General features: G+C 45.2%; 369 protein-coding genes, 2 tRNA genes, 1 other RNA gene, 1 pseudogene and 1 CRISPR repeat array (2 of these 374 only partly in view). Of the genes and pseudogenes, 203 read left to right on the top strand and 170 right to left on the bottom strand.

What is annotated here, in order from left to right; translation table 11 throughout:
* Nucleotides 1-156: the 5' portion of a JmjC domain-containing protein gene (locus ACR64J_RS07125; RefSeq protein ID WP_435949017.1), read on the bottom strand. Its footprint begins 1017 nt before the window's first position; the window shows 156 of its 1173 coding nt (coding positions 1-156); the start codon lies at nt 154-156; its stop codon lies off the left edge, out of view.
* Nucleotides 157-275: 119 nt separating this feature from the next.
* On the opposite strand from ACR64J_RS07125, the gene ACR64J_RS07120 reads away from it, so the two are divergent.
* Nucleotides 276-458 carry an NF038104 family lipoprotein gene (locus tag ACR64J_RS07120; protein WP_317198932.1) on the top strand — a complete coding sequence of 61 codons (183 nt, stop codon included), beginning with the start codon at nt 276-278 and terminating at the stop codon, nt 456-458.
* A gap of 40 nt (nt 459-498) precedes the next feature.
* Here the strand turns inward: ACR64J_RS07120 and ACR64J_RS07115 are convergent, their stop codons facing one another.
* Both ACR64J_RS07115 and purB read right to left on the bottom strand, forming a co-directional pair.
* Complete coding sequence (locus ACR64J_RS07115; RefSeq protein ID WP_435949016.1) at nt 499-1143, bottom strand: DUF2238 domain-containing protein; 645 nt, start codon at nt 1141-1143, stop codon at nt 499-501.
* A 32-nt stretch (nt 1144-1175) separates the two neighbouring features.
* Nucleotides 1176-2567, bottom strand: coding sequence for an adenylosuccinate lyase (gene purB, locus ACR64J_RS07110; RefSeq protein WP_317198930.1), 1392 nt, complete (start codon nt 2565-2567; stop codon nt 1176-1178).
* Between the two features lie 235 nt (nt 2568-2802).
* Between purB and ACR64J_RS07105 the strand changes: the two genes are divergently transcribed.
* On the top strand, nt 2803-3453 hold the full coding sequence (locus tag ACR64J_RS07105; RefSeq protein ID WP_435949015.1) for a hypothetical protein: 651 nt from the start codon (nt 2803-2805) through the stop codon (nt 3451-3453).
* Between the two features lie 114 nt (nt 3454-3567).
* Nucleotides 3568-4407, top strand: coding sequence for a hypothetical protein (locus ACR64J_RS07100; protein WP_435949014.1), 840 nt, complete (start codon nt 3568-3570; stop codon nt 4405-4407).
* Nucleotides 4408-4573: 166 nt separating this feature from the next.
* Here ACR64J_RS07100 and mnmA read toward each other — a convergent pair whose 3' ends face one another.
* On the bottom strand, nt 4574-5686 hold the full coding sequence (gene mnmA / locus ACR64J_RS07095) for a tRNA 2-thiouridine(34) synthase MnmA (protein ID WP_435951046.1): 1113 nt from the start codon (nt 5684-5686) through the stop codon (nt 4574-4576).
* Nucleotides 5687-5965: 279 nt separating this feature from the next.
* Between mnmA and ispF the strand changes: the two genes are divergently transcribed.
* From ispF to ACR64J_RS07070, 5 genes are all read left to right on the top strand, one after another.
* Complete coding sequence (gene ispF / locus ACR64J_RS07090) at nt 5966-6475, top strand: 2-C-methyl-D-erythritol 2,4-cyclodiphosphate synthase (protein WP_435949013.1); 510 nt, start codon at nt 5966-5968, stop codon at nt 6473-6475.
* 140 nt (nt 6476-6615) lie between these two features.
* Nucleotides 6616-6963, top strand: coding sequence for a Grx4 family monothiol glutaredoxin (grxD, locus tag ACR64J_RS07085; protein WP_435949012.1), 348 nt, complete (start codon nt 6616-6618; stop codon nt 6961-6963).
* A 197-nt stretch (nt 6964-7160) separates the two neighbouring features.
* Nucleotides 7161-7694 carry a hypothetical protein gene (locus ACR64J_RS07080; RefSeq protein ID WP_435949011.1) on the top strand — a complete coding sequence of 178 codons (534 nt, stop codon included), beginning with the start codon at nt 7161-7163 and terminating at the stop codon, nt 7692-7694.
* A gap of 120 nt (nt 7695-7814) precedes the next feature.
* A complete protein-coding gene (gene mnmG, locus ACR64J_RS07075; protein ID WP_435949010.1) occupies nt 7815-9710 on the top strand; it encodes a tRNA uridine-5-carboxymethylaminomethyl(34) synthesis enzyme MnmG in 1896 nt (631 codons plus the stop codon).
* 77 nt (nt 9711-9787) lie between these two features.
* Nucleotides 9788-10747 carry an AEC family transporter gene (locus ACR64J_RS07070; protein WP_435949009.1) on the top strand — a complete coding sequence of 320 codons (960 nt, stop codon included), beginning with the start codon at nt 9788-9790 and terminating at the stop codon, nt 10745-10747.
* 75 nt (nt 10748-10822) lie between these two features.
* Here the strand turns inward: ACR64J_RS07070 and ACR64J_RS07065 are convergent, their stop codons facing one another.
* From ACR64J_RS07065 to katG, 4 genes are all read right to left on the bottom strand, one after another.
* Nucleotides 10823-10987, bottom strand: a complete 165-nt coding sequence (locus tag ACR64J_RS07065; RefSeq protein WP_317198919.1) for a hypothetical protein — start codon at nt 10985-10987, stop codon at nt 10823-10825.
* A 30-nt stretch (nt 10988-11017) separates the two neighbouring features.
* Complete coding sequence (locus ACR64J_RS07060; RefSeq protein ID WP_435949008.1) at nt 11018-12037, bottom strand: LLM class flavin-dependent oxidoreductase; 1020 nt, start codon at nt 12035-12037, stop codon at nt 11018-11020.
* 291 nt (nt 12038-12328) lie between these two features.
* On the bottom strand, nt 12329-13270 hold the full coding sequence (locus ACR64J_RS07055) for a LysR substrate-binding domain-containing protein (RefSeq protein WP_317198917.1): 942 nt from the start codon (nt 13268-13270) through the stop codon (nt 12329-12331).
* A gap of 229 nt (nt 13271-13499) precedes the next feature.
* Nucleotides 13500-15686, bottom strand: coding sequence for a catalase/peroxidase HPI (katG, locus tag ACR64J_RS07050; protein ID WP_435951045.1), 2187 nt, complete (start codon nt 15684-15686; stop codon nt 13500-13502).
* A gap of 614 nt (nt 15687-16300) precedes the next feature.
* Between katG and ACR64J_RS07045 the strand changes: the two genes are divergently transcribed.
* From ACR64J_RS07045 to ACR64J_RS07030, 4 genes are all read left to right on the top strand, one after another.
* On the top strand, nt 16301-18199 hold the full coding sequence (locus ACR64J_RS07045) for an AmpG family muropeptide MFS transporter (protein ID WP_435949007.1): 1899 nt from the start codon (nt 16301-16303) through the stop codon (nt 18197-18199).
* A 37-nt stretch (nt 18200-18236) separates the two neighbouring features.
* Complete coding sequence (gene prmC / locus ACR64J_RS07040; RefSeq protein ID WP_435949006.1) at nt 18237-19220, top strand: peptide chain release factor N(5)-glutamine methyltransferase; 984 nt, start codon at nt 18237-18239, stop codon at nt 19218-19220.
* A 266-nt stretch (nt 19221-19486) separates the two neighbouring features.
* Nucleotides 19487-20803 carry an AarF/ABC1/UbiB kinase family protein gene (locus ACR64J_RS07035; protein ID WP_317198914.1) on the top strand — a complete coding sequence of 439 codons (1317 nt, stop codon included), beginning with the start codon at nt 19487-19489 and terminating at the stop codon, nt 20801-20803.
* Between the two features lie 52 nt (nt 20804-20855).
* Complete coding sequence (locus ACR64J_RS07030) at nt 20856-22097, top strand: YbfB/YjiJ family MFS transporter (RefSeq protein ID WP_435949005.1); 1242 nt, start codon at nt 20856-20858, stop codon at nt 22095-22097.
* A gap of 19 nt (nt 22098-22116) precedes the next feature.
* On the opposite strand, the gene ACR64J_RS07025 is transcribed toward ACR64J_RS07030, so the two are convergent.
* A complete protein-coding gene (locus ACR64J_RS07025; protein WP_317198912.1) occupies nt 22117-22596 on the bottom strand; it encodes an Lrp/AsnC family transcriptional regulator in 480 nt (159 codons plus the stop codon).
* A 193-nt stretch (nt 22597-22789) separates the two neighbouring features.
* Between ACR64J_RS07025 and leuA the strand changes: the two genes are divergently transcribed.
* The 3 genes from leuA (at nt 22790) to ACR64J_RS07010 (ending at nt 26133) form a co-directional block, all read left to right on the top strand.
* Nucleotides 22790-24544 (top strand): 2-isopropylmalate synthase, encoded by a 1755-nt coding sequence (leuA, locus tag ACR64J_RS07020; RefSeq protein WP_435949004.1) that lies wholly within the window; start codon nt 22790-22792, stop codon nt 24542-24544.
* 294 nt (nt 24545-24838) lie between these two features.
* Nucleotides 24839-25219 (top strand): CDI toxin immunity protein, encoded by a 381-nt coding sequence (locus ACR64J_RS07015; RefSeq protein WP_317198910.1) that lies wholly within the window; start codon nt 24839-24841, stop codon nt 25217-25219.
* A 299-nt stretch (nt 25220-25518) separates the two neighbouring features.
* Complete coding sequence (locus ACR64J_RS07010; RefSeq protein ID WP_435949003.1) at nt 25519-26133, top strand: hypothetical protein; 615 nt, start codon at nt 25519-25521, stop codon at nt 26131-26133.
* Nucleotides 26134-26214: 81 nt separating this feature from the next.
* On the opposite strand, the gene accC is transcribed toward ACR64J_RS07010, so the two are convergent.
* The 4 genes from accC to ACR64J_RS06990 all read right to left on the bottom strand — a co-directional run bounded on the left by accC (nt 26215) and on the right by ACR64J_RS06990 (nt 30452).
* Complete coding sequence (gene accC, locus ACR64J_RS07005) at nt 26215-27588, bottom strand: acetyl-CoA carboxylase biotin carboxylase subunit (protein WP_317198908.1); 1374 nt, start codon at nt 27586-27588, stop codon at nt 26215-26217.
* A 100-nt stretch (nt 27589-27688) separates the two neighbouring features.
* Nucleotides 27689-28114 carry an acetyl-CoA carboxylase biotin carboxyl carrier protein gene (gene accB, locus ACR64J_RS07000; RefSeq protein ID WP_317198907.1) on the bottom strand — a complete coding sequence of 142 codons (426 nt, stop codon included), beginning with the start codon at nt 28112-28114 and terminating at the stop codon, nt 27689-27691.
* A 224-nt stretch (nt 28115-28338) separates the two neighbouring features.
* A complete protein-coding gene (locus tag ACR64J_RS06995; protein WP_317198906.1) occupies nt 28339-29706 on the bottom strand; it encodes an MATE family efflux transporter in 1368 nt (455 codons plus the stop codon).
* Between the two features lie 269 nt (nt 29707-29975).
* A complete protein-coding gene (locus ACR64J_RS06990; protein ID WP_435949001.1) occupies nt 29976-30452 on the bottom strand; it encodes an EVE domain-containing protein in 477 nt (158 codons plus the stop codon).
* A gap of 347 nt (nt 30453-30799) precedes the next feature.
* On the opposite strand from ACR64J_RS06990, the gene hemW reads away from it, so the two are divergent.
* Complete coding sequence (gene hemW, locus ACR64J_RS06985; protein ID WP_435951044.1) at nt 30800-32041, top strand: radical SAM family heme chaperone HemW; 1242 nt, start codon at nt 30800-30802, stop codon at nt 32039-32041.
* 88 nt (nt 32042-32129) lie between these two features.
* Here the strand turns inward: hemW and ACR64J_RS06980 are convergent, their stop codons facing one another.
* Nucleotides 32130-32270 (bottom strand): entericidin A/B family lipoprotein, encoded by a 141-nt coding sequence (locus ACR64J_RS06980; RefSeq protein WP_317198904.1) that lies wholly within the window; start codon nt 32268-32270, stop codon nt 32130-32132.
* A 285-nt stretch (nt 32271-32555) separates the two neighbouring features.
* Here ACR64J_RS06980 and ACR64J_RS06975 point away from each other — a divergent pair, with 285 nt between their 5' ends.
* On the top strand, nt 32556-33107 hold the full coding sequence (locus tag ACR64J_RS06975; protein ID WP_435949000.1) for a tRNA (cytidine(34)-2'-O)-methyltransferase: 552 nt from the start codon (nt 32556-32558) through the stop codon (nt 33105-33107).
* A gap of 39 nt (nt 33108-33146) precedes the next feature.
* On the opposite strand, the gene ACR64J_RS06970 is transcribed toward ACR64J_RS06975, so the two are convergent.
* From ACR64J_RS06970 to tusD, 4 genes are read right to left on the bottom strand one after another with little or no spacing between them, the layout of a single operon-like run.
* Entirely contained in the window at nt 33147-33467 is a 321-nt protein-coding gene (locus ACR64J_RS06970; protein ID WP_435948999.1) for a TusE/DsrC/DsvC family sulfur relay protein, read from the bottom strand.
* Complete coding sequence (locus ACR64J_RS06965) at nt 33464-33793, bottom strand: hypothetical protein (protein ID WP_435948998.1); 330 nt, start codon at nt 33791-33793, stop codon at nt 33464-33466. The genes ACR64J_RS06970 and ACR64J_RS06965 overlap by 4 nt, the downstream gene beginning before the upstream one ends.
* Before the next feature lie 53 nt (nt 33794-33846).
* Nucleotides 33847-34170, bottom strand: a complete 324-nt coding sequence (locus tag ACR64J_RS06960; protein WP_435948997.1) for a hypothetical protein — start codon at nt 34168-34170, stop codon at nt 33847-33849.
* A gap of 26 nt (nt 34171-34196) precedes the next feature.
* Nucleotides 34197-34607 carry a sulfurtransferase complex subunit TusD gene (tusD, locus tag ACR64J_RS06955; protein WP_435948996.1) on the bottom strand — a complete coding sequence of 137 codons (411 nt, stop codon included), beginning with the start codon at nt 34605-34607 and terminating at the stop codon, nt 34197-34199.
* A 290-nt stretch (nt 34608-34897) separates the two neighbouring features.
* On the opposite strand from tusD, the gene glnE reads away from it, so the two are divergent.
* From glnE to ACR64J_RS06930, 5 genes are all read left to right on the top strand, one after another.
* Nucleotides 34898-37753 (top strand): bifunctional [glutamate--ammonia ligase]-adenylyl-L-tyrosine phosphorylase/[glutamate--ammonia-ligase] adenylyltransferase, encoded by a 2856-nt coding sequence (gene glnE, locus ACR64J_RS06950; RefSeq protein ID WP_435951043.1) that lies wholly within the window; start codon nt 34898-34900, stop codon nt 37751-37753.
* Nucleotides 37754-37890: 137 nt separating this feature from the next.
* A complete protein-coding gene (locus tag ACR64J_RS06945) occupies nt 37891-38820 on the top strand; it encodes a branched-chain amino acid transaminase (RefSeq protein ID WP_435948995.1) in 930 nt (309 codons plus the stop codon).
* A gap of 138 nt (nt 38821-38958) precedes the next feature.
* Complete coding sequence (locus ACR64J_RS06940) at nt 38959-39798, top strand: glycosyl transferase (protein WP_435948994.1); 840 nt, start codon at nt 38959-38961, stop codon at nt 39796-39798.
* Between the two features lie 65 nt (nt 39799-39863).
* On the top strand, nt 39864-40961 hold the full coding sequence (locus ACR64J_RS06935) for a glycosyltransferase (RefSeq protein ID WP_435948993.1): 1098 nt from the start codon (nt 39864-39866) through the stop codon (nt 40959-40961).
* A gap of 225 nt (nt 40962-41186) precedes the next feature.
* Nucleotides 41187-42281 (top strand): glycosyltransferase, encoded by a 1095-nt coding sequence (locus tag ACR64J_RS06930; RefSeq protein ID WP_435948992.1) that lies wholly within the window; start codon nt 41187-41189, stop codon nt 42279-42281.
* A gap of 32 nt (nt 42282-42313) precedes the next feature.
* Here the strand turns inward: ACR64J_RS06930 and ACR64J_RS06925 are convergent, their stop codons facing one another.
* The 6 genes from ACR64J_RS06925 to aspS form a co-directional block, all read right to left on the bottom strand.
* Nucleotides 42314-43333 carry an NAD-dependent epimerase gene (locus ACR64J_RS06925; RefSeq protein ID WP_435948991.1) on the bottom strand — a complete coding sequence of 340 codons (1020 nt, stop codon included), beginning with the start codon at nt 43331-43333 and terminating at the stop codon, nt 42314-42316.
* Nucleotides 43333-44499, bottom strand: coding sequence for a nucleotide sugar dehydrogenase (locus tag ACR64J_RS06920; protein ID WP_435948990.1), 1167 nt, complete (start codon nt 44497-44499; stop codon nt 43333-43335). Before ACR64J_RS06920 ends, ACR64J_RS06925 begins: the two co-directional genes overlap by 1 nt.
* A gap of 78 nt (nt 44500-44577) precedes the next feature.
* Nucleotides 44578-45564, bottom strand: a complete 987-nt coding sequence (locus ACR64J_RS06915; protein WP_435948989.1) for a stealth family protein — start codon at nt 45562-45564, stop codon at nt 44578-44580.
* A 16-nt stretch (nt 45565-45580) separates the two neighbouring features.
* Complete coding sequence (locus tag ACR64J_RS06910; protein ID WP_435948988.1) at nt 45581-46378, bottom strand: glycosyltransferase; 798 nt, start codon at nt 46376-46378, stop codon at nt 45581-45583.
* Between the two features lie 34 nt (nt 46379-46412).
* Nucleotides 46413-47357, bottom strand: a complete 945-nt coding sequence (locus ACR64J_RS06905; protein WP_435948987.1) for a lysophospholipid acyltransferase family protein — start codon at nt 47355-47357, stop codon at nt 46413-46415.
* 48 nt (nt 47358-47405) lie between these two features.
* Entirely contained in the window at nt 47406-49232 is a 1827-nt protein-coding gene (aspS, locus tag ACR64J_RS06900; RefSeq protein ID WP_435951042.1) for an aspartate--tRNA ligase, read from the bottom strand.
* 400 nt (nt 49233-49632) lie between these two features.
* Here aspS and sohB point away from each other — a divergent pair, with 400 nt between their 5' ends.
* From sohB to ACR64J_RS06875, 5 genes are all read left to right on the top strand, one after another.
* A complete protein-coding gene (gene sohB / locus ACR64J_RS06895; RefSeq protein WP_435948986.1) occupies nt 49633-50619 on the top strand; it encodes a protease SohB in 987 nt (328 codons plus the stop codon).
* 250 nt (nt 50620-50869) lie between these two features.
* Nucleotides 50870-52105 carry an acyl-CoA dehydrogenase family protein gene (locus tag ACR64J_RS06890; RefSeq protein WP_435951041.1) on the top strand — a complete coding sequence of 412 codons (1236 nt, stop codon included), beginning with the start codon at nt 50870-50872 and terminating at the stop codon, nt 52103-52105.
* 35 nt (nt 52106-52140) lie between these two features.
* Nucleotides 52141-53415: a phosphotransferase family protein gene (locus tag ACR64J_RS06885; protein WP_435948985.1), complete on the top strand. Its 1275-nt coding sequence runs from the start codon at nt 52141-52143 to the stop codon at nt 53413-53415.
* 97 nt (nt 53416-53512) lie between these two features.
* The gene (locus ACR64J_RS06880; RefSeq protein WP_435948984.1) at nt 53513-54274 is read left to right on the top strand and encodes a histidine phosphatase family protein; all 762 of its coding nucleotides are present in this window, start codon (nt 53513-53515) and stop codon (nt 54272-54274) included.
* Nucleotides 54275-54716: 442 nt separating this feature from the next.
* Complete coding sequence (locus ACR64J_RS06875) at nt 54717-55586, top strand: SDR family oxidoreductase (protein ID WP_435948983.1); 870 nt, start codon at nt 54717-54719, stop codon at nt 55584-55586.
* 95 nt (nt 55587-55681) lie between these two features.
* Here the strand turns inward: ACR64J_RS06875 and ACR64J_RS06870 are convergent, their stop codons facing one another.
* On the bottom strand, nt 55682-57379 hold the full coding sequence (locus tag ACR64J_RS06870; RefSeq protein WP_317198883.1) for an AMP-binding protein: 1698 nt from the start codon (nt 57377-57379) through the stop codon (nt 55682-55684).
* 510 nt (nt 57380-57889) lie between these two features.
* Complete coding sequence (locus tag ACR64J_RS06865) at nt 57890-58447, bottom strand: thioesterase family protein (protein WP_435948982.1); 558 nt, start codon at nt 58445-58447, stop codon at nt 57890-57892.
* Between the two features lie 173 nt (nt 58448-58620).
* On the opposite strand from ACR64J_RS06865, the gene xthA reads away from it, so the two are divergent.
* From xthA to ACR64J_RS06850, 3 genes are all read left to right on the top strand, one after another.
* Nucleotides 58621-59448, top strand: coding sequence for an exodeoxyribonuclease III (xthA, locus tag ACR64J_RS06860; protein ID WP_435948981.1), 828 nt, complete (start codon nt 58621-58623; stop codon nt 59446-59448).
* 26 nt (nt 59449-59474) lie between these two features.
* Nucleotides 59475-60698 (top strand): bifunctional glutamate N-acetyltransferase/amino-acid acetyltransferase ArgJ, encoded by a 1224-nt coding sequence (gene argJ, locus ACR64J_RS06855; protein ID WP_435948980.1) that lies wholly within the window; start codon nt 59475-59477, stop codon nt 60696-60698.
* Nucleotides 60699-60988: 290 nt separating this feature from the next.
* The gene (locus ACR64J_RS06850) at nt 60989-61387 is read left to right on the top strand and encodes a DUF4377 domain-containing protein (RefSeq protein WP_317198879.1); all 399 of its coding nucleotides are present in this window, start codon (nt 60989-60991) and stop codon (nt 61385-61387) included.
* A 105-nt stretch (nt 61388-61492) separates the two neighbouring features.
* On the opposite strand, the gene ACR64J_RS06845 is transcribed toward ACR64J_RS06850, so the two are convergent.
* A complete protein-coding gene (locus ACR64J_RS06845) occupies nt 61493-62926 on the bottom strand; it encodes an L-serine ammonia-lyase (protein WP_435948979.1) in 1434 nt (477 codons plus the stop codon).
* Between the two features lie 390 nt (nt 62927-63316).
* Between ACR64J_RS06845 and ACR64J_RS06840 the strand changes: the two genes are divergently transcribed.
* Nucleotides 63317-64714 carry a solute carrier family 23 protein gene (locus ACR64J_RS06840; RefSeq protein WP_435948978.1) on the top strand — a complete coding sequence of 466 codons (1398 nt, stop codon included), beginning with the start codon at nt 63317-63319 and terminating at the stop codon, nt 64712-64714.
* Between the two features lie 21 nt (nt 64715-64735).
* Here ACR64J_RS06840 and ACR64J_RS06835 read toward each other — a convergent pair whose 3' ends face one another.
* A complete protein-coding gene (locus tag ACR64J_RS06835; RefSeq protein ID WP_317198877.1) occupies nt 64736-65659 on the bottom strand; it encodes a DMT family transporter in 924 nt (307 codons plus the stop codon).
* Nucleotides 65660-66092: 433 nt separating this feature from the next.
* Here ACR64J_RS06835 and ACR64J_RS06830 point away from each other — a divergent pair, with 433 nt between their 5' ends.
* Entirely contained in the window at nt 66093-67010 is a 918-nt protein-coding gene (locus ACR64J_RS06830; protein ID WP_435948977.1) for a WG repeat-containing protein, read from the top strand.
* 136 nt (nt 67011-67146) lie between these two features.
* On the opposite strand, the gene ACR64J_RS06825 is transcribed toward ACR64J_RS06830, so the two are convergent.
* Nucleotides 67147-68166, bottom strand: a complete 1020-nt coding sequence (locus tag ACR64J_RS06825) for an alpha/beta fold hydrolase (RefSeq protein ID WP_435948976.1) — start codon at nt 68164-68166, stop codon at nt 67147-67149.
* Between the two features lie 24 nt (nt 68167-68190).
* Nucleotides 68191-68355 (bottom strand): rubredoxin, encoded by a 165-nt coding sequence (locus tag ACR64J_RS06820; protein WP_317198874.1) that lies wholly within the window; start codon nt 68353-68355, stop codon nt 68191-68193.
* A gap of 298 nt (nt 68356-68653) precedes the next feature.
* Between ACR64J_RS06820 and ACR64J_RS06815 the strand changes: the two genes are divergently transcribed.
* Nucleotides 68654-69193, top strand: a complete 540-nt coding sequence (locus tag ACR64J_RS06815; protein WP_317198873.1) for an adenine phosphoribosyltransferase — start codon at nt 68654-68656, stop codon at nt 69191-69193.
* 136 nt (nt 69194-69329) lie between these two features.
* Here ACR64J_RS06815 and ACR64J_RS06810 read toward each other — a convergent pair whose 3' ends face one another.
* Nucleotides 69330-70268: a transaldolase gene (locus tag ACR64J_RS06810; RefSeq protein WP_435948975.1), complete on the bottom strand. Its 939-nt coding sequence runs from the start codon at nt 70266-70268 to the stop codon at nt 69330-69332.
* A 325-nt stretch (nt 70269-70593) separates the two neighbouring features.
* Here ACR64J_RS06810 and pheA point away from each other — a divergent pair, with 325 nt between their 5' ends.
* From pheA to ACR64J_RS06780, 6 genes are all read left to right on the top strand, one after another.
* Nucleotides 70594-71763 (top strand): prephenate dehydratase, encoded by a 1170-nt coding sequence (gene pheA / locus ACR64J_RS06805; RefSeq protein ID WP_435948974.1) that lies wholly within the window; start codon nt 70594-70596, stop codon nt 71761-71763.
* Between the two features lie 24 nt (nt 71764-71787).
* Entirely contained in the window at nt 71788-72921 is a 1134-nt protein-coding gene (hisC, locus tag ACR64J_RS06800) for a histidinol-phosphate transaminase (protein WP_435948973.1), read from the top strand.
* Nucleotides 72922-72928: 7 nt separating this feature from the next.
* Entirely contained in the window at nt 72929-75286 is a 2358-nt protein-coding gene (locus ACR64J_RS06795; protein WP_435948972.1) for a bifunctional prephenate dehydrogenase/3-phosphoshikimate 1-carboxyvinyltransferase, read from the top strand.
* Between the two features lie 219 nt (nt 75287-75505).
* Complete coding sequence (gene rarD / locus ACR64J_RS06790; RefSeq protein ID WP_435948971.1) at nt 75506-76447, top strand: EamA family transporter RarD; 942 nt, start codon at nt 75506-75508, stop codon at nt 76445-76447.
* 51 nt (nt 76448-76498) lie between these two features.
* Nucleotides 76499-76894, top strand: a complete 396-nt coding sequence (gene folB, locus ACR64J_RS06785) for a dihydroneopterin aldolase (protein WP_435948970.1) — start codon at nt 76499-76501, stop codon at nt 76892-76894.
* Complete coding sequence (locus ACR64J_RS06780; RefSeq protein WP_435948969.1) at nt 76881-77423, top strand: 2-amino-4-hydroxy-6-hydroxymethyldihydropteridine diphosphokinase; 543 nt, start codon at nt 76881-76883, stop codon at nt 77421-77423. The genes folB and ACR64J_RS06780 overlap by 14 nt, the downstream gene beginning before the upstream one ends.
* A 23-nt stretch (nt 77424-77446) precedes the next feature.
* On the opposite strand, the gene rodA is transcribed toward ACR64J_RS06780, so the two are convergent.
* Complete coding sequence (gene rodA, locus ACR64J_RS06775; protein WP_435951040.1) at nt 77447-78589, bottom strand: rod shape-determining protein RodA; 1143 nt, start codon at nt 78587-78589, stop codon at nt 77447-77449.
* A gap of 363 nt (nt 78590-78952) precedes the next feature.
* Between rodA and ACR64J_RS06770 the strand changes: the two genes are divergently transcribed.
* Entirely contained in the window at nt 78953-79957 is a 1005-nt protein-coding gene (locus tag ACR64J_RS06770) for a D-Ala-D-Ala carboxypeptidase family metallohydrolase (protein WP_435948968.1), read from the top strand.
* A 208-nt stretch (nt 79958-80165) separates the two neighbouring features.
* Complete coding sequence (locus ACR64J_RS06765; RefSeq protein WP_435948967.1) at nt 80166-80711, top strand: hypothetical protein; 546 nt, start codon at nt 80166-80168, stop codon at nt 80709-80711.
* Nucleotides 80712-80833: 122 nt separating this feature from the next.
* On the opposite strand, the gene ACR64J_RS06760 is transcribed toward ACR64J_RS06765, so the two are convergent.
* The 3 genes from ACR64J_RS06760 to ACR64J_RS06750 all read right to left on the bottom strand — a co-directional run bounded on the left by ACR64J_RS06760 (nt 80834) and on the right by ACR64J_RS06750 (nt 84085).
* Nucleotides 80834-82297, bottom strand: a complete 1464-nt coding sequence (locus ACR64J_RS06760; RefSeq protein ID WP_435948966.1) for a M16 family metallopeptidase — start codon at nt 82295-82297, stop codon at nt 80834-80836.
* 84 nt (nt 82298-82381) lie between these two features.
* Complete coding sequence (locus ACR64J_RS06755) at nt 82382-83836, bottom strand: M16 family metallopeptidase (RefSeq protein ID WP_435948965.1); 1455 nt, start codon at nt 83834-83836, stop codon at nt 82382-82384.
* A 48-nt stretch (nt 83837-83884) separates the two neighbouring features.
* A complete protein-coding gene (locus ACR64J_RS06750; protein ID WP_435948964.1) occupies nt 83885-84085 on the bottom strand; it encodes a hypothetical protein in 201 nt (66 codons plus the stop codon).
* Nucleotides 84086-84833: 748 nt separating this feature from the next.
* Between ACR64J_RS06750 and ftsY the strand changes: the two genes are divergently transcribed.
* Together ftsY and ACR64J_RS06740 are read left to right on the top strand one after the other, a co-directional pair.
* The gene (ftsY, locus tag ACR64J_RS06745; RefSeq protein WP_317199036.1) at nt 84834-85904 is read left to right on the top strand and encodes a signal recognition particle-docking protein FtsY; all 1071 of its coding nucleotides are present in this window, start codon (nt 84834-84836) and stop codon (nt 85902-85904) included.
* 49 nt (nt 85905-85953) lie between these two features.
* Nucleotides 85954-86541, top strand: coding sequence for a methylated-DNA--[protein]-cysteine S-methyltransferase (locus ACR64J_RS06740; RefSeq protein WP_317198860.1), 588 nt, complete (start codon nt 85954-85956; stop codon nt 86539-86541).
* Between the two features lie 96 nt (nt 86542-86637).
* Here the strand turns inward: ACR64J_RS06740 and ACR64J_RS06735 are convergent, their stop codons facing one another.
* The gene (locus ACR64J_RS06735; protein WP_317198859.1) at nt 86638-87387 is read right to left on the bottom strand and encodes a YebC/PmpR family DNA-binding transcriptional regulator; all 750 of its coding nucleotides are present in this window, start codon (nt 87385-87387) and stop codon (nt 86638-86640) included.
* Between the two features lie 279 nt (nt 87388-87666).
* Here ACR64J_RS06735 and ACR64J_RS06730 point away from each other — a divergent pair, with 279 nt between their 5' ends.
* On the top strand, nt 87667-88497 hold the full coding sequence (locus ACR64J_RS06730; protein ID WP_317198858.1) for an ion transporter: 831 nt from the start codon (nt 87667-87669) through the stop codon (nt 88495-88497).
* A 219-nt stretch (nt 88498-88716) separates the two neighbouring features.
* Here ACR64J_RS06730 and ACR64J_RS06725 read toward each other — a convergent pair whose 3' ends face one another.
* The gene (locus tag ACR64J_RS06725; RefSeq protein ID WP_435948963.1) at nt 88717-90027 is read right to left on the bottom strand and encodes an ABC1 kinase family protein; all 1311 of its coding nucleotides are present in this window, start codon (nt 90025-90027) and stop codon (nt 88717-88719) included.
* Nucleotides 90028-90109: 82 nt separating this feature from the next.
* Nucleotides 90110-90643, bottom strand: a complete 534-nt coding sequence (aroQ, locus tag ACR64J_RS06720) for a type II 3-dehydroquinate dehydratase (protein WP_317198856.1) — start codon at nt 90641-90643, stop codon at nt 90110-90112.
* Between the two features lie 335 nt (nt 90644-90978).
* On the opposite strand from aroQ, the gene ACR64J_RS06715 reads away from it, so the two are divergent.
* Both ACR64J_RS06715 and ACR64J_RS06710 read left to right on the top strand, forming a co-directional pair.
* Nucleotides 90979-91194: a cold-shock protein gene (locus ACR64J_RS06715; protein ID WP_435948962.1), complete on the top strand. Its 216-nt coding sequence runs from the start codon at nt 90979-90981 to the stop codon at nt 91192-91194.
* A gap of 174 nt (nt 91195-91368) precedes the next feature.
* Complete coding sequence (locus tag ACR64J_RS06710; RefSeq protein ID WP_317198854.1) at nt 91369-92526, top strand: DEAD/DEAH box helicase; 1158 nt, start codon at nt 91369-91371, stop codon at nt 92524-92526.
* An 83-nt stretch (nt 92527-92609) separates the two neighbouring features.
* Here the strand turns inward: ACR64J_RS06710 and ACR64J_RS06705 are convergent, their stop codons facing one another.
* The 7 genes from ACR64J_RS06705 to ilvA form a co-directional block, all read right to left on the bottom strand.
* A complete protein-coding gene (locus tag ACR64J_RS06705) occupies nt 92610-93476 on the bottom strand; it encodes a sulfite exporter TauE/SafE family protein (protein ID WP_435948961.1) in 867 nt (288 codons plus the stop codon).
* Between the two features lie 71 nt (nt 93477-93547).
* Nucleotides 93548-93886 (bottom strand): cbb3-type cytochrome oxidase assembly protein CcoS, encoded by a 339-nt coding sequence (ccoS, locus tag ACR64J_RS06700; protein WP_317198852.1) that lies wholly within the window; start codon nt 93884-93886, stop codon nt 93548-93550.
* A 291-nt stretch (nt 93887-94177) separates the two neighbouring features.
* Nucleotides 94178-94990 carry a YdcF family protein gene (locus ACR64J_RS06695; protein ID WP_435948960.1) on the bottom strand — a complete coding sequence of 271 codons (813 nt, stop codon included), beginning with the start codon at nt 94988-94990 and terminating at the stop codon, nt 94178-94180.
* Complete coding sequence (gene murB / locus ACR64J_RS06690) at nt 94983-96083, bottom strand: UDP-N-acetylmuramate dehydrogenase (protein ID WP_435948959.1); 1101 nt, start codon at nt 96081-96083, stop codon at nt 94983-94985. Before murB ends, ACR64J_RS06695 begins: the two co-directional genes overlap by 8 nt.
* Before the next feature lie 51 nt (nt 96084-96134).
* Nucleotides 96135-96641 carry a low molecular weight protein-tyrosine-phosphatase gene (locus tag ACR64J_RS06685; protein WP_435948958.1) on the bottom strand — a complete coding sequence of 169 codons (507 nt, stop codon included), beginning with the start codon at nt 96639-96641 and terminating at the stop codon, nt 96135-96137.
* Between the two features lie 191 nt (nt 96642-96832).
* Nucleotides 96833-97273, bottom strand: a complete 441-nt coding sequence (locus ACR64J_RS06680) for an RNA-binding S4 domain-containing protein (RefSeq protein WP_435948957.1) — start codon at nt 97271-97273, stop codon at nt 96833-96835.
* Nucleotides 97274-97502: 229 nt separating this feature from the next.
* The gene (gene ilvA / locus ACR64J_RS06675; protein ID WP_435948956.1) at nt 97503-99056 is read right to left on the bottom strand and encodes a threonine ammonia-lyase, biosynthetic; all 1554 of its coding nucleotides are present in this window, start codon (nt 99054-99056) and stop codon (nt 97503-97505) included.
* Nucleotides 99057-99305: 249 nt separating this feature from the next.
* On the opposite strand from ilvA, the gene ACR64J_RS06670 reads away from it, so the two are divergent.
* The 5 genes from ACR64J_RS06670 (at nt 99306) to rpiA (ending at nt 103239) form a co-directional block, all read left to right on the top strand.
* On the top strand, nt 99306-99668 hold the full coding sequence (locus ACR64J_RS06670) for an ArsR/SmtB family transcription factor (protein ID WP_435948955.1): 363 nt from the start codon (nt 99306-99308) through the stop codon (nt 99666-99668).
* A 224-nt stretch (nt 99669-99892) separates the two neighbouring features.
* Nucleotides 99893-100303: an arsenate reductase (glutaredoxin) gene (gene arsC / locus ACR64J_RS06665; protein ID WP_435948954.1), complete on the top strand. Its 411-nt coding sequence runs from the start codon at nt 99893-99895 to the stop codon at nt 100301-100303.
* Nucleotides 100287-101045, top strand: a complete 759-nt coding sequence (gene arsH / locus ACR64J_RS06660) for an arsenical resistance protein ArsH (protein WP_435948953.1) — start codon at nt 100287-100289, stop codon at nt 101043-101045. Before arsC ends, arsH begins: the two co-directional genes overlap by 17 nt.
* Before the next feature lie 43 nt (nt 101046-101088).
* Nucleotides 101089-102399 (top strand): arsenic transporter, encoded by a 1311-nt coding sequence (locus ACR64J_RS06655; RefSeq protein WP_435948952.1) that lies wholly within the window; start codon nt 101089-101091, stop codon nt 102397-102399.
* A gap of 180 nt (nt 102400-102579) precedes the next feature.
* Nucleotides 102580-103239: a ribose-5-phosphate isomerase RpiA gene (rpiA, locus tag ACR64J_RS06650; RefSeq protein WP_435948951.1), complete on the top strand. Its 660-nt coding sequence runs from the start codon at nt 102580-102582 to the stop codon at nt 103237-103239.
* 94 nt (nt 103240-103333) lie between these two features.
* Here the strand turns inward: rpiA and argF are convergent, their stop codons facing one another.
* The 3 genes from argF to dnaB all read right to left on the bottom strand — a co-directional run bounded on the left by argF (nt 103334) and on the right by dnaB (nt 107027).
* Nucleotides 103334-104257, bottom strand: a complete 924-nt coding sequence (argF, locus tag ACR64J_RS06645) for an ornithine carbamoyltransferase (protein WP_317198841.1) — start codon at nt 104255-104257, stop codon at nt 103334-103336.
* Nucleotides 104258-104456: 199 nt separating this feature from the next.
* Nucleotides 104457-105569 (bottom strand): alanine racemase, encoded by a 1113-nt coding sequence (gene alr / locus ACR64J_RS06640; protein WP_435948950.1) that lies wholly within the window; start codon nt 105567-105569, stop codon nt 104457-104459.
* A gap of 57 nt (nt 105570-105626) precedes the next feature.
* Nucleotides 105627-107027 carry a replicative DNA helicase gene (gene dnaB / locus ACR64J_RS06635; RefSeq protein WP_317198839.1) on the bottom strand — a complete coding sequence of 467 codons (1401 nt, stop codon included), beginning with the start codon at nt 107025-107027 and terminating at the stop codon, nt 105627-105629.
* A 259-nt stretch (nt 107028-107286) separates the two neighbouring features.
* Here dnaB and pdxA point away from each other — a divergent pair, with 259 nt between their 5' ends.
* The 3 genes from pdxA to ACR64J_RS06620 all read left to right on the top strand — a co-directional run bounded on the left by pdxA (nt 107287) and on the right by ACR64J_RS06620 (nt 110223).
* A complete protein-coding gene (pdxA, locus tag ACR64J_RS06630; RefSeq protein WP_435948949.1) occupies nt 107287-108339 on the top strand; it encodes a 4-hydroxythreonine-4-phosphate dehydrogenase PdxA in 1053 nt (350 codons plus the stop codon).
* Between the two features lie 149 nt (nt 108340-108488).
* Complete coding sequence (gene rsmA / locus ACR64J_RS06625) at nt 108489-109352, top strand: 16S rRNA (adenine(1518)-N(6)/adenine(1519)-N(6))-dimethyltransferase RsmA (RefSeq protein ID WP_435948948.1); 864 nt, start codon at nt 108489-108491, stop codon at nt 109350-109352.
* A 34-nt stretch (nt 109353-109386) separates the two neighbouring features.
* Nucleotides 109387-110223 (top strand): symmetrical bis(5'-nucleosyl)-tetraphosphatase, encoded by an 837-nt coding sequence (locus ACR64J_RS06620; RefSeq protein WP_435948947.1) that lies wholly within the window; start codon nt 109387-109389, stop codon nt 110221-110223.
* Nucleotides 110224-110334: 111 nt separating this feature from the next.
* On the opposite strand, the gene ACR64J_RS06615 is transcribed toward ACR64J_RS06620, so the two are convergent.
* The 10 genes from ACR64J_RS06615 to ACR64J_RS06570 all read right to left on the bottom strand — a co-directional run bounded on the left by ACR64J_RS06615 (nt 110335) and on the right by ACR64J_RS06570 (nt 126697).
* The gene (locus ACR64J_RS06615) at nt 110335-112782 is read right to left on the bottom strand and encodes a site-specific recombinase (RefSeq protein WP_435948946.1); all 2448 of its coding nucleotides are present in this window, start codon (nt 112780-112782) and stop codon (nt 110335-110337) included.
* A gap of 186 nt (nt 112783-112968) precedes the next feature.
* Entirely contained in the window at nt 112969-114753 is a 1785-nt protein-coding gene (locus ACR64J_RS06610; RefSeq protein WP_435948945.1) for an acyl-CoA dehydrogenase C-terminal domain-containing protein, read from the bottom strand.
* A gap of 274 nt (nt 114754-115027) precedes the next feature.
* A complete protein-coding gene (locus ACR64J_RS06605) occupies nt 115028-116359 on the bottom strand; it encodes an extracellular catalytic domain type 1 short-chain-length polyhydroxyalkanoate depolymerase (RefSeq protein WP_435948944.1) in 1332 nt (443 codons plus the stop codon).
* Between the two features lie 141 nt (nt 116360-116500).
* Nucleotides 116501-116923: a hypothetical protein gene (locus tag ACR64J_RS06600; RefSeq protein WP_435948943.1), complete on the bottom strand. Its 423-nt coding sequence runs from the start codon at nt 116921-116923 to the stop codon at nt 116501-116503.
* A gap of 181 nt (nt 116924-117104) precedes the next feature.
* Nucleotides 117105-118898, bottom strand: a complete 1794-nt coding sequence (locus ACR64J_RS06595) for an acyl-CoA dehydrogenase C-terminal domain-containing protein (RefSeq protein ID WP_435948942.1) — start codon at nt 118896-118898, stop codon at nt 117105-117107.
* 335 nt (nt 118899-119233) lie between these two features.
* Nucleotides 119234-120946, bottom strand: a complete 1713-nt coding sequence (locus ACR64J_RS06590; RefSeq protein ID WP_317198830.1) for a putative bifunctional diguanylate cyclase/phosphodiesterase — start codon at nt 120944-120946, stop codon at nt 119234-119236.
* Between the two features lie 160 nt (nt 120947-121106).
* Nucleotides 121107-121988 (bottom strand): 16S rRNA (uracil(1498)-N(3))-methyltransferase, encoded by an 882-nt coding sequence (locus ACR64J_RS06585; protein ID WP_435948941.1) that lies wholly within the window; start codon nt 121986-121988, stop codon nt 121107-121109.
* A 249-nt stretch (nt 121989-122237) separates the two neighbouring features.
* Nucleotides 122238-123101, bottom strand: coding sequence for a methylenetetrahydrofolate reductase (locus ACR64J_RS06580; protein ID WP_435951039.1), 864 nt, complete (start codon nt 123099-123101; stop codon nt 122238-122240).
* A 9-nt stretch (nt 123102-123110) separates the two neighbouring features.
* Entirely contained in the window at nt 123111-124535 is a 1425-nt protein-coding gene (gene ahcY / locus ACR64J_RS06575) for an adenosylhomocysteinase (RefSeq protein WP_317198827.1), read from the bottom strand.
* 290 nt (nt 124536-124825) lie between these two features.
* The gene (locus ACR64J_RS06570) at nt 124826-126697 is read right to left on the bottom strand and encodes a TonB-dependent receptor domain-containing protein (protein WP_435948940.1); all 1872 of its coding nucleotides are present in this window, start codon (nt 126695-126697) and stop codon (nt 124826-124828) included.
* 464 nt (nt 126698-127161) lie between these two features.
* On the opposite strand from ACR64J_RS06570, the gene ACR64J_RS06565 reads away from it, so the two are divergent.
* Nucleotides 127162-129048, top strand: coding sequence for a mechanosensitive ion channel family protein (locus ACR64J_RS06565; RefSeq protein WP_435951038.1), 1887 nt, complete (start codon nt 127162-127164; stop codon nt 129046-129048).
* A 51-nt stretch (nt 129049-129099) separates the two neighbouring features.
* Here the strand turns inward: ACR64J_RS06565 and ACR64J_RS06560 are convergent, their stop codons facing one another.
* From ACR64J_RS06560 to ACR64J_RS06540, 5 genes are all read right to left on the bottom strand, one after another.
* Nucleotides 129100-129732, bottom strand: a complete 633-nt coding sequence (locus ACR64J_RS06560) for a DNA-3-methyladenine glycosylase family protein (protein ID WP_435948939.1) — start codon at nt 129730-129732, stop codon at nt 129100-129102.
* Nucleotides 129733-129818: 86 nt separating this feature from the next.
* Nucleotides 129819-130550 carry a Smr/MutS family protein gene (locus tag ACR64J_RS06555; protein ID WP_435948938.1) on the bottom strand — a complete coding sequence of 244 codons (732 nt, stop codon included), beginning with the start codon at nt 130548-130550 and terminating at the stop codon, nt 129819-129821.
* A 51-nt stretch (nt 130551-130601) separates the two neighbouring features.
* The gene (gene trpC, locus ACR64J_RS06550) at nt 130602-131495 is read right to left on the bottom strand and encodes an indole-3-glycerol phosphate synthase TrpC (RefSeq protein ID WP_435948937.1); all 894 of its coding nucleotides are present in this window, start codon (nt 131493-131495) and stop codon (nt 130602-130604) included.
* 60 nt (nt 131496-131555) lie between these two features.
* On the bottom strand, nt 131556-132707 hold the full coding sequence (trpD, locus tag ACR64J_RS06545; RefSeq protein ID WP_435948936.1) for an anthranilate phosphoribosyltransferase: 1152 nt from the start codon (nt 132705-132707) through the stop codon (nt 131556-131558).
* A gap of 67 nt (nt 132708-132774) precedes the next feature.
* Nucleotides 132775-133398 (bottom strand): anthranilate synthase component II, encoded by a 624-nt coding sequence (locus tag ACR64J_RS06540; protein WP_435948935.1) that lies wholly within the window; start codon nt 133396-133398, stop codon nt 132775-132777.
* Between the two features lie 813 nt (nt 133399-134211).
* Here ACR64J_RS06540 and glnA point away from each other — a divergent pair.
* Together glnA and ACR64J_RS06530 are read left to right on the top strand one after the other, a co-directional pair.
* The gene (glnA, locus tag ACR64J_RS06535) at nt 134212-135627 is read left to right on the top strand and encodes a type I glutamate--ammonia ligase (RefSeq protein WP_435951037.1); all 1416 of its coding nucleotides are present in this window, start codon (nt 134212-134214) and stop codon (nt 135625-135627) included.
* A 245-nt stretch (nt 135628-135872) separates the two neighbouring features.
* On the top strand, nt 135873-136562 hold the full coding sequence (locus ACR64J_RS06530) for a DUF4124 domain-containing protein (protein WP_435948934.1): 690 nt from the start codon (nt 135873-135875) through the stop codon (nt 136560-136562).
* Between the two features lie 98 nt (nt 136563-136660).
* Here the strand turns inward: ACR64J_RS06530 and ACR64J_RS06525 are convergent, their stop codons facing one another.
* The gene (locus ACR64J_RS06525) at nt 136661-137374 is read right to left on the bottom strand and encodes an SIMPL domain-containing protein (RefSeq protein WP_435951036.1); all 714 of its coding nucleotides are present in this window, start codon (nt 137372-137374) and stop codon (nt 136661-136663) included.
* 212 nt (nt 137375-137586) lie between these two features.
* On the opposite strand from ACR64J_RS06525, the gene ffs reads away from it, so the two are divergent.
* From ffs to msrB, 10 genes are all read left to right on the top strand, one after another.
* Nucleotides 137587-137683: signal recognition particle sRNA small type (ffs, locus tag ACR64J_RS06520), an RNA gene on the top strand.
* Between the two features lie 130 nt (nt 137684-137813).
* On the top strand, nt 137814-138641 hold the full coding sequence (locus tag ACR64J_RS06515; protein WP_435948933.1) for a DNA polymerase III subunit psi: 828 nt from the start codon (nt 137814-137816) through the stop codon (nt 138639-138641).
* Between the two features lie 105 nt (nt 138642-138746).
* Nucleotides 138747-139892: a 3-phosphoserine/phosphohydroxythreonine transaminase gene (serC, locus tag ACR64J_RS06510; protein ID WP_435951035.1), complete on the top strand. Its 1146-nt coding sequence runs from the start codon at nt 138747-138749 to the stop codon at nt 139890-139892.
* Between the two features lie 236 nt (nt 139893-140128).
* On the top strand, nt 140129-141970 hold the full coding sequence (locus ACR64J_RS06505; RefSeq protein WP_435948932.1) for an extracellular solute-binding protein: 1842 nt from the start codon (nt 140129-140131) through the stop codon (nt 141968-141970).
* Between the two features lie 73 nt (nt 141971-142043).
* Nucleotides 142044-142823, top strand: coding sequence for a hydroxyacylglutathione hydrolase (gloB, locus tag ACR64J_RS06500; RefSeq protein WP_435948931.1), 780 nt, complete (start codon nt 142044-142046; stop codon nt 142821-142823).
* Between the two features lie 75 nt (nt 142824-142898).
* A complete protein-coding gene (locus ACR64J_RS06495; protein WP_435948930.1) occupies nt 142899-143966 on the top strand; it encodes a microcin C ABC transporter permease YejB in 1068 nt (355 codons plus the stop codon).
* Entirely contained in the window at nt 143966-145033 is a 1068-nt protein-coding gene (locus tag ACR64J_RS06490) for an ABC transporter permease (RefSeq protein WP_435948929.1), read from the top strand. Before ACR64J_RS06495 ends, ACR64J_RS06490 begins: the two co-directional genes overlap by 1 nt.
* Nucleotides 145034-145037: 4 nt before the next feature.
* On the top strand, nt 145038-146720 hold the full coding sequence (locus tag ACR64J_RS06485; protein WP_435951034.1) for an ABC transporter ATP-binding protein: 1683 nt from the start codon (nt 145038-145040) through the stop codon (nt 146718-146720).
* A gap of 189 nt (nt 146721-146909) precedes the next feature.
* Nucleotides 146910-148217, top strand: a complete 1308-nt coding sequence (locus tag ACR64J_RS06480) for an iron-containing alcohol dehydrogenase (RefSeq protein WP_435948928.1) — start codon at nt 146910-146912, stop codon at nt 148215-148217.
* 246 nt (nt 148218-148463) lie between these two features.
* Nucleotides 148464-149699 carry a peptide-methionine (R)-S-oxide reductase MsrB gene (msrB, locus tag ACR64J_RS06475; protein ID WP_435948927.1) on the top strand — a complete coding sequence of 412 codons (1236 nt, stop codon included), beginning with the start codon at nt 148464-148466 and terminating at the stop codon, nt 149697-149699.
* A gap of 125 nt (nt 149700-149824) precedes the next feature.
* Here the strand turns inward: msrB and folE are convergent, their stop codons facing one another.
* Nucleotides 149825-150418, bottom strand: a complete 594-nt coding sequence (folE, locus tag ACR64J_RS06470; protein ID WP_317198809.1) for a GTP cyclohydrolase I FolE — start codon at nt 150416-150418, stop codon at nt 149825-149827.
* A 317-nt stretch (nt 150419-150735) separates the two neighbouring features.
* Between folE and ACR64J_RS06465 the strand changes: the two genes are divergently transcribed.
* Together ACR64J_RS06465 and ACR64J_RS06460 are read left to right on the top strand one after the other, a co-directional pair.
* Entirely contained in the window at nt 150736-151545 is an 810-nt protein-coding gene (locus ACR64J_RS06465) for an enoyl-ACP reductase FabI (protein WP_435948926.1), read from the top strand.
* A gap of 102 nt (nt 151546-151647) precedes the next feature.
* Nucleotides 151648-152361, top strand: a complete 714-nt coding sequence (locus ACR64J_RS06460; protein ID WP_435948925.1) for a YoaK family protein — start codon at nt 151648-151650, stop codon at nt 152359-152361.
* Nucleotides 152362-152410: 49 nt separating this feature from the next.
* On the opposite strand, the gene ACR64J_RS06455 is transcribed toward ACR64J_RS06460, so the two are convergent.
* Nucleotides 152411-152572: a hypothetical protein gene (locus ACR64J_RS06455; RefSeq protein WP_317198806.1), complete on the bottom strand. Its 162-nt coding sequence runs from the start codon at nt 152570-152572 to the stop codon at nt 152411-152413.
* Between the two features lie 293 nt (nt 152573-152865).
* Between ACR64J_RS06455 and ACR64J_RS06450 the strand changes: the two genes are divergently transcribed.
* The 3 genes from ACR64J_RS06450 (at nt 152866) to hrpA (ending at nt 159304) form a co-directional block, all read left to right on the top strand.
* Nucleotides 152866-154287 carry an SLC13 family permease gene (locus tag ACR64J_RS06450; RefSeq protein ID WP_435948924.1) on the top strand — a complete coding sequence of 474 codons (1422 nt, stop codon included), beginning with the start codon at nt 152866-152868 and terminating at the stop codon, nt 154285-154287.
* Between the two features lie 325 nt (nt 154288-154612).
* Nucleotides 154613-154930, top strand: coding sequence for a hypothetical protein (locus ACR64J_RS06445; protein WP_435948923.1), 318 nt, complete (start codon nt 154613-154615; stop codon nt 154928-154930).
* 186 nt (nt 154931-155116) lie between these two features.
* Nucleotides 155117-159304, top strand: coding sequence for an ATP-dependent RNA helicase HrpA (gene hrpA / locus ACR64J_RS06440; protein WP_435948922.1), 4188 nt, complete (start codon nt 155117-155119; stop codon nt 159302-159304).
* 694 nt (nt 159305-159998) lie between these two features.
* Here the strand turns inward: hrpA and ACR64J_RS06435 are convergent.
* Nucleotides 159999-160352, bottom strand: a complete 354-nt coding sequence (locus tag ACR64J_RS06435; RefSeq protein ID WP_435948921.1) for a hypothetical protein — start codon at nt 160350-160352, stop codon at nt 159999-160001.
* Nucleotides 160353-160494: 142 nt separating this feature from the next.
* Here ACR64J_RS06435 and ACR64J_RS06430 point away from each other — a divergent pair, with 142 nt between their 5' ends.
* Nucleotides 160495-161097, top strand: coding sequence for a class I SAM-dependent methyltransferase (locus ACR64J_RS06430; protein WP_435948920.1), 603 nt, complete (start codon nt 160495-160497; stop codon nt 161095-161097).
* Between the two features lie 126 nt (nt 161098-161223).
* On the opposite strand, the gene ACR64J_RS06425 is transcribed toward ACR64J_RS06430, so the two are convergent.
* Together ACR64J_RS06425 and ACR64J_RS06420 are read right to left on the bottom strand one after the other, a co-directional pair.
* Complete coding sequence (locus ACR64J_RS06425) at nt 161224-161601, bottom strand: MliC family protein (protein ID WP_435948919.1); 378 nt, start codon at nt 161599-161601, stop codon at nt 161224-161226.
* 108 nt (nt 161602-161709) lie between these two features.
* The gene (locus tag ACR64J_RS06420; protein ID WP_435948918.1) at nt 161710-162615 is read right to left on the bottom strand and encodes a DMT family transporter; all 906 of its coding nucleotides are present in this window, start codon (nt 162613-162615) and stop codon (nt 161710-161712) included.
* A 112-nt stretch (nt 162616-162727) separates the two neighbouring features.
* Between ACR64J_RS06420 and ACR64J_RS06415 the strand changes: the two genes are divergently transcribed.
* Nucleotides 162728-163411, top strand: a complete 684-nt coding sequence (locus ACR64J_RS06415; RefSeq protein WP_435948917.1) for a DUF421 domain-containing protein — start codon at nt 162728-162730, stop codon at nt 163409-163411.
* A 10-nt stretch (nt 163412-163421) separates the two neighbouring features.
* Here ACR64J_RS06415 and ACR64J_RS06410 read toward each other — a convergent pair whose 3' ends face one another.
* The 4 genes from ACR64J_RS06410 to pnuC form a co-directional block, all read right to left on the bottom strand.
* On the bottom strand, nt 163422-164129 hold the full coding sequence (locus ACR64J_RS06410) for a hypothetical protein (protein WP_435948916.1): 708 nt from the start codon (nt 164127-164129) through the stop codon (nt 163422-163424).
* A gap of 66 nt (nt 164130-164195) precedes the next feature.
* The gene (locus ACR64J_RS06405; protein WP_435948915.1) at nt 164196-164720 is read right to left on the bottom strand and encodes a TIGR00645 family protein; all 525 of its coding nucleotides are present in this window, start codon (nt 164718-164720) and stop codon (nt 164196-164198) included.
* 81 nt (nt 164721-164801) lie between these two features.
* Complete coding sequence (locus ACR64J_RS06400; protein WP_435948914.1) at nt 164802-165353, bottom strand: AAA family ATPase; 552 nt, start codon at nt 165351-165353, stop codon at nt 164802-164804.
* A gap of 13 nt (nt 165354-165366) precedes the next feature.
* A complete protein-coding gene (gene pnuC, locus ACR64J_RS06395; protein WP_435948913.1) occupies nt 165367-166074 on the bottom strand; it encodes a nicotinamide riboside transporter PnuC in 708 nt (235 codons plus the stop codon).
* Nucleotides 166075-166428: 354 nt separating this feature from the next.
* Between pnuC and ACR64J_RS06390 the strand changes: the two genes are divergently transcribed.
* From ACR64J_RS06390 to ACR64J_RS06370, 5 genes are all read left to right on the top strand, one after another.
* Nucleotides 166429-167574 (top strand): beta-ketoacyl-ACP synthase III, encoded by a 1146-nt coding sequence (locus tag ACR64J_RS06390; RefSeq protein WP_317198793.1) that lies wholly within the window; start codon nt 166429-166431, stop codon nt 167572-167574.
* 269 nt (nt 167575-167843) lie between these two features.
* Entirely contained in the window at nt 167844-168932 is a 1089-nt protein-coding gene (prfA, locus tag ACR64J_RS06385) for a peptide chain release factor 1 (protein ID WP_317198792.1), read from the top strand.
* Nucleotides 168933-168987: 55 nt separating this feature from the next.
* On the top strand, nt 168988-170526 hold the full coding sequence (gene lysS / locus ACR64J_RS06380) for a lysine--tRNA ligase (RefSeq protein ID WP_435948912.1): 1539 nt from the start codon (nt 168988-168990) through the stop codon (nt 170524-170526).
* Nucleotides 170527-170649: 123 nt separating this feature from the next.
* Nucleotides 170650-172767: a DNA polymerase III subunit gamma/tau gene (gene dnaX, locus ACR64J_RS06375; protein WP_435948911.1), complete on the top strand. Its 2118-nt coding sequence runs from the start codon at nt 170650-170652 to the stop codon at nt 172765-172767.
* A gap of 218 nt (nt 172768-172985) precedes the next feature.
* Complete coding sequence (locus ACR64J_RS06370; protein WP_317199468.1) at nt 172986-173885, top strand: LysR family transcriptional regulator; 900 nt, start codon at nt 172986-172988, stop codon at nt 173883-173885.
* 63 nt (nt 173886-173948) lie between these two features.
* On the opposite strand, the gene ACR64J_RS06365 is transcribed toward ACR64J_RS06370, so the two are convergent.
* A complete protein-coding gene (locus ACR64J_RS06365) occupies nt 173949-175130 on the bottom strand; it encodes an aspartate aminotransferase family protein (protein WP_435948910.1) in 1182 nt (393 codons plus the stop codon).
* Nucleotides 175131-175270: 140 nt separating this feature from the next.
* On the bottom strand, nt 175271-175462 hold the full coding sequence (locus ACR64J_RS06360; RefSeq protein ID WP_317199466.1) for a DNA gyrase inhibitor YacG: 192 nt from the start codon (nt 175460-175462) through the stop codon (nt 175271-175273).
* 134 nt (nt 175463-175596) lie between these two features.
* Between ACR64J_RS06360 and ACR64J_RS06355 the strand changes: the two genes are divergently transcribed.
* Complete coding sequence (locus ACR64J_RS06355) at nt 175597-176253, top strand: SAM-dependent methyltransferase (protein WP_435948909.1); 657 nt, start codon at nt 175597-175599, stop codon at nt 176251-176253.
* A gap of 149 nt (nt 176254-176402) precedes the next feature.
* Here ACR64J_RS06355 and ACR64J_RS06350 read toward each other — a convergent pair whose 3' ends face one another.
* Nucleotides 176403-177800 carry an ABC1 kinase family protein gene (locus ACR64J_RS06350; RefSeq protein ID WP_435948908.1) on the bottom strand — a complete coding sequence of 466 codons (1398 nt, stop codon included), beginning with the start codon at nt 177798-177800 and terminating at the stop codon, nt 176403-176405.
* 174 nt (nt 177801-177974) lie between these two features.
* Nucleotides 177975-179300: a phosphoribosylamine--glycine ligase gene (gene purD, locus ACR64J_RS06345; RefSeq protein ID WP_435951033.1), complete on the bottom strand. Its 1326-nt coding sequence runs from the start codon at nt 179298-179300 to the stop codon at nt 177975-177977.
* A 651-nt stretch (nt 179301-179951) separates the two neighbouring features.
* Between purD and ACR64J_RS06340 the strand changes: the two genes are divergently transcribed.
* Nucleotides 179952-184799 (top strand): NAD-glutamate dehydrogenase, encoded by a 4848-nt coding sequence (locus ACR64J_RS06340; RefSeq protein WP_435948907.1) that lies wholly within the window; start codon nt 179952-179954, stop codon nt 184797-184799.
* A 119-nt stretch (nt 184800-184918) separates the two neighbouring features.
* On the opposite strand, the gene ACR64J_RS06335 is transcribed toward ACR64J_RS06340, so the two are convergent.
* The 3 genes from ACR64J_RS06335 to cobA all read right to left on the bottom strand — a co-directional run bounded on the left by ACR64J_RS06335 (nt 184919) and on the right by cobA (nt 192227).
* Nucleotides 184919-188800 (bottom strand): AAA family ATPase, encoded by a 3882-nt coding sequence (locus tag ACR64J_RS06335; RefSeq protein WP_435948906.1) that lies wholly within the window; start codon nt 188798-188800, stop codon nt 184919-184921.
* A 51-nt stretch (nt 188801-188851) separates the two neighbouring features.
* Nucleotides 188852-190342 carry an exonuclease SbcCD subunit D C-terminal domain-containing protein gene (locus tag ACR64J_RS06330; RefSeq protein WP_435948905.1) on the bottom strand — a complete coding sequence of 497 codons (1491 nt, stop codon included), beginning with the start codon at nt 190340-190342 and terminating at the stop codon, nt 188852-188854.
* A 175-nt stretch (nt 190343-190517) separates the two neighbouring features.
* The gene (cobA, locus tag ACR64J_RS06325) at nt 190518-192227 is read right to left on the bottom strand and encodes a uroporphyrinogen-III C-methyltransferase (RefSeq protein WP_435948904.1); all 1710 of its coding nucleotides are present in this window, start codon (nt 192225-192227) and stop codon (nt 190518-190520) included.
* A 238-nt stretch (nt 192228-192465) separates the two neighbouring features.
* Here cobA and ACR64J_RS06320 point away from each other — a divergent pair, with 238 nt between their 5' ends.
* Nucleotides 192466-192981 carry an SDR family NAD(P)-dependent oxidoreductase gene (locus ACR64J_RS06320; RefSeq protein ID WP_435948903.1) on the top strand — a complete coding sequence of 172 codons (516 nt, stop codon included), beginning with the start codon at nt 192466-192468 and terminating at the stop codon, nt 192979-192981.
* A gap of 95 nt (nt 192982-193076) precedes the next feature.
* Here ACR64J_RS06320 and ACR64J_RS06315 read toward each other — a convergent pair whose 3' ends face one another.
* From ACR64J_RS06315 to ACR64J_RS06305, 3 genes are all read right to left on the bottom strand, one after another.
* A complete protein-coding gene (locus ACR64J_RS06315; protein WP_435948902.1) occupies nt 193077-193715 on the bottom strand; it encodes a phosphoadenosine phosphosulfate reductase domain-containing protein in 639 nt (212 codons plus the stop codon).
* A 335-nt stretch (nt 193716-194050) separates the two neighbouring features.
* Nucleotides 194051-194653 (bottom strand): DUF934 domain-containing protein, encoded by a 603-nt coding sequence (locus ACR64J_RS06310; protein WP_435948901.1) that lies wholly within the window; start codon nt 194651-194653, stop codon nt 194051-194053.
* Nucleotides 194646-196337, bottom strand: a complete 1692-nt coding sequence (locus ACR64J_RS06305; RefSeq protein ID WP_435948900.1) for a nitrite/sulfite reductase — start codon at nt 196335-196337, stop codon at nt 194646-194648. Before ACR64J_RS06305 ends, ACR64J_RS06310 begins: the two co-directional genes overlap by 8 nt.
* Before the next feature lie 274 nt (nt 196338-196611).
* Here ACR64J_RS06305 and sat point away from each other — a divergent pair, with 274 nt between their 5' ends.
* Nucleotides 196612-197880: a sulfate adenylyltransferase gene (sat, locus tag ACR64J_RS06300; protein ID WP_435948899.1), complete on the top strand. Its 1269-nt coding sequence runs from the start codon at nt 196612-196614 to the stop codon at nt 197878-197880.
* Between the two features lie 78 nt (nt 197881-197958).
* Here sat and ACR64J_RS06295 read toward each other — a convergent pair whose 3' ends face one another.
* A complete protein-coding gene (locus tag ACR64J_RS06295; protein ID WP_435948898.1) occupies nt 197959-199080 on the bottom strand; it encodes a Fic family protein in 1122 nt (373 codons plus the stop codon).
* A 156-nt stretch (nt 199081-199236) separates the two neighbouring features.
* Nucleotides 199237-199767 (bottom strand): hypothetical protein, encoded by a 531-nt coding sequence (locus tag ACR64J_RS06290; RefSeq protein ID WP_435948897.1) that lies wholly within the window; start codon nt 199765-199767, stop codon nt 199237-199239.
* Between the two features lie 226 nt (nt 199768-199993).
* On the opposite strand from ACR64J_RS06290, the gene ACR64J_RS06285 reads away from it, so the two are divergent.
* From ACR64J_RS06285 to ACR64J_RS06265, 5 genes are all read left to right on the top strand, one after another.
* Nucleotides 199994-201106: a sulfate ABC transporter substrate-binding protein gene (locus tag ACR64J_RS06285; RefSeq protein ID WP_435948896.1), complete on the top strand. Its 1113-nt coding sequence runs from the start codon at nt 199994-199996 to the stop codon at nt 201104-201106.
* A 264-nt stretch (nt 201107-201370) separates the two neighbouring features.
* Nucleotides 201371-202459 carry a sulfate ABC transporter substrate-binding protein gene (locus ACR64J_RS06280; protein ID WP_435948895.1) on the top strand — a complete coding sequence of 363 codons (1089 nt, stop codon included), beginning with the start codon at nt 201371-201373 and terminating at the stop codon, nt 202457-202459.
* 214 nt (nt 202460-202673) lie between these two features.
* Nucleotides 202674-203504 carry a sulfate ABC transporter permease subunit CysT gene (gene cysT / locus ACR64J_RS06275; protein WP_435951032.1) on the top strand — a complete coding sequence of 277 codons (831 nt, stop codon included), beginning with the start codon at nt 202674-202676 and terminating at the stop codon, nt 203502-203504.
* A 1-nt stretch (nt 203505) separates the two neighbouring features.
* On the top strand, nt 203506-204462 hold the full coding sequence (cysW, locus tag ACR64J_RS06270; RefSeq protein WP_435948894.1) for a sulfate ABC transporter permease subunit CysW: 957 nt from the start codon (nt 203506-203508) through the stop codon (nt 204460-204462).
* Between the two features lie 29 nt (nt 204463-204491).
* The gene (locus ACR64J_RS06265) at nt 204492-205214 is read left to right on the top strand and encodes a sulfate/molybdate ABC transporter ATP-binding protein (RefSeq protein ID WP_435948893.1); all 723 of its coding nucleotides are present in this window, start codon (nt 204492-204494) and stop codon (nt 205212-205214) included.
* A 54-nt stretch (nt 205215-205268) separates the two neighbouring features.
* Here ACR64J_RS06265 and ACR64J_RS06260 read toward each other — a convergent pair whose 3' ends face one another.
* Together ACR64J_RS06260 and ACR64J_RS06255 are read right to left on the bottom strand one after the other, a co-directional pair.
* Nucleotides 205269-205601, bottom strand: coding sequence for an ArsR/SmtB family transcription factor (locus ACR64J_RS06260; protein ID WP_435948892.1), 333 nt, complete (start codon nt 205599-205601; stop codon nt 205269-205271).
* 227 nt (nt 205602-205828) lie between these two features.
* Nucleotides 205829-207205 (bottom strand): DHA2 family efflux MFS transporter permease subunit, encoded by a 1377-nt coding sequence (locus ACR64J_RS06255; RefSeq protein WP_435948891.1) that lies wholly within the window; start codon nt 207203-207205, stop codon nt 205829-205831.
* A 189-nt stretch (nt 207206-207394) separates the two neighbouring features.
* On the opposite strand from ACR64J_RS06255, the gene yghU reads away from it, so the two are divergent.
* From yghU to ACR64J_RS06230, 5 genes are all read left to right on the top strand, one after another.
* A complete protein-coding gene (yghU, locus tag ACR64J_RS06250) occupies nt 207395-208246 on the top strand; it encodes a glutathione-dependent disulfide-bond oxidoreductase (RefSeq protein WP_435948890.1) in 852 nt (283 codons plus the stop codon).
* A gap of 298 nt (nt 208247-208544) precedes the next feature.
* The gene (locus ACR64J_RS06245) at nt 208545-209603 is read left to right on the top strand and encodes a DUF1176 domain-containing protein (RefSeq protein WP_317199443.1); all 1059 of its coding nucleotides are present in this window, start codon (nt 208545-208547) and stop codon (nt 209601-209603) included.
* 470 nt (nt 209604-210073) lie between these two features.
* Complete coding sequence (locus tag ACR64J_RS06240) at nt 210074-211714, top strand: DEAD/DEAH box helicase (RefSeq protein ID WP_317199479.1); 1641 nt, start codon at nt 210074-210076, stop codon at nt 211712-211714.
* A 269-nt stretch (nt 211715-211983) separates the two neighbouring features.
* On the top strand, nt 211984-213195 hold the full coding sequence (locus ACR64J_RS06235; protein ID WP_435948889.1) for an MFS transporter: 1212 nt from the start codon (nt 211984-211986) through the stop codon (nt 213193-213195).
* Nucleotides 213196-213294: 99 nt separating this feature from the next.
* Nucleotides 213295-214242, top strand: a complete 948-nt coding sequence (locus tag ACR64J_RS06230) for an EamA family transporter (protein WP_435948888.1) — start codon at nt 213295-213297, stop codon at nt 214240-214242.
* Between the two features lie 73 nt (nt 214243-214315).
* On the opposite strand, the gene ACR64J_RS06225 is transcribed toward ACR64J_RS06230, so the two are convergent.
* From ACR64J_RS06225 to ACR64J_RS06215, 3 genes are read right to left on the bottom strand one after another with little or no spacing between them, the layout of a single operon-like run.
* The gene (locus tag ACR64J_RS06225) at nt 214316-215056 is read right to left on the bottom strand and encodes a peptidase (RefSeq protein ID WP_317199440.1); all 741 of its coding nucleotides are present in this window, start codon (nt 215054-215056) and stop codon (nt 214316-214318) included.
* A gap of 32 nt (nt 215057-215088) precedes the next feature.
* Entirely contained in the window at nt 215089-215874 is a 786-nt protein-coding gene (locus ACR64J_RS06220) for a transglutaminase family protein (RefSeq protein WP_435948887.1), read from the bottom strand.
* A gap of 48 nt (nt 215875-215922) precedes the next feature.
* Nucleotides 215923-218295, bottom strand: coding sequence for a circularly permuted type 2 ATP-grasp protein (locus ACR64J_RS06215; RefSeq protein WP_435950995.1), 2373 nt, complete (start codon nt 218293-218295; stop codon nt 215923-215925).
* Nucleotides 218296-218571: 276 nt separating this feature from the next.
* Between ACR64J_RS06215 and ACR64J_RS06210 the strand changes: the two genes are divergently transcribed.
* Nucleotides 218572-219078 (top strand): hypothetical protein, encoded by a 507-nt coding sequence (locus ACR64J_RS06210; protein WP_435950994.1) that lies wholly within the window; start codon nt 218572-218574, stop codon nt 219076-219078.
* Nucleotides 219079-219104: 26 nt separating this feature from the next.
* A complete protein-coding gene (locus tag ACR64J_RS06205; RefSeq protein ID WP_435950993.1) occupies nt 219105-219734 on the top strand; it encodes a GDSL-type esterase/lipase family protein in 630 nt (209 codons plus the stop codon).
* A 56-nt stretch (nt 219735-219790) separates the two neighbouring features.
* On the opposite strand, the gene ACR64J_RS06200 is transcribed toward ACR64J_RS06205, so the two are convergent.
* On the bottom strand, nt 219791-220888 hold the full coding sequence (locus tag ACR64J_RS06200; RefSeq protein WP_435950992.1) for a DUF2855 family protein: 1098 nt from the start codon (nt 220886-220888) through the stop codon (nt 219791-219793).
* 124 nt (nt 220889-221012) lie between these two features.
* Here ACR64J_RS06200 and ACR64J_RS06195 point away from each other — a divergent pair, with 124 nt between their 5' ends.
* Both ACR64J_RS06195 and ACR64J_RS06190 read left to right on the top strand, forming a co-directional pair.
* Entirely contained in the window at nt 221013-221168 is a 156-nt protein-coding gene (locus ACR64J_RS06195; RefSeq protein WP_435950991.1) for a hypothetical protein, read from the top strand.
* A gap of 124 nt (nt 221169-221292) precedes the next feature.
* Nucleotides 221293-222036 (top strand): zinc-dependent peptidase, encoded by a 744-nt coding sequence (locus tag ACR64J_RS06190; RefSeq protein ID WP_435950990.1) that lies wholly within the window; start codon nt 221293-221295, stop codon nt 222034-222036.
* A 110-nt stretch (nt 222037-222146) separates the two neighbouring features.
* Here the strand turns inward: ACR64J_RS06190 and ACR64J_RS06185 are convergent, their stop codons facing one another.
* Nucleotides 222147-222806, bottom strand: coding sequence for a hypothetical protein (locus ACR64J_RS06185; RefSeq protein ID WP_435950989.1), 660 nt, complete (start codon nt 222804-222806; stop codon nt 222147-222149).
* A gap of 146 nt (nt 222807-222952) precedes the next feature.
* Between ACR64J_RS06185 and ACR64J_RS06180 the strand changes: the two genes are divergently transcribed.
* Nucleotides 222953-223450: a hypothetical protein gene (locus tag ACR64J_RS06180; protein ID WP_435950988.1), complete on the top strand. Its 498-nt coding sequence runs from the start codon at nt 222953-222955 to the stop codon at nt 223448-223450.
* Between the two features lie 249 nt (nt 223451-223699).
* On the opposite strand, the gene ACR64J_RS06175 is transcribed toward ACR64J_RS06180, so the two are convergent.
* Together ACR64J_RS06175 and ACR64J_RS06170 are read right to left on the bottom strand one after the other, a co-directional pair.
* Complete coding sequence (locus ACR64J_RS06175; RefSeq protein WP_435950987.1) at nt 223700-224428, bottom strand: SDR family oxidoreductase; 729 nt, start codon at nt 224426-224428, stop codon at nt 223700-223702.
* Nucleotides 224429-224438: 10 nt separating this feature from the next.
* Nucleotides 224439-225350, bottom strand: coding sequence for a LysR family transcriptional regulator (locus tag ACR64J_RS06170; RefSeq protein WP_435950986.1), 912 nt, complete (start codon nt 225348-225350; stop codon nt 224439-224441).
* A 220-nt stretch (nt 225351-225570) separates the two neighbouring features.
* On the opposite strand from ACR64J_RS06170, the gene ACR64J_RS06165 reads away from it, so the two are divergent.
* Together ACR64J_RS06165 and ACR64J_RS06160 are read left to right on the top strand one after the other, a co-directional pair.
* Nucleotides 225571-226248 carry a glutathione S-transferase family protein gene (locus ACR64J_RS06165; protein WP_435950985.1) on the top strand — a complete coding sequence of 226 codons (678 nt, stop codon included), beginning with the start codon at nt 225571-225573 and terminating at the stop codon, nt 226246-226248.
* 93 nt (nt 226249-226341) lie between these two features.
* Nucleotides 226342-227472 (top strand): zinc-binding dehydrogenase, encoded by a 1131-nt coding sequence (locus tag ACR64J_RS06160; RefSeq protein WP_435950984.1) that lies wholly within the window; start codon nt 226342-226344, stop codon nt 227470-227472.
* A 118-nt stretch (nt 227473-227590) separates the two neighbouring features.
* Here the strand turns inward: ACR64J_RS06160 and ACR64J_RS06155 are convergent, their stop codons facing one another.
* Nucleotides 227591-228373 (bottom strand): hypothetical protein, encoded by a 783-nt coding sequence (locus ACR64J_RS06155; protein ID WP_435950983.1) that lies wholly within the window; start codon nt 228371-228373, stop codon nt 227591-227593.
* A 142-nt stretch (nt 228374-228515) separates the two neighbouring features.
* Between ACR64J_RS06155 and ACR64J_RS06150 the strand changes: the two genes are divergently transcribed.
* The 11 genes from ACR64J_RS06150 to ACR64J_RS06100 all read left to right on the top strand — a co-directional run bounded on the left by ACR64J_RS06150 (nt 228516) and on the right by ACR64J_RS06100 (nt 243195).
* The gene (locus ACR64J_RS06150; protein ID WP_435950982.1) at nt 228516-229472 is read left to right on the top strand and encodes a LysR substrate-binding domain-containing protein; all 957 of its coding nucleotides are present in this window, start codon (nt 228516-228518) and stop codon (nt 229470-229472) included.
* 179 nt (nt 229473-229651) lie between these two features.
* Nucleotides 229652-230923, top strand: coding sequence for an NRAMP family divalent metal transporter (locus ACR64J_RS06145; protein ID WP_435950981.1), 1272 nt, complete (start codon nt 229652-229654; stop codon nt 230921-230923).
* A gap of 403 nt (nt 230924-231326) precedes the next feature.
* Nucleotides 231327-232217 (top strand): methylisocitrate lyase, encoded by an 891-nt coding sequence (gene prpB / locus ACR64J_RS06140; protein ID WP_317199424.1) that lies wholly within the window; start codon nt 231327-231329, stop codon nt 232215-232217.
* Between the two features lie 70 nt (nt 232218-232287).
* Entirely contained in the window at nt 232288-233415 is a 1128-nt protein-coding gene (prpC, locus tag ACR64J_RS06135; protein ID WP_435950980.1) for a bifunctional 2-methylcitrate synthase/citrate synthase, read from the top strand.
* Nucleotides 233416-233627: 212 nt separating this feature from the next.
* Nucleotides 233628-236282: a Fe/S-dependent 2-methylisocitrate dehydratase AcnD gene (acnD, locus tag ACR64J_RS06130; protein WP_435951031.1), complete on the top strand. Its 2655-nt coding sequence runs from the start codon at nt 233628-233630 to the stop codon at nt 236280-236282.
* A 207-nt stretch (nt 236283-236489) separates the two neighbouring features.
* Nucleotides 236490-236735 carry a type II toxin-antitoxin system Phd/YefM family antitoxin gene (locus ACR64J_RS06125; protein ID WP_435950979.1) on the top strand — a complete coding sequence of 82 codons (246 nt, stop codon included), beginning with the start codon at nt 236490-236492 and terminating at the stop codon, nt 236733-236735.
* Nucleotides 236736-236966: 231 nt separating this feature from the next.
* Nucleotides 236967-238190, top strand: a complete 1224-nt coding sequence (prpF, locus tag ACR64J_RS06120; RefSeq protein WP_435950978.1) for a 2-methylaconitate cis-trans isomerase PrpF — start codon at nt 236967-236969, stop codon at nt 238188-238190.
* A 224-nt stretch (nt 238191-238414) separates the two neighbouring features.
* The gene (locus ACR64J_RS06115) at nt 238415-240268 is read left to right on the top strand and encodes an ABC transporter ATP-binding protein (RefSeq protein ID WP_435950977.1); all 1854 of its coding nucleotides are present in this window, start codon (nt 238415-238417) and stop codon (nt 240266-240268) included.
* Between the two features lie 211 nt (nt 240269-240479).
* Nucleotides 240480-240911, top strand: coding sequence for a hypothetical protein (locus tag ACR64J_RS06110; protein ID WP_435950976.1), 432 nt, complete (start codon nt 240480-240482; stop codon nt 240909-240911).
* A gap of 12 nt (nt 240912-240923) precedes the next feature.
* Nucleotides 240924-241538: a GNAT family N-acetyltransferase gene (locus ACR64J_RS06105; RefSeq protein ID WP_435950975.1), complete on the top strand. Its 615-nt coding sequence runs from the start codon at nt 240924-240926 to the stop codon at nt 241536-241538.
* A 154-nt stretch (nt 241539-241692) separates the two neighbouring features.
* Nucleotides 241693-243195, top strand: coding sequence for a bifunctional 2-methylcitrate dehydratase/aconitate hydratase (locus tag ACR64J_RS06100; RefSeq protein WP_435950974.1), 1503 nt, complete (start codon nt 241693-241695; stop codon nt 243193-243195).
* A gap of 81 nt (nt 243196-243276) precedes the next feature.
* Here the strand turns inward: ACR64J_RS06100 and ACR64J_RS06095 are convergent, their stop codons facing one another.
* Entirely contained in the window at nt 243277-244047 is a 771-nt protein-coding gene (locus ACR64J_RS06095; protein WP_435950973.1) for an SDR family oxidoreductase, read from the bottom strand.
* Nucleotides 244048-244289: 242 nt separating this feature from the next.
* Here ACR64J_RS06095 and ACR64J_RS06090 point away from each other — a divergent pair, with 242 nt between their 5' ends.
* The 4 genes from ACR64J_RS06090 to ACR64J_RS06075 all read left to right on the top strand — a co-directional run bounded on the left by ACR64J_RS06090 (nt 244290) and on the right by ACR64J_RS06075 (nt 248979).
* On the top strand, nt 244290-245642 hold the full coding sequence (locus tag ACR64J_RS06090; RefSeq protein ID WP_435950972.1) for a DUF2868 domain-containing protein: 1353 nt from the start codon (nt 244290-244292) through the stop codon (nt 245640-245642).
* 227 nt (nt 245643-245869) lie between these two features.
* A complete protein-coding gene (locus ACR64J_RS06085) occupies nt 245870-247543 on the top strand; it encodes a DUF3482 domain-containing protein (protein ID WP_435950971.1) in 1674 nt (557 codons plus the stop codon).
* Nucleotides 247544-247645: 102 nt separating this feature from the next.
* Nucleotides 247646-248314 (top strand): hypothetical protein, encoded by a 669-nt coding sequence (locus ACR64J_RS06080; protein ID WP_435950970.1) that lies wholly within the window; start codon nt 247646-247648, stop codon nt 248312-248314.
* Nucleotides 248315-248415: 101 nt separating this feature from the next.
* A complete protein-coding gene (locus ACR64J_RS06075) occupies nt 248416-248979 on the top strand; it encodes a hypoxanthine-guanine phosphoribosyltransferase (RefSeq protein WP_317199412.1) in 564 nt (187 codons plus the stop codon).
* Between the two features lie 69 nt (nt 248980-249048).
* Here the strand turns inward: ACR64J_RS06075 and recD are convergent, their stop codons facing one another.
* From recD to ACR64J_RS06060, 3 genes are read right to left on the bottom strand one after another with little or no spacing between them, the layout of a single operon-like run.
* A complete protein-coding gene (gene recD / locus ACR64J_RS06070) occupies nt 249049-251286 on the bottom strand; it encodes an exodeoxyribonuclease V subunit alpha (RefSeq protein WP_435950969.1) in 2238 nt (745 codons plus the stop codon).
* A gap of 37 nt (nt 251287-251323) precedes the next feature.
* Nucleotides 251324-255694: a UvrD-helicase domain-containing protein gene (locus ACR64J_RS06065; protein WP_435950968.1), complete on the bottom strand. Its 4371-nt coding sequence runs from the start codon at nt 255692-255694 to the stop codon at nt 251324-251326.
* A 45-nt stretch (nt 255695-255739) separates the two neighbouring features.
* Nucleotides 255740-259915, bottom strand: coding sequence for an exodeoxyribonuclease V subunit gamma (locus ACR64J_RS06060; protein WP_435950967.1), 4176 nt, complete (start codon nt 259913-259915; stop codon nt 255740-255742).
* A 253-nt stretch (nt 259916-260168) separates the two neighbouring features.
* Between ACR64J_RS06060 and ACR64J_RS06055 the strand changes: the two genes are divergently transcribed.
* The 8 genes from ACR64J_RS06055 (at nt 260169) to cas4 (ending at nt 268941) form a co-directional block, all read left to right on the top strand.
* Entirely contained in the window at nt 260169-260636 is a 468-nt protein-coding gene (locus tag ACR64J_RS06055) for a hypothetical protein (protein WP_435950966.1), read from the top strand.
* A 138-nt stretch (nt 260637-260774) separates the two neighbouring features.
* Entirely contained in the window at nt 260775-261566 is a 792-nt protein-coding gene (locus tag ACR64J_RS06050) for a hypothetical protein (RefSeq protein WP_435950965.1), read from the top strand.
* Nucleotides 261567-261618: 52 nt separating this feature from the next.
* Nucleotides 261619-261694, top strand: a tRNA-Arg gene (locus ACR64J_RS06045).
* Between the two features lie 178 nt (nt 261695-261872).
* A complete protein-coding gene (gene cas3, locus ACR64J_RS06040; RefSeq protein ID WP_435950964.1) occupies nt 261873-264497 on the top strand; it encodes a CRISPR-associated helicase Cas3' in 2625 nt (874 codons plus the stop codon).
* Between the two features lie 43 nt (nt 264498-264540).
* On the top strand, nt 264541-265284 hold the full coding sequence (gene cas5c / locus ACR64J_RS06035) for a type I-C CRISPR-associated protein Cas5c (protein WP_435950963.1): 744 nt from the start codon (nt 264541-264543) through the stop codon (nt 265282-265284).
* Nucleotides 265281-267290, top strand: a complete 2010-nt coding sequence (cas8c, locus tag ACR64J_RS06030) for a type I-C CRISPR-associated protein Cas8c/Csd1 (RefSeq protein WP_435950962.1) — start codon at nt 265281-265283, stop codon at nt 267288-267290. Before cas5c ends, cas8c begins: the two co-directional genes overlap by 4 nt.
* Before the next feature lie 34 nt (nt 267291-267324).
* Nucleotides 267325-268221, top strand: coding sequence for a type I-C CRISPR-associated protein Cas7/Csd2 (cas7c, locus tag ACR64J_RS06025; protein ID WP_435950961.1), 897 nt, complete (start codon nt 267325-267327; stop codon nt 268219-268221).
* A gap of 84 nt (nt 268222-268305) precedes the next feature.
* The gene (cas4, locus tag ACR64J_RS06020; protein ID WP_435950960.1) at nt 268306-268941 is read left to right on the top strand and encodes a CRISPR-associated protein Cas4; all 636 of its coding nucleotides are present in this window, start codon (nt 268306-268308) and stop codon (nt 268939-268941) included.
* A gap of 39 nt (nt 268942-268980) precedes the next feature.
* Here cas4 and ACR64J_RS06015 read toward each other — a convergent pair whose 3' ends face one another.
* Complete coding sequence (locus ACR64J_RS06015; protein WP_435950959.1) at nt 268981-269133, bottom strand: hypothetical protein; 153 nt, start codon at nt 269131-269133, stop codon at nt 268981-268983.
* Between the two features lie 126 nt (nt 269134-269259).
* On the opposite strand from ACR64J_RS06015, the gene cas1c reads away from it, so the two are divergent.
* From cas1c to ACR64J_RS05910, 21 genes are all read left to right on the top strand, one after another.
* On the top strand, nt 269260-270291 hold the full coding sequence (gene cas1c / locus ACR64J_RS06010; RefSeq protein ID WP_435950958.1) for a type I-C CRISPR-associated endonuclease Cas1c: 1032 nt from the start codon (nt 269260-269262) through the stop codon (nt 270289-270291).
* Between the two features lie 38 nt (nt 270292-270329).
* Nucleotides 270330-270620, top strand: a complete 291-nt coding sequence (gene cas2 / locus ACR64J_RS06005) for a CRISPR-associated endonuclease Cas2 (RefSeq protein WP_435950957.1) — start codon at nt 270330-270332, stop codon at nt 270618-270620.
* Between the two features lie 256 nt (nt 270621-270876).
* A CRISPR array of direct repeats spans nt 270877-277416; the repeat unit is 32 nt; unit sequence TTCGCGTCCATCACGGGCGCGTGGATTGAAAC.
* A gap of 251 nt (nt 277417-277667) precedes the next feature.
* Nucleotides 277668-278882, top strand: coding sequence for an oxygenase MpaB family protein (locus ACR64J_RS06000; protein WP_435950956.1), 1215 nt, complete (start codon nt 277668-277670; stop codon nt 278880-278882).
* Between the two features lie 258 nt (nt 278883-279140).
* The gene (locus ACR64J_RS05995) at nt 279141-280298 is read left to right on the top strand and encodes an acyl-CoA dehydrogenase family protein (RefSeq protein WP_435950955.1); all 1158 of its coding nucleotides are present in this window, start codon (nt 279141-279143) and stop codon (nt 280296-280298) included.
* A 67-nt stretch (nt 280299-280365) separates the two neighbouring features.
* A complete protein-coding gene (locus tag ACR64J_RS05990; protein ID WP_435950954.1) occupies nt 280366-281529 on the top strand; it encodes an acyl-CoA dehydrogenase family protein in 1164 nt (387 codons plus the stop codon).
* Between the two features lie 91 nt (nt 281530-281620).
* The gene (locus ACR64J_RS05985; protein ID WP_435950953.1) at nt 281621-282592 is read left to right on the top strand and encodes an NAD(P)H-dependent flavin oxidoreductase; all 972 of its coding nucleotides are present in this window, start codon (nt 281621-281623) and stop codon (nt 282590-282592) included.
* A 96-nt stretch (nt 282593-282688) separates the two neighbouring features.
* Nucleotides 282689-284908 carry a fatty acid oxidation complex subunit alpha FadB gene (gene fadB / locus ACR64J_RS05980; protein ID WP_435950952.1) on the top strand — a complete coding sequence of 740 codons (2220 nt, stop codon included), beginning with the start codon at nt 282689-282691 and terminating at the stop codon, nt 284906-284908.
* Between the two features lie 227 nt (nt 284909-285135).
* Complete coding sequence (locus ACR64J_RS05975) at nt 285136-286308, top strand: acetyl-CoA C-acetyltransferase (RefSeq protein WP_435950951.1); 1173 nt, start codon at nt 285136-285138, stop codon at nt 286306-286308.
* A gap of 117 nt (nt 286309-286425) precedes the next feature.
* Nucleotides 286426-286821, top strand: coding sequence for a hypothetical protein (locus ACR64J_RS05970; RefSeq protein WP_435950950.1), 396 nt, complete (start codon nt 286426-286428; stop codon nt 286819-286821).
* Between the two features lie 19 nt (nt 286822-286840).
* Nucleotides 286841-287359 carry an OmpW/AlkL family protein gene (locus tag ACR64J_RS05965; protein ID WP_435950949.1) on the top strand — a complete coding sequence of 173 codons (519 nt, stop codon included), beginning with the start codon at nt 286841-286843 and terminating at the stop codon, nt 287357-287359.
* A gap of 57 nt (nt 287360-287416) precedes the next feature.
* Complete coding sequence (locus ACR64J_RS05960) at nt 287417-288622, top strand: oxygenase MpaB family protein (RefSeq protein WP_435950948.1); 1206 nt, start codon at nt 287417-287419, stop codon at nt 288620-288622.
* A gap of 45 nt (nt 288623-288667) precedes the next feature.
* Nucleotides 288668-290221 carry a long-chain-fatty-acid--CoA ligase gene (locus ACR64J_RS05955; RefSeq protein WP_435950947.1) on the top strand — a complete coding sequence of 518 codons (1554 nt, stop codon included), beginning with the start codon at nt 288668-288670 and terminating at the stop codon, nt 290219-290221.
* 4 nt (nt 290222-290225) lie between these two features.
* A complete protein-coding gene (locus ACR64J_RS05950) occupies nt 290226-291017 on the top strand; it encodes an enoyl-CoA hydratase-related protein (RefSeq protein ID WP_435950946.1) in 792 nt (263 codons plus the stop codon).
* A 44-nt stretch (nt 291018-291061) separates the two neighbouring features.
* Nucleotides 291062-292267, top strand: coding sequence for an acetyl-CoA C-acetyltransferase (locus ACR64J_RS05945; RefSeq protein WP_435950945.1), 1206 nt, complete (start codon nt 291062-291064; stop codon nt 292265-292267).
* 51 nt (nt 292268-292318) lie between these two features.
* On the top strand, nt 292319-294508 hold the full coding sequence (locus ACR64J_RS05940) for a 3-hydroxyacyl-CoA dehydrogenase NAD-binding domain-containing protein (RefSeq protein ID WP_435950944.1): 2190 nt from the start codon (nt 292319-292321) through the stop codon (nt 294506-294508).
* A gap of 123 nt (nt 294509-294631) precedes the next feature.
* Nucleotides 294632-295828 carry an acyl-CoA dehydrogenase family protein gene (locus tag ACR64J_RS05935; RefSeq protein WP_435950943.1) on the top strand — a complete coding sequence of 399 codons (1197 nt, stop codon included), beginning with the start codon at nt 294632-294634 and terminating at the stop codon, nt 295826-295828.
* A complete protein-coding gene (locus ACR64J_RS05930; protein ID WP_435950942.1) occupies nt 295825-296610 on the top strand; it encodes an SDR family NAD(P)-dependent oxidoreductase in 786 nt (261 codons plus the stop codon). Before ACR64J_RS05935 ends, ACR64J_RS05930 begins: the two co-directional genes overlap by 4 nt.
* Before the next feature lie 68 nt (nt 296611-296678).
* Nucleotides 296679-297698 carry a phosphotransferase family protein gene (locus ACR64J_RS05925; RefSeq protein WP_435950941.1) on the top strand — a complete coding sequence of 340 codons (1020 nt, stop codon included), beginning with the start codon at nt 296679-296681 and terminating at the stop codon, nt 297696-297698.
* A 70-nt stretch (nt 297699-297768) separates the two neighbouring features.
* Entirely contained in the window at nt 297769-298206 is a 438-nt protein-coding gene (locus ACR64J_RS05920) for a DUF6285 domain-containing protein (protein ID WP_435950940.1), read from the top strand.
* A 90-nt stretch (nt 298207-298296) separates the two neighbouring features.
* Nucleotides 298297-298695 carry a hypothetical protein gene (locus tag ACR64J_RS05915; protein WP_435950939.1) on the top strand — a complete coding sequence of 133 codons (399 nt, stop codon included), beginning with the start codon at nt 298297-298299 and terminating at the stop codon, nt 298693-298695.
* 81 nt (nt 298696-298776) lie between these two features.
* Nucleotides 298777-301044 carry a LuxR C-terminal-related transcriptional regulator gene (locus ACR64J_RS05910; RefSeq protein WP_435950938.1) on the top strand — a complete coding sequence of 756 codons (2268 nt, stop codon included), beginning with the start codon at nt 298777-298779 and terminating at the stop codon, nt 301042-301044.
* Between the two features lie 131 nt (nt 301045-301175).
* Here ACR64J_RS05910 and ACR64J_RS05905 read toward each other — a convergent pair whose 3' ends face one another.
* Both ACR64J_RS05905 and ACR64J_RS05900 read right to left on the bottom strand, forming a co-directional pair.
* Nucleotides 301176-303668: an SDR family NAD(P)-dependent oxidoreductase gene (locus ACR64J_RS05905; protein ID WP_435950937.1), complete on the bottom strand. Its 2493-nt coding sequence runs from the start codon at nt 303666-303668 to the stop codon at nt 301176-301178.
* A 47-nt stretch (nt 303669-303715) separates the two neighbouring features.
* On the bottom strand, nt 303716-304867 hold the full coding sequence (locus ACR64J_RS05900) for an acyl-CoA dehydrogenase family protein (protein ID WP_317199404.1): 1152 nt from the start codon (nt 304865-304867) through the stop codon (nt 303716-303718).
* Nucleotides 304868-305193: 326 nt separating this feature from the next.
* Here ACR64J_RS05900 and ACR64J_RS05895 point away from each other — a divergent pair, with 326 nt between their 5' ends.
* A complete protein-coding gene (locus ACR64J_RS05895) occupies nt 305194-305913 on the top strand; it encodes a TetR/AcrR family transcriptional regulator (protein WP_435950936.1) in 720 nt (239 codons plus the stop codon).
* Nucleotides 305914-305923: 10 nt separating this feature from the next.
* On the opposite strand, the gene ACR64J_RS05890 is transcribed toward ACR64J_RS05895, so the two are convergent.
* The 5 genes from ACR64J_RS05890 to ACR64J_RS05870 all read right to left on the bottom strand — a co-directional run bounded on the left by ACR64J_RS05890 (nt 305924) and on the right by ACR64J_RS05870 (nt 313421).
* Entirely contained in the window at nt 305924-307603 is a 1680-nt protein-coding gene (locus tag ACR64J_RS05890; RefSeq protein WP_435950935.1) for an AMP-binding protein, read from the bottom strand.
* A gap of 60 nt (nt 307604-307663) precedes the next feature.
* Nucleotides 307664-308734: a CaiB/BaiF CoA transferase family protein gene (locus ACR64J_RS05885; RefSeq protein WP_435950934.1), complete on the bottom strand. Its 1071-nt coding sequence runs from the start codon at nt 308732-308734 to the stop codon at nt 307664-307666.
* Entirely contained in the window at nt 308727-310910 is a 2184-nt protein-coding gene (locus tag ACR64J_RS05880) for a 3-hydroxyacyl-CoA dehydrogenase NAD-binding domain-containing protein (RefSeq protein WP_435950933.1), read from the bottom strand. The genes ACR64J_RS05885 and ACR64J_RS05880 overlap by 8 nt, the downstream gene beginning before the upstream one ends.
* Nucleotides 310911-310965: 55 nt before the next feature.
* Nucleotides 310966-312174 carry an acetyl-CoA C-acetyltransferase gene (locus ACR64J_RS05875; RefSeq protein WP_435950932.1) on the bottom strand — a complete coding sequence of 403 codons (1209 nt, stop codon included), beginning with the start codon at nt 312172-312174 and terminating at the stop codon, nt 310966-310968.
* Between the two features lie 95 nt (nt 312175-312269).
* Nucleotides 312270-313421 carry an acyl-CoA dehydrogenase family protein gene (locus ACR64J_RS05870; RefSeq protein ID WP_317199398.1) on the bottom strand — a complete coding sequence of 384 codons (1152 nt, stop codon included), beginning with the start codon at nt 313419-313421 and terminating at the stop codon, nt 312270-312272.
* A gap of 520 nt (nt 313422-313941) precedes the next feature.
* Between ACR64J_RS05870 and otsB the strand changes: the two genes are divergently transcribed.
* The 12 genes from otsB (at nt 313942) to ACR64J_RS05810 (ending at nt 326323) form a co-directional block, all read left to right on the top strand.
* Nucleotides 313942-314826, top strand: a complete 885-nt coding sequence (otsB, locus tag ACR64J_RS05865) for a trehalose-phosphatase (protein WP_435950931.1) — start codon at nt 313942-313944, stop codon at nt 314824-314826.
* Complete coding sequence (locus ACR64J_RS05860; RefSeq protein ID WP_435950930.1) at nt 314823-316442, top strand: alpha,alpha-trehalose-phosphate synthase (UDP-forming); 1620 nt, start codon at nt 314823-314825, stop codon at nt 316440-316442. The genes otsB and ACR64J_RS05860 overlap by 4 nt, the downstream gene beginning before the upstream one ends.
* 13 nt (nt 316443-316455) lie before the next feature.
* On the top strand, nt 316456-317589 hold the full coding sequence (locus ACR64J_RS05855) for an acyl-CoA dehydrogenase (RefSeq protein WP_435950929.1): 1134 nt from the start codon (nt 316456-316458) through the stop codon (nt 317587-317589).
* On the top strand, nt 317577-318410 hold the full coding sequence (locus ACR64J_RS05850; protein ID WP_435950928.1) for a PIG-L deacetylase family protein: 834 nt from the start codon (nt 317577-317579) through the stop codon (nt 318408-318410). Before ACR64J_RS05855 ends, ACR64J_RS05850 begins: the two co-directional genes overlap by 13 nt.
* Nucleotides 318394-319164: a class I SAM-dependent methyltransferase gene (locus tag ACR64J_RS05845; RefSeq protein WP_435950927.1), complete on the top strand. Its 771-nt coding sequence runs from the start codon at nt 318394-318396 to the stop codon at nt 319162-319164. Before ACR64J_RS05850 ends, ACR64J_RS05845 begins: the two co-directional genes overlap by 17 nt.
* Nucleotides 319165-319217: 53 nt before the next feature.
* Nucleotides 319218-319892: a glycosyltransferase gene (locus tag ACR64J_RS05840; RefSeq protein WP_435951030.1), complete on the top strand. Its 675-nt coding sequence runs from the start codon at nt 319218-319220 to the stop codon at nt 319890-319892.
* A gap of 301 nt (nt 319893-320193) precedes the next feature.
* A complete protein-coding gene (locus ACR64J_RS05835; protein WP_435950926.1) occupies nt 320194-321492 on the top strand; it encodes an ABC transporter substrate-binding protein in 1299 nt (432 codons plus the stop codon).
* Nucleotides 321489-323291, top strand: coding sequence for an ABC transporter permease (locus ACR64J_RS05830; protein ID WP_435950925.1), 1803 nt, complete (start codon nt 321489-321491; stop codon nt 323289-323291). The genes ACR64J_RS05835 and ACR64J_RS05830 overlap by 4 nt, the downstream gene beginning before the upstream one ends.
* A 53-nt stretch (nt 323292-323344) precedes the next feature.
* The gene (locus tag ACR64J_RS05825; RefSeq protein ID WP_435950924.1) at nt 323345-323989 is read left to right on the top strand and encodes an ATP-binding cassette domain-containing protein; all 645 of its coding nucleotides are present in this window, start codon (nt 323345-323347) and stop codon (nt 323987-323989) included.
* A 52-nt stretch (nt 323990-324041) separates the two neighbouring features.
* Nucleotides 324042-324668, top strand: coding sequence for a CDP-alcohol phosphatidyltransferase family protein (locus tag ACR64J_RS05820; protein ID WP_435950923.1), 627 nt, complete (start codon nt 324042-324044; stop codon nt 324666-324668).
* A gap of 297 nt (nt 324669-324965) precedes the next feature.
* The gene (locus ACR64J_RS05815; protein ID WP_435950922.1) at nt 324966-325520 is read left to right on the top strand and encodes a carboxymuconolactone decarboxylase family protein; all 555 of its coding nucleotides are present in this window, start codon (nt 324966-324968) and stop codon (nt 325518-325520) included.
* A 134-nt stretch (nt 325521-325654) separates the two neighbouring features.
* The gene (locus ACR64J_RS05810; protein ID WP_435950921.1) at nt 325655-326323 is read left to right on the top strand and encodes a DsbA family oxidoreductase; all 669 of its coding nucleotides are present in this window, start codon (nt 325655-325657) and stop codon (nt 326321-326323) included.
* A 152-nt stretch (nt 326324-326475) separates the two neighbouring features.
* Here the strand turns inward: ACR64J_RS05810 and ACR64J_RS05805 are convergent, their stop codons facing one another.
* The gene (locus tag ACR64J_RS05805; RefSeq protein ID WP_435950920.1) at nt 326476-327084 is read right to left on the bottom strand and encodes a TetR/AcrR family transcriptional regulator; all 609 of its coding nucleotides are present in this window, start codon (nt 327082-327084) and stop codon (nt 326476-326478) included.
* A 519-nt stretch (nt 327085-327603) separates the two neighbouring features.
* Between ACR64J_RS05805 and ACR64J_RS05800 the strand changes: the two genes are divergently transcribed.
* The 4 genes from ACR64J_RS05800 to ACR64J_RS05785 all read left to right on the top strand — a co-directional run bounded on the left by ACR64J_RS05800 (nt 327604) and on the right by ACR64J_RS05785 (nt 330735).
* Nucleotides 327604-328809 (top strand): patatin-like phospholipase family protein, encoded by a 1206-nt coding sequence (locus tag ACR64J_RS05800; protein ID WP_435950919.1) that lies wholly within the window; start codon nt 327604-327606, stop codon nt 328807-328809.
* Between the two features lie 162 nt (nt 328810-328971).
* Nucleotides 328972-329667, top strand: a complete 696-nt coding sequence (locus tag ACR64J_RS05795) for a haloacid dehalogenase type II (RefSeq protein ID WP_435950918.1) — start codon at nt 328972-328974, stop codon at nt 329665-329667.
* A 29-nt stretch (nt 329668-329696) separates the two neighbouring features.
* The gene (locus ACR64J_RS05790; RefSeq protein WP_435950917.1) at nt 329697-330122 is read left to right on the top strand and encodes a DUF6789 family protein; all 426 of its coding nucleotides are present in this window, start codon (nt 329697-329699) and stop codon (nt 330120-330122) included.
* A 73-nt stretch (nt 330123-330195) separates the two neighbouring features.
* Complete coding sequence (locus tag ACR64J_RS05785; RefSeq protein ID WP_435950916.1) at nt 330196-330735, top strand: peroxiredoxin-like family protein; 540 nt, start codon at nt 330196-330198, stop codon at nt 330733-330735.
* Nucleotides 330736-330755: 20 nt separating this feature from the next.
* On the opposite strand, the gene ACR64J_RS05780 is transcribed toward ACR64J_RS05785, so the two are convergent.
* A complete protein-coding gene (locus ACR64J_RS05780) occupies nt 330756-331085 on the bottom strand; it encodes a DHCW motif cupin fold protein (protein ID WP_435950915.1) in 330 nt (109 codons plus the stop codon).
* A 424-nt stretch (nt 331086-331509) separates the two neighbouring features.
* On the opposite strand from ACR64J_RS05780, the gene ACR64J_RS05775 reads away from it, so the two are divergent.
* Entirely contained in the window at nt 331510-332691 is a 1182-nt protein-coding gene (locus tag ACR64J_RS05775) for a hypothetical protein (protein WP_435950914.1), read from the top strand.
* A gap of 678 nt (nt 332692-333369) precedes the next feature.
* Complete coding sequence (locus ACR64J_RS05770) at nt 333370-333615, top strand: hypothetical protein (protein ID WP_317199380.1); 246 nt, start codon at nt 333370-333372, stop codon at nt 333613-333615.
* A gap of 190 nt (nt 333616-333805) precedes the next feature.
* On the opposite strand, the gene ACR64J_RS05765 is transcribed toward ACR64J_RS05770, so the two are convergent.
* The 3 genes from ACR64J_RS05765 to ACR64J_RS05755 form a co-directional block, all read right to left on the bottom strand.
* Nucleotides 333806-341509 (bottom strand): YadA-like family protein, encoded by a 7704-nt coding sequence (locus ACR64J_RS05765; RefSeq protein WP_435950913.1) that lies wholly within the window; start codon nt 341507-341509, stop codon nt 333806-333808.
* Nucleotides 341510-341843: 334 nt separating this feature from the next.
* Nucleotides 341844-343394: a sensor histidine kinase gene (locus tag ACR64J_RS05760; RefSeq protein ID WP_435950912.1), complete on the bottom strand. Its 1551-nt coding sequence runs from the start codon at nt 343392-343394 to the stop codon at nt 341844-341846.
* Entirely contained in the window at nt 343394-344080 is a 687-nt protein-coding gene (locus ACR64J_RS05755; protein ID WP_435950911.1) for a response regulator transcription factor, read from the bottom strand. The genes ACR64J_RS05760 and ACR64J_RS05755 overlap by 1 nt, the downstream gene beginning before the upstream one ends.
* 208 nt (nt 344081-344288) lie before the next feature.
* Between ACR64J_RS05755 and ACR64J_RS05750 the strand changes: the two genes are divergently transcribed.
* Nucleotides 344289-344837 carry a Spy/CpxP family protein refolding chaperone gene (locus ACR64J_RS05750; protein WP_435950910.1) on the top strand — a complete coding sequence of 183 codons (549 nt, stop codon included), beginning with the start codon at nt 344289-344291 and terminating at the stop codon, nt 344835-344837.
* 104 nt (nt 344838-344941) lie between these two features.
* Here ACR64J_RS05750 and ACR64J_RS05745 read toward each other — a convergent pair whose 3' ends face one another.
* Together ACR64J_RS05745 and ACR64J_RS05740 are read right to left on the bottom strand one after the other, a co-directional pair.
* Nucleotides 344942-346687, bottom strand: coding sequence for a hypothetical protein (locus ACR64J_RS05745; RefSeq protein WP_435950909.1), 1746 nt, complete (start codon nt 346685-346687; stop codon nt 344942-344944).
* 64 nt (nt 346688-346751) lie between these two features.
* Entirely contained in the window at nt 346752-348722 is a 1971-nt protein-coding gene (locus tag ACR64J_RS05740; protein ID WP_435950908.1) for a hypothetical protein, read from the bottom strand.
* Between the two features lie 210 nt (nt 348723-348932).
* On the opposite strand from ACR64J_RS05740, the gene ggt reads away from it, so the two are divergent.
* From ggt to ACR64J_RS05710, 6 genes are all read left to right on the top strand, one after another.
* Nucleotides 348933-350795: a gamma-glutamyltransferase gene (gene ggt / locus ACR64J_RS05735; RefSeq protein ID WP_435951029.1), complete on the top strand. Its 1863-nt coding sequence runs from the start codon at nt 348933-348935 to the stop codon at nt 350793-350795.
* Nucleotides 350796-351059: 264 nt separating this feature from the next.
* On the top strand, nt 351060-354764 hold the full coding sequence (gene dnaE, locus ACR64J_RS05730) for a DNA polymerase III subunit alpha (protein WP_435950907.1): 3705 nt from the start codon (nt 351060-351062) through the stop codon (nt 354762-354764).
* 69 nt (nt 354765-354833) lie between these two features.
* Entirely contained in the window at nt 354834-355217 is a 384-nt protein-coding gene (locus ACR64J_RS05725; protein ID WP_435950906.1) for an Hpt domain-containing protein, read from the top strand.
* Nucleotides 355217-356158, top strand: coding sequence for an RNA methyltransferase (locus ACR64J_RS05720; RefSeq protein ID WP_435950905.1), 942 nt, complete (start codon nt 355217-355219; stop codon nt 356156-356158). Before ACR64J_RS05725 ends, ACR64J_RS05720 begins: the two co-directional genes overlap by 1 nt.
* A gap of 137 nt (nt 356159-356295) precedes the next feature.
* Nucleotides 356296-357195, top strand: a complete 900-nt coding sequence (cysE, locus tag ACR64J_RS05715; RefSeq protein WP_435950904.1) for a serine O-acetyltransferase — start codon at nt 356296-356298, stop codon at nt 357193-357195.
* Between the two features lie 55 nt (nt 357196-357250).
* Nucleotides 357251-357730: a PACE efflux transporter gene (locus ACR64J_RS05710; RefSeq protein WP_435950903.1), complete on the top strand. Its 480-nt coding sequence runs from the start codon at nt 357251-357253 to the stop codon at nt 357728-357730.
* A gap of 3 nt (nt 357731-357733) precedes the next feature.
* Here the strand turns inward: ACR64J_RS05710 and ACR64J_RS05705 are convergent.
* A pseudogene (locus ACR64J_RS05705) lies at nt 357734-358293 on the bottom strand (DUF924 family protein).
* A gap of 197 nt (nt 358294-358490) precedes the next feature.
* On the opposite strand from ACR64J_RS05705, the gene ACR64J_RS05700 reads away from it, so the two are divergent.
* The gene (locus ACR64J_RS05700) at nt 358491-359225 is read left to right on the top strand and encodes a glucose 1-dehydrogenase (protein WP_435950902.1); all 735 of its coding nucleotides are present in this window, start codon (nt 358491-358493) and stop codon (nt 359223-359225) included.
* Between the two features lie 367 nt (nt 359226-359592).
* Complete coding sequence (locus tag ACR64J_RS05695; RefSeq protein ID WP_435950901.1) at nt 359593-360201, top strand: septal ring lytic transglycosylase RlpA family protein; 609 nt, start codon at nt 359593-359595, stop codon at nt 360199-360201.
* Nucleotides 360202-360325: 124 nt separating this feature from the next.
* Here the strand turns inward: ACR64J_RS05695 and radA are convergent, their stop codons facing one another.
* The 17 genes from radA to ACR64J_RS05610 all read right to left on the bottom strand — a co-directional run bounded on the left by radA (nt 360326) and on the right by ACR64J_RS05610 (nt 377420).
* Nucleotides 360326-361774 carry a DNA repair protein RadA gene (gene radA, locus ACR64J_RS05690; protein ID WP_317199365.1) on the bottom strand — a complete coding sequence of 483 codons (1449 nt, stop codon included), beginning with the start codon at nt 361772-361774 and terminating at the stop codon, nt 360326-360328.
* A 172-nt stretch (nt 361775-361946) separates the two neighbouring features.
* A complete protein-coding gene (lptB, locus tag ACR64J_RS05685; protein WP_317199475.1) occupies nt 361947-362657 on the bottom strand; it encodes an LPS export ABC transporter ATP-binding protein in 711 nt (236 codons plus the stop codon).
* A gap of 128 nt (nt 362658-362785) precedes the next feature.
* Nucleotides 362786-363274, bottom strand: coding sequence for a lipopolysaccharide transport periplasmic protein LptA (gene lptA, locus ACR64J_RS05680; protein WP_317199474.1), 489 nt, complete (start codon nt 363272-363274; stop codon nt 362786-362788).
* A 160-nt stretch (nt 363275-363434) separates the two neighbouring features.
* Nucleotides 363435-364016, bottom strand: a complete 582-nt coding sequence (gene lptC, locus ACR64J_RS05675; protein ID WP_435950900.1) for an LPS export ABC transporter periplasmic protein LptC — start codon at nt 364014-364016, stop codon at nt 363435-363437.
* Nucleotides 364013-364573 (bottom strand): KdsC family phosphatase, encoded by a 561-nt coding sequence (locus ACR64J_RS05670; protein ID WP_435950899.1) that lies wholly within the window; start codon nt 364571-364573, stop codon nt 364013-364015. Before ACR64J_RS05670 ends, lptC begins: the two co-directional genes overlap by 4 nt.
* Nucleotides 364574-364650: 77 nt before the next feature.
* Nucleotides 364651-365634 (bottom strand): KpsF/GutQ family sugar-phosphate isomerase, encoded by a 984-nt coding sequence (locus tag ACR64J_RS05665; protein WP_435950898.1) that lies wholly within the window; start codon nt 365632-365634, stop codon nt 364651-364653.
* A 252-nt stretch (nt 365635-365886) separates the two neighbouring features.
* Nucleotides 365887-366426 (bottom strand): RNA chaperone Hfq, encoded by a 540-nt coding sequence (gene hfq / locus ACR64J_RS05660; protein ID WP_435950897.1) that lies wholly within the window; start codon nt 366424-366426, stop codon nt 365887-365889.
* A gap of 299 nt (nt 366427-366725) precedes the next feature.
* Nucleotides 366726-367811, bottom strand: a complete 1086-nt coding sequence (miaA, locus tag ACR64J_RS05655) for a tRNA (adenosine(37)-N6)-dimethylallyltransferase MiaA (RefSeq protein WP_435950896.1) — start codon at nt 367809-367811, stop codon at nt 366726-366728.
* A gap of 32 nt (nt 367812-367843) precedes the next feature.
* Entirely contained in the window at nt 367844-369568 is a 1725-nt protein-coding gene (gene mutL / locus ACR64J_RS05650; RefSeq protein ID WP_435950895.1) for a DNA mismatch repair endonuclease MutL, read from the bottom strand.
* A gap of 73 nt (nt 369569-369641) precedes the next feature.
* Nucleotides 369642-370142: a tRNA (adenosine(37)-N6)-threonylcarbamoyltransferase complex ATPase subunit type 1 TsaE gene (tsaE, locus tag ACR64J_RS05645; RefSeq protein WP_435950894.1), complete on the bottom strand. Its 501-nt coding sequence runs from the start codon at nt 370140-370142 to the stop codon at nt 369642-369644.
* The gene (locus ACR64J_RS05640) at nt 370142-370774 is read right to left on the bottom strand and encodes a 6-carboxytetrahydropterin synthase (protein WP_317199358.1); all 633 of its coding nucleotides are present in this window, start codon (nt 370772-370774) and stop codon (nt 370142-370144) included. Before ACR64J_RS05640 ends, tsaE begins: the two co-directional genes overlap by 1 nt.
* A 195-nt stretch (nt 370775-370969) precedes the next feature.
* Nucleotides 370970-371302, bottom strand: coding sequence for a YnfA family protein (locus ACR64J_RS05635; protein WP_317199357.1), 333 nt, complete (start codon nt 371300-371302; stop codon nt 370970-370972).
* 6 nt (nt 371303-371308) lie between these two features.
* Nucleotides 371309-372124 (bottom strand): PhzF family phenazine biosynthesis protein, encoded by an 816-nt coding sequence (locus tag ACR64J_RS05630; RefSeq protein WP_435950893.1) that lies wholly within the window; start codon nt 372122-372124, stop codon nt 371309-371311.
* A gap of 35 nt (nt 372125-372159) precedes the next feature.
* Nucleotides 372160-372621: a methyltransferase family protein gene (locus ACR64J_RS05625; RefSeq protein ID WP_435950892.1), complete on the bottom strand. Its 462-nt coding sequence runs from the start codon at nt 372619-372621 to the stop codon at nt 372160-372162.
* Nucleotides 372622-372778: 157 nt separating this feature from the next.
* The gene (locus ACR64J_RS05620) at nt 372779-374455 is read right to left on the bottom strand and encodes a GMC family oxidoreductase (RefSeq protein ID WP_435950891.1); all 1677 of its coding nucleotides are present in this window, start codon (nt 374453-374455) and stop codon (nt 372779-372781) included.
* Nucleotides 374456-374644: 189 nt separating this feature from the next.
* Entirely contained in the window at nt 374645-375916 is a 1272-nt protein-coding gene (locus ACR64J_RS05615) for a saccharopine dehydrogenase C-terminal domain-containing protein (protein WP_435950890.1), read from the bottom strand.
* Nucleotides 375917-376196: 280 nt separating this feature from the next.
* Complete coding sequence (locus ACR64J_RS05610) at nt 376197-377420, bottom strand: carboxynorspermidine decarboxylase (RefSeq protein ID WP_435950889.1); 1224 nt, start codon at nt 377418-377420, stop codon at nt 376197-376199.
* Between the two features lie 180 nt (nt 377421-377600).
* Here ACR64J_RS05610 and ACR64J_RS05605 point away from each other — a divergent pair, with 180 nt between their 5' ends.
* Nucleotides 377601-378176: a DUF924 family protein gene (locus ACR64J_RS05605; protein WP_435951028.1), complete on the top strand. Its 576-nt coding sequence runs from the start codon at nt 377601-377603 to the stop codon at nt 378174-378176.
* A gap of 43 nt (nt 378177-378219) precedes the next feature.
* Here the strand turns inward: ACR64J_RS05605 and ACR64J_RS05600 are convergent, their stop codons facing one another.
* From ACR64J_RS05600 to lpxB, 5 genes are all read right to left on the bottom strand, one after another.
* Nucleotides 378220-379467, bottom strand: a complete 1248-nt coding sequence (locus ACR64J_RS05600) for a CAP domain-containing protein (RefSeq protein ID WP_435950888.1) — start codon at nt 379465-379467, stop codon at nt 378220-378222.
* A gap of 175 nt (nt 379468-379642) precedes the next feature.
* Nucleotides 379643-380590: a CAP domain-containing protein gene (locus tag ACR64J_RS05595; RefSeq protein WP_435950887.1), complete on the bottom strand. Its 948-nt coding sequence runs from the start codon at nt 380588-380590 to the stop codon at nt 379643-379645.
* Between the two features lie 74 nt (nt 380591-380664).
* Nucleotides 380665-380934 carry a hypothetical protein gene (locus tag ACR64J_RS05590; protein ID WP_435950886.1) on the bottom strand — a complete coding sequence of 90 codons (270 nt, stop codon included), beginning with the start codon at nt 380932-380934 and terminating at the stop codon, nt 380665-380667.
* A gap of 207 nt (nt 380935-381141) precedes the next feature.
* Nucleotides 381142-381987: a ribonuclease HII gene (locus ACR64J_RS05585; protein ID WP_435950885.1), complete on the bottom strand. Its 846-nt coding sequence runs from the start codon at nt 381985-381987 to the stop codon at nt 381142-381144.
* Between the two features lie 25 nt (nt 381988-382012).
* Nucleotides 382013-383311 (bottom strand): lipid-A-disaccharide synthase, encoded by a 1299-nt coding sequence (lpxB, locus tag ACR64J_RS05580; RefSeq protein ID WP_435950884.1) that lies wholly within the window; start codon nt 383309-383311, stop codon nt 382013-382015.
* A 368-nt stretch (nt 383312-383679) separates the two neighbouring features.
* Between lpxB and ACR64J_RS05575 the strand changes: the two genes are divergently transcribed.
* Nucleotides 383680-384762 (top strand): 3-deoxy-7-phosphoheptulonate synthase, encoded by a 1083-nt coding sequence (locus ACR64J_RS05575; RefSeq protein WP_435950883.1) that lies wholly within the window; start codon nt 383680-383682, stop codon nt 384760-384762.
* A gap of 79 nt (nt 384763-384841) precedes the next feature.
* On the opposite strand, the gene ACR64J_RS05570 is transcribed toward ACR64J_RS05575, so the two are convergent.
* Together ACR64J_RS05570 and pepN are read right to left on the bottom strand one after the other, a co-directional pair.
* Nucleotides 384842-385792: a DMT family transporter gene (locus ACR64J_RS05570; protein ID WP_435950882.1), complete on the bottom strand. Its 951-nt coding sequence runs from the start codon at nt 385790-385792 to the stop codon at nt 384842-384844.
* A 162-nt stretch (nt 385793-385954) separates the two neighbouring features.
* A complete protein-coding gene (gene pepN, locus ACR64J_RS05565; protein WP_435950881.1) occupies nt 385955-388591 on the bottom strand; it encodes an aminopeptidase N in 2637 nt (878 codons plus the stop codon).
* 248 nt (nt 388592-388839) lie between these two features.
* Here pepN and ACR64J_RS05560 point away from each other — a divergent pair, with 248 nt between their 5' ends.
* The 3 genes from ACR64J_RS05560 to ACR64J_RS05550 all read left to right on the top strand — a co-directional run bounded on the left by ACR64J_RS05560 (nt 388840) and on the right by ACR64J_RS05550 (nt 390876).
* On the top strand, nt 388840-389433 hold the full coding sequence (locus ACR64J_RS05560) for a DUF6231 family protein (protein ID WP_435950880.1): 594 nt from the start codon (nt 388840-388842) through the stop codon (nt 389431-389433).
* A 138-nt stretch (nt 389434-389571) separates the two neighbouring features.
* Nucleotides 389572-390114 (top strand): peptidoglycan-associated lipoprotein Pal, encoded by a 543-nt coding sequence (gene pal / locus ACR64J_RS05555; protein ID WP_435950879.1) that lies wholly within the window; start codon nt 389572-389574, stop codon nt 390112-390114.
* Between the two features lie 192 nt (nt 390115-390306).
* Nucleotides 390307-390876, top strand: coding sequence for a 4'-phosphopantetheinyl transferase family protein (locus tag ACR64J_RS05550; protein WP_435950878.1), 570 nt, complete (start codon nt 390307-390309; stop codon nt 390874-390876).
* A 74-nt stretch (nt 390877-390950) separates the two neighbouring features.
* Here ACR64J_RS05550 and ACR64J_RS05545 read toward each other — a convergent pair whose 3' ends face one another.
* Nucleotides 390951-391694: a hypothetical protein gene (locus tag ACR64J_RS05545; RefSeq protein WP_435950877.1), complete on the bottom strand. Its 744-nt coding sequence runs from the start codon at nt 391692-391694 to the stop codon at nt 390951-390953.
* A gap of 526 nt (nt 391695-392220) precedes the next feature.
* Between ACR64J_RS05545 and ACR64J_RS05540 the strand changes: the two genes are divergently transcribed.
* A complete protein-coding gene (locus ACR64J_RS05540; protein WP_317199339.1) occupies nt 392221-392979 on the top strand; it encodes an IclR family transcriptional regulator in 759 nt (252 codons plus the stop codon).
* Between the two features lie 108 nt (nt 392980-393087).
* Here ACR64J_RS05540 and mmsB read toward each other — a convergent pair whose 3' ends face one another.
* From mmsB to ACR64J_RS05500, 8 genes are all read right to left on the bottom strand, one after another.
* Nucleotides 393088-394026, bottom strand: a complete 939-nt coding sequence (gene mmsB, locus ACR64J_RS05535) for a 3-hydroxyisobutyrate dehydrogenase (protein WP_435950876.1) — start codon at nt 394024-394026, stop codon at nt 393088-393090.
* A 117-nt stretch (nt 394027-394143) separates the two neighbouring features.
* Nucleotides 394144-395412 (bottom strand): enoyl-CoA hydratase/isomerase family protein, encoded by a 1269-nt coding sequence (locus ACR64J_RS05530; RefSeq protein ID WP_435950875.1) that lies wholly within the window; start codon nt 395410-395412, stop codon nt 394144-394146.
* A 28-nt stretch (nt 395413-395440) separates the two neighbouring features.
* Nucleotides 395441-396223: an enoyl-CoA hydratase gene (locus ACR64J_RS05525; RefSeq protein WP_435950874.1), complete on the bottom strand. Its 783-nt coding sequence runs from the start codon at nt 396221-396223 to the stop codon at nt 395441-395443.
* 50 nt (nt 396224-396273) lie between these two features.
* Nucleotides 396274-397434: an acyl-CoA dehydrogenase family protein gene (locus ACR64J_RS05520; protein WP_435950873.1), complete on the bottom strand. Its 1161-nt coding sequence runs from the start codon at nt 397432-397434 to the stop codon at nt 396274-396276.
* Nucleotides 397435-397651: 217 nt separating this feature from the next.
* On the bottom strand, nt 397652-399136 hold the full coding sequence (locus ACR64J_RS05515; protein ID WP_317199334.1) for a CoA-acylating methylmalonate-semialdehyde dehydrogenase: 1485 nt from the start codon (nt 399134-399136) through the stop codon (nt 397652-397654).
* Nucleotides 399137-399400: 264 nt separating this feature from the next.
* Nucleotides 399401-401449: a propionate--CoA ligase gene (locus tag ACR64J_RS05510; RefSeq protein ID WP_435950872.1), complete on the bottom strand. Its 2049-nt coding sequence runs from the start codon at nt 401447-401449 to the stop codon at nt 399401-399403.
* Nucleotides 401450-401674: 225 nt separating this feature from the next.
* The gene (locus ACR64J_RS05505; protein WP_435950871.1) at nt 401675-403345 is read right to left on the bottom strand and encodes a fatty acid--CoA ligase; all 1671 of its coding nucleotides are present in this window, start codon (nt 403343-403345) and stop codon (nt 401675-401677) included.
* 162 nt (nt 403346-403507) lie between these two features.
* Nucleotides 403508-404941, bottom strand: coding sequence for an MFS transporter (locus ACR64J_RS05500; protein ID WP_435950870.1), 1434 nt, complete (start codon nt 404939-404941; stop codon nt 403508-403510).
* Between the two features lie 91 nt (nt 404942-405032).
* Between ACR64J_RS05500 and ACR64J_RS05495 the strand changes: the two genes are divergently transcribed.
* The 3 genes from ACR64J_RS05495 to ACR64J_RS05485 all read left to right on the top strand — a co-directional run bounded on the left by ACR64J_RS05495 (nt 405033) and on the right by ACR64J_RS05485 (nt 407759).
* Nucleotides 405033-406004, top strand: coding sequence for a poly(ethylene terephthalate) hydrolase family protein (locus ACR64J_RS05495; protein WP_435950869.1), 972 nt, complete (start codon nt 405033-405035; stop codon nt 406002-406004).
* Nucleotides 406005-406075: 71 nt separating this feature from the next.
* On the top strand, nt 406076-406819 hold the full coding sequence (locus ACR64J_RS05490; protein ID WP_435950868.1) for a hypothetical protein: 744 nt from the start codon (nt 406076-406078) through the stop codon (nt 406817-406819).
* A 193-nt stretch (nt 406820-407012) separates the two neighbouring features.
* Complete coding sequence (locus ACR64J_RS05485) at nt 407013-407759, top strand: hypothetical protein (protein ID WP_435950867.1); 747 nt, start codon at nt 407013-407015, stop codon at nt 407757-407759.
* A gap of 97 nt (nt 407760-407856) precedes the next feature.
* On the opposite strand, the gene ACR64J_RS05480 is transcribed toward ACR64J_RS05485, so the two are convergent.
* The 5 genes from ACR64J_RS05480 to ACR64J_RS05460 form a co-directional block, all read right to left on the bottom strand.
* Nucleotides 407857-408174, bottom strand: coding sequence for a hypothetical protein (locus ACR64J_RS05480; protein ID WP_435950866.1), 318 nt, complete (start codon nt 408172-408174; stop codon nt 407857-407859).
* Nucleotides 408146-408283 (bottom strand): hypothetical protein, encoded by a 138-nt coding sequence (locus tag ACR64J_RS05475; protein WP_435950865.1) that lies wholly within the window; start codon nt 408281-408283, stop codon nt 408146-408148. The genes ACR64J_RS05480 and ACR64J_RS05475 overlap by 29 nt, the downstream gene beginning before the upstream one ends.
* Nucleotides 408284-408352: 69 nt before the next feature.
* Nucleotides 408353-409606 (bottom strand): NnrS family protein, encoded by a 1254-nt coding sequence (locus tag ACR64J_RS05470; protein ID WP_435950864.1) that lies wholly within the window; start codon nt 409604-409606, stop codon nt 408353-408355.
* 142 nt (nt 409607-409748) lie between these two features.
* Complete coding sequence (locus ACR64J_RS05465) at nt 409749-410186, bottom strand: DUF3429 domain-containing protein (RefSeq protein WP_435950863.1); 438 nt, start codon at nt 410184-410186, stop codon at nt 409749-409751.
* 38 nt (nt 410187-410224) lie between these two features.
* Nucleotides 410225-411571: a DASH family cryptochrome gene (locus ACR64J_RS05460; RefSeq protein WP_435950862.1), complete on the bottom strand. Its 1347-nt coding sequence runs from the start codon at nt 411569-411571 to the stop codon at nt 410225-410227.
* 154 nt (nt 411572-411725) lie between these two features.
* Between ACR64J_RS05460 and ACR64J_RS05455 the strand changes: the two genes are divergently transcribed.
* Complete coding sequence (locus ACR64J_RS05455; protein ID WP_435950861.1) at nt 411726-411956, top strand: hypothetical protein; 231 nt, start codon at nt 411726-411728, stop codon at nt 411954-411956.
* Between the two features lie 107 nt (nt 411957-412063).
* Here ACR64J_RS05455 and ACR64J_RS05450 read toward each other — a convergent pair whose 3' ends face one another.
* Entirely contained in the window at nt 412064-413548 is a 1485-nt protein-coding gene (locus ACR64J_RS05450) for an aldehyde dehydrogenase family protein (RefSeq protein ID WP_435950860.1), read from the bottom strand.
* Nucleotides 413549-413771: 223 nt separating this feature from the next.
* On the opposite strand from ACR64J_RS05450, the gene ACR64J_RS05445 reads away from it, so the two are divergent.
* From ACR64J_RS05445 to ACR64J_RS05425, 5 genes are all read left to right on the top strand, one after another.
* Nucleotides 413772-414410, top strand: a complete 639-nt coding sequence (locus tag ACR64J_RS05445) for a TetR family transcriptional regulator (RefSeq protein ID WP_435950859.1) — start codon at nt 413772-413774, stop codon at nt 414408-414410.
* Nucleotides 414411-414604: 194 nt separating this feature from the next.
* On the top strand, nt 414605-415822 hold the full coding sequence (locus tag ACR64J_RS05440; RefSeq protein ID WP_435950858.1) for an iron-containing alcohol dehydrogenase: 1218 nt from the start codon (nt 414605-414607) through the stop codon (nt 415820-415822).
* A 101-nt stretch (nt 415823-415923) separates the two neighbouring features.
* The gene (locus tag ACR64J_RS05435; RefSeq protein ID WP_435950857.1) at nt 415924-416973 is read left to right on the top strand and encodes an NADP-dependent oxidoreductase; all 1050 of its coding nucleotides are present in this window, start codon (nt 415924-415926) and stop codon (nt 416971-416973) included.
* Between the two features lie 95 nt (nt 416974-417068).
* Entirely contained in the window at nt 417069-417746 is a 678-nt protein-coding gene (locus ACR64J_RS05430) for a type 1 glutamine amidotransferase domain-containing protein (RefSeq protein ID WP_435950856.1), read from the top strand.
* Between the two features lie 61 nt (nt 417747-417807).
* Nucleotides 417808-418437 (top strand): glutathione S-transferase, encoded by a 630-nt coding sequence (locus ACR64J_RS05425; protein WP_317199318.1) that lies wholly within the window; start codon nt 417808-417810, stop codon nt 418435-418437.
* 248 nt (nt 418438-418685) lie between these two features.
* On the opposite strand, the gene ACR64J_RS05420 is transcribed toward ACR64J_RS05425, so the two are convergent.
* From ACR64J_RS05420 to cysS, 7 genes are all read right to left on the bottom strand, one after another.
* The gene (locus ACR64J_RS05420; RefSeq protein WP_435950855.1) at nt 418686-420029 is read right to left on the bottom strand and encodes a D-arabinono-1,4-lactone oxidase; all 1344 of its coding nucleotides are present in this window, start codon (nt 420027-420029) and stop codon (nt 418686-418688) included.
* Nucleotides 420017-421195: an alanine racemase gene (locus ACR64J_RS05415; RefSeq protein WP_435950854.1), complete on the bottom strand. Its 1179-nt coding sequence runs from the start codon at nt 421193-421195 to the stop codon at nt 420017-420019. The genes ACR64J_RS05420 and ACR64J_RS05415 overlap by 13 nt, the downstream gene beginning before the upstream one ends.
* Nucleotides 421196-421403: 208 nt before the next feature.
* Nucleotides 421404-422048: a pyridoxamine 5'-phosphate oxidase gene (pdxH, locus tag ACR64J_RS05410; RefSeq protein ID WP_435951027.1), complete on the bottom strand. Its 645-nt coding sequence runs from the start codon at nt 422046-422048 to the stop codon at nt 421404-421406.
* A gap of 34 nt (nt 422049-422082) precedes the next feature.
* Nucleotides 422083-423444, bottom strand: a complete 1362-nt coding sequence (gene glmM, locus ACR64J_RS05405; protein WP_435950853.1) for a phosphoglucosamine mutase — start codon at nt 423442-423444, stop codon at nt 422083-422085.
* Between the two features lie 220 nt (nt 423445-423664).
* A complete protein-coding gene (guaB, locus tag ACR64J_RS05400) occupies nt 423665-425134 on the bottom strand; it encodes an IMP dehydrogenase (RefSeq protein ID WP_435950852.1) in 1470 nt (489 codons plus the stop codon).
* Between the two features lie 185 nt (nt 425135-425319).
* Complete coding sequence (locus ACR64J_RS05395; protein ID WP_435950851.1) at nt 425320-427155, bottom strand: mechanosensitive ion channel family protein; 1836 nt, start codon at nt 427153-427155, stop codon at nt 425320-425322.
* 305 nt (nt 427156-427460) lie between these two features.
* The gene (gene cysS / locus ACR64J_RS05390) at nt 427461-428921 is read right to left on the bottom strand and encodes a cysteine--tRNA ligase (protein ID WP_435950850.1); all 1461 of its coding nucleotides are present in this window, start codon (nt 428919-428921) and stop codon (nt 427461-427463) included.
* Nucleotides 428922-429091: 170 nt separating this feature from the next.
* Between cysS and ACR64J_RS05385 the strand changes: the two genes are divergently transcribed.
* Nucleotides 429092-429712, top strand: coding sequence for a cob(I)yrinic acid a,c-diamide adenosyltransferase (locus ACR64J_RS05385; RefSeq protein WP_435950849.1), 621 nt, complete (start codon nt 429092-429094; stop codon nt 429710-429712).
* A gap of 83 nt (nt 429713-429795) precedes the next feature.
* Here ACR64J_RS05385 and ACR64J_RS05380 read toward each other — a convergent pair whose 3' ends face one another.
* Nucleotides 429796-430731, bottom strand: a complete 936-nt coding sequence (locus ACR64J_RS05380) for a hypothetical protein (protein WP_435950848.1) — start codon at nt 430729-430731, stop codon at nt 429796-429798.
* Nucleotides 430732-431025: 294 nt separating this feature from the next.
* Here ACR64J_RS05380 and ACR64J_RS05375 point away from each other — a divergent pair, with 294 nt between their 5' ends.
* The 7 genes from ACR64J_RS05375 (at nt 431026) to ACR64J_RS05345 (ending at nt 439995) form a co-directional block, all read left to right on the top strand.
* Nucleotides 431026-431886 carry a glycerophosphodiester phosphodiesterase gene (locus tag ACR64J_RS05375; protein WP_435950847.1) on the top strand — a complete coding sequence of 287 codons (861 nt, stop codon included), beginning with the start codon at nt 431026-431028 and terminating at the stop codon, nt 431884-431886.
* A gap of 234 nt (nt 431887-432120) precedes the next feature.
* On the top strand, nt 432121-433506 hold the full coding sequence (locus tag ACR64J_RS05370; protein ID WP_435950846.1) for an acyl-CoA desaturase: 1386 nt from the start codon (nt 432121-432123) through the stop codon (nt 433504-433506).
* A 215-nt stretch (nt 433507-433721) separates the two neighbouring features.
* Nucleotides 433722-435191 (top strand): protein adenylyltransferase SelO, encoded by a 1470-nt coding sequence (locus tag ACR64J_RS05365; protein WP_435950845.1) that lies wholly within the window; start codon nt 433722-433724, stop codon nt 435189-435191.
* Between the two features lie 252 nt (nt 435192-435443).
* Nucleotides 435444-437768, top strand: a complete 2325-nt coding sequence (locus tag ACR64J_RS05360) for an NADP-dependent malic enzyme (protein WP_435950844.1) — start codon at nt 435444-435446, stop codon at nt 437766-437768.
* An 88-nt stretch (nt 437769-437856) separates the two neighbouring features.
* Nucleotides 437857-439017 (top strand): tRNA nucleotidyltransferase, encoded by a 1161-nt coding sequence (locus tag ACR64J_RS05355; protein ID WP_435950843.1) that lies wholly within the window; start codon nt 437857-437859, stop codon nt 439015-439017.
* Between the two features lie 5 nt (nt 439018-439022).
* On the top strand, nt 439023-439820 hold the full coding sequence (locus ACR64J_RS05350) for a pteridine reductase (RefSeq protein ID WP_435950842.1): 798 nt from the start codon (nt 439023-439025) through the stop codon (nt 439818-439820).
* A 98-nt stretch (nt 439821-439918) separates the two neighbouring features.
* A tRNA-Ile gene (locus tag ACR64J_RS05345) sits at nt 439919-439995 on the top strand.
* A gap of 157 nt (nt 439996-440152) precedes the next feature.
* Here the strand turns inward: ACR64J_RS05345 and ACR64J_RS05340 are convergent.
* A complete protein-coding gene (locus tag ACR64J_RS05340; RefSeq protein ID WP_435950841.1) occupies nt 440153-441835 on the bottom strand; it encodes an NAD-dependent malic enzyme in 1683 nt (560 codons plus the stop codon).
* A gap of 983 nt (nt 441836-442818) precedes the next feature.
* Between ACR64J_RS05340 and bhcA the strand changes: the two genes are divergently transcribed.
* The 5 genes from bhcA (at nt 442819) to bhcD (ending at nt 447484) form a co-directional block, all read left to right on the top strand.
* Complete coding sequence (bhcA, locus tag ACR64J_RS05335) at nt 442819-443916, top strand: L-aspartate--glyoxylate aminotransferase BhcA (RefSeq protein WP_435950840.1); 1098 nt, start codon at nt 442819-442821, stop codon at nt 443914-443916.
* 80 nt (nt 443917-443996) lie between these two features.
* Entirely contained in the window at nt 443997-444800 is an 804-nt protein-coding gene (locus ACR64J_RS05330) for a pyridoxal-phosphate dependent enzyme (protein WP_435950839.1), read from the top strand.
* A 39-nt stretch (nt 444801-444839) separates the two neighbouring features.
* Nucleotides 444840-444977, top strand: a complete 138-nt coding sequence (locus ACR64J_RS05325; protein WP_435950838.1) for a hypothetical protein — start codon at nt 444840-444842, stop codon at nt 444975-444977.
* A gap of 194 nt (nt 444978-445171) precedes the next feature.
* Nucleotides 445172-446323: a 3-hydroxy-D-aspartate aldolase BhcC gene (gene bhcC, locus ACR64J_RS05320; protein WP_435950837.1), complete on the top strand. Its 1152-nt coding sequence runs from the start codon at nt 445172-445174 to the stop codon at nt 446321-446323.
* A 174-nt stretch (nt 446324-446497) separates the two neighbouring features.
* Nucleotides 446498-447484, top strand: a complete 987-nt coding sequence (bhcD, locus tag ACR64J_RS05315; protein ID WP_435950836.1) for an iminosuccinate reductase BhcD — start codon at nt 446498-446500, stop codon at nt 447482-447484.
* Between the two features lie 269 nt (nt 447485-447753).
* Here bhcD and ACR64J_RS05310 read toward each other — a convergent pair whose 3' ends face one another.
* The 3 genes from ACR64J_RS05310 to ACR64J_RS05300 all read right to left on the bottom strand — a co-directional run bounded on the left by ACR64J_RS05310 (nt 447754) and on the right by ACR64J_RS05300 (nt 451454).
* A complete protein-coding gene (locus ACR64J_RS05310) occupies nt 447754-448956 on the bottom strand; it encodes a 3-oxoadipyl-CoA thiolase (RefSeq protein ID WP_435950835.1) in 1203 nt (400 codons plus the stop codon).
* An 89-nt stretch (nt 448957-449045) separates the two neighbouring features.
* The gene (locus ACR64J_RS05305) at nt 449046-450632 is read right to left on the bottom strand and encodes a 3-hydroxyacyl-CoA dehydrogenase (protein ID WP_435950834.1); all 1587 of its coding nucleotides are present in this window, start codon (nt 450630-450632) and stop codon (nt 449046-449048) included.
* Nucleotides 450633-450677: 45 nt separating this feature from the next.
* Nucleotides 450678-451454, bottom strand: a complete 777-nt coding sequence (locus tag ACR64J_RS05300) for an enoyl-CoA hydratase (RefSeq protein ID WP_435950833.1) — start codon at nt 451452-451454, stop codon at nt 450678-450680.
* Between the two features lie 254 nt (nt 451455-451708).
* On the opposite strand from ACR64J_RS05300, the gene ACR64J_RS05295 reads away from it, so the two are divergent.
* A complete protein-coding gene (locus ACR64J_RS05295; RefSeq protein WP_435950832.1) occupies nt 451709-452863 on the top strand; it encodes an acyl-CoA dehydrogenase family protein in 1155 nt (384 codons plus the stop codon).
* 24 nt (nt 452864-452887) lie between these two features.
* Entirely contained in the window at nt 452888-453709 is an 822-nt protein-coding gene (locus ACR64J_RS05290; RefSeq protein ID WP_435950831.1) for an IclR family transcriptional regulator, read from the top strand.
* A 37-nt stretch (nt 453710-453746) separates the two neighbouring features.
* On the opposite strand, the gene ACR64J_RS05285 is transcribed toward ACR64J_RS05290, so the two are convergent.
* Both ACR64J_RS05285 and cadR read right to left on the bottom strand, forming a co-directional pair.
* On the bottom strand, nt 453747-454670 hold the full coding sequence (locus ACR64J_RS05285) for a bestrophin family protein (protein WP_435950830.1): 924 nt from the start codon (nt 454668-454670) through the stop codon (nt 453747-453749).
* Nucleotides 454671-454831: 161 nt separating this feature from the next.
* Entirely contained in the window at nt 454832-455266 is a 435-nt protein-coding gene (gene cadR / locus ACR64J_RS05280; RefSeq protein WP_435950829.1) for a Cd(II)/Pb(II)-responsive transcriptional regulator, read from the bottom strand.
* Nucleotides 455267-455418: 152 nt separating this feature from the next.
* On the opposite strand from cadR, the gene ACR64J_RS05275 reads away from it, so the two are divergent.
* Entirely contained in the window at nt 455419-457560 is a 2142-nt protein-coding gene (locus tag ACR64J_RS05275; protein WP_435950828.1) for a heavy metal translocating P-type ATPase, read from the top strand.
* Nucleotides 457561-457607: 47 nt separating this feature from the next.
* Here ACR64J_RS05275 and betT read toward each other — a convergent pair whose 3' ends face one another.
* Nucleotides 457608-459653 (bottom strand): choline BCCT transporter BetT, encoded by a 2046-nt coding sequence (gene betT, locus ACR64J_RS05270; protein WP_435950827.1) that lies wholly within the window; start codon nt 459651-459653, stop codon nt 457608-457610.
* A 358-nt stretch (nt 459654-460011) separates the two neighbouring features.
* Nucleotides 460012-461373: the 3' portion of a choline dehydrogenase gene (gene betA / locus ACR64J_RS05265; RefSeq protein ID WP_435950826.1), read on the bottom strand. 339 nt of this gene lie beyond the right edge of the window; only the last 1362 of its 1701 coding nucleotides appear in the window; the start codon falls outside the window, past its right edge — the gene reads right to left on this strand; the stop codon is at nt 460012-460014.

Genomic DNA, 461373 nt, shown 5'->3' with positions numbered 1-461373 from the left:
TTCTTCAACGGCAAGCCCAAGCATATCCTCTGGCTCAAACATGTCGATTAATTGGGGTAAACCTTGCTTAATAAGCAATGGTTTTTTTTGCCAGTATTCGCTTAAAAACTGCTCAGGAGTGATAGAGTCGGTTAGACAAAGTGGAATTGAGGTCATGGGTTGATCCGAGTCATTAGATAAGGGTGAGTAGGGTATTTATGTATAGAATGGCTTTAGAAAATAAGCACGATAGTTTATGATTAACGATTATTTAGTTTACTACTTTTGGAATCCTTATGAAAAAGCTATCATTGATGTTTATCATTATGAGTGCGTTTTTATTACAAGCTTGCGTGCATAAAATCGTCACTGTACCCGCTAAAGTTGCCTATAAAACTACTAAAGGCGTGGTCAAAGGTACAGTTGCTGTGGGCAAAGCGATCATACCGGGCGATAGTGATGATAAAAAAGACGACTGATTGAGTAGTCAGCTCATCTGATCTCTTTTTGAAGGGACGGTTATTGATTAACCTCTATTTTTTGACGGCTATAATTCTGATAAAAAATAACAACTGCGCTAACAATGCCACCGAGCAGCGCTAAAGCCATATCCTTGTGGGCATCCCAAATATCACCTTGCTGACCGTTATAAGCTTCGGCGTCTTCTGGCGATAAAGTCATTGCTATACCCCATTCAAACAGCTCATAGAGCAGGCTTGTTGACATATTGATCATAAAGGCAATAGCGATTAAAAGTGTGACGGATTCAATTTTAAAGAGTGACTTTGCGCTTTCAATCATCGCAGCAAATAGCAAAAGCCCATAGCTAAAATGTACCAGCCTGTCATACATATTTCGCTGCCAGCCAAACCACTCATTTAAGCCAATACCAAATAGCCGCTCTGTCCACTCATCGTAGGGCACATAAGAATAAAGGTAGCGCGCGCCTATAACATGAACGACTAAAAATATCATTGACTGCACGTAAGCACTTTTACTGATGTGCCAATAGCGATAAGCAATTATCGTAACTGCTAAAAATAGTAGCGTGCCTAATTGATGGAGTAGGTAGCTTGACCAGTCGAGCGGCTCAATACTTGCCAGCACTATGGCAATAACTACCGCCGTAGTACTGACAATAATAGAGTTAACATTGCGCTGCATATTTATACTTTTTAATCATCAGTAGCTAATGATTATAGCTTAGCGATCCACTCTTTAATCATGCGAGCTTGCTCCGCTGCATTACCTGTATAGGTGGCAGGCGTCAGCTCGCGCAGGCGCTGCTTGTCGCTATCTGAAACGTCACTAAGCTCATCACTTTCAACGAATGTCAGCATCGCTTCGCGAGTCATGGCATTGCCACGAGTGAGCGCTTTGAGTTTCTCATACGGGTTCTCAACGCGGTAGCGGCGCATGACTGTCTGAATCGGCTCGGCTAAGACTTCTTGTGCTTGCTCCAAATCCTCATTTAGGCGCTGAGCGTTTAGCTCTAATTTACCGACGCCCTTTAGACAAGCATCAAACGCAATCATGCTTTGTGCCAGACCAACACCAATGTTACGCAGGACCGTTGAGTCTGATAGATCACGCTGCATACGTGAAATCGGTAGCTTCTCACCCAAATGTGCCAGCATCGCATTAGCCACGCCCAAGTTGCCTTCAGAGTTTTCAAAATCAATCGGGTTGACTTTATGCGGCATCGTTGAGGAGCCCACTTCACCATCTTTTAGGCGCTGCTTGAAATAGCCTAAGCTAATATACTGCCAAATATCACGGTTAAAATCGATCAAAATGGTATTGAAGCGTCTGACCACATCAAACAATTCAGCGATGTAATCGTGGGGCTCGATTTGCGTGGTATAAGGGTTAAAGGTCAGATGTAGGCGCTCATTAATAAACTGCTCAGCGTGCGTTTGCCAATCAACATCAGGATAAGCTGAAAAGTGAGCGTTGTAGTTACCGACTGCGCCATTGATTTTGCCCAACAGCTCAACTTGCCCCATTTGTTTGATCTGACGCGCTAAGCGATAAGCCACGTTTGCCATCTCTTTGCCAAGCGTGGTTGGACTGGCTGTTTGACCATGGGTACGTGACAACATGGGTTGGTCAGCGTGAGTAATCGCCAAATCAACGATACTATCGGTGACTTGCTGCATTTTAGCCACTACAAGCTCGCGGCTGTCTTTGAGCATCAATGCATAAGACAAGTTATTGATATCTTCACTGGTACAAGCAAAATGAATGAACTCTAGGCTATCTTCTAACTGCTGATTGCCACGAAACTTATCTTTGATGAAGTACTCAACTGCTTTTACATCATGGTTGGTGGTCGCTTCGATGTCTTTAATCGCCCCAGCATCCGCTTCACTAAAATCATCAACAATGCTGTTTAAAAAGGCATTGGTATCGGTATCGAACGCTGCTAATTCAGCAATCGCACTATTATCAGCCAACGACTGTAACCAGCGAATCTCAACAGTGACGCGAGCTTTAATCAGACCAAACTCAGAAAGGTACGGGCGCAAGCTGTCAGCTTTTGATGCGTAACGACCATCGATTGGAGAGAGTGCGGTAAGTGGGGTCATAGGATTGCCTTTAAAAATAATTGATGAATAAACAGGTAGCCAATAGATGATTAGCAATAAAAAATGAATGCGCAATTATAACCTGATTGGCGTTAAAGTTTGGACAAAAATTATCAGTAACAAAAGCGAAAATATGTTTACTGAATTTTATAGTAGTGATATATTCTGAAAAAATTAGCTTATCCTTAAAATAGGCTTTCAATTCAATCGCTTCAGTACCTTATCAGAGGTTAGAATGAACAAACTAGTAAATGTTTTATTGATGGGAAGCGTTTTGACATTAGCTGCTTGCGGTGGTGATTCTGATAGTAGTGGTAGTTATGGTTCTTCTGACTCCGATCGGTTTGATGGATTGTCTAACTGTAATATCATTGGCAACAGTATTTCTGTTAATACCCTCAGTGAATGTTTAATAAAAAAGCCTAATATTAATAATGGTAAGAAGTTCGCTTTAAGGTGCCAGATATTTGGGTCGCCTAGTCTACCTGGTGGTCAAACGGCGAGATTTAGTATAGTAAGTGCTAGCGGCGGCGATGCTGATGAAGTTAAGCGCGATATTGAGCGTAATCCAAACGGAAAGTATACTTACGACTGTGTAAGCGCCTCTAACTTAAACCCAAATCTACCCTCACGACCTACAAGACCTAATGTTCCCAATGTAAGCCCTGATCTTAATGTTTCTAAATCGTGTAACGTAGTAGGAAATAACGTACGAGGTTTTGGCAACGAAGATTGCAGATTGACAGGATCAAACACTAATGCGGTTATTAGCTGTTATGGCAATTCACTAATTGTTAACGGTAGCATTAACGGCATTTCTATCACTAATACAACTTTTATTTCAGGCAGTACAAATTTAGATAAATATTCTATACAGTGTCCTTAATTTAGAAGATTATCACCTACTAGCTTATTATTAATAAGCTTACTAAACAAAAAGGTATTGTCTATCAAGTAGTCGATACCTTTTTTTATGCGTTATAGGTAAATACTTTATATTATGAAAGACAAAACTTTATTCTTATCATCCGTTGTTGTGGCATTCGTCTTTGGGGTTTTCAGCACTTATTTGTTTATGACCAAGCAGCAGATGGATTATGTGATGCAAGCCAAGCAGCAATCAGCAGTATCTTCTGATACAAATAATAATCAAGACGCTTCTAACTCGGGAACTGGTCTAGTGTCACAGGATTCATTGAACAGGCGTGACGCTACGTCGCAGCAAGTCCTCTCAAATTTGACAGGCTCAAACTCAGCTTCTATCAACGACTACTCAAAAGAGCAAGCGTTAGACTTAGTCGATAATATGCCCGATTACGTGTTAGGGCAGTATGTCGATAAGTTTATGGCAAAGGGCGATAGCGAGGTTATTACGGACAAAAGACGCTTTGCAGAACGAGCGGTAGAGGAGTTATATAGCAAAGATGATACACGTCCTTTAGTTGGAGAAGTTAAGCTATCCTTTGATAGCAATATGCCGTCAACCTCAACAAATACCTCGACGATAAATAAAAACGCCAAACTATTCGCTCATTTGGATACTGCGGGCAAAGTACCTGCCAGCCCTTTTGCTTTTGTGAAGTGGGTGAACAATGAGACAGGACAGGTCTTGCTGTTTGAGAAGAAAAACATCATCGCGGGCAGCAATCAAAATTGGGTGAGTTTTAAACCCTATGAAGGATGGTTACCTGGTAGCTACGATGTCAAGTTCTATCAGTTCACATCAGAGCTTGAACCCATTGCTCGCCTAACTTATCAAATCTACACCGTTGATGATGATGGACAAGGCGAAACTAGGGATATTGCAAGTAGTACAGCGAGTGCGACAGTAAGCCAATAACACTTGAATGTTCTAAGAATGTTCTAAGTAGCAAGGTCAAACCTGACAATAAACTAAGAGCCTAACTGCGTTCGCCGACAGAAGCTGAAAAAGATTTATCTCAGTTCCGCTGTATGTTTTTAATATTGGACTGACTGTAGTTTATTTGAACCCATCGACTCTAAAATCAGAGGGACTGCGGTGCGTCTATTGATTCAATCACGCCGCCGCCCAAGCAGACCTCATCGATATAGAAAACCGCAGACTGACCAGGGGTTAACGCACGCTGCGGCGCATCAAATATGACTTTGACCTCTAAACCTTTATCATCGACAGCGAAAACCGTACAGGCTTGGTCTGGCTGACGATAGCGCGACTTTGCCATACAGCGCAAACCTTGCTCACTAAAAATATCAGCTGGCGCGACACCCTCTACCCAATCAAGCTTGTACGCGCGTAGCTCATTGCTCATGAGCATGAGATGTTCGTGACCTTGACCGACAATTAAGCGATTGTTATCTAAGTCTTTTGCTAGTACAAACCATGGTTCCTCTGGACGATCTTTGACACCGCCAATGCCAATACCGCCGCGCTGACCTAAGGTATAATACATAAGCCCATCGTGGCTACCAATAATGTGACCATCGTCTGTAATGATATCGCCTTTTTGCGCAGGCAAATACTGTTGCAAGAAATCTTTAAATCGGCGCTCGCCGATAAAGCAAATCCCCGTAGAGTCTTTTTTCTTAGCGGTCGCTAAGTCATGCGCTTCGGCGATTTGGCGTACGACAGGCTTTTCAAGCTCACCAATAGGGAACAAGGTTTTGGCAAGTTTGTCACCGCCGACGGCATGCAAAAAATAGCTTTGATCTTTATTGTTATCAAGGCCACGTAATAATTGTGCGACCTCAACACCATCGGCGTTATTATAGTTGATGCTACGGCGCGTATAGTGACCCGTCGCGATATAATCTGCGCCAAGGGTCAAAGCATAATCCAAAAACGCCTTAAATTTAATCTCTTTGTTGCACAAAATATCAGGGTTTGGCGTGCGTCCTGCTTTGTATTCTGCTAAAAAATGCTCGAAAACTCTGTCCCAATATTCCATAGCAAAATTGGCGGTGTGAAGTTTGATACCTATCTTATCGCACACCGCTTGCGCGTCGGCTAAATCGTCCATTGCGGTACAGTATTCAGTACCGTCATCTTCTTCCCAGTTCTTCATAAACAAACCTTCAACTTTAAATCCTGCTTGTTGAAGTAAGACAGCTGATACAGAGGAATCAACCCCGCCTGACATACCGACAATCACATGCTTGTTGCTTGGATGGTCGATATCGGCTAAGGTTAGCGGACGATAGGCGCTAGAAGTGGATGTCGCTTGCGTAACTGAGGTATCTGGCACGGCTGATGTAACGGACATAAAAGTCACTCAATAACTTGTGATAAAATAAAGGCCTATTATATCAGTTAAAGCAAATCGGTGGCAGGCAGGGCGCTACTTTTGCGCTAAAAACAGCACTGAAATTTAGATAGTGGTTTTAAATAATTTTAATCATGTTTTTAATTTGGAAATACTATGATAAAAATCGGTCAAGGCATAGATGTGCATGCTTTTCACAATAATGGTCAGCAGCAGCAATATGTGATACTAGCGGGCGTGCCTATTGAGCACACTCATAGTCTGCTTGCGCACTCCGATGGCGATGTGGTGCTGCATGCGCTTGCCGATGCACTCCTTGGCGCGTTGGCTCTTGGCGATATCGGTCAGCATTTTCCTGATACTGACAGCGCGCACGCAGGTCTGGACTCGCGAGTGCTACTGCGTTATGTCTATACTAAGGTGATAGAGGCCGGGTATATGCTTGGTAATGCGGACATTACCATTATGTGCGAGCGACCCAAAATCGCGCCTTACAATGAAGCCATGCGTGCTAATATCGCCAGCGACTTACAAACTGACATCAGTAATATCAGTGTCAAAGCGACTACGAGCGAAAAGCTTGGATTTACGGGTCGCCAAGAGGGCATAATGGCAAGCGCCGTGGTATTATTAGTGCCCAATGATAATGCCAATGCAAGTGCTTAAGATACAAGTGTACGTAAGGTTTAGGTGTGACAGTCAAACTCTCAATTAATGAGTATTGCTTGCAATAAACCTTTGATCACCCCATGTAGCACAGATATCCAATCAAATTTATTTTTATAAATGTAATATTAGGAGCTTTTATGAGCGAGCAAACCCCAAACGCAGCAAACGATGTCGAACAATTGATCCGCGATCAAATCCGTGATAATAAAGTCATTATCTATATGAAAGGTACACCGCAGTTCCCGCAGTGCGGATTTTCAGCGCGCTCGATCGAAGTATTGACGCAGATTGGCCGCCCCTTTGCCTTTGTCAATATTTTAGAGAATCCAGAGATTCGTGCAACGTTGCCAAAAGTTGCGAACTGGCCAACGTTTCCGCAATTGTGGATCGATGGCGAATTGATGGGCGGCTCAGATATTATCTTGCAAATGTACCAATCAGGTGAGCTTAAGCCTTTGGTAGAGACAAACAGTCCAGCGGCTTAATATATAACTGTTTTAATCGGTACGGTATATCGTTTGATACTTAGTCCCAAGTCATCTTATAGCTAGATGGCTTGGGATTTTTATTGTCTATATAACCCCTTGTTTTTATAGACGTTAGTCCCATATAGCTGACATGATAAAAAGCGTAAAAGATAAAAAAGCGCGCAATACTTTTATATAAATAATAAGAGACACTTATGACAACTCAAGAATTAAATAATCAAAAAAACACTGAGCAAGCTGCCATTGAAAAGCGCCGCGAGCATCTCAAAACTGAATCAACGCGCATCATTGATATGGCTGGGAATGAACCCAATTCAGCGCTCAAATGTATCCATCAGTTAAGCGTCGCAGGCGGGGCAACTGAAGCGACCTATGTCGCAATCGAACAGCGCGTTGTTGCCGATCAAGATCCGACTGGTGCTTATCATTTAGCACTGCTAGCGCAGAACACGCCAGATCTACCGATTGACGCGCGTCAGCTCATCGAATTAGTCGTTAATAAAGGCGATAACGATCTGCTACTTGCACTACTCAAAAATCTACCGCTGCCACCCGTTGAGGTGATTCAAGCTAGAATACTAGCGAGCGACGATGGCGAGGCGATTGGCAAGATGAATGCGTACTTACAAATCAATCCAGAAGGCTATGGCAGCCAGCATATGCTTGCTAGCGGTCAGGCGGATCGTATCGTACCCTTGAGTCCTGCGCGCCGCGTTGATAATGACTAGCAGTGCCTATCTGTGAATGTGCAATACGGTCTGCTATTAACCGTCGAATATTGTTATAATTAGCGACTATTTTTATACTGACGTTATTTTTATTGACGTTACCTGTCAAGCGAGGCACGCATGCAATACCCAAAAACTTACGATGTGGTCGTGATCGGTGGCGGTCACGCTGGTACCGAAGCGGCACTAGCGGCGGCTCGCATGGGCGCGCAGACCTTGCTGCTCACGCATAATATCGAGACGCTTGGGCAGATGAGCTGTAATCCTGCTATTGGCGGTATCGGTAAATCACATCTAGTGCGTGAGATTGATGCGTTAGGCGGTGCTATGGCGCTTGCAACGGACAAAGCTGGCATACAGTTTCGGGTGTTAAACAGTCGTAAAGGTGCTGCTGTACGTGCCACGCGCGCCCAAGCGGATCGTATCTTGTACAAAGCTGCCATTCGTCATACGCTTGAGAACCAGCCTAATCTGGATCTATTCCAACAAGGTGCTGATGATATTTTGGTCGAGAACGGTCGCGCGACGGCGGTTGTCACCTCCACTGGTATTATCTTTAAGACTGAGACGGTTATTCTGACCTCAGGGACGTTTTTGGGCGGTGTTATTCATATTGGGCTTGAGAATTCAAAAGGCGGCCGCGCAGGGGATCAACCTTCTATTAAATTGGCAGACCGTTTGCGTGAGCTAAAGTTGCCAGTAGGTCGCCTAAAGACAGGCACGCCCGCACGTATCGATGCGCGCACGGTGGACTTTAGTGTGATGACGGTACAGCCGGGTGATACACCGCTTCCGGTGATGAGCTATATGGGCGATGTCCAAATGCACCCTGAGCAAGTCAACTGCTATATTACTCATACCAATGCGCGTACCCATGACATCATCCGCGAGAATCTCGATCGCTCACCAATGTTCTCAGGCAAAATCGAAGGCGTGGGACCACGTTATTGCCCATCGATTGAAGATAAGATTCACCGCTTTGCGGATAAAGACAGTCATCAAATCTTTATTGAACCAGAAGGTCTGACTACGCACGAATTGTATCCAAATGGCATCTCAACCAGCTTACCCTTTGATGTGCAGCTTGAGTTTATTCATAGTATGAAAGGCTTAGAAAACGCACACATTACCCGTCCAGGCTATGCGATTGAGTACGATTATTTTGATCCACAAAATCTAAAGCCAACGCTTGAGACCAAATCTATTGATCGCTTGTATTTTGCCGGTCAAATCAACGGTACAACAGGCTATGAAGAAGCAGGCGTGCAGGGTTTGCTCGCAGGAACGAATGCGGCGTTAGTGACCACTAACAATAGTGAGTATGATACTTGGACCCCGCGCCGCGATGAAGCGTATCTTGGCGTACTCGTCGATGATTTAATCACTCATGGCACCACCGAGCCGTATCGCATGTTTACCAGCCGTGCCGAGTATCGCTTATTACTACGTGAAGATAATGCGGATCAACGCTTGACTGAGACGGGTCGTAAGCTTGGTTTGGTGGATGACGAACGCTGGCAAGCCTACGAGAAAAAAATGGAAGCCATTGCTACTGAGTCTGCGCGCCTAAAAGACATGTGGGCAACCCCTACCAATGCTTTAGGACAAAAGGTCGCTGAGCAAACAGGCGAGGTGTTATCCAAAGAAGCGACGGCTTTTGATTTGCTAAAACGTCCACAAATAAATTTTGCTGATATTGCAGCGATTACAGATTCGCACGTCGATACCTTGGTTGGTGAACAGATTGAGATATCAGTCAAGTACGCAGGCTACATCGATCGCCAGCAAGACGACATTGATCAGATGAAGCGCCTAGAGAATACCGCGCTGCCCGTTGATTTTGATTACAGCATGGTCTCAGGTCTCTCTAATGAGATCGTGCAAAAGCTTACCAAAGTACGTCCTGCGACACTAGCGCAAGCAGGGCGCGTCAGCGGGGTTACGCCAGCGGCGATTCAGCTACTTGCTATGACTGTCAAAAAGCAGAAAAAAGCCAAAGCAGCGCTGGGTTCATAAAAGTCACCTACAAGGTGCTTGAGCTTTGAGCACCTGCCATCTTTGCTATTTTAAGTCCCGCTGACTTGAGCCTGTCTATGATTGACGCTATTGTCTTTGCCATTACTATCGTACTGCCCAACCTGTTTTTGATGGGGTTGGGTTTTTTTATGCAAAAACGCGGCGAGATCAGTCAGACCTTTATCGATCAAGGCTCTTATTTTGTCTTCAACTACTGTCTGCCTGCGCTACTGTTTTTTAGCGTAGTCGATAGTGAGGTGGATTACTCGAAACAAATTGTTCTTATTATTGCAGGCATCATCGTCACCTTTATCTTATTTATTGGAAGCGAGATTTACGCCAAACGCTTTATTCGTGCGCCGACCGATCAAGGGGTCTTTGTACAAGGGGTCTTTCGTAGCAACATGGCGATTATTGGTCTTGCAACCGTCGCCAACGCTTATGGCAATATCGGTTTGAGTATCGGTGCCGTTTATATGGGTATCGTCACGATATTATTTAACATCTTAGCTGTCATTACCTTGAGCCGCGTGTCCAAAAGCATCGATGATACTTGGACAACACGCACCATTATGATTGTCAAAAAACTCTTTACCAACCCGCTCATCTTAGCGCTACTTGCGGCATTTATTTATAAAGCTCTGCCACTACCACCTGTTACAGGCGTTATCCATACGACAGGAGATTTGCTTGCAGCAGTCGCACTGCCTTTAGCGCTTATATGCGCAGGCGCGAGCATCGACCTAAAATCCATGCTGCATCCCTCAGGCTTGTCTATGCAGGCAAGTATCGGACGTATTATTATTGCACCGATTATCGCTATTTTAGTTGGTTTAGCTTTTGGACTATCAGGTGTACATATGGGTGTGCTATTTCTTATGGTAGCATCTCCTACCGCTGCTGCTAGTTATGTGATGGCAAAAGCAATGGGTGGCAACGATATTTTGGCGGCAAACATCTTGGCATTTACGACAGTAGTCGGTATGTTTGGTATGGCTATTGGAGCGGCAGTACTGCGGCTGCTTGGACTGATGTAGCGTTTTTGAGTTAAAGGGAAGCCAAAAAAAAACCTTCTACTCATTTAGATAGAAGGTTTTTTTTTAAGAGGACAGCTACTTGCGTCTATTACGTCTCTCTTCACGGCGGGCTTTGCCTTTAGGACTGACACGATAAGTGAGATAACCAAAAAAAGCTAAAACGATGATCAAAGCAACAATATACAAAAATATTGACGAGCCAATCATTAAAGACGCACCCATGACGGTAGTAACTTCCATTCTATTCTTCCTATAATAATTATAAAATAATTATGCAGGGCTAGCGATAGATTGTAAAGTAAACAAGTTTAGCTCAGGTGTAAGTTCAAGTGAACGCAGACGCGCCGCTTGATCATAGATATTGGCGGTAACGATCAGCTCATCTGGCTGATGCTGGGCGATGAATGCTGCGAGTTTAGGCTGCACCGTCTCCACGCTACCGATAAACGCTACCGACAGAGCGCTATCGACCATAGCCTTTTCAGCAGGGCTCCAGATGGCATCCATACTATGAGTGGGTTTTGGCATCTGTCCGCGCTCACCGCGGCGCAAACGTACAAAGCTCTGCTGCGCTGAGGTAAAGTGATAATGCGCGGTAGCCTCATCATCAGCGAGCAGCAAATTGGCCGCCAACATCACATAGGGCTTATCCAAGTATTTCGATGGTTTAAACTGCGCGCGGTAAGTCGCTATTGCTTGCGTGAGCGCTTGCGGGGCAAAATGTGATGCAAATACATAAGGCAGTCCCAAATGCGCGGCTAGCGTTGCGCCAAACAAGGATGAGCCTAGTATCCAGATCGGTACATTGGAGCGCGCCCCAGGAAAGGCTTGTACGGGGCTATTGTCACTATCATTACCTAGTAGATAGAGCAGCTCTTGTACCTCTTGCGGGAAGCGATCGGCATCATTCATTGTACGCCCTAATGCTTTGAAGGTGGCGCCATCGGTACCGGGCGCACGACCAAGTCCCAAATCAATACGATCACCGTACAAGGCTTGTAGCGTGCCGAACTGCTCAGCGACGACTAAAGGCGCATGGTTGGGTAGCATAATGCCGCCTGCACCAATACGAATACGCTTAGTTTGGCTACCGATGTGGGACAAGAGTACTGAGGTCGCTGCACTGGCAATACCTGGCATATTGTGGTGTTCCGCCATCCAGTAGCGATTAAAACCGATGTCTTCAGCAGTTTGCGCAATCTCTACTGTTTGGGCGATGCCGTCAGCGGTAGAAGCGCCAGTCGGTACAGGTGCTAGATCTAAGAAGGATATAGGAATAGTATTGGTCATAAATCACCTTATCATTATGAGTGTAAAAACCGTTTTTAGCTTTTAAGCAGTGTTATTTTTATTGTCTTTTTAAAACTGCATAAAAAAGCCTCAAACGCTTGATAGCTACTATAATGGGGCGTGAGAGTCAAATATAAAGGTGAGAGTGAGCTGTGATAACAAATCTTAATAATGCGGCTATTGTCTATAATTGCTAATCAATAACAAGCCCGCGATAGAAGTATTCAGATTAAGCTGAGTCTATCGCGGGTCTATATTTTTATCTATGAAACTTTAGCAAAAAAGTGATATTTAAACGACCCCTTTGTGATCGAACTGCTGCTGACAAAGCTCTATAAAAGCGCGGCCATATTGGCGAATTTCAGCATCGTCACGTACTGCCATCCAGCTGGTAAAGCGCCCAAAATGATCGACTGGAATGGCGACTAGGTTTTGATAATGGCTGGGCTCAAACGCCATTTCAGCGATAATTCCAATACCTAATCCCAATCCGACATAAGTGCTAATCACATCTGCGTCAAGCGCAGCAAGGACGATATCAGGCTCAAGTCCTGCCGCCTCAAAAGTTTTATCGATAGCGCCGCGTCCTGTAAAGCCGCCATGATAAGTCACAATAGGGTAGCTTGCCAGCGTTGGCAGATCGATGGACTCAAGACCCGCCAGCTCATGGTCTTTTGGTAGGATAATACGATGGGTCCAGTCGTAATAGCGATGACAGCGCAAATAGTTATTATGCAGTAGCGACTCAGTTGCGATACCAATATCGGCCTGCCCGCGAATGACCATTTGCGCGATAGTCTCAGGGTCCGCTTGTTGAAGGATGAGATTTACCTTAGGGAAGCGCTCTTTGAACTCTTTGACCACCTGCGGTAATACATAACGCGCTTGGGTGTGGGTTGTGGCGATGGTCAGTGTCCCTATATTAGGATTGGTATGATCGAGGCTGAGATTTTCAATAGTGCGAATTTCAGCAAATATCGCTTCGATATGCGGCAGCAAAGCAGTACCCATCGGCGTAAGCCCTGTGAGGCGTTTGCCTTGACGCACAAATACTTCAGCTTTGAGCTGGTTCTCAAGCGCGGCAATGTGTTTGGATAGACTTGATTGGCTAGTATGTAGTACGGTTGCCGCTTGGCTCAGATTGTAGCCGTTTATCACGGTATGCCATACAGTCTCTAATTGCTTGAGCTGAATTTGTAAGTGGCGCTGATTGACCACCATATCGATTGCCATACCCTAATCCTCAAATAATAGTCATGTATCATATGACAGTAGCTGATGGGGTAAGTACACACCACCAGCTATAGACGTATCAAAAAGCTAGTGTAGAGCAAAGCTATTATTCTTGTATATAATAAATGGTCATGAATTTATGATATTTTGGAATATAAAAAAAAGAGCATAAAAAAGCCACCTATATAAGATGGCTTTTACTAAAACGGATGTTAAATTAAGACTAAGCTTACTGAGCTAAATCAAAACGATCGGCAGTCATAACCTTGCTCCATGCTTTGACAAAGTCATGGACGAACTTCTCAAGATTATCGTCTTGAGCGTATAGCTCAGCATAAGCGCGAAGTATGGAGTTTGATCCAAATACCAAATCGACACGGCTTGCCTGCCATTTAACTTGACCACTTGCACGTTCGCGGACTTCGTATACTGCTGGCGCGTTATTATCGTCGGTTTTGACAGGATGCCAAGTATAGTCCATGTCTGTTAAATTAACGAAGAAATCATTGCTCAGTACTCCAGCGCGCTCGGTAAAAACGCCGTGCTGGCTATGCTCGTAGTTGGTGTCGAGGACACGCATACCGCCGATAAGTACGACCATCTCAGGTGCGCTCAAGCCCATAAGCTGGGTGCGATCTAATAGCATCTCTTCAGGCGATACTCGATGACTACCTTTGATCCAGTTACGATAGCCATCATGGAGTGGCTCTAAATCAGAGAAGCTCTCGGCCTCAGTCATCTCATCAGTTGCGTCGCCGCGACCTGGATTAAAGGGTACTTCTATCTCAACGCCTGCATCTGCCGCTGCTTTTTCAATCGCAGCACTACCGCCGAGCACGATCAGATCTGCAATGCTAATCTCTTTATCGAAGTCCGACTGAATTTGCGTTAACGCCTCAAGGACACGTGCTAACTGCTCAGGCTCATTACCCATCCAGTCTTTTTGCGGAGCTAGGCGAATACGCGCTCCATTTGCGCCGCCGCGATAGTCTGAGCCTCTAAAGGTGCGTGCGCTATCCCATGCCGTAATGATCAGCTCACGATGCTCGATACCACTTTCTAAGATTTTATGCTTTAGCGCTGTAATATCATTATCGCTTAAATCTGCATTACCTTTAGGAATAGGGTCTTGCCACGTAAAGTCCTCTGCGGGTACATCAGCACCTAAGTAGCGAGATTTAGGACCTAAATCACGATGCGTCAATTTAAACCAAGCTTTGGCAAATACTTCGTCAAAGTACTCTGAGTTGTTATAAAAGTTCTCTGAGATTTTGCGATATTCAGGGTCTTTAATCATCGCCATATCAGCATCAGTCATCATCGGATTGCGTCGTACATTGGGATTATGTGCATCGACGGGCTTATCTTCTTCTTTAATATCGACAGGCTCCCACTGCCATGCGCCAGCAGGGCTTTTGGTTAGCGCCCACTCATGGTTAAAGAGCAGCTCAAAGTACTCATGATCCCAGCGCGTCGGATGCGTCGTCCACGCGCCCTCAATACCACTTGAGACCGTATCGATACCATGACCGCTGCCTTTTGGATTGCGCCAGCCCATACCTTGCTCCTGTATGCCAGCGCCTTCGGGCTCATCTTCTAACAAGGTTGCATCACCATTACCATGAGACTTACCGACAGTATGACCGCCTGCGGTTAACGCCACCGTTTCCTCATCGTTCATCGACATACGACCAAAAGTGGTACGAATGTCTTGCGCGGTTTTTAGCGGGTCAGGATTGCCATCGACGCCTTCTGGATTGACGTAGATAAGACCCATCTGTACCGCGCCTAGTGGATTTTCAAGCGAGTGACGGTCTTCAACTTCTTTATAACGATTCTCGGTCGCCGCTAGCCACTCACGCTCAGAGCCCCAGTAGATGTCTTTTTCTGGATGCCAGATATCAGCGCGTCCGCCTGCAAATCCCAAGGTTTTAAATCCCATAGACTCATAAGCCATGTTACCTGCTAATATCATTAAATCCGCCCAAGAGAGCTTATTACCATATTTTTTCTTGATCGGCCAAAGCAGACGACGTGCCTTATCTAGGTTGACGTTATCAGGCCAGCTATTGAGTGGAGCAAAGCGCTGATTGCCTGTGTTGGAGCCGCCGCGACCATCAGAGCGACGATAAGTTCCTGCCGAGTGCCACGCCATACGTATCATGAGGCCGCCATAATGTCCCCAGTCGGCAGGCCACCATTCTTGTGAGTCCGTCATAAGATCCTTTAGGTCTTGTTTAACGGCTTCTAGATCAAGCTGTTTAAAAGCCTCGCTATAATCAAAATCTGCACCCATGGGATCAGTCTTATGATCTTGCTGATGCAAAATATCGAGATTTAACGCATTAGGCCACCAATCGGTTGCTGCAGACGCTTGCGTGGTGTGTGCTTGATGCATAACAGGGCAGCCACCCATGCTTGGCCGCTGCGGCTCGTGTGATTCATCAATGTTCTGATTGTGAATAGTTGGGCCTAAACCGTCGCCTTTGTCGTACGTGGTGTTGCTTGGCGGGTTTGGTTGTTTGGCGTCTGACATAGTGGTGCTCCTTAGTTTGGTTTGTCTTATCAGCTATGGATAAAGCATATATTAGAGCTAGTCATTAATAAAACATATATAAAATAACATCATGTTTTAAATAATAAATCATAATATTGATTCGTTTTTGGCAATGATATATTTACCTGACCAATGCCTTGTCACTCTTAAACTAAATTTTTTAAAGTAAATTGACTGTTCAAACTGATTTTGTGTCTGCTGACTAGGTCGCTAAGCAAGTTTTGGATACACATCATTACCCCCACGATAGATTAGGCAAAGGCTGATCGAGTATCTACACTTAGACGTTCAATTTAGCAAAAAATATTAGTTCTAAGTCTAGTTAATGTCGGAGTTCTGAAGTACCATAATTCAACTTTGCCATAAGTCTGGCAACTTGGTACAACGGTTAACAATTTTTATCGATCTTAAAAATGCCGATTAATAAAAATTGTGCGCAGTTGTTATTATCGTCTTAAGTTTAGTGAGTCACTATGTCCGCTGTCCGAGCTACGCCGCCCAATAACTCAGTCGCCAAAAAATCATGGGGTGACGCTACCAAAGCCTATCTTGACCCTCGCGCTATTATCATATTATTTTTGGGGTTTTCGGCAGGTATTCCTATCTTGCTGATCTTCTCAAGTCTCTCATTATGGCTACGCGAGGCAGGTATCGAGCGCGGCGTGGTAACTATGTTTAGTTGGGCGGCGCTGGGTTATTCGTTCAAGTTCATTTGGGCGCCGCTGATTGATGCGCTGCCCATACCACTATTGACCAAATGGCTGGGTAGGCGTAGGGCTTGGATTGTGGTCTCACAGCTCTTAATTGTCATAGCAATACTCTTGATGGCAAGCTTTAACCCTATTAGTGATGAAGCACTTTGGTTTATGGCAGCGGCAGCGGTATTGTTAGGGTTTTCATCAGCTACGCAAGATATTGTCATTGATGCCTACCGTATCGAGCTTGCGCCGCCAGAATTGCAACCTACGCTTGCGGCGATGTATGTGGCAGGCTATCGCATCGGTATGATCGTAGCAGGGGCAGGCGCGCTCTATTTAGCAGACTACTTTGGCTCAACAGAGGCGTTTTATAGTTATGAGGCTTGGCGTAACACCTACTATGTGATGGCAGCGGTTATGTCTATTGGCATTTTGACGACCTTTGCAGGCTATGAGCCCATCGCTGAAATTTTGCAGACCAATAAACAAAAACTAAACCTTAAGCTCTTTTTTATCTATGCCGCTTTGTTGATCATACCAGGGTCGATATACGGTCTGCTTAGTTTAATCAAAATTATCTATAATAATTTTTTGAACGCTGATATCACTTTAATACCCTCAGCGATCTTGCCTGCGGTCAATCTTTACTTCTTAGCTTTGGTCGCCTGCGCGCCGCTACTGCTTATTTTCTTTGTGTTTAATCAACCCAAGATTGCGAACAAGGTCTCATTGCTTGTTGAAAATGGCAGTGACTATTTGCGTATCGTTCTACTTTTTGTCATTACCGTTGTAGGTTTTGTCGGGGCATTTGTGGTTATCGGCAACCTATTTTCAGAGACTGAGAGCGTGCTACTAAGCTTCGTTATCGAAACCGTGACCTTACTTGGCAGCTTAGCGGTAGCAGCGGTAGTTGGCTATGCTTTGATTAAAGTAGGCCTTGCCAAAAAAGAGATCGCAACAAAAATGTGGGTCAATCCTATTGCCGATTTCTTTAAGCGCTATGGCAAACAGGCCATATTGCTACTTGCCCTTATCGGTCTTTACCGTATCTCTGATATCGTGGCAGGGGTCATCTCCAACGTCTTTTATCAAGACATGGGCTTTACCAAAGTTGAGATTGCCAACGCAGTCAAACTCGTTGGAGTGCTTATGGCGCTTGCTGGTGGGTTTTTGGGCGGAATACTAGCGCAAAAAATGCGCATGATGCATGTGATGATGTTAGGGGCGATACTGGCCAGTATTACCAATTTACTGTTTGTGCTGCTCACTTATCATCCAGGAAGCCTCGAGTACATGTATTTTGCGGTAATATTAGACAATCTAGCCGCAGGGTTTGCTAGTGCGGTATTTATCGCCTTTTTATCAGCGCTCACGTCTATTAAATTCACTGCCGTACAGTATGCTATATTCTCATCACTCATGACTTTATTGCCCAAAGTGTTAGGTGGTTACTCTGGCGGTATCGTCGATTCTATGGGCTATCCTTTCTTCTTTATGTTTACCTTTGCTATTGGTATTCCTATTCTGCTACTTATTTACTTGGTTGATAAGCATATTGTCATTGGTGACAACGATGATATCTATGGCGATGACTCTGAAGGCGGCAAACCGTCATTGGCAAAGGCTAACCCTACGCTAACGGATACCAATGAGCCGCCGCGTGCAACAGAATAAACTAGTGATGAAGTTTTATAAAGGATAAGGATCTATAGTGTCCAAAGTACAAAAAATGACGGTAGGGCAAATCAAGCAGCGAAGTCAGCAGCTGGCATATGGCGCGCTAAAGAGTGATTTAGATATCAAAATTCCTCCAAGCGATGACACTGTCGATAGATCGATGCCCCCCTTTTGGATAACCGATTGGCTTTTGCATGTGCTTAATCAACCAAGATCATTTTTGTTCACCGATGATAACTACGAGCTGACAGATAGTGAGCGCGCGCAGTTTGATGCTGGCGTGACTCAGATGCGCCAAGGTATACCGCTTGCGTATTTGACAGGTCATCAAGAGTTTTGGTCACTGGACTTTAAAGTCAATAAACATACCCTCATACCAAGGCCTGATACTGAGGTTTTGGTTGAGCAGGTGCTAGAGTGGATACAAGCGCAGACCGCTAGTACAACGTCGGGTAAATCTTTGCCCAAATGCCTGTCACACCCCAAGCGTCTGCTAGATTTAGGTACAGGCTCTGGCTGTATTGCGATTAGTCTGGCGTACGAGTTACAGCCAAAAAACAACAGTGAAGCGTGGCAAGTCGTTGCCCTTGACGTGTCTAAACAGGCATTAGCAGTAGCTAAGCAGAACGCTATTCATAATCAAGTCCCTGAGGTTAGGTTTATACAAAGTAGCTGGTATGAGGCGCTATCTAGTGATGACGCGCTGTCGTTTGATGTTATTGTCTCAAACCCGCCGTATATCGATGAACAAGACGAGCACTTAACCTCTTTAATCGCTGAGCCTATCAGTGCATTAACTGCACCCGATTCTGGACTGGCTGATATCACGCAGATTGTAAAGGGTGCACCTAAGTATCTAAAAGCAGGTGGTCTGTTGGCTGTTGAACATGGTTATGATCAAGGGTCTGTGGTACGAGATATATTCTTGCAAAAGGGTTTTGAAGCCGTACAAACCATTCAAGATTACGGCGGCAATGAGCGCGTCACTCTAGGTCAAATGTCGCTAGCGCCTAATTAGTGACGTAAGTGCTATTAACTAAAAACTTACTGACGGCCTAGCCTTAATATGAGAAAGTCGCTTCCTCTGTAGCTTTGGGTACCTGTAGCTCAGAACACCTGTAGCTCAGAACACCTGTAGCTTCAAGTGTTTTCTGTCCAAGATACGCTTTACCTCAATGCTCACTATATATCCTAAATTTGGCAGTATCTATTTAACCATATCATCACTTACTGATTTTTTATTGCAGGCTAGTAAGCTTTGCTCATTAATAATAGTTGTCTTTTATGAAAATACATCGTCCGCATTTATTAAAACATACTCTCAATGTCGCTAACCGTGTACGTCAGACAGCAAGTGTCGCAGGTCTATCTGCTTTTCGCGTTGCTAAAGGGGAGAAGCCTGACGCGCAGATGCTCAAAGAAACCTTTGAGCAATTAGGTACCACTTATATCAAGATCGGGCAGTTCGTTGCTAGTACGCCGTCGCTATTCCCGCGTGAATACGTTGAGGCTTTTCAAGATTGCCTAGATCAAACGACGCCGCTCTCATACCAGTATATCGAGCAAGTATTGAGCGATGAGCTGGCGATTAACGGTCAAAGCTTGAGCGATCTATTTGCTCATATCGAAACAGAGCCGTTAGCGTCAGCCTCTATTGCGCAAGTACATGCTGCGCGATTGTATAATGGTGATGAAGTGGTGCTAAAGGTGCAAAAGCCTGATGTCGAAACTATTATGCAGACTGATCTTGGGGTCTTGCATGGGGTAACCAAAATCATTGAACTACTGATGCCCTCGATGAGGTTTGCCAGTATCGCACCTATTATCGACGAGATTCGCTTGCGTATGCTCGCTGAGACCGACTTTATCGCTGAGGCGCAAAATATCCGTGATTTTCAGCAGTTCCTAGCGGTATCGGGCAATACAAAAGTCATCGCGCCGACCGTCTATGATGAGCTGACTACCAAGCGCGTGTTGACCATGAGCCGACTCAATGGCGTCTCTATGATCAACGAATCTGTTATGCGTCAGTACTGTGATGATCCTGCGCAGGTGATGGCAGATACATTGAATACTTGGTTTGCAAGCCTTATGCTATGCAATAGCTTTCACGCTGACTTACATGCGGGCAATCTAATGCTACTCACTGACGGGCGTATCGGCTTTTTAGACTTTGGTATCGTCGGCAAGCTCAAGGCTGAAAGCTGGCGCGCCTGTATGGGCATGATGCAAGCCTTGCAAGACAATGACTATCAGGCTATGGCGCATAATATGATCGATATGGAGATGACGCATGGTCGCTCACAGGTCGATGTGGCAGCGCTCGGTCAGGATTTAGAGAAGATGATGCGCACGATTATGGCTGAGGACAAAGCCTTTACCAGTGGCGTGCCGTCTAATAGCAAAGAGCAGGCCGATGAGCTCAATAAGATGATGTTAGAGATCGTCGCCGTCGGCAAGCGTCATGGCATTCATTTCCCGCGTGATTTTGCTTTGCTTACCAAGCAGCTGTTATATTTTGATCGTTTTATGCGCACCTTAGCGCCAGATATGGATATGTTTAGCGATCAGCGCGTGGCGATGATTGCGCAGCCTGTTTAATCGTTACCCCTTACAAAGGATTGTGAGCTTATTGCCACAAGTGGGCACTGTCATGAAGACGACCTCTCAAAGCCGTATGCGTATGGTGCCTACTATCACCAACGAGACTATCATAGCGCTCATAGGTCTATATTGTCTCGCGGTCGTTATGGGATATGGCCGGTTTTTATTTACTGCTACCTTGCCTGATATTATGACCCAATTGACACTCTCGACGACGGTTGCAGGTTGGCTGGCTTCGGTTAATTATATTGGCTACTTTATAGGTGCTTTGATTGCGATGTTCGTCCCGCAGCGCACGACGTGGCAGACGCTTATGCTATGGACAGCAATGAGCGTAATCACTACCATGATGCTGGCAATACCCTCGCTGCCTATTATGCTCTGGTATTTAGTGCGCTTATTGGCAGGTATCGCAAGCGGTATTGCGATGATTCTGAGCTCAACCCTCGTTATTCAAAGCTTCAGCCTTGAGCGCCGAGCACTACTCTCAACCCTGCATTACGCAGGTATCGGCGTCGGTATTAGCGCATCCGCGATTTTGACATGGTGGTTATTATCTTTGGATTATCATTTCGATGTGATTTGGCTGATCGCAGGGCTGAGCAGTTTGCCGCTATTATGGTTGTTATTGGGTATTCGACCTGATAACGCTGCTGATGCAAACCCACAGCCACGCTCTATTCATCAAACCTACATTAACTTCAAACGCTCCTTGTATGAAGCGATCAGTGGTAATGGCAAAGCCATATCTTTGTTATCAACCAGTTACGTGCTCGCAGGCTTTGGCTATATTACCTCTACGACCTTTTTGCCTGTTATGGCGACCAATCAATTAGCAGACACCTACGCTGGCTTGCAGATTTGGCTGGTGGTCGGCGTAAGCATCATCATATTCAACCCTGTTTGGGGTATCCTAGCCAAACGTATTGGCGAGATTAATACTTTGATTGGCTTAACTTTGCTGCAGGCATTAGGCATGTTCAGCCCCCTATGGTTTGCAGGTGCACTTGGACTCTATGCCAACGCCATCATCGTCGGGATGACCTTTGCAGGTATGGTGTCGATGACCTTAAATATTATCAAAAATATGAACCCTGTTTATTCAAACCTGCTCATTGGACTGGCTACTTTAGCCTATGCGCTAGGACAGTTTATAGGGCCGCTCGTAACCGTGGCACTCGCAGGCGATAATGATAACTTCGATGCTGGACTGCTCGCAGCGGGTATCGGGTTATTAATGGGCTTAGGACTGTTACTATGGTTTCGTCAGTTGCCGCAAAAATCAGTCTAAAATCGTTATAAGATGACTACTACACCATGTTACGATTGAATACTTCTCGTAGCTCAAAGCTCGTGTGCACTTGCGCTACGCCCTCGATACGGTTAAGACGATGCAGCAAAAACTCCTCATAATGCGCCATATCGCGTACGCGCACCTTGATTAGATAATCTTCAGTGCGGCCGGTAACGATACTACAGCTCACCACCTCATCGAAACTCTGCACCTTGCGCTCAAACTGCTCGAAGCGCTCAGCAGTATGACGATCCATACTAATAGCAATAAATACTGCTAGCGGGTAGCCAAGTTTTTGCGCGTCAGTTTGCGTATGATAGCCTGTGATAATGCCTGACTCCTCCAAACGCTTGATACGCCGCGCACAAGGAGTTGCAGATAGATTGACCTGTTCGGCAAGCTCAGTGATACTCATGCGAGCATCGGTCTGTAATAGACGTAGTAGCTGCTTATCTATTTTATCGATAGTAATAGTAGAATTGATATTGTTATCCATTATAATTTGCCCTGTTGTTTAGAGATTTTCGCTATTTAAAGTCTTAATACTATCAATAATCACTATTATGGCAGGTAATATCTTTTGATAAAGCCGTTTTTTGATCGTGCTAATTTGCTATTATAGAGTCATCCCATCAGCATTCATTAAATATTCTTAAATTCACAACATTGCCAATTCGTAAGGAACACTCATGTCTGAACCTGTCGTCACTCCAAAAAATCCTGCTTTTGACTATCGCAAATATCGCGCTTTTGAGTTTGCACCAAATCTGCCAGATCGCACGTGGCCGAGCAAAACGATCGAAAAAGCACCGATGTGGGCAAGCGTTGATCTGCGTGATGGCAATCAGGCGCTAATCGATCCGATGACTATTGAACAAAAAATGCGCTTTTTTAAGACGTTGGTTGATGTTGGTTTTAAAGATATTGAAATTGGCTTTCCGTCAGCGGCGCAAGTGGAGTTTGACTTTGCGCGCAAGCTCATTGAAGAAAACCATGTCCCCGATGATGTGACCTTGCAAGTATTGGTACAGGCACGCGAGCATTTGATCGCCCGTACCTTTGAGTCGTTAAAAGGCGCAAAGCGCGCTATTGTCCACGTCTATAACTCTACCAGTCGTATTCAGCGCGAAAAAGTATATGGTAAAGATAAAGCGCAGATTAAAGAGATCGCTATCGAGGGCGCTAAGTTATTGGTCGATTATGCTGCTAAGTATCCTGAAACCGAATGGGTCTTTCAGTATTCACCAGAGAGCTTTAGTCAGACCGAAACCGAATACGCGGTAGAAGTCTGTGACGCGGTATGTGATATCTGGCAGCCTGAGAACGGGCAAGAGGTCATCTTCAATCTACCTGCAACGGTTGAGGCCTCTATGCCCAATATCTTTGCCGACCAAGTTGAGTACTTCTGTCGTAACCTTGCCAAACGCGAGCATGTCATTATTAGCCTGCACACCCATAATGACCGTGGCTGCGCGGTAGCCGCCGCGGAACTTGGCATACTCGCAGGCGCTGATCGTATTGAGGGCACATTACTCGGTAATGGTGAGCGTACGGGCAATATGGACATCATGGTCACAGCGATGAATATGTTTAGTCAAGGCATAGATCCCAAGCTTGATTTTAGCAACATGAGCGAGATCGTACAGGTGGTGAGCGAGTGCAATAACTTGCCTGTGCATCCGCGCCATCCCTATGTCGGTGAGCTGGTATTCACCGCCTTTAGCGGCTCGCATCAGGACGCAATCAAAAAATCGCTTGATTACAACGAGCAGCATGTCGATGAAACCGAAAACGTCTGGGACGTGGCGTACTTACCTATTGATCCTGCGCACATTGGTCGTAGCTATCAAGATGTCGTGCGTATCAATAGTCAATCAGGTAAAGGCGGCGTCGCTTATATCTTGCAGCGCAACTATGGCTTTAATTTGCCGCGCTGGATGCAGATTGACTTTAGCGGCATAGTACAAAAACAGGCTGAAAAAGTAGCGCGCGAATTACAGAACGATGAGATCTTACAGACCTTTGAGAGCACGTATTTACAGCAAGGTGATTTTGAACTGCTTGATTATAGTGTCAATAATAAAGGCGGCGAGGTCTTCTTTAGCGGTCAAGTCAATATGAATGGCGACACTATCACCATAGATGGCACAGGTAATGGTCCGCTGTCCTCCTTTATCGATGGATTAGCGCAGCATACTGGCAAATCGCTCCATATCATCAATTATGCTGAGCACGCGATCAATCCGCAGCACAGTAACGTCGACGGTATCGATGATGATACCAGCACAGGTAACAAGACTAATGCCAATGCCGCCGCCTACATTCAGCTCAATGTCGATGGTACGGTATACTCAGGTATCGGAACCTGTAGCAGTACCGTCTCTGCGATGCTCAAAGGCGCGTTATCTGCTCTAGCACAAGCGCCTAATACTACTGCGGCGTAGTGTAGTAGCGTCATTATTAAATGAGCCTTCTATTTTAAGTGTGCATAGCGCTTAGGGTAGAGGGCTTTTTTGCGGTAAAATTTTGTTGAATTTTGGTCAGCTTAATACGTTTGAAAAGTGAGCCTGTACAACGCATTTTTATGTCGCAAGTTGTGTTTCATGGTTTATATTACTTTATCATGTCGGGTGTCGCACCCTCCATCCAAGCTACGGGCTGAGAAATTTGTTATTCAATTTGATGGAACCGAAAAAGACTTTATCAGTTTACTAAAACATTTGAATAGGTAATAACTAATGACATTATTTGAAGAATGCAAGGAAGCACTTAGGGATGATTTTTCTATTCTAGATGACGACCATAAAGCTATAAAGATTCTAAATAGTTTTCCTATACATAGCAATTATATAATATGGTCTGAAATTAAATATAAAGACTATGATCATATGGAAGATATAATTAGTGAGCTATCAGTTTTGCATAGCAAGTCTTTATATGTCATAGCTGATAACTATGATGTACCAGTCTTTAAATCTAATTTGAAACTCATAATTGAAAACGTTGATGATGTGTCTGCTTTATCTCCTAAAGTGTTTATCTTCAATGAAGAAGTCATAATAGAGCCACTATTTCCGAGTTATACCTTAAGGGTTGGTCTAAAGCCCCGTAGCACGTAGATACTATGAAAAAGTAGGCTCAAAGGATTAATTTTTTACAAATTTTGATTTTTTAAGCTCATTTAATATCTTTAACTTTGCCAGTTTACGCATCTATTAAACCGCTAGGAATAACCTATCCCTAGAGTTACAATTTATTTTTTGGTTTTAAGCAGGAGTGTTCTTATGCTCAGATATCGCTTGCCCATCAGCTGATGAGCGTTAAACGCAGTAACCCATAGCATATTGTTACTTGTGTTTTAGTCGGCTAAGACTTACGCTAATGAGTAGTTTAATTTGAATAATAATTAAGGTTAATTATGGAACCTATCTTCTCATTTGCGTCTATTTCTTTGGCTTCTATTTTGGCGTCTTTGCCCGCAGGTAACGAGAGTACAAGCGCCTCTAACATTACGACTCATATCAGTCCTGCTATCGCTGGGCAGTGGGAGATTGAGCTAAACAATAGCGGTGCTATGAGCAATCAATCTATACTCGATAGTCTAATGCTAGCTGAGAGTGCCTCAGAGACTACTGATGGCGTACTAGACCAAAGCGAGCGCCGCATCATCACTATGACGCCAAGCAATACTCAAATACCCGCTACTACAGGTTTGAATAGTAGCGCTCAAGTGTCCTCAAACGATCAGTGCCGTGAGATATACAACTTCGGTGCCGATAACGAGATGTGGGCGGTAAGTGGCAAAGAGTGGACGTACAGTCGCTACCTAGTGAGTCATCTCGATGAAGGTTTGCCTATTATCGCAATTAAGACCATTTATGATAATAATGAAGTGGACTGCTCAGGCAATCAGATTGATCAAAGTGATGAGACGCTGATTGCGTTTTTGGATCATAAGGACAATCAGATGCAGTGGTGCGCGGATCCTGAAGGGCTTGAGTGCTTTATGACCTTTCGTAGAGTCATGCCGTAGTTTTTAACTATGACCTTGCACAATTAAAAAGCCGCCCTTTATATAAAGAGCGGCTTTTTAATTGTGCTAAGAGTTCCTAAATTAAGCACTATAATCGACTTCTGGTTTCTCTTTTTTAGGTTGCAGTAGTACCTTTTCGAGATAATGAATGTTTTGTGCCTGTTCACTAAACTCCTCATCCGCCAAGATGACATCGCGATGTAGCGGGATATTGGTCTTGATACCTTCAATGACCAGCTCATCAAGCGCGTGCAACGTCTTTGATATGGCTTGCTGGCGCGTTTGACCGTGACAGATCAGTTTGCCAATGAGCGAGTCATAGTAGCTGGGTATCTCGTAGCTAGGATATAGGTGTGAGTCAAAACGCACGCCTGCGCCGCTTGGGGCAAATAATTGCGTGACCGTACCAGGTGAGGGCATAAAGGTAGCTGGGTCCTCGGCATTGATACGGCACTCAATCGCATGGCCTTGTATCTCAATCTCGCTTTGACGGTAGGACAGACCATAACCTGCGGCGATTTTGAGCTGCTCGACCACCACATCGATACCGGTAATCATCTCAGTAACCGGATGCTCAACTTGCACGCGAGTATTCATCTCAATAAAGAAGAATTCATTGTTTTCAAATAAAAACTCAAAGGTTCCCGCGCCGCGATATTTGACCAGCTCGCAGGCTTTGACACAAGCACGTAGGATAGGTTCACGGACATCATCTGGAATATCAGGGGCAGGGGCTTCTTCTAATACTTTTTGGTGGCGACGCTGTAGCGAGCAATCACGATCATATAAGTGAATGGCATTACCGTTACCATCGCCCAAGACTTGCACCTCGACGTGGCGCGGGTTTTGTAGATAGCGCTCCATATAAACCGTATCATCACCGAACCACAGCTCAGCTTCTTGCTTGGCCGCTTGTACTTGTCCGACCAGCTCATCAAAACGCTCAACGACGCGCATACCACGGCCACCGCCACCAGAGGCCGCCTTTATAATCAGAGGAAAGCCGATATTGCCCGCTTGCTCTTCAGCGTTGTGCATAGTGACTGCGCCAACAGAACCAGGAACCGTCGGCACGCCTGCTTTTTTCATGGCATTAATAGCAGAGACTTTGTTACCCATCAGGCGAATATGATCCGCGTTTGGTCCTACAAAGGTTAGACCGGCCTCTTCGATACGTTCAGCAAATTCAGCATTCTCAGCCAAAAATCCATAGCCTGGGTGAATAGCGTCAGCGCCCGATATCTCAGCTGCCGTCAATATGGTGCTAATATTGAGATAGCTCTCACTGGCATTGGGCTTACCAATACAGATAGCTTCATCGACGAAACGCAGGTGCATTAGGTTTTTGTCAGCAGTAGAGTAGACGCCTACGGTCTCTATCCCCAACGCTTTGCACGCCCTTACAATACGCAGGGCGATCTCACCTCGGTTGGCAATCAGTAACTTTTTTATCATAGAATCATCCTTGTTTTAGCCGTGCTAGCTGAGTGATGTGCTAGGGTGCTCTAGCTATTTGTATCACCGCAGGCAACTGAGTAAAGTAGGGCAAGAACCGTTAAGCCTTGTAGCGAATAACAGGCTGACCAAACTGTACCACATCAGAGTTTGCGACCAAGATCTCATCTATGACGCCGCTTTGAGTGGCCTCAAGTGGATTCATGATTTTCATGGCTTCTATGATACCGAGCGTATCACCCGCCTGTACCTTTTGACCGACTTTAGCATATGGCGGATCATTTGGACTTGGTGACGAATAAAAGACGCCGACCATAGGAGAGGTCTCAACGCTACCAGCTTTGACGTCAGATTTGGGCGCAGCGGCAATAGGCGCACCAGCAGCAGGTGCTGACATCATTTGTTGAACGGGCGCATCGTAGTGACGGGTTAGGCTGATATGCTCATCGTCAGAGCTGATTTCTAGATTGACCAGCTCGTTTTCTTCCATGAGGGCGATTAGAGTACGTATCTTTTCAATATCCATAATTTTATTGATACCTTTTATTAGAATGCAAGAAACAATTAGTGTAACAAAATATAGTTTGTCTTGATGACAATCATACCTATATTCAGCTCAATGAGCAATCAATGTACAACTGTTAACTCAATTTTTTTATATTATTATCGTTAAAATTTTTATTACATCTCAATTATCATACTAGATAAAGTACTGCCAGAGTGTATAGCTTACTTATCATCAAATCTTGGCTAGCCCCATGCTTGAGTTAAGCGTTTTTGTTGATACATGAGTCTTAAAGTTAACAAAATCGCTGCCAAAAACAGTCCTGTAATCAGCGCCATCCAAAACCCCTGCGCGCCTACATCAGTATAGCGCACAAGATAGATACCCATCGGTAGCGCAACGACCCAATAACAAAACATCGTGACCCACATCGGTACTTTGGTATCTTGTAGACCGCGCAAAATACCCGCGACATTGACCTGCCAGCCGTCAAACAGCTGATAAGCGAGTGCAAATATCAATAGATGCATAGCCTGCGCTTGCACCTCAGGGTTGTCAGTAAAGGCCATCGCCAGTTGTGGGCGAAATAGCCAAACACCAAGCATGCAGATGATCGCAATGAGTACTGTCCAGATAAGTCCTGTGGCTTGCACTTGCCGCAGCGCCAGTAAGTTTTGCTCGCCAAAGCGGTTGGATATCATAATGGTCAGCGCCATCGCGACCGATATGGGGATCATAAATAACTGTGAGGTGACTGCCAGTGCTACTTGGTGTGACGCCGTTGCCAGCTCTCCTAGCGGACTGATAACCAAAGCACCTAAGCTAAATAGACTGGCTTCAAAGAAAATCGAGACGCCAATAGGGATGCCTAGTGCAAGCAATTTGGCGATTTGGACGCGATCAGGCCGCGCAAAATGTCGATAAAATCTGGTATTTGCAAATTGCTGACGCTTAGTAAAGGCGGTGTAAGCGGCGAGTAGTAAGACATTGATCCAAAGCACAATAGCGGTTGCCACCCCGCAGCCTGCGCCGCCAAGCTCTGGCATACCAAATAGGCCATGAATAAAGATATAATTGAGCGGTATATCCGCTAAGAGTCCAATGATGCTAATGACAGTGACAGGTTCGGGGCGACCAAGCGCTTCACAATAACTGCGTAGCACCGCGTAGACTGCTAGAGCTGGAAACCCAAAGGAGACGCCGTACAGATATTGCGCCGCTATCGGCTGAATATTTTCAGGTACGCCCATAAGGCTGAGCACATTAGGCGCCAAGTTGACAATAACAAAACCGATAATGCCGATCACCGCTGCCGCCCACAAGGACTGCTGAGTAATATGCGGTATACGCTCGTGGTTCTTTTGCCCTATGGCCTCACCGACCAAAGGCGTGGTCGCAATCAAAATGCCCGTCGCGAGCAAAAATAGCGGTAACCAAATCCCAGAGCCAACAGCAACTGCCGCCAGATCAAGTGCTGAGACGCGTCCTGCCATAATAGCATCTACGACCCCAAGCGCTGCCTGACAAAACTGCGTGATCAAAATAGGCAAGGCTAAAATGCCTAAGCGCAGACTATAGCTCTTAAAATCGGTAAAGGATAAGGGCAACACCATAACGAACAACTTATTAAGTAATTATATTTTGATTGGTATTTTGATCGAATGAAGATTTGATTCAACTAAACAGTAAATAATGAATAAAGCCAAGTGAACACCTATTGTGAAAAGCGTTTGTCATCTATAAATTAGATCTGCTAAAACAAAAATAACCTGTCAATCCAAAGGTTGAATCAACAGGTCAAAAGTTGTGATGATGGTAATCAAGCAAGGCCTAGATGTCAATGCGTTAACCGTCGCTTTGTCGGTATGATGAGCACTCAAGACTAAGGCACAAGACCTAAACTCTCAGCCATATCGATAATCGCTTGCCAGTGTTTTGGCTCAAGCGGGATGACCGTAAGCTGCTGACAGCCTTTTTTGAGCAATAGGGAGTCCTCAAGCGCAGGTATAAACTTGAGTGCGGACAGCGGCACGACATCGGTAAATGCCAGCTCAAAGCTCACATCAACCATATACCAGCGCGGCATATCCTCAGTTGCTAGTGGATCATAGTGGCGATGCTCAGGATGAAACTGCGTAGGATCAGGGTAGCCTGCTTGAGTAATCGTCATAATACCTGCCGCTCCCGATGGGTTGGCGCTTGAATGATAAAAAATGACCTGGTCACCCACCTGCATATCATCACGCATGAAGTTACGCGCACGATAATTGCGTACGCCATCCCAGCTATCGACTCCTAAGCGCTTGATATCATCAATACCAAAAAACTTTGGATTAGATTTCATTAGCCAATATGCCATTGTTTATCCTTTATAATACATTTTTTAGCCCACTTTAAATCAGTACTGCTCGTATTCCTTTCTCTGGCGTGCCTGCACAGATAGAGACTGCGCAAAATGAATACCAGCAGTACATCGTGTAAAATACATCAGCTTTATTGTGAATTCACTATATACAGTAACGCTATCAGGGTTTATACGTCTCTTATTACCAGTGTACTTTTAATTAAAACCTTTAACCGTTATCCTAGCAGGATTTTGTATGATAATCGCTACGCCAATAGTAAGTAAACCTTATGCCCAAACTTAAAACCATCAATGATACCAACATAGTTGATTATGATGACAGTAACGACAGAGTAGCCTCTATGGACTTACAGGTTACACAGATCCCATTAGCGCTATATATACATATTCCATGGTGTGTCAAAAAATGTCCGTATTGCGACTTCAACTCGCATGAGCTACCTATAGATCATCAGCTGTCTATGTATGACGACTACGTCGATGCACTGTTAACAGATGCGCGCACGCAAATGATGTTGACGCAAGGGCGGCAGATTAGCTCGATATTTATTGGTGGCGGAACGCCTTCACTACTGCCAATAGACCAGTATCAACGCTTATTTGATGGACTGCGCGACTGCTTTGAGTTTATGCCTGATATTGAGATTACTATGGAGGCCAATCCTGGTACGCTTGAGCATGCGCCCTTTGCTGAGTATCTAAAAGTCGGTATCAATCGCTTGTCTGTCGGCGTGCAAAGCTTCGCTGATGATAAGCTTCAAGCGCTCGGTCGTATTCATGATCCTGCGCAGGCCCTATCTGCGATAAAAGCGGCGCGCGCGGCTGGCTTTAATCGCGTCAATGTGGACTTGATGCATGGTCTACCGCAGCAAACGCTCACCGAGGCGCTATATGATATTCAAACTGCGCACAACGCTGGCGCGACGCATATCTCATGGTATCAGTTGACCATAGAGCCCAACACCGTGTTTTATCGCAACCAGCCTATATTGCCTGATGAGGATAATCTAGCAGATATTGAGCAGGCGGGTCAGACATTATTAGAGCAGCTGGGTTATCACAATTATGAAGTATCCGCTTGGGCAGGCGCAGCAGATTCGCCTTGTCGTCATAACGTGAACTACTGGCAGTTTGGCGATTACTTGGCGATAGGTGCAGGCGCTCATGGCAAAGTGACCATTAGCAAAAAACAGGGTCATAAAATTGACGTCATAGAACCCAAAGTCTCAGGTTTGGCGGATGCGTCGTCGCATAATGAGCAGGTTACAAAGACAGGTATTTACCGTTTTAGCAAAACGCGTGCGCCAAAAGATTACATGAAACATCAAGGTGCACCTAAGACGATATGGCAGGCCATTGATCAAGATGAGCTGGTTAGCGAGTTTATGCTCAATGCGCTACGCTTGCATAGCGGCGTGAGCACTTATTTGTTTGAGGCTCGAACCGGATTGAGTATCGATGCTATCGCTGGTGAAATAAAAGGTTTAGTGAGTAGCGGTTTGCTAGAGGATACTGACGATAAGATACAGCCAACTCCATTAGGACAGCGTTATCTTAACCAGATATTGCGCGCTTTTCTTTAACTACTTTTAGTCTTAAATCAGTAAAAACAGAGCCAAAAAAAAGGACTTACCCAAGGGTAAATCCTTTTAAGAAATCTAAATATAAAACTTAGATTTTTTGTTTTACGTCAGTTGCTGTGTTGCTAACTGCTTCACCAGCGCCAGATACGTCTTGGCCAAAACCTTGTAGAGTATTGCAACCCGTTAATACAAACATAGCGGTCAAAGATGCGATGATTACTTTTTTCATAGTAAATTCCTCAAATTAGAAAGTGTAGTGATAGTGCATTTTATCCAAAAAATTAGTCAGGAGCCCTAAAATTGTGAACAAGCAATATCAACCGATAAAAAGATAAAACCACAGTATAATTGTCTCAGTGAGCACAACGATATTGTCGTCATATCCATTGTCGCTATGATAGTGAAAGTTAAAATCAGTGCACAGTACCAAAATGTAATTATTGATAATAAACTGTAACTTGTTATTACGCAGAACAGTCAAATCGTCATAAACAAAAAATTATGGAAAATCTTAATGACCATTCATATTGTGTTGATCGCGCCCAAAATGCCCAGTAACACAGGCAACATTATACGTCTTTGTGCCAACAGCGGCGCGCAGCTTCATCTGGTACGACCTTTAGGGTTTGAGCTAGACGATAAAAAACTGCGCCGAGCAGGTCTTGACTATCACGAGTACGCGCACCTAAAGGTGCATGATAACTGGCTTATTGCCAAGCAATCTTTATTGACTGCGCAGTGTGAGCATATCGTTGCTCTGACTACTAAGCTTAGTCATCCATTCTATGATTATGACTTTACTAAAAAAAGGTCAAGTCACGTTAGCCAAAACAATATTGCCCTAATCTTTGGCTCTGAGACCGCAGGATTGAGTGATGATATTCGTACTGATATCGGTGCTGAGCATTGGCTCAGATTACCTATGCTGCCAGATTCACGAAGTTTAAACCTATCGAACAGCGTAGCAATCTGTCTTTATGAGGTTTGGCGTCAACAAGGGTTTGTGGGAGATGAAGGACGTAGTACAGGATACGAGACTTTAAGTGTTTATGATGCTAAAGAATAGTGTTTTACATGTCAGCAGGTGTCTAACGCACAAAGCGAGCTACAAGCAATTAGGCGGCTTGGGCAGTCCTGCTAGTCTATTGACATGACGGGCGACCAGTCCAGTATTGAACAGCGCTTGGAGCTTTTGATTGCTAATAGTGTGCTCAGGCAAGACCTTTTGTAGCCACTTGATGAGTGGACGCGTGCTAGGCGCATGATTAAAGGTATCAAAAAACACCCGTACTTGACCCAGAATATCTAAGTGCTCCTGTGTCAGGTGCACATCCAACGTATCAGCAAGCTGCTGCGCGACAATAGGCGTCCAAAGGGTATGGTCGTTCAAGTGACCGTCTTGGTCTAAAGATAAGGGCTCACTCATAAGTTAATCGTCACTACGTTATCAAATTTATCATCTTGAGTCATCGTAACCCACTCACTATCACTTAAAATACTTGTGAGATTTTTATCTAGTTTTAGATTTTTTTGTGTGTCATCGCTAAGGGTCGCTATATCGTCTGCAAGCGCATAGATCGCCTGAATATTGTCGATATCGCTATCATTTAGATAAGCTTGCAGCCAGTCAATAAAAGTGACGGTAGTACCAAGCAAAAGAATACTATCACCAGCGCGCCAAGTCAGCGCCATCTGCTCAGTGCTGCGCCTAAGTGTATCCACCGTACTATGTAATTGGTATAAAGTTGCCATTAGGGTTATCCCTTTTTATTTAGAACATGATTGAAGCTTAATAATAACCATAGCTAAAACGTTAAAATCTGATCAAAGTCTTGTACGTCTACAACCTCTGGTATCAGCGTGAGTTGCGCCGCTAAATCATTGGACACTATACCTGTAAGCCAGCCACTAAAGACGTCTTCGGGCAGCCAAGCTGGTGGCATATCGTATAATTCCAGTGATTGAATCATGCCATGTAGGCGCGATTTGGACTGCATAAGCAATCCAAAAACAGGCGCATCCAAATACAGTTGCACTTCATGCTCAAAGGTCGCCAGCGTCAACGCTAAAGCGCAGCCCTCGTAACTTGCTATCTCAGTTGCTGTACGTAGCTCAATTAAAAATTTCATGATATAGGCTCGTAAAAAGTATGGTCTTAAAATTGAAGCAGGCGACAATTGCCTTGTATCATCATGGCAAGCTCGCCTAGACCAACGAGCGTAAATCCATCGGCCATATTATCACCCTCTAAGTGATGACGGGCGCTATTATCTATATCACTGATGCCGCGACTGAGCGCTGTACTCACGCAAACGGGTAGCGATAACGGATATTGCTCAGCCAAAGCTTGCCACTCCCTAGTTACATTTATCTGATCAGCAGACTGCCAGCGCAGACGATTGGCGATATGAGCGGCGTCTGCATAAAAGAACACTTTTAACGGTTTGCTGTCGTCGTTATTATCAGATCTGTTTTGTAAGTAAGCACGCGCGTAACGCACCGCTAAAGATGCTAGCGGATGACTAGGATCTTTTGTTAGTAGTAATACAGTGTCTTTGGTAGTCATAAAGAAATATCGCACAGTATGGTGAATCGTTTAGTAACAAAATTTTCATGCTACCATGAGGACATAAAAGTGAATAATAAGCTTGAGAGTTCATATTCAATAATGATCACGATATTGTAGCAAATAATGCGCCGCTGCCCGAGAAATACCGTTTTTGTATCGGTTTGCAGTTAATAATGACCGCCATGTAATAAAAAACAATAAACTTTTTTATCAGGTTCACGTAGTCTTAACCTTTAACGTCAGGAGTTTTTGTCCCTATGCTACCGGAGCCATCATCGTCATCAGATATGCCATCTACTAATCCCAACACGCTTAGCTACCAACCAACGCCTGAGCAGATTCAAGTTTTGCAAACGGCGAGCGAATTTGCCTACCAAGTGTGGGAGAGTCGCACGATATCATGCCAGACGTTTTTGCGCAGTTATCCGCTAGATAGTACCTTGACCCGCCAGCAGATTGACGATTTGATTCAAGATTATACGCTAGATGACAATTACCAGCTGGGGGACGAGACGCAAGTCATGAGTGGTCTGCGTCATCTGCGTACTTCACTGATGATGCGCTGGATATGGCAGGATGCACTCAACCTGATTACGCTTGAACAATTAACAGATGAGCTGTCTGAATTCGCTGATGGTTGTATCTTATTTGCTAAAGAGTACACCTATACGCATCTGGTCGCTCAATACGGTCAGCCAACCTTTATCAATGCACAAGGTAATGTACAGACCGACGATATGGCGATTATGGCAATGGGTAAACTTGGCGCGCAAGAGCTGAATCTATCAAGTGACATAGATCTTATATTTGTCCATTGGGCACGCGGTGAGACGGATGGCGACAAGGCTAAAGGCACACGTAGTATTGACAATAAACGCTTTATGAACAGGCTTGGTCAAGGCATTATAAAGCTGCTTGATAACAATACTGCCGACGGGTTTGTGTTTCGAGTCGATATGCGCCTACGCCCTTGGGGCGATGGCAGCGATCTGGCTATTCACCTATCGGCATTGCAAAAGTATTTTGCCAATCATGGCCGTGCTTGGGAGCGTTTTGCTTGGTTAAAGGCACGAGTGGTCGGGCAAGTGGCTCAGCCTTTTTTTGATGAATTGCAAGAGCTGATTAAGCCATTCGTCTTTCGCTATTATGTGGATTATAGTGCGTTCTCAGCGCTTAGAGAGATGAAGTCCCTTATTCAAAACCAAGTGGCTCAGCGCGAGGATTTGGACAATATCAAGCTTGGGGCAGGTGGTATTCGCGATATCGAGTTCATTGTACAAGCGTTCCAGCTCATCTACGGCGGGCGTCATCCCGAGCTACAGGTTAAATCGTGCCTTGAGGCCATGAGGGAGCTGTACAGGTTTGAATATTTAGAGCCAGAGACTTACGAGCAATTGCAAGCGGCCTATCGGTTTTTACGTCGCCTAGAGCACGGTATCCAAGCGATCAATGATCAGCAAACTCAGCGCTTGCCGCAAGACCCCATATGGCGTCAGAACCTAGCGACAACTTTAGGGTTCGATAATTGGGAGGGGTTAATAGAGACGCTCAACAGGCACAGACATACGATAAATGTCCCCTTTGAGCGTATGGTGACTGAGCGCCAGATGCCAACACAAGACGATGAGGATCTAGAGCCTATCGAGCTTGAGGCACAAATAGCCAAACTCGATACGGTATTGAGCGAAGAGAGCCGCGCGCAACTGGATCAGTTTTGGCAGTCCAAAATGGTGGCTAACTTAAGCGATGAGGCTAGAGATCGTTTGGATGACGCTTACCCTGTCATTGTACATGCCTTGCTCGCTCACCAAGAACAGCAGCAGCTCGCCAATACGGCTCTGCCGCGTTTGATTACGTTACTTGAGGCCATTTGTCGCCGCTCTATTTATTTGGTCATGATCGCAGAGAACCCTAACGCGACGGTTGAGCTGATTCCTATGCTCTCAGCGAGCCCGTGGATCGCTAATGAGCTGGCGCGTTATCCTGTACTGCTGGATACTTTTCTTCAGCAGCGCTACCGTCATTTGCCTGACAAGATTGAGCTACGTGATATCCTGCGTCAACACCTGCTGCGCGTAGAGCCAGGGGAAGAAGAAGAGCTACTCAGCGCACTGCGTCTATTTAAGAAGAATCAAATACTGGCAGTAGCGGCGAGCGATGTACTCGCTGAGCGCCCGATTATGAAAGTCTCAGACTCACTGACTTATATCGCAGAGGTCGTATTAGAAGCCGCTCTTGAGCGCGCCTTTGCTGAGATCGTCAAGCGCTACGGCTATCCTATTGCCACTAATGGCGACCCGGTTACCGAAGCGGATTGCGGCTTTGCTATTATCGGTTATGGTAAGCTTGGCGGGCTTGAGCTATCGTATTCGTCTGACTTAGATCTAGTGTTTTTGCACAAGATAAAAGAGGCGGGCATGACCACAGGCGAGAAGTCTGTGAGCGGAATGAAGTTTGCCGCAAGACTGGCGCAAAAGCTGATGACTTATCTCAATACCCAAACCCGTGATGGCCGCGCCTACGAGATTGATATGCGTCTTAGGCCCTCTGGCAATGCCGGCATGATGGTGGTGTCTTGTCATGCTTTTGAGACCTACCAGTTGGATAAGGCATGGGCTTGGGAGCATCAAGCCTTAGTGCGCGCCCGTGCTATTTGCGGTGATAAGCTTGTGACGGCGCGTTTTTGTGATATACGCCGCTCGGTATTGTCCCTGCCGCGTACCCTTGATGAGGTGAGAGTAGAGGTCACCAGCATGCGTTTGAAGATGCAAAAGCATCTCGGTACTAGCTCAAATGAGCAGCGTAAAGGCAAGTTTCATCTCAAACAGGATGCTGGCGGCATAGTTGATATTGAGTTCTTGGCGCAGTTCGCAGTGCTAGCCTATTCGCATGATTACCCAAGTCTGACCAAATGGAGTGATAACGTACGTATCTTTGAAGAAGTCGCTGCTCTTGGGATATGGGAGGAGCAGGTTTGCCTTGATTTAACTGATGCTTATTTGCGTATAAGAGCTGCGACGCATCAATTGGCATTGGCTGAGCAGTCATCACTAGTTGATGAGTCGTTATGGGTGGAGACGCGGCGCTTGGTACAGACGCAGTGGCAGCACTTGATGGGTGTGCCGCCAAGAGATATTGAATAAGGTCACCTTAAAAAATTGTTTAATGCCAGACTAAAAAATTGTAACGATGTAGGTTTGCGGTGATATAATCAGTCGCAGATTAAATTTCAACACTCAACAAAAAAGTTAGTCGTCGGTACTAGCATAAGGACTATTAAATGAACATGGCAACACAAGAGGGTAAGCTTTGGATGAATGGTGACATGATTGACCAACCTGATGCCAAGGTTCATGTCCTTACGCATAGCTTACATTATGGTATGGCGGTCTTTGAAGGCGTGCGCGCTTATCAAACAGCGGATAAACGCACGGCAATTTTTCGTTTAAAAGAGCACACCGAACGTCTATTAGGTTCTGCCAAGATATTCCAGATGGATGTGCCGTTTGACCAAGCAACGCTTGAGCAGGCACACAAAGATGTGGTCAAACAAAACAACCTAGAAGAAGCCTACATTCGCCCTCTGATTTGGGTCGGCGCTGAAAAGCTTGGTCTATCTTCACGCGATAACAGTATCAATGCGATGGTTGCCGCTTGGCATTGGGGTGCCTATCTTGGCGAAGACGGTATCAAAAACGGTATCCGCGTCAAGACTTCATCCTTTACCCATCACATGACTAACGTCACTATGTGCAAAGCAAAAGCATCTAGTAACTATCCTGTGTCTATTATGGCCAATCAAGAAGTCACGCGTAATGGCTATGACGAAGCCATCTTAATGGATCCACAAGGTTACGTCTGCCAAGGCGCAGGCGAGAATTTATTCTTGGTCAAAGACGGTGAGCTACATACGCCAGATCTAGCAGGTGGAGCATTGGACGGCATTACTCGCCGTACCATCATGCAGTTTTGTAAAGACTTAGATATCAAAGTCACAGAGCGCCGCATTACGCGTGATGAGTTCTACCTAGCTGATGAAATCTTTATGACAGGTACCGCCGCTGAGGTCACGCCTATCCGTGAATACGACGATCGCACTATCGGTAATGGCGGGCGCGGCGCAATCACTGAAAAATTGCAAACCTTGTACTTCGATGTGGTACATGGGCGTAATGAGCAGTATATGGACTGGTTAAGCTTTATTGATTGATAGTATCATTATCCCAAAAGTATAAAAGCTGAACATAAGTGTTCAGCCTTTTTTTTATGATAAGATGCGGTTTATAATGTACCACTATGTCTCTGCAAATTCGTATCATCTACTCCAAATTTAAAGCGAGCCTTTTTTATGTTCAAAAAAGCAAAAGACAAAACTCAAGATAATGATGTTAAGCAAATTATCTGCATTAAATGGGGTACCAAATACGGTGCTCATTATGCCAATAAGCTATACGGCATGGTATCACGCAATATTACCCCGCCATTTCGCTTTGTCTGCTTTACCGATGACACGACTGATGTCCGTCCAGAGATTGAATGCCAAGAATTGCCGCCACTTGATGTAACCATGCCAACCAATACACTTGGCAAGTGGCCAAAATCACGTTTGTGGGGTGAGAAGTTAGGTGATTTGACAGGGACAGTATTATTTGTAGATTTGGATGTGATTATAGTAGATAGCCTCGATCCTTTCTTTGAATACGGCGAGCCAGACGATGTTATTTTGTCTTATAACCCGAGTAACCCATTAGAGCGCCTCGGCCAGACTTCTTGCTTCCGCTTTCAGGTAGGGTCGCTTGTCTCACTACAAGAAAAATTCAAAGCTGATCCACAAGGTATCGCTGATGAGTATCGTTTTGAGCAGCGCTTCGTCACTCGTAATGCGCCAGGCGGTGTCAAGCTGTTTCCAAAGGCATGGGTTGCGCACTTTAGACGCAAATGTCGTCAACCGTTCCCACTTAACTACATCAAAGAGCCAAAGATTCCTAAAGGCGCTCGCATCGTTATTTTCCCTGGCGACTTATATCCTACACATGCGATCGAAGGTAGATATAATAAAAATGCTGCTAACAATGCCAAAGATCACTTAAAAAGATTAACTGAGCCCAAAAATCTAAAAAGACCGCTACGTCACTTGCGTCATTTTATCTTGCCAGTAGGGTGGGTTGAGAAATATTGGAAAGAATAAGTTTGAACCTTAAATTTTTACTCTAAAACCATAACAATATCTAATACAGTAGTAGGTCATACATCATGAAACAGAGCACTGATAAAATAGCAGTACTGATTATTAGCGCCATAAAAGGAGGTGGAGCAGAGCGCTCTGTATTAACTTTGGGGCAAGGCTTTCATGAATTGGGCTATAAAGTGCATATTTTAAGGTTCAAGTCTCTTACAGAGTATGATTTAAATCCTAACCTTGTTTATCATCTGCTTAAATTTAAACCCTATAAGTTAATTCTTAATGAGCGCTTTCGACATAAGCTGTTTGCGCGTGCTATCGATAACTTTATTGAGAAAAAAATCGGAAAGCCAGACATTGTATTATCTAATTTAGAACCATCAGATAGAGTCATGGTTTATAGTAAATTACCCAATATCATGTACATTATTAGAAATAATATTTCTAATAAGTTCAAACTAACTGATAGTAATAAATTAGAAAATAAAATTAGCAAGCTACAGCATATTTATAGGAAGCATCCTTGCGTATGTGTTTCGAAGGGTGTGGAAAATGACTTACAGGCAAGGCTAGGACCGCATATCACTAGTACAACGATTTACAACCCTTTTGATAAGCAGCTGATTAAACAGATGAGCAATGAGTCGTATAGTACGCCTCATAGTGTACTTAAGCCAAATCAATATATAGTTCATGTGGGTAGCTTTACATACCAAAAAGCTCACGATGTTTTGTTGAAAGCTTATGCTCAATCATCTATGGCTTATCCTTTAGTATTGCTAGGTAAGGGTAAAATATTTGATGAAACTAAAGCATTAGCTAAAAGCTTAGGAATAGACGATAGAGTAATTTTTTTAGGGTTCAATAAAAACCCCTATCCATATATGAAAAATGCAAGAGGACTAGTTTTATCTTCACGTTTTGAAGGATTTGTGAGAGTCATACCAGAAGCATTAACTTTAGATACGCCAGTAATAAGTACTGATTGTCCATCAGGGCCAAGTGAGATGCTACCTGCAAGTAGTCTGGTGCCTGTAAACGATATCGATGCTTTAGCAATCAAAATAACAGAATTAATGGCTGATCCACAATTTTTCAGAGTGGGTTTAGATGAAAGTTTTCTGCCTAAGAATATTGCTCAACAGTATATTGATTATTCAACGTCTTAGTAAATGGTTATAACATGTTGATAAATGAATGAATGTAAATACAATCAAAAGAAATAAGTATATTTAGGTTTGAGCGTTATTCAAAAAAAATCGCGCTTGTTTTCATTGATGTTATGAGAAATTATTCAAAACGTTATAATTGTAGCGGAACAACCTATTTTTAAAACTATATTTTTTGAATACCCAAGTAATAAGAAAGTAAAAGTGAGAGGTTATAATAACAATATGGAAAAATATTTTATCAAAAAACAAAAAAGTAAAATCTTATTGGTTATTAATTCTTTGAAAGGTGGTGGTGCCGAACGTGTAGTATTGACTCTAGGACAAGGGTTCCATGATTTAGGCTATGAAGTTCATGTTTTAACATTTAAACCTCAAGTAGAGTTCAGTCTCAATCCAAATTTAAACTATCACATGCTAAAGTTTAAGAATTTCAAACTCATACCAAAATTAGACCGTCGTGATAGAGTGTTTGCATATGTAGTCGATCGGTACATATCAAAGAAAATTGGAAAGCCAGAACTTATCATATCCAACCTTGATCGTGCTGATAGTATTTTAAGTTACAGTCGTTTGTCGAATATTACCTATGTTATCCACAATACTCTGTCATCATTGTATGGCTTTAATATAAAAGATAATCACGAGAAAAAAATAAAGTTTAGTAAAATTTATTCAAAGCATCCTTGTATATGTGTTAGTCAAGGTGCTGAGAAGGATTTTATAAAAAGCTTCGGTCAAATTACGCCAACCACTGCAATCCATAATCCAATTGATAAAGAGAGTATTCAAGAACAAGCTAATGCTTTCGTTCCTGAGTATCAAAACTACATCATTCATGTGGGTAGTTTCAAAGATGCAAAGCGGCATGATTTATTAGTAAAGGCTTACGCAAAAACTAATCAATCTATGCCGCTGTTGCTTTTAGGTCAAGGAAAATACAAAAACGACATAGAACAACTAGTTATAGATTTAGGATTAGAGGAAAAGGTAATTTTTCTAGGATTTCAAGAAAATCCTTTCCCATATATCAAATATGCACAATTTAAAGTGCTAACCTCTGATTGGGAAGGATGCCCATTAGTAATACCTGAAGCATTAGCTATAGGCACACCCGTTATAAGTACCAATTGCCCATCAGGTCCAAGTGAATTATTGCCTCAGAAAAATCTGATGCCAATGGGTGATGTTGATGCTATCGCCAGGAAACTTAGTCAAGCTATGGAAAATCCAAAACAATTCCAAGCGCCTTTTGATGAGGCGCTTTTACCTGCTAAAATCGCTGAGAAATATCTTCATTTCGTACAAAGTATCAGATAGAAATAATAGAATCCTATGAGCAAGCATTTATATTATACTGAGCCTAAATAATAGGCTTTGTACCAATCGACAAATTGTTTGATACCTTCTTCGATACTGGTTTCAGGCTTAAATCCGATATCCTCTACCAATTCATCTATATCGGCGTAAGTAATCGGTACGTCGCCTGCTTGCATGGGCAATAAGTTTTCCTGTGCCTTTTTACCACAAGCATCTTCAATGGCAGTAATAAAACGGCGCAAAGTGACAGGCTGATTATTACCAATGTTGTAAATCTTATAGGGGGCAGCTGCTGTGGTGACAGTAGAATGCTGGGGCGAGGGTGCTTTATCAATAATGCAAATAATACCTTTGACAATATCATCAATGTAGGTAAAGTCACGCTGCATTACACCATTATTAAAGACGTTAATGGGTGCACCAGCCAAAATCTTCTTGGTAAATGAAAAGTAAGCCATATCAGGTCGACCATAAGGGCCGTAAACCGTAAAAAAGCGTAGACCTGTGGTAGGGATATTGTATAAATGACTATAGCTATGTGCCATCAGCTCGTTTGATTTTTTTGTAGCCGCATACAAGCTGATAGGAAAGTCAACGCAGTCAGCGGTGGTAAATGGTTGCTTGATATTCATACCATATACGGAGCTCGAACTGGCGTAGATTAAGTGCTTGATATCATAGTGACGACAACCCTCTAATATATTAACGAATCCAACCACGTTTGAATCAATATAAGCATTAGGGTTTTCGATAGAGTAGCGTACGCCTGCTTGAGCACCCAAATTAACAACGGTATCAAATTGATGGGTTGAAAAAAGCTCAGACATGGTATCGCGATCAGCAAGGTCTAACTTGATGAACGTAAATGTGTCTGGCAATGCTATCTCACCTAATATTCTTAAACGCTCTTTTTTTAAATCCACATCATAATAGTCATTGAGATTATCGATACCTACGATACAGTAGTTTTTATCTAACGAAGACGTCTGTAACAAGGCTTTAATAACATGAAAACCAATAAAACCCGCTGCGCCCGTAACCAAAATTTTCATTAATCGCTCCCAAACAAATCACGGGTAAATACTTTGTGCGCGACATCTTCAATATCAGCAGATAAGCGATTGGCAACGATCACATCACTCATCGCTTTAAAGGTTTCTAATTCTTTGATCACTTTTGAGTTAAAGAACTCATCTGCTTCTAATACAGGTTCATACACGACCACTTCGATACCCTTTGCTTTAATACGTTTCATAATACCTTGAATCGCTGAGGCTCTAAAGTTATCGGAGCCGCTTTTCATCACGAGACGATGCACGCCAACGATCTTTGGATTTTTTGCTAAAATAGCATCAGCAATAAAGTCTTTGCGCGTTCTATTGGAGTCTACAATCGCCTTGATTAAGTTACTTGGCACTTCGTCATAATTGGCGAGTAGCTGTTTGGTGTCTTTGGGCAAGCAGTAGCCGCCATAGCCGAAAGAGGGGTTGTTATAGTGATTGCCAATTCGCGGATCTAAGCCTACGCCTTCGATGATCTGTTTGGTGTCTAGTCCAAACGTCTGAGCATAAGTGTCAAGCTCATTAAAGTAGGCTACACGCATGGCAAGGTAGGTGTTAGAAAATAGTTTGATCGCTTCCGCTTCAGTAGAATTAGTAAATAGCTGCGGAACATCCTTTTTTATAGCGCCTTGTAAAAGCAAATTAGCAAACTGCTGAGCGCGTTCAGACTGACCCCCAACGATAATTCTAGAAGGGTAGAGATTGTCATAGAGCGCTTGACCTTCTCGCAAAAACTCAGGAGAGAATATCAAATGGTCGGTTGCATAACGCTCTCTTGCCTCACTTGTATATCCAACTGGTACCGTTGATTTAATAACAATCAAAGCCGTTTGATTGACAGCGAGCACCGCGTTTATGACAGTATCAACGCTTTGAGTATTAAAGTAATTGGTCTTGGAGTCGTAATCGGTAGGAGTAGCGATGATAACGAAGTCCGCGTCTTTATAAGCGCTATTGGCATCAAGGGTTGCGGTGAAATTAATATCCTCGTTGACTAAAAAATCTTCAATCTCTTGATCTTCAATAGGTGACTTCTTGGCATTGAGTAAGTCGATTTTCTCAGGCACCACGTCAACAGCAACGACAGTATTGTGCTGAGCGAGGAGCATCGCGTTTGATAAACCGACATAGCCGGTACCGACTACTGCTATTTTCATAAAGTCTCCTAGAGCGGGTTTTGTATATAGTTTAAGCGCGTAGTTGTCGATAGATAGTGTTGGTTGGTTCTAAACGATCTAAAACAACGATGACGGCAGATACTCTGAGAGTTTGTTTACCATCGCGTGACTAATAGTATTATAAGAGTCGCTATCGAGCATATCCAAACTTTGTATACATCCGTATTTGATTGAGTTGTTATCTAGGCTCAGAATAAAATCTTCAACGCTATTTTTATTTTTAAGATAATTGACGGCTGCTTGAGGTTTAAGTACTGCCTCACAAGCTTGAATCTTTAGATGATTCATTAGCGTAATAGGGTTCACTTGCGCGACGTCTCGAAACTTGTATTTGGTTTGCTCATCTAACAGTTTTGGGTTGTTTAATAGATAGTTTTTCAGGATGTTTTTATCGACAATATGAGGATAATGATGCACTTCAAAAAACTCGGTCATACCCACTATTTGAGCACTTAGCATCTGCGCCGTAGTATGTTTAGGCTGCATAGGTTTTTTGGTCAATTTAGCTAAAGCAGTACGGTAGCTGTGTTTGACAAGTAAGGGCGCATTTTTGCGCCAATGACCGTGGATAATAATATTATTGTTATCTAAAAAGTCATCTATAGCCACTGGCTGATTAAAGAAAAAATCATCATTCATATAGATAAAATAATCTGACAGATCTGGGATATTCCACAACATCGTTTCGATTGATCGTGTATTAAAGGTGGGTAGGTACTGCTCAACACCCCTAAAAATATCCTTATGATCTACAATGCGTATCTTGTCCTTCTCACAAATACCTTGTTTCGCAAATTCATCGACAAATTCAGGTTGCTGATTATCTGAGACGATATAGATATGACGACAAAACGGCACATACTTGATAATAGAGGCAATGTTGTAATATATCTCATTATTACTGGCAAAACGTGTCGAGCTGGCAGCATCTGAAGCAATAGATATCCCTGCTTTATACTGCTCCCTTTTTTGTCTAAGTACAGGATCGTCGCCATCTACCCAGGCAATAACGATATCTATAGGCGTCTGATTGTACGGTGTCATGTTCTCTCCTATAGCATTACTGCCAGTACTCTTGTAACCAAGGACTAGGCTTGACATGACGATACCATTTGCCGCTACCGCCTTCGATAGCATCGGGCGGATTGATTTCCCCATGAAATATAACGATCTTGGCGTTATCAGGGAGTTTAGGCGCACGTACGAAGTTCAAAGGAATAGGGGCAATGCATTGATATTTAAAACTGACGCACCACTCTTTAGGCCAATACTCTAAATGATGATGCTCGCGCAGATAGTTGGATAGATAGGCTTGCTCATGACGAACTTGGGTACGGATAGTATCAAAATTATGCTCAAAGTTACTGAGCAGATTAGGGTATGTGTTCTGTCCAATTTTAAAGCGGTAAACAGAACTATTACCAATCATCCGCCATGGCTTTTTCCAATCGCGGATAATAACGACGCTATCATCATATTTGGATTCATAAGTAAAAAAGCTATCGATATTATCAACGATAACAATATCAATATCCAAAAACAGCGCAACCCCTTTTAGGTCATACAGCTCAGGTTTGAAAGTGGTCAGTTTTTTCCAGCCACGCTCAGGCCCTGGTGGCAAGTCCATCTCAGGAATTGGGTAGCATTTGATATTTGGATCAATACCAGTACTGTCATCGGTAAGACAAACCATTTGAAAGTCTAAGGTCAAATGACGGCTCACCATATTATAGAGGCGATTGACGTACTCGGCACCGTATTTATCGCCCCATTTCATACAAATGATATAGCGTGGCTCGGCATTCATATGATGCTTAGACGAGTTAGTAGACAGCGAATTAAAGGTATCAGGTGCCATAGTGTACTCGTATTATCAGGTATAAAATCATTGACTATTTGGGAGTATTGAATGTGGGATCGTCAAGCACTGCTCGGTTGGCGTTGATAAAATTGGCCAGTTTTGTCTTGGTTTTACGATAAGGATTGCCTAGATTTGGTATACGCTTAAAGCGCCGATAACCCCACATATAATGACTAAAGTTATCGAGTATCATACGCTCCATCGCTTGGTTAAGTGCTTGAGTGGCTACCTTAACATCGCGATTATATAAGTCTGGATCATCAAGCTTGTAGCAGTAGATATCAAAGCCACGTCTGTCATTACGGCGGATACAAGCTAGTCCTACCAAAGCGCATTTGGTTTTGCTGGTAAGCTTGGGTGCAAGGGTGCTCGTTAGAGTGTCAATACCAAAGAACGGCACAATAACGCCGCCTGAAGGGTCTGGGACATGGTCGGGCAGTATAATACTAAAGCCGCCCTGTTTTAGCGTCTTAAAGACAGCTTTGACGCCGCTAGCATCAGTAGGCACTAGGCTGGCATTAAGCCGCGCACGTCCTTGTAATATAAAGTCGTTTAATCGCTTGTTTTCGACAGGCTTGTACATAATGGTCGGTGCGCCAAACTGATTGAGCCAGGCGTTCATCATCTCCCACGTACCTAAATGCGGTACGATAGCGAGCATACCATTAGGGTTAGCGAGTCCTTGTAGGAAGATATCTTTATTATGAACCTCTACAATTTGAGCAATGCTCCATTCTGGAGGCATCGCCCAAGACTTGATAGATTCGACACTCCCTAAAAACTGATTACGAACTATTTTTTTAACAGATACTTTTTTGTCCAAATTATCTGGCACAGGCGTTATTAGTGCCATATTAATTTTGATAGTACGGACGATACTTGTCTTAGGTAATCGCACAACCACTGATGTAGCAGCGCGCGCCACTACTTGTAGTACAGGTAGCGGCACGAACTTAAAAAGATTATATGGATTCATAGGCGTTCACATAACCTGACATCATTGTAGTGGTTTTGACTCAAATCCCTATTGAGCAGGTCTATCCGTATCTGCCTGAACTTTTTCACGCAGGCGTATACCAAGCTCACGTAACTGCTTAGGATCTACAGGCGCTGGTGCTTCGGTCAATGGACAGTCAGCTGTCTTAGTTTTTGGGAAGGCAATGACGTCACGGATAGAGCTTGCGCCTACCATAAGCATAATCAGGCGATCTAGACCAAACGCGAGACCACCATGCGGCGGCGCACCAAACTTAAGCGCGTCGAGTAAGAAGCTAAATTTATCTTCAGCCTCTTGTTCATCAATTCCTAGCGCTTCAAACACCGCTTGTTGCATCTCAAGTGTATTGATACGTAGGCTACCACCGCCGATTTCAGTACCGTTTAGCACCATATCGTAGGCGATTGAGAGCGCTGACTCTGGGTTGGTTTTCAATTCTTCAACAGAGCCTTTAGGTTTAGTGAACGGATGATGCATTGACGTCCAGCGACCATCGTCTGTCTGCTCAAACATAGGGAAGTCTGTGACCCAGAGCGGCGCCCACTCACAAGTTTGCATTTCAAGATCAAGACCGATCTTTTGACGTAGTGCGCCCATCGCATCATTGACCGTACTGGCTTTGTCCGCACCAAAGAAGATAATGTCGCCACTCTCAGCGCCAGTACGCTCAACCAGACTAGCAAGAACGTCATCGGTCATGTTCTTGATAATAGGGGACTGCAAACCTGACTCTTTATCGACGCCATTGTTTATGTTGTTTGCGTCATTGACTTTGATATAAGCCAGACCACGTGCGCCGTAAATACCCACGAACTTGGTATACGCATCGATTTGCTTGCGGCTGATTGACGCGCCATTTGGGATACGTAGAGCGGCTACGCGACCTTTTGGGTCATTTGCTGGACCTGAGAATACTTTGAAGTCAACGCTTTGCATCAAGTCTGCAACGTCGATCAGTTTGAGGGGTATACGCAGATCAGGCTTGTCTGACGCATAGTCACGCATGGCCTCCTCGTAAGTCATACGCGGAAAATCAGCAAGCTCGATATTCATCATCGTCTTAAAAACGTGTTTGATAAGACCTTCATTGATGGTCATGATCTCTTCTTCGTCTAAAAAAGAAGTCTCGATATCCACTTGAGTAAATTCAGGTTGACGATCAGCACGCAGATCTTCATCACGGAAACACTTGGCGATTTGATAGTAGCGATCAAAGCCTGACACCATCAATAGTTGTTTAAATAATTGCGGCGACTGCGGCAAAGCAAAGAAGTTGCCCGGACGCGTACGTGACGGTACTAAGTAATCACGCGCACCCTCTGGGGTGGCACGAGTCAAAATAGGCGTCTCAACATCCAAAAAGCCATGATCGTCTAAATAACGACGAATCGCTGAGGTGGCTTTGGCGCGAAATACCATGCGCTCTTGCATTTGCGGGCGACGCATATCCAGGTAGCGATACTTAAGACGCAGATCCTCAGATACGGTCGTGTTTTCATCATTTAGCGGGAATGGCGGCGTTTCAGACTTGGCTAGTACTTCAATCTCTTTACCAAGTAGCTCAACTTGACCGCTAGTCATATTGGCGTTTTCAGTACCTTCGTAACGACGACGCACGCGTCCTGTAATCTTGAGGACATACTCTGGTCGAGCCGCATCTGCGGTAGCAAAGGCTTCTGGCGTATCAGGATCGACGACGACTTGCAATATACCTGCGCGGTCGCGCATATCTAAAAAAATCACGCCACCATGATCACGACGACGATGTACCCAGCCTACGATAGTGATGGTCTGCTCAAGTAAGCTCTCTGTTACGGCGCCGCAGTATTCGTCTCGGTAGCCGCTGTGCGTCATAGTGCTCTGTGTCATAATATTTAGTTATCCAGTTATCAAGTCAATTCAAAGGCAATAGTGCTAAAAATGGGATTATTAGCTAATAAGGGAGTCAGCACAACTAAAACGGCTCATAAATAAGTAGCCGTAGCGCTAGTAGTAGAAAGTTTTGTGCAAACGCATATTATGCCTAATGTGTTTTTGTTATACAACTCTGATGCGACAATCTACTCGTGACGATAAAGGCTAATGGTTCAAACTTGCGTCATTTACCGTAGAAGTAGCGAGATAAATATATGCACTTGTCTTGAAAACCAGCAGTTATGCGCTCATATCAGAATGACTTCATAGCTATCAATCAAACACACCTATCAACCAAAATATCATAAGCTTATCTATACTATAAAAAGGAACACTGTTCATGCTATTTAATCCACCCAAAAACCCTGTCGAGCTCAAAGTTCGCCACCTTAATAAAGCACAAGAACAACGCCGCGAAGATCTCATGGAAGCCACGCAAGGCAAAGCGGCACTCAAGCTACTTAAAAAAAACATGGCAAAAAAAGCTAAGCAAGCGCTAAATGCAAAATCAAAAGCCAAGAAGAAAAACAAAGATGCTGATAAAAGCACGCAAGTCTTTGTATTAGATTTTGATGGCGATATTAAAGCCAGCGCTGTCAAGCATCTACGTGAAGAGATTAGCACTCTTATCAGCACGGCGAATAAAGGCGATGAGGTCGTTATACGTTTAGAGTCGCCAGGCGGGGTGGTACATGGTTACGGTCTTGCAGCAGCGCAATTGGCTCGCCTAAAGGACGCTGGTTTGACATTGACCGTCTGTGTGGACAAAGTGGCGGCAAGTGGCGGCTATATGATGGCCTGCGTTGCAGACAAAATTATCGCTGCGCCCTTTGCCATTATCGGTTCTATCGGTGTGGTATCGCAATTACCAAACTTTCATAAATGGCTTAAAAACCATGACGTCGATTACGAGATGTTTACTGCTGGTGACTACAAACGCACAGTGACTGTATTTGGTGAAAATGACGACGAAGACCGCGCCAAATATCAACAAGAGCTTGAGCAAACTCATGAGTTATTTAAGCATTTTGTGACCACTTATCGTCCAAAATTGGATCTACAAAAAGTAGCGACAGGTGAGCACTGGTATGGTGAAGATGCAATCGAGCTTAACCTCATTGATAGCCTACAAACCTCAGACAGCTACTTGCTTGAGCTGATGAAGGACAATGAAGTCTACGCGCTACACTCTCGTCAAAAGCCTACATTGGCAGAGAAGCTAGGTTTAGCGCAGGCGGCTGAAGCAACCCTTACAATGGCAATCGATAAATTGCCTGACGCACTCATGCGTTTTGATCTCAATCAGCGCTTAAATATTTTAAAGTAGCTCTAGTAGCATCATTAACTGTGTATGTTTTGTAAAGGCGTGTCCTAGTCGGTCGCGCCTTTTTTGCTGTTTATTGATAGCGCCTATGTTATAAATGTAGCATATCAAAAAGAGTAAACGTACGTACACCAAACTCTAAACCTACATAAACAACCTGCATAAATAATGCGTCACAAGGAAAAAGGAAATAATTATGTCTACAGAAAAGCCAACAACGTCTACAGAAAAACCAACAACGACAGCCAAGGCTATGTTTGCCGTCAGTGAGCACGGTCAAGAGATGCATAACCAAGTTAAAGACTTTATTGCCACTCATATCGAGCCAATAGAGGCAGAGTTTTGGCACGACTGCCATGAGCAAAACCCAGATGGCAACTGGAAAAACTGGCAATGGCCCGAAAAATACGAGAGCCTACGCAAACAAGCGCGCGAGGCAGGTCTTTGGAATTTGTTTTTGCCTGATGATACCTTAGGTGCAGGCTTGTCTGTAACAGACTATGCGCCAATTGCGGAGCTGACAGGTCGCAGTTTGCTTGCGCCGTATGTCTTTAACTGTAATGCTCCTGATAGTGGCAACATGGAATTATTATGGCGTTATGGCAGTACCGATCAGCAAGATAAGTGGCTTACGCCATTATTAGAGGGCAAAACTCGCTCTGTATTTTGTATGACCGAACCTGAGGTGGCCTCAAGTGACGCGACTAATATGCAGGCGACTGCTGTTGTCGATGGTGATGAGATCGTCATCAACGGGAGCAAATGGTGGTCATCAGGTCTAGGCGATCCTGCGGTTGATGTGCTCATCGTCATGGCACATACACCAGACGAGGAGCAAGATCGTCATCATCAGCACTCTATGGTACTCGTCCCTGCCAAAACCGCAGGCGTCAACATTGAGCGCATGCTAAAAGTATTCGGTGATTATGATGCGCCGCATGGTCATGGCGAAGTTAGATTTGATAATGTACGTGTACCGATTGAAAACTTTATCGGCGGACCAGGTATGGGTTTTGAGATTGCCCAAGGTCGATTAGGGCCAGGACGTATTCATCATTGTATGCGCTGTATAGGCGCGGCCGAAAAATCACTTGAGCTGGCAATTAAACGTGGCACTGAGCGCACCGCTTTTGGTAAGCCTTTGTTGCAATTAGGCGGCAACCTTGAGCGCATTGCGGAGGCACGTATCAAGATTGACCAAGCACGTCTATTGACCCTATATGCGGCGCAAAAGATGGATAGCCAAGGCACCAAAGCGGCTTTGACTGAAATATCAGCGATTAAAGTAGTGGCGCCAACCGTACTACAAGAAGTGGTCGATATGTCGATTCAGATTCATGGTGGTATGGGCGTCTGTCAAGATACCATGTTGCCAAGTTTCTTCGCCCAAGCGCGTGCACTACGCTTAGCGGATGGTCCTGATGAGGTGCACAAAACGATGATTGCCAAATTAGAATTAAAGCGTCACGGCGTGCGTCTAAAACGTTAAAATAGCCTAAGCATAAAATAAACAAGGACAAATATATGGCGACTAATAATAAAGGCAATCTGCCAAGTGGCGACAAGGCTGTAGATCAAAAGGTTTTAGACCAAGGCGGTCAGATTCGTGATGGTGAAGAGTTAGATACAGCAGCGGTCAGTATATGGCTACGCAATCAAGGCGTTGATATTAAAGGCTCACCTGTCGTGACTCAGTTCTCAGGGGGCGCGTCGAATTGGACCTATCGCTTAGAGTATGACAATCAGGATCTAATCCTGCGTCGTCCACCCAAGGGCACCAAAGCCAAATCTGCTCATGATATGGTACGCGAGTACACGGTGCAAAAGGCGCTCAAGGATGCCTATCCTTATGTTCCAAAGATGGTCGCGCTATGTACCGACGAGGACATCATCGGTGCCGACTTTTATGTGATGGAGCGTATGGAGGGTATTATTCCACGCGCTAATCTGCCAAAGGGAATTGAGCTTGACAAGTTGCAAACGCGCGCGCTGTGTACCAATGTCATAGACGCACTCGTTGAGCTGCATCAAGTGGACTACGCAGAGCATCCTGACCTAGTTAAGTTAGGTCGCGGTGAGGGGTACTGCGAGCGTCAAGTAAGCGGTTGGAACAAGCGCTATATCAAAGCGAAAACGCCGAATGTACCAAGCTTTGCCTTAGTGCGTCAATGGTTGACCACTCATACGCCAAGTGATAGCAAGACATGCGTGATTCACAATGACTGGCGCTTTGATAATGTTATTTTAAATGCGGACAATCCTACTGAAGTCATTGGCGTGCTCGATTGGGAGATGGCAACCCTTGGCGATCCGCTAATGGATCTAGGGAGTGCGCTAGCGTACTGGATTGAGGCCGATGACAACATGATCATGCAGCAGTCGCGCCGTCAGCCGACCCATCTAAAAGGCATGATGACTCGTGATGAGGTGGTCGATTACTATCTTAAGCAAACGGGTCTTGAGGTCGATAACTGGACATTTTATGAAGTGTTTGGATTATTTCGCCTAGCGGGTATCGTTCAGCAGATTTATTATCGCTACTATCATAAACAAACCAAAAATCCTGCCTTTAAGAATTTTTGGATTATCGTTCATGTATTGCATGCTAAATGCCTTAAGCTCATTGCTAAGTATGAGGGTGAGGCACTATTTACCCGCCGCGTACAACCGCATTTGCAAGAGATCGGCGTCGATGCAGCAATGGTAGAGCAACTACCAGCGCCCATACAAAAAGTCGTCAAAAGCGTGTTGCCCAAAGGCTATTTTGAGTCGGCATCTGATAAATCTATTGATAGCTAATGGCTCAAATTTAAGGTAACAAACCAGCGAGCTAGGCCTAGTTCACTGGTTTTTATTTATCAAACTTAATTGAATAAACTATAAAGGCACTACCACAATGACAACTATTTTGCTCGCCCGCCACGGACAGGCATCATTTGGACAAGAAAATTACGATAAACTCTCAGAGCTTGGCATCAGGCAAGCTCAGCTATTAGGCGCGCATTATGGAGCGACTCAGCGCCGTATTGATGCGATTTTTAGTGGCAGCTTAGTACGGCAAAAAGAGTCCGCCGAGCACTTTTGGTCGTATTATAAGGACTCATTTACTCAAAGTGATACAACCCTATCAAACCATATCTTTGATAGGCAAACGCCAGATAGCTCAGTATTGCCGGTATTTAATGAATTCAATCATAGAGACGTGTTTATAAAATCCAATAGCGCATTTGGCAATCCAGGTACTATAGCGACAGAGATTGCTAAGGCAAAAGTGCCCAACGTACGCCTAGCAGAGCTATTTGACGAGGCTATGCAGCACTGGCATGCTGGCGACAATGATAGTGACTATATCGAAAGCTGGACTCAGTTCAACAAGCGTGCACAAAGTGGACTTGACACTATTCGGACTCAAATAACGCAGCGAGCTGATTTGGGTCATGATAGTACCGTGCTGGTTTTCACCTCAGGCGGCGTCATCGCAGCGATAAGCGCGCAATTGCTAGAGCAGGGCAGTCCGCTTGCTTATACCCTAAACAGAAAGCTTATCAACACAGGTGTTACCGCTATTACTATGAACAAAGGTGGCACACGTCTATTGTCTTTGAATGAGCACAGTCACCTGTTTGCAGGTGGTGAGCGTTTTGTGACATGGCGCTAGGGATTGGCTTTAAGGGTTTGTTAATTTAAATACACTAGGGTCTGTTGAACATTCAAATGTGGAACTGGCGGGCGCTATTTTTTAGGCAATACGCAGTGAAATTCTTGCGGCCTAGTCATTCTAGGTTAGATAACTTCGCCATGTATTGGCAAAAAATAGCCTCGCCCTGAAAGGCTGATGCTAAAATCACCCCAAACGGTGTTGTAAATCTAGCTAATGTCTAGACATTATCTTCGGTTTACGCCTAGTTTGGTGCAATTTTAGCTATCAGCAGTCCTAATATTTGAATGTTCAACAGACCCTAAGCCTCTAGTCTGCTATACACAATTGCCGTTCAATTATCTACGCAGGCATACTATACTATTGTGTTTTAGCCGTATACTTTGACGCATAAAGACTGCGATTAAGTGTTACATTGCTACTGATATACAAGGAGCTATCTATGCAAAGTAAATTGGTAAATTTAATGACGCAAACGGCCAAGAACCGTAAAGCGCAATTAGTTAGTGCGATCAAACCTGGGCGTTATCTTGCCCGATTAAACCAGCAGCAAGTAGGACAGGGCAAGACAGTTCTGGTTACAGGTGCCAGCTCAGGACTTGGTGAGGGTATGGCATGGTTATTTGCCAGATTAGGTTATAACTTAGCCATTTGCGCGCGCCGCACTAGTCGTTTGGAGCAGCTAAAAACAGATATTTTATCCAAATATCCTGATATTCGTGTCGAGTATCGGGGATTAGATGTGACCGACTATAGCGCTATATTTACAGTGTTTGATGAGTTCGTCGCCGATTTTGGCACTATAGATCGGGTAGTGGTGAACGCAGGGATTGGTGAGAGTCGCCGCATCGGAAAAGGTCGCTTTAGTATCAACAGGCGCACCGCTGAGATCAACTTTATATCAGCATTAGCGCAGTGTGAAGCAGGCATGAAGATTTTTCGCAAACAAAACCATGGTCATCTGGTAGTTATATCGAGCATGTCCGCCATGCGCGGTTTACCAAAACACATGACGACTTATGGTGCAAGTAAAGCTGGCATTGCGCATTTGGCCGAAGGTATTCGCGCTGATATGATACTTGAAAAACTCCCTATCAAAGTCTCTACTATCTTTCCAGGTTATATACGTACTGAGATTAATGAAAATGCTAAGCCATTACCTTTTGAGGTCAGTGCTAACAAGGGCACTAAAGCTATCGTCGCTGCTATAGAATCTGGTGTTGCGCAAGCCTGCGTGCCAAGCTTACCTTGGTCTATTGTAAGCCCTGCAATGAAATACCTACCTTTGAGTTTGATTACCAAAGCAAGCTAATTTATATTGCTCATAAATAAAGCACCTTACAAGATTGTAAGGTGCTTTTTTGTGATATAACGCGTAAGCCACTAGAGGTTCAAAGTATCGACAGCTCAAAGCTGGGGATGATCTGCCATATGCTTTTCACGTAACTTTTGGCGCAGTACCTTACCGACGTTACTCTTAGGTAGCTCATCAACGAATTCGATATAACGAGGACATTTATACCCTGTTAAATTATCTAGCGCAAAGTCTTTAACAACGTCTTTGGTCACATTTGCATCTGCTCTTATCACGTAGATTTTGACCGCTTCACCCTGACGCTCATCAGGGATACCTATTACTGCGCAGTCTACGACACCATCACAATCTAGCATGACAGATTCAACTTCGTTCGGAAATACATTGAATCCTGAAACCAAGATCATATCTTTTTTGCGATCAAGTAGGTTGAAGTACCCTCTATCATCCATACTCACAATATCGCCTGTACGGAAGTAACCGTCTTTAGTAAAGGCTTCACTGGAGTCTTTATTTAAGTATCCTGCTGTGACGTTAGGGCCTTTGATGCACATCTCACCTGGCTCATTGACGCCTACGCGATTGCCCTCTTCATCGATGACGATGACATCCATACTCGGAACAGGTAGACCAATGGTGCCGTTGAATTTGCGATCAGTGACGATATTAGCAGTACCTGCGGCAACGCCTTCAGTCATGCCCCAGCCCTCAATCATCGCACACCCTGTCACCTCAAGCCAGCGCGCTGCTGTCTGCTGAGTGGCTGCCATACCCCCTGCTTGTGAGATACGAAGTGAGCTAAAATCTAGTTGACTAAAATTAGGGTTATCCAGTAATCCTTTGAACAAAGTATTGACCGCAGGGAATACATGGAAGGGTTGTTTGGATAAGGTTTTGACAAACCCTGGAATATCACGCGGGTTAGGCACCAATATAAAGGTGTAGCCTGAGCGCATGGCAAGCAGACTTAGCATAAAGGCAAAGATATGATAGAGCGGCAGTGCCATCACCATATTGATATATACCTCATCAATCTCTGAGGTGATAGGTCGTGTCCATGCCTCAGACTGCAAAGCGGCAGCAACCACATTGCGCTGTGACAAAATCGCGCCTTTAGACAATCCAGTCGTACCACCGGTATATTGCAAAAAGGCTTTTTGCTCAAGCGTCATCTTTGGCTTTTGTAGCGGTAGGTTTTTGCCGCGTCGTAGCACATCAGGGAACTTAGTCACTTCGCGTTTTGGATCATTAAGCTTGTACTTAGGTACCAAGCGCTTGACACGGCGAATGATGGTATTTACTAGCATACCCTTTAAGCCCATCATATCGCCCATCTTAGATAAGACGATGTGCTTGATAGGGGTCTCTTCAACGACTTGTTCTAGTGCTTGAGCGAAATTTTCGACGATAAATATCGTTTTGGCACCAGAATCATTAAGCTGATGACGCAGCTCACGACCTGTGTACAGAGGATTAATCGGTGTACAGACATAGCCTGCGCGCAGTATCCCGATCATAATAGGCAGATATTGTGGTACGTTTGGCATCATCAAAGCGACTACAGATCCTTGTGGTAAGCCCTGCGCCTGCAACCATCCAGCGACCGCTTGCGAGGTATCATCGATATCGCCATAAGTATGCGTCACGCCCATGCAAACACTGATAGGATGCAAGCGAAAGCGTGCAAAGCACTCCTCATAAAGCTCAATAAGACTGCTATATTGGTCAGGATCTATGGTTTTGGGTACATTGCTAGGATATTGTGCCAGCCAAGGTTTGTTCACTGTCATAATCAGTGTCCTTTAAATGTGATTGGTATTGAATGTTTTAAGGATGAGTCGTCTTGATTGGCATACAAGTGTTCAAAAAACTAAGCAATACAAAGACATACTTGAGCAACAAATTAACATAACAGCAATTGCACAAGTAAAACTATATTAGCACTGTTTGGTTTAAATTTTAATTTGATAATAAATTTTTTTTGTGAAGCAATAATATTCGGATAAACGGTTATTATTTAAGGATAAACTGCATCAGATATATATTTTACAACTTAAATATATCTTAAAAGCTTTATTAAATAAAAGTATAAACCTAAATTTTATAAACATAAGTCTATTATTTTTAGATATTAAAAATATCCTAAGTAGGGTACGAGATAAACCATTAAGCAGATTGCTTATCAGAAGGATGTTGAGCTCAGAGACAAACATAAAAAAGGACTATTTATGTCAAGTAGTCCTATTTAAAAAAAGTAGTCCTGCAGTGTCTATTCAAACGCGATACGCACGATATATAAGCTAGCTATTAGCTTTATGAGCGTCTATTGCTTTATCTATTACCAGGCAAAGACTTTTTGGCACGCGTACTGGTCGTATAGAGGTGACATTGGCAACTGGAGTCACTGCGTTGGTATCAGCTTTTGTAGAAGTCGCAGCGCTAGTGCTCAACTGATTTTGCACGCAAGCAATAACAATTTTGGCACTACTCAACAGCGTATTGCTCTTTGCGCGATAGATACTTTGATAAAAAATAATACTGGCAGGTTTTAGCTCGACTTTATCAATGCGCACATCGATGATCTCGTCTAAATATATCGCTTGGCGGTAATTAAGCGCCGCTTGACTAACCACGAAGTGCTGCACTTGTCCGCTATCATTTTGCAAAAAATAGCCATTGATACCTATTTTGGTAAACCAATCACGGCGACAGTTCTCAAAGAACACCAAATGATTGGCATGATAAACGATGCCGCCGGCGTCAGTATGATTGATATAGATATGATAGTCGGTGGCAAATAAAGGCTTAAGTAACGCTTTATCATTATTAGAGGCTACTATATTTTCAGTTTTGCTCATAAAGTTCTCTATGTATAGTTTGATTAATATAGCTACTTTAGCCTACCTAATAGAGGCGTGCAACAGATAGCGGCGCGCAATTCTGTTATGATACGGACAGTATTTGAGTTGGCCAGATAGGTGAGTAAGTTATCTGGCTGATATATCGCCTCACTATTTATATAGGATAAAGTATGACCCGTTTTGTTAGCTTTAATATCAATGGTATTCGCGCCCGTCAACATCAGTTAGAGGCATTACAAGCCGTCATCGATCCTGATGTCATAGGATTACAAGAGACCAAAGTCCACGATGAGCAGTTTCCACTAAAAAACGTAGAAGGTTTGGGCTACCACGTAGAATACTTTGGTCAAAAAGCGCATTACGGCGTTGCGCTGCTCTCAAAAGTTGCGCCGATATTTGTACAAAAGGGATTTGCGCACGAAAGCGAAGAGGATCAAAAACGCTTTATTCATGCGCGCTACGTAATACAAGGTCGTGAGATTGATGTATTAAATGGCTATTTTCCGCAAGGAGAGAGCCGAGATCATCCTACTAAGTTTCCGATGAAACGTGCTTATTACGCCGATCTCATCGATTACATCGTTACCTTAAAAAGTGAGGGGCGTACGATGATCGTTATGGGGGATATGAATATTGCACCAGAGGATATCGATATTGGTATCGGTGAGGCTAGTATGAAACGCTGGCTAAAACAAGGCAAAACCTCATTTTTGCCAGAGGAGCGCGAATGGTACGAGAGGTTGATGGCGTGTGAGCTGATCGACACTTATCGTTTGCATTACCCAGATAGCACAGATTTTTATAGCTGGTTTGATTATCGTAGTCGCGGCTTTAATGATGAGCCCAAACGCGGTATGCGTATCGATCATATTTTGTGCACACCCGATTTGGTCGAGCACTGCGTAGATGCTGGCATCAGCTATGAGCTACGCGCTATGGAAAAACCCTCTGACCACGCGCCTATTTGGTCGGTATTTGATTTAAGTAAAGACAATTAGATTATTCATATAAAAAGGAGACTGCCATGGCTGTTGGCGATATAACTATACCTGATACTATTTATGCTATTGACGGCATTACCTTGAGTGCAACGGCAGCTGGCGTGCGCTACAAAGACCGCGATGATTTAGTCATCATAAAAATCAATGAAGCGGCAACGACAGCAGTAGTGACCACCAAAAACACCTTTTGCGCCGCGCCCGTACGCGTTCTACGTGAGCACTTTGCTCATAGCAGTCCGCGGTACCTAATCACCAACACTGGCAATGCTAACGCGGGTACTGGTGCTGATGGTATCCGCCGCGCCAAAGATATCTGCAGAGCTTTGGCAAACAAAACTAGTGTCGATACTCACACGATATTGCCATTCTCAACAGGGGTCATTGGCGAGCCGCTCAATAGCGATGCCGTCATTACTGGACTTGACGCTGCAATAGAGGCGCTTGGATCTGATAACTGGCTCGCTGCGGCTAATGGTATACGTACTACAGATACCATTCCTAAGCTTGCTAGTCAAAAAATCGAGGTCGACGGCGCGCGCTATCATGTCACAGGTATCTCAAAAGGCTCAGGTATGATACGTCCTAATATGGCGACCATGCTTGGATTTGTAGCAACTGATGCCAATATCGCCGCCGATTTATTGCAAGAGATATTAGTCACTATTAATGATCAATCCTTTAATCGCATTACTGTCGATGGCGATATGTCGACCAATGATTGCTGCGTGCTGATTGCAACGGGCACGGCCAGCTCAGAGATTATAGATAGCTCTGATCACGCGCATTATCAGCCTTTGGTTGATACGCTTACCGAAGTGTTTTTGCGCTTAGCGCAGCTGATCGTCCGAGATGGTGAGGGCGCGACTAAATTTATGACGGTTAAGGTCACTGGCGGCAAAACTACGCAAGAGTGCTGCGACGTTGCGTACGCCGTTGCTCACTCGCCACTCGTGAAAACGGCATTCTTTGCAAGCGACGCCAATTGGGGTCGTATCCTAGCGGCAGTCGGCTACGCGGGTATCGATGATTTGGATACTGAGCATGTGGATGTTTATTTGGACGACATTATGATCTGTCAAAATGGTGGCGTGGCTCCAGACTATACAGAAGACGCAGGTAAGGAGGTTATGAAGCGTGCTGAGATTACCATTCATATCGATTTGGCGCGAGGGTCGGCGACAGATACCGTCTATACTTGTGATTTATCTTATGATTACGTCAAGATAAATGCAGACTATCGTAGTTAGTGCGTCTTAGATTATCTGACATGAGTGATATCAGTTGCAAATACTGACGTTTAATTACAAAGCAGTCATAGAAGATAAGGTTTTAAAGCCTCTATACTGAGCGAAGTATTCATAAGGACACTCACTAAATACATGTTGATCTATTGTCGTTCAAAAAACTATAGTTCAAATGATGTAACCGAGTGTCCTTACTACTATAAAAAATTATCGATATCGTTAGACTAACTTCGCTCTAACGATATCGATAATTAATACTAAAAATTTGATAATAATTGTATGAGGATACACTAATGAAAAAATTAGCTATAGCAGCATTGATGACCACTTTTGCACTTGCAGGTTGTTCGAGCATGGGCTTAGATGACCAGCGTACTATGGTCGTAGAAGGTCAAGCTATGGATGTTAAAGTCGTTAACATCAAAAGCTTTCAAGTAGAAGTTGCGCCGCGTAAAGCCGTTTGTGAATTGACTGCTACTGATGGCACAAAGGTACAATCAACTTGCTTGCAGTATCGTCATACTTACCAAAAGAACTTTACTAACTTAAGCGGTGATATCCAAGGGTTCACTTATGAGCCAAACTACCGCTACGTGTTAGATGTCCGTCAAGAAGCGGTTGCTGATGAAGCTTCAGGCCTAGTTAAGCCAGTATGGTTATTGAACGATGTAATCTCTAAAACACCAGAGTAAGTCTAGTATTTAGTTCAAACTAAGACAAAAAAACCGCTACTGAGTTAGCGGTTTTTTATGTTTTGATCCGTGCAAGATGATGTGACTTACTTAGCACTAATTACATTAACACTGACTGTAGTTAACACTGACACCGTGAGTTGCCGTTGGTATACGGTTATCTGCATATACTGCTAGGCCGCCGCGCGCGGTCTCTTTGTATTTATCAGACATATCTTCGCCCGTTTGTTTCATGGTTTCAATCGCTTTATCTAGCGATACCATATGTTGCCCATCACCGCGGCAGGCAAGGCGAGCGGCGTTGATAGCTTTGATGGCACCCATTGCATTGCGCTCAATGCAGGGCACTTGCACCAAACCGCCAATAGGATCGCAGGTTAGACCTAGGTTGTGTTCAATGCCGATCTCAGCGGCGTTTAAGCATTGGGCAGGGGAGCCACCCATAATCTCAGCTAAGGCAGATGCTGCCATAGCACAGGCGGAACCAACCTCACCTTGACAACCAACCTCAGCGCCAGAGATGGAGGCGTTTTGTTTAATAAGGCTACCAATAGCGGTTGCATTGAGTAAAAACTTGCGCACGCCGTCATGATTGTAGCTCTGCAAAAAATCACGGTAATAGTGCATAACCGCAGGGATTATACCTGCTGCACCATTGGTTGGCGCAGTGACCACATTGCCGCCATTAGCGTTTTCTTCATTGACAGCCAAAGCGTACAAATCAACCCAGTCCATTGCCGCAAGCTTGTCGCTCTTGGCAATGGGCTGATCTTTTTCTGCGCACAACTGCAAATACAAAGCCTGCGCTCGGCGTTTGACTTGCAGTCCTCCTGGCAAGATACCGCTATTTTGACAACCTTGCTCAACGCAGCGCTGCATCACGTTCCAAATATCATCTAAATAAGCGTAGACCTCGTCCAAGCTGCGATAGTGACACTCGTTTGCCAGTACCAATTCGCTGACACTCAATTGGTGCTGATTACATTGCTCAAGTAATTCTGCGGCATTGTTAAAGGGATAAGGAATATCATCGATAGTGGGGCTGGCATGATCCTCATCGGGGTTGGTGGCATCTTCATCATTGATGACAAACCCGCCACCGATAGAGTAGTACGTCTGCTGATAGTGCGTGCCGTCCATCAAATGAGCACGCAAGGTAAGCGCGTTTGGATGATAGGGCAATACAGTGTCATCAAACCAGTGAATGTCGCGCTGTGCATCAAAACTGACAGTATGTACGCCTAGTAGATTAAGCTTTAGCTCATCTAAAATAGCAGAGAGATAATGGTCAGTGAGGCGCGTATCTATCGTGCTTGGCGTATGACCCAACAAGCCTAAGAGTATAGCAGTATCTGTCGCATGACCTTTGCCTGTTGCTGCAAGCGATCCGTATAGTTCGATCTCTACTGATTTGATGTCACTAATGCTTGCCTGCTTGGATAGTGACGATAAAAATAAGTTAGCCGCAATCATTGGGCCGACGGTATGTGAGCTTGAAGGGCCAATACCTATTTTAAATAAATCAAATACGCTAATCATAAAGTTACCATGACTTAAGAAGGTGGAGTGAGTTCATACTTTTATGCAGCAAAATCTTTTATTTATACACTATTTCCGCTATGATGCTGAGCATCTTGCACTATGTAACATTCTGTAAACTTAACAGCTGTAAAATCTGCACAGTACTGCTTATTGTAAGTATCAAAACTGATGTCAGTTAAACACAACTCGTAGTACACGACCAGTGAAATTGGACTTTATTAACAAATAGTTTTTATCCTCAAAACCATTTGTTGTTGACGATTATTATAAAGCAGTCGTTCGTCCTATTGCTACAGTAGATGCCTCAAAGTTTAGAGGATCAGTAGTTTTAAGAGCTAACCATAAATACCGAGCGACTTTCCATCCAACTATTATTAGGACTAGCGCATGACCTTGCCATCAGAGCCTTCTTCTGCCTCTAACAAACCGAATGCTTTAACGGCTGCTGGTATCGATCCTAAAGCCATGCAATTAATAGACAATCCAGACTTTGATAATGGTCGCTGGTTTCCTACGTGGCGCGCGTATAAAGGCAACTTAGATGTCGATCCCGTCGGTATCAACGAGTACTTGCCGCCGTCCAAAAGCGTGCTACTTGGTATTCAACATACCTTTGCTATGTTTGGTGCGACTGTACTTGCGCCACTGCTTATGGGTTTTGATGCCAACCTTGCTATCTTGATGTCCGGTATCTGTACAGTGATGTTCTTTATCATTACAGGCGGGCGTATGCCCAGCTATTTGGGTTCAAGCTTTGCCTTTATTGGCCCTGTCATTGCAGTGACTGCGTATGCAGGTATGGGCTTCAATAGTGGTCTGGATGTGGCCTTAGGCGGCATCATGGTGTGCGGTATTATCTACTCCTTGGTAGGTTTGCTCGTCATGAAGACAGGTACGGGCTGGATTGAGAGTTTGATGCCGCCTATTGTGACGGGCGCTATCGTTATGATCATCGGTCTCAACCTTGCGCCTGTGACCATTCAAGGCGTCTCAAGCAATCAATTTGATGCTTGGATGGCAACGCTTACCGTCCTACTTATTAGTGCGGTAGCCGTATTTACCAGCGGTATGCTTAGACGCTTGCTGCTCTTAGTCGGTTTGATATTGTCTTATATTGCCTACTTTGTGATGACTAATATCTTAGGCTTTGGTACGCCCATCGACTTTAGTAGTATTCAAAGTGCCGCTTGGTTCGGATTGCCTACGATCTACACACCGCGCTTTGAGCTTAGCGCTATTATCTTGATTGCCCCTGTTGCTTTTATCTTAATCGCCGAAAACTTAGGACATTTTAAAGCAGTCGAGGGCATGACCAAAGCGCGCGTAACGCCTTATATGGGCCGCGCTTTTCTCGCTGATGGCTTAGCGACTACATTCTCAGCAGGCTTTGGCGGTACAGGAGTGACCACTTATGCCGAGAACATCGGCGTGATGGCAGTGACCAAGGTTTATAGCACGACTATCTTTGTCATCGCAGGCTTAGTCGCTATCATGCTTGGACTCTCACCCAAATTTGGCGCAGTGATTCAGACGATTCCGCCAGCACTACTGGGCGGTGCGTCTATTGTTGTCTTTGGTCTCATCACCATCGCTGGCGCGAAAATTTGGATCGACAACCATATTGATTTTAGCAAAAACAGCAACTTAATCATTGCTGCAGTTACTGTTATTATGGGCGCAGGTAACTTTGGTTTAAAGTTAGGTGAGTTTGACTTGGGCGGTATCGGTACGGCAACGCTAGCTGCTATCGTGCTTAATGCTTTATTCAATCTGAAAAAAAGCTAGTTGCCATAATAAATAGCTTAATTATGGTTTGTGCTTATAAAATCTTGCAAAAAATCGATAACGACGCAGGGCGCGCGGCTTAGGTTTGAGCGATCCTAAATATATCGCTAGCATCGTAAGTAACGCGCCGCTCCATTGCAGCGTGTTAATGGATTTGCCAAGCCAGCTGTAGTCTATTATCAAAGCTGCGATAGGTTCAGTCAACAACAGCAAGCCTGTAACCGCAAGCGACAACTTGGGGATAGAGTAGGCTATAAGTCCCCAAGCCAAGCATTGCATTACCGCGCCATACACCAGTATCCAGCCAATATCAGACCACGAGTTTGGCATAATGTGACCGGCGTCAAATATCAGCATAGGTATGATCATTGCCAGCACGCCGCCAATACTAATCAGTTGCATCAAAACAAATATCGGTGTGGGCTCGGTATCATGAGTCTTACGGATAAAGGTCATAGACGCCGCCAGCATCGCGCCTGATACGATGCCAGTAACAAACCCCCAAGTCGCGGCTGTGTTATTGGCAAACTCTGGGCTCCCTATCATCGCCACGCCAAGCACCGCCAAAAACAAACTTATCAGCTGTAAGCTTGTCTGGCGTTCACTAAAATACAAAAACCCAATCGCTGCCAAAAAGAAAATCTGTAAGCTATTGAGCAAGGTTGAGATACCAGGCCCAACAGCATAGATACTCTCGTGCCACAGTGCTAGATCCAAGCCCAAAAATACCCCTGATAACAACCCAAAAACGATAGCAGAACGGGCGCGCGGTAGCCGTTGGCCTGTCATTTTGGCCAGCAGGGTAAAGATAATACCTGATATCGCAAGCCGCCAAAACGACATTGCCCAGCCGCCAATATCGACGTGAGCGACAATCAGACTACCCAAGCCAAAAATAATGCAGCCAATAATAAGGCCGGTGGATGCTGAGCTTGTAGTAGACATCGCCGTATATCATCCTTTGTATAAACGCTCTAAAGTAAAAGCTTGCTAAGATTAAAAATAAGTATTCTTTATATTGAATATAATGCGATATCTAGTATTCTAATAAGTATAGATTAAAAGGCGCTAAGCTTTAGCAAAATAGTGACACGATCTAAGGGCTTGCGTTACACGCTTACTCAACACAGGTTGGTGCATGAGCAGCTATTTGTTAGGCTGCCTGTCTTACCATACAAGAGAGCATTGTGAAATAATGGATTTTACTATGACTAAAAGTACTCAGTTAAATACACTACAATCTACTAAATTTGTGCCTGTGCTTTTGTCTGCCATACTTAAATCTTTCATACTTAGGTCTACCATACTTAGATCTACCGCTCTTAGATCTACCGTTCTGACGTCTGCTACACTTACCAAAGTATACTTTAGCGTCGCTATGATTCTGAGTTCAGTTTTTATTATTCCAAGCGCGCAAGCGGCCAGTTGCAAGATACCAAAGAGCTACTACAAGCATGTTTCTTGCACTGCTGATAGTCGCTATTTCTTGGCGGTAAAAGATTTTGGTGCGCCAGTCGCTTTACTCGATAAAAAAGGTAAAAAAGTAGCTGATCTTATGGGGTATCAGCGCGTAGATGCCACCAAGATAGCAGGAGGTCTCATGCCTGTACAGCGTAATAGTAAAGTCGGCTACGTCGATATGCGCGGGCGCGAGGCGATACCGACCAGGTACGATATCATCGGCTCCAACCAAGAGTGGGCAAGAGCGGTATCAGACGGACGCATTGTTGTCAAAAGAAACGGCGATTATGGCGTGATTACCACCGCCAATCAAGTGGTTGTACCGTTTAAATCCTCTATCAGTCATATCGATAATTACAAAAACGGTATTGCGCGCGTAAGTAAAGGCAAGTCCATAAGTTGGCTGGATAAAGACGGTAACATCGCTCAAGATCCTAATGCAAAGCGTGAGATGCAAGCTTCAAATAACCGATCTGAGAATGCGCCAGCGGTAGTGCCTGCACTATTTACCACGTTAAAGGCCAAGCAACAAAACGGTAAATGGGGTTTTGTTGATGACAACGACGTGGTGATGATTACCTATTCGTTTGATGACGTACGACCTTTCTCTGAAGGTTTGGCTGCGGTCAGTATCGATGACAAATGGGGCTTTTTAAATTTAGGCGGCGAGCTTGTCATACCTTTTAACTTTGATAATAGTGTCATAAGTAATGACGACACCTATCAAGGCGTCTCACCTTTTATATTTAAAGAAGGTACGGCTTGGGTGGGTACATTGGCAGATGGTCAAAAAACCTGTATCAATACAACGGGTGAAATTGTAAGCTGTGGTTAATCGCTCAATACTATTTGTTGTTTGAACTCAAAAGACAAATTTAAAAAGAGTCGTGGCTATTGTTATGAATAGCAGCAACGACTCTTTTTTTAGCTGAACACTTATTAGTGAGCAATCGTTAATCAGTAATTAAAAGTTAGCCGAGTAAATGATTGCGAATCAGATCAACCATATAAGGCTGATAATAGGCAGGTATATCATGCCCCATGCCTTCAATGAGATGAAAGGTGGCATTGGGAATAGTCTTGGCAACGACGCGACCTTGAGAGGCTGGAATAAGGCCATCAGCACTGCCGTGCATGACAATGGTTGGCGCTTTGATTTGCTTACTAAAGCGAGCAATAGAGCCTGAGGCTAATATAGCGTTAAGCTGCTGCACCGTGCCTAGCGGATGAAAGCTGCGCTGATAACGCAACTGAGCAATCTCACGCACGAGACGCACATTAATATGTCCTGGCGTGCCGACGGTTTTCATAAACCAGACGCTATGGCGCACAATATCGCGCTCAGAATGGCTCTCAGGACGATTAATCAAGGTATATAACTGCTTGGGCTTAGGCGGGCGCAAAAATGCGCGATTGGTCGTGGTAAACATGAGCGCCACTTTGTCCACTAGGCTTGGATAACGCGCGGCAACAATTTGCGAGATCATTCCGCCCATAGACGCGCCAATCAAATGCGTACTCCCTAGATGCAAAGCCTTGATCAAGCGGGCAGTGTCCTCTGCCATATCGGTCAAGTTATATGCCACTTGCGCGCTTTTGTTAGAGAGTCCCGTTTGCAAGCGCATCATCATCTTAAGCTGACTGATACGCGGCAGACCATCGATTTGGACTTTGGAAGATAGACCGATATCACGATTATCAAAACGAATAACGAATAATCCTGCATCAATAAGGCGCTTAATAAAAGCATCGGGCCAAAATATCATCTGTGAGCCAAGACCCATAACCATCAGTAGTGGTGGGTTGGCAGGGTTACCGCCAGCTTCAACACACAGCTCAATGCCGTCACCGATATCTATCATAGCTTGATACAGATGCTCGCTCAGATCTGAGGGGTGCCACTTGTGCTCACCGAACTTTTTCCACTCATCACTAGGATAGTGTTCGATCTTGTTAGCGGGGCTATGAGTACCTAGATCATTTGAAGTCATAATATTTCCTATTGCGCAAGTGGCCTAAAATTCTGCCATCTCAAAGTCAAGCTTGCCGACGCCGCACTCAGGACATATCCAGTCCTCTGGAATATCTTCCCATTTGGTACCTGGCGCGATACCTTCTTCAGGACAGCCTAGCTCTTCATCATATATCCAGCCACAGACTATACATTCATAACGTTTCATACTTTATCCTATCAACTAATACTGAGATATTACGCACCTTTAGGTACGATAAAAACGTCCGTAGTGTAGCATATAACCAGACTTTGCACGTTTAAGTTTACACTTGTATATTGAGATTGCTCTAGCATAATCAAGTAAAAATATAGCACTTTTTATATCTATAATTGTCTAATGTTGAACATCACCCCTCAAAATAGTATCCATTATGCTATGATTGCCCCCATTATTTTTAACCGTATTTTTAGCCATTATTGAATGCCATCCCTTTATTCACCAGTCATCTAAGATTGAGGTCACCATGAGCGCCACTGCAATATCTAACACCAAAAACATTGATCATCCCTTTTGGCAAGTGATCAGAACGGTACCTAATTTTCCAAAAGCAGGTATCGATTTTTATGATATTACGCCGTTACTGCGCAGTCACATAAATGATGTCATCGATGCGCTGCTTGCAGCTTTGCCCGAGGGGCTTATGGATGAGGTGGATTGTTTAGGTGCGGTTGAGGCACGCGGCTTTGTATTTGCAAGCTTGCTGGCAGGCCGTCTTGGCAAAGGCATGATACTACTGCGTAAACCTGGCAAATTGCCGCCACCTGTTGCAAATAAAGCCTATGCATTAGAGTACGGTAAAGATACGCTTGAGATGCAAAATAACTTACCGCCTGAGCGCGTATTATTGGTTGATGATATTTTGGCGACAGGAGGCACTCTCACGACCGCCTATGAGCTATGCCGATCCGCTGAGCATACTGTCGTTGGCGCTTTGGTACTTCTCGACTTGGTAGAGTTGCATGGCGAGTTTCCTGTACCTGTTTATACGGTCCTAAAGGCATAAAGATTTAGTCATAACAGTGAATAGTAATCTTAAAGGTATAAAAAAGCAGCATTCTAAGTGCTTAGAATGCTGCTTTTACTTGATAACTTTTACTTAATAGTGAGTCTAAACGACTAACGAGTTAACTCGCCAAAGCCTAACGCATCCCCGCCAACGCCTTTGCCAGCTCGTCACGCGCGGCGATAAACCCGTCTATGCCTTTAGGCAATAAGTCTTGAGTGATCTTATCCTGTTGATACTCATGATTAAAGGCTTCGTGAGTCAGACTGATTTTTTGCATATCCGCCAACTCTGTTGCCATACTTGGTGAGAGCTTGCGAGTGACGTCGACGTCCATAGCCTCAAGCTCGTCGATAAGATCAGGCGCAATAGTGAGCAGATCACAACCTGCTAGCGCAAGTATCTGCTCGACCGAGCGAAAGCTAGCTCCCATGACTTGGGTGTCATAACCATGCTGCTTGTAATACTGATAAATAAGCTTGACAGATTGTACGCCCATATCATCAGTAGGCGGAATGTTCTGGCGGCTTTGTTGGCGTTTTTGCCAGTCCAATATACGACCGACAAAAGGTGAGATGAGGGTGACCCCTGCGTCGGCGCAAGCGATCGCTTGATGCTGACCAAAGAGCAAAGTTAAGTTGCAGTGAATATTTTGGGTTTCAAGATAGCGCGCCGCCTCAATGCCTTGCCAGGTCGCTGCCATTTTGATGAGTACGCGCTCAGAATCCACGCCAGCGTCCTGGTAGGCATTCATAAAGGCAAGCGCTTTATCAATAGTCGCCTGAGTATCATAGGACAGGCGTGCATCGACCTCAGTGGAGACTCGTCCCTCAATGAGTTCCAATATATTACAGCCGATCTTGATAGTAAGCGCATCAATGACAGCATCGACATCACCATGATAGCGGCTCATCGTTTCACTCAGCATAGATTGATTGTCAGGATGAATGAGGGCTTTGGTGATTAGGCTTGGGTTGGTCGTCGCATCCTGAGGTCGCAGGCGTGCAATAGCAGCCAAATCCCCTGTGTCAGCGACAATAGTGGTCATCGTGCGAAGCTGTTGTAATGCGCTCATTGAATATCCTTGCGTGTTGAATGATTAGCAAACAAACTTTAACATAGTTTGGTTTGGATTTATCTAATATAAAAACGAATGATACCAAGACGAGACGCAGGCAATGAGCATAAGTATTGATATAAATCTAATGTATGAAGATTTTTCAGCCTGTTTGTGATTTAGTGTCTTATCCTGCTTTTAAAGGATTAGACAAGTCCTATCTACCATTAAAAATAAACCGTTTTTGTTTTATAAACACGATAAATCGATAAGATGGCTTTAAATATACTGATGATGTGCTACATTATAGCGGTCTAAATAACAGTTAAAAAGGATAGGCGGTATGAGCGAGCAGTCACTAGAGCAAAAGCCAGATAACCCAGAGCAAACAGATACGCCAGCAACGGAGCAAGCGTTTTTGACTCAGCTGCGTCAAAACATTGATGCCGTAGACTCTCAGATTCATACGCTCATTAACAACAGAGCCAGATTAGCCCAGCAAGTGGCTTTGGTCAAAAAAGAACACGTCGCCAATAGCAAAGATGACTCTATACGCAATCCTATCTTTTATCGTCCTGAGCGCGAGGCGCAAGTCCTAAAAGCGGTCATGGCGCGTAACGAAGGCCCTATCTCTGACGAGAAGATGGCGCGCCTGTTTCGTGAGATTATGTCGGTTTGTCTGGATCTAGAAGCACCGCAGCGTATTGCCTTCTTGGGACCTGTCGGTACCTTTACGCATGCCGCCGCGCTCAAACATTTTGGCAAAGCGGCTGATACAGTACCGATGACTACGATTACCGATGTGTTTCGCGAAGTGGAGGCGGGTACGGCTATGTATGGGGTGGTACCTGTTGAGAACTCATCAGAGGGCGTCGTTAATCATACGCTTGATGGGTTTTTGTCGTCATCTCTCAAAATCATTGGTGAAGTTGAGCTGCCTATTCATCAGAACTTTTTGGTCGCTCAGCACACCAAGGTTGATAGCTTAAGCCGTATCTATTCACATCAGCAGTCCCTTGCACAGTGTCGTCATTGGCTTGATGTTAATTTCCCTAATATTGAGCGGGTAGCGGTCTCAAGTAATGGGGAGGCGGCGCGCCGTCTCAAGAACGAATGGCATTCGGCTGCTATTGCAGGGGACGTAGCGGCTGCAGAGTACGATTTGCATAAGCTATATTCAAATATCGAAGACAATCCGAGCAATACTACGCGATTCTTGATTATCGGTCATGAAGCGATTGCGCCCTCAGGTCAAGACAAAACCTCTATCGTCGTCTCAGCGCATGATAAAGCTGGCGCACTGATCGAGATCCTCAAGCCCTTGTCGTATCACGGCGTATCTATGACTAGCATCGAGACTCGTCCTGAGCGTCCTAATAAATGGGCTTACGTATTCTTTATCGATATGGATGGTCATATTCAAGACCCTAACGTGAGCGCTGCTGTTGCTGATATCAAGCCTCTGGTAAAAGACTTGCGCGTACTAGGCTCATACCCTAAAGCGGTATTGTAGCCTTTTAATTATTGAGGAGATATCATGTCAGTTGCCAGTGGTGATCAATCTGTTTTGCGTCCTGCTTACGACAGTATCCTAACGCTTGCGCCTTATCAAACGGGCAAGCCTGCCGACGAGATCACGCGCGAGTATGGCGTCTTTGATGTGGTCAAACTCGCCAGCAACGAGAATCCGCTGGGCTGCTCGCCTTATGTGACCCTAGCGATCACTGATGAGCTAGGAGAGCTGGCGCGCTATCCTGATGGCAATGGCTATTATCTCAAGCAAGCCCTGTCTGATTTTAATGATATTAGCATCGATTGTATCACCTTGGGTAATGGCTCTAACGATCTACTCGATATCTTGGCACGTAGTTTTGTCAGTAGTGATGATGCTATCGTTTATAGCCAATATGGTTTTGTAGTGTATTCGATGCTGGCTAAAATGCAAGGCGCGGCGGGTATTGAAATACCGGCGCAGCGATTTGGTCATGATTTGAGTGCTATGGCTCAGGCTGTCAAAGACAATCCCAATACCAAGATAGTGTTTATCGCTAATCCTAACAATCCAACGGGCACTCAACTTGGGCGTGATGAGCTACAGGAATTTGTAGCCAGTATGCCGCCGTCAGTGCTGGTTGTATTAGATGAAGCTTATATAGAGTACAGCCCTGAGAGCAATAATCGCGCGCTGCTAGATGCGTTTGACAACGTCGTCATTGTGCGCACCTTTTCGAAAGCTTATGGTCTGGCGGGGTTACGCGTTGGTTATGCCCTCAGCTCAGCGCCAGTGGCTGATTTATTGAACCGTGTACGCCAACCTTTTAACGTCAGTCGTCTCGGTCTTGCTGCCGCTACAGCCGCGCTTGCAGATCAGTCGTTCATCGAGACGGTAAGATACACCAACCAAGAGCAGATGCGCTGGCTTGAGAAGCAGTTTGACGCGTTAGGATTGGGTTTTATCAAATCTTTCGCCAATTTTATTATGCTAGAGGTGGCTGTAGATATGGAGGAGACAACAGCGGCAACAGTAAATCAAGCGCTATTAGAGCAAGGCGTTATTGTACGACCATTAGCAGCCTACGGCCTTGATGATTGGCTACGCATTACGGTTGGCACTGCCGAAGAAAACCTACGCTTAGTTGATACGCTAAGCTCTATTTTGAACGATGATTGAGGCAATAGTGAGTCCACAAAATAATAACCTATACCTTAATCCTTCACAGACGAGCACTCAGCCTTTATTTAAGCAGGTGTGCGTGGTCGGTCTGGGTTTGATTGGCGCAAGTCTAGCGCAAGCGATCAAGGATAAAGGGTTGAGCGCGCGTATCGTCGCGGTAGATCGCCATATACCAAGTATTGACGAGGCCATCGAACAAGGTCTGCTTGATAAAGGTAGTGATACGCTTTTGGATGCCGTTGCTGGTAGCGATTTGATCGTTGTTGCCATTCCCGTGCAAGCGGTACCCGCCATTTTTGCTGATATAAAGGCGGCTATGGATATAGGTCTGATCGCTACTGATTGTATGATTACTGATGTCTGTAGTACCAAAGTCAATATTATTGAAGCTGCTACCCAAGTATTTGCCACTTCATCAAATGATATGCCTACTGGGTTTGTACCCGCGCATCCGATTGCTGGGGCAGAGAATTCAGGGTATCATGCCAGACGTAGTGACTTGTTCAGTCATCATAGCGTTATCATCTGTGAGCTTATGACGACGGATGCTATAGCGATTGCGCGGCTCAAGCAGTTATGGGAAGCAGTAGGCGCGTCGGTTATGAGTATGGACGCTGAGCGTCATGACAAGATACTCGCGCACACCAGTCACTTGCCGCATCTGCTTGCCTTTAATCTGGTTGAACAACTTGCCAGCCACGATGACAATCTAGACATGTTTCGCTACGCGGCAGGTGGGTTTCGCGACTTTACCCGCATAGCAGCCAGCGACCCTAAAATGTGGCACGATATATTTAACGCCAACAAAGGTGCCGTCGTGAGCGCCCTTGATGAATACAGCGACTATCTACAACAGCTGCGTCATCTTATTATAAATAACGACTCAACCGCCCTGATGGGGTTATTAGGCCGCGCGCAAGCTGCTCGGCGACACTTTGATCACATGTTAGCTTCTACCCCCTATACGGATACCTCTGCTATGTCAGCGTCATATATTATCTCGCCAAGTCAAACTCTCACAGGCACAATCGCTATTCCAGGTGACAAATCTATCTCGCATCGTAGCATTATGCTCGGTAGTCTTGCGACTGGTGTGACAAAAGTCACTGGATTCTTAGAAGGTGAGGACGCTTTGGCGACACTACAGGCGTTTCGTGATATGGGCGTGACGATCGAGGGCCCTGATAAGGGCGAGTTGACCATTCATGGCGTTGGTATGCAGGGCCTCAAACCCAGCAAAACGCCGCTTTACATGGGTAATTCTGGCACTAGTATGCGCCTGCTATCGGGCATTTTGGCCGCACAAAAATTTGACAGTGTACTCATTGGTGATACTAGCCTAAACAAGCGTCCCATGGAGCGAATCGCCGCGCCGCTGCGTCAGATGGGCGCCGTTATCCAGAGTACGGGCACTAGTGGTACGGCGCCGCTCAGCATTACAGGCCGCGACAAAGCGGGCACACCACTAGAAGGTATTCATTACGATATGCCTGTGGCCTCAGCGCAAGTCAAATCCTGCTTATTGTTAGCAGGATTATGGGCTGATGGCACAACGACGGTGACCCAGCCTGAGATTAGCCGTGATCATACTGAGCGTATGCTATCTGCTTTTGGCTACCCGGTTGTTGTTGAGGGCAATCGCATTAGTGTTGAGGGCGGTGGACAGCTGACAGGCGGTGACATCGCTGTCCCTGCTGATATTTCCTCAGCGGCGTTCTTTATGGTGGCCGCTGCCATTAGCAAAGATAGTGAGCTGACCTTGTCGCAAGTGGGTATCAATCCGACACGTACGGGCATTATTGATATTCTAAAGCTCATGCAAGCGGACATCACTTTGAGTAATGAGACTCATATCGGCGGTGAGCCCGTCGCCGATATCACCATTCGTAGCTCAAATCTGCAAGGTATTAATATACCTGAGCATCTGGTGCCGCTAGCTATCGATGAGTTCCCTGTACTGTTCGTCGCGGCGAGTTGCGCGCAAGGTCGTACGGTGTTGACAGGCGCTAAAGAGTTACGTGTCAAAGAGTCTGATCGCATTGCGGTTATGGCTGAGGGTTTACAAGCTCTAGGCGTCAATTGTACAGTAACGGACGATGGGATGATTATTGAAGGTCAAAACGTCGATGGTCATAATAACGATAAAGCGGTATTTGGCGGCGGGCATATCGTCTCTCATCACGACCACCGTATCGCCATGAGCTTTGCAGTAGCGAGCCTCAGAGCGTCTGAGCAGATTACGATCGAAGGGGTAGAGACGGTCAATACCAGCTTCCCAGGGTTCGCCGAACTCGCCACTCAAATCGGCATGAACATTGAAGTTCAAAGCGGCGCTGTCCAAAGTGGCGACGATAATGCCTGATAATATCTAGGCAGATTTTTTAGATTAAAACCTTTAGATAGACTCATTAAAATAATACGTCTCTTTAACTTCTAGCAATGGGCTGATGTCTCATCGATATCAGCGCATTGCTTTTCTTTTTTTTCTGCTTTTCTCTCAAGCTTGACGCTTTTATATGCTCACTTTATAAACACAATAAAAGCATAGATGCGTTTTAGCGATAATAAGTTGTGCTGTACTATGACTACTCAAAATGTCCTAAAAAAACCAGTCGCTCCTATCCCAACGACCAGACGCGGCATTATCACCGCGCTAATTGCATTTTGTATTTGGGGTGCGTTTCCTTTATATTTTAAACAACTAGCCGCTTATGATGCGACCGAGATTATAGGGCATCGTATCATTTGGACGTTTTTGTGCTTACTTGTCGTACTGATTGTAACCAAACGCTGGCAGTGGATTGACACGCTCAAGCAGCACCCAAAATGGCTTGCTTTTACGTTTATATCAGGCCTGATTATTGCGACCAATTGGCTCACCTATGTATGGGCGGTCAATAATGACCGTATCCTCGAAGCCAGTTTGGGCTATTTTATCGGGCCGCTGGTCGGCGTTGCCCTGTCGATGATCCTATTCAAAGAGCGCCTGCGTCTATTGCAGTGGGTGGCGATTGGCTTTGCGCTACTCTCTGTGCTCATTCAAGTTGTTATGCTCGGTAGTTTGCCTTGGCTATCACTAATTTTGGCCTTTAGTTTTAGCACTTATGGCACCATTCAGCGCCAAACGCCATTTACGGCCATCGATGCGATGTTTATTGAGACCGCTATGCTAGTGCCGATTTGTCTGTGGTGGTTTTGGCAGGCTGATGTGGTCAGTAGTCAGCTCAGCTTTTGGTTTACGCCTGATATTTGGCTACTTATGCTGGCAGGCCCTGTGACCTTGATACCGCTGCTACTGTTTAATAAATCGACTAAATTGGTGGCCTATAGTATCTTGAGTTTTATGAATTATCTCACGCCAACCTTTATCTTTTTACTGGCTGTATTTTATTATAATGAGCCTTTTGATACCAATCGTCTAATCGTGTTCGGCCTGATTTGGTTTGGCTTGCTATTATTCAGCATAGATTTGTGGCGTCATCGTCCTAGTAAAATGCTAAAATCGGCAGGGCGCGCGCTTTAATTTATCTCGAAAATTACAAAGCCTTTTAAAATAAATAGTTAAGGATGCTCCATGTTTGATACCCAAGCGGATGTCGTATTCGTAAAAGCGCTAAAAGTTGATGCGGTGATTGGCGTATACGGTTGGGAGCGCGCCATCACTCAGCCGCTACTTATCGATATCGTGCTCGAAACCGATATCAGTAAAGCGGCATTATCAGATGATGTCAAAGACGCGCTCAATTATAAAGCGGTGTGCGATGATGTCAGCCAGTGGTGCAAAGAGATCAAAGCTGAGCTGCTTGAGCACTTGTCAGCGCAGTTGGCTGATAGACTACTTAGCCATTATCCGTGTCAAAAAGTCATCCTTAGCGCCGCAAAACCGACTGCGATTAAAGATGCGGCAGCGGTCGGCGTACAAATTACTCGTGTTGCTACACCTACTAATAAGTCAAATGATGACCACTAAAGACTTAGATCGTTTGGCTGGTTTAAATCTTGATAGCTTGCCAAGAGCTGCTCCCAAAACGCTTTTTGATAAACCGGTGGGCGCAGTCTTGATTGCGCTTGGGAGCAATTATCAAGCAAAGAGACATCTGATAGAGGTGAGAGAAAAACTAGCCTTGCTGGGTACAATGAGGTTATCAAAGCCGTTTCAAAACCCAGATTTTACTGCTACCGCTGCGCAGCCAAAGCCAGATTATGTCAATCAGTGCGTCTATCTGTGTCTAAATCAAGCTATGACGTTAGGTCATATACAACAAATTTTTAAGAGCTTTGAGAGTAGCTGCGGGCGCAATCGCCTAAAGGAGCCGCAGCAAGTTATCAAAAAAGTCACAATGGATATCGATATCTTGCTAGTACATCTTCAACTAAGCAGTAAAGAAGATTTAAATTCGCCATCGGGATGGACAGTGTCAAAGTGGACGGTCATGGCAGATCGCTATCCCTTCAAGGCTCATGAAATACTAGGCGTAAAAGAGTTGGCGTCAAAATAGATGTAGTAGCACGTTTATCTAAATCAACTCGCTCTATGCGTATGAATCGACATGAGTAGTCCAAAGCCGCCCATCAAAGTCACAATAGCAGTACCACCATAGCTGACAAAAGGCAGAGGTACGCCTACGACAGGCAATATACCGCCGACCATCCCAACATTGACAAAAACATAGACAAAAAACGACATGGCGATAGCGCCTGCTAGCAGCCGACTGTAAGTATCGGTATGAGTAAAGGCAATGTACAAAGCGCGGGTAAGCAGGCACGCATAAATAAACATCAATAAAATCACTCCTAAGAGTCCAAACTCCTCAGAAAAAGCAGCAATAATAAAGTCTGTATGACCTTCGGGCAAAAAATGCAAATGCGACTGCGTGCCATCTAAGTAGCCTTTACCCGTCAGACCGCCTGACCCAATAGCGGTTTTGGACTGAATGATATTCCAGCCTGCGCCTTGTACATCAGCTTCGGGGTTAAACAAGGTCAAAACCCGCGTGCGCTGATAGTCATGCATCAAAAAATTCCACGCAAAAGCGACAAAGGGAATCGCTAAAGCAACCGCTATAGATATAATGCGCCACGATAGACCTGCCAAAAACAGCACAAAAATACCACTTGCTGCAACCAGCAGTGAGGTACCAAGATCCGGCTGACCTGCGATGAGTAGAACGGGGACAATAATAAGCGCAAGAGTTATGGCAATACTTGAGAGCGAGGGCGGCAACTCGCGCTTGGATAAAAACCACGCACACATCATCGGCATACCCAGCTTCAAAAATTCAGACGGCTGCACGCTACCAAATCCTGGCAGGCGAATCCAGCGCTGCGCGCCCATACGTACCTCACCGATGATCTCAACGAGCACGAGTAGCGCAAGACCAAGTACATAAAACACAGGCGTGAGCGTACGATAAACGCTTGGCGGTATTTGCGCCATAGTGAACATCACCACAAAGGCCACCCCATAACTGATCGCTTGCCGCAGTACCATACTGGTGTTTTGAGTTGAGGCGCTATAGAGAATCGTTAAGCCAATACAGCAAATCATCAGTAACAGCAGGGTCAACCAAGGATCAACATGAATGCGCTGCCAAAGCGTCAGCTCAGAGCGCTGCCCTAAATGGTGGCTTTGACGCGAAAATCGGTACTGCGGACTCATAGACATAGGCATTGTAGGCTAAAATTATGAATAATAAAAGGGATGGAGATAAACCAAGTTACTTATTTTAAGTTGTTAAATTTTCAGTTTCTAAATTTTCAGTTGCTAAATTTTGAATAAAACACCGCTTATAAAAGCGTCTTAGGTAAAGTCACTTGATTCTAAAAGTGTTAAGGATAAATGTTAATAGTCAATCAGTTACCCGTAAATGGTGGCGATAGTTTAGCCTGCTTAGCAAAAATTTGATAGTATCTATACACTTGATACTGTCGATAGAGGTAGGATTATCTTTTTGTTTAAGTGACGATTACCGCTAACCTATTAAGATAACACTCGCGACTGTTTTTGTAGTCTTTTGTGATGATAAATATGAAAAAAAACAACGATGTATGCGTAAGGTCAAACCGAAAAAAAGCCAGTACTTTGCGCGCTTACGAGTCCTGTATCACTTTGCAGCGTAGGGCGATCAAACCTATTATTGGCTCGCTAATATGTTTAAGTGCTATCAGTGCACAAGCGGCTATCTTGACCGATGATAGCGAGCGCCGTATTCAAGTACGCTATGGCAGTAGCAATGCTTATATAAAACAAGATCCAAATACTAGGGTGTATGCCACTCCTAATAATCGCCTAGCTGATAGTATGCAGAATCTGATTGCAGAAAAAGAGCGAAGTTATCCGTTTGATGCCAAATTATCAATAGATGAGAATAAACGCATCAGTATTAGAAATGCTACGTCTTATCAGAACCAAAACCAGTATCGAACCATTTATAGCAATGATGGGTACAACAACAGATATAATGCTTTTGACAATAACTTTAGCTTAGTGGACTTTGACAGTTGGCTCAAAAGTAACAGCTACCGCGCAGGTCAAGTTGCCAATTATCAGCGTTATCTCAGCGCGCAGGTTGGCGGACAAAATGTACCGCCGCTCTCTGAATTACTGACTACTGCTAGGAGCTGGGATAAATGCGGTTATGAGCCTTATCAGTTGCCGCCAGAGGAGCTGTGGTCAAATGTCATTCCGACGCTGCGGTTATATAGTGAGCTCAAAAGACAAGGGATATTACCTGCAAGTACACAAATACGTTCTGCCTATCGTAGTCCTGGACTCAACGACTGCGCAGGAGGCGCTGATGCTAGCAAACATATGACGGCAGGCGCGATAGACATTTGGGTGCCGGAGTACGATGATAACCCTTGGCTTATCAGTAAATTACAAGACAGTTTGTGCGAGTTTTGGCAATATCAAGGCCAGTCCTATCAGTTTGGTCTAGGAATTTACTCGACGGGCGCGATCCATTTAGATACAGCAAGTTATCGTAAATGGGGCTTTAATAATACCAGCAGTAGTTCAGCTTGCCGTTTTTAGCTGGCCTAACACAATTTATTGTACACCTTTGAATTAGGTTTTTTATCTGCTAAATTTTTACAAAATATAAGAAAAAAATAGTAGGATGAGCGGTAGTATATTAAGTTGAACGGTAAGTTAAGTAACTAAAGCCTATTTCATACTAGTAAACAATGTTTTATAATATCGGTTTTTAACTCAAAGTGCTTTCACTACAATTAAGGCAGTTATGACTGTTATTACGCTTAAAAAACCAAGATCTATCAAACGCCATTTCTCCTTATCTTATTACAACACATTTAGTATCGCTATCATTTGTCCTTTGTTTTTAAGTGCTTGTGGTCATGATGATTATTCAAATGACATACAAGATCCTGCCGTTATTACTGAGCAAAGCGTCACTGAACAAAACATCAAAGAAATTGAAGAAAATATCAAAAACTCCTATGCACGTTTAGCAGCGAAGCATTCTGATATTTGTCCCAAACTATTACAAAAAAACGTCGACGACGAAACCATTGTCCGCACAGCCGAGATTATGGTATATGACTACTGTGAGTATTATCTGTACCCAGATGTCGGACAAAGTATTGACGTCGATATCAATACAGACAAGATTGAAACTATGCTGGTGGTGCCATCCGTGCATAATTTTGCTAATGGTCCTTATAAGGTGACTTCTTATGACAAGCACATCATACGTTTAAACTACATCGGCGTTAAGTACAAGCCTAAGCGCTTAGAGTATGATTTGACGATGGTTATCAAAGATTAATCGTTATCAGCCCTAGTGTATTGTACCCCTTAACCGTCTATCAATTTTGATGGACTATCAGCTCTAACAATAAGCGCTGTCTGTAATTTATCAAGCGCCGTTTATAGACAGCGCTAAGACAATTATTGGTCATTCCAAGGATCGACTTCCCCAACAGTCACAATCAAAAAGTTCTCAGGCTCCAGCGTATCACGCAGGGTCTGGTTAACCGCAGGCAAACTCACTTGCTCGATACGGCTGACGTAATCACTCAAATAACTGTTTGGCAACTGATAAAAATTCATCATGCCAAGCAAGCCGTTAATCCCCGCATTACTCGCAAAACTCATCGGAAAGCTATTTTTCATATTATCTGTGGTCAGGCGCATCTCAGACGCTGTAATACCTTGCGTTAGTGTTTCATCTATAATGCTCAAACTGGCATCAATCGCCGCGCGCGCTTTGTCGTTGCGGGTTGAGAAACCGATCTGATAAGGGCCGCGAGTCAACATCGGATTCATCGATCCTGAGATGCCATAAGTATAGCCCAAGTTTTGGCGAATCTCGGTCATTAAGCGGGCATTAAAGTCGCCGCCAGCTAAGACCTCATTACCAATAGCGAAGTTGGTTTGCTGCTGCTGAGCCACAGGATCGGTTGCGCGCTTATTACCTAATTGTCCCATTAACACAGTCGTTTGGCTACTGGGAAAGGGTATGTGAATGTGCTGCGCTTTGGTCAGTGGTTTTGGTTCAGGTAGCACCGCCGCCGCTTGTCCTTTGGGCAGATTAGCGGTGATATCCTCAGCGAGCGCCTTTGCCTCGGATGAAGTTAGATTGCCTGTCATCGCAAGTGAGGCATTAGCGGCGACCAAGTAGCGATCTGTAAAATCTAATAAATCTGCTCTGTTGATACTAGGTACACTCTGTAATGTACCAGAGGAGGGATGCGCATAAGGGTGCGTCCCATATAGTGCTTCGTTAAATGCTAAACTGGCAAGGCTGCTTGGATCTTGTTTTTGCTGCTGTAAACCGACCAAAAGCCGCGCTTTATTACGCGCCAATATTTGCTCATCAAAGGTAGCCTCAGTTAGCATCTGCGTCATCAAGTCAATCGCTGGCAGCAGGTGCTCATCATCAGATAAGCTGCGCAATGAGACGATAAACATATCTTTGTAAGCGCTACTACCTAGATTGATACCCAAAGTCTCTGAGGCGCGGGTGAATGCCTCTTCATCTAATCGAGTAGTGCCTTGAGTCAGCATCGTCGCTGCCATATTAGCAATACCATAGCCCTCTGTACGTATCGAGCCATCGCGCGCGCTACCAGCGTTAAAACGCAAGTCAATATCGACAATAGGTAGGGCAGTAGTACGTACGAACGACACGCGCACCCCTGAGGTAGTGGTGAATTGTTCGATATCAGGTACGGTAATTTGTAGCGGTTTGACGTTATCGAGACTGGTTAATGTCGATAGCGCCGCAATCGGCGCATTAGGATCAACGATCGTAGTCGCGCGGTAGTCCTCTGCATGACTAGACACGCTCATAGCTAGCAGTAGGCTCAGGCTTAGATAACGGACGGACTTTGATAAGAGGTTTTGAGTCATGTTTTTCTTCTTAGTCTGATTGTTTTTGATACTCGTACGTAGTCAGCGATAGAGTGTTCGTTGCTCTATATCGATAAATCAAACTTAATTTATCGCTGTTAGTTTGTTAGTTTTGTCATCGGCCGCGTCACTCTCAGGCGGTACCACGTACATTACCGTGAGATTGTCCTTAACCAAGTATTTTTTGCTAGCGGCTTGAATATCGGCGACACTTATCTCATCGAGTTTACTTGGCAAGCTTGCAAGTAGCCTATCGTCTAATCCAATAGACTGCATGGAGCCTATCATTCGCGCCTGACCTTGCATACTATCTTGCGCGTAAACTAAGGAGGTCACCGTATTGGTCTTTGCACGGCTAATGTCATTAGCGGCAATCGGATCAGTAGATAATTTGTCAATCTCAGCGATAATAGCTTGCTGCGCTTGCTCTAAGCTTACCCCTTCACGCGGCGTCGCTTGTATCAAAAACAGGCCATCGCCGCGATCGAGTAAGTTATAAGAGGTGCCGACGCTGGTAAGTAGTCCTTGCTCGCGTATCAAGCGGCTCTCAAGCCGTGAGGATAGACCACCATCTAACACGTACTGCGCCAGCGAGAGTCCATAAGCTTGCTTTTCATCAAGCTGCGCAGGGAGCAAGCTTGGCACATTGTAGCCCATGAACAGTACCGGCACTTGCACCGCTTGTACAGAGTCTACCTTTTGATAGCCGCGAAACCCTGTTTGAGTCACAAAAGGGCGGCTTGGTAGCTTATTTGGTTTTAGAGCGCCAAAGTAGCGCTTAACCTGACTCATGACCTCATCAGGATCAACGTCGCCAACGATGACCAAAGTAGCATTATTAGGCGTATACCACGTGCGGTACCAGTCCTTGAGCTCTGATAATTTGATCGATTCAAGCTCACTCATAGGGCCAATGACCGACTCGCCTTTAGGACTATCAGGCATCGCCAGAAGGCGGTAGGACTCGTAGGCTTTTGCCAAAGGATTGTCGTCCGTGCGCTGGCGGCGCTCCTCCATGACGACCTGATGCTCCTTCTCAAACGCTGCTTCATCAAAGATCAAATTGACCATGCGATCGGCTTCTAATTCGAGTGCAAGCGGCAAGCGATTGGCAGGGAACAGCTCGTAGTAGCCCGTATAATCATAGCTGGTAAAGGCGTTGTTCACTCCGCCAAATTTAGCGATCAAGCGCTCATAGTCGTCACTTGAAACGGTGGAGGTGCCTTTGAACATCATATGCTCAAGCAAATGCGAGATGCCGCCTTTATCGATCGGCTCATCAGCTGACCCTACGCGATACCAGATTTGCGTCATCGCTACAGGCGCGCGGTGGTCTTCTTTTATAATGACCTTGAGACCATTGTCTAACTGATATTCATGACGACCTGACAGATCCATAGCTAGATCGTTAGTATTTTGCGCTATATTATCAGCGCTAACTGTAGATGACGTTTTGGATGTTGGTGTTAGGGTTTGGCAGGCAGCGAGGGTAGTACTAAGCGTTAACGTACAGGCGAGGCGCAGTGTTAATGAGGACATGAGACTCTCTTATGATAATGACAGATAAGCATTTAAGGGTTGGGTATGTTATATAGAGCCTTTAATATCAGAGATCAAAATCGCAGTAGGTTCAAGAGCATTGAGGGCGCTACAGCCTACGGTCAAAAATGACAAAGTTGCAATCATCAACACAAAAATAGGTTTGTGTGGTTGATTTTTTTGATTGTCTGTCTGATAAGTAAGCACACTTGAGGTATTAAATTGTGAATAAGTCACTGATTTTGACATAAAGGTATCCGTTATATCGATTTGTGAGCGCCAACCATCACGCTAGCGGTGGGCTTGAACTGATGAGTGGTGCTACAGCCTGTAGACGCAAGGCTTATAGTTATGACTGCTAGCATAAAAGTGAGGCTAACACAGCTTTTAGATATCATTGTTTTCATAAATATTTCTTAAATTTAAGATGTCAATAAGAGTAGGCGATTTGGCGCTAAACATAGGTGTCAATTATGTGATTAAACCTTAAGCTAAGCTTTCTTATCACTGAGTACGCACCAAATCGATGCTAACTGTCAGTCCAGAATTTGTCTTGAATTATGCTAAACTATGAGCGAGCATCTGATGGTATCACTCACATCAAATGACAACCACTTTATAATAAAATACAAATACATATTGATACTTTTAGGGCCTATTTATGAATAATCCAAACAATAGCAATCGCGTCGTTATCAATCTCGATGGCGCACTTGATGATTTAGATGACGATGATATTACCTTACCCAGTCTCCCTGCGCAATCGGTTGAGATTATTGATAATCCAAGGGATCAGGCGTCAAGTACTACTGCGCCTGATACGAGTGATTTGGCCGCCAGCACTTTAGATGCAAAGCTACCTTATAGCGCTGATGAGCGCGTCGAATTGGGAGCGCCGCTAATAACACCTGAGGCCCAGAGCCCTAATAGTGCATCTGATAACCGTACGCCTACTGGCGTAGATAATAAAACTGCGCCAAGCGTCGCTGCAACCCCTATGCCGACGATGCCTTTGCAAGAGCAGCTTGGCAGCGCTGATAAGTCATCTCAAGCACAGCCTGCACAAGTGAGTCAATCCTCGTCAGCGCCTGTGCCAGAGCAAGAGCAGGAGCAAGAAGAGCCGCAAGGTCGCCAAAAGGGTAGCTGGTTTAATCGGATGAAATCGGGTCTTAGTAAGTCGCGAAAGAATCTTGCTGAAGGTATGGTAAGTATCTTAATTGGTGGTAAAGAGATTGATGATGAGCTGTTAGAGGAGGTTGAAGATCAGCTATTGGTCGCTGATATTGGCGTCAATGCCACTACGCGTATCATCAAAAGCTTGACTGAGCAGACCGCTCGTGGTGATTTGATTTACTCGCACTCACTCTATAAGGCTTTGCAGGCAGAATTGGTAGAAATCCTTGCGCCGAAAGTTGCGCCGCTGATTATTGATACTAGCAAAAAGCCCTTTGTTATCTTGGTCGTTGGTGTTAATGGTGTGGGTAAAACGACGACTATTGGCAAGCTGGCTAAGCGCTTACAAGGTGAAGGCAAATCAGTCATGCTCGCAGCAGGCGATACGTTTCGCGCCGCTGCCACCGAGCAGTTACAGATTTGGGGCGAGCGTAATAACATTCCTGTCGTCGCGCAAGGTCACGGCTCTGATAGTGCCTCAGTGATTTTTGATGCCATGCAATCTGCCAAAGCCAAAAACATAGATGTATTAATAGCCGATACCGCTGGACGCCTGCAAAACAAAACTCATCTGATGAGCGAGCTTGAAAAAGTGGTGCGCGTTATGCGTAAAGCCGATGAGACTGCGCCGCATGAAGGTATGATCGTACTCGATGCGGGCACAGGACAAAACGCTATTAACCAAGTTGAGCTGTTCAATAAGGTCGTGCCATTGACAGGCATTACCATTACCAAACTAGATGGTACCGCAAAGGGCGGGGTCGTGTTCAATATCGCTGAGACCTCAAATGTGCCGATTCGCTATATCGGCGTTGGCGAGTCTATCGATGATTTGCGTGCCTTTAGCCCCAAACAGTTCGTGGCTGCTCTATTTGAGACCGATGATAAAGAGTAGTCGCTAATAGCTAGAGTTTGGCCGCGATATTTTATGTTAAGGAATGACGATGATAGTAACCACGACGAATTTGCAGACTTACATCTTAGTGCTTATGGTCAATGAGAATGATGAGCACTCAGCCAAGCAAAATGAGCCAAAGCTTGCCGAAATGAGTTGGCTGTCCAAAGACGAGTGGTGGACAGACTCAAAATCATTTGCCAAACTCAAAAAGCATTATCAGCTCACTGATAATGACTTCAAGTTCATAGAAAAAAATAGTTTAAACCCAGAGGATCCCGCCCAAGCGCTATTGTTAGAGGCAATCATTCAAGTTGATGAATATGCACAAGAGCAGAGAAAACAGTTTGATTTGCCGTTAGATTTGTCTTTAGGAACGCCCTTTCAACAGCAGGTATGGCGAGCCCTTCAGGATATCGGATTTGGCGAGACGATAAGCTATGCTACATTGGCAGAGCGCATTGGCAACCCTAAAGCTTGCCGCGCGGTCGCCAACGCTAATAGCAAAAACCCCTTTAGCCTTATTATCCCCTGTCACAGAGTCATTGGCAGTGATGGCAAACTAGCAGGTTATACGGGCGGTGTGGATAAAAAAGAGTATCTACTCGCGCTTGAGGGCGTTAAATGTAGAAACTAATCGTACAGCTGGCTTGTGATATTTTATTATCAGGCAAGCAAATAAAAAGCCAAATCTATAATAGATTTGGCTTTTTGAGTTTTTATTAGGTGTAGGCTACTCTTCAAGCTGCGCCATGACCTCAGCTGAAAAATTGACATTGCTATAGACGTCTTGCACATCATCGATATCCTCTAACATATCAATCATTTTCATAACCTTTTGCGCGTCATCAACATTGGTGATATCGGCGCTGGTTGCAGGTGACATAGTGACCTCCGCATTATCAGAGGTTAGACCTGCTGCATTAAGCGCGTCTTTGACTTGACCGAAGTTCTCCCACTCGGTGATGACCAGTAAGCTCTCGCCATCGTTTTCGATATCGAGCGCGCCGGCGTCTAAGGCTACAAGCATCACTTCATCTTCTAAGCTCACATCATCAAAAGTGATTTCACCGCGTTTGGTAAATAGATAAGCCACTGACCCTGACGTACCCAAGTTACCATCGAATTTGGTAAAAGCATGACGCACTTCGCTGACTGTACGGTTGAGGTTATCAGTCATCGTCTCAACCAGTACTGCGACGCCACCGACGCCATAGCCTTCATAGCTGACTTCTTCCATATTCTCATTATCACCGCCGCCAGTACCACGATCTACCGCGCGATTGATAGTGTCTCGGGTCATATTGACCGATAGACCTTTTTCGATAGCGGCGCGCAGACGTGGATTTTTGTCGGGATCAGGGTCGCCTTGCTTGGCGGCTGAGACGATCTCGCGGATGACTTTGGTGAATATTTTACCTCTTACCGCATCTTGACGCGCTTTTCGGTGTTTGATGTTTGCCCACTTTGAATGACCTGCCATACTCTATCCTCAAGTTTTGCTTTGTCTTATTTACGCTTATCCTACTTATCGTCAAGGCGTCTTGGGTCTTAGCCTGTCGTGAGTAGCCTTGCAATTTATATATTGTTAGCCGCCGTTTTTTGCTACACTGTGGCTCAATCAGTATCGTAATACATGCCAGTATGATAACTGATAGGTATTATAAACTACTAAAGCTTACTTGTACTACTAGGAGCTGTCCTAGACTTTTACCGCCATTTGCTAACTTCAAACCCTCCATTCAATGAACTTACCGATTCTATGAAGCAAAAAAGCGCTGAAGCCCTGACTCACTTACGTAACCGCATTCATATCATTATTGAAGGCACAGACACGCGTCTGGGTAAGTTTTTTGATATCGTACTACTGATTGCGATTTTGACTAGTGTGGGCGTGGTCATGCTTGACAGCGTCTTGTATATGCGTTTGCAATACGGCAAAATCTTCTTTTATGCTGAATGGTTTTTTACCATTTTATTTACGCTTGAATATCTCTTACGACTATTTTCAGCGCCCAATCGCCTGCGCTATGTCTTTAGTTTTTTTGGAATAGTGGATTTATTATCGATATTGCCGAGTTATCTAAGCTTAGTTTTCGGCGGCGTGCAGTACCTAATTGTCATTCGTATTTTGCGTATTCTACGAGTATTTCGAGTCCTTAAACTCAAGGCTTATATGCAGCAAGCTGGGTTTTTGGCGTCAGCGCTTAAGACAAGCCAGCAAAAAATCACCGTGTTTTTCTTATCGCTAGTTTTACTAGTGACTATCTTTGGCTCTATTGTTTATGTAGTGGAGGGGCCTGAGAATGGCTTTACCAGTATTCCGCTTTCAATCTATTGGGCCGTTGTGACTGTCACAACCACAGGTTATGGCGACATGTCACCCAAAACACCCATTGGGCAGGCAATTGCATCGATGGTGATGATCACAGGTTATGCGATTATTGCTGTACCTACAGGGATATTTACCGCAGAGCTGGCTCGTAATATGCGCCCGCAGCTCAATCCTATCTCTTGTCCTAACTGCGGCAAATTTGGTCACGCAGTTGGGGCAACCTTTTGTGATCGCTGCGGACATGCATTGCACATATAGTGAGTTCAATATAACAGCGGGACTGGGATGCTTTTTTTAAAACATAGGTTGCGCAGCATCGAGCAGCGTAGGCACAGCACGCAAGAAAAATTTATACCAGTTCCGCGTTTAAATATAATGCATCTATTTTATTTAAAAGCGACTACATAGCAGCGATTAATTAAGACGCACTGATAAGCAAAGTTTAAGGGTTTAAAATAAAGGGGCTATATAATCCTCTTATTTGCCAGTCACTTCTAAATATTCCTCCACCAATGGCGATAAGTCTATCTCAACGCCCAAATTGACCAGATTCCAATACTGTCCTGATACGGTTCGATCAAGCATCATCGTCGTTGCAGAAGGCTGAAACTGACCGAAGTATTTGAGTGATGAGCGCATCTGCGTAATGGCTTCATGATGCACTTGGCTGTCAGCGAAATCAAACTTACCGATATGATAAGGCGCTACGGATAGAGGTTTAAGACCGATCTCAAGCCAATTTTGATAAAACTCGCCTGGCACAATTTTGTCATCAACTTTGCGAATATCAAGAGCGATTAAATCTTGCTCAAGGGCAGTGACATCACCGCGAATGGCATGACGAGCGAAGCGTTTAAACAGCTGCACCTCACTATCACTATAGCTGCGAATACCGCCAAAATCGTAAGCGACGACGCTGCCATCAGCGCGAAAAGCAAAGTTACCAGGATGCGGATCGCAATGCATACGGTACAAGGAAAACAGCTGCCCTGCACTAAAGTGAAACAAGCGCGTAGCAATTTTTTGCTTAATGTCGTTGTCCCAAGTCGCAGCGACGCTTAGTGTCTCGCCCATCTCTTCGGTCAAAGTCAAAATACGCTTCGTTGAGTGGCTAGCGATGACCTTTGGAATAATCAATCCCTCATCATCTGAGTGAAACGCGCCGAATACACGTAAGTTGTTCGCCTCTTTGATGTAATCAAGCTCATCGTGTAAGCTTTTACGAATCTCATCAAACAATTGCTCTTGCAATTCGCGGCTCATATTGAGCACGCCTGCGATTTTAAGTGCCATACGCACCTGCTTAAGATCGCTATCGCAGTTCTCATCGACACCTGGATATTGAACCTTTACCACAACCCTTTGATTTGACGGCAAGACCGCTTTGTGTACTTGCCCGATGGAGGCTGCGGCAAATGGCGTTTCTTCAAATTCAGCAAATAGCTCACTAATAGGGGCTTTGAGTTCACGCTCAACCTGAGATTTGATCTGCGCAAAAGGCATAGCGGGCGCGTCTTTTTGTAATTTTTCTAACGCGGTTGCCACCTCAGGCGGGAACACATCTTTATATTGTGAGGCGATCTGTCCCACTTTCATAACTGCACCTTTCATCTCACCGAGCGTTTCAGCGATCTGAATGCCGACATCTTGCATCAGCTCAGAGCGCGCTTGCAAGCGCTTCTCTTCGTCACTTGAGAGATGTTTAAATGAGTTTTTGGCCGCTTTGCCCGCAATGCTAGCGGTCATGCCAGCGAGTTTCATAAAGCGCTTTGAGGACGTTTGTGCCATTCATATCACCTTGATCATGCTAGTGGTTGATTTGTAGTGTTTAATCCTTGATCGTTTCGTCGATCCTACTCACTAGATAGTGTCAGTGCGCGATATTTAAAGAGTAGGTATGTGTTAACCAGTAATTAAGCGCCATGTCATAGCCAGACGCGCCAAGACCACAAATCACGCCGACAGCGACGTCACTAAAGTAGGAGTGCTGACGAAATGCCTCGCGCTGATGCACGTTAGACAAATGCACTTCAATAAAGGGTTTTTGTGTGGCAAGTAGCGCATCTCGTAGGGCAACTGAGGTGTGAGTAAAAGCGGCAGGATTGATGATGATAGCATCAACTTGTGCAGAGGTTTGGGCCAGCAAGCCGTAATGCTGAATACTATCGACAAGTTCACCCTCAATATTGGACTGAATGCAGATAAGCTCAATATCATATTTAGTAGCAAACGCAGTAAGTCGCGCTTCAATGTCAGCAAGAGTGGTATGCCCGTAGATTTCAGGCTCACGCTTACCTAATAAATTAAGATTAACGCCATTGACGAGTAATATCTTGCGGGTAAGTGAGCTATCGTTATGATTATTTGAGATAAAAGGGCTTGAAGAACTAGTTGAGCTGCTCATAAGGGTCTCTATGCATATGCAAAAGTTGGAATACAGAGTCGAATATATTCTAAGCGTTTTATGATAGCAATTTATTTTCAATAAAAAGCTATTAGCACAGTAAAACTGCGATGAAAAGTCTTTATGTTACCAAAAACCCGTGCTATGATATTTTTTGAATGGTTTGTATTGCAAGTTTGTTACATTTTGCCGAATTGGTCATTTTGAACTTCGTATATTAGCTATTCAAAACTCTAAGTCAGTAAGTGAATACCGTTTAATTTTTATTCTTAGACCCGTTTATATGCAATGGTGCAAAGGAATTTGGGGCTAAGCGCATTTTAGGATGTCAGGTTATGTCAGATCGTGAGCAAGGGACTGTTAAGTGGTTTAATGATGCAAAAGGCTTTGGTTTTATTCAGCGTGATGGTGGCGAAGATATTTTTGTCCATTTTCGCGCGATTCAAGGCGATGGTTATCGCTCGCTAAAAGACGGTGAAAAAGTTGAATTTAGCGTAGTTGAAGGCGATAAAGGCTTGCAAGCTGAAGACGTCAGAAAATTAGAAGAGTAATTAAGCTGCTTTTATACCTAGGTAGTACTGATATACTAAGTCAAGCTCGCTCCACTTGTAGCGCTATGATACGACAGCGTTTATAAGTTGCAGGTACGAGGCTTGGCTTTTTTTGTTTTTGATAAAGTGTCACAGCATAATAACAAGATTTAGGTCTACTAAAAGGATACTTTTTTGAGTCATTTTACCGCATTTACAGATCTGCCTTTATCAGAGCCAACCTTGCGCGCTGTGTCTGATTTGGGCTTCACCACCCTGACTGATATTCAAGCGCAGATTCTACCGCACACATTAGCCCATCAAGACGCTATCGGACAGGCGCAAACCGGCACTGGCAAGACGGCTACTTTTTTAATTACCATTATGGAGGCGCTGCTTAAACGTCCCTTTGCCACAGATGAAGAACAGTTCTTAGGTGAGCCGCGCGCCGTCGTCATGGCACCAACGCGTGAGCTTGCGCAGCAGATATTCGATGACTGCGTCGCACTGACCAAATACACGGACTTGCATAGCGTTTGTATCATGGGCGGCACCAACTACGACACGCAGCAGCACGAGCTTGAACGCCAGTATGTCGATGTGCTGATTGCAACGCCTGGTCGATTGATAGATCTTATGAACAAGGGCATGGTGTACTTAGATCGGGTTGAGGTGTTGGTGCTCGATGAAGCCGATCGCATGCTCGATATGGGCTTTATTCCTGATATCAAACGCCTAGTGGGTCGTATGCCGCCTAACACGGACCGTCAAAGTTTATTGTTTTCAGCGACATTTAATCAAGACGTGATGAATCTAGCTTATCGCTGGCTGCATGAGCCGCAGTTCGTTGAGATCGAGCCTGAGCACAAGACTAGTGAGCTGGTCGATCAGCACTTTTATTTATTGACCGAAGATCAAAAATTTCGAGCCTTGCAAGGTATCTTGAATGACAATGCAGTGGATAAAGTCATTATCTTTGCCAACCGTAAAGATCAGGTCAAACGCCTATATGACAAATTGCGTAAAGCTCATAAAGTCGTCATGCTATCAGGCGATGTCATCCAGCAAAAGCGCGAAAAGTACTTGCAGCGTTTTAAAGATGGGAACGCGTCGGTATTGGTCGCCACAGATGTGGCAGGGCGCGGCATTCATGTCAATGATATCAGCCATGTCATAAATTATACACTGCCTGATCAGCCCGATGACTACGTACACCGCATCGGCCGTACAGGACGCGCAGGACAGACTGGTATTAGCATTAGTTTTGTGAGCGAAGATGATGCGTTTAACTTGCCTGCATTGGAGAAGCATTTAGATACCAAGTTTAGCCTTGAGCAGTGGCAAGCGTCATAAGGAATAATGACAAGCCTTTAGCTATAACCATCAAAAAAGCCCCCAGATTTATTGGTCTGAGGGCTTTTTATTTTCAAAGAGACTTATTGGGCAGTGTGATCCAAGGTATCACTCATACTGTCTGTTTGATCCCTATCAGGCATCTCACGACTCCCCATCTCTGTATGAGTAGTGTCTAACATCTCGTGCATTTCATGGTTTTCGCTATTCATATGTTGCATATTGCCATCTGTCATCATAGCAGAGGGGCTACCGTGATTCATCTGAGCACCGCTATGCATACTCTTCATAATCATTGGAACAAAGACGACTGCTAGACCTGAGAGTATCATAATAAAGCCGTTAATTTGCCGCAGGCGCAAACGACCGATTTTATCTCGTAGCCAGCCTACGGTCTCATGCGTGGCAACGAGCATGGGCACAGTACCCAGACCAAAGACGAACATAAGCGCCGCCCCGCCTAAAGGATTGTGTGCAACCACAGCGATCAGTAGCGCGCCATAAACTAAGCCGCAAGGTAGATAGCCCCATAATAATCCTGCTGCCATAGCGCGCGGATAAGTATTGAGTGGAAACACTTTTTGACGGATAGGGCTTAGATACTGCCAAAAGCGCATACCGACGCGCTCAACCTTACTCAAAAATGGCGCGCCAAGCATAGTAACGCCCACAAATACGAGTACCAAGCCGAGCAAGATACGCGGCGTGCTATTACCTCTCATTAAGGGCTCTAAAACGGTTGTACCAATAAGACCTGCAATCAGACCTAAAATGGAGTAACTGATCAGGCGTCCAAAATGGTAAGTGGCAATGAGGCGTCTACGCTTAGCGGGGCTGACATCTTTCATCGATAAGCTAAAAGCGGCGACCAATCCACCACACATACCCAAGCAGTGCGGCGACCCCAAAAACCCCATCAAAAACGCGGCAACCAACAAGGCGGTAGTCATACTCAAACTCTCTTAATAAATTTCAACGCTCGTTTTAGTAGGTATCAAACCAAAATTTATAATGGTTATTTTTATGATTTAGGTGGGCTGCCAGCATCAGCATCGCTTTGACTTTGCATACCGTTTGCCTCATCGCTGCTAGCAGTATGTTTACTGGTCGTATTGTGGATATCATGACTTTGCGCAGGACGGTTATCCTTTACAGCATCATCTTCTCGAGCATAGTCATTGTGCACAAGGTCATGAGACTGTATGACTTGCCGGCGCTCTTGGCGATCCTCTAAAATAATGCGCTGCGAGGCGTTATCCAAATCCTCAAACTGATTGGATCGAACCGCGTAACGTACGGCCCAAATAGCCACGACGAACAGCATTAAGCTAAGTGGAATAAGTAAAAATATACTGAGCATGGCAAGTTTCTCTTAGTAGCGACTTCTTTTATTATACACTTATTGCAAGTATAAGAGCTGAAGTCAAGCAACGTGAATGTAGTTAATTCACTATAAAAACGATACAGCGAGATGAAAATTTATTTTTCGCAGCCTCTGTCGGCGTAGGCACAGCACGCAAGAAAAAAATTTTCATTAAGCGACTTGATAGTTATGTATCTAATTTATTTGAATTCAACTATACGAGGTGTTGCTATGAGATTAGTTTTATCGAGCTTGATGTCATCGAGCTTAGTGTCATCGAGCTTAGTATCATTCATAAGATTTTTTGGCATCGCCGCGCGGCGTGAGTAGCTGCTGAGTACTAATATCTTCAGCACGCCTACAGTCATCCATTTGCGGGCGTAGTAAATCTCGCAGATAAGCGGCGGTCTCGTACACCGCGCGCCTTGAATGACTTAAGTTCTGCGCAGGTTTCATCCAATCACGCCTGACGGGCAGTGGAGCATTAATAGGGGTGCTGTAGATACCATTTAAAGCGAACTGACGCCGAGATCGAGTCATATGATAGCTGTCTGTAATCAGGTACACGTGCCGCAGTGGCGTGCGTTTTGCGGTAAAGCGGGCATTTTCACAAGTATTCATACTCGCGTTTTCGCTTAACTGCTCAGAGATACCATGCTCAACCAGCCACTGATTCATCCAAGGCGCTTCAGCACCGCTCAAGATAATAGGCAAAGGCTTATCGTGATAAGCACCTGCAGCTGTGCGAATACGGTTGAGGCTATAATCGTTTAGGATAATATGATTGTTGATATCGTTTGTAAGGCCGCCTCCTAGTACCACATAAGCGCTTGGCGACATACTTTTATAATCGCTAGGAGTACTGGGCAAGGGTAGAGCATTTAAGACAAAAAGCATACCGCGTGAAAACAGTGGAGTAAATAAGCTGATAATGGTGAGAACAACTAATGTAGATCCAACCACAAAAGTGATATTAATAATGCGAAACAGTTTGATCATACGCTCAGCTGAGCGCAAATAATGTCGCCACAAACGCTTAGACCATAGAGGTTTGGGGTGTTTGTCAGAGCTTGGCTTTTTGGGCTTGAGCATGTTAGACATGACTATCTTGTCCGATAGATCCATCACTATTGACCCACACCGGCTCACGAGCAAGGGTAATCGCAAACTTCTCTTGCACAGTGCTAATTATGTGCTGCTGGGCGCAGGCAACATCCTCTTGCGTCGCTGTAAAAGCGGCGTGATTGGTCAATACCAAAGCTTGGTGTTTATGGGTCATAATAGGCGCAACGCCGCCACCTTTGAGTCCTGCTTGCTCAATGAGCCAGCCTGCGGCGACTTTAACCTCGTCATTAGGCAGGGTATAACCGACAATACTTGGATAAGTGGCTTGTAGCGATACAAATTGCTGCTGAGAAATAATAGGGTTCTGAAAAAAACTACCACAGTTTGGTAGCTGCTTGGGATCAGGAAGTTTTTGCGAGCGAATATCGATAATGGCGTGCATAACATCATTAGGGGTGAGGTCTGTACGTCCTTGCTGCTTGGCATAGTCTTGCGCGACGATTTGTACGTCGCCATAGCTGGCTTGCACGCAGCTTTTATCTAAATGCAGTCGAAAGATAACCCGAGTGATAAGCCAAGTATTGGGCGCACGCTTAAAGATACTATCTCGATAACCAAACTCACAGTCGCTTGCCGACAGCTGATGCCACGTTTTAGTGGGGATATGGTAGGCTTTGAGCGAATGTAGCGTATCCTCTAGCTGAACGCCGTAAGCACCAATATTTTGAACCGGAGCTGCACCAGTTAAACCAGGAATCAGGGCTAAGTTCTCAAGTCCATACCAGCCCCGCGCGACCGTATAAACGACCAACTCATGCCAGTTCTCGCCCGCCATAACCTCAATATCGATATGATCATCTGTTTGCTCAATCACCCTAATGCCGTGCATCAGCGGACGTAGTACAGTAACGTTGAGCCTGGCAGGCACAAGTACATTGCTACCCCCCGATAATACAAATACAGAGGCGCTATCTACTGTATTCATAAAGCTATCAAGCTGTGCCTCATCAGTAACAGTTACGACGCTTTTAGCCACACATGACAATGCCATAGTATTGGCGTGCGACAAATCATAATCTGATTGCAAAGAGATATTTTGAAAATTATCTGTACGTAGCGTTGAGGTCATAGCATGGCCTATAGATGAAGTAAATCAGCATAAAAAAAATAAAATCAGCCGTTATACTGCTTTCCAGCTCTCAATCCAAGCCTTTGAGCTCGACTCAATGCGCTCAATGACCTCTTCAAAAGCATTGCCATCTCCTTTGTAAGGATCAGGGACGCTATCACCGCCGTAGGTAGGATCTTCTTCGCTAAATAGTGCCAATTTGGCCAGAGATTCTTCGTTACTATTAGCGCCCAATAGCTCATCTTTTATGGCTTGAAGATCCGCTAAGTTTTGCGTATCCATCGCTAATATGAGATCAAAGTTATAAAAGTCCTCAGCGCTGACTTGACGGGCAACAAGTTTGCTGATGTTGTAGCCATGAGACTTAGCGTGACGCTGCGCGCGGATATCTGGCGCATGACCGATATGCCAATCTCCGGTACCTGCTGAATCAACTTTCATATTAAGACCAGCAATAGCCGCTTGCTGACGAAAGATCTCCTCAGCAGTTGGTGATCTACAGATGTTGCCAAGACAGACGAGAAGAACAGAAGAAGGGGTAGATGCTTTCATCAACATAACAAGACCTTTTGACAAAAAACAAGCCATTATCAGGGCAATTGGCCAGTTTTTAAAGAAGAGAAAAACAGCCGTCAGCCTAACGCTAAATCCAGCGAATGGCAAGCTTAGTCGCTGACATAAGGGTCACCTATTGTAAGGTGTTGTCTTAACCCTTAATACAAATTTTTTATGATTATTGCGCTCAAATATTAATCTTGATTATTGCGAAAGCGCTGCAAATCGCGCCGCTCTTTTTTACTTGGTTTATTATCAGGGCGGGCAAGATTGGCTAGTTTGCGCTGCTCGGTGTAATAGGCGCGTCGAGATATACTCTCATCGGTCTCCGAATAGAGTACTTCGGCGGCGGTGGCGTTGCCGCGCTGCGCCGTTAATGCTTCAACGATGACTGTCTTTTCGGTCATTGCGGTCGCAGAACCTTGACGAATCTGTAGCTCGTCACCAACGGCAATCTCTTTACTAGTCTTAACTCGGCTGCCAGCATAGTGCACTCGGCCACTCTCGATAGCTTCTTTAGCAAGGGTGCGCGTCCGATAAAACCGCGCCGCCCATAACCATTTGTCAATACGCATCCGTACTGCGTCTGGCTCGCTATGGCTAGGCTGATTGTGGTTTTTATTATGTTTACTCATCAAAACCTCATAAATATCAATAGACTATGATTATAAATGGTGGTTTTATTACAGATTAAAAGAGTGTTTTAGACGCATACTGCAATATATAGTGACCTATTGACTTGATAAAACAAGCGAACAAAATCAAATCACAAAAACGGCTCGTCATGACAAAAACAAGCCACTGAGTGTCTTATTGTGCTTACGAGTACTGACTAAATTGGCTATATGAAGTAAAGCGTGAGTTTTACTTTAAAAATAACTGATAACCGATATTGTCATTGAGCATCGTACAGTCGTAACCGATATCGAGCAAGGCGTCTTGTAATTGACGCGAGTTACCCATCGAGGCTTGCAAACCGACTAGTACGCGACCCTCTGCAGCGCCATGATTGCGATAATGAAACAAGGTGATATTAAAGTCATCGCCTAATTTTTCTAAAAAGGTCAATAGCGCACCTGGACGCTCAGGGAAAGTCACCTTTAATAAGGTCTCATTTTCGACGTGAGCGTGCCCACCAATCAGATGGCGAATATGCGATTTGGCGATATCGTCATCAGTTAAGTCATAAGCGGTATAACCATCAAAGGCAAGCTGATCGCTAATAGTTTGACGCTCTTTATCGCCCTCTTTTAGAGCGATTCCGACGAATATCGAGGCAGGATCCATCGAGTCGGGAGAGAGCTTGTTGTCGGCCCGGTAGTTGAATTCTGTAATGTTGCGACCATGCAAGCTGCGGCAGAAGTTTAAGAATGCGCCGGTCTGCTCAGGAATGGTAACCGCATAGATGGCTTCTTTTTTCTCACCGATTTCGGTACGCTCGGCGATATAGCGCAGGCGATCAAAGTTCATATTAGCGCCGCAGATGATGCCAACGCAGTTTTTGCCTTGCAAATTGTGCGCTTTGATGTATTTTTTCATACCAGCAACCGACAGTGCACCTGCAGGCTCCACGATACTGCGGTTTTCTTCAAAGACATCCTTAATCGCCGCGCAAACCTCGTCGTTGGTGCACGTAATGACCTCTGGCTCAACGATTGGCCCTTGGCCGTTGCTTTTTTGGGTACGGATTACTTCAAAAGGAAATTCACCGATTTGGGCTACAGCGACCCCGTCGACAAACAGCCCAACTTGCTCAAGCTTGACGCGCTCGCCTGCTTCTAGCGCCGCTTTTAGACATGCAGACTGTGCCGACTCTACAGCGACAACTTTGACATGAGGAGCGACCTCTCCCAAAAAAGCGGCAACTCCTGATATCAGACCGCCGCCGCCTACCGCCACAAAGACGTAGTCCATATTGCGCCACTGCTGAGTCAGCTCAAGTCCAATCGTGCCTTGACCTGCAATAACCATCTCATCATCATAAGGCGGGATAAAGGTCAAACCTTCGCTCTTAGCGCGATTGATCGCATAGCGGTTAGCCTCATCAAAACTGTCGCCATATAAGTCGACGTTACCGCCCAAAGCTTTGACTGCAGCGACTTTAATATCGGGTGTGGTGGTCGGCATGACAATGATGTTATTAAGATTTAGCGTGCGCGCAGAGTAAGCCACGCCTTGGGCGTGGTTACCTGCTGAAGCGCAAATGACGCCGCGAGCTTTTTGCTCGTCGGATAGCTGACTAATGCGGTTATATGCGCCACGCAGTTTAAAGGAAAATACGGGTTGTAAGTCTTCGCGTTTGAAGCGAATGTCATTATCAAAACGCTGGGTCAGCTTGGGGGCTGATTCGAGAGGGGTTTGAATGGCGACGTCATAGACAGTGGCTTGCAAAATGGCGCGTACCCAGCGTGATAACATAATAACTTCCTAAATTAGAGCAAAAAAGAAATAGATTAGCCTATGCTGATTTTGAGTAGGTTGCAAGGTGCAATTTTATTTTTTGCAGTGATTTATGTCTAATGCTGGACAGTCCTTGGCGTTTTATAGCTGCTGTCTGCCGTTGCTGTTAAAGATACGTGTTTTCGATACTGGCTAATTCTGTTACAGATTGACATGATATAGATAAAGCGTCTTGAATTATTTTGATATGTCTGTATTATTGGACATATGGAAATAACTAACGCTATCGCAAGCTTCGCTGCGCTCTCTCAAGATACTCGTCTTAAAGCCTTTAGGCTACTTGTCAGTCAGGAGCCTGACGGCCTGCCTGCGGGTGAAATAGCTCGTCAGCTGTCTGTACCACATAACACTATGTCCGCGCATCTATCGGTGCTGGCACGAGCAGGGTGGGTAGTGTCAAAACGCCAAAGTCGGCAAATAATCTATCGCGCCTCGCTTACGCATATGGAGGCGGTCGTGCAGTTTTTATTGCAAGACTGCTGTGCGGGACATCCAGAGCTGTGTGCTTCGCTGATGGACAGTTTGAGCGGATGTGAGACTGCCAAATCTAATAAACAAGACAGTTTTTAGGACAAGCGCTAAGCTAAGCAGCTAGCTACTTTAATAAACATCTTTTTAATAACTATAGTCGATTCTAAATAAAACAGATACATTATATGTCAACGTGGAACTGGGATGAATTTTACGCAGCCTCTGTCTGCGCAGGCACAGCACGCCAGAAAAATTTATACCAGTTCCACTGTATCGTTTTTATGCTGAATTCTCTATAGATTCAAAAAATAGGTGAAATCGCTATGAAACCATTAATTTTTCATAATCCAAACTGCGGTACCTCTCGCAATACGCTTGCCATCATGAAGGCATCAGGTGAGCAGCCAGAAGTGGTGGAGTATCTAAAAAACCCGCCGAGCCGTGATGAGTTAGTTGAGCTATTGGCAAAGATGGATATCTCGCCAAGAGAGCTGTTACGCAGCAAAGAAGCCATCAATGATGAGCTGGGCTTAGACAATCCTGAGTTGTCTGATGACCATATTATCGATGCAATGATTGCCTATCCTATCTTAATCAATCGTCCTATCGTGGTCACGGATAAGGGCGCAGCGTTATGCCGACCATCAGAGCGGGTGTTTGAATTGTTAGAAAATCCAGTGAGCAGCTTTACTAAAGAAGACGGCGAGACGATTTATCATGACAACAGCCAATAAAAATCAGCCTCACGCAGAGGATTCATTGAAGCTAGATGACTTGCCCAATATTGATGCCAGTCAATTACAACCGATAGATATTGAGTCGCTGATTGCCCCAAATGACCCACGTCATCCGCCAAAGATACTGGTGCTATACGGGTCGTTACGTGAGCGCTCGTTTTCGCGGCTGGCGGCTGAGGAAGCAAGTCGGCTGCTACGTTGGTATGGCTGCGAGGTGCAGATGTTTAATCCGTCAGGGTTGCCGCTGCCTGATGACGCTGATAGCGATCACCCAAAGGTGCAAGAGCTGCGCGAGCTGGCGCAGTGGTCAGAGGGTATGCTGTGGGTGAGTCCAGAGCGTCATGGCAGTATCACCAGCATTATGAAAGCACAAATCGATTGGATACCACTCGCACTGGGCGGCGTACGTCCAACCCAAGGCAAAACCTTAGCAGTGATGCAAGTGAGCGGTGGCAGTCAAAGCTTTAATACCGTCAATCAGCTGCGCATTCTGGGGCGCTGGATGCGCATGATTACTATCCCGAATCAATCGTCTATCCCTAAGGCCTTTTTAGAATTCAATGATGACAATCGCATGGATATGTCGCCTTTATATCTGCGCCTTGTCGATGTCTGTGAAGAGTTGGTAAAGTTTACATGGCTGACTCGTGGACGTTCAGCCTATCTGACTGATAGATACTCTGAACGGGTGGAAAGTGCTGAAGCAGTGTCGCAACGTGTCAATCAAAAGTCGCTGTAATATCTCCTAGTTATAATCAACACGCTGTAAATAAGGTTGCTCCATGCTCGCATTAACTATCTTTATCGTGACTTTGGTTTTGGTGATATGGCAGCCTAAAGGCTTGGGTATTGGTTGGAGCGCGCTGGGTGGGGCTTTAATCGCCTTAGCTTTTGGCGTGGTGCAGTTATCCGATGTCGGTATTGTATGGGACATCGTTTGGGATGCGACTTTTACCTTCGTGGCGCTAATTATCATCTCGCTGATCTTAGATAGAGCGGGATTTTTTGGTTGGGCGGCGCTACATGTGGCGAGACTTGGCAATGGGCAGGGACGGTTGTTGTTTCCCATGATTGTGATATTGGGCGCGTTTATCTCCGCGTTTTTTGCCAATGATGGCGCTGCATTACTTCTAACACCGATTGTCATCGCTATCTTACTCCGGCTTAAGTTTTCGCCGCCATCGGCATTGGCTTTTATCATCGCCACGGGCTTTATCGCTGATACTGCCAGTCTGCCGTTAGTGACTTCTAATCTGGTCAATATCGTCAGCGCCAATTATTTTGGCATTGGTTTTGGACGTTATGCGGCGGTCATGGTGCCGGTAAATATTGTCTCTGTTATCGCGACATTAGCAGTGCTGTGGGTGGTCTATGCCCGCCAAATCCCAAAACACTATTCCATTGCCAATCTTAGCGCGCCTGCATCCGCTATCGAAGATCCGTTGGTTTTTAAAGCCGCTTTTCCGCTACTAGCATTGTTATTGGTTGCTTATTTTGCGACTGAATCACTAGGTATTCCTATTTCCCTCGTCACTGGCGCTGCTGCGCTGGTGCTGATGGTTATTGCAGGTCGCTGGTGGCAAGGTGGTCGAGATGCCGTTGTTTCGGTGTCTGATGTCGTACGTAACGCGCCTTGGCAAATTGTCTTGTTTTCTGTGGGTATGTATTTGGTGGTGTATGGCTTGGGTAACGCAGGACTGACGGCTTATGGTGCCCAAATACTAAATTGGTTAGGGCAGCAGGGCAATATTATCGCGACAGTAGGGACGGGATTCCTTTCAGCAATCGTGGCTTCTATCATGAATAATATGCCATCTACCTTAGTAGGTGCATTGGCTATTGATAGCGCGCAAGTACCCGCAGCGACTCGCGAGCTGATGATTTATGCTAATGTGATTGGCAATGATTTGGGACCGAAGTTTACGCCCATCGGTAGCCTTGCGACCTTGTTATGGCTACATGTCTTAGCAGAGAAGGACTATAAAATCAGCTGGGGGCAGTATATGAAAATCGGGCTGCTCATCACGCCGCCAGTATTATTAGCCACGCTGTTAGCCTTGGTGTTTTGGTTGCCGATGCTACCGAGTTATTAAGAAAATAGTGAGAAGCTATTTATAAGTCATTTAAAGGATATCAGTTACGGTTAGAATACCTCATTATTAGAATTGGTTTTACGCTGACATGTATCAAAGTCATCAGTTATAATAGCCGCATTTTACCTTTTTTAGCTTTTAATTTTTTAGACGTTACGTTTATTCTGCCAAGGATTTATGATGAGTGATCAGCACGCACAAAAACAAGCCGCAGCCCGCGCGGCGCTAAGTTATATCGAAGATAATATGATACTTGGCGTAGGGACAGGCAGTACGGTGAACTGTTTGATTGAGCTATTGCCGCAGGTCAAGCTTGCTGGCGCGGTGGCCAGCTCGCAGGTCACTGAAGACAAGCTCAGAGCATTGGGCATCGAGATTGTTGATTTAAACTTTGCAGGCACACTTGATGTCTATATCGATGGTGCTGATGAAGTAAACTCGCATCTGCAACTCATAAAAGGCGGCGGCGGAGCGCTGACACGCGAAAAAATCGTCGCTGCAGCGTCCAACAAATTTGTCTGTATGGTCGATGCCAGCAAAAGCGTTGATATCTTAGGCCGCGCATTCCCAGTCCCAATCGAAGTATTACCACAGGCACGCTCCTACGTTGCTCGGCAGTTGGCTCGTCTAGGCGGTGAACCTGTTTATCGTGATGACTTTGTTACCGATTATGGTAATGTGATTTTAGATACCTATGATTTGGATGTCAGCAATCCGGTAGCGCTTGAGAAAGAGTTGAACAATATTGTGGGTGTGGTTTGTAATGGTATCTTCGCCGCTAACCAAGCTGATATTCTCCTAAAAGCGAGTAGTAATGGCGTTGAGACTTTAAAACGTTAGAATTTTAAGAAGCAGTATACATTTTTCGCTTTACTAAAAAAGGCAGACTACCATAAGTAATCTGCCTTTTTGCTGTCCGCTGTAACGCATAAAACTAAGAAAGTAGTTTAATCTTATCTTTAAGTAAAAACTCCATCAATGCCTTTTGTGCATGCAAGCGGTTTTCAGCCTCATCCCATACTACTGAGCGTGGATCATCTAGCATATCGTACGATATCTCCTCACCGCGATGGGCCGGCAAGCAGTGCATAAAGATGACATCAGGGTCAGCTTTGTCAAGCAGTGACGGCGTGACTTGATAAGGCGCAAAACGGCGCGCGCGGGTGTTTTGCTCAGACTCTTGACCCATGCTTGCCCAGACATCAGTGACAATAAGGTTGGAGTCTTTGGCAGCGTCTTGCACGTTTTCGACTAAGCTTACGCAGTGCGAAAAACGTTTCATCAGATCGGTGTCAGGCTCAAAGCCATAAGGCGCGGCAACGCGTAGCTCAAAGCCGAACTGATTCGCCGCTTGCATAAAGGAGGCGCACATATTATTGCCGTCGCCAACCCAAGTGACGATTTTGTTCTCGATACTACCGCGATGCTCATAAAAGGTTTGCATGTCGGCGAGCAATTGGCAGGGATGAAAGTCATCGGTCAACGCGTTAATGATAGGAACGCTTGAATACTCAGCAAAGGTCTCAACCTTTTGGTGACCAAAGGTACGTATCATAATAATATCGACCATACTTGAGATGACGCGCGCTGAGTCCTCTAACGGTTCGCCGCGACCCAGCTGAGTGTCATTGGGTGACAAAAATATCGCACTACCACCAAACTGTCCCATACCCGTCTCAAAAGAGATACGGGTGCGGGTCGATGATTTTTCAAATATCATGCCAAGCGTACGACCCACAAAAGGCTGATAAATCTCACCGGCATGCTGCATTTTGCGCAGCTCGCTGGCACGTTTGATAAGGTCTTGGAGTTCGGTACGGGTTAGATCAGACAAGGTCAAAAAATGGCGCAAACTCATAGCAATCCTAGCAAGTCAAAAAAACGTTATCCGCCCTCAATCCTGTCGCATAAACGAGTATACGCGGGTGATAACAAACTTTTAGTATAGCTGAATTCCCTTTAATGTAAACGGCAAATTTCGGTCAGAATCTGACGCCAAAGGGTTTAACGGGTATAAATCTTTGCACAGACATAAGCGTTAACATTTTAAGAGTAATTTAGGTAATCACTCGCAAAGGACGATTGCTAAGACGGCACAGTAGCTCATAGCTGATCGTACCTGCGTGCTGCGCGACGTCATCGACTGGCAAAGCCGCGCCCCAAAGTATCACTTTACTATCTAGCGCAAGACCTATCGGCGTACGACTAACGTCTATGACCAGCATATCCATCGCCACGCGTCCTATGACAGAGCAGGTATAACGCTTTTGCTTTGCTGAATCGATAACTTGTACATAAGCCTCATCATTGACGACTCGCGGATAACCATCGCCATAGCCAACACTCACAAGCGCGGTTCTAGTGTCCTTGTCAGCGACCCAGCGACTACCATAGCCGATAGCCTCGCCTTGCTTGACAGTTTGAAACGCCATAATTTGCGCGCTAAAGTCCATGACGGCTTGCAAGTTTAACTCGCTTGTGGACTGATCGGTGACAGGCGAGCTACCATACAACATAATTCCAGGTCGCACCCAATCACAGTGGCTATCGGGGTAATTAATAATGCCCGCTGAATTACAGAGCGATGCTTTGATATTTTTATCGACGTCTCGATGCAAGATAGTGAGCACCTCATTGAAACGCTGTATTTGCATAGAGGTTAAAGAATGATCGCAGTCATCAGCATTAGCAAAGTGCGTTGTTAAGATAAGTTTATATCCTGCGTCATATAAAAGCTTGGCTGCGCTGATAACCCCTTGCTCATCAAAACCCAAGCGGTTCATGCCCGTATTATATTTAAGCCAAACCGTTCGCGTTGGGCTATCTGGTATAGGTACACAATCAAGCGCCCACTGCAATTGCGGGGCATGATGAATGACGCAGCTACACCCGTTATCTATGGCCTGTTGCCACTCGCTTGCGCTAAACACACCTTCGACCAATCCGACTGCCTTATCCCAGCCTAAACGGCGTGCCTCAAAAGCTTCGGTGAAACTTGCGACTCCAATACCATCTGCCTGCTCTAAAGCAGGTAAAACCGCTGCTATGCCATGACCATAGGCATTGGCTTTTACCATCGCTAGTACTTTAGCGCTGGGCGCGCGCTTTTTGACTTGCATCAGGTTATGAGTCATAGCTTGCGGGTTAATTGTGACGGTAGCAGTGCGCATAATTTGCCTTGTTAAGTAGCCGTTATAATAGTAAAGGTGCTCTAGATATTTATCGTGTTATTCATCATCAAAGGTGGCGCCTTGATAATACTCAGGCGTTAGGTTGGTAAAGCGGGTAAATTGTCCTTCAAATGCCAAGCGTATCGTACCGATAGGTCCGTTACGCTGCTTACCGATGATGACCTCAGCCACGCCTTTATGATCAGTATTTTCGTTATAGACCTCATCTCGGTAGATAAACATGATCAAATCGGCATCCTGCTCGATGGCACCTGACTCACGCAAATCGGACATGATAGGGCGCTTGTTAGGACGGTTCTCAAGGCTACGGTTGAGCTGTGAGAGTGCAATGACTGGGCATTCAAGTTCACGCGCCAAAGCCTTGAGACTACGCGAGATCTCAGAGATTTCACCAACACGGTTACCATCGAGACTAGGCACCTTCATCAATTGTAGATAATCGACGATGATCGCACCAAGCTTACCATCATGGTTTTTGGCAATACGGCGACAGCGTGAGCGCATCTCTGAGGGCGGCAGCGCGGTACTATCGTCGATGTATAAGTGCTTGGACTGCAAGTGCTGAATAGCGTTCATCATCTTTGCCCATTCATCTTCGTTCATTTGACCTGAGCGCAGGTGAGTCTGATTGATCGCGCCCCACGAGGAGAGCAGACGCATGACGATGGATTCGGCGGGCATCTCCATCGAAAATACCACTACAGGCAAGTCTTCGTTAAATAACACGCCTTCTGCTAAGTTCATGGCAAAAGTGGTCTTACCCATAGAGGGACGCGCGGCGACGATGACCAAGTCTCCTGCTTGTAAGCCTTGGGTTTTATTATTAAGTTCAGCAAAAGGCGTTTGCAGTCCAATCATGCCATCAGGGTTGGATTTGAGTTCTTGAATCTTGTCAATCACGTTGGTCAATACTGAGGTGATACCAACAGGGCCGCGCTGCTCAGCACGTTTGTTATGCTGCTCATTAATGCTAAAAATTTTGGCCTCAACATTGTCCAAAATATCGCTGACCGTTTGATCCTTTGGATTGTAGGCGAGGGTCAGCATATCGTTGCCAGTGGTAATGAGTTGGCGCAGCGTTGAGAGCTCACGTACGCGCTGCGCATAAGCGGTCAGGTTAAACAGTGTCGCTGGACTTTGACTTAAAATATCTGCCAAATAGCTATCGCCGCCTGCGCTTTTGAGTAGCTTTTGCGCCTCAAGCCAGTCATGCACCATTACGGTGTCATACGGCTCATTGACTGCTGCTAGATGCGCAATACCTGCAAAGATATGTTGATGCCTCCCTGCATAAAAGTCATCTTTGGTGACGATATCAGCGATTTTTTCGTACGCCTCTTCAATGCTCATTAAAGAGGCAAGCAGCGCCTTTTCGATATCGATATTATGCGGCGGCGTTTGATTGAGTAAGTCGTCGGTTTTTTCGGTGTCTGCCATGAGTGCCTAGTTTTTGTTTTTAAAATGGATGTCTTTTTATCGGAATAAACTCTGTGATTAGGGCGCGATATCCTGTCTTAATAAGTGAGTAATTAATGCTACAATTAAATGCGAAAGTCTAGCACATTATCACCCCTCTTTAGAGTTAAGATAAAAAATTATCTTTACAAAGCAGTTATTCACTATAAAAAGACAACTCAAATAATGATATTAAAATACAAATAAAATCAGATACTTATAATAATGGGAATAGAACACTATGACAAAAAAACCGCTACTTATAACGACAGGCGAGCCTGCAGGTATAGGGATGGACGTTGTACTACTACTAGCCGCCCAAGGTCAATTGCAAGACTTTGCAAGGCCGATTTGGGTCACAGCTGATAAAGCAGCAATGCAAGCGCGCGCTGCTGATCTAGTGTCAGCTGGCGTAATCAAAAACGCTCCAAAATGGCAAACTATTGAGGCATCTCTTAATAATGAGGTAAGTCATATAGACTTGGCAGATGACGCATTTTTATTATTGAACACGCCTTGCGCTAAGCCTGTCGTCGCCGGTTACATCGAGACTAAGAACGCAGCTATGGTCGCTCAGCAGTTACAGCTTGCGCACACCCTTGCAACAGACAAGAGCATCGCTGCTATCGTCACAGGACCGCTGCAAAAGTCTGCTTTGATTGATGCAGATATCAAGCTATTGGATGGCACGATGTTTAGCGGTCATACTGAATTTTTTATGCAACAAAGTGGCTGTGACAAAGTCGTCATGATGCTCGCCAATCCTGCCATGAAAGTCGCTCTTGTGACGACTCATTTAGCACTAAGAGATGTCCCTGCCGCTATTACTCAAGACAATGTAAGACAAACGGTACAGATCGTCATTGATGATATGCGTACTAAGTTTGGACTGGATGCGCCGCTTATCTTAGTTTGCGGTCTCAATCCACACGCTGGCGAGGGCGGTCATTTGGGGCTTGAGGAGCGTGATATTATCAATCCTGTCTTGCAAGAGTTTATCTTTAAAGGCGTTAATATCAGCGAGGCGATGCCAGCAGACACGCTATTTACCCCAAGGCATCTAGCCAACTGCGACGCGGTCATTGCCATGTATCACGATCAGGGCTTGCCAGTGCTAAAATCACACGGCTTTGGTGATACCGTGAATCTAACGCTAGGTCTGCCTTATATTCGCACCTCTGTCGATCATGGTACGGCGCTTGATCTAGCAGGTCGCGGCGGCGCTAGTGCAACTAGCCTGTATCAGGCGCTAATGATGGCAAATGAGATGGCGAACAAATCACTTATAGAGTAGTTTTAAACGCTCTAGTCTTAGCAATACAATGCATGCTGTAAAATTACTGCCTGTGAGCTATGCTATAATCCAAAATGCTTTTTACCGCAATACGGCGGTATTCATAGTTGCATAATTTGTTTTGTTACTCTGCTTATTAAGAAGTTTATATGTCTAAAAATACCTTTGATGTTCAGTCACTCAACGCCAACTTGCGAGGCGCTAAGCATCAGCCGCGTAAGCGTTTTGGTCAAAACTTCTTGCACGATGGTAGCATTATTCGTCAAATCGTCGATAGCATTCGTTTAGAGCGCGATGATAATTTGGTTGAAATTGGTCCTGGTATGGGTGCACTGACTGAGCCGCTACTTGCGGAGGTTAATGCCATGACGGTAGTTGAGTTAGACCGTGATCTAGCAGACAGCTTACGTATTCGAATTGGGGCCAACAGTCATCCCAACTTTACCATTATCAAAGCCAATGCCATGCATGTTGACTACCGCGAATTGTATAATCAAGAGCGCGGTCAGCTGCGGGTAGTAGGTAATTTGCCTTATAATATATCTACGCCCATATTGTTTCATTTATTAGATTTTGCTGATGTGATTCAAGATATGCATTTTATGCTGCAAAAAGAAGTGGTTGAGCGTATCACTGCTGATGTCGGGAGTAAGACTTATGGACGATTATCGGTCATTATGCAATATCACTGCGAGACGGACTATCTACTGACAGTACCGCGCGGCGCTTTTAATCCGCCGCCTAAAGTCACCAGCGCCGTGTTTCGCTTGACGCCTCATGTGGTCAAGCCTGTGGTCGCAGAGGATGAGGGTTATTTCGCCATTGTGGTGCGCGAGACTTTTAATCATCGCCGCAAGACTTTGCGTGCTATTTTTAAAAAGTCAACGCTGCTACCGACGTTGAGCGAAGACGATTTTGCACAGTGTGGTATCGATCCACAAGCGCGCCCTGAAACGCTCAGTGTCAGCGACTTTGTTAATTTGAGCAATCAAGCTCAGCGCGCTGAAGTTTAAAAATTAAAATATCAGATAGGACTAGTAAAGCGTTATGAGTTTTCGCCATCAGTATGTCATCGGTGACTTGCAGGGTTGCCACGCCGCGTTTTTACAATTAATTGATAAGTTAGATTTTGATCCTAAGCAAGATAAATTATGGTTTGCAGGGGATTTGGTCGCACGCGGTGAAGACTCGCTAAATACGCTACGATATGTTAAATCACTATGTGAACAGGGCGCTGCGGCAACGGTACTTGGTAATCACGATATCAATCTGATTGCTGTTTGGCGCGGCGCCGCGCGGCTTAAGAAAAAGGACAAAACTGCGCCTATTTTTAAAGCGGACGACTGTGATGAATTGCTAGAATGGTTACGTCATCAGCCGATTTTACTGTATCCAGACGAGCAAACGGTCCTTGTACACGCGGGCATACCGCCGCACTGGAGTATTGAGACAGCAGCTGGCTATGCCAAACAGTTAGAGGCTCAGCTGCAAAGTAGTCTTAATCAATTAGATCGACTACTACCGCATTTATATAGCAAAAGTGCCGATGACTGGCATGCAGATATCCACGGCTTTACCAAGATGCGCGCGATTGCCAATTACTTTACGCGCATGCGATTGTGTAAGGAGGATGGCACGCTGGAGTTTAGCTTTACCGCTAGCCTAGGTGAGTCAATGCCAGAGGGTTTTGCTCCGTGGTTTGATTGGCAAGCTCCTCGTACGCGCAAAATATTGTTTGGGCATTGGGCGGCGCTAAGGGGTGAGGTCGATTTGCCGCACGCGCGGGCATTGGATGGCGGCTGCGTTTGGGGTAATGCCTTGCTCGCCTATCGTCTAAGTGACGCTCAGGTAATACGTTCAAGCGCTAACTGTCCAGCACCATAACAACTCATAAATCTTCAGAAAAAAGGTCTGGTAGCTAAGTACTTAATCGCTTAGCATCAGACCTTTTTGTATGGCTATGCATCACTAGCTTATACAGCTACTGATACAGAGCTACTGTGGCAATTTAGGTGGTTTTTTAGGTTTAGGTAATGGGACTTTGGGATCAGCTAGCGCCTCGTTGTCATCATTTTGCGCCCCTTTTAACGTTTTAGTTTGTTTGTCATATTGAATGTCATCAGTATAAGGAACGCTACCTAATTCCTCATCGACTAGGCCATCATCGAGATCGACGATTTTTTTGGGAGACGTATTTATATTGGTTGTATGCGCAGTCCATACTTCACTAGTATTAGCGTCTGTCCCTTCTTGTGCTTGAGCGTCATACTTGATATCAGTCATCGCCGCCTTGTCTTTACTAGCGACTTTTATAGACTTGGGAAGTATTTTGACATCTGATAAGCGCCTGATCACATAATTGCTCGGTAAGGGCTTGCCGCCATTTTGTCCTGACATATCCTCAAATATCATATGACCTTGACTATCGATACGCGCATATTTCATAGGCTTTTGCCGTGGCCAAAAAAAGTCTGAGGGGTGACTGATAACATGACCAAAGATAAGTTTGGTGAGGCGACCCCATTCAAAAAAGCGCACCTCTTTTGAGCGTAGCGCGACAAACAGCGCGAGTGAAAAGCTCACCATCAAGTTAACAATGCCGATAAGCGCCACGCCGAGTATAGATAATAATATAACGCTCCAGCTGATGTCGTCGGCTGAAACGTTAAATATACCATGGGCAAAGTTCGCTGAGGCAAAGGCAATATGACGAATATCTAAAGGCAAACCAAATAGATAACCGATAGTGGCGGTACTACCTAAGAATACGCCAAAGATAAAGTTGCCCATAATAGCGCCCAAGTTGGCCTCTACAAAACCGCCTAAACGGTTTAGCCAAGTCTTTGGCATTATATATTGTAGACCGCGATGACGCTTGATACGCGCGCCAATATTATTGTAGACCGCCAAATTATCGTAGTAGCCTGCAATAAGCCCTGATAAGAACAGATAAACCCCAGCGATGGCTGCGTGAGGTAGAGCAAGGGAGCGAAAGGGGTCAAGGTCATGAAGCAAGTGCTCAGCTTTAATTGCATCTATCATAGGTGCGCCTGTATATTGCAACCAGGCAAATGAGATGACAAGCGCCACCGGTATCGCAAGCATAACGTTACCCATAATCGCTACAAATTGAGTGCGCAAAATATCAACGACTAGCTCTGATAATTTGGTCAACTGATGTGACTTTTTACCAGAGCCGTCCGAGATAGTTGAAGCAATTGCCGCCGCCGTCATCGCGGGTTGTTTGGTCGCAACCGTCCCATGAACGATGTGAATAAAGACAAAACCCAATCCATAAATCATACTATTGATAAAGGCGCGTCCCATGGGCGCAAGAGCCAAGTGATATGCCAAAATCTTCAGTGTCGCCATAAAAGCGATGATAAAGCCGCCGATAGAGGCCTTTTTAAACATCTTACGGTAGCCCGCTTTATCAGTGCTGATATAATGCTCACCGACGCGGCTGGCATTTTCGGTGACTTTTCGCGAGAGTAGCTTGGTATTATTATCAATCAAGTAGCCGATACTATAACGCCGATTAGCCGTAGTAATAATCGTTTGGATAAGGTTGATAATGGCCTGATCGCGTTTTTTGCGATCGTTAGTGACCAGCTCTGTCAAAATACGAATACGCTCTAAGCTCTGATCCAAACGCAGCATCATATTGGTCAAGCGAATGGAGATACCTGTCTTGTAGATACGCTTGCGTATAGTCGCAACTATGTCCTCGCACTGCTCTAGCATGACGAGTAGGGGCGCAGGATCAACGGCCTTTTCAGGGATGATGTCAGTCAAAGTATCAAGCTCATGCGCTTGACGGTACTGATTGACGAATAATACCGCTTCTTGATTTTGCGCGACAAACGACGCTGAATAGTTCAAAATCTGCGGATACGCTTCCATCAGATCTGGATGCAGACCGATACCGCTAACGCGGTAGGATAGAATGATAATAGCGTTCAAAATACTGTTTTTTGCTGTAGCAACCAGATCAAGATGATTATCTTTAACTTTGAGGAGCTCAACAAGCCTATCCCATTTATCTCTGTCAATATTGGCAAGCCAGCGCTCATCGGTACGCTTATCAAACAGATAGCCGACCAGCTCAACGACAGAATCATCTTGTGGCAATATAGGCAAAAACCTATGACCCACTAAGCGTCTAAAACTACTAAAAAAGCCCTGATCTGACATGATGCCTGTGTCAGTATATAGAGCAATTTGACGATACTCAATAATCAGCTTGAGTACAAAACTGGCCAGACCGTCGCCGTATTCTGGATGTAGCGTTAAGATGTCAATGAGCGCTTGTATATTTTGATTAGCAAGCGCAGGCTCTTTATCCGTCACGCGCAGCTCATCAATCAAGCGCTTGAGAACAGAGGGCTCAGGCACATCACTTAAAGCGGTAATCTGCTGCAAAATGCGTTTGATCTCAGGCACGTCGAACCCTTTATTAGATTAATAGTTGTTTGAATGTAGAGTAGGTATGATGACGCTATTTTAGTGCGAAGTTAGCAGTTAAATTGCATTATTTTGTTAGCAAATAATTTTTTAAAAAAAGTTAGAGGCAAAAAAGGACAGTTATAAAAACTGTCCTTTTCAATAGTATATCTAATCTACTTATAACTAGCTCGTTGCTACATTGAAGTAATCTAAATCAAAACTCATCATCGGATCACTACCAGCTTCAACCATCTGCGCATGAGCGTCAATACGCGGTAAGATACGACCAACGAAGTAATCAGCCAGCTTAGCTTTGTTAGTATAAAACTCACCTTCACGCCCATCAGCAGCCTCTACCATCAAAGCAAACATATATGAGTAACATAAGTAGCCAAAGGCATGCATATAATCGACCGCGCAGCCATTGATCTCATTTTTGCGCTCGCCAATGTTGGCTAGGACAGTTTGAGTCAGGCTTTCAATGTTGTCAGCGGCGTCTAGTGTCGCTTGCTTAACCGCGTGATCCGCTTGCATGTTACCGACAAAGTCACGAATCTCACCCAAGAAATGCGTAATGTATTTGCCGTTATTACGTGCAACTTTGCGACCTAATAGATCAAGCGCTTGAATACCATTGGTACCTTCATAAATCTGAGCAATACGAGTATCGCGAACGATCTGCTCCATACCCCATTCACGCACGTAACCATGTCCACCAAAGACCTGCTGACAATCTACAGTCGCTTCAAGTGCTTTGTCGGTTAAAAAAGCTTTGGCGACAGGCGTGAGTAGGGCAACACGTGACGCTGCTGCTTTTGCAACCTCAGGGTCATCACTGAACTTCTCAGCGTCCAAGTTTTTGGCGACATACATCGCAAAACAGCGCGAGGCTTCAGAGTTAGCCTTAGCATTCAATAGCATACGGCGCACGTCAGCATGATGAATGATGGCGTCAGCAGGTTTTTCAGGGCTTTGTAATTGCGTATCACTACGACCTTGACCACGGTCATTGGCATAAATAGCTGCGTTTTGATAAGCAAGCTCAGAGCCGCCCAAACCTTGCAGACCCATGGTTACACGCTCATAGTTCATCATAATGAACATTGAGGATAGGCCTGTATTTTCAGCACCAACCATCCAGCCTTTAGCGCTATCAAAATTCATAACACAAGTCGCTGAGGCCTTGATACCCATTTTGTGCTCGATAGAGCCAACTGCTAATGTATTGCGCGCGCCTAAGCTACCATCTTCGTTGACCAAAAACTTAGGCACAACGAACAACGAGATACCTTTAGAACCTTCAGGGGCGTTTGGCGTTTTGGCGAGTACTAGATGGATAATATTGTCTGTTAAGTCGTGCTCACCACCAGTGATAAAGATTTTGGTACCTGAAATACTATAGCTACCGTCATCATTAGGTACCGCTTTGGTCTTAATAATACCCAAGTCAGTACCCGCGTGTGGTTCAGTTAGACACATCGTGCCTGACCACTCACCGGCATACATCTTCTCAAGATAAGTCTCTTTAAGCTCATCAGACGCCGCCGCATTTAAGCAAAGGGTTGCGCCAACAGTAAGGTTGGGGTAGAGGGCAAAAGATTGATTTGCAGTAAAGATCATCTCTTCGGTCAGCATCGTGACCATCTTTGGAAAGCCTTGACCGCCGTACTCAGGATTACCGCTCAACCCAACCCAACCTGATTCAGCATATTGGCTATAAGCATCCTTAAAGCCTGAAGGAGTCGTGACCACGCCATCGCCTTCAAAAGTCGCGCCTTCTTCATCGCCACTACGGTTGATCGGTAGTAGGACGTTTTTGGACAATTTTGCCATCTCTTCTAAAATCATATCGACCGTTTCCATGTCAACATGAGCTAAACTGTCGTTACTTTGCCAAAATTCATGGGCTTTGAATACATCCGTTAGGATGAAGCGCATATCGTTAAGCGGGGCATTATAAACAGACATAAACATTCCTTTGAGTGGTATGGGTAAATGATAATGAGGATAAAGCGCGCCAGTATGTTGTTGACTTCACTTTAACAATCAATAGATAAAGTTTAGCAAATTAACCTATTAAATTGTGTATCTCTTCGTGAATCGTGTGTGCACCAAAAGTTATCGATAGCTCTTGTATTGCTTAGAATAACGAGATGTCTAAATCTTGATAAATGAGTGCAGTTATCATAAGTATAAACGAGCTGAGATAAAGCGGCTATGTTAGAACGTATCTGAGAGCCGCTTATTTAAAGTAACTTTTATTTGTGTGGTTTAAGAAAAACCGCATCATCTCTTTTGAGGCATCAGGACCATTGGGGTCAGTATAGGAGCCGGCATGACTACCACCCGCCCAGCTATGAGACGCGCCATGTATTTTCCAATACTCAAGTAAGCTTAGTCCTTTATCATCACATATTTGTATTTGCGTACTACGAGTGCCTTGCTCTGAGCTTTTTTGCTGCTGCTGGGTTTGTAGATTACTCTTTTGTGCTTGCAAGCGCTGTTTTGCTTGCTCAAAGATCTGCCCGCCGTTGCGCACGCTTACCGTATGATCTTGATCACCATGAAATACGATCATAGGCACATAATTTGTGCTGGTATTGGATTCTGTTATCGCTGCATCTGCGCCTTTACGCATTGCCATCATAGCTGAGGGCATATTACTTGCGCTCTGATAAGCTAGGCCCGAGTGTACGCCAACTGCAGCGTATAGCTCAGGATAAGTCTGTGCCATAATCACTGCCATAGCAGCGCCGGCGGATAGTCCTGCCACATATACTCGGCCAGCGTCAACAGCATACTCTTTAGTAATGGATTCAGTGAGGGCAGACAGCCATGCAGGCTCACCTTGACCGCGCTGCTGATCGCTAGTATTGAACCAATTCCAGCAGCGATTTAAGTTGGCGCTCGCTGGCTGAGACGGATACAAAACTAGGCTTTGATGCGTCTCTGCCAACTCGTTCATACGTGTACCTGTGGCAAAGTCCTCTGGTGACTGCGTACAGCCATGCAGCATGACGACCAGCGGTAATTTTGAGCCTTGCGTCAACGCTTCATCATAGTTTGAGGGAATATAGAGACGGTAGTTATGATTACCCTGTGATGAGGTAAACACGCCTTTGATAAACTTAGCATTTTCTGCAATAGGCGGCTCACTATGCGTAGTCGCGCCTGCGCCCACACCAGGTAGGTTTAAAGCTGACGGCAAATCTATCTTAAAGTCTTTCATTTTATCGGTTAGGCTTTGCAGTTTTTCAGACAAGGTATCTTTTGCTTTAGTCGTATCGTTTGTCTCAGGTGTAGCATTTTCATTTTGAGTTGAGTGAGTATTAGAGGCTAAGTCTTTAGGCACTGATGGATTTGAAGCAGTAATTCTAGGTGTTGACTCATTTGGTGTAACGTCCCTCATAGCTGTACTGTTGTCATCAGTGTGAGTATTGACAGAGTTGCTAGGGCCATTACTATTTAAATTATTTTGAATAGCAACAGTCGCTTCTTTTAGTCGGCCTGACTTTATCAGGGCCATAGCCTCTTTGAGGTGCGGCGGCGCTGTATTAAATTTTGGTATCTTCATCAGTTATGTCCTGTTATTGATTATTGGTTTATATAAGTATTTAGCACAAGCGTTCACAGTCTAGAGATTTGAAGAGCAAGTACTTAAAGACAAGTGTTTGAAGCTTAGGTGTTTAAAGAGCAAGTATCTAAAGACAAGGGTTTAGACCATTTTGCCTGCAAGTATTGCTTTGATCTCAGGGCTGGCTTGTAGTACGCCAAGTACGGTAATACTCTCGATAGTCGCCTCCGCCAGCTCAGGCGAGACATCAGCGGCGATGGTTGCAAGGCCAAGTACTTGAATATCGAGTTTCTCATTGCGCTTTTGCACGACTTCAAGATCTGCGCGAGTGTAATGACGTAGGCCTAGTTCCAAAGTTTTGCGCGCGATTGTCTGGCGTACTACATCTGCATGGGTACTGAGCTGATTACGTATCGCGGTACGAATAAAGTCCGTACGATTAGAATAAAAGCCTTCTTGTACCATCAAGTCAACTTGTCCCAGATCGACATAACCTAAATTGATAGTGACTTTTTCTGTCTCGCCTGCTTTGGCGCGGATAGGGGGTGTGGTCTTGCTTGCCATCAGATTCTCCTAAGCTCAATGCTACTGAATATCAGTATTATACTCCAACTACCATCCATATGGAGTATATATCAGGGTTTTATGTAATAAATAACAGACATAAAAAATCGGCAACCTACCCCTGTAGATTGCCGATCATAAGACTATCATTCAAGATTTTAAGTTAATCCCTTTGTATTAATTAAAACGAGAACTGCTCAACATCCATGCTCATGTATGGCTCGCTACCGGTAGCGATACGCTGAGCGTAAGTTGCAGTACGCGGTAATAATTTGGTGAAGTAGAACTGAGCAGTTTTAACTTTGGCATCATAGAACGCTTTTTCACTATTGCCATTTGCGATCTCGTTGAGACCGATAAGCGCCATACGTGCCCATAGATAGGCCTGAGTCACATAACCGCTAAAGTACATGTAATCTACAGCTGCTGCGCCAACGGCTTCAGGGTTCTGTTCTGCTTGTTTGCCAATCTCAGTCGTCAGCTCGCTCCACTGTGCGATGTGTTGCTCAAGTGGCTTGATGAACTGCGTCATATCAGCATTGTCTTTGTTGGCGTCACAAAAATCTTGAATCACTTTGATAAAGTTTGCTAGCAGCTTACCCTTTGAAGCAAGTACTTTACGGCCAATCAAATCAAGCGACTGAATCTGCGTCGTCCCTTCATAGATCGTAGAGATCGTAGAGTCACGTACGTTTTGCTCAAGACCATATTCAGTACAAAATCCACTACCGCCCATGACTTGTACGCCATGGCCTGCCGCCTCTAGACCTGTCTCGGTCAAGAAGGCTTTGCCGATAGGAGTCAGTAATGACAGCATTTGGTTAGCGTAGTCTTGTTCTTCGCCTTCGCCTTTGGCTACGATGTCCGCGAACTGAGACATATAACCGATGAGCGCACGACCACCTTCTGCAAAGGCTTTGGTCGTCAGAATCATGTCACGAACCGCTGGATGGACAATGATAGGGTCAGCAGGTTTTTCAGGCGCTTTGGCACCGCTTAATGAGCGAAACGCCAAGCGATCAGTTGCAAAGGCTAAGCCGCCTTGAAAAGCAAACTGCGCGGCGGTGACGCCTTGGATCGCCGTACCGATACGGGCAACGTTCATAAAGGTAAACATCGCGTTTAGACCACGGTTTTCTTCACCAATCAACCAACCAGTAGCGCCATCATAGTTCATCACGCAAGTCGCTGAAGCTTTGATACCCATCTTGTGTTCAATTGAACCACAAGAGACCGCGTTGCGCTCGCCCAAGCTTTGATCATCATTGACCATAAATTTGGACACCACAAACAATGATAAACCTTTGGTACCCTCTGGAGCGTTTGGCAGGCGGGCTAGAACGATATGGACGATATTCTCAGACATATCATGCTCACCGGCTGAGATCCAAATCTTGCTACCTTTGATGTTGTAGCTACCATCATCGTTAGGTTCAGCTTTGGTGCGTACTAAGTTGAGATCTGAGCCGCACTGAGGCTCAGTCAAACACATAACGCCTGTCCATTCGCCCGATACCAATTTTGGCAAATATTTACTCTTTTGCGCGTCGGTACCATGATGCTCAAGCGTTGCTACGCAGCCCTCAGATAACCCAGGATACATACCAAATGACCAGTTAGCCGTACCCATAAACTCAGAAATCGCTGAATTTAGTGACATAGGCATGTTTTGACCGCCGAACTCTTCTTCTGCAGTCAAAGAGGTGAAGCCAAGCTCACAATACTGCTTGTAAGCTTCTTTAAAACCTTTTGGCGTGGTGACTTGACCATCTTCAAAATGACAGCCTTCAGCATCACCGCTTTGGTTAAGAGGTGACAACTCGTTTTCAGCAAAGCTTGCAGCCGTTTCTAGATAGCTATCTACTATATCTGCTTCGATATGGGCGTACTCACCAAGCTTTTGATAATGAGCGGTACTGTCTAAAAGCTCATGCATGACAAATTTCATATCACGTAGGGGCGCTTTGTATTGCATATATTGTGTCCTTTGTTTAGATGTGACGGGCAGTAAAAGAGCATACTTAGGTAGCTATGTATATATAGACAATGAATACTTGTCTGCCATAACCATAAGTGGACATTCTAAATCCAAGATATCGACTAGGCTTAGATATAACTACAGTATTGATAGGCTTGATCTAAAAGATAGGCGCTCAGAGAGAATTATACAAGTTTGGTCATAAGACTCATAAGTCATCAACCTATCTTGCATCAACAATTTAAGCCAAACTAAAGAGTGACTGGCGGCTATAAAAAGAAAAAAGGAGCCCAGACTGTGACTATAAACGTCATAGTACTGCAGCTGTGACGTTATCTTCCAAGGCGTTGATGGGTGAGTATTTTGGTTGCCATACTCGCTGATACCGCCTTGCCAAACCAGTAGCCTTGAGCGTATTTGCAGCCCATTTTTGCTAATAAATCGCGCTGGCTTTGGGTCTCAACCCCTTCTGCGATAACTTGCATATCTAGTGCCAAGCTCAAGTCCAAGATCGCTTTGACGATTGCGCGCTGCGTGGTATCCGTATCTATCTTGCCAACGAAGCACTTGTCTATTTTAAGAAAATCAAAAGGATATTCTTGTAAGTAACTCAAAGAAGCGTAACCGGTACCAAAGTCATCAAGCGCCAAGCAGACACCTATGTTTTTGAGGGCTTTAAGCTGGCTTTGTACGTTAGCGTGACGCTGTATCAAGGACGATTCAGTCATCTCGATATGGAGCTGATTAGGCTCGATATCGTTATCAGTAATAAGCCGACTTATCGTCGAAAAAAAATAAGGATGAGCGAACTCGGCTACGTCTGCGTTGACACTAACGTGATGAGAGAAACCCAGTTTTCGCCATTTGGAGAGCTGTTTTGTAATTTGGGTCATCATCTGACAAAACAGCTCAAACGATAGCTTGTAGGTGACAATAGCGTCCATAAATTCAAAAGGTTTGAGTAACCCGCGTACTGGATGTTGCCAGCGTACTAGTGCCTCAAAACCGATAATAAACCCTGTGTTTAGATCAACTTTGGGCTGATAAAAAGGCACAAGCTCGCTATTCTCGATAGCTAAGCGCAGCTCAGACTCAAGCTGTAAGCTATCGGCAGTGGCATTATTGATCGTGCAGTCGTACCAGCTAATATCATCGCCGCCGTTTTGTTTGGTATACTGTAGCGCCTTTTCAGCCTTAATGAGCAGATCATTAAGCTGATGACCATGCTCTGGAAAATAACTGACTCCAACTGAGATATGACAATAGATAGAAACTTTTTTGTCGTTATCATCAGCGATGACAAAAGGGCGCTCACACATTTGCATCAAGATATCAAGCTCATTACGTACCATTTGAGCATCAGCATACTCAAATAAAAGCGCAAAATCATCCCCGCCAAAATGTGAAAAAATATAGAGGTTTTTCAGCTCAAGCGCCTCAACTCGAGTCACAAAATCTTTGATTAGCGTGTCTATACCGCTAGGGCCTAATGTGTTAGCCAGCATTCGGTAGCGGTCAATATTGATACGTACGACAACAACCTCTTGATAGCTATCTATGAGCAGTTCACTAGTTTCACTCAAAAACACTTTGCGATTGGGAAGATTGGTCAATTGATTGTAATTAAGCAGGTGAGTAACGTGATTTTTTTGGGTGACTATAGGCAGTATATTTCGAATAATTCCTATGTAGTAGACCGTCTCTCCAACACAGACTCTGCGGTAGGTGATATGACACTCAATTATGTCATCAAAACGGTTGGGCATAGAAAATTCATTTTCATAAAACCCTTTTCTCTTGAGGCGTTTACGTATGCTACTGAGTAATTCTCTTTCTTCGTCACTCAAAAAATTTGACGTATAAATACCTAAAGGACGACCAATCAGGAGCTTTTCAGCGTAGCCCATCATCTTCTCATAAGCCGAATTGACGGATAAATAGCGAAGATCTGCATCTAAAATAGATACTGCTTCGTCAAATTGCTCATAAGACTGCAAGAGCAATTGTTGTTTGTCTGAAGAGGATAGTGGTACGAAAGGATCCATGAGGTGCCCAAATAAATAAAGACGACAAATGTATAAAACTATAGTTAGTATAACCAATAATAATAGTAATGATAAGTTTAATAAATCAATTATATATCAAAAAATGAATATAAAGTTATTGTATTATTACTTTTATATATCAAATGAATGGCAAGTTAGGTTATAGATCAATCAGGCTCTGTCTCATTGCTTGTAGCGTTGCCAACGCAACGACAGGCGCTGTTTCAGTACGTAGTATACGACACCCTATTTGCCAAGAATAGAAACCTGCATCGCTCGCTTGTGATATCTCATTTGGACTTAGGCCGCCTTCAGGCCCTATTAATAATTCTATATAGGCTCGCTCTTGCACAAGAACGTTTGAAAGCGTCGTGGGCGTGGTAGGCTGACCTGCAGCTGGCACGCTTAATTGCAAGCTGATATCAGCTGGACGATTTAGGATATGATAATATGGATCTTGACTAAGCGCAGAGACAGTAGGGCTTACAGTTGTGCGAACACTAGTCTCAAGGGGTGAGTGGGTACCAAGCGATTGGGTGAGCCAATCATTAATAGTCATAGGTGCAAGTATCAAAGGAGGGCGATTAAGACCGCATTGTTCGCAAGCTGCGATAGCGATTTGTTGCCAATGCGCCAACTTTTTGTCCACTTGTGCAGGTTTGAGCGTGACCTCGCCATGATGACTACTTAGCAATTGAACCGCAGTGACGCCAAGTTCAGTCGCTTTTTGAATCGCATAGTCCATACGATCGCCGCGACTCATGACCAGTGCAACTTTGCTAATTATATCAGCAGTGCGATCTGTTGGCCTATGAGATAACAAAGTTGCTGTAGCTTGCTTTTTGCTAATAGCTGACAGCTCTACTTGATACTCACCGCCGAAACCATCGAAAACAACGCCTTTTTCGCCGACACTAGCGCGCAAAACTTTGCACCAATGATGAGTGATGCTCTCGGTAAGTACCAAGCTTTGGCCCATAGATAAATCGCTAAGCTTGTTATCATCATCTTCATGATTTACGGCATAAAAAAAACGTCGCACTATGGGCTATCCTTATTACATAAATGACTATTGTGATAGTAGCAGAATATAGCTCAAATGAGTAAAGCCAGCAGACAACCCATCAGTCGAATTTTGTTGCAGCTACTATTTGTTACAGCTACTATTTGTTGCAGCTACTAGGTGGAACGTCTTTTACTTAAATGTTAATAAATAATAAACGTGTCTAAGAACAAAAAACTGGCACTCATAAGAGTACCAGTTCAATAATAAAATAAGAGTAATACTTAATTAGGCAGTGGCAGATGTCACAAGGCCCAATGACTCAACCAAGCGCTTGTTTGGCTCAACCTTGTTCATGCTATAAAAATGCATGGCAGGTACGCCCTCTAAGATCAAACGCTCACAAAGACGATGAACCACATCATAGCCAAACTCACGAATCGCTTTGCGATCATCACCAAAGTCCGCAAGCTGCTTACGGACATAGCGCGGAATATCAGCGCCGCAGCTATCGGCGAAGCGAATCAAATTGCTAGAGTTGGTAATCGGCATAATACCGGCGACCAAGGGCTGAGCATTAGTATCAATACCGCGCTTCTCTAACGTATCACGCAAATACAGATAGCTATCGGCGTTATAAAAGAATTGCGTAATCGAAGCATCGGCACCTGCTTGGTACTTTTTGACCAAGTTGTCAACATCAAAGTCAAAGCTGCGTGCTTGCGGGTGCATCTCAGGATAAGCGGCCACCTCAATACGGAAGTGATCACCTGAGTACTCACGGATGAACTTGACTAAGTCCAGTGCAAAAGGCAGCTCGCCCATACCGACCTGACCTGAGGGCAGATCGCCACGAAGCGCAACTAGGCGATTAATCCCCAAGCTTTTGTAGTGATCGAGCAACTCTGCAATCTCAATTTTGTCATCGCCAATACAAGACATGTGCGGAGCAATATCAGTATCGCCGCGCGCGCATAGCGCTTGTACGATGTCTAAAGTGCGACTACGGGTAGAGCCGCCCGCGCCATATGTTACCGAAAAATAGCTCGGTGACAATTTGTTTAGCTCATCATAGGTACTAAGTAGCTTTTCATGTCCCAGCTCAGTTTTGGCAGGGAAGAACTCAAAGGAAAAAGCAGGCTTACTCACTATTAGCTCCTCTTAGTATTTGTAAGCGTCAGGCTTAAACGGACCTTCTACTGGCACGCCTAGGTACTCAGCTTGCTTATCTGTCAGCTTAGTCAACGTACCATTGAAGCCTGCGACCATAGCAGCGGCGACTTCTTCGTCCAGCTTCTTTGGCAGTACTTTGACATATAAGTTATCAAAGCGCTCATCAACTGGTAGCTCAGCGAACTTTTCATCGAACAGATACATTTGCGCGAGTACTTGGTTAGCAAATGAGCCATCCATTACCCGCGATGGGTGACCGGTAGCATTACCTAGATTGACTAGGCGACCCTCAGCAAGCAAAATCAAATAGTCGTTAGGATCATCAGAGCGGAAGATTTGATGAACTTGCGGCTTGACTTCACTCCAGCGCCAGTTGTCACGCATAAACTGCGTATCAATCTCGGTATCGAAATGACCAATATTACAGACCACAGCGCCAGATTTGAGCGCCGCTAACATATGCTTATCACAAACGTGATAGTTGCCCGTCGTAGTGACGATCATATCAGTATCTTGTAATAGCTGGGTATTGATGCTATCAGCGCCACCTGTATTGTCGCCATCGATATATGGAGAGAGTACTTCATAACCATCCATGCATGCCTGCATAGCACAGATAGGATCGACTTCTGAGACGCGTACAATCATCCCTTCTTGACGCAGACTTTGTGCTGAACCCTTACCGACATCACCATAACCGATAACGAGGGCGCGGCGACCCGCTAGGAACATATCAGTACCGCGCTTAATGGCGTCATTTAAGCTATGACGGCAGCCGTATTTGTTATCATTTTTAGACTTAGTCACCGCGTCATTGACATTGATTGCAGGGACTTTGAGCGTGCCCGCGTTCAACATCTCAATCAAGCGATGCACACCTGTGGTGGTCTCCTCAGAGATACCATGCATAGCGTCAAGCATTTGCGGGTAATCATTATGAATCAATGCGGTTAAATCGCCGCCATCATCTAAGATTAAGTTGGCATCCCACAGCTGACCTGTCTCTTCGCCGCCGACATGGACTTGCTGACGCAAACACCACTCATACTCTTCGTCAGTCTCGCCTTTCCAAGCGAATACAGGAATACCAGCAGCAGCAATAGCCGCAGCAGCATGATCTTGAGTTGAGAAGATGTTACACGAGGTCCAACGTACCTCAGCGCCGAGCGCGGTTAGCGTCTCGATAAGTACGGCAGTCTGAATGGTCATGTGAATACAGCCGGCGATTTTGGCACCTTTAAGCGGTTGATCATCTTGGTAGCGACGACGTAAACCCATTAGGGCTGGCATCTCAGCTTCAGCTAGAGTGATCTCGCGGCGGCCATAATCAGCAAGGCTGATATCAGCGACTTTGTAGTCAGTAAAAGAGGGGTCGATCGTATGGGCAGATGGGGTGTTAGACACTGCGTCCATAATATGCTCCTATCAGTGAATAGATAAAAAGAATAAAAACGCAGGTGCCGTTATTTGCACATAGCACAGACGTTGTAAAGTCTGTACTACGTTGCCGAGCCTAACACAGCTTATTTGAGCTGCGGTGCAACACCTCTCGGAGGTCGTTATTGTAATAGATGAGCGCGCTGTTGTCACCTATTGTCCTATATAACTTAAGAAAAACCTTTGACTTGTAAGTTGCGTTGGTTTGAGCTAAAAAATGCTAAATAAGTAGCTGAGCGCAAATTTTCTCTAAAACAAGTTATTATTTAGAACCAGTTATAGGTTAGCGAACCAAAGTAGTTAGCACCGTCAGTGGCATATTCTGTACCAAATTGATTAGAGAGCGTATAGTTTTCATCGGTAATGTTTTCAACACGCAAGTTTGCACGTAAATTAGGATTGATATAGACGGTGCCACTCAAGTTAACTAGAGTATAGTCGTCTAACTTAGTTTGATTGCTCACGTCAGAAAATCTATCATCAGTATGTTTTGCTTCAAGGCGGACATCAAAGGTAGGCTGCTGATAACCGATATAAATCAAACCACTATTTTGAGGGCGGTAGACAAGATCATTTCCTTTGTTGGCACTGCCTGATGTCTCATCTTTTGCATCCAAATAATCGTATCCCAAGCCAAACAAAAACGAATTGACGTACCAGTCGGAGGTAAAGCTCACCCCTTTGATTTTTGCCTCGCCCGTATTGGTATTGCCACCAATCAAATCTTCGACATCAGTGTGATAACCCGTCAAACGTGAGATTTGATTGCCTTTATCGTACTCAATGAACACTTCAGTGTTTTTGCTGGTTTCAGGCTTTAAGTTTGGATTGCTAAAACCGGGGTAGTATAAGTCATTAAAGGTCGGCGCGCGAAAACCTGTAGCGTAACTTGCACCAATGCGCATACCGTCCAATGGGCGTATAGCAGCGCCTACGTTATAAGTGCTTTCATTGCCATATTGCGAATTGTCATCAACGCGGTAGTTGGCTTGTAAGTCATAATAAGTATCTGCTAGTTGATAACCGACAAAGGCACTTTTGACTTCTCTATCATCAGGTGAGTAGGGTGTCGCGGTAAAATCGGTAAAGTCAGCATTAAAAACTTTTACCGCAGAAGCATCAAGCTCTTGTGATAGCCATTCTACGCCAACGATAACCGTACCAGGCTGAGCATTGATTTGGCTCTCTAAACGCACTTGTTCTTGGGTAGTATCGAATTGGCTGCCATCTTGAAAGTCAATAGAATTATTATCATGAGATGTTGATTTATCGACACTTTGACCATAGCTTAATTTGGTCAACGTTAATGGGGTTTGGTATTGCAAATAGGCTTTAGCACTACCGTTTTTTTGATCCGAGTAAGCGTTGGGAACCAAGGTTCCAGCCGAGTCAAACTCAGTTGTAGAGTCTGAATATAATCCGCTAATTCCACCACTGAGCTGATCGCTAAATTTGTGCTGTAATGCAAGGCTAGCGTTGGTTGATTCAAAACCATCATCATCAGCGTTATAATCAAAAGAATCGCTATTAGCAACCGCATTGAAGCCGTCTGTCTCGTTACGACTGACGCCTAGGCTTAATGATGAGGTGTCATTTTTGAGTTGACCAGTAATGCCAACTTGATAATGATCGTGACTGCCGTAACCTGCGGTAGTAGACACATTGGATTGCTCTACATTATTGCCCTTGGTAAAGATCTGGATAACCCCGCCCATAGCATCGGAGCCATAAATGCTAGAGCCTGACGCCCCGTATAAGATCTCGATACGATCTATTTGGTCGGCAGGTAGCAGGTTCAATGCTGGGGTTCCTGCAGAGATTGAGCTATAACGAATGCCATCGATGAGCACGAGAACTTGTTTGCTATCAAAGCCGCGCATATAGAAGTTACTGATAGTTCCCATTCCGCCGCTTTGTGAGATATTAATACCTGATTGGTTCTTTAGCACATCAAGCGCCGTTTGACCTTGATAACGCTGTAGCTCTTCGCTATCGACAACGCGAGTCTGAGCGATGACATTGCTAATCCTAGTCGGGGTGCGCGTAGCGGTCACTACAATCTCATCAAGCTCCACTTGCGGTAATTCGCTCTCATCGATAGGTGCAACGGTAGAGGGAGCTGCTATAGTCGTATTCATGGCAAAAACGCCAAATATACTTAAAATACTCAGTCGAAGGTAACTTACAGATGCTACAGTCATAATCAATCCCAAAAAATCAAAAGGTGCAAGGCGGTCAAAATAACCAATAAGTAAAGACAGAACCATTATCAACAATAACGATCAAGATATAAACCACTACGACCTAATATCTTCTCAGTATCAGATGAGTAACTTTCATCTTAAAGGGTTTTGTTCTTTAGACAGAGCCAATTTATAATTTTGCACGTTTATACCTAACAGAATAAAGTAAGGTATAAAAACATGATTCTCCAAAAACTACTCAATCAAAAGCACTGGCGTCATAAATAATTGTTATCATATCGACTCTTTATCACTTACTAGTCTCCATCTTTATCTGTTTTACGATCATTTACTGTATCAAGAGGTTTGTTTTGTCTACTGAGCATCATTCTCAATCTGCGGCGCACTCATTATCATCTATGTACAAAGTCTTTGCTGCAATAGCATTAGCGCTAACGATGTTATTCACTTTGGCGTTGCATACTGCGGCGGGGGCTGCAGACAGTGGCATGCTCAGCGTTGATACGCCTCAAGAGGAGACGCGTGCCCCGATACCAGATGCTTTTGGCCGTGATACGCCGCGGCTGACGGTACAAGGGTTTATTGGCGCACTGAGTCAAAACGATTTTTTGCTGGCAAGCAATTACCTCAATCTGTCCAAATCTGATAATCCAACGACTATGGTACGCCAGTTTAAACAAGCGTTAGACAGCGGCGGCCGGTTTTTACCAGACTTGCAGATTAGCAATGTCCCCGAGGGCAATCTGACAGACCAGCTGCCACCAAGCCAAGAAAAAGTCGGTACGATCAATATTAATGATAAAAGCGTACCGCTGATGCTTGAGCGAGTAGTATCAGACAAAGGCAAGCAATACTGGCAGTTCTCCGCAGATACGCTAAGCTCGATACCTGAGGTGTTAGAGGATACTGAGCCGACACTGATATCACAATATAGTTTTGAGTCTTTAGAAGATGAGCAATTATTTGGCTATCAGCTTGCAGATTTGGCCGCTGCAATCATACTGATTATAGGTAGTTTTTTGCTGACTTATATCGTGGTATGGGTGCTTTATCATTTGTTGAGACTAGCCTATCCACGCGTGCGCGGTATACCGCTACCAATGCCTGACAAAGTAATACTGCCATTATCTATCGTCATTATGTCGATGATATTGTCAGAGGTCATGATTTACGCAGGGGTCTCAGTGACCCTTCGTGAGCCGATTAACCGTTTCACTGAGGTCGCCTCTTGGCTTGCGGTTACGTGGCTGCTATTACGTATTATCGATGCCATCTTTACCCGTGCGGTCAATCTAAGCTATAGAAAGAATCACACAGAGCGCGTCTCCATCTTAGGACTGCTACGCAAAGTGGTCAAAGCGCTGCTGCTGATATTTGCAGTCATCGTCATATTTGGCAATTTAGGTTTTGATCTAACTACAGGTATCGCCGCTTTAGGTGTGGGTGGTTTGGCGCTAGCCCTTGGCGCACAAAAGACGATAGAGAACCTCGTTGGTAGTGTGGTAGTGGTGGCGGATTCGCCAGTACGTATCGGCGATTATTGCAAATTTGGCGATCAAGAAGGCACCGTCATCGATATCGGCATTCGCTCATCGCGAGTGCGTACGTTGAACCGCACAGTAGTTACTGTGCCTAATGGCGATTTTTCATCGATGCAAATTGAGAACTTTACCTCACGCGATATGTTCCACTTTTTGCATAATTTATATATTAAGCGCAACGCCGATATCGATGTCGTATTCAAAATGGTCAAAGACTTAGACAGCTTTTTGAATGAGCATGAATTGACCAACAAAGAATGGAACCAAGCTAATATTTTAGAGCTGCGCCAAGAATGTTATATCATTCAATTGCGTGGTTATGTCAACTCTGTCGACGTTATCGAGTTTTATGGTAAGCAAGATATCTTGCTCGTTGATATCCTAAATCTGGTCAAAAAGTACAAGGTCGAGCACGCGCTACCAACTCAGCAGTTAATCGTGCATCAAGAAGAGCTAGAACAACAGTTTGAAAGCAACAACGATGACGAGACTGTTGAAGCTATAGATACTGATAAGAATAGTAAAGAACCAAACCAATTGCCTGATGAAAAAACAGTAGATACTGATTTAAGTGTAAGCAGTTCAGCAGATACGGATAAAAGCTTGAATACCGTATCTAACAGTAAACCTAGTCATCATAGAAACAAGCAACTGACGGCATTTAAACTAGCCAAACGCAAATTTAAGCGTGCGCACAAAATACCGACACTGTCCATGTGGAATCAGCCTTGGCATAAGCCTTAGTTGTTTTCGTACAAAGGTAATGCGCAAACCTAATTATCAGCTAGGAGCGACTTAAACAGGCACCGCAGTTTTATCACGCAACCAGCCATAATGTGCCCACAGCAGCAAGCTGGCAGCGCTGCGATAGGGTGACCATTCTTGAGTCAGTGTTTGCAGCTGTTTGGGCGTTGGTCGCTCTACTAATTCTAGAGGCGTCATCGCCGACACTCGTATCGCCAAGTCATCAACAGCGAACACATCAGCGCGTCCTAGAGAGAATAGTAAATACATCTGGGCCGTCCAGCGACCAATGCCTAGCACAGTGGTCAAGGTTTTGATGACCTCTTCATCGGGCAAGGTTTTTAAAGTCTTAAAATCTATATCATGCTCAGCTAAAGAGCGTACATAACGGATTTTTTGTCGAGACAGTCCTTGGGCACGCAGTAATTCATCGTCTGCTGCTAGTATAGCTTGCGGTGTGGTCAATTGAGTATCTACTAGTCGCTGCCAGATACTACTAGCCGCTGCTACCGATAGCTGCTGACCGACTATCGCGCGCATCAATTGCTCAAAGCCTCCATCATTACGTCTTAAGCTCGGCACGCCAACGGCGCTATACATAGGCGCAAATCTAGGTTCAATATTAATTAAAGCCTCGATATGAGCTTGTAGTGTTGCTAAATTCTCAATCGTCTCTATACTCATAAGCTTATCTTTAACCTCGCTAAATCCTTACCTCATGATATAAAAAAAGACCGCTTAGAGCAGTCCCTTTTTGACAACCTATCGATTTACTCGCCGTCAGTTTTAGACTTTTTGAGTAGTACCAGCACTGCGCCATTGCCACCATCTTTTGGCGGTGCTGAGCAAAATGCTAACACTTCTGGCAGTTGACGTAACCAGCCATTGACGCAGGTTTTTAAAATAGCTTCTTGTCCTTTGCCGTGGACGATTTTGACTGACGTCTCATTGTTATTTTTCGCTTGAACGAGCAGCTGGGTCATCGCCGCGCGCGCTTCCTCGATCGTGCAGCCATGGATGTCTACCGCGTCATACCAGCGCAGCTTACCCTGTTTGAGCTGGGTGAATACTTTGTTCTGTAGGGTAGGCTGCTTGTACGATAGATAGGCCTCGCTCGCCACAGGATTGAGCAGCGCTTGCATATCGGACAGACCCGTACTCAAGTCGCCATCCTCGTTACCTTGAGCGGCGGCGCGCTTGGATAGAGTGGCTGCATCAGGTTTGCCTCCTTTATTGCTTTTGACAGGGGAGCGCACGTTTTTGTCTTCTAGTTGCTCAACGCCATGCATCGCTTGCATAAACAATACTTTGTCATCATCGACATGCTCACTATCTAACTGCTTGACGGTTTTTTTGACCTGTTTTTGCGTGGGTAGTGACACAGGCTCAGTAGGCTTTTGATTCTCGCCCTCTGGTGCGTTAGTATCACGGCCTTTACTTAATTGACCTTTGAGCTCTTGAAGCTGGTTTTGCATCTCTTTTGAAAATAGGGAATTTGCCATAATAATTACTGTATCGTTGATGAGTGAATGAAAAGATGTATTTCGCTTACTTTACGCGCCAGCAGAGATGCTCGCAAGTAGCGATTGCAGGGCTTGTCCGGGATGGTCGGTCTTCATAAACTGCTCACCGATCAAAAAGTGCTCAATATCATTGTCGAGCATTAAGCGAATATCATCCACGCTATGAATACCGCTTTCGGTCACGATGAGTGGTTTTTGCGTGTGATTGTCGCCAGCCGATGTATCTACTGACAAGGCGTCTAGCAAGAGGTTTTTTAGTCTAAGGGTGTTTTGCAGATCAACTTCAAAGGTGTTCAAATCACGATTGTTGATACCATAGATATTATGGTTCGAGCGCGGTAGCGTTAGTGCTCGCTCAAGCTCGTTTTGTGTATGTATCTCAATCAAAACATCCATACCCAGCTCTAAACTTAAAGCGTGTAGCTCTGCCACTTGTGCGTCATCTAGACAAGCCATAATCAGCAAAATACAATCAGCGCCGAGCAAGTAGGACTGATAAATTTGATAAACATCTATCATAAAGTCTTTGCGCAATATAGGTAGGCTAGACTCATTACTTGCCTGCAAAAGAAAAGTGTCATCGCCTTGAAAGTAATCACGATCGGTAAGTACCGATAGACAACTGGCGCCCGCTTGCTCATATTGCTTGGCAAATAGAGCAGGGGAGAAGTTATGATTAATAATGCCTTTGGACGGTGAGGCTTTTTTTATCTCAGCGATGACCCCTACACCCTTGTCTTTCATGGCAGCTTCTCGCAAGGCGTTGGCAAAACCGCGACGCGGATGGTTGTCATTAGCGGCTTGCTCTTGTAATACGGCTAAGGGCTGCTCTTTTTTGGCAGCAGCAACTTCATCGTATTTGGTTTTGATGATACGTTGTAGCACTGAGGGTATATGAGTTTGCGTGTCGGTACTTGTCGTCATGGTATTTCCAAGTATTTTGGTTTAAGCGTTATTTAATTTAGAGTTTACTACTCTATATCCCTAAGCACCAGCTGCAAGCTTTTGTGTATAGGCCGCTAGAGATTCAAGCTTACGAAGAGCATCACCGTTTTGGATAACGGCCTGAGCACGGTTGACGCCATTAGGGTAGTTGCTCGCCAGACCCGCAGTATAAATAGCAGCACCTGCATTGAGCGCAATCATATCACGGGCTTTGAGCACCGCGCGGTCATGAGTCTCCTCTCCTGAGAGCGCAGCACGTATTAGCTCAAGACTGTCTTTAGGCGACTCTACATCGAGACCAATGAGCGTCTGTGACTCAACCCCCGCATCTTCTGGCATTAGCTCATAGACAGTGATTTCGCCGTCTTTGAGTTCTGCGATGGTAGTAGAAGTCGCAAGGCTAATTTCATCAAGGCCATCTTTGGCACCGACCACCATCACATGATTGGCCCCTAGGTTTTTCATGACTTTAGCGATAGGTTCACACAGCTGCGCGGTAAACACGCCAATCACTAAATTAGGCACGCCAGCTGGATTGGTCAAAGGGCCCAAAATGTTAAAGATAGTGCGGGCTTTGAGCTCACGGCGTATCGGATTGGCATAACGCATAGCACTGTGGTGATTGGGCGCAAACAAAAACCCAATACCCTCATTTTGAATACACTCTAGCGCCTGATCGGGAGTAAGGGCTAAACTGATACCCGCTTGTTCCAATAAGTCTGAGCTACCGGACTTAGTTGAGACGCCGCGATTACCGTGCTTGGCGACTTGCGCGCCAGCCGCGGCGGCAACTAATGCTGAGGCAGTAGAGACGTTGAATAGATTAGCGCCATCACCGCCCGTACCGACGATATCGACTAAATAGTCGCAACCTTTAGGCTCGATATTAGCAGCGAGTGCGCGCATGGCACTGGCCGCTGCGGTAATCTCGTCAATAGACTCGCCCTTCATACGTAGGCCCGTCAATACAGCGCCCATCATAGCGTCGCTACATTTGCCTTGCATAATGATCAGCATAACCTCACGCATCTCATCAAAGGTCAAATCGATACGTTGCAAGATTCGATCTAAAGCACTTGTCAATAGCTTATGTATTTGATCATCAGAGAGCTGTGCGATGTCTTTGTGCGTAGAGGTACTAACTTTTGAAGCACTAACGTTTGATGTGCTTTGAGTGGTATCTATGGTCATAAAAAATCACTTATTTATTATATTTTTAGGTAAAGGTATGATTAATAAAGTTATTTAATAATAATGGTCAGCTCACTTCAGGCAATTCATCTACGCTGAGCACCTCTAAATTATGCGTGATCAAGAAGTTATTAAGAAGCTGATAGCCTGCAAGGCTCAAGATAGACTCGGGGTGAAATTGCACGCCTTCAATGGCAAAAGTTTTATGACGTACACCCATGATCTCCTCAATGCTACCGTCAGTATTCTGCGTCCAAGCGGTTACCTCAAGACAATCAGGTAGGCTTGCCTTATCTACGACCAATGAGTGGTAGCGAGTAAATTCAGACGGATTAGGCAAACCTGCAAACACGCCTTTATCATTGTGATAAACCGCAGACAAACGCCCGTGCATCACCTCACCCGCTTTGACTACCTCACCGCCGAACGCCTGCCCAATCGCCTGATGACCCAAGCAGATACCTAATATAGGTATGACCCCTTTGAATGTTTCAATGACTTCTAAGGAGATACCAGCACGATCAGGGTCACAAGGGCCCGGTCCAATGACAATGACATCTGGCGTCAGCGTCTTGATTTGCTCAATACTCGTCTGATCATTACGCCATACCGTGATGTCCTGTTTAAGCTCACCGAAGTATTGTACGATGTTGTACGTAAAGCTGTCGTAATTGTCGATCATCAAAATCATGGTATTCTCTTTTTTGTCTATGTATCAAAAGCATTTATTACTAAAATATAAGTCACGAATGCTTGAATCATATGAGCTTACATTAAGGACGCTCAAATCTATTTTAAGCTAAACATACCAGCACATTGTCACTTTACTTGTATGAGGTAAAGAATATGCAATGCAAGATATCTTACCACTATTTTATCAGGTATCAAGCCATCAGGACGAGCAGCAATTTATTATCGCTAATCGATACATCCTAATGTCATTGAGGTTTGGGTTAGAATCAAGCGTCAGCATATAATGCACCAAAGCTATCTGTTCTATCAAAATTGGTGCGAGTTATGCATTTATTTGGTGCATAAGATCCTGTTATTTATCACGTGATTCTCGGAGCACTAAGGCGACAATCGTAAAACTATGCTAAGTCTCTACGTACTTAATAAAGCAAGAGCAGCTTATCTATATTGACTTTGTCGATTAAATCTATCTCTACTTTTAAGTTAAATAATATAAAGTGGCACAGCCGTTGCATCCTGTTTAAATGAGACACCGTCATGAGTACGGTAACTGTCACAAGTACGTTAACAATCATGACTTGATCGTTAACATAGCCAATTTGGGCAATCATTTTAAAGTTTGTGCGCAGAAGGTAAATATCAGTTTAGCAATGTTGTGCAGATATTGCTAAAATAGCGCCGATAACGAGACAAAGTTTTTTAAGATAGCCTTATTAGTAAGTTATTAAGATACGGCTTGTACTTAGCAATAAGTACTTAGTAACGAGCAAATAAAACTTAAATTGTAATACTACGATAACCTCAACGGAGACTGTTTATGTCGAATAAATTACTGGATCTTATCGAATCAACCAATGCCAAGTGGGTTGACTTTCGTTTTACCGACACTCGCGGTAAAGAGCAGCACATCAGCTTTCCAGCGCACAGCATTGACGAAGATGTGATGGAAGATGGCAAAATGTTTGACGGCTCATCAATCGCAGGCTGGAAGGGCATTGAAGCCTCAGATATGATCTTGCGCCCTGACCCTGAGACTGCTTTTTTAGATCCGTTCTTTGATGCAGTAACGATAGTTGTGACTTGCGACATCATCGAGCCATCAACCTTGCAGGGTTACGATCGCGACCCACGCTCTATCGCTCGCCGCGCTGAGGAGTACTTAAAATCTACAGGCATTGGTGATACCGCTTATTTTGGTCCAGAGCCAGAGTTTTTTGTCTTTGATGATGTTAAATGGTCAATCGATATGTCAGGCGTCAGTCATAAGATCACTGCTGAAGAAGCAGCTTGGTCGACGAATGAGACTTATGAGTGGGGCAACATGGCGCATCGTCCGCGCGTCAAAGGTGGCTATTTCCCAGTACCCCCTATCGATAGCTCGCATGATATGCGCGCGGTAATGTGTGAGCGTATCGAAGAGATCGTCGGTGAGGGCACAGTAGAGGTACATCATCACGAAGTCGCTTCTTGCCAGTCTGAGATTGGTGTTGCGTTCAATACTATGGTTCGTAAAGCGGACGAAGTACAGCAATTAAAATATGTCGTTCACAATGTCGCCCATCAGTTTGGCAAAACAGCTACTTTTATGCCAAAGCCAATCGTTGGTGATAATGGTTCAGGTATGCATGTACATATCTCCATCTCAAAAGACGGCGTCAATACTTTCTCAGGTGATGAGTACGCGGGTCTGTCTGAGACCGCGCTGCATTTCGTTGGTGGTATCATCAAACATGCGCGTGCTTTAAACGCGATTACTAACCCATCGACCAACAGCTACAAGCGTCTAGTGCCGCATTATGAGGCACCGATTAAGCTGGCTTATTCTGCCTCAAACCGCTCAGCGTCTATTCGCATTCCACATGTGAGCAGTCCAAAAGCCGTTCGCGTCGAAGCACGTTTTCCTGATCCAACAGCGAATCCATACCTTGCTTTTGCCGCACTACTGATGGCGGGTCTTGATGGTATTCAGAACAAGATGCATCCAGGTGAAGCGGCTGACAAGAACTTGTATGACTTGCCACCAGAAGAAGAAGCACAAATCCCAACGGTAGCTGAGAGCTTAGAAGTTGCCCTACAAGCCTTGCGTGATGATCATGAGTTCTTGTTAAAGGGTGATGTCTTCACCAAAGATATGCTAGACGCCTTTATCGCACTAAAAGAAGAAGAAGTTCAGCGTGTTAATGTGACCGTACATCCTGTCGAGTTTGACTTGTACTATAGCTGCTAGTGAACACTTAGAGCTTTTAGTGGTTTAATCTCATAATAACCAGTTAAGTTAATCTTAGCTGGTTTTTTATGGTTTATGGTTTGGTAGTTAAACTGTTGCTATAAATTTGATATTGTCTCTGCTAAAAATTACATTATCAAAGCCACTACTGAATCAAATTTAAAAATAAAGCATAATAGTCGTCATTAAATATTATTAACATAGGTCAACTTACTATGATGCCAACTTTTAAAATGAAGTCTCTAATGAATAATCGAGCAGTAGCTCTGCTGGCAGGTTTGATGATAGGGTCAGCCAGTCTTTGTGCGCCTTTGGCCAATGCCGCCTCAATTTATAAAGTCATTGACGAGCAGACCGGTCAGGTCACTTTTACCGATCGCCCGCAAAACTACGAGCAGCAAGCCGGCAAACAGGTCATAGACACTAATGTCAGTACTGGTAACGAGTCGAGTCGTTCAACTAATAATCAATCAACTAACAATAGTAGTAGCCAATCTAATCCTGTTAACTTAGCAACGATAGAGCCTACAGCACGTGCGCCGATAAATTATCAACTGGCTATGATCGAACCTAGTGAAGAGCGTGCTTACCAGCGCCCAGGACAAATCATCACTGTCAATTTGCAACTGAGTCCAGCGCTACAGACTGGGGACAGCATCAGTATCTATATAGACGATCAACTAATATCGCAAGGAATTACCGCATCGATTGCGACGGTCAACCTCAATCCAGGTGAGCACACCATTCAAGCGATAATACAAAATAGTACAGGACAAGTCGTTAATCGGATTAGTCGCACTGTCTACGTCATCCAAAATACCGCTATCTTGCAAAATAAAAAGCGAGTTGCGCAGCAGCTTCAGGCTTATCAAAACTTGCCTTGGCATCAAAAACTACGACTAAAAATGCGTCGAGACAGTACTGTCTCTAAATAAAAATAGTTGCAAATAAAAGTGCTAAAATCAGAAAAATTTTTCATAATAAAAAAAGGTCAGCACTAATAATGCTGACCTTTTGGCGTTATAAGTTGACGTTATTTGTTTAGCTCAATCGTACCGTTGGCAGTGACTGAGATGGTGCTATTACCAGATTCAAAGTTTTGACTGGGAATTGAGGACTCCGCATCAGCGGCGCGCATTGAGCTATACATAGGGCGCGGGAAGTTATTGTTACCCGTATTAAGATTAACCGTGATGACGCGATAGCCACGAGCATCCCAAGCACGGGTCAAGTTTTTAGCCTGCTGCTGAAAGGCGCGGGAGGCGTCAGTCATTAGCTTTTGCTCAAGCGCGTCCTTTTTAATCTCAGAGACACCAAAGTTTAGATTATTCATCACCAAAGTCTCTTGCAAGTCTGCTATGAGTTGGCTAGTCGCGGTGAAGTCAGTACTTTTTAGATCGATATTTGCTTGTCCTGTCCAACCAATGATTTTGTCATTCTTATCATAACGGGGATAAGTACTTTGCTGACCGGTACTCACCGTTACAGTAGGGTAGCGTTTAGCGATCGCTAAGGCTCTGTTAATAGAGGTATTAAGCGTCGTTGCTAAGGTTTTGGCATCAGTTGCTTGTGCTTTTTTATACATACTAGCGCGCACTTCGTCATTAGCAATCTCCTCTTTGACTTCTGTCTGAAAGCTAATTTGGTCATAACCAGTCGGTTCAGCATGAGCAGGGCTCATCATCGCTGTAAGCAGTGCTGCGCTACTGGTAGCCATAATAGTTTTAATAATTAGTGTTGTTTTCATCATGTTCTCCTTGTTTTAAACTGTTAATTATTATTAATGAAGCTTATTTATTAAAGATATTTTTTAGACTTAGTTAACATAGCAAATTTTACGCTTAATACCATAAGTATTTTGTCAGGTAAGTTGCTACTTTCTAAAGCTTATAATAAAGAACGTTTACGATAGGGGTTGTAAAAAGCCAAAAAGTGAGTATAATTTGCAACTGGTGGCTCCATTGGTAGCCTCGCAACAGTGTTCTATGAACCCCGCCAGGACCGGAAGGTAGCAACGGTAATAGATTCATTGTGTGCCGAGGATGTGCTGATGGAGTCGCTTTTTTTTGCCTAAAATTTGATAAATGCCTTCGCACTTACTTATACTAGTATAATATCGTTATACTCATCTCAATTGCCTTTAAACTCTTTTAATACCTTAATGATAAGTAGGATAGTCGTCACCCATGAGTGATATCCAAGACACGCAGCATCAAACGCCAACTCCTATACCGCAATCATCAGTTACCCAAAGACTGATGCAACAGCGGCAGATTTTGGCGATGATGGGTATCGGACAATGGGTGCAGCCTGATTCTTTGACGTTAAACATCGATGATATAGGGATAGCTGAGGAACAAATACTGGTATCAGCGCCAGTTGTCATAGATAGTGCTTCAGATACAAGCCTTGAGTCAAGTCGTCACTCACAAGCACCGGCGCAAGATACGCCAGTTGCTGAGATTAGCGAAAACCAAAGTGTTGCTGGTGATGATATAAAACCGAACTCTATTGCCGAAGCGGATTACCATTTTGATAGTATCGATCCTGTAGAATCCTCTGTAGCCCCAGCCATAGCACCACTTTTAGATCAAGTCACAACTTTGACTCCTCACTCTTACAGTGATGACAAAGAGGATTTTGCAACGCAAGATAAAGTAGCCCCCTTTGATTTACAAGGCGCACGTTACAGCAATTGGGTGCTAATAGTCGATATCCAAGCGTTAGATAGCAACGGTCAAAAACTGTGGCAAAATATCGTTCAGGCTTTATCATTAAACTGCGAAACCACCTCTTTTCCTATCTGTGCTGGCATGGATACCGCTGAGCTTGCCAATGCCAGTTTGGCAGGCTATATCTTTAGGATTGGTAGGAGCGAGGAGATACAAGTTGCTGCATTGACCGAACTACCTGAGGGTTTGACGCATCCTAAGCTAGCTCAGGTACCAACGCTAAGTGTAATGCTTACAGATAGTATGCTTAAGCGCGAGCTCTGGCAGCAGATATCTAGCTGATAATTCTGCAATATCATTTACAATTATCCTTTTTTATAAAAACTCAGATAAAATACTCCCTTTTATATCTTCCTATTTAGGATAGTGGCTATGTCTTTAAATAATATGTCTTCAAACAATGCGTCTACCAATACAACTTCAGCATCTGATACCTCAGCGCCGCATCGTCTGCCTAATTTTTGTGCAGGTCCTGCGGCTATACCAACCGAAGTCTTAGCATGCGCGCAAAGTGAGATGCTTGATTGGCAAGGTCGCGGCGTCTCAGTTATGGAGATGAGCCACCGTAGCAAAGACTATATGGCCATTGCCCAAAAAGCTGAGACTAAATTACGCTCCTTGATGGCTATTCCTGATAATTATAAAGTGCTGTTTTTGCAAGGCGGCGCCAGCTTACAGTTTTCAGCGATTCCACTGAATCTGTTAAATGGCGGTCCAGCAGATTACCTAACAACAGGCGCGTGGTCAGGCAAAGCGATAAAAGAGGCCAAGCGTTACGAGGCGATCGGTCTGGGTGGTATCAATCAAGTTGCCACGGGCAAAGACAGTAATTTTACTACTGTGCCTGCTATGAGCGAGTGGCAGCTGAGTGATCATGCTGCTTATTTTCACTACTGCGCCAATGAGACCATTCACGGGTTGCAAATCTTTGAGCCGCCGCAAGTTGAGGCGCCACTTGTCGTTGATATGTCTTCATGCATCCTGTCGCAGCCGATTGATGTGTCTAAATACGGGATGATTTATGCAGGCGCGCAAAAGAACATCGGTCCTGCAGGTTTGCTCATCGTCATTATTCGTGACGATCTATTAGATCAAGCCAGCGAGTGGTGTCCGCTGCTGCTCAATTATGGTCATCAAGCCGACAAAGAATCGATGTCGAACACGCCAGCGACCTACTCGTGGTACTTAGCGGGTCTCGTCTTTGATTGGTTAGAAGCGCAGGGCGGAGTCGAAGCCATCGGTAAGATCAATCAGCAAAAAGCTGATTTGCTATATCAGACTATCGATGACAGCGACTTTTATCATAATCCCGTCGAGCCTGAGTATCGCTCTATCATGAACGTGCCGTTTACCCTAGCAGATAGTAGTTTGGATAAAGTATTTTTAGAAGAGTCAGAGCAGGCAGGGTTGCTAAGTCTAAAAGGTCATCGTGACGTCGGCGGTATGCGCGCGAGTATCTACAATGCGGTGCCACTTGAGTGGGTACAGCTATTGGTGGACTTTATGAAAGACTTCGAAAAAAAGTATGCTTGATAAGCTGGTACAGTTATTGGATAAAAAGTAACTAACAAAAACGTAGCTCAATATGGGCTGCGTTTTTTTGTGACTGTTTATAAAATGTTTGTCTGGGCGCAAGCACTCTTGCAAATCATTAGGTTAAAAAAGCTAAGTTTGTTATGATTAAATTTTACAGCTTGCCTAAACTGATAATGGTTTTTAGGAAATTAATGATAAGCTGCCGAATGGATTGAGTTGTTCTAGTCTCTATTATGATAAAAAAAGCTACCCTACAAAATGTCTTGCTAAGTTCCGCCATAGGCGCTGTGATCTGTTGGATACCAAGCAGTATCGCAGCGCCCATCACCACTCAAGCGCTTGCTCATAACAGCACTGCTGAGTATATTGACGCGCCCTATATGCCCTATGCCAATCCCAATGCTCCAACAGGCGGTACGCTGTCCCTAGATGCACGCGGCACCTTTAATAGTGCCAACAAATGGATGACCACTGGGGTGGCGATGGTCGGTACGGATTATCTGTATGATACCCTGATGACCGGCTCCCTTAATGAAGCTTTTACTATGTATCCGCAGCTGGCGACAAAGGTCACCTATGACCCTGATGATGCCAGCTGGATTATCTATCATCTCAACCCAAAGGCGCACTTTTGGGATGCATCGCCTGTGACCAGTACGGACGTCAAAGCCACATATGATGCGATACTGACTAAAGGGCCGATGTATATTCGCAGTTATTTGAGCGATATTAAAGAGGTGCAAATCATTGATGAGCACCAAGTCAAATTTATCTTTAACAATGCAGATAACAAAGAGATACTGCTCACAGTGGGTCAATTTCCAGTCTTTAAAAAATCCTCAGTAGATGCCGACTTTGAGACAATTAGTCTCACCCCACTTATCGGTAGTGGCCCTTATAAGCTTGGGCGCGTCGACGCTGGGCGCTCGGTCAGTTATGTGCGTGACCCTAATTATTGGGGACGCAATATTATGGTCAATCGTGGTCGTTATAATTTTGATATGATTAAGTTTGTCTATTATCAAAGTGATGAGATTGCCTTTGAAGGGTTTAAATCGGGTCAATACCGCTTTCGTCCTGAAAATAAAGCCTCGAACTGGGCGACGGGTTATAACTTTCCTGCGGTCAAAGCAGGCCTGATCGTTAAAGAGTCAATCACCAGTCAAAACCCAGTACCGATGCAGGGGCTGATCATGAACTTGCGCCGTCCGCTGTTTCAAGATATACGGGTACGCCAAGCGCTAAGCCTAGCCTATGATTTTGAGTGGATGAATAAGACCTTGTTCCATAATCAGTATGAACGCTTGCAGAGCTTTTATCATGGGTCAGAGCTGGCAGCAACAGGTACGCCAACAGAGGCACAAATGCAAGTGTTAGCACCGCTATTAGGCGCGCTTGAACCTATTCATAGACGAGGGGTTTTAGAGGATTGGCAAGTACCTACCAGTGATGGCAAAGGCTTTAATCGACAGGCGTTACTAAAGGCTCGGCAGTTATTGCTTGACGCAGGGTTTTATTATGATGATATGAAGCTGTATCAGCCTGATGGCACACTTGCGCAAATTGAGATCTTGATGACAGGGGAGACCATGGGGCGGGTACTATTGCCTTATATTCGTAACCTTGAGCGTTTGGGGTTTGATGCCACATTGCGTCAAGTTGACGGCCCGCAGTATTTTGAGCGCACGCGTAGCTATGATTATGATATGACAGTTGATGTCTTTGCCCAAAGTCTATCACCTGGCGCTGAACAGGCCGCCTTTTGGGGTAGCGCCGCTGCGGACGAGCCTGGTAATCATAATACAATCGGTATCAAAAACGCCGCTATCGACAGCGTGGTCGAGTCCCTTATCGCTGCCAAAAGCCGTGACGAGATTATTTTGTACACTCAAGTACTCGATCGCTTGTTGCGCGCTGGTCATTATCTAGTACCCTTGTATGGTAAGTCTGAGACGAATGTAGCGTACTGGGATCAGTATCGGCACACCACCTTGCCAACTAATGCGGTGGGTATTGACTACTGGTGGGTGGATAGAGAAGGCGAGCGACGCGTCAATGAATATTTGGGTCAATAGGTTGCACAACCTACAAAGTTTATCGCTTAGTATCAAGACAATAAATGAAAATAACTTCTAGTAAGGATTTACCATGAGTATTCAAATCCATCCGATCAAAGCCTTTACTGATAACTATATTTGGGCACTGATCAATAAAAATAATAAACAGGCAATAGTGATCGATCCGGGCCAGTCAGCGCCCGTTGCCGACTACATGAAAGCGCATGATCTGGAAATGACCTCAATATGGACGACGCATCATCACTATGATCATGTTGGCGGGGTCATGGAGTTACAAGAGTATTTTCCGATGACGCATATTGTCGCCCATAGTGAGCACGGCGTTGAAGAGGATCAAACGGTCAAAGACGGCAGCACAGTGAGCGCGTGGGGTCATTCCGCGCAGATATGGGACATACCAGGTCACACCGAAACGCATATCGCTTATATCTTAGATATCGATGGGCAAAAACATGCCTTTTGCGGTGACACTCTCTTTAGTGGCGGCTGTGGTCGCGTCTTCACAGGCACTATAGAGGAGCTGTATGACAGCCTAAGACGTCTCAATGAGCTACCTGCTGATACGTTGCTGTATCCAGCGCACGAATACACCGCTAACAATTTGCGCTTTGGTCTTAGCATCGAGCCTGATAATCAAGCGATGATAAAAGCCTTGGCACGAGCTGAGGAGCTGAGCGAACAAGGCATACCGACGCTGCCTGTCACTTTAGAGCATGAGCGCGCTATCAATGTGTTTATGCGAGCGAATGAGCCAAGTGTCATCGCAGGCGTGAGTGCTAAAAGACACTTAGAGGATGATAAATCTTTAACGGTATTTGCAGCACTGCGCGAGCTTAAAAACGATTTTTAAAACTTTAAGTTTCTTGGCTTTTGCTATCCATTGATTTGTTTTTTGCTCGTCTCTTGTACTTAGGAAATCGTCACTATGGGCCGTTATATCTTAAAAAGACTACTGCTGATAGTGCCGACGCTATTCTTAATTTTGCTGGCTAATTTTGTCATTGTGCAAGCCGCCCCTGGTGGTCCTGTCGAGCAGCAATTAGCACTTATCGAACAAGGCGCAAAAGATAGTGCCATAAATGGTGGCGTGGGCGCTGGCAGTTCAGGAAGCAATAGCACCTATCAAGGCACGCGCGGACTCTCTGATGACATGGTCGCTGCGATTAATGCTCAGTACGGATTTGACAAGTCCGCGCCAGAACGCTTTTGGCTCATGCTTAAAAGTTACGCGCAGCTCGATTTTGGGAAGTCGTTCTTTAAAGGTCAAACCGTAACCGATTTAATTATCGAAAAGCTGCCTGTTTCCATCTCACTTGGGCTTTGGAGTACGCTACTCATTTATATGATTGCTATTCCACTTGGTGTTTATAAGGCGATGCATCATGGCTCAGCGGTAGACAAGGCAACGGCGATGCTACTTGCAATTGGACATGCTATACCAGTATTTGTATTCGCCGTAATTTTGCTCGTATTCTTCGCAGGGGGCAGTTATTGGAATATTTTTCCACTACAAGGACTGACCTCTGAGAACTTTGATCAATTAACGACACTCGGCAAAATTAAAGATTACTTTTGGCATTTAGCGCTCCCGCTGCTCGCTAGTACAGTAGGCGGCTTCGCTGGATTAACTTATTTGACCAAGTTTAGCTTTTTAGAAGAGCTGGGCAAGCAGTACGTATTAACCGCGCGCGCCAAAGGTTTGGGCGAGCGCCAAGTGCTCTACGGTCACGTCTTTCGTAATGCTATGCTGATCATCATTGCGGGTATTCCAGCGGCGATCGTTGGTATTTTCTTTGCGGGCAACTTTTTGATTGAGATTATCTTTAAGCTTGATGGCTTAGGTTTGCTCGGCTTTGAAGCCATTCAGCAGCGTGATTATCCTGTCATCTTTGGAACGTTATTTATCTTTACCTTAGTTGGTCTGCTATTACAGCTTATCAGTGATATCAGTTATCATCTGATTGACCCTCGCATTGATTTTGAGGGTCGCTAATGTCAAGTCAGCATTCTATTGTGACCCCTTTATCCCAAACAAAAAAACGCCGCTTAAATCCTGTTTGGCAGGCGCGGCTGGATCGTTTTCGTCATAACCGTCTCGGCGTTATCTCTCTCATTATTTTCACGATTGTTTTTGTCATCTGTATGGCGGTCAATGTGATTGCTAATGATAAGCCTTTACTTGTCAATTACGATGGTGACTATTATGTCCCTGTGTTAAAAGCCTATCCCGAGACGGCCTTTGGCGGGATATTTGAGACCGAAGCTAACTATAAAGATCCTGCGGTACAAGAGTTGATAGAGTCTAAAGGCTATCTTCTCATGCCGCCCATTGCCTTTGCCGATCAAACGCCTAACGTTGAGCTGGGGCTGCCATATCCTGCGCCGCCCAATAGCCAAAACTGGCTGGGCACCGATGATCAAGGCCGCGATGTATTGGCTCGTATCCTTTACGGCATGCGCGTGTCACTCCTATTTGGCTTAGCGTTAACGCTAGCAGGTGCGTTTATCGGTATTATCGTCGGTGCTATTCAAGGCTACTATGGGGGCTGGGTGGATCTGGCAGGTCAGCGATTTATGGAAGTCTGGGGCGGGATGCCGCAGCTGTTTATGATTATTATTTTAGTCAGCCTATTTAGCCCTAGCATTACCATATTGTTCGGGCTCATGCTGCTCTTTGGTTGGATGGGACTGGTGGGTCTGGTGCGCGCTGAGTTTTTGCGCGCTCGTAACTTTGATTATGTACGTGCGGCGCGTAACCTTGGCGTATCTGATGCGCAGATTATGCTCAAGCATATCTTGCCTAATGCTTTGGCGTCTAGTCTATCGCAGCTACCTTTTATATTAACGGCTAATATCATTGCACTCACCGCCCTAGACTTTTTGGGTTATGGTCTACCGCCAGGGTCGCCGTCCTTAGGTGAGCTGATGGTACAGGGCAAAAACAACCTTGATGCACCGTGGCTTGCCTTATCAGGATTCTTTAGCTTAACCTTTATTTTATCCTTACTAATATTCATAGGTGAGGCGCTACGAGATGCGTTCGATCCGAGGCGCTCATAATATGATGACACCTATTCAAAAAGAGCCGTCCGCAGTGCTCGATCAGACCAACAAGCATGCAAAAGTTATGCTGACGGTCAATAATCTATCCATTGTGACGGATACCGGTATAGCGCTCGTAGACAAGCTCAGCTATCAGCTGCGTCAAGGCGAAACGCTGGCTATCGTAGGGGAGTCAGGCTCAGGCAAATCTATCGCCAGTCTTGCGCTGCTCGGATTATTACCTAATAGTCTGATAGTGAGCGGTGAGGCGCAATTGGCTGACGCGTCAAAGATGACCGCTCAACTAAAAGCCAATAGCTTGCCGATAGCCAATAGCAAGTCGCGCAATCAGTCCCTCAGGCACATTCGTGGTCAGCGTATCGGTATGATATTTCAAGAGCCGATGACGGCGCTCAATCCGCTTCATACGGTTGCTAAGCAAATCGCTGAGTCGCTACGTTTGGTTGGTGTACCTAAAAAAGAGTGGCGCGCGCGTAGCATTGCACTATTAAACGACGTCAATATCACAGACCCTGCGGATAAGCTAAGTCGCTATCCGCATGAGCTCTCAGGCGGTCAGCGCCAGCGCGTGATGATAGCCATGGCACTGGCGCAGCAGCCTGATATTTTGATCGCTGACGAGCCAACCACAGCACTTGATGTCACTTTGCAACATGAGATATTGGCGCTCTTAAATGATTTAAAGCTTGAGCATAATATGGCGATGATACTGATCAGTCATGATCTCAATCTAGTTAAGCGCTATAGCGATGAGATTATCGTTATGCGCCGGGGTCAGACGATAGAGCAGGGTCAAACCTCAGATATCTTTGCTCAGCCAAAAGCGGACTATACGCGCACCCTTATGGCACAAGACTTTGGTCAAGCGCTTAGTCTATCTAAAAGCTGTAACAGTGATGTCAAGGTACTAGAGGTTAAGCAATTGGGTGTGCAATTCCCTGTAGAAAAAAGCCTATTCGGTGGCACCAAACGCTGGTTTGCAGCGGTCAGTGATCTAGATATGACCCTAAAGGCGGGCGAGGCATTAGGGGTAGTTGGTGAGTCGGGCTCAGGTAAGACAACGACGGCGCTTGCATTAAGTAGATTACTCAGTAATCAAGCCAAGGTGAACGGGCAAATTAACATCGGTGGTCAAGACATCACCAAGCTGTCCAAAAGCGAGCTACGGGAGTTTCGCGCGCAGATTCAAATGGTGTTTCAAGACCCCTTTGCTAGTATTAACCCGCGTATGACGGTCATGCAAATCATCGAAGAGGGGCTACTAGTACAGGGTGTAGCAAAACAGGCGCGTCAGCAGGCGGTTATAGACAGTCTGTCGACGGTGCATCTACCTAGTGAATTTATCCATCGCTATCCGCATGAGCTCTCAGGCGGTCAACGTCAACGAGTCGCGCTGGCACGGGCGCTCGTTATGCAGCCGCAACTGCTGATATTAGATGAGCCAACCTCAGCACTAGATAGTACGACGCAGGTGACGGTAGTCAAACTGCTGCGCGAGATTCAAGCCAATCTTAACATCAGCTATGTGTTTATCAGTCATGATCTAAAGGTTGTACGGGCTTTGTGTCAGCATATTATGGTACTCAAAGACGGCAAATGTATCGAGTCAGGAGCAACTGAAGAGATGTTTAATCAGCCGCAGCACCCTTATGCCAAACAGTTATTACAAGCGAGCATGGCATAAACCATAGCACTCCTAAAACAGTTAGAACACATCAGTTCATAGTATTCATCACACACGAAAAATCCTAGTGGTACAATTGAATACAATACGTAAATCTGGTCAAACCCCTACCATTACTAGTGCTGCGAGCTCATTGAGCGACTAAGGTAGATGGTCTTTATACTATCTTTTATCTAAAAGGATTTTTTTATGAGTAAAAGTAAACTTCCTGTTATCTCCACTTTGATGAACAACGACAGCTTGCAACATGCAGGTTATCTAGCCGTTGCTAAAACCCGTGCCAAGGTGTTAAAAGTTGTCTCGCACTTGATTCCTGTTCCAAGACCGCTATTGTATGTCGGTGAAGAGGCTTGCTTTGAGCTGTGCGACATGATTATCAACGAAGGCAGCACTAACGTATTGATCGTCACTGATGAGGTGCTAAACAAACTTGGCGTACCGTCAAAAGTCACCGATTATCTGGACAAGCATAATATCAACTACCATGTTTATGACGGTATCACCCCAGACCCTACTTTTGCTGTGGTCGAAGAGGGCTTGAGTGAGTCTATGAATAACAATTGTGACTCTATTTTGGCAATTGGCGGCGGCTCAGTCATTGACGCGGCAAAGATGATCGCTATGTCACAAGGCAATAACTGCAAGCCGCAAAAGCTTATCGGTATCTTAAAAGCGCGCAAGTCCTGTATGCCGCTGTATTGTATTCCAACGACAGCCGGTACCGGTTCAGAAGCGACGCTTGGAGCGGTTGTTTCAGACAATGAAACGCATCAAAAAGCGCTATCAATCGATCCTAGAATGATACCTCGAGCCGCCGCTATCGATCCTGTAATTATGAAAGGCATGCCCAAGCATATCACTGCTGACACGGGTATCGATGTCTTAACTCATGCATTAGAGGCGTGGATGAGTGTCAATGCCAGCGTTGAGACCGACTACTACGCCGCTTCTGCGACCAAAGCGGTCATGCACTATTTGCCTATCGCCTATAATGATGGCGGCGATCTAAAGGCAAGAGAGGAGATGGGAATTGCCGCTCATTACGGCGGTATCGCCTTTAACAAAGCAGGTTTGGGCTACGTCCACGCTATCGCTCATCAGCTCGGCGCATATTATAGTATCCCTCATGGTCGCGCTAATGCCATCGTATTGCCATACGTGCTGGACTTAAACCGTAAATCAAGCGAAAAAAGGCTGGCAAAACTGGCCAGAAAAATCGGTATCATCGAGAGCACGCAGTCAGGTAAAACAGATAAAGAGCTAGCAAGCTACTTTATCGAGCAAGTGCGCGCTTTGATTGAATCAGTCGGTATCGATCCTACTGTTAAAGGTATGAAGGAGAGTGACTTTGATGCTATCGCTAAAGCGGCTGCCAAAGAAGTCAGTGATACTTATGCCGTGCCCACTTATATGCCAGCGTCAGGCATCAAAGATATCCTGTCTAGAATCAAGGCAACTAGTGATGAGCGCGCTGCTAAAAGTGACAAAGTGGCTTAATTAGGTTTTATTTATTAAGTTAGCTACAAATAAGCACATTACTCAAAGAGTAGTGTGCTTTTTTATGAGCTAATCTTATCCCATTTTGCAAATAGCCTGAGCATCTAGTATCTATCATAAGCTACTATTGTTCAGTTAAATTGCAGAGTGACTTTAACTTGTTAAATATTTATAACAAAATTGGTATATTAGGGTGATACCTAAGGAGTATCATAAAGTAATAGACATAATACTCAGGACATAATAATGAAATATTCATCAAAACTCGGTGTGATTGCAACTATTGCTATAGCCAGTAGCGCTTTTATCACAGGCTGTGCATCTACAGAGAGCAATACAACCGTCAAAAACCCTAATGCCGAAAATCCCTATGCGCCGACCGATCCAAACTTAGCAGTCGCAACTGTTGCAGGTGGGTGTTTTTGGTGCGTAGAGGCGGGGTATGAAAAGATACCTGGCGTGGTAGAAGTGGTATCAGGTTATAGCGGTGGTCAAACGGTCAATCCAACCTATAGCCAAGTTTCAGCTGGCGGTACGGGTCATACCGAAGCGGCTCAAATCTACTATGACCCGACCAAGATTACCTATAACGGTATCGTACAAGCATTATGGCGCATCGCCGATCCTACTGATGATAAAGGTCAATTCGTTGATCGCGGTACGCAGTATCGTCCTGCTATCTTTTATAATAACGAGAAAGAGAGACAGATTGCAGAAGCGGCAAAACAAGATTTGCAAGCCTCTGGCGTGTACAAAAAGCCAGTCGTGATTGAGATTGTTCCTGCCAGCACCTTTTATCTTGCTGAAGAGTATCATCAAGATTATTATAAGAAAAACCCATTGCGCTATAAGGCTTATACTTTTAATTCTGGTCGTTATCAGTTTATAGAAAGTGTCTATGGCAAGGATTATGAGTTGGATTTTACTCAGTTCAAGCCTACGGCAATGAAAACATCTAATGCTACGCAGACTAACGCCTCGGAGACCTCTAAGATGACATCACAAAGCATAAATACTGTTGGTTTTAATCCGCAAGCCTTTACTAAGCCTAGTCAAGATGAGCTCAAAAAGTCGCTAAGTCCTATGCAGTACAAAGTCACTCAGCAAGACGGTACTGAGCGCGCCTTTAGCAATGAGTATTGGGATAATAAAGAACCTGGTCTGTATGTCGATGTGATATCGGGCGAGCCTCTGTATTCTTCACGCGATCAATATAAGTCTGGCACAGGCTGGCCAAGTTTTACGCGTCCACTCAACCCTAACTTAGTCGTTGAAAAAGAAGACAAGGGTTTTTTCTCAACGCGTACCGAGATACGTAGCCGCTATGCTGACTCGCATTTAGGTCATGTGTTTAATGATGGCCCAGCACCGACGGGCATGCGCTATTGCATGAATTCTGCCGCAATGCGCTTTGTACCGCTTGCGAAGATGGAAGAGGAAGGCTATGGCGCGTGGATTGACGATGTCAAGCCTGTTGCATAAGGTTTATATTACTTACATCTAAATATTAACCACCATCTAAACATTAACCACAAAAAAGCCCACTATTTGCTCAAATAGTGGGCTTTTTGCACTGCTATATTAATGAGAGCTAGAAAAAATAAGAGCTAGAAGGCTGGTCGGCGCTTAGGTACGGCGTCCAAAAACTCGTTACGTGCCTGATTATCGTGCTTATACTCGCCAAGCATCGCCGTGCTTCGCGTAGTCGAGTGCTGCTTGCTAACTCCGCGCATCATCATGCACATGTGTGAGGCGTCCATGACAACTGCTACGCCGCGGCAACCCGTCACATCCATAATGGTCTGCGCGATCTGCTCGCTTAGGTTCTCTTGAATTTGCAGGCGGCGCGCGAACATATCGACGATACGCGCAAATTTCGATAACCCTAAGACTTGACCATTTGGCAGGTAGCCGATGTGAGCCACGCCATGAAAGGGCAACATATGATGCTCACATAGTGAATAAAACTCGATATTTTGCACCAGTACCAGCTCGCGATTGGTCGATGGAAACACCGCGCCGTTAACCACTTCGTCAAGGCTTTGATGATAGCCTTGCGTCAGATGCGCAAAAGCCTTTGCCGCACGAATAGGCGTATCTTGTAGACCAGGACGACTCAAGTCTTCACCAGTTGAGTCGATCAATTGACGATAGGACTCAGTGCTTTCTTTGTAATCTACTAATATCGCATTGTTGCTCATAAGTTTGACCGCTATCAAAAATGTGGGTATCGCTTTGTGCTAAATCTGGCTCTAAAAAATGTATCAGCCAAAACCTAATAACTTTGTGCAGGGTTTAAAGGGCTGTGATTATACTTGAAATAATGACAACTTCATACCGCTATGACCGATACACCGATATGTATGACTACAGTCTCAATAAGCGTACGTTGGTAATCCAGTGCAGTTAGTTTACGACTGTTTACTTAACTAAATTAATGTATAATGAGTAGCATATGACTACCATTCTCTATTAGCTCAAACCTCTAATCACGTTTATCAATTAATAAGGATATTTTATGCTACTTCAAGGACAGCGTTTTGTCGTCACAGGAATCGCCAGCAAACTCTCTATCGCATGGGCTATTGCTGAGGCACTTCACCGTGAAGGCGCTTCTCTTATTTTGACCTATCCCAATGATAAAATAAAAAAACGTGTAGATATGGCGGCCGAGAAGTTTGAAGCGGATTTGGTACTAGAATGTGATGTGGCGTCTGATGACTCTATTGCTGCCTGTTTTGAGCAAGTGACCCAGCATTGGGGTGATGGTATTGATGGCGTAGTACACGCGATTGGTTTTGCACCGATGGATCAGCTCGATGGCGACTTTGTGAGTGCCACAACTCGCGAGGGCAGTCACATTGCTCATGACATCTCAAGCTATAGCTTTGTGGCATTAGCCAAAGCGGCGCGTGAACTTTTAGCAATGCGTCACGGTTCGATGCTGACGTTGACCTATGAAGGTAGCATCTCGGTATTGCCAAACTACAATGTAATGGGCATGGCAAAAGCCAGCCTTGAGGCTAGCGTGCGCTATTTGGCAACCTCTATGGGCGGTGAGGGTATTCGCGTTAATGCTATATCAGCAGGTCCTATCCGCACGCTTGCGGCAAGCGGTATCAAATCTTTTCGAAAAATGCTCGATATCAGCGAAAAAATCGCTCCCTTGCAGCGCAATGTCAATCAGACGGAAGTTGGTAATGCCGCGTTATTCTTATTATCACCATGGGCATCCGGTATCACAGGTGAAATTATGTTTGTCGATGCAGGCTTCAATACCGTTGCTATCAGTGAGCAGCTCATGATGCTCGATGAAGCTGATAAGTAACTTTGTAAACTACGTCAATATGTTCTACATTCAAAAGGCAGCCAATCGGCTGTCTTTTTTGGTTATAATAATCTACTTTTGCTTACCTGCTACTGAGCGCTCATGATTACCAAATTACCAAGATGGATACTCTGGGGCGGGGCAGTACTAGCCTTTAGCGCAGGCTCGGTCAATACCATAGCGCTGATGGGCTTTACTAATCTATCCGTCTCGCATGTCACTGGCAACGTCAGTCTATTCTCAGCCGCCATTGCTTACTTTGATGGTCGCAGCATTTTGTATATTGGCGCATCCTTGCTGTCATTTTTGGCAGGCGCTGTTCTGAGCGGCTTTGTCATCGGGCAGACCTCTCTTAAATTAGGCCGACGTTACGGACGAGCGCTATATATCGAGGCGGCATTATTATTGCTGAGCTACTGGCTCTACCAACAGCAGGATTACTTAGGACAGCTGGCTGCTGCTATGGCTTGCGGATTACAGAATGCTATGGTCGCAACCTACAGTGGCGCGGTTATTCGTACTACGCATCTAACGGGGCTGACCTCAGATATGGGCGCAGCGATTGGAAATTGGCTGGCGGGGCGCTCTATCAGCAAGCCCACGCTTGGTTTTCAAGCGATCATTTGGTATTGCTTTTGCGGCGGCGGGGTAGTCGGAGCGTTTCTTTATGCCGAAATCTCCTACGGCGCTTTGTTTGTCCCTATACTCATCGTGCTTATCGCCGCTTTTGTCTACAACCACGCTTCAGATCGCTTGCCTGAAAAGCGTCAACTTGCAGACCCCAATTTGCACAAAAAAAAGCGCTCATCATCATAATAAGCGCTTCGTCATTACTCTTGCTAAATAACTATTACAAAAATATCAGTTACTTCTCTTCTTCTTCATGATCTTCGTGATCATGCATGCCTTGCATCATATCGAGTGCTGAATCATCCGTACGTTGCTGATCTTTTTTAGCTAGATCATCTTGATTAATGTCAGTAGGGGCGACTTTAGTTGTTGGGTCAGGCTTATTGCGGTCCGTCATACGGTACTCCTGTTAGTTTATCATATGCCTAAGTTTTTGTAGATTATAGGCATTTACTCATTTTGAGTGAACCTATCAATTATGTAATACGAAGTTTGACTTGTACAGGCGCTAATGAGGCCTGTTTAGTATCGATGTGTAACGATGAACAGGTATAAAAAATACTTATATAGTGAATAAAAGATAGTATGCTAATACTCTAAGTCGACAAAAATTTGCTAAAGTGACCAAGTTTATCTTCTCATAAGGGAATCACTTCCCACATGACTCAACATCAGTGACAAGGATATTGTATGTCAGAATCTAAATTAGATAGCCACTTGCCAAAGGATGGCAACGAGTATTTATTCACCGACACCTTCCCTAAAGGAACGGGTAAAGGGCTAATAGTCGTCGCTATAGCGGCTGTCATTAGCTTTATTATTTATAATGTATTACCCTTTGATAACAGCGCCAATAAGGGCCTAGCTCTACTATTCTTTATTGGTGCTTTATGGCTAACCGAAGCATTACATGTCACTATCACTGCCTTGTTAGTCGTGGTCATAGGAGCCTTAATAGGGATTCCTGATTTTAGTGCCAAGATTGGTTTACAGAGCTTTGCCAGTCCCATTATCTACCTGTTCTTTGGTGGGTTTGCTTTGGCCGCCGCCTTGCATGTACAGCAATTGGATAGAAAAATCGCCTTAAAAATCATCTCCATGTCAGGCGGTAAGCTAGGTACTGCGGTGTTTTTGATATTTGGCGTTACCGCGTTCTTATCGATGTGGATCTCTAATACCGCAACCGCCGCTATGATGCTGCCCCTAGCACTGGGGATCTTGACGCAAGTGGATCGCGAAAAAGACCGCGGTACCTTTGTGTTTGTGCTCTTAGGTATCGCTTATTCAGCGAGTCTTGGCGGACTAGGTACGATTGTAGGATCGCCGCCCAATGCCATCGCCGCAAAAGCGCTCGATATCGCCTTTGTCGATTGGATGAAGTTTGGTATTCCTATCATGCTCGTCATGTTGCCGCTGTTATTAGGCGCGATGTATTTGGTACTCAAGCCCAATCTTAATCGGCAAGTCACCATCTCTGACGAAGCGCCTATTCCTTGGAATCGTCCTAGAGTCGTGACCATCATCGTCTTTATCATCACTGCGCTAAGCTGGATATTCTCCAAAAAGATCGGTGCCGCGCTCGACATTGCGGATACCGATGCTATTATCGCGCTGTCAGCGGCGGCCGCTGTGGTCAGTTTGGGCTTGGTGTCTTGGAAGCAAGTCTCTGATAATACCGACTGGGGCGTGCTCATGCTATTTGGTGGCGGTATTGCGCTATCGACGGTGCTCAAAGTCTCAGGCGCATCCCTAATACTCGGTCAAACTGTCGCCAATGCTTTATCTAGCGCGCCGATTATTGTCGTTATGATTGCCATATCTGCTTTTATTATCTTCTTAACCGAATTTGCCTCCAACACCGCGTCTGCTGCGTTACTAGTTCCTGTGTTTGCCGCCACTGCTGAGCAAATGGGCTTGCCGCAAGAAGTGCTGGTCTTGGTCATTGGTATCGGTGCATCGTGTGCCTTTATGCTGCCAGTTGCCACGCCGCCCAATGCCATCGTCTTTGGCACAGGACTCATCAAGCAATCTGAGATGGTGCGCACAGGGGTAGTGCTTAACCTGATCTCAACCGTCGCTATTGGGCTTTGGGCGTATTTCTTTTTACTATAACTCTTGCATACTACAAAACCTACTTATCCCGATGTTTAAGCGAGTCTTAGACATCGGGATTTTGTTATTATCAAAAGCAAAAGACTAAAAAGCAGGGCCTCAGCATGACACAATGACAAGCATACAAATATGCAGGTCAGCGCTCAGCGCTTTTTCATACTCTGCCTCGGCGCTCGTCCCTCGCGCAAAAGCACACGCTTTGCATAAGCAGTAGGACATGGGCAAGGATAGTTTAGGTAATCGCCCTCAAAAGTGATACAGTGCTATAGGTAGAGTAGGGTTTTGATAGCCCATCAAAACATTTGGATAAAGGATAAGTACCGATATGGCTTTAAATATGCACTTTAAAAACGGCATGATCCGTAAAACGCGCGGTTATATCTCAGATGATCTCATTCCCACCCTTTATCAAATTCATGACAATGGCAGTTTTGCACAATTAACTTGGCTTATTGATAACCTTTATGACAACCCAGAGATTGAGCCTGATATTGCCAAGGCACTCGCTGATGAGTTAGTTGCGTTTGAGACCTTGATACTATCTATGCATCTACCTTTCCCTAGAATACCACTACAAAAATTGCATACTTTCTTTACGCAGGCGGCTACTAATGAGCAGGTTATTTATACGCGTAGTGAATAACTGTGCCAGCCTATACCTCTTAATCTTATAAAGCTACTAGATCGATAAGCAATGAGCTTATGAATGAGTATCTTGCGAATTGGCAAAAGATATCTCGTTGCTAAGCGAACACAAACCTATCTTGAATCACGCCCAAAATATCCCCATAATCTAAGCACTTTTAAATAATAAATAGCCTAAGCAAATATGTCTAATACCGTAGAACAGACTAAACATTCTAAAGAATCAAAAAACCTAAACATTCCTGATACCTTACCAGTCCTTGCCAAAGACAGCTATTACCTCAGCCGTCTTGAGCGTGAGCTGGCACGGGCCGCTGTCGCCAAAAACAAACACGCTGATGCTGATAACCACGCTAATAGTGATAAACGCGACAAAGCCCAGCAAGAGCTTAGCAAAAAACGCGCGCAATATGACAAGATCAAATTCCGCTCACAGCAAGCAGTGCAGGCGCGTATAGAGAGTATTCCTGAGGATTTACCTGCCAAACTCAACCTTGATTTGCCTGTTAGCCAGCGTGCTGATGATTTGGTGCAAGCGATTATCGATAACCAAGTCATCATCGTCGCAGGGGAGACCGGTTCAGGTAAGACCACCCAATTGCCAAAATTGGCGATGCTAGCTGGTCGCGGTATTACGGGACAAATAGGGCACACCCAACCCAGACGACTAGCGGCGAGAAGTGTTTCTAACCGTATTGCTGAAGAATTGGGCGAAAAGCTTGGCGATACCGTCAGCTTTAAGATTCGCTTCAACGAGCAGGGTACCGCGCAGTCTGTCGTCAAGCTCATGACCGACGGTATTTTGCTCGCAGAATTGGGTCACGATCGATTTTTGAGTAAGTACGACACCATCATTATTGATGAGGCGCACGAGCGTAGTCTTAATATTGACTTCATTATGGGTTATCTCAAAAAGCTCTTACCCAAGCGTCCCGATTTAAAGGTCATTATCACCTCGGCGACCCTTGATACTCAGCGTTTTAGCGAATACTTTAGTCGTTATGATAATAAACTCAAACGGCAAGTTAATGCGCCTATCTTTAATGTTGAAGGGCGCAGCTTCCCCGTTGAAGTGCGCTATCGTCCTTTGACGGATGAGCCAGTAACCAGCTCAGATGATGACAGCTATGATGACTTTGAAGAGAACTTGCCGCGCGCAGTGGTTGCCGCGGTCGAGGAGTGCTTTCATGACGCCCATAGTAAAGGGCACGCCGATCAAGCTGATATTTTGATATTTGCGGCCACCGAAGCCGAGATTCGCGAGCTTCAAGACGTGCTAGAGCGTCATGGCCCTAAGCATACTGAGGTATTACCGTTGTTCGCCCGTCAGACGTATGAGGAGCAACAGCGGATTTTTCAGCCATCAGGTCGTGGTCGCCGTATCGTTATTGCTACTAACGTTGCAGAGACTGCGCTAACGGTTCCTGGTATCCGCTATGTGATTGATTTAGGTTTTGCGCGGATATCACGCTATTCTTATCGCTCGCGCGTGCAGCGTTTGCCTATTGAGGCGATCTCACAAGCTGCTGCCAATCAGCGTAAAGGTCGCTGTGGTCGTGTCGCGCCAGGCGTTTGTATTCGCTTGTATTCTGAGGAGGATTTCAGCGGTCGTCCAGAATTTACCGAGCCTGAGATTCTACGGACTAACTTGGCATCTGTTATTTTGCAGATGGCAAATCTGCGTCTAGGTAGTGTTGATGATTTTGAATTTATTGAGCCGCCTGATAGTCGCTTAGTCACGGATGGGCATAAACTGCTCGATGAATTAGGCGCAATTGCTTCCAAAAATGAGCAGACTACCACTCAAAATAGCAAGCATAAGCGCAAACCAACTCTCGATCATTTGCGTTTGACACCAACTGGGCAAAAGATGGCACGAATGCCAATTGATCCAAGGCTGGCACGCATGCTCGTTGCAGGTTCAGATTTTGATTGTATTCGTGAGATGCTTATTGTGGTGGCCGCCCTTGCGGTACAAGACCCGCGTGAACGTCCCGCGAATAAGCGCCAGCAAGCCGATCAAAAACATGCCGAATTTCGTCAAGATGATTCTGACTTTCTATTTTACCTAAGTCTATGGAAGGCCCTGTTCGAAAAAGATGAAAACGGTAACAAGCTCTCTGGCAATCAGCGCAAGCAATTTACCAAAAAGAACTATCTAAGCTTTCCGCGGGTACGCGAATGGAGTCAAACCCATCGCCAACTGGTGCAAATGGTTACGGATCTTAAGCTCACTGACAAAGAAAATAGTGAAGCAGCTAATAGTGATCCTACCAGTATAGACGATGAAGAAATCAAAGCGGTGAAGTATGCTAATTTGCATCGTGCTCTACTTACTGGGCTGCTCTCAACCATCGCGCACAAGACCGAGAGCCGCGGTGAATATCTCGCTGCCCGCCAGCAAAAAGCCAAAATCTTTCCAGCCAGTACGGTGTTTAAGCAAGTACCGCCTTGGGTAATGGCCTTTGAAGTCGTTGAGACCTCCCAAGTCTTTATGCGCACGGTTGCCAAGATTGAGCCTGAGTGGATTATCTCCGCCGCAGGCAACCTGCTCAAATATCACTACTTTGAGCCGCATTGGTCAAAGAAGACCGGACGCGTCAAAGCCTACGCGCAGATTAGTTTATTTGGGTTGATTATCATTCCCAAACAGCTGACCAACTACGAACAAGTCAATCTGATTGAATCACGCGAGATCTTTATTCGTGACGGTTTAGTGACCGGTAATTTGGGCCGGCAAGCACCGTTCTTGCAGCATAATATGGACAAGATCGCTCATGTTGAGCGCATCGAAGACAAATTGCGTCGCCGCGATTTGCTCGTCGATGAAGAGTCGCTGTACCAGTTCTATGATCAAAAGATTCCTGAGCATGTGGCTAGTCGAAAGGCTTTTGAAGATTGGCGCGCTGAGGTAGAAAAGAGCGATAACAAGTATCTATTCTTTACCGATGATGACGTACTTAATAGCCAAGCACCAACGACAGGCGACTTCCCTGAAGTATGGCAATTGGGCGATTTAAAATTGCCACTACGCTACGTCTTTGATCCTGCCAGCGATGACGATGGGGTGACCATTCGTGTACCACTTGCTGCATTGCCGCAGCTGGATGCTATTGAGCTGTTATGGGGCGTGCCAGGTTGGCGTTATGAGCTGGTATTGCAACTACTCAAATCTCTACCCAAAGACATTCGCCGCCAAATCGTACCTATCCCAGATACCGCCGATAGTTTGTTCGATGAATTGCAGCCTGATAGCGGACAGGGTCTGCTCAAGCAGCTTTGCCAAGCCCTAAACCGCCGCGGCATTATGTCGGTCACCCCTGATAAATTTGATCCCTCTAGTATTGATCGATATCTGCAACCGCAAATCTGCGTCGTCGATGACAAAAACCGTATCATAGAAAAAGGTCGCGATCTTGAGACCTTACAGATTCGTCATGCCAGCGAGACCAGTCAAGCAGTGAACGAGCAACAAGGGGTGCATACCGAGTTCCCTGAGCACTATAACTTTAGCAAGAATCGCCATAGCGCAGGCGTGGTGATGAAACAATTCGCTGCCTTGGTCGCTGATAGTTCAGGCACCGCGGTGTCTATTCATCAATATACTGATGTCAACGCCGCTCTAAAAGCGCACCGTATCGGTGTACTAGCACTTATCAAATCCAAGCTTGGTGCCAAACAAAAACAGCTGACGAGTCAAATCGATAAGATATTCAAGCTGGCTTTTGCCCCGCTTGGCGATATGGGCAAGCTCAAAACCATTGTGATTGATGCCACTTTGGATGCGACGTTAGAGGAGCATTACGTCCTATTTGATCACAGTAACGACTTGCCTGAGAGTGCAGATAGCATTGCCGTTGGCTTGAGTGAGGAGCTGCCCTTTACTAGCGATGAGTATAGCCAAACACTAGAGGTAGTACAAAGCAACTTTTTGTTGACCGGTCAAAGCGTCATCAAAACCCTCAAAAACGTTTATACGCGCTGGCAACGCATCCGCCAAAGCCTACTGATGCTCGATCGTGAAATATTTGGCGAGTCAATCGACGATATCGAAGATCAGCTTGAGGACTTGCACCTATCGGACTTTATTTACCGTATGGACTATAGCCATTGGCAGCAATACCCACGTTATCTAGAGGCATTAGAAGTGCGTATCGAGCGCCTTGAGCATAATTTGGAGGCCGATCTCGATGGTGTCTACGCCTTGGATGTGCATATGGAGCGCCTTAGCAATCGTGCTAGCGATGCAGCCATCAGTGACTACCGCTGGATGGTAGAGGAGTACCGCATTCAACTGTTTGCACAACCGATGAAAACCCGCATGGCAGTCTCACCGAAGCGGCTTAATAAAGCATGGGATGAGACTCGTTAAAAAATTATATACTGCCAGAAAATCATAGATTTTCTCTTGCGCTAGGATAAAGGTCTCCCAGACCTTTATTCTCTCCTAGCTCATAGCGTCGCAAGGTACTTTTCACTAAGAGCAGTCCTTAAGGAGATTTTTTAGGACGCGTTAAAAAATCGCGCTGCCAGAAAATTATAGATTTTAAGAGAACGACGATGATCATCAATCATAAATTACTACTATTAGCAGTTATACCTGTCATATTTGTAAATACAGGCTGTGCCAAAACTTCGGCGAATACGGACCATGACGACAAGTCCACAATAGAAAAACAAGTAAAATTACAGGGTAAGTTTAAGAGAAGCTTTGAGATTCATGAGCTTAGCTCTAATGAGATAACCTACTACGTGTCAGACCCAAAACAGGTATTAACTCAACATCCCAAAGGCGTAAAGCAGATAGGGTACTATAGATATTTTGATACTTGCGTCATCGGAAGCGTTAGCTCTACGAGTACATATGGACCCCTAGGTAAATATCAAAGTCAGGTTACAGTGCATAGGTTATGTTAGTAATCCATAGGTCACGTTACGAAATACGGATACAAAAAACAACCCCATGATTAAAATCATGGGGTTGTTTTGCTTTAATTTACAAATTTATTTTGTCGAAATTCAACAGCAAAGCTGCGCTAAAGTATGCTTATTTGCGCTTATTTTACTTAGTTACTGCTATTTTCCTTGAGCACTCCCATGCTATAAAACAAAAAGGCAACAGCTGATATGACGATAAGAAATGGCGTGAGTAACCAGATAGTAATATTGATCAGTAGTGATGACAGCGCTCCGTTAAACATAACATAGTTAGGCGCTACGGCATCTCTGACAATATCGATAGCGCATTTTACGATAGGAAAGAGCAAAGTACTGATGCCAAGAGTGAGGGTATACTTATCAAAGCTAGGATCGACGAGTAAAACGGCAAAGTAAAATACCGCAAAAAAAGTAATACTTAGTGCTAAGCATTTAAAGATATAGCTTAAATGAATCACAGGAAGCTCCTTATTCTCACTCATAGCATATTTAAACCAAGCCATTCAACAATTTCTATTTAATGAATATATTATATGTTATTAATTGAATATACAAGTAAACTGAGCAGACAAGTGTATTTTTAAAACGGGATTGGATGATTACTTACTCAAGGCTGCAATTAATATGTGGAACGAGCGTTATAACGAAGCAGAATATGTCTTTGGTACTGAGCCTAATGACTTTTTAAAAGCGCAGTTTGCACGGATACCTGCTGGCGGGCGCGTGCTCTGTCTAGCAGAAGGCGAGGGCAGGAATGCAGTGTTTTTGGCTGAGCAAGGCTATCAGGCGACCGCTATGGATTTATCCGAAGTGGGTTTAAACAAAGCGATAAAGTTAGCTATTGAGCGAGGCGTTGACATCACCACTCAAGTCGCTGATTTGGCTGATTATCAGTTTGGTATGGGACAGTGGGATGGCATCGTCTCTATTTGGGCGCATCTGCCGCCTAAAATAAGGCAGTATGTGCATGCTCAAATTGTGCTCGCACTAAAACCTAATGGGGTATTGATTGTTGAAGCTTATACCGAGGATCAACTTGAGATGGACGCTATCGGTGGTCCCCCTGACGCGCAAAAGGAGCGCTTTAGCTCACTAAATAACTTGCAAACGGAACTGACTGAGTTGGTACAAATTATTGGCACCGAAAAACAGCGTGTGATATCTGAGGGCAAGCGTCATCAAGGACTAAGTGCTGTGGTTCAGTTTGTTGGACGTAAAGCGCTATAATCATAAGAATAGTTTGCTATACAACATCAGATTCCACAAAAAAGCCCATAACGAATATGGGCTTTTCTATTTATAAATTATTACTGTTGTAGAATACCATTAATGAACAAGTCACTTTTATACTTATTATAGTTGGCAGTTGACTTGATACTGTTGACCGTTGTTTGTTGAGATAGTCATGATGCCGTAATCTGCTTTAGTCTGCCAGTCATAGGTAGTTTGTGGATTGACGTTGTTGACGTAACGCGCGCCAGAGCCTGATACGGCTTGCTCTGTTCTGACTACAGCATTGCTTAGGCCAACTTTAGGCAAAGTCACGTTTAGATCAGCGACTTGACCGTTTGCTGAGTAAGTGGCAACGATAGCGCCATTGTCTTCACAAGTGAACGACTGCACTACAGGCTGGGCAGATGGAGTAGGGTCAGGCATGGTTGGTACAGGCGCGCTAGTGGCACAGGCAGCTAAGAATAAAAAGGCAGGCGTTACAGCTAATAGTTTTTTCATAATGTCCTCAATTTTGTTGGTAGATGGGAAAGACGTTATCATATCGCTAATCTCAAATCGAAACGTTGTCATTTGGCATCATAGCGGTATACCGAATGTTTCAATATATTACGCAGATGTTTTAGTAGTATTTTTGGTAAGTACAAATATGAATACAGCGCCAAGTATGACAAGGCTTGAAAGTATAAAAGACAAGGTCAATTGCTCAGATAAAAATACCACGCCTGCCAGCGCGGCAAGGACAGGCACACAAAACTGTACGACGGCAGCTTGCGTGCTTTTAAGTAGCGGCATGGCCACGTACCACAGGCAATAGCCAATTCCAGAGGTCACGGCACCTGACACCCCAGCCAATAGCACCCCTTCAACACTCACTTTTGCTAGGTAAGGTAGGGCCACGAGTAGTAATATAGGCAGAGCAACTAGGCTACGCACAAAGTTAAACCCTGTTGCTCGTAGCGGCGAGATGCAGGCTTTGCCTCTGATGCTATAGACGCCCCATGCGATACCACTTAGCATCATAACAATTGCCCCATAGAGTGACGGCATGGCAGCTGATGGCAGCATCAGATATACAAAACCCATAAAGGCTACTGCCAAAGCAATCCATTGAACAATACTTAAGCGCTCCTTTTGATAAATACCCCAACCGATCATCGTAAATTGGACAGCTGCGAACAAAATCATCGCACCAGTACCAGTATCTAGCTCGACATAAGCCAGCGAAAAACAAAGCGCATAGATAACTAAGCTTAAACTACTAAGCCAGCTGCCCTTATCGCTAAGTATATGGTCACCTAGTATACGGTCGCTGAGTACGACAGCGGCCTCTGACGACTTTAAGCGCCTAGCATGGACTATCATGATGATTATCAAACAAACTGCGCCGCTAAGCAGCCGAATAATGGTAAAACTCCAAGGATCGATATAGCTCTCAGATAATGCCATGCGGCAAAGTAAGGAGTTTGCGGCAAACGCCAGCAAAGCTGCTATCGTGTATAGGGATGCTCTCAAATGAATCCTTACTGCCTAATAAAAAAGTTAGCTGATATAAAAGCGTATGGGTGCCATAAAATGTAGTATAGTTTTGCCCCTATTCATCACTGTCATATATAGAGTAACCAATATGGATTGGGCAAAGATATTTATTCATGACACCACGTGGCTGTTTGGCATAGAGATTATATTGCGCGCGGCGATTATGTTTGTCATGATTATTGTGTTTCTACGCTTTACCGGTAAGCGCGGTGTTCGTCAGTTGTCTATTTTTGAGCTGACCATTATCCTGTCGCTAGGCTCTATCGCCGGCGATCCGATGTTCACAGAAGACTTGCCGATTATACAAGCACTTATCATTATGAGTGTGGTCATTTTGCTATATCGATTATGTACCTGGGCGATAATGAAGTATCAACCTTTAGAGAATCTGCTAGAGGGCGAAGCGATATACATTGTAGAAAATGGCATGCTGGTCCTTAATAAGATCAAAAAAGGCAAAATGTCGCACGATGAGTTCTTTGCCGAGATGCGTCAGCAAGGCGTTGAGCATTTAGGTCAAGTGCGTACTGGTCTGCTGGAGACTGACGGCACTTTTAGTGTGTTGTTGTACGCGCCAGATAATACAGACTTTGGTTTGCCCTTATTTCCCAAGCAATATCAGGCAGCTACAGAGGTTGAGAATAATACCTACTACGCATGCATGCACTGCGGACATGTCGACTATATTAGCCAAAATGATGAGCTATGTTCGCGCTGTGAGAACAACTGCCGCGACTGGGCAAAAGCGCTCAATACCAAGATTGTCAGATAATAAAGGGGCGCTATTGATTAGCATTCACCATACGCAGATCTGCAATCATCTGCTCTAAGTGGGCTTTGTCTTGTGCGCTCCAGACATTGTACATGCAGTTATTAGGGGTTACGACATAAGCAAGCCAAGACGCGGTAGGATCGCCACCCTCATGACCATAACCCACTTTGCTACCATCAGTATAATAGATATTGTAGGGCCAATCATAAGCGGCCTCGCTTGGGTTTATGACACCGGTGTTGGCAACGCCGTACATGCTACGGGTATTAGGCAAATCATAAGCGACGCCCCAGCCTCCTGAAAAACGAGCACGGCGCACACTGTGTCGAGCGATATGCGCCTCTGCTTGCTTGGGTAGTGCCAAAATTGGACACACAGATCTGTTTTCTGATTTTAGCCATTCTTGATGATAAATAGCATCAGTATCACTGATAGTGATCGCAGGACTCGTCCAAGGGGCTTTGGGTTCGGCGCTGTTATTCAAAGCATCATCTGCATTGGTATTGTCAATAACGCTAGTGCTACTCACATCAATTGATGTTGCAGAAGCCTTTGCGCTATTAGTAGATTGGATTGCCGCTTTGTTAGTAGTAGTAGATTGGATTGCCGCTTTGTTAGTAGGCAGATTATTAGTAGGCAGGTTAGACTGACAAGCTGTCATAGCCATACTTAGGACAGGAACAGCGATTAGCAAAGAAGGTTTGTATAAACGTATCATAATTAGTTCTCAATTTTTAAAATTTGAATTTTAGCTTTGTTTTTGTACTAGTGATAATGAACACTATCAGTGTTTTTTGGTGTCACCTACGATCTTGTCCATAAAAGCGAATAGCAGACCTGACACTACAAATGCCATGTGAATGATGACCTTCCACATTAGTTTATCTGTATCAATATTTGTCATGTTGCCTGATATATCCATAAAAGATTTGAGCAGATCAATTGCAGAAATCGCAACGATGGCTCCTATAACTTTGAGTTTAAGACCAGAGAAGTCGACTTTACCCATCCAACTGGGGCGATCAACATGCGTACCTGTCTCTATTTTAGATACAAATATCTCGTAACCACTAAAGATGATAATAAGCAGTAGGCTAGCTACCAAAGAGATATCGACCAGTATGAGTATATTAACAATCACCTCTGATACGGTTGAATTGAAGACTTGAGAAAGGGTAAGCCATAACTTTTGAATAAATTTTATAAACAGTACGATAATACCTATGATTAAACCCACATAAAATGGGGCTAATATCCAGCGACTGTGAAATATTATCTTCTCTAAAGTGTATTCAATCTTCTTTAGCATCTTATTAGTCTCTTAAGCGATATGAATAAAAAAGTATCTAAGCATAGCTTAATAGTGAATATTAAAAGCACAAATAAATGGCTAACCAGTATGGTTAAGTGAGTTTAACCACTTACTTATTTGCTGCACCCGCTCGTCTCTTGCGCCGCCGATACGCTTGAAATTTTTATTATACCTATTTAAATGTGTTTCAAAATAAGTGCTAATGTCGTCGCGTTCATGCGGCGCGTCTCGCAAATCATCAGCCACCCAAGGCACATCAACCGCCGTCAAAAGGATCAAATCATAGTGATGCGCTAGAGCGGCGCGTTTGAGTGCTGGTGGGCAATCACCATAGTACCAGTTAGCGTAGACCATCAGCTCAAATAGGCTAGTATCACAGAATAGATAAGCTTGAAAGTGACCGTTGTTTATTGCCGTTTGCGCGGCTTCTTCAGTAAGCTGGTTTTCAAGGGCTATCTGACCTTGCGCAATAGGCAAGAGATCGTCCCAAGTACAGCTAAGCTGCTGCTTATCCCACTTATCTTGCAAAAATTCCCGCATATATTCAGGCGCCCACGGGCTTTTGAAGTGCGCGGCCAAATCTCGACATAAGGTGGTCTTGCCCGTACTCTCAGCGCCCAAAACTGCCACCTTAAATACCGATTTAGGCGACTGCTGGATCAAATTGTCGCTGCATACGGTAGCGTCGTTGCCATTCATAATATGCCCAGATTGCAATCAAGGTGAATACTACGTACTGTAGCGATGTGAAGGTATAACCCTTGTAGAAGTAAAGCGGTACTGAGATGGCGTCAGCGACTATCCATAGTAGCCAGTGCTCAATCTTGCGACTGGCCATGAGCCACATCGCCATCAAAAACAATGCCGTGGTTAGCATATCGGTATAATCGATCCATGTAAATAAATGCGCGCCTAATACCACACCATCAAAGCTAAAGTCATTGCTGATGACAGGACGAAAATAGTAAATCAGCGCCACAAAAGCGACGGTTGCAGAGCCGAGTAAGGCAAGCGTTGGTAAATCGCTAGCACTAATATGCTCAATACTAATCTCATCGTTGGGCGTAAGCTCTTGAGTGTCTTGCTTATTTTTAGTCCAATTATACCAGCCGTATAGCCCCATGACGGTGTAATAGGCGTTGATAAACATGTCACCGAATAGCTGCCATTGCCAGAGCAGGTAGACAAAAATCCCTGTGCTAACAAGACCCACAGGGAATACTAAAACGCTTAGTTTGCGCGCGAGTAGTACGCTTGTGATGCCGAACATAACGGCGATGAGCTCAAGTCCGATAAATAGAGTAGAGTAGTCAGCGTATTGACCAAACAGCCAATTAAAAGTTTCAGTCATGAGCGTCTCGTGAGGGTTGGTATTGTTTCTTAGGTTCAAGTAGTAGATTCAGGTACTACTTACGAGCTAATAGTCATATCATGTGCGGTATAAGCTGTTTGATTATAGCTTAGACTCGCGAGTAATAATAAGCGCGTATCACTATTAAACGTGAACCAATTTTTATCGAGAATTGATTATTTGTAACAAAGTATTAGAAAAATAAGATTATTCAGGCATAATAAGACCATAGGTTTAAGTTTACAGTCATACACTCAATACGATAAGTTCTACTTGATAAACGCATCGCTATAAAAAGAGATATGACAACTTTTTAATTTTCGCTCAACACTAAGCAGGACAAGGAAGCTTATTATGACGACTTGTATTACAGGCACAGGCCTTTATATTCCGCCTTATAGCATCAGTAACGAAGAGCTCGTAGATTCATTTAATCAGTATGTTGAAAACTATAATAACGAGCACGCTGACGAGATCGCAGCAGATACCATGACGGCGCTAGAGCCCTCATCAGCCGCCTTTATCGAAAAGGTTTCTGGCATCAAGTCCCGCTACGTCATGGAAAAAGACGGTATCTTAAACCCTGAAATAATGGCACCTGTCATCGCCTATCGCAACCTTGGTGAAGAGCTGTCTGTTATGGCTGAGATGGGCGTTGAAGCGCTCAATAATGCTCTAAAAGATGCAGGGCTTGAAGCCAATGATTTGGACGGCATTATCCTTGCCTGCTCAAACTTTCAGCGTACCTATCCTGCTGTCGCCATCGAGATCCAAAACGAGATCGGTATGATCGGCGGCTTTGCTTATGATATGAATGTGGCGTGTAGTGCGGCAACTTTTGGTCTCTCACAAGCTTATGGCTCTATCGTTTCAGGCCTTGCCCGCCGCGTAGCAGTCGTCAACGTTGAGATTACCTCAGCGCATCTCAACTGGCGTAACCGTGATAGTCATTTTATCTTTGGGGACGTCGCAACCGCGTCTATCGTCGAAGAGCTAGATACACCTAAAGGTTATGAGATACTAAGCTCTAAGCTATTCACACAGTTTTCAACCAATATCAAAAACGAATACGGCTTTATGGATCGCTCAGAGTTTTTGGCAGCCGAAACTCAGATGTACCCTGATATTAAAGAGCCTGTCACTGACAAATTATTCTTACAAAATGGCCGTAAAGTGTTCCGCGAAGTATGCCCCAAAGTCTCTGAAGTCATCACTGAGCATCTGCACGAGAACGATATGCAGGCAAGCGATGTCAAGATGATGTGGCTACATCAAGCCAACGCCAATATGCTAGATCTTATCTTGCGTACGGTCATCGGTAAAGAGGCAGACAAAGCGATCGTACCGAGCGTCATTGCAGAGTTTGCTAACACCAGTTCAGCCAGTCCCATGATTGTCTTTCATAGACACAAGGACGATCTGCAATCTGGTGATTTGGGCGTGATTTGCTCCTTTGGCGCAGGCTATTCAATAGGTTCGGTGCTGGTGCGCAAGGTGTAGAATTTAAGTCGTCTAAGTAAAATAGCTAAGAGTAATCTTAGCTATTTTTTTGCTTAAAATTTGGACTTAATGAATGACAACAGATCTATAGCACTTTGATTTTTAGCGCAGCAAGTGTAGACATTTTGCTAATAAGCTTTTACGTCTTATAGTGAATTACCTTGTTATAAAGTGTGCTGTCATGAATTATTACGTACAGGTTTTATTGTGATGGCAAAAATTTGCTATAATCGCTCTCTTATTTTACTTTTTTAGATGACTATCCTGTTATGAAAGAATCCCTGCGCCTGCGTTTAGACCAAATGGTAGACCGTTATGAAGAGGTCACCGCGCTGTTATCAGATCCAGATATCATCAGCGATAATAATAAATTTCGTGAACTCTCTGTTGAACATAGTGATTTGATGGAGATTACGACGCTGTGGCAAAACTACGGCCGTGCGGAGCAAGATCAAGCCGATGCTGAGATCATGCTAGAGGACGCAAGCGATCCTGACATGAAAGAGATGATGCAGGATGAGATCGATACAGCACGCGCGGCGATCGTAAAGATGGAAGAAGATCTCAACGTCATGATGCTACCCAAAGACCCGAACGATAAAGTGCCGGCCTTTCTTGAGATACGTGCTGGTACAGGCGGCGATGAAGCGGCGATCTTCTCAGGCGATTTGTTTCGCATGTACCAAAAGTACGCACAAGCTCAAGGCTGGACGCTGGATGTATTATCCGCCAATGAAGGCGAGCATGGCGGCTATAAAGAAATTATTACCCGCGTCTCAGGTAATAGTGTCTATGGTCGTCTAAAGTTTGAGTCGGGCGTTCACCGTGTCCAGCGCGTGCCAGAGACTGAAAGTCAAGGCCGCGTCCATACCTCAGCCTGTACTGTCGCTGTCATGCCCGAGGTTGAGATTGATGATACTGTGGATCTCAATCCTGCCGATATCAAGATGGATACCTTTCGCTCCAGCGGCGCAGGTGGTCAGCACGTAAACACTACGGATTCTGCAGTGCGCCTAACGCATATACCGACAGGGACAGTGGTTGAGTGTCAGCAAGAGCGTAGCCAACACAAAAACCGCGCCCATGCGATGAAAATGCTGATCTCTAAAATTCAGCAAGTCAAAGTACAAGCGCAAGTCGATGTCGCCGATGAGATTCGTCGTGATTTGGTCGGTAGTGGCGATCGTAGCGAGCGTATTCGCACTTACAACTTCCCGCAAGGGCGCATGACTGATCACCGCATTAACTTAACCCTTTATAAGCTGGATGCGATTATGGAAGGCGATTTGGATGAGCTGCTTGACGCGCTATTGCGTGAGCATCAGGCGGATCTGATGGCGAGTATTGGTGGTGAATAATACTGCTTAACCTAATAATCTATATTAAAACAAACCTATTGAATTTGAGATTTCTATGTCAAAGCCCAACAATCAAAACGTCGATGAACAAGCCCCAACTATCGAGGAAGCAAATGAGCTTATTGCACAACTACAAGCTAAACTCGATGATATCGTAGCGTCTGGTAAGCCCCCTTATCCTAATCAGTTTAAACGCACTGATTACGCGCAAGATCTACAAACGGCTTTTGAGGGCGTTAGCAAACAAGAAATCGAAGAAAAAGCGGCCAATGGTGATAAAACCCAAGTCAATGTCGCAGGTCGCGTCATGCTTAACCGCGGCTCGTTTATCGTCATTCAAGACATGAGTGGTCGTATTCAGCTCTATGTGGCACGCAAAGAGCTCGATGAAGAGACATTGGCTAGTATAAAATCGCTTGATTTGGGCGATATCGTTGGTGTGTCAGGATATATCGGACGCTCAGGTAAAGGCGATCTGTATGTGCATATCGACGCGTTTACTTTGCTCACCAAGTCGCTGCGTCCGATGCCTAATAAATTTCATGGCCTAGCTGATACCGAGGCGCGCTATCGCAATCGCCATCTTGATCTTATGACCAATGAGACCACGCGTAACACCTTTATGATTCGTAGCCAAGTGATTAGTGGTATCCGCAAATTTATGCTGAATGAGCGTTTTATGGAAGTGGAGACGCCGATGATGCATCCCATTCCAGGGGGTGCGGTGGCGCGTCCGTTTGAGACCCATCATAATGCGCTAGATATGCCACTATATCTGCGTATTGCACCAGAGCTTTATCTCAAGCGCCTAGTCGTTGGCGGCTTTGAAAAAGTATTTGAGATTAATCGTAGTTTTCGTAATGAAGGCGTTTCAACTCGTCATAATCCTGAATTTACCATGATTGAGTTTTATCAAGCGTACGCGGACTATCACGATTTGATGGATTTAACTGAGCGCCTATTCAATCAGTTGGCGATGGATATTTTAGGCACGACCGAGATCACCTATCAAGACGAAGCTATTAGCTTAAAAGCGCCATTTGCACGTCTATCAATGTCAGATGCTATCGCGCAATATGCCGAAAACTTTGACATGGCGCGTATTAATGATCGTGATTATCTAGCGGACTATGTAAGCAATACTTTGCATCAGCCAGTAAACGACGTGTTTGGTATGGGTAAGCTAAAAACCATCGTCTTTGAAGAGACTGCTGAGCATAAGCTTCGTCAACCGACCTTTATTACGGAGTATCCTGCGGAAACTTCACCGCTTGCTCGCCGCAGTGATGACAATCCTGAGATTACCGATCGATTTGAGCTGTTTATTGGTGGTCGCGAATTGGCAAATGGCTTTAGCGAGTTAAATGACCCTGCCGATCAAGCAGAGCGTTTTCGCGGACAAGTTGCTGAAAAAGACGCGGGCGATGATGAAGCCATGCATTTTGATGAAGAGTACATCGAAGCCTTATCTTACGGTTTGCCGCCAACGGCAGGCGAGGGCATTGGCATCGATCGCTTAGTCATGCTATTTACCGACTCAGCGAGCATCCGTGATGTGATCTTGTTCCCGCATATGCGCCCAAAAGCGGACTAGTCTGTACTTGCTAGTAGCCGTTGAACAAAAGATAAAATCTATAGAGATTGAATAAGAAGCCAGACGAGAGTACTGGCTTTTTGCTATAATAAGCCCTCTAACCACTTAGCATAATGGATAGCTATGTCGCAGCAATATCAAGTCCTCGCGCGTAAGTACCGTCCCAAGAACTTTCACGAATTGATTGGGCAAACGCACGTCTCCCAAGCATTAATCAACGCCATTGACTATAATCGCTTGCACCACGCTTATCTGTTTACCGGTACTCGCGGCGTTGGTAAGACGACGATTGCGCGCATTTTATCCAAATGTCTAAACTGTGACACGGGCATTACCAGTACGCCCTGCGGCGTCTGTGATAACTGCGTGGCAATCGATCAAGGGCGCTTTATTGACTTAATCGAGATTGATGCGGCCTCACGGACAAAGGTTGAAGACACACGCGAATTGCTAGATAACGTGCCTTATGCACCAAGTCAAGGTCGCTACAAAGTATATCTTATCGATGAAGTGCATATGCTATCGACGCACAGCTTTAACGCACTACTCAAAACCTTAGAAGAGCCGCCTGAACATGTAAAGTTCTTACTCGCGACCACTGATCCACAGAAACTACCGATTACTATCATCTCACGCTGCTTGCAATTTGTACTGCGTCCATTGCCGCAGACGCTACTTAGCGAGCATTTAGCTAATGTGCTTACGCAAGAGCAAGTCAGCTATACGCAGCCTGCGCTGTGGCAGCTGGCGAGTGCGGCAAAAGGCTCGGTGCGTGATGCCTTATCCTTAACCGATCAGGCGATAGCCTTTGGTCAAGGCGGCCTTGATGATGCCACTGTTAATGCGATGCTGGGACTCATAGATGCCGCTGACTTGGTGCGCTTAATTACCGATATTTACAACCATAATAAGTCCGCAGTTGCCGCGCACATTGAGCAGATGCGCGCGCAAATGGTTGATGCAACGAGCATGTTTGATGGACTTACTGAGCTTTTGCATCAATTAGCACTGACCCAGTTATTACCTGAGGTGGCGCTCAATGTAAATGAAGCGCAAGCACAAGATATTAATGCTCTGGCTGGGCATATTAGCCCTGATGTCTTGCAACTATACTACGAGATTGTCGTGCAAGCGCGCGAGGGTATCAAGCTTGCTAGTACACCGATGCAAGCGCTTGAGATGTGCATTCTACGTCTGCTCGCGTTCCGCCCTTTGCCTGTTGATCACATACTAGCCCCAGTTGTAGAGCAGGACAATAGTCTATCTAGCGGACACGTCTCCTCATCGCATCAATCTGAGCCTTATGATATCAGTCAAGACAATAGCAATATCTCTAGGGAGTCGCTACAGGGTTTTCAGCACTCTAGTCTAGACCCTGCCACAGATAATGAGCCGGCCGTATCTGAACACAACTTAGTGCAGATGAATAGTGATGATAAAAAAGACAGTATTGAAGAAAATAATACGAATGAATTACTTGTCACTGAAATAGCAGATAGTATAAACCCACCAGAACCAGAACCAGAACCAGAACCAGAACCAGAACCAGAACCAGAACCAGAACCAGAACCAGAACCAGAACCAGAACCAGAGCCAGAGCCGATTGCTGAGCCGATTGCTGAGCCGATTGCTGAGCCGATTGCTGAGCCGATTGCTGAGCCGATTGCTGAGCCGATTGCTGAGCCGATTGCTGAGCCGATTGCTGAGCCGATTGCTGAGCCGATTGCTGAGCCGATTGCTGAGCCGATTGCTGAGCCGATTGCTGAGCCGATGCGTAATGATTCTCAGTTGGCTAGCATCGATGATCCCCGCGAGCTATTGCGCTGTGCTCCGCAGGACTTGACCGGAGAATGGACAGCGGACAAATGGGACTATTGGCTGCAGACGGCGCGCGAATCAAATGTATTAGCACAAGATGAGCTAGCGCTTGCACGTCAAGGCGTCATGACTGGCATGTGCGATGGTAAAGCGTCGTTTATTACCGGGGTTAACAGTACGCATCTTCAAACCATCTTTCAGCAAATGGCAGCAAAGTTGCAAGAGCAGTTTGTCAATGCAGAGATCAGCTTACAGATTGATAGTAGTATCATGGAGTCTCAGGATAAGACGCCAGAGCGTCGCCGCGCGCAAAGAATGGTACAGGCACTTGAAGTTGCTGAATCTAAACTACTAAGCACTCCTGTGATGCAGTATCTGACCGAGCAAGGACAAGGCAAAATGGGCAAGGTTCAGTTATATTAAAAATTATCATTTCTGATATTTATTGATAGGCAGTGATATGTCAGTATTATTCTCAAAATTTAATAATAATTAGCTAGTGTTTTGATTTTGATACCGTTATTTTGTGATTTAAAAGCAGTTTTTGACCTTTGGGTTAGATTTATATTATGTACTGCTAATTAATATCGGCTATACTAGTTAAGTTATATTAAAAACTAAAACCTAGCTTAGGTGAGAATATGTTAGACAATTTACGTGGTATGGCTGTGTTCGCAAGCGTTGTCGGACACGGCTCTTTTAGTGGCTCAGCCCGCGAGCTTGGGATTACAACGAGTGCGGTCAGTCAGCAAATACGCTCATTAGAAAATGAGCTTGGCGTAGTATTACTTCATCGATCAACTCGTAAGCTTAGCTTAACAGAAGCTGGCGAGAGCTTTTATGAGTCGGCCAAAGACATGGTCAGTGCCGCTGAACAAGGCCGCATAAAAGTCAATCAATTGCGCGATGAACTTGCCGGTAGCCTACGTATTGCCACAACGCCTGAATTGGGTGTACATCATATACTGCCAGCGCTATCGACTTGGATGGCAGCGCATGATGATTTGAGTATCACCTACCTTGCAGACAATCACTACGTTGATATGATTGATGAGCGCATTGATATCGCTATTCGTATGAGCCCTAATATCAATGACTCAACGCTATGCAATCATCCGCTATCAGATGTGCGTCAAATGCTAGTGGCTTCGCCGCAGTATCTTAGACAACACAAAAAGATTGAGAGTCCAAAGGATTTAGCGGATCATCAAATGATCGTCATCGATATTATGAAAGATGCCAATCACGTTGAGCTAGTTCATACAGAAACGGGTAAAAAGACCCGTATGAAGATGAACTCGCGTATCCATACCAATAACGTCTTTATGGCGATGACTTTGGCTAAAGAAGGTCATGGTTTGATCAGAATTATGGAGATGGACATCAAGCGTGAGCTTGAAAGCGGTAATTTGGTTGAGGTGCTTACAGGCTATCAGCTACCAAGCTTTGTACTATATGCAGTAACGCTCAATCATGAGCAGCAACCTGCTAAGATTACCCGTAGTCTTGAAGTGCTCAAAAAGTACTTTAACGCCAATTAAAATTAATGAAGTAATATCAGCAATAAAAAAACCTCTAAATTATTTAGAGGTTTTTGTTTTTTATCAGAACATAGGCTTTAGCATCGTCAGTAAGCGCTCGACCACTTGCTCACTCTCATCACGGCTGATGTTCAATGTTGGCAAGAGACGAATGACATGAGAGCCTGTGACGTTGATGATAAGTTTTTGCTCCACGCGGGCGCGATCAACCAGTTGGCTACAGTCCATCGTCTCAGGCAAGACAATACCGATCATGGTACCAGCGCCGCGAGCACTAACGCCATATTGTGACAAAGCGTCCACCATATTGTCACGTATGAACTGGCCTTCAACGACTGCATTAGTCATAATATCGCTATTAGCAAGGATGTCATACACGGTATGTACCACGCGGCTAGCAAGTGGTGTGCCGCCATAGGTTGAGCCATGACTACCTGCGCCAAACAAGTCTTTTGCGCGTCCTCGTACCATACAAGCGCCTACAGGAAAGCCATTGCCTAAGCCTTTAGCCGTAGTTAATACATCAGGGCGTGCATTGCTATGCTGATAAGCAAAATATTTGCCCGTACGTCCATTGCCCGTTTGTACCTCATCAAGCATAAATAGCCAGTTATGAGCGTCACATTCAGCCTGTAGCTCCTCCAAATAGCTAAAACCATTCGCCGCAGTATTAAGACCACCTTCGCCCTGAATAGGCTCAACGAAGATAGCGCAGATATCCTCATGCTCTTGCGCAGCTTGCTGGACTGCGCCGATATCACCAAAAGGCACACGGACAAAGTCCTCATCCAAAGTATAAAACCCTTCACGCGCTTTTGGATTGGCAGTTGCCGATACGGACAACAAGGTACGCCCATGAAATGATTGTTCCATGACGATAACTTTGGGGCGCTTAAAGCCTTGCTGATGGGCATGTAAGCGCGCCATTTTAAGCGCCGCTTCGTTAGCTTCCGCGCCGCTATTGGCAAAGAAGACGCTGTCCATTTGCGCCGCCATACATAGCGCTTCGCCTGCGCGCTCCTGCCAGTCGATACCGAATAAATTACTCGTATGAATCAAAGTTGCTGCTTGCTCAGAGATAGCCTGGGTGATTTGTGGATGACAATGCCCAAGACCACATACTGCAATACCTGTAAGCGCATCAAGATACGGCGTCTCATCTTGAGTGTAGAGCCAGCTGCCCGATCCGCGAGTAAAACTGACAGGCTGACGGGTATAAGTAGGCATCAGATAAGTCGCTGACATAAAAAGTCCTTTGGATAGGGTATAAAGAAGATGTAATTTGGTATTGGAGCTAAAAGTAGTATTGGTGCTCTAAAAGTAGGCAAATCAGCTCATACAGTAATAAGGGGTACTATGCATACAATGAGCTGTTATTTTAGCGCCTATAACTCGTCAGAAAAAGGCGTTGACTCAGCGGGTAGGGTATATTCCTCGCTTGCCCAAGCGCCTAAGTCAATCAGCTTACAGCGCTCGCTACAAAAAGGCTTAGACGAGTTACCTTGCCAAGCAGTTTGCTTACCGCAGCGCGGACAGGGGTAAGTTTTTGGGACAGTGTTTGCATTAGATTGGGTCATAATAGATGTCGTAGTGTTATCTATGAATAAGAGTCGCTATAATAGCATGCACGAATTAAAAGACAAATACAGACTGGCATTCACGCATCAAGTGCTAAAAATAGCCTAAGCGATTATAAATAAATTGAGTAAAAATGACTATTAAAAAAGAAAAGTTATCACATGTAAAAGATAGAGCCTTTCAACCAGATAAGCTATCAGCGCCACGTGATTTTAAGATGCCCGCCATTACTAAACATTATGAACACCTAGTGCTAGAGATTGGTGCAGGGAAGGGCATGCACGCGCTTAGTTTTGCAAAAGACAATCCCAGTACTCATCTTATTGCCATTGAGCGTACTCGCAATAAATTTGCAGCCTTTGCTAAGTTGGCGTCGGCGCAACATTTAGACAATTTATCTCTGATACATGCCGACGCGATTGCTTGGACTGTACATGGAATCGCACCTGATAGTATCGATAAAATTTATATTTTATACCCTAATCCTGAGCAGCATAACCCAAACCAGCAATGGCTAAACATGCCTTTTTTTGAGTTTTTATTATCAAGGTTGAGAGTAGGCGGCGAGGTTGTTTTAGCCACCAACATAGAGTCTTATATGGACAATGCTGAGCAGCAAGCTATTAAGGTTTGGCAATTACCAACAAAACGTTATCAGGTAGCAGCTGACAGTCGGCGTACGCATTTTGAAGTGAAGTATTTGGCGCGTGCAGAGTCATGTTGGCAGTTGGTCATGATCAAACCTGAGGGGTATCACACACGCTTTGATGCCTGGAATAAAATGCAGTAGGTATCGAACTATAGTAATTAGTCTAAGTAAGATATAACAAATATAAAATAGCCTAAGCAATGAAAAAATTACATTAAAGAATCGCCACGAAAGGGCGATTCAAAAAGTACATCACTAATCTAATAGTAAAAAATATATCGATGGTCTAGTTACGTTAAGTAAGGTCTGACTAAAGTATCAGGATTAGTGTGAGCATCGATAACAGTCAAAAAGGTATATGCACCAATAAACTTACGGCTAATGAACATAAACTCTTTTGGTGGCAGATTGAACTCAAAAGATTGCATCGCTCGTGTGGCTTTTTCTGATATACGCGAATGCAGTCTACTATTTGCCCAAATGTAGCGGTTGTGCTCATCTAAGCAGTCTACAGGAATATCTGGATTGGCAGTAGGATTGCTAAATGGCTCTGTTGCGAGTAAAAACAGCGAGGCGACGTCAGAGCGCACTTTATCGCTCATCGTATCAAAGAACTCATACCCTGTCATAGCAGCTTTCATCGCTTGATGATCATGGTGATAACCTGCACGAAGAAGCGCGTGTGCAATAACTAAAAGCTCATTATCAAACTGACGAATAGCGCCAAAGTCTAATAACACTAACTTATCAGGCTCACTTGCATCGTCGCTAATACGCACAAGATAATTACCAAAATTTGGATCTGTCTGCATCTCGCCCCAGACAAATATCTCCTGCATCATAATCTCAATTGCCGCTTGTCCAATAGCGTTACGGCGCTCATGAGGTAGGGCTTGTAATATATCTGAGGTGACCGATACTCCTGACTCAAAAGACATGCACAGCAAGCGCTGGCTTGAATAGTCGCGGATAATCTTGGGCACAGAATAGCGAGGATCATCTTTTAGGCGACCATAAAAACGTTCAGTGGTCGCCGCCTCGACGTTGTAATCAACTTCACGGTGCAGCAAATCTCGAATCTCTTCAAACCAAGTATCCAAAGCGCGTGTTTGCGGCACTGCGTTACTAACCTTTAATAAGCGCTTAAATAAAGCCAAGTCCGAATCAATTGCGTCCGCCACCCCTGGATATTGAATCTTTAAAACAACTTGCTCGCCCGTCGCTTTAATAGTTGCACGATGTACTTGTGCTAGAGATGCCGTACCAATAGGCGTAGTATCCACATCAAGCTCACTTAGCTTTTCACCCAAAGTGCGGCGCAGCGTTTGTTCTATCTTTGGCCAAGCTAGCGTTGCAGTATCGTCATTTAGCGTCTGTAGCGCACGAGTAATCTCAGGCGGCAGTACATGCTCGCCATACAGCGCTAACATTTGACCGATTTTGACCACTGAGCCTTTTAATTTGCCCAGCTCTGCTGCGACATAATTGGCCTGCGCTTCCATAAACGCCTGATTACGTTTTTCGCGCGTTTGCTTATCCAAAAACATTCCAGACATACTATTACCCGCCCAGCGGCGACCAATATTCAAAGACGTTTTGGCAATAGACATCCGACGCTCAAATCCAGAGGTCTTTAGATTATCGATTGACTGTTTATTATCAGAAGGTCTAGACGTATCATTTGCCATAAGTATCAGTATTCATTGGGTTTGTAATGATGTGAGGGTATTTGGATGACAATACAAGGTAATTAGACGCTGTGCATACAAAAATTGTATCACATTACGCGCTGCCAAAAATATGGCCTAGTATAGACTAGGCCGGATAGAAAAAGGAGTCGGCTAAAGATTATTAGCTAAAGACTATAACGTCTCACGCGCGATAGCATGGTGACCGATATCACGGCGATACTGCGCACCATCAAAACTAATCGCGCCTGTGACGGCTAGTGCTGCTTGCTGCGCGCCAAGTATACTATCAGCGATAGCAGTAACGCACAGTACGCGCCCACCACTGGTGACGACCTCTTTTTCATTGCCATCGACATCAGCGTTATTTATATCATTAGAGAATGCAGTCCCTGCATGAAAAACCTTGACTGTCTCATCACGGCTATTGCCGTCAATCTCTGGCAATCCTGAGATCACGTCACCCTTTGATGAGGACTCAGGATAGCCTTTTGAAGCGACAACGATACCTAGGGCTGGGCGCTTGTCCCACTTCGCTTGAGAGGGGAGTTGACCTGCTAGCCCTTGTGCGACCAAATCCACCATCGACGATTGCAGGCGCATCAAAATAGGCTGAGTCTCTGGATCACCAAAACGACAATTGAATTCGATAACATAGGGCTCGCCTGCATCATTAATCATCAAGCCTGCATACAAAAACCCAGTGTAAGGATGACCCGCCGCTTTCATAGCATCGACGACAGGTTGTATCACTTTTGCCATTACTTTGACATGTACCGCTGAGGTCACAACAGGGGCAGGCGAGTAAGCACCCATGCCGCCAGTATTCGGTCCTGTATCACCTTCAAAGGCGCGTTTGTGATCTTGGCTGGTTGCCATAGGCAAAATATTATCGCCATCGATCATACAAATAAAACTGGCCTCTTCTCCCGTTAAGAACTGCTCGATGACCACGCGGCTGCCGGCGTCCCCAAACTTGTTGCTTGCCAGCATATCGTCGATGGCGGCGTGTGCCTGCGCGACTGTTTCGGCGACGATAACCCCTTTACCCGCAGCCAAACCATCGGCTTTTATGACAATAGGCGCGCCTTGCTCATCAACATAGGCTTTTGCCGCATGGGCATCTGTAAACCCTTTATACGCAGCGGTTGGGATATTGTGCTCTGCCATAAATTCTTTGGCAAACGTCTTTGAGCCCTCTAATTGCGCACAATAAGCCGTCGGTCCCCATGCTTTTATACCTGCATCTTGGCAAGCATCAATGATACCTGTGACCAAAGGCGCTTCGGGTCCGACGATGACCATATCGATAGCATTATCTTGGCAAAAGCGAATAACTCCGCTGTGCTCATCTTCTAAGACGACATTTTGGCACTTAGGTTCAAGGGCAGTACCTGCATTGCCTGGCGCAACATAGACATTTTTTACCTTTTCGTCTTTGGCGCATTGCCAAGCTAAAGCATGTTCACGTCCACCGCCACCAATTACCAAAATATTCATCATAAGTGTTGCCCTTGTTTTTTAAGACTTGTTGGATGTCACAGTATCTGCAACGCCTGCCATTTATAAATAATTACCGAGAGTGTGAATAATAACTGTGCCACATTCTAACAAATAATCGTCGTCGATTGCCATGAGTATCCACCTGCCAGCAACAAAGTGAATATAGGCTAATAAAAAGAAAAAGGTAGCGGATGTAGTCCATCTAACGTAAAACGAGCACGTTTTTGGGAGATGTACATTTTATATTAGTTTTACGCCACCTCAATCTGCGCGAGCACAGCCTATATCAGGCATAGCGCATAGTGCATAGCGCATAAGGAGTATAAATACCAGCAGTACTGTATTTATTTTAAAATGTATCAACTATACAAAAGTTAAAAACTAAAATTTGTCTAATAGGTTCAATTTACTACCCGTAATAGCGTAGACTAGTACAAGTGTTCTCTAATTTTAGTAAAGAGAAGTAATCAACTCTCTTTTATTAGTAAAGGTTATTGACCATAAGCTGATTCATGAAATGATGTTGTAAACGTCAGCTTTGACGGTATATGCGTTAAGCTCTATAAATACGAGCTAAGCAAAAGATAAAATAAAAAAGTGCGCCATCTTCGATAGTTAAAATAAACATACATAAAAAAGGACGATTTTATGCGCAACTCTTTAAGTATTAAAAAAGAGCGTATCGATAAAATAAGTGATATAGCTACCAGTTATGTGCAAAACGATAAATCACTACTTGATCATTTTATTCATACTTATTATCAGTCGCTACATCGAGAGACAGCGAATGAGATTAGCGATGCCGACCTTGCAGGGATGGCTTTGCATCATTTTACTCGGCTCAAATCATACGACGGCACCAAGCCGCAACTCGCTATCTTAAACCCTGTGGCAGAGGAGCAGCATTTTCATAACTCACACACCGTCATCCAAATGGTCGCTTATGATCGTCCTTTTTTGGTTGACACTATACTCATGACCTTTGAGGCGCAAGGAATCGATGTACATCGTACGTTTAACACTATTATGAGTATTGAGCGTGATGACAAAGGCGACATTACTCGTATCGAAAACGCTGACGAGAGTGCCACATCACATATGTCACTTATTCATTGCGAGATCGCTTATCAAGATAACGATGAGCTGGTAGCGCTGCGCCAGTTACTGTTAGATAAAGTAGATACGCTCGATACCGTCGTCGGCGACTGGAAACAGATGCGTGCGTGCTTAAAAGACATCAAAGACGATCTAACCCAAAAACCGCATCCAGAAGTGTATTATTCAGAGACTGAGGTGCAGGCTTTTTTGGACTGGATATTAGATGATCATTTTATATTTCTAGGATTTCGTGAGTACCGCCTAGAGAATAACCAAGCCATTAATGTTACAGATGATAAAAAAGTCAATGGTAAAGGTATTAATCTATTTGCAATCGGTAATAGTGGTCTAGGTCTGCTACGAGGTTCAAGTGAAGATACGCCCTCAGAGAGTTTTAATAACTTGCCCGCTAACCTAAAAGCCTTGTTAACTGAGCCGCGGGTGTTAATGCTATCAAAATCTAGCCGCGTCTCCCCCATTCACCGCCCGGTATATATGGACTTTTTGGGTATTCATAAGTTCGATGAAGCGGGCAAATTAATTGGTGAGTACCGCTTCGTTGGTCTACTGACTTCACAAGCTTATCAGCTTAGCGTACAACAAATCCCGCTACTACGTGAAAAAGCCAATAAAATTATGACGATGACGAATCTGCCGCGCGGGGGTCATGCGTATCATAAAATGATGCACGTCATCAACACCTTGCCGCGCGATGACCTGTTTCAAGCCAGCGTAGAAGAGCTGTATCCTATGGTCTCAGGCATTGCAGAGTTGCAGGACAAAAAAAGCCTGCGCTTGTTTAGCCGTATCGACTCCTACCAGCGTTTTGTATCCTGCTTAGTCTATATCCCGCGTGATAAATTCAATACTGAGCTGCGCATAAAAGTGCAAGAGGTGTTAAAGGACGCATACGGCGGTACGTCTTCTGGATTCACCACTGAATTCAACGAATCGGAGCACGCCCGCGTTCACGTTCATGTGCGTATCGTGCCAGGACAGGTCAACAATGTTGATAAGCATGATCTCGAGGCCAAACTTACCGCGCTCATGGAATCGTGGCATGATGACTACCAAAGAACGCTACTAGATAACGTGGGCGAGCAGCAAGCCAACACCTTAAAACGTCAATTTTTAGACTATATACCCGCCGCTTACCAAGAGCGATTTGATACGCGCACCGCAGTTGAGGATACTAAGCGGTTAGCAAGTATCAATGATGAACAGCCAATGATCTGGCATCTGTATCAATCGACAGGAGACGCCGCCAATCAGTTGCATCTTAAGCTCTATGGTCGTAATCAGCCAGTGATTTTGTCAAAAGTATTGCCAATACTGGAGAATTTTGGGGTATCGGTCATCTCAGCACAAACTTATGAGTTTGACTTGCCACAGCAGCCCATCTGGATGCAAGAGTACGAGCTGACCTTGGAGCATGTGGATACGGTCGATATCCGCGTGGTACGCACACAGTTTGAGGAGAGCCTAAAGCAAATTTGGGCGGGGCGCGTTGAGAGTGATTCGTTTAATGAGCTGGTATTGACGACCGAGCTAGATACCTATGATGTCGTGGTACTACGTGCTTTGTCCAGTTATATGCGTCAAGCCCGCGCACCCTTCTCTAGTAGTTATATTCAGCAAACTATCGTCAAAAACAGTGATATCAGTGTGAATCTGATCAATCTGTTCGATGCCCGGATGAATCCAAATCATTCTGAGGACGAGCGCAAAAATAATAGTGCAAAAATTCAAGAGCAATTGACAAGCGCCTTGGTCGATGTCGATAGTCTCGATGAAGATCGTATCTTGCGTTGGTATTTGGATCTAATCAACGCTATGGTGCGGACTAATTTTTATCAAACCAATGAGCAAGGCGAGCGTAAAGACCGCTTATCCTTTAAGTTCTTGGCAGATGATATTCCAAACTTGCCCAAACCTAAGCCTATGTTTGAAATATTTGTCTACTCTCCAAGAGTGGAAGCGGTGCATCTGCGTGGCGGCAAAGTGGCGCGCGGCGGCTTGCGCTGGTCTGATCGTATGGAGGATTTTCGTACCGAGGTACTTGGCCTTGTCAAAGCACAAATGGTCAAAAATGCGGTTATCGTACCTGTAGGCTCAAAAGGCGGGTTCATTGTCAAAACAAAAACCATGGCAGATGGTCGTGAAGCCTTTCAAGCTGAAGGGGTGGCGTGCTATCAAACCTTTTTGCGTGGTATGCTCGATGTCACAGACAACATCGTCGATGGACAAATTGTCCCGCCAGCTGACACCGTGCGTCATGATGAGGACGACCCATATTTGGTCGTTGCCGCTGATAAAGGCACGGCCAGCTTCTCTGATATCGCTAACGCCTTGTCAAGCGAGTACAACTTTTGGTTAGATGATGCCTTTGCCTCAGGTGGTTCAGTCGGCTATGATCACAAAGCCATGGGCATTACCGCACGCGGCGGCTGGGAGTCGGTCAAGCGCCACTTTCGTATGCGCGGTATGGACATTCAAAACCGTGATGACTTCACCGTCGTTGGTATTGGGGATATGAGCGGCGATGTCTTTGGTAATGGTATGCTTAGATCCACCCATACCAAACTGGTTGCCGCCTTTAACCATCTACATATCTTTATCGATCCAAACCCAGACACCGCCGAGTCCTATGCAGAGCGCGAGAGATTATTTGAGATGCCGCGCTCGACGTGGGATGACTATGAAAAATCTTTAATTAGCCAAGGTGGCGGCGTGTTCTCGCGTACCGATAAAAGTATTGCGATTAGCCCTGAGATGAAAGCGCTCTTTGACATTGAGGAAGATAATTTAGCGCCTAATGAGCTGATCACTGCGCTTATGAAATCGCCTGTCGATCTGATATGGAATGGCGGTATCGGTACCTATGTCAAAAGTGTCAATGAGACTCACGCTGATGTTGGCGATCGCGCCAATGATGCGGTACGTATTAACGGTAATGAGCTACGAGCGGCAATCGTCGGCGAGGGTGGTAATTTAGGCTTTACCCAACAAGGTCGTATCGAGTACGCACAAACTGGCGGACGTATCTATACCGACGCCATTGACAACTCAGGCGGCGTAAACTGCTCAGATCATGAAGTTAATATCAAAATCTTACTTGGCAAAGTCGTTGAACAGGGCGATATGACCCTCAAGCAGCGCAATGAGCTGTTAGAGAGTATGACCGATACCGTGGCCGAGCTGGTACTACGCCAAAACTACCTGCAACCGCAAGCGATTGAGCTTAGTCATATTCGTGCCAGCGCCAATCTAAGCGATCACCAGCGCTTTATTCAGATGTTAGAAGGTGAAGGACGATTAGATCGAGCTATTGAGTACTTGCTATCGGATGATGACATTATAAAACGTCAAAAGGTGGATACAGGACTGACCAATCCTGAGTTAGCAGTGGTTATGGCGTACGGCAAAATGTGGGTCTATGATAGCTTGCTGCTATCAGATTTGCCCGATGATCCATACTTTATCAATGAGCTGCGCAAATATTTTCCAGATGAGCTGGCGGCGCGTTTCTTCGATGAGATGACAGAGCATAGGCTCAGTCGCGAGATCATCAGTACTTATTTGACCAACAGCGTTGTCAACCGCTTAGGCATAGAAGCGATATTCCGTCTATATGAGGAGACCGATCAATCGCTCGCTACGATCATTCGTGCTTATGCCATTGCCCGTGACGTCTTTAACGTGCCAGCTATCTGGCAAATGCTTGAATCTTTAGACAATCAGGTAGATGCAACATTACTACTCAAATTAGAGCTGCGCCTGCGCGATGTGCTCGAGCGCGGCGTGGTGTGGTTTATCAATGCCTTTGGACAAGACCTAAAAGTCGCTGACATGATCAGCCGGTTTGAGAATAGCGTGGAGCAATTAACCAAAGCGGGCGGCTTTATTAAGCAGCAGTTTGCTCAGTACCTGCAAGAGGATACTGATGCTCTAGTGCAAGATGGGTTGTCCGATAGTGATGCGGCGATATTTGCCATGCTGCCATATCATGTCGATGCGCTTGATGCTGCATTGCTCGCCGAACAGTACGAGCGTCCTGTCGATGAAATTGCCGCGCTGTATTTTGAAGCTTATCAAGTGTTGCAGCTCGATTGGATGATAGACAATGTCGCCACCTTGCCGCAGCAAGACTACTGGGATCGCCGTGCTCGTCATGCGCTCGTCAACGAGCTCTCTCGCAGTCTGCGCTTGCTCATGGATGCGATATTGTCGCAGCCCAATGCAAAAGAGGCCTTTAGCGAGTGGCGTGAGCGACATGATAGTCATCTAAAAGCTGTGACCAATGAGATGCACAAACTAGATAAGAATGACGACAGTGTTATTAGCTTATCCACGTTGTCAGTGCTTATGAGTGAGCTGAGTGGCTTGGTCACCAAATAACAGTTACTAAGTAACAGTTACCAAATAACTGAGGTATTGATCTGTAAAAAGCCCGCTAACTATAGCGGGCTTTTTATTACTCTCTTTGACTACTCGTGCGATAACATACGTCTCGTCATTCAGCTAGCGATACGATAACAGCCTTGGCCTGTGATTTGACTAAAGCCGCCTGAGAGTTTTTGTACCTGAATTTGCGTCAAAATGCGCTCTTTTAGTGCTTGAACGTGAGAGATAACGCCGATGAGTTTGCCTTCTTGCTGCAAGCTGGTCAGCGTATCAAGGGCAATATCTAATGATTCCTCGTCAAGCGTGCCAAAGCCTTCATCCAAAAATAACGAATCGACACGGATGTTTTGACTGGCCATTTGTGACAGTCCTAGTGCGAGCGCGAGACTGATAATAAAGCCTTCGCCGCCAGATAGGTTTTTGGTGCTGCGCGTCTCGCCGCCTTGATAGTTGTCAATGACGTTCAGCTCAAGCGGACTGTTGTCATCACGAATCAGCAAGTAGCGATCACTCATCTTGTGCAGTTGAGTGTTGGCGTGACTGACCATAATATCAAAGGTGAGACCTTGCGCAAACGTGCGGTACTTTTTGCCATCTGATGATCCAATTAATTTGTGCAGTTGCTGCCATACTTGTAGGTTGTCTTTTTGCGCGTTAATGGCCGCAAGCTGAGCCTGTTGGTTGTGTTTTTTATTCTCATTGTCTTTGAGCTGCTGATTCATCGCGCCTATGGCTTCTATCAAGTGCTTGTTATCATCAAGCGCTTGTTGTTGCTGATATGTCAGCGTATCTATATCATCAGTGGTCAAAGGATTGGCTCGTTTATCCTCAAGCGCTTGCGTGGTTTGCGTAAGTAAACTTTGCGCTTGCTTAAGCGTAGCCTCTATATGCTGCTGGCGCGCGCTAAGCTGATTGCGCTCATTAATAGGTAAGCGTGCAGCAACAAAATCTGACTCATCTATAAAATCGGAGGCCACAAGCACTGATTTTAACTCAGCCTCTTGAGTATCAAGGATCGTCGACGCTGTATTTAATTGCGCGGCGAGTTGCTGCTGCTGCGTTTGCATTTGAGCAAGCACTTGCTGCGTGCTATCTGCCTGCCGCTGCGCGGCGGTTTGCTGAGTGCGCGCCGTATCTAGGATACTTCGAAGTCGTTGCTCCTCGCTATCACAATCTTTGTCTGCAAATATCTTAAGTCTGTCTTGTTTAAGCTTGGTAAGTTGTTCAGTTCTGTCTGCAACTAGCACTGTTATCTGGTTCAACTCTTTATTGTCATTATCTAGCTGAATGCGCTGCGTGTCTATCTGAGCTTTGAGGCGACTCAGTGTTGTTGTCAGCGTTTGCTGCGCGTCTTTAAAGGTCGTGAAATCGAACTTTAGTGTCTTTAAACAGCTGCGCTGATGGCGTAGCTCTTGTATATACTGACTATAGTCGACATCGGTCAGTACGGTTTGCTGATCTATACTAGCAAATAGGGGTTGCAAGCTTGCTGTGCTAATATCTATGTGTTGACTAATGATAGCGCTATACTTGCCAGCGTATTTACCGATTAAAGCGCGAATCAGTGCACTGATTGTCTGTAATTCTATAAAGTTACTGCTAAGGTTTTGCTCGATACTCTCAATGTTTAAGGTGTTGATTTTGATTAGCGTGCCAATCTCGCTGATATCGTGAGCTAATTGTTGCTTTTGCTGCTCAAACGTTTGCAGCGACTGGTTTAGCTCATCAAGAGTGTCTGTAAGCGCTTCGTACTCAGTCAACGCAACTTGCATATGTTCTTTGTGGTTGAGTAGTTTTGCTTTAACCACGCTTAAGTTTTGCGGTGCACTGTGAGTGACAGTATCCTCACTTATCGTGAGCAGATCACCTAAAGGCTCAATGATCGTAGTGATAGCATCAGAGTAGTTTGAATTATAAATAGTAGATATAAGACCTTTAATATCCTCTAAAATAGCAGCAGACTGCTTTTGCAGGGGCATCAATTGCTGGGTGTATTGCTGGAGCATGTTGGCTTTGGTCGCCTGCTCAATATGCAGACCAGATAAGTCGCGCGCGCGATTGTCGATGTCAGTATCTAATCTTGCAATGTGTGCTTGTAGTTGCTTACCCTCTGACTCGCCATTTTGCAGATGAGGATGCTGCTCACCATAAGGATGCTCAAGTGCGCCGCACAGCGGGCAGGGGTGATTGTCCTTTAGATCGCTAATATGCTCTTCTAATGCGGCAACTTTTTGACGCAAAAAAAGCTCGGTTTGTTTGTCTTTACGCCTATTTTTTGTCTCTTTAAGCGCAGATCCGCACGCTTTAATAGCTTTCTCAAGCGCTGCCACGTCAGCATTAAGCCCCGGTAGCGCCTCTTTAATCGTATGACTCTGCGTCTCAATCTCGCCAAGTTTTTGTACCTTAAAATCTATATGCTCTATTTGCCTCGTTATTTGCGCGCTGTGCTCTTGTTCGCGGCGCATGCTTGCCAGCGATTGCGCGTCAATCAGTGCCGCGCGCTGCTGCTCAAGTAGTGATACTTGCTTGCGTGATTTGGCATTGGCTGCCTCGTCTGCTATTTTTGAGTGCTCAAGAGTAGCAAGGCTATCTTGCGATTGTTTAAGCTGATTGTGATAAGTAAGGTTTTCAGCATTGAGCGATTTATTGCTCTCAAGTAGCGTTTTTAAGCGACCACAGCGACTATCAAAGTTAGCAATATCGGTATCAAGATCAGCTAGTTCAGGAGCAAGGACGAGGCTCTTACCCATATTGGCAAGCTTAAGGGTAGCTTGCTCAGCATGCTCTTCAAGCTGAGCAATCTCTTGGCGCACTTGAGCAACGTGAGTAGATAGCGTCTGCTTTCTTTGTATGTGATCCGATAAACTCTGCGTTTGCTGCACGATATCGCTATCTAATTTGCGGACTTGGGCGATTTTGGGCAAGGCGGTGTTCAGCTCATGTTCGGCAGTTTTTTGTTGCGCATTGGCTGCACTTAAACGAGTAGACGCCGCTACAAGATCGTCTTTTTGCAGTGGTAATTTATCTGCCAATACTTGCTGCTCGCCGCTCATTTTATTGACCGTATCACGACTTATCACAATCTGGCTGTATTGACTATCAATCTCCAGCGCCTTATTGGCAGCCGCTAGGCGCTTGTTATCAGGGATAAAGTCTTGCTTTGCTTGATACGCTCGTTCAATCTCACTTTGATACCTTGTACGCTTGTTTGTTAGTTCTATTATGCTCTCAAGCCATTTAATCTGTGCGCCCAAACGATCGACAAGCTGTTGCTGCTTATCTTGTGCACTTTGTTGCCACTTTAAATCTGCTTTTAGCTGGTCTTCTTCATCATTGTCTAGCAGGGTCAAGCCCTGTAGACCATATTGCAATTTACTTAAAGCCTCTTCCTCAAAGCGCTTTTTTTCATGGACCTGCTCTGAGATGGTGGCATAAATGTCCGTGCCAGTAATTTTTTCTAAAATGTCCGCACGCTCGTCCGCTTTGGCCTTTAAAAATGCCGAGAAGCTGCCTTGCGCAAGTAAGATGGAGCGCGTGAATTGCTGAAAGTCCATCCGCGTCAATTCAATAATCTTGATTTTAGTGTTCTTTATACTATTTTCTAAAATCTCATCGCCTTTTGACGCATCGGCGAGATTTATTTTGGCGACTTCATGAGTGGCATCTTGCAAATTGCCATCTGGCTTGTTATAGGCACGGCGCTGTCCCCAGCGGCAGCGATAGTGGATACCGTTTAAATCAATCACTACCTCAGCGAAACATTCTGCCGTTTGCCGCGTCATGACTTCATTGCTGCTCTTACTAATACTATTAATACGCGGCGTCTCCCCATACAGCGCTAGGCAGACCGCATCCAAAATCGTGGTCTTGCCCGCGCCCGTTTGTCCCGTAATCGCAAAAATGCCTTCATTAATAAAGGCAGAATCAGCAAAATCGATATGCCATTCGCCTTTTAAGGAGTTTAAATTTTTGAGTCGCAGTTCAATTAGGCGCATGGTGGGGTCTTAAAAATGGAGTTATGAGAGTTTTAAAACAAGAGCACATTATCACTCAGCACGGCTATCATCATGATAGATATTGTGAAGTATTTGCTGGTAGGCGTCCCGTAGTGAGTCGCGCTGGGTGTCGGCGATATCATGCATATCTAGGCAGCGCTCAAAGACTGCTTCTACTTTTAAGTCTTGTAGCGTTTCAGAGCTTTGTTCCTGGTTTAATACTTTATTATAGGTGCGAGTATTATTGATTTTGAGCACTTCGCAAGACAAGCCTTCTATCATCGTGTTGATGTCCTCACGCAGCTCACTGACGATCTCATCACCGGTATAAACCACCTCTAACCAAATCGAGTCAGCTGGCTCTAGTGATTTGATAGTATCTGCTATAACGCTCAGATCCCCTGAGATTTGCGCTAACTTTTGAAAGCAAGGTATATGTACAGAGATCACTTGCATACTATTACTCTCATTTGAGTAGAGCGTTTTTGTGTATGAACTTTCAGAGGTGTCTAAATTTTCATAGCTTAGCGTTTGAGTCGTTTCTTCTTCAATACTGTTAAGCGCTTCAAAACCAAATAAATCATCTATCAAATCATTGGTATGAGTAATCGTTTTTTTGACAGGTTTTATAACGGTTTCACTTAAGGAGTGAGGCGATTTTTTTACAGTAGATAGCACGTCGCCAAATTGCACGAGCAATACTTGCTTTTGCTGCTTTGCTTCACCAAAGCCCATAGCGATGGGCGAACCTGAATAGCGAATATGTTCTTGACCGCCAACGCGCTGGGGTACATGCAAATGACCAAGCGCGACATAGTCAAAGCATTTATCGAACATCTCAGCTGATATTTTACCCAGATTGCCCACGTAAAGATCCCTTACGCCATCGTCCTGTGTCGTTTTGCTACCTGCCGCAAACAGATGACCAGTCGCGATAATAGGAATATGGCGATTGTGTTCTTGGGTTAATGATTTTTGCGCGTCCCTCGCTAATCGTGCAACCTCATCGTAGTGCGCGCGAATGCCTTTTATGACATTAGCGTCTTTGCTGTCCATGGACTCGCCTGCATGACTACTACGTACATCGCGGTCACGTAGATAAGGCACGGCGGCGATAATACAATGCGGACTACCGTCTTTGTCATTTAATACTAAGACTTCATCGTTTAGATCATCGCAAGCAGTACCGATAACGTGCACATTTAAGAATTTAAGGACTTGGCTTGGCGCATCCAAAAAAGTTGGGGAGTCATGGTTACCGGCGACGATAACGATATGATCACAGCATAATGTCGATACTTTACCCAAAAACTTATAATATAAAGCCTGCGCGCGGTTGCTTGGCGTCATCGTATCGAAAATATCCCCTGCGACAATGAGTACATCGACACTTTGGGCGCTGATGGTGCTCTCAAGCCAGCCCAAAAATGCCTCGAACTCGTCATAACGCATGCGTCCATACAACCTGCGACCTAAGTGCCAGTCAGAGGTGTGCAGGATGGTTAAGGGTTTAACTAAAGAGGTAGTGGTGGTGACAAGCATAGGTCAGCTTACAGACTAAAAATAGATGGCATTTATTCTAACAAGAATTTTGCCGCTTTAAACAAATACTTTGGAAATAGACTCCTTATGTGGGATAAAAGCAAATTTTAAATAAAAAAAGGTCATACCAAGACTACTGATATGACCTTTTTGTTTATCTTGATTTTATATCAGTCTAACCTATCACCAACTGCTCCAAACCCTCATGCTGCGACTCAGCCAAAGAAGTGATCATTGATAGCGCGTGGGCATGCTGTCCATCAGGATGATGAGGGTGATTTTGAGTCACTAGATCTTTTGGCGCCCTAGTATTACCACCGCGCAGCCAATTATTATCCGTATTACTATTATCCGTAACACTAGTGGCATCGTTTTGATTGTACCAAGCCAAATCGTGATGCAATGCCACCACATCACCCATGATAAGAAGAGCAGGCGTTGGTAATTGCTTTTGCTCTTGCAGCTTAACAATCGTATCGAGAGTCCCTGTTAACACTTGCTGATTGGGCATACTAGCATTTGAGACAATAGCGATAGGGGTGTCAGCGGCGCGGCCTGCATCTATCAAGCCTTCGGTCAGACGCGGCAAGGAATGCAAGCCCATATAAAAGACCACGGTCTCGTCAGTATTTAAGAAGCTTTTAAAATTATTGTTAGGTGCGCCTGCCTTTAAGAATCCTGTGACAAAGCGCACAGATTGCGAATGATCGCGGTGGGTGAGCGGAATACCAGCATAGCTAGCAGCGGCGTTGGCGGCCGTGATGCCTGGCACGACTTGATAAGGGATATGCTGCGCGCGTAGGCTCTCAATCTCCTCACCGCCGCGACCAAAGATAAACGGATCACCACCTTTTAGGCGCACCACGCGGCGACCTTTTTTGGCCTCGTTGATTAACAGCTCATTGATACCCAATTGCGCGACCGCATGATTGCTACGTTTTTTGCCGACATAGACCTTGTCCGCATCACGTCGGCACAGATCAAGCACTTGCGGCGAGACTAGCGCATCGTAAAAGACAATATCGGCCTGTTGCATGAGACGCAGTGCTTTAAAGGTTAATAGCTCAGGATCACCTGGGCCTGCGCCAACGATATAGACTTCACCAACAGGCTGGGCGTACTTATGGTGTTCGTTTTGCTTATCATTAGCACTATCTTGTGGGACAGGTGCATGAGCGCTTAACGTATTAGGCGCATCCTCTTGTGTTTTTGAGGCGCTGACAGGTGTGGTTTTAGATACTGCAATCTGCGCCGCTGTTTTATCTAGATCAGCCTTTAATAGCGCAGTCGCCTCAGCCTCGTTACCTGCGAATACTAGGGCGCTCACTTGGCCTTCAAAGGCGCGCTCCCAAAACTGGCGACGAGCTGTTAGCGTTGGGATCTTTGCTTTGACCTCACTACGCAGATCACCTGCTAATTTGGCCAATTTACCATAGCCTTGCGGAATTAAAGTCTCAAGGCGGGCGCGCAAGAGGCGAGCCAGCACGGGCGCTTTGCCATTTGAGGAGATACCAATGACAATGGGATTGCGATCGACGATAGCGGGAAAGATAAAATCACAAAGCGGCGGCGTATCAACGACATTGACGGGGATATTCAGCGCGGTGGCGTCTGCATGAATCTGATAATTGAGCACCTCATCATCGGTTGCGGCGATAATCACGCGCGCGCCTGTCATATAGGACTTATCGTAGTGTTTATAAATGAGGCTATGCTTATCGTCACTAAGGAGTGCCTGAATATCTGCCTCTATACTAGGCGCCAAAATGGTGATATGCGCCCCTGCACGGCTGAGCAAATCGGCCTTACGTAGTGCCACATCGCCGCCACCAACGATCAGCACTTTGCGGTTATCGAGCTTAAAAAACAGTGGAAAAGTATTCATAACAGCACCAAGGATAGGTCAATCTAATAATACTGATATTATGAAGGCTTGCGCGCAGAGTCTCACGGTGTGTATTGGCATTAGTATAGTTATTTTTGTCATAAGCGCAGGAGATTTCGCGGTATATAGGAATAGAGAGGATGCCTCTTATACGCAGTTAAACACATGCAAACATTGACCCTTAGTTAACTGTGCTAGGATGTTTTAATAATCTATAACTCACATAAGGATAATGACTATGACATCACAAGATAAAAAACTACAAGACACAAAATTAAAAGATAGAGTCGCTATCGTATTTGGTGGGACATCAGGACTAGGGGAGGCCACCGCAAAAGCCTACGCCGCTGAGGGCGCAAAAGTGGTCGTTACTGGACTGAGCGAGGATGACGGCAAGCGCATCGTCAAAGCTATTGAAGATAGCAACATCAATGTAGGCTCGCAAGCCACGCAGATGGCAGGCCCAGGCGGTTCTGCTTATGTGACCTCAAAGCATGCGGTATTAGGATTTACCAAGCAGTTGGCATTTGATTTTGGTAGTCAAGGCGTCAAAGTAAATATTTTATCACCGGGCTTCATCGAAACGCCGATGACAGAGGGCATCGAGGATGAGCGCTTAAATCGTATTCCTGCTCAGCGCGCCGGCAAGCCTGAGGAAATATCGGCCCTGGCGGTGTTCTTGGCGTCTGATGATTCCAACTACATGCATGGCGCGAACGTGTTTATGGATGGCGGTTGGGTGCTCGGTCGTTAGTAAGTTATAAGTGTTAACGAATTTTTGCCTGATACTTGCACAAAAAAGCCCTTTCATAACGAGAGGGCTTTTGCTTGATAGGTCACTGTCAACGATTACAGCTGAGTATGCAGTCCACATTCACGGCTTTCTTCTACCTTGGTTGGGTCAAAGTAGTCATGCTCATTTGGTAAGTTGTGCTCATCTAAATACTTGTCTAAATCAGCATCATTTTTATCGAATAGTGGCGCGACTTTTAATACGCCATCTTTTGATAGGCTCAGCACATCAAGACCTTGGCGGAATTCAGTTTGATCTTTGCGAATAGCATTGAACCAGACGTCAGGCTTTAGCTCATCGAGTGCACGGCGAAACGGCTCAAGTTTGACTTGTTCTGTAAATTCGTCATGCTGTGGGTTATCAATACCTGGAATACCATTCATGGTGGCGTCACGGTGGGCTGCGGTTTGCTTAGGAATATAGGTAACCACGTTTAGGTCTAAATCGTTGATAACTTTATTCGCAAAACGATAAGTCGCATCCGTGTTGTAGCCTGAATCTACCCATAATACGGTGATATCAGGACGCTGTTTGGCGACTAAATGCAAAATCGCTGACTCATACGGGCGAAAATTGGTGGTGATAATTGGGTTTTTGGCTTGGCTTAGCGCCCACTCAACGATTTGCTCAGGTGTTTTGCCTTGCAAGTCTTGGTTGGCTTGGTCGATATCAAGATTTGGGTGTAGTTGGCTCATGGTAGATTCCTCAATTGTTCATTTAAAAACGATGAATAAAAATTAATACTAGGGCGTGTTGAACATTCAACCATGGCACTGCTGATCGCTAAAATGGTTCCAGACACGGCGCAAGTCGAAGATAATGTCTAGACCTTAGCTTAACTTGCAACACACTGCTTATATAGAGCTGGGGGGCAATTTTAGCATCAGCCTGAAAAGACAGAACTCTTTTTTGCCGCTCCTTTGATAAAAATAGACGCTTAGAATGACTAAACTTACTATTGTTATCTTTGAATCGCCTAAAAAATAGTCTCTGTCAGTGCGTATTTGTGAATGTTCAATACGCCCTAAGGTTAAGCACCTGCAAACATAGGCAAATCTGCGGCGCGGCGACCATCATAACTACTAGCAAGCGCCGTAAAGGCCTGCTCGATATTAAAAGTAGAGTCTGGATGGACGTCGTGCTCACCCAGTACAAAGCTATCGACGCCGACGCGCAGCAGATAAGCAATTTGGTCACGGCCAAACTCGCCAGCCACGCGTATTTCATCTTTGTAGCCAAGTTGACGCAAGGTTTGTACAAAGCTAAAGCTGCGTCCATCAGCAAATTTGGGCACGTGGATGACGATGAGTGACTGCTGCAATAACAGCTCACTGACTGCACTCAATACATCAGCGTCGGTATCAGCAGTGATCCACACCCCTAAACGGCTCGAGTGCTGCTCGATAAGCGTATAGACTTCTTTGACAAGGCCGCTTGCAAGTAGCCCTTCATTGCCCAGCAAATCGTTAAGTGGCACTATGACTTCAGGCTTTTCTTGTCGTTGTAGCAGCTCAAGTAAAGTTATCTCACTTAAACCAATGCTATCTGGCAAGTTGTCTGTCGCAAGCGCCTGCCACGTATCATCAATACTCACATCAACGCCTTTACTATCTAATATATGATGATTAGCCATAAACCTTTTCCTTAAAGGGATCAATACCGACGCGCTCAACCAATTCGCCAAAGCTCTCAACGTCATTATCTGTAGTCGCGCGCAGCTCAACATAGACATCAACGATCTGTTGAATGGTATCCGCCACCGCTTCGGTAGGCACTGAGCGGCCCAGTATTTTGCCAAGTTTGGCATCGTTGCTAGAGTTACCGCCAAGGCTGATCTGATACCAGTTCTCGCCTTTTTTGTCGACGCCAAGGATACCAATATCACCAGTGTGATGATGCGCGCAGGCATTGATACAGCCTGACATATTGAGGCGGATATCACCTAAATCGTAGAGATAGTCCAAATCGCTAAATTGATTCTCAATTTGTTCAGCAATATTATGGGTGGTGGCATTAGCAAGCGAGCAGTAATCCCAGCCCGGGCAGACGATCATGTCAGTTAAGGTATTGATATTAGCGCGGGCTAGATGTAGCTCTACCAGTTGTTGCCACAGCTCATACAGTTTGTTGACTTCGACATCGGCAAACACAAGATTTTGCTGATAGGTGCCGCGTAGCTCACCAAAGCTATAGGTATCGGATAAATCAGCGAGGGCGTCCATTTGCGTATCAGTTACATCGCCTGATGGGACGTATTTGCCATCAACGAGCCCTGCCTTTAAGGAGATGACTACCGCGCGGTAACCGGCAACTTTATGCGCGACCGTGTTTTGATTGTACCAATTGGCAAAGTCTTTATTATCTGTCAATTGCGCTTGCAAGTTAGCTTGTACTTGCAACGCGTCAAACGCTTTATAATCAGGCTCACTAAAGAAGCTAATGGCGGTGGCAAAGTTCTCCTCCGTTAACGTCAGCTCGCCATCCTTGGTGTTCGCCTCCCACTCGGCATCGACGAGTTTGGCAAACTCGCGCCCGCCCAAAGTATCGACCAAGATCTTGATGCGTGATTTATACTTGCTGCCCTTGTCACGGCGACCGTGCAAATTATAGACGCGCAAAATAGCATCTAAGTAGCTAAGCAGATGCTCACGGGGTAAGAACTCATTGATAACTTTACCCAGTACTGGAATACGACCAAGACCGCCGCCAACGAGCACTTCAAAACCAAGCTCGCCTGCATCGTTTTTCTTTAGATGCAGACCGACATCATGCACTTGGGTGGCGGCGCGGTCTTCATCCGTACCGATGACGGCAATCTTAAATTTACGCGGCAAAAAAGCAAACTCAGGATGAAAGGTTGACCACTGACGGATAATCTCACAATAAGGGCGCGGGTCTGCGATCTCATTTTGGTGAATGCCCGCGTAGGGGTCGGTTGTAGTATTACGAATACAGTTGCCCGAGGTTTGAATGGCATGCATTTGCACTGATGCCAGCTCTGCCAAGATATCAGGAACGTCCTCCAACTTGGGCCAGTTAAGCTGAATATTGGTACGCGTGGTGAAGTGTCCGTAGCCTTTATCATATTTGCGGGTAATCTCAGCCAACTTGCGCAGCTGATAGCTGGCGAGTAGTCCGTAAGGAATAGCGATACGCAGCATAGGGGCATATCGCTGAATGTAGAGGCCATTTTGCAAACGCAGGGGCAAAAACTGCTCCTCTGGTAGCTCGCCTGCTAAAAAGCGCTCGGTCTGATCGCGAAACTGGGCGACCCGTTCTTCCACTAGCGTTTGATCAGCGTAATTATATTGATACATGATGTCATCTCAGTTTATTTTATTCTTGCGCCGTAGAATAGCGCCTATACCTTGGGCAGCACTTTTGCGGTGCTCGTAACCAGTGCTCAGTGCTCGGTGCCCAATACAGACAGGTGTAAAGCAATACTGGGTCACATCATATAAGCTTATGCATTAAAACAGTAATTCCTTTAAGTCATATCCATATCCAAAGTCAGCATAAATTTTCATAATCAAAATTGGTTAGCCTAGGCGTCATCCATTTATTGCTCACAACCTAAGGTTATAAAACACTATGACGTCTATTCCTGCGCAGTCAACATCAGATAATCAATCACAATCCAAGCTAGTCCCGCCACATGGCAGTGACACTCTAAAGCCTTTGCTATTAAAAGGACAAGCGCACGCTGATGCGCTCAAACTTGCCAGAAGCTTGCCGACCATTACGCTCAGCTCGCGCGAGCGCGGTGATTTGATTATGCTAGGTATCGGCGGTTTTACCCCGCTAGAGGGTTTTATGAACCAAGCCGACTGGCAAGGGGTGGTCGATGAGATGCGCCTAAAATCAGGTGATAATGCAGGTCTGTTTTGGCCCATTCCTATTACGTTATCCGCGCCAAAAGTCATGACCGATAGTTTAAATCAAGGGGATAAAGTCGCCTTGGTCGCAGATGATGGCGAAGTGATGGGTATCCTCACGGTAGAGGAAACTTATACTATCGATAAAGATCATGAATGCCAGCAAGTGTTTACCACCACTGATCCTGAGCATCCAGGTGTGCAGCAAGTCCTCAATCAAGGGGAGGTCAACGTCGCAGGTCGCGTCGAGGTGCTTAGTGAAGGCGAGTTCCCAGCGCTGTATCCTGAGATTTACAAAACTCCAAGCGAGACTCGCGCAATTCTCAGTGACAAAGGCTGGAGAACGGTTGCCGCCTTCCAAACGCGTAATCCAATGCATCGCTCGCATGAGTACCTGGCCAAGATTGCCATTGAAATATGCGATGGGGTGCTCATTCACTCCTTATTAGGGGCGCTAAAGCCAGGTGATATCCCAGCCGATGTACGCCAAGAAGCGATTAAAACCTTGATTGATAACTACTTTAGATCTGACACGGTGATACAAGCAGGCTATCCACTAGACATGCGTTACGCAGGCCCTCGTGAAGCATTATTACACGCCGTATTCCGCCAAAATTACGGCTGTAGCCACCTCATCGTTGGTCGGGATCACGCAGGCGTCGGTGATTACTACGGTGCGTTTGATGCGCAGACGATTTTTGATAAAGTTGAAAAGGATGACCTTATTACGCAGCCTCTAAAGATTGGCTGGACGTTTTGGTGTAATGCTTGTAATGCTATGGCCTCTGACAAAACTTGCCCGCATGACGCTGCCGATCATGTCAAAGTATCAGGTACCAAACTGCGTAAAGCGCTATCAGAGGATGAGGAGGTGCCAGAGAACTTTAGCCGTCCTGAGGTGCTTGAGATCTTGCGTGAATACTATGCCGGTATTGCTAAGGAAGAACGCGCTGAGGTCAAGCTCACTGGCGCATCGGCGGTGTAGTTCGAACGAATTATAGCTAATGAATGCACAATCCCCAGTTTAGCGACTGGGGATTTTACTTTTTTATCTATTCTATATTTACAGCACCACTTCATAATGTGTACTACGTCCTGAAGCGATGGACTTTTTTAGTATGTCTTTTTCTATTAAATCATTAATATCTCTTAACGCGGTATCCGCTGAACACTTTGTCATCAAGGCCCACTTTTTAGTCGTAAGCTTGCCATAAAAGTCAGTCAATAATATGTTGAGCATTTTTACTTGTCTTGGGTTCAATGATTGCTGACGGTGATTCTGCCAAAAGCTGGCTTTTCTGATGATTTTATCTGTTGTTTTCTGTGCGGCTAATAGCGCTTGCTCTAGCGTTTGTAAAAACCAAACTAACCACTGCGTAATATCTGAACCCCCTTTTTGCGTACGCTCTAGTATTTTGTAGTATGTATTGCGCTGTTTAAGTATTTGAGCTGACATACTGTAAAAACGTTGCAGACTACCATCACTTTGAGCTAGCGTTCTTTCGGTGATTGCACGCGTCAAGCGGCCATTACCATCATCAAAAGGATGCAGGGTCACAAACCATAAATGAGCGATACCAGCTTTGATGACTAGATCCAAATTATCTTGCTCATCTGCGGATGTATTAAACCAAACTAAGAAGCGCTCTAACTCTATGGGCAACCTATCTGCACTTGGCGCCACAAAATGGACTTGCTCACGCCCGTAACCACCAGACACCACTTGCATAGCTCCTTTGCTATCATCACGAATTGCTCCTGCTTTGATGCTATACAGTCCACTATATCCTGTTGGGAACAGGGCATTGTGCCATCCCAGCAAGTCATTCAACGCCAGTGGCTCTTGATAACCATAAGTGGCTACAAGCATCATCTCAACGATCGCATCGATTTCACGCGTGGCAGCAGGCATGTCGGTAGTCTCTATACCTAAATGCCGTGCGACCGAGGAGCGTACTTGCTCATTATTTAATGTCTCACCTTCAATCTCAGATGTTTTAACGACTTCAAGAGTAACCGCATCTAATTGTGCTTCAACTTTCAAATCAAAACCCAAGGTGACTAACTTACCAAGCAGATGTCCTTGTAATATCCGCACACGACTCACTAGAGGTAGTAATTGCTTATCTGACCAGCACCACTGTGTCCAGTCTGATCTTTCATGAATATAAATCGCCTGCTTCATTGTTATTCCTAAGCCATGAGGCAATCAAAAAGCTGTGCGGTCATTAATAACCTAATCTCCGCATATTATGCAGAGATTAAGAGGCTTATTCAATGCATTTTGAGTACTAAGCTTATGCTAATTTTTAAAGTCAAGCTTTCTCTAGACGTCGATGCTTTAATCCAGATCTAAATCTCTTGCAAGTTTTTGATACTCGCCAGCCATAGAGCCGCCGCCTGAGCAAAAGCGACTCAGCGTGTATTTGTCTTGGCTATCAATAGCGAGGGTATCGTCTTTAAATTGAAAAAAAACGCTACTGTCATTTATATGTGTCTTAAAAATAATGCCGTGCGCTTGATCTTGACCTAATAAAGTTGCCATACCATTGAACTGACAAGTTGACTTTTTGATATCGCTACGGCTATGCACTTTTATCTTAATACTATCTTTAACGTCACTATCGTGACTAATTTTGATAGCCACCCAGTCGTAACCCTGCGCTCGCTTGTTATAACCCTCAGAGACATAGCTGCCAATGACTCTTTTTGCGGCAGATGAAGGCTTATATTGGACATCGACTGATTGACCTAAAGTGTGCGTTGATAATGTCGTGTGCGTGACATGAGTAGGAGACGTACTACAGCCGCTAACAGTAATAACAGCGAGCAGCGCCGCGGCAGTAGCGTAGGGCAGAAGTGGAGTGGTCATATAGTCGCTCATTTATTAAAGTTGAAAACATACGATTTTGCAGGCAGCTCGTAGAATACCCAATAAATTCACTTATGCCAACTTGAATAGGTGATAAGCGAATTTGTCACTAAGCAATAGATAAATCAGCTGCTAGCATAGCGCTCATTACTGCGAGAGTCTGTTGTTTATCACCTAAGCTTGCGCTAGTCATAAAAATGAGTCATTCACCTAACAGAGAACTGCTATGACCAAAAACGTAGTTACCCCTAAGCGATCGCGACCTAATAACCGCCAGCAAAACCCTTATGTTCAATCAAGCGCATTACTGATGACGGGTGCTGTTTTAGTGTTAGCAGGCTGCACGCAAGCGCCTGCTACGCAAGCGGATATAGACACAGCTTTGCACGATATTAAGCTACTCAACGTCTCCTATGATGTATCACGCGACTTTTATAAAGAATATAATCCACTGTTTAAAGCGGACTATCAGGCGCAGTATCCAGATAGTGATGTTCAGATTGATCAATCGCATGGTGGCTCTAGTAAGCAGGCGTTATCAGTAGCTAATGGCTTGCAAGCAGACATCGTCACTTTAAACCAAGAAAGTGATATGAATCTTCTTGTCGAAAAGGGACTGGTTGCAACCGATTGGAAGCAGGCTTTTCCAAACGATGCCGTTCCTTATACCAGCACTATCGTACTGCTAGTGCGCCAAGGCAATCCAAAAAATATTCAGGACTGGCAGGATTTGGCACGTACAGATATCGAGGTACTCATGCCAAATCCTAAGACCAGTGGTACCGCGCGTTACGCATTTTTGGGTGCCTACGGCTACGGTCTTCACAAGTTTAGTGAGGTTGCCCAAAGCGCGGCTCAAACAGATACTTATATGAGCAAACTACTTGCCAACGTCGTCACTTTTGACAATGGTGCCCGTGCGGCAACCACCAGCTTCACTCAGCGCGGGCTAGGGGACGTGCTCATCACCACCGAAAACGAAGCGCACCTAGTCGCAAAGCAGCACGCTAAAGGTCAAGTGGATATCGTTTATCCAAGCTATTCTATTAAGATCCATAACCCTGTCGCTGTCGTCAAAGCTGTGAGCGACAAACACGGTAGTACCGAGGCGGCTAATACTTATCTAAAAGGGCTGTGGGATGCACCTGCGCAAACGCTCATAGCAAAAACGTATCTACGCCCAAGCGATGAAAACATACTTGCCGCACATAGACAGACGCTACCTGAGATTGAGACTTTTGAGCCAGTAGCTGTCTTTGGATCGTGGACACAAATTATGGATGAATTTTTTGTTGATGGTGGACGTTTTGATAAGCTGGTACAAAAGAGCACTTCGTAGAGTCGTTAGATGACATGCGGTTTTGTGCCTAGTAAAAGTACGGTTTATTAAAAGGCAAAGGCACAACATTGCAACCATACAAGTCTCTGATAGCGATGGATTTTGTAGAATAAAAGGCGAGTCCATTGGCTATTTTAAGGTTTGTGTTTCGCGTTATTATTCCATTTTGGCAGAAACATACGCATATTCATCATTAAAGATAATAAGCTGGCGCTGTTAGCATACTGGCATCCCTTAACTCACATGACCTATTTTGAGACTCCTATGACTTATCAAGTTTATAAAAACAAAACCATTAGTACACTAAGTATTGCAGGTCTTGCGGTCACGCTTGGCTTAGCGGGCTGCAGTAACAACGAGAGCGTTGAGACGACAGCTAATACCGACGGCGCGCCTGCAACTGAGAACCAAAATATCGAGCTACTCAACGTCTCATACGATGTAGCGCGTGATTTTTATAAAGATTATAACCCTATGTTCGTTGAGCACTACAAATCTGAGAATCCAAATGCGACTGTGAATATCAAACAGTCTCATGGCGGCTCAAGCAAACAGGCGTTATCTGTGGCAAATGGCTTGCAAGCGGATGTGGCGACGATGAACCAAGGCTCAGATATCGAGCTACTACAAAAAGAGGGCTTGGTCGCTGATGATTGGGAAGCTCAGTTCCCTGATAACGCCGTACCCTTTACCAGCACGATCGTATTTTTGGTGCGTAAAGACAATCCAAAAAACATCAATGATTGGGAAGATCTCACCAAAGAAGGTGTTGAGATTGTCATGGCCAATCCAAAGGTGACCGGTAACGGCCGTTATGCCTTCTTGGGCGCTTATGGCTACGGTCTGCATGCTTTTGATAATAATGAAGACAATGCCAAAAATTACGTCCGCGACATGCTCAAAAACGTCAAGGTTTATGAGAATGGTGGACGTGCGGCGACCACAACCTTTGTACAGCGCGGTATCGGTGATGTGCTCGTGACCTTTGAAAACGAAGCCAATCTTGCCGCCACGCAGTTCGGTCAAGGTCAAGTTGATATCGTCTATCCTGATTATTCTATTAAGTCAGAGAGCCCCGTTGCCATTGTAAAGGCTGTAACGGACAAAAAAGGGACGACAGATGCGGCCAAAGCTTATCTGGATTACCTATGGAGCGAGCCGGCTCAGCAGCTAGCGGCTGATCTATACCTGCGTCCTAGCGTCAAGAGCGTACTTGATAAAAACGGTGATAAATTACCACCTGTTGAAACCTTCCGTCCGAACGATGCCTTTGGTTCATGGGATGAGATTATGGGTACGTTCTTTAGCGATAACGGCGTCTTTGATCAGCTCGCCGTCAATGCTCCGCAATAATTAAGCGCTTTATTCACTATAAGCGACTGTAGCTTATGGATATTGAGACTTATAAATATGCAGACATGGGGACATAGCGATCACTGCTATGTCCTTTATGGTATAAGGCATTTCAATTGTAAAGTCATAAAAAATAAGAACAAACAGGACTACCCTTATGAGCGCAAAGACTCCTTTAGCCAATACGCTTGCTCCCCCTAATAAAGGCTGGCTCATGCGTTTGCGTCAGCGCAACGTGCTACCAGGCTTTGGTCTTAGCATGGGTATCACAGTCTTTAGTTTATCCCTGCTTGTGGTATTGCCGTTTGCGATGATGGCTTATACCACCACCCAGATGGGCTGGAGCGGGTTTTGGGAGACCATATCCCAGCCGCAGGTCACCGCCGCAATTAAGCTGAGCCTTTGGATGTCGTTTTTGGCGATGCTGACTAATATGGTGTTTGGTACCCTTGTCGCTTGGGTGCTGGTGCGCTATGAGTTTTGGGGCAAGTCCTTGATTAACGCCTTAGTTGACTTGCCTTTTGCACTACCGACGGCGGTAACGGGCATCTCGCTTGCCACGCTCTATGCGCCTAATGGCCTAATCGGACAATGGTTTGCCAAGATTGGTATTCAAGTGGCGTTTACGCCGATCGGTATTTGGCTCGCTTTAGTAGTGGTCAGCTTTCCCTTTATCGTTCGCGCCGTACAGCCTGTACTCGCTGAGTTATCGGTCGAATTTGAAGAGGCATCTGCAGTACTGGGTGCAACTCGTTTGACGACGTTTCGCAAAGTGATTCTGCCTGAGCTATTACCTGCGCTGTTTATGGGCGCTGGCATGATGTTTGCGCGGGCAACTGGTGAGTATGGTTCAGTAATTTTTATCGCGGGCAACATTCCCATGCAGTCTGAGATCTTGCCTATCATCATCATCAGTAAACTTGAGCAATTTGATATTCAAGGGGCGTCGGCTGTGGCGCTATTTATGCTGATGATCTCGTTTGTTATTTTGCTCAGTATCAATATCGTGCAGTGGAAACTGTCGCGCCGCGTAGGAGCTCGCTAATATGCAAATCGCCAATAGCTACGACTACCAAAGCAATCCTGCGACCAAAGATAAACCATGGGTCAGACGAGTGTTTATCGGTATCGCCGTCTTATTTATGATTATCATGTTAGTCATCCCACTGCTTGCCGTGTTTTATGAAGCGCTAAAAAATGGTTGGGATTTATATATTGCTTCCCTAGTTGAGGATGAGGCGCTACAAGCGATTAAGCTGACTTTGCTCACTGCCGCTATCGTTTTACCGATCAATATGGTGATGGGTATTGCTATTGCTTGGCTGGTAACCCGCTATCAATTTCGGGGTAAGCAATTGGTGACGACCTTACTTGATTTACCATTTTCGGTATCACCTGTGGTTGCAGGTCTGATGTTTATCCTGCTGTTTGGTCTAAATTCCCCTGTTGGCGGCTGGCTTGAGAGCCTAGGGTTTCAGGTAATATTTGCGGTACCAGGGATTGTGCTTGCAACGCTTTTTGTGACCTTTCCCTTTGTCGCCCGTGAGCTTATCCCTTTGATGCAAACCCAAGGCGACTCTGAAGAACAAGCGGCATTGACCCTAGGTGCCAGCGGTTGGCAAACGTTTTGGCACATCACAATGCCTAATATTAAATGGGCGCTGCTATATGGTTTGATATTGACCAATGCGCGCGCGATGGGTGAGTTTGGTGCGGTAAGCGTGGTATCAGGGCACATACGCGGTGAGACTAATACTATGCCGCTACTCGTTGAGATTGCCTATAACGAGTATAACTTTACCGCCGCTTTTGCCTTGTCAAGTTTGCTTGCCGCTTTAGCACTCGTCACTTTGCTGGTGCAGCAGATTATGACAAAGATGCAATCACGTAAGTTTGCCAAGTCTGAGCGCTTAGCGGCAGCGCCTGAGTTGCCAGTGAGCGCCAATGCGACGGTTAACAATCAGCCAATCGAGAAACCAGCTAAAACCGACGGCGTCAAATAAATCCTAAAGAATGACACAGAGATATCACTATGAGCATTGAGATAAGAGACGTTAATAAAACCTTTGGTAAGTTTACCGCGTTGGATAATATTAATATTACCGTGCCAACTGGCAAGCTCACGACTTTACTTGGTCCCTCAGGCTGCGGCAAAACGACCTTGCTACGTATCATCGCAGGGCTTGAATATGCCGACTCAGGTCAGATATTGTTTGATGGGGTTGATGTGACCAATACGCCCGTGCAAAAGCGTCATATTGGCTTTATGTTTCAGCATTACGCGCTGTTTCGCCACAAAAACATCGCTGATAATATCGCTTTTGGGTTGACGCTACTGCCCAAAAACGAGCGACCTAGCAAAACTGAAATCAAGCAGCGCGTGGCTGATTTATTAGACTTGGTCCAATTGCCGCAATTGGCTAATGCCTATCCTCATCAATTATCTGGCGGACAGAGACAACGTATTGCGCTAGCGCGAGCATTGGCGGTCAAGCCTAAACTCTTGTTACTAGATGAGCCGTTCGGCGCACTCGATGCCAAAGTACGTAAAGAGCTGCGTACTTGGCTTAAGAACATCCATCACGAGCTGGGTATCACCAGTATTATGGTCACTCATGATCAAGAAGAGGCGCGAGCAGTATCAGATGAGATTGTGGTGATGAATCAAGGACGCGTTGAGCAAGTCGGCACGCCCGAGAGTCTCATTGAGCAGACGAGCAATGCCTTTGTCAGTGATTTTTTGGATTTGGTATAGCTGTTTGTAAAAGTGAATAGGCATAAAAAAGACCTAATATATAGGTCTTTTAAATTAGAGGTTTACAAGCGGGGCTTTTTTCCCCTCGGCTTGTTTGACCATGGTCTCATGGGTGGACTCAAGAATGACTTGACACCACTGCGGCAAATCATTTGCCACTTCATACCACATCCACGTACCATCTCGTACTGCATTGAGCAGACCGATTTTTTTGAGATGATTAAGATGACGCGAGATTGTAGGCTGCGGCTGATCTAGCATATCTACCAATTCACCGACGCAGCGCGCTTCTTTTTTGTATAGAATATAAAAAATATTTAACCGAGTTGGATCAGACAAGGCTTTGAACAGTCCAAGCGGTTGCATTACAAAACTATCGGTAGTCATAGACGTTTCCAACTTATGGTTTGGTTTAATGAGAACAATATATCAGTAGTTGAATAAATAATCGAATATATTGGTTAAACTTTACAGTTTTCGTAAAAGCTGTACGAGCTAAATATATTCATTCACAAACATATAGTTAGGGACACGCTAGCGTAATATTCATACATGACAATTACTTTGATTGCTCTGTCAACTTACTATACTTACTCTATATTTGAAAACATTTGTCAGTACAATCCCTGACCATCTTTGGGTTTTAGGCGCAGAAAATGTAATCCTGACAGGATAGTAATGACGCCTAACACCCAGTAGGTCGTTTGAAACGCAAATAAAGTATCAAATTCCATGCGCTCACGCAATAGATTTAAAACCGCGGCGCCAAATGCGATACCAAAACCGATAGCCAGTTGCTGATTGACGGCCATCAAACTATTGCCACTACTCGTTTGTGTACCTTGCAAATCGCCTATAGTGAGTGTATTCATGGCACTAAACTGCATGGAATTACTCGCACCCATTAATATCAGCACGGGAATATACCATATCCAGTAAGAAGGGTCATTAAACTGCGCTAAGACAATAATCAGTACGCCGAGCATAATGGTATTGACCACCAGAACTTTACGGTAGCTAAAACGTTGGATGATTTTGCTGACCCAAGGCTTGATACCTATTGCGCCAATGGCGATAGGGGCAAGTAGCCAACCTGCCTGCGATGGCGAGTACTCAAACACGACTTGTAAGAGTAGCGGTAATAAAAACGGCACTGCGCTAATGCCAAGACGGGTAAATAAATTGCCAACAATACCAATGCGAAAGGTACGAATTCCAAATAAGCCTAGCGGAAATAGGGGCGCGGCTCTACGTCTAGCGTGCCAAACATACGCGCCAATAAGTATTGAGGCGATAGCGCCAAGTAGTAGGCCGTACACTCCGCGCCCTGATTGCGAGCCAAACTCAACCGCTAGGGTAAATCCGCAGGCCGCGGCGGCAAATAACAAAAACCCTGTCCAATCTAAACGCTGGGTGTCCTCAAACAAGGCGGGCACCAGTTTGCGCCCCATAACGAACCCAAGTAGCCCCATAGGAATATTGATTAAAAATATCCAGTGCCAGCTGGCATACTGGACAATATATCCGCCAAGTACAGGGCCAACTAAAGGCGCAATAAGCGCGGGTATCACCGCAAAATTCATGACGGTAAGCAGCTGGTTACGCGGATAGGACTTGACTAAGATAAGCCTCGCCACTGGCGTCATCATCGCACCGCCTAAACCTTGTATGATGCGTGACCCAATTAAGATGTTAAGCGTAGGCGAGGCGGCGCACATTAAAGAGCCGACAGAGAAGACGACAATGGCAGATAAGAACACACGGCGCGTACCGTATTTGTCTGCCAAAAAACCACTAACGGGGATAAATATAGCCAAAGCGAGCGCATAACTGATAACCGCCCATTGCATTTTAAGCGGCGACTCACCAAGTGCTAACGCCATTTGCGGCAATGAAGTGTTCAAAATAGTGGCGTCAAGGATCTGCATAAACAAAGCCACTGCCAGTACATAAGGCAAAAACTTTTGCTGAGTGGGGGTCAATGTCACCATTATCGCCTATCTTAAATTACCTAAGTGGCGCTAGTATAAGAACTCCGCCCAAATAATTAAAGAGCATCAAAGTAAACGTATGGATTACTAAATAAGGCTTTATAGCGCCTTGCTATGCCCGTTATAGTAGGGCGGCGATGCAACATAAACCTACAATCACCATCAAATAACAATCTAAGAGGATAACCCATGAGCCATATTGACAACCAAGCAAAATCTTACACGCCGCCCAAAGTCTGGACGAATGATCAAGAAAATGGCGGTAAATTTGCCAGCATCAATCGCCCAGAATCAGGCTCGCGCCATGAGCAAGTATTACCTGTAGGACAAGCGCCGCTACAGCTATACTCCTTAAACACGCCAAACGGTATCAAGGTCAATATCTTGTTAGAGGAATTGGCTGAGCTTGGAATCAAAGAGGCGGCTTATGATGCCTACAAAATAGACATCTCAGAGGGTGATCAATTCGGCTCAGGGTTTGTTGAGATCAATCCCAATTCTAAAATACCTGCTTTGGTGGATCATAATAGCGGCACAATTGATGCCAATAAAAATGATGAGCCGCTTGCGGTATTTGAGTCGGGTGCTATCTTGATGTACTTGGCAGAGAAATTTGGGCAGTTTATACCGATGCAGCAGGGACGCGCGCGCAGTGAATGCTTATCATGGGTAATGTGGCAGATGGGTAGCGCACCGTATCTGGGCGGCGGTTTTGGTCATTTTTATGCCTATGCGCCATATCCGATGGAATATCCAATTAACCGCTTTACTATGGAGACCAAACGCCAGCTTGATGTCCTGGACAAGCATTTGCAGAATCAAAGATACATGTGCGGTGATAGCGAGAGCGATTACAATATTGCCGACATCATTATTTGGGCATGGTATGGTCAATTGGTACTCGGTAAGCTGTATGAAGCAAAAGAGTTTTTGCAAGTTGATAGCTATGAGCATCTAAAACGCTGGGCGCAAACGATAGCAGAACGCCCTGCAGTTAAACGTGCAGTTGAACTGCCTCTTAATCCTATTAGTCAATCTTAATAACCGTATACTTTACTGTCTAAAGTACTATACAAAACAGGCCTGATAAGGATATTCTTATCAGGCTTTTTGGTAAGCTAAGCTAACAAGGCTAGTATCTATAGACAATAAATTTTAATAATCGTTACATATTTCGTTGATTGCATTATTACATAATGCTACATTATAATAATAGATTGACACACTACCCAGCTAGAATGGCTCATTATTGTCCTTGAATATGCAAGTGTTATTGAGGAGAGATCGCACTATGGTACAGATCTATCGAAATATAATAAAAAGACCAATAGCCAAAAATATGTGGCGTATTACCGCTATATCTACAGCATTTATGCTATCTAGCTTTTCGACTCAAGCCGCTACATCACTGGAATTTACTCAACAAGACTGGCAGGCGGTGTGTGACAATACGCGTACTTGTCGGCTCGCAGGTTATCAGGCAGAAGGTAGCTCAGAGCAGCCCGTTTCTATTCTCTTAGTTAGACGCGCAGGCGTTGATACCAGCGTTGAGGGCAAAGTCAAATTTGGCGGCGCTAAAGAAAGCTCCTCTAAAGCTTTGATGCAGTTGGGTAATCGTCACCGCATCTCATTGTTTATAGATAATAAAGATTTGGGCGAGATTAAACCTCTGTCATCAGGAGACGCTGATCTTACTGCAGCGCAAGTGAATGCCTTAGTCACAGCACTCGCTAAATCTAGCAAAATTGAGCTGGTCTTACGTAACACCCGCTGGCAGCTCTCTGATAAAGGCGCAACCGCTGCTATGATGCAAGTGGACGCGGTGCAAGGCCGAGTAGGGACGCCCAGCGCTTTGATAGGCTCAGAAGACGCGACTAGATCGAATACTAGCGTACTCTCGGCCGCTGCTGCGCCCTCTTTAAATTTGGTACTTCCAAGCTCTCAAACCACCAATCAAAGCACCAAGTTTGTTATGCGCGCATCCAACCTTGCCGCTCTGCTTAAACCCACTTTAAAAGATAGCAGCGACTGTCCTAATATTGCCGATAGCTCCTCTTGGCAAGTGGCGCGTTTGAGTAGCACCAAACTACTGGTGCAGCACAACTGTTGGAGCGCCGTCTATAACTCTGGCGCCGGCGCTTGGGTTATCAATGATCGCAAGCCCTATAACCCGCAGCTGGTAACGACCAATGCTACTGAATACAAAAGCGGCAAGATAAGCGCGGTACAAAAAGGGCGTAGCCTTGGCGACTGTCTGTCCAAAACTGACTGGATATGGAATGGCAAGCGCTTTGTCAAAAGTCATGAAAGCACCACAGGACTATGCCGCATGGTGTCAGTTGGCGGCGCATGGCAGCTACCTACATATGTCTCTGATGTCAAAATTATCCGTCAGTAATGGATTATTGATAGGCCTGTGAATTGAAAAATTAAAAAAACACGAGCAGATATATTTTACTATGCTATACTACGTCGCCACGCAATTTGATATTGCGTGAATTATGAGATTGATAACATCGCCTGCGATTTTGGGTCTAGGACGACCATGAGTAATTGTTGCCGATGATTTTGTGTTCTGAAATAATCCTATTATTTTTGACTCATATCTTATCTACTGGCTTATATGCCAAATTGAGTGTTATTTGATTTTATCGGCTTTGGATTAAAGCTTTGATAAAACGTTTATAACAGGCAAGGATAAGACACTCGGCGCTACCACCAAAATACGTCAGACAACAGACAACTTTTTTAGACTGCTTTTAGTAGCAAATATCATCGATAGATGATCTAAGTTGTATGATGCGCGGTTATCAGTGGTAGGCAACTGGCATGCTGAATTTACAGCAGCCCATACTACCAAGGCAACTCATGACTGATATCTTATCTACAATCGCCGCTCAAAACGGCATCATCGATAGCAACAATACTGCAAAAACTGATACTGCTACTCAAGCGCCTACGACAGACGCGACTGTCAGTGAAACAACTGACGAAAACCAAGTCACTTTTAAAGACCTTAACATTGCCAAGCCCATCTTATCAGCGCTTGATCGCAGTGGTTATACCAACCCAACTCCTATCCAAGCACAGGCCATTCCTTTTGCTCTAGAGGGCCGTGACCTTTTATTATCAGCGCAAACAGGTAGTGGTAAGACGGCAGCGTTCGTCATTCCTGTACTCGATCGTCTAAGCCGCTCAACGAGCTTTGATAAATTAACTAAAGCGCTTATCTTAACGCCAACTCGCGAGCTTGCTCAGCAAGTCCATGATAGCGTACGCACGTATTCTAAAGACATGCGCGGCGTATTCTGTGTACCTTTAGTTGGCGGCGCGCCGTACAATGGTCAGATCACAGCGCTCAAAAAAGGCGTGCAAGTTATCGTGGCAACGCCTGGTCGCTTGCTTGATCATATCAATGCAGGCCGCGTTGATCTATCAAGCCTTGAGGTCTTAGTACTAGATGAAGCGGATCGCATGCTAGATATGGGTTTTGCTGATGACATTAGCGATATCCTAAAAGCGGCACCTACTGATCGTCAAACGATTATGTGTTCTGCGACTTGGGATGGCCCTGTCGGCAAAATCGCTGCAAGCTTCACCAAAAACCCTGAGCGCGTCTCTATCAAAGTTGAATCGGCTCACATCGATGAGACGGTTTATTACTGTGATGATTTCAATCACAAAAACAAGATCCTAGATACGCTCGTCTGCCAGCCTGAAATGGAGCAAATCATCATATTTGCCGCCACTAAGCGCAGCACTGAAAAACTAGCCAAGTCTCTACAAGAGCAAGGCCATAAAGCCAGCTTCTTGCATGGTGATCTACCACAAAGCAAGCGTAACCGTATCGTGCAAGATTTGCGTAACGGCAAGTGCAAGATCCTAGTCGCAACAGACGTGGCCGCTCGTGGTCTTGACGTGCCAGCATTATCACACGTCATCAACTACGATCTTCCGCGCCAAACCGAAGATTACGTCCACCGTATTGGCCGCTGTGGCCGTGCGGGTCGTACTGGTGTTGCTATCAGCTTGTGTAGCATGGATGATCGCCCGCAGCTTAACGCTATCAACCGCTATCTTGATCGCAAGATGGAAGTGGGCGTCATCGCTGGCATGGAGCCCAAAAAGACGTACGTACCTAGTGAGAACAAGCCTAAAGGTCGCGGACGTGGACGTGGTCGCTCAAACGGCGGTGGTAGTGGCCGTGGTCGCTCAGGCAATGGCGGCGGTTACGCAGGCAAGTCAAGTGGCGCTGCTACTTCTCAGCGCGCCAGCAATGACAGCGGTTATCAAGGTAAGCCGCGCGACTCATCAGGTAAGCCAAATGAGCGCTCTGGTGGCAAGCCGTATCAAGGTAAACGTACTGGCCCTGGCCGCAGTGATGGTACTGGCGTACCGCGCGGTGATCGCGCGGCAACAGGCCGTGGTCGTCCAAGTGGCAGCCAAGGTCGTCCAGCCAATCGCTCAGGCGGTCGTTCAAACAGCGGCAACCGTGGTGGCAACTCGTAGTAGCTAAGATTAAGTAACTAAGCTTAAGTAACTAAGCTTAAGTAACTAAGCTTAAGCAGCTACACTTAAGTAACTAAACTTAAGTAACTAGATGAAGCGATTCATTTAGTTATTAGGTATAAGCCAAAGCCAGAGATTTAGCGAAAGCTAGTCTCTGGCTTTTTTTGTGTTTGGGTGTAGTATGCTTTGGTTGTAAAGTCAGTCTGACAGATCAAAGTCTAATCTCACTTACCCTTTCAATCTGACTGATCCTCTAAAAGAGCCTAGATATGCAAAAACACAATAAGCTACCTAAGCAGGTTTATTTTTTATTAGTAGCTCAAAGTATTAATTTGACCACAGCGGTGTTGTCAGTGACGGTGGCGGCGCTGGTCGGATTGACATTAGCGCCAAAAGTCAGTTACGCCACCATCCCCTATGGATTGCAGTTTTTGGCGATTTTACTGAGCACGGTTATGTTCTCAAAGCTGATGGAGAGGTTTGGTCGTTATCGTATTTTTAAGATGGGTATTTTATTTTTATTCTTGTCAGGCGTTATTGGGTTTTTATCATTAATTTATGAAAACTTTTTGTATTTGTGCTTGAGCCATTTTTTATTAGGACTGTTTATTTCAACGGCTAATTTTTACAGATTTGCCGCGACAGATATCCTAAGTGGTGAGCTTATTGCTAAAGCGACCTCAATGGTCATCTCAGGCGGCGTGTTTGCCGCTATCATCGCGCCACTACTGGCGATAAATTTAGCCAAACTATCGGACTTACCAGATTACGCTTTGATCTACTTATCCTTGTCAGTTTTAGCGCTTGTGCTATCTGTAATCCTTTATCATTGGAATCAATCAAACAGCCATCACCACAAGTCAAACACCCAGCATGTGAGTAGTACGCAAAATGCAAAAGCGGTCTCGAATGCGCTGACGGTCAAAAAATATACCCTTATCATCGCTATATTGGGCGGGGCGCTGGGCTACTACATCATGAATCTGATGATGATAGCGTCGTCACTATTTTTAAAGCAAAGTCATTCTTTTGACTATGCCTCCTACGCTATCCAGATGCATGTGCTGGCGATGTTTTTACCTTCGTTTTTTGTCGCCAAATTGATTCATATTATTAATAGCGTCAATACCATTATACTTGGCTTCTTACTCATATCGCTCTCTTGCTTATTGCCTGTACTTTTTGCTGATACTATTTATATTAATATTGCTTTGATCGTTTTGGGCGTAGGTTGGAATTTTACGTATTCAGGAGGCTCTACGTTGCTAAGCAATATTCAAGGGCCGCAAAGACTAAAATTTCAGGGGATTAATGAGACTATCATTGCGCTGTTTGCTACCTTAGGTGCTTTTTTGCCTGCGCCTATATTGAGCTACTTTGGTTGGATCAATACCAATGTCATATTCTTTGTTTTTTCGATTGCTATCTCTGCTTTTTTTATCCTGTTTGTGTTATTTTTCAAAAACAAAAGCTATAGATAGAGTAAACCACTGGGTGGATGACCTTGCTCTAAGCTTTGTAAAACTCTAGGCTTTATAAAATTTTAAACTTTATAAAAACAATACCTATCGGACACTAACATGACCCCAATTCATATTGCTTTAGCTGTCCTAGTTGCCTTTATTTGGGGCGTAAACTTCACCTTTATTGCATGGGGGCTTGAGAGCTTTCCGCCACTCATGCTCACCGCCATGCGTTTTTTCTTTACTGCCGTGCCCTTAGTGCTGTTTCTTAAGCCGCCCAAATTTAATCGCACCTTATTTATTTATGCGATTGGTACCTTTGTGTTGCAGTACGCCTTTGTCTTTACCGCTATGCATCTAGGCGCATCGGCAGGACTTACGGCGCTACTATTACAAATGCAGATTTTTATCACCGTATTGCTGGCTTTTTTATTATTGGGTGAGGCGGTAAGTGGCAAGCAAATAGTAGGGATGGTGATCGGTGTATTTGGACTTGGGGTGATTGCATTGAACCTCGGCGGTGATATGCCGCTGGCGGGCTTTATCTGTATTTTGATTGCCGCTATTGGTTGGAGCTTTGGCAACATTGCTTCAAAACAGGCCTCAAAGCAGCAGATCACAACGACATCTGCTATCTCAATGAATAATAGCAAGACCTCGAATAGATCAGCAGCATTATCAGCGCTAGCTCTGGTGGTATGGGGCGGGTTAATCGCTTGCGTGATATTGACGCTATCATCTTTGATACTTGAGCCTGATGCTTGGCAGCTAGTAACATTCACGCAGGCATCAATGAAGTCTTGGCTATCGCTTGGGTTTATCGTCTATATCTCGACGCTAATAGGCTTTGGACTGTGGGCGCATCTGCTGGCGCAAAACACCGCCTCAAAGGTTATGCCATTTGCTCTGTTGGTGCCAATATCTGGTATGGCGACCTCAGTGCTACTGACAGGGGAGGCGCTAACCTGGTGGAAGATGCTGGCGATGGTGCTTATTTTATCAGGACTAATACTGGCGAATGTGAAGCTGAGGTTTGGTAAAAAAAGTATTGAGGTTGGTTCTTGAGATGCGCATCAATAGTAAGAGATTGATGCGCGGGGTACACCCTAGATGTTAAGCGCTAAAGCCCTGATCTCGCCTAATCCCAATAATCCTCAGGGCAGGCGGGTAGCTCCATCAACGTATTGCGTAGCGCCTCTGACCAGTCGCGGCTGATTTTGTTAAAGTGTTCATCATCGGCCTCAATACGGCGACCTTTAGGCATGGTAAGGCTATCGTTTTGATAAACAACAAAATCGATCGGCATACCGACAGAGAGGTTGGAGTGTATGGTTGAGTCAAACGAGAGCATCAAGGCTTGGGTCGCGTGATTGATATCGGTATCAAATTTAACTGAGCGATCCAAAATAGGCTTGCCATATTTGCTCTCACCCAATTGAAAAAACGGCGTATCCTCGGTCGCTCTAATGCAGTTGCCCTCAGGGTAGATCATGTACAGCTCGCTGGGTTGACCTTTGATTTGACCACCGAGCATAAAGGAGCTGGTAAATGCGCCATCGATAGAGGCATTAGCCACTTTTTTGGCGTGATTCATAACGCTGCGCATACACTCGCCAACCATCTGCGCGGCATCAAATAGCGTCGCAACCGTATTGATATTGCCCTCGTTATGCTGATCGATATCGTTTTGTAGCTTATTAAACACCGCCTGCGAGGTGGCAAGGCTGCCTGCTGTTTGTAGTACCATAAAGCGCTCGCCTTCAACACCATATTGATAGAGCTTGCGAAACGTTGAGATGTGATCGACGCCTGCATTGGTACGGGTATCACTGGCAAACAACAAGCCATCCTCTAAGCGGATGGCGGCACAATAAGTCATAGGGTTATCCTTTGTGTTAATAAATGAGGTGGTTATGATAACCGCGTGACCAAGACTTGGCTATAGAGACTCTCGTAACCGCCGCCCATACGCACCCCGCGTACTGGGGCGGTATCTAGATAATCACGCCCGATAGCGACATAAACGTGTGAGTTAGGGGCAAACGCCTGATTGGAGATATCAAAAGTATACCAGTATCCGTCCAAATATACCTCCGCCCAAGCGTGACTTGCCATATGGTTCTCGGTGTCGTCATACAGATAGCCTGAGACGTAGCGGGCAGGGATCTGCTGATCTCGCAATAAACCCAAAAACACATGGGTATGATCCTGACAGACGCCCGCCTTTAATTCAAACGCCTCGCTTGCGGTGGTGCCGACATGCGTGACGTTTTTGACAAAAGGCATGATCATAATCAGCTCATTGGCCAAAGTCTTGAGGCTATCGTGAGTGACGTTTTGCAAAAATGGCGCGGCAAACTCGCGCATGGCCTCTGAGCACTTAGTTAGCGGGCTTTGAACCGTAAACAACAGATAGGGGACATGCGCTAAGTCCTCTAGACGCTCGGTATCGGTATTGATCTCAACGATACCTGAGGCCTGCATTTGCAAATTATCATGAGTCTCGTTACGGCTCAAGGTGAGCCACTCATTACCAAAGCCATCTTTTAAGTTGGTTGCGACTTTGGGGAGTAGCACATCCCAGCGATGAATGGTTTGATGCGGCAGATCCATAGGCGTCATACGAATGTACTGTACGCTGCGCTGCGCCTGCTCGCCATAATAGTAATTGGTCTGATGACTGATTTGAAGTTTCATATTGTCCTCTTATTATTTTGTCCATTTGACTAAACTTGTATTAACGCGCTAAACCCCTTGCTGCAAGATAATGTTGAACTCGCGGCTGATCAGTTTAAAATCATTAAATGCCTTGGAGCGAATCATCTGATTGGTCAAGCGGGTCAGCTCACGCCAGCGCGTATTCTCTGGCAGCTGGTTGATCCAGTGCTTAAACTCTAGACTTAATTGAGTGACGTCTTCACCGAGTAATACTGCGCGCTCTAATTGCTCAAAGTAGCGCCCAAGCTGCCAAAAACAAGTCACAGTTGGATGCTCTTGCTTCATCGCCGCGTTACAGGCATGCAGCTGCAAAGTGGCGGCGCGGTAAGTGCCAGCGTTAGAGAGACGCTTAATCAGATTATATAGCTCGGCGGTATCTTTACCGATAACACCTTTGGCCTCTTGCACATTAGTCTCAATTGAGGCCACCACGCTTGGTATCTTAAGATTACCCAAATCATGTATCAGCTGCGCCCGCATCACTTTCATGGACTCGCTAGCATCAGCATCGAACCCTAATCTTGTGATCAGATGCTGTACTTGCGGCTTTTTGAGGTCGCCTTTGATGAGCTTTTTCATGATATTGTCATAGCAGTACAAGCGCTCGCTATAGCGCCCCAGCCATACCAGATAACTACTGGTTGATAGCAGTAGTATCATCGGCGCATCATCGAGATCCTCAAAGCCGGCCTCAGTCGGCTGCACGCGATCATAGTAATTGGCATGGTTGTCATACTTAGCGATACTATCAAAGGTGCTCTCAAGCGTACTTAGCTCAGAGGATTGGCTAGTACTAGTTGCCAAACCATCAGCTGATAATTGACTGTCATCGATGATCCAAGTGTCTTTGATACCGCCGCCTTGTGAGGAGTTGACGACCAGTGAGCCCTCAACCATCGCCACGCGGGTCAGACCGCCTGGCACGATATCGACAGAGCCATCACCGTGGCTTAAGATAAAGGGGCGCAGATCGATATGACGCGGCGCGATACCGTCGCTGACGGCAGTAGGGTTGGTTGAGAGTGAAATAGTCGGCTGGGCGATAAAGCCTGCTGGATTCTCAAGTAAGCGCTTACGGTAGTCGCTAATCTCTTGCTTGGTTGAGGTCGGACCAATCAGCATCCCGTAGCCGCCTGAGCCTTGGGTTTCTTTGACGACCAGCTTATCTAGATTGTCGAGCACGTAGGCGAGCTCATCAGGCTTACGGCACTGAAAGGTCTCGATATTGGGCAGGATTGGCTCTTCACCCAAATAAAACTTAATCATATCAGGCACAAATGGATAGAGACTTTTGTCATCAGCGACGCCAGTACCGGGCGCATTAACAATGACCACGTTGCCTGCACGATAGGCACTCATGAGACCTGAAACGCCGAGGATAGAATTGGATTGAAACGCTAACGGATCGATGAAGGGATCATCGATACGGCGATAGATGATATCGACCTGTACCTTACCGCGTATGCCTTGCATATAGACTTTGCTATCCTCAACCACCAAGTCATAACCGTGCACCAGCGGCACGCTCATCTCATGCGCCAAAAACGCATGCTCATAGTAGGCACTATTAAAGCGTCCTGGGGTTAGGATGACAATCTGTGGATCGTATTTGCTCGTTGAGCTGGCAAGGCATTTTTTGAGGCGCTGCGGGTAGTCGCTCACGCCCAATATCGGCGTTTGCGCAAATAGATCGGACAGTAGCGTCTCAGAGATAGTGCGGCTCTCAAGCATATAAGAGACGCCAGAGGGGGTGCGCAGATTGTCCTCTAATACGCAGAACTTACCGCTCTCATCACGGATCAGATCGATCCCACTGATGTGCGAGTAAATGGGCTTGTCCAGCTCAATACCCATCATCCACGGCTCGTAGCAGCCGCTAGCATAGACGTAGCTGTCTGGGACGATGCCCGCTTTCATAATGGCTTGCTCGTGATAAATATCATGCAAAAACGCATTCAAAGCGGTGATACGCTGCTTACACCCAGCCTCTATCTGCTGCCATTCGCTGGCGGCAATGATACGCGGAATAATATCAAACGGTATCATACGCTCGATGTTTTTGGCATCGCTATAGACGGTAAAGGTCACGCCTTTACGATAAAAGATATTCTCCGCTTGCTCGTTGAGATGATTGAGCGCATCGATACTGATGTCATCGAGCCAGTCGCCAACTGCTTGCGCGACGGGGCGGTACTCATCTTTATTGACCTTTAATTCATCAAAGGGTTGGGACGGTTTATTGGATTTGGCGGGCGCGTTTTTATTGGCAGCACTAGTAGTCGCTTTGGCCTCTGTCGTGGTCTGGCTCTGACTTTGATTTTGGCTCTGAGCCCCTTTAGTGTCGTCATTCTGATCTTGGCTTTGGCTCTGGTTTTGAGATTGGGTCGCTTCTTTATTCATAAATACCTCACGCATCCTTGGTAAAGTCATGGGTTCGATAACTGACGGGTCTAATGGCGCATCAGCATCCTGTACGCTTTGACTATAACGCGTCTATAGGGATAAGCACAACAGAGGTTTTATATTAAATGTTTGTTTTTAGGGTGTATTTTTGTCAGATAACGGCGATTATGCGTAGGATGATGCAGCAGATCGATGCGATTGAAGTGGTGTAGTTTTCAATATATGATTAGTTTTAACTTTCATTCAGTCTTAAAATTCGGTAAATTTCAAATAATGAATAAATTTTTTAGCCCAAAAATAAATATGCTACGTTATTTTATTTCATGTACTTTCCTGTTTTTGGTTCTACCAGCTTATGGACAAGAGCTATGGCATGGTGCTGAAAAAGGTATGAGTACAAGTGAAGTTCAAAAAATTTTTCCAAATATTGAAGAAAGGGAGGAGTATCTTTCAATTTCTGGAAGGTCTGATGACATAGAACCTTTATTGGTAATTGATGAATATAAACTCTTCGACACTTACTTTAAGGTGCTTTTCTTCTTTAAAGACAATAAGTTAGAAGCCGTAAAGTTGCACTGTATAGAGTGGGACAAGTGTTATTACACAAAAGATATGATGCTAAGCTCCTTACGTGATGAATTCGGATATGAAGCCCATACACGTAAAATAAATACTAGCTTAGATATTAAGTACTGGATGTTAGACGATGGCGTAAATATTAGAATGTTTAGTGAAAAAATTTCTAATCTTCTGAGTGTTGACTTCCAAGTTTCCGAGTGAATATGCTAGCGCTTAAGGGTTAAGACATGAGACGACTAACGGCAACCTGGGCGTTGCCTATCTTAGCGCTCAGCTTGGCGACAGGCTGTAGTCAGGAGTATGATATTCAAGTCTTGCCAGCGGGTAGCCGCGTTGTAGCTTTGGGTGATTCGCTCACTTATGGTTATGGTACGACGCCGCAGAACAATTATCCTAGCGTATTGACAGGGCTGACAGGCTGGCAGGTCATCAACGCAGGCGTCAATGGCGATACCTCAGCTGATGTGCTGGCACGTATCGATCAGGTTATTACGCTCGATCCTGATCTGGTACTGCTGGGCGTCGGAGGCAACGATGTGCTCAGGCGCGTGCAATCAGGGACGACGAGCGCCAATATCACTCTGGCTATTGAGCAACTAAAAGCCGCTGACATTGCCGTTATTCTTATCGCGGAGCCGTATTTTAGCACTAGCGCCTTGTTCGGTAGAGCGAGCGATAATCCTATCTATAAGCAAATTGCCAAAAGCGAAAACGTACCACTATATAGCAAACGCTGGTCGGAGGTGATATCAAGCGATAAACTCAAATCAGACCAGATCCATCCCAACGGCGCAGGTTATCGCTACTTTGCAGAGGGGTTGCATGCGTATTTGCAGGCAGAGGGCTGGACGCGTTGAGTATAAGTGTAGCGACTTAGTCTGATCACTTAGCTATGACTACATTTGACTTTTAATTACATCACAACGATTAACCCCTCATCAGCGGGTATCTTGCCCTCGCAAACATCAGCATAGATCTCCGACAACCCTTTAACGCCGTCCAGCTCTTTGATCTTTAGCCAGCGACTGGTCTTGGCAGCACAGTCCATGATATAGCGCGTTGAGCGCTCGTTAAACTTATCAGCGCCCCATTCTTTCATGAGCTTTTGAATTTGACTTGGCGCAAAAAATTGCTCGCTGCGCTGCGTGATGATGCCCTCAGCTTGACGCGGCTCATCCCAATGCGTCAGTCCAACGTTACTAGTAAAGCGCATGTTGTCGCCCAAATGCGTATGCAAGCGACTAAGCACCTCAGTATTGGCGGACATATCGACGATGACGGTCGGAGTATTTGCGTCAATCTGTTCGATATCGTCGTAGCTGAGCACCGTATCGTAGGCATCTATGGACTGTACGAAGTCTAAGTTACGATTTGAGGTCAGACCGATGACGGTTGGCGCATCTGTGTCATTACTTAGTCCATATCCCAAGCCGATGCTGGTCTTGCTAGAGGCGCTGATAATAACGACTTGCTCAGCTCCATACCAGTCATTGCTCGCCAGCATATCCTGAATACAAAACGCGGTGAGATGCAAGACGGCAAGTAACATGCGCGGATTATCATAGGCGCGATCATAGCCTGCCTCGTGATTGACGCGTTGATATAAATTGTAGCTTGGCGGCAAATGTGCACGATGCTCGCTACCATCCATCAGGCTTGAGCCACTAACTCGTACAGGCTTAATCACAAGGGTAGTGGCTGGCGGGAAATAACCAAATAGCCGCTCGCCTATGGGAATATCATCGTTATTTGACTCGATGACATCGGCAAAGCCCCAAACAGGAATAATGCCCCAGTGCTCAGGGTTATCGCCACTGGGCGCAAAAAACTGCCAATAGCGCAGGTAATCGCCCATCACCGCGTAGGTAATGTTATTGGCGGTAAAGGCGAAGCGGTCAATCTTGAGCAGTACTTCGCCATCAGTGATCGGCTGGCATCTCGTTTCAATGATACGCGACTGAGTAATATCGGCTTTGTTGGTTTGAAATTCTTGTACGTTGACTATTGGCATGATGCGCTCCTTGAATATTATTGTTAAGTGTTCACTATACTGCGCTATGCATATCAATATTTAAACGAACATCTCAAGTTGAAGTGCTACTATTAAGTCAATCTTAAAGTATAACCGTCAAACAATGACAGTGATAAATAGTAGTGACTTAGGTTTGCACAATAAAATAGAGAGTTATCAAAGTATCGATGGTCAAGCAAGAGTTGACGTACGCTTTGATGCAGATACCGTTTGGCTCTCACAGGCACAGATGACAGCATTATTTGGGCGCGATCAATAAGTATAGCGCTAAGTTGCTTGCTATCACTTTAAAACTCTAACTTCATTACCATTAGACTAGTACTAATAATATTTAAGTTTAAAAGCAAAATTTCTCTATTAGCGATAAGGCAAGGATAATATAAATGTTTGAGATGATAAAAGAGTGGCGTGAGCAGCGTATATTAGACAATAGTAAATATAGCCAAGATGACTGGGCGCAAGCGGCGCAGCTCGTTGTTATTCTTGATCGTTTAGACGACGATGAGCTGGCAAGACTATTTGAACTGGCGACGTTATTTTTGGCAGACAAGTCTATCACTGGCGCGCAGGGCTTTGAGATTACCGATAAGGTTAGGCAATCGATTGCGCTACAAGCCTGCCTGCCGATTCTCAATCTGGGTCTTGACTGGTACGCAGGCTGGTCATCGGTCATCATTTACGCAGGCTCGTATAAAAGTATCACCAAAACGGTCGATGAGGCCGGTATCGTGCACGAGGGCCAGCAGCATCGTAGCGGGGAGGCGTGGCTACGCGGGCCTGTCATACTGTCTTGGAAAGATGCCAAGCATTCAGGCGAGCGCGATGGACATAATGTCGTCATTCATGAGTTTGTACATAAGCTCGATATGTTAAATGGGCGCACTAATGGCTTCCCGCCCATGCAGCCGGATATGGATCCTGAGCGCTGGACTTCCATTATGAGCCGCGATTTTGAGGACTTCCAAAAACATCGCAAATCAGGTCTCGATCGGTATGGCGCGACCAATCCTGCCGAATTCTTTGCGGTGCTAAGCGAAGTGTTTTTTGAGACCCCGCAAAAGCTTGTTGATGCCTATCCTGATATTTATGACATTATGGTCAAATTCTTTAAACAGATGCCAATCTGACCTTTTAAGGTAGATCTGTAGCACAGGATAACTCTATAGCGATAAAAAAGGGCAGGGTATCACTATCGACGCCATGCCCTTTTTATTAAAATTAGCATATAAATCAAACCTTACGTCGTCCATTGATCACTTATGACAGCGACCAAGTAGCGGCGGCCTTGATACTCATCGAACACCAGCCGTAGCGCGCGCCAGTCCAGACCGCCGTATTCAGGATTGACCCCAGGGTTATAAAACTCAACGTACTCTGAGTTTGGATATATACGATCTAAGTTGTTAATGCTATTGCCTACGGCAGCGGTTGCATTGGTAGTCGTTGATTGATCGTTGAAATAGTCCGCTTTTACCCAGTCTTTGAGGTAATCTGGCAGTGGCGTGACATATATATCGCCAGTGCCGTCTTTTTGACCCCAAGTGAAGCGCACATTTGATTCATCAAGATACTGCGTGTATTGCTCGCGGCTAAATACTTTGTCAGACTCAGGTTGAATGTAGGCATACATAGAAAAACGCACGCCACGCGTGGGATGGATATCATCAGCAACTCTAGCATAGTCGTTATTAGCCAGTGCCCGCTGAATGCGCATTGCTTGCTGTATAAGGGTTTGCTGGCTCATATCAGAGTCTGTGGACGCATTATTTGACGACGTCGCCATATTTGACTCAGCTGAGAGTTGACAGCCGCCAGTCACGATAAGGGACGCAAAGAGTGCTCCAGCCAATAGAGATTTGAGATAAGGGCGAGATACATTAAAACCAGATGAGATCATAATAATATCCTTATCATTATGTGAATATAGCAATTGTACACTTAACCTAAATGATGCTACTTATAGAATGTTACTTATGGGTAGTGATAGCTTTTTTATGTGTTTTTATGAATATAACTATTAAGATACCATAAACGTAGGATACCATGCAAAAATCGATTGTTTTAGCTGTAGGATTGTTAATAACAGGATTCTTGGCAGTAACCGCGAGCGCCAACTTAACGGAGCCGCTACAAATAACCTTGGCATTAAAAGTAGATACGATTGCTAAAATGTACGAGCAAGATAGCCATAATCAAGGACAAGAGTATCCGTCTACGTTGCAACAATACGCCAATCCAGAGCTACGGGCTGCTATGCAACTTGAGCAAGAGTATTTTGATAAAGAGCAAGTATCTTGTCATATTGGCTATGATGTACTGTGGCGCTCGCAAGATCCTGACTATACGCAAGACAAAACGTTTTCGCTGACGACAACTGGAATGGTTCAAGTCAATTTAGCGCAAGTCGATGATGTGTCTAATCAGGTGTATTATGAGTTAGCGTGCGATGAGAGTGTCTGCCAGATAGCAGATGTCATTTTGGATAGCGACGGCACATCTTTACGGGAGTATTTAATTAAAAGTTGTCGCTCATTAAATTAAAGTTAGCGTGTTCGTTGTAAAAGGTTTGAGTAAGTTCTTTTAAATAAGTTCTATAAAAACAATATTTGCAAATAGCGGTTAGTAAAGAATATGTACGCAGCCCTAAAAGCCATTGGTTTGTTTTCGCATAATGTATATTATGTTAAATAGACACTATTACAGACCGTTAATGGCTAACTATATGGCAAGCCATACTTGCCGTCTTATTTTTGTATAGAGTTTAATACATCCTCTAACGATTCATTAACTTCAAAAGGTTTCCATCCAAGGACGTAGATCCAGCTCATGTGTCCAGCAATCTCTTGGCTGACAATGCAGCTGCCAGTACTGCTCGGCGATATGTTCTGGATTTAGTATTGCGCCTTGATCTTTGAGCGCATAGAGATCAGCAAAGTTATCTCGAGCAAATTCAGTATCGATAACCCCATCGATAACAGTATGCGCTACGTGTATGCCTTTTGATCCAAGCTCGCGCGCCATGCTTTGTGCCAGTGCTCGCAGGGCAAATTTAGCACTCGCAAAAGCTGAAAACCCACTAGCACCTCGTAATGATGCCGTCGCACCAGTAAAGATAATGGTGCCTTTTTGGCGCGGTAACATGACTTTTGCCGCTTCCTTACCTGTCAAAAACCCAGCTAATGCGCCCATTTCCCATACTTTTCGATAGACGCGTTCTGTAGTCTCTAAAATGGAGAAATGTACATTTGCACCAATATTAAACACCACAACTTCAATCGGGCCAATATCTTGCTCAATATGAGCAAACAGCGCGACCATCTCTTGCTCTATGCGAGCATCACAACCAAATGCTATAGCTATGCCACCAGCGGCCTCGATATCACTGACTAACGTGCTTAGTTTATCAACAGTCCTTCTAGTCACGCATAGGGTGAATCCTTCTCTAGCGAAACGCCTGGCAACCGCGCTGCCAGTGGCGTCGCCTGCGCCAATGACAACTGCTACTGGTACTCTACTCATAACGATCTCCTTATTTTTCATTAACCACTTTTATTCTCTCAACCAAAAAATCCACCGCAGCTTTTACTTTGGGCACCAAGTAGCGCTGTTTTTGATACAACAGATATACCGCCATATCTGCCTGCTGAGTTATCGCTAATGGATGTGCAAACTTTAGCTCTATAAGCTGTCCTGACTCTAGATATGAGGCTAACGCCCAGCGCGTTGACATCAAAATACCGTCGCCATTACAAGCTTTTTTTGCTAGCCACGGTCCGTTATTAGATATGGCGACCGCAGGCCCTGAGACATCATGCCACTGATTATCTATATAGCAAAGCCAAGGCGTTGGCCCTGTTGGTGCTTTGAAATACAAACCTTGATGCTGTTTTAATGCTATTGCGTCTTTGGGCGTGCCATATTTATCTAGATAACTTGGCGCCGCGACAGGTATAAAACCATTGTCCATAAGTCTTATCGCCAGTACGCGCTCATTAGGCGCATAACCGCCGCGAATGGCAATATCGACGTCATCACGCCCAAGGGTGGATAGCTCATCACTCAAACTTACATCCAAGACAATCTTTGGATACAGCGCGCTAAATTCATCTAACAATGGCAGCAGGATTTTTTCACCGAAGCCGACCATTGAGCTAATGCGCAGCCGTCCCATTGGCGTGGTTTGATAACTCTGGACGGTCTCTGAACTTTGTTTGAGCTGACTGAGTATCTGCTGCACATCGTTATAGTAAATTTGCCCCACTTCTGTCATTTTAACAATGCGGGTTGAGCGCTTTAATAAGGTTGCGCCCAGACTCTTTTCTAAATCAGCCACACGTCTTGACAGCGACGATGGTGGCACCCCAAACGCCTTTGCCGCTTGGGTAAAGCTGCCAGTTTCAGCGACTTTACAAAAATAGCGTATGGCTCGCAGTTGATCCAACTCCCCTCTCCTTTTACCGCTTTAATTGCACGTATCTAGACATTTTCGCCTTATTATTGTCATAAAAGCAATAGTGATTCACGTTTATATGCATATACAAGCCTATTAAAACCAGTAATAATAGGTCTGATTTAGCGAGTACAGAGGCTAAGACGTATTAGATACAGGGATGTCAAAAACGCTTTGACTACTAAAAAACATCAATAACGGAAGACGACTTATGATTACTTTGCATGGATTTGCTGCGAGCAACTATTACAACTTAGTAAAACACGCTCTTTTATATAAAGACATTCCCTTTGAAGAAAACTTAGTCTACCCCAGTAGTGACGAGTTACTAGCCGTCAGCCCAGTCGGTAAAGTGCCTGCTATCACCATGCCTGATGGATTTAACCTATCAGAATCGAGCGTGATTTGTGACTTTATTGAAGAGAGCTACCCTGACACACAACTGTATCCTGCCGATGCTAAAGAGCGCGCAACCGTACGCCAAATTATGAAGATAGCGGAGCTGTATTTTGAGTTGCCAAGTCGCCGCTTAATACCGTTTACTTTTTCAGGTACGCAAGTTCCCAAGCCTATCGCTATGGAGGTGCGTCAAGTATTAGAGCGCGGCATTATCGCTTTAAATCACTTGAGTCAGTTCTCACCTTGGGTTGCAGGCGAGCACTTTACTATGGCTGATATCTACCTGTACTACGTCAATACTATCGTTAGCGCCTTTGCAGCCCGGCAGCTTGACTGGGATATTATGGCGCAGATACCGGGCATGACAGAGTGGAATGAGACTATGAGTCAATCTGATATCGCGAAGAGAGTGGATGCAGATCGCTTAACTAACATGCCTGAATTTATGCAATACGTGCAAGCCCAGATCAAAGCTGTCCATACTAAATAAAGCCAAACAATAGCTCATTTGAATAACGAACTATTTACGATCAACAAAAGACACTTTGTCTAATTCCTTTAACCATTTGCAGGAGCAAACCTTATGAGCGATAAAAACTTACAACTCATCTCTACCATCAGCGACGACAACAAACTCACCGTATCGTTGCAAGATATCGGCATGCCGCAGCCAAGTGATGATGAAGTTGTCGTACGTATTGAAGCGGCGCCACTAAATCCCTCTGATTTAGCGATTTTATTTAGCGTCGCTGACATGTCTACCGCCGCGCAATCAGGCGACGATCAAAACCCAGTGATCACAGCAGACGTCCCTGCCAAGTTCATGCCAGCGGTCAAAACCCGCGTGGGTAAAGACACCCCTGTCGGTAACGAAGGCGCAGGCACTGTCGTTGCCGCAGGCTCGTTACCCGCCGCGCAAGCCTTAATGGGTAAAACCGTTGCGGTCATCGGCGGCGGTACGTATCGTCAATATCACTGCGTCAATGTGCAAAGCTGCTTGGAATTAAAAGAAGGTACAACCGCTAAAGAAGGCGCATCCTCTTTTGTCAATCCACTGACTGCCCTTGCAATGACTGAAACCATGCGCGCTGAAGGTCACAAAGCGATCATTCATGCCGCTGCTGCCTCAAGCTTAGGTCAAATGCTCAATCGTATCTGTATGGCTGATGGCATCGATTTGATTAATATTGTCCGTAAAGATGAGCAAGAAACCTTGCTACGTGATATGGGCGCAAAATACGTGGTTAATTCTAGCAGTGAGTCATTCCTTGACGATTTGACCGCAGCGATTATCGAGACAGGCGCTACGATTGCCTTTGATCCTATCGGCGGTGGTCAACTAACCAGCGATATCCTCAACTGTATGGAAGCGGCGATCACCCATGATGTTGAAGAGTACAGCGTCTATGGCTCCAATACCTTTAAGCAAGTCTATGTCTATGGTGCTTTAAATCGTGGACCTATCGTTCTAAACCGCAACTTTGGTTTTGCTTGGGGCGTTGGCGGTTTCTTGTTGTTCAACGCGCTTGGTAAACTCGGTACCAAAACCGTTATGAAAATGCGTCAGCGCGTGGCCGATGAGATCACAACCACCTTTGCCAGCAGCTATACTCATGAAGTGTCATTGCCTGAGGTTCTGCATTTACAGTCTATCGCCGCTTATGGCAAACAAGCGACTGGCGAGAAGTATTTGATTACCCCGCAGCAGTCGTAGAGGTTCGATCCTATTTGAAAAAAAGCAGGTACTTTAATTAGTATCTGCTTTTTTATGGTCTGAAATTTCAGCGAAATAAAACAATAACAGTCAAAATGTAGAATAAATTGCCTTATTTTTATTGCGAAGTATCGCGATACAAGGTGACCTCAGACTCTTGCATAAACTCCTCAAGGCTCATCTGGGTGTTCTTATCTGTGTTTTGAACCGTATTTTGAGTTGTGTTCTGGTTTTCAGCAGCATTAGGTACCTGTGCAGGCTGCGGCTGATCATCTGCTTGAGTAGCATTATTCAAGCTCGGGTCAGCGGGCTGTGCGGGTGTAGATTCAAATTCTATGTCGTTAGTGGTTGTGGTTGTGGTTGTGGTTGTGTCTGCAGTTGACTCGTTATCTACATCGTTTTCAGCAATGATCACCGCTTCATCGTTGGGTACGGGCAAGACCTCTTCTGTTAGAGTGTCGCCTGAGAACACACTTATGATATCTGTTTTTCCAGTAATATTGAGGATGACTATGGCAGCGGCTACGCTAGCACTAATTAGCAGTGCGGCGATCAATCCAATCATAACTAGACTTTTGGTGTCACTATTTGTTTTGCTATTCTTAGCTACTTTGTTGTTTTCTTTATCTTTATGAGATTTATTTGCTAGATGCGCCGATATTTTATCATTGATATCGAGAGTTGCAGGTTGGTCTTGACTATCTAATACTCGGTTATTGTGGATACGAGTCTCATTATGCACAGGAGTATTGGTACTGGCATGAAGCGCTTGTTGCTCTTTTTCAAATTCATCGCTAAAAAAACTGAGCTCATCTTCATTTAAATCTCTATAAATAGATTCTGACTCCACATTATCTGACACCTTTATATCTTGGGTATTGTTCTTATTTAAATCACTCATAGCGCACCACGGCATGTTTACTGTTAGAATTTAGATAGGCTTATCCTTGCTTAAGCAAATAAGCAATAACTATGCCAGCGCCCCAAACTAAGCTAGCGCCCTACTGTCTTTTGCTCCAACTTCTACCTTAAGAGTGCACCTTATGGATATCAAACAGCTCAACGCTTTTATCGCTATCGCTGATTGTCAGAGTTTTAGCTTGGCGGCGAGTACCACAGGTATCTCTCAGCCCAGTCTTAGTCGTATGCTCAAGCAATTGGAGACGGACATAGGGGTCGAGCTGATCGATCGCTATCATCGGCCGCTACAACTGACAGAGTCTGGACGGTTTTTTTATGACAAAATCAGCGCGCTACTCATAGAGATGACGACCATTACCAGTATGACCCAGCGTCTATCTGGGCCAAGCAAAGCGCTCAATATCGGTTTTGTGCCCTCTGTATTGTACGGGCTGCTACCTGAGATTATCGCCGCCCTCAAACGGCGTTATCCCGATATTGAGGTCAATCTCAAGGACATCAGCTCATATCAGCAGATAGAGGCGCTCAAAAGTGGGGATATCGATGTTGGTATGGGACGTTTTGCGCATCAAGACCCTTGGATTAAGCAGATATTGCTGCGACATGAGCGCTATATGGTGGCCCTGCCCAAAAGCCATCCCCTAGCCGACACCCGCGATCAGCGCTTAATAGATTTGGTCAATAATCGCTTGATCCTCTATCACCAAACCCATCTGCCGCTACCTGCGCCTATAGAGCAGTCTGTAGCAGACGATAGTGCGCCCATAACTGAGCCACTCTTGCATCTGTTTGCGCAGTACGGTATCACGCCGCTGATGACGACCAAGGTCAGTGATCTACAAGTGGCGCTCAGTTTGGTTGCAGCAGGTGAAGGCATTACTTTAGTACCTGCAAGCTTACAAACCGTACGTGCAGAGCAAATCAGCTATCAGCGGTTGATGCACGAAAACGTCACGTCCCCTATCTATCTGCATACTCTTAGAGACGTTGTCCACCCAAAAGCGCCAGATCTATTAGCTGCTATCTATGAGGTGTATGAGCAGCGCGGTATTACCTACCGTCGTCAGCAGTTTGTATAAATAACATAACTAAGCTCAACCTAAATTATAAGTTCAAGCCAAGTTATAAGTTCAAACTAAACTATACTTCTACCTCAACTATGCCCAGATGTTTACTAATGAGGCAAAACTTTGCATAGCTTGCGTCTTGATAGGTATGCTACAGTCTGCTGATATTTGTATGACGATCTGAGGCACACATGACCACACAATCCATATATAACGCGGCAAATCCACCGCAAACTGAGGGCTTTAGCTGGCGAATCTTTGGGCCAGGTATCTTGATGGCGACTGCGGCTATTGGCGGCTCACACCTCATATCATCGACGCAGGCAGGCGCGATATATGGCTGGCAACTGGCGATTATGATTATCCTTGCCAATGTCTTTAAATATCCGTTTTTTCGCTTCGGTACCGAATACGTCTATGACACAGGTGAAAGTCTGATCGCAGGCTATGCTAAGCGCTCAAAGGCTTATCTCTGGGTATACTTTATTCTCTCTATCTTATCAGCAGTCATTAGCACAGGCGCGGTATCTTTGATTGCAGCGGTCATACTTGGCTTTATGCTACCTGCGTCCTTGGGGCTCTCAACCATAGGATTATCGCTTATTATTGTAGTCGTCTGCTGGGTGTTTTTGATCGTCGGACACTACAAGCTATTAGACGGCGTGACCAAATGGATTATGATTGCGCTGACACTAGCAACGGTTACCGCCGTCGCTATTGCGGCGGGCAAGCCTACAGTGATGACCGCTGATTTTGTAGCCGCTTCGCCTTGGAACTTGGCAACACTTGGCTTCATTGTCGCGCTGATGGGCTGGATGCCAGCACCGCTTGAGTTTGCCGCTATCACCTCGATGTGGACCTCTGCCAAAAGAAAAGCAGACAACACCACTTATCGTCAAGGACTGCTCGACTTTAACGTCGGCTTTTTGGTCTCGGCTATTTTGGCGCTGTTCTTTTTATCGCTTGGCGTGTTTGTCCAGTATGGGTCAGGACAAGAGATTGAACTGGTTGGCGGCGCTTATATCAATCAGCTGATCAACATGTATACCGCCACTATCGGTGAGTGGTCGCGTCTGCTCGTCGCCTTTGTCGCCTTTATGTGTATGTTTGGCACGACTATTACCTGCGCTGATGGCTATGGCCGCGCTAATGCTGAATGCTGGCGTCTGCTGAAGGGCGAGAGCGAGATTAACAAAAAACAGGTCGCCTTTTGGACAACCTACGCCATCGGTGGTGGTCTGGTTATCATTACCTTCTTTACCGGACAACTAGGCGCTATGCTCAAGTTTGCGATGATATCCGCCTTTGTCTCAGCGCCAATTTTTGGTTGGCTTAATTACTCACTAGTAAAAGGCCACAAAAAAATGTCCGCTGGCATGAACGCCTACTCTATCGCAGGCTTGCTGTTTTTAGGCGGTTTTGCGCTGTTATTCTTAGCGAATTTAGCAGGTTTATTTGGCTAAATTTATAACGTCAAAACAGAGCTTATCGATAAAAAAGGTCTCACTAACGACGATAGTGAGACCTTTTTTGTTTATAAAAATACGTAACAATTATGAAACCAAAACAGTTGAGTTAAGTTAGATGTAACCAAATGTAAATAAATCATAAATGTCTCATACCTATTTTGGGTAATGTGAATACTATCAGCAGCTAAGCACTAATAAATAGATAACATCATTCATAAATTGCATACTATTAGCTTAGTTACAATTAAATTCATTATTAACTTAATAATAGATGATTTTAAGACTTTTCAATGTCAGTGATTAAGTGTACTCTAAGTCAATAAAGATTCAATCATTTTACAATTTCTATTTTAAATTTGGGCAATCATAAGCCTACCCTCTACGCAAGGATACTACTATGTCATCATCAGCTGGCGCACGCTTTCGCAGTGCGATGAAAGAGCAGAACAATAATAACTTACCGCTACAAATCGTCGGCACCATCAATGCTTATACGGCGATGATGGCCACTCAAGTGGGTCATAAAGCCTTGTATCTCTCAGGTGGTGGCGTCGCTAATGCCTCTTTTGGTCTGCCAGACTTGGGTATGACGAGCCTTGATAACGTCTTAGAAGATGCGCGCCGTATCACAGACGCCGTAGATACCCCGTTACTAGTCGATATTGACACCGGTTGGGGCGGCGCGTTTAACATTAGTCAGAGTGTCAAAAAAATGGAAAAAGCTGGCGTGGCGGCGGTGCATATCGAAGATCAAATCGCCCAAAAACGCTGTGGTCATCGTCCTAATAAAGAAATCGTCAGCATCTCAGAGATGGTCGATCGTCTAAAAGCGGCTCTTGACGCCAAAACAGACCCTGACTTTGTGGTGATGGCTCGTACTGACGCGCTATCTGTTGAAGGTTTAGATGCCGCTGTTGAGCGCGCCGTTGCATTCTCTGAGGCAGGTGCGGACATGATATTCGCCGAAGCCTTGACCGATATCGAGATGTATCGTAAATTTACCGACGTACTCGACATTCCTGTCCTTGCTAATATGACAGAATTTGGACAGACTGACCTCTATACCACTGAGCAACTTCATGGTGTTGGCGTCGATATGGTGCTCTACCCTCTATCTGCGTTTCGTGCGATGAACAAAGCGGCGCTTAATGTTTATCAGCATCTACTCGATGACGGCACGCAAGAAAAAGTCGTCGATACCATGCAAACGCGTATGGAGTTATATGATTTCTTAAACTATCATGAGTTTGAGCAAACGCTAGATAAATTATTTGCCGATAGCAAATAAAACAGCATTCGTAAGCATAAGTTAGTAAGTCAATTCACTGTACCACCAAGCCACCAAAAAGGAATGTATTATGGCAGCAAAAAAGGAACTCTCAGGCGCAGGATTGCGCGGTCAGGTTGCAGGCAAAACCTCACTATCTACCGTTGGTAAATCAGGCTCAGGTCTGACGTATCGTGGTTATGATGTGTCAGACTTGGCAGAGAAATGTATCTTTGAAGAAGTGGCATACTTGCTACTTTATGGCAATCTACCCACTCAAAGTGAGCTTGATGATTATCAAGCCAAGCTCAAAACACTGCGCGGTCTACCGCAAGCGCTTAAAGACGTATTAGAGCGTATTCCAGCAGATGCTCATCCAATGGATGTACTGCGTACTGGTTGCTCAATGCTGGGTAATCTTGAGACCGAAACCGACTTTGAGCAAGAGAACGACAAGACCGATCGCATGCTCGCGGTATTCCCATCTATCATCAACTACTGGTATCGCTTCACGCATGATAACGAGCGTATCGAGACCGAAACGGATGACGACACTATCGGCGGTCACTTTTTGCATCTGCTAAAAGGTGAGAAGCCAAATGAGCTCCATACCAAAGTGATGAACGTCTCACTTATCTTGTACGCTGAGCACGAGTTCAATGCGTCAACCTTTACCGCACGCGTATGTGCCTCTACCCTCTCTGATATTCACTCTTGTATCACAGGCGCTATCGGATCCTTACGTGGTAACTTGCATGGCGGCGCAAATGAAGCGGCGATGGATATGATTCAAGATTTTAAATCGCCTGATGAAGCCGAAGAAGAGATGATGGCGATGCTTGAGCGTAAAGACAAGATCATGGGCTTTGGTCATGCGATCTATAGCGAGTCTGATCCGCGTAACGTTATCATCAAAAAGTGGGCTGAAAAACTCGCCGACGATGTGGGTGATACCGTCTTGTATCCAGTATCAGTACGCTGTGAAGAAGTGATGTGGCGCGAGAAAAAACTGTTCTGTAATGCAGACTTTTTCCATGCCTCAACGTACAACTTCATGGGTATTCCAACCAAACTGTTCACGCCGATATTTGTGTGCTCACGTCTGACAGGTTGGGCCGCTCACGTCTTTGAACAACGCGCTAACAACCGTATTATTCGCCCAAGTGCGGAGTATATCGGTGAAGAGCCAAGAGACGTGCCAGATATTGCTAATCGTTAATCTGTCTTTTTAGCAATTATCGCTTAACGGTCAAGTCGCTTTGTTTACAGACTTGGCCGTTAAATTTATATACTCATCACTTTTGTTTATTTAGCAAAACTTATTATCAACCATAAATTTTGCTAAATAAATTATCCCTTCTCACCTATAAAGGAAAGCACGCCATGAGTACCGATAGCAAGCAGCCTTTAACGCAAGTTAATCCGCAAACCATGAATGAGCAATACAAAAAGCCGTTGCCGTCTTTAGATGAAAGCAGTACTGATTTGCATTACTTTGATGTCGAACAAGCGGTTAATGATATTGAGCCAGGTGCTTATGCCAAGCTACCTTTTAGCTCAAAAGTATTGTGCGAAAACTTAGTACGCCGCTGTCCACCAGAGGACTTAACCGAAGCCTTGTCACAGCATATTTACCGTAAGCAAGATGTTGATTTTCCTTGGTATCCTGCTCGCGTCGTCTGTCATGATATCTTAGGTCAGACTGCCTTTGTCGATTTGGCAGGTTTGCGTGACGCTATCGCAGCTGAGGGCGGTGACCCATCCAAAGTCAATCCAATCGTGCCCACGCAATTGATCGTCGATCACTCATTAGCTGTTGAGCACGCAGGCTTTGAAGAAGACGCCTTTGAGAAAAACCGCGCTATCGAAGAGCGCCGTAACGAAGACCGTTTTCACTTTATCAACTGGTGTCAGTATGCCTTTGATAACGTCAACGTCGTGCCGCCCGGTAACGGCATCATGCACCAGATTAATCTTGAGAAAATGTCACCCGTGGTACAAGTGGTCGCCGACCAAGACGGTGATGCCATTACCTTTCCTGATACCCTAGTGGGTACTGATAGCCATACACCTATGGTTGATGCCTTGGGTGTTATCTCTATCGGTGTGGGCGGGCTTGAAGCTGAGAGCGTGATGCTAGGCAATCCCTCCTACATGCGTCTGCCAGATATAGTTGGCGTTGAGTTGACAGGTAAATTACAAGAAGGCATTACGGGTACGGATTTAGTCCTAGCCATGACCGAATTCTTACGAGATGAGGGCGTTGTATCCGCCTATCTAGAATTCTACGGTGACGGTGCGCGCAACCTTACCGTTGGCGACCGTGCTTCTATCTCAAATATGACACCAGAATATGGTGCAACCGCAGCAATGTTCTCTATCGATGAGCAAACGATTGATTATCTACGTCTAACGGGTCGTACCGAGCAGCAGATCAAAACTGTGGAAGCCTATGCTAAGCAAACCGGCCTGTGGGCTGATGGCATGGTTGATGCTGAATATGATCGTATCTTACGCTTTGACTTATCCAAAGTCGTGCGTAATATCGCAGGCCCGTCACGTCCGCATGCTCGCGTCTCGACGACTGATCTGGTCAAGGAAGGTATCGCTCATGGAGAAGGTAACAAGTTGCCTGAACCAAAAGATGGTCTCATGCCAGATGGCGCGGTCATTATCGCCGCTATCACCAGCTGTACCAACACCTCAAACCCTCGCAATATGGTCGCGGCTGGTATCGTTGCGCGTAACGCGGTCGAAAAGGGTCTTGTGCGTAAGCCTTGGGTAAAATCCTCACTAGCTCCAGGATCAAAAACCGTTAAGCTGTATTTAGAAGAAGCAGGACTACTCCCTGAACTCCAAAAGCTCGGCTTCGACGTTGTCGCCTTTGCCTGTACCACATGTAATGGCATGAGCGGTGCGCTCGATCCAGAGATCGAAAAAGAAATCATCGAACGTGATCTGTTTAGTACCGCAGTACTCTCAGGTAACCGTAATTTTGATGGTCGTATTCATCCCTACGCCAAGCAAGCGTTCCTTGCCTCCCCGCCACTCGTTGTCGCCTACGCTATCGCGGGTAACACTCGATTTGATATCGAAAAAGACTCGCTCGGTAAAGACCAAGACGGCAATGATATCTATCTAAAAGATATCTGGTTCGATGACGCGGAAGTTGATGCTATTGTAAAATCGGCGGTGAAGCCTGAGCAATTTAACGAAGTCTATATCCCGATGTTTGATGAAGCCAAAGCAGATGCGGGTCGCAATGAGTCATCAGTTACCGACCCGCAGTATGACTGGCGCGAGCTGAGTACTTATATCCGCCGTCCGCCGTATTGGGAAGGTAAAATGGCGGCGATGAACAAGCTCAAAGGTCTGCGTCCATTAGCAGTTTTAGGCGACAACATCACTACCGATCATATGTCACCATCGAACGCCATTATGGGTGAGTCAGCTGCTGGCGAGTATCTCGATACCATGGGATTGCCTGCTGAGGACTATAACTCTTATGCCACGCATCGCGGCGATCACTTGACTGCTCAGCGTGCGACTTTTGCTAATCCAAAGCTATTGAATGAGATGGTACGTGATGAGGACGGCAACGTCATTCAAGGCTCACTCGCACGAGTCGAGCCAGAAGGGCAAGTCATGCGGATGTGGGAGGCGATCGAGACCTACATGAATCGTGAGCAGCCGCTTATCATCATCGCAGGTGACGGTTACGGTCAAGGCTCTAGCCGTGACTGGGCGGCTAAAGGCGTACGTCTCGCTGGCGTGGAAGTCGTCGTGGCTGAAGATTTTGAACGTATTCACCGTCAAAACTTGGTCGGGATGGGTGCACTCCCCGTTCAGTTCAAAGAAGGCGTCAACCGTAACACGCTAAACATCGATGGTACCGAAGTATTCGATATCGAAGGTGAGGTTTCAGCTGGCGGTGATATGACGCTAGTCATTCATCGTAAAGACGGCAGCATCGATAAAGCGCCTGTTATCTGCCGCTTAGATACCGCTGATGAGGTAAAAATGTACAACTCTGGCGGTATGCTACAGCGCTTTGCTAAAGAATTCTTAGCTGGTGAAGTCGCTTAAATCTCTCAGGTTTAGCTTGTAAATTAAAATAGAGCCGATGTTATATAGTGATATGGCATCGGTTTTTTTAAGCTTATAATCTCTAACTATTTGAATTTGGCGTAGGCTGAGTTTTTAACCCAGCATCGTAATTCTGTAAAGTCTAGAAGCTGCGCTAAAACTACAGCCCACAACGACGTACATTAAGTATTGATTAGGAGAGCCATCATGGAAGTTATCAGCTTTACAGACGCTAATAAAGACTTTAAAGCCGTTTTAGATACGGTGAACAATGATGCTGATGTGGTTGTCATAAATCGTAAAAATGATAATGATGCGGTTGTCATGTCATACAATCATTATAGTAGTTTGAAAGAGACGCTTTATTTATTGGGATCGCCTGCGAATGTAGCGCATTTAGCCAAGTTTATCGATCAGTATAGAGTTGGCAAAGTGAGTTTCGGAAAAGATTAACCGCTAACCAAAATAAAAAGGCTCAACCTTACCAGCAGCAACACCTGCTTGAGCAATCCATAATTGACGTACAAACTCGTAAGACAAACTAGGATTGTCTTGCATAATCTGCTGAGCTTTCGTCTAGCTTTTAACTCTATTCACAATTATCTCTACCTTTTACTACTTCATCTCCATTTGTTTTATCAATAATACAGACTCAAATCATAACTATTTAAAGGATCTTTTATAATGACTGAACCAAAATTCTCCCCACAAATTGCCGTCCGCGCCACCTATATGCGCGGCGGCACCTCAAAAGGTACTTTTTTTAAACTCTCTGATTTACCTAAGCGCTGCCAAGGACCAGGCCAAGCGCGCGATAATTTTTTATTACGCGTTATTGGCAGCCCCGATCCTTACGGTAAACAAATCGACGGTTTAGGTAATGGCAGTTCTAGCACCTCAAAGACGGTGATTTTGTCCAAAGCCAAGCAAGAAGACCACGATGTCAACTATCTGTTTGGGCAAGTCAATATCGCCAGGCCTATGATAGATTGGGCAGGTAACTGTGGTAATTTAACTGCAGCGGTTGGCGCTTGTGCGATAAATATGGGCTTAGTAGATGCTAGCAAAGTAGCGGATAGTGCTAACAGTGGCATCTGTGAGGTACGTATTTGGCAAGAGAATATTAGCAAGACGATTATCGCCCATGTACCAGTTTATCAAGATGATAACGGCAAAGTACAAGTACAAGAAACGGGTGACTTTGAATTAGACGGCGTCACCTTCCCTGCTGCTGAAGTGAAGATTGAGTTTATTGATCCGGTTGATTCCTCTAGTGATATGTTTCCGACTAACAATCTAGTTGATGACTTTGATGTCTCTGGTTGTGGTTTAGATAAAGATAGCGTCAAAGCGACCTTTATCAGCGCGGGCATTCCGACTATCTTTATGAAAAGCGATGACTTAGGGTTCACTGGTACAGAGTTGCAAGGTGATATCAATAGCGATAGCGAGATCTTAACCAAGTTAGAAAAAATCCGCGCGCGTGGCGGTGTCGCAATGGGACTGTTTAAAGATGAGAGCGAGGCACAAAGTAGCCAGCATATTCCCAAAATTGCTTGGGTCGCTCCTGCGCAAAGTTATACTGCGTCTAGTGGCAAAGAAGTTAACTCAAGCGATATTGATCTAGTCGTACGCGCGATGAGTATGGGTCAACTGCATCACGCCATGATGGGTACGGCAGCGGTAGCGATTGCCGCAGCAGCGACAACTCAAGGTACGCTCGTCAATGAAGCCGCTGGCGGTGGCGAGCTGTCCGAGGTGCGTTTTGGTCATCCCTCAGGAACGCTACTCGTTGGCGGCGCAACCGAGCAAGTCGATGGACGCTGGCAAGCCAAAAAGGTATCCATGAGCCGCTCAGCACGTCGTATCATGGTTGGTGAGGTGTTTGTGCCAGCGGATGCGTTTTAGTTTTAAAAAAGTTTAGTCGTAGAGGGTGTTCTGCGCGTCATTATTATAATGATCTGATAATAGAAAATCCTGTTTAAGGGGTTTTCCTTGCAAGTCTAATGAAGCATTGTTTCATTTTTAAAACTTTCAGGTGCGCAGAGCACACCCTACAAAATCTAAATAAATGCTATCTTAATAAACTTATGAATATAGATTTTTAAGCGCGATTACTTTACCCTACCTGCATGACAAACACTCCTAATCTTAGCAAATCCCCACTCGACAAAAAGCCGCCGGTCAAAAAGACTGAGCGGCGTGCTTTGTTGTGGGATATTCTCAAAAAGCTCGCTGTTTTTGCGGCGCCTTATAAAGTCTTGATTGTTGCGACACTGATTTTAACAGTGCTCGGCTCCTTTACCGCCCAGGTCAACGCCTTTGTGCTGCGTTATGCGGTCGACACCTTGACCGAGATTGCAACCTTAGCTGAGCCTTGGGAAGCGGGTTTGCGGATGCTGACTATCATTAGCGTCGTGCTGTTATCCAAAGAGATATTATCGATATTTATCTCCTTTGGTCAGCGCTTTTATGGTGAAAAAATTCGCATTAATCTATCGCGCGACTTATCACAAAAGATTATCGAGCGCATTCTCACCTACCGCATGGCGTTTTATACCAGTAGCGAGAACGACAGTGGCAAGCTGCAAACCCGTATTGATTATGGGGTTAGTAGCCTAACAAGCCTCGTGCAAAACTTCTTTATCGATATGCTACCGCTGTTTGCCAGTGCCTTAGTGTCTTTAATTATCATGTTTTCGACCAACTTTTGGATAGGCCTGGTCGGTCTGATTATTATTCCTATTTATTTCTTTATCAGTCAAAAACAAGCGCGGCGCTTGCAAGGATTTCGTCGGCAGATGCGCGGCTTTCGAGAAGCCAAAAGCGGCTTAGTTATCTCCCTAATCAACTCAATTAGCGTAGTCAAATCCTTTGTTCGTGAGCCTATTGAAGCACAAAAGCATCTTAAAATCCAAAAAGAGATGACCGATAATCAGCTGCGCATTCGTAGTATTGGCTTTATCTACGATGCTATTAAGACCTTTATCGAGCAGATCGGCGTGGTAGTCATTATTTTGCTTACTTCTTATTTTGTCTTACAAGGCGAGATGACCATCGGCATGGTTTTGTTTCATGTGCTGTTATTCCAAAATGTCGCCGCGCCTATTCGTCAATTGCACCGTATTTATGATCAGATTAATAACGCTTTGACTTATGCCGAAGGGTTTCTTGAGATATTAGAAGATGACAAGCAAGTAGAAAATATCACAGGTATGAGTACCAAAAACCTGCAAGGTCACATTGAGCTTAAAAACGTTGATTTTACTTATCCCAATGGTACGCAGGCGCTAAAAGATGTCAGCTTCACTATTAAGCCCAATCGCATTACCGCGCTCGTCGGTCTCTCTGGTGCTGGCAAGAGCACTATTATCAGTCTGCTGGTGAAGTTCTATGAGCCAGACTCAGGCACTATCCTATTAGATGGTCATGATCTAGCAGACTGTGACATACATGAACTGCGCCAACGTATAGGCTTGGTGCTACAAAGCAATCATATATTCTCAGGTACTATTAGCGAAAACATTCGCTACGGCAATATGAACGCCAGCATGGATGACATCATAGTCGCGGCTAAAAAAGCCTCTATTCATGAGCAGGTCATCACCCTCGCAGACGGTTATGACAGTACCGCAAAATCCTTATCAGGCGGTCAGCAGCAACGTATTGCGCTGGCAAGAATGTTCTTAAAAGATCCACCGATTGTATTTTTAGATGAGCCGACTGCAAGCTTAGATGCCATTGCCAGTCAGCAGGTCAAAAAAAGCTTGGATCTGATCAAAAAGGATCGCACTGTCATTATGGTCTCGCACAATATCGCGCAAATCATTGATGCTGATGATTTAGTGGTGATAGAGAACGGCCGAGTGGTTGAAACCGGTACGCACGAGGCGCTGTATGATAAAGGCGGTAAGTATTACGAGATATTTAGCGCGATGTCTGATAGCTTAAATTTAGATAAAATCAGCCAAACCATTAATGGCTAAGCGGACTTTATATCGGCTCTTTTTATATCAGCTCTCCTCTTTGATATGTCACTTGAGTCACAAAGAATACACTTGTGCGGTTGCTAATTGTATTGAGCGGAGTAAAATGCTTTTTATTCCCAAGCATACTACTATGTTTGGTTAAAGCGATGGCATGTATACTTACTCCTTAGTATAAACCGTAGCGCTTTTATATAACAAAGAGATATCAATGATTACATTTCAAATGCCAGAGTTTTCACTACCCACGTCGATGATGGGCTCAGCGCCTGCGTTGCAATTGCAACAAAAAACAGTGGCGATGTTTATGGCGATTCCACAAGTCATGGCCACTCGTATCTGGAATCTGGCGAGCATGCCTATGGACACAGATACGCAGCAAAAAGAGATTCAAACGATGATCTCTGAAAAAGAAAAAGCCTTTATAGAGTCTATTGGTGATATCAATTCACAAATTATCGCCTCACAGCTCGCTTTGGGCAAACAGTGGATGAATGATTGGCAGCGCCTGATGTCAGGTAACCACAATGCCTTTAGTAACTTTGGCAAACATATTGATTCTGAAACGATCAAAATCATGGACAAAGGTATTAGCCCTTATGCTAAGACCGTTCAAGCTAACAAAATGCGCTTAGTATATTAATAAAGTCTTATTATGGATAGTGAATTATCAATAAAGAGTTTTGATGAGCTGACCGGCGTTGATCTCTACCACATTCTAAAAGCCCGCTCGCAGGTTTTTGTGGTAGAGCAAAACTGCGCTTATCAAGATATGGACGAAGTCGATTTTGACTGCTTGCATCTGATCGCACACAAAGACGAGGCGCTCATCGGTTACTGCCGTATTATTCCGCCTGAATTCAATACTCTTAGCACCAATCTCTCTGTTATCACCTCATCCTCTCACGCTGCATTGAACACTATGCCTGCTATCGGCCGCGTGCTGGTACTGCCGCAATACCGCAGCTCTGGGCTGGCGCGTCAGATCATGACCGATGCCATTAGATACTGCCGCAAAAAATATGGCAAAAAGCCTATTATTATCTCTGCGCAAACCTACTTGCTACCCTTCTACGAGTCATTAGGTTTTATCCCTGAGGGCGAGCGTTATTTAGAGGACGGTATCGAACATATCAAAATGGTATTGCGAGTCCCGCAAAAGGTAAAAGTAAAAAAAGAATCCTCAGGCATTGTGGCCAATGTACTTACCTTTTTATTACTGATATTAGGTCTGCTGTTTATCGCAGGTCTTATCTATTTAATGACCTAAATCTTGTCCCTTAAAACTCATACCTACAAACATTCATAACATAATACCCTTTGGTGAGTCGCTAGCGACTGTGCTACTTTTGAGTCATGACTATTGTTAGTTTCTAACTAAAAAATAGCTCATTCCTATTCGACTCAAGGAAGAGGTACTGGTTATGTCTACTGTAGAGAGCAACGTTCGTCCAGAGTACGACGATGAAATTCAAAAAATCGCCGATTATGTCCTTAACTATTCTATCGATAACGACTCCCCAAATAGCGTTGAGGCTTGGCATACCGCGCGTCATTGCCTGATGGATACGCTTGGCTGCGGTCTGCTAGCACTGCGATTCCCTGAATGTACCAAACATTTGGGACCGAACAGCCCTGATCAAATCACCCCAAATGGCGCGCGCGTGCCCGGTACTGCTTACAGGCTAGATCCGATTAAGGCCGCTTTTGATATTGGCTGCATGGTGCGCTGGCTCGATTACAATGATACTTGGCTGGCGGCAGAATGGGGACACCCTTCTGATAATCTCGGTGGTATCTTGGCTGTCGCTGACTATATCAGTCAGTGCAATATCAGCCGAGGGCATGAACCACTCACCATGCGTCATGTGCTAGAGGCGATGATTATGGCGCATGAGATTCAAGGGGTGCTGGCTCTGGAGAACTCCTTTAACCGTGTCGGTCTCGATCATGTGTTTTTGGTTAAGCTGGCCTCAACTGCGGTCGTGGCAAAGCTGCATAACCTGCCGCGCGAGCGTATAATGGCTGCAATCTCACAGTCCTTGGTCGATGGTCAAGCGCTACGTACGTATCGTCATGCGCCCAACGCCGGTAGCCGCAAATCTTGGGCAGCAGGTGATGCCACTAGCCGCGCGGTACGCCTAGTCGATATTACCCTGCGCGGTGAGATGGGTATTCCTGGCGCTTTAACCGCGCCGCAATGGGGATTTTATGATGTGCTCTTTAGCCATACGAATAAAGACTTAGCACTTAAGCCTGAGGGTGAGCGTCAATTTAGGTTCCAGCGTGAGTTTGGCAGTTATGTTATGGAAAACATCTTGTTTAAACTCAGCTTCCCCGCCGAGTTTCATGCGCAGACGGCTTGTGAGGCGGCGGTAATTTTGCATCCGCGTATAGCAGATAGAATTGATGACATCGATAAAATCGTCCTAACCACCCATGAGTCAGCGATTCGAATTATCTCAAAAGAAGGCGCGCTATCCAACCCTGCGGATCGAGATCACTGTTTACAGTATATGGTTGCCGTTGCCCTATTAACAGGAGACCTGATGGCAGAGGACTACGAGGATGATTACCACGAACAGCATCATCTACTTATTGATCCGCTACGCCGCAAGATGGAGGTCGTAGAAGATCCGAGCTACTCAGCAGATTATCACGATCCGAGTAAGCGCTCTATTGCCAATGCCATTCAAGTATTTTTTAACGATGGTAGCAGTACGGATAAAGTGGCTATTGAATATCCTATCGGGCATAAACGCCGGCGCGAGGCAGGTATTCCTATACTGGAGGCGAAGTTCAGAGCCAATCTAGCCACGCGCTTCGTTGAGACGCGCTGTAATGAAATTATCGCCCTATGTGATGATCAAGCGCGCTTAGAGCAAACGCCTGTTAACGAGTTCATGGACTTGTTTGTGACTAATTAATTTTTGAATTAAAAGGGCGTGTCGTTGATTAAATAACGTCACGCCCTTTTTTTGTACTGATTTACTTTTCTAAGATTATATTTACCAAGGTATCGACGCCCCTGACCAATCCACAAAACTCCCCGATTGCGCCGCCGTCATACTAGATAGTACGTCCAGTAAGCATTCAGCGCTGTAGGCAGGCGAGAATAGATGACCTTCTGCGACATTACCCTGAAAAGGCGCTGATAATTGTGTGTTGACCGTACCTGGTTGCATAACCACGATACAGACGTCTTTTAATGAGCGGCTCCATTCAATACTCAAGTTTTTCATACCCATATTGAGCGCCGCTTTGCTCATGCGATAGCTATACCAGCCGCCAAGCTCGTTATCGCTAATGCTACCCACGCGCGCAGATATCGTTGCGTATATCGCAGGCCTATCATCACTACGCTCAGCTTTTGCTAATAAGGGCTTGATGTGTTTGGCAATGAGCAAACCTGCCAAGGCGTTAATTTGCATATTTTGTAAGAAGAAAGTCGTCTCCACTTGTCTCAAGGCTTTTTCTGGTTGCGAGGTATCTGTGTGCAGTAGCCCGACACAGTTAATGACCCAATCTAAATGAGTGCTGTGCTGCTTGATAGCGTCGGCCGCTTGCGCAATACTATCCTCGTCGCTGACATCCATTTGTAACCAATGTAGATTATCTGCTTCAAAGTCAGGAACGCTTCTATGGTAAGTGGCGAATATTTTAGTGCTGTTGTTGACTTCGCTGCTTTGTTCATTAGCGGTCGCTTGCATAAGGTGCTCAACCATCGCCTGACCAATACCGCCTGTACCGCCGATGATAAGATAGACTTTATTTTTCATAATAAATCCTTTATTACTTTTGTTTCTACTATTCACGTCTTTGTCTTACTCATTTATTTTGGCTGATTTTTATAACTTTTACTGTGACAAAACCGTGCATATTATGATTTTTATTAACAAGCTTTTAGAGTTGCAAAAACAGGCTATAGACTAGATAGCTTTGTTATTAGCGCGTTTTTGGTTATGATAAGCTTCTTTTATGCTTTAACCTCTCACCTTGATTTTTACATGGATATCAGAACATGCTATCACCCCAAGACCAATTGACTGAGCTGGTGCGTACGCTTGAGAGCCAGCAGCATGTGTTTGCGACCGATCCGCTCCTGATAACCGAAAAGTTGCAAAACGAGGATGGTACGCCTATCCAAAAATTGCATCGCCGTGCGACTCGTATCGACAGCAACGGTGCGCTAGCGCGAGTCTTAGGCAAGATTGATGGTCGCATCAAAGGCATCATGCTCATCATGAGTATCGTGTGGTGCCTATCAGGATTTTTGGGTTTATTTACCTTGCTACAGGCCAATGTCGTTAATTTCTTTTATGTTTTGGTCTGCTTACTTGGCTTTCATACCATTATGCTGGTGGGCTGGCTTGTGCTCACGCTGATGAATCAAGGTAAGCAAACGCCCAGTTGGTTTGCCAGTTTTGTGAGTCCCAACCGTCTAATACGTGGCAAAGACGATGTCACTCAAGCGGCGGTTAATCTTTATGAGCGTCAGCTAGAGCATAGTGGTATGCGCTGGTATTTGGGCAAGTTTAGCCATCAGTTATGGCTGGCGACGCTTACTGGCATGCTGCTTGCGATTATCTTTTTGCTGATAGTACGTCAATATAGCTTTAGTTGGGAGTCAACACTGCTCTCTGATCAAGCGCTTATTACCTTGACGCAAGTGCTCGGCTGGTTGCCTAGCATGGTGGGCTTTAGCGTACCTGATAATGAGGCGATTATTCAAAGCCGCTTGGTCACCGACGCCCTACCCTTGTCTATCGCACGTCAGTGGTCCGGCCTACTCATTGGTAGTTTGCTGATGTACGGTATTGTACCTCGGGCGATTGCTTGGGCATTTTGCGCGCTTATGTTCCGCCGCAAAAAGATGCGCTTAGATATCAAACTACCTTATTATCAAAAAATAATTAACTTTTGGCAGCGTAAGGTCGTTGATGCTGATGATTTTAAGCAAGCGCCTGCCCCTGTTGCACCAAAGGCACAGGTAAGTGCTGGCAAAAAACTAGTGGCGCTACTTGAGTATCCTTATGATGATGAGCGTTGGTGGCAGGCAGGTCTTAATACTGTCAATGATAAGGCCAATGACGAGATTGAGGATTTCGGTATTCTTGATGATCGCGATGATATGGCGCGGCTCATTGCTTATTTAGACATGCACCCTGTACAGGTGCTACTAGGTATTCATAGTCACGCGCTGCCTGATCGCGGAACGTTACGCAAGCTCGATAGCATCGCCAGTCATGCCAAACAAGGGCTTATCGTTCAGTTATTAGGCGGCACTACTGATGACATACAGAGCCAAGCGCGATTTGGGCAGTGGCAAACAGCGCTATCTGCTCGTGAAATTGGTCTGGTTAGCAGTGAATAGAGAGTAGGTATAAAAGTACGCCTGACATAAAATGACGCAAGCGGCTATATCCTCTACTGACTTTTTACCTTATTCATCTTATATTAGCCCATACTCCTTCTTATCAATTAATGACAGATAACGTAAATGCTAGACTTTGAGTTATCTAAACTGATTATGCGCTACAACTATTTACGCTACAATTATAAGCCCAGTAATAATAAGAACAACAACGATAAGAATTCATTATGAATAATGATCAATCTAACAACAAGCCTAATCAAAAGCCAAAAGGTAGAGGTCTGTTCGCTGACAAGGCTTATGATGCGCCTATAACTACCAGTGAAGCTATAGACAATAATGCTAATACCTCACTTAGCGACGCTGAACCATCACAACCTATATCGATTGATAAAGAGAATAGTAGTCAGACTGTTGATAACAAGCCTAATAATCGAAATAAGATCACAGTTGCCCGTGGCGAGTCCTTAAAATTAGCCGTTGTTGGGCATACGAATACGGGTAAGACCTCCATACTCCGTACCCTACTGCGTGATGTTTATTTTGGTGAAGTCAAAAATGAAGCGGCGACCACTCGTCATGTGGAGCGCGTGCAGCTGACGGACAGCCAGACAGGTGAAGTGCTGGTGACCTTGTATGACACGCCAGGATTAGAGGACGCTTCAGGACTTATGGACTGGCTTGAGGACAATACTGCCAGTCGCCGTGATGGCATCGAGCGCTTAGGGCAATTTTTGGCGGCAGATATTGCAACTGGAGACGCGACGGGTTTTGATGACTATAGTCAAGAGGCCAAAGTCATCAGGCAATTGCTGGCAAGTGATATGGCCATCTACGTCGTTGATGCGCGCGAGCCGGTATTGGGTAAATATAAAGATGAGCTGGCAATACTGTCATGGGCGGCAATACCCGTGATGCCTGTGTTTAACTTTACCGATAGTCAAGACGCTAATATCGATGACTGGCAAGTGATGCTGGCACGTCGTAATCTGCATATCTCAACCCGCTTTGATTCGGTAGCGTTTGAGTTCGACGATGAGATGCGCTTGTGGGGTAATCTTGCGACTATGCTGACTCATTCAGAAATGCTTGAGCAGTTAATGCAGCGCCGCACTGAGGACTGGGCAAGACTATATGATGAGGCAAATATTATCATTGCTGACTTTTTGTTGAATGTCGCCGCCTTTGTCCGTGAGATTAATGAGGACGATGATCCAATGCCTGTCCTCACGCAGATGAGGGAGGCGGTTCGTCAAAGCGAGCGCGCTATGCAAAATAGCTTACTCAATCTGTATAGGTTCTATGATAATGATATAGCCTCAACACCCCTTGAACTGCAGGCCTATCAGCAAGACCCCTTTGATCCAGACCTACTTAAAAGTTATGGGATCAGAACCACATCGGGCGCAGCGGCCGGCGCACTATTAGGATTAGGCATTGATGCTGCAGCCCTCGGTACGACGTTAGGACTTGGTGCTGCATTAGGCGCCATTGGTGGCGGTTTGCTCTCAAACACGAGTAGCATTGCCGATATGATCACAGGCGTTAAGCGTCTATATATTGACCCCGCTACCCTTACCTTGTTGGCAACGCGTGCCGTAGATCTACTTACAGCGCTGCGTCACCGCGGGCATGCAGCAACCGACGCCACTCAGCTGTTGTATCAAAATGAGTTGACGCCTGAGGATGAGTTGCAAAACCCTGATAATATAAAAGATCATAACGAAGAAGATAATGTAATCACCCTATGGCCACCTCATAAATTACCCAGCGAGCTCAAAAAAGCACGTAGCAAACCGCAATGGTCGTCGCTTGGCGGTGGTCAGTCAGAGCTTGCCAAAAGTCTGCGTCTGGATATGGCATGGTCGCTATCATCCAAATTACAGTCGGAAAAATCTTAAAACTAACACAGTTAGATATAACCTGTTTTAAAAACGCTTTTATCACATGGTAGCACTTTGTTATCAATAATATGTTAGCAACAACCTAACCGAGGATATTATATGGCACATTATTTTGGATTTGAACCTTCAGAAAAACTCAAACAATTAATTGAAGAGGCAGCACAAGCAGAAGCATCGGATGAGCATGTCGAGTATTATAAATACCGCGATGCTCTCACCCATCAAACTGCTCGGGACTTGATTGACAATCTACTTGTAGGCTTAGTTGAGATTATTCCCAATCCTGAGCGCCAAGCAGCTATGCGCAAGACTGTCGGTACGATAGAAAAAGCCGCCGATACTCTGCTTAATATTTTGCTTAATAAAGAGAACAACGAAGATGTGATGCCAAGCTTTCACTTTTTACGAGATCAAGCGACATTTATAGATAATGAAGGCGTTAGTCGCGTAGGCTACAAATTGTCCGAGAGCGCCGCGCAAACTATCACCGAAGGCTTTGCGTCCGTGACCCCTGAGCAGGTTGATACTGTCAAATTTAAGACGGCACTTGAGACTATGAATGATGAGACGCTCACACATTTTATCACTCATTATGCTGAAACACTGAAACTGGGCATGTTTAAACGCAAATCTGTCCCCGTAACCAAAGCGGTAATCGACAAGGGCATGAACATGGCGCTGACTAAATTATTACCTGATCTGCCTGATAGCTCTATGAACCGTCTGGCTGAATACTATCGCCCCTTTATCGTAGAAAAGGCGGAGTGATATTAATTTTGATCAATACTTGATGCTATCAGTCACTTGGTGTTGGTCAGATTCACTAAAACTTGCTAAAATAGGCGGCACTTTTATCGAAGGCGCAATCCATGACCCAAATCAGTAATCAAGAAATCGAAAAGACTCTACGCAATTCAGAATGTCTCATTAGTAGTATCGAAGTAGCTGCGGCTTATGAGCGTCTTGCCGCTCAACTGAACCTCCACTATGCTGGTCTTAATCCAATCGTTATGGTTGTTATGAATGGCGGCCTTATCCCAGCAGGTCAATTGCTTACTCACCTCACCTTCTATCATCGTATGCACTATGTTCATGCGACGCGTTATCGTGATAACCAAGGTACTAATGATTTAGATTGGAAGTTTAAGCCTGATGTTAGTATCGAGGGTGAGCATGTTTTATTGATTGATGATATTTTTGATGAGGGTATTACGCTAAAGGCAATCGTAGAAGAATTAGGCAAAGAAAATCCCGCCTCTATCGATTCGTGCGTATTACTAAACAAACAACATGATCGCAAAGTTGCAAATTTTGAAGTGGATTTTGTTGGTATTGAAGTTGCTGATCGTTATGTTTATGGTTGCGGTATGGATTTTCATGGGTATTTGCGCCATTTGCCAGGTATCTACGCTATTAAAGAAGATAAGCTGTAAATTCAAATTAATTGAAAAAGCATCCTTAAAGGGATGCTTTTTTTTGCGTATCATTTTAGTTTTTTGTAGCTACTCATTTGCCTGACCCATCGCTTTGAACTGTAGACTGAGCCCTGTCTGGCGAATAGTTGGTGTTGCTAGTGCCCGCGTGAATGCTGTCTCAGTGCTGAATACCGAGACCTGTTTTTTGGCACGTGTTACAGCTGTATAAATAAGCTCTTGGCTCAGCAATCTAGCATTACTATCATCAAAACAGATAGCAACATGCTCAAACTCAGACCCCTGAGACTTATGTATGGTCATAGCGTAACTTGTGGCAACCATATCATCACCGAGCATATTGACTGAAATACCTTGGTTTTTGTTCTCAAAAAATACTTGTAAGCGCCCTTGATCAGTCTGCATACAAATACCAATGTCACCGTTAAACAGCCCTAGCTCATAGTTATTTTGCAAGACCATGATAGGTCTGCCGTGATACCAAGGCGACTTGGATAGAGGTAGTTTTAGCTGCTGACGATGCTGCTCACTCATGTATTGATTAATAGCATGATCACCACAGCGCCCATGATGCCCAGCAGTAAGTACTCTAAACTGATTTAAAGTATTCATTAACTTATTAAAGCTATCAATATGTTCAGATATTGGCATAGATTTAGCTTTTTTTACCTTTGCTAAATTATTATAAGTTTGGTTTACATAATCTTTATAAAAACTATTGAGATTCTTATAGAGTTTTAATTTGCTTAGGCTATTTGTTATTTGTACTTTGTCAATGCCTACGCTATCATATTGATTTGCCCGCGGCTGGGTTAAGTGATAAAAACCCAAACTCTCATTCTCATGCATGAGCTGCCATACTGTGTTCATGTTGGACTTTGCATACGTATCTTTATCATTGATTAGCCTCGCTAGTTTACCAATACCAGAGTCCGCAGTGAATCGGCGACTACTCTCTAAGCGCTGACTTACTCGCTGTAATGCTGGTATGCGGCACAAATCTGCCAGCACCGCCCCTGCGTCTACCGCCGCTAGCTGATTGGCATCGCCGAGCAGTATCAATCTAGCACTGGGCTTTACTGCACTGACTAGATAATTGGCCAACTCTACGCCTAGCATCGATGCTTCATCGACGATAATAATATCTTCGCTCAATGGATTGTCTGTATGATAGCGAGGCTGTCCGCCCTGCCCTATACCGAGCAGTCTATGAATGGTCTTGGCCTCTGGCAATTGAATGTTGACTCCAGCGCTTTCAATGGCATCTTGTAGCGACTCTTGCATACGCTGCGCCGCTTTGCCCGTCGGTGCTGCTAAAGCCAAGTTTATACCCGTGTGCGGCTGGTCTACTACTCCATTTTGTGCTTGCTGCAAAGCTATGACCAATTGCGCTACGGTATAGGTCTTGCCAGTACCAGGACCGCCAGTGATAATGCTAAACGCCGATCGGTTAGCCATATAGATGGCTTCTTGCTGCTCAGGGTTAAGTTGTGAGTTTGCTGCAATAGGTAATGCCTGCACCGTTTGATTCTTAATACGCAGAATATGATATGCAAGATTATATTCTGCTTGCCAAGTTCGATGCAACCAGAGGGTAAGCGTTGCACCACTACTCTTTTGAAGACTACTTTCTTCAAAGGTTGTTTCAAAAATAATTGGTGATGCTTCGTTTTCTTTTTTATTATTTGTTATTAGCTTCTTTTGTGACAATTTATGAATTAGTTTGCTTAGGCTATTTTCTTTATCGTCATTATTTAAAGATTGAATATAGTTATATAACTTAGTTGCCGCGTCAAAGCGCTGCGCAAGGTGTTGTTGCTCAAATTGCGATAAAGTGGATTGAAGCATCACGGTTTTCCATAGCGTGTGCTTATTGTCTATAAGTGTCTGTATATCAATATTTTGCGCAAGAATACTGGTCGCATAGTCTAATAACGTCTGGAACAAGGGCTGTATAAGCTGCCACTGCCAGGTACGATCTAAATGACCTGTGCTCGACAGCGTAACAACCGTATGCCCCTCCTCCAAACGCTGTACGAGCAGCTCAAGGAGAGATTTAAATAGCCAATCGTCATCAGCTAGAGCCACGTCTTCATTCTCTGCGTTGTTTACGTGTAGTTGACTCTGATAGGCTTGGTACGTCTGCTGTCGCCGCGTAAGTAAATACTGGCTGACGCTAGTTGCCCAATTGCTATCTGTATCAGCGTTACTCGTAGTCGTATCCTCTATGTTTGAGGTAATACTACCAAGCTCATGACTGGTCTGCATCGTATTAAGAGTAGTATCGACGTCTTTACTGTTATTCATTATTGATTCGCTTAACGGTTTAGAATTTATATAGTGTCTAAATACTTGGACTACCGAACATCTCATCAAGCGCTTGTACGAGTGCAAAAGGAATTTGCCATTTGATTCGCCCGTAATCATTTACGCCATGCGCGCCTTGCGAGTCTATACCACGCAAAAACACATACTCTACAGCGCCTAGGTAGTTCTCTTCATTGCCAGTATAGCCATTTATTCGTAATCTCAAAAATCGGTGTAGTGCGACTTGATAGATAGCAGCTTGTAACCAGTACCCTGCCTTACTCATAGCCCTACCTAAATTTTCATTGTTATAATTGCTTAGGCTATTTCCTAAGTAATTACTCTTGTAATCCACAACGTAATACTTGCCCGCGTGCTCATACACCAAGTCAATCTCGCCGCGTAGGTAGCGATATATATGACTAGAGTACTGTGCACTTAGCTCGATGTGTTTGTCAGGATCATCAGGTAAATATTGAGCGAATACTTCATTAATACGTTTAGGCTCAAAATCCTCTGACAGCCCCATATTAAAGCCAAGCTCAGCGAAGCGTTTGTTGAGTGGTATCTTTTGTAACGGTTGCCCTGACGCCAGTAGCGGTGCTGCCAATGCGTCAGCAATCCAAGTGATCAGCTCACTATGCTCACTGGGCTCAGAGAGTGGTTCACCTTCGCTCACATTAGCATTTGTATCAACCCCACTCCTTGATAATGATGTTTGCTGTAAGCGCTCTTGATGCGCGCGGCTGGTATAAATGAGCGGTAATTGATATTGACGGACGCTTTGATCGATAATCGCTGACCAGTTTTGTTTATCTGTAACATCTATCTTCTCAAAGATCTCATGCAAAAACGTACCTGCATTAGCGCCTTTTACAAAACGAAAACGGATATTATCGCTGGTAATTGAACCAGTAGTATTTGGGTTATCATACTCATCGGTATTACTCTGCCTAGACACGGCGGTTATAGACAACGGCATACCATCGGTTATATCCAAGTCGTCCTCTACGCTGTCATCGAAAATAGCCAAAGCTTGAGTTTGCTTGCCAAGTTGGCGCGACAGAGCGGTAAAGCTAGTCTTAGCCCAGCCCTTAAAGTAGCGTGCTTGAATCTGCGCGTAAGCGTCGTCGTAATTGATGAGGGTACTGTTATCTGTTTTTACTTGTAGCGTATCAATTGAGTCTTTATCTGCTTGCACAATCGCTTGGGCATTAGACTCAACACTGTCATATGCCAGCCAGCCGATATAGTTGTGCAATCGCTCTGGTAGCTCTAAATTTTTGCCACTGCCATTGAGCCATTGAGCGCAAGGCTTGCGATCGTCGTCTTGGTTTTTACTCGAATCTTTAAGCACCATATATAACTGCTCACTAGCTCGGGTAAAAGCTACGTAAGCTAAGCGGCGCATCTCTTCATAATTCTCATCGGTTTCAAACTGCGCATAGTAACCCTCAGCCTCTTTAGCAGCCTCACCTTTAGCGGACTTAAATGATTTGCCCTTACTAGTAGATAGACGGCGCTGCGTCTTTTGCTCTTGTATATGGTCAAACAAAAACAGGTTATGCTTGCTACGAGCACCCGCCTTTGGACTGGCGCTATCCATACCGATGACATAGACCACAGGGAACTCAAGCCCCTTTGATTTATGAATCGTCATCAATTGAACACCAGATTCAGTCGGTAGGGGCTGCTGCTGCGCCCATTCGGGAGTACGGCGACTATTCATGTTTTTCTTAAACCAAGCTATTAGCTCATGCTCGCCGATATGCATACCATGCTGCGCTAAGATATCTAGTAGATGACGCAGATCCATAAGATGACGGGCACCTTCCTTGAGCTCTGCTAGAGCCACCCATATATTCTGATTGTCTGTGCTACTCGTGGTCATTGGATTACGCGCAAACAGATAATGTAGCGCGGATAAGATACCGCTACTCTGCCAGTACGCCGCTGCCGTCTTGATATAGTTCTGAAAGTCTTGATAGCGCCGCTTTAGCGCTGTCTGCTCTGAGTGAGCGCTTGCTGACTGTAAAGCATCCTCATCATCGACGCTTTGCATGAGGTGCTGTACCTCAACTAGGCTCAATTGATAAAAATGACTGGTTAACACTCGGTTCATAATATCGCGGCGATGTGGTCGTATCATTACCTCTAGTAAAGCCGCTAAGTCAACAGCGATAGCAGTATCAAAGACATTGCGCTCTGCGGTTTCAAGAGTCGGTACACCAAGCTTGCTCAGCATATCTTCTACTTGCTTAAGATCTTTTTTGCGCCGTCCAAGCACACCGATGTCACTAGGCTTGAGCGCTCGTCCCTCTAGGGTTTGCCCACTTGCCAGCAGGGCGGCGATATGTAGGGCGGTAAGCTCGCAGTCATTGTGCTTGGCATCTTTAGATGATGGTAGGTGGATCACGCTCACTGGCTGGTTGGGCATAATCGCGGCTATTTGCGGCGATAGCTCCTGAGCGATGGGCTGCTGCCAAGATAGACAAACCTCGGTTTTGGCGGCGGTAATGTGCTGATAATAGATGCCTTTACCCAGCTGCGCTAAGTGATCGGCTGCGCTTTGTGTTGACGCTTGTAGCTGACTATTCTCTACCTGACTGTCCTGCGCTGGTGACGAGCGGCCAAACCAGTAATTGAGGGCGGTGATTAAACGCTCATTTGAGCGTCTATTGATGTTTAGGCTCATGCGCTGCTTGGCTGCAAACAGTGTCTTCATAGCATTATAGTTAGCAACATCGCCGCCACGAAAGCCGTAAATGGCCTGCTTAGGATCACCAACTAATAACAAGAACTCTCGAGAGCTGCCTTTGGTCTCTTGGTTGACGCTCTGCTTTTTACTAGCAGCTTTGGTCAAATAAATGCGCTCAATCATCCGCGCCTGCTCACCATTGATATCTTGCGATTCATCAATGAGCGCAATGGGATAATGATGGCGAATATAACGCGCCAGCCGCTCGCCTTGCTTGCCTGATAGTGCTTGGTTTAGGCGTACCATCTGTAAAGAGAAAGTCGTCTCACGTCTTTGCTCCAACACTGCTGGCAGCTTTTGCCGTACTTGCAAGGCAATATCGCGGTTTAGATTGTCAACTAGCGCATCGAGATGTCTTTCAATCTGATCCGTAAAATCATAAACCGCTTTGAGCGCTTGGATGCTTGGCAGATGGATAAAGGTTTGGCGCTCTACTTCTTTATTCTTATTAAACCCTTTACCGCCCTCCTCTTTATTTAAAAAGGCTAAAGGTAGCGCATCAAAAAACTTTTGCATGTCATCATCTAGATGTACGAAAAACAAATGACCGTTTTTTTGTATAGCAATTTGTATATATCCTATACGCTCCACTTTGGTTGCCAAACCTGCATTCCAAGTCATGCCTTGAGCTTTGCGATAGTCTTTATCAAAATATGGCGCTATATCTGTCAAATCACAGTTCATAAAATCTGTTAGCGCTTGCTCATACCCAGCAAAATCTATCGCCTCGCCTAGATCAACGTCTTCGATCGGTGTCGATATAAACTGCAAGGACTTTTGCGCGACATAGATATGGTCGGCAGGTGTGGTTAAGCGATTTGTATGCTGCATCAGCTCATAGATCTTTGGCTGTTTATAGTACAGATAACTGTGATGAGCGCGCACCGCATCGTGAATGATACTCTCTATCACCACTTGCTCGTTATCACTAATCTGCACGCCCTGCTGATAGCCTGTCTCCGCGCTGTACTCAGACAGCCACTTTTGCGATAGGCTATCAAGCGTACCGACAAACAGCTTATCTAAGGTAATGAGTACCAGTTTACAGCGCCGAACAGCATCGGCTAAAGGATACTCTATAGCATGATCTAGTAAATACTCCATCAAGTGACTGTTGATAGGCTCAGTGACGATCTCAGTACTACCTGATAGACGAGCTTGCTCCTCTAGCCAGTGCAGGCGCGCTTGTCTTTGCTCAGTACTGATTTTGTCGGTACTGGCTTTGCTAGTTTGAGTGGTGTCTTGGTCTTTTTGGTCATCTACTGTTTTATGAGCGTTATTGTTAAATTGAGGATAAAGAATGGCATGAGTGCTGGGGTTTGCTTGTATTTTATTAAGCCACAATAGTGCCTCATGAAACTGCTCTAGGCGCTCATGGATACGCTTACGAATGTCGGCAGCAGCGGCGCGAGTAAAGGTCGTTGCGATGATATGTTCAGGCAAACGCTTACCCTCAATCAGCAGTCGCAGCACGATGCCAGTGAGCGTCCATGTCTTACCTGTACCCGCTGAGGCTTCTATCAGATACTGACCTGTGAGCGCAATACGAACGGCAGGTGGCAGCTCTGTCTTTTTAGATGACGTGTCTGCTAGCTTGGCAGGACTGATGCCAACGTTGTTTTCATTAGTAGGCGTGGTAGGGTTATCCATAATTTATCACTTGTTCAAGGTAGTGCGCATTTAGATGACACATATTTATAGCGGCTGTAAGGATCTGTGCATCGTATCAAATAGCGGTGAGGTCAGCGCTGGCAGAGCATCCATTAGCGCTGAGTAGTTATCCTGCTTATCTAAAATATACTGCCACAGCTCATGCTGCGCGCAGGTATCAAAAACCGTATCATGGTTAGGATTGGGTCGTAGCCAACTATCAAAGTCATTAGGTTTTGGCTGGTACGGCGTATCCTCGCTTTGTGCCTTTTTTACTTTATGCAAATAAGTAAGGGCGTGCACGGGCAGTATAATAAGCGGCGTCTTGCCCGCGATATGAGCAAAGCGTACCCATTTAAGTAGCTCGTTTTGCGCCGTTTCACAGTCTATTGGCATAAGTACAAACGTGGTTTTATTCTTGTAGCAATCGTGCTCGCTTGTAGACTTATGAAAGCGCCAGATACTCTTGCCATCCTCGGCTATGACCTGCTCTGTTGTGGTACCGCGCGCCACTTGCCAGTACAGATGCGCCAGCCAAAACCGCAATAGATATTGCGTGCGTGCACTATTAGGCAGTAAATTGAGCCAAAGACTGACTGACTGCGCAGGCTTTGGTGCAGCCCCCTTAAGAGTCAATTGGCCTTGAGTGTTCATGTCAGGGGCTTGTACTAAAGTTATGGTCTCGCTACAAGGGGTAATCAGGCTATTTACATCTATATCTATACCTAAAGCGGCAAGCTCACTACAAAAATCCTCGCACTGCTGATCCATTTTGCGCTGCTGATAGCGCAAGGTGGACTGGCGCGCGACCCCTGCTGGCATGACTGGGTTGTAAAGAAGGCTTGTAGAAGTATTGCCACTATCACTATGATTGCTATGCAGCGCGGTAAGCAGTTGAGTATTGACGGTATAAGCGCTCAGACCTGAGAGCGATAACGGCTCTTGATGTATAGTGTCGTCCTCTGGCAGAACGATATGAACCTGCTGCTCGCGTAAAAAGTGCTTGGCCGGATGACGCGCTTGATAATATAGGTGCTCCATATCTACTTGTATGATATCAAAAGGCGTATCCATTGCTTCTTTATGAGCTAAAATGCGCGCGGCAATGGCCTGGTAGTCGGCCTTACTCGGTAGCTTAACCTTAATCGGTGGCGTGTTGGTCACACGCTCTTGCGCTTGCAGGCGATTAAACACCTGTTGCCAAACTTGCGCGGGTGCATGTGCGCGCTGCTGATTGAGCTTTTCCTTTGTCATCGCTTGCGTGAGCATGACAATGTAGGCGTCATCTTCTGTCGTATCTGATTGTGATATGGATGTTTCTGGCTCTACAAATATCTCTGGTGCGAATGGTAGCGCGGAGTGACGCGTCACCAGCCACTGCTCGATAAGCTTAGGCAAATAGCGCTGCACTTGCTCTGTAAAATCAACGTCGTTATGTGCGCGCGCTAGTGGATCCCACTGCCACTGCACCTCACCTTTTAAAAACTGTAGTAGCTCACTCACTGGATTGGCAGGCAGATGCTCGTGGGTATCGGTTAAGCGCTGACCGTTATAAAATATCCAGCAGGCACTGCGCGCGCATAACATAGCATCCAAAAACGCGCCGTTGTCGTCGTCTTCACTAAATCTATCCCCGCGGCGCGCCACCCCAGACTTCATCAGATCATAGCGATTGTCGCGGTCACGATTAGGAAACTCAGCCAAATCCATATTGAGCATCACCACAAGGCCAAAAGGTACGTTGCGTAGCGCCCCAAAACGACCAAAGGTGATCACCCCTGTCGGCTCAGCACTCACTTGCTGACTCTCAAGCTCATCTTCGATACTATCAAGCATAAAGCTAAGCTTAAGCGTCAAGTTACTCACCTGTGCAAGCCTTGCTTCAACGTGCTGATTATCCTCTACTGCCAGCCCCTCATCAGTACTATTAACGCGGTACTGCTGATAATGGCGGTTGGCACGTAGACTACTCTTAAAGCCATTCATCGCGTTAAAGATAGCGCGCATAGGACGCGTCTGATCTAAAGCGCCAAAATAAGGATGGATAATGGTGTTCTCGATCGTGCCAAGCCACTCCTCAGCTTTGTGGCGAGATTGATACTTATCACGACAGGCATGCACGCCTGCATGAATACGGCACAGCGCTTCGATGATGGGCGCGTCCGCTAGGCTGATAGAGGAGATGGGTATCGTTTTTTCTGCCAAGGCCTTATCCGACCAGTGCTCAGGATACAGACAACCGCTAATCTTGGCTTCGGGCATCAGCAGTCCTAGCGCTATCTGATCGAGCGCGTAGGCGAAACTAAAGCGATAATCGTAGTCAGAGGTATCTAGTGTCTGCTGAAAATGCGCCTCATCAAACCCGCGTACAAACCCCGCCTGCGCCAGCAAGTCACACGCGCGGCTCATCTGCTCATGAGTCAGTCCTAGGCTCTCATATAGAGGCGGTAGCATAAGCCAGTCAAACACTTCAGCGGCCTCAAAGCGTGCGCTGTCACTACCCAGCAGACCATAAAACCCGCGTATCGCCTCCCAAAGCTGACGAATCGACTTGTCGACCACTCCTGTCACCTTCGCAGGTAGCGTCAAACCATCTTGCCCTTCGCCGCTCACAAATACTGAGCTAATCAGCTCATGATGACGCTCGACATCAGGTAGTAATACAACGATATCAGAGACGTGGCGGGCGCTCCCATCGTCATTTGGCTCATTTAGCCAGCGCCCAATCATGCCGCGCAGTATCTCAAGCTGCCGCTGTAAGCTATGGCAAGAGTGAATGCTTAGGCTATTGTCGTATTGTGACAATGGCCACTGGCGTGCTTGCTCGTAACGCTTGTCTTGTAACCTATCGTCGCTAAACCAATTATTAGAATTTGAGTCGTTAGAATCTAGGTTATTTTGGCTCAGGCTATGACCACTTTTACTCACATCGGCTTTAATCGAATGTTCATCAACCAAGGCGCTATCGTCTAGATCTAGCTGCATCTGCGCGCCGAGTGCGGCGCTTAAACGTCCCGCAGTCGTCTGCTGAGTCGCACTCTCATCAAGCATTAAGATATCTTGCTGTAAATTTGCCAGTAAACTAAGCGGGCGCAAGTTGCTGACTGCAACCTCAAATTTGTCTTGCCAATCGAGCACAAAGCCGTCTTTGTTATCATTATTATCCAGTCCCGCCAGCATCGCAAAAGTCTCACGCGACTGCTTACCCAAACGCGATAATAGCGTGTGCCCGTGATCACGCAAAAACACACTTTTTGGGTTAATGACCTGCTGACGCTGTAACCACTGCTTATCGACAATATCCGCCCAGAACAGCTGTGATGGATTGTAATGCAATAAAGTAATATCAAAGTAAGTCGATAGCTTTTGCAAAAAATTAAGCTCGTTTTGCGGTAATTGCTGCAAAGTAAAGATATGCAGCTGCTTTGGCAGTATTGAGAAGACATCTACCCCTGTCTCTATACCGCTGCCGTCTTTGGCACTTTTCATAATCTGCCAAAAGCGCACTTCAATCGCCTGCCGGTGCTCATAGACTAGAGCAAACAATAAGCGCCACAAATGACGCTGCGCGCGCTCAAGCTCGACATAATGCGCAACCAGCCACTCAGGCGTCATGCCAGCATGCTCATCGAACAGTTTTGCCAGCTCATCTTTATCCTTGATAAGGGTCTCGACATCGACCGGCTTATCTTGTGACCATAGCGTAAGCCAATCCTCGCGGTGCGTAAGATAGCGGCTAAATACTCGAGCAAAATCAGTCGCCAAAGACCAAAGCCGTATATCCTGCTGACTTGAGTCCGACTTGTCATCGAGCAGCGCCGATAATAGCGGATGCAAAGGATGAGTGTCATCAGCGATTATCTGTCTTTGATAATAAGTAAAGTAGCCAAACAAACGCCACTGCATAACTGATCCTGTGAGTACAGCGACCTCAGGCACAGATAAAGCGTCATGCGCGCGCTCATTGACTACCAGCCACTCGTTGTGTGCAGATAGCACCTTTTGCATCAATGTCCACTGATACTGACCCCAAAACGTCGTCGTAACCAAAGTGCTAATACCTGCCTGACTGGCGATAGATTTATCTAACCAATCACCGAGCACCATTGAGGGTACAATGACGATAAACTCATCAAAGATACCTTGGTTTTTGGACTGATAAGCCGTCAGTAAGTGCTCGACAAGGCGTTCGGTCAAATGGGACTGAATAATGGTAAACATAGAGGATCTTATCAACTAAAAAGAGGTTAATATTGACGCTAAACACACTATCTACTGCTAATTGTGCATCGCAGGCGTGTCTACATTTTATTTTCTGCTATTATATTGTTTGCTCATAGCACAGGATGCAAAGCGTCTTAGTGTGCCACCGATAGATGCATTTTACCAGTATCTGACAGCGCTGATGAAACATGTACGACAACCAACGTCGTAGAGATATTTTGAGTATGGTTGATAATGAAAGGTTCAAGCTATGCCGCTACGTCCTATAGATGCGATATTTGTCAATCCAAAAAGGCGCTTGTACGTCGTCTACTACCGCGGCGTGCTATGGCAGTTGCCGCGTATGAAAGTTGACGCGGCAGCTTGGAGGCGTCGCAAGCCCTATGATGGAGATAAAGACGAGCTTTATCTTAGCCGAATGCAGGCTATAGCAGACCCAACACTCGCGGCGAAGCTACGCACTCTTAATCTGCCTCAAGCAGTACGCGGGAGTACGCTTGCTCGGTTTGAAGCTTGGTGGGAGACGCAAGGCTATTACTGGATTAAACACTTAGTAGATAACCATAAGTCCCCGCTTGCCGTACACCAAACAGGGTCGTCATCAACTGAGTCAATTGTGTTATCATCCCCTGCGCAAAATAATTCTGAGCCTCTAAATAATAAAGATATATTCGATACAATGCTTGCAGAATTGATCGATGAGGTTTTAGACCTTTAAAGCTGTATTTTGAACTCATGCTCTACATATAGTCTAGGGTCTGTTGAACACTCGATCCTGGCACTGATAGAGACTAAGCAAAACGCTGGGTAGATAATCACTTAAACGCCTATTCTTACTATTAAATAAGTCACTTCTATGAAAGACTACAAACGCGTACTCATAGCTATCGCGCTACTGCTATTGCTCGTAATCATCGGCCTATTGAGTTGGCTTTGGCTAAGTAACCGTAAAAACATGGATCCGCTACCTGTGATGGTAAGCGATAGTGCGATGATAAGTGCTACAACCAATGAGCAAAAGGATCCTGATAGTGGTAATGAAGTCGCCACGACCGTCCTATATATACAAGCAGAAAACAGACTGCAGCCCGCACTTGATAACATTATTGCACGTTTTGAAGCGCGCTACCCAAGTGTCAAACCCTCGGTGCGTTATGTCCCAAGCGCGCAGCTCCTTACCCTGCCAACCGTTGATGTGTCCCAGAATACAAGCGATCTTGCGCAGCCACTCAAAGCCACAATCGATGTCATTATCGCTGATAGCAACCTAGATGATGCGCGTCTATCAGCACTCCAAACCCTCATAGATGAGGCGCAGTCTGAGCTTAATGAAAACCAGATAGGTGATAATCAGATACAAGCAGACGGCAGTACGCAAGTTGACAACAATGAGGCTCGAACACTCAGCTCGTTTAGCTATGCCATAAAAGCCTCCAAGCCTGTAGATGGTGTCATCTTGACCAACAACCCAGGGGCTGTCAGTTTGCGTAACTTTTTGCTCTCAAGCGTAGGACAAGACATTTTGAATAACTACGAGTATAGTAATATCGATGGCTATGACAACAGCATGGATGATCTGTTCAATGACTCCTCAAGCGGCGTGATAGAGGACGTAGAAGTCACTGATATATTACAAAATGGTCAATAAGCATAACTTGCATTTGACTCATCACTTTTTTACAATAGCCTCACCTCTCAATGCGCCTATAGCTCAACAGGATAGAGCAGTTGCCTCCTAAGCGATCGATCCGAGTTCGAGTCTTGGTGGGCGCACCAAGTATATATTACCCCGTATTGACCTATCATTAAGGTATGCGGGGTTTTTTGTTGCCTACTTATCTATTAGCGACATCTGCTGTCGTAACTATCTTATCTTTCTATTGTAACTATATAATTTTTGGGCTATTGTTGAACAAATTATTTATACAACTTCTGTCTGGACTAAATTACAGTCATGAAAAACACAAGTACTCAAAACTTAAGATTAGATAATGCTGGGCAAGAATTTATCGCTCATGTGCGTAAGAGTGATGGTGCGGAGCAATCACTCTATGCCCACTTGACAGGTACAGCAGAGATAGCCAAAACCTTAGCGACTAAGATTGGTTTGCCTTTATCAGGTGAACTTATTGGATTAGTTCATGATTTAGGCAAGTATAGTCAAGCGTTTCAGACCTATATTAAACTATGTGTAGCTCATGACCAAGCTAAGTCAGGAAGCGAAACGGTAGATGATGATTTCGAGGCTTTAAAGTTACAAGACAAACCTACAAGGGGTTCTGTTGATCATTCTACAGCTGGCGGACAGTTTCTGTTCAGTTTAATTCATGACCTTCAGGTTTCTGACAAAAAATTGAAAGCTGATCAATGGTTTTTAATAGGTCAAGTCCTGTCTATTTGTGTATTCTCTCATCATAGTGGTTTAATAAATATTATAGATAAAAGTGGTAAGGAGGCTTTTAAAAAGCGTCTTCGTAAGGAAAATAGACACTCTAATGTACTTGAGTGCATGGCATCAATGGAAAAAGATATTAAAACGCATGCGCTGCAAGTTATCAATCAAATTTTTGAAGCAGAAGTACCTTTATTAGCTAAATCTTATTATGATAATTATCGTAATAGCAAAAAAGTAGCAGAGTTTAATCTAGGGTTTTATACTCGTCTACTCTTTAGTTGTTTGATTGATGCTGACCGTAGTAATAGCATTGCTTTTGAGCACCCAATTCAAGCCTGTCTTTTAGATTACCATCGGCCAGACTGGAAATTCGCTATAGCTAAAATCGAAGCCCTATATCGAGACTTTTCTAATACAGCGGTGCAAAGCCCTCCAAACCCAATTAATAAACAACGTAATCGTATTGCTCAAACTTGCTTAGAAGCAGGGCAGAAACCGCAAGCTATTTATACGCTCACTGTACCCACAGGTGGCGGAAAAACACTTGCTAGTCTGCGTTTTGCTGTACAACACGCTAAACGCCATAATCTTGACCGCATCATTTATATCATCCCTTTTACCAGTATTATTGAACAAAATGCTCAAGAAGTACGAGATATCTTAGAGGAAAAGCGAGCAGATGATAGTTACGATGGAAAATGGGTATTAGAGCAGCACTCTAACTTAGAGCCTGATTTACAAACATGGCAAAGTAAGCTCATTATGGATAATTGGAATGCACCGATTGTCTTTACCACGATGGTACAGTTCTTAGAGAGCTGCTTTGGCGGTGGTACTAAAGGCGTCAGACGCTTGCACCAATTGAGCCGTGCGGTACTGATATTTGATGAAATTCAAACCTTACCTATTAATTGCTATTACTTATTCTGTAACACCATTAACTTTTTGACCAGTTATGCTAACTCTACAGCGGTGCTATGTACCGCAACACAGCCTATACTCGATAAACTCCCTCAAAGTCATAAAGGGCGGTTAAATCTTAAAGAGGACTATGAAATAACAGGCGATAAAGACAACCTGCATAAAGTGTTCAATGCATTAGAGCGTGTTCAAGTACATGATGAAACAACTCTGACAGGTAAAAACTTAGAAGAAATGAGTAGGTTTATTAATCAGAAATTTGAGACTTCGAAAAGTGCGCTAATTATAGTGAATACGAAAATATGGGCAAAAAACTTGTATCTAACCTTAAAAAGCACAAGCGATATGGATGATGCAAAAGTTTATCATTTAAGCACTTCACAATGTGCCAAACACCGTAAAATATTACTAAATACTATACGTCAGCGTTTAGATAATAATTTGCCGACCCTAGTGGTCTCTACTCAACTTATCGAAGCAGGCGTCGATATCTCATTTGGCACAGTAATACGTTTTTTGGCAGGATTAGATAGTATTGCGCAAGCGGCAGGACGGTGTAATAGACATGGTGAAATGAGGGATGAGAACGGCGCTCCTACCAAAGGACAGGTTTTTATCGTTAATCCCGATAAAGAGTCGTTAGGTTCATTACGCACCATTAAAGTTGGTAAAGAACGCACCCAACTTATACTTAATCAAATCAAAGATAACCCAACGAATAAAAGCTTGCTACATCCTGATTATATAACGCAGTATTTTTCATACTTCACTCAACATGAAGACATTAGCCGTTTTATGAGTTATCCAACTGATGAAACTGGCAAACCCTCTAAAGATGGCCGAAGTGGTTATAGTATCTTAAACTGGCTTAGCGATAATGAAGCTAATCCTAGCGCATTAAATCAAGGTCGTGATACTGAGATATTATCGCCATTATTATCACAATCTTTTATGGAGGCAGGACGAGCATTTAAAGCAATTGATGCACCCACTCAATCAGTCATTGTACCGTATGGCAATGGGAAAGGTTTAATTACAGATTTATTAGGTAAAAGCTATGTTGATGCTGATTTTTATAAAATAGTAAGACAGGCTCAGCAATATACCGTAAATGTATTTTCAAAAGATTGGGATGCAATCCATGCAGCCAGACGAGAGGTTTTAGATACAGGAATTTATGTTCTACCATTAGAGTCTTATTATGATGAAGAATTTGGTTTAAACGTAGAAGGTAATAGCACATCAGAATGCAGCATGTTTTAAAGTTTAGCAAAATTTATAAATTCATTCGGAATAAGGAAGTTATATGCCAAAAAATAGTATTGAGTTTTTATTAACAGGTCGATATGCATTGTTCACCGATCCCATAACACGTATCGGTGGTGAGAAGACTAGCTACCATCTACCAACCTATGAAGCACTAAAAGGTGTATGCAAAAGTATTTACTGGAAACCGACGCTGATTTGGTACATTGATAAAGTACGCGTAATTAATCCTATCCGTACGCAAACCAAAGGTGTCAAACCAATGCTCTATTCACCAACAAAGAAAAAACTGAATGATTTAACTTATTATACCTATTTGCATGATGTCGCTTATCAGGTGCAAGCGCATTTTGAGTGGAACATGCACCGCCCAGAGCTTGCCGCTGATCGCATCGATGGCAAGCATTATAGTATCGCCCAGCGTATGGTGGATAAAGGCGGTCGCCAAGATATATTCTTAGGCACAAGAGAGTGCCAAGGCTATGTTGAGCCATGTGAGTTTGGTAGTGGTCATGGTAGTTATGATGATATTGATGAGTTAAGCTACGGTACTATGTTTCATAGCTACGCTTATCCTGATGAGACAGGCATTGATGAGTTACATGCAAGATTATGGCAACCAACAATGAGGTACGGAGTTATTGAGTTTATTCAGCCGTCTGATGATTTGGTAGAGGATGCTAACAATGGTTTACCCAATCGGTTTATAAGAGAAATGACTGCTAAAGCATTTGAGCTTGATGACAATATGCTAAGCGTTAGCAAAACGCAGGAGACACTATGAGTTGGTTACAGCATTTATATGATACCTATGAGCAAGCTCAAAACATTGACTTGACCAATGATGTTGCCTTACGTCCATATTATCACATTTATAAAAAGTCAGAAATTATTATTACCTTAAATGAGAGTGGTGATTTTATATCAGCAGAATATATTGTTAGTGACAATAAACCGATATCTGAATCAAGAATTATACCTGTAACTGTAAATTCTTCTTCTCGTACCAGCGGCATAGCTCCTCACCCTCTTTGCGATGAATTTAAATATATTGCAGGAGACTTTGAAACTTATAGTGATAAGTCGAATAAAAAAGCGTTTAGTGCTTATGTTGATCTGCTCTCTAATTGGGTTGAGCTTGATAATAATCAAATATTACCTAAAGCCGTTCTTAATTATGTCAAAAAAGAAACACTACTTTGTGACCTAAAAAATAATCCTAATAGCCAAGTATCTGATATTTTCGACAAAAGCAATACGCTTATTAAACCAAAGTTTATTGTGCTTTGGAGAATACAGCCTACTAATGGTGATGCATTAATTGAATCTTGGACAATCAACAATAATAGTTTGTTTAAAAGCTGGCAGAATGTTTGTGAAGCTTTAGAAGGCAAGCTCGCTTTATGCTACGCAACGGGTAAGACATTAAAGGTAACTACAACTCATCCTAAAGGGTTTTTAAACGGAGAGCATGGTGCAAAGCTAGTATCGAGTAATGACAGTGCGAACTACACGTTCCGTGGAAAATTTACAGATAATGGTAAGGGCGATGTACTTCAAGCGGTAAACATTAGTGAGCTGTACTCTGACAAAGCCCACGCGGCACTCGAATGGTTATTAAAACGTCAAGGGTACAATAGTGATGGTCTAGGTATAGTGGCGTGGGCAGCAACCGATGAAAAGGTGATTCAGCCCTTAGTCAATCCAGTAGAAGAATTCGGCGTATTTAATCTAAACCAGTTAGATGTACAGGAAGAAGTTGAAGAGGATGCGAAAGATATTAGCCAAAACATAGGATTGCACCAAGGACAAGTTTTTCGTAACTACCTATACGGTTATTACAAAAAACTAGCGCAATCAGATGTTAAACAGTTATCCGTTATTGCTTTAACTGCTTCAACGACAGGACGAGCGGCAATTACCTATTATCAACAAACCAATCCTAAAGATTATTATGACAATCTTATCGATTGGCATACTCATTTTAGTTGGCAGACGCCTATAACATCAAATGAAAAGCTTCAGTATGTTGTATTATCGCCAAATGTATATAAGTTATCGCAAGTATTGTATGGTCGTAAATCTACTGATTCTGCTAAAAGACAAAGACGACTTCTATATCAACGTATACTGCCTTGCATAGCAGACTCCACCCCTTTTCCAACAGATATTATTAATAGTTGCTATCAAAAAGCGATTAACCCGTATCATGATCGTACTGGCGATAGCAGTGTAAAGCACTTAACCAAACTAAAATTATGGCATGAAGATATTACCGTCTTCTGCGCTATTTATCGAGGCTTTTTACATCGGAACCAACAACGGAGTATTAGCGTGAACTTAGATGACAATAATACCAATCGCAGTTATTTATTTGGTCGTTTACTGGCAGTAGCGAATCGCATAGAAGAGCTAGCATTACAGTTAGCTCGTGAACCAAGACGACCTACTAATGCGTTTAAATATATGCAGAGATTTACTCAGAAACCCAGTCAAGTATGGATGATGTTACGTATAGAATACCTCCCACCATATCAAAGGCGTTTAATTGGTCGAGTGCCACCTTTAGAGTCAGCATATATGCGATTGATTCAGGATATAGAAGCTTTGCTAGAAAATAATGAAGACTTCACTAAAAATGAGCGTTTAGATCCTGATTTTTTATTAGGTTATGACTTACAGACAAAGTGGTTGCTGGAGCATAAACTTGAAAAAGGAAAATGGGTATTAAAAGAAAGTAAGGATGATACAGGTGAAGTTTCCGAAGACGAACTTGCCGATATAAATTAAAAAAACTCACTCTAATAATTAATAAGGGAATACTATGACAACAAATACACAAACCTCCATCGACTGTAAAATTGACTTCGCCCTAATCATTGGCGTTAACAACGCCAACCCAAATGGTGACCCATTAAATGGTAACCGTCCTCGTACTGACTTTGCAGGTAATGGTGAAATCACAGATGTTTGCTTAAAACGTAAAATCCGTGATCGCTTGCAAGAGTCTGATGAAGAGATCTTTGTCCAGTCGGACGAGAAAAAAACCGATGGTATGACCAGTCTAAAAAACCGTGCTTACGATGAAGATGTTGGCTTGGGTAAGAATGCCTTTGAAGCCAATAAAAAAGAGAATATCGAAGCCAAACGTGATGAAACGGCACAAAAAGCTTGTGATAAATGGTTTGATGTACGTGCCTTTGGTCAAGTATTTGCTTTTAAAGCAGATACTAAAGGCGCAGATGGCGTATCTATCCCTATCCGCGGCCCTGTCACCATTCAATCGGCATTTAGCTTACAGCCTGTCGATATTACCAGCACTCAAATCACCAAAAGTGTCAGCGGTGAAGGTGACGGTACCAAAAAAGGTAGCGATACCATGGGCATGAAGCACCGCGTTGATGAAGGTGTTTATGTCACTTATGGGGCGATTACCCCGCAATTGGCAGAACGGACTGGCTTTAGTGATAGCGACGCTGAAAAGATAAAAGAGATTTTACCCAAGCTGTTTGAAGGTGATGCATCATCGGCTCGTCCTGAGGGTAGTATGCAAGTTAAAAAGGTTATTTGGTGGGAGCATAACAGTAAGTCAGGTCAGTATTCATCGGCTAAGGTTCATCGTAGTCTAAAAGAGTTGCTTGATACTACAGGCGCATTTGATGAAGACGCGTTAAAGTCAGCGTTAGAGGGATTAGAGCCTGAGGTTATTGAAGGGTTTTAAACTTTACTTAAACTTTAACACTTGAGCAGACCCTATTAAGTAAGGTTTGCTCAAACTCATTATAATTTCAGAGTCAAACTAACCATGCAAACCCTCTACCTATCCCGCTTGCAACACTATCTATTCTGTCCGCGCCAGTTTGCGCTGATAGAGCTTGAGTGCGCGTGGGAGGAGAATGTCTTTACCGCTGAAGGTCAGGTCATGCATGAAAAAGTCAACTCGGGTGGGCATGACACGCGCGGTGATATAAAGACCGTGCGTACTTTGCGTCTAGGTCACGAGGCACTAGGACTAGAAGGCGTGGCTGATGTCGTTGAGTATCATACTGACGCGGACGGGCAGCAAATGCCTTTCCCTATCGAGTATAAACGCGGCAAGCCCAAATCGCACCGCGCTGATGAAGTGCAACTGTGCGCACAAGCGCTATGTTTAGAAGATATGCATGATTGTACCGTCAGTGAGGGCGCACTGTTTTATGGTAAAACCCGTCGCCGTCATAATGTAACTTTCGATGAGAAGCTGCGGCAAATTACCCTAGATGCTATCAATGACTGTCGACATATTATAGAGAGTGGGCAGACGCCAAAGCCTACTTATAGCACCAGTAAATGTCGTAATTGCTCGCTCAAAGATATCTGTCATCCAAAGATTTTTAACAAGGATGCTAAGGCTTGGTTAAGCAAAAAAATAGTGACCAGTTTAGAAGAAACCGATCACTAATTTATTAACATAGTATGTTGGATTAAAGATTTGCAGCTATCAATCTTTTTGTTGCGGCTGCGCATCGTTCTTCGGCTCTTGTGGATTTAATTGCTTACCTTTATTGCCCTGCGCTCGGTCATAAGCTTTGTTAGTACCGTCAGACCCTTTGTTAGGGTTTTGCATATCAGCTTCGTTATTAGAATTACTCATGTTTTATTCCTTGATAATAGTTGAGAAGTAGTCCATTTAACCTAGCATACTTTTAGTATATTACCCAAAATTATATTCAAAATAAAAACACCATTAAGTGCTCAAAAATAATGATTAGGAAACCCTATGCGCCCGTTAAAAAACACTTTATTCGTTCAAACCCAAGGCGCATGGCTGAATAAGCAAGGCGAAAACGTGGTCATGAATATCGACTATGAGGTCAAAGGTCGCGTCCCTATTCATAAGCTCGATGCGATCGTTTGCTTTGGTCAAGTGTCGATATCACCAGCACTCATGGCGCATTGTACTGATAACGCCATTACCATTACCCATCTTAATCAATACGGTAAGTTTCAAGCGCGTATCGAAGGTGCGGTCAGTGGCAATGTACTCCTTCGCCGTGAGCAGTATCGCATTAGTGATGACCCTGAGCGCGTGCAACCTATCTGTCATAGCATTATCTTAGGTAAAGTCCACAATCAGCGCCAAGTGATTCGCCGCTATCTGCGCGATTACAAAAGTCAGTTAGATGAGCCTACGATTAAAAGCTTGGATGGCGCACAGCAGCGTTTAGAGCGCGGTCTCAATAAAATACTAGCTACGCAAAACTTGTCCGACCTGTTAGGCCGTGAGGGTGAAATGGCAAGCGTTTATTTTAGTGTGTTCCCGCATTTTATTCGCAATGCTGATTTTAGCTTTCCTAAACGCACTCGCAATCCACCTACTGATGCAATCAATGCCCTACTCTCTTTTACTTATACCTTAATTACCCATGACTGCCGTAGTGCCCTTGAAGCCGTAGGACTTGATCCGGCTTGCGGGGTATTCCATCAACTGCGCCCCGGCCGCCCTTCTCTTGCATTAGATTTGGTTGAGGAATTTCGTCCTATGGCTGACAGATTCGTACTGTCTTTAATTAATAAAAAGCAATTAAGTAAATCTGACTTTAAGACAGAGGCCAGTGGCGCGGTGTGGCTAAGGGATGAAGCAAGGCAGACCTTTTTTAAGGCATGGCATGACCGTAAGCAGCAGACTATATATCATGAATGGTTTGAGGAAACGGTACCCTTTGGTTTGTTACCACATTTGCAGGCGACGATTATGGCGCGTCATATTAGGGGTGATATCGATGCTTATATTCCTTTTCTTTGGAAATAAGCTGTTGTATAAGGAATAAATAAACAAGGAAGCTTATTATGATGGTATTGGTCACTTACGATATCAGCTCTGAGGGCGCATCTAGCGCTAAACGTCTGCGTCACATTGCCAAGCATTGTTTGAACTATGGACAGCGTGTGCAATATTCAGTGTTTGAAATTGAGGTCAATCCTGCTGAGTGGACGCGACTTCGTGCCACCCTTGAAGATACCATTGATCACAGTATTGATAGTTTGCGCTACTATTATCTTGGTAAAAACTGGCAAAATAAAGTAGAACATATCGGAGCAAAACCTGTGCTAGACTTAAACGATGTCTTGCTGTTTTAGTCGTTTTATCATTTACAACCGCTTTTAAACTTACTATCTGGCTGTCATAAGGTCAATGCGAACCTATAGCGTACATAAAACCTCTAGGAGACTCGCAAAGGGGTCGCAATGCTATTTAACAACTTGATTTTACTACCTTTATTTTATTATAATAAAGCTTTGGTAAGTGATAAGCTTGCCAAATTCGCCTACAGTTTAGACGTTCGCAAATTCCAAGGTTTTTTCTTAACCTTATTAGCGACTTAGACTAGGGGCTTTCGCGTCCATCACGGGCGCGTGGATTGAAACCTTTTGGATAGCAGACGACATGCCGCCTATCGTTTTCGCGTCCATCACGGGCGCGTGGATTGAAACGCTAAAACGACGCATACTGTGCATGCGCTGAATTTCGCGTCCATCACGGGCGCGTGGATTGAAACCGCTGTGATGACAAACGTGGTGAGGGTACTTGGTTCGCGTCCATCACGGGCGCGTGGATTGAAACAGCTTGCACAGCAGCAAGCAACCCATCAGCATGTTCGCGTCCATCACGGGCGCGTGGATTGAAACGTCTGGCAGTTCTGGACCGGTTGCCGCCCTGGTTCGCGTCCATCACGGGCGCGTGGATTGAAACTGGTCGATAGCGCCGCGTAGTCGGGGCGTTAGCTTCGCGTCCATCACGGGCGCGTGGATTGAAACACTATAAACTCGTATTCTATCTCCAGCCAATCGTTCGCGTCCATCACGGGCGCGTGGATTGAAACCCTGCGGCATCTATGTTAAGGCGCTAATATGTATTCGCGTCCATCACGGGCGCGTGGATTGAAACCCCAAGCATGAGCATAAAGCGCGTATGCAGGGCTTCGCGTCCATCACGGGCGCGTGGATTGAAACCCTGCGGCATCTATGTTAAGGCGCTAATATGTATTCGCGTCCATCACGGGCGCGTGGATTGAAACGCTACGCTTATGTAGAAGTCCCACGAAAAAACGCTTCGCGTCCATCACGGGCGCGTGGATTGAAACGCCGTCGAATCAACCCGCGAAGCCTGCGAAGCGTTCGCGTCCATCACGGGCGCGTGGATTGAAACCGCATGGTCAAATACAAACCCAGCAACAATGGCTTCGCGTCCATCACGGGCGCGTGGATTGAAACTTGCATATCATAGTTAGCAGCGTCATCGATAATTCGCGTCCATCACGGGCGCGTGGATTGAAACGGAAGCGCGACGTGTTGACGATGACGCAGTTAATTCGCGTCCATCACGGGCGCGTGGATTGAAACATCGCAACATAAGCGCCATACGGTACCATGTCATTCGCGTCCATCACGGGCGCGTGGATTGAAACACACTATCAATATCACGTAGCAGTTGACCAAAATTCGCGTCCATCACGGGCGCGTGGATTGAAACTTTTGGATCGGCAACCTCGCCATTTCTACTGCTTCGCGTCCATCACGGGCGCGTGGATTGAAACGACTATAGCGTCCCGCCATCTGGTGACGAAGCGTTTCGCGTCCATCACGGGCGCGTGGATTGAAACATAGCCTTTGATAAAGTCGCTACCCGCTTTGGATTCGCGTCCATCACGGGCGCGTGGATTGAAACTTTTTTAACTGATGCTGATGGTGGTCTGTTATCGTTCGCGTCCATCACGGGCGCGTGGATTGAAACTTAGCTAAGTCAACATTACTTGTTACCTTATAATTCGCGTCCATCACGGGCGCGTGGATTGAAACATGTGCTAATTTACAGGGCACAAATGATACTATCTTCGCGTCCATCACGGGCGCGTGGATTGAAACATCTGCCAGTATTTTTAAATTACGAGTTACGTCTTCGCGTCCATCACGGGCGCGTGGATTGAAACGATTATCTCCGCATCAATAATATCGTCTGCATTTTCGCGTCCATCACGGGCGCGTGGATTGAAACTCACCACATAAAGCAATCTGGTATTCAGTTAGTTCGCGTCCATCACGGGCGCGTGGATTGAAACACTAAAATCTATTACCTCATACGACTCACCAATTTCGCGTCCATCACGGGCGCGTGGATTGAAACTGATTTAGTTATCTGTAGGTCAGCAAGCACCATTTTCGCGTCCATCACGGGCGCGTGGATTGAAACGTAAGCGTCGCTCTCACCCCATAATTGCGGCTCTTCGCGTCCATCACGGGCGCGTGGATTGAAACAAGTATTTTGCGGATATTAGCGAGCATTTCGGTTCGCGTCCATCACGGGCGCGTGGATTGAAACAAAGCTCATGCTAAGCACGTAAGGATTGTCAATCTTCGCGTCCATCACGGGCGCGTGGATTGAAACTTTTTTCTCACCGCTCTGCTTGTCTGTCCATTTTCGCGTCCATCACGGGCGCGTGGATTGAAACATCGAGTAGCGCCAAAAATAAAGGCACTCGCTCTTCGCGTCCATCACGGGCGCGTGGATTGAAACATACTTACGTGTGCGTAAGCTACCCTCGATATAGTTCGCGTCCATCACGGGCGCGTGGATTGAAACGTCTAGCGCTGGGAAGCCAGTGGGCATAAAGGTTTCGCGTCCATCACGGGCGCGTGGATTGAAACGTTTGCATGACGTGCATTAGCTGCTTGCTCTGATTCGCGTCCATCACGGGCGCGTGGATTGAAACTCAGTGTTAGCGATAGCGCCAGCAACACCTTTTTCGCGTCCATCACGGGCGCGTGGATTGAAACATCATGCCGTCAACAAATATCTTGTACTTGTTTTTCGCGTCCATCACGGGCGCGTGGATTGAAACATATTGCCTGTGTATTGCGCTGGAGTGCCACCTTCGCGTCCATCACGGGCGCGTGGATTGAAACCAGTGACTAGAGCAATGACCGATGACCAAATGATTCGCGTCCATCACGGGCGCGTGGATTGAAACATCAAATAACACATCAATATTATCAACTGCATTGTTCGCGTCCATCACGGGCGCGTGGATTGAAACGTAGACAAACATAATCAAACCTCACTCGATTCATTCGCGTCCATCACGGGCGCGTGGATTGAAACTGGCTCACCAGTTGCGTCGTTCACATATAAATATTCGCGTCCATCACGGGCGCGTGGATTGAAACGCTTTACCAAGTCTTACTTTGTTGATGAGCACGTTCGCGTCCATCACGGGCGCGTGGATTGAAACCTGTCATCAGGCGTTAAAAAACCGCCCTTATCGTTCGCGTCCATCACGGGCGCGTGGATTGAAACTTCTCGCTCACATCGAGCTTACTATCCGTCATAATTCGCGTCCATCACGGGCGCGTGGATTGAAACGATACATTCAATTCCGCTTGCATCTTTGTAATGCTTCGCGTCCATCACGGGCGCGTGGATTGAAACTTTAATAATAAACGATTCATTGTTATCCAAAAAGTTCGCGTCCATCACGGGCGCGTGGATTGAAACTAATTACGCTGTAGTGGTATGACCTAACAAGACTTCGCGTCCATCACGGGCGCGTGGATTGAAACAGCAATCGCCTGACCACCCAAGATAAGCGAGCGTTCGCGTCCATCACGGGCGCGTGGATTGAAACTCTGCTCGGCGCAGAATCCCCGCGCAAGCTTTCTTCGCGTCCATCACGGGCGCGTGGATTGAAACGCTTCTGAGCGTTTTGGTTGATGCTGGCTGTTTTCGCGTCCATCACGGGCGCGTGGATTGAAACAGCAATGCTGTTGGCATCGATCAACGACTGCTTTTCGCGTCCATCACGGGCGCGTGGATTGAAACCATAAAAAAAGCCATCTCAATAGAGACGGCTTTTCGCGTCCATCACGGGCGCGTGGATTGAAACTGCGTCAGTATGGGTTAAGCCAAACTCTTTAGTTCGCGTCCATCACGGGCGCGTGGATTGAAACTCTTTTTGAGAGCTCAAGCGACGCTTTATTGATTCGCGTCCATCACGGGCGCGTGGATTGAAACGATGGTTGTCATAATGATTGTCTAAAACAATAGCTTCGCGTCCATCACGGGCGCGTGGATTGAAACCATCCGCCCTATTGTCAAAAACCTTTTTTCGATGTTCGCGTCCATCACGGGCGCGTGGATTGAAACAAAATTCAGCCTGATTGTTTTGTCCTCGCCGTTATTCGCGTCCATCACGGGCGCGTGGATTGAAACTTAAATTTAATCTGAGCTTGCTGTTTAGCGTCATTTCGCGTCCATCACGGGCGCGTGGATTGAAACTTTAATGAGTAATATCAAGGGTATTACGGCAGGCTTTCGCGTCCATCACGGGCGCGTGGATTGAAACTATGCTGATATTGTGTAGGTCGTGCTGAATTAATTTCGCGTCCATCACGGGCGCGTGGATTGAAACCCATATCTCAGGATTAAGTGTTGGGTCTGAGTCTTCGCGTCCATCACGGGCGCGTGGATTGAAACTCATGATGCTGTCCTTAGCAGTAGCTGCACGGTTCGCGTCCATCACGGGCGCGTGGATTGAAACAAGCCCTCCAAGGTGTCTTCTAATATCCAACCTTCGCGTCCATCACGGGCGCGTGGATTGAAACTCATAAACCTGCGCGGGTGTAGCCAAGCCAAGTTCGCGTCCATCACGGGCGCGTGGATTGAAACAATGTATATACACCATCCTTTTGGTAATGAATTTTCGCGTCCATCACGGGCGCGTGGATTGAAACTTGATCTCGTCAGGCAGCGCGTCCCAGTCTGATTCGCGTCCATCACGGGCGCGTGGATTGAAACGGGAATATTCAAAAACGCTAGCGGATTAGCCTTTTCGCGTCCATCACGGGCGCGTGGATTGAAACTTATTGAGCATTGTGATAGCTGCACCGTTAGCCTTCGCGTCCATCACGGGCGCGTGGATTGAAACGTAGGTATCGGCTTGCATTGGCATTGGACGCCAGTTCGCGTCCATCACGGGCGCGTGGATTGAAACGTTGTCGTCAAATTCACTCACGTTGGTATCTCTTCGCGTCCATCACGGGCGCGTGGATTGAAACTTGACCCTCTCTCTTGTCGTTATCATCACTCATTTCGCGTCCATCACGGGCGCGTGGATTGAAACAAGTCCTGCAATCTCGGTCAATGCTTGCGATATTCGCGTCCATCACGGGCGCGTGGATTGAAACTATTTTGCCGCCGCTCAAGCTTGCGATATACGCATTCGCGTCCATCACGGGCGCGTGGATTGAAACTACAAACGTCGTAACTATAAGTGGATGCAGAACTTCGCGTCCATCACGGGCGCGTGGATTGAAACATAAATATACCCATGATTTTATAAGTCCTTTAGTTATTCGCGTCCATCACGGGCGCGTGGATTGAAACTCACTGAGTAACCGATTGACCGCCGATAAATACTTCGCGTCCATCACGGGCGCGTGGATTGAAACCAAGTAACGCTGCATATATTCGACACGGACGGGTTCGCGTCCATCACGGGCGCGTGGATTGAAACATACCTACTCCGCAAAACCTGTTATTTCTAATGTTCGCGTCCATCACGGGCGCGTGGATTAAAACACTAGAGGTCGGTAACGTAAAAATGCAAGGAGGGTTTCGCGTCCATCACGGGCGCGTGGATTGAAACCAGAGCTAGTCGATGACCCTGTTTCTAAGTTGGTTCGCGTCCATCACGGGCGCGTGGATTGAAACGAGGTAAGCGTGATTGCAATGTACTTGAATACGCTTCGCGTCCATCACGGGCGCGTGGATTGAAACTCATAGCAGCTCACTCAATAAATAAACTGCTATTTCGCGTCCATCACGGGCGCGTGGATTGAAACTATTGAAAACTGTTTTTCGTGCGGCATCGTGGTTTCGCGTCCATCACGGGCGCGTGGATTGAAACAACAACACGGAAGGTTTTAAGCTCGCCTGTTGTTCGCGTCCATCACGGGCGCGTGGATTGAAACCCTGAATTGGATAGCGTTATGCAAGTACACGCATTCGCGTCCATCACGGGCGCGTGGATTGAAACTATCCACTCAGGCACATCGCCTTTTTCCATGTTTCGCGTCCATCACGGGCGCGTGGATTGAAACGAGAAAAGCCGCAAACAACAATCAAATAATCAGGTTCGCGTCCATCACGGGCGCGTGGATTGAAACTGGAATCGACGCTCAGTCGTCTCAACTTTGAGTTCGCGTCCATCACGGGCGCGTGGATTGAAACTTTATGTGATATGGTCTGCAATACTTTGATGTATTCGCGTCCATCACGGGCGCGTGGATTGAAACTACACTTTCAAGGTCGTTATACTGCATTTGCTGCTTCGCGTCCATCACGGGTGCGTGGATTGAAACTCTCTATAAGTTATGGTAGTTTTCTACCGTTTTTTTCGCGTCCATCACGGGCGCGTGGATTGAAACATTACCGTTTTGAATAATGCCGCGATCCAAACTTTCGCGTCCATCACGGGCGCGTGGATTGAAACTTTAAGAAGCGCGATTAAATCTTTGTCACTCTTTCGCGTCCATCACGGGCGCGTGGATTGAAACAAACGAGTACGAAGTAAATGACCCGCGCATACTTCGCGTCCATCACGGGCGCGTGGATTGAAACTAAGATACCTACGTGCATATCTGGATCAGGTCTGTTCGCGTCCATCACGGGCGCGTGGATTGAAACAGGCACCACCTCTATTAAATCAAATGCATCATCTTCGCGTCCATCACGGGCGCGTGGATTGAAACCAGTCGTGACGACTGTTAAATTATACGGTACATTCGCGTCCATCACGGGCGCGTGGATTGAAACGGGGTTTTATCGTCCTTATCGTCCCAACTCTATTTTCGCGTCCATCACGGGCGCGTGAATTGATGATGGTTTAGAGCTATCTTTTATTAATAGGTTTATGAGTCGTTCGCAATATCTCTGCTGCAAGCCCATTAAATGAGCAAACTTTTTATCATTATTCTTCAAATATAGTCAAAAAGGATGAGGTTAAAGCCTTAAAATTAGGTCATGATAAAAAGGCATGATGGATAAATTCGTGCCAATCTCTACGATTTGCACTCAAGTTGATGACTTACGGAAGGTTATCAACTCAAAAAACCCACTCAAGGAAAGAGATTATGTCTAATTTACTTATGGCCAAGCCCCAAAGCGTCAAAAACAGAGAGAAATTTTTAGAGTTATTCACGGAAGAAGAATTGCAGCTTATGCTAACAATGGCAGCTGAGGGCGATGCTCTGGCTGACCAAGTGGTCAAAGAACAGATGCAAGCCGACAGAGCCAAAAAAGGAGGTGTCACCAAAGGAATAAAAGAAGGTTTGGCATCGTTGACTGACCCTCTACCTGCTCTAAAACAACTGTTAGAAGAATCAGAAACTCTGCCAGAATGGGTCGATCAAAACAGTGTCACCAAAGGCGCTGAGAACTATCTACTCATTAGTCCCCTGTGGCAGTCCGTCGCTTTGGGTCCTGGCGCGCTCACCCATACTTACTGCTCACCAACCATCGCCAATATTTTGATGAAGACGGGTAATCTAGCGAACACTGCATTACGCCGTATCGCTGAAACCACAATTTGGAAGCAGTATGTGTTGATTCCCGGTGGCCTAAAACCTGGTAATGATGGTTATGTGCATACCTTAGAAGTGCGTCTGCTACATGCCAGAGTGCGCTTAGGCATGATAAAAAAAGGCTGGGATCATGACGAGAGCGGCGCGCCGATCAATCAGTTAGATATGCTGCGCACTTGGCTTGATTTTACTTATATTCCATTCGCCGCTTTGCAAAAGCTTGGCATTACTTATAACGAAGAAGAGTTTTATGATTTGTATCATCTATGGCAGCTTATCGCCAAGCTACTAGGTATCCCAGAGAAGTATTACCGCCTAGTCTATGATCAAGAGTCCGCCGCCAAGATGACCCAAATGATCGACTTAGTCTTTGGTGAGCCTAATGAGGGCTCAGTAATCTTGACCGATCAGATGCTCACTGCCGTTGGCCATTTCTTAACCTCATTCTTAGGACTACCGCCAGATACCTCTGTCGATCTGATGCATTCGTTCCTCACGCTGATTCATGGCGAGGAGATGGCAGCCAAGCTTGGCATCAAGCCTAATCCTACCGCCGCATTAATCCCTGTTTACGCCGCTGCTAACGCTTATGAGAAGCAGCTGATTAATTCCGATCCAGCTTATCGTGAGAAGACCATTCAAGAGACCTTAGCCGTCTTTACTGAGCTTGCCAAAATGGTGGAAGGAAAAACCACTTATCAGCGCAATGTGGAAGAGATCGGTAATGTTGATATTTTGATCACGCCTGAATCTTTGAGTGCTTAAGGTTTTAAATAGCTTATTTTTCAAACTTTGAGCGAAATAAAGTAAAGAGCTAAGCCCATTGTCTAATAAGCAATAGTCTTGGCTTTTTTATTAAGCTTTACGTGCTTTTCTACTACTCTTGGTTGCTTACCTTTTCATCGTCAATATAGTCCTTTTGGATGACGACATTGTCCTCGATATGTCGTAGATTAAAGATAGACACTTACCGCTCAAGCCTTTTTACAAACCTCAATAATGCTAGCCAGCTAGGATAAAACTATGTTCCCTCGCACCCATTTTGATGTCGATCATCAGCAGTTCCGCGATTCTGCTAGCCGCTTTTATCAAGGCGAGATCGGCCCGCATGCCGATCGCTGGCGTGAAGAGGGCTACGTCGATAGAGAGGCTTTTAGCAAAGCAGGCGCGCAAGGGTATTTGCTCATGTGGGCAGAAGAAGAATACGGCGGTCTTGGACTGCGCGACTTGCGCTATGAGCAAATCCTTGTTGAAGAAAACGTCCGTCATGGCGATATTAGTTTTTTTCAAGGCACGCATTCTATATTGGTCGGCTCTTATTTTGATAAGTTTGCCACTGCTGAGCAAAAACAAAAATATCTACCCAAAGCCATCAGCGGCGAGACTATCCTAGCGATAGCCATGACTGAGCCTGATGCCGGCAGTGATTTGGCAGCGCTGCGCACCAAAGCGGAAGACAAAGGCGATCATTGGCTCTTGAATGGTGCTAAAACTTATATCTCAAACGGTATTTTATCAGATGTCTTAGTCGTCGCTGCCCGTACAGGAGAAGGTCGCGCTGATATCAGCTTATTTATCGTTGAGCGCGGCATGGCAGGCTTTGAGCGCGGCGCTAATCTGAAAAAAATGGGACTGCACGCGCAAGATACCGCAGAGCTATTCTTTAAAGACGTGCGTTTGCCAAAAGAGAACTTGCTCGGTGAATTAAATAAAGGCTTTGTACACATGACGCAGTGCTTAGCCATTGAACGACTCATGACAGCGATGACTTCTATCGCTCATGCGCAAGTGGCCTTTGACTTGACGCTTGAGTACGTAAAAGAGCGCCGTCTATTCGGCAAACCACTTGGCGCGATGCAAAACACGCGCTTTATCTTAGCGCAGCTGCGCGCGGAGTTAGACGCTCAGCAAGCTTACGTCGATCAGTCAGTGTTATTAGCTAATGCTGGCACGCTGAGCGCTGAGCGCGCATCGGCGGCTAAGCTGTTGACCTCAGAGCTTGAGGGTAAGGTGATGGATAGCTGCTTGCAGCTGCATGGCGGTGCCGGCTACATGGATGAGTACCGTATCAGCCGTATGTTTACCGATGCGCGTATTTCGCGTATCTATGCGGGGGCGAGTGAGGTGATGAAAGAAATCATCGGCCGCGGTGTCGGTCTTGACGCGCGCCTGCTTAAATAATCTGTATCTCAAACTACTATAGCCTTACTAAATATTGAATTTCGCTCAAAACATTTGGAGCTACCCTATGATCAGTCAACGTACCATTTTTGAGCCTGAACACGACCAGTTCCGCGATGTCGTGCGCCGCTTTATGCAACAAGAGATCGCCCCGCATACCGAAAAATGGCGCGAGCAAGGTTATGTTGATCGCAAGGCGTATACTAAGACGGGCGAGCTGGGTTATCTATTAACGTGGGCTGATGAGGAATACGGTGGCTCAGGGCTAAAAGATATCCGCTATGAGCAAATCATTCACGAAGAGAACACCTATCATGGCGATCCCGCGTTTTATCAAAACTTGCACGCTATGATTGTGGCGCCCTACTTCAATAAATTTGGCACAGAAGCGCAAAAACAGAAGTATCTGCCAAAAGCGGCTAGTGGCGAGACCATCTTAGCCATCGCGATGACTGAACCCAACGCCGGCAGCGACTTGGCAGCGATACGCACCAAGGCTGAAGACAAAGGCGATCATTGGCTATTAAATGGCTCAAAGACTTATATCTCAAACGGTATTCAAGCCGATGTCATCATCGTCGCCGCTCGCACATCAATAGATGACGCCCGTAGCATCGGTCTGATGATCGTTGAGGAAGGCATGGAAGGCTTTAAGCGCGGCAAAAAGCTTAAGAAAATGGGCTTGCACGCACAAGATACCGCTGAGCTGTTCTTTGATAATGTACGCATCCCAAAAGACAACGTGTTGGGCGAGCCTAGTAAAGGCTTTCGCTATATGACCCAGTGCCTGGCGCTTGAGCGCCTGCAAGTGTCTATCGCCTCAATTACCGCCGCGCAATTAGCGTTTGACATCACTTTAGATTACATTAAAGAGCGTCGCGCCTTTGGCAAGCCTTTAGGAGCGCTACAGCACATTCGCTTCACCATGGCAGATATGCGCGCCAAGATAGATGCGGTGCAGTGCTTTGTCGATCAGTGCGTGATGCTCGGTAACGAGGACAAACTCACCGCTGATCTTGCCTCTCAAGCCAAACTGCTGGCGACGCAAACCGAAGGCGAAGTGGTTGATCAGTGCTTGCAGTTTCACGGCGGCGCAGGCTACATGGATGAATATCGTATTAGTCGTCTCTACACTGGCGCGCGCGTATCGCGTATCTTTGCTGGCGCTAATGAGATTATGCTTGAGATCATTGGACGCGGGCTTGGTCTTGATGAGCGAAAAATGACTTAGGTTATTTTTTAGTTGTCATAATATTATAAACTCTTGGATGGTCATCGTATTAAAATTTGGCAAAAATACTTTATATTAAAAAGGATTCGTTATGAAAACCAGAGTGACTGAACTGCTTAACATCAAATACCCTATTATCCAAGGCGGCATGATGTGGGTGGGCACCGCTGAGATGGCAGCGGCTGTCTCAAATGCTGGCGGCTTAGGTATCATCACTGCCCTCACCCAGCCAACCCCTGAAGCGCTAATCAAAGAAATCGAGCGTTGCCGCGAGATGACGGACAAACCCTTTGGCGTTAATTTGACCATACTGCCCTCTATCAATCCGCCGCCCTATGATGAGTATATGGACGCAATTATTAACAGCGGGGTCAAGATTTTGGAAACCGCGGGTAGCAATCCAAAAACTTTTATTGCCAAAGCCAAAGAAGCCAATTTAATTACTATTCATAAGTGCGTCACCGTACGCCACGCGCTATCGGCTGAGCGTCAAGGTATAGATATCATCTCGATCGATGGCTTTGAGTGTGCGGGTCACCCAGGCGAGGAAGATATTGGCGGCCTTATCTTAATTCCTGCGGCTGCCAAACAGCTCTCTGTCCCTATCGTCGCGTCTGGCGGTATTGGTGATGGTCGCGGACTCGCTGCCGCTTTAGTATTGGGTGCTGAAGGTATCAATATGGGCACGCGTTTTTGCGCCACCGTCGAGGCGCCCATGCACGATGACATCAAGCAAGCCTTAGTCAATGCCAGCGAGCGCGATACCCGTCTCATCTTTAGAACGCTAAATAATACTGCTCGCGTGCTCAAAAATGCCATATCGGACGAAGTCGTCGCTATGGAGCGACGCGAGGGCGGCGTTGAATTCGCTGAGATACGACCGCTAGTGGCAGGTGCGCGTGGTCAAGCGGCGCTAAATTCAGGTGAAGTGGATGATGGCGTGATTACCGCAGGTCAAGTCGTTGGACTTATTGACGACATCCCAACTTGTGCTGAGCTTATTGAACGTATCGTCGCGGATTGTCAAGAGCGCTTATCCATCGCTTCAAGCTGGATGAAGTAATTTGTAAGTGCATACCTAGTAATGGTTTGCTAGTGAGAGGCCTTAACACGACTTATTAGCAAACCTTCTATCGACCTAATTGAGAGCGATTTGACGATGTCTAATGGTACTGATTCTATTAATAAGCTGTTTAAAGGTGAAAGCCTTAGCTTAAATACGCTAGCAAATGGCGTTGTTGAATTGCGTTTTGATAACCAAGCCAATAAATTCAACACCCTAGATGCCGCCACCCTAGATGAATTAGAGCAAGCGCTTGAGCTCATCACAGATAGTGTTTCAAACATCTATACTATGGATGCCAGCGACGCTATTACTGGCGTCATCGTCAGCAGTGGCAAGTCCGACTTTATCGTTGGCGCAAACATCTATGAGTTTCCTAAATTATTCGCAGGTGACCCTGAGGTACTAGGGTCACATAACCGCGAAAAAGGTAGCATTCTCAATAGACTCGAAGATCTGCCTGTACCGACGGTGTCTTTACTACAAGGGCTGGTACTCGGCGGCGGCTTTGAGCTGGCAATGGCGACGGATTACCGTATTGCCACTGAGAATACTCAAGCGGCCTTGCCTGAGGTGGGTTTAGGTATCCTGCCTGGATTTGGCGGTACGGTACGTTTGCCTCGCCTTATCGGTGCGGCAGCTGCGATCGATTGGATTATCTCAGGCAAGCATATTCAAAGCTCTGTGCTGCTAGATACTGGAGCGATAGACGCTACTGCTGAGGCTGATGATTTGATCGCTGAGGCAGTAAAACTATTGCAGCAAGTCAACCGTGATGGCTCATGGCAAGACAAGCGTCAGCAAAAGCTCGGTGCCGTTACCGTTGATAGTGGCAGTGATGAGAAGAGTATTGATGAGCTAAAAGCCAAAGCTGGCGCGCGCGGTCCTCATTATCCCGCCGCGCTAGCCGTTGCTGAACTGATTGAGCACAGTCAATCGATGTCTCGCGACAAAGCGTTACTGGCTGAAAACAGCACCTTTATAAAACTAGCGACCAGCTCCACTGCGCAAGCCATGGTGCAACTGTTTATCAATGATCAAGCTCTTAAAAAGCAAACGCAGTACTATACCAAGAACTTAACTCAAGCCGATAAGATGGCGGTACTTGGTGCGGGTATTATGGGCGGCGGTATTGCCTACACCGCAGCGGCACAAAGTGTCTCTGTGGTGATGAAAGATATCGTGCAAACCGCTTTAGATACGGGTATGAGCGAGGCCAAAGGCTTACTAGATAAACAAGTCAAAAAGGGGCGCATGAATGAGGACAAGGTGAAAGCTGCGCTAAATAACATTACCCCTACTCTAGATTTTGCTGCTTTTGACGAGGTGGCATTTGTGGTGGAAGCCGTCGTTGAGAACTTAAAGATTAAAAAGTCTGTTCTCGCTGAGGTCGAAACCAAGGTCAGTGACGATACCGTTATCGCCACTAACACCTCTTCTCTATCTATTGCCGACTTAGCCGAAGACTTAGCGCGCCCACAGAACTTCGTCGGTATGCACTTTTTTAACCCGGTGCCCATTATGCCACTGGTAGAGATTATCCGTGGTCCTAAGAGCAGTGATCAGGCTATCGCCACCGCTGTCAATTACGCCGCGACGATGCGCAAAACGCCCGTGGTCGTTAAAGACTGTGCAGGCTTCTTGGTCAATCGTATCTTGACCGCGCAATCATTTGGCTTTATTAAACTCATTGCTGATGGCGCCGACTTTGAGCAAATCGATAAAGTCATGGAAGCCTTTGGTTGGCCTATGGGTCCTGCCTACTTGCAAGACGTGATTGGGATGGATGTTAGTAGCCACGTCATTGATATCATCACCGCAAGCTATCCTGAGCGTATGCCAGTCGATGATCAGCACGTGATTCGCTTAATGGCTAAAAACGCTCGCTATGGGCAAAAAAATGGCATAGGCTTTTATCGTTATGAAAAAGACGATAAAGGCCGTTTGCAAAAACTGCCTAGTGAAGATGCTAAAGCTTTGATCGCTCAAATTCAAAACAATGATCAATCTAATGGGCGACAGTCCTTTAGCGATCAGGAGATCATCGATCGCTTGATGCTACCTATGGTCAATGAAGCAGCGCTATGTTTTGAGGACAAAGTGGCAGACTCCGCCGCTGAGATTGATATGAGTCTTATCTTAGGTGCGGGCTTCCCGCGGCATTGGGGCGGCCCGCTCAAGTATGCCGATATCATTGGACTGGGCGAGATCGTCAAACGCTGCGAGCCTTATCAGCATCTAGGGGATAGCTATAAACCGACTAAATCTATGCTAGCGATGGCAAAAAACCATGAGCGCTTTCATAAGCTGACTTAGATCTAATCGAGATAATCTGTGCTTAAAACACAGTGGCAAGGAGGATGACCTAAATATCATCAAAACGGACGATATGAAGTTAAGGTAATTTAAGCGATGATAAATTACTGACTTATAAATGCTGATTGATCGTTTTGTAGCAATAGCTACTATGTTTCAGCTGCAATGTCTCGTAGAGTAGCAGCCGTCATATCAAACAGCGCAAATCGTTGAACAAGGATGGTTCTATGGCGCAGGCCTATATCGTAGCAGCAACTCGAACCGCAGGGGGACGCCGTAATGGTCGCCTATCAGGTTGGCATCCGGCCGACCTTGCTGCCCAAATCCTAAATGCCTTGGTGGATCGTATCGATTTTGATCCTGCTCTGATTGACGACGTCATCTTAGGCTGCGTCAGTCAAGCCGGCGAACAATCTACCAACATCGCACGAGGAGCGATACTCGCCTCCAAGCTCCCAGAGAGCGTGCCCGGCACCACTGTCGATCGCCAATGCGGCTCCTCCCAGCAAGCGCTACATTTTGCGGTGCAAGCGGTATTGTCTGGTACGCAGGATATTGTCATTGCTGGCGGCGTCGAGAGTATGAGCCGCGTGCCAATGGGCATGCCTCATCATCTACCACTCAAAAATGACTTGGGTCATTACGTCAGCTCAGGGATACAAGCCAACTATCCTAACACTGTGTTTAGCCAGTTCGACGGTGCCGAAAAGATCGCTGTCAAATATGGTTTATCAAAATCAATGCTAGATGAGTTTGCCTTTACCAGCCATAAAAAAGCCATTACCGCCACAGAGTCTGGGTACTTTGCCAAAGAGATTCTCCCTATCGACATTACCAGCGCTGACGGTCGTACTGAAGCCCACACCATCGATGAAGGCATTCGCTTTGACGCCTCTTTAGAGAGTATCAGCCATGTAAAACTCATGACTGAGGGCGGTAGAATCTCAGCGGCAGCGGCAAGCCAGATCTGTGATGGCGCATCAGGCGTACTTATCGTCAACGAGCGCGGCCTAAAAGCTTTGGGCGTTCAGCCTTTAGCGCGTATTCATCACATCAGCGTCTTCGGACATGACCCAGTCATTATGTTAGAAGCCCCTGTTCCACCCACCCAAAAGGCGCTGGCCAAAGCAGGTTTAAAAATAGACGATATCGATTTATACGAGGTCAATGAAGCCTTTGCACCTGTTCCACTAGCGTGGTCGCAAGCCCTATTAGCTGATCCTGATAAGCTCAATATCAATGGCGGTGCTATCGCTTTAGGGCACCCTTTGGGCGCAACCGGTACCAAACTGATGACCACTTTATTACATTCGCTTCATCGTACTCAGGGACGATACGGACTACAAACCGTATGCGAAGGTGGTGGTCTTGCCAATGTAACGATCATTGAGCGCTTGTAGTCTTAGAGCATGTTTTAAAAGGACTTAAAGATAGATTCTTTATTTAAGCGGGCTTGTCAGATTCGATAGCCATTTGGTTTTATTCATCCTCCCACCTCATCAAAAAAGGACTTTTAGATGAAATATTTTGTACTGTTAAGTGTCGTAAGTGCAGTTGCCCTCAGCCATAGCGCCAATGCTGGTACGGTATCTGATTACTTTGCCAACCAGAGCGTCCCTGACAAACAGTATTCTGTGTCGGTTGGCTGGTTACATGCCAATCCCACAGGAGATGCCAATGACCTAAAGAACTCAACCGTGATCAATGATGGTAGCAGCTCTGGGGTTTTGACAGATATTACAGGATTACAAAATTGGCAAAGCCCTGATACTGGTCTTGAGGCTGACGATGTCGATACGGCAGGTTTGATCTTTAAATACGCCGCTACTGATAATATCAAGTTCGAGATCAAAGGTGGCGTGCCTCCTAGAGTAGATATTCTGGGTAAAGGGACTGTTTTTTGCACCGATTAGTGCCTCACTAGGTGATGATGTGCTGGCGAATAATTTACCCATCAGTGATTTGACGCAAGGAGATGGTGTTGCTGCGTCAGCTAGAGCTTGGCTACCCGTTGTCGAAGCGCAATATCATTTTGGCAAGTCAGGGGTAGACAAATTCCGACCTTATGTTGGCGTTGGATTTATGTATGCCTACTTCAATGACTTTGAATTAAACGACGGCATACGTAATGACTTAGAGATAGCAGGTCAGCGCGTTCAACAGCTCAAGGCTAACAATCCATTTGTGGCCATAGGTGAGCTTGCTGCTGATGGATCAACTGAGGTAGATGTCGATAGCAGTTCTGACTTTGCCCCTATTATAACGCTAGGCGCTAACTATGACTTGAATGAGCAATGGTTCGTCGTTGGCTCCTTATCCTATGCCAAACTCGATAGCGATACCACCATCAAAATCAAGGACAAGCAGACTAACGAGACATTAATCACTGCAAAAACCAAAACCGATATCGATCCCTTTATCACCTATTTAGGCCTTGGTTATCGTTTTTAATGCATATGACTGATAAAGTGAATAATCCTACCTCCCTACTAACGAAAGGAAATCGTTATGACAGCCCTACTTACCGCCAGTCCAAAATGTGTCAAAAAACGCGAAGCATTTTTAGCTCAGTATAGCGAAGATGAGCTACAGCTTATGCTCGATATGGCTAATGATGCCGATCCTATCGCCGATAGCGTGATCAGCGAGCAGATGAATAGCGATAAAGGTAGTAGAAGCGATATCCGCCTTGGCGTCAAAGAAGGTTTGGCGTCACTTAGCGAGCCTGCACCCGCGCTCAAAGCCTTTTTAGAAGACTCAGAGCAGATCCCTGATTGGGTCGATCAAAGCATTTTGGTCAAAGGCGCTGAAAATTACTTAACGGTAAACGCCCTCTGGCAGTCGGTCTCTTTAGGCCCAGGGTCTTTGACTCATACTTACTGCTCACCGACTATCGCCAAAGTATTGACCCAAACCACCAATATTACCGATATGGCGGTGCGCCGTATTCTTGAGACCGCGCTTTGGAAACAGTATGTGCTCGTCCCAAATGGTCTAACGCCGGGCAATCAAGGCTATATCCATACGCTTGAGGTGCGCTTATTGCATTCACGCGTGCGTATGGGTCTACTTAAAAAAGGCTGGGATACCGAAACGTTAGGACAACCGATCAATCAGTTAGATATGATGCGGACTTGGCTCGACTTTACCTATATTCCTTTTATGGCGTTAGAGAAATTCGGTATTACTTACAGTGATGAAGAATTGAGCGACATCTATCACCTCTGGCAACTGATTGCTAAACTGCTTGGCATACCAGAGAAGTACTATCGCTTAGTGCAAGATAAAGCCTCAGCACAAAAAATGCTATCAATGCTCGATTTGGTATCTAATGAGCCTAATGAGAACTCAAAGCTCTTGACTGAAAAGATGCTGTTGGCTTTGGGTCATATCCTCTCGCCTTTTATTGGCCTGCCGCCTGAGGTCACCATCGATCTCATGCATAGCTTCTGCCGCGTGATACATGGCGATGAGCTTGCCGATCAATTGGGCGTCACCCAAAACCCAACGATGGCTATGGTTCCGGTGTTTACCGCTGCTAATACTTACGAGAAGCAAATTTTGGACAATAGCCCTGAGTATCGTCAACAAAAGATCCAAGAAACCTTGGCAACCTTTGACATGATAGCCGATGATATCGAGGCGGGCGGGCAAACGACGTATCAGCAAAACGCTGATGTGATGGGTGAAGCTGATATTCCGCAAACCGCTTAGTCTGCAAATTCAATAATGCACACTAAACCAGAACGGAGATAGCAGATGTATCTTACCCAAGTTATTCACAAAGCGGCTCGCGAAAAGCCGACGGCGATTGCGACGGTGTTTAATCAGCGCCGCACCACTCATGCTCAAGTTATCGAGCGTGTCGCTAAGCTTGCCGCAGGCTTAGCGGGTTTTGGCGTCGATACTGGAGACCGAGTTGGCATCTTATCTGCCAACTCAGATTATTACATCGAGGCCGTTTATGCCTCCCTTTGGGCAGGCGGCGTGATCAACCCCATCAATACGCGCTGGAGCAGTCAAGAAATCGCTTTTTCACTGATTGACTGCGATACTCGTGTGCTCTTTATCGATGACAATTTTATTCCTATCCTAAGTGATCTCAAACGCTTAAGCCCTAATCTTGAGACGGTTATTTATTGCGGTGAGCATAGTGCACCTAATGGCACGCATGATTATGAGCGCTTGCTATCAGCCAGCACTGCTATAGCTGATCGTCATCGCTGTGATAATGATTTGGCGGCTATTCTTTATACTGGCGGCACCACTGGTCAACCCAAAGGCGTCATGCTCTCTCATCAAGCAATCTTGATGAATGCGCTCTCCACCTTAGCTGCTGGGACGCGGCCTGAGGTGAGCGTTGAGATGCATGTCACGCCTTTGTTTCATGTTGGCGGGCTGGCCACTTTATTTCAGTCTGCACTACGTCAAATCACCCAAGTTATTCTGCCGCACTTTGATCCCAGTCTGGTTATACAAACTATTGAGCAAGAGCGCGTTAGTGAGACCTTTTTAGTGCCGACGATGCTGCAGATGGTACTCGACTGCCCTGAGTTTGCTACTCATGATCTAAGCAGTTTACGCAATGTGATATATGGCGCCGCCTCCATCGACGAGACGCTACTCAAACAAGCAATAAACGCCTTACCCCAAACGCAATTTATGCAAGTTTATGGTATGACTGAGCTTGCCCCTGTCGTCACGGTACTTCCAGCGCATTGTCATACGCTTGAGGGTCAAAAACTCAATAAGCTCAAATCAGCAGGACGCCCAAGCCCGACAAGTGAAGTCAAAATCATTCATCCTAATACTGGTGAAGAGTGCGAATTTGAGGAGTTTGGTGAGATCATCGTACGCAGTCCGTCGGTGATGCTAGGGTACTGGAACCAGGCTGAGCAAACACAAAACACCCTGCGTGGGGGCTGGATGCATACGGGCGATGGCGGATATCTCGATCAAGACGGATACCTCTATATCACCGATCGACTCAAAGACATGATCGTTAGCGGCGGCGAAAACGTTTATTCCTCAGAAGTTGAAAATGCGCTGTCCTCGCATCCCTCGGTACAGATGTGCGCCGTCATCGGCATTCCTGATGCCAAATGGGGTGAAGCGGTGCACGCAATGATCATTTTGCGTCAGAACCATACTTTGACTAGCGAAGAGGCGATCAAATACTGCCGCAGTCTAATCGCAGGGTATAAGTCGCCGCGAAGTGTTGAGTTTTGCTCCAAGTTTCCGCTATCTGCTGCTGGCAAGATATTAAAAAGTGAGCTACGAGCGTCTTATCGCGCCACTGAAAGTAGGGATTAAAATTATGAAAACTATTACTGTAGATATTCAAGACACTATCGCTATCGTAAAAATAAATCGTCCTGATGTGTTCAATAGTATGAACGAGCAGATGTCAATCGATGGCCGTCAAGCGCTGGCTAATATTCGCCAAAACAATACTATTCGCGCGATGATACTAACGGGTGAAGGGCGCAGCTTTTGCGCAGGTGCTGAGCTTAACGACGAGCTATCAGGCGGTGATGAGCAGCATTCGGCAGGCTCACGGCTAAACGCGACCATGCGCGACCATACCAATCCTTGGATTCATGATTTGCATACCATGCCGATACCTATCGTTGTCGCTATCAATGGCGTAGCAGCGGGCGCAGGCGCAGGCTTGGCTCTAGCAGGTGATATCAGTATTGCCGCCCATTCAGCCTCGTTTGTCTTAACCTTTAGCGCCAAGTTAGGCCTGATCCCTGATGTCGGACTCACTTGGCAGTTGTCTCGCCGTATCGGTATGGCCCGCGCTACAGCGGCAGCATTATTAGGCGACAAGATCAGTGCCGAGCAGGCGGTAGAATGGGGTTTGATCTGGCAAAGCGTCGCTGATGATAAGCTGATGGAAGTAGCTCTTAGCACAGCCAATCGACTGGCACAAATGCCAAGACATGCGGCATTAGAGTTACGTCAAGCGCTACATCACGCGCAAACGATGCCTTTAGAAGCCCAGCTTGATTATGAACGCAAACGTCAATGTGTGCTTATCGAAAAGCCTGAATTTAAAGAAGGGGTCGCAGCTTTTAAAGAAAAGCGCGCGCCTAATTTTCTTTAAAAACACCTTATTTGCGCCTCTTTTATCTTTTATAGGATAGCTTTATGAATGATGCTTTTATCTATGATCACATCAGAACCCCGCGCGGCAAAGGTCGCGCTGGCGGTGCGCTACATGAAGTCACGCCTATCAATCTTGCCAGCCAAGTATTGCGTCAGCTGCACAAGCGTAATAGCTTTGATGCCAACGCTATAGATGATGTGGGCTTAGGTATCGTCATGCCTATAGGCGAGCAAGGCGCAGATTTAACCCGCTCAGCGCTACTAGAGGCAGACTACGGCAGCAGTGTACCGGGCTATCAGCTCAATCGCTTTTGTACCTCATCGCTTGATACGCTTAATCAAGGCGCTGCTAGTATCATGGCGGGTATCAACTCAAGCGTCATCGCAGGCGGCGTCGAGTCGATGTCTCGCGTGGCTATTGGCTCAGACGGCGGGGCCTGTTATAGCGATCCTCAGATATTAAAATCCTATCCTTATATGCCAAATGGCATCGCCGCCGACTTGATGGCCACCTTAAACGGCTTTACGCGTCACGATGTAGATAACTATGCGGCGCAAAGCCAACAGCGGGCCGCTCATGCACAAACGCAAGGCCGTTTTGATAACTCCTTGATTGAGGTGCTTGACATCAATGGTCAAGTGCTACTGGCCCAAGATGAAGCCTTGCGTCCATCCACGACTATAGACAGCCTTGCAAAACTTAAGCCTGTGTTTGGTGCATTAGGTGAGCTGGGTTACGACTCGATTGCCAAGCAGCGCTATCCGCAGCTAGAGATGATAAAGCACATTCATACGGGCGGAAACTCAAGCGGCATCGTCGATGGCGCTAGTGCGGTGCTGGTTGGCTCGGCGGAATATGGGATGATTAATCAACTCAAACCGCGTGCGCGCATTCGTCACTTTACTCAAATAGCCAGCGAGCCACTACTTAGTCTAAGCGGGCCAATGCCTGCGACCGAAAAGCTCCTTAAACAAGCCAAAATGAGTGTCTCTGATATTGATTTGTTTGAGATCAATGAGGCTTTTGCAGTAGTGCCCTTAAGCTATATGCAGCACTTTGACCTTGAGGATAGCAGAGTTAATGTCAACGGCGGCGCTATTGCTCTTGGACATCCTTTGGGTGCGACTGGGGCCATGCTAGTCGGTACCGTGCTCGATGAGTTAGAGCGCCAAGGACTCGCTACTGCGCTTGTTACCTTGTGCGCGGCATCTGGTCAGGCAACGGCCACATTAATCGAGCGTATCTAACTATTGAGCGTTTATTAATTGATCATTTAAAAACATGGGAGCACTACCCTTTTGACTATTTCTAAAGACGCCCGTTTGACTACCTTAAACCTTACGATCACAGGCGGTATTGCTCATATTGACATCGATCTGCCCAAGCGTACGGTCAATATATTTACCCCAGCTTTGGTTGCTGATCTTGAAGATGCTATCGATAGGGTTATTGCTGACGATAATATAAAAGGAGCGGTGATTAGCTCAAGTAAGTCCAGCTTCATCGTCGGCGCGGATCTTAAAGACTTGCTACAGCAATATAAGGATGACTGGCAAGCCTCAAAAGCGGCGCATTTATTCGATAAAGAAAATCAAATTTTTCGGCGTATGGAGACATCTGGTAAGCCTTTTGTAGCAGCACTAGGTGGCGCAGCATTTGGCGGCGGTTTGGAGTTGGCTCTAGCGTGTCATTATCGACTGTTAACCGATGACCCAAAAGCTGTGATTGGCTTACCTGAGGTCACTGTCGGCCTGTTGCCAGCGGGCGGCGGCACCCAGCGTTTACCTAGGCTGATCGGTATTGAGAATGCTTTGCCGTTATTACTTGAAGGTTTTGCCATCAAACCTGTTCAGGCGCTTGAGATTGGCGTGGTTGACGAGTTAGCAACGCCGGACACCCTAATCTCAAAAGCGACCGCTTGGATTAATAGTAACCCTTCACCTGCTCAGCCTTGGGATATCAAAGGCTTTAGCATACCCAATCATGCAGGCGCCATGGCAGAGCACGCTCATCGTAGCTTTAATGCCAACTTAATTAAGCTGCGCAAAAAAACCCAAGACAATTACCCAGCGCCTGTAGCTATTTTGAGTGCGGTGTACGAAGGCACGCTACTACCGTTTGATTTAGCGTTAGAGATCGAAGCGAAGTATTTCGGTCAACTATTTGTGGATCCAGTTGCACGCAACTTGATGCGCACCCAATTTGTCAATAAAGGTCAAGCTGATAAGCTCATTAATCGCCCCGCTGATATGGATAAATTTAGGGTCAAAAAATTAGGTGTGATCGGGGCTGGCATGATGGGCGCTGGTATCGCACAAGTTGCGGCGGCTGCTGGCATATCAGTGGTACTGATTGATAATGATCTACAAACTACGCAGCAAGCCAAAACCGGTATCCAAAGCAAGCTTAAAAAAGGATTGGCAAAAAAACACTCTGTCCAAAGTACCGCCAAGGACAAAGCCGAAAAGGATATGCAAGCGACGTTGGACCGTATTCAGCCGACTACTGACTATCAATTGCTTGCCAGCTGCGACTTGGTGATCGAAGCGGTATTTGAAGATAGAAACATAAAAGCTGGGGTATTCGCTCAGATTGAAGCGCACCTTAAAGCTGATGCGGTACTGGCTTCAAACACCTCAACGCTACCGATTACTAGTCTTGCTACAGCCAGCAAACATCCCGAGCAGATCATCGGGCTGCATTTTTTCTCGCCCGTTGAGCGTATGCCGCTGGTTGAAGTCATTATGGCATCTAAAACCTCAGACAAAACATTAGCGCAGGCACTTGATTTTGTACAGCAGCTACGTAAGACCCCTATTGTCGTCAACGATAGCCCAGGATTTTTTACCAGTCGTATTTTTTGTAGCTATATTGATGAAGGTATGGCGATGCTAGCTGAAGGCATAGCCCCTGCGCTCATCGAAAATGCGGCCATTCAGACCAGCTTTGCTATTGGGCCTTTAGCGGTGAGTGATGAGGTCTCCTTGGATCTACAACAACGCGTGGTCGAGCAAGCCATTGCAGATGATATCGCGCCTGAGCGCCTACGCTTGCACGCGCAGCCTATTATCAAGCTTATGAATGAGATCGGTAGACTAGGTCGCAAAACGGGTGCAGGATTTTATGACTATCCAGCTGATCAGCCCAAGCACTTAGCGCCTGTTCTTACTGAGTATTATTCGCCTGCAACTATTCAACCTGATGTCAAAGATGTCGCCGATCGCTTGCTATATATTCAAGCATTAGAGAGCGCGCGCTGCGTTGAAGCAGGTATTATCACCGCTACTGATGCCGATATAGGCGCTGTCTTTGGGCTGGGCTTTCCTAGCTGGACGGGCGGCCCTTTATCCTTTATTGACACTGTCGGCATTCAAGCTTTTGTGTCACGCTGTCAGCAGCTCACCCAATATGGTCAGCGCTTTGCGCCATCGCCATGGCTGCTAGAGCGGGCACAAATTCAACATAGCTTTTACTCTAACAACTCTTAACCTAATGACCTCAAAGCTAAGTAGCCAAATCAGGTAGTCTAAAATGATGTCAATAAGCCGTTAGCAAACTTGAGTATAACAACCCAATAAATAGTGATTTTAAACGTACCAACAAGGATAACTATGCCAAATTTTATGTTAGATAAAGAACAACAAGCCCTACAAGCAAAGACGCGTCAATTTATCGTCGAAAAAATCATTCCCTACGAGAAAGATCCGCGCTGTACCTCACATGGCCCTACCGAAGAGCTGCGTGAAGAGCTGATTGCTCTAGGCCGCGAGGCGGGACTGCTATCGAGCCACATCAGCACCGATTTTGGCGGTCTTGGTCTTAATCATATGAATAAAGCCATCTTATTTGAAGAAGCAGGCTACTCGCCTTTAGGCCCAGTCGCGCTTAACATTGCCGCCCCTGATGAAGGCAACATGCACATGCTACATGAAGTGGCAACTGAAGAACAAAAAGAGCGCTGGCTACGACCTTTAGCAGCTGGCAAGACGCGCTCATGTTTTTGTATGACTGAACCCTCGCCAGGTGCTGGATCCGATCCGACTATGATGCAAACTACCGCTGTTTTGGATGGTGATGATTACGTTATCAATGGGCGCAAGTGGTTTATCACGGGTGCTGAGGGTGCGGCATTTACTATCATTATGGCCAAAGGCGAAGATGGACGCGCGACAATGTTTTTGGCCGATATGGATAGTGAAGGTATTCGTATTGAGCGCATGATGGATGCGTTAGATAGCTGTTTTCCAGGTGGACATTGCGTAGTTGTTTTTGAGAACTTGCGTGTGCCTGCCAATCAAGTACTTGGTGAAGTCGGTGAAGGCTTTAAATACGCTCAAGTACGTCTCTCACCCGCCCGTCTTACGCATTGCATGCGCTGGCTGGGTGCCGCTCGTCGTTGTCATGATGTGGCTACAGAATACGCACGCACTCGTGAAGTCTTTGGCAAACGTTTAGGCGATCACGAAGGTACTGGCTTCAAGATTGCTGATAATGAGATGGACTTGCATATTGCAAGGCTATCGATTTGGCACTGCGCTAATGTGTTAGACACAGGCGCTTTGGGTAAACATGACTCTAGCGCGACCAAAGTGATCGCATCAGAGGCCAGTTGGCGCGTGGTCGATCGCTGCGTGCAGGTGCTTGGCGGTCAAGGCGTCACGCATGAGACTATCGTTGCTCGTATTTTTGCCGATATGCGTGGTTTTTTGATTTACGATGGTCCATCAGAGGTGCATCGCTGGAGTATGGCAAAAAATATTATGAAAGGTCGTACGCCCACTCAACTCTTTGAAGGAGAGAATCAATGAGTCCCTCTATAGACAATGACAAACTGTTTTCTTTACGTGGCAAAAAGGCTTTGATAACTGGTGCATCGAGTGGTTTGGGACGACACTTCGCCAAAACGCTGGGGCAAGCTGGGGCTGAGGTATTCGTCGCCGCGCGTAGTATAGATAAGCTATCGGTGCTCGTCGATGAGCTACATCAGCAAAATATCCAAGCCACTGCCATCAGCTTAGATGTCACTGATAGCGCTAGTATCAAACGAGCTTTTGATGCTATTGAGGAGACGGGCGACCCTGCTCGTATTATTGTCAATAATGCAGGTATTTCTATAGCCAAACCTTTTTTGGAGCAATCTGAGAGCGATTGGGATGATGTTATTAATACCAACCTCAAAGGCGGCTGGCTAGTAGCGCAAGAAGGCGCTTCTCGTTTGGTCGCAGCTCAGCGTACGGGCAGTATTATCAATATTGCCTCAATACTTGGCGAGCGCGTTGCCGGTAGCGTCGCGCCCTATGCTGTCTCAAAAGCAGGTGTCATTCAAGCGACTAAATCTATGGCGCTCGAATTAGCGCGTTACGGCATAGCGGTTAATGCGTTGCTGCCAGGTTATATCAAGACTGAGCTGAACACTGATTTTTTAGAGAGCGACGCGGGTGAGCGTCTGCGTAAGCGTATACCTAGTCGCCGTTTTGGTCTGCCAGAACATCTCGATGGTCCTCTACTGTTATTAGCGAGTGATGCTGGACGCCATATGACAGGCGCGGCCCTCGCCGTCGACGGTGGTCATCTTATCAGCTCGCTATAACGCTTAGACCGTTTAGCTATTTGTCACCCTTTATTACTATGCCTTCATTTATGACATAAGACACTACTATGACCACAGCTAGCAAAATCACACCGCAAGCCATCAGCGATTTTATTCAGCAAAAGACAGGCGCATCCAAAGTCACTGTCGATAACTTAAAGCTGTTATCTGGCGGCGCTATTCAACAAAACTGGGCCTTTGATGCGCATATCGAAGGTGGCGATATGCCAGGCCGACTCGAAGGGGTACTACGCGCTGATGCGCCAAGTGGCGTTGCAATCAGTCATGGCCGTGATGATGAGTTTGCGCTGTTTAAGCTGATGTTTGAAGCAGGCGTTCGTGTCCCTGAGCCTCTATGGATGGGAGACAAAGATTTATTTGATGTGGCGTTTTTTATCATGCGCCGCGTTGGGGGCACAGCAGCTGCGCATCGCTTAGCGAAGGATTTGACTCTAGGAGGTGATAGACGCAAGCTTGCACAAACCTTGGGATCTGAGCTGGCAAAGATTCATGCGATACGCCCGCCCCAGTCTGCTTTATCCTTTTTAGAGGTGCCTAATCAGCCTGTTGCTAAGCTGTTGATAGAGCGCTCGCGTACGTTTCTTGATGAGCATACGGCGCCTTATCCTACGCTTGAGTGGGTGTTGTGCTGGCTTGAGGATAACCAGCCTGCACAGACTCAACTGACCTTGTGTCATCGAGATTATCGCACAGGTAATTACATGGTTGACGCGCAAGGATTGACGGGTATATTGGATTTAGAGTTTGCTGACTGGAGCGATCCGCTAGAGGATATCGGCTGGTTTTGTGCCAAATGCTGGCGCTTTGGGAACGATGACGCCGAGGCAGGTGGCATCGGCACGCGTGAGGACTTTTATGCCGGTTATGAGCAAACTTCAAACCAAACCATCGCCAAAGACTTAGTGCATTATTGGGAGGTCATGGCACACATGAACTGGGCTATTATCGCTCTGCAACAAGGCGCGCGTCATACCTCTGGCGAAGAGCTCTCGCTTGAGCTGGCATTGACAGGACACATGGTACCCAAGCTTGAGGTTGAGATGCTCAAGATGATTGGTTCAACCTAATTTATCTAAATTTAAAACAACATCAGTGTCAAATCACAGCAGTCTATAATAACTAATAAGGAGCCTAATTATGCGCGAACAACCCAAAGCCGATGAGCTACTGCGCTATGCTCGTGAGGTTCTACGCCAAGAGCTTATCCCTGCGCTACCCAAAGAGCATCGTCTGACAGGTTTTATGATTGCTAACGCCATGGGTATCGCTACAAGACAATTGCAACATGGTGATGAGCACGATTATCAAGAGCTTGTCGCATTACAAAAGCTGCTACATAACTTAGGTCACAGCCCTGACAACACCCTAGACTCATCCTCTAAAACTGATTTGGCATCCAAAGAATTGCTATCTGGTCGCATTTTGAGCCATACTACTCTACAGCAAGAGCTCACTATCTTGAATGGACAACTCGCCCAGCTGATTCGCAAACGTGAGCTCAAGGATCAGCAGGCTTTAGTTTTTAGTCATTTAGAGCATATCGCTGCTATTCGAGCTATTGAAAGTGGGGGTTAGATAAGGGTTGTAAGAACTGATAGTTTTTGCGACTATTTATAAAAACGTTCCGATAACTGGAGATGGCTCTATTTTAACCGCAAAGGAAATATGATGGAGGAAGCTAAGGTATATCATCCTAAGTTAGCTTTAGCCAAGCTTCAACCTGCCCCATTACAGACTAAATGTGTCTATCGTAAGAGACTACTAGATACTCTTATCGACAAAGAATCTAGTGTTAAAGTTGTTTTGGTACAAGCACCAGCCGGTTATGGTAAGTCAATACTGCTCACGCAATACTGGCAGTATTGCCAATCGATAGAGGCAAAAACCCTTTGGCTTACCATCGACAATGCTGATAACGATATTGAAAGACTAGTACGGCATCTTTATGCTAGCTGGGAGACTGACCAAAATAGCAGCTTAAACACTAACTTAGATATCAGTTTAGAGTCTAGTGCTAATACCTCTTCCTCCCCTTTCTCTGACGACGCTTTTGCTAATTACTAAGGCCTACTTGAGCGATTAGCTTCTAGTGTTCAGCCACTTAGGCTATTTTTTGATAATTTTGAATCTATCCATAGTCCTGTGGTGCTCAATTATATTCAGCAAATTATCGAATATTTACCTGTTAATAGCGAAGTTATTATCGGTTCTAGAAGTGTTCCCGATCTAAAATTAGGACGCATACGCTCCTATGGTCAACTGCTTGAAGTCACTCAAAAAGAGCTGTTGTTCTCCTTTAGCGAAACTATGCATTTACTACAACAAACCTCAGGTCTGTCCTGTAGAGACAAAACCATTCAAGTGTTGTTAGATAGGACTGAAGGCTGGATTACTGCGATTCAATTGGCAGTATTGGCATTAGGTGAACAGCAGGACGCCGAACAGTTTTTTTCGACCTTTTCAGGCTCAAATACTGAGGTTGCCCAGTATTTAGCCGAAGATATCTTAACTAAACTTAGCGATGCTCAACGAGATTTTTTATTACAAAGCAGTATTTTGACGGAGCTGAGCGCACCGCTGTGCAATCATGTGATGCAAATCGATGATAGCGCTAGCAAGCTGAGTCTTTTGGCTCAAAACAATCTATTTTTAGTCCCAACAGACAGCAGCCATCAGTATTATCGCTATCATAATCTATTCTCAAGCTATCTGCTTGGCTACCTAAAATCGACACAGCCTACTCTACACCGACAACTCAACCGCCGCGCTTCAAGCTGGTATCTTGAACATAGCCGTCCGGTAATGGCTATTGAGCACCTATTAGCTGATCCTGATCAAAGGCCCGCTATTGTTCTACTTAATCAATATGCGATGTCATTGATGGTTGAAGGGCGCTTTCGGCGCTTACTACGTTGGTTCGATAAACTCTCGCCAAACGCTTTTAGGCAACATCAATCGCTACAGCTCATCTATGGGTGGGTGTTGGTACTCAATCGTCGTCATATTGAAGCGCAATTGATCCTAGATAGCTTTATGGCAAAGAGTGCTGATGCGTATTCGGACAGTCAATACGAGCAAATCTTGACCTTACAATGCTTGCAGTTGTCAATGACTGATCAAATTGAAACCTGTTATGAGCAAACCAAGGACTTGTTATCAAGGATGAGCGTCAATCAGCAACCTAGCCAGTCTTTGATGTATGGGGTACTGATCAGCATTATGGCGTATTGTCTTATCGTTGAAGGTAAATATGATGACGCAAGACAGATCATGAATCAGGCGCTGCATCAACATTTAAACCTGCAAAACACTTTTATTCGCTCGTTATGTAATGCGCTAGAGGGATGGATAGATCTTATCCAAGGCCAGCTTAATCAAGGCGAGCTGCGGTTGCAACGGAGCTACAAGCAAGTTTGGATTAAAGGAGAGCAATCTATACCTGGCGGCAAAGCGGTGATTGGGGTGCCCTATGCTGAGCTGTTGTATGAGCGAGATGAGCTCATGCGCGCGCAGTATATTTTGGGAGAGTGCCTGCCCTACGTGCGCGAAAACGGCACTGTCGACTCTTTGATATTAGCTTATTTACTACAAGCCAAAATCTCCAGACATCATGGCGATATCAGCCGCGCCCATCAATACTTGCAAGAGCTTGAAGCCATCGGTATTCAAGCAGGATTAAAGCGTGTCATTATGAGCGTAAAGCTTGAAGAGTCTCGCATTCATTGGCTAAATGACAATATGATGGCAGCCAAAATCGCTTTGACGCAAGTTGAGGACATGCACATTCCAAATAATGTGACCAACTTTGCGTGGCCCGCTCACGATATCGAATCACAAGATATCATGCGTTGGCGATTACTGATTGCTGATGGGCAAGCACAGCAGGCACAAAACGAGCTTAAACAAGCCCTTAAAACCGCCCAAGCTGACTTGCGTTTACGCCGAGCACTAAAAGTGCGAATCTTACTTAGTAGCGCGTTACTGGCATTAAATAAAAAAAATCCCGCTATGCGTGTATTCACCGATGCTTTAGTTTTTGCCAGTAAGCAAGGATTTGTGCGAATATTCTTAGATGAAGATAAAAGTATTCATGAGCTGATAAGACTGTGGCGGCAAAAGAGTGCTAACAAGATAGACGAGCTCTCAATCGATAGGCAGTTTTTGGCTAAACTTGGCGACTTTGATGTCCTCACTGACGCTCCAGTTCCAAACCAACCTAAGCCTGCGCTTACCAAACGAGAACGACAAACCTTGGTGTTATTGGCTAAAGGCATGCGAAATAAAGAGATTGCAGAGAGTTTATTTATCTCTGAGGCCACGACAAAAACTCATTTGCGCAGCATCTACTCAAAGCTAGAAGCCAACAGTAGGACAGAGACTGTAGCGATTGCTCGAGAGCTTGGGCTGATATAAACAACCAATATATTAGGAAGTGTTGAACAGATATTATCCACATACCCTAATAAAAACCCTCATAAGTCACTCACTTAAAACTATTCATTATTTTTAAAAAACTGAATAAATCTTAAATAATTTTAAACCGCTCAAGCTTTAGGGCCTACCAAATCTGGCCTTGGGCTTAAAGTATCTGGTTTGAGCAGTTGACTGTCAAACTCATCGGCTGAGTCTGCACGATAGCCATCCGCTAGCTTGGCATCGGCCTGATCGTTACGCTTAATGTGAAAGTCAGACTCTACGATTTGAGTTAAGCGGCGGGTCAACTCCTTTAGAGGCCATGGCCATAGAATCGGGCGACCATCCTCGTTTAGATACCAGCTATTACAGCCACTGACCCAAACTGTCGTACCCAAGGCTTCATTTACTTCTTGATAAAAGGCTTCGGTGGCCGCCTCGGTTGGTTCAATCTCAGTGATACCTTCGCGGCGCATCCGATCCATCCATTTTATCACGTACTCTGCTTGCGCCTCTGCAATAGGGACTAGCGATGAGTTACCAATAGGGCTGTTGGGGCCCATAAGCGTGAATAGATTTGGAAAACCTGGAATCATCGTAGTGTTATGAGCGATTGGCCCCTCATTCCAAGCGGTATCCAAAGCCATACCGTCACGGCCCGTTACTTGCATCGGACGCATATAGGACTGCGCATGAAATCCTGTGGCAAAGACTAAGATATCAAACTTGTGAAGCTGACCATTTTTTGTAATGACTCCTTTGGGATCAATACGCTCGATATGGGTAGTGCAAATCTCGACATTAGATTGCTGCACCGCTTTATAGAACGTCGGGGATGAAATCATGCGCTTGCACATCGGCGCGTAGTCCGGCGTCAAGCGCGCGCGCAAATCATCATTGGACACTTTTGACAAGCTGCCCTTGGCACTTTTACTAAAAAAAGTACGCTGCCATCCTGGAGCTAGTGGCGCCTTAAACAAACTGGTAAACACTTTGCCTACAGTGTGGTATGCCAAGCGCTGAACAGCAGGTACTTTTTTGGCGAGCGTTTGTAGTGATTTGGGGATCTCTGGATTGGGCGCACTGATTACCCACTGCGCGCTACGCTGAAACAGAGTCACTTGCGCGCATTGCTCAGATAAAGCACTAAGAATTTGCACGCCTGTTGAGCCATTACCGATAATACCAACGCGCCTGCCCTCTAGAGGAATGCTGTGATCCCAGCGAGCGCTATGAAAACTTGCACCTGCAAAGGACTCAATACCTAAAATATCTGGCATATTGGGATGATGTAACACCCCTGTCGCACAGACTAGGACGTCCGCTTCGTCAGTGTCTCCAGTCTTAGTTCTGATCTTCCAAAGGCCGTCTTCAAACTTGGCCTCATCGATTTCACTATTAAATTTGATATGCTCGGTCAAGCCGCGCTTTTGGGTGACATCCTCAAAGTAATCACGCAGCTCATGACCAGGCGCAAAGACATGACTCCATTTGGGCGATAGCTCATCTTTATAACAGTAAAAGTGAGCAGGAACATCGCAGGCAAGTCCGGGATAAGTATTGTCACGCCATGTGCCGCCAACCGAATCTGCCTTTTCATAAACAACAAAATTGGAAGTTCCAGCCTCTTTTAGCGCCTTTGCCATCGCAATACCTGACATGCCTGCGCCAATAACAGCCACTTTGGGTAGCGGCTTTTCTGACTCATATTTGGGAAACTCAAGCGATTTATATTTAAGAGCTGACTTACTAAATAGGCTATCAATGACTCCCATCACCCAAATACCCGGATGCCAGACCCGTATAGGCTCGTAAGCGACAGCATACAAGATCATGTCCGCGCCCGCCTCGACCGATAGTTTAGGATAAGCGTTCCACGTGTTTTGTGCAGGCGCAATCATATCAGTTTGGGTAAGCGGCAGATGTACGGTGGTCCAGTTGATACCATCATTGTAGGTTTCAGCTGCGACGCTTTCAGCGAAGCCATCCAGTGCATTTTTTGAAGCAATATAAGCGCCAAATCTTGGCGTGCCTTTGAGCTGCGTGCCCATCGTTGAGATGTTAATAACATGACCGCCCGTGCCGCTAATACGCATACGATCGACCAAAGGAATGGTGAGGTTGATAGCGCCAAAGTAATTAATCTTCATGACGCGGTCATAATCATGTAAGCGGTCGGCCGCGTCATAAATAGTGCGGCGGATTGAGCGACCTGCGTTATTGATGATCGTATCGACTCCGCCATGCACCTTTAGCACTTGTTTAATCAGGTTTTCGCGGTCATCATCATCACTCAAATCACAAGTATAAATAAAAGCTGTACCATCAAATCTAGCGGCGGCGTCAGCGACCTCTTGCAACTTATCGCTACGGCGCGCCACCAGTAACACATGTGCGCCTGACTCGAGCAAAGATAAAGCGGCACTACGACCCACCCCTGAGGAGGCACCAGTGACTAAGATACGTTTGCCTTGAACCTTGTGACGTAACTCATCTTTAAAGGAGCGCTTAGCAACGATTCTCTTAATTCGATTGAATTGACGGGTAGGCTCCACCTCCATCAATAGATCAGCGATGCGATCGATAGGCGTACGTTTGGGTTTGTCAGTCTTTTGAATATTCATATTACATATAAACCAATTGTAAAAACTAATTCTCGCCTGAATAAAATCTACATAAATCTTGATGCCAGCTCTTTCATAATCTCGTTGGTACCGCCATAGATTTTTTGTACGCGGGCATCAGCGTACAGCCTAGCAATCGGGTATTCCATCATGTAGCCATAACCGCCAAATAGCTGCACGCATTCATCCATGACGATGCACTGCTTCTCGGTTACCCAATATTTGATTAAAGCGGCATGTTGGACGGTTAGCTCTTTTTTTAGTAGCGACTCAATAGCCGCATCGCAAAGCGCGCTTGAGGCGATATAATGACTGTTGCACTCCGCTAATTTAAAGCGTGTGTTTTGAAAGCTCCAAACTGGCTTACCAAAAGCGGTACGCTCTTTGGTGTAGTCAATAGTCAGATCCAGCGCCAACTTCATCGCACCAACCCCAGCTAGTGCAACAATAAGGCGCTCTTGCGGTAGCTCCTGCATCAGCTGCATAAACCCCATACCTTCGACGGTACCGAGTAAGTTCTTTTGCGGAACACGCATATTGGTAAAGAATAGCTCAGAGGTATCTTGTGACGCCATGCCGAGTTTTTTAAGCTTTTTACCGCGCTCAAACCCAGGTGCTTTGTCTGTTTCGACGACGATTAGTGAGACGCCTTTTGCCCCCTCGTCTCTATTAGTCTTGCAGGCTACAATGATCAAATTGCCCAACTGACCATTAGTGATAAAGGTCTTTGAGCCATTGATAATATAATCATCACCGTCTTTGACAGCATGCGTTTTGATGTTTTGTAAATCAGATCCAGTGCCCGGTTCGGTCATGGCGATCGCACCGATGAGCTCACCGGTCGCCATTTTTGGTAGCCATGCTTGCTTTTGCTCTTCAGTACCGTGATGGAGAATGTAAGGAGCGACGATACCTGAATGCAAAAACCCACCGAACCCTGACATATTGGCTTCAGATTGTGCATAAATAAGCGCGGTTTCGTGACGAAAGTCACCACCTGCCCCGCCATACTCCTCTGGCATAGAGGCGCACAAAAAGCCCATCTCGCCCGCTTCTAACCACGCTTCGCGATCAAGCATTCCATCGTCGCGCCATCTCTCATCATGCTGCTCCCAGCTTTTAAATAGCTTTAGCGCACTCTCATGCAGCATCTCAATCTCTTCGTTCATCCAGCTGGGTTTAAAGCAATTGATCGCCATAATTCTTCCTTGATAGTGTAAATTTGAGTAGGTAATGCAGATGCTGTGCTAGTGATAAATACTTTAGGGTGTAAGCCTATGAGCTAACCACTGTTTAGCTTTAAAATACTAAAATCAACTAAGAGTAATAAAAATTACCTTTATAGCTAGTACTTATAAACAACGCAATACTTTGCAATTATGGTTTTATTGTATAAAAACAGCCTATCATTAGCAACTAAATATATTATAATGGTAATTTTTATTATCCTAGTTTATAGTCCTAAAAACCTATAGTTTTAAAAACTAACGGCCCCAAAGCTAGCTTTACCTACGGAAAATGCTATATGAAATCTGCGCGCTCAAAACCGAAATCTGCTAGTAGTAAAAAATCAAGCTCATCTAAAAACCAAATAGTTAACGCAAACAGTCAGGACAAACCTTTAGCTATAGCCCCATTGAGTGAGATGCGCCCTGCTACCTTAGATAAAATAGAAAAAGCAGTGCGCCAGCTTTTTGCAGGCAGTGATGCCAGCGATATCACGATGATTGAGATTGCCAGTACCGCTAATGTGTCGCTACAGACGCTATATAAGTATTTTGGGGACAAGCAAACGGTGCTCTATACCATTATGGATATTGTGCTGGTGAGGCTTGCTGCGCGGATGATGGATCATCTGCAAGGTATTGATAGCGTGGAGGATCGCCTGCGTAAGACATTGTGGGTGTGCTTGGACTTTGTGGATACGCAGCCTGATGCGGTGATGGTACTCTCTAAAGTATCGATAGCGCGATTTCATAATATTGCTATCTACAAGAATAAAGAGCTTATCGATGCTTTTTTGAGCGTACTTGAGGATGGTCAAAAGCGCGGCGTACTTGTCGATACAGTGCCACTGCACATTTTGTTTGATGTGTTTATGGGATTTATCAGCCGCCTTGGAATTATGCATACCATTCGTCAAGCGGATGTACCGCTAAACGCAAATTTTGACGCATTGTTTAGTATTTTGTGGCGCTCCATGTCCAAGCCTGAGATATCAGGCGCTCAAAAACCTATCAATTAGTCGAAGACCCCTAAGCTGCTGATGCTCTAAGTTTGTGGCGCAGTATTTTACCTACCGTAGATTTAGGGAGCTCGTCTATAAACTCGATATGGCGCGGACACTTATAGCCTGCCAGGTTTTCTTGGCACAGCGCTTTTATCTCCTCCTCATTTAAGCTTTGATCGGCTTTAACGATATAGGCTTTGACAGACTCGCCTTGCAGCGCATCAGGGATACCAACGACTGAACATTCAGCAACTTTAAAATGAGTCTCAATGACATTTTCGACCTCATTGGGGTAAACGTTAAAACCGCTAACGATAATCATATCTTTTTTGCGGTCATATATTTTGATCGCGCCCTGCTCGTCCATTGACGCAATATCGCCTGTCTTTAGGTAGCCATCAGCAGTAAAAAACTGATCATTATCGATATTATGATAACTTGAGATAACATTATCACCTTTGATGCACATTTCACCGACTTCACCTAATTCTAGAATGTCACCCTTGTCATCGCGGATACTGATATCGACTCCTGGTAGCGGCAAGCCGACGTTGCCAGTGTACTTAGTTCCATCGAATGGATTGGCGGTGCCGACTCCTAGAGTCTCAGACATACCCCAGCCCTCTAAGATAGGCAGACCTGTCACTTCAAGCCAGCGCCTAGCGGTTTCGGGAGTTGCAGCCATACCGCCTACCACCGTTAGCTTGCATTCTGAGAAGTCCAATTTTTTAAAATCAGGATTCATCACAAAGGCTTGGAATAGAGTATTCACACCAGGAAGAAAATGAAAGGGGCGCTTAGCTAAAATTTTAATAAAACTTGGAATGTCGCGCGGATTGGTAACTAAGGTGAGATGTTGACCTACGCTCAAGCCTACTATAGAGCAAATAAAAGCATAAATATGATAAAGCGGCAGCGCAACGATGGTGTTCATCTGAACGTTATCAGCAATATCAGCATAGACGGGTTTAAACCATTCACCGAATTGATAAGTTGCCGTTACGACGTTTTTGTTGTTGATCAAAATACCCTTAGCGACGCCAGTAGTACCGCCTGTATATTGCAACATTAATAAGTCATCAGCTCTTGCAGTAGGCCGAGAATAAGTGAGGTTTTTAGCTTGCTTTAGCATAGATTTATAGCGGGTGACACTATAACTATCGTTGGAGCTTAGCTCATAGCTAGGAATGGCTTTTTTGATGTAGTTGGCAGCAAGGTTTACGATCGTGCCTTTTGCAGTCCCTAGCATATCGCCTATTTTGCTGATAACGACGGTCTTAACGGGTGTATTATCGATTATTTTTTCTAGCGTTTTACAAAACGGCTCTAAGATAAATAATGCTGAGGTATCAGAGTCGACCAATTGATGCCTAAGCTCACGCGGGCTGTACAATGGATTGATTAACGTGGTGACCATGCCTGCCCGTATAACGCCCAAAACGACGGGCAAATACTGATGAACATTGGGCATCATAATACCGATGACTGAGCCTTTGGCTAACCCTAGGTTTTGAATCCAAGCTGCAATCATCAAAGACATTTTGTCAATTTGCGTATAAGTGTAGCTTACGCCCATGTTGCTAGAGAATTCTCTATCAGCAAATTCTGTGAGCTTATTCTCTACAATATCAATCACCGTACTGTGCGGCGGATCTATCTGTGCATTGACCCCTGCTGGATAACCCTGTGTCCAAAACTTATCCATAACTTACCTTCCTTGGTAATCGGTTTAAATAAAAACAACCTCAAAACTCATACTTGAGAATTATTGTCTGATATCTTGCCATCCTAGCGTGCTGTGATGCCCGTCTTGATGAGCAAATAGTGGGTGTGCTTTGGCCTCCTCTAAGCTTAAAACTGGCGTTACGCAAACGTCTGCGGTCTCAAAAGCTTGCTGCCAAAACTCAAGCGGTTGACTGGAAAATTTGTCACTAACGATAGCAGCAGCCTCTTTGCTCGCTGGCAGGTTAGGCATAACGCCGCGCTGCCAATGCGCGTCTTTGAGCTCAGGCAGCTCTAAAACTTCACATAGCCCTTGCCAGAATTTTAGCTCTAGTGACCCTACCGCCATGTAACGATTATCCAAAGTTTTGTATAAGCGGTAGCATGGCAATAATCCACCCAAAAAGTCATGATGCGGCGCTGGATTCTGTTCTGAGAAGCTTTTGACGAGCGTCCCTGTCGCCTTGGGCATAATCATATGATTGTATAAGCTATGCGTCATGCTGACGGCGACATGCCGACCTTTGCCCGTTTGCTTGGCGGCAAATACCGCTGCTAACAAGGCAATTACTGCCGTATCACTACCACCTGCTAAGTCTGCAAACTGGATATTGGGCATAGCCTGCTCGCCAGTTGCGGTACGTAGCTGATCGAGTACCCCGCTCATCGCCATAAAGTTGATATCGTGACCGGCTTTATTCGCCCAGTCATGAGTCACGTCACTACCGTCAATCGTGCCGTAGCCCGTAATAGAGACAATGACCAGTTTTGGATTAATAGCCTGTAAGGTTTGGGGGTCTAAACCCATACCCTTGAGCACCCCAGGACGAAAGCTGTCGAGCATGACATCAGCATTCTTGAGATGCTCCTTGACTGACGCTATGCCCTCAGCATCACGAAAATCTACCTTTTCGATGGTTTTACCGTGATTTAGAGCCTCGAATAATCCACCCAAGGCGCGCGCAGGATCGCCCCCTTTGGGCTCGATTTTGATAATTTCTGCGCCCAAATCAGCAAGCAAACGTGTCGCAAAAGGCCCCGGTAGATTGCGCGTCAAATCTATGACGCGCAATCCTTGTAAGCAATTACTCAGCCCATCAGCTTGATTAACCATCTACAAACTCCTCGCCATTTGCCGCCATCTTGACCAAGATAGTAGCCGGCTCAAACCGCTCGCCGTATTGCTTGGCAAGCTGACGACTACGGGCGACAAACTGCTCGACACCCATAGAATTAATGAACTGTAGTGTGCCGCCTTGATGCGGTGCAAATCCCCAACCAAAGATAGAGCCGATATTGGTATCGGCCACTGAGCGCACGACGTTTTCTTCAAAACATTTAGCCGACTCGTTGGCTTGAATAAACATCAAACGATCCACAAGATCCTCTTGGCTTGGCTGCTCTGACGCGGTTGGATATAAATTAACCAGCTCAGGCCATAAGTGCTTATCGCCTTTTTCAGGATACTCGTAAAAGCCTTTACCGTTCTTTTTACCTTCGCGGTCGTGCTCTTTGACTAAAGTTTTGAGAATATCGTACGAGGGGCGCATCTCCATGGTTTTACCCTCCGCTTCCATATCTTTTTGCTGCTGCTCACTTACATGCAAAGCTAAGCTTAGTGATACCTCATCTTGTAGCGCTAAGGGCGGCATAGGCATACCCGTCTTCAGACCTGCGACCTCAATACTGCGCGGATGTACACCCTCACCGAGCATAGCGACGCCTTCTGACACATAAGTGCCGAATACGCGCGAAGTATAAAACCCGCGACTATCATTGACGACGATTGGCGTTTTGCCGATTTGCAAGACATAATCAAAAGCTTTGGCTAAGGTGTCATCATCCGTTTGCTCGCCCATGATAATCTCAACGAGTGGCATCTTGTCGACGGGCGAGAAGAAATGCAGACCAATAAATTGCTGTGGGCGTTTGCTCGCTTGGGCCAGCCCGGTAATAGGCAAGGTTGAGGTGTTAGACGCATAAACGGCTGATTCTGGAATCACGGCTTCAGACTGCTGAGTACACTTGGCTTTGATTTCACGATTTTCAAACACCGCCTCGATGATTAAATCGCACTCTGCTAAATCGTCATAAGAGACGGTCGGGTGAATACGATTAAGTAGCGCTTGCTTCTTATCCTCAGTTGAGCGCTTACGGCTGATGGCCTTGTCTAGCAACTTAGTAGAGTAGGCTTTGCCTTTTTCGGCACCTGCCAATTCGGTATCGAGTAATACCACATCTAGTCCCGCCTTAGCACTGACATAGGCGATACCTGCGCCCATCATACCTGCGCCTAAGATGCCTACTTTCTTGGTCTTGTAGCGCTCAATACCATCAGGACGCGACTGGCCTTTTTTGATGCTATTAAGCTGCGTCCAAAGGGTGTTGATCATGTTTCTAGATTCGGGCGATAACACACAAGCGGCGAAGAAACGCGACTCAAGCTCAAGACCAGTATCGATATCGACGATGCAGCCTTCAAAGACGCTAGACATGATATGGGTGATCGCAGGATAGTTGCCATGCGACTTTTGATTAGCCATGGCAGGTGCGATTGAGAACATTTGCACCACTTTAGGGTGCATGCTGTTGCCACCAGGGATTTTAAAGCCTTTTTTATCCCAAGGTTGCTGCGCTTTCGGATTGGCTTTGATCCAGTCTTTAGCTTGCGCCAACATATCATCGAAATCAGTAGCTGTTGCATCAATAAGACCGATATCTAAGGCCGCTTTAGCCCGAAGCTCGACCCCTTGCGTCATCAGCTCAAGCGCTTTTTGAATACCGACGAGCCTTGGCAGGCGCTGAGTGCCGCCGCCGCCCGGAAGTAGACCTAGCTTAACCTCTGGCAGACCCAGTTTGGTTTTTGGAGAGTCAATCGCTATACGGTAGTGACAAGCTAGTGCCAGCTCAAGCCCGCCGCCTAATGCCGTTCCCGTCATAGCAGCGACTACCGGTTTACCTGAGGTTTCAAGTTTCCGTAGGCTAGATTTTAGATCTTCGACTAAATCAAAGGCTTGCTGAGCCGTTTCAATGTTTGAGAGTTGATCGATATCCGCGCCAACCACGAAGCTGTCTTTTGCTGACGTTAAAATGAGGCCTTTAGCTGACTCATCCTTGATAAAGCTGTCTGTCATAGCAGCAAAAGCATCGGTAAAACCATCGCCGATAACGTTCATTTTTCGCGCGCTTTGATTGATAGCAACGATAATGATATCGTCATCACGCTGCGCTGAAAAATTGGCGAGAGTGTTGATAGCATCTATGCTGTCTGTAGCTGTATTTGTCGTCATTTTTTATCCTTTAAATGATCTCAAAGTTATCATTTTCATGTAGTAAATAAAGAGGTTATACGCGCTCAATGATAGTCGCAATACCCATACCACCACCAACACACAAGGTCAGCATAGCGGTTTTGAGGTCACGGCGCTCAAGCTCATCTAGCACCGTAGTCATGAGCATAGCGCCAGTAGCCCCTAGCGGGTGTCCCATGGCGATAGCGCCGCCATTGACGTTGACGATATCAAGCGAGATACCAAGGTCATGAGCGGTATTCATAGGTACCGCAGCAAACGCTTCGTTAATCTCCCATAGATCAATGTCTGAAGCTTGCATGCCCGCCTTATCTAGCGCTTTTTGGCAGGCAGGCGTGGGGCCCGTTAGCATGATAGAGGGCTCTGAACCTATGACTGAGGCCATGGTGATTTTGGCGCGCGGTTTGAGTCCTGCCTTTTTACCAGCAGCAGCACTACCGACTAGGCAAAGCGCCGCACCATCAACGATACCTGAGGAATTACCCGCGTGATGGACGTGATTTACCTTCTCGATAGTCGTGTATTTATCCAAGATGACGCTATCAAAACCCATCTGACCGGGCATAGCGAAAGAAGGATTTAGCCCTGCCAAAGTTTCAACACTGGTATTGGGACGAATGGTCTCATCCTTATCTAAGAGTAGCATGCCGTTGATGTCTGTGACGGGCACGACTGATTTATCAAAATAACCTTGCTCCCAAGCATTGGCAGCGCGGCGATGTGACTCGGTTGCAAAGGCATCAACATCGCTACGACTAAAGCCTTTGAGCGTAGCTATCGTGTCAGCACCTACGCCTTGCGGTACAAAGCCAGTCGCGTCATTGATACGTGGATCCATGTACCAAGAACCACCATCAGAGCCCATGGGTACGCGGCTCATGGACTCAACGCCGCCTGCGACGACCATATCCTCCATACCTGACATGACTTTGGCTGCAGCTAGATTAATAGATTCAAGCCCTGATGCACAAAATCGCGACAAGGTTAATCCTGCCACGCCCCGCGCCCAACCAGCGTCAAGAACGGCAGTACGAGCGATATCAGAGCCTTGCTCGCCGACTGGGGTGACGCAGCCTAGCACCACGTCATCTACCAAGCTGGTGTCCAAGTTATGACGCTGCTCCATCTCCTTTAATAAGCCACGAACCAGCCAAGTAGGCGACGCTTGATATAAAGCGCCGTCCTTTTTGCCTTTACCACGAGGGGTACGAATACTGTCATAGATATAAGCGGTCTCAGTCATAAAAATCCCTTTTCACTTTTTAAATGAGTAATAATATTGGTAATAAATGTCTAGCTAGACTCTTTTAAAATTTAACTACATTTTTTTATAGCAGGCTACATAAAGCGGGCCGCAAGCTCTTTCATAATCTCGTTAGTACCGCCATATATTTTCTGTACCCGCGCATCAGCGTATAGACGCGCAATAGGGTACTCATTCATATAACCATAACCACCGAATAATTGCACACATTCATCGATCACTTCACACTGCTTTTCAGTGACCCAGTATTTGATTAATGAGGCATGAGGAATCGACAGTCTTTTTTCCATAATGGCATCTATCGCTAGATCACACATACTATGAGCAGCTAGATAATTGGCATAACACTCTGCCATCTTAAATTTAGTATTTTGGAATTTCCACACCGGCTTGCCAAAGGCTTCGCGCTCTTTGACATAATCCAAAGTCAAATTGATAGCCAGCTTCATCGCGCCGATACCTGTCAGCGCAATAATCAAGCGCTCACGTGGTAGCTCTTGCATCATTTGAATAAACCCCATCCCCTCTATCGGACCGAGCAGATTCTTTTGCGGGACGCGCACGTTACTAAACGAAAGCTCTGAGGTATCTTGCGATGACAGACCAACCTTATCCAAGTTGCGACCACGCTCAAACCCTTCTAACCCCTCTGTCTCTACGACGATAAGTGAGACGCCTTGAGCGCCCTTATCACGATCCGTTTTGCAAGCCACCAAAATCAAATTGGCATGCTGACCATTAGTAATAAAGGTCTTTGAGCCATTGATAATATAGTCGTCGCCATCTTTTACCGCATAAGTCTTTAGCGCTTGCAAATCTGAGCCTGTGCCCGGTTCCGTCATAGCGATAGCCGCGATGTATTCGCCACTTGCCATTTTTGGTAGCCACTCTTGCTTTTGCTCTTTTGTTGCATGATGCAAAATGTAAGGCGCGACGATTCCTGAATGCACGATACCGCCAAATCCTGACTGATTGGATTCTGCTTGAGCATAAATGATAGCGACTTCATCACGAAAATCACCGCCACCGCCGCCATACTCTTCAGGCATTGAGGCACACAAAAAACCGTTCTCGCCAGCCTCTTCCCAAGCCTCGCGATCGATCATGCCATTTTTGCGCCACTGCTCGTCTTTTGGCTCCCAACCTTTGAACATTTTGAGCGCACTCTCATAAATCATTTTGCGCTCTTGAGTCATCCAGTCTGGCGCTAGGTTTTCGATACTCATGGAATTATTCCTTGACGATTTTGGGTAGTAATAATTAATTTGTTTTGATATTGTAGATGTCGAATAGAATATTTAGCACTAATGGTAATATTTATTACCTCTGCAAACCATTATCTGATATTAAATATCGTTGGAGTGTGGCAGTTATACTAAGACAATAAAAGTAGCGATGCAATCGGATTCAATATAATAGTAATTAATATTACTTTTTCTAATTTTTAGAGATATGAGATTTTCGATAAATCACTAACACAACACTTAAGCTAGAAATTATAGGTTTAATGTTTGCTAAAAGTCATGAGGTAAGTAAAAGCAAACCAGATGTTTTTACAGTAGCGATAAAGACGAATACTAAAAAAATCTACACAACTATTGGTTTTTTTGCCATTGTATTATGGCAAACTTACTATAAGGTTTGCCTTAGTTATCAATGGTTTCTGAGCATTAATGGTTGATAAACTTCTCGTTTTTAACCCCTTATTCAAATAGGTCCTAACCCTGTCCTATTAAAGGAAAAAGCATGACCTTATCTAGCAAGTCCACGCCTATATACTTGGCGCCTGATACGTTCGCTGAGTATCTGTCCTATCAGAATCAATACTGTTTGTTTTTGGATATCGATGGCACGCTAGCTACTTTTACTCTTGACCCAAAAAATAGCTTCATTCCTAGTACGACTCTTAATATATTGCAACAAATACAAGACTTAGGCGTCGATATTGCGGTTGTCACTGGGCGTAGTTTGGATAACGCAAGGACAATGCTCTTCCCTTTGGTCTTACCTATCGCCGCCACCCACGGTCTTGAGATCTTTACCAATAAGCACTCAACGGGTCAGACAGACGATATGACTCATATCAAGCAGATAGATATCAAAGAGCTTAGCGTTATCAAACAGGCACTTCTACAGGCCTGCCAGTTTTATCCTAAAGTCCGTATAGAAGATAAACCCTACTCTATCGCCTTACATTTCCGTGAGTATCCAGCTTTAGCAGAGGTTGCGTATAGCCTGATCACTCAAGTCGCAAAACCTTACCCTAATTGGGTCATAAAATCTGGTAAATATGTTTGGGAGCTAGTGTCACAAGACGCGAATAAAGGCACGGCGATTTTGACTTTGCTACAATCAATGCAGACGGATAAGACACTTTGTCCTATATTTATTGGTGATGACAGCACTGACGAAGCAGGATTTGAGGCGATACAGGGCGATTACAAAGCAGGTATGGGTATCAAAGTCGGTACTGAGCCGACTTCTGCACATTACTATGTGAATGACACAGATGAAGTAGTCACCCTACTACATCGCTTTTTTGCTTTTTGTCAAAAGCAAGCCTCACTACCTCGTCACTTGACAGAATCTTCTCTACTTGATTCGCCTAAATATTTAGGACCATCATTGTGAGCCGTCTGATCGTCTTATCAAATCGGGTGAAAATGCCTGATGATGCTCAGGCGGCGGGCGGGCTTGCCGTAGCATTGGACGATATATTGGTCGGCAGTTCGGTGATTTGGATGGGATGGAATGGCGAAGTGGTCGAAACTTTTGCTGATAATAGTAACCAGTTTAATAGCCGCAAACACAGCTTTTTTTCGCAGACCAATACACAAACTGATACACGTTCTTGTAAGCAGCAAGCGCATAAAGACGTTACCTACATGACGACAGCACTTACGCGCAGGCAGTATCAGCATTTCTACTGCGGTTTTGCTAATAGTGTGCTGTGGTTCATGCTACATGAGCGCCCAGAATTAGTTAATGAAGCTATGGATGATTATGCCGGCTATCAGGCGGTAAACCGCTTATTTGCGCGTCAATTAAGTCAAATCATTGAGCCTGACGATGTCATTTGGGTACATGATTATCACTTTTTGAGCGTGGCGTATTATTGCCGAAAGCTAGGTATCAACAACCGTATTGGCTTTTTTTTGCACATTCCGTTTGCGCTATTAGCGTTTTGGAAAAAGATAGACAAAAGTGCTGAACTTATAACGCATCTTGCCCATTACGACGTCATTGGTATGCAAACTGTGCAAGATAAGATCAACTGTATAGACGTCTTAAGCTACTATTTATCTAACGATCTAAACACTCAAACGATATATCCATTGTTGAATGATGTAGAGTCTATAAAATCAGATAAAACCCATGTACAATTTGATTTGGGCTACCCTACATCGCACCATTTGACCATCCACACCTACCCTATAGGCATCAATGTCGATAAAATTCAAACACAAGTAAGTCATCTATCATCCAAAAATTTGACACACAGATCAAAAGACAGTACTACTCAGTCAGTAGCACAGCAAATCATAGCAGTCGATAGAATTGATTATTCAAAAGGTTTGTTACAGCGGTTTTGGGCATATCATAAATTTCTCAAGACATATCCTGCCTATCAACATCAGCTTGAACTACTACAAATTGCCTGTCCGAGCCGCTTGGACTTAGCCGTTTACCAGCAGCTTTATACTCAGGTTAAGCAAGTCGTTGATGATATCAATCAGCAATTTGCAACTTCTAGCTGTCACACATATCACTCACAAAATACATCTCGTAACTGTACTTCACAACATAACTGGCAGGCGGTTCATTACAGCGAAAAAGTGCTTGATCATGAGACGCTGATGCAAGCATTTTGGCATAGTAATGTGGGCTGGGTGAACTCGCTTAAGGACGGTATGAACCTTGTAGCCAAAGAATATATCGCCGCGCAAAATCTTGATGATCCTGGCGTGCTACTACTCTCAAAATATGCAGGTGCCGCCGAACACATGCAAGCAGCAGTGATCATTGATCCGCATCAACCCGTAAGTATCATAGAGGGTTTAAAAACGGCCTTAACGATGCCACTTTCGGAGCGAAAAGAGCGGCATCAGACGCTACTAGCGGGCTTACGCAACTATGATATTAATGCCTGGCAACAAGACTTTTTAGCGGATCTATATACTATTAGGTCTGATCAAGCAAAAAACACGTTACCAAGAGCTACTCATAAGTTTGATTTACAAGAGTAATTTGGAGAATGTTATGGCTAATATAGAAGTCCCATTACGGCAAAATACTTTATTAGAGAGTATCAAAGGCGATATAGAAAAAAGGCTAGTCGCTGATCAGCAAGTGCTAAATACGCTTAGTATCACCGATGAACGACGCTACGATATATTAGACATTTTAATTAAGTACAGTCAAAGCGTACCGCATCCTGGTAACGCCACTAGTGATGGCAATGGACAAGATGCAAGCACCCTTGAGCGTTGGCAAATCCTCGCTTATGTCGCAAGTGTTGATCTAACCCTTGCTAAATGGTTTGAATCACACTTAGATGCGCTGAGTATCTTCTATGAAATTGGCTACGCAAAACCTGTAAAAGGCTTGCTTGCAGTTTGGGCAGCAGAGGGTCACCCTTTATCCTTTAAGCCGGACGAAACTAACCAGCAAGGCCAAGTTCATGGCACTGTCAATGGCACTAAAGCTTGGTGCTCAGGGGCGCACACTGTTGATTATGGGCTGATGACTTATCGTGACAAAGACGCTCGTTCGCAATTGCTGATCGTCGATATGCAACAAGACGGTATTGCTATTGACACTAGTGGCTGGCAGGCGGTTGGTATGCAAGCTACGGATACAGCGACGATAGATTTTGATAACGTAGCCGCTGAGCAAGTTGGCGCAGCAAATGAGTATTTAGACAGAGTAGGATTTTGGCATGGCGCCGCTGGAGTTGCCGCTTGTTGGTATGGTGCCACAGTCTGTCTAGCAGACTATTTAATCAAAGCTTATCAGCATAAGCCTAACGATTTTAAGGCCATGTATTTAGGTCAAGTCAGCATGATATTAGCAGCGACTCAGCAATCCTTTTATCACGTCGCGCGCTTAATCGATACGCAGCCGCAGCACAGTCATGAGTTAGCTATTCGTCAGCTCAGAGCACATACTGAGCAAGTAGCAAGGCAAGTATTGGATGCTGCCGGACAGGCACTAGGTGCAGCACCGTTTTGCGGCAATGCACATTTTGCAAGAGTGGCCGCTGACTTACCTGTATTTATACGCCAAAGCCATGGCGCTTTTGATCTACAAAAAATTGGCGAGCTCACTGCTCAATCAGTCAGCCAGTTGAGAAGCGATTCAGCCCATAAGCGAGAAAACATATGGCAACTATAGCAGAGGATCAAACAGATACGGCAAATGCAAATAATATAAAAAACCATCCTATCGTAGGTGATCGCGTAATTGAGGGCGATGGTACCAGTCAAGACGCTTGGCAAAACTGGCCAGGACTGCATCATCTGCCGCCGCTAGATATAACAGCACATCTCCCAGCGCACAAGCGCGTATGTATCTTTGCTCCGCACCCTGATGACGAGATACTAGGCTGCGGCGGACTACTCCAGCACGTAGCCGCTAATGGCAACCCTATCCTCCTTGTACATGTCACCAATGGCACCCAAAGTCATCCAGACTCAACCCTTTATCCTCCAAAGCAGCTCAATACTATTCGCCCGCAAGAGAGCATTAACGCCTTAAAAGCGCTAGGTATTGCGCACCAAGTATCCATTATCGCTTTGGACTTGACGGATGGTAACGTATTCGCTGAGCAAGAACTATTTAATAAAAAATTAGCGACTATTATCCAGCCTAATGATATTTTGGTGACGCCTTTTATTCACGACGGTCATCCTGATCATGAAGCGACGGGACAAGTCATTCAAGCATTTGCTAAGCGCCAACATTTAGCCTGTTATCAAGTCCTGATTTGGGCATGGCATTGGGCGCAGCCTGACGATAACCGTATTCCTTGGCACAGTGCACTAAGACTAGATTTGAGTGCTGAGCAGGTACAGCGTAAATCGCAAGCTATTACTTGTTTTACCAGTCAAATCACCACTGATGAGAGTACAGGCAATCCGCCTATTTTATCCGCGCAAACTATCGCTAGAATCAGCCAACCTTGGGAGGTTTATTTGCATGAGCCACAATCCTAAATCTATTATGGCACTGGATGCTGCCGACACTTTAGTCAATAGCGATAACAGTTTAAGCGCTTCTAAGGATTGTCCTCAATCTGACGCGTATTCAGAGACGTATTTTGAGGTGCTGTATACTGACAACAGCGACCCTTGGCAGTACCAGACGCGCTGGTATGAAAAGCGCAAACGAGACATGTGCCTTGCGGTATTGCCACAAGCAAAGTATACCAATGCCATAGAATTGGGCTGCGGTAATGGCGTATTTAGTGAGCTGCTTGCACGTCGTTGTCAGTCGCTTTTAAGCCTAGATGGTAATGCCAAAGCCGTACAACTTGCCAGACAGCGTTTAAGAGACTTGTCTGGGGTCAAGGTGGTACAAGGTATCATTCCTGGCGCGCTATTCACTCTAGAAAACGATGCTTTGTCAGACAATGCACTCACTTATCATCCCCCCTTTGATGCAATTATTATCAGTGAAATTTTATATTACTTATCGCCAGCTGATGTCGATAGCGTTATTAAATGGATAAAGCAAAACCTAGCTACAGGCGGTACTTTATTGTGTTGTCATTGGCGCTACGTTATCGAGGGTTTTGCTATGACGGGCGAGACCGTACATCAACGCTTACAGCAAGCGTTTGATGCATCAACCCATCAAGCAGAACACTTAGCCTTTGAGCATCAAAGTCAGATCATAGATCGTGATTTTTTGTTAGATGTTTGGCAGTACTCCGAGCAGTCGGTCGCGATGCAAGAAAATCTAATATGATTAATAATAATCAGCACCATCATAAAGCGGATGATAATAATAACCAGATGGATATAAAAATCGCTATCGTCATTCCTGCGCATAACGAAGCGGCGACTATCAGCGACTGCTTAAACGCAGTGCAAAGCTCAATCGAGCAATTAGCTGCAGCCATCGATACATATATAGTAGTCATGCTCGATAGCTGTACGGATGCTACGCGCGCGATAGTCGAAAATGCTGGCGTTGACTATTTAAGCTGCGATTATCACTGCGTAGGGCAAGTACGGGACTTAGGGATTCGCCATGCGATCACGCAAGGGTTCACTTGGATCGCTTGTACCGATGCCGATTCAGTAGTGACTACAGATTGGCTGGTGCAGCAAATTGCACATATCAACCATAAACCGACTGATATGATCTGCGGGGTAGTGAGTGTCGATAGTTGGGCACACCTAATGCCGCAAACGCGCAGTAAGTATATGGCCCATTATCAAGATAAAATGAATCACCGTCATATTCATGGTGCAAACTTAAGCTTTAGTAGTCAGGCGTATAACGAGGTCGGTGGTTTTGCACCCCTTAAATGCCATGAGGATGTGGATTTGGTCAAAAAGTTCGAGTCCAAAGGTTACGCTATTACTTGGAGTAATCGTGTCCGCGTCACTACCAGTAGCCGCTTGCAAGCGCGAGCAAGTGAAGGGTTTGCTGCATTTTTAGCCAATATAGAAAGCACCAATAGAAAATAATTACGTCAGTGTCATGCTTTTACCTGTCTACTATAACTATGTTTTAGTGTGTACCTATCCCATGTCCTTTATTGTCTCAATGCTTAATCAAAAACTCACCTTTTCTAAACTCTAAGCTTGCGCCTGTTTATCATAACCATTCAAAAGAGCGCTTCACCTTTGTATAAATACTGGCTTTGGTTTTATATCCTCTATATAATATTTTGAGTAATCACTCAACAACGATCATATGCTCTCATAAAGAGTCTTCAATAAAAATACTTTGTCCGACCTCATATTTAGCATCAAAGGTTATTATTTCATGCGCATGACTAGATACTTGCCCGCCATCCAAAACACGATTCGCTATAGCAGCTACGCTATAGCAGTTGGGGTTTGTGCGAGTATCTCTGCTAGTACTGCATCGACTATCGCAGTATTAAGTAACGACAATCAACCCCATTGGCAACAAGTACAAAAAGCGGGTGAAAATCAAGACGTCTACTTCCACGCTTGGGGCGGCGATCCACAGATTAATGCTTATGTTCAGTGGGCGGCTAAAACGGTTGATGATAAATATAATATCAATCTGGTCCATGTCAAATTAAGTGACACCAGTGAAGCCGTCAGCCGCGTACTCGCTGAGAAATCTGCTAACAACAATGATCGAGGTAGCGTCGACTTGATTTGGATCAATGGCGCTAATTTTGCCACTATGAGCGAGAACTCATTACTATTAAAGGACTGGGCAGATAGCCTACCTAACTTTACTCTTACCGATCCCAACAATAATCCAGCCGTGACTCTTGATTTTGGTATTCCTACCGAGGGTATGGAGTCGCCATGGGGACAGGCATCGCTGACCTTTTATTATGATAGCTTAGCGGTAAAGAAGCCGCCGACAACCTTGAATGAGCTTGCCAACTGGACACAGCAAAACCCTGGACGCTTTGGTTATCCCAAGCCACCTGACTTTTTGGGTATCAGCTTTTTGAAGTATGCTTTAGTAATAATACATGAGCAGAACGATGCCAAGACAGGCACCGATATCAGAGCTGAGTTAAATCAGCCTGTCAGCGCGCAAAACAAGGAAATCGTGCTTGCTCCGCTTTGGGAGTTCTTGGATGAGATGCATCCAACCCTTTGGCGTAACGGCGAACAATTCTTGCAAAGCGGCGCGCAAATGCGTCGCTTGGTTGATGATACTGAGCTGAGCTTAGCCTTTACTTTTTCAGGTCCTGAAGTCCCAGCCGCTGTTCGGCGTTATGACTTGCCGCCGAGCATCCGTAGCTATGCGATGAGTGATGGCAGCTTGAGCAATACGCATTTTGTCGCAATTCCTTATAATGCTAGCCATCCGAAAGCGGCGCAATTGGTCGCCAACTTTTTACTTAGTCCTGAAGCGCAAGCTCATAAACAAAATCCCAGCGTTTGGGGTGACAAAACGGTCTTGGTACCTGCGACCCTGGGCACAGAGCAGCAAGCGCTATTTACAACGACTAAGCCCCATCCAAGCGCACTGCCCTTTGACGCGATAAAACGCACCGTTAGCGAACCTCATCCAAGTTGGGTAGATGCTATTGTTGAAGGCTGGCAAGCTCGCTATGGAGTCAGCGAATGAGTCAGTTCTTTGATGACAAAGATGAAAAACTTGAACTAGCTAAAAATTCAGGTTCTCAGAACTCTAATACTGGTAACACTAGTATGACTACCCATTACAACGGTGATCTGTTTACGCGCTTAGTGACCCTTAGCCCCAAATTTTTACTGCTTTTACTGCTATTCCCTGTACTAGGTGGCCTTGTCAGCGTACTTTTGCCGGCCTTTGGGTGGGTACCTGCTATCGGTCAAACGAGCTTTAATTTACAAGGGTTTGAAGCACTATGGCAAACCCCCGGTCTGGGGCAGATGGTAGCGTTGAGTGTTGCCACGGGCCTTGTCAGTACCCTGCTCGCTTTTATCATAGCTCTGATGATACTAGCTGCGTTTTTTAATAGTGTATGGCTGACCCGTATCGAGCGCTTGCTTAGTCCAATCTTGGTCATTCCACATGCGGCGGCTGCGATCGCCATTGGGTTTTTGATTGCGCCCTCAGGCATGATTGCGCGATTAGTATCGCCATGGCTGAGCGGTTGGGAGCTTGCGCCGCAAGGAATACTACCGCACGATCCTTATGGCATTAGTATCATTTTGGGACTGGTGCTAAAAGAGCTGCCGTTTTTATTACTGATGGCGCTTGGCGCTTTAGCGCAGCCTGAGCTGGGTAAGAAGTTACATGAGCAGTATAAAGTGGCGCTAAATTTGGGCTATTATCCAGTTACAGCTTTTTTTAAAGCGGTTTTTCCGCTCCTTTATCCTCTATTGCGCTTACCTATCTTGGCGGTACTCGCCTATGCCAGCGCCAGTGTCGAGATGCCCCTTATTTTGGGACCCAATACGCCGTCCACTCTAGCGGTTACCATCATGCAATGGTTCAATGATGTGGATCTCAATTTACGTATAAAAGCCTCAGCAGGTGCGATATTGCAATTGCTATTGACTGGTGGCTTGATCACCCTATGGCTTGGCGGTGAACGAGTCATTAAAGCGCTATACAAAGGCTCACTACTCAATGGTAAGCGCCGTTATATCGACAGCATTTGGCAAAAACTCACTTATGGACTTACAGTTTTAATTCTAGGATTTATTGCTCTATCTCTTGTAGGACTATTGATGTGGTCAGTCGCAGGCTATTGGCGCTTTCCTGCTGTATTGCCAGAGCAGCTAGTCCTATTGCATTATCAAAGCGCCTTTATGCAAATGAGTACGCCGCTATTCAACACCCTATCTATAGGCATAGTCTCAACTGTATTTGCCATTATGCTCACCTTGTTATGCTTAGAATCTGAACAATTAGGTGATAGACCCCTCTCCTCCTTTACCAGTTTCATTATCTACTTACCGCTCCTGGTTCCTAGCATCGCTTTCTTGTTTGGTTTAGTCTGGTTACAGCAGTTAATCGATAATCAAGCGGCTTTTGTTAATGTCGCCTTTACCCATTTATTGTTCGTGCTGCCCTATGTATTTTTATCGCTTGCCAGCAGCTATAGGCGTTTAGATGTACGCTTTGTCAATGTCGCAGCGAGCCTTGGTGCTACGCCTGCCAAAGTGTTTTTGCAAGTCAAACTACCGCAGCTGTTTGCGCCTATTATGATCGCTATCGCTTTGGGATTGGCGGTCAGTTTTGGGCAATACCTACCCACGCTGCTGGCAGGCGGCGGACGTATTGCGACTATTACTACTGAGGCGGTAACGCTAGCTAATGGCGCTAGCAGGCGTACCAGTGCCGTTTATGCCATTATGCAAATGGTCTTACCGCTAATTGGCTTTATAATAGCTTGGATACTACCCAAGTATTTTTATAAAAGTGGCGCACGTTAACTGAGTAACTACTAAAATCATAATAAAGGTAAGACGATAATAAAGGATTCTCTATGTCAGCATCGCTACAAATAAAACACTTACAGCTCTATCGTCAAAGTGAGCTATTGGTCAGCTTAAATGAGCAAATCAAGGGCGGCGAGATTCTAACTATCATGGGGCCCTCTGGTAGTGGCAAATCAAGCTTGTTGAACTGGATGACAGGCACCTTGCCCAGCGGCTTTAACGCTACTGGCGAGATTTGGCTCAATGGCGAAAACGTCAGTCATTTGCCGACGCACTTACGTCGAATTGGTGTTCTCTATCAAGATGCGCTGCTGTTCTCACACTTATCGGTAGCGGGTAATATTGCTTTTGCGATGCCTAAAGATGACAAAGAGAGCAGCAAAAAACAGCGCTTAGCAAAGATAGAGCACGCTCTCGAGCAAGTCGGCTTAGCTGGCATGGCAAATCGTCATCCTGATAATCTATCAGGTGGTCAGCAAGCTCGCGTAGCCCTACTGCGTACCCTAATGAGTAAGCCCAAAGCCATATTGCTAGATGAGCCTTTTAGCAAGCTTGACACCCAGCTTCGAGCAGATACTCAGCAATTGGTATTTGATCAAATTCGTACCCATAAATTACCCGCTATTATGGTTACTCACGACCACAGCGATGCTAAAGCTGCGAGTGGTAAAGTCATTACGCTAAGCCTTTAACCAATAGCTTCTAGACTTGAACTTTTGGCGTCAATAACAAAAAGGCCAACCTATGCTAGATAAGTTTATTACTCCTGTTATCACCCCTATACTGAATCCTTTAGTCGTCGCGCTATATAAGCGCGGCATCAAGGCTGATCAATTGACGGTGACGGGTTTTATCATCGGTATGCTAGTGTTACCCCTACTTGCCTATCAGCTGTGGTTTGGTGCGCTTATTGCTATTATACTCAATCGTATTTTTGATGGTTTAGATGGCGCGCTTGCTCGCCATGCCAATAAGAGCTCAAGCGCTGGCGGCTACTTAGATATCACCCTCGACTTTTTGTTTTATGCCGCCGTGCCACTCGGTTTCATCTTGGCTAATCCTACACAAAACGCGATCGCAGGCGCATTACTGCTGGCTGCCTTTATCGGCACTGGCTCTAGCTTTTTAGCTTTTGCTGTAGCAGCCGAAAAGTTTCAATTGGATAAACCGCAGTTTAAGTACAAGAGCTTTTATTATCTAAATGGTCTGACCGAAGGTACTGAAACCATAGCGCTATTTGTCGCCTTTTGTATTTGGCCACAGCATTTTGTACTACTTGCTAGCCTCTTTGCTGCGGCCTGTGCGGTGACTATCGTTACTCGTATTTATGGCGGTTATCAGACCTTAAGACGTTTAGAAGACAAGCACTGATTTTTGCATAAATACTTATACTGTAATCATCCTTACTTCAAAGTCTTTAATATCAGTATTCACTACTCTTTGAGCGTTTATACACCATCATAAAGTATCTTGAATGTTAACAGGCGTTACAAATATTTGAGCAATCGCTCAATTTATATTTGAGTGATTGCTCAGAATGATTTACAGTAGGGTCAGTTAGCGACTCATAGCATTGCCTATTCGCTGACTTCATTTATTTAAATTAATAAAACTTAAATATTCATGAACTTAGATATCCATAAACTTAAATACTCATAAGGATCTTATATGACTGATTTTACTTTACATAATAAAGAAACAGCTCCTGCCGATAGCCAAGAGCTGCTCGATGTCTCTATCAATGCCTTTGGCATGATTCCAAATCTACATGCAGTCATGGCTGAAGCACCAGGCTTATTAGAAGGCTATCAGCGTCTACATCAGCTATTTTTGGACAGCAGCTTTAATGATGAAGAGACCACTGTGGTGTGGCAAACTATCAACGTTGAACATGCATGTCATTACTGCGTGCCCGCTCATACTGGCATTGCCAAAAGCATGAAAGTTGATGACGCTATCACTAATGCGCTACGTGACGAGACGCCACTACCGACAGACAAATTAGAAGCGCTACGTGACTTCACTCTGTCAGTAGTTCGCAATCGTGGTAATGTCGATGATGCGTCTGTACAAACATTCTTGGATGCAGGCTTTAGCAAGCGCCAAGTGTTAGAAGTGGTACTAGGCGCGGCGCAAAAGGTGATGAGCAACTACACCAATCATCTTGCCAATACCCCAGTAGATAAGCCGTTTGAGAAATTTGGATGGCATAAAGCACAGTAATATTGTTAATAATTAGCAGCTTGATAGTCTCTACATTTTTTAATATTGTCGTCAAAACTGTTGCTAGATGGACCATCGAGCAGCAGTTTTTTGGTTAAAATAATAGCTATAAACTATAATCAACGCGAGGTTATGTGGAAGATAACAAGCAGCTATCATCAGAGCGGCCACTGCGCATAGATATCGTATCTGACGTGGTCTGCCCTTGGTGCGCTATTGGCTACGGACAATTGGTCAAAGCTCTCGAGCAGACTGGTATAGAACATGAGATTCACTGGCATCCGTTTGAGCTAAACCCTGATACCCCAAGCGAGGGGCGCAATTTGTATGAGCATATTGCTATCAAGTACGGCTCAAGTCGAGAGGAGTCTGATGCGAGCCGCGCTCGGATGACTGAGGCAGGTCGCAGTGTGGGTTTTGAGTTTAACTTCACGGAGGACAGCCGCACTTATAACACTTTTGATATGCATCAGCTTCTGCACTGGGCCAATCTGCAAGGACGCATGCATGAGTTAAAGCAAGCGTTGTTCGCCGCTCACTTTACTCATGCTAGAGAAGTCTCAAGCCAAGACGTCTTAGCAGATATCGCTAGCGAGATTGGTTTAGATCGTAATGAGGCGCTAACGGTATTAACGGATCAGCGCTTTGCCGAAGACGTTCGCCGTGCTCAGCAAAGTTGGCGTCAAAAAGGGATTCAAAGTGTACCCTCTGTTATTTTTGATCAACAACACTTGGTCAGCGGCGCTCAAGGGGTCGAGAACTTTAAGAGCATTTTGCAACAGTTGTCAGATATGACAAAATAATGCACTAATCAATAATAAGCACTAGGGACAAAGCACAAAAACCAAAAGGGCGACTTATAATATTAAGTCGCCCTTATAGCTTTTATTGATATAAGCGTTAATACTTATGGTTCTAGCTAAATACTCACAAAGCGCGTGCATCAAGACTAAGCTTAGTGAACAGGCTCATTATTACGCAGGCTCTCTATTGATGATGCCATATCCTCTGCCAGCTCATGCACCGCTTGACTCTCGACATCACGCTGAGCAAAGGCACGCAAACCCATGACCTCAGCCTGTAATCGACGCGCCAGCCTAGTCGCATCAAGCGTGTCATCCATCTCGCCTAGACGCTGCGCCTCAGCGAAACACTCGCCAAAACGCGCCTCCATGCCCGCTAGTAATTTTTCTACCTTATCTAAAGCTAATTGTTCACGCGCACCAAGCTCAAGCAAGCTTTTGACCAGCATACATGCTCGACTAGGCAAGTCTTTATCGCGGATACCACCAAGCTGGCGCATAAAAGCCGCCAATCCCATCAATGGCGACTGATGATTGGCCAGTATACGTTCAAGCTCCGTTAAGGAGGACTGCGCATAATAATCTAGCGCTTCTTGAAACAAGCCGTCTTTACTACCGAATGCGGCGTAAATGCTACCCGGACGCATATCGAGAGCTTGTTCGATGTCTTTTAGGGAGGTGGCATGAAAGCCTTTGTGCCAGAACAGGGCTATGGCGCGTTCTAGCGCCTCGTGACGATTGTATAAAGTAGTTCGTGACATAGTAAATCCTGAATCTTGGAGCTGCGACCACAGATAATGCGGTAAGCACAGCGGTATAATTTGAGTGATTACTCAATTTTATCTTGACTCGCTACAACAGTCCAGTTAAAGTTTATTAACGACGCTTAGGCTATTAGCTACGACTTGTCTTTTTTGAGCAATGCATGCGCTCAAAGTGCGTAATAATCTTTGAAATATAATGTCTTGCTATTAAAATTATCATTCTTAATTCGGTTGATAGAGACAAACGATAGTTTAATGACATAACCGTTCTATCACTTCGAGGCTATTTACATGCGTAAAAACCTACTTACCCATGATAATAGTCTGCTCCGAACACTCTCCAGCATACTAGTATCCTCTCGATTGCGCATTATATTGTTATTAGTCATCCTTGTGTCTCTATTCATTTTGCTGACAAGCTGTACATCACGGGTCTGGAATGAACCTATCATAGAAACGGTTAACCATAGTTATAATTTTAAAAATAACTTACCGCAAAACTCAGATGATGTTTTTGTGGTTCTCGCCTTCTCTGGTGGCGGTACACGCGCAGCAGCGTTCAGTTATGGTGTGCTTGAAAAGCTACGAGACACACCTGTGATGATTAACGGCGTGGAGCGCCGATTATTAGATGAGGTAGATGTTATCTCTTCGGTATCAGGTGGTAGCTACACTGCCGCTTATTATGGCTTGTTTAGTGATGAAATCTTTGAGCAATTTGCCTCTGAGTTCTTGTACGAAGACTGGCAGTCTCGACTGATGAGACTGGCGATACGACCACAAAGCTTGATTGCGATGAGTAGCTCTGAGTACAATCGTGGCGATCTAGTAGCCAATAACTTAAACGAGAGTTTATTTCGGCAAAAGAGCTTCGCTGACATGGGCCACGGCAAATTACCGTTTGTTATTCTCAATGCCAGTGATCTAAATAATGCCATGACCTTTTCGTTCACTCAGCAGCAATTTGATTTTTTGTGTTCGGATTTATCGAGCTATCCTGTGGCCAACGCGGTGATGGCGTCATCTTCTGTGCCTGGCATTTTTGCACCCATCGCCTTGCGCAATTTTGCCGACTGTCCTCAGCGTTCTCAGCCTTGGGTTAATGTGGCTCTCAATCAAGACGATCATTTACCGCGTAGCTACGCTATAGCCCGTGCACTAGATCGATACTCGCAACCAGATCGTATGCCAGTGGTGCGCCTAGTAGATGGCGGGGTCACTGATAACTTGGGCGTACGCGGCTCAATGATGAGTCCTGTCACTCAGTATGGCGATGTCCCCAACATGGCAGGCGCGTTCAGTCCTGACAAGCTGCGTCAGGTCAAACAAGTACTGGTCGTCGTAGCCAATGCTCAAACTTACTCAGAACATGAGTGGTCAGTTCAGAGCAAGGATCCGAGTTTCATTCAGACTATTTCAGCGGCGAGCGAAGTGGCTTTGGGTACTTTAAATAACGAGACTATTTCATCCGCTAAAGACGAATTTTTGCAATGGGGCGAGCATGTCAACGCTCAGCGCTCAGCAGACGTCCCTCAGGTTGAGGTGCATTTTGCGGTGTTGACCTTTGATCAGGTTAAGGATAAAGCGGAGCGTGCGAAGTTCGATGCTATGCCCACGACCTTTCGTTTGCAACCAGAGCAGGTTGATGATCTGCGTGCTTTGAGTGGTAACCTACTGGAGCGCTCTAAAGAATTTCAAGAATTTCGACAAGCCTTACAGTGATCTAATATTCGCTAGATTCTCATTTTTATCTACAATGACAGCCTATTTTGAGCAATCACTCAAATTTACCTTGAATGTTCGCTCAACTAAAGGTAATGTAATAGTCACTCTTATTTATATTTGTGTGCCTGACACTACTTTTATGATCTACAAGGAGCTTTTATGCCCTCTACCCCATCACCCTCTATCATCGTATTTGACGTTAATGAAACCCTGCTCGATATCGAAACGCTTGCGCCTTTATTCACTCGTCTATTCGGTGATGAGCGCGTACTGAGAGAATGGTTCGCGCAATTGGTGCTCTATTCGCAAACCTTGACCTTATCTGGTCTTTATACGTCCTTTGGTGAGCTTGGTGTTGGTGCATTACAGATGACGGCTGATATTCATAGCGTTACTTTAACGAATGATGATATTGACAAGTTTAAGCAGCTTATGAGCGAGATGCCCGCTCATCCTGATGCGGTGCCCGCATTAACCATATTACGTGATGCTGGATTTAGGCTGGTGACCTTGACCAACTCAGCGAGCAGTGCTTCTCCTACGCCACTCGAAAAAGCAGGATTGGGTGATTTCTTTGAGCGCTCTTTTAGCGTTGAGGCAGTCGCAAAGTTCAAACCTGCGCCTGAGACGTACCAGATGGTCGCCACAGAATTGTCGGTTGAGACATCAGAGCTTTGCCTTGTCGCCTGTCATCTTTGGGATACGATTGGCGCGCAAGCGGCTGGCTATCAAGGCGCGTTCCTCAAACGTCCTTATAATGCCATGCTACCCGCATCCAACGTGCCCATACCGCACTTTATGGCCTCAGATCTGGTTATGCTGAGCGATCAGATTATTGAAAATCGCAATGATTAACCTCAAAAACCGAACAAGGAATGTTTATCATGAATAAATATATCGCAGGAATTATTGCAGGCTTCATTGCCACTATCGTGATGACTATTTTGCTACTGCTAAAAAGCATGATGGGTCTCATGCCTGACTTGGATATCATAGCGATGCTCGCCTCAATGATTGGTGACAGTCGAGTAATGGCGTTTATTGCTCACTTTATGGTGGGTTCTATTGGATATGGTCTGATAATGGCAATAGTGGGCAGCACAGATAGAAATAAAAATTTTACGGTAATAGGAGCACTCATAGGCGCTGCTGGTTGGCTTATGATGATGATTGCTATTATGCCTATGATGGGTAACGGCCTGTTTGGTTTGGCTATGCCAAGCGGTATTATGATTCCTATCGCAACCTTAATACTCCATCTCATCTTTGGCGTCGTATTAGGTAAAGCTTATGCCAAATTTATTCGTTAAAAACACTCGTTAATTTACTAAATCTTAAAGCTCAATTTAAATCACTTCAATTTAAAAACCAAAGGATAGAACTATGCAATCAAATAACCTTCAAAAACTTCAGGCTGGCAGTCAATTCCCCGACGTGCAGGTACAAATGCTCGGTGGCGACATGACAACCTTAGGCAAACCTGAAAACGGTCATGACTGGAAATTAGTCGTTGTCTACCGCGGCAAGCACTGCCCAATCTGTACCAAGTATCTTAATCAGCTAGAAACGGTCAAATCCTCATTTGCTGATGCGGGCGTGGATATCTTGGCGATATCAGGCGATAGCAAACAGCAGTTGCAAGAGCATTTAGAAGAGCTTGAGGATATCAACTTCCCGATAGCTTATGGTTTGAGCGTTGAGCAGATGAATGAGCTTGGGCTATATATCTCTGATCCGCGCTCAGAAAAAGAGACCGATCATCCTTTTGCTGAGCCTGGGGTATTTGTGATTAACGCCAAAGGCGAGATTCAAATTATTGATATCTCTAATGCGCCGTTCGCTAGACCTGAGCTTGAAATGCTTGCGAACGGTTTGTCTTTTATTCGAGAAAATGACTACCCTATACGTGGTACGCATGGTTAAAGTTTAATTACTATTACCGCTTAATCAACAATGAACAGTTTAGCGCCAGTGGTAGTCGATGAACGATGAGCTATCGTATCATCGGCGACTTGGTAGGTCATACCTGGCGTTAATGTAAAGGTTCGACCATCTTTTAGCTCAGTATTGAGCTCACCTTCAAGGCACAGCAATATATGACCCTTAAAGCACCAATGATCCGCTAAGTAACCGGGTGAATACTCAACCTTGTGCACCTGAATAGTATTAAAATCAAGCGTTATCCAGTAGCCAACGCCAGTCTCACCTTTTATTTTTATAGCTTCTATATTCGTCCAATCCGTCATTCCAAACGGTATTTTTTCCATTTTCATAAGTCTTATTCCTCATTATTAAAAACTAATAGTTCTTATAAAACATGTCCTTTGGTTCTATTTATTATTTAAAAAAATATATTTCATAGTAGAGCATATTGAACACTCATAAGTAAGCACTGCTGATAGCTAATCATATCTATGTTCTCGTCCAAGAAAAAACCTTAGGTACTGAAGATGCCTTGGCTAGCCTATTTTATTCAAACGAATAGAACAATTTTATCATCTACCTCTCTCCACAAACACCTTATTTCATTTTTAAGATACCTCATTAAAGTCAAAATTATTGTTTAGAAAATATTAAAACTCTTATATATATCAATTATTGGTTGTATACCTACTTGATGTTGGTTATTCTTTAAAGATGCCTTGTAAGGTATTAGGAGAGTCAAAAGCACTATTATAATTATGAGAGGTGTATAAAATGAGTGATTTACTTGAGTTTGAAATCGAAAATGTACTGCCATCTGATGCAGTTCAAGACTGCTACGACTTAGCTCTTAATCATAGACAAGAAACAGAATATCTTAGAAGAATTGCACCAGCTGTCGTTGAAAGCCTTTCAAAGATGAAGTTATTTCGAATGGGTCTTTCAAAGTCTTTAGGAGGCTGGGAGAATACACCCGTAGAGACTCTAAAAGTATATGAGCATCTTGCAAGTGCTGAGGCTTCTGCAGCTTGGATCGTTTGGAATAATCACTTAGCTTGTACTTTTGGGCGTTTTTTGGATAAGACGAGTTTTGAAGAAGTTTACAAAGACCCTACCCATATCTATGCTAATTCTGCACGTCCTGAAGGCACTGCGCAAACGCTCTCAGATGGTTATCTTGTATCAGGTCGATGGACACTCGTATCTGGTTGCGAGCTTGCTGATTGGTTTGTATTGCGATGCTTAGTGCTATCAGAGGGGTCACCAAAAACACTTGGGCCTGGTGCAAAATTAAAGTTATTCTTTATTCCAAAACAAGACATCGAAATCATAGATACATGGAATGTTGGTGGTCTGAACGGTACAGGTAGTCACGATGTCGTCGTAAAAGACGCTTTTGTAAAGCCTCAATATGCAGTGGATTTTGATAGTCCAGTTGTCATCGATAGCGCATACAATCGCTTGCCTATTGGCTGCATCAATGCAGCTGGCTGTGCCGCAATGGCACTAGGGGTTCTAAAAGCTGCAACCGATGACTTAACAGAGCTGTGTTTGGAGAGAGTGACACCAGGTAAGAACCCAGATTTACGTGATCGGTCTACAGTACAATCAGCAATAGCCAATAGTAAAACTCTACTCGCCTCAAAACGCTTACAGTTACACCATAGCGTTGAAACATTATGGATAGAGGCTCAAAACAGAAATACTTTTTCTGATAAGCAGCTTGCAGATGTCTGGGCAGCATCTTGCGCAGCAGCTACAGAGGCTCGTTCTATGGTCTCTGAGATCTATGCAGTAGCAGGTACTGTCTCTTTATATAAAAAGCATAGGATAGAAAGAGCCCATCGAGATATTCACGCTATTTTGCAACATGGTATTATTCAACCTCATTGGCAAGCTCAGGCAGGTATGGCTTACGTTGGTTTAAAACCTACTGCCGCTATGTTTAGAATTTAGGGCGTGTTTAATAATTCACAAATAAGTACTGACAGTGACTATTTTTTTAGCAGTTCATAGTTAAAATAGTAAGTCAAGTTTTTCAGACGTCTATTTTTACCTTAAATACGACAAGAAAGTGTCCTGTCTCTCTATTATGCGCATAGTATTGCGGACGATTAAAGCAGTACTTTCACTCAATACACCCTCAGGTCTGATGCTAAGAGTGCTTCACTCAAAGTAACTGTTCAAATAAAATGAGCTAGCTTGTGCAATAGCATTACTTGTGATTGACATAATGACTAGCACACAGCTTTGATAAACTGGTAGCTATCAGCAGTGTCATGGTTGAGTATCAAATACGTTCTAATTGTTTATGATACTAAGAAAACTAACTTTTACCTTATGTCAAAGATGTATACTCAAGTTTTTTAGTACGTAAAGTATAGCTTTATTTTACTCATTTGCGCATGTCCTACTATTATAAATTTATAATAGTCTATTTTGTTTGTCATGATTCGATATATAAGTTTTTAATCTAGCAATTGTGTGCAAGTGTTACTGTTAATTGACAGCTAGCCAACATCTGTAAATAATATACCTAACAATTTTTGTTACTAAGTAAGAGTCTCAAAAGTATACTTTTACCAGATTCTTATGTTGCTCACTTTAGTACAAAAAATTTTAGTGGAGATGATTATGGATGGTCAAATGACGGGCAGCGCTCTTACCCGTGCTATGCTCAGACGTGGCGATCATATGATATGGTGTGCTGTAGATGATACGAGTGACGCACAAGCTATGAGAGATCATACCAATAATAATTTTACTACGCACATCGTGTCCTATCGAAATGGACAGTTTACATGCATAGATGGTATAACATGGCTTTTTGCAGTTCCCATCAAAATTATTGAAGTCACAAAAGAAGAAGTAAGATTATAAATTTTGCTCACATAAATACCATTTACTATAAATGGTGAAGACCTCTACCGATCAACGGTAATGAATTTAAGAACTTAACTCTAATGATTTCTTATATTTTTGACGAAATTATAATTGCTCTTTAAAAAAATAAAAACAAGGCATCTGATGCCTTGTTTTAGATTAAGTCATTTATAGATAAACTATCTCATTAGTCAAAATGGAAACCTGCACCAACAGCGCCGCCTACATTACCTTGGGTATCTGCTGTACCGTTGACTTTTATAACCCAGCGACCGTCGTTTGACAACTTAGAGACACCGATAGCTACTGCGCTTTCACCATTGTAGGTTGCGATACCACCGCCTACCATAGACTTACCGATAATGTACGCTTGAGGTAGCGAAGACATTGCCATTGCTGCTGAAATACCTGCATTAGCGTCATCTTCAACTTCATCGATCTTGTAACCTAAGTCGTTCATGTTGCTATTAAGTCTACTATCTAATGCGCTAAGTTGACTGTAGTTGACCGCATCGGTTGCTTCTACGCCATCTGCTACACCAGTAAGACGTTGATCACCTGCATTTAAACCTTGACCTGTCATACTAGGTCCGCCTTGCATTGATATGCCACTGCTATTTATAACTGTAGTACCTGCAGCGATACTATCAACGCTGATATTACCGTTTAGATCGAACTTGATACTACTGCCATCAGTTGTAGTGGTAATATTTTCACTACCAGTAAAGCTAAGTACGCTACCATCACCAACAGGTTTGTTAATAACATCACCGTTATCAGCACCGAAGTTTAGACCAGCATCAAGCTTATCTTTATTCGCTGCGACGTTGGTTGTATTAGTAGCAATATTGGTGGTGTTGGTTGCAATATTGCTAGTATTATTTGCGATATTGGTTGTATTGGTTTCGATGTTTGTAGCATTATTTGCGATATTTTCATTAATGACAATCTCGCCTTGCTTGATAGAAGCAATTGCACCATCAATGCTACTTTCACCAGTACCACCTATATTAGTGTTTGTAAAGCTACCGTCTTCAGCATTGTAGACGGTGTTGCCACCAATAATACTACTGATACCAGTGCCTTGTGCAAACAACTGACTACCATTTATAGCATCTTGCGAGCTGGATGAAACCTCACCATTTTGTACATTGGTTACTTTCATATCAGCAGCATTGATACCATCGCGGGTCATGCTAGGTCCGTCTATGATACTAAAGCCATCGTCACTCATAAGGCTTTGACCTGTAGTTAAAGTATCAACTGCAATGTCTGAATTGAGATCAAAGCTAAGGTCGTTATCGCCTATTGCTCTAGACAACGGGTTAACAACTCGCGTAACGCTGATGTTACCGTCGGTATTACTCATATCGACATTACTATTAACAACTGATGTTGGCGTATCTTTTTGGGCACTTAAGCTCCATCCTGTGTTTATTGCTGATGTTGCCTCTTGTAGTTGACCTAAATTGACTCCATCAGTCAGCTCCACCCCTCGACCAACATTGCTAATTACGTTACCGCCGTTATTTAGACCCATACTGCTGAGCCTAACCGTACGGTTGGTATCACTACTAACAAAGGTAAATCCACTATTATTCATAATGCTATTACCAATTCGTATGCTACCATCTTCACTTAAATCTAACTGATTGTTGAGCTGAATCTGAACACCTGTAGCAGAGGCAGTAGTTAAGATATTACTATCACCTGTAACGTTGATCGTATCACCTAAAGCAAATTGCTGATCGTTAGTGCTGTCTCCATCACCAATTCTAATTCCTTTAGCAATATTTCCCGTATTGACGCCAATATCTGTAGTATTGGTTTCAATATCAGTAGTGTTAATATCTACTTTAGTATTCGTATCCGACAGCTGACCGAAATTCACCGCATCTTTTGGCGTTGAGCCATCTGCTACGTTGGTTATTTTGTTGCTACCATTGTTCAGACCGTTGGCTGAGATACTTACGCCACTACCAAAATTTGCACTATTGAGATCAGTTAGATCTTTGACGAGCTTGACTGTTAGTGAATTATCAGTGTCATTTGCGATGACGCCGATGTTATTACCAGAGGCAAGTCTATCAGCATCAACCTCTCCACCTTTGATAGTAAGTTTTTCACCCATTTTACGAGTGACAGTAACGAGTGTATTGTCGCCTGTAAAATCAAGACCTCTATCAACGGTTTGATTGATGCTATTGTTAACTTCTAACAGCTGCTCTTGGGTTGCTGCCAAACCACCAGTATAGGTTTGATTAGCATCAAAGGTTGTGTTACTTAAACCTGAGACTGTGCCGTTTGTACCGTCAATCATTACTGGCATATCACTGCCGACAGTGATGACATCCGCCAATCCAAGCTCGATACCGTCATTGGTAGACAATAGCGTCGTGGTTAGGTTATTGTCTGTGTTTAGCTTAATCTCTTCGCCCAAGTCAAAGGTCTTTTGCAAGGAGTCATTGACATTAAACTTGATACCCTTAGCGATGTTGTCTCTGTTGGTTGTGATGTTGCCTTCGTTGGTACTGACGTTTTGGTTAGTGGTGTACAACTGGCTACCGTTAATGGCGTCGGTTGAGTCACTTTCCAAAGTACCAGCTGCGATGTTGCTCAGCGTGGTTGGGGTACTGGTGCTACCAGTCGCTGATTGCATAGAGGCGATTACGTCGATTGCTGTGACAAGGTCGCCACTACCATCAGGGTTAGTGTTGAAGCTACCATCAGTCTGCTTGTAGAGTTTGTTGCCTGTAGCATCAGTATAGACGACTGGAGACTGGGCACTTTCACTGAGTGACTGTGCGTCTACAGAGAGGTCGAACACTCTAGCATCCCCTGATGCGGTTTCGCTGACGCTGATAGAGTTGTTGTTCGAGGTCACTTGAGTACGGGTGCCATCAACGTAGGTTTTGTTGGTGGCATCAGTCCCTACTGTAGGAGCGTCGATGAGGGTGACTTTGTTAAAGGTGGGTGTATCACTCATCTGTACGTTGACACCATTTGCGGTTGTGACGGTGCTGATGTTTTTACTGTCGCCATTGATGTTGAAGGTTTGACCCAATTCTCGCTTGACGGTATTGCCACTGTCAGCGCCGAAGTTTAGACCGAGGTCTATAGTCGTATTGATATCAGCATTGGCTTGTGAGAGCTGCTCTTGGGTTGCTGCCAAACCACCAGTATAGGTTTGATTAGCATCAAAGGTTGTGTTACTTAAACCTGAGACTGTGCCGTTTGTACCGTCAATCATTACTGGCATATCACTGCCGACAGTGATGACATCCGCCAATCCAAGCTCGATACCGTCATTGGTAGACAATAGCGTCGTGGTTAGGTTATTGTCTGTGTTTAGCTTAATCTCTTCGCCCAAGTCAAAGGTCTTTTGCAAGGAGTCATTGACATTAAACTTGATACCCTTAGCGATGTTGTCTCTGTTGGTTGTGATGTTGCCTTCGTTGGTGCTGACGTTTTGGTTAGTGGTGTACAACTGGCTACCGTTAACCGCATCTTGGCTACTGCTAGTAACCGCTCCGTCTTTGACATTGATGATCTTTTTACCCGCATTGTTTAGACCTGCAGCAGTCAGGGTTACAGGGTTAAGTGGATTAAGACCTGTGACTGAGACACCTAAAGGAGTGACAACAGTATTAAGTATTACGTTACCCCCTGTCTTGACAGTACCAAGCGCTCCTAGGTTTAGATTGTTGTTGAGCTTAATGGCTATCTTGTCATCGATGACTTGGGTAGTGATGTTGTTGTTTGAACCAACAATGTCGACCGCATCACCTAGATTGCGCTGTACTTCATTAGTGTCAGCGGCTCGTAATGCAAAGCCAAGACTGGTAACGCCGCCAACGGCATTGTTTAGATCACCTGCATTAACCGCATTTTTCTCGTTAGTTGCTAGTGTGATGTCACCTGCACTACCTAAACCTGTGATTTGATTGTTGTTCAGGTCAATACCTTCAGTTGAGATGTTGACGCCACCAAAGTCTGCACTGATTAAACCGGTTAGGTTCGGTGCCAATCCAAGCTCGATACCGTCATTGGTAGACAATAGCGTCGTGGTTAGGTTATTGTCTGTGTTTAGCTTAATCTCTTCGCCCAAGTCAAAGGTCTTTTGCAAGGAGTCATTGACATTAAACTTGATACCCTTAGCGATGTTGTCTCTGTTGGTTGTGATGTTGCCTTCGTTGGTACTGACGTTTTGGTTAGTGGTGTACAACTGGCTACCGTTAATGGCGTCGGTTGAGTCACTTTCCAAAGTACCAGCTGCGATGTTGCTCAGCGTGGTTGGGGTACTGGTGCTACCAGTCGCTGATTGCATAGAGGCGATTACGTCGATTGCTGTGACAAGGTCGCCACTACCATCAGGGTTAGTGTTGAAGCTACCATCAGTCTGCTTGTAGAGTTTGTTGCCTGTAGCATCAGTATAGACGACTGGAGACTGGGCACTTTCACTGAGTGACTGTGCGTCTACAGAGAGGTCGAACACTCTAGCATCCCCTGATGCGGTTTCGCTGACGCTGATAGAGTTGTTGTTCGAGGTCACTTGAGTACGGGTGCCATCAACGTAGGTTTTGTTGGTGGCATCAGTCCCTACTGTAGGAGCGTCGATGAGGGTGACTTTGTTAAAGGTGGGTGTATCACTCATCTGTACGTTGACACCATTTGCGGTTGTGACGGTGCTGATGTTTTTACTGTCGCCATTGATGTTGAAGGTTTGACCCAATTCTCGCTTGACGGTATTGCCACTGTCAGCGCCGAAGTTTAGACCGAGGTCTATAGTCGTATTGATATCAGCATTGGCTTGTGAGAGCTGCTCTTGGGTTGCTGCCAAACCACCAGTATAGGTTTGATTAGCATCAAAGGTTGTGTTACTTAAACCTGAGACTGTGCCGTTTGTACCGTCAATCATTACTGGCATATCACTGCCGACAGTGATGACATCCGCCAATCCAAGCTCGATACCGTCATTGGTAGACAATAGCGTCGTGGTTAGGTTATTGTCTGTGTTTAGCTTAATCTCTTCGCCCAAGTCAAAGGTCTTTTGCAAGGAGTCATTGACATTAAACTTGATACCCTTAGCGATGTTGTCTCTGTTGGTTGTGATGTTGCCTTCGTTGGTGCTGACGTTTTGGTTAGTGGTGTACAACTGGCTACCGTTAACCGCATCTTGGCTACTGCTAGTAACCGCTCCGTCTTTGACATTGATGATCTTTTTACCCGCATTGTTTAGACCTGCAGCAGTCAGGGTTACAGGGTTAAGTGGATTAAGACCTGTGACTGAGACACCTAAAGGAGTGACAACAGTATTAAGTATTACGTTACCCCCTGTCTTGACAGTACCAAGCGCTCCTAGGTTTAGATTGTTGTTGAGCTTAATGGCTATCTTGTCATCGATGACTTGGGTAGTGATGTTGTTGTTTGAACCAACAATGTCGACCGCATCACCTAGATTGCGCTGTACTTCATTAGTGTCAGCGGCTCGTAATGCAAAGCCAAGACTGGTAACGCCGCCAACGGCATTGTTTAGATCACCTGCATTAACCGCATTTTTCTCGTTAGTTGCTAGTGTGATGTCACCTGCACTACCTAAACCTGTGATTTGATTGTTGTTCAGGTCAATACCTTCAGTTGAGATGTTGACGCCACCAAAGTCTGCACTGATTAAACCGGTTAGGTTCGGTGCCAATCCAAGCTCGATACCGTCATTGGTAGACAATAGCGTCGTGGTTAGGTTATTGTCTGTGTTTAGCTTAATCTCTTCGCCCAAGTCAAAGGTCTTTTGCAAGGAGTCATTGACATTAAACTTGATACCCTTAGCGATGTTGTCTCTGTTGGTTGTGATGTTGCCTTCGTTGGTACTGACGTTTTGGTTAGTGGTGTACAACTGGCTACCGTTAACGGCGTCGGTTGAGTCACTTTCCAAAGTACCAGCTGCGATGTTGCTCAGCGTGGTTGGGGTACTGGTGCTACCAGTCGCTGATTGCATAGAGGCGATTACGTCGATTGCTGTGACAAGGTCGCCACTACCATCAGGGTTAGTGTTGAAGCTACCATCAGTCTGCTTGTAGAGTTTGTTGCCTGTAGCATCAGTATAGACGACTGGAGACTGGGCACTTTCACTGAGTGACTGTGCGTCTACAGAGAGGTCGAACACTCTAGCATCCCCTGATGCGGTTTCGCTGACGCTGATAGAGTTGTTGTTCGAGGTCACTTGAGTACGGGTGCCATCAACGTAGGTTTTGTTGGTGGCATCAGTCCCTACTGTAGGAGCGTCGATGAGGGTGACTTTGTTAAAGGTGGGTGTATCACTCATCTGTACGTTGACACCATTTGCGGTTGTGACGGTGCTGATGTTTTTACTGTCGCCATTGATGTTGAAGGTTTGACCCAATTCTCGCTTGACGGTATTGCCACTGTCAGCGCCGAAGTTTAGACCGAGGTCTACGACGTTTGAGAGACCTTTTAACTGAGCGACGTTGACCGCATCACTATTATTTTTACCTGCGGCAACTTTGACGATCTGACGATTACCATCGGTATCATTACCGACAGACACTGCACCAAGGGATTCACTTCTAGTTGAAGTAATAATATTTTGATCAGCGAGCGTTGCGCCTGCCGGAACAAAGCCTTCAGTACCTGCGCCTCCTGCGATATTAGCTACTGATTTTGAACCTAGGGCAACACCGTTTACAGCAGAGGCATTTGCACCCGAACCTAACGCTGATGCGCCCTTTTCACTGGCTGTTGCAGCGATACCAAATGCTGAAGATGCGGTACCAGATGCATCTGAGTGTATTCCTACAGCAGTTGCTAGATGACCATTTGAGCGTGATTTAGCACCGATTGCTATAGAGGCTGCGCCAAGTGTTTGAGTATGTCCTGCAAAACGATTATTAGGATCTAATAAATCGCGACCAGCATACTCATTAAAGACAGTATTGACTGTGCCACTATTTAGAGCATCATCAATATCACTACCATCTATATTATATTTTGAAGCCAAATCTAGATCATCGCCACCAATAGCGATAGAGGATGCCCCTATAGACACAACGTTTGCACCAATCGCAATAGATTGTGCACCTTTAGCTATTGTATCTTGACCACTAGAGGCGCTACCAATAGCAATGGTTTGACTACCTATAGCACGGGCGTTTCTCCCCATAGCCATCGAATTTTGACCCGTTGCACCTTCATTCAAGTCATTAGTGCCGCCGTCTGAATTGACACTATAGTACTTCACCTTATTCTCAGCGATACTACTATCAAGCTGACTTACATTCACCGCATCTTTTGGACCAATCCCGTCTTCTACATTAATGATTCTGTTATTGCCGTTGTTTAAACCACTATTGCTGAGTACGACATTGTTGTTAGGATCAATGGCTTTCACCATAATACCGGAGCTATCAACCAGAGTATCCCCTATTTTGAGGCTACCATCCGTACCTAAGTTGACGTCTTCATCAAGCTTTACAGTCAAGGATTTATCGCTACTGTTAGCAGCAACGCTAATATTCTTAGTATTTGAATCGCCAGCTACGGTTTCGCCACCCTGAACTTTTAGTGTCTGGTTTCTATAAGTAGTGCTTATATATACTTTTGGTGTTGCATCATCTCCAGCGAAGTTCATTCCACTAGGGTAGTAGTAGTAATAACCATTAGCAGCGGCAGGAATAGTTAACCCAGCTGCCAATAATCCAAGTCCTATAGCACTCAGGCGTAGAGTATTAACAGAAGACAAGCTAGCACTAGTGTTAATACTTGCATTGGCACTCACGCTAGATTTTGATGATTTGCCGCGTGCTTTGGCATACTCAGCAACAGCCGTAAAGCAGCCCAATGCTTCATTCCAGATAACTTTAAAATTGCGGTTCATGATATGTACTCCCTTACATAATGAATAGGTATAAACTCAAACTCATGTTGTAGAGAGTAAAAACGCGGATAGATACAAACTTATTCAAACATCGAAGTCACAAAGCTAGATGTTTAAGTTGCATCACAATTATTACTCTCTTTATATAACAATAAATGAATATAAAGAGGTAATCAATTAATAAATTTGCATTTAACTACCGTTCGTCGGAAAATATGCAATATATTGAATATATGTGTAGGCTCTTGTTTAGACTTGACTTTTCATGGAGATTTTAGGGCTAATGGAAGTAAAAACGGAAATATACTTGAGTACAATATATAATATGCCTTGTTTATTTATGACTCTCAAGCGGTAGCACCACCTCCACTACGAGTCCATCTCTACCATCTTGTCGATTGCTCACACTCACCTTACCTTTGTGAGCCATGACCACCGCCTGTACGATAGCAAGACCAAGACCATAGCCACCCGTTTTGCGGTGTCGAGCAGCATCTAGGCGCACAAAGGGCTGAAAAATACGCTTCAGATCCGCATCGGCAATGCCTCCGCCCTCGTCCATTACGATGATTTTTATCGCAGGTATGCGATTGTCTAATAGCGCCTGTATTATTTGAACGCTTACCGCTGATTTTGACGATGTATGCATAAATGCATTACGAATGATATTTTCAAGCGCGCTATGCAATTGCTCTTGGTTGCCCCTGACGATCGAGGCAAATGTCGGTGGTTGCCATTGCCAGTTGATGTTTTTTTGCTGAAATTCAAAACACACATCCTGCCCAATCTTACTAATAATCTCAGCGATATCGACCTCCTCCTCTACACTATTGCTAGTGTACTGCTGCATCTGTAGCGACTGGATATGAATGATTTGCTCAATCAGCTCGTTCATTCTTGCAGACTCCTTATCGATACGATCAAGATAGCGATGAGCCGTTGGTGCAAAGTCGCGAGTCAGCTCGGTAGCAACCTCAAGGCGTGCGAGCGGCGAGCGTAGCTCGTGCGATATATCACTGAGCATTTGCTTGCGCGCAAGCTCACTCTCTGCAAGACGAGTAGATAATGTGGCGACATCTTTTGCCAGTAATCCTATCTCATCATCGCCCATCTTTGATAAGTTAGGGGATGCTTGATAATCACCATTTGTCATACGGTGTACGCTTAGCTGCACGCGGCGAATACGTTTTGTGAGGGTACGACTAAGCCAAATACAGACCAAGACACCAAACACTAATATCAGTAATAAACGTATGGGAAAATGACCTCGCTGCAAGGCGATAACATCAGCAAAACGTAGCTGCGGGCGCAATTGTATAATGACCGCCTGACCGTCTGGTAAGATCACCTCTTTATCAGCCAGTTCTGGACGCTCGCTACTGTTGGTTATTGCCATATCACTAGGCATTACTGGCTGTAAGATACTAGGTAATATGGAAGGTCTATTGGTAACGTCAGCTTGATTGTGACGGCTATTATCGTGGCCTAAGTCATCATCAGATCTGTTAGATGGTGACAAGGGACTCATAGACTGCTGATGCCCTCGCTCACGTCTTTGCATTTGCTCGCTGCGATCTCTATAGCGCGGGAACAATGTCGCTCCTTGTTCGTCATAGATTCGTATCTGTGACATAAGGGGTCGATCTTGTCGGTACATTTGTCGCACGCTCGCAAGATCGCCTGTCTTGAGTACCTGAGCTACCACTTCACGCTTAACAAGCAAGCGCTCAATTTGGCTATCCATACGGGCATTGAGCGCTTTTTCGTTAAGCGCGCGCTCGAGCACAATGGATAGCACAGAGGTTAGCAAAATGGTCAGTAGCAAACTCAAAAACAGACGCCAGAACAGCGTTATTCTTGGTTTAAATCGAGTAGATGTTGTCATTATAAGACCAGCTGATACCCTTTACCCCGAATCGCTTTAATCGGCTCATCATGGAAGGGTTGAAGTTTTTTGCGCAGGCGTGAGACATGCACATCCAGACTGCGATCAAAGGGTTGTAGTACGCGCTGCAAGACGTGCTCGGACAACCAAGATTTACTGACTACTTCGCCCTTTCGCTTAAGTAGCGCGAGTAACAAATCAAACTCTGTTCCGGTTACTTGTAGCTCCACGCCATCTATCTGGCACAATCGCTGACTTTGATCTAAGTACAGACGGCTCTCAGGTAGCGGCGTGTGATCTAGGACAGGCGTATTCGTACGTTTGATGACTGCATTAATCCGTGCCAAAAGCTCACGAGGATTGCAAGGCTTGGTAATATAGTCATCAGCGCCCAGCTCAAGACCAATAATACGGTCAATCTCCTCGCCTTTTGCAGTTAGCATAATGACAGGGATATCACTGATGGCGGGCAATTGACGTAGCACTGAGAGCCCATCTAGCTTTGGCATCATGATATCTAGTACCAGTAGATCGTAGTTCAAAGCGCTATGGTTTGTCGATCTAAGTTTATGTATGACCGCTTCGCCATCATGAACGCAGTCGCAGTCGATACCATGATTTTGCAAATACTCTTGCAACAACTGCGTCAATTCTTCATCATCATCGCCTAATAGTATTTTTGTCATATTTATCTCCTCATCGCTATACCCTCTATATTATCATCTGTTATGCGCCGCCTGAGTGACAAACGTTACCTTTCTTAATACTTTATAAAGTATCGCGACTTTCGCCTGTCGTATTATAGTTTCAGTCTTATTGTCCTATAAGACGAAATTTTATGTCCGTTGGCTATACTATTTAGTCCTGTATTTATTTAATTATTAAGGAATCACAATGAAAAAATTACTATTAGGCGCCGCACTTGCTACCTCTAGCGTCTTTGCCTTAACAGCTTGTACTAGCGTAGGTGCTAATACCGACACGCCAGCGACCACTCAGATGCAAAAGCAGCATAAAGGCGGCATGAAAGACGGCAGTAGAGGATTTATGTCACAGCTTAATTTGAGCGCAGCGCAGCAAGCACAACTGCAAGCCCTTAAACAAAACAATAAAGACAATCGTATGCAAAATCGCGAGGCGATGCTCAATATATTGACTCCCGAGCAGCGCGCACAACTGGTAACGATGACATCAGAAAAGCAAGGTAAAGGTCATCGCCGCGGGCACCAAATGGACGGTAAAAACAGTCCTTTTGCACAGCTGAATTTGACGACGGCGCAACAAGCGCAAATCAAAGCCATCAGACAGACCAACACAGGTAGTCGTATGCAAAAGCATAATGCGATCATGCAAGTGCTTACCGCCCAGCAGCGTCAGCAGCTAGAGACAATAAAGGCTGATAGAATGGCAAAAGGCGGTCACAGTGGTAACATGCAGAACTAAACGCTAAGTTGAACTTAATTCTAACTTTAAATCAGTCACCAAAAAGCGCATCGTTTAAACGATGCGCTTTTGTTATAAATGGTTAATTTATTAGGTGTTATACCCTAGTCAATACTCTCTAAACGCTCTTGACTCATAGGCAGCATTCTAAATAGCATTTTGCCCAGTGCCGTACCATTACCTTCACGGTAGGACTCTATAAGCTCACGACTATAGTCTCTAATATCGACACTGTTACTAGCGTTAGGCTCTTGGACATCGGCAGGCAAGCTGGGATAGGCAATCGTTTGCGAGGTGATCGGTGCATACTGCTGCAAGACATCAATGGTGATACCTCTAGTTGAGTCTTGCAAGCCCATATCTTGGTTACGCATATGCTGCCACTTAATACGGCCGCGATTATCTAAACCGTATAGCTCTAGAATTGCTGTATTACTGTTTTGTGATGCTATTGCGCTTTCATCGCCTGTTATCTCGCTTTTTATAATAGATAGTATTTGCTGCACGATTGCCTTACTGGTTAATGACTTGCCGCTTGGGTCAAAGACATCACTACCCAATTCGCTATCAGTCACTAAATCTGGGTACTGTGTGGTTATCGTCTCGTACACTATACTCATGTAGTCCTGATAAAACTGCTCATAGCTTGCTGTGCTTTGAGCGCGGCGAATAATCTGCGGCGTTTTTAGCATCGGAGCAAGTTGCGCCGCTGGGTACTTAGGAGACACTGCGCTCAGAGATTGCGGAGTGACATAATCAAACTGGCTCAAAGGCGCTGTCTCAAAAGTGCGATCTAATGCGTCAAAATGACTTTTAATCACTGTTCGACCAAAGTCTTTAGGCAAAGTCCCATCATTAAGCGTGAGCTTAAGCCACTTATTTTGCCACTGCGTACCGAGCTTGTTATCAAATAGCTCAGAGTTGAGCATCGCGATATTGTCCGCCCAAAAGTAGATAGTGCCTTCTTTTGCATTGAAATAAATGGGCTGGTTGATGCTGCTGTGATGATTGCGTCCTTTGTACTGCATGCTACTAAGCATAGTGATCTTGCCTGCGACCAGCTGATAGACGCCTTGCGCATTGATGGATAAAGGCTTTAACAAATAGGCGTCAAGCAACTGAGCATTTCTCACATTTTGCTTCGTGGTTTTATTATCATAATTGTCAAACAGCTCTTGATAATAAGGTGAGACTTTATCATTGCTATCACTGGCTATAGCGCCTCCCTTAATCACCCTACTCTCTGTAACGGTGGCGCCTACATCCTCTACATATGTTGTATCGTCCAGCGCCTTATATGCAGAACTATACTCGGCATCATCGTATTCTTCATAGACATCGCTGTCCTCAAAAGCGGCGCTATTATATTGACTCTCATCCCATGCCCGATAAGCCTCATCACAAGCCAAATAGGACTGCTTAATAGCGCTGCGCTGCGGCGCATAATCCGCCGATTCAATCATTTTTCCTGCGGTCTGGGCCTGCTCTATAAGGGCGGCATAAGCCTTGTCGTGGGTTTCTTCGCAGTGCGCATCTACATATTCTGAGGCGACGAGTTGAGATTCATCTATATTTAAGAACTTCTGCTCATTACTAATCTCAAGGTTACTATGATAAGCAAAGGACTGACGGCGCTGTTTTTGCAGGGCAGCCGCGAGTGCTGTTTTGGCAGCTGCTGGTGTTTGATTAATGGCTACTGTACCTTGACCCCCGCTAGTAGATTGACAGCCAGTCGCTATAATCGCCGTAGATAATGCAGCGCTAAGCATAAGTACTTTTGTGCTGCGTTTTGGATGATCAGACGAGCGTGCTAGTTCGGTGTTGATGTCAGTATTAATATTGCGGTTCATGGCTTTATCCTTAATATTTTTTATCTTGAATACGTTTTAAAACACGAGTTTGTCATGCTTAAAATTAATTATTGTCGTCAACCTCGTATTCATCATTTTCATACTCATAAGGATTTTCCATCGCGTCATAAGCATCGTTATAGTCATATCGAGCATACCTGGCTTGCTCTAGCCGCTCTTTATTGAGCTTAGATTGTTTGAGCCAAGCATTACCATCAATAGCAGACGCAGCGTTAGGACCAAACGACTGCGTAAGTAGTGGCGTGAGCGCATGGTTATTGTAGCTTTGCGCATCATAGCGCGTCTGGTTAAGCACTGTCAGTTTGGCACCAAATAGGTCGCTACCGATATTGGTACGCTGCTGCTTGGCAATTAAGCGATCTGAATGGTTTAGATAATAGTAGTTGGTATGATTAAAGGATATGGGCGCAATAGCTTCTACCAGTTGCAATAGAGCACCGACGTCCGCACTTTGATAGCCTTTGTTATAAACTTCAATCTTGTCAATCGCGGTTTTGAGTAGCGCGCCATCAGGGTATCTATCTGGATGGGCGTCAACGTATGCGCTCAAAGACTGGCTGATATATTTGAGCATACGCCCAATCATCTCGCCGCTTTGCTTACTACCGAAGTACACTTTTACCGCGCTACTCGCCCCTACTTGCTTGGCAAAGGTGTCATCACGAATGTCCACAGCGCTAAAGTATTCAGGGGATATCTCTGCCATGCTCCCTTGTATTCCCGTAATGACAGCGTCATAAATGACAGCAGAGGGCAATTGCGAGGTGATACTCTCAGGCAAACCAAAATCTACCGTGTGCGCTGTCATCTCGTTAGGCGTCGGCGTCTGTTCTGGATTGATAAGCGCCACTACTGGCATGATGGCGGAGGGATCAAGGCTCAAGCGACTATTAGCAAAATCAAGTGCTAAGGGAATCTGTATCGATGAGCTCATCGTAGGCGCGGCGTAGTCATAACTATAGACGCTTTGAATGCGTTTTTGCTCAGGTTTAAATTGACTAACACTGTTAAAAGTTAGGTATCGATATTGATAGGCATTGGTGGCCTTTATTTGTTCTGGAGTACGATGAATACTATCGAGTAGCAGGCCTAACATGCCAGTGGACATAGGTGGTAGTGCGTCAGCCGGCGCTGCAGTTTTTGCTTGTTTTTGCGCTTGCATGACTTCGTATTTACGAAACAAGTCTCTTGGATTTAATTTTGATAAGCCTGAGAGTGCGCCGCCTGTGTCATAATCATCGTCACCCTCTAAGTATGGATCTTGGCTACCATATTGATCGTAGCCATACTCGTCATAACCATATTGATCGAATCCATATCTATCGTAGCCGTCTTGATCATAGCCGTATTCATCATAACCTTCGGTGTCATAATCACTAGCTATCGACTCATAAGCCTCTTCAGCAACGATTACTTTGTTGACATCAGCATCGGCATCGTATTCTTCTAGCGCTCTGGCAGCATCAGTTGCATCCATCGCTGCCTCAATCTCAGCTCTAGCGGAGCTTAGTTTCTCATCATTTAGATTGTAGTCATAGTCGTCATCATTACTATAGTTGCTATCGTCCTCATCTTGCATTTCACTATAAGCGTAAGTCTCAATGATGGTTCTAAGCAGACCCGTCGCGCCCGCATCTATACTATCGGCATCGATAAAAGGTACTGCTTGATAATGCGCTTGCGACACCGACACATGCTCTGTTCCTAGATGTTGGCGTATCGCGGTAAGCAGGCGGGTTTTGGCCTGTGCTTCGCTATTAGGTAGCGTAAATAATTGCTCGTGCTGCTGTTGACTTGCCTGCAAATGCTCATTAAACGCACGACCCTGCGCCTGATTTAACGACATGTCTGTCACACTATAATCTATCAACGCGCCTGTTGTCTGCGGCGCAGTGCTTGGCGTGGATTGACAACCGCTAATAGCAGCAGCGCTGAACGCTGTATAACAAGCAATCTTAAACGAATGATAAGAGTAGAATTGTAGCTTACCTCTAGCAGGACGAGTTATAGACATATATATTCCTTTAATCAAATCAATCAACATTAATTAGTCACACAGCATTGTGGTTATTTATAGCATAAAACATTACAAATGAGTAATATGAAAGTAACTTTTTAACTGCATAAAAAGGAATTTGCGATGTCATACCTATCTTCTCAAACTCACAGCGAAGTTTTACGTACTACTTTAAATGCTAAAGGTAGCGTAAATTTAAAATCTGCCATGCTACTGATAAGTAGCTCACTATTTCTGTCTGTATCGGCGCATGCGCTTGAACCCATAGATAGCAAGACTATTAATAACTCATCGATTAACACCAGCGCTATCAATCTTGCTATCATGACCGACAATCCTACGATCGTACTTGAGACCAAGAGCATTACCCGAGCGCCCACCAATACACTGATATCCACAACTAACAAAGCTAAAACCGACCAAGCCATCTATTCAGCTGACGCCATTCACCATCCCGTCTGGGCAAAGAATGGCATGGTCGCAACCCAAGAAGCGCTCGCCTCTGATATTGGCTTACAAATTCTAAAAGACGGCGGCAATGCCGTTGATGCTGGGGTCGCGGTTGGCTTTGCTTTGGCCGTGACCCTGCCGCGCGCAGGCAACATTGGCGGCGGCGGCTTTATGATGATTTATGATGCAAAGAAAGGCAAAACGGTCGCGCTCGATTATCGCGAAAAAGCACCAAGCAGTGCCTCACGTGATATGTACTTAGACAGTGATGGCAATGCGGTCAGTGACTTGTCGCGCTTTCATGGATTAGCTGTTGGCGTACCAGGTACCGTAGCAGGACTATTAAAAGCGCTCGATGACCATGGCACCATGAGCCGCGAGCAAGTGATGGCTCCAGCGATTGCTTTAGCTGAAAATGGTATTGAAGTCACGGCGGGCTTGTCAGAATCACTCACCGCATTAACCGATCGCCTGCAAAAATGGCCGAGTACCAAAAAGGTGTTTTTTAAACCTGATGGCAGCGCGTATCAACCAGGTGAACGCTTAAAGCAGCTAGAGCTTGCTCGCTCTCTGAAATTAATTGCTGCACAAGGTGCTGATGGCTTTTATAAAGGGGAGACCGCACGTAAACTTGTCAAAGCAGTCAATGACGCAGGCGGCAATATGAGCGTGCAAGATTTGGCTAATTACGAAGCCATCGCGCGCGCGCCAGTCACAGGCGACTACCGTGGTTATGAGATCGTCTCTATGCCGCCGCCCTCCTCTGGCGGTATCCATATCGTACAGATACTGAATATCTTAGAAGGCTATCCGCTGGGTGACTACGGTCAAAACAGCGCACAAACTATACATTTGATGAGTGAGGCGATGCAACTGGCTTATGCCGATCGCGCTGAGTACTTAGGAGATTCAGATTTCGTTGACGTACCAGCGAGCGGTCTCACCTCTCAAGCATATGCTGATAATTTGCGCCGCTCAATTCACCCAAACAAAGCTACGCCAGCAAATACCATTAAAGCCAGCAACCCACTGCCGTACGAGAGTGATCAAACTACGCATTTCTCTATCGTGGATAAAGACGGCAATGCAATCGCCAATACCTATACGCTCAACTTCTCATATGGCACGGGTCTGGTTGCAGAAGGTACGGGCATATTACTCAATAACGAGATGGATGACTTTTCTGCCAAGCCTGGCACGCCCAATGGTTATGGTCTATTAGGCGGGGATGCCAATGCCGTTGAAGCGAATAAGCGTCCGCTGTCTTCGATGAGTCCGACGTTAGTATTTAAAGACGACAAACCATATATTGTCACAGGTAGCCCCGGTGGTAGCCGTATCATTACTACTGTCACCCAAATCATCTCCAACGTCATCGATCACAATATGAATATCGCTGAGGCCACGCACGCGCCGCGTATTCATGACCAATGGCTGCCCGATGAGATACGAGTAGAAAAAGCGCTCAATATCGATACGGTCAAAAAACTTGAATCTATGGGACATACGGTCAGTCCAAAGGCCGCTATGGGTTCAACCCAGTCCATTATGCTCACGCCAAATGGAATATATGGATCCTCTGATCCGCGTATTGTCGATGCGGGAGTGGTTGGGTATTAAAGATAGCTACTCAAAGTATAATAAAAAGTACCCTCTATTATCAAAAATGTAGAGGGGATTTTTTGGAAGATTTACTTACTTATTTATCCCTTTATGATTCATTTAGCGCCTGTAATCGGTGGCTGTCACCACCAAACAATGCTATCATTAACGACCACATTTAAAACAAATAACCCTATACCTTTACTGACTAATAATCTAGTCAACCTCTTGATAATTATACCATTATCACCTATTTTACTGCTTGCACTTTAAGAGTCTTTTATGGCATTTGTACATCTTGGCATTCATAGCGAATATTCAATTACTGACTCTATCGTCCGTATCAAGCCGCTTGTTAAAGCGGCGGCGGCGGATGATCAGCGCGCGCTAGCATTGACCGACTTATCCAACCTGTATGCGACGGTAAAGTTTTATAAAGCCTGCTTGGGTGCAGGTATTAAGCCGATCATCGGTAGCGAGATCATCATGGATCACGAAGACACGCGTCTAGTGCTACTCGCGATGAATAATGAAGGCTATCAGAACATCACGCGTATTGTCTCGCTTGGTTTTACTGATGGGCGCAGCGATCCTGCCAATCACGGTATTCCTATCGTTAAACGTAGTGACATATTAGCTCATGCGTCAGGCGTTATCGCGCTGTTTACTGAAAAGTCCGATGTTGGTCAGGCCTTGCTTGGCTCCATGCCAGAACGTGCCAATGAGCTAATCACTGAGTGGCAAGAGAAGTTTGATGATCGGCTATACTTTGCCATCAAACGTACCAACCGTTCAGGCGAAGATGCCTTTATCAGCGCCGCTATTCACGCAGGCGCAAAGCATAATATCCCTATTATTGCTCACAATGATGTGCGGTTTATGGCGCAAGAGGATTTTGACGCTCACGAAGCGCGCGTGTGTATCGCAGGCTCATATGTTCTTGCCGATCAAAATCGTCCCCAGCATTATTCAGAAGAGCAGTACCTCAAAACGCAGGCGCAAATGACGCAGCTGTTTGCCGATATTCCACAAGTACTTGATAATACGATACACCTAGCGACACGCTGTAACGTTATCTTAAAGCTAGGTATCAACGTGTTGCCTGACTTTCCTGTGCCTGAGGGCGAGACCATAGAGTCGTTCTTTCGCTCAGAGTCGCAGCGCGGACTTAATAACCGCTTAGATAGGCTATTTCCAGTAGATCAGCGCGCAGATAATTGGGCGGATATCCGTAAGCCCTATGACGAGCGTTTAGAATACGAGCTTGACGTTATCTTATCGATGGGGTTTCCAGGCTACTTCTTAATCGTTATGGACTTTATCCGCTGGGCTAAAGGTAACGGCGTCCCTGTAGGGCCTGGTCGAGGCTCTGGTGCAGGTTCACTAGTCGCTTATGCGCTCAATATCACCGACCTTGACCCTATTCATTATGATCTATTGTTCGAGCGCTTTTTGAACCCAGAGCGGGTCTCGATGCCAGATTTTGATATTGATTTTTGTATCGATGGGCGTGATCGAGTTATTGATTATGTGGCGCAGACTTATGGCCGTGAAGCGGTCTCGCAGATTATCACCTTTGGTACGATGGCGGCAAAAGCTGTGGTACGAGATGTGGCGCGCGTCCAGAGCAAGTCGTACTTTTTGGCCAACAAAATATCAAAACTGATACCCAAAACACCTGGTATCACACTCTCTCAAGCGCTCGAACAAGAGCCGCAGCTCAAAGACCTCATCTCTAACCCTAATAATATGGATTTTGAGGACGCTATTGAGATCTGGGAGATGGCTATTAAGCTTGAAGGGGTATGCCGAAACGTCGGTAAGCATGCAGGCGGCGTATTGATTGCACCCAACAAAATCACCGACTTTAGCGCCATTTATTGTGATGATGACGGTCACCGCGTCAGTCAATTCGATAAAGACGATGTCGAGGATGTGGGACTTGTCAAGTTTGACTTTTTGGGCTTGCGTAACTTAACCGTTATTGATGCTGCGGTCAAAAACATCAATGAGCGCCGCGCGCGCGAAGGTATCAATGCTTTAGTACTAGAAGACTTGCCCCTAGATGATGCAAAAGCTTATAAACTTTTGCAAGAGGCCAAGACCACAGCAGTGTTTCAGCTTGAGAGTATGGGTATGAAAAAGTACCTTGCTAAGTTGCAACCGACCAATATCGAAGACGTCATTGCTATGTGCGCACTGTATCGTCCAGGTCCCCTTGACGCGGGTATGGTGGAGATGTATATCGATCGCAAGCACGGGCGTGAAGAGGTCATCTACGATCATCCCAATCTTGAGCCGATACTTGAGAACACCAACGGCGTTATTGTCTACCAAGAACAGGTCATGCAAATATCACAAGTCATGGCAGGCTATAGTTTAGGCGGCGCGGATATGCTGCGCCGCGCCATGGGTAAAAAGAAACCTGAAGAGATGGCCAAGCAGCGTGATATCTTTGTGACTGGTGCCACCGATCAAGGCATCGATGAGGTCACCTCAGGCGGCGTCTTTGATTTGATGGAAAAGTTTGCCGGCTACGGTTTTAACCGCTCACATTCTGCGGCCTATGGCGTACTTGCCTATCAAACTGCCTATCTAAAGCGCTACTATCCAAGTGAGTTTATGGCGGCGGTACTTACATCCGACATGAACAACACCGACAACGTCGTGTTTTTTATTAATGATTGCCGTGAAAATTTTGGGTTGACGGTGGTTAATCCTTCGGTTAATCGTAGCGCGTGGCATTTTGTCGCGGATACCCCAACTAATATTATTTATGGTCTTGGTGCGATTAAAGGTGTCGGTGAAGGCGCAGTTGAGTCTATTGTCAGCGCGCGCCGTGCAGATGGACCCTTTAAAGACCTTTATGACTTTTGTCGCCGTGTCGATATCAAAAAAGTCAATAAACGTACGCTAGAGGCGCTTATTAGCGCAGGCTGTTTTGATGATTTTGCGGCAACTCTCCGTCCTGACTTGTCAGCAGAGACCGCTTACGAGATTCGCGGAGCGCTGATGAGTCAGTTGCCAAGCGCTGTGCAAGCGGCTGAACAAGACCGTCAAAACAATGAGCTTGGTATGATGGATTTGTTTGGGGAGATGGATGGCGTGGTTGCTACGCCTGCACTCAAAATGACGCCTGAGCTGATTTGGGGGGATAAGCATCGCCTAAAAGCGGAGAAAAACACCTTAGGTCTGTATCTGACAGGTCATCCTATCAACGAGTATCTAGATGAGCTCAAACGCTATACTTCAGGCACAAGACTCAATACATTAGCGGACACAGGTTATAACGGCAGCTGCTATTTTGCTGGTCTAATAATAGATATGGCAAACTTTGGTAATCGTCATGTCATTACCTTAGATGATGGCACCTCAAGGCTTGAGGTTAGTTGTTATGCTGAGCGCTTTAACCGCGTCAAAGAGCAATTGAAAGTTGATGAGGTCGTCATTATCAAAGGCAGCATCCGTGAACGCGACGGGCGCCTATTCGCCCGTCTCGATAATGCCATGAGTATGGTCGATGCTCGCCTGCGCTGGATGAAGAAGATTAGCATCAAAGTCCATGGTAGCGATATTACTCTACTACAGCGCTTGCAGCCTCTCCTCAAAGCGGCACAAGCGGACATTATTCCAGCGCCGCGTGCATTATATAGTGACGATCAAGATCAAAACGATAGTGATCATTATGACCCCACTATGAATGGTAGTTTATATGATGAGAACGGTAATGACTTAATGGCGCTTGGGTCAGGTACGAGTCCAGATTCTATCGATCAAAATAGCTTAAACTATGCCAATCAGGTTTTGAGCAATACCGACGATTCAATAAACGATAATTGTCTGCCGCTCGGTCTTAGTGTTTATGACATCTATGGCATCGCTAACGTCGGGCTGTCTGAGCACTGGCGTGTCTATCCTAATGACGATAATTTACAGCAATTAAGAAGTATGGTTGATGAAGATAGCTTACATTTTCACTTTAGCTAGCTGTTTTTATAGTCAACTTTTATCGTTTATATTATACTATGCATTTTAATTTTTATTGGACACTTAGCCATGGATGACACCGCAAACTTGAGCGCAGGGCACGACTATCTTGACGATGAGATTATAGATGAAGAGCAATTTGAAGACATGCGCGATCTATTAGAAGAAGACTTTGCTGATTTGGTGCAAGTATATTTTGCCGATTGTAGAGTGCGTATAGATGCACTACGTACCGCGATGCAAGCAGATGATAATGCTAACGGTTTTGAGGTTGCTCACGCACTAAAGGGCGCTAGTGCAAATTTGGGAACCACGCAGCTGGTTACTTTGAGTAGTCAGCTGCAAGAAGCCTGCCGGGCTCGGCGTATTAGTGAGCAAGCCGAACGAATTGAGGCTCTATCAGTGGCGTTAAATCGTGCAGAACTTGAAATAAACAAACGACTGGAGATTTAATGGCTCACGACGCTTTAGCCACAACAGCAGAACTTTCTCCCTTTAGTATAAATGACTATCTTGATTGCGTGCAGGTGGTCATGGTCAACACCACCTTGCCTGCCAATATAGGGTCAGCGGCGCGCGCCATGCATACTATGGGACTATCGCGTCTTAGCGTGGTCGACCCTAAACTGCCAGTAGATGATACCAGTGTATCGCACGCAGCAGGTGGCCATAAGATATTATCATCAGCACGCATTGCCCCAACGCTTGAATCGGCTATAGCGGATTGTCAGCTAGTATTTGCTGCCAGCAGCCGTAGCCGCCACTTGCCGTGCCCCGTAGTCACGCCAACCCAAGCGGCCAAGATCATCTTTCATTTTATTGATCAGCAGTCCTTGGTCACTCCTGATGACCAAAGCCTAGATTCCAAAATCTCTAACCCTGTCACTGCCAAAAATAAGCCTAATATCGCTATACTATTTGGTCGTGAAGACCGCGGCTTGACCAATGAAGAGCTGGCGCACGCAGATTATCATATCCAAATTGACGCCAATCCCGCCTACCCTGTGCTAAACGTCGCATCAGCCGTACAAGTTATTGCTAGTTTTATTTATGCTTACGCACAAAATCATCTTCAGGATAAATCAAAGACACCTGATAGCCTTAGTGATACTGCTAGCCTCAGTGGTGCTGCCAATAGTAACGAGCAAAACGACGCTCATCCGATGCTAGATATTTATCTGCGTCAACAGTGGGATGAGCCTGCTATTAGTCAGCAGCAGTTACAGCAGCTCACCGATCGTATCACTACTTTGATGGTCGATCGCGGCCTTGCTAATAGTGAGCATCTAAGATCGCTACCGCTGAGGCTGTCGCGGCTCGGCGCGCGGTTGCAGCTTGATCAAAAAGAATATCAATTGCTCAGTGCACTCATCGCCAAGCTTGCTAAAGAGTAGCTTGTATCATTTGTTTTTATTTTAAAGCTGATGACTAGGTTTTGAATCCCAAAGCTGTTATAACTTTATCATTAGCTTGTGTATTATTTTGCTACTGTTATTGTCGCCATCTATTATTCGATAAAAAAGGATGCCTTATGTCATTCACAACCTTATTTAAATCCTTATCTTGTGTCAAAAAAGAATTAAAAGAAGACATTGAGGCGGTATTCACCCGAGACCCTGCAGCGCGCAATAGCCTAGAGGTGATATTGACCTACCCTGGTATTCACGCGCTTATTTTACATCGTAGCGCTCATTACTTGTGGGAGCGTGACCATAAACTTGCCGCGCGCACCATCTCTTATGGCTCGCGCATTATTACGGGTATTGAGATTCATCCTGCCGCCAAAATCGGCAGACGCTTTTTTATCGATCATGGCGTAGGCGTTGTGATCGGCGAGACCGCTGAGATTGGAGATGATGTTACCTTATATCACGGCGTCACTTTGGGCGGGGTCTCATGGAACGATGGCAAGCGTCATCCGACTTTAGAGGACGGCGTGACGGTCGGCGCGGGCGCTAAAGTATTAGGACCCTTTACCGTTGGCAAAAATGCCAAGATCGGCTCAAATGCTGTAGTTGTCAAACCTGTACCAGAAAACGCGACGATGGTCGGTAACGCGGCACGCATGATCTCTGATTATCATGACGAAAAAGGCAACCCGATTGCGACCAAAGTTAATGATGCTAAGCAACAAGAAAAAGCTGCCAAAGCGGGTACAAAAGAGTCCAATCAAAAACAAAGTACAGCACGTACGACTACTTTTCAAGCCTACGGCATCGATCCCTATTCGCAAGACCCAGTGGCTGAAGCCTTTGCAAAAATGCTCGAACACATTCAGCAGTCTGAGACTCGCCTAGATCAATTGCAAGACGCTATGTGCAAGATAGACCCAAGCTTTTGTAAAAAGGAATACGATAGATTGTGCCTAAAGGATTTGGACGTTATTGGTCAAGATGATATAGATGTCATCGATAATGATAAGCACAAGTAACTTAAGCTGCTCTAGAAGTCACTGACTGCTTAAAAAGATAGTATGATCAATAAGCTTGAGCCATCAGCCTGAGCGTTTGCTGGAGCTTGTCTTGATTACTTTAAGTCCTATTAAGCGCCGAGTACTCTATGTGACATTGTTTGAGATATTTGCGGTCATGCTAACGACCTTTATTCTAGTGGTACTTAGCGGCAGTGATACCCAGCAGTCTCTTATCCTCGCTATTATTATTGCCAGTACTGCTGTCGTTTGGAACTATATTTATAATACGCTGTTTGAGTATTGGGAGCGGCGCAAGCATATTCAAAAACGCACTTTTTTGATTCGTAGTATTCACGCTATCGGCTTTGAGGGCGGTTTGACTGTGGTCTGTTTGCCTCTTTATATGATCTGGTACGGGGTTGGCATTTGGATGGCGTTGACTATGGAGATATCGCTGACCCTTGCCTTTTTGGTTTATACCTTTTTATTTACCCTAGCCTTTGACACTATTTTTGCCCTACCACATCAAACTGCTACTCTCACTGAGCGCTAAATCTCAAAAAGAAGAGTTTGGCTGCTTTAAAAATTCTATTTCCTGCAAAGTTGAGATACGATTTAAGATTTTATTGCGATGCGGGTAGCGATTGAATCTATCGATGATGACTTTGTGTTTTATCTCAGACTCTAGCGTCTTATCTCAGACTCTAGCGTCTGCTGATTGGTATATTCTGCAAATAACGGCTCAGCCTGCTTGTGAATGAGTTTTGATTCGCTATGCATATAGGGCATTAGCACAAACTTTCTAGCGTCTACCTGAGTGAGCTTATCTAATATCCCAGCGGCTACTGCCTCTTGCGCTAAGGCCAGCGCCATCGCATCTTGCGCGAAGGCTTGGGGCGTACCTCGGTAAATATTGCGTGAGAATTGATCTAAAATAATAATTTCGCACAGCCTGCCCTCGATACTACTGCGCCACTCATAAAACTCTGCCGCCAAAGCTTGCTCAAGCACAGCAGAGAAACGTTTAGTCAGCTGCTTATCAAAAGCGACATCCTTTTCAAAAAACTTTTGGCTGCCCACCTTTTTAAAACAAAACTCTAATATCTCCTGATACATTAATGACGCCTTTAATCGATATCACTCTGACTTTAGGTGATCTTAACTTCTATATATCGTTCTTATATTTTTAGACTATTACTGAATAGGAACAAGACCTTTAGGCTTATAAGCCAAAAATTGTTCATAATGGCTTATACTATACCTTATATACAGTTATTACCTCACATACAGTTATTGTAAAATTTGGAGATATCATGGCTCGATTAAATAACAAAGTCGTTATCATTACAGGCGCCGCTCAAGGTATGGGCGAGACTCATGCGCGCTTATTCATTGCTGAGGGCGCTCAGGTAGTGTTGACAGACATCAATGCTGACAAAGGCGAAGCGCTGGTCAAAGAGCTTGGTGATAATGCTTTATTCGTCAAACAAGACGTCACTGACGAGGCGGATTGGCAACAAGTGATAGAGGCTACAATAACTAAGTTTGGTCAAATCGATGTGCTCGTCAACAATGCAGGCATTACCACGCACAAATCGATATTGGATACCTCGGTTGATGACTATCGTAAAATCCTCGAGATCAATCAAGTCTCAGTCTTTTTGGGGATGAAAGCAGTCATCCCAACTATGAAAGCGGCCAAGCAAGGCTCTATCATTAATATCTCCTCAATCAACGGTCTGGTTGGCGGCGCTATTGGCTATACCGATTCCAAATTTGCGGTACGCGGTATGACTAAAGCTGCAGCACTTGAATGCGCGCCCTTTGGCATACGTGTCAATTCTGTGCATCCAGGTGTGATTGCTACGCCTATGATCTCTCAAGGCGATACCAAAGACGCTGTTGAGGCATTTGCTAAGACCATTCCTTTACAGCGCGTCGCTCAGCCGGAGGAAGTCAGTAGTATGGTGCTCTTTTTGGCATCTGATGACTCTAGTTATTCCACTGGTTCAGAATTCATTATTGATGGCGGTTTGACCGCCAAATAGCCTCTGAGTGCAACCATAAATCCCTGTAGTTTGAAGCTTATAAATAACAAGATAGTGTTGAGTAGTTAGATTCATCCGACACTATTTTGCTTATTTCACTTAGCCTGCTGTATTGTTTCTCAAATAATACACTGACTGTTAATTTATACTTACAGGTATTAATGCTTGTTTTTTATAAAACTATGAGTTAACCTCTGTTAATCAGAACCGATACACAAGTTATACAAAGCTACTGATAAAGATAGCATTAAACAATCATTGAGTTATAACTTGTAAGTATAGTCAGCAGCGTTAAAAGATTCTAACAGCGCTCCGCTTAGTACCAAGGATTGGACTAAGCGCTAACGTATAAGTTATAGAGGTATTTATGAATAAGCGTTTATCTGGTTTACTTACCCTGTCAGTTTGTCTGTTTGCAGGCTCAACCTTAGCTATCAATACTAATGCAGCAGAAAGCGCCTACAGTACTTTGTCACAAGACAACAACTCTCATATTGACCGCGTTTTAAGTGAACTTACTCGCCAGCATGATGGTGCTTCAAGTCTTGTCAAATCTGCTCGTCAGCCATCATCTTTAGCCTTAAATAGCTCATTGCTCACTAATGACACCGCACAAGTGAGCCAAGATGATGACGTTTTAGAGCGCCTAACTGCATCCGCTTCTAACTCATTGAGCAAATTTACTCAAAGTGGCCTCGCTTCTTGGTATGGTCGTAAGTTTCATGGCCGCAAAACTGCTAGTGGTGAGACTTTCGACATGAATGCCTTAACAGCCGCGCATCGCTCACTACCGCTCAACTGCTACGTTAAGGTGACCAATAAGACCAATGGTAAAAGCGTTGTGGTAAAAGTTAATGACCGTGGCCCCTTCCATGGTAATCGTGTTCTAGATTTATCTTATGGTGCTGCCAAAAAGCTTGGTATTACTAGCAAAGGCGTCGGCAATGTCTCTATTGAGCGCGTATCTGGACCCTAAGGTTTAAATACATCATCTAATTGCTAAGTATTGACTAATGGTTAAGTACTGCCCATAAAAAACGCCTCATTAATGAATGAGGCGTTTTTTTGCTTAAGTTTTATGCTTGATTAGAACCATTAACCTAGTCATCTATCTCAAAAGCATTTTGGATAGCGTCATCAAGACGCTCAACGGCAATCACATTGATGCCCTTAAACTGAGGCGAGTTCTTGGCAGGCGCATTGGCTTTTGGCACGATAGCATGCTTAAAGCCATGCTTCATCGCTTCTTTTAAGCGCTCTTGACCATTAGGTACTGGACGTATCTCACCTGATAACCCCACCTCCCCAAATACCGCTAATGAGGAAGGCAAAGCGCGCTCTTTGATGCTAGAGGCGCAAGCGAGTAGTACTGCCAAATCAGAACCTGTCTCTATGACTTTGACACCGCCGACGACGTTGACATACACATCTTGCCCACTAGTATGAATACCGCCATGTCGATGCATGACCGCAAGCAGCATAGATAAGCGCTGAAAGTCCAAGCCTAGCGCCATACGCCTTGGCTGCCCTTGTGAGTCATCAACCAGCGCTTGCACCTCAACCAGCAGCGGACGCGTACCCTCACGGCTCACCATGACCACAGAGCCTGCTACAGGCTTATCGTAACGGCTCAAAAATATCGCTGATGGGTTCGCCACTTCCTTAAGCCCCATATCAGTCATACCAAAGATACCCAGCTCATTGACCGCGCCAAAACGATTTTTGACCGCGCGTATCATCCGAAAGCGCGAATCAGACTGACCTTCAAAGTACAGTACCGTATCAACCATATGCTCAAGCACACGTGGCCCTGCCAGCGTGCCTTCTTTGGTTACGTGACCGACTAAGAATAGCGCTGTGCCTGTCTGCTTAGCATAACGAGTTAAGATCGCTGCCGACTCGCGGATTTGGCTTACGCCACCTGGTGCTGAATTGATCGCGTCGGTGTAAATAGTCTGTATAGAGTCGATGATTGCGATAGCTGGCTGCTCTTGAGTGAGCGCGGCGCATATCGTCTCGACATTGGTCTCAGCGAGCACTCGAAGACGATCTGCGGGTAGCTCTAAGCGTTTGGCACGCATAGCCACTTGCGCTAAGGACTCCTCGCCTGTGACGTATAACGCGCTACCTGCTAATGAGTCAGCACGCGCCATATTGGTCGCTGTCTGAAGCAAAATAGTTGACTTACCGATACCAGGATCGCCGCCGATAAGCACTACCGACCCTGCTACTAAGCCGCCGCCAAGTACGCGATCAAACTCACTTATACCAGTAGGCAGACGCGTATCTAGCGTCACACTGACCGCATTGAGCGGCATCACTGCGCTATGAGTCCCTGAATAGTTGCCGCCAGTGGTCGTACCATTAGGGGGATGGCGCGGCGCGGCTCGAGGCGCACTTTTTGCGCTAGCTTTGTTGTGATGCGGCATACTAACATTTGGTGCTTCGACCAAACTGTTCCACTCTGAGCAGTCAGAACACTGACCTGCCCATTTACCAAAATGCGCGCCGCAACCTTGACAGACATAGCTGCTTTTGTTTTTTGCCATAAAGGATAAGCCTTATTTAGCTTACTTTAAGTCGTACGTGGTAGCGTACGAATGTCAGTTAGCATGAACGGGGAGCTTTAATAAATAGAATCAGACGGCTAAATAAGCGTCTTTATAGAAGATGACTATACGAAGTCGATGGTTATAGGGCTAATGGTCACAAAGGCATCCATTAGACTCTAAAGTCTTTACCTAAATATATCTCTTTAACCAGCTCATTGTTCAATACCTCATCTGAGGTACCCTCAGCGATAATAGCGCCTTCAGAGACAATATAAGCCTTTTCGCAGATAGCAAGCGTGTCACGGACATTATGATCGGTAATTAATACGCCGATACCACGATTTTTGAGTGCTAAAATCACATCTTTGATATCACCGACTGAGATCGGATCAACGCCAGCAAAAGGCTCATCTAATAAGATAAATTTAGGATTAGCCGCCAGTGCTCGAGCAATCTCGCAGCGACGACGTTCACCGCCTGACACGCTCATACCAAGAGAGCTGCGCACCCCTTCTAGATGGAACTCTTTGATCAGTTTTTCAAGCTCTAAGCGCTGCTCGCTGGCACTTAATTCACTGCGCGTTTGCAGAATTGAGAGGATGTTATCTTCGATAGATAATTTGCGAAATATAGACGCCTCTTGCGGCAAATAACCGATACCCGCACGCGCACGCTCATGCATAGCGTATTTGGACAAGTCCATCTTACCTAAAGTCACGCGGCCTTTATCCATGTTGACCAAACCCACCACCATATAAAAGCTGGTAGTCTTGCCCGCGCCATTTGGGCCCAAAAGTCCAACGACCTGTCCTTGCTCCACTGAGAATGAGACGTCTTTTACCACCCAGCGCTTGCCGTAGCGCTTGCCAAGGTTCTGCATCACTAAGCGCGCGTGTGGTGCTAAGCTTGTAGGCGATTGAACTAGCGACTTAATCGATGCGTTGTCGGCAAGTGTATTATTCATATAGTACTCAGACTCAAAGGACGTAAGGTTTAGATATCAGCCTACTAGCGCACGCCGCGCTGACTGGTGTTATTGTTTGGCGGTAGTATCAGCTCAACGCGTTGGCTATTGCCAGCGGTGGCCTCAACATCGCCCGCCTTTAGGCTGTAGCGAATGACGTTACCTGCAAAGCTAGCCCCGTTTTGATTGAGCTTAGCATTACCAGTTAAAGTAATAATACCAGTTACCGCGTTGTAATCGATCTTGTTACCTTGGCCTTTTGCCAGACCTTTATCAGCAGTGATCACTTGTTGCATCGTCGCAGGTCGACCTGTAGCCACCGCTGAATTGATACTACGCTGCTCTGATAGATTAACCGTAATATCATCAGCAGTTAGTTTGAGCGTGCCTTGGGTAATAATGACGTTACCTGAGTAGCTAGTGACCCCAGTACGCTCGCTATAAGTGGCCTTATCTGCGAGTAGCTTGATCGGCTGATTGGCATCTGATGGCAAGGCATGACTGTATAAAGGCAAAGCTAAAAGCATAATCATAGGTAAAGCGCGGACGCCATACAAGACTTGTGTTATAGCGATCGAAGACGCGTACAAAGCGTGCTGTTTATTATTCATAAAAGGGTCTCTTGTTATTGTCGTTGCAAATGCCTTAGTAAAGTGTCACATCATTGCATTTTTACATTATTGCATTAAGGTTCTAAAACAGCGCTTTATCTTGACGCTCAGACGGGGTAAAAGTTACTGCTACTTGACCAAACTCATACTCGCCGGTTTCAAGATTAGCAGTCATGCTTGAGGCGCTAAAGCGGTTCATGCCCTGCTCGACCTTGACAGGCTCATTGCTATAGACTTGGCGCGTTTTAGTATTACCCATGAGTGTTTGACCTGTGACCTTGATGGGTTCGATATCAGAGGTGCTTTTTTCTTCGCTCACCAAGCTAAAACCGCCACCTAAACGTAGATCACCACTTTGCTGATTGATAGCGGCGCTACCTGCTTCAATCAGATAGCGCTGCTCATCAGAGGGCTGCCAATTCATAGTGATCCCAGACATCTCATCTTGATTGGTCTTAGGATTATGGGTCAAGGACTCAGCGCTAAGCTCATACTCTGTTTCGCCCTCATTATTGGTTTGCACCGCTTTGATATCAGTGGCCTCATAATCTACATCAGTCGCTTCAATATTAACAGGCGGCGTAATCTCCCCTTGTTGCTGAAAAAACCAACCGGCAATGCCTGCGATAATAAGGGCTAGGACAATAAGAACACGAGTATTCACGATAAATCATCCTGCGTCTGATCTAATGTATAGTGCGCGATAAAGTCCTGATAATGTCCATGACCTTTTAGAATGAGATCACAGACTTCACGTACCGCGCCAGTGCCACCCGTTCGCGTTGTCACCATGTCACTACGATTAACCACCTCTGAGTGAGCATTGGGAACCGTCGCGGCAAAGCCTACTGTTTGCATGGCTTTGATATCTGGCAAATCATCACCCATGTAGGCGCAATCAGCGGTCGTAATATTAAGGGCAGGATCTAACATATCAAGTAGCTCATTTAACGCCACAAGTTTATCATCACGGCCCTGTACGACATATTTAACACCCATCTCTTTTGCCCGTTTGTCTACCATAGGGCTACTACGGCCTGTGATAATGGCTGTTAGTATGCCATAGCGTGATAGCGATTTGACTCCAACGCCATCTTGTACCGAAAATGCTTTAGTCTCAATACCATTGGCGTCATAGATAATTTGTCCATTAGACAAAATACCATCTACGTCCATTATGAGGAGTTTAACTTGGCCTGCTTTTTTTGTTAGATCTTGCATAATCTGTCTCTCATAGTTCAATGAATCTTATAGCTCAATAAGTCTTGTAGCTCAATAAGTATTGAAAAAATACTTCTTTATTTGACCCCAGCTTGCAACAAATCATGAACCGTTATAATGGCTTGCAAATGATCATCATCGTCCATGACTAACAGCTGACTAATACCCTTCTCATTCATAACGCTAAGAGCGTCTGAGGCGCGCATAGTTTTGCTAACCTGGCGTGGATTTGTCGTCATCACCTCATGTATAGGTACGGATAAATCAAGACCCCGCTCAAGCACGCGGCGCAAATCGCCATCGGTGAATATACCGACGACCTTTTGCTCATCATCAGTCACTACTGTCATACCCAAGCGTCCGTGAGTCATCGTAAATAGCGCTTCACGTAGCACTGATTGCTGATTGACGAGTGGCAATTGATCAATTGAGGTATGCATCAAATCCTCTACTCGCGTTAGCAATTGGCGACCCAGCGCGCCTGCAGGATGTGATAAGGCAAAGTCCTCTGAGGTAAAGTTGCGCGCATGAACCAAAGCCACTGCTAGGGCATCACCGAGCGCCAAAGTGGCAGTCGTGCTCGAAGTAGGTGCTAAATTGAGCGGACAAGCTTCTTGTGACTTACCAAGGGTCAGAATGATATCAGCGGCACGTGGCAACATACCTCTATGGTCGCGGCTAATACTAATGAGCGGAATGCCCAAACGCTTGACCACAGGTAATAGCATCTTAATCTCATCTGACTCGCCAGAGTTTGAGATGGCAAGCAAGACATCGCCTTGCACTAGCATACCTAGATCGCCATGACCGGCCTCACCTGGATGCATAAAGAACGCAGGCGTACCTGTCGAGGCAAAGGTCGCCGCTATCTTACGGCCAATCAGACCCGACTTACCCATGCCCGTTACTACCACGCGGCCTTGAGAGGCTAAAATAACGTCGCAGGCCTGTGCAAATCTCGAATCTATTTGTTCTGCCAACAAAGTCAGCGCTGATTTTTCAGTATTAATCGCCTCAATAGCAGCGTTGATAAATTGCGCGTGCGTGGTATTGTTAGTCATATATTCGCTCAATGCCTGTCAAATTTTATAAGTCACTGTTTTTGTAAGTTACTATCTTTATAAGTCACTATCTCTAAAAGGACTTTTTTAAAAGAGTTATCTATCTTACTATATTCTACTCATATGTAGTAAATCATCGTTAGCAATACTTTTATAAACAGCTAACTGGCCGTACAAAACCTTATTAAGTCCTACCTTGATGCAAAAAGACCTACTTAGTAGTAGGTCTTTGAGAAGTTATTATGATATCAATTAGCTATCACTAGCGTCATCGTTTTTATCATCACTACTGGTATCTTGAGGTGAATTTTCAAAACCACGATCTTGACCAAAGCCTCCTCGCTCAAAACCACGATCTTGACCCTGACCGAAGTTACCACGCTCAAAGCCGCGATCTTGACCTTGGCTAAAGCCGCCACGATTAAAGCCGCTACGATTTGAGGCAAAACCGCGATCTTCAAAACCGCCACTAGGATTAGCAGCGCCAGTATTACTGTTACTACGCTCAAAGCCACTACTTGCGCCGCCACCTTGGTATCCAGTACTTGAGGCGCCACTTGCGGTGGTTCCTGTAGTCGTTGTCCCTCTAGGGTTACGCGCAGGTACGACTGTTGAGATAGCGTGTTTGTACACCATTTGACTGACAGTATTCTTTAGCAGTACAACATATTGATCAAATGATTCTATTTGGCCTTGTAATTTAATACCATTTACCAAAAAAATTGACACAGGAATGCGGTCTTTACGTAGTGAGTTCAAAAACGGATCTTGTAAGGTTTGTCCTTTTGACATGAGGTCTCTCCTAGATAATATAATTATTTTTAATAGTCGTTATCGGTTTTAATACTATGAGTTCTAATACTACAATTTTTAGATTTAGTACTACAAATATTTATTAAATGTATCTACGCAAGCTTAAACGATTACTTTTATGACAGTAAACAATTCTGTTAACTACTTGTTTATTATAGTCTTTTTACGCAGTATTGATTACCACTCCTAAATTATAACAGCTATCTATTTTAGATTTTGCAACTTATTGTGATTGATTCCTTTATGTATGGTTAACCGTTTGACATCGCATGCATTGTTTATGATAAGAAATACTCTCTTGCCTGCGTCATAGTCGCGAAGGTCTGGTTTTGAATAAGACTATCTGGTTTATCTAGAGCGCTAGCAGTAGATAATTGCGTAAGTTTACGCAGCCAAGTGTATTGACGTTTTGCCAACTGACGAGTGGCATACAGAGATTTGTCTTGCATCTGCTTGTAGGCAAACGCTTGTTGAGTTGAAGCGTTGTCAGTCTGCGCCGCAAAAGTTTTATAGAATAACTCAAGGTCTAAATGCGGTAGCTTGAATACAGGGTGTTTGGTGTGTACCAGATACTCAAGCACTTGCCGATAGCCCACGCAGCGCATCGATGGCATATCAGGCGTCAACGTATAACGCTCTAATAGGTCGATGACCTCATCAACCAGTCCCTCATTCCACATGACATCTAAGCGCTGAGCGATACGCTGATGCAGCCAAGGACGATCTGGCAGGACAAATAAGGCATGCCAGTTCTGCTGCTCGTTGTGCGCTAATGCTAGTTTAGGTTTGCGTTGCCACTCACTAAGCGGGATATGGGTCTGCTCGTAAATCTCAATTGCTCGCGTAATACGCTGAGTGTCATTGGGTTTTAGGCGCTGATGACTAACGGGGTCTATTTTAGCCAAATACTCATATAACACTTTTATGCCTGCATCTTGTCGCCACTTTTCGACCTGTGCACGTGTCACATCGCTGCTATCGGGTATATCAGAGAGCCCTTCTAGCAGCGCCATGTAATACATCATCGTGCCGCCTACTAACACAGGGATTTTGCCATGTTGATGGCAGCGAGCGATGAGTTGCGCCACGTCATCTACAAACTCGGCGACACTATAGCTTTGCGTCGGATCGATAATATTCACTAAGTGATGCGGATAATGGGTGAGCTCCTCATTAGTAGGTTTTGCGGTGCCGATGTTCATATCACGGTATATAAGCGCTGAATCAACCGAAATTAGCTCAAAACGCTTGGTATCATACAGCTCATACGCTAATGCGGTTTTGCCGCTCGCAGTCGGCGCCATTAAGCAGATGACGCTATTATCATTAAGCTTAGACGATGAACTAGAAAAGGACGATGACATGGACAACCTTGTGATTAAAAATACTATTAATGCTATTGGAGCGACGTTGTAGGAGCTGCTAATAATAGCGTAAGCAGATGTGAGGTGTTGATAGCCCTGATGGCAAAAGACTTAAGTATATAATCAATATCTACGACAAATGCGTGCAGATCTGGCGCTGCTATCTGCTTAGCAACTTGGTTTAGATGCTGATTGATGGTGTCTGCTGTACTGATAGAATCTGAACGGGTAAACCAGTTTGAATCAAATAGAGCATTGATATGCGTATACCAGTCTTGCTCGCTAATGAGTAGCAACTGACCTTGATGAAACAAGAGCAGCCAAGGCAATGTCTTGTCGTCGTTATCTTCAAACTGCCAATTATCCTTTGCATCATGAATGACCTCCAAACACAGTGGCAAACTCATACGTTTATCTAAATGTACTGCCAGATCGATACTCTGATTATCAACACTTAATGATGTATCACTATCGTCATCATAAATATTCGTTTTTGCTAATGGATAATCATGATTTATAACAGGATTATTATTGATAGTAGGCGATGCGCTATATTGATCTATAGGTGCTTGTACCAAATAAGCGGACTGTGAAAATGGTTTGGTATTAGCTGAGTTGTTCATTGTAGACAGATTAGTTGCTAGAGCGTTAGGTGGTGGCAATCGGCTCAATGTCGTTTGAACCACATGACCTAAATGCGCAAGTATATTGTTCAAAGGACTAATCTTAATCCGCTGCTTGGTCGGATGCACATTGAGATTTAACCACTCACAAGGCAGCTCAAAATACAGCGCATAGTGAATGCTATCGCACCCTGCACTTGATGCAATTTGCTTGAGCTGATTACTAATCAGCGAGTCTTTGATCAAACGCCCATTGACATATAGTAGCTTAGGCAGACCTGCCGTCTTATCTTGATTGGGCCAAATCCAGCCACTGATTTTTGCCTCGCTGAGCCTTTTGTCATCTGCTATGTGCTCAGATTTGGTACTCGATTGCGACACCAGATTGCTCAAATCGACTCGTATCTCTAGCGCTTGATCCTTAAGCGATATGCCTAGAGCTTGCTCCAATCTTGGCAGCGGCAGTAGATTACCAATAGTGTACTCAATACCGCTATCGATAGTACTAGCACCTAGATGTAAGCGCTTTTTTTGATCGTGATAAAGCGTCAGTGTTATATCGGCGCAGGCGATAGCCACCTCGCGGACAATAGTTTCAATATGCATAAATTCAGTAGCTAGCGACTTTATATCACTGCGCCGCGCAGGAACATTAAAGTAGAGGTCTTTGACGGTAATCGTTGTACCGCGCTGATGCACCACTGGCATAAGTTTGGGCGTATCAGCTAATACGCCTGCTACTTGCAACTGCCGACCGATACCACTGTCATCATGACTACTGCTCAATGTGAGCCGCGACACCGCAGCCGTTGCCGCCAGCGCTTCACCGCGAAACCCAAGCGTGCTGATACCATGCAAATTGGCAATATCAGCCACTTTGCTCGTCGCATGACGCGTAACCGCCATGATCATATCATCAGGATGAATGCCACTGCCGTTATCAATGACTTCTATCATGCCCATACCGCCTTGAGTGATGCACACCTCAATATGAGTAGCACCCGCATCGACAGCGTTCTCAAGTAACTCCTTAACCACAGCGGCTGGGCGCGTGACGACCTCACCTGCTGCTAGTTGGTTAATGAGCAGTGGTGATAGCTTTTTGATACGTGTGCTTAAGCGGTTATCTGACATAGTAAAAGCTTTAGAGATCCATTTTAAACTTTGGAAATTAATTGAAAAGATTAAGAGCTAGATAGGATACGGGTTAAAGGCCAATGGCTGATAGCTCTAGCCCTTGCGCCTGCCCTGCTTTAGATAAGCGCAGCGCAGCCTTTCGGCTGTCTTGATTGGTATCACTTTGAGTCATATCTATAAACAATACAGGCGGCGGCAAATAGCTATCAGCGCGGCTCGCCCATTCAATGATAACCAAAGCATTTGGCTCATCGAGATACTCATCAAAACCGATAAAGGAGAGCTCCTCAGGGTCTTGCAAACGATAAAGGTCGGCATGATAGACCGATTTGATAAAGCCGTCCGCTTGCTCGATTTGATACGGCTCAACCAAAGTATAAGTGGGACTTTTAACCGCGCCATCATGGCCAAGTGCTTGCAGCCAATAGCGCGTCAATGTCGTCTTGCCCGCGCCCAAATCACCTGATAACCAGACGCTGCCCGTGAGCGGTAGCGTCGCTAATTGCTCAGCCAAACGCTGAGTGTCGTCCTCAGAATGTAAAGTCAAAGTTGCTGTATGAATATCACTCATCAATGGCTGCCTGTCTCTTTACTATCCACTTGAACTTTGGTATCCACTTGCATCAATACCGTAGGATTGATAAAGCGCTCGCCTTTAATCAGTTTGGCATAAAGCTTGGAATCATGCCATTCGCTTTGCACTTGTTCACTAAATTCAAAGTCCTCAAGTCGTAGCTCACCCATCTGCGCGTTGGCGACATCATCGGCAAAGCACTGCGCGTAACCTGTCGCCGTCTCGTGCGCAATGACGGAATAAACGCTCACATCCGCCTCGCCGTTTTGCATTTGCGTCTGCGCTAGGATTGATTGCGCCCAAAAGAATATGACCCGCGAGAACTGCTCAGCTGATGGTGACACGGGCAAACTAATCCAGCGTGCACTAAATTTTTTGCATGCCTCGATATACTCAGGATCGTCTTGATTCCAAAAACAAATGGCATGATCAAAGCTGTCAATAATATCTTTGATAGATGATTTTAATAGGCCAAAATCATAGACCATCTGGCCTTGATCAAGACGCTGGGCCTCAAGTATGAGCTCAATCTGATAACTGTGCCCATGGATGGAGTGCTTGCAGCGCTCAGAGCTACAGTTACGCACGATATGAGCATTTTCAAATTTAAAAAGTTTACGAATACGCATAGATATCAACCAAATAAGAAACGTTATCCTGTCAGCCAAGATAACGAAAAGAGGGTGCCAAATTTAGTATCTATTATAGCAAATTGCTCTGCATCCGTAAGTAAGCGCTTATTAACAAGGTCTAGGTAGCATAAAAACAAACACTGATGTCGAAGTTTTGCCACCTTTAACATAATGATTCGATAAATAAACCTTTTAACTGCTTCGTGGCGCAAACATAATGATCGCCATTCCTAATAGTGCAATCGCAGACCCTAATACATCCCATGTGGTGGGTCTGATACCGTTCACAGTCCATAACCATAAAATCGCCATAACCACATACACTCCGCCGTAAGCTGCGTAAACTCTACCTACCGCAGTCGGATGTAGAGTCAATAGCCAGACAAAGGCCGCCAAACTCAGCACACCAGGAATAAGCAGCCAAACACTCTTACCCTCTCGTAGCCAAAGATAAGGTAGGTAGCAACCCACAATTTCAGCCAATGCGGTCAGCGCAAAAAGACCAAGCGTCTTTAATTCAGTCAAACCCCATTACTCCTTAATCGTAATAAATCCCGTTAAGTACTGAACGGCGTTGCCTGAAATCAAAACTCTATCGCTTGCAACCTCACAATATACTACCCCGCCCCGCTTTGATGCTTGATAAGCAACCAATTCGTTTTTACCCAAACGATCTGCCCACAATGGCGCCAGTCCTGTATGGATTGAACCTGTCACTGGGTCTTCATCACCGCCATTGGCAGGCCAAAAATATCTAGAGATAAAATCGAAATCTTTAAACTGCTTTGACTGAGTCTGACAAGTCACGACCACATCCAAAGGCGCTAGCTGCTTTAATTTATCGTTATCACGAACCACGTTTAGGACATCAGATTCAAAATGATAAACGACAAAATAAGCTTGAGCATTTTTATAGACCTCAGCAGGCGCGATGGACAACCCTGCCAGTAAACTCTCAGGAATATCCTCACATTCAATAGGTTTGGCATTGGGAAAATTCATCTGTATTTTACCGTTGTCAGTTTGTATCACGGTCATCATACCGATAGCTCTTGCTGATAAACGAATGGTTTTTAAAATAGGATATTTATTAAACAATATAAAAGCCGACGCCAAAGTCGCGTGACCACAAAAGGCAATCTCAGTCAGCGGTGAAAACCAACGAATGTGATAAGTATCCGCTGTGCTACCCGCCACTAAAAACGCAGTCTCAGATAAATTGTTCTCAGTAGCAATGGACTGCATTAGCTCGTCCGCTAGCCAATTTTCGGTAATAATCACAGCCGCTGAGTTACCCTTGAATAGCTCATCGGTAAAAGCATCTACTACGTTGATCTCAAGTTGCATACTAGTCTCACTCCTACATTTGTTATCAAATAGCATTAAATCCAGCGCCGAACTTTGGCTCTATAACTTTGATACGCTGTGCCAAATAACCGTGTCATCGCGCGCTCCTCAGGCTCAATCTGAAAGCGTGTCATGTAGATAACAAAGACAGGCAGGATTATAAACGCCAAATAATGGGATAAATAAAATGCCCAGCCTAACAAGACTAGAGTCAATCCGACATACATAGGATTACGCGTGTATCGATAAATGCCATTGGTCACCAATTGGCTGGCATTATTAGGAGCATGCGGGTTGACTGTAGTTTGCGCTTTTTTAAACTGTGCAACTCCTAAAACGCCTAATCCTAACCCTATAGCGCCTAAGCCAACTGCTATCATGGTTGAGCCTTCAATTGAGAACTGCAAACTTGGCGCAACTTTAGAGACGCCATACATAGCAGCGGCTGAGACAACAACTTGTACTACAGGTGGTACTTTAAGCTCTAAAAAGCGCATAACAAGTCTACCTTCAATGTAAAACCACAGTTATAGTTTGAGTGCTAAACGTTTTATATAAATCATGCTGTCTTAAATATATCGTTACCAAAACATAAAAACTTCTTAGCACTAAAGCACCAAGAAGCTTTGTATAAATCAAAACATTACGGGAATACTATACCGCCGCTACGTGCTCCGCTTTAGCATAATTGTTAATCTCGGTCGGTACGGTTCCACTACTAGTGCGCTCAGATTTCATTTGATCCGCTATCTTTTCAGCGATAGCGATGGTTGGCGCATTAGTGTTGGCACTGATCAGGGTCGGCATAATAGAGGCATCAATCACGCGCAGGTTCTCTATCCCTCTGACCTTGAGATCAGTGTCGACGACGGATAGCTCATCTGCACCCATACGGCAAGTCCCTACAGGATGATAGATAGTATCAGATCTGTTTTGAATGTAGCCAAGCAGCCCATCTTTTTCCAGATAAGGCGCGGCGTAATCTTCGGTGATGAACTTGGCAAGGGGGGCCTCCTCCATAATCTCCCGCGTACGTTTGGCCCCTGCCATCATAAATTCAACATCCTTTTCATGTGACAAATAGTTGGGGTCTATAAGGGGTGCGACACTAGCATCGGTTGAGGCCAATTTAACCGTACCGCGACTCTCAGGACGTAAATAGCAGCTATGGACAGAGATACCATAACCCCATTTGACCTCACGGCCGTGATTAATGACGCGCGAGATGACAAAGTGCAACTGCGTATCTGGCCAATCAGTTGGTGTCGCCTCTGTTGCATTAAAGAACGCGCCCGCTTCTGCGTAGTTGGTGGTCAGTATGCCAGTACCTTTTTTTCTCCACTCCCCAATCGCTGACATCATCATAGGCACCGTTCCAAAGCCAATACCGATAACATCTTTGGTATTTACCTTGTAATCAAAGACCACATCTAAGTGATCTTGTAAGTTCTCACCGACATTTGGCGAATCATGTACCACCTCGATACCGAGCTCTTCTAGATGATCTTTTGGACCGATACCTGATAGCATGAGTATCTGTGGTGAACCAAATGCACCAGCTGATAAAATAACTTCAGATCGGGCGGTGGCGGTATAATGTTCACCATGCTTATCATAAGCCACGCCTATCGCTCGCTTATTTTCAGTCAAGATACTAGTGACGCGCGCACCCGTCATAATCGTCAGGTTTTCTCTATCTTCAAAAGGATGGATGTACGCGGCGGCCGCTGAGCAGCGCTGGCCTTGTTTTTCTCCATGAAAATGGGTGACTTGATAAAGACCTGCCCCATCTTGTTTGGTGCCATTAAAGTCGTTGTTGGCGTCTAATCCATTGGCAATACAGGCATCAACAAAAGAGGTCGATATTGGACGAGGACTCACCAATTCTGACACGTGGAGTGGTCCACTATCGCCATGATGCTCACTACCGCCATGTACATTGTTCTCAGCTTTTTTAAAGTATGGCAGCATATCATCGTAGCCCCACCCTGCGCAGCCATCCTGCTCCCAGCGATCATAATCTTTGGCGTTACCACGCGTGTAGACCATAGCGTTGATAGCAGAAGATCCGCCCAAGCATTGTCCACGTGGCTGGTAGCCGGTGCGATTGTTCAAGTGCGTTTGCGGCACGGTATCAAAGCACCAGTTGTTAATCTTGGTCGGTTTGTCACGCATCATAACGATGACACCAGCTGGCACGCGTACTGCCAAGTCTTTGCCGTCGCCGCCGAACTCGAGCAGACAAACAGTGATATTAGGGTCTTCTGATAAACGGCTTGCCATAACGCAGCCTGCTGAGCCGCCACCGATAATTATGTAGTCAAATTCCATGAGTTAAGCGCTCCTTGCTTATGAGTAGCAGGTGTCAAACAACACCATACTGTCGCTTAACTATAGCAGAATTTATTATCAGTAGATTATGAGTAGGAAAATTTAACAAAAAATATAGAACATAAAAAAAGCCCATCTAACTCTCTTGTTGAGAAATTAGACGGGCTTTTTCTAAATGCCTAAAACGTATTAAATATTGAATTCTAACGCTCTATCGCCTTCGCTATCTTGAATGCGTGTTGGTAGACCTATCTTGTTGAGCAGATTAATAAAGGGCTTGGCATCCAGCTCTTCGACGTTGACCATTTTGCCCGCGTCCCACTCGCCTGTGGCGATTAACATAGCAGCCGCGACAGGAGGCACGCCTGCGGTATAAGAGATCCCTTGGCTACCGACCTCATTATAGGCGTCTTTATGATCGGAGATATTATAGATAAATACCTCGCTATCAACGCCATTAATCTTGCCTTTGACTTTATCACCAATACAGGTTTTGCCCGTATAGTTTGGCGCCAGCGAACTTGGATCTGGTAGTACCGCTTTGACCACTTTTAATGGAATGACTTCTTGCCCTTCGGCAGTCATTACCGGCTGCTCGGACAACAGACCTAAGCTTTGTAAGACGGTAAACACATTGATATAGTGCTCACCAAAGCCCATCCAAAAGCGTATGTTGGGCACATCTAAATTGGCTGACAATGAGTGAATTTCATCATGACCACTCAAGTAGCTGTTTTGCATGCCAACGACTGGCAGATCGTCAGTACGTTTGACTTCGAACATTTTATTCGACTGCCACTGGCTATCTTGCCAAGAGTAGACGGTTCCCGTGAACTCACGAAAATTAATCTCAGGATCGAAGTTGGTGGCAAAATACTTACCATGATCGCCGGCGTTTATGTCGATGATATCGATATCAGTGACTGAGCCTGCATCCATCATGTCATAGCCCAGACGCGCATAAGCGTTGACCATACCAGGATCAAAGCCTGCGCCCAAAATCGCCGTGACATTGTTGTCCGCACAGCGCTGACGACGCTGCCACTCATAGTTGTCATACCATGGCGGCGTCTCGCAAATTTTGCGCGGATCCTCATGAATGGCGGTATCGATGTAGGCTGTACCCGTCTCGATACAAGCTTCTAATACGGTCATATTGATAAATGCCGAGCCGACGTTAATTAAGATTTGAATACCGGTATCGTTGATAAGATCGATGACAGCTTGAGTATCCATAGCATCGACTTCATGCGTATGCAAGACAGCAGCTTGCTTAAAGCTTCCTTTGTCTTTTACGCTTTGGGCAATGGCAGCGCATTTATCTAGCGTACGTGAGGCAATATGAATCTCGCCGAGCACATCGTTATGCATCGCACATTTATGCGCGACGACTTGAGCCACGCCGCCTGCGCCGATGATAAGTACGTCTTTTTTGTTGGGTTTGGTTTGACTTATGTTCAATGAACAATCCTCCTTTGTGTTCCTGTCGATACCAATGATATGGCTATGCAAAACAGCAACGAGTGAATGATGTGCGTGAATGAAAAAGGAAGACCGAGGAAAACCCACGCACCCGACGGGCAAAACTATTTGTTTGATAACGTTTACCCGAGGCGATTATAACAATTTATCACCTATTATCGGTAAAACAATGTATAAAAAATAGACTCGTTGACTATAGTAAAAGCGTACTCTAAACCTATGTTTTCAAGATTTAAATCAAGTTAGTAGAATAGCTGATCTAAGACAAACTGGCTTTATAATCTTGATAGTCAAACTCACGCTGGATAGTGATACTGCCATCCAAACGACGAATAACGATAGCTGGCATGCCCACGCCATTGAACCAGTTTTTCTTCACCATCGTATAGCCTGCGGCATTACCAAACGCGATGGTATCACCTACCTGTAATTGGTTAGGTAGTGCATACTCGCCAAAGATATCACCTGCCAAACATGAGCGACCGTAGATAATCGTATTGTCATCTGCCTGCTCTTTATTCACAGGCATTATATCAACGACACTCTCATTAATAGTAGCGATAGACGCTGACTCTTGATAAATCAGTAAATCTAGCATATGCGCTTCAATAGAAGCATCGACGACAGCTAAGTTCTTTTCATTGTGCATAGTATCTAATACTGTCGTGACCAATGAGCCTGCGCCATGAATACTTGCCTCACCTGGCTCAAGATAGACTTGTACGCCGTATTTTTCACTAAAGCCTTTTAATCTATCAGCGAGTTTTTCTAGTGGATAATCAGGGGCGATAAAATGAATGCCGCCGCCTAAGCTGACCCAGTCAAGCTGCGCCAACACGTCACCAAATCTATCTTCAATATCAGCCAAACTTTCGCTAAAGGCTGCAAAGCTGTCGTTCTCGCAGTTGTTATGGATCATAACACCTGTGATATCACCAAGCACCGCGGCAATCTTATCTTTGTCATGCTCACCCAGACGGCTAAAGGGACGCGCTGGATCAGCAATGATAAAAGATGAATTGCTAGTCTTTGGGTTCAAGCGTAGTCCTACTGGAATATTCTGTGCACAAGCCTTATCTTTAAAGCTATTAAGCTGTGAGATAGAATTAAAGATAATCTTATCGGCATAGCTTAGTACTTCGTCAATCTCGCCTGCGCTATAGGCCACGCTATAGGCATGGGTTTCTTTTTTGTCTTTGCTACTACCTTCATTACTATTGTCAGCATTATCACCAAAAGTTTCATAGCCTAACCGCACCTCGTTGAGTGATGATGAGGTTGTACCATGCAAGTAAGGCTGCATAACATCAAATACGCCCCAAGTCGCAAAGCATTTAAGCGCGAGCAATGCTTTCGCGCCTGATAATTCACATAGCCGAGCAATAATCTGCATGTTGGCAACGATTGCCGCTTCGTCAAGCAGATAATAAGGGGTTGGCGGTAGTGCGGAGTTAGGAGTTTTTACGGCGTTTTTAGAATTCATAAGAGGTTACCTAATCGCTGCGATTGCCATCATGACAGATATAAATAATTGCGCTATAGTAGACTAAATCCATCATAATTAGAATATTTTATGTCGCTATCTACCGATTATTCCAACGCCTCAAACCAAGCTCATTCATCACAGCTCGATCCCAAGAATATCGACTTGACGCATCTCAATATTGACGCCCGCGCAGTATTGGATTTTTGGTTTGATAAGGACAACGAGGCCTGCTGGTTTGAACAAAATGACAATTTTGATCAGCAGATAGCGGACAAATTTGGTGATATTTGGCAAGCTGCTAAACAAGGTGAATGCGTAAGCTGGCGTATTGCAGACGCGACTGCTGATAGCAATAGCTCAATCACAGCGCTGGCAGGACGTTTGGCTGAGATTATTGTGCTTGATCAGTTCTCGCGCAATCTATGCCGCGACGAGGCTTGCGCCTTTGCTCAAGATGGTATGGCGTTAGTCCTTGCGCAAGAAGCCATCGAGCAGCCGCATTTTAATAGTTTGCCTATGGAGTGGCGCAGATTTACGATTATGCCCTTTATGCATTCAGAATCGGCTATGATTCATGAGCGTTACTTGCCTCTGTTTAAGCAGTTAAACGATGCAAATACTTTAGACTTTGAGCATCGTCATAAAGACATTATTGATCAGTTTGGCCGTTATCCGCATCGCAATGAAGTGCTGGGTCGCACATCTACTGACAAAGAAGAGGAGTTTTTAAAGCAGCCAGGATCTTCGTTTTAGATGATCAATACAACGACAGATAAATCGCCTATTTCACTTTATATTACGAGTAGTTCACAGCGCCTGTTCTAAAGGTAAACGACTGACTCTGTATACGATTATCACTCTGTACAATATCAAAGCGGACTCGGTACTCGCTATTGCCATGTAGTCCGCAGTTCTTGCTCTTTCTCGTCATGCCCCTGCAGCTACTTAGCGCATCAGTAATAGGCAATATAAAAGCCTCGTTCGCTGGCAGTGCAAACTCTGTATCTTTATACGGATCGTTCTGATAACTAAGGATGTGCGTGGGCACATTTATATCTCGCTCAATATCATAAATCTCAACATTGATGATTTGAATTTGCTTAGCGTTTGGCACATTGATATATATGGGCTGGCCTATTGGATCAGTACTCAAATTACGGCCCGTATGCTTTACAGGATCGGGCGTTTCGTTATAGAGTCCTGTTACCGTTTCAGTGACACCTTGACAGGGATAAGTAAAAACGCCAGAGAATGCTGCTCTTGATGTAGCCCTTGTCGCCGCTGCATTGGTGACTAGCATATAGCCTTGATTATTGTCTTTATCCATGTCAAAAGGTTTGTAGCCGACTACTGCTGTACCGACGAGTTTTGATTGCGGCGTCATCAATGAGCGCAAATGATAAGGCGCTGCCATTAATGACTTTGCCATCGAAGTCGTAGCAATGCTAGGAGAGATGAGTCTGCCTGCTGAATGATAATATCTTGTCTGGGCGATGTTCTCTGTGATGCCATAATTTATATTAGGATAGTTTGCATTAAACATTCGGTTCTGGACATCGAGTCCACTAAAGTACGGATTATTTGTACTCGTTACCGAATCGATATCCTTAATAGCTATTTGGTAATGCGGATTAAACCTAGTCACCGCCGCATTCTCAAAAGCATATTTAATGTAGTTGGCGTGCTGTAGTGCAATTTTGGTCAGCTCAGTGTCTAGCGATAAGGTATCTAACCCGCAATGACGTCTTGCTAAGTTAAAATCATTATTGGCCATCAAGGCGACATCATCAGCGTTTTCATTTTTTAGACCTGCTGCACTGTCATCAATACGATTATCTACTGCTCTATCATTACTAGTCACATCAATCGGCGTCTTATTCCCTATGCCACTCTCAGTATCCGCTCGTAGATTAGTCACTAATGCACCAAAGTCTTTGATATAAATATCGCTTAAGTAGGTTCTATCTATACCATCATGAGCGGGTAGCAACACGAGTAAAATAACCAGTATTCCTGAGTAATTGCTTGACGATTTAGCGCTCATTAACTGCCCTATATGATTTAATTATCTGATAACGGTCAAATTCGACCTTGAACCCCATTCATCATCTTTAGATAGTTTAAGTAAAAGACAAATAAAAAAGTATAAGGGGATACCTTATACTTTTTATTGTTTATTGAGTCTGTTGCAATTTTAGTAGACTGACCTTGTTTGTATACTAATAACTTACCTTACCTGTCTTAAAGGTAAATGATTTGCTTTGCATATCTTTACCGTCGACTAAGACGTCGAAGCTGACGTGGTATTCATTATTACCATAAAGTCCACACTGCTGACTTTGATTAGGCATGCGTTTAGCCTCGCAGCTTTTTAGACTGTCTGTGAGCGGCATGATGAAGGCCTCGTTTGCTGGCAACTCAAAATTGGTCCCTTTAAACGGATCATCATTACTATCCAACAATTTGACCGGTATATCGACATTGCGTTTCATATCACGGAACTTTATGTTACTCACTTTGATACTTTGGGCTGAAGGCATGTTGATATAAACAGGTTGCCCGATAGGATTTTTTTGTAAATCTCTAGTAGGCAATCCACCATTTGGATTTCTAAATGGATTGGGGCTTTCGTTATAAAGGGCAGTAACTGTGCCAGTAACGCCATTACAAGGGTAGGTAAAGATACCCTCAACAGTGTTATTTTTACTTGAATCGGTCACCGCTGCATGATTGACCAGCACATAGCCTTTGGCATGTTTAAAGCCTGATTTGTTAAACGGCTCGTAGGCAACCATACTTGAACCTGTTAGACTCGACCCTGGCATCATAAGCGAACGTAAATGATAAGGCGCAGCTAGTAATGATTTAGTCATCGAGAGCGACGCAACTTCTGATGCGACTATATTATCAGCAGTGCTATAGTATACTGTCTGCGCAATATTCTCGGTAACGCCATGGTTGACGTTGCTATAGCCTGCATTAGATAAACGCTTACCAAAACTCACCCCACCGAAAAAAGGATTATTGTTGCCTGTAACCGCAGCGATGTCGCTAATAGAGTTTTCAGTATGGGCATTAAAGGATGTAGGTGTGCTGTTGGCGTACACATATCTAATATAATTACCGTGTTTAATAGCAACATTGCCAAGCTCTGCGTCATCTGACAAGCCATTAAGACCGCAACTAGTACGTGCCAGACTGATCGTGTTATTAGCTACTAGCGCAGCTTTGGTATCGTTGTCTAAAGCAACAGGGGTGGGTCTACTGGATCATCTTGTTCGTCCTCTGGCTCATCAGGGACAGGCGTATCTGAGTCTGAAACAATTGGGTCTGAGACTATAATATCACTCTCTACTTCACTAGGTACACTTGGCTCAACAGCTTCATCTGCGCCAGAACTCGTGTTTGAATCGCTGCCCCCACCATCACCACCGCCCCCACATGCTGCTAGAAACAAAATAGAAAAAAGTAGTGTGCTTGAACGCTTCGCTGCCAGTGTTGATACCATCATCAGTCCTTGATTGTTTGATAATACTAGAATGCTGTTTAGACTCTAGTTACAAACTATAAACGTAAGATATACAGTTTTCAATAGCAAATTGCTAGAAAGTATTATACCCAAAATATATTATATATTAGGGATTTAAGTATTATTACTTAGGCTATTTTTACTAGCAGATAGTATTGTTTTGATTAAATACAATTATGATGAGTGCATTCATTGCATATGTTTTATGGGCGAAAAACTACGTCTATGCTCCGGCAATACGCCGTAGGTATCGATAGCAGCTATGTGTGCACGAGTCGGATAGCCCTTATGCTGGGCGATGGCGTAGTTTGGATACTTAGCATCCATCTCATACATAGTTCTGTCGCGACTGACTTTTGCCAAGATACTAGCTGCCGCTATACTGGTATGACGCGCATCCCCTTTTATCCAAGCTTGGCAATCAATAGCGGATGGTGGTAGCCCTAGCTTCTCAAGTATTAAATAGTCAAGATCTGGACAGCGATTACCATCAATGAGTATCTCAATCTGTCCTTTATTGAGCTCATTCTGCCCTCCTACCACTATTGTAGCGAAATACTGGGCTATTGCCTTTAGCAACGTTTCACTACATAAGCGCATACCGAGCATGGTTGCGGCCAAAATATTAATCTGATCGATCACCGCAGCAGGTATCTCAGCGACAACAAAACCAAGTGCATACTTTTGCACGAGCGGATATAGAATATCGCGTTTTTTTTCACTGAGCTTTTTGGAATCAGTGAGCGTACAGAGCGGCGTCTCCTGTAGTGGCTGATGCTCGATTAGATCTGACCAGGTATTAGGCAAGATAGCGGCAGCTATAGTAACGCAGCCGAGTAACGGACCGCGACCTGCTTCATCTACCCCTATTTGTAATGGTGATGACATAGAACTGAAGGTTTTATCAGTGATCAGCTTAGTGATATTGAGCTGACCTGATAACGTAATCGGTGCGTTTAAACTGACATATTGATCTTTAATATCAATGTTCCCGATAGTATCGTCGAGTACGATGATCTGCTCTATTTGACTCATAACTTAGCGGACTTATTGTTAATATTTATGATTTAAAATACCGAACCTTTTGGGCATAATATTGTTGCACGGCGCTATTGGCAGGATTGTGATTGCTTTGCTGTTGCAGAGTTTTTTTGGTTTCAACCAAAGCCCTTAATTGCTCATCATAAGCGCGCGGCTGGAGCAGTTGCATGACAGTACGGCAAATGTTCTCCCCCGTTGCTTGCTCTTGAATGAGTTCAGGGATGATGGCATCGCCTGCCAAGATATTGGGCAGTGCTACATAGGGCACCTTAACCAGACGCTTAGCAACCCGATAAGTCAGCTGATTTAACTGGTAGATCACAACCATAGGTCGCTCAAGCAGCATCGCCTCAAGGGTTGCTGTACCTGAGGCGAGCATGACCATATCAGAGGCTGCCATTGCCTGCTGACTAAAGGTAGGTAGGCTGTCATCATAAACCACAACGATTGCAGCTCGCAGTGATTCTGAGCGCTTATCGATTACCTCTTGTACAATATACTGATGGTTTTGATCAACCGTTGGGATAATAAAGCATAGCTTTGGATCTAGGAGTATGAGCTTTTGAATACCGTCAAGCATCACCGGTAAAATAGCAGTAATCTCACCGCGGCGCGACCCTGGCATCACGCAGATGAGCTGACTGACTGCATCGAAACGGCTGGTAAAAAACTGCTGTAAGCCATCATTGTGCCAGACTAACTCACTACGTAGCTGGGTCATCGGCGTCTGAACGAGCGACTGATCTATGGTGCGTAGTAGCGGATGTCCAACGCAGATCGCTGGATGATCATACTGCTCATACACAGGCAATTCAAAGGGGAATAAGCACAGCACCAAGTTGGTTGCCGCCTTGATACCATGAATACGTGACTCACGCCAGGCCCATATCGATGGACTCACGTATTGCACGCAAAATACACCTTTGGGTTTGAGCTTTTTGGCAACGCGTAAATTAAAATCAGGGGCATCGATACCCACGAACCAATCAATGTTCGCGCCATCAAAGGCAGTCAGTAGCTCACGCCGCGCCTTAAATAGATCTCGCAATTGCGACATCACTTCAACCAAGCCCATAACTGCTAAGCGTGATAGCTGAAACAAGCTTTGCAGACCTTGCGCTTGCATCTTACTACCACCAACGCCGATCCAGATAATATCACCGCGCAAATTGTTCATCTGTGCCATAAAATCAGCGCCCAAGCTATCGCCTGAGACCTCTCCTGCGACTATCCCTATCACCAAAGGGCCTGATGCCTGATCAGTAGCAAGAGTATCAGACAAAGAACTTTGCTTAAAAGGTGTTACAGATTCTGGCATGATAGTATCCTAACCGCTATTAGATATAAGGTGGAGTTGGGTACAAACTAAAATATAGCACAAGCCATTATTGGACGCTAACCACCTAGACGCTTATACAGACTTCTAAGTGCTTAAGCATTTAGGCTGCCATCATACGTGAGCGCAGCTCAAATAGCGAAACGCTCAAGATTTTAGGCAAACAATAATAAATTTTAAAGAATTATAGAGTATAGCGACGCCTAAAAAGACTAATATCAGCGCAAGTATAACAAAACATTGGTTTTGGCATTCCAGTTATCAGTCAATTAACTACTCTTGTCCCCTTGTCAACGACTACTTTTGACCTCATAATGATTGTTCCTATAAATAAGCTAGACGATATAATCATGACAACACCAGCTACCCATAATACAGACATTGACGACGTGAATATTGAACAATTCATCCCCCTAGTTACGCCAGCTGAATTAAAAGCTGAGCTACCGCTCTCAGAGTCCGCGTATCAAACTGTCCTAAAAGGACGTCAAACCATTCAAAACATCTTAGATGGTAAAGATAAGCGCTTGTTTATCGTCATCGGCCCCTGCTCTATCCATGACATAAAGGCTGCGCACGAATATGCCGACCGCTTGGCTAAACTGGCAAAAGAGCTGGAAGATACCATCTTTATCGTTATGCGGGTCTATTTTGAAAAGCCGCGTACTACGGTTGGCTGGAAAGGCATGATCAACGATCCTGATATGAATGATAGCTTCGATATCGAAAAGGGTTTGCGCAGCGCGCGCAGATTGCTCATCGATCTTAATGAGAAGGGTTTGCCTTGCGCGACTGAAGCCTTAGACCCAAATACGCCGCAGTACATGCAAGACTTGATTAGCTGGTCAGCTATTGGTGCTCGTACCACTGAGAGCCAAACGCATCGCGAGATGAGCTCGGGTCTATCTTGTCCAGTTGGCTTCAAAAACGGCACCGACGGCGGTATGACTGTCGCCGTCAACGCTATGCAAGCGGTCAAAGCGCCTCATAGCTTCTTGGGGTTATCCTCAGACGGTCAAGTCTCTATTATCAAATCTAAAGGCAACCCTTATGCGCACGTGGTACTGCGCGGCGGTAATGGTAAGCCAAACTATGATGAGACGGCAGTAGCAGCCGCTGAGAATGAGCTTGAGAAAGGTAAAACCAGTACCAAAATTATGATTGACTCAAGTCATGCCAACTCAGGTAAAGACCCTTACTTGCAGCCCATGGTCATCAATAACGTCGCTGAGCAAATCGAAAACGGTAACAAATCTATCATCGGTATGATGGTTGAGAGTCACCTAAAAGGCGGTAATCAAAAGCTCACCGAAGACTTAAGCAAGCTTGAATATGGCGTCTCTATCACCGATGGTTGCCTCGACTGGGAGAGTAGCGTAGCCGCGCTACACAATTTGCGTAATATGGTCAAAGACGTTTTACCCAATCGTTAATGAGCAACAACTAACTGCCCAAATACAAAAGCCCATCTACTCGTAGGTGGGCTTTTGGCTGCGAGGTAGAAATTTTAAGTTACACAGGATTTTCTTTGGCTTTAATACTAACGACATCTAAGCTAATGAGCCCCATAGCAATGACCACCATTATTGTGCCAATAACGTCACTTACACTTAAATCAATATCAAACAACCAGACAGATAAAAGCGTTGCAAATATTGGATTGAGCAAATGAAAAGCCGAAGCATATCCTGAGCCAAACCAGCGAATAAGCTGAAACCACATCAGCATAGCCGCGCCTGATATCAAGATGACTTGGTACAAGAGTGAATATACAAATATCGGTATGCTCAAGGCTTGTCCCCAAGCAAATACTGATACAAAGGGCAACAACATAACGCCTGCACTTAGATTTTGTAGTCCTGTCAGCGCCACTACGTTATGACTAGAAGCGATAAGCTGATAGTATAAGGTGCCAGCCGCTAGAGCAACTACCGATAGCAATACACATCCGACACCCCATAAAAACTCATCCGTTTGAGCAGGGTTTTGCAGCTGACTCAGTAGCGACTCTACCCCGCCCACACGAGCTACAAGCACAACGACAACGCCTAAAAACCCAAGTGTTAATGCTATCCACAAGTATGCCGACCACTTTTTACTTAAATATGACTGCGCAAAAGCGGTTAAAAACGGTGTGGTAGATACTAGTAACACCACAAGCTCTGGTGATACATACTGCAAGCCTGAGTAAGATAGCCCAAGATACAACACGTAGTTAAGTAGCGCTAAAATCATGGCATCACGCCACATTGAGCGACTTAGAAGTTCTGTTTTATTAATTGATATCTTTAACTTGTGTCGCCGCTTTAATACCTGATACAGACCTAGTAGTAACATACCTGCCAATAAAAACCGCACGCTCAAAAAACTAAGCGGTGACATATAATCAACCGAGTACTTACCCGCTATAAACGCTGATGACCACAATAAACTAAAGACCACCCCAAATATCATCTTGTTCATAATTGATGTCCTCAGTGCCTAGAATCAGTGCCTAACTTAGTATTTAACTCGATTTATCATGAACTATAATCTTTATCGCTTTGCAAACCTTAGCATCTCTTAAAAATAAAAAGGCTAAACTGACATAGCAGTTTAGCCTTTTATCTAAATCATTCGACAACTTTATTTACCAGCTGCGCCCAGTACGCTCTCTAAACTTTCAAGCACATGTTTAGAGGTGGCTTTTTGCTGTAGATCAAGCAGTTTTTCATGTGCCATAGTGCGGCGCGGCTCAACCAAAGTATACCAACGCGCCAGCACTTGTAGCATACGCGATGCAACCACTGGATTGGCCTCATCTAATCTTTTGATAACATCGACATAGATATCTAAGCCCTCAAAGGTCCAGAGCACCGCAGGCTGCGCGGTAAATGCACCTATTACCGAACGTATACGGTTCGGCGTATTCCAATCAAAGTCCTTGTGCGCTAGTAGCGATTTAATAGTATCAGTAGTCACATGAGTATTAGATGCTTGCACACTAAACCATAAGTCGATGACCAAATCATCCGTATTAAACCGCTCGTAAAAATCAGCTAAGTAGGCATTACAACTCTCTAACTGATGATTGACAATAGCTCTTAGCGCCCCAAAACGCTCAGTCATACAGCTGGCATTGTCATACTGCTGCTTAGCCCACTGATCCGCGCCTGTGACCTTGGCTGTCAATGCCATATCTAGTACTACATTACGTAGGGCGCGCCTGCCTAGTGCTTCTGGGGTATCAGTATAGGCTTGTAATGGCAACTGCTCATAGATAGTTGCCCATTGATCCTTTAGCGCAAGGGCGACTTGTTTGTATAGATTCTCACGCTCTTGTTTGATGACCTCTGGATCGTAGTCTTTGTGCGTCGCTGATGCCAGCTCCTGCGGTGATGGGATATCGAGCAGGCGCGCCGCTAACATAGGATCATCTACTGCAAGCTTAGGCAGGGTCGCCACTAGTGCTTGCAAGTAAATATCAGGACTGCTCTTAGCGTCACTACTGGGCAGTAATATACGATTGACCAGCATTTGCGTCACTTGCCAGCGGTTAAAACCATTGGTCTCATGAGTCAGCAAAAACGCTAAATCGGTATCTTGATAATTATAATTCAATTGCACAGGTGCGCTAAAATCGCGTAGCAAGGACACCACAGGATTACTGCCTACATTGTCAAACACAAAGGTTTGCGCCGCTTGCTCAAGTAATAGCATACGCTCGCTAATGATCTCACCTGAGTCTTGATCAAACAAAGCCATCGCAACCGGAATTGGCAAAGGCTTTGGTGCATCAAATCCAGCGACGTGGCGCGTCTGCTGACTCAAAGTAATAGTGAGCGTCTGCGTCTCGCTATCATAGTCTTGATGGCCAGACAACACAGGCGTACCAGGCTGACGATACCAGTCGATAAAGTCCTCAACCTTACTATCAGTGATACTAAGCGCTGATAAGAAATCCTCTACTGTGACCGCTTGTCCATCATAACGGCGAAAATACTCATCAGTGCCTTGACGGAAATTATCAGCGCCGAGCATATTAGCAATCATGCGTACGATTTCTGCGCCTTTCTCATAAATAGTGGTGGTATAAAAGTTATTAATCTCAACAAAGCTCTCAGGACGTACAGGATGCGCGAGTGGCCCTGCGTCCTCTGCAAACTGATGCGCGCGCAGCATCGCTACATCGTCTATACGCTGCACCGCGCTTGATTGCTGATCGGCTGAGAACGACTGATCCCGATATACAGTAAAGCCCTCTTTTAGACACAGCTGAAACCAATCGCGGCAGGTAATACGGTTGCCCGTCCAATTATGAAAATACTCATGAGCGATGACTGCTTTTACATTAAAGCTGCGCGCATCGGTTGTCGTTTCAGGACTAGACAATACGCAAGCGGTATTAAAGATATTGAGACCTTTGTTCTCCATAGCGCCCATATTAAACTGGCTCACCGCCACAATCATATAGCGATCTAAATCATAGGCGCGCCCATAATTGACCTCATCCCACAACATCGAGTCCTTTAATGCTTGCATACCGACATGACATTTATCAATATCATCAGACTTTGCGTACAACTCAAGGGTGACTTCTCGCCCTTCACTAGTTGTGAAATGATCGGTTAATACATCTAAGTTTGCGACAACGCAAGCGAACAGATAGCTTGGCTTATTAGTCGGATCTTCCCAAATAGCATAATGACGATCAGGCGCGCCTATGACTTCACCTTGTTCAATCAAATTACCATTGGCAAGCAGCGTCGGATAACGCTTGTCTGCCTCTAGACGCGTCGTAAACACCGCCAGCACATCAGGTCGATCAGGATAATAGGTAATCTTGCGAAAGCCTTCTGGCTCGCACTGAGTGACGAACATGGTCTCACTACCCGTGCCTGCGATGTACAGACCCTCAAGCGCGGTATTGGTTTGCGGATGGATACGCACCTTTATATGCAAACTTAGACTATCTGGCGCATCTGTAATGGTCAGCTTACCGTTATTGATGCTATAACGTTCAGTAGCCAGCACTTCCCCATCGAGTTCAATGGTGAGCAGCTCAACGTCCTCACCATATAGCACCAAGTCGCCTTCGGTCTGACGATTCATAACCAGCGTACTTTCGACTGTCGCATGCTCATCAAATAATTGAATGTCCAAATTGACGGTCTCGACATCGAAGCTTGGGCGCTTATAGTCTTTTAGATGGATTTTGCTTGGCTCATGAAGGGGTACATCAGCCATCTCAGGGTTGATAATTTGGGGAGTATCAGCAGACATGGTCATTCCTATTATTAATTGTAGATTGAGAGTATTTTTGTTAGAGGTAGAATGGTTCGTTCAATTGAGTGACTTTACATTATTAGCTTACATTGATTTGATTTGCTAGATTTCAAGTTACGCTACCGAAAAACTTAAACTTAGCTTTAAGAGTCATCAATAGCTTTAAGTCGTATTATTAATTGGCTAATGCCATATAAAGTGATTTAATGGCAGAGTAGATTTTCATTTCATAAAAAGGCACTCTTATGACGCAGCGAAAAACAGAGCACTCAAACGTTAGCCTGCCAATGCTTGTGGCGTACGTAGAGGAGCTGCTTCCAGAATTAGCATCAGAGGCGCCTGCTTTTGTTAGTACACAGATGTTATGGGTGGCAGAGGATAAAGCCGCACTTGCATCACTACAAACACAGCTTAATAAAGCATCAAACGATATCAAGTCAAAAAAAGACCATACTCATCTCTTAACCTTACCTGCACTTGATCAGCAGCAGATACACAAGCGTCATGAGCTGGTTTGTTTTTGGCTACCAACATTATCAGATGAGATGATACAGCACTATATCCCTTTACTAATGCGCTATCGTGATTTATATGCCGCTCACTTACTTATAGCTATTGATAGTACTATAGATTTGCGCGCTTACGGATTTACTCCTTTTGATATCGTTAATAAAGAGCAAACCCAAACCGTCAAGCCAAGCAGATCTTTAAGTGCTGATGTAGCTCAACATCCAATTACTTTATGGCAATTTAATCTTTATGATTATAAAGTTCTACCCAATTGGCTAAACAATAAGTATTGGGCCAATCCTGAGAACTGGGATAAAGGTCGCTGGTGATTAAATAAGCAGTCTTTGTAATTACAGTAATGATACTTACATAAATTAACATGAGTTATATGATAAGTAGCAATGAGCTAAGTGGTATATTAAGTGGTTTTAAAAATAAGAATGTTATTTCAACTTTAGGAGATTTATATGTCAATCATTACTCACTCTACTCTCAGTAGTCGTTTTGCGAAAGTGGCAACCTTAGCCGTATTATCAAGCGCTATAGCGATTACCTCAGGCTGTGCCACTAAAAGAGCAACCTCTGAAGTTGTTGTTGCACCCCTAGGTGTACCTAGCGGTCAGGTCGCTTATTCAGGTGCCGTTCTCGTTGACAATCCAGGTATGGTTGTTAGTGCTGCTGATAATTTGCAAGCCGTCGTCTATTTTGACTTTGATAGTAGCAACATCACAGCGCAAGCTGCTAGCGTACTCAATCAACACGTCAATCTGTTAAGCTCAAACCCAGCTGCTGGTGTCCTTATCGCAGGTCATACGGATGAGCGTGGTAGCCGTGAATATAACATCGCTCTAGGTGAGCGCCGTGCGGCGGCGGCTCGTGACTATCTAGCTAATCAAGGCGTTGCTATCAATAATATTCAAATTATTAGCTATGGCGAAGAGCGTCCTGCTGCTACTGGTATGACCGAGGCGGCCTATGCTCTAAACCGCCGTGCTGAGTTGTCTTACTAAATTTAAGTATAGGCTTGCATTAGCAAAAGAGCCTTGTTGAAAAAACACAACCCAGCAACCTTAGCATTGCTGGGTTTTTTGCGACTTTAAAGCATGCTATTCTCAATAGTACTCATACTCATGATCATATCAACTATGCCTTTCTCACTATATAATTTAAGCTATATCCAACTCAATGACAGCACTTGGTGTATGAGCGCACAAATAGCATCTACCCATCATGATGGTCAAGATAACACTCATAGTGCGTTTAATTATGAGCGGCAGCAACAACGTAAAGGCGTACGAGATTTACTTCAGCACTTACTGCAAAAGCTTGCAATCTATGATGATTTAGATGAGACCCAGTTCCCTTATCGGCTTATTCATCACCGTTATTATGTCTGCTTTAGTCATTCCGTTGATAGGGTTGCGGTCGTTGTCAGCAGTCATAGACCAGTCGGTATCGATATAGAGGTACAAAGTGTGAAGTGGTCTATTGTACAGCGGTATTATCATACTGATGAGCTGGCTGTTTTAGACAAGCTAAATACTATAAAACGCGCGCATCTAAGTCGTTTACTATGGCAAGTCAAAGAGTGCTTTATCAAAGTGCACAATTACACGCTAGCGCAAGGTATGGGTATCAACTACGCGCAATTAATTGATGAGCTGTTAATAAACACGGATAACGAAGATATTACGCCAATTAGGATAAAGGATACGCAAAGTATTTATCGCATTGTGCTACTACCTAAGCTGCGAATAATAATTACTTTATAATTAAAAAGTTTACACACAAAAAAAGACGCCCCAAAGGACGTCTTTTTATCGTATCAGTTATTTATAAACTGATATTAGAAGCGGTAAGTTGCACCTAACTTCACGATAGGTAACCACTCTAAGTAGTCTTCATTTTCAAGTTCACGGTTCGCAGCAGCAGCAGCACCTTGTAGATCAGGACCAGTAGCAGTTACTGTAGCGTTTACATCACCTAAGTATGCAGCACCAACTTCACCAAATACACCAAAATTATTGCTGATATTAGGGCGGAAACCAACGGTTAGGTAAGGAGCAAGTTCGTTGCGATGCTTGACACTACCTCTTAACTCACCAACACCAGTATATGTTTCGTTATCAATTTCAAACGTACCATTGTTACCATCAGATCTGATATCAATTTCATTGTCAGGTACGATTACGCCAGCACCCATAGTGAACCAGTTGCCAGCAGGACGTACTTGAACGCCTAGGTACGGGTTACTAAAGTCTGAATCAACGTCATACTCGATATCTTCAACGTCAAAGTCACCGCCGAATAGGTCAGCAACATCGCCACCTGCCCAACCGGCTTGTAGTTCTACTTTTTCGTTAACGCTAAAGCCAACGTTTGCACCGTAACCTAATGAACCCACTTCAGCACTAACAGAAGCTGGATTGGTTAGTGTGTTAAAGATAGTTTTAGTCGTACCGACAAATGCACCAGTAGTGTTACGGATAATGCCGTTATCACTGCTATACTGGTAAGCTGGCTCAGCAGCCATAGCAACAGTTGATGCCATTACAGCAGCAGTAACCAAAGATAATTTGATGAATTTCATAACTCTCTCCTAAAGTGTGGGATTGTTTGCCCATAAAAATGATTGATTGGATGGTTTGCATAATCATTTTTTTGTTGAGCAGATTAAAACAATTTTAGCTTCAAAAGTCATCCCCTCAGAGACCCCTTTTGTTTAGTATTATGTAAAGATTGCATGCATATTGTAATTAGTGGCACCTAGCAACCTAAAACACTTGCTTTTTACGACCTATTACTCCCTAAACTCAAGTAAATATACAAATTCGAGATAAAGAAAGTATTTCAAGATGTTTCTGTATGATGAACTATAAATGTATTTTAGACAGTAAATATTCTATTACTTATTACTACCATTTGTTTCGGTTTGTGAGTTGATGTATCTATGATAGTTGAACAAATTAATAATAAGATTCGTAAATTGGTAAAGTTTATCGCTATAAACTAGTGATTATTATCGTAATTCTTTATACTTACTCTTACTGGTTTATATACATTTCAGTGAATTCAAACTTTCTAACTACTCTCTTTATCTATACTGAGCTTCTTCTATGCCCAAAGTATCCTCTATTACTCGCGTGTTAGAAATTATCGAAGCGGTGTCCTATTCATCCAAACCTATCTCGCCCCTTGAGCTCTCACAAATGCTAGATATTCCAAAACCAACCATACATCGTTTGGTGCAAAATTTGGTTGATGAAGGTTTTGTTGCAGTCGATATCGGTGGCGGTATTATCCCCGGCAAGCGTGTGCGCAATCTAAGTGTTGAGCTTTGGCAACATAGGCAGTTCTTTAACGAGCGGCAAATCATATTACAAAAGCTGGTAGACGATATAAAAGAGACTTGCGGCATTGGTATTCCCTATCATACCGATATGATCTATACCAATAGGGTTGCGACTAAACTACCCTTGCAAATCTACTTGCCAGTAGGTATTAAGTCACCCATGTGGTGCACAGCAACGGGTAAACTGTATTTAAGTCAGTTAAGTCTGGAGAGTCGGCGCAAGGTGCTCCAAAGCTTAGCGCTCGATAAGTTCACTAAAAACACCATCGTCGATATCAGTGCTTTAAATACTGAGCTTGATCACATTGCCAAGACAGGCGTCGGTATCGATAATGAGGAGTTTATATCTGAGATGGTAGCGGTATCCGTTGCCATATCTGATAAAAAATCTCGCTATTTGGGCTCGCTCTATATACACGCGCCAACGATACGAGTATCGCTCGATGAACTACTAAGCCATGTACCAAGACTACGAGAAGCGGCCAAAGATATTCAGACCTTGGTGTATGAGCTACAAAGTTAAATTGATTTGTAATAACAAAAGCCGTTGGTGCTATCGTGAGTAGCATCAACGGCTTTTTATTGTTTATTAGAGTATACAGCCTATTAATGTATACGGCTGTAAAACTGATTAGGACGATAATACTGACTTATCATGCAGCGCCATGATACTGGAAAAGTCCTTGTCACCATGCTGGACGCTGTGCTCGTTGTATAGCTCAGTAGCCCTAGCACCCATTGGCGTATCAGCACCTGTTGTTTGCGCTGTTTGCATAGCAAGGTTAAGATCCTTTTGCATAAGCTCGGTCATAAATCCGCCTTTGTAGCCATTGCTCGAGGGTACGGTTTCTATGACGTTAGGATAAGGATTATACACCTCAAGCGTCCAGTTACGCCCTGAGCTTTGGAGCATAATCTCGGAGAGTACCTTGGCATCAAGGCCGTTTTTGACCCCTAAGTTAATCGCCTCAGCTGTCCCTGACATCAAAATGCCAAGCAGCATGTTATTACATATTTTAGCGACTTGTCCTGCACCATGATCCCCTGCATGAAAGATATTCTTACCCATAACATCAAGGATAGGCTTAGCACGGGCAAAGGCGTCTGCTCTACCGCCGACGATAAAGGTAAGACTACCTGCAATAGCGCCGCCCGTGCCGCCTGAGACTGGCGCATCTAAAAAGTCGATGCCTAATTTGCTCGCCTCTGTCGCCACCTTGCGTGCATCACTTGCGGCAATGGTGCTGCTGTCGATGACGAGTGTACCCTTAGGCAGTACCGAGAGTAGACCGTTTGACTCTTCGCTATCCAAGTAGACCGCGTGTACATGCTTGCCTGCTGGCAACATCGTGATGACGACTTGGACGTCACGTGCCGCATCCTTTGGGCTATCGGCAACTCTAGCACCTGCACTCTGCAAACGATCGAGCGCCGCCTGTGATAAATCATACACCGAGAGCTTATATCCTGCTTTTATCAGATTCTCCGCCATTGGCGCGCCCATATTACCTAGACCAATAAAGGCAATATTAGGCTTATTTTGACTATCGCTATGTTTACTTGGACTCATGTCATCACTCCTTGATGATTGTTGTTCTGATTATATATTCTATTGTCAGTCTCAAAAAAACTGACATATTTAGACTAAGAGATAGCACTATTAAAGGAACTCAACTATACGTAAAGCTTAGCGAACGTATTGCGCGCCCAAAGCATCAGCGCCTAGCCAGTCTTTTAGGGGGTGCGCGTCTTTGCTATAAGGGTTGTCAAAATGCTGCTCGATATAATCGCGGCCCTCAGAGGATAAACACTCGCTAAGCGATCGCGACCATTTAGGATCTTTGTCTTTATCAATCAGCAGCGCCCGTACGCCTTCTTTAAAATCAGGATTTGCCGCGCAGTGTACAGCGGTATTAAGCTCAAGATAGAGCACTTGCTCAAGCGAAAGATCTGTCGCTTTGTCGTACAATGCATAAGTCAATGCCGCACTCACTGGGCAGCCGTGCCGATAAGTAGCAAGCGCGCGCTTAGTCCATTTATCCGCTGCAAAATTGCCGTCTATCTGGGCAAGCGCGTCATCATCACGCAAAAGATCATCGATATCACCAAGACCGCCCCTATTCATGATTTGGGAGATAGACTGCCAATATAGTGCCAGCTTACTCTCAGGCAGATCAGCCACAGGGTATGCTGCTAGTGCTTGGCTTGTGACCGTATCTAAGCTGCTTTGATTGAGTGTCGTTGCAGGCTGCCAGTCTGTTTGTGTTAAGAGACTTATTACCTTATCGTAATCATCTCCTGCTACCGCATATTCAGCGAGGCTGGTAAACATCGCGTCACTACCGTTACACAGCGCACCTGTGAGTCCTAAAAATAAACCGGACTTGGCAGGCATACGCCGCAAAAACCAGCTACCAGAGGCATCAGGAAACAAGCCAATGGTAATCTCAGGCATAGCAAAGCGCGTACGCTCAGTAACGATACGATGACTACATGCCGCCATCAATCCCATACCGCCGCCCATGATAATGCCATCACCCCAAAGAATGAGCGGCTTGGGATAAAAATGCATCTGTCGATACAGGCGGTACTCATTACCGAAGAATTCTGTTGCATAAGGGTTCGGCATCGGTGCATCAGCCGACATGCTGTCATAGAGCCTGCGGATATCGCCGCCTGCACAAAATGCCTTATCACCTGCGCCCCTTAATACGATAGCGACGATTTGTGAGTCGGCTTGCCAATCTTCAAGCTGCTTTGAAAGTAGCTGGCACATCTCAACGCTAAGCGCATTAAGCGACTTTGGCGCATTAAGCGTCATGATACCTAATAGATGACCGCAGTCTGTTGGCTTGGTCTCAAATAGGACTGGCGCGTCAGCGGATACTGGTGCATCTGCGTCATTGCCATATTGAGCTTTAGCTGTTTTATTATTGGGATATTTTATAACTGTCATAGAAGTGACCTATCAATTCAAGTAGCGATTATTTGTTCTGCCAATTGGGTTTACGCTTCTCTAAGAATGCCTGTACGCCCTCGCGCTGATCTTGGGTGTCAAATAATTTAACAAAGGCTTCGCGCTCTTTGATCAGGTTTTGTGCAGGTGGGTTGTCTCTAGCTGCTTGAATCAGTGCTTTGGAATAACTGACGGCGACGGGGGATTGCTTGGCGACTTTTTTAGCCAACTCCTGTGCCACTTGCAAGCCCTCACCTTTAGCCGTTACCTCTTCAACCAAGCCAATGCGCAGAGCCGTTGCTGCATCAACGCGCTCCCCACACAGTATCATGCGTTTGGCCCAGCCTTCACCGACGAGTAAAGGCAAATTTTGTGTACCGCCAGCACAAGGCAATAAACCCACGCCCGTCTCTGGCAAGGCCATTTGCGCATGCTCCTCAGCGATACGAATGTCACAGGCCAGCGCGCACTCAAGACCACCGCCCATTGCATAGCCGTTGATCACAGCGATACTGACGCCGCGATAGTTTGATAACGCTTCAAAAGCCTCACCAAAAGCGATAGCCATACTGATCGCCCGACCTTTGTCACCGTCTGAGAAGTTATTGAGATCCGCGCCCGCTGAAAAGAACTTTTCACCGTCGCCATGTAAAATAATGGCATAAACCTCATCATTGGCATTGAGATCAGCAATCAGCTGTTTGAGCGCAGGCAAGCTCTCCATCGTCCACGTATGCGCGGGGGGATTGTGCAGCGTTATAGTCGCGGTAGCGCCATCGATTGATAGTTTTAGATTGGTATACTCGGTCATCACAACCTCCTTGTCTTATTATTTTGACAATTGCTGTTAGATTAGATCGCTTAGCGTAACTTATCGAGTGCATCGTCTTGGAGCAGTTGACGCGAGATAATCACCCGCATAATCTCATTTGTGCCTTCTAATATTTGATGCACGCGCAGATCTCGTACGTGACGCTCTAGCGGATACTCATTGAGATAACCATAGCCGCCGTGAAGTTGCAAAGCTTCATTGGCCACATCAAAACACAGATCAGTAGATAAGCGTTTTGCCATCGCACAATAGACTGAGGCTTGCGGATCCTTATTATCGACTTTGCTCGCTGCTAAATACAGCATTTGCCGCGCGGTTATGGTTTGAGTGAGCATATCAGCAAGTTTAAACTGCACCGACTGTAAGTTTGCTATTGGCTTACCAAATTGACTGCGCTCTTGCACGTAGTTGGTAGCGGTCTCAAGCGCTGACTGCGCTGTTCCTACCGCACAAATACCGATATTAATACGCCCACCGTCAAGACCTTTCATAGCAATACTAAAGCCTTGACCCTCCTCGCCTATCAGGTTTGACGCAGGCACTTTAACGTCTTTAAAACTAATAGCGCGCGTCGGCTGTGCTTTCCAGCCCATTTTGTGCTCGTTTTTGCCATACTCAATGCCGTCGCTATGGGCGTCAACGACAAACGCGGAGACGCCTTTGGGCCCTGCGCCGCCCGTACGTGCCATGACGACTAAAATATCAGTCGAGCCTGCGCCAGAGATAAAAGTTTTTTCGCCATTCAACACATAATAGTCGCCTTGTTTGTCCGCTTTGGTGCGCAAGGAGGCGGCATCAGAGCCAGCATTAGGTTCAGTTAAGCAATAACTGCCTAGCCACTCGCCGCTAACCATCTTAGGCAAAAACTGCTGGCATAACTCATGACTACCGTACTCGCCGATCATCCATGCTGCCATATTATGAATACTCATGTAGGCGGCGACTGAGGTATCACCCCAAGATAGCTCTTCAAATACCATTGCAGAGTCTAAGCGCGTCAGTCCTAGGCCATCATGATCTGGATTGGTATACAGACCTAAAAACCCAAGCTCGCCTGTTTTTTTGATCACATCAATAGGAAAATGCGAGGTGCGATCCCATTCAGCAGCGTGCGGTTTGAGCGCTTTTTGTGCAAATTGTTTAGCCGTTTGGCGAAAGGCGATTTGATCTTCGGTGAGCGTAAAATCCATGAGGTCATCCTTGTGCATGCACTACAAATATGGGGGCTTAACGTTAAAGCCTTTGTTGTGTTAAAGCATCACTATCTATCTGTATCGATAGCTGTGCTTGATACACCGCGTCGCTTCTTTATAAAGAGTACAAACAGACAGATAGTATATCAAGCTAAGCCTGAGCTGTAGTGTCAATATTAATACTACATAGAGTTCATATTACATAGAGTTAATACTACATAGAAATAGTCGTATTGACACTACGGCTGGCTTCATCATCGAACCAGCGCGCGGTGACGGTCTTGGTTTGCGTGTAAAACTGTACTGCTTGCTTACCATAAGGGCCCAAATCACCAAGCTTACTACCACGCGAGCCTGAGAATGAGAACATCGGTAGCGGCACAGGAATTGGCAAGTTAATACCGATTTGACCGACCATAACGTCTTGCTGGAATTTGTGCGCTGCCGCACCTGATTGGGTAAAAATTGCCGTGCCATTGCCATGTGGATTGGCATTTAATAGCTCAATGGCATCATCCAAACTATCTGCGCGCATGATACAAAGTACCGGGCCAAATATCTCTTGCTGATAGATCTGCATATCAGTGGTGACGTGATCAAAGATGGTTGGACCTACAAAGTTGCCTTGCTCAAAGCCTTCTACGCTAATGCCGCGACCGTCCAGTAACAAGCTTGCACCCTCTTCAACGCCTGTGCCTATCAAGTGCTCAACGCGGGCTTTTGCTTGAGGAGAGATCAGCGGCCCTAAATCTTTGTCGTTCTTGCCTGCAGATACGACTAAACCTTCAGCTTTGGCTTTGATATCATCAATCCACTCGCCGGCTGCACCAACGAGCACCACCACAGAGAGCGCCATACAGCGCTGACCTGCCGCACCAAAGGCCGCCCCTGCCAACTGGTTCAGGGTTTGCTCTTTATTGGCATCTGGCAAGATAACGCCATGGTTTTTGGCGCCCATCATGCACTGCGCGCGTTTACCTGACTGACTTGCGCGCTCGTAGACATGTTTGCCGACCTTGGTTGACCCAACAAAAGATACCGCTTTGATATCGGGATGATCGCATATGGCATCAACCGTTGCTTTACCGCCGTGGACGACATTTAGGACGCCTTTGGGTACGCCCGCCTCAAGCGCCAGCTCTACTAAACGCATAGTGACCATAGGATCTTGCTCAGAAGGCTTTAGAATAAAGGTATTGCCTGTCGCAATCGCCATTGGAAACATCCATAGCGGAATCATCGCTGGGAAGTTAAAGGGCGTGATACCCGCGCAAACACCAAGCGGCTGCCAGATGCTATAAGTATCCACCCCTGAGGCGACATTTTCGACAAAGTCGCCGATCTGTAGATTGGCGATACCTGCCGCGTGCTCGACGACTTCTAGGCCGCGAAACACATCGCCGCGTGCGTCCGCAATAGTCTTGCCTTGCTCAGCGGTGAGTATCTCAGCCAACTCTTCCATATGCTGACGGATCAATTCTTGATACTTTAAAAAGATACGAGCACGAGTCATGATAGGCGTTTTGCGCCAAGTCTGAAACGCTTCTTGGGCGGCTGCGACCGCTTCGTTAATCTCGTCATCGGTGGTTTGTGGGACTTTGGCGATGACCTCTTGGGTAGCAGGATCGGTAATATCAATCCATTCGCTAGTATTTGATTGGGTGAATTCACCATTGATGAGCTGCTGAACGTGATGCATAAGATATCCTTATCTTGTCAATGTAAATGGTATTAAGGGGTGTCGTTATAGAAACTGAAACAGGTATTTTTATATCTGTAATTAAAATGATTTATTACGTATCGTTATTGACTATAACAACAAATCAATTTTAGGGTCAAGCGCTTTGTCAAAGATTTATGACCTAGGGCGTCTCCTCAATTAAAACCTTGTTAAAAAAAGCTCATGAGTAAACATGAGCTTTTAGCTAAGCCATTACTGATGCTGTGACAATAGATAGCGCAATCAATAATCTTTCATAGATTGTTTAACTGCGTCGATTGCAGGCGGGTTGTCAAGTGTCGACATATCTCCTGTCGGTTTATTCTCTGCAAGCGCTCGTATAGCACGGCGCAATATCTTGCCTGAGCGCGTCTTAGGTAATGCTTGCGGGAAGTATACGGCGGCAGGTCTTGCGATACCGCCAAGTGATTTGACAACAGCACCGATGACTTGCTGCTCTAACCGAAAACGGCTTTCGGTCGATTCGGTTAAGCTATGGTCTTTTATGACGCAAAAGGCAATAGGCAGCTCGCCCTTTAGCTCATCATGGATGCCAACCACAGCGCACTCAATCATCTCAGGATGAGTGCTGATCGCCTCTTCAATCTCTTGAGTGCCGATACGGTGACCTGCGACGTTGATGACATCATCGGTGCGACCTAGGATATAAAAGTACCCATCCTCGTCTGCTACCGCGTAATCTGAGGTGGAGTACTCCTTTCCATTAAACAGATTAAAGTAGCTACTGACAAAACGCTTGTCATTTTGCCAAACCGTCGTCAAGCAGCCGGGCGGTAGCGGCGCACTAATCGCGAGTAAACCCTTCTCTCCTGCAGCGCAAGGCTCACCTGTTTCTTCGTTGATAATATGCGCATTGTAGCCATACATGGGATAACCCGGCGAGCCTTTTTTGTGCGGCTTGTGATCGAATTTTGGTGTATGACAGAGGATAGGCCAACCTGACTCGGTTTGCCAGTAATGATCTAAAATCGGAACCCCTAAATGCTTGCTTAACCAATTGGCAGTAGAATCATCAAGCGGCTCACCTGCTAAAAAGAAGGACTTAATGCTTGAGACATCGTAGCGCGTCATCCACGTCTCATCTTGTTTTTTGAGCATACGTACGCCTGTGGGCGCAGTAAATAGAATATTGACTTTATTGGCTTCAACGATACGCCACCAGATACCAGGATTGGGACGATGCGGTAGACCCTCGTACATCACGCTACTCATGCCAGCGAGCAATGGCGCATATATAGTATACGAGTGCCCTGCAGCCCAGCCGATATCCGATATGGTCCAAAAGGTCTCGCCCGCTTTGCCGTCATAGATATAATCGATAGAGGTGGTAAGCGCGACCGCATGACCGCCTGTGTCGCGCTGTACCCCTTTGGGTGTTCCTGTAGTGCCAGAGGTATAGAGTAAGTACGACGGCTCATTGGACTCAAGCCATACAGGATCGACGATAGCATTAGCCTGACAGCTGATGCGGCGCTCGGTAGCGTAATCGACGTCTATGGGCTGCGCTTCAAACGGCAGTATGCCGCGGCTCACGACCAAGACATGATTAGGCTTGTGAATCGCTTGCTCGACGCCTTGATTAACTAAGTTTTTATAATTGATAACTTTACCACCACGCAGACCGGCGTCAACGGTGATGAGCATTTTTGCCTCAGCATCATCCATACGTATCGCTAAGTTATGCGCAGCAAAACCGCCAAACACTACCGAATGTATCGCGCCGATACGAGTACAAGCTAGCATGGCATAAGCGGCCTCCAATATCATCGGCATATAAATGATAACCCGATCGCCTTTGCCGATACCATGACGCTGCAACACATCCGCAAAATAATTGACCTCTTTATATAGATCATTGTAGGTCAAGCGGCGTTTGGTGTAATCGGTATAGAATTCGACATTGTTACCCAAGTCGCTAAAGGCTTGCTCCACATTTGGGTAAGTCTCCATCAGCTCTTGGTTAATTTCTGACGAGAGCCAAATAAAAGCGTCTTGCTCAGCGAGGTCTTCTAGGTGACGATCGACACAGTTGTAGCATAGATTGGTCTCGCCGCCGACGAACCATTGGGTAAAAGGCAAATTGCTATCATCTAAGATCTGCTCAGGCTCTTTATGCCAGTAAATGCGCTTTGCTTGCTCAGCCCAAAAATGACTGGGATTATCGATAGAGTTTTTGTAGACGTCAGCAAAAGTTAGCTTAGTATCTATAGCGCTAGAGACTTGAGCGCTAGAGGCTTGCTGAGAGGTTGTAGGAGTGTCTTGCTCATTCATAATGCTATCCTTAGCTTAGAGAAAGAAATATACTGTCTTAACTATAACTTTGTTTTATGAGAACTATAGAGTAATACTTTAACGATCTATGTTATTTATTAAATTGATCATTATTTTAATCATAAAAATAGAAAAACCGATACGTTATGTATCGGTTTAAAATGTAGCAGAGCCATCTACAAAGGTCAACTCTCAAATATAAAGACTACAATAAGGTTAAAATCATCAGATACCTGTCTGATCGGCGTATTGCTCACGCATGAGTTTTTTATCATGTTTACCCACTGAAGTTTTAGGTAAATCATCTACAAACTTAAACTCGCTAGGGATACCATATTTTGGAATGATACCGCGTTCCACCGCTTGCTCGGCCACTGCTTTGATATCGTCACTACTGGTCTCACTAGCATCAGGTTTGAGGACGATTAGTGCCATCGGACGCTCGCCCCACTGCTTATCTCGTACGCCAATGACCGACACATCAGCGACTGCAGGGTGCAAGGATAAAATTGTCTCAATCTCAAGCGATGATATCCACTCGCCGCCAGATTTGATGACGTCTTTTAGACGATCGGTTATAGTGATATAGCCATCATTTCGCATATAGGCGATATCTTGAGTGTGCATATAACCGTTTTCCCACAGCTCCGTACCTGCGTCATCATTTTTAAAGTAGCTTTGCGTCAGCCAAGGCGCGCGTAGTACCAGCTCGCCAGTCTTGTCTTTGCCTGTACCAACCGATTGGTTGCTCTCGCTCCATACCTGAGCATCCACCATGAGCACAGGCTTACCTGCCATGCAGCGGCGCGCGACGTCTTCATCCTCATTCATCTCAGGCTCGTCCAGGCTAAATTCGGTCAAACTAATTAGCGGCGCGGTCTCCGACATCCCGTAGCCTGTGTAGACTTCGATATCTTGTGCTAGAGCAGATTTTGCTAGACCTTCAGTGAGCTTTGAGCCACCGATGATCATCTTGAGACCATTAAAGCTAGCGTTACGCTCTTGCGCCTCGCCCAGTACCATTTGCAAAATAGTCGGCACGCAGTGAGTGATACTGACCTTTTCATTGATAATTAAATCCAGCAGCATATCAGGGGCATAACGACCCGGATAGACTTGTTTGAGTCCGACCATGGTTGCAGTAAACGGAAAACCCCAAGCATGCACATGGAACATCGGCGTCATTGGCATATAGACATCGCCGTAACTGACGCCTTGCTTATCAGGTAGCATACCGAGCGTTGCCGCCTCTGCCATGCTGTGTAACACCAGCTGACGATGACTAAAAAATACGCCTTTAGGGTCACCTGTCGTGCCTGAGGTATAAAAGGTGGTAGCAATAGTGTTTTCATCGAAATCTGGAAAGTCAAACTCTTGGCTTGCCGTCTCAAGCAGTGACTCGTACTCGCCTGCGACGCGGCTTTGATTGTCACCAAATACGCCCTCGACGGTCATGCCGTTGTCATCGAGCCAGATGATATGCTCGATACTTGAGTTTTCGAACTGATAGTCTTTGACTAGCGCTGCAAATTCAGAATTCACCATGAGCACTTTGGGTTTGGCATGGTTGATGGTGTACAGCACTTTTTCAGGAGACAGGCGTACGTTGACCGTTTGTAGAACATACTCAGACATCGGTATCGCAAAATAAGACTCAAGATAGCGATGCGTGTCCCAGTCCATAACTGCGATAACATCGCCTGCCTTAAGGTTGAGATCAGCAAGCACATTTGCTAGGCGATTGATACGCGCAAACAGATCGGCATAAGTCATACGCGCCTTGTCAGCGTAGATAATCTCTTGGTCTTGTGAGACGGTCTTGGCGCGGTTTAACAGCTGTTTGATGATAAGTGGATAGTCGTAGGCTAAAGGGGCGCTATTATAATGATTTGACATAGATGAGACATCCTTGTTGTTTTAATACAAAAGTGATAGGTGGATTAAATGGTTCAAACTAGAGACTAGTTATTATAAAAGTCAGTTATTACAAAAATCAGGTTTAATATCATGCTATGAAAAAACTTAGTTGATGTAAAGGCAGCTTGCGTAAACATGTTTTTAGTTATGTGAAGCGCTACGCACAGGCGCTTTGGTTTTGACCATACCAAATATAGCGACAAGTAACCCAAGTAGTTGCACAAATAACAACAGCCAGACAGTACTCGACCATCGACCACTAGCATATGCCAAGCCGCACAGCCATGCGCCCAATGTCCCGCCAGCATAGTAGCTCATATAATATAGCCCTGATGCTAGTGAGCGACCTTGTTTTACATTGACCGCAATGTAGCTTATCGTCGCTGACTGAGTTATAAATACCCCTGTTGACATGATTGCTAAGCCAACGATAATGCCCCAAAGCGGTGATAATAATGTCAATAGCACTCCTATCATAGAAGCGACAACCGCTACTCGCACCGTTCGCGCCGCGCCAAAGCGTCGTAACAAAGTAGTAGATATAGGTGTGACGATGACGCCTATCAGATACACCGTGAATATATTGGCAAGCTCACTACTACTGAGCGCATAGGGATAATCTGCCAAGTATAGGTTGATAAAGGTAAAACAGCCAACCAAAGAGAAGAGTACGCAAGCGCCAAGCATACAAGCGGTGACTACGTAACGGTCTGTCATATGCGCTGCTAACGTTTGCATAGCGGAGCGAAACTTTGGGTTAGCGACGAACTGACGCGAGGCAGGTAGCATTTTGCCTACCCATAGCGCACCAGTCAGGGTCACGAGTGCCATCGAATAATAGGCGGCGCGCCAGCCGATCATCTCATCTAAATGCCCCAATACAAATCGGCCCATAAAGCCGCCAAGCACTGAGCCTGAGACGTAAAAAGACATCAGCTCCGCCATAGCGCGGCTCTCAAACTCTTCACCGATGTAGGCGATAATCACCACGGTGATGCCAGGTACAGACAATCCTTGCATAAATCGCCATGCGCCCATCCATTCAATACTAGGGCTTTGCGCGATTAATGCTGTTGGTATCGCTAAAAATAACAGAGCCCCAACGATAAGTGATTTGCGCCCAATCGCATCAGAGAGCATACCCAAAAAAGGCGACATGATCGCGATCGCCAAAACGGTAGCGCCAACCACCATGCCAAGCTGTACCTCACTTGCACCAAACTCAATCATAAGAACCGGCAAGATGGCTTGGATGGAATACACTTGCAAAAATGCAAAGACTCCGATAAGCCCAATCGTCAGCTTTAGAATCAGTGACGGCGAGTCTGATTGCGGATTTAATGGTGACTCAATGCGCTTAGAATTATCTTGCAGCTGGATATCATGACGAGTTTGATTCACGCGAGCACTCAAATTGTTATCGATAATAAAGGACTTGCTAGTTGAATCGCCAACAAGGAATAGGGTGAGAATATAGAGCCGTAGCGAGACTTTTACAGCCAATGCTATAAGCGCGCCATAGTAGCATAGTGCAAGCTTTGCTCGTGTGAGCTCACGTATTAAAGACGTAAGCATCTCAGCACTACAAAAGTATGTCTGTTATTATTTTGCTTAATAAAATGATATGTGCGCCCAAAACCGTGCAGCCCTTACTAAGAACGCTCAAATGATTACATACTCGCTCAAGCTTAAAGCCACCATTTTAGTAGCGGCTTTTGTTTGCACTATGACCGCTTATACTCAAAGTCCAATGGACGCTGAGCTCAATCTAATGGATGTTGAGCCTAGTCCAATGGACACTGAGCTTAGTCCAATGGACGCTAAGCTTAAGTTATCGAATGCAGCGTCAGCTGCTTGTATTGCTGATAGTGATATTAGCGCAGATAACATGACGCAGACTCGAGGCAACGGCCCTTTTACGGTGATGACCAAACGTGTACCGCGCAAGCTTGCACAAGGTTTTGGCGGCGGTACGATTCATTATCCGGTTGATGCCAATGGTTGCGGGTCTTTGGCGGCGATTGCCGTTGTACCCGGTTACGTGTCTTATGAGTCCTCTATTAAATGGTGGGGACCGCGTCTGGCGTCTTGGGGCTTTGTTGTTATTACTATCAATACACATTCTATCTATGACAAACCCGACAGCCGAGCTGATCAGTTAAGCGCCGCGCTTGATCATGTTATCGAAGATAGTACAGTAGGATCGATGATAGATCCTGAGCGCTTAGGCGCTATCGGCTGGTCAATGGGCGGCGGCGGGGCGCTGAAATTAGCGGGCGAGCGTGATGCCATTCGCGCTATTATTCCTGCAGCGCCTTATTATGATAAGGACTACGGCACAATAAAGACGCCTACCCTAATCATCGCTTGTCAAAATGACCGTATCGCCCGTAATGAGAAATACACTAATATTTTTTATAACCATGCGGCGGGGCCTAAGATGAAAATCGAGGTCAATAACGCCAGTCATTTTTGTCCCAGCTACCGCTTTAACGAGAAACTACTGAGCACACCTAGTATCGCTTGGATGCAGCGCTATCTAAACAATGATACACGTTTTGATCAGTTTTTATGCGGCAATAAGGACTACAGTTTAAGCCCTCGCATCTCAGCTTATGATTATGCACAGTGCTTGTAATTTTGTAGCGCTAGTAAACAAATACAATTTGTAAGTAGCAACACCCACACACAATTTAAGGAGCACTATTTATGAAAGATCAAATACACGACTTAGGCGCAGGATTTTGGAGCATTCGCGGCTCGTTTGTCAGAAGCGGTATCATCGACATAGGCAATCAGACCTCCTTGATACAGCTAGCATCAGGGAAGTTTATTTTTTTAGACAGCTATACCTTAACTGGTGAGGTACGCGATCAAGTCATGGCGCTCACTAACGATGGCGCAGACGTTGAAGCCGTATTAAACGTGCATCCCTTTCATACGGTGCACTGTGAGCAGATGGCAAAAGATTTTCCGCAGGCAACGTTTTATGGCAGTAGCCGCCATCCTGAACAAGCGCCCAAAGTCGACTGGTCAGAGGACTTGGTTGAAAGTGATGCGGTGGCCAAACGCTATCCTGAGCTGAAATTTTCTGTACCCAAGGGCATTCACTACATTGCTCCTGATGATAGCGTTCATGCCAGCTCGTTACTTGTCTTTCACCCTGCTAGTCAAACGATACATGTGGATGATACTTTTGAGATCCCACCGTCAAAGCGTTTTAATGAAGTACAAGCTGACTTAGACTTTCACCCAACGACTATCAAAGCGCTCAAAGAGGAGCCTGACGCAGGCAAACAATATGGCGACTGGGTGACGCAGCTAGCACACGACTGGCGTGAGGTGCGTAACTTTTGCGGCGCGCACTCAGGTTTAGTGGTTTTTGAAGATGGTCAATTTGAGTCGGCACTCCTAGCGACCTTAGAGAGAGCTCGACCAGAGCTTGAGGGCTAATAGCTAAGCCTTATACTTAATAATCAAAAAGACTATCATTATCGATGGTCTTTTTAATCAGTATTAAACAGCGCATGACTTCTCTACAAACTCATATCTTTTTTATAACAGACTTGTTATTTGAAGTCAGTCATACTCTCCAAACAATTTTTGATAATGACTTTTAAAATTTATATATAAAGGAACAAACCGTATGTCAGATAAAATAATCGATTTAGGCGCAGGATTTTGGAACATTAGAGGCAGCTTTCGGATTGGCGGCGTGCTGAACATTGGTACTCAGTGCTCACTCATTAAGCTTGAGTCAGGACGCTTTATCTTTTTGGACAGTTATACCTTAACCGAAGAGGTACGCGAGCAAGTCATGGCGCTGACTAACAAAGGCGCAGATGTCGAGGCTGTTTTAAACTTGCATCCGTTCCATACCATACACTGCGAGCGTATGGCAAAAGACTTTCCGCAAGCGATATTTTATGGCAGTAGCCGCCATAGCAAACAAGTCCCTGAGATCAATTGGAGTGAGGATTTAGTTGAGAGCGATGCCGTCGCACAGTGTTACCCTGAGCTTAAGTTTTCTATGCCGCGCGGTATCGATTATATCTCAGCCAATGAGATGATCCATGCAGGCTCCTTACTCGCCTATCATCCTGCCAGTCAAAGCTTGCATGTCGATGACACTTTTATGAGTCCACCGCACAAGTTATTGGAGGGGATACTGCCAGAGCTTATGCTACATCCAACCACCAAAAAAGCACTCAAAGATGAGCCTGATGCAGGCAAGCAGTTCTGTGATTGGGCAACCGATATTGCTCACGAGTGGCGCGATGTCAGCAACTTTTGTGCGGCACATTCAAACTTGATTAAGTTTGAGGTGGGCGGTTTTGAAAAAGCATTATTAAAGGCAGTAAGCAAAGCCCGCCCTAAGCTTGAAAAGGCGTAACTAATATAAGTTAAATACCAAAAAAAGAGAGCTATCAATATGGGAGCTCTCTTTTTTATGAGTACTAGGTTATAAAGTGATTAAAATTTAAAGAGTCTCAAAACAATAAAGTCGCAAGCTTATCTTTATTGGTAATAATATCTGCCAAAGTATATTTTTCAAGAACCCTAATAAACGCCGTTAATGCTTCAAAAAACACCTCTTTGAGCTCGCATACTGGCGTAATCACGCAGCCTACAGATTTATCGACCTCTTCATTGATAAGGGTGATTGGCAAACCTGTCGTGCGCGGCTCTCTATTATCACTGTTGGCTGGCGTAGCAAAGCACTCGACTAACTCAAAATCAGGCTCTATCTGTTTAATCAACAGCCCTAAATTGATGTCTTTAGGCGCGATGGCTTTTAGAAATATCATAGCTGCCGGCGATATCACTGATGTTGGTAAGCACATCAGGCTCAGACTTGACTGCTAAATAAATCAAAGAGCGCAGCGCATAATCACTATAGTTGGTCAGTCGCATCATGTATCCTACTAAATGTTACCAGTCTTATTGTTCAAACATCATTGCTCAAACCTTATTGTTCAAACCTTGTTACCCAAATAACCCATCAGGTCTAGGACGAGCAAGCATGGGTAGATAACTTATGCAAAATAGCACAAAGCAGGCAATCCACGCGCTTTGAGCGATCATAATCCAGAGCAGATAATGACTCATATCCGTAAGCGGTAATAGTACTCGGCTCACAAATACCAGTACCATCAGACCATACATGATAGGCACAGTTTTGGGCGGCTGATGAATATTGCGTCCCGTATGCCCAAGCGCTACCCGCGTCATCATCGCTACCGTCATCATACCAACCCCTGCAATCGCAAGGCCATGCATCGCAATACTATGCGCGTACCCAAGCCAAGGCTGCAATGCGTACAACAAAAAACTCAAACACATACCCGTAAAGGCAATATATAACGACCAGAGCAATGGCTTTTGCCAAATCCCGCGGTGATACCAACCGATTAGGCGTACGATATTGACCACTGCCACACCAAGCGCGGTGACCGTCAGCAAGTACTTGTTAGGATAAAATACATCCACGATAAAAAAGGCTAAAAAGAATAAAAGACTAGCGATATCTTGCACTTTGCTATTACGTAAGGCGACAGTTTCTGTAATGCCCTTATCATTGGTCACGCTCAGACCGCGCTCGATAAAAAAAGGCACCACGCGCCGACCTATGGTCAATATTAAGCCGATAATTAAGTAAAACCCTAAGTAAACCCCTACTCTAGTCGTATTCATGTCTGCACTGATAATACCCCAATAACACAAGGCGTTGCCCAAAGTTAATAGCGTAAGCTTAGCTAAAATACCCATTTGTTTGTACTGCTTGACTTGCAGTACGGCTCGAAAAATTGCGTAAGCCATCAAAATCATAAACAATAAATCAAACACAGCGCCGACATATAACAACGATATACTCGTGCCCGCCATTGTCATACCCAGGCCAAAGGCAAGCCAGCATAAACGTGCCAGCAACCAACAGCTAAAGATACCGAGCAGCTGGTAGCCATGTGGCATCATCACCCCTGTCCAAGTCTTGACCGCTGTCAGCAAAAACCCCGCAACCACTGCTAAAGCATAGCCATAAATCATTTCGTGACCGTGCCAATACAGCGGATTTAGAACCTGCGCATCGATATCGGTATGACCGGTGAACATAAATGACCATAGCATCATCATCACTACGGCAAACACCGCTGCTGCACTAAAGAAAATGCGAAAGCTCAAATTCAGAATAGGATGAGGCGAGCTTGGTGGCTTGCTAGGTAAGTTGATAGATTGCATAACCCTCTGCTTAAAATGGAGTTTATAAAATTATCTTCAAAGATTCATTTTAAATGAATGTTATAAAGTAAACAACGGTGTATCGTCGCTTATTTGTGATTTATCCTCCTTGCCTTAGCAAGGTTTAGTTCTTAATGACTCTTTATAATTGCAGCGCTGACAGCACTAAAGAGATCACTACTATTAATGTCACGTATTTTCTAACTTTTAGATAATTAGCAGTGATAATTTGAGCATCTCTTAAACCATAGTCAATGACCAATAAAGCGATAAATGCGCTGATCAGTAACCAGATAAATCCAGCACTCGATAAGGTTAAGAACCCTAGCCACAAGAGCAGCGCGATAATATTGCTAAATATAGGCAGGCGCACTGCCCAAGGGTTATTGTCGGTCAGGCTTAAATGATTGCCCCAATGCGCACCTGCCATAAAAGAGGCGATGACAAGTCCATAAGCGGATAGAATCTCGGCAGTCGTACCAAGCGCGATGACCGCATCGATACCCAAAGTAATCATGATGGCACAAGCGATAAATGGGATCGTACCTGCAAAAGTGAGATAAGGACTAGGCTTTTTCATAATTGATACTTGTAAGTTATTTGCACGAATAAAACTATTTAAGACAACCATTTATCCATAAACACGCCATCTGGATCGTGCTGCTGCGTTTGTTTTTTTAAATTGAACTGACGACAGCCTCTAGGATCCGCACCAACACCAGCTAGGTACTGCCAATTGCCCCAGTTACTGCTGACGTCATAGTCGATCAGCTGCTGCTCAAAATAGGTCGCACCAAAGCGCCAATCTAGTCCCAACTCATGAATAAAAGCGCTGGCAACCAGCTGGCGACCCCGATTGGACATGTAACCGGTGCTATTTAGCTGCTTCATACAAGCATTGATAATCGGATACTTGGTCTCGCCATTTTGCCACTGCTCAAAGCGCTGTTTATTGTGACGATTAGACGGCGATTGCTGGGTGATACCTTTAAATAAAAACAAATCCTTGTCATGAATGACGCCATACCAATAAAAATACTCGCGCCATAACAGCTCAAACCATATCCAATAGGTTGAGTCATTAGCGACCACTTCTTGCTCATACTGACGCAAACGGTTTAATAGAACCTTGACCGACAAACTCCCATTGGCAAGCCATGGCGAGAACTTGGTTGAATGACCCCAAGTATCAAGAGCATTACGTGTAACCTTATAATCACTTGGCGCATCTGACTCAAAGTAGACGTTTAAGTGCGCTAATGCTTGCCCTTCTCCGCCTTTAAAGTTCGGCTCTAACTGCACAGAGTCATCAAAGGTTTTGGGCTCAAAGACATAATCGCTACTACTTAGTGTTTTAGGTACAGGCGGTAATCTAGCAGGCGTTTGACTGATTACAAGATCCTTATGAGCACTTAATAAATCATGCTCGTACTCTACTTTTTTGCGAAATTGAGTAAAGCTTTTGGGTAGCTCTTTGGTTGGCATAGACTTAAAAAGCGTCGCGGTTGATTCGTAATGCCATTTGATATGAGGGTATCTATCTTGCAGAGCCTTATAAGCTAAGTTCTGAGCATAATCTGCGCTGTCACTGACACAAATATCGCTCACTTGCTGCGTTTCAATAAGCTCGGACAATGGCGTAGTGCTTGAATCTTGATGAACACTTTCTTCGTTTAGATATAGCAGTCTATTGCCTAAATCTTGAAGCGAGGCATCCAAATCTGCCAAACTCTCCGTCAAAAATTGCTGGCGCGCCAAACCCCTCTGGGCAAAGTGATAAGCCTGTCCCCAGTTTGGCGTTACGCTGTCAACGAGTTTCGATACATAAGCGAGCAGTAAAGAGCCATTATCAGCTAATCTGGCAGCAGTATCTAAAGTTTGATTATCATGTACTCGCAAATCATTATGAAACAGCATTAATACGATTTTATTATCTGACTCATCACTTGCCTGCTCGTTTGTCATATTTATCCTTTAATATTCAAATATCTCTTTTTAATTACTATAATAGTAAAATCAAAAAACACCGTATAAGGCGTGTGAATTGTTGCAATTTTTTACCTAAGTATTGACTAAAAAGAGCGCGAGTGATTAGATGATGGATACCTAGGAGAATGACATGAACGAAGACAGTGATCCTGTAAAAAAACGCAAAATAGTCAATCGCTTCTTGAAACAATTAACCCGCGATGAACCACAAATGTATTATGCAACCACCTCTGAGATTGCCCGTAGTATCCATTTGATGATAAAAGAGCACACCAATCGCCTCTCTGTTGAAGAGCAAGCTTTGGTACGCCGAATGACCATGAAAGATATCGAGGTTATGCTAGGTTTTACTTTAAAGTAGCCCTAAAGCAAAAAAGACCGCTATCGTAGCGGTCTTTTTTATGAGTAAAACAAATGGTACTTAATCAACTTATATAGCAAATTAAAGAACACTTAAAGTGGCTGCCCCTAAAAAGGATAGTCACGCGGCTTATGTTGAACCGATATCCAGTGTAACGTAGTGAACTCTTCTAATATCCACTCGCCGTTAAAACGACCAAGACCCGAATTTTTCTCGCCGCCAAAGGGCGCATTGCTCTCATCATTTACCGTAATATCATTGATGTGAGTCATGCCTGCTTTGATACCACGCGCAAATCGCAGACCTTTTTGCATATCTTCGGTAAACACAGCGCTTGATAGGCCATACTCAGTATCGTTGGCAAGTGCTAGTGCCTCGTCCTCGTCTTTGGCACGTATGATACCTACGAGTGGTCCAAATATTTCATTACGGAACAGATCCATATCAGCCGTGACCTCAGTAAACACATGAGGCGGCACCAGTTGACCCTCAATCTCGCCACTGATGATCAGGTTAGCGCCTTCATCGACCGCTTTTGTGATTTTATCCTGTAACGACTCGAGCTGATCTTTATTAATAATAGGACCGATAGCTGTATCTTCATTATTAGGATCACCCACCTCTAACGTTTTGACATGCTCAGTAAAACGCGCAACGAAATCATCATAAATGGCGTCTTCAACGATGATACGGTTGATGGCAATACAGATCTGCCCTTGATGTAAAAATTTACCGAAGACTGCCGCTTTTACCGCGTTATCTGGGTTGGCGTCTTTGAGCACCACAAATGGATTATTACCGCCCAATTCTAGCGCTACTTTTTTGAGATATTTACCACTACTTGCCAGCTCGCCGATATGCTTGCCTACAGGCGTCGAGCCTGTAAATGATACCAGTCTTGGTACATCATGAGTGACCACAGCATCGCCAATCTCACTACCTGCGCCGACAACGACATTGAGCAAACCTTTAGGTAACCCTGCTTCTTCAAATATCTTGGCAAGTAACAAGCCGCCTGTGACTGGTGTATCGCTTGCTGGTTTGAGCACAACTGCGTTGCCTAGCGCAATAGCAGGTGCAATCGAGCGCTGGGTTAAATGAAACGGAAAGTTCCAAGGACTAATTACCGCTATAACGCCGATAGGCTCTCGATAGACGAAGCTTTCTTTACCAGGAATTTTGGATGGGCGAGTCTCACCATGCACACGATTTGGCATCGTGGCGGCCTCTAGAGTGATAGCACGCGCAGTCCCAAACTCTACCATCGCTTTGATACGGGTGCTGCCCGACTCCTTGATGAGCCAATCAACGATCTCATCTTGGCGCTGATCGAGCACTTCAACGACTTTGTATAGTAGCCCTGCACGCTCAGCTGGCGTCTTTTTCGCCCATTCAACTTGCGCTTTGCTTGCCGCTTGATAAGCCTCATCAAGTTGATCTTCTGTCGCCTGCTGGATCTCTACCAAAGTCTCACCATTAAAAGGGTTAGTATCGGTATTGACACTATTATCTTGACCCTCGATCCATTCTCCAGCAATGAATTGACGGTCAAAATCGCTATAAATATTCTGCGTATTATTATTGTTTGACATATAAATCCTTATTTAAGTAATTGTTTTAAAAGACTAACATCAGATAAACATCTATTCTTTTCAACTCATATACTGTATCGATTGAATCTAATTTGCTAGACGACTGGTCTAATGGTATCATAAGGGATATAAAAATAAGAATAATTCTATATCTAATACTGTTGAAAAAACGTAACGCTTTTTAATTCTTTGTTTATACCACTCTATGGAGGACATATATTTTATGTCTACAATTAACACGCAACCAAATAATAAACTGTCAACAACTACCTCCAAAGCAAAATCAGTAGACACCAAGGATCATCTTTTAGAGATTGGCTATCAGATACTTGCAAAGAAGGGCTTTAGCGCAGTTGGTATCAAGCAGATATTAGATACCGCAGGCGTACCCAAAGGCTCTTTTTATCATTATTTTGCCTCCAAAGAAGCCTTTGGTGAAGCGATTATCAGCCATTACTTTGAAAACTATAAAGTGCGTCTCGATACTATTGGCGCTTTAGATAATAACGCTCAGCAAAAGCTTTATGATTATTTTCAAGGGTGGTATGACACGCAGCAAAATGGCTGCGATCATGAAAAATGCTTGGTCGTAAAGCTCAGCGCAGAAGTCGCTGATATATCAGAACCTATGCGCATTGCGTTAAACGCAGGCTATCAGCAGACTATCACATGGCTGACAGAGCAGATTAAAGCAGGCTGGAGTGATGGTTCAGTACCAAAGCCTGATAACATCGCAGCTGAGAGTATGGCCAAGCGCTGGTACTTTGCTTGGCTTGGCGCGAGCCTCGTTGCCAAGATCAGTCAAACCAATACGCCGCTGGCAGAAGTATGGCAAATGACTACGTCACAACTGGGTCGTTAACGATACATTCAGTGATCAGTTGACACTTAGTTAAAGTATAAAAAGATTAGACGATATAATTTATTTATGAGAGCGTTTTGTAAAAATTACTAGACGACCGGTCTAATTTATATACAATAGCCATAGTTGAAAAACAACCGTTCTTTCAAATTTAAAATATTTGACAATTTTGCTCGATGTTCCCTAGGAAATTTATGAAAAACTTTCAATATTACAATCCAGTACGTATCGTCTTCGGTGAAGGCCAAATCGAACAATTAGCAGATTTGGTACCCAACGATGCCAAAGTACTCATCACCTATGGTGGCGGTTCAGCTGAACGCACAGGTACTTTAGATGAAGTCAGAAAAGCGTTATCAGCGAGCGGAAATCGCGAAGTCTTTGAGTTCGGTGGTATTGAGCCAAATCCAGAGTTTAATACTTTGCTTAAAGCCGCTGATACGGTGAATGAGCATAATATTGACTTTCTATTAGCGGTTGGCGGCGGTTCAGTCATTGATGGTAGTAAGTTTGTCGCGCTCGTATCGTCACTCACTGACCAAGATGGCACAGTCTCACGTGAAAAAGCATGGGATGCGCTCACCAGCTACACCAGAAATATCGACTCCGCAATTGATTTGGGTGCAGTACTCACCATTCCAGCAACGGGCTCAGAGATGAATTCAGGCGGCGTGGTCAATCACAGCGAACGTCAAGCCAAACTACCTTTTGGTAATCCACTCGCCTTTCCTAAATTCTCAATTTTAGATCCGACTAAGACGCTCACTCTACCTGAACGTCAGGTAATGAATGGTGTTGCTGATGCCTTTGTCCATGTGATGGAGCAATACCTGACTTATCCAGTCAATGCAAAAGTACAAGATGCCTTCGCTGAGAGCTTACTTAAAATTCTGATTGAAGAAGGCGCAGCGGTTAAAGCTGATCCTGAGAATCTAGAGACCCGTAAGAATATTATGTGGACAGCCACCATGGCACTTAACGGCCTAATTGGCACGGGTGTACCACAAGATTGGACGACACACATGGTGGGTCATGAGCTCACGTCATTACATAGCATTGATCATGCTCGTACCCTTACCATTTTATTGCCATCAGTCTTGCGCGAGCTAAAAAACAGTAAAAAAGACAAATTGCTTCAATACGCGCGTAACGTCTGGGCTATCGATAGCAATACTGATACCAAACAAGACGACGATAGCATCATTGAGACTGCTATTGTTAAGACTGAGAACTTCTTCCGTAGCCTTGGTCTGCCAGTTAGCTTAGCAGATGCAGAGCTTGATGAGTCTGCGATTGACCCAGTCATTAAGCAGTTAGAGGCGCATAATATGGTAAAACTGGGCGAACATGGTAACAATGACTTAGAAGTATCACGTCGTATCTTAGAGCGTTCGTTAACCAGCGCCGCTTAGTAGTTATAAACCTAGTAGCCGTAAAAAATATAGTAGCCGTTCACTGTTGAGTGGCTACTACTCTAAAATCTTAAAATAATAATGAGCACAAGGAGCACAAAATGAGCTTTGATAAACAACAAAATCAAAAAATAAACCGTCAAATTAAATTGGCTAGCCGCCCTCATGGTGAACCAAAAGCTGAAAACTTTGATCTCGTGACTACTGATATACCAACGCCAAATGATAATGAGATGTTGCTACGTACTGTCTATTTATCATTAGACCCGTACATGCGCGGACGTATGAGCGATGCTAAAAGCTACGCTGGTCCGCTAGACGTTGGCGACGTCATTGTCGGTGGTACGGTCGCTCAAGTCGTAGAGTCTAACCTTGATAAATTTGCCGTTGGAGATTTGGTGGTATCAAATTCAGGCTGGCAGGATTATAGCGTCAGTGATGGGATAGGCGTACTGAAACTAGATAAAGAAATGGCTAACCCCTCTTATGGTTTAGGTGTGTTGGGTATGCCAGGCTTTACTGGTTATATGGGGTTGACGGATATCGGTAAACCACAAAAAGGTGAGACGCTGGTCGTCGCTGCAGCAACAGGTCCAGTTGGTGCAACGGTTGGTCAAGTTGGTAATCAATATGGCGTACGCACTGTCGGTATCGCTGGTGGTAAAGACAAGTGCGACTTCGCTGTCAATGAGCTAGGCTTCGATATTTGTATTGACCACAAGGCGGACGACTTCGCTGAACAATTAAAAGCCGCTTGCCCAGATGGTATTGATATCTATTATGAAAACGTCGGTGGTAAAGTATTTGACGCAGTCCTACCTTTACTAAATGCTCATGCTCGTATTCCAGTATGTGGTCTGGTCTCACAATACAACGCGACTGAATTGCCTGATGGCAAGGATCGTTTGGGTCTATTGTTCCGCCATGTACTAAGCAATCGCTTAACAATTAAAGGCTTTATCATTCACGAAGAATACGGTGACCACTTCCCCGAGTTCCTCAAAACGATGAGCAAATGGGTAGAGTCAGGCGCTGTAAAGACCAAAGAATACGTCGCTGAGGGTCTAGATGAGGCTCCAAATGCCTTTGTACGCATGTTAAATGGCGAGAACTTTGGTAAAACCGTCGTCAAAGTAGCTGACGTTGAGTAACTTACGCAACGTAGACTATGTTAAAAAATCAAATGAGCAAAAAAGTGCTATGTTAAGTAGCACTTAGTTAAACAACAAACAATCTAAGGATAACTATGAATATTTTAATGGTACTCACTTCACATGATGAATTAGGCGATACAGGTAAAAAAACGGGATTTTGGTTAGAAGAATTTGCCGCTCCTTATTATGCTTTTCTTGATGCAGGTGCAGACGTTACGCTAGCCTCGCCAGCGGGTGGTCAGCCGCCGCTAGATCCAGGTAGTGATACGCCCGATAATCAAACTAAAGATACTAAGCGTTTTAAAGATGATAAAGAGGCACAAGAGCATCTTGCTAACACCAAAAAACTGGCTGACGTAAAAGCACAAGACTTTGATACTGTATTTTATCCAGGCGGTCATGGCCCATTATGGGATTTGGCAGTTGATAAAGATTCTATCGATTTAATCGAAACTTTTGTCAAGCAAGATAAGCCAGTTGCCTTTGTCTGTCATTCTCCTGCTGCACTCAAAAACGTCAAGGTTGATGGCGAGTACTTAGTGAAAGGTAAAACGGTAACGGGCTTTACCAACACGGAAGAAGACGCAGTTGGTCTAACCGATGTCGTGCCCTTCTTAGTAGAAGATGCGCTAAAAGCCAACGGCGGCAACTATGAAAAAGCAGCTGATTGGGAATCGTTTGTGGTCGAAGACGGTCTTCTTATTACAGGTCAGAACCCAGCGTCATCAGAAGAAGCCGCTAAACGTCTGATTACCAAACTTCAGGGTTAGACTTCGTTTTTGATTCATCTGTACAAAATTAAAAGCTCAACACTATTAAAAGGTTAACACTATGATTCGCTTACATCATCTTAATCGCTCGCGCTCTTTGCGTATTCTTTGGCTACTTGAAGAGCTCGGCGAGCCTTACGAAGTGATAAGTTATCAGCGCGATGCCAAGACCAACCTTGCGCCCGATAGTTTAAAATCAGTTCATCCGCTTGGCAAATCGCCGGTTATCGAAATCGATGGTGAAGTGGTCACAGAGTCTGGTGCCATCACTGAGTTGTTAATTGAGCGTTTTGCGCCTGAGCGTTTGCGCCCTGCAACAGATAGCAGTGATTATGGTCGCTATCTTGAGTGGATTAATTTTGCCGAAAGCTCGCTGATGGTGCCTTTGTTGCTTGAGTTGTTTACGACAAAGGCAGGTATCACCGATAGCAAGTTCTTAAATGGTTACATCGCAGCTGAGAAACACAAGCTGCTTGGCTACCTAAATGACGAAGTTAAAGGCAAAGCGTTTATCGTTGGCAATAAGCTCTCTGGCGCTGATTTTATGTTGTCGTTTGATTTAATTATGCTAGCAAAAAATGATGAGTTAGATGACTATCCGCATATCAAAGACTACGCGATGCAATTAGCGAGCTTAGATAGCTATCAGCGTACAATGCGCTTAGAAGCCAATTATGATGAGTCAAATTAATAGTCACAGCTAATATTAATTTAATGTAAATAATGACGTAAAAGCGACCTGTGATAGGTCGCTTTTTTTAACTTTAAAATTTGTTCTTGTATAGTTGAAACCAAATAAAATAGATATGTTATGTATCAACGCAGAACTGGTATAAATTTTTCTTGCTTGCTGTGCCTACGCAGACAGAGGCTGCAAAAAATATATTCCAGTTCGACTGTATCGTTTTTATAGTGAACTGGCTATAGTTTAGAAGTGGTTTAAGAAGAAGCATGACCCAAGAATTTTTGTTCAAGCCAGCTATTCATAAACACATTGTCTGGATCATACTCATGGCGAATCTGCAAAAACTGATCAAGTTTGGGGTATAAATGTTGTAGCTCAACATGACTAAGCTTATTGACTTTACCCCAATGCGGACGACCCTGCCACTTTTTCATATACTCGTATAGCCAGTCAAATAAAGGCTCAGAGTCCATCCCTTTGTAGACGTGAAAGGACAGTACCGCACAGTCCTCACCTTGAGTTGCGCTTAGCATGCCAGTCTCACCCTTATGGGTGCGCACCTCTATCGGAAAGTGCGAGCCTTTATTGTCCTTGAGCAATATATCGTTGATTTCAGTGATACATGCCTCAAAATCTGAGAGGGCAATAAAATATTCTGACTCGTTAAATTTGACCCCGCGCGGTGTTGGAAACACTTCATAGCTATAGCCCTCACGCTTGGTATTTGGAATAGAGCTTGCTGATATTTGACTCACCTTTTGCGTGAGTGACGGTTTCATCCTTGCCAGCTCACATAGCACATAAAAAGCGCCATTAAGGGTGACCGCGCTATCAAATTTATCTTTGAGCTTTTGCGTACTGCTCATCGGTTTTGGCTCTATGACTGACAAGGTTTTTTGCTGCAATTTATTGGTGCCTGGAAACAAAAACCATTCTAAATGCCGATGAGCATGCGCCGTATCATCGAACCTTGCCAACCCCTCTTCAAAATCAAGCACTTCGTTGCGTTCTTGCAGCCCATATAAGTCCACGACTTTTAGCGTTAATTTAGTAAAGACGCCTAGCATACCAAGGCTAGCATGGAGGGCATTGCCTAGCTCATCTGTTTGTGGATTACCGCGCTGATGAGTGTGCACCTCCCCTGTGCCATCGACCCACTCCCAAGCCACGACCTGATTGGCGATAGAGCCAAGGGTCAGCCCTGTACCATGCGTCGCCGTACTAGCAGCGCCTGCGATGGTCTGTGCTTGCACATCCCCCATATTCTCTAGTGCCAGACCATGCTGTTTTAAAGCCTTGCCAATCTCGTATAGATAGGTTCCTGCGTGCATAGTTGCGAGCTTGGCCTCAGTATCTACCGAGATAAGCCCGCGCATATTGTGCAGACTGATAGCAATCTCTTCAGGTTTGGCGCAGCCACTAAAGGAATGCGCCGCACCCGTCACTCTGACGCGCTTATTATTGCGCCTTGCGCTTTTGATAATATCTTGTAACTCTGCAACCGAAGATGGCGCAAGCTTTTGCTCAGGCTCTGCTGTGACGTAACCTACCCAGTTTTGCCAGTTACTATTGCCGTGCCACTGCCTTAATGAAAACATTTGCCCTCTCCGCGGTAGGTGGTCATCAACTGTACTGCGTCATCACTGTAGCAAATAAGCGTATTGAAATGCTCACATAGCTCACCGGCTTTAGCATGGCGGCACCAGACCGCGTCACCAATGTTGATATTCTTTGCAAGTGGTTTCTCTACTCTCATAGGGGTTTGCACCTCGCCGAACCCCTCCTCTTCTCGTATGGTTAGACCAGGTGGATAATGCACCACAGGCGCTTTATCTACTCCTGTTGCACCAGAGGCAATAAAGCCGCCGCCATGACAAGTAACAACGCCTTTTTCAGGCTGGCGCGTGACTGGCAATAAAAATCCTGCTGCTGGCTGAAAGCCGCCCATACTCTCCATATAATCAAAATACGCCGGCTTATAATAGGCTGAGCCTACGGTGATTTCGGTAATTTCAGGCTGGCTTGCGGTAAAGTCGATACTACCGCTACCACCGCCATTGACAAGCGCTAGCGGATAGCCTTGCTTTTTTAACCACTTGACGATTGAGCCGCGGCGCTGAATGACTTGCTTTTTTGAGCGTTTTTTGAGGAGCTTGATAGCTGGTGTCAATAACGTTTTACCCGGTACATACTCGGCAACGCCTGCAATTTGCGCCTCATAACCCATTGCCGCAACGAGGTTCACATGGGCTGATTTTTTGATATGTTTAAGTAAGGCTTTAACCGCCTTTTTAGTCATTAAGGCCGAGCGCTTAGTACCAAAATATAATTTGGGCAGTGACATCGACATATTGATATCGAAGCAGACATCGACCTTGACGCCATGCGATCTAGCTATTTGATTGAGCGCATCAACATGCTCAGGGCGATCCACCATCCATATCATGGTCGCGCCATTTTTAGTGTACTCAAAGGTGTTAGCCACGCTGATCATATCTAGTGCCGGATAAGCACAAAGAATATTGTCAAAGCCATTCTCAAGCAAATAAACTGATTCATCAGCCGCATAGGACATAAGACCAATAAAGTTAGGAGAGTTGTCTTTAATGTAGTTTAGGACATCGATAGAGCGAATAGACTTAGTAGCCAAGCGTAGATTGACCGCTTGGGACTTTTGGTTGACCAGTGCGATATTATGATCAAGGGCGTCCATATCGAGCCAAGCGCTCGGCGCTTTAGGCGCGGTAATACTAGCAAAATCCATTTTGCTCTCCGTATATTTTTATTTACCCATGGCGTTAAATCGTATGCTTTTACAGTTTAAATTAAAAAAATAATAATGCAAAGGATCAACAAAGTTAAGTATAAACCCAAAATAGCCCAAGATTGACTTAGGCTATTTATACTTTTAAACCTTAAGTTATACTTTTAAACCCTTAAGTTATACTTTTAAAACTTAAGCTATTGCGCGTTTACGGCAATAAACGTTTGGTACTCCAATCGGCGTCATCACCTTTAGTATAGACAATACGGTCGTGCATACGATTGGCGCGCCCCTGCCAAAACTCAATCTTTTCAATAGTAATCTCATAACCACCCCAAAACTTGGGCGTAGGCACTTGCACGTTTTCAGGATAATCGGTTTTTAGTTGCTCAAAGCGCTCTTCCATAACCGCACGATTAACTACCTCGCCGCTTTGCGGCTCGCTAACCCATGCCCCAACTTGACTGTCATGCGGACGCTTTTGAAAATAAGCTGCAGATTTATCCGCTGCTATCTTAGCGATAGCGCCACTAATACGCACTTGACGCTCCAGCTCATGCCAAAAAAACAATACCTCAGCATTAGGGTTCTCTTTTATATCCGCGCCCTTAGCGCTCTCGTAGTTGGTATAAAAGATGACGCCTGTGTCAGTAATCTCACGCAGCAAAACGATGCGTACGCTAGGTTTCATATCAGTGCCACAAGTTGCCAAACTCATCGCATAGGGCTCTTGTACCTTTTGTTCAAGTGCTTGACTCATCCATGTTTTGAGTAGCTCAAGTGGCGACGCTGGTATATCGTTTTGATCCAGCTCACCTTTTTCGTAAGATAAACGTTGATCGGTAAAATCCATGCTCATGATTCATCCTTTTTTAGCTGTTTTATAGTTAGCCCAATACGGCTTTGATTTTATCTGCCAAATCGTTTGCCATGACATCGCACTCTATCTCGTCATCAGATTCAACCATGACTCGAATCATAGGCTCAGTACCTGATTGACGAATAAGCAGACGACCGCGGCCATTGAGCGTTGCACGCGCTTTGTCAAACTCTGCGACCAACTCATCATATTCAAACGGGTCTTTCATATCAGACAGACGCACATTGACCAGTTTTTGTGGCAGAGAATTAAAGCCATCGGTCAACTCGCTCAATGCTTTGTCTTGCGCTTTCATCACAGCCAAAACTTGCAGACCTGCTATAATAGCATCTCCTGTACGGCTCTTATCTAAACACAAAATATGACCTGATGGCTCACCGCCGAGTATCCAGCCATTAGCCTCCAAGTCTTGCATGACATAACGGTCACCTACTTTAGCACGGCTAAAGGCAATACCATGTTCTTGTAGCGCTAGCTCCAATCCCATGTTGCTCATCAGCGTCCCTGCGACGCCATCAGCTTTATTTTGCGCCTGAGTGGCAAGCACATAAATAATACCGTCGCCGTCTACCAGCTTGCCCTGATCATCGACCATAACGATACGGTCACCATCACCGTCTAGCGCTATACCAACATCTGCGTTGTGATCTATAACCGCCTGTTGCAGCCCTTTGGGATGAGTCGAGCCGCAATCGGCGTTGATGTTCATACCATCAGGCGTATGATGCATTGCAATGACGTTAGCGCCAAGCTCGCGCAATACGCGAGGCGCGACGCTATAACCGGCCCCATTAGCGCAGTCGACGACAACGGTGATATCACTGAGATCATACTGATAAGGAAAGCTGCCTTTACAAAACTCGATATAACGACCTTTAGCATCATTAATACGGCTGGTTTTGCCTAGCTGCGCAGGGTCATGAATAGGCATCGGCACCTCATCATCCGTCTCCATGATCGCTTTCATTTTATCATTGATAGCATCTTGTACCTCATCAGAGAGTTTTTTGCCATCAGCGGAGAATAGCTTGATACCGTTATCATAATAAGGGTTATGTGAGGCAGATATGACTACGCCAGCTGCCGCGTTGAAGCTACGCGTTAAGTGAGCGATACCTGGCGTCGGTAATGGGCCTAGCATATGAACGTCGACGCCCGCGGCATTAAATCCTGCTTGCAATGCTCCTTCAATCACATAGCCTGAGAGCCTTGTGTCTTTACCGATGATCACGCTAGGTCTACGTGCAGGGTTAACATTACCCTCGACCAGCACGCGACCGGTGACATAGCCTAACTTCATAATAAAATCTGGAGTAATGGGCAGTTGTCCAAATTTGCCTCGAATACCATCTGTGCCAAAGTAGCTCATTGCCTTTGTGTCCTTTTTCTTATATTTACGATAACGTACAAGATATTGAATAAAACCACATCTGTCTACTCAATAAATTATTTTGTAAAAAAAAGCCAACAACGAATTAGCATTGTTGGCTTTTTAGGTTTGGTTAATCATAGCGCATTAACCGCTTGGTGCTATTATTATATTGTACAAATAGGTGCTTTTTACGCCCGCTATTTATCAGGTCATAAACCTACACTCTATAGTTTGGCGCTTCTTTAGTGATTTGCACATCATGTACATGCGACTCTTTCATGCCAGCAGAGGTTACTTTGATGAACTGCGGTTTAGTGCGCATATCTTCGATACTTGCGCAGCCTGTATAACCCATTGAAGAGCGCAAACCGCCAACCAACTGATTGACGATACCAGCGACAGGGCCTTTGTAAGGGACGCGGCCTTCAATCCCCTCTGGTACTAGTTTTTCAACACCGTCTTTGGCATCTTGGAAGTAGCGATCAGAGGAGCCGTTTTGACCTGACATTGCGCCCAGGCTCCCCATACCGCGGTAAGCTTTGTAATAACGGCCCTGAAATAGCTCAACCTCACCTGGCGCCTCTTCAGTTCCTGCCATTAATGAGCCAACCATGATGCATGATGCACCCGCTGCAATAGCTTTTGCCATATCGCCTGAATAGCGAATACCACCATCAGCAATAAGTGGAATGCTGTTTTGTAGAGCGCTTGCGACGTTATCGATAGCAGAGATCTGCGGGACACCGATACCCGCGATAATGCGAGTGGTACAGATAGAGCCTGGGCCAATACCGACTTTGACCGCATCAGCACCTGCATCACGTAGGGCTTTTGCTGCATCACCTGTTGCGATATTACCGCCAATAACTTGAATATGAGGAAATGTTTTTTTGATCCACGAGACTTTATCGATGACGCCTTTTGAGTGACCGTGCGCGGTATCTACGACTAAGACATCAACGTCGGAGGCGATTAGAGCTTCAACTCGTGCCTCAGTATCTGCGCCCGTACCAACTGCCGCGCCTACACGCAGACGTCCTTTTTCATCTTTACAGGCATTAGGATTGTTTTCAGCTTTGGCGAAGTCATTGACGGTGATAAGACCGCGCAAACGAAAGTCATCATCGATAACGATGACTTTTTCGATACGATGCTCATGTAATAGCTTTTTAATATTCTCGTTGCTCTCGCCTTCTTGTACAGTAACGAGCTGATCTTTTTGCGTCATAATTTGGCTAACTGGCTGAGACAGGTTGGTCTCAAAACGCCAATCACGGTGAGTCACAATACCGACCACTTTATCCGTGCCTTTTTCGACTACAGGGACACCTGAGATATTATTGTCTTCGGTTAGACGCAGCAAATCACCAATGGTCATCTCTGGATGAACGGTAATCGGATCGACGACCGTACCTGCTTCAAACTTTTTAACGCGTCGCACTTGAGTCGCTTGCTTATCGATATCCATGCTCTTGTGCAAGATGCCAATGCCGCCAAGCTGCGCCATGGTAATCGCCATCTCAGACTCAGTAACCGTATCCATTGCTGCGGATATCAGTGGCAGATTTAGAGTGATGTTTTGGGTCAAGCGAGTGGATAGACTGGCGTCTTTTGGTAGGATCTCAGAATAGGCTGGTAACAATAAAACGTCATCAAAGGTCAAAGCTTCATCGACAATACGTAACATACATACCCCTAGTGGTGGTTATCTTGATGAGTGGGCGCTTGAGATAATCTGTCAATCACGCCAATGCGGCATCATATTCAGGTACTGCGCTCTCAGCTGTCCCTTAAAAATAACGCCACATTATAGCAAATAATACCTAGTTCCACATGATAAATTTCTTATCACTTATTCAACTTGCGGTAATACTATTTAAAAGTAATACGCTCAGCAGGTAGATACTCTTTTTGCTCTTCATTTAGATAAGTAAGCATTTGCTCACGAACGTCGCATTCCAGCGTCCATGCATTTAGCGGACTATCAGAGGCCAGCGCTCCACGCAGCTTAATGGTGTCTTCGTCAACAGAGACTACGAGCATGGCAGGCTCTGTCTCTTGATCCCAAAGGTCATGGTCTTTGACCAATTCGATAAATTTTTGGCGTATAGCCTCAACGTCCACGCCATAATCCACGTATAAGTAAACCACACAAGTTTGATGGAACTCAGTGTGCGACCAATTCTCTACGATTTGGGTGACAAAGTGGCGCATCGGTACGATCAAGCGGCGCTCATCCCATGTCTTTAGCACCGCGTAGGTATAACGCAAATCTTCAATATTTGTCCAATCACCCTCCATCATAACTGTATCACCGATACGGACAGGCTGAGTGATAGCGACCTGCATGCCCGCTATAATATTACCCAAAGTTGGCTGCGCAGCAACGCCAAGTACCACACCTGCAATGCCAGCTGAGGTCAGCAGCGTCTTACCTAAGCCTTCGATATTGGTAAACTCGCTTAGCCCAATCCAAAAACTACCCAAAATCATAACAAAGATAAAGACCCGTCGAAAGATAGACAAATAGGTCATGCGCACGCGATAAGTATTGTACTCATCGTCAGCGAGACCATCGATTTGTAAGTCTCTATATCGATTGGCAAAAAAATGAATAACTCGAATACCAAGCCATACTGCGCTGAGCACCAGTCCCACCCACACCAAAGGTCTGGTTGCAGTAGCAATCGCCTCGACGTAAGGAAAGCCGCCTGATACTAAGGTAAAGACTAAAGAGAAGCTGATCGTAAAGGTGAGCGGTACGGTAAGCTTACTAATCATATCAGTTAGGCTTTTCTCGCCACCTGTCTGCGGGGTTTCTTGGTCATCATCAACGTACCAGTTAATGAGCTTTCCTGTAATTTTACTTAGCAACCAACCAAGGCTCAAAGTCAAAATAAAGAAAAACGCTAAAGCTAAAAACTCCCATATGGCAATACCCAGCATCCTAAGAGTCATGACAGGCGGCAGGTAGCGCTCAAACTCCGCTGGCTGGTATTGATCATACAGGTTAGTAATATTATCAACCGTTTGCGCTGAAAATACCCAGACAGGAGCGTTATCCTTAACGCGTACGCGCTGAATAAAGATAGGTACTTGGCGCTCACGATAATCCATGTAACCTAGCAAAATAGAGCGGCGCGGGATACCGTTGATACTACTGCTATTACCCAGTGGCGGCTCTACCAAACCATCTGGACGATCTGGTAGATCATCAAAGACATAGAGCTGTTTTTTGCTCAGCAAAAAGTCCAGTTGCCTTGATAACTCAACACCCCTGCTCGCTTGCGTGTTTTCATCAAACAGATTTAGATTAAGCGCTTGCGCAGCTAGATCGTACTGCTGCTTCATTATCGCAGATTGAAAAAACTCCAAGGTGGATAAAGGGGTCGCCAGATTTGCAGGCGTCGATAGCGCAGGTAGTCCAGAATTGAGCTCATCTAAAACGTAGTAATTGGCGTTATACTCGCCACTAAGTGCCACATCACCTTGCATCTGACCGACTTGCTGCAGGGCTTTTTGATCCGATGATTCAACCAGTTCATTGACTGAATCAGGAAAATCGATACCGTCTTCTTGTAGCGTATCAATTTGCTGAGCGGCATACTCTACAAAGCCATCTGGCGTGTCCTCAGCTTGCGAGGTTGAAGCGTTTGACGCAGCGGCTTTGTCTGTACTAGCAGCATAAGATAAGGGCGCAAGCATCATAATCACAAAAATGACTAGCAGTTGTTTTAAAACAAACGAATAGCCCTTAGCTATGTGCTGATCGCTACTTATTAGTGTGGTAATAGATCGAGTACTTACAGAGGATTGGCAACTTACATTTGCTTTATTTTTTGATACGTTTTTGTGATTATGCATAGTGATTATCTAACCATTTAGTATGTAGATACGCTAAAGCAGTACACAAAAAAAAGCCAGCATAGTGCCGACTTTATTTGTTAGTTTACGTACTTGAAATAAATACCGTCTTTATAGACAGATCAGTATTAAAGCGATTGCTATCACTTTTAGGCGCGGCGCCAAGTCGTACCAGAGCGCGCATCCTCAAGCTCTATACCCGCCTCTTTTAATTGATCGCGTATCTCATCTGCTCGAGCATATTGTTTGTCCGCTTTTGCAGTATTGCGCTGATCTATTAGATCCTCAATCACAGCATCGCTAAGCGCGTCATCGGTCTGCTCACCGATAGCCGCTTGCAAAAACTGAGTAACAGGCTGCTGCAATAACCCTAAAACTTGCGCGAGTGCTTTAAGCTCAAGTGCTTGTTGCCATGCGCCTGTGATATCCTCTGCTTTTATCAGCTTATTAATACTACGTGCTAGCACGAATAGCTCACTGATAGCCGCTGAGCTATTGAAGTCATCATTCATGGCAGTGGTAAAACGGTGACCACTGTCACTAGCGTAAGCCCTGTCAATGTCTTGATCCTCGACGACTAAATCAGCTCCTCGCTTTTGCTCGGTAATTTTGAGGGTATGATAGAGTCTGCTTAGGCTATTATGTGCTTCATCTAAAGCAACGTCTGAGAAATTCACTTGGCTGCGGTAGTGACTTGATAATAAGAAAAAGCGTACGGTTTCAGGATGATATTTTGCAGTGACTTCTCGAATAGTAAAAAAGTTACCGAGCGACTTTGACATCTTTTCGCCATCGACATTGATAAAGCCAACGTGCATCCAGTTGCGCGCGTACTCGCAGCCTGTCGCCGCCTCTGACTGAGCAATCTCGTTTTCGTGATGCGGGAATTGCAAATCATGTCCGCCGCCATGAATATCAAAAGTATTGCCTAGGCATTTGGTCGACATCGCTGAGCATTCAATATGCCAACCAGGACGCCCTTGTCCCCAGGCAGACGCCCATTGCGGCTCATCAGGTTTTGCCGCCTTCCACAGTACAAAGTCAAAAGGATTGCGCTTGTCAGTATCAACCTGTACTCGCAGGCCTGCTTGCATATCCTCCAAATGACGTTTGGACAATTTGCCATAGCCTGCAAAGTTATCTACCGCATAGTACACGTCACCTTGGTCTACCGCGTACGCATAATCCTTAGTGATTAGCGTCTCAATCATCTGCTGCATCTCATCAATATGATCGGTCGCACGCGGCTCGCTATCAGGCATCTTGCAGCCAAGTGACGCCGCATCCTTATGCATAGCCTCTATGAAACGCTGCGTTAAGGCACTTATATCTTCATCGTTTTCGCGCGCGCGGGTAATGATCTTGTCATCGATATCAGTGATATTACGCACGTAGTTGACCTTGTAGCCCAATTGCGTCATCCAGCGCACTGCCATATCAAACGCTACCATCACTCGTGCATGCCCAATGTGACAATAGTCATAAACTGTCATGCCGCACACATATAGACTGATCTGTCCTTCAACTAAAGGGGTAAAGACTTGTTTGGATGCGCTAAGTGAATCATAAATAACAAGAGTGGACTTAACATCACTGAGTGGTGTGGTCATAATACAAGAGCCCTTTTAAATTTAATAATGGATCAAAAGTATAAAATTTTAGCGTTTTTTATTTGTGAATACATAACACTCTATCTTAGCTAAAAAGACGCTAAAATACTACAATAGCGGCAAATCTAAGACTATTTACCCAACGCATTAACGCATTTAAGGAAGTATCAATGAGTAATCGCTTAACCAAGATTTATACCCGTACTGGTGACAATGGCAGTACGGGCATGGCTGATGGCAGCCGAATGAGTAAGGCAGATGCTCTGTTTGGTGTCATGGGCGATATAGATGAGCTCAACTCTCACATCGGACTGGCACGTGCACAATTGGCACAAATGCAAGACAAACTGCCTGAGCGCCTAAATGAGCAAAAAGACATGGATTTTGCACAGGCACTCGTCATCGTGCAGCACTTACTGTTCAATATCGGCGGCGAGCTTGCGATGCCTGAGTACCAAGGTATTAGCGGCGCTCATGTAGAATGGTTAGAGCAGCAAATAGATACGATGAATAGCACGTTGCCGCCGCTTAAAGACTTTATTTTACCGACAGGTTCAGTGCTGGTGAGTCAATTGCATGTCGCTCGCACTGTTTGCCGCCGTGCGGAACGTCAAGCGGTCATGCTAAGGGAGCTGCGTCCCCAAGCAATGAGTCATAGTGCGGTCAGTCTGGTCAATCGATTATCTGACTGGCTGTTTGTCGCCGCCCGCTTTTGTACTGACTCAAGCCAAGTCTCAGAAGTGCTATGGAATCCGCAGGTACTACAAGTGTTTGATGACCTGCAAAAATAGAACTGGATCATATCAAAAAGCGCCTATAACATTACGATGTCGTAGGCGCTTTTTATTAAGTCTATTAAGACGAGCAAGTTAGGTTAGTAAGTAGCGCTCTCGTCTTCTACGATTATCATATCAATAGTTTCATCTTTAGGAACTGCTTTTGGTGCAGTAGGGGTGGCGGGTAACGTAGCACTAGTACCTGGTTCAACCGCAACTTGGTTATTGTCTGTATTAATAGTTGGCGCAGTTGCTGGCTTTACAGCAGGCGCAGGCGGCGTTGCTATCGCTGGTTGTCTTGCTTGGCGAGCCGCTTGGCGGGCACGCTCCTCTTCGGCTGCTTGTGCTTGCGCGCGGCGACGGCGTGCTTCTTCTTGGGCGGCGCGCTGGGCTTGAAGCTCGCTCATAGCTGTGGTCAAAGTAGACCCAGCGATGACATCAGCGACTATGCCCACCATAGCAGGCTGCCCTGCGATACGTGTCTGTACTTGTCCGCCTTGAGTACCAACGACATAAGTAAAGGCATTATCAACGAGCATGTTATTGTTGATACGGATATCATTTTGCGCAAGGCGCGTCTGCAAGCTTGGCTGGTTATTAGCAGCCTGCAACTGACTGGCAAGATACAGATCTTCGCTTGGCAGAGTCATACTGACGCTCGCTTGACAAGTCGTCATGCCATTGTCATTAGTCTCTTGTAGCACAGCTGTATTTTGCACATCGATCAAAATACCGCTCACTTTACTGGTAATAGTTGCACTACTTAAACTAATTTGAGCCTCATTGGCATAGCTTGCAGCGAGCGTTTGAGCTTGCTGATTCAACGTGTTTCTAAGCGCAGATTTTAGGCGATCTTGTACCATAGGGTTGTCGCAACTGATCACAGGCGTCGTCTCTTCGACAACGACAGGCTCCTCGGCTACCTCTACTGTCTCCTCATCTGAGCGGCTACAACCTGCGAGCGCAAGTCCGCATACTAGACTAATACCTGCCACATGCTGCCACTTAAACTCTATGCTGTTTGCTACGCTCATATTTGCATTGCTCCTGCTTTGTTGATTGTCGATCGACATTGCTCTATTGATACTAAAATAAATAGCCGTAAAAAATACGTCATTATACGGTGTTTACCTAAGATGGTCATTACTGTACATCATCAATACGCACCTAAAACATCCATATCAGCGCGAAAGTCGGTTTTGGTTGCAAAAACATAACAAACCCTTAGGAATATTTTGAACGTTTTAAAATCGACTTATATAAGATAGATGAAGATAGTATGGGCAAAATATATCGTCATATAATCGATAATAAAGGGCTTGAGGCTTATGATACAGATACCAAAGCTCAACCGTACTCGCCTCGTTGGTCATCGCGGCGCAGGTAGCGAGATACTAGAAAACACCTTGTCAGGTTTCCAGCGCGCGCGCAGTTTGCAAGCGCGCGGGCTAGCTGGTGTTGAATTTGATGTACAGCTTAGTGGCGACGGTCATCTGGTGGTCTTTCATGATGATACACTTGAGCGTCTTTGCGGCGTGCAATCTCGTATTGATCAGCTCAGCTTAAATGAGATTGCCCGCCAGTTGCAATCGGGGCATCAAATCTTGACACTGGCTATGCTCTCGCAAGCTTTGCCTCTGCCGTCTAAGCCTGTATCTAAATTAGCATCTATACATGGTTCACTCTCAAAGCCGTCAACTAAGCCAATAGGAGTATTTGCAAGTACTCAGGCTAGCACCTTGAATACTGTTTCTCCTATTCTTACTCAATTTAGCCATATTGAGCTTGAGATAAAGACCCATGACCGCACCAACTATAGCAAGCTTGTTGCCGCATTAGCGCGTGACTTGGTAGGTACGGCGCTTGCTAGCTTGCCGATTGTACTGACCAGTTTTGATCGGCAGCTTTTAGCCCACTTGCAGCGGCACAACTCATTATCACAAATACCGCGAGGACTGCTCACGCGTACGCCAAGCTTTTTGCCTCTTGCGCCAACGACTGCTATGCAGCTAGGCTGTACACAATTGGGTATTCACTATCCGCTAATCACGCCTGCCATTATTGAGCACAGTCACCGTCATAGCTTGCCTGTGACAGCTTGGACGGTCAATGACGCTGATAGTGTGCAGCAGCTCGTTGAGTGGCAAGTTGATGTTATTGTCACTGATGTACCAACGCTTTTTTTATAGCACCTCTTAAAATCATTACCGAACTTAATTGTAGCTTTATAAAGCTACATATTTGAGGTAATACTTACACGATTATGTCAAGAGCGACAGCTTGGCTCATATTTACATAAATATCGCTTTTAATTCATACAAGTTATTGTTATTTAGCAATATTTTTATAGTGTATACCTGTTCACTTTACTGTCGATATAGGGTAATATAGGGCATCGAAATCAATCCTATCAGGAATAATTTATGATTTTAAAAAAAGCACTGGGCTTGCCTCTTAAAGGTTTACGTCTTGCCATTCAATCTGGCGATACACTCATTCAGACCGCAGGATTGCAAGCGACACGCTTTAAGACTCTGCTCGATAGTAACAGAGCGGATACGGCGCATAATTCTGCTAACGCACAAGGCGGGCAAGAGATTGCTTTTAATAGTGACATCGAGAATGTAGATCCCCTTGAGCTTGAATTCAAAAAATCGCCTATTAACTTAGTGCCAGCGATATTCTTGATAGCGACGCCGATTGCAGCAGCCGTTATTACGCCATGGTACTTACTCACTCATCAAGTGAGCGCGCCAGTTTGGGGCGTATTTGGTGCCTTTATGGTCTGGACGGGTATGAGCATCACAGGCGGCTATCATCGTCTTTTGGCGCATCGTGCTTACAAAGCGCATCCTGTCGTTGAGAAGTTTTTACTCCTTGGCGCTACTCTTGCGGTACAAGGCTCAGCTTTTGATTGGGTATCGGGTCACCGCACTCACCATCGTCATGTCGATGATCGTATGGAAGACCCTTATTCAGCCAAGCGTGGGTTTTTCTTTAGCCATATTGGCTGGATGCTGCGCAATTATCCAAGTGGACGTTTTGATTATAAAAACATACCTGACTTAACCAAAGATAAAGTATTGCAAATTCAGCATAAGTACTATGGTCTATGGGTACTAGCGACTAACGTTGCTATGGTAGCCGCAGTAGGTTGGTTGATCGGTGATGTTTGGGGCACGCTAGTGCTAGCAGGTTTGCTACGCTTAGTACTGACTCATCACTTCACTTTCTTTATCAATTCTCTATGTCATATGTTTGGCTCACGTCCTTATACTGATACCAACACCGCGCGTGATAACTTTTTCTTAGCGATCTTTACTTGGGGTGAGGGTTATCATAACTACCACCATTTCTTCCAGTATGATTATCGTAATGGCGTTAAATGGTGGCAGTACGATCCTACCAAATGGATGATCACTGCGCTATCAAAAGTGGGTCTGACTACGGATCTGCGCCGAGTTGATGATACGACAATCAAACATGCTGAAGTCAAAATGCAGTTTAAGCGTGCCCAGCAGCAGATTGATGAGATCAATGCCGGCGGTATCGATATTCCGCATGCCATGCAAAAATTCCAAGATCGCATCAAGTTTGAATACGACGCCTTTACCAAAACAGTTGAAGAATGGCAGGCGCTCAAAGCTAAAGCGGTTGAGATGAAAAAGACAGAATTTGCTGATCGCTTGCATGAAGTGGACGATAAGCTCAAGCACGAATATGCCAAAGTTGAACAGCGTATCCTTGAGCATAATAGCAATCTAAAGACCGCTTTTCGTTCTATCGGTCATAGCGCCAAAGCGGCTTAAATAAGAGCCGCGCAAGTCCTTATTTAAAAAGCGCAATCACTGCTTGATAATTTATCGTTTTCTCCTTCCCTTTATCTGTCATAGATGAAGGGATTTTTTTTGTTTGAATGTGGCGACGCTCATTTTTTACGTTAGCTGCTTTATAGCGCTATGCTATAGTAGCGTTATATCTCAAGCTTGCTTACTCTTAGCAAGTCTTAATAGGAATAGACTCTATGCGTTATCAAAACACTTATGCTACTTTAGATCCGCGCCTTTATCATCGCCAGCCGCCAACAGCGCTTAAAAACCCAACAGCAGGACATTTTAATCATCAAGTCGCCGATCAGTTAGGTTTTAGTGATGATGAGGACTTGATGGCGCGCTGGGTTGAGATTATCGGCGGCGTCTACGTGCCAGAGGGTTTTGAGCCCCTAGCTATGGCCTATGCTGGTCATCAGTTTGGGCAGTGGGCAGGACAATTGGGTGATGGGCGCGGGCTTCTCATGGCGCAAGTCATTGATAATAACGATCAATTACAAGATTTGCACTTAAAGGGTATTGGACTTACGCCCTACTCGCGTATGGGGGATGGGCGCGCGGTATTGCGTAGTACGATTCGTGAGTATCTGTGCGGTCATGCTTTTAGTGCGCTTGGCGTTGCTGCTTCTAATGCTTTAGGGTTTGTGGTGTCCGAGACGCCAGTACGCCGTGAGCGTATGGAGGCGGGCGCAGCCCTAATGCGAGTGGCAGATAGCCATATTCGTTTAGGTCACGTTGAGTGGATTACCAGCTACGCCCCTGAGCTACTAGGCGAGTTTACAGATTATATGATTGACACCTATTACCCTGAGTGCCGAGAGCAAGATCAGCCGATAGTGGCGTTCTTAGGCGCCGTCGTCGAGCGCACTGCGCGCATGATCGCTGACTGGCAATTGATCGGTTTTGCTCATGGCGTTATGAATACTGACAATCTGTCGATTACTGGTAGTACGCTCGATTTTGGTCCATTTGGCTTTATGGAGCGCTTTAATCCTGGCTGGATCAACAATCATTCTGATCATACCGGGCGCTATGCTTATCAAAATCAGCCTGCTATTGGCTACTGGAACCTCAATGTTTGGTTGCCGCACTTTATGCGCCTGAATGTTACACGTGAGATGCTAGGTGAGTGCCTAGCGCCTTATGAAACCGTCTTTATGCAGCATTACCAGCAAGGCCTGTGCCGCAAGCTAGGTATAGCGCATAGTTCTGAGAGTTTAAGTCTCGCTTTTGAATTTATGACCTTTATCGAAGATAACACCCTTGACTATACCAATAGCTTTCGGGCTTTGTTGGCGTTGGTTGCGCCAGATGATCATCCTTTTGAGGCGCAATTACTGAGTACCATGCAGGCTGAGTTATCGGTTCAAGCTGTAGAGGTGTGGCAAGAGTGGTCAGCGCGTTATTTAGAGTATTTAACGCACTCTGAGCGTGCAGTTGAGCAAGTTATTTTAGAGCTAAAGGGTAATAACCCTGTTTATGTTCTGCGTAATGATATGGCGCAGCGGGCAATTACGGCCGCTGAGCAAGGGCAATTTGATGAGGTTGCGCGTTTGTACCATTTGCTTGCCAACCCATTTGAGGTGCAAGATATTGCCACTGATCTTGATACGCGTCCGCCTGCTCCTGATGCGCCGCAACTGCCTATTAGCTGCTCATCTTAATTAACCACTTAGATTATTAAATCTAGCGTATACATCCTACAAAAAAGTTGTCATTGACATTACTTTTAGATTGGTAACTTTCGCCCAGGTTTACTAGGAAGTCAATTGCCTTTGATGCTAGAATAACTATTTTATGCGCTGCCCGCAGTATAAGCTGCTTGCGTTGCAGATGCTTTTGCTCAAAATGATCTTTTTATCAGCTTAGTTTTAGGTTGATAGCGCTCCCCTTTTTAACCTCCATTTATGACAACCATGGCCATTATTATGAAAGACGATATCCAAATAGAATCGGAAAAACAACAGTTTGAACAAGCGGCGCTGCATTACCATGAGTTCCCAAGACCGGGTAAAATATCGGTCACGCCTATCAAGCAGTTAGCAAACCAGCGTGATCTTGCATTGGCTTATTCTCCTGGCGTTGCCGTTCCTTGTCTTGAGATTGAAAAAGACCCTACCTTAGCGGCCAAATATACAGCCCGTAGCAATTTGGTTGGCGTCATAACTAATGGTACTGCGGTACTTGGTCTAGGTGATATCGGTCCACTTGCCTCAAAGCCTGTTATGGAAGGTAAAGGGGTTTTGTTCAAAAAGTTTGCGGGTATCGATGTATTCGACTTAGAGATTGCCCAAAATGATCCTGATAAATTTATCGAAGCAGTAGCCTCGCTTGAGCCTACATTTGGTGGTATTAACCTAGAAGACATCAAGGCACCAGAGTGCTTTAAGATTGAGCGCGAACTGCGTAAGCGCATGAACATTCCTGTATTTCATGATGACCAACACGGCACCTCAATCATCGTTGCCGCTGCTATGCTCAACGCCCTTATTATCACCAATAAAAAGATTGAAGACATCAAGATCGTCTGTTCAGGTGCAGGCGCAGCAGCTATCTCTTGCTTGGATATCATCACAGCACTTGGCGTTGATGTAAACAATATCTTTGTCTCGGACTCACGCGGTATCATCAGCACCAGCCGTGAGAATTTGGATGAATCAAAGCAGCGCTATGCTCGAGATACCGACGCCACTACCATCGATGAGGTGATGGATGATGTCGATATGTTCATCGGCCTATCGATGCCTGGTATCTTAAGCCCTGAGATGGTTCTACGCATGGCGCGAGACCCTATTATCTTTGCTCTAGCCAACCCCACGCCTGAGATCATGCCAGAGCTTGCACATTCGGTACGTCCAGATGTCATTATGGCAACAGGTCGCTCAGATTATCCCAATCAGGTCAATAATGCCTTATGCTTCCCTTATATCTTTCGCGGAGCACTCGATGTCGGCGCAACTACAGTTAACGAAGAGATGAAAGTTGCCTGCGTACGTGCAATCGCTGCTATGGCACACGTTGAAGCGACACCAATGAGCAATGTCAAGAGCATTGATAATATCAAGCGCTTTGGCCGTGATTATCTCATTCCAGGTGCCCTTGAGCCCAACCTTATTATCGAGATTGCCCCAGCTGTTGCTCAAGCGGCTATGGATTCAGGCGTAGCCACTTTGCCTATTGATGACTTTGATGCCTATCGTCAGCGTCTATCAGAATTCGTGTACAACTCAGCGTTTGTAATGAAGCCTATCTTTGCACGTGCAAAAACAGATCCTAAACGCATTGTTTATTGTGAGGGCGAGGATAGAAACGTACTTCTAGCCGTTCAGGTCGTCGTCGATGAACATTTAGCGCAGCCTATCTTGGTTGGTCGTCCCTCTGTTATCGAAAACAATATCGAAAAGCTCGGCCTACGTCTCAAAGAAGGTGTCAACATTACCATCGTCAATCCAGATGATGATCCTCGCTATAAAGATTACTGGATGGGCTACTATGAACAAAACAAGCGCCGCGGCGTCAGTATCGAGCTTGCTCGCCGTGACGTACGCCGTAAAACTACTTTGATCGGCTCGCTCCTTGTTAATAATGGTGATGCAGACGGTATGATCTGTGGTACCTTTAGCCATTATCAGTTGCACCTTGATTATGTACAAAGCGTCATCGGCAAAAAAGAAGGCGTCAGCGACTTTTATGCGATGAACGTAATCCTCATGCAAAATCGCAATATCTTTATCGCCGATACCTATATTCATGAAGACCCAACAGCAGAGCAGTTGGCTGAGATGACTATCTTGGCGGTCGATCAGTTGCACCGCTTTGGTATCACACCAAGAGTAGCTCTGCTATCACATTCTAATTTTGGTACCTCAGACCGCGCAAGTGCTGTGAAGATGCGCAAGGTCTATCAGATCCTAACCGATATGAATGTTGACTTTGAGTTTGAAGGCGAGATGCAAGGCGATGCCGCTTTAGACGAGAATATTCGCTTAGAGGATATGCCATCAAGCCCGCTAAAAGGCTCTGCTAACCTGCTAATTTTGCCAACGCTTGATGCGTCAAACATTGCCTTTAATTTGCTTAAAACCGCAACCAGTAGTGCCTCTATCGGCCCTATCCTGTTAGGTGCAAATAAGCCTGTGCATATCTTGACGCCATCAGCGACAGCGCGCCGTATCGTCAATATGACTGCCCTTGCAGTTACTGAAGCAATAGATTTAGAAGACGTACAAAAAGCGTTATAGTCTAAAATAGCGCCTGTTATACTCAAACCAGTCAATGCTTATGTAGTGTTGACTGGTTTTTTACTGATTACATTAATGTGAGGTTGTCATGCAAGTTTATCTCGTCGGTGGTGCGGTACGCGATCAGCTCTTAGGACGCCCAATTAAAGACAAAGACTTTGTTGTGGTTGGTGCCACTGTTGATGAGATGATTGCCGCTGGGTTTTTGCAGGTCGGTGCAGATTTTCCTGTATTTTTGCACCCTACAAGCCAGCAAGAGTATGCCCTTGCTCGTACCGAGCGCAAGCAAGGTCATGGGTATCAAGGCTTTAGCGTTCATGCCAGCCCTGATGTCACCTTATTCGATGACTTACAGCGCCGCGACTTGACCGTCAATGCTATGGCGATACAAGTGATCAGCTTATTCGATGACAGCCCTCTCACAGGAGACGTGGTCGACTATTATGGTGGCCTTGATGATATCAAGGACAAGGTACTACGCCATGTGTCAGCGGCGTTTAGTGAGGATCCTCTGCGGGTACTACGTGTCGCGCGTTTTTATAGTCGCTATTATGACTATGGTTTTAGCATCGCTGATGAGACATTGACCTTAATGCAGCAATTGGTCGCCTCAGGTGAGCTTGAGCATTTAAGTGCGGAGCGTATTTGGCAAGAGTCGAGCCGTGCTATGATGCAATCCTCACCGCAAATCTATTGGCAGCAGTTATTTGAGCTTGGCGCATTGACGCCCTACTTTACACCTCTACATGAGGCTTGGGGTGATGGGCAAATAAGAGAAACGGTGCAAACTGCGCTATATTTTGCCGCGCAGATGCAACTTAATTTGTCACAGCGCTGGGCATTATTGATGAGTAGTCTAGCTTCGCAATCATTCGATATCAAGTTAACTAACTCTACTGCCGCGCAGGACATCGTCAGCATAGGTAACAGTGCAAAAGTCCCCAAAGCACAAACCCAGTTTGCTAGCCTTTTTATTGCCGAAAACGATAAGTTAAGAGCAGTAAACGAGCTAGATGCCGCGCAAAAGATTGATCTGATTCAAGCCTGTAGCGCGCACAAAGACCCCGCTAAGCTCTCGCAATTACTAGTTACCGCTCATGTGTTGCAATTAGCTATAGCTCATCGAGACATGATGCTGGCGCTCGGTAGCTTCCACGCTATCGGTATACAAGACATCTCGCCTGATCATAAAGGCGCAGCAATTGGTGAAGCGCTACGCCAAGCGCGTATAGAACATTTAAAAGCATAAAAGTTATGATTGATACAACCCGTTTAGAACCTAATGAAACGCCTGTCATGCTAGTCACTGGCAGTGCTAAGCGCATTGGTGCCGCTATTATTGAAGCTGCCCATACGCGAGGCTACCGCGTTATTATTCACTGTCATCACAGCAAAATAAAAGCACAAATGCTAGCTGCTAAGCTTAATGATGTTCGTCCTAATACTGCCGCAGTTATTATGGCAGACTTAGCCATCATTAACGATAGCGATTTACTTAATCAGTTCGTACAAGACGTCGTTAGCACTTTTGGGCAGCTTGACGTACTCGTTCACAATGCTTCACGCTTCTACCCAACTCCAATCGGCACTATTGATAGCGCGCAGTGGGACGAGCTGCTGTTAACTAACGCCAAAGCTCCGCTATTTTTAAGCCAAGCATTACTGCCTTATCTCAAACAACAGCAAGGCTGTATCATCAGTCTGCTCGATATTCATGCTCAAAATAAGCCTTTTAACAGTTATACGGTTTATAATATGGCAAAAGCTGCACACCAGATGCTGGTACAGTCACTGGCATTGGAAGTTGCTCCTGATATAAGGGTCAATGGTGTCGCGCCTGGGGTCAATATCTTACCTGATGCCGATAGTGATCAAGCTATTGATCTAGATCACCAGCAGCGCATTGTGGCCTCTATCCCTATACAGCGAGTTGGCACACCTGAGGATATCGCAGAAGCGGTATTATTTTTGGCAAAGGCAAGTTATATCACAGGCGAGATTATCAACGTTGACGGTGGTCGCCGATTGACCTTAGCAGGAGGCACTCGCTAAAGTCTTAAATAAAGAAAATATGTCAATCAAAGCGCGTATCTTGCTATCTTTTACTTGAAAATTAAAAAAAATGATGTATCATTATCCGTCTACCGTTAGGGCCCATAGCTCAGTTGGTTAGAGCAGAGGACTCATAATCCTTTGGTCGTAGGTTCAAGTCCTACTGGGCCCACCAAATTTAGATTGTATAAAACCCCTTTAAATCAAAAGATTTAAAGGGGTTTTTGTTTTTGATAAATAATTCAAGTCCACATTATAAAAGCAATTTTCACGAAAAAGCCAACTACTATGTTTGATTAATAGTCGGCTTTTCTCTTTATATTTCTATAAATCTAAAAAGAAGTACGACGATAGTTACGGTATCTGGGCAGCCAAAAATTGGCTTGTAATCGGCGTTGTAGATTCTCTATCGTTACAGGTAGAGCGAGTTTGTCTTCAATCGCTTGCAGGGCCACAGCATAAGCTATTTTTTCACTGATCTCTCTGATGACTTTGATGGGAGGTAATATAGCACCGGGGGCTTTTTCATACGCTGCTGAGATATCAGCAAGGGCTTGGCTTGCTGCCATAAGCATATTGTCGCTAATTCCCGTTGCTCGTGATATAAGCACTCCTAGGCCGATACCTGGGAAGATGTAGCTGTTGTTACACTGAGACACCTCAAAACTCTGACCGTTAAAAGTAGTGTGAGGAAATGGACTACCCGTTGCAATAATAGCGCGGCCAAAGCTCCAGTTAGTAATCTCTTGCGGTGTGGCTTCAACACGAGACGTTGGGTTTGATAGCGGTAGGACTATGGGCTTATCCGTATTAGTGCATAAGGCTTCGATCACCTCTTGAGTAAATAGTCCTTTTTGTCCACTGACACCGAACAATACTGTGATCTGTGCCTGCTTGACCACTTGTAAAAGCCCAAGTTTTTGACTTTTGTCCCAGTGCTGGATATCAGCTTCGTTTTGTACCAACGGCACTTGGAATGCTTGCAGTTCTGTCATACTATCGGTGAGCAGACCATAACGATCCACCATAAATACCTGACTGCGTGCCTGCACCTCAGACAACCCTTCACGCTGCATTTGGCGAATAATGTGCTCCGCGATACCGCAGCCTGCGGATCCTGCACCCAAAAACGCTATTTTTTGCTCGCTAAGTTTTTCGCCTTTATCTAAACAAGCCGCGATTAAGGCACCGACCGACACCGCAGCCGTTCCTTGGATGTCATCATTAAAGCAGCATATTTGATCACGGTATCGGTTCAGTAATGGCGTCGCGTTTTCTTGCGCGAAATCCTCAAACTGTAATAACACCTCAGGCCAGCGCCGTTTAACCGCTTGAATGAATAAGTCGACAAACTCGTTATATTCATCGCCTGAGATACGTGGATTTCTCCAGCCCATGTACATAGGATCATCAAGTAATTGCTGATTATTGGTACCGACATCTAACAAGATCGGTAGACAATACGCAGGACTAATGCCGCCACAAGCGGTGTACAAAGACAACTTACCGATGGGAATGCCCATGCCACCAATGCCTTGATCGCCTAAGCCCAATATACGCTCGCCATCGGTCACCACGATCACTTTTACTTTTTGTTTGGTGGCATTTTGTAGCATGTCATCGATTTTGTGGCGCTCAGGATAAGAGATAAATATACCCCGTTTGCGGCGATAAATTTGTGAGAACTTCTCACACGCCTGCCCGACCGTTGGCGTATATATAAGCGGCATTACCTCTTCAATATGCTGCTCAACCAAATGATGAAATAAGGTTTCGTTGGTATCTTGAATATTACGCAAGTAAATATGCTTATCCATATCACTAGTAAAGGAGCTCATCTGATGATAAGCGCGCAAAGATTGCTCTTCAATAGTTTCAATATTATGCGGTAATAATCCAGTCAAATTAAAGCTATCACGTTCCTCTGAAGAAAAGGCACTACCCTTATTTAGCAACGGTGTTTCTAGTAATATTGGACCTGCAAAGGGAATATATAACGGACGTTTATTTAACATGATAAAGTCTTCTTATTAAAAATTTATGAGGGTATAAATGGAGTATTTAAACGAACAGTGATAATTGAGCTATAGTCGATACCAAATAAAACAGATACATCGTATTATGGCGCAAGATTGAAATAATTTTTTCTTGCGTGCTGTGCCTACGCCGCTCGATGCTGCAAAAAAACCATTTCAATCTCGCTGTATCATTTTTATATTGAACTGATTATATATTAAAAAATGTAGAAGAAAACTTGGTAATCTAAGCACTCGATACTGAGCTTATCAAGACAAAAAATGCAGAGATAGCGATATAGTATAGAATTTAAAGCAGAAGCAGCCAAAAAGATAGTCAGCAATGATGCTATTTTGACTACAGCGGCTCAGCATTTAAGAATAGCTAGGCATACGTCATCTAATTGGCTAAGCTACGCTAATAAAGCCAAGCCTGTCAGCACAAAACCGTACTACGCTAAAGTGGTCATTACTCTTAAACCGATTAAGCATCTGATACAGAAACAACGAATTACTTTCTCAAAACTTAAGTAGATACTTTAGGACGAACGTCGCAAAATAGCTACTGTAATAGTTAAGAGAAGTCTAGCAAAAAAATTATTTACAAACAAATTGTTACAACTTAATATTGATGCTATATTTTAGAGAGTTGATGAGTATCTAAACTTTATTCAACCAAAACCTCTTAGTTTCCTCTTCGTATAAATCGTTACCGCAACATCACCATAAAAAGACAGCAGTAAGTAGTAAAGTGACCAATCACCTGCAACTCCTGTCTTTGACATGGTTAATTTAAAATCAGAACAACCCAAAGACCACACTGTATGAGTCAGGAAGACTCTTGCATTACATTCGCATGAAACCCTGCCTATACAACTATTGTGTCACCTTTATACACATATACAAGGACGCCAATCAGGTCTTTACAAAACCCTATTTTTATCCCTGGCCCTACCAATATTCCAGAAAGACTCCGCCATGCGATGAACGTGCCGACCCAAGATCACCGTGCCCCTGACTTTTCAAATACCTTTTTGCCAGTACTTCAAGATGCCAAAAAAGTATTTGGTACCAGTGAGGGCGAAGTGCTTTTATTCACCTCAAGCGGCACAGGCGGTTGGGAAGCGGCTATCAGCAACACCTTGTCCCCTGGTGATAAAGTGCTGATTGCCCGCTACGGTATGTTCTCGCATCGCTGGATTGATATGTGTCAGCGTCACGGTCTCGATGTACAAGTGATCGAATGCGAATGGGGCGACGGCGCACCTGCTGATGAGTTTCAGACCATATTGGCAGCGGACACCAATCATGAGATCAAAGCTTTGATGGTGACGCATAATGAGACCGCGACTGGCGTGTTAAGCGATATTGGTGCGGTACGCAAGGCCATTGATAGCGCTGATCACCCTGCCCTGTTACTCGTTGATGGGGTCAGCTCAATCGCTTGTGTGCCTTTTAAGATGGATGAGTGGGGCGTGGATATCGCTATCGCTGGTTCGCAAAAAGGCTTTATGCTCGCAACAGGCATGGCGATATTAGCCGTCAGTCCAAGGGCGCTTGCGGTCATGGAGCAAGCAAAACTGCCGCGTACTTATTTTGACTTTCGTGACATGCTAAAAGCCAATGCCAATGGCGGCTTTCCTTACACCCCGCCGCTTAATCTGATTTATGGGATGCGCGCCAGTCTCGATATGCTGTTTGAGGAAGGACTTGAGAATGTCTACGCGCGTCATCACCGTTTAGCCGAGGGCGTACGCCAAGCGGTGAGCGCTTGGGGCTTTAAGCTTGCGGCAAAATCACCTGACCTATACTCCCAAACGGTGAGTGCGATATACGTGCCTGAGGGTTTTGATAGCAATGAGCTGACCGATCATGCCTTTAACAAATACGGTATCTCGTTCGGGGTGGGCTTAGGTGAGATGGCAGGTCGCGCCTTTAGAATAGGACATTTAGGCTCACTGACTGAGGTTATGGTGCTAGCAGGACTGGCCACCATTGAGATGGCGATGGTTGACCTAGATTATCCTATTAAACTGGGCCAAGGCGTTACAGCAGCGCAAGAGTACTATCGGAACACTTAAATTAAGCGACGCAACACATAAACTAAGGCGCGCAACACCTAGATAGCAGTGACTCGACAGAAAAATAAAGGAATATCTCTATGATCAAAAATGAAGATGGACTAGTGATTCCAACCCTTGATGATATGTTAGAAGCGCATGAGCGCATTAAACCATACATTCATCGTACTCCAGTTCTGACCTCACGTTTTTTGGATGAGATGGCAGGCTGTGAGATGTATTTTAAATGTGAAAACTTCCAAAAAGCTGGTGCCTTTAAGGTGCGCGGTGCCTCAAACGCCGTATTTGGCTTGAGCGATGAAGAGGCCAAAAATGGCGTTTGTACCCATAGCTCAGGCAACCATGCCTTGTCTTTATCTTATGCGGCCGGTCAGCGCGGCATACCCTGCAATGTAGTCATGCCCTATAGTGCGCCCGAAGCTAAAAAAGCGGCTGTACGCGGCTATGGCGGTATCATTACTGAGTGCGATCCATCAACCACTTCACGCGAAGCAGTCTTTGCCAAGGTTCAAGCAGAAACAGGTGGCGATTTTGTCCATCCTTACAATGACCCTCGCGTTATCGCTGGCCAAGCGACTTGCTCACGTGAGTTCTTAGAGCAGATGGACGAGCGCGGCGTTAAGCCTGACATGGTTGTCGCTCCTATTGGCGGCGGCGGTATGATATCGGGCACTTGCTTAACGCTATCGAACCTAGCTCCTGATGTCAAAATCTATGCCGCAGAGCCAGTCAATGCTGATGATGCTGCACGCTCGCTACACGCCGGTCACATCATTGCTGATGACGCACCAGATACTATCGCTGACGGCCTAAAAGTGCCGCTTAAAGATTTGACTTGGCATTTTGTCAGTAGTTATGTCACCAATATTTTGACCGCAACCTAAGAAGAAATCGTTGAAGCCATGAAGCTGACTTGGACACATATGAAAATCATCATTGAACCCAGCTGTGCGGTCCCGCTGGCCATAATTTTAAAAAATAAAGATGTTTTTGCCGGCAAAAAAGTGGGCGTTATCATCACTGGTGGTAACGTCGATCTGGATAAGTTGCCTTGGAATTAATGCCTTGTCATCAAGTACCAAAATAAAGCACTTAGTGTAAAGGGCTAATAGTGAAAAGAGCTGAGTAAAATCATAAATCTGGCGTTAACTAAGTGTAAATAATACCCAAGTTTAAACGCCGTTATATTCTTAATTATCATTAATGCAGTAGCATTAATGATGCAATCAAACAATCAAACAAATGGAGCTTGAACATGATTACTGAAGAATTAGAAGTTGGTTTTAACGTCCCTGCAAAAGTCGGTATGGATGAAGCGGATATCCAGACCCCTTGCTTAATTCTTGATTTAGACGCCCTTGAGCGCAACATCAAAAAAATGGGCGACTACGCCAAAGACCATAATATGCGTCACCGTAGCCACGGCAAAATGCACAAATCCGTCGATGTACAAAAGCTGCAAGAAGAGCTTGGCGGCGCAGTAGGTATCTGTAGCCAAAAAGTATCAGAAGCAGAAGTGTTCGCCCGTGGTGGTATCAAAGATATCTTGGTATCCAACCAAGTGCGTGAGCCTGCGAAGATTGATCGCCTAGAAAAATTGCCAAAACTTGGCGCAAAAATCACCGTTTGTCTTGATGACGTCGATAATGTGGCTGAACTATCAGAAGCAGCTATTAGAAACGATACTGAGCTGAACTGTTATATCGAAATCGATTGCGGGGCTGGCCGCTGCGGTGTCACCACCACAGAAGCGGTTGTTGAGATTGCCAAAGCCATCGATGCGGCGGACAACTTGAAGTTCACGGGTATTCAAGCCTATCAAGGTGCGATGCAGCATATGGACAGCTATAGCGACCGTAAAGCCAAAACCCAAGTCGCTATCGATCAAGTCCAAGAGGCCGTTGAAGCGCTTGAAAAGATTGGCCTAAAACCAGAGTTTGTCTCAGGCGGCGGTACCGGTAGCTACTACTTTGAGAGCAACTCAGGGGTCTATAACGAGTTGCAGTGTGGCTCGTACGCCTTTATGGATGCAGACTACGGCCGTATCCTAGACGAAGACGGCAACCGTATCGATGCTGGCGAGTGGGAAAACGCGCTATTCCTGTTAACCTCAGTAATGAGTCATACCAAGCCAGACAAAGCTATCGTTGATGCAGGTCTAAAAGCTCAATCCGTCGATAGTGGCCTACCCTTTATCTATGGTCGCGACGATGTGGAATATGTGAAATGTTCAGACGAGCATGGCGTAGTAAGCGATCCAAATGGCGTGCTAAAAATCAATGAAAAACTAAAATTAGTACCAGGACATTGTGATCCTACTTGTAACATTCATGACTGGTATGTTGGCGTACGCGGCGGCAAGGTTGAGAGCGTATGGCCAGTATCTGCTCGTGGGCGCGCGTATTAACGCGCTTACTAAGCGGTATAAACCTAACTGCAGAAACTTGAGTTTCTATAAAGGCTGCGTGTTGTCGCACAGTTTTGATATTTTATCGAATCGGGCACAACGTACTGCCTTTCGCTATTTATCGCATTGATTTTGCAGTAATTCTATATAGACAATATATAAAAAGGAGCTTTTATGAGTGACCATAGTGAAGGATTAATAATCGTCTCAGAAGAGGCTTGTAAGTCTGTGATTGATCGCCAATCTGCATTTATAGCAGTTGAGAGCGTGTTCGCTTCTATGGCAAGCGGTGATGCCTATAATTTCCCTGTGATTCGTGAAGCAATTGGCTATGCTGATGCATTATATGGCTTTAAATCTGGCTTTGACCGTGCTGGTAAATCACTAGGTTTAAAATCAGGTGGTTATTGGCCAGGCAATGCCGCTAAAGGCTTGACCAATCATCAGTCAACGATTTTCTTATTCAATCCAGATAATGGTAAGTTGCGCGCCCTCGTCGGTGGCAATTACCTAACGGCGGTACGTACAGCGGCCGCCTCTGCCGTGTCGATTGCCCATTTAGCGCGCACAGATAGCAAAGTATTAGGTATGATCGGCGCCGGTCATCAGTCTACTTTTCAGCTGCGTGCTGCTCTTGAGCAACGCAATTTTGAAAAGGTAGTGGCTTGGAACAAGAACAAGGATCGCCTCAAAACCCTACAAGCCGTCGCTGAAGAGATAGGCGTACCGTTTAAATCAGTGGAGCGCGAAGAGCTTTGCAAGCAGGCTGATGTAATCATCACGATTACCTCAGCGTTTGAGCCGCTGCTTATGAAAGAGTGGATCAAATCTGGTACACATATCGCCTGTATGGGTACTGATACGGTCGGAAAACAAGAAGTCGATCCTGCCTTGATCGCCGCCGCTACCGTATTTACTGATGAAATCGCGCAATCGATTAGCCTTGGTGAGGCTCAGCATGCGATTAAGTCTGGTGCTATCAAAGAAAGTGATATCACTACTCTTGGTGACGTCATCAACGGTGAACATGCAGGTCGTAGTAATGATGATGAGATTACCTTGTTTGATGGGACTGGTGTTGGCCTGCAAGATTTAGCAGTTGCTTCTGCTGCTGCTAAGCTTGCACTTGAAAAAGGCGAAGCCCAGCAAATCTCGTTATAATCAGCAAACTAGCTATTGTATTTTAGAACCGCCAAATCATGAGCTTACTTGGCGGTTCTATTTTTGCTTAATTAAACCCGACCAACATGCTTTGCGTGCAGCTGTGACAGACTATTATCAATGCCTCTACTGTTTAATCTGTACTATTTCGAATAGACTTTGTCTTTACAAAGCTGACATTCTCCTTCTAGTTTACATTATTAACTACCGCAACTGACTGCGCGTTATTTTGAAATATATTGAGTATGAACCAAATACTATCTAACCGCTCACACCCGCTCTATCACCATAGCCAGCCCTTGCCCAATACCAATGCATAAACTGACTACCGCGTATTGTCCGCCCGTGCGCTGTAGCTCGCGCGCCGTACTTAAGGCTATGCGAGCACCTGACGCACCAAGCGGATGACCGACCGCAATCGCGCCGCCATTTGGGTTAACGCGGGTGTCATCAAAGTCGATATCCAAACCCTTTAGACAGCCTAGTACTTGGGATGCAAAGGCTTCATTAATCTCAATGATGGACATATCATCAAGGGTCAAGTCAGCGCGTTTGAGTGCTAGCTTTATCGCCTCAACGGGGCCTACGCCCATAATATTTGGCTCAACGCCCATCGCGCCAGAGGATAAAATCTTGGCAATAGGTTTAAAGCCTAGTTTTTCTTCTGCTTGTTTTGAGCCAATAATCAGCGCAGCGGCGCCATCGTTAATACCTGATGCATTCCCTGCTGTGACCACGCCATTCTCATTCAACGGTTTTAGCTTTTGCAGTGCTTCTACCGTAGAGCTAGCGCGAGGATGCTCATCTTCCGTTATCGCTTTGTCTGGTAATTTTTTACCTTGCGATACTGTGATTGGCGTTATTTCCTCATCAAAGAAACTAGCTTGTTTGGCGGTTTGATATTTCGCTTGCGAGGCGGCTGCGAATTTATCGGCTTCTTCTCGGCTGATGTCGTATTTGCGCGCGACATTATCACCCGTTTGCGGCATGCTATCGCCACCAAATTCTTTGGTTAAAACAGGATTAGGAAATCGGCTACCAATAGTGGTATCAAATACTTTAAAGTCACGACTAAAAGGCTGCTCGGTCTTGGCAAAGACAAAGGGCGCGCGGGTCATGGACTCAACGCCACCTGCCAAAAATATGTCCCCTTCGTTGCAAGTGATAGCGCGCGCGGCATCAATGACAGTAGATAGCCCTGACGCGCATAGACGATTGACGGTTTGACCGGGCGTGGTGACATCTAGTCCCGCTAGTAATGCGGCATTGCGTGCGATGTTGCGTGAGTCTTCACCCGCTTGGTTGGTGTTACCGATCAGTACTTCATCAAAGATGTCGCTGGGCAATTGGTGTTTTTCAACCAAAGCTTTGATCACTGCCGCAATCATATCATCAGGACGCACAGTGGCAAGTGCGCCGCCATGGCGACCGAAAGGACTTCTTAATCCATCATAAATATAAGCGTCTAACATCACTGTTCCTTGTTGTGTTTTAAGAGTTGCTTCGATTGAGATATAGAGTTCATCAAACTGCTTTAGTTTTTAGCATTAAAGATCTGGCATTAAAAATTACTCTGCTGCGTAAACAGCGAAATACTAAGCTTGGCACGGCGCTGTAACCACGGACTAGGACGGTAACGCGGATCACCTGTTAGAGCATAAACACGCTCTAAGATAAGTAAAATACGCGAAGCACCAAGCGCGTCACCCCACGAAATCGGACCGAACGGATATCCCAAGCCAAGCTTGATGGCATTGTCGATATCCTCAGGCGTCGCTATGCTTTGCTGCGCCATATCACAGCCCAAATTAATCACCATCGCCATAACTCGCTGCGCCACAAAGCCCGTGCTTTCTTTAATTAGCGAAGCACCAGCTGAGCCTTCATTCAAATTATTATTTAAGCTTTTACCGAATAAAGTATCAGCCTGCGTGACAAATTTGTCCTTTGTAACGATACTTGGCATCAACGTACGATGCTTAGATAAGTCCGTTAGCATATCGATGGCAACCGCTTGTTGAGGGTTCACTTGATAGCGAATAGCGGCATTGGTGGTATCTTCGCCATAAATCGCCAGTAATACCAAACTGCTAGGGTTTGGGGTATCGTTATTATCGATAGTGATGTCATTAGCGTTTAGGTAATCAACCAGCTGTTGTTTATCTGCCGCTAAATCCGCGCCAATCCAAACTGAATTAACGGCTTTGTCAGATACAGCGTTAGACAAAGACTCTTGAGCGGTATCTGCTGTCACCTTTTTACTATCTTGCTTTTTATTGTCTATGTACTGATAAAAGCCCTCACCCACTTTACGACCAAGCTTGTTACCCTCTAGCATTTGCCGTGTTAATGGATGCGGGCGATAGCGCGGCTCGAAGTAATATTGATTATAAATCGATTCCATAACCGGATGCGAGACATCGACGCCTGTCAGATCCATCAGCTCAAACGGTCCCATACGAAAGCCTGCGCCATCGCGCAAAATACGATCAATCTGCTCAAGACTGGCAACGTCCTCGCCTAGTATTTTTAACGCCTCTGTACCAAAAGCTCTACCGCCATGATTGACGATAAACCCTGGCGTATCCTTTGCGACGACGCCTAAATGGCCTATACGTTTGGCTAAACTGGTAAGCGTTTGGGTTACTGCAGGCTCGGTTGAGAGACCTGGGATTACCTCAACGATTTTCATAAGCGGTACAGGATTAAAGAAGTGAAACCCTGCTACCCGCTCTGGGTAAGTACAAACCGAGGCAATGGCGGTCACTGATAGCGATGAGGTATTAGTTGCTAAAATGGTATCGGTAGGAACAAGGCCTTCTAATTGCTTAAACAGCTGCTGTTTGATCTCTAAATTTTCAATAATGGCCTCAACAACAATATCCACTTCAGCAATTTGTGCGATATCCTCAATCACCGTTAGATTAGCCAAAGTCGCTTGCAATTGCTCATCGGTAAACTTCCCCTTAGCCGCAAGTTTTTTAAGTGTCGCTTGAAGCGCTTGACGTCCTTGCTCAGCGGCTCCTGTTTTGGCATCAAATAACAATACGTTAATGCCCGCTTGCGCTGCGATTTGGGCAATACCCATACCCATGATGCCCGTGCCAATAATGGCTAATGATTGCATATCTGATGATGTGATAGTCATAGTATTCCTTTATATGATTTAGTGGTGTCTTAATCCCTTAAACGACTACTGTCCTTTGTAGTTGGCATCACGCTTTTCCAAAAAGGCTTTTGCGCCTTCTTTTTGATCTTCGGTATCAAATAAAATCTGAAAGGCTTTACGCTCTAAAGCTAGAGCCGCTTGCAATGGCATGTCCACCCCAAGGTTGGCGACTTCTTTGATTTGGGTTAAAGCAATGGGCGAGTAGCCTGCCAACTGCTCAGCGATTTCTACAGCGCGCTTAATAGTCGCCTCATCGTCCACCACTTCAGACACTAGTCCCATTTGATCCGCCTGATCAGCGCTTATCATATCGCCCGTTAAGATGAGCTTCATAGCTTTATGCTTGCCAAGCAAGCGAAACAATCGCTGCGTACCTCCTGCCCCTGGCATCAGACCTATCTTAATCTCTGGCTGTCCAAACTTAGCCGACTTGCCCGCGACAATAATATCGGCATGCATCGCAAGCTCACAGCCGCCGCCAAGCGCATAGCCATTAACTGCGGCGATAATAGGTTTACGGCAATCGGTAATCGCGTCCCAATACTGTTCGCTATGACGCAGATAAACATCGACTGTCTTTGCAGTCAAAAAGTCATTGATATCAGCACCCGCGGCGAATACTTTATCACCGCCAGTGAGTACGATAGCTTTGGTCTTTGAGTCATTATTTAATCGAATAAAAATCTCTGCCATCTGCGCGCGTAACTCAGCGTTTAGGGCGTTGCGAACTTTAGGACGATTGAGGGTTATTACACTTACGCCACTATCTAATGTCTCACAGGTAATGATGGACTCTTCCATGATGCTATCCTTATTTGTTGTCTTGCGTATATTAATACAACACTACTAAAATACCGCACTGCGGTTCTTAAAACCGAAATTGTTGTAATCTGCTTTAGTATAGATTATGCTATTTGGCTCATACAAGCTCTTTATGTAAAACCGTTATTTGTGCTATCGGTTATTTGCACTATCAGTTTTTTATATTATTAGTTATAAGCGTTAAACTTATCCAAACTATTCTCACATTCAGTCACACCAGACAAGGAAGTCCCATGATTAGAGATCAAGAAGTCCTCGACCATATCGTCAATACCGTTCGTCAATTTGTCAACGATCAGCTCATACCTAATGAAGACTGGGTCGCAGAAAACGATCGCCTGCCAGAAGAGATCATCAGTCAAATGCGCGAGCTGGGTCTATTTGGATTGACCATACCAGAAGAATACGGCGGTCTTGGACTCACGATGGAAGAAGAGGTCATCGTCGCTTTTGAGATGGGACGCACCTCCCCTGCGTTTCGCTCGCTTATCGGTACCAACAACGGCATTGGCTCCTCAGGTCTGGTCATCGACGGCACCGAAGATCAAAAGCAAAAATATCTACCCAAACTTGCCAGCGGCGAGATTATCGGCTCGTTTTGTCTGACTGAACCCGAAGCAGGCTCGGATGCCGCCTCCTTGCGCACTACTGCTATCAAAGACGGCGATACTTATGTCATTAACGGCACTAAGCGCTATATCACCAACGCACCACAAGCAGGCGTCTTCACGGTGATGGCGCGTACCGACCCTCAGAACAAACGCGCGGGCGGGATCTCTGCCTTTATCGTTGAAAGCGATACCCCAGGCATTACTTTAGGTAAAATCGATAAAAAAATGGGACAAAAAGGCGCGCATACTTGTGATGTGATCTTTGATAACTGCGTGGTGCCAGCAAGTGCTTTGATCGGCGGCGTCGAGGGTGTCGGCTTTAAGACGGCGATGAAAGTGCTGGATAAAGGTCGTTTGCATATTGCAGCGGCCAGTACTGCGGCGGCCTCTCGCATGTTAGATGATGCGCTGCGCTACGCTGTCGATCGCAAACAGTTTGGTCAACCGATTGCCAGTTTTCAGCTGATTCAGGCGATGCTTGCTGATTCAAAGGCTGAGATTTATGCGGCCAAATCTATGGTGCTCGATGCCTCGCGCCTGCGTGATGAAGGTAAAGATGTGGTGACTGAGTCCTCCTGTGCTAAGATGTTTGCCACTGAGATGTGTGGACGCGTGGCTGATCGCGCAGTACAGATTCATGGCGGCGCCGGTTACATTGCAGATTACGGTATTGAGCGTTTTTATCGTGATGTGCGTCTGTATCGTCTGTACGAAGGCACCACGCAAATTCAGCAAATCATTATCGCTCGCAATATGATCAAAGAAGTGAGCGAATAACCTCAACCAAGAATACTATGCCCTATGACGTTATTTGATACGACTAGCAGCGCACCTCTTGAGCTGCTAGAGCCTATAAGTGAGATGAAAGATCAAAGCGATCGGCAGTTTGTCACCGCACTCGCTCGCGGGCTTGAGCTGCTACGATGTTTTACCCCGCAGCAGCCAAGGCTTGGCAATCAAGAGCTCAGTCAATTAACGGGGCTGCCTAAAGGCACAATTACGCGTCTTACCTATACCTTAGTCAAACTCGGCTATCTAAAGCAATCTACTACCAGTAGCAAGTACCAACTGGCAGCTGGCGTGTTGGGCTTTGGTTATACCATGATGTCGAACGTCTCGATTAACCATCTGATCACGCCTTATATGGAGGAGCTAGCGGATTATGCTAATAGTGCGGTCGCTATGGCAACCCGCGATCGGCTGATGATGGTGTATCTAAACGTCGTGCAAGGCTCTAGCACTACAACCATGCGCCGTAATGTCGGGTCGTACTTGCCTATGCACTCTAGTGCGATGGGACGTGCTTGCTTAGCGAGCATGCCACCTGCCGAGCAAGACTTTATTATGAATGCGATTCGTAGTAAGCACGATAAAGACTGGTCAAAAACCAAGTCGAGCCTAGAGCAAGCGTTTAAAGACTATGAGGATTTTGGCTACTGCTTCTCATTTGGTGATTGGCAAAAAGAGGTCAATGCCGTTGCCACAGCTATCATGCACCCTACCGAGGGTCTACTCACCTTTAACTGCGGCGCGCCAAGTTTTGTACTTAGCTGTACTAAGATTGAAGAGGACATTGCGCCGCGTCTACTGCATATGAAGTATAATATTGAGAGCAGCCTTTAGTTCAATCAAGAAAAACCAGCACTTACACTCAAACCAACTACTGTAAATAACCGCCCTCAGATATAAGCTCAGGCGGCAGATTCGTTTCGCCCAGAGCTTCTAGCAAATTGATCTCGATAGTGCGAGAAATAGAAGTCAAAGCCAAATTATTAGCATCCACGCCAAATGGATTGGTAATTTCCTCATTGAGAGCATCTAAGCCAAAAAAGGTGTACGCAATGACGCCGCAGACTAAAGGGGTGACCCAGCCTAAAGACGTCGCCAAGCCAAAAGGCAGCATAAAGCAGTACAGGTAAGTGGTACGGTGCACCAGCAAGGTATAAGCAAATGGCAATGGCGTGTTATGAATGCGCTCGCAAGCTGCCAAAACTATAGTCATCGAGGTGACGCGTTCGTCCATATTTTGGATCATAAGATCAGATGTCAGCTGCTCACGTCTACTACGGCTAAGCTCTTTGCCGATTAATCGCAAGAGATATTCAGGAAGGTTACCGGCTTTACGCATACTGGCGTGATGCTCCGGCGCTACAAAACGCTCAACATCCTCCCAAGGGGAAGTATTACGAAGTCTGTGCCTGAGGGCGTGAGTAAAAGCAATCGTCAGCTGCACCATAGAGCGCTGCGCGCGCTGTCCACTATCAGTGTCGTCTATAAAGGATAGTACCTGCCGAGTAAAGCTACGAGCATCGTATACCAACTGACCCCATAAGCAGCGACCCTCCCACCAGCGCTGGTAGCTGGCATTATTCCGAAAGCCGAGAAACAAAGATAAAGCAATACCCAGTAAGGTAAAAGGCGCAGCACCATAAGAGGGAAAGGAGCCTGGAATCCCGTGCTGGACGGCTGAGATGACTGCGCTAAGTAAAGTAATCAGTAAAACTTGCAGATAGATATGAGGAATGACAGAACCGCGTAAGGTGAAGAGTATTCTAAAGGCATTCGGTTTTTGCCAAACGATCATGACAGCTTCCTATAAATCTGATATCGAGGTACGCGGGGTCAACTACTTGGGTGCTAGCTACTGAGAAATAATGACTGGCGATTTTAGCACGAAACTTTTCCATGCGGTGGCAGTGCTTAGGTAATAACTTGCATACCGTTATTAATCATTAGAATATTCGACTAATCATGACAAGAGTCATCCGCAAGCGCGTGTAGTATCCCGCACGATTCAGCAGGCGCCTCTGTTGTACACTTTTGGCGCAGCTGTATTAAGTGCTGCTTTAATTGCCGCAATTCTTGCATTCGTGTCTCTACGGTTTCAATATGCTCCTCTAATAACTCATTGACCTCTCCGCAGTTTTTATCTGGAGTATCCCTGTACTGCAGTAACACGCGCACTTCATCCAAACTCATATCAAGCGTACGACAGTGCAATATAAACTGCAGGCGCTCGATGTGCTCTTCGCGATATAACCGATAATTGCCTTGGCTACGAAAAGGCTCCGGCAATAACTGCTCTTTTTCATAATAACGAATGGTCTCAACCGTCGCCCCTGTGCGCCGAGCAAGATCACCGATTTTAATGGGTGCTTTGATTGCTGCTTTGACTGCCATTACCCTCCCCTTTTATTGCTCAAATCTATACTGCTTAAATCTATGTAAGTAGCCGTAAGGTTCATTATAAAAATCTGATGTGCTGCCATTAACACCTTGACCCTAAAGCCGCTATAGGGTTCATAATACCTTTAATAAGAGGATAAATCACTATGCAATATCATATTGAAGGTATGGACTGCGCCAGCTGCGTTGGCAAGATCGAAACAGCTTTAACCCGTATGCCAGGCGTCTCTGACGTTCAGCTCAACTTTGCGACACAAAAGTTAGCGCTCACCCTAGCGCCTGATGCCACGACTGAGGTCAAAGATATCGAAGGGACTATCAAACGCCTTGGGTTTGGTGTGTCAGAATTAACCGAACAACAAGACGAAGTCGTTGGTCATGAGGCCAATGTAGACGATCAGCACTGGTGGCAGACAATGAAGGGCAAGCAGGTCATCGGCATTGGCTTACTGATGAGCGCAGCCTATATGCTGTCTTTGGTATTTCCTGCATACGGCGCTTGGGCTTTTATTATCGCTGTGGTTATTGGCGTGCTTCCTTTTGCACGAAAAGCCTTGACACTGGCTACAGCAGGTTCTCCCTTTTCGATTGAGATGTTGATGTCTATCGCAGCGCTTGGCGCCCTTATCATTGGTGAGGCTGAGGAAGCGGCTGCGGTTGTTTTCTTGTTCTCCGTAGGTGAATTATTAGAGAGCGTTGCCGCTGATCGAGCGCGTGCGGGTATTAGAGCACTAGCCTCACTGGTGCCAAAAAGAGCCGTGTTACTTGATGAGCAAGGCGTGCCGCGTGAAGTTGCTGCCGCGTTACTACAAGTAGATGACCGAGTACTCGTCCGTCCTGGTGATAAAGTCTCTGCTGATGGCATTATTATTCAAGGCTCCTCCAGCTTAGATGATTCGCCGGTAACAGGAGAGTCGATACCGGTTGTCAAAACCGTCGGCGATGAGGTATTTGCAGGTTCCATCAACGTCGATAGCGCCCTACACGTACGCGTACAAAAAACAGCGGCTGATAATACTATTGCGCGAATTATTGAGCTTGTGGAGCAAGCACAAGCCTCCAAAGCCCCCACTGCTCGTTTTATTGAAAAATTTAGTCGATACTATACGCCCATCGTGATGGCTGTTGCCGCCTTAGTGGTTATCGTGCCGCCATTGTTGTTAGGCGGAGAATGGGGAACTTGGCTGTATCGCAGTTTGGCACTGTTACTGATTGCTTGTCCTTGCGCGCTAGTACTATCTACTCCGGCGGCCATTGCCTCAGGCTTAACAGTTGGTGCGCGGAGCGGTTTATTAATCAAAGGCGGTAGCGCCCTAGAAATCATTGGCCGTGTCAATACCGTGGCCTTTGACAAGACGGGCACCTTAACCGAAGGCAAGCCGCGCGTCACTGACGTCGTTGCCTTTACAGAAGGAGGCACTGATGTAAGCGGGACAAATGAGGTATTAGCGTTGTTCGCTAGCGTTGAGTCCGGCTCTAATCATCCGCTTGCCAAAGCTATCGTAGAGCGTGCAAAAGTAGCTAAGATTGCCATTCCTATCGCTGCCAATGCCTCTGCAACTGCTGGTAAAGCGGTACATGCCACGGTCAATGGACGCTCTTTAGCCATAGGCTCTCCCATCTACGCCGCTGACGAGAGCTTACTTCTACCCGATCAGCAGGTACAGATTGAGTCGCTGCAAAGTGAAGGCAAAACGGTTTCAGTGCTATTCGATGAACACAGCGCTGACGTGATTGGCTTAGTGGCACTGCGCGATGAGCTGCGTGACGATGCGCGGCAAGGTGTGGCTCAGCTGAGCGCCATGAACGTGCGCTCGGTCATGCTAACAGGTGATAACCATCTCACCGCGCAGGCGCTTGCTACGCCTTTAGATATAGAATGGCGAGCTGAGCTGTTACCCGAAGACAAACTACGTTTACTCAGCGAGATGAGGGACAATAATAAAATAGCGATGGTGGGCGACGGAATTAATGACGCGCCAGCTCTAGCCAGCGCAGATGTCGGCATCGCGATGGGCGGTGGTACCGATGTGGCTATCGAAACCGCTGACATTGCTCTATTACAAAGCCGCGTCACTGACGTCGCTCATCTTATTGCTCTGTCACGCGCGACCTTAGCCAATATACATCAAAACGTCATTTTTGCGCTCGGTCTAAAAGGTATCTTCCTTATTACTACCATACTCGGTATCACAGGTTTGTGGATTGCGGTCTTAGCCGACACTTGCGCAACGATACTCGTGACACTGAATGCCTTGCGTTTGCTGCGCTTTAAAAAGACCCTATAAGTTATCTTGAACTTATAGGGTCTATACAAAGCTATATTTATTAAGAATTAACGCTCTAAATGTAGATACTGCAAATGGCGCTCATACTGATGCAGAATATCGACCAGCACCTGCTCTTTGGTGTAGCCAACCAAGTCGTACTCCTGCGAGCCATCGCTTAAAAACACCTCAGCACGGTAGTAAAACTCTGCATGCTTGGTTGAGGTGTTTAAGGTAAAGTTTGGACGTTCAGCTTTGATGAGATTGACCTCATAAATAAAGTCATCTTCATCGCCATGACCGACGCGCAGCTTGATACCATCTATCTGACCATTGTCATCGTCTAGACCTGCATCGAGATCGTCACCAATATTGGCCAAATTTCGCACATCCAATGACGTCTTTAGACCGCCAGCTCTTAGCTCTTTTTCGACATCACTCATGGCAGGTTTGACAATATTTTGTAAAAACCGCTCGACTTGCGTATGGCTTGGAAAACTAACAATACGCTGCAGACGCGCTTTCCAGCTCTTACCACTGTCAAGCACGTTTGCGGTGCCAACGGTACTGGCTTTACGCTTATTGCCCTCTTCTTTTAGGCTGCGCCACATCGACATCATATAAAGCACCAAAATCAGCGAAAATGGCAAACCTGCGATGACAGACACCGACTGCAACGAAGCAAAGCCGCCGGCGAACAGCAGACCTAAAGTGATAAGACCGGTGGCCGCTGCCCAAAATAGGCGCAACCAAACCGGCGCATCAGTATCATTGGTCATACCTTTTGAGCTGAGATTAGCCAGTACTAGCGCACCGGAGTCCGCTGAAGTGACAAAGAACACTAAGCCAATAACCACGCCAGCGAATGATAAAACATCACTAAAAGGGAAGTACTCAAACAAGGCAAACATGCCCATCGCCGCGTCATTGATAGCGATTTCACCAAGCTCTGTCGCACCATTGGCGACTAAGTCTATCGCTGAATTACCAAAGATCGAAAACCAAGCAAAGATAAAGCCCAGCGGGATAAACATCACACCAAAGACAAACTCACGCAAGGTACGGCCACGGCTAATACGCGCAATAAACAAGCCGACAAAGGGTGCCCAAGCCACCCACCATGCCCAGAAAAATATCGTCCAGCCTGATTTCCAATCGGCACCAGCGCTGCCGTCATAGGCATAGACGTCGAATGTTTTGAAAACGATGGTTTGGAAATACTGACCGATACTTTGGGTAAAGGTATTGAGCAAGTACACAGTATTGCCCATCACCAGTATCGCGATTAATAGCAATATCGACGAGAGCATATTGAACTCAGACAGGCGGCGTACCCCTCGCTCTACACCGGTCATGGCAGAGATAGCCGCAGCAGCTACTACGCCTAAGATGATCAAGCTCTGCACCATCTTGCTCGACTCGATACCAAAGACATGAGTCAAACCCGCATTGGCCTGCAACACCCCGATGCCTAAGCTGGTGGCAATCCCCATCAAGGTACAAACCACACCAAAGGTATCAATGCCATCACCCAGCCAGCCTTTGACTAGGCGCTCGCCAAAGATAGGCGTCAGCGGTGAGCGTAGCGCCAGCGGCATGTTTTTGCGATAGGCAAAGTACGCTAGCGCCATACCGATAAGCGCATAAATACCCCAGCCATGCAGACCCCAATGCAAAAAAGTCTGAGATAACGCTTGGCGCATCGCTTCGGCACTGGCAGGCTCTAACCCCGTATGCGGGGTGAGATAATGCATCAATGGCTCAGAGGCACCAAAAAACAATAAATCGATACCAATACCAGCCGAAAATAGCATCGCTGCCCATGCTAAAAAGGGAAACTGCGCCTTTTCGTGGTCTTGTCCCAGCTTGATATCGCCGTATTTTGAAAAGCCCACAAACAAAGCAAAAATACTATAAGCAGCCACCACCAGCATGTAATACCAGCCAAAGCTCTCTGATACCCACGCCATGCTCGCACTTAATAATGCCTCACTATAATCTGGCAAGGCAATCGTCCAGATAATCAATAAAATAGAAATAATCGCAGAGCCTAAAAAAACTGTCTTATTTAGGCTCAAGGGTTTCGTCGCATCTTCTGATGGCGAACTGTACATAAAAGACCTCAATAGGTAAATGAAACAGGATCTGATAGTGCTTTGTCCGTCATAACATAGTGTAGAGTTACCACGTTATCTATATAAGCGCAGGATGCACAAAGCAGTACCAATCAATAAAAATTTGCTAAACAGTCCGCAGACCCCTTAGCAACACCGTTAAAAAACAATGAAAATATAGCCAGCACAAAATAAAGCCGATATGCTCATTTGCGTGCGGTACTGACTGATGATGTCAGTGCTCACAAGGGTGCCAGCAAATTTGCGCTGATAAAAAAGGCCTTTACGTTGAAAGGCCTTTTATTTGAAATTGACGTTATATTATCCTTATATCGTGCCTACTCGCTGGCACGTTTATTTATACAGTCGTATGATAAGCACGCATCGGCTCAGCTCTGAGCGGTGCGCCATTGGCGACATAATAATCCGCTGTCGAGCGTGGTAATTGTTTACCGCGCATCTTATCAACGATTTTTTCGGCCAGCATAATGGTAGTGGCGTTTAAGTTACCACTAATGATATTTGGCATAATCGACGCATCAACGACACGCAGACCATCGATACCGTGTACCAACCCTTCACCATTGACCACCGAATCATTACCCTCACCCATCGCACAGGTACACGACGGATGATAAGCGGTCTCGCTATGATTGCGGACATACTCATCCAACTGCGCATCGGTCACCAGATCATCGGTCGGCGCGATAGCACGGCCGCGATATGGGTCAAGCGCTGGCTGATGCATAATCTCGCGAGTGATACGCATCGCCGCGCGGAACTCTTGCCAGTCCTGCTCGTGCGACATATAGTTAAATAAAATGCTTGGATGCGCATTTGGATCTCTTGAAGTGAGCTTGACGCGGCCACGACTCGGTGATCGTAGTGAGCCCACATGCGCTTGGAAGCTGTGCGATTTCACCGCACTACGACCATCGTAACGCACCGCTAATGGCAAGAAGTGATACTGGATATTGGGGTGCGTAAACTTCTCATCAGTGCGGATAAAGCCGCCACCCTCGAACTGATTGGACGCGCCAAGACCAGTACCATTAAACAACCACTCAGCACCAATCGCAGGTTTATTCCACCATTTATTGGCAGGGGCAATCGACACGGGTAGCTTACATTCGTACTGCATATATAGCTCTAAATGGTCTTGTAGATTATTACCGACACCCGGCAACTCTAAAACCTCATTAATACCCAAGTCTTTGAGCCACTGACCAGGGCCAATACCAGAGCGCTGCAATAATTGCGGCGAAGCGATAGCACCTGATGAGACGATCACTTCACGAGCGGCATAGAATTTTTTGCTTTGACCTTGATGCTCAACTTTAACGCCGACCGCGCGCTTACCATCGAATAAAATCACATCGGTCAAGGCACCGGTCAAAATCGTGATATTGCTACGTGGTTTGGCACGGTCGAGATACCCACGTGCCGTTGATGCGCGGCGACCATTAGGCGTGACAAAACGATCCATTGGCCCGAAACCTTCTTGCTGATAGCCGTTTAGATCCTCTGTACGCGGATAGCCTGCCTGCACGCCCGCTTCAATCATCGCTTCAAACAGCGGATTGACCCCAGGTTTTGAGGTGGTCATCTCAACCGGACCGCCGACGCCATGATAGTCGTTTTCGCCTGCGTCGCAGTTCTCTGATTTTTTAAAGTACGGCAAGCAGTCGAGATACGTCCAGTCTTCTAAGCCCTTGATTTT

This window comes from Psychrobacter sp. DM8 (genome assembly GCF_051307025.1).
Classification (GTDB): domain Bacteria; phylum Pseudomonadota; class Gammaproteobacteria; order Pseudomonadales; family Moraxellaceae; genus Psychrobacter.
This window is presented reverse-complemented; position numbering and strand designations above follow the sequence as displayed.

Bases quoted from the DNA above. Each gene is read 5' to 3' on its own strand.
- folB (WP_435948970.1), top strand. From the start codon at position 76,499: ATGTTTGATACCCAAGCGGATGTCGTATTCGTAAAAGCGCTAAAAGTT.
- ACR64J_RS05845 (WP_435950927.1), top strand. From the start codon at position 318,394: ATGAGCCACAATCCTAAATCTATTATGGCACTGGATGCTGCCGACACT.
- ACR64J_RS06115 (WP_435950977.1), top strand. From the start codon at position 238,415: ATGACAAACACTCCTAATCTTAGCAAATCCCCACTCGACAAAAAGCCG.
- ACR64J_RS06770 (WP_435948968.1), top strand. From the start codon at position 78,953: ATGAAAAAAAACAACGATGTATGCGTAAGGTCAAACCGAAAAAAAGCC.
- ACR64J_RS06060 (WP_435950967.1), bottom strand. From the start codon at position 259,915: ATGTTTACCATTATTCAGTCCCATTTGACCGAACGCCTTGTCGAGCAC.
- cysW (WP_435948894.1), top strand. From the start codon at position 203,506: ATGCAAATCGCCAATAGCTACGACTACCAAAGCAATCCTGCGACCAAA.
- hrpA (WP_435948922.1), top strand. From the start codon at position 155,117: ATGTCTAATACCGTAGAACAGACTAAACATTCTAAAGAATCAAAAAAC.
- ACR64J_RS05795 (WP_435950918.1), top strand. From the start codon at position 328,972: ATGCCCTCTACCCCATCACCCTCTATCATCGTATTTGACGTTAATGAA.
- ACR64J_RS05550 (WP_435950878.1), top strand. From the start codon at position 390,307: ATGAGCGCACAAATAGCATCTACCCATCATGATGGTCAAGATAACACT.
- dnaX (WP_435948911.1), top strand. From the start codon at position 170,650: ATGTCGCAGCAATATCAAGTCCTCGCGCGTAAGTACCGTCCCAAGAAC.
- ACR64J_RS06200 (WP_435950992.1), bottom strand. From the start codon at position 220,888: ATGCCAATAGTCAACGTACAAGAATTTCAAACCAACAAAGCCGATATT.
- ACR64J_RS06220 (WP_435948887.1), bottom strand. From the start codon at position 215,874: ATGAAACTTCAAATCAGTCATCAGACCAATTACTATTATGGCGAGCAG.
- ACR64J_RS06840 (WP_435948978.1), top strand. From the start codon at position 63,317: ATGACCTTGCCATCAGAGCCTTCTTCTGCCTCTAACAAACCGAATGCT.
- ACR64J_RS06210 (WP_435950994.1), top strand. From the start codon at position 218,572: ATGAATAAATTTTTTAGCCCAAAAATAAATATGCTACGTTATTTTATT.
- ACR64J_RS06705 (WP_435948961.1), bottom strand. From the start codon at position 93,476: ATGACTACCGCCTTGTTGGTTGCCGCGTTTTTGATGGGGTTTTTGGGG.
- lptA (WP_317199474.1), bottom strand. From the start codon at position 363,274: ATGATTATGCTTTTAGCTTTGCCTTTATACAGTCATGCCTTGCCATCA.
- ACR64J_RS05365 (WP_435950845.1), top strand. From the start codon at position 433,722: ATGCGTTATCAAAACACTTATGCTACTTTAGATCCGCGCCTTTATCAT.
- ACR64J_RS05465 (WP_435950863.1), bottom strand. From the start codon at position 410,186: ATGAAAAAGCCTAGTCCTTATCTCACTTTTGCAGGTACGATCCCATTT.
- ACR64J_RS06110 (WP_435950976.1), top strand. From the start codon at position 240,480: ATGATTACATTTCAAATGCCAGAGTTTTCACTACCCACGTCGATGATG.
- ACR64J_RS05695 (WP_435950901.1), top strand. From the start codon at position 359,593: ATGAATAAGCGTTTATCTGGTTTACTTACCCTGTCAGTTTGTCTGTTT.
- ACR64J_RS06185 (WP_435950989.1), bottom strand. From the start codon at position 222,806: ATGATCTCATCTGGTTTTAATGTATCTCGCCCTTATCTCAAATCTCTA.
- ACR64J_RS06065 (WP_435950968.1), bottom strand. From the start codon at position 255,694: ATGGATAACCCTACCACGCCTACTAATGAAAACAACGTTGGCATCAGT.
- ACR64J_RS06230 (WP_435948888.1), top strand. From the start codon at position 213,295: ATGACCCCAATTCATATTGCTTTAGCTGTCCTAGTTGCCTTTATTTGG.
- ACR64J_RS05900 (WP_317199404.1), bottom strand. From the start codon at position 304,867: ATGGCGATCAATTGCTTTAAACCCAGCTGGATGAACGAAGAGATTGAG.
- ACR64J_RS05745 (WP_435950909.1), bottom strand. From the start codon at position 346,687: ATGAACCGCAATATTAATACTGACATCAACACCGAACTAGCACGCTCG.
- ACR64J_RS05360 (WP_435950844.1), top strand. From the start codon at position 435,444: ATGGCCATTATTATGAAAGACGATATCCAAATAGAATCGGAAAAACAA.
- rpiA (WP_435948951.1), top strand. From the start codon at position 102,580: ATGAGTGATCAGCACGCACAAAAACAAGCCGCAGCCCGCGCGGCGCTA.
- purD (WP_435951033.1), bottom strand. From the start codon at position 179,300: ATGAATATTTTGGTAATTGGTGGCGGTGGACGTGAACATGCTTTAGCT.
- cas5c (WP_435950963.1), top strand. From the start codon at position 264,541: ATGCCAAAAAATAGTATTGAGTTTTTATTAACAGGTCGATATGCATTG.
- ACR64J_RS05505 (WP_435950871.1), bottom strand. From the start codon at position 403,345: ATGTCAAATCATTATAATAGCGCCCCTTTAGCCTACGACTATCCACTT.
- cas3 (WP_435950964.1), top strand. From the start codon at position 261,873: ATGAAAAACACAAGTACTCAAAACTTAAGATTAGATAATGCTGGGCAA.
- ACR64J_RS06125 (WP_435950979.1), top strand. From the start codon at position 236,490: ATGGAAGTTATCAGCTTTACAGACGCTAATAAAGACTTTAAAGCCGTT.
- ACR64J_RS05725 (WP_435950906.1), top strand. From the start codon at position 354,834: ATGGATGACACCGCAAACTTGAGCGCAGGGCACGACTATCTTGACGAT.
- ACR64J_RS06215 (WP_435950995.1), bottom strand. From the start codon at position 218,295: ATGAATAAAGAAGCGACCCAATCTCAAAACCAGAGCCAAAGCCAAGAT.
- ACR64J_RS05520 (WP_435950873.1), bottom strand. From the start codon at position 397,434: ATGGATTTTACGCTCACCGAAGATCAAATCGCCTTTCGCCAAACGGCT.
- ACR64J_RS06960 (WP_435948997.1), bottom strand. From the start codon at position 34,170: ATGAAATTTTTAATTGAGCTACGTACAGCAACTGAGATAGCAAGTTAC.
- lysS (WP_435948912.1), top strand. From the start codon at position 168,988: ATGTCAAAGCCCAACAATCAAAACGTCGATGAACAAGCCCCAACTATC.
- ACR64J_RS05625 (WP_435950892.1), bottom strand. From the start codon at position 372,621: ATGCGCTTTTTAGAGCTTAAAGTACCACCTGTAGTACAAGTTGTTGTC.
- ACR64J_RS05570 (WP_435950882.1), bottom strand. From the start codon at position 385,792: ATGAACAAGATGATATTTGGGGTGGTCTTTAGTTTATTGTGGTCATCA.
- ACR64J_RS05985 (WP_435950953.1), top strand. From the start codon at position 281,621: ATGAAAACCAGAGTGACTGAACTGCTTAACATCAAATACCCTATTATC.
- ACR64J_RS06570 (WP_435948940.1), bottom strand. From the start codon at position 126,697: ATGAATACGACTATAGCAGCTCCCTCTACCGTTGCACCTATCGATGAG.
- acnD (WP_435951031.1), top strand. From the start codon at position 233,628: ATGAATGAGCAATACAAAAAGCCGTTGCCGTCTTTAGATGAAAGCAGT.
- argF (WP_317198841.1), bottom strand. From the start codon at position 104,257: ATGAGTTTGCGCCATTTTTTGACCTTGTCTGATCTAACCCGTACCGAA.
- cas2 (WP_435950957.1), top strand. From the start codon at position 270,330: ATGATGGTATTGGTCACTTACGATATCAGCTCTGAGGGCGCATCTAGC.
- ACR64J_RS06670 (WP_435948955.1), top strand. From the start codon at position 99,306: ATGGAAATAACTAACGCTATCGCAAGCTTCGCTGCGCTCTCTCAAGAT.
- ACR64J_RS06320 (WP_435948903.1), top strand. From the start codon at position 192,466: ATGACATCACAAGATAAAAAACTACAAGACACAAAATTAAAAGATAGA.
- ACR64J_RS05720 (WP_435950905.1), top strand. From the start codon at position 355,217: ATGGCTCACGACGCTTTAGCCACAACAGCAGAACTTTCTCCCTTTAGT.
- ACR64J_RS05480 (WP_435950866.1), bottom strand. From the start codon at position 408,174: ATGATATTTCTAAAAGCCATCGCGCCTAAAGACATCAATTTAGGGCTG.
- ACR64J_RS07055 (WP_317198917.1), bottom strand. From the start codon at position 13,270: ATGGCAATCGATATGGTGGTCAATCAGCGCCACTTACAAATTCAGCTC.
- bhcA (WP_435950840.1), top strand. From the start codon at position 442,819: ATGAACGTGCCGACCCAAGATCACCGTGCCCCTGACTTTTCAAATACC.
- ACR64J_RS06090 (WP_435950972.1), top strand. From the start codon at position 244,290: ATGCTATCACCCCAAGACCAATTGACTGAGCTGGTGCGTACGCTTGAG.
- ACR64J_RS06335 (WP_435948906.1), bottom strand. From the start codon at position 188,800: ATGCGCCTAATTGAACTGCGACTCAAAAATTTAAACTCCTTAAAAGGC.
- ACR64J_RS05340 (WP_435950841.1), bottom strand. From the start codon at position 441,835: ATGTTAAATAAACGTCCGTTATATATTCCCTTTGCAGGTCCAATATTA.
- ACR64J_RS06815 (WP_317198873.1), top strand. From the start codon at position 68,654: ATGAGCGCCACTGCAATATCTAACACCAAAAACATTGATCATCCCTTT.
- ACR64J_RS05885 (WP_435950934.1), bottom strand. From the start codon at position 308,734: ATGGTTAATCAAGCTGATGGGCTGAGTAATTGCTTACAAGGATTGCGC.
- ACR64J_RS05585 (WP_435950885.1), bottom strand. From the start codon at position 381,987: ATGAGTCAAATAGAGCAGATCATCGTACTCGACGATACTATCGGGAAC.
- ACR64J_RS06735 (WP_317198859.1), bottom strand. From the start codon at position 87,387: ATGGCAGGTCATTCAAAGTGGGCAAACATCAAACACCGAAAAGCGCGT.
- ACR64J_RS06490 (WP_435948929.1), top strand. From the start codon at position 143,966: ATGTCAAGTCAGCATTCTATTGTGACCCCTTTATCCCAAACAAAAAAA.
- ACR64J_RS05770 (WP_317199380.1), top strand. From the start codon at position 333,370: ATGGATGGTCAAATGACGGGCAGCGCTCTTACCCGTGCTATGCTCAGA.
- purB (WP_317198930.1), bottom strand. From the start codon at position 2,567: ATGACCCCACTTACCGCACTCTCTCCAATCGATGGTCGTTACGCATCA.
- ACR64J_RS05600 (WP_435950888.1), bottom strand. From the start codon at position 379,467: ATGAGCGCTAAATCGTCAAGCAATTACTCAGGAATACTGGTTATTTTA.
- ACR64J_RS05455 (WP_435950861.1), top strand. From the start codon at position 411,726: ATGAACGAAGACAGTGATCCTGTAAAAAAACGCAAAATAGTCAATCGC.
- ilvA (WP_435948956.1), bottom strand. From the start codon at position 99,056: ATGTTATCACGCTGGGTACGCGCCATTTTGCAAGCCACTGTCTATGAC.
- ACR64J_RS05855 (WP_435950929.1), top strand. From the start codon at position 316,456: ATGGCTAATATAGAAGTCCCATTACGGCAAAATACTTTATTAGAGAGT.
- ACR64J_RS06145 (WP_435950981.1), top strand. From the start codon at position 229,652: ATGACCACACAATCCATATATAACGCGGCAAATCCACCGCAAACTGAG.
- ACR64J_RS05355 (WP_435950843.1), top strand. From the start codon at position 437,857: ATGCAAGTTTATCTCGTCGGTGGTGCGGTACGCGATCAGCTCTTAGGA.
- ACR64J_RS05960 (WP_435950948.1), top strand. From the start codon at position 287,417: ATGACAGCCCTACTTACCGCCAGTCCAAAATGTGTCAAAAAACGCGAA.
- ACR64J_RS06610 (WP_435948945.1), bottom strand. From the start codon at position 114,753: ATGTCTGTTTATAATGCCCCGCTTAACGATATGCGCTTCATCCTAACG.
- ACR64J_RS06295 (WP_435948898.1), bottom strand. From the start codon at position 199,080: ATGAAGCAGGCGATTTATATTCATGAAAGATCAGACTGGACACAGTGG.
- ACR64J_RS06105 (WP_435950975.1), top strand. From the start codon at position 240,924: ATGGATAGTGAATTATCAATAAAGAGTTTTGATGAGCTGACCGGCGTT.
- ACR64J_RS05870 (WP_317199398.1), bottom strand. From the start codon at position 313,421: ATGAGTATCGAAAACCTAGCGCCAGACTGGATGACTCAAGAGCGCAAA.
- ACR64J_RS05895 (WP_435950936.1), top strand. From the start codon at position 305,194: ATGAAATCTGCGCGCTCAAAACCGAAATCTGCTAGTAGTAAAAAATCA.
- sohB (WP_435948986.1), top strand. From the start codon at position 49,633: ATGCTATTTAATCCACCCAAAAACCCTGTCGAGCTCAAAGTTCGCCAC.
- ACR64J_RS06075 (WP_317199412.1), top strand. From the start codon at position 248,416: ATGACCCAAATCAGTAATCAAGAAATCGAAAAGACTCTACGCAATTCA.
- ACR64J_RS06740 (WP_317198860.1), top strand. From the start codon at position 85,954: ATGATAGTAACCACGACGAATTTGCAGACTTACATCTTAGTGCTTATG.
- ACR64J_RS05435 (WP_435950857.1), top strand. From the start codon at position 415,924: ATGAGCTTTGATAAACAACAAAATCAAAAAATAAACCGTCAAATTAAA.
- ACR64J_RS05545 (WP_435950877.1), bottom strand. From the start codon at position 391,694: ATGAAATTCATCAAATTATCTTTGGTTACTGCTGCTGTAATGGCATCA.
- arsH (WP_435948953.1), top strand. From the start codon at position 100,287: ATGACAACAGCCAATAAAAATCAGCCTCACGCAGAGGATTCATTGAAG.
- ACR64J_RS06160 (WP_435950984.1), top strand. From the start codon at position 226,342: ATGAGCGATAAAAACTTACAACTCATCTCTACCATCAGCGACGACAAC.
- ACR64J_RS06880 (WP_435948984.1), top strand. From the start codon at position 53,513: ATGACAACTATTTTGCTCGCCCGCCACGGACAGGCATCATTTGGACAA.
- ACR64J_RS06415 (WP_435948917.1), top strand. From the start codon at position 162,728: ATGGATTGGGCAAAGATATTTATTCATGACACCACGTGGCTGTTTGGC.
- ACR64J_RS06540 (WP_435948935.1), bottom strand. From the start codon at position 133,398: ATGATTTTGATGATCGACAATTACGACAGCTTTACGTACAACATCGTA.
- dnaE (WP_435950907.1), top strand. From the start codon at position 351,060: ATGGCATTTGTACATCTTGGCATTCATAGCGAATATTCAATTACTGAC.
- ACR64J_RS06195 (WP_435950991.1), top strand. From the start codon at position 221,013: ATGACAGTGATAAATAGTAGTGACTTAGGTTTGCACAATAAAATAGAG.
- ACR64J_RS05395 (WP_435950851.1), bottom strand. From the start codon at position 427,155: ATGATGCTTGCGCCCTTATCTTATGCTGCTAGTACAGACAAAGCCGCT.
- ACR64J_RS06240 (WP_317199479.1), top strand. From the start codon at position 210,074: ATGACTGATATCTTATCTACAATCGCCGCTCAAAACGGCATCATCGAT.
- ACR64J_RS06750 (WP_435948964.1), bottom strand. From the start codon at position 84,085: ATGTCAAAATCAGTGACTTATTCACAATTTAATACCTCAAGTGTGCTT.
- ACR64J_RS05760 (WP_435950912.1), bottom strand. From the start codon at position 343,394: ATGACAACATCTACTCGATTTAAACCAAGAATAACGCTGTTCTGGCGT.
- ACR64J_RS06515 (WP_435948933.1), top strand. From the start codon at position 137,814: ATGAGTGATATCCAAGACACGCAGCATCAAACGCCAACTCCTATACCG.
- ACR64J_RS06530 (WP_435948934.1), top strand. From the start codon at position 135,873: ATGAATAATCGAGCAGTAGCTCTGCTGGCAGGTTTGATGATAGGGTCA.
- ACR64J_RS05790 (WP_435950917.1), top strand. From the start codon at position 329,697: ATGAATAAATATATCGCAGGAATTATTGCAGGCTTCATTGCCACTATC.
- ACR64J_RS06560 (WP_435948939.1), bottom strand. From the start codon at position 129,732: ATGAGTATAGAGACGATTGAGAATTTAGCAACACTACAAGCTCATATC.
- ACR64J_RS06875 (WP_435948983.1), top strand. From the start codon at position 54,717: ATGCAAAGTAAATTGGTAAATTTAATGACGCAAACGGCCAAGAACCGT.
- tsaE (WP_435950894.1), bottom strand. From the start codon at position 370,142: ATGAGTGATATTCATACAGCAACTTTGACTTTACATTCTGAGGACGAC.
- ACR64J_RS06290 (WP_435948897.1), bottom strand. From the start codon at position 199,767: ATGACCACTCCACTTCTGCCCTACGCTACTGCCGCGGCGCTGCTCGCT.
- ACR64J_RS05325 (WP_435950838.1), top strand. From the start codon at position 444,840: ATGAAAATCATCATTGAACCCAGCTGTGCGGTCCCGCTGGCCATAATT.
- ACR64J_RS05385 (WP_435950849.1), top strand. From the start codon at position 429,092: ATGAGTAATCGCTTAACCAAGATTTATACCCGTACTGGTGACAATGGC.
- ACR64J_RS05785 (WP_435950916.1), top strand. From the start codon at position 330,196: ATGCAATCAAATAACCTTCAAAAACTTCAGGCTGGCAGTCAATTCCCC.
- hfq (WP_435950897.1), bottom strand. From the start codon at position 366,426: ATGTCAAAAGGACAAACCTTACAAGATCCGTTTTTGAACTCACTACGT.
- ACR64J_RS05540 (WP_317199339.1), top strand. From the start codon at position 392,221: ATGCCCAAAGTATCCTCTATTACTCGCGTGTTAGAAATTATCGAAGCG.
- ACR64J_RS06050 (WP_435950965.1), top strand. From the start codon at position 260,775: ATGAAAGACTACAAACGCGTACTCATAGCTATCGCGCTACTGCTATTG.
- ACR64J_RS05500 (WP_435950870.1), bottom strand. From the start codon at position 404,941: ATGCTTACGTCTTTAATACGTGAGCTCACACGAGCAAAGCTTGCACTA.
- ACR64J_RS06565 (WP_435951038.1), top strand. From the start codon at position 127,162: ATGTACAAAGTCTTTGCTGCAATAGCATTAGCGCTAACGATGTTATTC.
- ACR64J_RS06730 (WP_317198858.1), top strand. From the start codon at position 87,667: ATGAAGCAAAAAAGCGCTGAAGCCCTGACTCACTTACGTAACCGCATT.
- hisC (WP_435948973.1), top strand. From the start codon at position 71,788: ATGTCAGTTGCCAGTGGTGATCAATCTGTTTTGCGTCCTGCTTACGAC.
- ACR64J_RS06865 (WP_435948982.1), bottom strand. From the start codon at position 58,447: ATGAGCAAAACTGAAAATATAGTAGCCTCTAATAATGATAAAGCGTTA.
- ACR64J_RS06975 (WP_435949000.1), top strand. From the start codon at position 32,556: ATGACCATTCATATTGTGTTGATCGCGCCCAAAATGCCCAGTAACACA.
- ACR64J_RS06180 (WP_435950988.1), top strand. From the start codon at position 222,953: ATGCAAAAATCGATTGTTTTAGCTGTAGGATTGTTAATAACAGGATTC.
- ACR64J_RS06235 (WP_435948889.1), top strand. From the start codon at position 211,984: ATGCAAAAACACAATAAGCTACCTAAGCAGGTTTATTTTTTATTAGTA.
- ACR64J_RS05935 (WP_435950943.1), top strand. From the start codon at position 294,632: ATGCCAAATTTTATGTTAGATAAAGAACAACAAGCCCTACAAGCAAAG.
- ACR64J_RS05835 (WP_435950926.1), top strand. From the start codon at position 320,194: ATGCGCATGACTAGATACTTGCCCGCCATCCAAAACACGATTCGCTAT.
- glnE (WP_435951043.1), top strand. From the start codon at position 34,898: ATGCCATCTACTAATCCCAACACGCTTAGCTACCAACCAACGCCTGAG.
- ACR64J_RS05670 (WP_435950899.1), bottom strand. From the start codon at position 364,573: ATGCAAGATCTAACAAAAAAAGCAGGCCAAGTTAAACTCCTCATAATG.
- ACR64J_RS07035 (WP_317198914.1), top strand. From the start codon at position 19,487: ATGAAAATACATCGTCCGCATTTATTAAAACATACTCTCAATGTCGCT.
- ACR64J_RS06465 (WP_435948926.1), top strand. From the start codon at position 150,736: ATGCTACTTCAAGGACAGCGTTTTGTCGTCACAGGAATCGCCAGCAAA.
- ACR64J_RS05805 (WP_435950920.1), bottom strand. From the start codon at position 327,084: ATGTCACGAACTACTTTATACAATCGTCACGAGGCGCTAGAACGCGCC.
- cas8c (WP_435950962.1), top strand. From the start codon at position 265,281: ATGAGTTGGTTACAGCATTTATATGATACCTATGAGCAAGCTCAAAAC.
- ACR64J_RS06620 (WP_435948947.1), top strand. From the start codon at position 109,387: ATGAGTTTTCGCCATCAGTATGTCATCGGTGACTTGCAGGGTTGCCAC.
- accB (WP_317198907.1), bottom strand. From the start codon at position 28,114: ATGGATATTGAAAAGATACGTACTCTAATCGCCCTCATGGAAGAAAAC.
- ACR64J_RS06330 (WP_435948905.1), bottom strand. From the start codon at position 190,342: ATGCTTGTCACCACCACTACCTCTTTAGTTAAACCCTTAACCATCCTG.
- ACR64J_RS06370 (WP_317199468.1), top strand. From the start codon at position 172,986: ATGTTAGACAATTTACGTGGTATGGCTGTGTTCGCAAGCGTTGTCGGA.
- ACR64J_RS06225 (WP_317199440.1), bottom strand. From the start codon at position 215,056: ATGACTTATTGTGCCGCCATCCGCTTAGAGGATGGCTTGTTGTTTGCC.
- ACR64J_RS06305 (WP_435948900.1), bottom strand. From the start codon at position 196,337: ATGTATCAATATAATTACGCTGATCAAACGCTAGTGGAAGAACGGGTC.
- ACR64J_RS06190 (WP_435950990.1), top strand. From the start codon at position 221,293: ATGTTTGAGATGATAAAAGAGTGGCGTGAGCAGCGTATATTAGACAAT.
- ACR64J_RS05915 (WP_435950939.1), top strand. From the start codon at position 298,297: ATGATGGAGGAAGCTAAGGTATATCATCCTAAGTTAGCTTTAGCCAAG.
- ACR64J_RS06430 (WP_435948920.1), top strand. From the start codon at position 160,495: ATGTGGAACGAGCGTTATAACGAAGCAGAATATGTCTTTGGTACTGAG.
- ACR64J_RS06085 (WP_435950971.1), top strand. From the start codon at position 245,870: ATGAATAATGATCAATCTAACAACAAGCCTAATCAAAAGCCAAAAGGT.
- gloB (WP_435948931.1), top strand. From the start codon at position 142,044: ATGAGTATTCAAATCCATCCGATCAAAGCCTTTACTGATAACTATATT.
- ACR64J_RS05475 (WP_435950865.1), bottom strand. From the start codon at position 408,283: ATGATGCGACTGACCAACTATAGTGATTATGCGCTGCGCTCTTTGATT.
- ACR64J_RS06830 (WP_435948977.1), top strand. From the start codon at position 66,093: ATGATTCTGAGTTCAGTTTTTATTATTCCAAGCGCGCAAGCGGCCAGT.
- alr (WP_435948950.1), bottom strand. From the start codon at position 105,569: ATGCGCACTGCTACCGTCACAATTAACCCGCAAGCTATGACTCATAAC.
- ACR64J_RS06405 (WP_435948915.1), bottom strand. From the start codon at position 164,720: ATGCTAAAGAAGATTGAATACACTTTAGAGAAGATAATATTTCACAGT.
- ACR64J_RS06685 (WP_435948958.1), bottom strand. From the start codon at position 96,641: ATGTTGATGAAAGCATCTACCCCTTCTTCTGTTCTTCTCGTCTGTCTT.
- ACR64J_RS06590 (WP_317198830.1), bottom strand. From the start codon at position 120,946: ATGGATCCTTTCGTACCACTATCCTCTTCAGACAAACAACAATTGCTC.
- ACR64J_RS05875 (WP_435950932.1), bottom strand. From the start codon at position 312,174: ATGACTGAGACCGCTTATATCTATGACAGTATTCGTACCCCTCGTGGT.
- ACR64J_RS05415 (WP_435950854.1), bottom strand. From the start codon at position 421,195: ATGGATTTTGCTAGTATTACCGCGCCTAAAGCGCCGAGCGCTTGGCTC.
- bhcD (WP_435950836.1), top strand. From the start codon at position 446,498: ATGAGTGACCATAGTGAAGGATTAATAATCGTCTCAGAAGAGGCTTGT.
- ACR64J_RS06945 (WP_435948995.1), top strand. From the start codon at position 37,891: ATGAACATGGCAACACAAGAGGGTAAGCTTTGGATGAATGGTGACATG.
- ispF (WP_435949013.1), top strand. From the start codon at position 5,966: ATGATAAAAATCGGTCAAGGCATAGATGTGCATGCTTTTCACAATAAT.
- miaA (WP_435950896.1), bottom strand. From the start codon at position 367,811: ATGTCATCGTCCTTTTCTAGTTCATCGTCTAAGCTTAATGATAATAGC.
- betT (WP_435950827.1), bottom strand. From the start codon at position 459,653: ATGTACAGTTCGCCATCAGAAGATGCGACGAAACCCTTGAGCCTAAAT.
- ACR64J_RS07060 (WP_435949008.1), bottom strand. From the start codon at position 12,037: ATGACCAATACTATTCCTATATCCTTCTTAGATCTAGCACCTGTACCG.
- ACR64J_RS05825 (WP_435950924.1), top strand. From the start codon at position 323,345: ATGTCAGCATCGCTACAAATAAAACACTTACAGCTCTATCGTCAAAGT.
- ACR64J_RS06390 (WP_317198793.1), top strand. From the start codon at position 166,429: ATGACGACTTGTATTACAGGCACAGGCCTTTATATTCCGCCTTATAGC.
- radA (WP_317199365.1), bottom strand. From the start codon at position 361,774: ATGGCAAAAAACAAAAGCAGCTATGTCTGTCAAGGTTGCGGCGCGCAT.
- pdxH (WP_435951027.1), bottom strand. From the start codon at position 422,048: ATGGATTTTACCGATCAACGTTTATCTTACGAAAAAGGTGAGCTGGAT.
- glmM (WP_435950853.1), bottom strand. From the start codon at position 423,444: ATGAGCTACTTTGGCACAGATGGTATTCGAGGCAAATTTGGACAACTG.
- ACR64J_RS05450 (WP_435950860.1), bottom strand. From the start codon at position 413,548: ATGTCAAACAATAATAATACGCAGAATATTTATAGCGATTTTGACCGT.
- tusD (WP_435948996.1), bottom strand. From the start codon at position 34,607: ATGACTACCAAAGACACTGTATTACTACTAACAAAAGATCCTAGTCAT.
- ACR64J_RS05775 (WP_435950914.1), top strand. From the start codon at position 331,510: ATGAGTGATTTACTTGAGTTTGAAATCGAAAATGTACTGCCATCTGAT.
- ACR64J_RS05295 (WP_435950832.1), top strand. From the start codon at position 451,709: ATGATTAGAGATCAAGAAGTCCTCGACCATATCGTCAATACCGTTCGT.
- prfA (WP_317198792.1), top strand. From the start codon at position 167,844: ATGAAAGAATCCCTGCGCCTGCGTTTAGACCAAATGGTAGACCGTTAT.
- ACR64J_RS06605 (WP_435948944.1), bottom strand. From the start codon at position 116,359: ATGAAGATACCAAAATTTAATACAGCGCCGCCGCACCTCAAAGAGGCT.
- grxD (WP_435949012.1), top strand. From the start codon at position 6,616: ATGAGCGAGCAAACCCCAAACGCAGCAAACGATGTCGAACAATTGATC.
- leuA (WP_435949004.1), top strand. From the start codon at position 22,790: ATGTCTGAACCTGTCGTCACTCCAAAAAATCCTGCTTTTGACTATCGC.
- ACR64J_RS06425 (WP_435948919.1), bottom strand. From the start codon at position 161,601: ATGAAAAAACTATTAGCTGTAACGCCTGCCTTTTTATTCTTAGCTGCC.
- cobA (WP_435948904.1), bottom strand. From the start codon at position 192,227: ATGAATACTTTTCCACTGTTTTTTAAGCTCGATAACCGCAAAGTGCTG.
- ACR64J_RS05765 (WP_435950913.1), bottom strand. From the start codon at position 341,509: ATGAACCGCAATTTTAAAGTTATCTGGAATGAAGCATTGGGCTGCTTT.
- ACR64J_RS06600 (WP_435948943.1), bottom strand. From the start codon at position 116,923: ATGGCAAGCAAGACCACACCCCCTATCCGCGCCAAAGCAGGCGAGACA.
- ACR64J_RS06450 (WP_435948924.1), top strand. From the start codon at position 152,866: ATGTCAGAATCTAAATTAGATAGCCACTTGCCAAAGGATGGCAACGAG.
- ACR64J_RS06990 (WP_435949001.1), bottom strand. From the start codon at position 30,452: ATGGCATATTGGCTAATGAAATCTAATCCAAAGTTTTTTGGTATTGAT.
- ACR64J_RS05530 (WP_435950875.1), bottom strand. From the start codon at position 395,412: ATGACAGTTATAAAATATCCCAATAATAAAACAGCTAAAGCTCAATAT.
- ACR64J_RS06760 (WP_435948966.1), bottom strand. From the start codon at position 82,297: ATGACTCAAAACCTCTTATCAAAGTCCGTCCGTTATCTAAGCCTGAGC.
- ACR64J_RS06155 (WP_435950983.1), bottom strand. From the start codon at position 228,373: ATGAGTGATTTAAATAAGAACAATACCCAAGATATAAAGGTGTCAGAT.
- aroQ (WP_317198856.1), bottom strand. From the start codon at position 90,643: ATGAGCAGCTCAACTAGTTCTTCAAGCCCTTTTATCTCAAATAATCAT.
- xthA (WP_435948981.1), top strand. From the start codon at position 58,621: ATGACCCGTTTTGTTAGCTTTAATATCAATGGTATTCGCGCCCGTCAA.
- ACR64J_RS07045 (WP_435949007.1), top strand. From the start codon at position 16,301: ATGTCCGCTGTCCGAGCTACGCCGCCCAATAACTCAGTCGCCAAAAAA.
- ACR64J_RS05620 (WP_435950891.1), bottom strand. From the start codon at position 374,455: ATGGAATTTGACTACATAATTATCGGTGGCGGCTCAGCAGGCTGCGTT.
- cas1c (WP_435950958.1), top strand. From the start codon at position 269,260: ATGCGCCCGTTAAAAAACACTTTATTCGTTCAAACCCAAGGCGCATGG.
- ACR64J_RS06930 (WP_435948992.1), top strand. From the start codon at position 41,187: ATGGAAAAATATTTTATCAAAAAACAAAAAAGTAAAATCTTATTGGTT.
- lptB (WP_317199475.1), bottom strand. From the start codon at position 362,657: ATGCAGAACCTTGGCAAGCGCTACGGCAAGCGCTGGGTGGTAAAAGAC.
- ACR64J_RS06890 (WP_435951041.1), top strand. From the start codon at position 50,870: ATGTTTGCCGTCAGTGAGCACGGTCAAGAGATGCATAACCAAGTTAAA.
- arsC (WP_435948954.1), top strand. From the start codon at position 99,893: ATGAAACCATTAATTTTTCATAATCCAAACTGCGGTACCTCTCGCAAT.
- fadB (WP_435950952.1), top strand. From the start codon at position 282,689: ATGTCTAATGGTACTGATTCTATTAATAAGCTGTTTAAAGGTGAAAGC.
- rarD (WP_435948971.1), top strand. From the start codon at position 75,506: ATGACTACTCAAAATGTCCTAAAAAAACCAGTCGCTCCTATCCCAACG.
- ACR64J_RS07105 (WP_435949015.1), top strand. From the start codon at position 2,803: ATGAACAAACTAGTAAATGTTTTATTGATGGGAAGCGTTTTGACATTA.
- ACR64J_RS06265 (WP_435948893.1), top strand. From the start codon at position 204,492: ATGAGCATTGAGATAAGAGACGTTAATAAAACCTTTGGTAAGTTTACC.
- ACR64J_RS05700 (WP_435950902.1), top strand. From the start codon at position 358,491: ATGGCTCGATTAAATAACAAAGTCGTTATCATTACAGGCGCCGCTCAA.
- ACR64J_RS05990 (WP_435950954.1), top strand. From the start codon at position 280,366: ATGATCAGTCAACGTACCATTTTTGAGCCTGAACACGACCAGTTCCGC.
- ACR64J_RS05665 (WP_435950898.1), bottom strand. From the start codon at position 365,634: ATGACTAACAATACCACGCACGCGCAATTTATCAACGCTGCTATTGAG.
- ACR64J_RS05610 (WP_435950889.1), bottom strand. From the start codon at position 377,420: ATGAATTCTAAAAACGCCGTAAAAACTCCTAACTCCGCACTACCGCCA.
- ACR64J_RS06445 (WP_435948923.1), top strand. From the start codon at position 154,613: ATGGCTTTAAATATGCACTTTAAAAACGGCATGATCCGTAAAACGCGC.
- ACR64J_RS05490 (WP_435950868.1), top strand. From the start codon at position 406,076: ATGAAAGATCAAATACACGACTTAGGCGCAGGATTTTGGAGCATTCGC.
- trpD (WP_435948936.1), bottom strand. From the start codon at position 132,707: ATGACCATAGATACCACTCAAAGCACATCAAACGTTAGTGCTTCAAAA.
- ACR64J_RS06095 (WP_435950973.1), bottom strand. From the start codon at position 244,047: ATGAAAAATAAAGTCTATCTTATCATCGGCGGTACAGGCGGTATTGGT.
- ACR64J_RS06410 (WP_435948916.1), bottom strand. From the start codon at position 164,129: ATGATACGTTTATACAAACCTTCTTTGCTAATCGCTGTTCCTGTCCTA.
- ACR64J_RS06845 (WP_435948979.1), bottom strand. From the start codon at position 62,926: ATGATTAGCGTATTTGATTTATTTAAAATAGGTATTGGCCCTTCAAGC.
- ACR64J_RS06725 (WP_435948963.1), bottom strand. From the start codon at position 90,027: ATGGCACAAACGTCCTCAAAGCGCTTTATGAAACTCGCTGGCATGACC.
- bhcC (WP_435950837.1), top strand. From the start codon at position 445,172: ATGATTACTGAAGAATTAGAAGTTGGTTTTAACGTCCCTGCAAAAGTC.
- ACR64J_RS07080 (WP_435949011.1), top strand. From the start codon at position 7,161: ATGACAACTCAAGAATTAAATAATCAAAAAAACACTGAGCAAGCTGCC.
- ACR64J_RS07120 (WP_317198932.1), top strand. From the start codon at position 276: ATGAAAAAGCTATCATTGATGTTTATCATTATGAGTGCGTTTTTATTA.
- ACR64J_RS06555 (WP_435948938.1), bottom strand. From the start codon at position 130,550: ATGGCAAATTCCCTATTTTCAAAAGAGATGCAAAACCAGCTTCAAGAG.
- hemW (WP_435951044.1), top strand. From the start codon at position 30,800: ATGGACTTACAGGTTACACAGATCCCATTAGCGCTATATATACATATT.
- ACR64J_RS05275 (WP_435950828.1), top strand. From the start codon at position 455,419: ATGCAATATCATATTGAAGGTATGGACTGCGCCAGCTGCGTTGGCAAG.
- ACR64J_RS07115 (WP_435949016.1), bottom strand. From the start codon at position 1,143: ATGCAGCGCAATGTTAACTCTATTATTGTCAGTACTACGGCGGTAGTT.
- murB (WP_435948959.1), bottom strand. From the start codon at position 96,083: ATGACCTCAACGCTACGTACAGATAATTTTCAAAATATCTCTTTGCAA.
- ACR64J_RS06175 (WP_435950987.1), bottom strand. From the start codon at position 224,428: ATGAGTAGAGTACCAGTAGCAGTTGTCATTGGCGCAGGCGACGCCACT.
- ACR64J_RS06870 (WP_317198883.1), bottom strand. From the start codon at position 57,379: ATGACAGTGAACAAACCTTGGCTGGCACAATATCCTAGCAATGTACCC.
- cas7c (WP_435950961.1), top strand. From the start codon at position 267,325: ATGACAACAAATACACAAACCTCCATCGACTGTAAAATTGACTTCGCC.
- ACR64J_RS06595 (WP_435948942.1), bottom strand. From the start codon at position 118,898: ATGCAATACAAAGCGCCCCTACGTGATATGAAATTTGTCATGCATGAG.
- ACR64J_RS05470 (WP_435950864.1), bottom strand. From the start codon at position 409,606: ATGCAATCTATCAACTTACCTAGCAAGCCACCAAGCTCGCCTCATCCT.
- ACR64J_RS06825 (WP_435948976.1), bottom strand. From the start codon at position 68,166: ATGACTTCAAATGATCTAGGTACTCATAGCCCCGCTAACAAGATCGAA.
- ahcY (WP_317198827.1), bottom strand. From the start codon at position 124,535: ATGGACGCAGTGTCTAACACCCCATCTGCCCATACGATCGACCCCTCT.
- mutL (WP_435950895.1), bottom strand. From the start codon at position 369,568: ATGTCAGATAACCGCTTAAGCACACGTATCAAAAAGCTATCACCACTG.
- ACR64J_RS07065 (WP_317198919.1), bottom strand. From the start codon at position 10,987: ATGGAAGTTACTACCGTCATGGGTGCGTCTTTAATGATTGGCTCGTCA.
- ACR64J_RS06820 (WP_317198874.1), bottom strand. From the start codon at position 68,355: ATGAAACGTTATGAATGTATAGTCTGTGGCTGGATATATGATGAAGAG.
- folE (WP_317198809.1), bottom strand. From the start codon at position 150,418: ATGAGCAACAATGCGATATTAGTAGATTACAAAGAAAGCACTGAGTCC.
- ACR64J_RS05330 (WP_435950839.1), top strand. From the start codon at position 443,997: ATGATCAAAAATGAAGATGGACTAGTGATTCCAACCCTTGATGATATG.
- ACR64J_RS06495 (WP_435948930.1), top strand. From the start codon at position 142,899: ATGGGCCGTTATATCTTAAAAAGACTACTGCTGATAGTGCCGACGCTA.
- argJ (WP_435948980.1), top strand. From the start codon at position 59,475: ATGGCTGTTGGCGATATAACTATACCTGATACTATTTATGCTATTGAC.
- ACR64J_RS06715 (WP_435948962.1), top strand. From the start codon at position 90,979: ATGTCAGATCGTGAGCAAGGGACTGTTAAGTGGTTTAATGATGCAAAA.
- ACR64J_RS05950 (WP_435950946.1), top strand. From the start codon at position 290,226: ATGAAAACTATTACTGTAGATATTCAAGACACTATCGCTATCGTAAAA.
- ACR64J_RS06280 (WP_435948895.1), top strand. From the start codon at position 201,371: ATGACTTATCAAGTTTATAAAAACAAAACCATTAGTACACTAAGTATT.
- ACR64J_RS05560 (WP_435950880.1), top strand. From the start codon at position 388,840: ATGACGCAGCGAAAAACAGAGCACTCAAACGTTAGCCTGCCAATGCTT.
- ACR64J_RS06255 (WP_435948891.1), bottom strand. From the start codon at position 207,205: ATGGTGACATTGACCCCCACTCAGCAAAAGTTTTTGCCTTATGTACTG.
- guaB (WP_435950852.1), bottom strand. From the start codon at position 425,134: ATGTTACGTATTGTCGATGAAGCTTTGACCTTTGATGACGTTTTATTG.
- ACR64J_RS05970 (WP_435950950.1), top strand. From the start codon at position 286,426: ATGAAATATTTTGTACTGTTAAGTGTCGTAAGTGCAGTTGCCCTCAGC.
- ACR64J_RS06055 (WP_435950966.1), top strand. From the start codon at position 260,169: ATGCCGCTACGTCCTATAGATGCGATATTTGTCAATCCAAAAAGGCGC.
- serC (WP_435951035.1), top strand. From the start codon at position 138,747: ATGTCTTCAAACAATGCGTCTACCAATACAACTTCAGCATCTGATACC.
- ACR64J_RS06360 (WP_317199466.1), bottom strand. From the start codon at position 175,462: ATGACCCAATCTAATGCAAACACTGTCCCAAAAACTTACCCCTGTCCG.
- ACR64J_RS06885 (WP_435948985.1), top strand. From the start codon at position 52,141: ATGGCGACTAATAATAAAGGCAATCTGCCAAGTGGCGACAAGGCTGTA.
- ACR64J_RS05285 (WP_435950830.1), bottom strand. From the start codon at position 454,670: ATGATCGTTTGGCAAAAACCGAATGCCTTTAGAATACTCTTCACCTTA.
- cysE (WP_435950904.1), top strand. From the start codon at position 356,296: ATGTCATTCACAACCTTATTTAAATCCTTATCTTGTGTCAAAAAAGAA.
- trpC (WP_435948937.1), bottom strand. From the start codon at position 131,495: ATGACGACAAGTACCGACACGCAAACTCATATACCCTCAGTGCTACAA.
- rsmA (WP_435948948.1), top strand. From the start codon at position 108,489: ATGTCTAAAAATACCTTTGATGTTCAGTCACTCAACGCCAACTTGCGA.
- ACR64J_RS05445 (WP_435950859.1), top strand. From the start codon at position 413,772: ATGTCTACAATTAACACGCAACCAAATAATAAACTGTCAACAACTACC.
- ACR64J_RS06980 (WP_317198904.1), bottom strand. From the start codon at position 32,270: ATGAAAAAAGTAATCATCGCATCTTTGACCGCTATGTTTGTATTAACG.
- ACR64J_RS05630 (WP_435950893.1), bottom strand. From the start codon at position 372,124: ATGCAACTTGAGATCAACGTAGTAGATGCTTTTACCGATGAGCTATTC.
- lpxB (WP_435950884.1), bottom strand. From the start codon at position 383,311: ATGCCAGAATCTGTAACACCTTTTAAGCAAAGTTCTTTGTCTGATACT.
- ACR64J_RS06925 (WP_435948991.1), bottom strand. From the start codon at position 43,333: ATGAAAATTTTGGTTACGGGCGCAGCGGGTTTTATTGGTTTTCATGTT.
- ACR64J_RS05290 (WP_435950831.1), top strand. From the start codon at position 452,888: ATGACGTTATTTGATACGACTAGCAGCGCACCTCTTGAGCTGCTAGAG.
- ACR64J_RS05300 (WP_435950833.1), bottom strand. From the start codon at position 451,454: ATGGAAGAGTCCATCATTACCTGTGAGACATTAGATAGTGGCGTAAGT.
- ACR64J_RS05515 (WP_317199334.1), bottom strand. From the start codon at position 399,136: ATGCATCACGTTCAGCAGCTCATCAATGGTGAATTCACCCAATCAAAT.
- ACR64J_RS06460 (WP_435948925.1), top strand. From the start codon at position 151,648: ATGATTACCAAATTACCAAGATGGATACTCTGGGGCGGGGCAGTACTA.
- ACR64J_RS06915 (WP_435948989.1), bottom strand. From the start codon at position 45,564: ATGACACCGTACAATCAGACGCCTATAGATATCGTTATTGCCTGGGTA.
- ACR64J_RS06505 (WP_435948932.1), top strand. From the start codon at position 140,129: ATGATAAAAAAAGCTACCCTACAAAATGTCTTGCTAAGTTCCGCCATA.
- ACR64J_RS06995 (WP_317198906.1), bottom strand. From the start codon at position 29,706: ATGGTGTTGCCCTTATCCTTTACCGATTTTAAGAGCTATAGTCTGCGC.
- ACR64J_RS05380 (WP_435950848.1), bottom strand. From the start codon at position 430,731: ATGAGCGTAGCAAACAGCATAGAGTTTAAGTGGCAGCATGTGGCAGGT.
- ACR64J_RS05920 (WP_435950940.1), top strand. From the start codon at position 297,769: ATGCGCGAACAACCCAAAGCCGATGAGCTACTGCGCTATGCTCGTGAG.
- mnmA (WP_435951046.1), bottom strand. From the start codon at position 5,686: ATGTCAGGCGGGGTTGATTCCTCTGTATCAGCTGTCTTACTTCAACAA.
- ACR64J_RS06965 (WP_435948998.1), bottom strand. From the start codon at position 33,793: ATGGCAACTTTATACCAATTACATAGTACGGTGGATACACTTAGGCGC.
- ACR64J_RS07070 (WP_435949009.1), top strand. From the start codon at position 9,788: ATGATTGACGCTATTGTCTTTGCCATTACTATCGTACTGCCCAACCTG.
- ACR64J_RS05890 (WP_435950935.1), bottom strand. From the start codon at position 307,603: ATGGATAAGTTTTGGACACAGGGTTATCCAGCAGGGGTCAATGCACAG.
- ACR64J_RS06365 (WP_435948910.1), bottom strand. From the start codon at position 175,130: ATGTCAGCGACTTATCTGATGCCTACTTATACCCGTCAGCCTGTCAGT.
- ACR64J_RS05460 (WP_435950862.1), bottom strand. From the start codon at position 411,571: ATGACAAACGAGCAGGCAAGTGATGAGTCAGATAATAAAATCGTATTA.
- ACR64J_RS05310 (WP_435950835.1), bottom strand. From the start codon at position 448,956: ATGTTAGACGCTTATATTTATGATGGATTAAGAAGTCCTTTCGGTCGC.
- ACR64J_RS06525 (WP_435951036.1), bottom strand. From the start codon at position 137,374: ATGAAAACAACACTAATTATTAAAACTATTATGGCTACCAGTAGCGCA.
- ACR64J_RS05740 (WP_435950908.1), bottom strand. From the start codon at position 348,722: ATGTCTATAACTCGTCCTGCTAGAGGTAAGCTACAATTCTACTCTTAT.
- ACR64J_RS05830 (WP_435950925.1), top strand. From the start codon at position 321,489: ATGAGTCAGTTCTTTGATGACAAAGATGAAAAACTTGAACTAGCTAAA.
- ACR64J_RS05350 (WP_435950842.1), top strand. From the start codon at position 439,023: ATGATTGATACAACCCGTTTAGAACCTAATGAAACGCCTGTCATGCTA.
- ACR64J_RS05780 (WP_435950915.1), bottom strand. From the start codon at position 331,085: ATGAAAATGGAAAAAATACCGTTTGGAATGACGGATTGGACGAATATA.
- rodA (WP_435951040.1), bottom strand. From the start codon at position 78,589: ATGTCTATGAGTCCGCAGTACCGATTTTCGCGTCAAAGCCACCATTTA.
- sat (WP_435948899.1), top strand. From the start codon at position 196,612: ATGACGTCTATTCCTGCGCAGTCAACATCAGATAATCAATCACAATCC.
- ACR64J_RS07030 (WP_435949005.1), top strand. From the start codon at position 20,856: ATGAAGACGACCTCTCAAAGCCGTATGCGTATGGTGCCTACTATCACC.
- ACR64J_RS06835 (WP_317198877.1), bottom strand. From the start codon at position 65,659: ATGTCTACTACAAGCTCAGCATCCACCGGCCTTATTATTGGCTGCATT.
- ACR64J_RS05755 (WP_435950911.1), bottom strand. From the start codon at position 344,080: ATGACAAAAATACTATTAGGCGATGATGATGAAGAATTGACGCAGTTG.
- ACR64J_RS05440 (WP_435950858.1), top strand. From the start codon at position 414,605: ATGAAAAACTTTCAATATTACAATCCAGTACGTATCGTCTTCGGTGAA.
- ACR64J_RS06970 (WP_435948999.1), bottom strand. From the start codon at position 33,467: ATGAGTGAGCCCTTATCTTTAGACCAAGACGGTCACTTGAACGACCAT.
- ACR64J_RS06755 (WP_435948965.1), bottom strand. From the start codon at position 83,836: ATGTCCTCATTAACACTGCGCCTCGCCTGTACGTTAACGCTTAGTACT.
- ACR64J_RS05525 (WP_435950874.1), bottom strand. From the start codon at position 396,223: ATGACCGAGTATACCAATCTAAAACTATCAATCGATGGCGCTACCGCG.
- cas4 (WP_435950960.1), top strand. From the start codon at position 268,306: ATGCAAACCCTCTACCTATCCCGCTTGCAACACTATCTATTCTGTCCG.
- ACR64J_RS06910 (WP_435948988.1), bottom strand. From the start codon at position 46,378: ATGGCACCTGATACCTTTAATTCGCTGTCTACTAACTCGTCTAAGCAT.
- ACR64J_RS05945 (WP_435950945.1), top strand. From the start codon at position 291,062: ATGAATGATGCTTTTATCTATGATCACATCAGAACCCCGCGCGGCAAA.
- ACR64J_RS06435 (WP_435948921.1), bottom strand. From the start codon at position 160,352: ATGAGTGAGAATAAGGAGCTTCCTGTGATTCATTTAAGCTATATCTTT.
- ACR64J_RS06655 (WP_435948952.1), top strand. From the start codon at position 101,089: ATGCTCGCATTAACTATCTTTATCGTGACTTTGGTTTTGGTGATATGG.
- ACR64J_RS06850 (WP_317198879.1), top strand. From the start codon at position 60,989: ATGAAAAAATTAGCTATAGCAGCATTGATGACCACTTTTGCACTTGCA.
- katG (WP_435951045.1), bottom strand. From the start codon at position 15,686: ATGGGTGGCTGCCCTGTTATGCATCAAGCACACACCACGCAAGCGTCT.
- ACR64J_RS06100 (WP_435950974.1), top strand. From the start codon at position 241,693: ATGTCTACTGTAGAGAGCAACGTTCGTCCAGAGTACGACGATGAAATT.
- ACR64J_RS06810 (WP_435948975.1), bottom strand. From the start codon at position 70,268: ATGAGCGCATTACAACAGCTTCGCACGATGACCACTATTGTCGCTGAC.
- ccoS (WP_317198852.1), bottom strand. From the start codon at position 93,886: ATGCTCAGTATATTTTTACTTATTCCACTTAGCTTAATGCTGTTCGTC.
- cysT (WP_435951032.1), top strand. From the start codon at position 202,674: ATGCGTTTGCGTCAGCGCAACGTGCTACCAGGCTTTGGTCTTAGCATG.
- ACR64J_RS06455 (WP_317198806.1), bottom strand. From the start codon at position 152,572: ATGACGGACCGCAATAAGCCTGACCCAACAACTAAAGTCGCCCCTACT.
- pnuC (WP_435948913.1), bottom strand. From the start codon at position 166,074: ATGACTGAAACTTTTAATTGGCTGTTTGGTCAATACGCTGACTACTCT.
- ACR64J_RS05510 (WP_435950872.1), bottom strand. From the start codon at position 401,449: ATGAATGAGCAAGACACTCCTACAACCTCTCAGCAAGCCTCTAGCGCT.
- ACR64J_RS06165 (WP_435950985.1), top strand. From the start codon at position 225,571: ATGATTACTTTGCATGGATTTGCTGCGAGCAACTATTACAACTTAGTA.
- ACR64J_RS06245 (WP_317199443.1), top strand. From the start codon at position 208,545: ATGTGGCGTATTACCGCTATATCTACAGCATTTATGCTATCTAGCTTT.
- recD (WP_435950969.1), bottom strand. From the start codon at position 251,286: ATGAATAACAGTAAAGACGTCGATACTACTCTTAATACGATGCAGACC.
- ACR64J_RS06150 (WP_435950982.1), top strand. From the start codon at position 228,516: ATGGATATCAAACAGCTCAACGCTTTTATCGCTATCGCTGATTGTCAG.
- ACR64J_RS06935 (WP_435948993.1), top strand. From the start codon at position 39,864: ATGAAACAGAGCACTGATAAAATAGCAGTACTGATTATTAGCGCCATA.
- ACR64J_RS07010 (WP_435949003.1), top strand. From the start codon at position 25,519: ATGGAACCTATCTTCTCATTTGCGTCTATTTCTTTGGCTTCTATTTTG.
- ACR64J_RS06310 (WP_435948901.1), bottom strand. From the start codon at position 194,653: ATGGCTAATCATCATATATTAGATAGTAAAGGCGTTGATGTGAGTATT.
- ACR64J_RS07100 (WP_435949014.1), top strand. From the start codon at position 3,568: ATGAAAGACAAAACTTTATTCTTATCATCCGTTGTTGTGGCATTCGTC.
- ftsY (WP_317199036.1), top strand. From the start codon at position 84,834: ATGCCGACGATGCCTTTGCAAGAGCAGCTTGGCAGCGCTGATAAGTCA.
- ACR64J_RS05750 (WP_435950910.1), top strand. From the start codon at position 344,289: ATGAAAAAATTACTATTAGGCGCCGCACTTGCTACCTCTAGCGTCTTT.
- ACR64J_RS07015 (WP_317198910.1), top strand. From the start codon at position 24,839: ATGACATTATTTGAAGAATGCAAGGAAGCACTTAGGGATGATTTTTCT.
- ACR64J_RS07025 (WP_317198912.1), bottom strand. From the start codon at position 22,596: ATGGATAACAATATCAATTCTACTATTACTATCGATAAAATAGATAAG.
- ACR64J_RS05975 (WP_435950951.1), top strand. From the start codon at position 285,136: ATGGCGCAGGCCTATATCGTAGCAGCAACTCGAACCGCAGGGGGACGC.
- cadR (WP_435950829.1), bottom strand. From the start codon at position 455,266: ATGGCAGTCAAAGCAGCAATCAAAGCACCCATTAAAATCGGTGATCTT.
- ACR64J_RS06695 (WP_435948960.1), bottom strand. From the start codon at position 94,990: ATGTCTAACATGCTCAAGCCCAAAAAGCCAAGCTCTGACAAACACCCC.
- ACR64J_RS05880 (WP_435950933.1), bottom strand. From the start codon at position 310,910: ATGACGACAAATACAGCTACAGACAGCATAGATGCTATCAACACTCTC.
- ACR64J_RS05925 (WP_435950941.1), top strand. From the start codon at position 296,679: ATGACCACAGCTAGCAAAATCACACCGCAAGCCATCAGCGATTTTATT.
- aspS (WP_435951042.1), bottom strand. From the start codon at position 49,232: ATGACGCACAGCGGCTACCGAGACGAATACTGCGGCGCCGTAACAGAG.
- pdxA (WP_435948949.1), top strand. From the start codon at position 107,287: ATGACAAAAAAACCGCTACTTATAACGACAGGCGAGCCTGCAGGTATA.
- ACR64J_RS06480 (WP_435948928.1), top strand. From the start codon at position 146,910: ATGAGTAAAAGTAAACTTCCTGTTATCTCCACTTTGATGAACAACGAC.
- prpC (WP_435950980.1), top strand. From the start codon at position 232,288: ATGGCAGCAAAAAAGGAACTCTCAGGCGCAGGATTGCGCGGTCAGGTT.
- ACR64J_RS06350 (WP_435948908.1), bottom strand. From the start codon at position 177,800: ATGGCAAATGATACGTCTAGACCTTCTGATAATAAACAGTCAATCGAT.
- ACR64J_RS05820 (WP_435950923.1), top strand. From the start codon at position 324,042: ATGCTAGATAAGTTTATTACTCCTGTTATCACCCCTATACTGAATCCT.
- ACR64J_RS05420 (WP_435950855.1), bottom strand. From the start codon at position 420,029: ATGTTTTCATTAAGGCAGTGGCACGGCAATAGTAACTGGCAAAACTGG.
- ACR64J_RS06315 (WP_435948902.1), bottom strand. From the start codon at position 193,715: ATGAGCCAACTACACCCAAATCTTGATATCGACCAAGCCAACCAAGAC.
- accC (WP_317198908.1), bottom strand. From the start codon at position 27,588: ATGATAAAAAAGTTACTGATTGCCAACCGAGGTGAGATCGCCCTGCGT.
- ACR64J_RS06000 (WP_435950956.1), top strand. From the start codon at position 277,668: ATGTCTAATTTACTTATGGCCAAGCCCCAAAGCGTCAAAAACAGAGAG.
- ACR64J_RS05485 (WP_435950867.1), top strand. From the start codon at position 407,013: ATGTCAGATAAAATAATCGATTTAGGCGCAGGATTTTGGAACATTAGA.
- ACR64J_RS05370 (WP_435950846.1), top strand. From the start codon at position 432,121: ATGATTTTAAAAAAAGCACTGGGCTTGCCTCTTAAAGGTTTACGTCTT.
- pal (WP_435950879.1), top strand. From the start codon at position 389,572: ATGTCAATCATTACTCACTCTACTCTCAGTAGTCGTTTTGCGAAAGTG.
- ACR64J_RS05955 (WP_435950947.1), top strand. From the start codon at position 288,668: ATGTATCTTACCCAAGTTATTCACAAAGCGGCTCGCGAAAAGCCGACG.
- ACR64J_RS06780 (WP_435948969.1), top strand. From the start codon at position 76,881: ATGATGACCACTAAAGACTTAGATCGTTTGGCTGGTTTAAATCTTGAT.
- ACR64J_RS06285 (WP_435948896.1), top strand. From the start codon at position 199,994: ATGACCAAAAACGTAGTTACCCCTAAGCGATCGCGACCTAATAACCGC.
- ACR64J_RS05815 (WP_435950922.1), top strand. From the start codon at position 324,966: ATGACTGATTTTACTTTACATAATAAAGAAACAGCTCCTGCCGATAGC.
- ACR64J_RS05375 (WP_435950847.1), top strand. From the start codon at position 431,026: ATGATACAGATACCAAAGCTCAACCGTACTCGCCTCGTTGGTCATCGC.
- pepN (WP_435950881.1), bottom strand. From the start codon at position 388,591: ATGTCTGCTGATACTCCCCAAATTATCAACCCTGAGATGGCTGATGTA.
- ACR64J_RS05575 (WP_435950883.1), top strand. From the start codon at position 383,680: ATGACAACACCAGCTACCCATAATACAGACATTGACGACGTGAATATT.
- ACR64J_RS05640 (WP_317199358.1), bottom strand. From the start codon at position 370,774: ATGCGTATTCGTAAACTTTTTAAATTTGAAAATGCTCATATCGTGCGT.
- ACR64J_RS05305 (WP_435950834.1), bottom strand. From the start codon at position 450,632: ATGACTATCACATCATCAGATATGCAATCATTAGCCATTATTGGCACG.
- ACR64J_RS05995 (WP_435950955.1), top strand. From the start codon at position 279,141: ATGTTCCCTCGCACCCATTTTGATGTCGATCATCAGCAGTTCCGCGAT.
- yghU (WP_435948890.1), top strand. From the start codon at position 207,395: ATGAGCCATATTGACAACCAAGCAAAATCTTACACGCCGCCCAAAGTC.
- prpB (WP_317199424.1), top strand. From the start codon at position 231,327: ATGTCATCATCAGCTGGCGCACGCTTTCGCAGTGCGATGAAAGAGCAG.
- ggt (WP_435951029.1), top strand. From the start codon at position 348,933: ATGCTACTGATAAGTAGCTCACTATTTCTGTCTGTATCGGCGCATGCG.
- ACR64J_RS05905 (WP_435950937.1), bottom strand. From the start codon at position 303,668: ATGAATATTCAAAAGACTGACAAACCCAAACGTACGCCTATCGATCGC.
- ACR64J_RS05430 (WP_435950856.1), top strand. From the start codon at position 417,069: ATGAATATTTTAATGGTACTCACTTCACATGATGAATTAGGCGATACA.
- otsB (WP_435950931.1), top strand. From the start codon at position 313,942: ATGACCTTATCTAGCAAGTCCACGCCTATATACTTGGCGCCTGATACG.
- ACR64J_RS05850 (WP_435950928.1), top strand. From the start codon at position 317,577: ATGGCAACTATAGCAGAGGATCAAACAGATACGGCAAATGCAAATAAT.
- ACR64J_RS06905 (WP_435948987.1), bottom strand. From the start codon at position 47,357: ATGAATCCATATAATCTTTTTAAGTTCGTGCCGCTACCTGTACTACAA.
- mnmG (WP_435949010.1), top strand. From the start codon at position 7,815: ATGCAATACCCAAAAACTTACGATGTGGTCGTGATCGGTGGCGGTCAC.
- ACR64J_RS05590 (WP_435950886.1), bottom strand. From the start codon at position 380,934: ATGATGGTATCAACACTGGCAGCGAAGCGTTCAAGCACACTACTTTTT.
- ACR64J_RS06355 (WP_435948909.1), top strand. From the start codon at position 175,597: ATGACTATTAAAAAAGAAAAGTTATCACATGTAAAAGATAGAGCCTTT.
- cysS (WP_435950850.1), bottom strand. From the start codon at position 428,921: ATGACCACACCACTCAGTGATGTTAAGTCCACTCTTGTTATTTATGAT.
- ACR64J_RS05425 (WP_317199318.1), top strand. From the start codon at position 417,808: ATGATTCGCTTACATCATCTTAATCGCTCGCGCTCTTTGCGTATTCTT.
- ACR64J_RS05930 (WP_435950942.1), top strand. From the start codon at position 295,825: ATGAGTCCCTCTATAGACAATGACAAACTGTTTTCTTTACGTGGCAAA.
- ACR64J_RS06205 (WP_435950993.1), top strand. From the start codon at position 219,105: ATGAGACGACTAACGGCAACCTGGGCGTTGCCTATCTTAGCGCTCAGC.
- dnaB (WP_317198839.1), bottom strand. From the start codon at position 107,027: ATGGCAGACACCGAAAAAACCGACGACTTACTCAATCAAACGCCGCCG.
- ACR64J_RS06260 (WP_435948892.1), bottom strand. From the start codon at position 205,601: ATGACTACCGATAGTTTTGTAATGCAACCGCTTGGACTGTTCAAAGCC.
- ACR64J_RS06485 (WP_435951034.1), top strand. From the start codon at position 145,038: ATGACACCTATTCAAAAAGAGCCGTCCGCAGTGCTCGATCAGACCAAC.
- msrB (WP_435948927.1), top strand. From the start codon at position 148,464: ATGAAATATTCATCAAAACTCGGTGTGATTGCAACTATTGCTATAGCC.
- ACR64J_RS05495 (WP_435950869.1), top strand. From the start codon at position 405,033: ATGATTACATACTCGCTCAAGCTTAAAGCCACCATTTTAGTAGCGGCT.
- ACR64J_RS06920 (WP_435948990.1), bottom strand. From the start codon at position 44,499: ATGAAAATAGCAGTAGTCGGTACCGGCTATGTCGGTTTATCAAACGCG.
- ACR64J_RS06765 (WP_435948967.1), top strand. From the start codon at position 80,166: ATGACTGTTATTACGCTTAAAAAACCAAGATCTATCAAACGCCATTTC.
- ACR64J_RS06015 (WP_435950959.1), bottom strand. From the start codon at position 269,133: ATGAGTAATTCTAATAACGAAGCTGATATGCAAAACCCTAACAAAGGG.
- prpF (WP_435950978.1), top strand. From the start codon at position 236,967: ATGACTGAACCAAAATTCTCCCCACAAATTGCCGTCCGCGCCACCTAT.
- ACR64J_RS06680 (WP_435948957.1), bottom strand. From the start codon at position 97,273: ATGAGTAAACATAATAAAAACCACAATCAGCCTAGCCATAGCGAGCCA.
- ACR64J_RS06080 (WP_435950970.1), top strand. From the start codon at position 247,646: ATGGCACATTATTTTGGATTTGAACCTTCAGAAAAACTCAAACAATTA.
- mmsB (WP_435950876.1), bottom strand. From the start codon at position 394,026: ATGAGTCCAAGTAAACATAGCGATAGTCAAAATAAGCCTAATATTGCC.
- ACR64J_RS06340 (WP_435948907.1), top strand. From the start codon at position 179,952: ATGCGCAACTCTTTAAGTATTAAAAAAGAGCGTATCGATAAAATAAGT.
- ACR64J_RS06940 (WP_435948994.1), top strand. From the start codon at position 38,959: ATGTTCAAAAAAGCAAAAGACAAAACTCAAGATAATGATGTTAAGCAA.
- pheA (WP_435948974.1), top strand. From the start codon at position 70,594: ATGAGCGAGCAGTCACTAGAGCAAAAGCCAGATAACCCAGAGCAAACA.